The 379115-nt window shown below is 74.3% G+C and carries 355 protein-coding genes, 6 tRNA genes and 1 pseudogene (1 of these 362 only partly in view); 118 read left to right on the top strand and 244 right to left on the bottom strand.

Annotated elements, in window-relative coordinates; genetic code table 11:
• Window positions 1-395: 395 nt before the first annotated feature.
• The 9 genes from dapB to O2W15_RS14760 form a co-directional block, all read right to left on the bottom strand.
• The gene (gene dapB, locus O2W15_RS14800; RefSeq protein WP_269165222.1) at window positions 396-1205 is read right to left on the bottom strand and encodes a 4-hydroxy-tetrahydrodipicolinate reductase; all 810 of its coding nucleotides are present in this window, start codon (window positions 1203-1205) and stop codon (window positions 396-398) included.
• Between the two features lie 58 nt (window positions 1206-1263).
• Window positions 1264-1644 (bottom strand): VanZ family protein, encoded by a 381-nt coding sequence (locus O2W15_RS14795; RefSeq protein WP_269165223.1) that lies wholly within the window; start codon window positions 1642-1644, stop codon window positions 1264-1266.
• Between the two features lie 8 nt (window positions 1645-1652).
• Window positions 1653-3029: a M16 family metallopeptidase gene (locus O2W15_RS14790; protein WP_269165224.1), complete on the bottom strand. Its 1377-nt coding sequence runs from the start codon at window positions 3027-3029 to the stop codon at window positions 1653-1655.
• Complete coding sequence (locus O2W15_RS14785; RefSeq protein WP_269165225.1) at window positions 3026-5290, bottom strand: polyribonucleotide nucleotidyltransferase; 2265 nt, start codon at window positions 5288-5290, stop codon at window positions 3026-3028. Before O2W15_RS14785 ends, O2W15_RS14790 begins: the two co-directional genes overlap by 4 nt.
• Window positions 5291-5551: 261 nt before the next feature.
• A complete protein-coding gene (rpsO, locus tag O2W15_RS14780) occupies window positions 5552-5821 on the bottom strand; it encodes a 30S ribosomal protein S15 (RefSeq protein WP_091942961.1) in 270 nt (89 codons plus the stop codon).
• Window positions 5822-5950: 129 nt separating this feature from the next.
• Window positions 5951-6922, bottom strand: coding sequence for a bifunctional riboflavin kinase/FAD synthetase (locus O2W15_RS14775; RefSeq protein ID WP_269179936.1), 972 nt, complete (start codon window positions 6920-6922; stop codon window positions 5951-5953).
• A gap of 37 nt (window positions 6923-6959) precedes the next feature.
• Entirely contained in the window at window positions 6960-8111 is a 1152-nt protein-coding gene (locus tag O2W15_RS14770) for a branched-chain amino acid aminotransferase (RefSeq protein WP_206330599.1), read from the bottom strand.
• A gap of 194 nt (window positions 8112-8305) precedes the next feature.
• On the bottom strand, window positions 8306-8632 hold the full coding sequence (locus tag O2W15_RS14765; RefSeq protein ID WP_269165227.1) for an antibiotic biosynthesis monooxygenase family protein: 327 nt from the start codon (window positions 8630-8632) through the stop codon (window positions 8306-8308).
• A 92-nt stretch (window positions 8633-8724) separates the two neighbouring features.
• Window positions 8725-9225 (bottom strand): GNAT family N-acetyltransferase, encoded by a 501-nt coding sequence (locus O2W15_RS14760; RefSeq protein ID WP_269179935.1) that lies wholly within the window; start codon window positions 9223-9225, stop codon window positions 8725-8727.
• Window positions 9226-9263: 38 nt separating this feature from the next.
• Here O2W15_RS14760 and larB point away from each other — a divergent pair, with 38 nt between their 5' ends.
• Window positions 9264-9941: a nickel pincer cofactor biosynthesis protein LarB gene (larB, locus tag O2W15_RS14755; protein ID WP_269179934.1), complete on the top strand. Its 678-nt coding sequence runs from the start codon at window positions 9264-9266 to the stop codon at window positions 9939-9941.
• Here larB and larE read toward each other — a convergent pair.
• From larE to rimP, 12 genes and pseudogenes are all read right to left on the bottom strand, one after another.
• Window positions 9932-10765, bottom strand: coding sequence for an ATP-dependent sacrificial sulfur transferase LarE (gene larE / locus O2W15_RS14750; RefSeq protein ID WP_269179933.1), 834 nt, complete (start codon window positions 10763-10765; stop codon window positions 9932-9934). The genes larB and larE overlap by 10 nt on opposite strands.
• Window positions 10766-10787: 22 nt before the next feature.
• The gene (gene truB / locus O2W15_RS14745) at window positions 10788-11708 is read right to left on the bottom strand and encodes a tRNA pseudouridine(55) synthase TruB (RefSeq protein ID WP_269179932.1); all 921 of its coding nucleotides are present in this window, start codon (window positions 11706-11708) and stop codon (window positions 10788-10790) included.
• On the bottom strand, window positions 11705-12985 hold the full coding sequence (locus O2W15_RS14740) for an MATE family efflux transporter (RefSeq protein ID WP_269179931.1): 1281 nt from the start codon (window positions 12983-12985) through the stop codon (window positions 11705-11707). Before O2W15_RS14740 ends, truB begins: the two co-directional genes overlap by 4 nt.
• Window positions 12986-13002: 17 nt before the next feature.
• Complete coding sequence (locus O2W15_RS14735; RefSeq protein WP_269179930.1) at window positions 13003-13992, bottom strand: DHH family phosphoesterase; 990 nt, start codon at window positions 13990-13992, stop codon at window positions 13003-13005.
• A gap of 4 nt (window positions 13993-13996) precedes the next feature.
• Entirely contained in the window at window positions 13997-14239 is a 243-nt protein-coding gene (locus O2W15_RS14730; RefSeq protein ID WP_269179929.1) for a hypothetical protein, read from the bottom strand.
• The gene (gene rbfA / locus O2W15_RS14725; protein WP_269165235.1) at window positions 14236-14787 is read right to left on the bottom strand and encodes a 30S ribosome-binding factor RbfA; all 552 of its coding nucleotides are present in this window, start codon (window positions 14785-14787) and stop codon (window positions 14236-14238) included. The genes O2W15_RS14730 and rbfA overlap by 4 nt, the downstream gene beginning before the upstream one ends.
• A gap of 80 nt (window positions 14788-14867) precedes the next feature.
• Complete coding sequence (locus O2W15_RS14720; RefSeq protein ID WP_269165236.1) at window positions 14868-15170, bottom strand: DUF503 domain-containing protein; 303 nt, start codon at window positions 15168-15170, stop codon at window positions 14868-14870.
• An 85-nt stretch (window positions 15171-15255) separates the two neighbouring features.
• Window positions 15256-17094, bottom strand: coding sequence for a translation initiation factor IF-2 (gene infB / locus O2W15_RS14715; protein ID WP_269165347.1), 1839 nt, complete (start codon window positions 17092-17094; stop codon window positions 15256-15258).
• Between the two features lie 1056 nt (window positions 17095-18150).
• Window positions 18151-18291, bottom strand: a pseudogene (locus tag O2W15_RS14710) (translation initiation factor IF-2 N-terminal domain-containing protein); the annotation flags it as partial.
• Window positions 18292-18506: 215 nt separating this feature from the next.
• Window positions 18507-18773, bottom strand: a complete 267-nt coding sequence (locus O2W15_RS14705; protein ID WP_164701072.1) for a YlxR family protein — start codon at window positions 18771-18773, stop codon at window positions 18507-18509.
• Window positions 18774-18781: 8 nt separating this feature from the next.
• Window positions 18782-19906, bottom strand: a complete 1125-nt coding sequence (nusA, locus tag O2W15_RS14700; RefSeq protein ID WP_269165237.1) for a transcription termination factor NusA — start codon at window positions 19904-19906, stop codon at window positions 18782-18784.
• Complete coding sequence (gene rimP / locus O2W15_RS14695) at window positions 19903-20694, bottom strand: ribosome maturation factor RimP (protein WP_269179928.1); 792 nt, start codon at window positions 20692-20694, stop codon at window positions 19903-19905. The genes nusA and rimP overlap by 4 nt, the downstream gene beginning before the upstream one ends.
• A gap of 210 nt (window positions 20695-20904) precedes the next feature.
• On the opposite strand from rimP, the gene O2W15_RS14690 reads away from it, so the two are divergent.
• Window positions 20905-21408 (top strand): hypothetical protein, encoded by a 504-nt coding sequence (locus tag O2W15_RS14690; protein ID WP_269179927.1) that lies wholly within the window; start codon window positions 20905-20907, stop codon window positions 21406-21408.
• A gap of 39 nt (window positions 21409-21447) precedes the next feature.
• Window positions 21448-21936 (top strand): ferritin-like domain-containing protein, encoded by a 489-nt coding sequence (locus O2W15_RS14685; RefSeq protein WP_269179926.1) that lies wholly within the window; start codon window positions 21448-21450, stop codon window positions 21934-21936.
• Here O2W15_RS14685 and O2W15_RS14680 read toward each other — a convergent pair.
• The 5 genes from O2W15_RS14680 to dxr all read right to left on the bottom strand — a co-directional run bounded on the left by O2W15_RS14680 (window position 21933) and on the right by dxr (window position 28631).
• Window positions 21933-23867, bottom strand: coding sequence for a penicillin-binding transpeptidase domain-containing protein (locus tag O2W15_RS14680; protein WP_269179925.1), 1935 nt, complete (start codon window positions 23865-23867; stop codon window positions 21933-21935). The genes O2W15_RS14685 and O2W15_RS14680 overlap by 4 nt on opposite strands.
• A 75-nt stretch (window positions 23868-23942) precedes the next feature.
• Window positions 23943-24794, bottom strand: coding sequence for a GNAT family N-acetyltransferase (locus tag O2W15_RS14675; RefSeq protein WP_269165242.1), 852 nt, complete (start codon window positions 24792-24794; stop codon window positions 23943-23945).
• 40 nt (window positions 24795-24834) lie between these two features.
• On the bottom strand, window positions 24835-25989 hold the full coding sequence (gene ispG / locus O2W15_RS14670) for a flavodoxin-dependent (E)-4-hydroxy-3-methylbut-2-enyl-diphosphate synthase (RefSeq protein ID WP_036339862.1): 1155 nt from the start codon (window positions 25987-25989) through the stop codon (window positions 24835-24837).
• An 18-nt stretch (window positions 25990-26007) separates the two neighbouring features.
• The gene (locus O2W15_RS14665; protein WP_269179924.1) at window positions 26008-27462 is read right to left on the bottom strand and encodes a M50 family metallopeptidase; all 1455 of its coding nucleotides are present in this window, start codon (window positions 27460-27462) and stop codon (window positions 26008-26010) included.
• Window positions 27399-28631, bottom strand: coding sequence for a 1-deoxy-D-xylulose-5-phosphate reductoisomerase (gene dxr, locus O2W15_RS14660; protein ID WP_269179923.1), 1233 nt, complete (start codon window positions 28629-28631; stop codon window positions 27399-27401). The genes O2W15_RS14665 and dxr overlap by 64 nt, the downstream gene beginning before the upstream one ends.
• Window positions 28632-28911: 280 nt before the next feature.
• Between dxr and O2W15_RS14655 the strand changes: the two genes are divergently transcribed.
• The 4 genes from O2W15_RS14655 (at window position 28912) to O2W15_RS14640 (ending at window position 32419) form a co-directional block, all read left to right on the top strand.
• Window positions 28912-29874, top strand: a complete 963-nt coding sequence (locus O2W15_RS14655) for a hypothetical protein (protein ID WP_269179922.1) — start codon at window positions 28912-28914, stop codon at window positions 29872-29874.
• Between the two features lie 2 nt (window positions 29875-29876).
• Complete coding sequence (locus O2W15_RS14650; RefSeq protein WP_269179921.1) at window positions 29877-30866, top strand: LCP family protein; 990 nt, start codon at window positions 29877-29879, stop codon at window positions 30864-30866.
• Window positions 30867-30937: 71 nt separating this feature from the next.
• On the top strand, window positions 30938-31258 hold the full coding sequence (locus O2W15_RS14645) for a DUF2631 domain-containing protein (protein ID WP_269179920.1): 321 nt from the start codon (window positions 30938-30940) through the stop codon (window positions 31256-31258).
• A gap of 303 nt (window positions 31259-31561) precedes the next feature.
• Window positions 31562-32419, top strand: coding sequence for a hypothetical protein (locus tag O2W15_RS14640; protein ID WP_269165248.1), 858 nt, complete (start codon window positions 31562-31564; stop codon window positions 32417-32419).
• 119 nt (window positions 32420-32538) lie between these two features.
• Here the strand turns inward: O2W15_RS14640 and O2W15_RS14635 are convergent, their stop codons facing one another.
• From O2W15_RS14635 to rpsB, 9 genes are all read right to left on the bottom strand, one after another.
• Window positions 32539-33246, bottom strand: coding sequence for a VIT1/CCC1 transporter family protein (locus tag O2W15_RS14635; protein WP_269165249.1), 708 nt, complete (start codon window positions 33244-33246; stop codon window positions 32539-32541).
• A 2-nt stretch (window positions 33247-33248) separates the two neighbouring features.
• Window positions 33249-34427 (bottom strand): 23S rRNA (adenine(2503)-C(2))-methyltransferase RlmN, encoded by a 1179-nt coding sequence (gene rlmN, locus O2W15_RS14630; protein WP_269165250.1) that lies wholly within the window; start codon window positions 34425-34427, stop codon window positions 33249-33251.
• Between the two features lie 96 nt (window positions 34428-34523).
• Window positions 34524-36137 carry a hypothetical protein gene (locus tag O2W15_RS14625; protein WP_269179919.1) on the bottom strand — a complete coding sequence of 538 codons (1614 nt, stop codon included), beginning with the start codon at window positions 36135-36137 and terminating at the stop codon, window positions 34524-34526.
• A 150-nt stretch (window positions 36138-36287) separates the two neighbouring features.
• Entirely contained in the window at window positions 36288-36932 is a 645-nt protein-coding gene (locus O2W15_RS14620) for a TrmH family RNA methyltransferase (RefSeq protein WP_269179918.1), read from the bottom strand.
• Window positions 36933-37023: 91 nt separating this feature from the next.
• A complete protein-coding gene (locus tag O2W15_RS14615) occupies window positions 37024-38256 on the bottom strand; it encodes a phosphatidate cytidylyltransferase (RefSeq protein WP_269179917.1) in 1233 nt (410 codons plus the stop codon).
• 20 nt (window positions 38257-38276) lie between these two features.
• Entirely contained in the window at window positions 38277-38834 is a 558-nt protein-coding gene (frr, locus tag O2W15_RS14610) for a ribosome recycling factor (RefSeq protein ID WP_269179916.1), read from the bottom strand.
• A 94-nt stretch (window positions 38835-38928) separates the two neighbouring features.
• Window positions 38929-39690, bottom strand: a complete 762-nt coding sequence (pyrH, locus tag O2W15_RS14605) for a UMP kinase (protein WP_269165254.1) — start codon at window positions 39688-39690, stop codon at window positions 38929-38931.
• Between the two features lie 161 nt (window positions 39691-39851).
• Window positions 39852-40667: a translation elongation factor Ts gene (gene tsf, locus O2W15_RS14600; RefSeq protein ID WP_269165255.1), complete on the bottom strand. Its 816-nt coding sequence runs from the start codon at window positions 40665-40667 to the stop codon at window positions 39852-39854.
• Window positions 40668-40792: 125 nt separating this feature from the next.
• Window positions 40793-41809: a 30S ribosomal protein S2 gene (gene rpsB, locus O2W15_RS14595; protein ID WP_269165256.1), complete on the bottom strand. Its 1017-nt coding sequence runs from the start codon at window positions 41807-41809 to the stop codon at window positions 40793-40795.
• A gap of 323 nt (window positions 41810-42132) precedes the next feature.
• On the opposite strand from rpsB, the gene O2W15_RS14590 reads away from it, so the two are divergent.
• Together O2W15_RS14590 and O2W15_RS14585 are read left to right on the top strand one after the other, a co-directional pair.
• Window positions 42133-42669: a murein hydrolase activator EnvC family protein gene (locus O2W15_RS14590; protein ID WP_269179915.1), complete on the top strand. Its 537-nt coding sequence runs from the start codon at window positions 42133-42135 to the stop codon at window positions 42667-42669.
• A gap of 37 nt (window positions 42670-42706) precedes the next feature.
• On the top strand, window positions 42707-43243 hold the full coding sequence (locus tag O2W15_RS14585) for a DUF4262 domain-containing protein (protein WP_269179914.1): 537 nt from the start codon (window positions 42707-42709) through the stop codon (window positions 43241-43243).
• 143 nt (window positions 43244-43386) lie between these two features.
• Here O2W15_RS14585 and whiG read toward each other — a convergent pair whose 3' ends face one another.
• From whiG to rpsP, 15 genes are all read right to left on the bottom strand, one after another.
• Entirely contained in the window at window positions 43387-44184 is a 798-nt protein-coding gene (gene whiG, locus O2W15_RS14580; RefSeq protein ID WP_036339894.1) for an RNA polymerase sigma factor WhiG, read from the bottom strand.
• 48 nt (window positions 44185-44232) lie between these two features.
• On the bottom strand, window positions 44233-45192 hold the full coding sequence (locus tag O2W15_RS14575; protein WP_269179913.1) for a tyrosine recombinase XerC: 960 nt from the start codon (window positions 45190-45192) through the stop codon (window positions 44233-44235).
• An 82-nt stretch (window positions 45193-45274) separates the two neighbouring features.
• Window positions 45275-46480: a DNA-processing protein DprA gene (gene dprA / locus O2W15_RS14570; RefSeq protein ID WP_269179912.1), complete on the bottom strand. Its 1206-nt coding sequence runs from the start codon at window positions 46478-46480 to the stop codon at window positions 45275-45277.
• Window positions 46477-47997, bottom strand: a complete 1521-nt coding sequence (locus tag O2W15_RS14565; protein WP_269179911.1) for a YifB family Mg chelatase-like AAA ATPase — start codon at window positions 47995-47997, stop codon at window positions 46477-46479. Before O2W15_RS14565 ends, dprA begins: the two co-directional genes overlap by 4 nt.
• On the bottom strand, window positions 47997-48377 hold the full coding sequence (locus O2W15_RS14560; RefSeq protein WP_269165262.1) for a YraN family protein: 381 nt from the start codon (window positions 48375-48377) through the stop codon (window positions 47997-47999). The genes O2W15_RS14565 and O2W15_RS14560 overlap by 1 nt, the downstream gene beginning before the upstream one ends.
• Window positions 48378-48505: 128 nt before the next feature.
• The gene (locus O2W15_RS14555) at window positions 48506-48826 is read right to left on the bottom strand and encodes a DUF2469 domain-containing protein (protein WP_036339823.1); all 321 of its coding nucleotides are present in this window, start codon (window positions 48824-48826) and stop codon (window positions 48506-48508) included.
• Window positions 48823-49587, bottom strand: coding sequence for a ribonuclease HII (locus O2W15_RS14550; protein WP_269179910.1), 765 nt, complete (start codon window positions 49585-49587; stop codon window positions 48823-48825). Before O2W15_RS14550 ends, O2W15_RS14555 begins: the two co-directional genes overlap by 4 nt.
• A 235-nt stretch (window positions 49588-49822) precedes the next feature.
• Window positions 49823-50515, bottom strand: coding sequence for a response regulator transcription factor (locus tag O2W15_RS14545; RefSeq protein WP_269165264.1), 693 nt, complete (start codon window positions 50513-50515; stop codon window positions 49823-49825).
• Between the two features lie 196 nt (window positions 50516-50711).
• The gene (lepB, locus tag O2W15_RS14540; RefSeq protein WP_269179909.1) at window positions 50712-51773 is read right to left on the bottom strand and encodes a signal peptidase I; all 1062 of its coding nucleotides are present in this window, start codon (window positions 51771-51773) and stop codon (window positions 50712-50714) included.
• A 136-nt stretch (window positions 51774-51909) separates the two neighbouring features.
• The gene (rplS, locus tag O2W15_RS14535) at window positions 51910-52266 is read right to left on the bottom strand and encodes a 50S ribosomal protein L19 (RefSeq protein ID WP_036339817.1); all 357 of its coding nucleotides are present in this window, start codon (window positions 52264-52266) and stop codon (window positions 51910-51912) included.
• A 160-nt stretch (window positions 52267-52426) separates the two neighbouring features.
• The gene (locus O2W15_RS14530) at window positions 52427-52927 is read right to left on the bottom strand and encodes an NUDIX hydrolase (RefSeq protein WP_269179908.1); all 501 of its coding nucleotides are present in this window, start codon (window positions 52925-52927) and stop codon (window positions 52427-52429) included.
• Entirely contained in the window at window positions 52924-53670 is a 747-nt protein-coding gene (gene trmD, locus O2W15_RS14525; protein ID WP_164701909.1) for a tRNA (guanosine(37)-N1)-methyltransferase TrmD, read from the bottom strand. Before trmD ends, O2W15_RS14530 begins: the two co-directional genes overlap by 4 nt.
• Entirely contained in the window at window positions 53667-54179 is a 513-nt protein-coding gene (gene rimM, locus O2W15_RS14520; RefSeq protein WP_269179907.1) for a ribosome maturation factor RimM, read from the bottom strand. Before rimM ends, trmD begins: the two co-directional genes overlap by 4 nt.
• A 47-nt stretch (window positions 54180-54226) precedes the next feature.
• Entirely contained in the window at window positions 54227-54463 is a 237-nt protein-coding gene (locus tag O2W15_RS14515) for an RNA-binding protein (RefSeq protein ID WP_014742367.1), read from the bottom strand.
• Between the two features lie 3 nt (window positions 54464-54466).
• Window positions 54467-55006 carry a 30S ribosomal protein S16 gene (gene rpsP, locus O2W15_RS14510; protein WP_269179906.1) on the bottom strand — a complete coding sequence of 180 codons (540 nt, stop codon included), beginning with the start codon at window positions 55004-55006 and terminating at the stop codon, window positions 54467-54469.
• A 154-nt stretch (window positions 55007-55160) separates the two neighbouring features.
• Here rpsP and O2W15_RS14505 point away from each other — a divergent pair, with 154 nt between their 5' ends.
• Window positions 55161-55592 carry a VOC family protein gene (locus tag O2W15_RS14505; protein WP_269179905.1) on the top strand — a complete coding sequence of 144 codons (432 nt, stop codon included), beginning with the start codon at window positions 55161-55163 and terminating at the stop codon, window positions 55590-55592.
• Here O2W15_RS14505 and O2W15_RS14500 read toward each other — a convergent pair.
• From O2W15_RS14500 to O2W15_RS14465, 8 genes are all read right to left on the bottom strand, one after another.
• Window positions 55523-55894, bottom strand: coding sequence for a ribonuclease E inhibitor RraB (locus O2W15_RS14500; RefSeq protein ID WP_269179904.1), 372 nt, complete (start codon window positions 55892-55894; stop codon window positions 55523-55525). The genes O2W15_RS14505 and O2W15_RS14500 overlap by 70 nt on opposite strands.
• Window positions 55887-57623: a proline--tRNA ligase gene (locus tag O2W15_RS14495; RefSeq protein ID WP_269179903.1), complete on the bottom strand. Its 1737-nt coding sequence runs from the start codon at window positions 57621-57623 to the stop codon at window positions 55887-55889. The genes O2W15_RS14500 and O2W15_RS14495 overlap by 8 nt, the downstream gene beginning before the upstream one ends.
• Window positions 57624-57682: 59 nt before the next feature.
• Window positions 57683-58777, bottom strand: a complete 1095-nt coding sequence (locus O2W15_RS14490) for an amidohydrolase family protein (protein WP_269179902.1) — start codon at window positions 58775-58777, stop codon at window positions 57683-57685.
• A 4-nt stretch (window positions 58778-58781) separates the two neighbouring features.
• Window positions 58782-60353 carry a signal recognition particle protein gene (ffh, locus tag O2W15_RS14485; RefSeq protein ID WP_036339798.1) on the bottom strand — a complete coding sequence of 524 codons (1572 nt, stop codon included), beginning with the start codon at window positions 60351-60353 and terminating at the stop codon, window positions 58782-58784.
• A gap of 184 nt (window positions 60354-60537) precedes the next feature.
• Window positions 60538-60729, bottom strand: coding sequence for a hypothetical protein (locus O2W15_RS14480; protein WP_269179901.1), 192 nt, complete (start codon window positions 60727-60729; stop codon window positions 60538-60540).
• Window positions 60730-60824: 95 nt separating this feature from the next.
• A complete protein-coding gene (locus O2W15_RS14475; RefSeq protein WP_269179900.1) occupies window positions 60825-63233 on the bottom strand; it encodes a [protein-PII] uridylyltransferase in 2409 nt (802 codons plus the stop codon).
• A gap of 94 nt (window positions 63234-63327) precedes the next feature.
• Window positions 63328-63666, bottom strand: a complete 339-nt coding sequence (locus O2W15_RS14470; protein ID WP_012950005.1) for a P-II family nitrogen regulator — start codon at window positions 63664-63666, stop codon at window positions 63328-63330.
• Entirely contained in the window at window positions 63663-65012 is a 1350-nt protein-coding gene (locus O2W15_RS14465) for an ammonium transporter (protein WP_269179899.1), read from the bottom strand. The genes O2W15_RS14470 and O2W15_RS14465 overlap by 4 nt, the downstream gene beginning before the upstream one ends.
• Window positions 65013-65390: 378 nt before the next feature.
• Here O2W15_RS14465 and O2W15_RS14460 point away from each other — a divergent pair, with 378 nt between their 5' ends.
• Genes O2W15_RS14460 through O2W15_RS14440 form a run of 5 tightly spaced genes read left to right on the top strand, consistent with a single transcriptional unit; the run spans window position 65391 to window position 69770 of the window.
• Window positions 65391-66101 carry an energy-coupling factor ABC transporter permease gene (locus O2W15_RS14460; RefSeq protein ID WP_269165276.1) on the top strand — a complete coding sequence of 237 codons (711 nt, stop codon included), beginning with the start codon at window positions 65391-65393 and terminating at the stop codon, window positions 66099-66101.
• A complete protein-coding gene (locus O2W15_RS14455) occupies window positions 66098-66433 on the top strand; it encodes a PDGLE domain-containing protein (protein ID WP_269179898.1) in 336 nt (111 codons plus the stop codon). The genes O2W15_RS14460 and O2W15_RS14455 overlap by 4 nt, the downstream gene beginning before the upstream one ends.
• A 58-nt stretch (window positions 66434-66491) precedes the next feature.
• Entirely contained in the window at window positions 66492-67217 is a 726-nt protein-coding gene (cbiQ, locus tag O2W15_RS14450) for a cobalt ECF transporter T component CbiQ (RefSeq protein WP_269179897.1), read from the top strand.
• Window positions 67214-67963: an energy-coupling factor ABC transporter ATP-binding protein gene (locus O2W15_RS14445; RefSeq protein ID WP_269165279.1), complete on the top strand. Its 750-nt coding sequence runs from the start codon at window positions 67214-67216 to the stop codon at window positions 67961-67963. Before cbiQ ends, O2W15_RS14445 begins: the two co-directional genes overlap by 4 nt.
• A 13-nt stretch (window positions 67964-67976) precedes the next feature.
• Window positions 67977-69770, top strand: coding sequence for a SpoIIE family protein phosphatase (locus O2W15_RS14440; RefSeq protein WP_269179896.1), 1794 nt, complete (start codon window positions 67977-67979; stop codon window positions 69768-69770).
• Window positions 69771-69800: 30 nt separating this feature from the next.
• Here O2W15_RS14440 and ftsY read toward each other — a convergent pair whose 3' ends face one another.
• Window positions 69801-71003, bottom strand: coding sequence for a signal recognition particle-docking protein FtsY (gene ftsY, locus O2W15_RS14435; RefSeq protein WP_269179895.1), 1203 nt, complete (start codon window positions 71001-71003; stop codon window positions 69801-69803).
• Window positions 71004-71042: 39 nt separating this feature from the next.
• Between ftsY and O2W15_RS14430 the strand changes: the two genes are divergently transcribed.
• Window positions 71043-72704: an alkaline phosphatase D family protein gene (locus O2W15_RS14430; protein WP_269179894.1), complete on the top strand. Its 1662-nt coding sequence runs from the start codon at window positions 71043-71045 to the stop codon at window positions 72702-72704.
• A gap of 47 nt (window positions 72705-72751) precedes the next feature.
• Complete coding sequence (locus tag O2W15_RS14425; protein WP_269179893.1) at window positions 72752-73495, top strand: endonuclease/exonuclease/phosphatase family protein; 744 nt, start codon at window positions 72752-72754, stop codon at window positions 73493-73495.
• Here O2W15_RS14425 and smc read toward each other — a convergent pair whose 3' ends face one another.
• The 12 genes from smc to O2W15_RS14365 all read right to left on the bottom strand — a co-directional run bounded on the left by smc (window position 73496) and on the right by O2W15_RS14365 (window position 86105).
• Window positions 73496-77062 (bottom strand): chromosome segregation protein SMC, encoded by a 3567-nt coding sequence (smc, locus tag O2W15_RS14420; RefSeq protein ID WP_269179892.1) that lies wholly within the window; start codon window positions 77060-77062, stop codon window positions 73496-73498.
• A 123-nt stretch (window positions 77063-77185) separates the two neighbouring features.
• Entirely contained in the window at window positions 77186-77377 is a 192-nt protein-coding gene (locus tag O2W15_RS14415) for a hypothetical protein (RefSeq protein ID WP_269165285.1), read from the bottom strand.
• A gap of 149 nt (window positions 77378-77526) precedes the next feature.
• Window positions 77527-77802, bottom strand: coding sequence for an acylphosphatase (locus O2W15_RS14410; protein ID WP_269165286.1), 276 nt, complete (start codon window positions 77800-77802; stop codon window positions 77527-77529).
• Window positions 77799-78677 carry a bifunctional DNA-formamidopyrimidine glycosylase/DNA-(apurinic or apyrimidinic site) lyase gene (gene mutM, locus O2W15_RS14405; RefSeq protein WP_269165287.1) on the bottom strand — a complete coding sequence of 293 codons (879 nt, stop codon included), beginning with the start codon at window positions 78675-78677 and terminating at the stop codon, window positions 77799-77801. The genes O2W15_RS14410 and mutM overlap by 4 nt, the downstream gene beginning before the upstream one ends.
• A gap of 3 nt (window positions 78678-78680) precedes the next feature.
• Window positions 78681-79499: a ribonuclease III gene (gene rnc / locus O2W15_RS14400; protein WP_269165288.1), complete on the bottom strand. Its 819-nt coding sequence runs from the start codon at window positions 79497-79499 to the stop codon at window positions 78681-78683.
• Between the two features lie 16 nt (window positions 79500-79515).
• A complete protein-coding gene (gene rpmF, locus O2W15_RS14395) occupies window positions 79516-79695 on the bottom strand; it encodes a 50S ribosomal protein L32 (RefSeq protein WP_081975594.1) in 180 nt (59 codons plus the stop codon).
• Between the two features lie 2 nt (window positions 79696-79697).
• Window positions 79698-80423, bottom strand: coding sequence for a YceD family protein (locus O2W15_RS14390; protein WP_269165289.1), 726 nt, complete (start codon window positions 80421-80423; stop codon window positions 79698-79700).
• A 143-nt stretch (window positions 80424-80566) separates the two neighbouring features.
• Window positions 80567-81256 carry a hypothetical protein gene (locus tag O2W15_RS14385; RefSeq protein WP_269179891.1) on the bottom strand — a complete coding sequence of 230 codons (690 nt, stop codon included), beginning with the start codon at window positions 81254-81256 and terminating at the stop codon, window positions 80567-80569.
• Window positions 81253-81738: a pantetheine-phosphate adenylyltransferase gene (gene coaD, locus O2W15_RS14380; protein ID WP_269165291.1), complete on the bottom strand. Its 486-nt coding sequence runs from the start codon at window positions 81736-81738 to the stop codon at window positions 81253-81255. Before coaD ends, O2W15_RS14385 begins: the two co-directional genes overlap by 4 nt.
• Window positions 81735-82289 carry a 16S rRNA (guanine(966)-N(2))-methyltransferase RsmD gene (gene rsmD, locus O2W15_RS14375; protein ID WP_269179890.1) on the bottom strand — a complete coding sequence of 185 codons (555 nt, stop codon included), beginning with the start codon at window positions 82287-82289 and terminating at the stop codon, window positions 81735-81737. Before rsmD ends, coaD begins: the two co-directional genes overlap by 4 nt.
• Before the next feature lie 7 nt (window positions 82290-82296).
• Window positions 82297-84492 carry an ATP-dependent DNA helicase RecG gene (gene recG / locus O2W15_RS14370; protein ID WP_269179889.1) on the bottom strand — a complete coding sequence of 732 codons (2196 nt, stop codon included), beginning with the start codon at window positions 84490-84492 and terminating at the stop codon, window positions 82297-82299.
• 11 nt (window positions 84493-84503) lie between these two features.
• Entirely contained in the window at window positions 84504-86105 is a 1602-nt protein-coding gene (locus O2W15_RS14365) for a DAK2 domain-containing protein (RefSeq protein WP_269179888.1), read from the bottom strand.
• A gap of 230 nt (window positions 86106-86335) precedes the next feature.
• Between O2W15_RS14365 and rpmB the strand changes: the two genes are divergently transcribed.
• Window positions 86336-86518, top strand: a complete 183-nt coding sequence (rpmB, locus tag O2W15_RS14360; protein ID WP_442928852.1) for a 50S ribosomal protein L28 — start codon at window positions 86336-86338, stop codon at window positions 86516-86518.
• A gap of 136 nt (window positions 86519-86654) precedes the next feature.
• On the opposite strand, the gene O2W15_RS14355 is transcribed toward rpmB, so the two are convergent.
• From O2W15_RS14355 to O2W15_RS14345, 3 genes are read right to left on the bottom strand one after another with little or no spacing between them, the layout of a single operon-like run.
• Entirely contained in the window at window positions 86655-87281 is a 627-nt protein-coding gene (locus tag O2W15_RS14355; protein ID WP_269168728.1) for a cytidylate kinase-like family protein, read from the bottom strand.
• Window positions 87269-87772 carry a GNAT family N-acetyltransferase gene (locus tag O2W15_RS14350; RefSeq protein ID WP_269179887.1) on the bottom strand — a complete coding sequence of 168 codons (504 nt, stop codon included), beginning with the start codon at window positions 87770-87772 and terminating at the stop codon, window positions 87269-87271. The genes O2W15_RS14355 and O2W15_RS14350 overlap by 13 nt, the downstream gene beginning before the upstream one ends.
• On the bottom strand, window positions 87756-88796 hold the full coding sequence (locus O2W15_RS14345) for a thiamine-phosphate kinase (protein WP_269179886.1): 1041 nt from the start codon (window positions 88794-88796) through the stop codon (window positions 87756-87758). Before O2W15_RS14345 ends, O2W15_RS14350 begins: the two co-directional genes overlap by 17 nt.
• A gap of 122 nt (window positions 88797-88918) precedes the next feature.
• On the opposite strand from O2W15_RS14345, the gene O2W15_RS14340 reads away from it, so the two are divergent.
• Window positions 88919-89152, top strand: coding sequence for an Lrp/AsnC ligand binding domain-containing protein (locus O2W15_RS14340; RefSeq protein WP_014742398.1), 234 nt, complete (start codon window positions 88919-88921; stop codon window positions 89150-89152).
• 5 nt (window positions 89153-89157) lie between these two features.
• On the top strand, window positions 89158-89775 hold the full coding sequence (locus O2W15_RS14335) for a DUF3515 family protein (RefSeq protein WP_269179885.1): 618 nt from the start codon (window positions 89158-89160) through the stop codon (window positions 89773-89775).
• A 62-nt stretch (window positions 89776-89837) separates the two neighbouring features.
• Here the strand turns inward: O2W15_RS14335 and O2W15_RS14330 are convergent, their stop codons facing one another.
• From O2W15_RS14330 to O2W15_RS14305, 6 genes are all read right to left on the bottom strand, one after another.
• Entirely contained in the window at window positions 89838-90494 is a 657-nt protein-coding gene (locus O2W15_RS14330; RefSeq protein ID WP_269179884.1) for a hypothetical protein, read from the bottom strand.
• Window positions 90491-91669: a D-alanine--D-alanine ligase family protein gene (locus O2W15_RS14325; RefSeq protein WP_269179883.1), complete on the bottom strand. Its 1179-nt coding sequence runs from the start codon at window positions 91667-91669 to the stop codon at window positions 90491-90493. The genes O2W15_RS14330 and O2W15_RS14325 overlap by 4 nt, the downstream gene beginning before the upstream one ends.
• A gap of 11 nt (window positions 91670-91680) precedes the next feature.
• The gene (locus O2W15_RS14320; protein ID WP_269179882.1) at window positions 91681-92841 is read right to left on the bottom strand and encodes a cystathionine gamma-lyase; all 1161 of its coding nucleotides are present in this window, start codon (window positions 92839-92841) and stop codon (window positions 91681-91683) included.
• Between the two features lie 39 nt (window positions 92842-92880).
• Window positions 92881-93876 (bottom strand): NAD(P)H-dependent glycerol-3-phosphate dehydrogenase, encoded by a 996-nt coding sequence (locus O2W15_RS14315; RefSeq protein WP_269168735.1) that lies wholly within the window; start codon window positions 93874-93876, stop codon window positions 92881-92883.
• 177 nt (window positions 93877-94053) lie between these two features.
• Complete coding sequence (locus tag O2W15_RS14310; protein WP_269179881.1) at window positions 94054-95598, bottom strand: amidohydrolase; 1545 nt, start codon at window positions 95596-95598, stop codon at window positions 94054-94056.
• Window positions 95595-97028 (bottom strand): serine hydrolase domain-containing protein, encoded by a 1434-nt coding sequence (locus tag O2W15_RS14305; protein WP_269179880.1) that lies wholly within the window; start codon window positions 97026-97028, stop codon window positions 95595-95597. The genes O2W15_RS14310 and O2W15_RS14305 overlap by 4 nt, the downstream gene beginning before the upstream one ends.
• A 123-nt stretch (window positions 97029-97151) precedes the next feature.
• On the opposite strand from O2W15_RS14305, the gene cofC reads away from it, so the two are divergent.
• Genes cofC through O2W15_RS14290 form a run of 3 tightly spaced genes read left to right on the top strand, consistent with a single transcriptional unit; the run spans window position 97152 to window position 100832 of the window.
• Window positions 97152-97793, top strand: coding sequence for a 2-phospho-L-lactate guanylyltransferase (cofC, locus tag O2W15_RS14300; protein ID WP_269179879.1), 642 nt, complete (start codon window positions 97152-97154; stop codon window positions 97791-97793).
• 14 nt (window positions 97794-97807) lie between these two features.
• On the top strand, window positions 97808-99880 hold the full coding sequence (locus tag O2W15_RS14295; protein ID WP_269179878.1) for an RNA degradosome polyphosphate kinase: 2073 nt from the start codon (window positions 97808-97810) through the stop codon (window positions 99878-99880).
• Window positions 99881-99890: 10 nt separating this feature from the next.
• Window positions 99891-100832, top strand: a complete 942-nt coding sequence (locus tag O2W15_RS14290; RefSeq protein ID WP_269179877.1) for an NUDIX hydrolase — start codon at window positions 99891-99893, stop codon at window positions 100830-100832.
• A gap of 26 nt (window positions 100833-100858) precedes the next feature.
• Here O2W15_RS14290 and leuD read toward each other — a convergent pair whose 3' ends face one another.
• A complete protein-coding gene (gene leuD, locus O2W15_RS14285) occupies window positions 100859-101464 on the bottom strand; it encodes a 3-isopropylmalate dehydratase small subunit (protein WP_269168741.1) in 606 nt (201 codons plus the stop codon).
• 5 nt (window positions 101465-101469) lie between these two features.
• The gene (gene leuC / locus O2W15_RS14280) at window positions 101470-102894 is read right to left on the bottom strand and encodes a 3-isopropylmalate dehydratase large subunit (protein ID WP_269179876.1); all 1425 of its coding nucleotides are present in this window, start codon (window positions 102892-102894) and stop codon (window positions 101470-101472) included.
• Between the two features lie 88 nt (window positions 102895-102982).
• Between leuC and O2W15_RS14275 the strand changes: the two genes are divergently transcribed.
• From O2W15_RS14275 to O2W15_RS14265, 3 genes are read left to right on the top strand one after another with little or no spacing between them, the layout of a single operon-like run.
• A complete protein-coding gene (locus O2W15_RS14275) occupies window positions 102983-103645 on the top strand; it encodes an IclR family transcriptional regulator (RefSeq protein ID WP_241176056.1) in 663 nt (220 codons plus the stop codon).
• Window positions 103646-103686: 41 nt separating this feature from the next.
• The gene (locus O2W15_RS14270) at window positions 103687-104196 is read left to right on the top strand and encodes an ArsR/SmtB family transcription factor (RefSeq protein ID WP_269179875.1); all 510 of its coding nucleotides are present in this window, start codon (window positions 103687-103689) and stop codon (window positions 104194-104196) included.
• On the top strand, window positions 104193-105005 hold the full coding sequence (locus O2W15_RS14265; protein ID WP_269179874.1) for a M23 family metallopeptidase: 813 nt from the start codon (window positions 104193-104195) through the stop codon (window positions 105003-105005). The genes O2W15_RS14270 and O2W15_RS14265 overlap by 4 nt, the downstream gene beginning before the upstream one ends.
• A 59-nt stretch (window positions 105006-105064) precedes the next feature.
• Here O2W15_RS14265 and O2W15_RS14260 read toward each other — a convergent pair whose 3' ends face one another.
• The 8 genes from O2W15_RS14260 to O2W15_RS14225 form a co-directional block, all read right to left on the bottom strand.
• A complete protein-coding gene (locus O2W15_RS14260) occupies window positions 105065-105388 on the bottom strand; it encodes a hypothetical protein (protein WP_269165312.1) in 324 nt (107 codons plus the stop codon).
• A 31-nt stretch (window positions 105389-105419) separates the two neighbouring features.
• Window positions 105420-107138 carry a sodium:solute symporter family protein gene (locus tag O2W15_RS14255; protein WP_269179873.1) on the bottom strand — a complete coding sequence of 573 codons (1719 nt, stop codon included), beginning with the start codon at window positions 107136-107138 and terminating at the stop codon, window positions 105420-105422.
• Between the two features lie 204 nt (window positions 107139-107342).
• Window positions 107343-107415: transfer RNA gene (locus tag O2W15_RS14250), tRNA-Glu, on the bottom strand.
• A 158-nt stretch (window positions 107416-107573) separates the two neighbouring features.
• Window positions 107574-107646 (bottom strand) — tRNA-Glu (locus tag O2W15_RS14245).
• Window positions 107647-107690: 44 nt separating this feature from the next.
• A tRNA-Gln gene (locus O2W15_RS14240) sits at window positions 107691-107762 on the bottom strand.
• Between the two features lie 85 nt (window positions 107763-107847).
• Window positions 107848-108849, bottom strand: a complete 1002-nt coding sequence (locus O2W15_RS14235; protein WP_269179872.1) for a CPBP family intramembrane glutamic endopeptidase — start codon at window positions 108847-108849, stop codon at window positions 107848-107850.
• 263 nt (window positions 108850-109112) lie between these two features.
• On the bottom strand, window positions 109113-110597 hold the full coding sequence (gene gltX / locus O2W15_RS14230; protein WP_269179871.1) for a glutamate--tRNA ligase: 1485 nt from the start codon (window positions 110595-110597) through the stop codon (window positions 109113-109115).
• Complete coding sequence (locus tag O2W15_RS14225) at window positions 110594-111403, bottom strand: fumarylacetoacetate hydrolase family protein (RefSeq protein ID WP_269165316.1); 810 nt, start codon at window positions 111401-111403, stop codon at window positions 110594-110596. The genes gltX and O2W15_RS14225 overlap by 4 nt, the downstream gene beginning before the upstream one ends.
• Before the next feature lie 67 nt (window positions 111404-111470).
• On the opposite strand from O2W15_RS14225, the gene O2W15_RS14220 reads away from it, so the two are divergent.
• Window positions 111471-111869 carry a VOC family protein gene (locus tag O2W15_RS14220; RefSeq protein WP_269179870.1) on the top strand — a complete coding sequence of 133 codons (399 nt, stop codon included), beginning with the start codon at window positions 111471-111473 and terminating at the stop codon, window positions 111867-111869.
• Window positions 111870-111873: 4 nt separating this feature from the next.
• Here the strand turns inward: O2W15_RS14220 and mdlC are convergent, their stop codons facing one another.
• Genes mdlC through O2W15_RS14195 form a run of 5 tightly spaced genes read right to left on the bottom strand, consistent with a single transcriptional unit; the run spans window position 111874 to window position 117012 of the window.
• Window positions 111874-113505 (bottom strand): benzoylformate decarboxylase, encoded by a 1632-nt coding sequence (mdlC, locus tag O2W15_RS14215; protein WP_269179869.1) that lies wholly within the window; start codon window positions 113503-113505, stop codon window positions 111874-111876.
• Between the two features lie 2 nt (window positions 113506-113507).
• Window positions 113508-114476: an ABC transporter substrate-binding protein gene (locus tag O2W15_RS14210; RefSeq protein ID WP_269165319.1), complete on the bottom strand. Its 969-nt coding sequence runs from the start codon at window positions 114474-114476 to the stop codon at window positions 113508-113510.
• A gap of 49 nt (window positions 114477-114525) precedes the next feature.
• On the bottom strand, window positions 114526-115389 hold the full coding sequence (locus tag O2W15_RS14205) for an ABC transporter ATP-binding protein (protein ID WP_269179868.1): 864 nt from the start codon (window positions 115387-115389) through the stop codon (window positions 114526-114528).
• Window positions 115389-116177, bottom strand: a complete 789-nt coding sequence (locus tag O2W15_RS14200; RefSeq protein ID WP_269165321.1) for an ABC transporter permease — start codon at window positions 116175-116177, stop codon at window positions 115389-115391. Before O2W15_RS14200 ends, O2W15_RS14205 begins: the two co-directional genes overlap by 1 nt.
• A 1-nt stretch (window position 116178) precedes the next feature.
• Window positions 116179-117012, bottom strand: a complete 834-nt coding sequence (locus O2W15_RS14195; RefSeq protein ID WP_269165322.1) for an ABC transporter permease — start codon at window positions 117010-117012, stop codon at window positions 116179-116181.
• A gap of 222 nt (window positions 117013-117234) precedes the next feature.
• On the opposite strand from O2W15_RS14195, the gene O2W15_RS14190 reads away from it, so the two are divergent.
• Window positions 117235-118041 (top strand): IclR family transcriptional regulator domain-containing protein, encoded by an 807-nt coding sequence (locus O2W15_RS14190; RefSeq protein ID WP_269179867.1) that lies wholly within the window; start codon window positions 117235-117237, stop codon window positions 118039-118041.
• Between the two features lie 10 nt (window positions 118042-118051).
• Here the strand turns inward: O2W15_RS14190 and cimA are convergent, their stop codons facing one another.
• The 5 genes from cimA to serA all read right to left on the bottom strand — a co-directional run bounded on the left by cimA (window position 118052) and on the right by serA (window position 127378).
• A complete protein-coding gene (gene cimA / locus O2W15_RS14185; RefSeq protein ID WP_269179866.1) occupies window positions 118052-119680 on the bottom strand; it encodes a citramalate synthase in 1629 nt (542 codons plus the stop codon).
• 196 nt (window positions 119681-119876) lie between these two features.
• Window positions 119877-120842: an NAD(P)-dependent alcohol dehydrogenase gene (locus O2W15_RS14180; RefSeq protein ID WP_269179865.1), complete on the bottom strand. Its 966-nt coding sequence runs from the start codon at window positions 120840-120842 to the stop codon at window positions 119877-119879.
• 45 nt (window positions 120843-120887) lie between these two features.
• On the bottom strand, window positions 120888-121907 hold the full coding sequence (locus O2W15_RS14175; protein ID WP_269179864.1) for a 3-isopropylmalate dehydrogenase: 1020 nt from the start codon (window positions 121905-121907) through the stop codon (window positions 120888-120890).
• 105 nt (window positions 121908-122012) lie between these two features.
• Window positions 122013-125333, bottom strand: coding sequence for a S8 family peptidase (locus O2W15_RS14170; RefSeq protein ID WP_269179863.1), 3321 nt, complete (start codon window positions 125331-125333; stop codon window positions 122013-122015).
• Window positions 125334-125776: 443 nt separating this feature from the next.
• A complete protein-coding gene (gene serA / locus O2W15_RS14165) occupies window positions 125777-127378 on the bottom strand; it encodes a phosphoglycerate dehydrogenase (protein WP_269165328.1) in 1602 nt (533 codons plus the stop codon).
• Between the two features lie 159 nt (window positions 127379-127537).
• Between serA and O2W15_RS14160 the strand changes: the two genes are divergently transcribed.
• Window positions 127538-128539 carry a hypothetical protein gene (locus tag O2W15_RS14160; protein ID WP_269179862.1) on the top strand — a complete coding sequence of 334 codons (1002 nt, stop codon included), beginning with the start codon at window positions 127538-127540 and terminating at the stop codon, window positions 128537-128539.
• Window positions 128540-128619: 80 nt separating this feature from the next.
• Here O2W15_RS14160 and ilvC read toward each other — a convergent pair whose 3' ends face one another.
• From ilvC to O2W15_RS14125, 7 genes are all read right to left on the bottom strand, one after another.
• Window positions 128620-129645, bottom strand: a complete 1026-nt coding sequence (ilvC, locus tag O2W15_RS14155; RefSeq protein WP_269165330.1) for a ketol-acid reductoisomerase — start codon at window positions 129643-129645, stop codon at window positions 128620-128622.
• 102 nt (window positions 129646-129747) lie between these two features.
• On the bottom strand, window positions 129748-130272 hold the full coding sequence (gene ilvN / locus O2W15_RS14150; protein ID WP_036340025.1) for an acetolactate synthase small subunit: 525 nt from the start codon (window positions 130270-130272) through the stop codon (window positions 129748-129750).
• Between the two features lie 2 nt (window positions 130273-130274).
• On the bottom strand, window positions 130275-132233 hold the full coding sequence (locus tag O2W15_RS14145; RefSeq protein WP_269179861.1) for an acetolactate synthase large subunit: 1959 nt from the start codon (window positions 132231-132233) through the stop codon (window positions 130275-130277).
• A 249-nt stretch (window positions 132234-132482) separates the two neighbouring features.
• On the bottom strand, window positions 132483-135254 hold the full coding sequence (locus O2W15_RS14140) for a putative bifunctional diguanylate cyclase/phosphodiesterase (RefSeq protein WP_269179860.1): 2772 nt from the start codon (window positions 135252-135254) through the stop codon (window positions 132483-132485).
• Window positions 135251-137890 carry a putative bifunctional diguanylate cyclase/phosphodiesterase gene (locus O2W15_RS14135; RefSeq protein ID WP_269179859.1) on the bottom strand — a complete coding sequence of 880 codons (2640 nt, stop codon included), beginning with the start codon at window positions 137888-137890 and terminating at the stop codon, window positions 135251-135253. Before O2W15_RS14135 ends, O2W15_RS14140 begins: the two co-directional genes overlap by 4 nt.
• A gap of 87 nt (window positions 137891-137977) precedes the next feature.
• On the bottom strand, window positions 137978-139744 hold the full coding sequence (ilvD, locus tag O2W15_RS14130; RefSeq protein WP_269165334.1) for a dihydroxy-acid dehydratase: 1767 nt from the start codon (window positions 139742-139744) through the stop codon (window positions 137978-137980).
• 13 nt (window positions 139745-139757) lie between these two features.
• A complete protein-coding gene (locus O2W15_RS14125) occupies window positions 139758-140735 on the bottom strand; it encodes a bile acid:sodium symporter family protein (protein ID WP_269179858.1) in 978 nt (325 codons plus the stop codon).
• 124 nt (window positions 140736-140859) lie between these two features.
• Here O2W15_RS14125 and O2W15_RS14120 point away from each other — a divergent pair, with 124 nt between their 5' ends.
• Entirely contained in the window at window positions 140860-141687 is an 828-nt protein-coding gene (locus tag O2W15_RS14120; protein ID WP_269165336.1) for a helix-turn-helix transcriptional regulator, read from the top strand.
• Between the two features lie 44 nt (window positions 141688-141731).
• On the top strand, window positions 141732-142094 hold the full coding sequence (locus O2W15_RS14115; RefSeq protein WP_269165337.1) for a PH domain-containing protein: 363 nt from the start codon (window positions 141732-141734) through the stop codon (window positions 142092-142094).
• A 59-nt stretch (window positions 142095-142153) separates the two neighbouring features.
• Here the strand turns inward: O2W15_RS14115 and O2W15_RS14110 are convergent, their stop codons facing one another.
• A complete protein-coding gene (locus tag O2W15_RS14110) occupies window positions 142154-143119 on the bottom strand; it encodes a 2-hydroxyacid dehydrogenase (protein ID WP_269179857.1) in 966 nt (321 codons plus the stop codon).
• Window positions 143120-143184: 65 nt separating this feature from the next.
• Here O2W15_RS14110 and O2W15_RS14105 point away from each other — a divergent pair, with 65 nt between their 5' ends.
• A complete protein-coding gene (locus tag O2W15_RS14105) occupies window positions 143185-144333 on the top strand; it encodes a PQQ-dependent sugar dehydrogenase (RefSeq protein ID WP_269179856.1) in 1149 nt (382 codons plus the stop codon).
• A gap of 12 nt (window positions 144334-144345) precedes the next feature.
• Here O2W15_RS14105 and O2W15_RS14100 read toward each other — a convergent pair whose 3' ends face one another.
• The 5 genes from O2W15_RS14100 to gatC are packed head-to-tail and all read right to left on the bottom strand — an operon-like array spanning window position 144346 to window position 148428.
• Window positions 144346-144888, bottom strand: coding sequence for a GNAT family N-acetyltransferase (locus O2W15_RS14100; protein ID WP_269165340.1), 543 nt, complete (start codon window positions 144886-144888; stop codon window positions 144346-144348).
• Between the two features lie 9 nt (window positions 144889-144897).
• Complete coding sequence (gene gatB / locus O2W15_RS14095) at window positions 144898-146406, bottom strand: Asp-tRNA(Asn)/Glu-tRNA(Gln) amidotransferase subunit GatB (protein ID WP_269179855.1); 1509 nt, start codon at window positions 146404-146406, stop codon at window positions 144898-144900.
• Complete coding sequence (locus tag O2W15_RS14090; RefSeq protein ID WP_269179854.1) at window positions 146403-146603, bottom strand: hypothetical protein; 201 nt, start codon at window positions 146601-146603, stop codon at window positions 146403-146405. The genes gatB and O2W15_RS14090 overlap by 4 nt, the downstream gene beginning before the upstream one ends.
• Window positions 146600-148132: an Asp-tRNA(Asn)/Glu-tRNA(Gln) amidotransferase subunit GatA gene (gatA, locus tag O2W15_RS14085; protein WP_269179853.1), complete on the bottom strand. Its 1533-nt coding sequence runs from the start codon at window positions 148130-148132 to the stop codon at window positions 146600-146602. Before gatA ends, O2W15_RS14090 begins: the two co-directional genes overlap by 4 nt.
• Window positions 148129-148428, bottom strand: a complete 300-nt coding sequence (gene gatC / locus O2W15_RS14080) for an Asp-tRNA(Asn)/Glu-tRNA(Gln) amidotransferase subunit GatC (protein WP_036340508.1) — start codon at window positions 148426-148428, stop codon at window positions 148129-148131. Before gatC ends, gatA begins: the two co-directional genes overlap by 4 nt.
• A gap of 195 nt (window positions 148429-148623) precedes the next feature.
• On the opposite strand from gatC, the gene O2W15_RS14075 reads away from it, so the two are divergent.
• Window positions 148624-149286, top strand: a complete 663-nt coding sequence (locus O2W15_RS14075; RefSeq protein WP_269179852.1) for an ACT domain-containing protein — start codon at window positions 148624-148626, stop codon at window positions 149284-149286.
• 26 nt (window positions 149287-149312) lie between these two features.
• Here O2W15_RS14075 and ligA read toward each other — a convergent pair whose 3' ends face one another.
• The 10 genes from ligA to O2W15_RS14025 form a co-directional block, all read right to left on the bottom strand.
• Window positions 149313-151484, bottom strand: coding sequence for an NAD-dependent DNA ligase LigA (gene ligA, locus O2W15_RS14070; protein ID WP_269179851.1), 2172 nt, complete (start codon window positions 151482-151484; stop codon window positions 149313-149315).
• An 88-nt stretch (window positions 151485-151572) separates the two neighbouring features.
• The gene (locus O2W15_RS14065; protein ID WP_269179850.1) at window positions 151573-152772 is read right to left on the bottom strand and encodes an HNH endonuclease signature motif containing protein; all 1200 of its coding nucleotides are present in this window, start codon (window positions 152770-152772) and stop codon (window positions 151573-151575) included.
• A gap of 311 nt (window positions 152773-153083) precedes the next feature.
• Window positions 153084-154130, bottom strand: coding sequence for a methionine synthase (locus O2W15_RS14060; RefSeq protein WP_269179849.1), 1047 nt, complete (start codon window positions 154128-154130; stop codon window positions 153084-153086).
• 41 nt (window positions 154131-154171) lie between these two features.
• Complete coding sequence (mnmA, locus tag O2W15_RS14055; RefSeq protein ID WP_269179848.1) at window positions 154172-155269, bottom strand: tRNA 2-thiouridine(34) synthase MnmA; 1098 nt, start codon at window positions 155267-155269, stop codon at window positions 154172-154174.
• A 1-nt stretch (window position 155270) separates the two neighbouring features.
• Window positions 155271-156461 carry a cysteine desulfurase family protein gene (locus O2W15_RS14050; protein ID WP_269179847.1) on the bottom strand — a complete coding sequence of 397 codons (1191 nt, stop codon included), beginning with the start codon at window positions 156459-156461 and terminating at the stop codon, window positions 155271-155273.
• A 198-nt stretch (window positions 156462-156659) separates the two neighbouring features.
• Window positions 156660-157622 carry an electron transfer flavoprotein subunit alpha/FixB family protein gene (locus tag O2W15_RS14045; RefSeq protein ID WP_269164731.1) on the bottom strand — a complete coding sequence of 321 codons (963 nt, stop codon included), beginning with the start codon at window positions 157620-157622 and terminating at the stop codon, window positions 156660-156662.
• A 33-nt stretch (window positions 157623-157655) separates the two neighbouring features.
• Window positions 157656-158435, bottom strand: coding sequence for an electron transfer flavoprotein subunit beta/FixA family protein (locus O2W15_RS14040; RefSeq protein ID WP_269158845.1), 780 nt, complete (start codon window positions 158433-158435; stop codon window positions 157656-157658).
• Between the two features lie 68 nt (window positions 158436-158503).
• A complete protein-coding gene (locus O2W15_RS14035) occupies window positions 158504-159661 on the bottom strand; it encodes a PLP-dependent cysteine synthase family protein (RefSeq protein WP_269179846.1) in 1158 nt (385 codons plus the stop codon).
• A gap of 43 nt (window positions 159662-159704) precedes the next feature.
• Window positions 159705-160490, bottom strand: a complete 786-nt coding sequence (locus tag O2W15_RS14030; protein WP_269179845.1) for an enoyl-CoA hydratase/isomerase family protein — start codon at window positions 160488-160490, stop codon at window positions 159705-159707.
• Window positions 160491-160546: 56 nt separating this feature from the next.
• On the bottom strand, window positions 160547-161347 hold the full coding sequence (locus O2W15_RS14025) for an ABC transporter ATP-binding protein (RefSeq protein ID WP_269179844.1): 801 nt from the start codon (window positions 161345-161347) through the stop codon (window positions 160547-160549).
• A 63-nt stretch (window positions 161348-161410) separates the two neighbouring features.
• Between O2W15_RS14025 and glgX the strand changes: the two genes are divergently transcribed.
• Window positions 161411-163558, top strand: a complete 2148-nt coding sequence (gene glgX, locus O2W15_RS14020; protein ID WP_269179843.1) for a glycogen debranching protein GlgX — start codon at window positions 161411-161413, stop codon at window positions 163556-163558.
• 224 nt (window positions 163559-163782) lie between these two features.
• On the opposite strand, the gene O2W15_RS14015 is transcribed toward glgX, so the two are convergent.
• Together O2W15_RS14015 and glgP are read right to left on the bottom strand one after the other, a co-directional pair.
• Window positions 163783-164751, bottom strand: coding sequence for an FHA domain-containing protein (locus O2W15_RS14015; RefSeq protein WP_269179842.1), 969 nt, complete (start codon window positions 164749-164751; stop codon window positions 163783-163785).
• Between the two features lie 156 nt (window positions 164752-164907).
• Window positions 164908-167457 carry an alpha-glucan family phosphorylase gene (glgP, locus tag O2W15_RS14010; protein WP_269179841.1) on the bottom strand — a complete coding sequence of 850 codons (2550 nt, stop codon included), beginning with the start codon at window positions 167455-167457 and terminating at the stop codon, window positions 164908-164910.
• Window positions 167458-167617: 160 nt separating this feature from the next.
• On the opposite strand from glgP, the gene O2W15_RS14005 reads away from it, so the two are divergent.
• The 5 genes from O2W15_RS14005 (at window position 167618) to O2W15_RS13985 (ending at window position 177831) form a co-directional block, all read left to right on the top strand.
• Window positions 167618-169624: an alpha-1,4-glucan--maltose-1-phosphate maltosyltransferase gene (locus O2W15_RS14005; protein ID WP_269179840.1), complete on the top strand. Its 2007-nt coding sequence runs from the start codon at window positions 167618-167620 to the stop codon at window positions 169622-169624.
• 98 nt (window positions 169625-169722) lie between these two features.
• Window positions 169723-171594, top strand: a complete 1872-nt coding sequence (gene treS, locus O2W15_RS14000; RefSeq protein ID WP_269179839.1) for a maltose alpha-D-glucosyltransferase — start codon at window positions 169723-169725, stop codon at window positions 171592-171594.
• Window positions 171591-172958 (top strand): maltokinase N-terminal cap-like domain-containing protein, encoded by a 1368-nt coding sequence (locus O2W15_RS13995; protein WP_269164722.1) that lies wholly within the window; start codon window positions 171591-171593, stop codon window positions 172956-172958. The genes treS and O2W15_RS13995 overlap by 4 nt, the downstream gene beginning before the upstream one ends.
• 107 nt (window positions 172959-173065) lie before the next feature.
• Entirely contained in the window at window positions 173066-176230 is a 3165-nt protein-coding gene (gene glgB, locus O2W15_RS13990) for a 1,4-alpha-glucan branching protein GlgB (protein WP_269179838.1), read from the top strand.
• A gap of 164 nt (window positions 176231-176394) precedes the next feature.
• Window positions 176395-177831 carry a neutral zinc metallopeptidase gene (locus tag O2W15_RS13985; protein ID WP_269179837.1) on the top strand — a complete coding sequence of 479 codons (1437 nt, stop codon included), beginning with the start codon at window positions 176395-176397 and terminating at the stop codon, window positions 177829-177831.
• A 46-nt stretch (window positions 177832-177877) separates the two neighbouring features.
• Here O2W15_RS13985 and O2W15_RS13980 read toward each other — a convergent pair whose 3' ends face one another.
• The 4 genes from O2W15_RS13980 to O2W15_RS13965 are packed head-to-tail and all read right to left on the bottom strand — an operon-like array spanning window position 177878 to window position 181551.
• On the bottom strand, window positions 177878-178852 hold the full coding sequence (locus O2W15_RS13980; protein ID WP_269179836.1) for a tetratricopeptide repeat protein: 975 nt from the start codon (window positions 178850-178852) through the stop codon (window positions 177878-177880).
• Window positions 178853-178899: 47 nt separating this feature from the next.
• Window positions 178900-179274 (bottom strand): VOC family protein, encoded by a 375-nt coding sequence (locus O2W15_RS13975; protein ID WP_269164718.1) that lies wholly within the window; start codon window positions 179272-179274, stop codon window positions 178900-178902.
• A gap of 26 nt (window positions 179275-179300) precedes the next feature.
• Window positions 179301-180992, bottom strand: a complete 1692-nt coding sequence (locus O2W15_RS13970) for an acyl-CoA mutase large subunit family protein (RefSeq protein WP_269179835.1) — start codon at window positions 180990-180992, stop codon at window positions 179301-179303.
• 49 nt (window positions 180993-181041) lie between these two features.
• The gene (locus O2W15_RS13965) at window positions 181042-181551 is read right to left on the bottom strand and encodes a MarR family winged helix-turn-helix transcriptional regulator (protein ID WP_269179834.1); all 510 of its coding nucleotides are present in this window, start codon (window positions 181549-181551) and stop codon (window positions 181042-181044) included.
• Between the two features lie 679 nt (window positions 181552-182230).
• Here O2W15_RS13965 and O2W15_RS13960 point away from each other — a divergent pair.
• On the top strand, window positions 182231-182608 hold the full coding sequence (locus O2W15_RS13960; RefSeq protein WP_269179833.1) for an endonuclease domain-containing protein: 378 nt from the start codon (window positions 182231-182233) through the stop codon (window positions 182606-182608).
• A gap of 76 nt (window positions 182609-182684) precedes the next feature.
• Here O2W15_RS13960 and O2W15_RS13955 read toward each other — a convergent pair whose 3' ends face one another.
• Genes O2W15_RS13955 through O2W15_RS13945 form a run of 3 tightly spaced genes read right to left on the bottom strand, consistent with a single transcriptional unit; the run spans window position 182685 to window position 186417 of the window.
• A complete protein-coding gene (locus O2W15_RS13955; RefSeq protein WP_269179832.1) occupies window positions 182685-184160 on the bottom strand; it encodes a phytoene desaturase family protein in 1476 nt (491 codons plus the stop codon).
• Window positions 184161-184183: 23 nt separating this feature from the next.
• Entirely contained in the window at window positions 184184-185215 is a 1032-nt protein-coding gene (meaB, locus tag O2W15_RS13950; protein WP_269179831.1) for a methylmalonyl Co-A mutase-associated GTPase MeaB, read from the bottom strand.
• Window positions 185212-186417 (bottom strand): acetyl-CoA C-acetyltransferase, encoded by a 1206-nt coding sequence (locus O2W15_RS13945; protein WP_269164712.1) that lies wholly within the window; start codon window positions 186415-186417, stop codon window positions 185212-185214. The genes meaB and O2W15_RS13945 overlap by 4 nt, the downstream gene beginning before the upstream one ends.
• A gap of 216 nt (window positions 186418-186633) precedes the next feature.
• Here O2W15_RS13945 and mce point away from each other — a divergent pair, with 216 nt between their 5' ends.
• The 5 genes from mce (at window position 186634) to O2W15_RS13920 (ending at window position 191487) form a co-directional block, all read left to right on the top strand.
• Entirely contained in the window at window positions 186634-187086 is a 453-nt protein-coding gene (gene mce / locus O2W15_RS13940) for a methylmalonyl-CoA epimerase (RefSeq protein WP_269164711.1), read from the top strand.
• Window positions 187087-187187: 101 nt separating this feature from the next.
• Complete coding sequence (ccrA, locus tag O2W15_RS13935; RefSeq protein ID WP_269179830.1) at window positions 187188-188519, top strand: crotonyl-CoA carboxylase/reductase; 1332 nt, start codon at window positions 187188-187190, stop codon at window positions 188517-188519.
• A 79-nt stretch (window positions 188520-188598) separates the two neighbouring features.
• Window positions 188599-189942 (top strand): hypothetical protein, encoded by a 1344-nt coding sequence (locus O2W15_RS13930; RefSeq protein WP_269179829.1) that lies wholly within the window; start codon window positions 188599-188601, stop codon window positions 189940-189942.
• Window positions 189943-189995: 53 nt separating this feature from the next.
• On the top strand, window positions 189996-190850 hold the full coding sequence (locus tag O2W15_RS13925; protein WP_269179828.1) for a DUF4397 domain-containing protein: 855 nt from the start codon (window positions 189996-189998) through the stop codon (window positions 190848-190850).
• A 10-nt stretch (window positions 190851-190860) separates the two neighbouring features.
• Window positions 190861-191487, top strand: coding sequence for a class F sortase (locus tag O2W15_RS13920; protein ID WP_269179827.1), 627 nt, complete (start codon window positions 190861-190863; stop codon window positions 191485-191487).
• Between the two features lie 12 nt (window positions 191488-191499).
• Here the strand turns inward: O2W15_RS13920 and O2W15_RS13915 are convergent, their stop codons facing one another.
• The 3 genes from O2W15_RS13915 to nucS form a co-directional block, all read right to left on the bottom strand.
• Entirely contained in the window at window positions 191500-191754 is a 255-nt protein-coding gene (locus O2W15_RS13915) for a hypothetical protein (RefSeq protein ID WP_269164706.1), read from the bottom strand.
• Between the two features lie 72 nt (window positions 191755-191826).
• Window positions 191827-193608, bottom strand: coding sequence for a 3-hydroxyacyl-CoA dehydrogenase family protein (locus O2W15_RS13910; protein WP_269179826.1), 1782 nt, complete (start codon window positions 193606-193608; stop codon window positions 191827-191829).
• Window positions 193609-193746: 138 nt separating this feature from the next.
• The gene (gene nucS, locus O2W15_RS13905; RefSeq protein ID WP_269179825.1) at window positions 193747-194433 is read right to left on the bottom strand and encodes an endonuclease NucS; all 687 of its coding nucleotides are present in this window, start codon (window positions 194431-194433) and stop codon (window positions 193747-193749) included.
• A 103-nt stretch (window positions 194434-194536) separates the two neighbouring features.
• Here nucS and O2W15_RS13900 point away from each other — a divergent pair, with 103 nt between their 5' ends.
• Window positions 194537-195436, top strand: a complete 900-nt coding sequence (locus tag O2W15_RS13900) for a hypothetical protein (RefSeq protein WP_269179824.1) — start codon at window positions 194537-194539, stop codon at window positions 195434-195436.
• A gap of 45 nt (window positions 195437-195481) precedes the next feature.
• On the opposite strand, the gene O2W15_RS13895 is transcribed toward O2W15_RS13900, so the two are convergent.
• The gene (locus tag O2W15_RS13895) at window positions 195482-196858 is read right to left on the bottom strand and encodes a dicarboxylate/amino acid:cation symporter (protein WP_269164702.1); all 1377 of its coding nucleotides are present in this window, start codon (window positions 196856-196858) and stop codon (window positions 195482-195484) included.
• Between the two features lie 337 nt (window positions 196859-197195).
• Here O2W15_RS13895 and O2W15_RS13890 point away from each other — a divergent pair, with 337 nt between their 5' ends.
• From O2W15_RS13890 to O2W15_RS13880, 3 genes are all read left to right on the top strand, one after another.
• Entirely contained in the window at window positions 197196-197900 is a 705-nt protein-coding gene (locus tag O2W15_RS13890) for a DedA family protein (RefSeq protein WP_269179823.1), read from the top strand.
• A 4-nt stretch (window positions 197901-197904) separates the two neighbouring features.
• Window positions 197905-198636 (top strand): YqjF family protein, encoded by a 732-nt coding sequence (locus O2W15_RS13885; RefSeq protein ID WP_269179822.1) that lies wholly within the window; start codon window positions 197905-197907, stop codon window positions 198634-198636.
• A gap of 61 nt (window positions 198637-198697) precedes the next feature.
• On the top strand, window positions 198698-199726 hold the full coding sequence (locus tag O2W15_RS13880) for a Gfo/Idh/MocA family protein (protein WP_269179821.1): 1029 nt from the start codon (window positions 198698-198700) through the stop codon (window positions 199724-199726).
• 55 nt (window positions 199727-199781) lie between these two features.
• On the opposite strand, the gene O2W15_RS13875 is transcribed toward O2W15_RS13880, so the two are convergent.
• The 3 genes from O2W15_RS13875 to O2W15_RS13865 all read right to left on the bottom strand — a co-directional run bounded on the left by O2W15_RS13875 (window position 199782) and on the right by O2W15_RS13865 (window position 202596).
• Window positions 199782-200027, bottom strand: coding sequence for a helix-turn-helix domain-containing protein (locus tag O2W15_RS13875; protein ID WP_036340139.1), 246 nt, complete (start codon window positions 200025-200027; stop codon window positions 199782-199784).
• On the bottom strand, window positions 200027-200521 hold the full coding sequence (locus O2W15_RS13870; protein ID WP_164702315.1) for a DUF2975 domain-containing protein: 495 nt from the start codon (window positions 200519-200521) through the stop codon (window positions 200027-200029). The genes O2W15_RS13875 and O2W15_RS13870 overlap by 1 nt, the downstream gene beginning before the upstream one ends.
• A 65-nt stretch (window positions 200522-200586) precedes the next feature.
• Window positions 200587-202596 (bottom strand): methylmalonyl-CoA mutase family protein, encoded by a 2010-nt coding sequence (locus tag O2W15_RS13865; RefSeq protein ID WP_269179820.1) that lies wholly within the window; start codon window positions 202594-202596, stop codon window positions 200587-200589.
• Between the two features lie 113 nt (window positions 202597-202709).
• Here O2W15_RS13865 and O2W15_RS13860 point away from each other — a divergent pair, with 113 nt between their 5' ends.
• Window positions 202710-203030, top strand: coding sequence for a hypothetical protein (locus tag O2W15_RS13860; protein WP_269179819.1), 321 nt, complete (start codon window positions 202710-202712; stop codon window positions 203028-203030).
• Between the two features lie 9 nt (window positions 203031-203039).
• On the opposite strand, the gene murA is transcribed toward O2W15_RS13860, so the two are convergent.
• On the bottom strand, window positions 203040-204335 hold the full coding sequence (gene murA, locus O2W15_RS13855; protein WP_269179818.1) for a UDP-N-acetylglucosamine 1-carboxyvinyltransferase: 1296 nt from the start codon (window positions 204333-204335) through the stop codon (window positions 203040-203042).
• A gap of 88 nt (window positions 204336-204423) precedes the next feature.
• Here murA and O2W15_RS13850 point away from each other — a divergent pair, with 88 nt between their 5' ends.
• The gene (locus O2W15_RS13850) at window positions 204424-205029 is read left to right on the top strand and encodes a cob(I)yrinic acid a,c-diamide adenosyltransferase (protein WP_269164694.1); all 606 of its coding nucleotides are present in this window, start codon (window positions 204424-204426) and stop codon (window positions 205027-205029) included.
• 77 nt (window positions 205030-205106) lie between these two features.
• Here the strand turns inward: O2W15_RS13850 and O2W15_RS13845 are convergent, their stop codons facing one another.
• From O2W15_RS13845 to argS, 22 genes are all read right to left on the bottom strand, one after another.
• Window positions 205107-205511, bottom strand: a complete 405-nt coding sequence (locus O2W15_RS13845) for a DUF2550 domain-containing protein (RefSeq protein WP_269164693.1) — start codon at window positions 205509-205511, stop codon at window positions 205107-205109.
• A 50-nt stretch (window positions 205512-205561) separates the two neighbouring features.
• Window positions 205562-205951 carry a F0F1 ATP synthase subunit epsilon gene (locus tag O2W15_RS13840; protein WP_269164692.1) on the bottom strand — a complete coding sequence of 130 codons (390 nt, stop codon included), beginning with the start codon at window positions 205949-205951 and terminating at the stop codon, window positions 205562-205564.
• Between the two features lie 696 nt (window positions 205952-206647).
• Window positions 206648-208093, bottom strand: coding sequence for a F0F1 ATP synthase subunit beta (atpD, locus tag O2W15_RS13835; RefSeq protein WP_036340163.1), 1446 nt, complete (start codon window positions 208091-208093; stop codon window positions 206648-206650).
• Between the two features lie 90 nt (window positions 208094-208183).
• Entirely contained in the window at window positions 208184-209152 is a 969-nt protein-coding gene (locus tag O2W15_RS13830; protein WP_269164689.1) for a F0F1 ATP synthase subunit gamma, read from the bottom strand.
• A 2-nt stretch (window positions 209153-209154) separates the two neighbouring features.
• Window positions 209155-210792 carry a F0F1 ATP synthase subunit alpha gene (gene atpA / locus O2W15_RS13825; protein WP_269164688.1) on the bottom strand — a complete coding sequence of 546 codons (1638 nt, stop codon included), beginning with the start codon at window positions 210790-210792 and terminating at the stop codon, window positions 209155-209157.
• 65 nt (window positions 210793-210857) lie between these two features.
• Window positions 210858-211688 (bottom strand): F0F1 ATP synthase subunit delta, encoded by an 831-nt coding sequence (locus tag O2W15_RS13820; RefSeq protein ID WP_269164687.1) that lies wholly within the window; start codon window positions 211686-211688, stop codon window positions 210858-210860.
• On the bottom strand, window positions 211688-212296 hold the full coding sequence (locus O2W15_RS13815) for a F0F1 ATP synthase subunit B (RefSeq protein WP_269179817.1): 609 nt from the start codon (window positions 212294-212296) through the stop codon (window positions 211688-211690). The genes O2W15_RS13820 and O2W15_RS13815 overlap by 1 nt, the downstream gene beginning before the upstream one ends.
• A 55-nt stretch (window positions 212297-212351) precedes the next feature.
• Complete coding sequence (gene atpE / locus O2W15_RS13810) at window positions 212352-212582, bottom strand: ATP synthase F0 subunit C (protein ID WP_014377627.1); 231 nt, start codon at window positions 212580-212582, stop codon at window positions 212352-212354.
• Between the two features lie 112 nt (window positions 212583-212694).
• The gene (atpB, locus tag O2W15_RS13805; protein WP_036340177.1) at window positions 212695-213522 is read right to left on the bottom strand and encodes a F0F1 ATP synthase subunit A; all 828 of its coding nucleotides are present in this window, start codon (window positions 213520-213522) and stop codon (window positions 212695-212697) included.
• 334 nt (window positions 213523-213856) lie between these two features.
• A complete protein-coding gene (locus O2W15_RS13800) occupies window positions 213857-214327 on the bottom strand; it encodes a hypothetical protein (RefSeq protein WP_269179816.1) in 471 nt (156 codons plus the stop codon).
• The gene (locus O2W15_RS13795; protein ID WP_269164684.1) at window positions 214324-215574 is read right to left on the bottom strand and encodes a glycosyltransferase family 4 protein; all 1251 of its coding nucleotides are present in this window, start codon (window positions 215572-215574) and stop codon (window positions 214324-214326) included. Before O2W15_RS13795 ends, O2W15_RS13800 begins: the two co-directional genes overlap by 4 nt.
• A gap of 3 nt (window positions 215575-215577) precedes the next feature.
• Window positions 215578-216873, bottom strand: coding sequence for a serine hydroxymethyltransferase (gene glyA / locus O2W15_RS13790; protein WP_269179815.1), 1296 nt, complete (start codon window positions 216871-216873; stop codon window positions 215578-215580).
• Window positions 216874-217114: 241 nt separating this feature from the next.
• Window positions 217115-217756 carry an L-threonylcarbamoyladenylate synthase gene (locus O2W15_RS13785; protein WP_269164681.1) on the bottom strand — a complete coding sequence of 214 codons (642 nt, stop codon included), beginning with the start codon at window positions 217754-217756 and terminating at the stop codon, window positions 217115-217117.
• A gap of 14 nt (window positions 217757-217770) precedes the next feature.
• A complete protein-coding gene (prmC, locus tag O2W15_RS13780) occupies window positions 217771-218622 on the bottom strand; it encodes a peptide chain release factor N(5)-glutamine methyltransferase (protein ID WP_269179941.1) in 852 nt (283 codons plus the stop codon).
• Between the two features lie 26 nt (window positions 218623-218648).
• Window positions 218649-219728, bottom strand: a complete 1080-nt coding sequence (prfA, locus tag O2W15_RS13775; protein ID WP_269164680.1) for a peptide chain release factor 1 — start codon at window positions 219726-219728, stop codon at window positions 218649-218651.
• A gap of 109 nt (window positions 219729-219837) precedes the next feature.
• Window positions 219838-220068, bottom strand: a complete 231-nt coding sequence (rpmE, locus tag O2W15_RS13770) for a 50S ribosomal protein L31 (protein WP_269164679.1) — start codon at window positions 220066-220068, stop codon at window positions 219838-219840.
• A gap of 169 nt (window positions 220069-220237) precedes the next feature.
• A complete protein-coding gene (gene rho, locus O2W15_RS13765; RefSeq protein ID WP_269179814.1) occupies window positions 220238-222559 on the bottom strand; it encodes a transcription termination factor Rho in 2322 nt (773 codons plus the stop codon).
• 234 nt (window positions 222560-222793) lie between these two features.
• Window positions 222794-223774, bottom strand: a complete 981-nt coding sequence (gene thrB, locus O2W15_RS13760) for a homoserine kinase (RefSeq protein ID WP_269179813.1) — start codon at window positions 223772-223774, stop codon at window positions 222794-222796.
• Window positions 223775-224866 (bottom strand): threonine synthase, encoded by a 1092-nt coding sequence (gene thrC / locus O2W15_RS13755; protein ID WP_269164676.1) that lies wholly within the window; start codon window positions 224864-224866, stop codon window positions 223775-223777.
• Window positions 224867-224903: 37 nt separating this feature from the next.
• Entirely contained in the window at window positions 224904-226199 is a 1296-nt protein-coding gene (locus O2W15_RS13750; protein WP_269164675.1) for a homoserine dehydrogenase, read from the bottom strand.
• Window positions 226196-227689 carry a diaminopimelate decarboxylase gene (lysA, locus tag O2W15_RS13745; protein ID WP_269179812.1) on the bottom strand — a complete coding sequence of 498 codons (1494 nt, stop codon included), beginning with the start codon at window positions 227687-227689 and terminating at the stop codon, window positions 226196-226198. Before lysA ends, O2W15_RS13750 begins: the two co-directional genes overlap by 4 nt.
• Window positions 227686-229347 (bottom strand): arginine--tRNA ligase, encoded by a 1662-nt coding sequence (gene argS, locus O2W15_RS13740; RefSeq protein WP_269164673.1) that lies wholly within the window; start codon window positions 229345-229347, stop codon window positions 227686-227688. The genes lysA and argS overlap by 4 nt, the downstream gene beginning before the upstream one ends.
• Window positions 229348-229559: 212 nt before the next feature.
• Here argS and O2W15_RS13735 point away from each other — a divergent pair, with 212 nt between their 5' ends.
• The 3 genes from O2W15_RS13735 (at window position 229560) to O2W15_RS13725 (ending at window position 231295) form a co-directional block, all read left to right on the top strand.
• Window positions 229560-230357 carry a DUF3105 domain-containing protein gene (locus O2W15_RS13735; RefSeq protein WP_269179811.1) on the top strand — a complete coding sequence of 266 codons (798 nt, stop codon included), beginning with the start codon at window positions 229560-229562 and terminating at the stop codon, window positions 230355-230357.
• 47 nt (window positions 230358-230404) lie between these two features.
• A complete protein-coding gene (locus O2W15_RS13730; RefSeq protein ID WP_269179810.1) occupies window positions 230405-231103 on the top strand; it encodes a DUF305 domain-containing protein in 699 nt (232 codons plus the stop codon).
• 120 nt (window positions 231104-231223) lie between these two features.
• Window positions 231224-231295: transfer RNA gene (locus O2W15_RS13725), tRNA-Arg, on the top strand.
• 79 nt (window positions 231296-231374) lie between these two features.
• Here O2W15_RS13725 and O2W15_RS13720 read toward each other — a convergent pair.
• On the bottom strand, window positions 231375-233012 hold the full coding sequence (locus tag O2W15_RS13720) for an ABC-F family ATP-binding cassette domain-containing protein (protein ID WP_269179809.1): 1638 nt from the start codon (window positions 233010-233012) through the stop codon (window positions 231375-231377).
• 60 nt (window positions 233013-233072) lie between these two features.
• Window positions 233073-234128, bottom strand: coding sequence for an adenylate/guanylate cyclase domain-containing protein (locus O2W15_RS13715; protein ID WP_442928853.1), 1056 nt, complete (start codon window positions 234126-234128; stop codon window positions 233073-233075).
• Between the two features lie 370 nt (window positions 234129-234498).
• On the opposite strand from O2W15_RS13715, the gene O2W15_RS13710 reads away from it, so the two are divergent.
• The 6 genes from O2W15_RS13710 (at window position 234499) to O2W15_RS13685 (ending at window position 242187) form a co-directional block, all read left to right on the top strand.
• On the top strand, window positions 234499-235416 hold the full coding sequence (locus tag O2W15_RS13710) for an ABC transporter ATP-binding protein (protein WP_269164668.1): 918 nt from the start codon (window positions 234499-234501) through the stop codon (window positions 235414-235416).
• Entirely contained in the window at window positions 235416-236183 is a 768-nt protein-coding gene (locus O2W15_RS13705; protein WP_269164667.1) for an ABC transporter permease, read from the top strand. The genes O2W15_RS13710 and O2W15_RS13705 overlap by 1 nt, the downstream gene beginning before the upstream one ends.
• Window positions 236184-236218: 35 nt before the next feature.
• Window positions 236219-237076: an ankyrin repeat domain-containing protein gene (locus tag O2W15_RS13700; RefSeq protein ID WP_269179808.1), complete on the top strand. Its 858-nt coding sequence runs from the start codon at window positions 236219-236221 to the stop codon at window positions 237074-237076.
• Between the two features lie 183 nt (window positions 237077-237259).
• Window positions 237260-241216, top strand: coding sequence for a multifunctional oxoglutarate decarboxylase/oxoglutarate dehydrogenase thiamine pyrophosphate-binding subunit/dihydrolipoyllysine-residue succinyltransferase subunit (locus O2W15_RS13695; protein ID WP_269179807.1), 3957 nt, complete (start codon window positions 237260-237262; stop codon window positions 241214-241216).
• Between the two features lie 23 nt (window positions 241217-241239).
• Entirely contained in the window at window positions 241240-241425 is a 186-nt protein-coding gene (locus tag O2W15_RS13690) for a DUF6104 family protein (protein ID WP_036340230.1), read from the top strand.
• 57 nt (window positions 241426-241482) lie between these two features.
• Complete coding sequence (locus tag O2W15_RS13685; RefSeq protein WP_269179806.1) at window positions 241483-242187, top strand: metal-dependent hydrolase; 705 nt, start codon at window positions 241483-241485, stop codon at window positions 242185-242187.
• Window positions 242188-242196: 9 nt separating this feature from the next.
• Here O2W15_RS13685 and O2W15_RS13680 read toward each other — a convergent pair whose 3' ends face one another.
• Entirely contained in the window at window positions 242197-242574 is a 378-nt protein-coding gene (locus tag O2W15_RS13680) for a S24 family peptidase (RefSeq protein WP_269179805.1), read from the bottom strand.
• Between the two features lie 50 nt (window positions 242575-242624).
• Here O2W15_RS13680 and sodN point away from each other — a divergent pair, with 50 nt between their 5' ends.
• From sodN to O2W15_RS13650, 6 genes are all read left to right on the top strand, one after another.
• Window positions 242625-243029, top strand: a complete 405-nt coding sequence (gene sodN / locus O2W15_RS13675; protein WP_269164662.1) for a superoxide dismutase, Ni — start codon at window positions 242625-242627, stop codon at window positions 243027-243029.
• A gap of 153 nt (window positions 243030-243182) precedes the next feature.
• Window positions 243183-244415 (top strand): PP2C family protein-serine/threonine phosphatase, encoded by a 1233-nt coding sequence (locus O2W15_RS13670; RefSeq protein WP_269179804.1) that lies wholly within the window; start codon window positions 243183-243185, stop codon window positions 244413-244415.
• Between the two features lie 76 nt (window positions 244416-244491).
• A complete protein-coding gene (locus tag O2W15_RS13665) occupies window positions 244492-245157 on the top strand; it encodes a phosphatidylserine decarboxylase (protein ID WP_269179803.1) in 666 nt (221 codons plus the stop codon).
• Between the two features lie 11 nt (window positions 245158-245168).
• Complete coding sequence (gene pssA / locus O2W15_RS13660) at window positions 245169-245966, top strand: CDP-diacylglycerol--serine O-phosphatidyltransferase (RefSeq protein ID WP_269179802.1); 798 nt, start codon at window positions 245169-245171, stop codon at window positions 245964-245966.
• A 2-nt stretch (window positions 245967-245968) separates the two neighbouring features.
• Complete coding sequence (locus O2W15_RS13655) at window positions 245969-246454, top strand: GNAT family N-acetyltransferase (protein ID WP_269179801.1); 486 nt, start codon at window positions 245969-245971, stop codon at window positions 246452-246454.
• Between the two features lie 25 nt (window positions 246455-246479).
• Complete coding sequence (locus O2W15_RS13650) at window positions 246480-247262, top strand: HAD-IIA family hydrolase (RefSeq protein WP_269164658.1); 783 nt, start codon at window positions 246480-246482, stop codon at window positions 247260-247262.
• A 33-nt stretch (window positions 247263-247295) separates the two neighbouring features.
• On the opposite strand, the gene O2W15_RS13645 is transcribed toward O2W15_RS13650, so the two are convergent.
• Window positions 247296-247778 carry a hypothetical protein gene (locus O2W15_RS13645; RefSeq protein WP_269179800.1) on the bottom strand — a complete coding sequence of 161 codons (483 nt, stop codon included), beginning with the start codon at window positions 247776-247778 and terminating at the stop codon, window positions 247296-247298.
• An 89-nt stretch (window positions 247779-247867) separates the two neighbouring features.
• On the opposite strand from O2W15_RS13645, the gene O2W15_RS13640 reads away from it, so the two are divergent.
• Complete coding sequence (locus O2W15_RS13640) at window positions 247868-248833, top strand: diacylglycerol/lipid kinase family protein (RefSeq protein ID WP_269164656.1); 966 nt, start codon at window positions 247868-247870, stop codon at window positions 248831-248833.
• 288 nt (window positions 248834-249121) lie between these two features.
• Window positions 249122-249373 (top strand): WhiB family transcriptional regulator, encoded by a 252-nt coding sequence (locus O2W15_RS13635; RefSeq protein ID WP_036340246.1) that lies wholly within the window; start codon window positions 249122-249124, stop codon window positions 249371-249373.
• A gap of 103 nt (window positions 249374-249476) precedes the next feature.
• On the opposite strand, the gene O2W15_RS13630 is transcribed toward O2W15_RS13635, so the two are convergent.
• On the bottom strand, window positions 249477-250958 hold the full coding sequence (locus O2W15_RS13630; RefSeq protein ID WP_269164655.1) for a sensor histidine kinase: 1482 nt from the start codon (window positions 250956-250958) through the stop codon (window positions 249477-249479).
• Between the two features lie 87 nt (window positions 250959-251045).
• Between O2W15_RS13630 and O2W15_RS13625 the strand changes: the two genes are divergently transcribed.
• Window positions 251046-251543: a GNAT family N-acetyltransferase gene (locus tag O2W15_RS13625; protein ID WP_269179799.1), complete on the top strand. Its 498-nt coding sequence runs from the start codon at window positions 251046-251048 to the stop codon at window positions 251541-251543.
• Between the two features lie 29 nt (window positions 251544-251572).
• On the opposite strand, the gene O2W15_RS13620 is transcribed toward O2W15_RS13625, so the two are convergent.
• Together O2W15_RS13620 and O2W15_RS13615 are read right to left on the bottom strand one after the other, a co-directional pair.
• Complete coding sequence (locus tag O2W15_RS13620) at window positions 251573-251797, bottom strand: biotin/lipoyl-binding carrier protein (RefSeq protein WP_081975602.1); 225 nt, start codon at window positions 251795-251797, stop codon at window positions 251573-251575.
• Between the two features lie 100 nt (window positions 251798-251897).
• Window positions 251898-252950, bottom strand: coding sequence for a biotin carboxylase N-terminal domain-containing protein (locus O2W15_RS13615; RefSeq protein WP_269179798.1), 1053 nt, complete (start codon window positions 252948-252950; stop codon window positions 251898-251900).
• Window positions 252951-253185: 235 nt separating this feature from the next.
• Between O2W15_RS13615 and O2W15_RS24065 the strand changes: the two genes are divergently transcribed.
• Window positions 253186-253260, top strand: a complete 75-nt coding sequence (locus O2W15_RS24065; RefSeq protein ID WP_014742531.1) for a 50S ribosomal protein bL37 — start codon at window positions 253186-253188, stop codon at window positions 253258-253260.
• Between the two features lie 24 nt (window positions 253261-253284).
• Here the strand turns inward: O2W15_RS24065 and rsrA are convergent, their stop codons facing one another.
• Together rsrA and O2W15_RS13605 are read right to left on the bottom strand one after the other, a co-directional pair.
• Complete coding sequence (gene rsrA, locus O2W15_RS13610) at window positions 253285-253677, bottom strand: mycothiol system anti-sigma-R factor (RefSeq protein ID WP_269164652.1); 393 nt, start codon at window positions 253675-253677, stop codon at window positions 253285-253287.
• A complete protein-coding gene (locus O2W15_RS13605; RefSeq protein WP_269164651.1) occupies window positions 253674-254366 on the bottom strand; it encodes a sigma-70 family RNA polymerase sigma factor in 693 nt (230 codons plus the stop codon). Before O2W15_RS13605 ends, rsrA begins: the two co-directional genes overlap by 4 nt.
• Window positions 254367-254611: 245 nt before the next feature.
• Between O2W15_RS13605 and ybaK the strand changes: the two genes are divergently transcribed.
• Window positions 254612-255094 (top strand): Cys-tRNA(Pro) deacylase, encoded by a 483-nt coding sequence (ybaK, locus tag O2W15_RS13600; protein WP_269164650.1) that lies wholly within the window; start codon window positions 254612-254614, stop codon window positions 255092-255094.
• 63 nt (window positions 255095-255157) lie between these two features.
• On the opposite strand, the gene O2W15_RS13595 is transcribed toward ybaK, so the two are convergent.
• Together O2W15_RS13595 and O2W15_RS13590 are read right to left on the bottom strand one after the other, a co-directional pair.
• Window positions 255158-256723, bottom strand: a complete 1566-nt coding sequence (locus O2W15_RS13595) for a fused MFS/spermidine synthase (RefSeq protein WP_269179797.1) — start codon at window positions 256721-256723, stop codon at window positions 255158-255160.
• Between the two features lie 19 nt (window positions 256724-256742).
• Window positions 256743-257489, bottom strand: coding sequence for an SOS response-associated peptidase (locus O2W15_RS13590; RefSeq protein ID WP_269164648.1), 747 nt, complete (start codon window positions 257487-257489; stop codon window positions 256743-256745).
• Window positions 257490-257630: 141 nt separating this feature from the next.
• Between O2W15_RS13590 and O2W15_RS13585 the strand changes: the two genes are divergently transcribed.
• The 3 genes from O2W15_RS13585 to rsgA all read left to right on the top strand — a co-directional run bounded on the left by O2W15_RS13585 (window position 257631) and on the right by rsgA (window position 261485).
• Window positions 257631-259100 (top strand): NAD-dependent succinate-semialdehyde dehydrogenase, encoded by a 1470-nt coding sequence (locus tag O2W15_RS13585; RefSeq protein ID WP_269179796.1) that lies wholly within the window; start codon window positions 257631-257633, stop codon window positions 259098-259100.
• Between the two features lie 91 nt (window positions 259101-259191).
• Window positions 259192-260472 (top strand): 3-phosphoshikimate 1-carboxyvinyltransferase, encoded by a 1281-nt coding sequence (gene aroA / locus O2W15_RS13580; RefSeq protein ID WP_269179795.1) that lies wholly within the window; start codon window positions 259192-259194, stop codon window positions 260470-260472.
• Window positions 260469-261485 (top strand): ribosome small subunit-dependent GTPase A, encoded by a 1017-nt coding sequence (gene rsgA / locus O2W15_RS13575; RefSeq protein WP_269179794.1) that lies wholly within the window; start codon window positions 260469-260471, stop codon window positions 261483-261485. The genes aroA and rsgA overlap by 4 nt, the downstream gene beginning before the upstream one ends.
• 92 nt (window positions 261486-261577) lie before the next feature.
• On the opposite strand, the gene O2W15_RS13570 is transcribed toward rsgA, so the two are convergent.
• Complete coding sequence (locus O2W15_RS13570) at window positions 261578-262309, bottom strand: peptidase E (RefSeq protein WP_269179793.1); 732 nt, start codon at window positions 262307-262309, stop codon at window positions 261578-261580.
• Window positions 262310-262311: 2 nt separating this feature from the next.
• On the bottom strand, window positions 262312-262848 hold the full coding sequence (locus O2W15_RS13565) for a DUF2087 domain-containing protein (protein ID WP_269164643.1): 537 nt from the start codon (window positions 262846-262848) through the stop codon (window positions 262312-262314).
• Between the two features lie 52 nt (window positions 262849-262900).
• On the opposite strand from O2W15_RS13565, the gene O2W15_RS13560 reads away from it, so the two are divergent.
• Window positions 262901-263083, top strand: a complete 183-nt coding sequence (locus O2W15_RS13560; protein ID WP_036340272.1) for a DUF2795 domain-containing protein — start codon at window positions 262901-262903, stop codon at window positions 263081-263083.
• A gap of 165 nt (window positions 263084-263248) precedes the next feature.
• The gene (hisN, locus tag O2W15_RS13555) at window positions 263249-264052 is read left to right on the top strand and encodes a histidinol-phosphatase (RefSeq protein ID WP_036340275.1); all 804 of its coding nucleotides are present in this window, start codon (window positions 263249-263251) and stop codon (window positions 264050-264052) included.
• Between the two features lie 25 nt (window positions 264053-264077).
• On the opposite strand, the gene O2W15_RS13550 is transcribed toward hisN, so the two are convergent.
• The 3 genes from O2W15_RS13550 to O2W15_RS13540 all read right to left on the bottom strand — a co-directional run bounded on the left by O2W15_RS13550 (window position 264078) and on the right by O2W15_RS13540 (window position 266638).
• On the bottom strand, window positions 264078-264368 hold the full coding sequence (locus O2W15_RS13550) for a hypothetical protein (RefSeq protein WP_269179792.1): 291 nt from the start codon (window positions 264366-264368) through the stop codon (window positions 264078-264080).
• A gap of 98 nt (window positions 264369-264466) precedes the next feature.
• A complete protein-coding gene (locus tag O2W15_RS13545; RefSeq protein WP_269179791.1) occupies window positions 264467-265855 on the bottom strand; it encodes an FGGY family carbohydrate kinase in 1389 nt (462 codons plus the stop codon).
• A gap of 81 nt (window positions 265856-265936) precedes the next feature.
• Window positions 265937-266638 carry a GAF and ANTAR domain-containing protein gene (locus O2W15_RS13540; RefSeq protein WP_269179790.1) on the bottom strand — a complete coding sequence of 234 codons (702 nt, stop codon included), beginning with the start codon at window positions 266636-266638 and terminating at the stop codon, window positions 265937-265939.
• Window positions 266639-266823: 185 nt separating this feature from the next.
• Between O2W15_RS13540 and O2W15_RS13535 the strand changes: the two genes are divergently transcribed.
• The 3 genes from O2W15_RS13535 to O2W15_RS13525 all read left to right on the top strand — a co-directional run bounded on the left by O2W15_RS13535 (window position 266824) and on the right by O2W15_RS13525 (window position 270666).
• The gene (locus tag O2W15_RS13535; protein ID WP_269179789.1) at window positions 266824-268047 is read left to right on the top strand and encodes a GNAT family N-acetyltransferase; all 1224 of its coding nucleotides are present in this window, start codon (window positions 266824-266826) and stop codon (window positions 268045-268047) included.
• 85 nt (window positions 268048-268132) lie between these two features.
• Window positions 268133-269530, top strand: a complete 1398-nt coding sequence (locus O2W15_RS13530) for a cystathionine beta-synthase (protein WP_269179788.1) — start codon at window positions 268133-268135, stop codon at window positions 269528-269530.
• Window positions 269527-270666 carry a cystathionine gamma-synthase gene (locus tag O2W15_RS13525; protein ID WP_269179787.1) on the top strand — a complete coding sequence of 380 codons (1140 nt, stop codon included), beginning with the start codon at window positions 269527-269529 and terminating at the stop codon, window positions 270664-270666. Before O2W15_RS13530 ends, O2W15_RS13525 begins: the two co-directional genes overlap by 4 nt.
• A 66-nt stretch (window positions 270667-270732) precedes the next feature.
• Here the strand turns inward: O2W15_RS13525 and map are convergent, their stop codons facing one another.
• A complete protein-coding gene (gene map / locus O2W15_RS13520) occupies window positions 270733-271503 on the bottom strand; it encodes a type I methionyl aminopeptidase (RefSeq protein ID WP_269179786.1) in 771 nt (256 codons plus the stop codon).
• Between the two features lie 45 nt (window positions 271504-271548).
• On the opposite strand from map, the gene O2W15_RS13515 reads away from it, so the two are divergent.
• Together O2W15_RS13515 and O2W15_RS13510 are read left to right on the top strand one after the other, a co-directional pair.
• Window positions 271549-271818 carry a helix-turn-helix domain-containing protein gene (locus O2W15_RS13515; RefSeq protein WP_269179785.1) on the top strand — a complete coding sequence of 90 codons (270 nt, stop codon included), beginning with the start codon at window positions 271549-271551 and terminating at the stop codon, window positions 271816-271818.
• An 81-nt stretch (window positions 271819-271899) separates the two neighbouring features.
• Window positions 271900-272772, top strand: a complete 873-nt coding sequence (locus O2W15_RS13510; protein ID WP_269179784.1) for a glycosyltransferase family 2 protein — start codon at window positions 271900-271902, stop codon at window positions 272770-272772.
• A 4-nt stretch (window positions 272773-272776) separates the two neighbouring features.
• On the opposite strand, the gene O2W15_RS13505 is transcribed toward O2W15_RS13510, so the two are convergent.
• From O2W15_RS13505 to O2W15_RS13455, 11 genes are all read right to left on the bottom strand, one after another.
• Window positions 272777-272965, bottom strand: a complete 189-nt coding sequence (locus O2W15_RS13505) for a ferredoxin (RefSeq protein WP_269179783.1) — start codon at window positions 272963-272965, stop codon at window positions 272777-272779.
• Window positions 272962-274236 carry a cytochrome P450 gene (locus O2W15_RS13500; protein ID WP_269179782.1) on the bottom strand — a complete coding sequence of 425 codons (1275 nt, stop codon included), beginning with the start codon at window positions 274234-274236 and terminating at the stop codon, window positions 272962-272964. Before O2W15_RS13500 ends, O2W15_RS13505 begins: the two co-directional genes overlap by 4 nt.
• A 78-nt stretch (window positions 274237-274314) precedes the next feature.
• Entirely contained in the window at window positions 274315-275187 is an 873-nt protein-coding gene (locus O2W15_RS13495; protein WP_269179781.1) for a polysaccharide pyruvyl transferase family protein, read from the bottom strand.
• Between the two features lie 42 nt (window positions 275188-275229).
• Entirely contained in the window at window positions 275230-275517 is a 288-nt protein-coding gene (locus tag O2W15_RS13490) for a GNAT family N-acetyltransferase (protein WP_269164630.1), read from the bottom strand.
• Window positions 275518-275567: 50 nt separating this feature from the next.
• Window positions 275568-276731: a galactokinase gene (gene galK / locus O2W15_RS13485; protein ID WP_269179780.1), complete on the bottom strand. Its 1164-nt coding sequence runs from the start codon at window positions 276729-276731 to the stop codon at window positions 275568-275570.
• Window positions 276728-277873, bottom strand: coding sequence for a galactose-1-phosphate uridylyltransferase (gene galT / locus O2W15_RS13480; RefSeq protein WP_269179779.1), 1146 nt, complete (start codon window positions 277871-277873; stop codon window positions 276728-276730). Before galT ends, galK begins: the two co-directional genes overlap by 4 nt.
• A gap of 116 nt (window positions 277874-277989) precedes the next feature.
• Window positions 277990-278066, bottom strand: a tRNA-Met gene (locus O2W15_RS13475).
• Window positions 278067-278114: 48 nt separating this feature from the next.
• A complete protein-coding gene (locus O2W15_RS13470; RefSeq protein WP_269164627.1) occupies window positions 278115-280280 on the bottom strand; it encodes a DEAD/DEAH box helicase in 2166 nt (721 codons plus the stop codon).
• Between the two features lie 375 nt (window positions 280281-280655).
• Window positions 280656-280729, bottom strand: a tRNA-Met gene (locus O2W15_RS13465).
• Between the two features lie 63 nt (window positions 280730-280792).
• The gene (locus O2W15_RS13460) at window positions 280793-283738 is read right to left on the bottom strand and encodes a UPF0182 family membrane protein (RefSeq protein ID WP_269164737.1); all 2946 of its coding nucleotides are present in this window, start codon (window positions 283736-283738) and stop codon (window positions 280793-280795) included.
• A 233-nt stretch (window positions 283739-283971) separates the two neighbouring features.
• A complete protein-coding gene (locus O2W15_RS13455) occupies window positions 283972-284994 on the bottom strand; it encodes a YlbL family protein (RefSeq protein ID WP_269179778.1) in 1023 nt (340 codons plus the stop codon).
• Between the two features lie 281 nt (window positions 284995-285275).
• On the opposite strand from O2W15_RS13455, the gene O2W15_RS13450 reads away from it, so the two are divergent.
• Entirely contained in the window at window positions 285276-286694 is a 1419-nt protein-coding gene (locus tag O2W15_RS13450) for a zinc-dependent metalloprotease (protein WP_269164625.1), read from the top strand.
• 141 nt (window positions 286695-286835) lie between these two features.
• Here O2W15_RS13450 and O2W15_RS13445 read toward each other — a convergent pair whose 3' ends face one another.
• The gene (locus O2W15_RS13445) at window positions 286836-287453 is read right to left on the bottom strand and encodes a M48 metallopeptidase family protein (protein ID WP_269164624.1); all 618 of its coding nucleotides are present in this window, start codon (window positions 287451-287453) and stop codon (window positions 286836-286838) included.
• Between the two features lie 350 nt (window positions 287454-287803).
• On the opposite strand from O2W15_RS13445, the gene O2W15_RS13440 reads away from it, so the two are divergent.
• Together O2W15_RS13440 and O2W15_RS13435 are read left to right on the top strand one after the other, a co-directional pair.
• Window positions 287804-288874 (top strand): ThiF family adenylyltransferase, encoded by a 1071-nt coding sequence (locus O2W15_RS13440; protein WP_269179777.1) that lies wholly within the window; start codon window positions 287804-287806, stop codon window positions 288872-288874.
• 16 nt (window positions 288875-288890) lie between these two features.
• A complete protein-coding gene (locus tag O2W15_RS13435) occupies window positions 288891-290213 on the top strand; it encodes an ABC1 kinase family protein (RefSeq protein ID WP_269179776.1) in 1323 nt (440 codons plus the stop codon).
• A 173-nt stretch (window positions 290214-290386) separates the two neighbouring features.
• Here O2W15_RS13435 and O2W15_RS13430 read toward each other — a convergent pair whose 3' ends face one another.
• The 4 genes from O2W15_RS13430 to O2W15_RS13415 form a co-directional block, all read right to left on the bottom strand.
• Entirely contained in the window at window positions 290387-290551 is a 165-nt protein-coding gene (locus tag O2W15_RS13430; RefSeq protein ID WP_269179775.1) for a hypothetical protein, read from the bottom strand.
• A gap of 122 nt (window positions 290552-290673) precedes the next feature.
• Window positions 290674-291012, bottom strand: a complete 339-nt coding sequence (locus O2W15_RS13425; RefSeq protein WP_269168893.1) for a WhiB family transcriptional regulator — start codon at window positions 291010-291012, stop codon at window positions 290674-290676.
• Window positions 291013-291174: 162 nt separating this feature from the next.
• Entirely contained in the window at window positions 291175-291522 is a 348-nt protein-coding gene (locus O2W15_RS13420) for a hypothetical protein (protein WP_269164619.1), read from the bottom strand.
• 173 nt (window positions 291523-291695) lie between these two features.
• The gene (locus tag O2W15_RS13415; protein WP_269179940.1) at window positions 291696-293747 is read right to left on the bottom strand and encodes an ATP-dependent DNA helicase UvrD2; all 2052 of its coding nucleotides are present in this window, start codon (window positions 293745-293747) and stop codon (window positions 291696-291698) included.
• A 147-nt stretch (window positions 293748-293894) separates the two neighbouring features.
• Here O2W15_RS13415 and O2W15_RS13410 point away from each other — a divergent pair, with 147 nt between their 5' ends.
• The 3 genes from O2W15_RS13410 to O2W15_RS13400 all read left to right on the top strand — a co-directional run bounded on the left by O2W15_RS13410 (window position 293895) and on the right by O2W15_RS13400 (window position 295526).
• Complete coding sequence (locus O2W15_RS13410) at window positions 293895-294158, top strand: mycoredoxin (RefSeq protein ID WP_036340330.1); 264 nt, start codon at window positions 293895-293897, stop codon at window positions 294156-294158.
• Between the two features lie 103 nt (window positions 294159-294261).
• Entirely contained in the window at window positions 294262-294861 is a 600-nt protein-coding gene (locus O2W15_RS13405) for an ANTAR domain-containing response regulator (protein ID WP_269179774.1), read from the top strand.
• A 50-nt stretch (window positions 294862-294911) separates the two neighbouring features.
• A complete protein-coding gene (locus tag O2W15_RS13400; protein WP_269179773.1) occupies window positions 294912-295526 on the top strand; it encodes a uridine kinase in 615 nt (204 codons plus the stop codon).
• A gap of 46 nt (window positions 295527-295572) precedes the next feature.
• On the opposite strand, the gene nudC is transcribed toward O2W15_RS13400, so the two are convergent.
• From nudC to O2W15_RS13375, 5 genes are all read right to left on the bottom strand, one after another.
• Entirely contained in the window at window positions 295573-296535 is a 963-nt protein-coding gene (nudC, locus tag O2W15_RS13395; RefSeq protein ID WP_269179772.1) for an NAD(+) diphosphatase, read from the bottom strand.
• Window positions 296532-297917, bottom strand: coding sequence for a M16 family metallopeptidase (locus tag O2W15_RS13390; RefSeq protein WP_269179771.1), 1386 nt, complete (start codon window positions 297915-297917; stop codon window positions 296532-296534). The genes nudC and O2W15_RS13390 overlap by 4 nt, the downstream gene beginning before the upstream one ends.
• On the bottom strand, window positions 297914-299227 hold the full coding sequence (locus O2W15_RS13385; protein WP_269179770.1) for a M16 family metallopeptidase: 1314 nt from the start codon (window positions 299225-299227) through the stop codon (window positions 297914-297916). Before O2W15_RS13385 ends, O2W15_RS13390 begins: the two co-directional genes overlap by 4 nt.
• Before the next feature lie 392 nt (window positions 299228-299619).
• On the bottom strand, window positions 299620-300543 hold the full coding sequence (locus O2W15_RS13380; protein WP_269179769.1) for a DUF2510 domain-containing protein: 924 nt from the start codon (window positions 300541-300543) through the stop codon (window positions 299620-299622).
• Window positions 300544-300565: 22 nt separating this feature from the next.
• A complete protein-coding gene (locus O2W15_RS13375; protein ID WP_269179768.1) occupies window positions 300566-301987 on the bottom strand; it encodes a M20/M25/M40 family metallo-hydrolase in 1422 nt (473 codons plus the stop codon).
• Window positions 301988-302048: 61 nt separating this feature from the next.
• Between O2W15_RS13375 and O2W15_RS13370 the strand changes: the two genes are divergently transcribed.
• The 7 genes from O2W15_RS13370 (at window position 302049) to mnhG (ending at window position 308759) form a co-directional block, all read left to right on the top strand.
• Window positions 302049-302939 carry an alpha/beta fold hydrolase gene (locus O2W15_RS13370; RefSeq protein ID WP_269179767.1) on the top strand — a complete coding sequence of 297 codons (891 nt, stop codon included), beginning with the start codon at window positions 302049-302051 and terminating at the stop codon, window positions 302937-302939.
• Between the two features lie 73 nt (window positions 302940-303012).
• Complete coding sequence (gene mbhE, locus O2W15_RS13365) at window positions 303013-305814, top strand: hydrogen gas-evolving membrane-bound hydrogenase subunit E (protein WP_269179766.1); 2802 nt, start codon at window positions 303013-303015, stop codon at window positions 305812-305814.
• Window positions 305811-306185: a sodium:proton antiporter gene (locus O2W15_RS13360; RefSeq protein ID WP_269164609.1), complete on the top strand. Its 375-nt coding sequence runs from the start codon at window positions 305811-305813 to the stop codon at window positions 306183-306185. Before mbhE ends, O2W15_RS13360 begins: the two co-directional genes overlap by 4 nt.
• Window positions 306182-307732, top strand: coding sequence for a monovalent cation/H+ antiporter subunit D family protein (locus O2W15_RS13355; protein ID WP_269179765.1), 1551 nt, complete (start codon window positions 306182-306184; stop codon window positions 307730-307732). The genes O2W15_RS13360 and O2W15_RS13355 overlap by 4 nt, the downstream gene beginning before the upstream one ends.
• Window positions 307729-308151, top strand: coding sequence for a Na+/H+ antiporter subunit E (locus O2W15_RS13350; RefSeq protein ID WP_269164607.1), 423 nt, complete (start codon window positions 307729-307731; stop codon window positions 308149-308151). Before O2W15_RS13355 ends, O2W15_RS13350 begins: the two co-directional genes overlap by 4 nt.
• A gap of 3 nt (window positions 308152-308154) precedes the next feature.
• Window positions 308155-308412 (top strand): monovalent cation/H+ antiporter complex subunit F, encoded by a 258-nt coding sequence (locus O2W15_RS13345; RefSeq protein WP_269164606.1) that lies wholly within the window; start codon window positions 308155-308157, stop codon window positions 308410-308412.
• A complete protein-coding gene (gene mnhG, locus O2W15_RS13340; RefSeq protein ID WP_269179764.1) occupies window positions 308409-308759 on the top strand; it encodes a monovalent cation/H(+) antiporter subunit G in 351 nt (116 codons plus the stop codon). The genes O2W15_RS13345 and mnhG overlap by 4 nt, the downstream gene beginning before the upstream one ends.
• 21 nt (window positions 308760-308780) lie before the next feature.
• On the opposite strand, the gene O2W15_RS13335 is transcribed toward mnhG, so the two are convergent.
• From O2W15_RS13335 to O2W15_RS13290, 10 genes are all read right to left on the bottom strand, one after another.
• Window positions 308781-312086, bottom strand: coding sequence for an ATP-dependent helicase (locus O2W15_RS13335; RefSeq protein WP_269179763.1), 3306 nt, complete (start codon window positions 312084-312086; stop codon window positions 308781-308783).
• 104 nt (window positions 312087-312190) lie between these two features.
• Window positions 312191-315421, bottom strand: a complete 3231-nt coding sequence (locus tag O2W15_RS13330) for an ATP-dependent helicase (protein WP_269179762.1) — start codon at window positions 315419-315421, stop codon at window positions 312191-312193.
• A 76-nt stretch (window positions 315422-315497) separates the two neighbouring features.
• Window positions 315498-315815 carry an MGMT family protein gene (locus O2W15_RS13325; protein WP_269179761.1) on the bottom strand — a complete coding sequence of 106 codons (318 nt, stop codon included), beginning with the start codon at window positions 315813-315815 and terminating at the stop codon, window positions 315498-315500.
• A gap of 10 nt (window positions 315816-315825) precedes the next feature.
• Window positions 315826-316539, bottom strand: a complete 714-nt coding sequence (locus O2W15_RS13320; protein ID WP_269179760.1) for a hypothetical protein — start codon at window positions 316537-316539, stop codon at window positions 315826-315828.
• A gap of 420 nt (window positions 316540-316959) precedes the next feature.
• A complete protein-coding gene (locus O2W15_RS13315) occupies window positions 316960-317547 on the bottom strand; it encodes a TIGR03086 family metal-binding protein (RefSeq protein WP_269179759.1) in 588 nt (195 codons plus the stop codon).
• Window positions 317548-317665: 118 nt separating this feature from the next.
• Entirely contained in the window at window positions 317666-318826 is a 1161-nt protein-coding gene (gene moeZ / locus O2W15_RS13310; RefSeq protein ID WP_164702321.1) for an adenylyltransferase/sulfurtransferase MoeZ, read from the bottom strand.
• Between the two features lie 109 nt (window positions 318827-318935).
• Window positions 318936-320579, bottom strand: coding sequence for a hypothetical protein (locus tag O2W15_RS13305; RefSeq protein WP_269179758.1), 1644 nt, complete (start codon window positions 320577-320579; stop codon window positions 318936-318938).
• On the bottom strand, window positions 320576-321523 hold the full coding sequence (locus O2W15_RS13300) for an ABC transporter ATP-binding protein (protein WP_269179757.1): 948 nt from the start codon (window positions 321521-321523) through the stop codon (window positions 320576-320578). Before O2W15_RS13300 ends, O2W15_RS13305 begins: the two co-directional genes overlap by 4 nt.
• Window positions 321524-321691: 168 nt before the next feature.
• Complete coding sequence (locus O2W15_RS13295; RefSeq protein ID WP_269179756.1) at window positions 321692-322612, bottom strand: DUF3152 domain-containing protein; 921 nt, start codon at window positions 322610-322612, stop codon at window positions 321692-321694.
• Between the two features lie 75 nt (window positions 322613-322687).
• The gene (locus O2W15_RS13290) at window positions 322688-323728 is read right to left on the bottom strand and encodes an alpha/beta fold hydrolase (protein ID WP_269179755.1); all 1041 of its coding nucleotides are present in this window, start codon (window positions 323726-323728) and stop codon (window positions 322688-322690) included.
• A 93-nt stretch (window positions 323729-323821) separates the two neighbouring features.
• On the opposite strand from O2W15_RS13290, the gene O2W15_RS13285 reads away from it, so the two are divergent.
• Both O2W15_RS13285 and O2W15_RS13280 read left to right on the top strand, forming a co-directional pair.
• Window positions 323822-324472, top strand: coding sequence for a TetR/AcrR family transcriptional regulator (locus O2W15_RS13285; protein WP_052091612.1), 651 nt, complete (start codon window positions 323822-323824; stop codon window positions 324470-324472).
• Window positions 324473-324573: 101 nt separating this feature from the next.
• A complete protein-coding gene (locus O2W15_RS13280; RefSeq protein WP_036340369.1) occupies window positions 324574-324804 on the top strand; it encodes a DUF3107 domain-containing protein in 231 nt (76 codons plus the stop codon).
• Between the two features lie 68 nt (window positions 324805-324872).
• Here O2W15_RS13280 and O2W15_RS13275 read toward each other — a convergent pair whose 3' ends face one another.
• On the bottom strand, window positions 324873-325547 hold the full coding sequence (locus tag O2W15_RS13275; RefSeq protein ID WP_269164595.1) for a ferritin-like fold-containing protein: 675 nt from the start codon (window positions 325545-325547) through the stop codon (window positions 324873-324875).
• Between the two features lie 265 nt (window positions 325548-325812).
• On the opposite strand from O2W15_RS13275, the gene O2W15_RS13270 reads away from it, so the two are divergent.
• The 4 genes from O2W15_RS13270 (at window position 325813) to O2W15_RS13255 (ending at window position 330682) form a co-directional block, all read left to right on the top strand.
• On the top strand, window positions 325813-327618 hold the full coding sequence (locus O2W15_RS13270; RefSeq protein ID WP_269179754.1) for a DEAD/DEAH box helicase: 1806 nt from the start codon (window positions 325813-325815) through the stop codon (window positions 327616-327618).
• A gap of 71 nt (window positions 327619-327689) precedes the next feature.
• Window positions 327690-328832: an outer membrane protein assembly factor BamB family protein gene (locus O2W15_RS13265; protein WP_269179753.1), complete on the top strand. Its 1143-nt coding sequence runs from the start codon at window positions 327690-327692 to the stop codon at window positions 328830-328832.
• Between the two features lie 45 nt (window positions 328833-328877).
• Entirely contained in the window at window positions 328878-329813 is a 936-nt protein-coding gene (locus tag O2W15_RS13260) for an alpha/beta fold hydrolase (protein WP_269179752.1), read from the top strand.
• Window positions 329810-330682, top strand: coding sequence for an oxygenase MpaB family protein (locus O2W15_RS13255; protein WP_269179751.1), 873 nt, complete (start codon window positions 329810-329812; stop codon window positions 330680-330682). Before O2W15_RS13260 ends, O2W15_RS13255 begins: the two co-directional genes overlap by 4 nt.
• Here the strand turns inward: O2W15_RS13255 and O2W15_RS13250 are convergent.
• Entirely contained in the window at window positions 330672-331043 is a 372-nt protein-coding gene (locus O2W15_RS13250; protein WP_269179750.1) for a hypothetical protein, read from the bottom strand. The two genes, O2W15_RS13255 and O2W15_RS13250, sit on opposite strands and share 11 nt — an antisense overlap.
• A 23-nt stretch (window positions 331044-331066) precedes the next feature.
• Window positions 331067-331954: a LysR family transcriptional regulator ArgP gene (locus O2W15_RS13245; RefSeq protein WP_269179749.1), complete on the bottom strand. Its 888-nt coding sequence runs from the start codon at window positions 331952-331954 to the stop codon at window positions 331067-331069.
• A gap of 70 nt (window positions 331955-332024) precedes the next feature.
• Here O2W15_RS13245 and O2W15_RS13240 point away from each other — a divergent pair, with 70 nt between their 5' ends.
• The gene (locus tag O2W15_RS13240) at window positions 332025-332651 is read left to right on the top strand and encodes a LysE/ArgO family amino acid transporter (protein WP_269179748.1); all 627 of its coding nucleotides are present in this window, start codon (window positions 332025-332027) and stop codon (window positions 332649-332651) included.
• 251 nt (window positions 332652-332902) lie between these two features.
• Window positions 332903-333313, top strand: coding sequence for a VOC family protein (locus tag O2W15_RS13235; protein WP_269179747.1), 411 nt, complete (start codon window positions 332903-332905; stop codon window positions 333311-333313).
• Window position 333314: 1 nt separating this feature from the next.
• Here O2W15_RS13235 and O2W15_RS13230 read toward each other — a convergent pair whose 3' ends face one another.
• The 5 genes from O2W15_RS13230 to O2W15_RS13210 all read right to left on the bottom strand — a co-directional run bounded on the left by O2W15_RS13230 (window position 333315) and on the right by O2W15_RS13210 (window position 336787).
• The gene (locus O2W15_RS13230; protein ID WP_269179746.1) at window positions 333315-334169 is read right to left on the bottom strand and encodes a RecB family exonuclease; all 855 of its coding nucleotides are present in this window, start codon (window positions 334167-334169) and stop codon (window positions 333315-333317) included.
• 51 nt (window positions 334170-334220) lie between these two features.
• Window positions 334221-335078: a PHP domain-containing protein gene (locus O2W15_RS13225; RefSeq protein WP_269179745.1), complete on the bottom strand. Its 858-nt coding sequence runs from the start codon at window positions 335076-335078 to the stop codon at window positions 334221-334223.
• A 56-nt stretch (window positions 335079-335134) separates the two neighbouring features.
• Window positions 335135-335809 (bottom strand): PH domain-containing protein, encoded by a 675-nt coding sequence (locus tag O2W15_RS13220; RefSeq protein ID WP_269164584.1) that lies wholly within the window; start codon window positions 335807-335809, stop codon window positions 335135-335137.
• 7 nt (window positions 335810-335816) lie between these two features.
• The gene (locus tag O2W15_RS13215; RefSeq protein ID WP_269164583.1) at window positions 335817-335972 is read right to left on the bottom strand and encodes a hypothetical protein; all 156 of its coding nucleotides are present in this window, start codon (window positions 335970-335972) and stop codon (window positions 335817-335819) included.
• A 191-nt stretch (window positions 335973-336163) separates the two neighbouring features.
• Window positions 336164-336787 (bottom strand): DUF6758 family protein, encoded by a 624-nt coding sequence (locus O2W15_RS13210; protein ID WP_269179744.1) that lies wholly within the window; start codon window positions 336785-336787, stop codon window positions 336164-336166.
• 100 nt (window positions 336788-336887) lie between these two features.
• Here O2W15_RS13210 and O2W15_RS13205 point away from each other — a divergent pair, with 100 nt between their 5' ends.
• Window positions 336888-337301, top strand: a complete 414-nt coding sequence (locus tag O2W15_RS13205) for an NUDIX domain-containing protein (RefSeq protein ID WP_269179743.1) — start codon at window positions 336888-336890, stop codon at window positions 337299-337301.
• Window positions 337302-337325: 24 nt separating this feature from the next.
• Here the strand turns inward: O2W15_RS13205 and O2W15_RS13200 are convergent, their stop codons facing one another.
• Together O2W15_RS13200 and O2W15_RS13195 are read right to left on the bottom strand one after the other, a co-directional pair.
• Complete coding sequence (locus O2W15_RS13200; RefSeq protein WP_269164580.1) at window positions 337326-337640, bottom strand: hypothetical protein; 315 nt, start codon at window positions 337638-337640, stop codon at window positions 337326-337328.
• A gap of 67 nt (window positions 337641-337707) precedes the next feature.
• Window positions 337708-338238, bottom strand: coding sequence for a MaoC family dehydratase (locus O2W15_RS13195; RefSeq protein WP_269179742.1), 531 nt, complete (start codon window positions 338236-338238; stop codon window positions 337708-337710).
• A 118-nt stretch (window positions 338239-338356) separates the two neighbouring features.
• On the opposite strand from O2W15_RS13195, the gene O2W15_RS13190 reads away from it, so the two are divergent.
• Together O2W15_RS13190 and O2W15_RS13185 are read left to right on the top strand one after the other, a co-directional pair.
• A complete protein-coding gene (locus tag O2W15_RS13190; protein ID WP_269164564.1) occupies window positions 338357-338845 on the top strand; it encodes a hypothetical protein in 489 nt (162 codons plus the stop codon).
• Window positions 338842-339771: an MFS transporter permease gene (locus O2W15_RS13185; RefSeq protein WP_269164563.1), complete on the top strand. Its 930-nt coding sequence runs from the start codon at window positions 338842-338844 to the stop codon at window positions 339769-339771. The genes O2W15_RS13190 and O2W15_RS13185 overlap by 4 nt, the downstream gene beginning before the upstream one ends.
• Before the next feature lie 37 nt (window positions 339772-339808).
• Here the strand turns inward: O2W15_RS13185 and O2W15_RS13180 are convergent, their stop codons facing one another.
• Window positions 339809-340102, bottom strand: coding sequence for a WXG100 family type VII secretion target (locus O2W15_RS13180; protein ID WP_269164562.1), 294 nt, complete (start codon window positions 340100-340102; stop codon window positions 339809-339811).
• Window positions 340103-340282: 180 nt separating this feature from the next.
• Between O2W15_RS13180 and O2W15_RS13175 the strand changes: the two genes are divergently transcribed.
• A complete protein-coding gene (locus O2W15_RS13175; RefSeq protein WP_269179741.1) occupies window positions 340283-344497 on the top strand; it encodes an FtsK/SpoIIIE domain-containing protein in 4215 nt (1404 codons plus the stop codon).
• A gap of 15 nt (window positions 344498-344512) precedes the next feature.
• On the opposite strand, the gene O2W15_RS13170 is transcribed toward O2W15_RS13175, so the two are convergent.
• The 4 genes from O2W15_RS13170 to O2W15_RS13155 form a co-directional block, all read right to left on the bottom strand.
• Complete coding sequence (locus O2W15_RS13170) at window positions 344513-345016, bottom strand: DUF6912 family protein (RefSeq protein WP_269179740.1); 504 nt, start codon at window positions 345014-345016, stop codon at window positions 344513-344515.
• 123 nt (window positions 345017-345139) lie between these two features.
• Window positions 345140-346534 carry a WS/DGAT/MGAT family O-acyltransferase gene (locus tag O2W15_RS13165; protein WP_269179739.1) on the bottom strand — a complete coding sequence of 465 codons (1395 nt, stop codon included), beginning with the start codon at window positions 346532-346534 and terminating at the stop codon, window positions 345140-345142.
• A gap of 108 nt (window positions 346535-346642) precedes the next feature.
• A complete protein-coding gene (locus tag O2W15_RS13160; RefSeq protein WP_269179738.1) occupies window positions 346643-347923 on the bottom strand; it encodes an AAA family ATPase in 1281 nt (426 codons plus the stop codon).
• Entirely contained in the window at window positions 347923-348666 is a 744-nt protein-coding gene (locus O2W15_RS13155) for an SAF domain-containing protein (protein ID WP_269164557.1), read from the bottom strand. Before O2W15_RS13155 ends, O2W15_RS13160 begins: the two co-directional genes overlap by 1 nt.
• A 214-nt stretch (window positions 348667-348880) precedes the next feature.
• On the opposite strand from O2W15_RS13155, the gene O2W15_RS13150 reads away from it, so the two are divergent.
• Window positions 348881-349126 (top strand): helix-turn-helix domain-containing protein, encoded by a 246-nt coding sequence (locus tag O2W15_RS13150; protein WP_036340421.1) that lies wholly within the window; start codon window positions 348881-348883, stop codon window positions 349124-349126.
• Window positions 349127-349142: 16 nt separating this feature from the next.
• On the opposite strand, the gene O2W15_RS13145 is transcribed toward O2W15_RS13150, so the two are convergent.
• The gene (locus O2W15_RS13145) at window positions 349143-349709 is read right to left on the bottom strand and encodes a hypothetical protein (RefSeq protein ID WP_269179737.1); all 567 of its coding nucleotides are present in this window, start codon (window positions 349707-349709) and stop codon (window positions 349143-349145) included.
• Between the two features lie 90 nt (window positions 349710-349799).
• Between O2W15_RS13145 and O2W15_RS13140 the strand changes: the two genes are divergently transcribed.
• Together O2W15_RS13140 and O2W15_RS13135 are read left to right on the top strand one after the other, a co-directional pair.
• Window positions 349800-350519: a LysM peptidoglycan-binding domain-containing protein gene (locus tag O2W15_RS13140; RefSeq protein WP_269179736.1), complete on the top strand. Its 720-nt coding sequence runs from the start codon at window positions 349800-349802 to the stop codon at window positions 350517-350519.
• A gap of 51 nt (window positions 350520-350570) precedes the next feature.
• On the top strand, window positions 350571-351161 hold the full coding sequence (locus O2W15_RS13135) for an Rv3235 family protein (protein ID WP_269164554.1): 591 nt from the start codon (window positions 350571-350573) through the stop codon (window positions 351159-351161).
• Between the two features lie 95 nt (window positions 351162-351256).
• On the opposite strand, the gene secA is transcribed toward O2W15_RS13135, so the two are convergent.
• A complete protein-coding gene (gene secA, locus O2W15_RS13130; protein ID WP_269179735.1) occupies window positions 351257-354376 on the bottom strand; it encodes a preprotein translocase subunit SecA in 3120 nt (1039 codons plus the stop codon).
• An 87-nt stretch (window positions 354377-354463) separates the two neighbouring features.
• Between secA and O2W15_RS13125 the strand changes: the two genes are divergently transcribed.
• Complete coding sequence (locus O2W15_RS13125) at window positions 354464-354904, top strand: TIGR03618 family F420-dependent PPOX class oxidoreductase (RefSeq protein ID WP_269179734.1); 441 nt, start codon at window positions 354464-354466, stop codon at window positions 354902-354904.
• Window positions 354905-354909: 5 nt separating this feature from the next.
• The gene (locus O2W15_RS13120) at window positions 354910-355464 is read left to right on the top strand and encodes a GNAT family N-acetyltransferase (RefSeq protein WP_269179733.1); all 555 of its coding nucleotides are present in this window, start codon (window positions 354910-354912) and stop codon (window positions 355462-355464) included.
• Window positions 355465-355575: 111 nt separating this feature from the next.
• Here O2W15_RS13120 and hpf read toward each other — a convergent pair whose 3' ends face one another.
• From hpf to O2W15_RS13065, 11 genes are all read right to left on the bottom strand, one after another.
• Window positions 355576-356310 carry a ribosome hibernation-promoting factor, HPF/YfiA family gene (gene hpf, locus O2W15_RS13115; protein WP_269164550.1) on the bottom strand — a complete coding sequence of 245 codons (735 nt, stop codon included), beginning with the start codon at window positions 356308-356310 and terminating at the stop codon, window positions 355576-355578.
• A 27-nt stretch (window positions 356311-356337) separates the two neighbouring features.
• Window positions 356338-357216 carry a ComF family protein gene (locus O2W15_RS13110; RefSeq protein ID WP_269179732.1) on the bottom strand — a complete coding sequence of 293 codons (879 nt, stop codon included), beginning with the start codon at window positions 357214-357216 and terminating at the stop codon, window positions 356338-356340.
• A 95-nt stretch (window positions 357217-357311) separates the two neighbouring features.
• Window positions 357312-359051, bottom strand: coding sequence for an LpqB family beta-propeller domain-containing protein (locus O2W15_RS13105; protein ID WP_269179731.1), 1740 nt, complete (start codon window positions 359049-359051; stop codon window positions 357312-357314).
• The gene (gene mtrB, locus O2W15_RS13100) at window positions 359048-360796 is read right to left on the bottom strand and encodes an MtrAB system histidine kinase MtrB (protein WP_269164547.1); all 1749 of its coding nucleotides are present in this window, start codon (window positions 360794-360796) and stop codon (window positions 359048-359050) included. Before mtrB ends, O2W15_RS13105 begins: the two co-directional genes overlap by 4 nt.
• Before the next feature lie 19 nt (window positions 360797-360815).
• Entirely contained in the window at window positions 360816-361523 is a 708-nt protein-coding gene (mtrA, locus tag O2W15_RS13095; protein WP_269164546.1) for an MtrAB system response regulator MtrA, read from the bottom strand.
• A 178-nt stretch (window positions 361524-361701) separates the two neighbouring features.
• Entirely contained in the window at window positions 361702-363186 is a 1485-nt protein-coding gene (gene ahcY, locus O2W15_RS13090) for an adenosylhomocysteinase (RefSeq protein WP_269179730.1), read from the bottom strand.
• A 184-nt stretch (window positions 363187-363370) separates the two neighbouring features.
• Complete coding sequence (manA, locus tag O2W15_RS13085) at window positions 363371-364546, bottom strand: mannose-6-phosphate isomerase, class I (RefSeq protein ID WP_269179729.1); 1176 nt, start codon at window positions 364544-364546, stop codon at window positions 363371-363373.
• Between the two features lie 147 nt (window positions 364547-364693).
• Complete coding sequence (locus O2W15_RS13080) at window positions 364694-365836, bottom strand: SIS domain-containing protein (protein WP_269164543.1); 1143 nt, start codon at window positions 365834-365836, stop codon at window positions 364694-364696.
• The gene (locus O2W15_RS13075) at window positions 365833-366048 is read right to left on the bottom strand and encodes a Trm112 family protein (RefSeq protein WP_269164542.1); all 216 of its coding nucleotides are present in this window, start codon (window positions 366046-366048) and stop codon (window positions 365833-365835) included. Before O2W15_RS13075 ends, O2W15_RS13080 begins: the two co-directional genes overlap by 4 nt.
• Window positions 366045-367424 carry a phosphomannomutase/phosphoglucomutase gene (locus O2W15_RS13070; RefSeq protein WP_269179728.1) on the bottom strand — a complete coding sequence of 460 codons (1380 nt, stop codon included), beginning with the start codon at window positions 367422-367424 and terminating at the stop codon, window positions 366045-366047. The genes O2W15_RS13075 and O2W15_RS13070 overlap by 4 nt, the downstream gene beginning before the upstream one ends.
• Before the next feature lie 80 nt (window positions 367425-367504).
• A complete protein-coding gene (locus O2W15_RS13065; protein WP_036333830.1) occupies window positions 367505-367855 on the bottom strand; it encodes a DUF3499 domain-containing protein in 351 nt (116 codons plus the stop codon).
• Window positions 367856-367997: 142 nt separating this feature from the next.
• Here O2W15_RS13065 and O2W15_RS13060 point away from each other — a divergent pair, with 142 nt between their 5' ends.
• The 3 genes from O2W15_RS13060 to O2W15_RS13050 are packed head-to-tail and all read left to right on the top strand — an operon-like array spanning window position 367998 to window position 370778.
• Window positions 367998-368762 carry an SDR family NAD(P)-dependent oxidoreductase gene (locus O2W15_RS13060; protein ID WP_269179727.1) on the top strand — a complete coding sequence of 255 codons (765 nt, stop codon included), beginning with the start codon at window positions 367998-368000 and terminating at the stop codon, window positions 368760-368762.
• 44 nt (window positions 368763-368806) lie between these two features.
• Entirely contained in the window at window positions 368807-369265 is a 459-nt protein-coding gene (locus tag O2W15_RS13055; RefSeq protein ID WP_036333828.1) for a metallopeptidase family protein, read from the top strand.
• Between the two features lie 40 nt (window positions 369266-369305).
• Window positions 369306-370778 (top strand): hypothetical protein, encoded by a 1473-nt coding sequence (locus O2W15_RS13050; protein ID WP_269179726.1) that lies wholly within the window; start codon window positions 369306-369308, stop codon window positions 370776-370778.
• On the opposite strand, the gene O2W15_RS13045 is transcribed toward O2W15_RS13050, so the two are convergent.
• Both O2W15_RS13045 and O2W15_RS13040 read right to left on the bottom strand, forming a co-directional pair.
• A complete protein-coding gene (locus O2W15_RS13045; protein ID WP_269179725.1) occupies window positions 370753-371616 on the bottom strand; it encodes a hypothetical protein in 864 nt (287 codons plus the stop codon). The genes O2W15_RS13050 and O2W15_RS13045 overlap by 26 nt on opposite strands.
• Window positions 371617-371773: 157 nt before the next feature.
• Window positions 371774-372037, bottom strand: coding sequence for a WhiB family transcriptional regulator (locus O2W15_RS13040; protein WP_269164735.1), 264 nt, complete (start codon window positions 372035-372037; stop codon window positions 371774-371776).
• Window positions 372038-372421: 384 nt separating this feature from the next.
• Between O2W15_RS13040 and cofD the strand changes: the two genes are divergently transcribed.
• Genes cofD through O2W15_RS13020 form a run of 4 tightly spaced genes read left to right on the top strand, consistent with a single transcriptional unit; the run spans window position 372422 to window position 376923 of the window.
• Window positions 372422-373384, top strand: a complete 963-nt coding sequence (gene cofD, locus O2W15_RS13035) for a 2-phospho-L-lactate transferase (RefSeq protein ID WP_269164537.1) — start codon at window positions 372422-372424, stop codon at window positions 373382-373384.
• The gene (locus O2W15_RS13030; RefSeq protein WP_269179724.1) at window positions 373381-374463 is read left to right on the top strand and encodes a coenzyme F420-0:L-glutamate ligase; all 1083 of its coding nucleotides are present in this window, start codon (window positions 373381-373383) and stop codon (window positions 374461-374463) included. The genes cofD and O2W15_RS13030 overlap by 4 nt, the downstream gene beginning before the upstream one ends.
• A gap of 50 nt (window positions 374464-374513) precedes the next feature.
• The gene (locus tag O2W15_RS13025; RefSeq protein WP_269179723.1) at window positions 374514-375116 is read left to right on the top strand and encodes a dTDP-4-dehydrorhamnose 3,5-epimerase family protein; all 603 of its coding nucleotides are present in this window, start codon (window positions 374514-374516) and stop codon (window positions 375114-375116) included.
• A gap of 25 nt (window positions 375117-375141) precedes the next feature.
• Window positions 375142-376923 (top strand): hypothetical protein, encoded by a 1782-nt coding sequence (locus O2W15_RS13020; RefSeq protein WP_269179722.1) that lies wholly within the window; start codon window positions 375142-375144, stop codon window positions 376921-376923.
• A gap of 9 nt (window positions 376924-376932) precedes the next feature.
• Here O2W15_RS13020 and O2W15_RS13015 read toward each other — a convergent pair whose 3' ends face one another.
• The 4 genes from O2W15_RS13015 to O2W15_RS13000 form a co-directional block, all read right to left on the bottom strand.
• On the bottom strand, window positions 376933-377868 hold the full coding sequence (locus O2W15_RS13015) for a DNA-3-methyladenine glycosylase family protein (protein WP_269179721.1): 936 nt from the start codon (window positions 377866-377868) through the stop codon (window positions 376933-376935).
• Window positions 377869-377894: 26 nt separating this feature from the next.
• Window positions 377895-378665, bottom strand: coding sequence for an SDR family NAD(P)-dependent oxidoreductase (locus O2W15_RS13010; protein ID WP_269179720.1), 771 nt, complete (start codon window positions 378663-378665; stop codon window positions 377895-377897).
• 68 nt (window positions 378666-378733) lie between these two features.
• Window positions 378734-379114 carry a DUF2304 domain-containing protein gene (locus tag O2W15_RS13005; RefSeq protein ID WP_269164531.1) on the bottom strand — a complete coding sequence of 127 codons (381 nt, stop codon included), beginning with the start codon at window positions 379112-379114 and terminating at the stop codon, window positions 378734-378736.
• A protein-coding gene (locus tag O2W15_RS13000; protein WP_269179719.1) for a glycosyltransferase family 2 protein crosses the window boundary here: on the bottom strand, window positions 379111-379115 show its 3' portion. 751 nt of this gene lie beyond the right edge of the window; only the last 5 of its 756 coding nucleotides appear in the window; its start codon lies off the right edge, out of view — the gene reads right to left on this strand; its stop codon occupies window positions 379111-379113. The genes O2W15_RS13005 and O2W15_RS13000 overlap by 4 nt, the downstream gene beginning before the upstream one ends.

Genomic DNA, 379115 nt, shown 5'->3' with positions numbered 1-379115 from the left:
GGACGCCGAATGGGGGTATTGATATATGGCACTGACTTTCGGCACGCTGTTGAGTTCTCAAGGAGCGGACGCGCACGAAACCCGACCAATTGCTTGGCCCTCGTTCGAGGCGGCTTGTCCGACTGTACGCCGTGCACGGCTCGCTGTCACACCCGGGGGTCTGACCTCGCGGCTCCCGGCTCTTTCGACCCGGTCTCGCTCGGCGCAAAGAAGAAGTTACGTGCCGTCCAGGCCCTCGTCAAACCGCCGGAGGGCCTGAGCACCGTCCGAACGCCTCCCGAGGGCCATGGCGGCTGAGAAACCGCAGGTCAGCGCCGACACGGCTGTCCAGGATTGCGAGGCAGGTCACTCTGCGGAGGCCGGCGGGTGGGCCGGCCGGCCTCCGCGCACCGGCCTCAGAGCCCGAGCAGCGACTCGATCCCGACGGTCAGGCCAGGACGGCGGCCGATCTCCCGGACGGCGAGGAGGACACCGGGCATGAACGACGCCCGGTCGTAGGAGTCGTGCCGCAGGGTCAGCGTCTCCCCCGCTGCCCCCATGAGCACCTCCTGGTGGGCGACGAGCCCGGCGAGCCGGACCGCGTGCACGGGCACGCCCTCGATGTCGGCACCGCGCGCACCGGGCAGCGAGTCGGCCTCCCGGGTCGCGTCCGGCGCGGCCGGCACGCCCGCCGCCCGCCGGGCGGCCGCGACCAGCCGGGCCGTGCGGGCCGCGGTGCCCGAGGGGGCATCGACCTTGGCCGGGTGGTGCAGCTCGACGATCTCCACGGACGGGAAGAAGCGCGCCGCCTCCTGGGCGAAGCGCATGAGGAGCACGGCACCGATCCCGAAGTTCGGTGCGATGAGCACCCCGAGGTCCGGCTTGGGCTCCAGCCACTCGGCGATCGTGGCCAGCCGCTGCTCGTCGAAGCCCGTCGTCCCGACGACGCAGTGGATGTTCTGGTCGATGCAGAAGCGGATGTTGTCCATGACGGAGTCGGGCCGGGTGAAGTCGACGACCACCTGGGCGCCCGCGTCCGCCACGTTGAACAGCCAGTCGCGCTCGTCGACCATCGCCACGAGCTCGAGGTCCTCCGCGGCGTCGACCGCCCGGCACACCTCGGTGCCCATCCGGCCCCGGGCGCCGAGCACCCCCACCGAGACCAGCGGGGTCTCCCCGGTGGTGGAGGTCGGAGGCTGGACGTCGGGGGCCGGCGGGGTGCTCATCCCGCGATGCTCACCAACGCGGGCGTCGCACGCAAGGCGGCGCCCACCCACCGGCAGGTCAGGTCGGACGCGCGGCCCGGTGCCGGGCGAGGGCTTCCCAGGCCAGGAGCCCGACGGCCACCCCGGCGACGTCGGCCGCGAGGTCGGCGACCGACGTCGACCGGTTCAGCACGGCCAGGGACTGGAGCAGTTCACTGGCCGCCGCGTAGAGCACCAGGAGGACGGCGAGCACCCACCGGCCGACACCGGCCCACCGGCCGCTGACCGCCAACCCGGCGAACAGCAGCCCGTGCACGACCTTGTCCACGCCCGGCGGGGCCGACGGCACGCCGGACGCCGGGGTGAACAGCACCGCCAGCGACACCAGCACGACGACGGCGAAGGTGCCGCGCGCCAGTGCACCGTGGTCGGCGAACCGCAGGGTCGGGCGGGAGCTCATCCGGCGACTCAGGCGGCGAGCAGCCGGTCGAGGTCGCGTTCCCGGTAGGGGCCGACGACGGCCAGGCAGGTCGGCCGGGTGAACAGGTCGGCGGCCACCGCACGCACCTGGTCCTCCTGCACCGCCTCCAGCCGGGCCAGCACCTCTCGCACCGGCAGGTACTCGCCGTAGGAGAGCTCGCTCTTGCCCAACCGGCTCATCCGCGAGCCGGTGTCCTCCAGCCCCAGCACCAGCCCGCCCTTGAGCTGGCCGCGTGCCCGGACGACCTCCTCGGTGGTCAGGCCGGTGGCCGCGACCTCCGCGAGCCCGGCGCGGATCAGCCGGAGCACCTCGGGCACGCGCTTGGGCGAGCAGCCGGCGTACACCGAGAAGCTCCCGGCACCGGCGTAGTGGGTCAGCGAGGACCCCACGCTGTAGACCAGGCCCCGCTTCTCCCGGATCTCCTGGAACAGCCGCGAGCTCATGCCGCCACCCACTGCGGCGTCCAGCACCGCGCCGGCGTACCGCCGCTCGTCCAGTCGGCCCATCCCCAGGCTGCCCAGCAGCAGGTGCGTCTGCTCGGTGCGCCGGTGGATCAGCCCGGTCGGCCGGGCCGGCTCGCCCAGGACGACGTCGGACCCCAGCCGCAACGGCTCCGGCCGCGCTCCCCCGCTCAACCGTCCACCGAAGGCCGCCGTGACGAGGTCGATGACCTGTTGGTGGTCGACCCGCCCGGCCGCCGAGACGACGATCGAGGGGACGGCGTAGCGGTCGCGGTACCAGCCGTCGACGTCGTCCCGGGTCAGGGACTCGATCGACTCCACGGTGCCGAGCACCGACCGGCCCAGCGGGGTGTCGCCGAACAGGGTCTCGGCGTACAGGTCGTGCACCGCGTCGGCGGGCTCGTCGTCGCGCATCGCGATCTCCTCGAGCACCACCGTGCGCTCGGACTCGAGGTCCGGGGCGGTGTTGAGGGCCTCGGTGACCAGGTCCCCGAGCAGGGTCACCGCGAGCGGGAGGTCGCTGGCGAGCACGTTCGCGTAGTAGCAGGTGTGCTCCTTGGCGGTGAAGGCGTTCATCTCACCACCGACGGCGTCCATCGCCGTGGCGATCTCCAGCGCCGTGCGGCTCCGGGTGCCCTTGAACAGCAGGTGCTCGAGGAAGTGCGAGGAGCCGCCCAGCTCCGGGCTCTCGTCCCGGGACCCGACCCCGACCCAGATGCCGAGGGTCGCCGACAGCACCCCGGGCATCGTCTCGGTGAGCACCCGCAGCCCGCCGGGCAGCTCGGTCCGCTCCACCCGGCCGCCGACCTCGTCGACGTCCAGCACCTGCGTGACACCGACCGGGGCCGGGACGGACGCCGCAGCGCCCGCCCCGGCCCCGGTCAGGTCGGTACTCGTGTTCACGCCTCCGCGGGAGCGGCGGTCTCGTCAGCCGGAGCTGCGTCACCGGCAGCGGCGGCGTCGCCCTCGACGACCGGCACCAGGCTGATCTTGCCGCGGGCGTCGATGTCGGTGATCTCGACCTGCAGCTTGTCGCCGACGTTCGCGACGTCCTCGACCTTGGCGATCCGCTTGCCGTTGCCCAGCTTGCTGATGTGGACCAGGCCGTCGCGGCCGGGAAGCAGCGAGACGAAGGCGCCGAAGGCCGTCGTCTTGACCACGGTGCCGAGGAACCGCTCGCCGACCTTGGGCAGCGTCGGGTTCGCGATGGCGTTGATCCGGTCGACCGCGGCCTGGGCCGAGGGGCCATCGGAGGCGCCGACGTAGATCGTGCCGTCGTCCTCGATGGTGATGTCGGCGCCGGTCTCGTCCTGGATCGCGTTGATCATCTGCCCCTTCGGGCCGATGACCGCGCCGATCTTGTCGACCGGGATGCGCACCGTGGTCACCCGCGGGGCGTAGGCGCTCATCTCGTCGGGGCCGTCGATCGCCTCGAGCATGACGTCGAGGATGTGCAGCCGGGCCGCGCGGGCCTGGGTCAGCGCACCGGCGAGGACGTCGGAGGGGATGCCGTCGAGCTTCGTGTCCAGCTGGAGGGCCGTCACGAAGTCCTTGGTGCCGGCGACCTTGAAGTCCATGTCACCGAAGGCGTCCTCGGCACCGAGGATGTCGGTCAGCGCGACGTACTCGGTCTTGCCGTCGACCTCGTCGGAGACCAGGCCCATGGCGATGCCGGCGACCGCGGCCTTCAGCGGCACACCGGCGTTGAGCATGGCCAGCGTCGAGGCGCAGACAGAGCCCATCGAGGTGGAGCCGTTGGAGCCGAGGGCCTCGGAGACCTGTCGGATCGCATAGGGGAACTCCTCGCGGTTCGGCAGCACCGGCAGCAGTGCCCGCTCGGCCAGCGCTCCGTGGCCGATCTCGCGGCGCTTGGGCGAGCCCACCCGGCCGGTCTCACCGGTGGAGTACGGCGGGAAGTTGTAGTTGTGCATGTAGCGCTTGCGGGTGATCGGGTTCAGCGTGTCCAGCTGCTGCTCCATGCGGAGCATGTTCAGCGTGGTGACGCCCATGATCTGGGTCTCGCCGCGCTCGAACAGCGCCGAGCCGTGCACCCGCGGGAGCACCTCGACCTCGGCCGACAGCGGCCGGATGTCGGTGAGCCCACGGCCGTCGATGCGGATCTTGTCGCGCAGGATGCGCTGCCGGACGACCTTCTTGGTCACGGCGCGGAAGGCTCCGGAGACCTCCTTCTCGCGGCCCTCGAACTGCCCGGCCAGGGCGGCCTTGACCTCGTCCTTGAGCGCGTCGGTGGCCTCCTCGCGCTCCTGCTTGCCGGCGATGGCCTGGGCCACGGCCAGCTTCTCGGCGGCGTGCGCCTCGACGGCGGCGTAGACGTCGTCCTGGTAGTCCAGGAAGCGGGGGAAGTGCGCCTCCGGCTTGGCGGCCTTCTCGGCCAGCGCGGACTGCGCCTGGCACAGCGCCTTGATGAACGGCTTCGCGGCCTCGAGGCCCTGGGCCACGACCTCCTCGGTCGGGGCGGTGGCGCCACCGGCGATGAGCTCGATGGTCTTCTCGGTGGCCTCGGCCTCGACCATCATGATCGCGACGTCGCCGTCGGGCAGGACCCGGCCGGCCACGACCATGTCGAAGACGGCGTCCTCGAGCTCGGCGTGGGTCGGGAAGCCGACCCACTGCCCGTTGATCAGCGCCACCCGGGTGCCACCGATCGGGCCAGAGAACGGCAGGCCGGAGAGCTGGGTGGAGGCCGACGCGGCGTTGATCGCGAGCACGTCGTAGACGTGGTCGGGGTCCAGGGACAGGACGGTGATGACGACCTGGACCTCGTTGCGCAGGCCCTTGGCGAAGGTCGGCCGCAGCGGGCGGTCGATCAGCCGGCAGGTGAGGATCGCGTCCTCGGAGGGGCGGCCCTCGCGGCGGAAGAACGAACCGGGGATCTTCCCGATCGAGTACATCCGCTCCTCGACGTCCACCGTGAGCGGGAAGAAGTCGAACTGCTCCTTGGGCTGGCGGCCGGCCGTGGTGGCCGACAGCAGCGTGGTGTCGCCCATGGTGGCCACGACGGAGCCGGCGGCCTGCTTGGCGAGGCGGCCGGTCTCGAAGGTGACGGTGCGGGAACCGAGGGCCCCGTTGTCGATCACCGCGGTGGCGGTGAACACGCCGTCCTCGGCGTCGAAGTCGGTGGGATCTGTGGTGGGTGCGGACATCGTGTCCTCTTCCTACGTCGCATACGGCGACGTCCTCTTCGCGGCGTCGCGCCGACGGCGTCCGGGGCGACCGGTCTTCGATCGAAGCCCTCGGGGGGCGCACTCGCGGGGTCCTGCACTCAGGCTCGCTGCGTCCCGGGGGCCACTACCGAGGACCGGCCCTCGCGGGGCGGCCGGCGTGGGGCCGGTGGTCCCGTGCGGCGGGTGCCGCACGAGTGAGGGGACCGTCCCGGTGTTGCCGGAGCGGTCCCCTCGGTCGTGCTAGCGGCGCAGGCCGAGCCGCTCGATGAGCGAGCGGTACCGGTTGATGTCGGTCTTGGCCAGGTAGTTCAGCAGCCGCCGGCGACGGCCGACCAGCAGGAGCAGGCCCCGCCGGCTGTGGTGGTCGTGCTTGTGCAGCTTGAGGTGCTCGGTCAGGTCGCTGATCCGTCGGGTCAGCATCGCGACCTGCACCTCGGGGGAACCGGTGTCGTTCTCGACCGTCGCGTACTCGGTCATGATCTGCTTCTTCGTCGCGCTCTCCAGCGCCATGGTGCCTCCAGGGCAGGTCACGTGTGGCCCCCGGTCTGTGTCACGGGGGCAGCATGCACACACGTCGGTCACCCGACGTCAGCACCGAGGTTACACGGCCGCACCAGGGTCAGGCCCGGAGTCGCCCGGTCACACCTCCAGGACGGCGCGGGTCCGCGCCACGTCCTCGCCCATGGCCACCAGCAGCTCCGGCACCCCGGCGAAGCTGAGCATCGGGCGCAGCCGCTCGACGAACTCGACGCCGACGTGCTCGCCGTACAGGTCGCCGTCGAAGTCGAGCAGGTGGGCCTCGACGGTGCGCCGGGCGCCGGCGAAGGTCGGGTTGCTGCCCACCGAGATCGCGGCCGGGTGGGTGCTGCGGCTGACCCCGCGGTGGTCGCGCAGCACCAGCCGCCCGGCGTAGACCCCGTCGGCCGGGATCGCGGTGTGCGCCGGGCTCTCCACGTTGGCGGTCGGGTAGCCGAGCTCCCGCCCGCGACGGTCACCGCGGACGACGATCCCGTCGACCCGGTGCGGGCGGCCGAGCGCGAGGGCGGCCGACGCCATGTCCCCGGCGGCCACGCAGGCCCGGATGTAGGTGGAGGAGATGGTCACCTCGCCGTCGCCGGTCAGGTCGGGGGCCGAGCCGACGCTGGTCAGGTCGACCCCCTCGACGCTGAAGCCGAACCGACGGCCCTCGGCGGCCAGCGTCTCGACGGTCCCGGCCGCCTTGTGTCCATAGGTGAAGTTCCGCCCCACCACCACCTGGGCGGCGTGCAGGTGCTCGACCAGCACGGTGTGCGTGAACTCCCCCGGGGACAGCCGGCTGAACTCGGGCGTGAAGGGCAGCACGCACATGGCGTCCACACCCAGCTCGGCCACCAGTTCGGCCTTGCGGTCGGCCGAGGTCAGGATCGCCGGGTGGGACCCGGGCCGCACCACCTCGGAGGGGTGCGGGTCGAAGGTGAGCAGCAGCGCCGGTCGTCCGACCGCGCGGGCCCGGGTGACCGCCGCACCGATCAGGTGCTGGTGGCCGCGGTGCACGCCGTCGTACATGCCGACGGTGACCACCGTGCGCCCCAGGTCCGGCGGGGTCGCGTCCAGCCCACGCCAGCGCAGCACGTCGTTCCCCTCCCCCGCTGTCGAGTGGTCGACGTGCTCAGGAGGCCACGGGCGCGACGCGGTGCAGCCAGCCGTGGGTGTCGGGGACCCGGCCGTGCTGGACGTCGAGCAGCCGCGCGCGCAGCTCCATGGTCAGCGGGCCGGGCTCGCCGTTGCCGACCGTGAAGTCGCCGGTGCGCCCCTTGACCTCACCGACCGGGGTGATGACCGCGGCCGTACCGCAGGCGAAGGTCTCGGTCACCGTGCCGTCGGCGACGCCGGCCCGCCACTCGTCGACGCTGAACTTCCGCTCGGTGACCGGGTGCCCGAGCTCGCGGGCCACGGTGATCAGCGACTCGCGGGTGATGCCGGGCAGCAGCGTGCCGGTGAGCTCAGGGGTGACGAGCTCGGCGTCGGCGCCGGAACCCAGGACGAAGAACAGGTTCATCCCGCCCATCTCCTCGACCCAGCGCTTCTCCACCGCGTCCAGCCACACCACCTGGTCGCAGCCGGCGGCGATCGCCTGCTCCTGGGCCAGCAGGCTGGCCGCGTAGTTGCCGGCGCACTTGACGTCGCCGGTGCCGCCGGGGGCGGCCCGGATGTAGTCCTCGGAGAGGTAGACCGACACCGGCTGCACGCCGCGCGGGAAGTACGCCCCGGCCGGGCTGGCGATGACGAGGAACAGGTACTCGCTCGCCGGCCGGACCCCGAGGAACGGGTCGACGGCCATCATGTACGGGCGGAGGTAGAGGGTCTGGTCGGGGCCGGTGGGGACCCAGTCGCGGTCGGCGTCGACCAGGGCGTCGACGGCGGTGAGGAAGGCGTCGTGCGGGACGGCCGGCATGGCCAGCCGGGCGGCGCTGCGGGCGAACCGGGCGGCGTTGGACTCCGGCCGGAAGGTCGCGACGCTGCCGTCGGGCTGGGCGTAGGCCTTGAGCCCCTCGAAGATCGACTGGGCGTAGTGCAGGCCGGCGGTGCTGGGGTCCAGCTGGAGCGGCCCGTACCCGGTCAGCCGGGCGTCGACCCAGCCCTCGCCTGCACGGTACCGGGCCACGACCATCGAGTCGGTGAAGTGACGACCGAAGCCGGGGTCCGCCAGGACCGCGGCACGCTCGGCGGCGGACCGGCGCGGCACGTCCTCCACGACCAGCGGCACGCCCTCGGTGAAGACCCGGGGGGAGGTACGGCTGTCGGCGAGCGTGTCGGTCATGGCTCCCACCTGCTGGTGCTCGTGCTGGAGCGTGGTCCGGCGGTTGCCAGGCCCGCACGGTCACCCTAGCCCGGCTCCACGGGCCCACGGCACGTGCGGCGGGACGACCGCCCGTCCGTGGGTGGTGCGATCGGACGAACCGGCGGGCCCGGCCGTCGTCGCCGAGGCGGGCGACGACGGCGCGGGCCGGCGGCTCAGCTGCTCTTCGGGGCCGCGGACTCGACGACCTCGTAGCTCCACACGTGCTGCTGCGAGCGCTCGGCGGCCGGGGCCAGGGTGTCGCCCCCGCCGTCGTGCGCGCGGTCGAAGTCCTGGCTGGTCTGCCAGGCCTCGTAGGCCTCCTGGCTGCTCCACCGCGTGTAGACGAGGTAGGAGTCGGTGCCGGCGACCGGGCGCAGCAGCTCGAACCACTCGAACCCCGGGGTGGTCTCCACCGCACCGGCGCGGCCCTTGAACCGCTCCTCGAAACGGGCGCGCTTGTCCTCGGGCATGGTCACGACGTTGATCTTGACGACGCTCATGCACCGCATCCTGCCCAGCGACGACCGGCTCGACACGGCGGGTGCGACACCCGCAGCTGCTCGTCCCCGTCCACTCGCGCTGGAGGGCGCGGTCATCCCCGCGGCGGTGGGACGTAGACCCGGATCGGCGGGCGCACTCCGGCAGGGGTCGTCCAGTCGGCCGACCGGCGGTCGACCAGCCGCCATCCCAGCCGCTCGTACAGGCGCACGGCGCCGCTGGCCTCGACCACCTCGAGCACCACCTGCAGACCCCGGTCCTCGGCGCACGCCGTCGCCGCGGCCAGCAGACCGGCGCCGAGGCCCTGCCCTCTCCCCCGCGGCGCGACGTACAGCCGGGAGACGGCGCCCAGCCCGCCGGCCGGCACCCCGATCCGTCGGCTCAGCACGTCGTCGACGACGCCGCCCACCAGACAGGCGTGCCCGACGACGACGCCGGCCACCTCGGCCACCCAGCAGGCGACGGTCCCGCTGGGCGTCGACCACGCTGTGGGGTCCGCCGGCCACCGCGCCGGGTACCCGTCGACGTCGTGCACCTCCCGCAGGGCGCGGACGCTGCCCGGGAGGTCGTGGTCCACCCGTCGCCGCACCAGCACCCGGACAGTCTGCCGAGCCGGTGGGCGAGACTGATGCGGTGACCGAGCAGCCGCGCACCGCCGACATCGGCTTCGCCCGGCTGGACCCCGACCGGGCGGCCCGGACCGGCACCCCCGAGGTCGTCTTCGCCGGCGGCAAGACCCCGGCCGAGACGGTGGGCTGCCTGGCCGGCCTGCTCGACGCCGGCGCCCCGCTCGCCTGGGCCACCCGGGTGGACGAACCCACCGCCGCGGCGGTGCTCGCCCGCTGGCCGGAGGCCCACGTCGACCCGGTGGGCCGGGTGGCCTGGGTGGGCACGCCGGAACCGCCGGTCGGCCGGGTGCTCGTGCTCACCGCCGGGACGTCGGACGGCGCGGTCGCCGCCGAGGTCGCCGCCACCCTGGCCGCCAGCGGGGTGGGGTGCCGTCGCGTGGACGACGTCGGGGTGGCCGGCGTGCACCGGGTGCTGGCCGTGGCCCCGGACCTGGCCGCGGCCGACGCCGTCGTCGTGGTCGCCGGGATGGACGGCGCGCTGCCCAGCGTGGTCGCCGGGCTCACCGACCGGCTGGTGGTCGCCGTCCCCACCTCGGTCGGCTACGGCGCCGCCTTCGAGGGCCTGGCCGCGCTGCTCACCATGCTCACCGCCTGCGCGCCCGGCGTGCTGGTCGTCAACATCGACAACGGGTTCGGCGCCGGCGTCGCGGCCGCCCGGATCGTCCGCTCAGCTCACCGGTAGCGCACCGGGTCGGGCAGCAGCTCGTTCATCGCCCCCGACCGGAAGCCCCGCGGGTCCAGCTCCACCCGGGCGAACCCGGGGACCGCGGCCAGCAGCTCCGTGCCGACGACCGGCACCAGTGCGGCATCGACCTCCACCCGGGCCACGTCCTCGCCCATGTCCCGCACCCGCAGGTCCCGCGCCGGGTGCCCGGCCTCGGCCAGCGCCGCCCGCAACGCCGCCTCGGCCGCCTCCACCCGCGCCAGGCCCGCCGCCGACACCGGCACCCCGTAGGCGATCCGGCTGGCCAGGCACGCGGCGGCCGGCTTGTCGGCCAGCGGCAGGCCCCAGAGCCGGGCGGCCGCCCGGACGTCGTCCTTGGTCATGCCGGCCCTGGCCAGCGGCGCCCACGCGCCCCGTTCGGCAGCCGCCCGGATGCCGGGCCGGAAGCCCGCCCGCAGGTCATCGGCGTTCGTACCGGTGACCACGTCGGCGATCCCCAGCTCCGTGGCCAGCGGGGTGAGCACGTCGACCAGCTCGGTCTTGCAGAACGCACAGCGGTCACCGGCGTTGGCGACGTACCCCGGCCGGGACAGCTCGTCGGTGCGCGGCTGCTCGTGCCGCACCCCCAGCGAGCTCGCGAACGCCCGTGCCGCCACCTGCTCCGCCGCCGGCAGGCTCGGGGAGACGGCCGTCGCGGCGACCACCCGTCCGGCGCCCAGGGCGCGCACCGCAGCGGCCAGCACGACACCGGAGTCGACGCCGCCGGAGAAGGCAACCAGCACCCCAGGGACGGCGGCGAGCTCGGCGTCCAGCAGGGCCAGCCGGTGCTCGAGTGCGCTCATCCTCCGCAGGGTGTCATCCGGCTCAGCCCGGCGGGAAGCCGACCGCCACCCGGGCCACCGATCCGGCGTCCTCGACCAGCGCGACCAGCCGACCGTCGGGAGCGACCGCCGCGTGCAGCCCCGGGGTGCCGGTGGCCGGGACCCGCTGGCCGTACCCCAGGGCGACGGCCTCCTCCGCGGTGAGCTCCCGGGCGGGGAAGACCGCCCGGGCGGCGTCGGTCAGGCCCAGCACGCCCGGGCCGCTGCCCGGCCCGGCCAGCGCCTCGGCGGCCTCCTCGACCGGTCGGGCGTCGGCGGTGGCGAACGGCCCCGACGAGGTGCGGCGCAGGGCCGTGAGGTGGCCCCCGACCCCGAGGGCCGCGCCCACGTCCCGGGCGATCGCCCGGATGTAGGTGCCGGTGCTGCAGGAGACGGTGACGTCGACGTCGACCAGGTCGACGGTGGGACGACGGACGTCGTGGACGTCGATCCGGTGCACGGTCACCGACCGGGCCGCCAGCTCGAACTCCTCGCCGGCCCGCACCCGGTCGTAAGAGCGCTTGCCGTCGACCTTCACCGCGCTGACCGACGAGGGCACCTGCTGCAGCGGGCCCACCTGACCGGCCAGCGCGGCGCGGACGGCGTCCTCGGTGACCCCGGCGGCCGATGCGGTGGCGGTCACGTCACCCTCACGGTCGTCGGTGACCGTGGTCTGGCCGAGCCGGATGGTGGCCTCGTACGTCTTGTCCGAGCCGGAGAGGTGGCCGAGCAGCCGGGTGGCCGCGCCCACGCCCAGCACCAGCAGCCCGGTGGCCATCGGGTCCAGGGTCCCGGCGTGCCCGACCTTGCGCACCGACAGCACCCGCCGGGCGCGGGCGACGACGTCGTGGGAGGTCATGCCGCCGGCCTTGTCGACCAGCAGCAGGGACGGCGGGACGTCGGCGTCGGGCTTCTTCGGACTCACGGGGCCACGCTCTCACCCAGCCAGGCGCTGCCCCGCACCCGCCGGCCCACCGCCACCAGCCGCAGCACGATGAACAGGGTCAGGCCGGTCCACACCCCCGGCAGCCCCCAGTCCAGCCAGCCGGACAGCAGCGACAGCGGCACGAAGCCCACCAGCGCTGCGCCGACGGTCACGGTGCGCAGGTAGGCGACGTCCCCCGCGCCCATGAGCACCCCGTCCAGGGCGAAGACCACCCCGGCCAGCGGCTGCATGAGCGCCAGGAACCACCACACGACGCCGGCCTCGGCGAGCACCGCCGGGTCGTCGGTGAACAACGGCGGCAGCACCGGGCGCAGGGCGAGCAGTGCGACGGCGACGAGGACGCCGGTGCCCAGGCCCCAGCCGACCACCCGGCTCGCGGTGGCGCGGGCCTCGGCCGGGCGGGCCGCGCCCAGCGCCGTGCCGACGAGGGTCTGCGCGGCGATGGCGTAGGCGTCGAGCACCAGGGCGAGGAACAGCCACAGCTGCAGGGCGATCTGGTGCGCCCCGAGCTCGGCGGTGCCCGACCGGGCCACCACCCCCGTGGCGGCGGCGAAGGCCAGTTGGAGGACGGCGGCGCGCAGCAGGAGGTCGCGCCCGAGCACCAGCTGGCCCCGCAGCGCGGCCGGCCGGGGCCGCAGGGAGGTCCCGGTCCCGGCCAGCTCACGGGTCAGCGCACGGACGAAGAGCGCGGCGGAGACGGCCTGGCCGACCACGTTGGCCACGGCGGAGCCGACCAGCCCCATCTCGGCGGTGTGCACCAGCAGCGGGCACAGCACCAGGCTGACCAGGCTGCCGGCCAGGACGTAGCCCATCGGCCGGCGCAGCTCCTGGACGCCACGCAGCCAGCCGTTGCCCGCCAGTGCGATCAGCAGCAGCGGGAGCCCCAGGCTGGCCACCCGCAGCCATTCCTCGGCGGCGTCGGCGACCGGCCCGTCCCCGCCGGCGAGCAGGCGGGTCAGCGGCCCGGCCGCGACCTGGAAGACGGCGGCCAGCCCCAGGCCCAGGGCCAGGGCCAGCCAGGTGGCCTGCACGCCCTCGGCGACCGCGCCGTCCCGGTCCCCGGCCCCGGCGCGCCGGGCCGCGCGGGCGGTCGTGCCGTACGCCAGGAAGTTGAGCAGCGCCGCCACGTAGGCCAGCAGACCGCCGCCGACGGCGAGACCGCCGAGGCTGACCGTGCCGAGGTTGCCGACCACCGCGGTGTCGACGAGCAGGTACAGCGGCTCGGCGGCCAGCACGACCAGTGCCGGCGCCGCCAACGACGGGACCGACCTGCTCAGCGGGCCAGCTCCTGCCGGAGCTGCGCGATCGTGCCCTCCCGGTCGGCGGTCGAGGTGTACCCGGCGGCCGCGCGGTGCCCACCGCCCCCGAGGGCCATCGCCACCCGGGCCAGGTCGGTGGCACCGCGGGAGCGGAGGGAGACCGACCAGGCACCGTCGTCCTGGCCCTTGAGGACGCAGGCGACGTCGGCCTCGGCGGTGGCACGGACGACGTCGACGAGGGCCTCGAGCTGGTCGACGGCCAGGCCGTGGGTGCGCGCCTCCGCCGCCGTCGACCAGGTCCAGACCAGTCCTGCGCCGACCTCCCGGTCGAGCACGGCGCGCCCGGTGACGGCCGAGAGCAGCCCCAGCCAGCCGAAGGGCGCCGTGTCGAACAGCCGCTGGCTGATCGCCGCGTGGTCGATGCCGGTGCGCAGCAGCCGGGCAGCCAGCTCGTGGGTGCCCGGCGCGGTGTTGCCGAAGCGGAAGGAGCCGGTGTCGGCCGCCAACCCGGCGTACAGGCAGGTGGCCAGCCGCTCGTCGAGCTCGACGCCCAGGCCGTCCAGCAGGTCCGCGACGAGCACGACGGTCGCGGCGGCGCGTGCCTCGACCACCCGGATCTCGCCGAACCCGGGGTTGCTGGCGTGGTGGTCGACGACGACCGACCGCCGCGCGGTGGTCAGCAGGGCTGCCAGGTCACCCAGCCGACCGGGGGCGGCGGCGTCCAGGCTGACGAACACGTCGACGTCGGCCGGCACGGTCCGTGGTGGGACCAGCTGCTCGGCGCCGGGGAGCCAGCCCAGCGACGTCGGCAGCGTGAACGGCTCGGGGAAGGTGGCGACCACCCGGGCGCCGCAGCGTCGGAGCCCCTCGGCCAGCGCGAGGGTGCTGCCCAGGGCGTCGGCGTCGGGCTGGACGTGGCCGGAGAGCACGACCGTCTGCCCGGCGGCCGCCGCAGCGGCGAGCAGCTCCACGGCCGCGTCCGCGGGCGCGGAGACGGTGGTCATCGGTTCACGTGCCGTCCGGGCCGGCGTGCGGCGGCTGCTGCGGCTCGGGATCGGTGTTGCCGCCGCCCGGCGCGTAGTGCGTGCCGTCGTCCGGCTCGTCCTCGGCGATGCTGTCGGTCGTCCCGATGTCGCCGTGCTTGCCGCCGGCGGTGGGGTCGCCGGTGGCCGGCTCCTGCCGACCGCCGAACCCGGCTCCCTCCCATTCTCCGGCCAGGTCGTCCGGGTCCGGGTCCACGGCGCCGGTCACGATGCGCTCCGCTCGGCGGCCGACGGGCGGCCGTCGGCGTAGCCGTCCGTGCGGCCGGCAGCAGCGTCGGCCGGCTCGTCGGCAGCGCCGTCGAGGTCGTCCCCGTCCTCGGTGTCCTCGTCCTCGTCGACCGCGGGCTTGCGGTACGGGTCCGCCTCGCCCGCGTACTGGGCGTTCTCCCGGGCGCGGGCCAGTTCGGCGTCGGCCTCCCGGACGCGGGCCAGCGCCTCCTCCAGCTCCCGGGCGGTGTCCGGGACGATGTCGGCCACGAAGGCCAGCGTGGGCACGAACTTGATCCCGGTCTGCTTGCCCACGGTGGAGCGGAGCACGCCGGTGGCGCTGGCGAGGGCCCGTGCGGAGTCCTCGATCTGCAGCGCGTCGCCGTAGACGGTGTAGAACACCGTCGCCTCGCGCAGGTCGCTGGTGACCCGCGCGTCGGTGATGGTGACCATCCCGAGGCGGGGGTCCTTGATCTGCATCTCGATCGTGGCGCTGACGATCTGACGGATGCGCACCGCCAGTCGGCGTGCCCGGGCCGGGTCGGCCATGACGGACCTCCATGTCGAGGGTGTGGTGGCCCCCTTGCCGGGCCCCGCCGCGAGCGTGCGAGTGGCGGGGGGCAGGGGGGTCATTGATCGGTGTCGCTGGACAACTGCCGGTGCGTCGACAGCAGCGTCACCTCGGGTCGCTCGGCCAGCAACCGCTCGCAGGCGTCCAGCACGTCGCCCACCTGGGCGGCCTCGCCGGCCACGGTGGCGACCCCGACCTGCACACGGCGGTGCAGGTCGGGGTCGCCGACCTCGGCGGCGGCCACGGAGTAGCGACGCCGCAGTTCGGCCACGATCGGCTTCACCACGGCACGCTTCTCCTTGAGCGAGTGCACGTCGCCCAACAGCAGGTCGGCGGTGAGCGTGCCCGTGAACACGCTCACCGCCTCTCTGCTGCTCAGTGACTCACTGCCCCGTCCCGAGGCTCACGCCGAGCCTGCGAGGCGTGAGGAGGACGGGGTCCTTCCGTTATGCGCGCGGCTTCTCGCGCAGCTCGAAGGTCTGGATGACGTCCTCGGGCTTGATGTCGTTGAACGACCCCAGCCCGACACCGCACTCGTAGCCCTCGCGGACCTCGGTCGCGTCGTCCTTGAAGCGACGCAGCGACTCGACGGTCAGGTTGTCCGCGACCACGGCGCCGTCCCGGATGAGACGGGCCTTGGAGTTGCGGACGATCGTGCCGCTGCGCACCAAGGAGCCGGCGACGTTGCCGATCTTCGGGACCCGGAAGACCTCGCGGACCTCCGCGGTGCCCAGCTGCACCTCTTCGTACTCGGGCTTGAGCATGCCCTTGAGCGCGGACTCGATCTCCTCGATGGCCTGGTAGATGACCGTGTAGTACCGGACGTCCACGCCTTCGCGGGCGGCGAGCTCGGTGGCCTGACCCTCGGCCCGGACGTTGAAGCCCAGGACGATGACGTCGTCGGCCAGCGCCAGGTCGATGTCGCTCTTGGTGATCCCACCGACGCCGCGGTGGATGACCCGCAGCGTGAGGTCGTCGCTCACCTCGATCTTCATCAGCGCCTCCTCGAGCGCCTCGACGGTGCCCGAGTTGTCGCCCTTGATGATCAGGTTGAGCTGACGGGTCTCCTTGAGCGCCGCGTCGAGGTCCTCCAGGCTGATCCGCTTCCGCATGGACGCGTTCTGCGCGTTGCGGATGCGGGCCTGACGGCGATCGGCGATCTGCCGGGCGATCCGGTCCTCCTCTACGACGAGGAAGGTGTCACCGGCGCGCGGCACGGAGGTCAGGCCGACGACCTGGACCGGACGGGCCGGCAGGGCCTCCTTGAGCTTGTTGCCGTGCTCGTCGAGCAGCGACCGGACGCGACCGTAGGCGTCGCCGGCCACGATCGAGTCGCCCTGGCGCAGGGTGCCGCGCTGGACCAGCACCGTGGCGACGGGGCCACGGCCCTTGTCCAGCTTGCCCTCGATGACCACACCCTGGGGGTCCTGACCCACGTTGGCGCGCAGGTCCAGCGAGGCGTCAGCGGTCAGCAGGATCGAGGTCAGCAGGTCGTCGAGGCCCTGACGGGTGGTCGCGGAGACGTCGACGAACATCGTGTCGCCGCCGTACTCCTCGGCCACCAGCCCGTACTCGGTGAGCTGCTGACGGATCTTGGCGGGGTTGGCCCCCTCCTTGTCGATCTTGTTGACCGCGACCACGATCGGCACCTCGGCGGCCTGGGCGTGGTTGAGCGCCTCGACCGTCTGCGGCATGACGCCATCGTCGGCGGCCACGACCAGGACGACGATGTCGGTGACCTTCGCGCCACGGGCACGCATCGCGGTGAACGACTCGTGACCCGGGGTGTCGATGAAGGTGACCGGACGCTCGTTGCCCTCCAGCTCGGTGACGATCTGGTAGGCGCCGATGTGCTGGGTGATCCCACCGGCCTCCTTGCCCGCCACGTTCGCGTGCCGGAGCGCGTCCAGGAGCTTGGTCTTCCCGTGGTCGACGTGACCCATGACGGTGACGACCGGCGGGCGGATGCCCCAGTCGTCCTCGTCGTCGCTCTCCTCGTCACCGAAGGTGAGGTCGAAGGTGTCGAGGAGCTCGCGGTCCTCGTCCTCCGGGCTGACGACCTGGATGACCCAGCCGATCTCGGCACCCAGCAGCTGCAGGGTGTCGTCGTTGACCGACTGCGTCGCGGTGATCATCTCGCCCAGGTGGAACAGGGCGGTGACCAGCGCGGCCGGCTCGGCGTTGATCCGCTCGGCCAGGTCGGTCAGCGAGGCGCCACGCGGCAGCCGGACGGTCTGCCCGTTGCCACGGGGCAGCGAGACGCCACCCATGCTCGGCGCCGCCATGGAGTCGAACTCCTGACGCCGCTGCTTCTTGCTCTTGCGCCCACGGACCGGACCGCGACCACCCGGACGCCCGAAGGCACCCGCAGTGCCGGCACCGGAGCCACCGCGGCCACGACCACGGCCACCGCCGCCGCCACCCGGACGGAAGCCACCGCCGGCCGGCGCGCCACCGGGACCACCGGGACCGCCGCCACCGGGACGGAAGCCACCGCCACCGCCGGGACCACCCGGACGGCCACGACCACCGGCGCCACCAGGGCCGCCAGGGCCACCGGCGCGACCGCCAGCGGCCGGCCGCGGCGGCATCATGCCGGGGCTCGGACGCTGCGGCATCATGCCGGGGTTGGGACGCGGCCCACCCGGACCGGCGGCGGGACGGGGCCCGCCAGGACCGGACGACGGACGGGGTCCGCCGGCGCCGGGAGCCGGACGCGGGCCACCGGGGCCGGGACGCGGCCCACCGGGACCGGCCTGCTGACCGGGAGCTCCGCCGGGTCGCGGACCGGCGGCAGCCGGACGCGGGGCGCTGCTGAAGGGGTTGTTGCCCGGCCGGGGGGCCGGACGGGGGCCGGGCCGCGGCCCGGGAGCGGCCGGGCGCGGGGCGCCCGGAGCGGCTCCACCAGCGGCCGGGCCGCCGTCCGGCGCACCACCCGCGGGTCGCGGACCCGGAGCGGCCGGACGCGCGCCCGGCTGGGCCGGTGCGGCCGGAGGCTGCTGGGTCGGGGCACTGGCGGCCGGCTGCTGCGGGGCCGGGGCCTCGACCACCGGCTGCTGCGGGGCCGGCCGGGGGCCGGGACGCGGGCCGGGAGCCGCCGGACGGGCCGGCGACGGAGCACCAGTCTGGGCAGCCGGTGCCTGGGCAGCCGGTGCCTGGGCAGCCGGTGCCTGGGCAGCCGGGGCCTCGGCAGCGGCCGGAGCCGGAGCAGCGGGAGCCGGGGCGGCAGGAGCCGACGCCACCGGCGCGGGCCGGGGGCCGGGACGCGGAGCGGGGCGGCCACCGGAGGCGCCGTTGCCGCCACCGGAGCTCGAGGCACCGTCGCCGGGGAAGGCCTCACGCAGCCGTCGGGCCACCGGGGCCTCGACGGTGGACGAGGCGGACTTCACGAACTCGCCCTGCTCCTTGAGCTTGGCGAGCACTGTCTTGCTGTCGATACCGAGCTCTTTCGCGAGCTCGTGTACGCGGGCCTTGCCTGGCACGGGTCTCCTCTGGTGAGGCCGGCGGCTGGCCCGCTCGACCTCTGTCTCAGTGGTGCATGGTCATCGTGGCGACTTCACGGGTTGCTCATCCGAGGTCGTCCTGCTCTCGACTGTGGACCGGCCGGGTGCCGGTCCGACTGGATCGCGCTCAGTACATGGTGCTCGGTTGGTGCAGGGTGCTCGGTGCGGTCCGTCCGGGGCACCACCCGGGCGGGTCAGGTGACCTGCCGGAGGACGTGGGCCTCGAGCGGGCCGGTCTCCAGCGGCGTGCTGCTGCGCAGCGCGCGCGGGAAGGCCCGGCGCCGGACTGCTGCCTGCAGGCACTCCGCGGTGGGGTGCAGGGACGCACCCCGGCCGGGGAGCCGTCGCCGCGGATCAGGGGTGAGCCCCCCGCCGCGGACGACGACACGCAACAGCTCGGTGACCGGAGCGCGTCGCCGGCACCCCACACAGGTGCGGACCGGCATCGACGAATCGGCCATCAGGGAGTCTAGCGCGCCGCGGGCCCGGGATGTTCCGCGCGCCGTACGGGGGGGCGGTGACCGCCCTGCGGACCGCGGGCACCGGGCCGGCCCGGCTGCACGCCCGCCCGCAACGGAGCCCGCCCGACACCCGGGGAGACCGGGGCGTCGCCGTCGGTGGGCTCGGCGTCACTGCGGATGTCGATCCGGCACCCGGTGAGCCGGGCGGCCAGGCGGGCGTTCTGCCCCTCCTTGCCGATCGCCAGCGACAACTGGTAGTCCGGCACGACCACCTGGACCGCCCGAGCGGCCGGGTCCACCACCCGTGCGCTGGTGACTCGCGCGGGCGACAGCGCAGAGGCGACGAAGCTGGCCTCGTCCTCGGACCAGTCGACGATGTCGATCTTCTCGCCGTGCAGGTCGCTCATCACGTTGCGGACCCGCTGGCCCATCGGGCCGATGCACGCACCCTTGGCGTTCAGCCCCGGGACGCGGGTGCGGACGGCGATCTTCGACCGGTGCCCGGCCTCGCGCGCCACGGCGACGATCTCCACGCTGCCGTCGGCGACCTCGGGAACCTCGAGCGCGAACAGCTTGCGGACCAGGTTGGGGTGGGTGCGCGACAGCGTCACCTGCGGGCCGCGGAAGGTGCGGGCGACGGAGACGACGTAGGCCTTCAGGCGGCTGCCGTGCCGGTAGTCCTCACCGGGCACCTGCTCGGGGGCCGGCAGCGTGGCCTCCACCTTGCCGATGTCGACCAGCACCACGCCCTGGGTGTTGCGGCGTTCGTGCGCCTGCACGATGCCGCTGACGATGTCGCCCTCCTTGCCGGCGTACTCCCCGAAGGTCTGCTCGTGCTCGGCGTCGCGGAGCCGCTGGATGATCACCTGCTTGGCGGTGCTGGCGGCGATCCGGCCGAAGTCGGAGGGGGTGTCGTCCCACTCGTGCACGACCTCGCCGTCCGGCCCCAGCTCCTGGGCCAGGACGGCGACCTCGCCGCTCTTGCGGTCGACCTGCACGCGCACGTGCTTGGCCGCGCCGTCCGCGTGCCGGTAGGCGGTGACCAGCGCGCTCTCGATCGCCTGCAGCACCGTGTCCGCGGGGATGCCCTTCTCCCGCTCGACCGCCTTGAGAGCCGTCACGTCGATGTTCACTCGTTGCCTCCTCGTCGCGACCGGGGGTCCTGCGGCGCGCGGCGCGGGGCCGGTCGTCCGGTCCTCCCGCTCGCGTCGGTCGCGTCGGCCCCGGCCGGGTCCTGCTCGTGGTCGTGCTCGGTGCCCGCGGGCACCTCGTCGTCGGTCTCGTCGTCGTCCTGGTGCGCCTCGTCGTCCTGGTGCTCGTCGTCGTGCTCGTCGTCGTCGTGCTCGTCGTCGGTGCCGTCGCCGTGGTGGACCAGCGCGGCGTCGCGGTGCCCGGCCGGGCGGGTGAACTCCACCTGCACCCGCGCCTCGCCCAGCTCTGCCCAGGGCACGGTGCGCTCGCCGACGGCCTTGCGCACCTGGCCCTTCTTGGTGCCGCCCTTCTCCACGGCCAGCACGACCCCGTCGTCGTCGACCCGGAGGACCCGGCCGGTGAGCTGCTCCCGGCCGGACTCGGGGCCGACGGCGACGCCGACCAACCGGCCGACGTTGCGCCGCCAGTGCCGCGGCAGGGTCAGTGGGCGGTCGACCCCGGGGCTGGTGACCTCCAGGACGTAGGGCGAGCGACCCAGCGCCTCGTCCTGCGCGTCGAGCACCTCCGACAGCGCACGGCTGAGCTCGGCGACGTCGTCCAGGCTGACCCCGGCGTCCCGGTCGACCACGACCCGCACCACCGACCGCTGGCCGGCGGGGCGGACGACGAGCTCCTCCAGGTCGTACCCGGCGGCGCCGACCACGGGCTCGACCCAACCGGTCAGCTTGGCGGTCACCACGTCCGCGGTGCCTGCACCTCGCGTGGACACCGACTGCCTCCTGTTGTGTGGGAACCGCGACGTGCCCACCGGGTGGGACCCCGATGGGCGGCCGGGCGGGCCCGACGGGCCACCGGCGTGCTGCGCGTGAACCGTCAGGCTACCGCCCGCACCGCCGGCACCACCGGTCCCACGAGTAGCGACCGGCGCTCCGGTGCGTTCGGCCAGGAGAGTCGCCCGGGACTGTCAGGATGGACGGCGATGTCCGGACTCCTCCCCGCTCCCCCGGCCGCCGGCACGTTCTCCCGACGCAGCCTGTTGATCGCCACCCTCGCCGGCACGGCGCTGGTGTCCACCGGCTGCACCGGCAGTCCTGGCGACGTCACCGACGCGGTCACCCCGGCGCAGGTCGACCGGCTCGCCGCCCAGGTCCGGGTGCAGGAGGAGGTGGTGGCCGGCTACGACCAGGCGTTGAGCAGCGCGCCCGACCTGGCCGCGACGCTGACCCCGCTCGCCGCGCAGGCGCGGGCACAGCTGGACCGGCTGCGCGCGGCCGCCCCCGGCGACACCGCGACGACCTCGGCGGCGACCAGCGGCGCCGCGGCACCGACCGATCCGGCGGAGGCACGCGTCTGGCTGCGGGGCGTCGTCGCTGCGGCCGCCACCGCGCACGCCGAGGCCTGCCCGGAGTTCACCGGAGGGCGGGCGGCGCTGCTCGGCAGCATCGCGGCCGGCCTCCGGGGCCAGGACGGACTGTTGGCATGAACACTGCTCCGCGACGGGCAGCCGGGAGACGGGACGACGATGGCTGACGGCACCAGCTCACCCTCGGGCTCGCCCCCCACGGCGGAGGAGACGGCGGCAGAAGACGCCGCACTGCAGGACGCGCTGGCCGCGGTGCACGCGGCGATCTGGGGCTACGGCGTCGTCGGTGCGGCACTCCCCCCGGAGTCCCGGGACGCCGTGGTCGCGTGCGAGCTGGCGTACCTGGACCTCCGCGACCAGCTCGTCGCCCTGCTGAGCGCCCGGCAGGTCGAGCCGGTCGCCGACGAACCGGGGCACACGCTGCCCTTCCCCGTGCTCTCCCCGGTCGACGCCGCAGCACTCGCGGTCGTGCTGGAGGAGGGCGCGTCCGCGACGTGGACGTGGGTGCTGGACCAGGCGAGCGAGCGCAGCACCCGCGTGCTCGCCGTCGCCGCGCTGAGCGCCGCCGAGCTGCGGGCGGTCGACTGGCGCGCCCTGGCCGGCCGCACCCCACCGACCAGCGCCTTCCCCGGCCTGCCGCAGGCCTAGCCGCCCAGCGCGGCGAGGAAGGCGTCGGCGACCTCGACGGCGACGCTGCTGGACTGCCCTCCCTCGACCAGCACGGCGAACGCGACGTCGCCCTGGGGGCCCCCGAGCTGGTAGCCCATGAACCACCCGTGTGCGTCCAGCGGGGTGTTGGTGCCGTACTCCGCGGTGCCGGTCTTGCCGTACACCTCACCCCGGTCGGCCAGCCCGGTGGCCGTCCCGCCGAGGACCACCTGGCGCATCATCGGCCGCAGCGCGTCCAGGACGGCCGGGTCGGGTCCGGCGGGGGCTGCCCCGGCCGGCTCTCCCCCCACGACCTCCACGGGCACGGCCGGGGTGCCGCTGGCGATGCCGGCGGCCACCAGGGCCAGCTGGGCCGGGCTCATCAGCACCTGGCCCTGGCCGATCGCGTCGGCGGCCTCCGTCGTGCCGGTGCTCGCTGCGGGCACCTCTCCGCTGAAGACGTCGACCGGCAGCTGCCAGTCGGTACCCACCCCGTAGGAGGCGGCCGCGGCGGCGAGCGCACCGTCGGGGAGGGTGAGCGCCTGCTGGATGAAGGTGGTGTTGCAGGACTGGGCGAACGCCTCGGTCATCGGCACCGTGCCGAGGTCGAACTGGTCCTCGTTCTCGAACTCCCGGCCCTCCACGACCGTCGTGGCCGGGCAGGGCACCTGCGTCTCCGGGGTGACCGTGCCGGCGGACAGCAGCGCCGTCGCCGTCATCGTCTTCATGCTCGAACCGGGCGGGAACTGCCCGGTCAGGGCGTTAACCGGGTTGGCCGCCTCGTTGGAGCTGACCGCCAGGAGCTCCCCGGTGCCCGGCCGCACCGCCACCAGGTGGGTGGCCAGCGGCTGGGTGGCCACGGCGGCGTCGGCGGCGTTCTGGACCGCCGGCAGCAGCGGGGTCTGGACCGGGGTGCCCGGCACGGGGTCGACGGTGCCGACGACCCGCCCGGTGTCCTCGAGGGCCTCGTCGGTGCTCACCACCCGCACGGTGAACCCGGGCGTGCCGGCCAGCTGCTCCTGGTGGGCCAGCTGCAGGCCGGACAGGCCCAGCCGGTCCCCGGCGGCGTAGCGCTGCTCGCCGTCGGCGTCGACGGTGTCCTCCAGCACCTCGGCGGTGGCGTCCCCGACCCGGCCCAGCAGGGCGAGCCCGAACCGGGACGTGGGGGCGAGCAACCGGGTGCTGGTCGGGAAGACCGCCCCGGGCAGGTCGTACACCTGCGCGCGGATCGCCTCGAAGTCCGGCCGGCGCAGGGTGATCACCGGGACGAACTGCCCGGCCGGTGCCGCCTGTACGTCGGCGGTGATCTCCTCCGCGGAGATCCCGGTGGCAGCGGAGAGCCCGGCGGCCAGCGCCGGCAGGTCGGTGACCTGAGCGGTGTCCACCCCGACGTCCACCACCTCGGTCTCGGCGAACAGCGGTGCGCCGGTGCCGTCAGTGATCGGTGCGCGCTCCGGCAGCGACCGGGCGAGTTCCAGGTGCTGGCCGTCGGCCAGCTCCGGGTGGACGACGGCCGGCTCGGCGACGACCTCCCAGCCGTCCTCGCCCTCCTGCAGCTCCAGCGTTGCGTCGTAGGTCCAGTCCGGGGCCGCCGCGAGGTCCCAGGTGGCCTGCCAGGTGACGGTCGCCGCGCCGTCCTCGACCTGCACCTCGCCCAGCTCGGAGCTCAGGGTCGCATCGGGCAGGTCGGCGGCGGTCTGCTCGATCAGTGCCCCGGCCGCGGCGGGGTCGGTCGTGCGGTCGGCGGCTGCATCCGCCCGGCCCGCGGCCCAGTCGTCGAGGAAGGCCTGGGCGGCGGCGCGGACGTCGTCGGTGGAGTCGCCGGAGCACCCGCTCAGCAGCGGGGCGAGCACCAGCACCGCGGCGCCCCCGGCCGTCGTCACCCGGCGGGTGGCCCCGCTCCTGCTCCTGGACCCGTGTCGGCTGCGCACCCACCCACCCTGGCAGAAGTCCGCTGCCGATCCGGGACTCCTCGCCGCACCAGCCCCAGGACACACACAGGCCGTTCAGAACAAGATCGAGGCGAAGGTGCCGACCTGCTGGAAGCCGACCCGTTCGTAGGCGGCGCGGGCCGCACGGTTGTAGTCGTTGACGTAGAGACTGACCACCGGCGCGATCGCCGTGCGTGCGTACTCGACCACCGCCGCGGTGCCCCGCTGCCCGATGCCCTGCCCGCGGTGCTGCGGGGAGACCCAGACGCCCTGCACCTGGCAGGCGTCGCGGGAGACGGCGCCGACGTCGGCCTTGAAGAGCACCTCACCGCGCTCGATCCACGCCAGCGAGTGACCCGCGTGGACCATCTCCGCCACCCGGGCGCGGTAGCCGGCGCCGCCGTCGACGCGCAGCGGGCTGACCCCGACCTCCTCGGTGAACATGGCGACGGCGGCCGGCAGCAGGGTGTCCAGCTCCTCGGTCCGGACCGGGCGCACCCGCGGCTCGGCCGGCACCGACGCCGGCCCCGAGATGGCCAGCAGTGGCTGCTGGGCGCGCACCTCCCGTGCCGGGCCCCAGTACGGCGCCAGCAGCTCCCACAGCGGCAGCACCGCCGCCGCCGGGCCCACCACGGTCGAGCACCGTCGCCCGGCCCGCCGGGCCCGGTCGGCGAACGCGGTCGCCGCAGCCCGTTCGGCGCCCGGTCGGGCGAAGGGGATCAGGTTCGCGCCGGCCAGGCAGACGGCCTCCAGCCGGCGACCGGCGTACAGGCCCCACAGCGGCGCGCCCAGGGACGTCGTCGCGGTGCCGTGGGTCTCGACCCGCCCGGCGAGCATGCAGGCGCCGACCGGGTCGGTGGCCAGCAGCTCCCGGACGGCGCCCTCGTCCCCGGCGTCCAGGACCCGGGCGGGCGAGGAACGCAGCACGCGGACCACTGTCCTCGGTCGGCCGGTGTGGGCGGGCGGGTCAGGAGACGGAGACGACCGGCGGACCGGACGGGGTGCCCTCGGCGACCTGCGCCTCGGCGATCCGCATGGCCTCCTCGATCAGCGTCTCCACGATCATCGACTCGGGCACGGTCTTGACGACCTCGCCCTTGACGAAGATCTGCCCCTTGCCGTTGCCGGAGGCGACGCCCAGGTCGGCCTCGCGGGCCTCCCCCGGGCCGTTCACCACGCAGCCCATGACGGCCACCCGCAGCGGCACCTCCATGCCCTCGAGGCCGGCGGTGACCTCGTCGGCGAGCTTGTAGACGTCGACCTGGGCCCGGCCGCAGGAGGGGCAGCTCACGATCTCCAGGCCGCGCTGGCGCAGGTTCAGCGACTCGAGAATCTGGTTGCCGACCTTGACCTCCTCCGCCGGCGGGGCGGAGAGGGAGACCCGGATGGTGTCGCCGATGCCCTGGGACAGCAGCGCGCCGAAGGCGACCGCGGACTTGATGGTGCCCTGGAAGGCGGGGCCGGCCTCGGTCACGCCGAGGTGCAGCGGGTAGTCGCACTGGGCGGCCAGCAGCTCGTAGGCGCGGACCATGACCACCGGGTCGTTGTGCTTCACCGAGATCTTGATGTCGCGGAAGTCGTGCTCCTCGAACAGCGAGCACTCCCACAGCGCCGACTCGACCAGCGCCTCCGGCGTCGCCTTGCCGTACTTGGCCAGCAGGCGCTTGTCCAGCGAGCCGGCGTTCACCCCGATCCGGATCGGGGTGCCGGCGTCCTTGGCCGCCCGGGCGATCTCGCCGACCTTGTCGTCGAACTTCTTGATGTTGCCCGGGTTCACCCGCACGGCGGCGCACCCGGCGTCGATCGCGGCGAACACGTAGCGCGGCTGGAAGTGGATGTCGGCGATCACCGGGATCTGCGACTTCCGGGCGATGATCGGCAGCGCCTCGGCGTCGTCGGTGTCGGGCACCGCGACCCGCACGATCTGGCACCCGGAGGCGGTCAGCTCGGCGATCTGCTGCAGCGTCGCGTTGATGTCGGCGGTCTTGGTGGTGCACATCGACTGGACGCTGACCGGGGAGTCGCTGCCGACCCCGACGCCCCCGACGTCCAGCTGACGGGTCTTCCGGCGCGGAGCGAGGACGGGCGGCGGAGAGGCGGGCATGCCCAGCGAGACGGTCACGGTAGGTCAGTCTCCCACTTACTGCAGGGTGATCGGGTTGACGACGTCGGCGATGACGAGCAGGCCGGACAACAGGATGAACAACCCCGCCACGGCATAGGCGACCGGCATGAGCCGGGCGATGTCGAACGGGCCGGGATCGGGCCGCCCGCGCAGCCGGGCCACGGTCGAGCGGGCCTTCTCGTACAGCGCGCCGGCGACGTGTCCGCCGTCCAGCGGGTAGAGCGGCACGAGGTTGAACAGGAAGAGCACCAGGTTGACGCTGGCCAGCAGCGACACGAAGAAGCTGAGCTTGTCCACGTTGCTGAACTGCTCCAGGGCGAACGCCTCGCCGGAGAGCCGGCTGACCCCGACCAGGCCGATCGGCCCCTCGCGGTCGCGCTCCTCGCCCATGAACGTGGCCCGGAACAGCTGCGGGATGCGCTCGGGGATCTGCACCAGCCGCTGGACCGACTCGACGACCACTGTGCCGAAGTAGCCCGGCAGCGAGCTCAGCGGCTGGCCGACGTACTCCGTCGCGGACTGGACGCCGAGGTACCCGACCTCCTCGGTGCCGTCGGGTTCACCGTCGGAGTCCGGGTCGGTGTAGACGGTGTTCTCGATCGGGGTGACCGTGAGGTCGAGCTGCTCGGGAACGCCCTGGGCGTCCTCGCGGGCGACGGTCAGCGTCAGCGGGGTGCTGGCGCTGGCCTGCACCGTCTCGACCAGCGCCTCCCAGCCGTCGCCCGGCTCCTGGGTGACGGGCTCGCCGTCGATCGCCAGGATCGTGTCCCCGGCCTGCAGCCCGGCCTGTGCGGCAGGGCCGGCCGGCGGCAGCGCACAGTCGGCCGCACCCGCCTCGCAGACCTGCCCCTCGGGCGTGATCGGGACGGTGCAGGGGTCCGCGGCGGCGGCACTGGCGGCCCCGGCGGGCAGCACGCAGTCGGGCACCGCCGCGATCGTGGTGGTGGTCGTCGGCAGGCCGATGCCCACCAGCAGGACCAGGAAGAGCAGCACTGCCAGCACCAGGTTGTGGAAGGGGCCGGCGAACATCACGATCACCCGCTGCCACCACGGCTTGGCGTAGAAGACCCGGCCGCGGTCGGTGGGCAGGACGTCGTTGAGGGCCGCCCCGCGCACCTCGGCGATGAAGCTGCGCATCCGGGTGGCGCGCTTGCTCTCGCCCTCCTCGGCCGGCGGGATCATGCCGACGATCCGGATGTAGCCGCCCAGCGGGATCGCCTTGATCCCGAACTCGGTCTCGCCGCGACGGAAGGACCACACCGTCGTCCCGAAACCGACGAAGAACTGCGGCACCCGCATGCCGAACTTCCGGGCCCAGTAGAAGTGCCCGAACTCGTGGAAGCCGATGCTGAACAGCAGCCCGACGGCGAAGGCGACGATCCCGAGGACCGTCAGGAGGAACCCGCTCAGCTCAAGCTCCGTCTCGGGTTGTCCGCGTCGATGGCGCCGCGAGCGTGCTCCCGGGCCCACTTCTCAGCGGCCAGCACGTCCTCGACGCAGGTGGGTGCGCCGAGGTCCGGCGCGGCGTCGAGGGTACGCGCGATGACCTGCACGATCCCTGGGAACGAGAGGTGTCCGGCGGTGAACGCGGCGACCGCCTCCTCGTTGGCCGCGTTGTAGAGCGCCGGGACGACGCCGCCGGCCTCCCCCGCCTGCCGGGCGAGTCGGACCGCCGGGAACACCTCGGAGTCCAGCGGCTGGAACTCCCAGGTGCTCGCGGCCGACCAGTCCAGCGCGGGCTGCACGTCCGGTAGCCGGTCCGGCCAGGCCAGCGCCAGCGCGATCGGCAGCCGCATGTCCGGCGGGCTGGCCTGGGCGATCGTCGCGCCGTCGGTGAACGTCACCATCGAGTGGACGATCGACTGCGGGTGCACCACGACGTCGATGTCGGCGTACGGGACGCCGAAGAGCAGGTGGGCCTCGATCAGCTCCAGCCCCTTGTTCACCAGGGTCGCGGAGTTGATGGTCACCACCGGGCCCATGTCCCAGGTGGGGTGGGCCAGCGCCTGCTCGCGGGTGACTCCCGCCAGCTCCTCCGCCGTCCGGCCCCGGAAGGGACCGCCGCTGGCGGTGAGCACCAGCCGGGCCACCTCGCCCCGCTGACCCCCGCGCAGGCACTGGGCCAGCGCGGAGTGCTCGGAGTCGACCGGCACCAGCTGGCCCGGGGCGGCCGCCGCCGTCACCAGTGCCCCGCCGGCGACGAGCGACTCCTTGTTCGCCAGCGCCACCGTGCGCCCCGCGGCGAGCGCGGAGAGCGTCGGCCGCAGCCCGATCGACCCGGTGATCCCGTTGAGGACGACGTCGGCCGGACGCGTGGCCAGCTCCTCGGCGGCGCGCGGGCCGGCCAGGATCTCCGGGAGCGCGTACTGACCCTGGGCCCAGCCGCGCTGCTGCGCCGCGGCGTAGAAGGCGAGCTGCAGGTCCTGGGCGGCGGTGGCGCGGGCGATGGCCACGGTGCGCACGCCCAGGGAGAGGGCCTGCTCGGCCAGCAGGGCGACGTCACCCCCACCGGCGGCGAGCCCGGTGACCCGCAGCCGGTCCGGGTTCTGCCGGGCGACGGCGATCGCCTGGCGCCCGATCGACCCGGTGGACCCCAGCACGGTGACCGTGCGGGGTTCGGTGCTGCGCGGCTCACTCATGTCGCTGATCCTGCCGTGCCCCGCCCGTCCACCGCGCGCCGCCGGGCGCCGCCGGGCGCGACGTCACGACACCTCGGTCGACTCCTGACAACGATCCGAGCCCAGGGGTCTGATCTGCACAGTGAGATCACGTCAAGATCTGGACGAATCGGCCAGCAGTTGTCACGCCTTGGGCATTTTCCCGGCGTGTCGTCTCACACAGCTACATCTCGAGTCGTTGCGTGCCGATACTTCTCTCGATGGCTCGGACGTCCGGGCCCCGACCCAGACGGAGAACCTCATGTCCCGCGTGTCCCCGCTCCGCGCCACCGTGGTGACCGGCCTCAGCCTCGGCACCGTGGGCCTCGGCCTCGCTCTCGCCCCGGCCGCCCTGGCCGCCACCACCGAGCTCCCCGCCCTGACCGGCCCCGCGTCGGCCGTGCTCGGCGAGACCATCGCGATCAGCGGCGCCGACTGCGATGCCGCCGGCGCCACCCCGGCCATCGTCTACGTCGACGTCGTCGCCGCCGCGGACCTCGAAGACCCCGATGCAACGGCGGCGCTGAGCCTGGTCGGCAAGCCGGAGAACGGGGCCTGGACCGCCGTTCTCGAGTTCGAAGCCCCCACCGCTCTCGGTGACTACGTCGTCTTCGCCGGCTGTGAGCCGTACGGCGGCACCGTCGACTCCGAGAAGTTCCTCCTCTACCCCGAGTTCGGGTTCACGCTGAAGGCAGCGCCCGTCACGCAGACGCCGGTTACCTCGCCCCCGAGCAACCCGACCACCCCCAGCACCCCGGCCACCGTCGTCCCGACCGGCGAGCTGCGCGGCGAGACCGCGAACACCGTCGGCGTGTCCAGCACCAAGACCGCCGCCACGACCGGCGCCAGCGCCGTCCAGGGCACGAAGATCGTCAAGGTCCTCACCGGCTTCAAGCCCGGGGAGAAGGTCACCGTCACGCTGCACTCGGACCCGCAGACGGTGGGCACCTTCACCGCCGACGGGAACGGCACCGTGACGGCCACCTTCACGCTGCCGGCCGGCACCCCGGCCGGTGAGCACGACCTGGTCTTCGAGGGCGACATGGGCACCTACTTCCAGGAGTCCCTGACGGTCACCGCCGCCAGCTCCGCGGACTCCGACGACCTGGCCTACACCGGCGCGAGCGTCGCCCTGCCGCTGTCGCTGGGTGGCGGGCTGCTCGTCGCCGGCGCAGGTGCGCTCTACGCCCTCCGGCGCCGTCCGGCGGGGGCCGAGCAGGCCTGAGCATGACCCTTCCGCACGACGTGGACGCCGGCCAGGAGACTCCTGGCCGGCGTCCGCCGCGTTCCCGCACACGTGCGCGGCGCTGGGCGCTCGTCGTCCTCTCCGTCCTCGCCCTGCTGGTGGTCGCCCTGGGTGCGGACGCAGCCGTGCTCGCCGGCCGGTTGGAGCAGGTCGACGTCGACCTGTCCGACGGCCCCGGGGACGCCGACGGGCGGACCTGGGTCCTCGTCGGACTCGACTCGCGCACGAATCTCCCCACCGACGCCGCCAGCGATGCCTTCGGCACACCTGAGGACGTCCCCGGCAGCCGTGCGGACGTGGTCGTGGTGGTCCACCAGACCGACGCCGGCGCCACCGTGTTCTCGGTGCCGCGCGACGTGGTGGTGCGCACCGACCGACGTCCCGGTCGACTCGCACTCACCTGGTTGCGCGGACCACAGGCCACCGTCGAGGGACTGTGCCAGCTCGGCATCCCCACCGACCACCTCCTGACCGTGGACCTGGGCGGCTTCGCCGCGGTGGTCGACGCCGCCGGCGGCCTGGACGTCGACGTCCCCGAGCCGGTCCGCGACCAGCCCGCCGGGCTCGAGCTCACCCGTTCCGGCCACCAGCACGTGGACGGCGCCACCGCCCTGGCCCTCGTGCGCTCCCGGCACCCCGAGCACCTGGTCGACGGGGAGTGGGTGCCGGCGCCCGCAGCCCCCGACGGCCGCGCCACCGCCGCCGGCAGCGTGCTCGCTGCCCTGATGGACCAGGTCCGCGCCACGACGCCGCGACCATGGCGCCTGCAGTCGGTCGCCTGGGCGGCCTCCGCGGCCATCGCCACCGATCCGGACACCTCCGTCGGGGAGCTCACCTCACTGGCCCGCGCAGACGTGGCCGACGTACGGGTCCTCCCGGTCGGCGACCCGGTCGGCGGCACGATCGCCCGGCTGCCCACGGCGGACACCACGGCCGCGATCGCGTCGGCCGGGCTCTCGTGCAGCCGCTGACCGAGCACGCGCGTCGCGCCACGACCGCGCCGAGCGGGTGGAGCGCACCGGGGCCTGGCAAGATGGGCGCCGTGAGTGAGCACAGTGGCCGGGGCCAGGGGCAGCAGACGAGCGCCAGGGTGGTCGAGCAGTCCGCCCGTGAGGAGGGCATCGTCCGCGCGGGGTCGACACCCGTCCACGACGAGCACCCTGCGGACTGGGGGTGGCACGCCGAGTCGGGCCGGGTCGGCCGGATCACCGGCTGGCTGATGGTGCTGGGCCTGCTGGCCCTGCTGTTCGGCAACCACGACGGCCAGGTCGAGAACCTGTGGATCCTCGGGTTCGTGCTCACGCTCGTGGTCATGCTGCTGTGGGACATCCGCCGGCGGAAGAACGCCTGGCGCTCCCGCTAGCGCCCCGGCCGCCGATCTGCGGCCCGCGATCTCGACAGAGGCCGTCTCCCCTCGGGGGAGGCGGCCTCCGTCGTACCTGCGGTCCTCCCCACCCAGACCTCACTGGACAGAGATGACGGTGGATGACTCCATCTCGGGCAATGTCGACTCCTCCTGCGGTGGACAGTTCGGACAGAGGATGTGCACATCTGACCGACTCGTCCGCGTGTCGCACAGAAAACTGCCAGCCAGGAAGTCGGGTCGGCTAGAAAGTGCGCAACGGACCCGCAAAGCCCGGGCCGACACACACACGGAGGAACCCCGATGAGCCGCCTGTCCCGCACCCGCGTCGCCGTCGTGACCGGTCTGACCCTCGGCACGGCCTCCGCGGGCCTCCTCCTCGCCCCCGCCGCGCTCGCCGCGCCTGCCGCGCCGTCCGTCGCGCCGTCGAGCACGCTCGCCCCCGGTGCCACCTTCACCATCTCCGGCGCCGACTGCACCCAGGCCTCCGACACCGACGCAGAGCCCATGGCCGTCATCACGCCCGACAGCGACGACCCCGGCTGGGGCGACGGCGGCCCGGTCAACGCCGACGGCACCTGGACCCTCGAGCTGGACGCACCCGCCGAGGTGGGCACCTACTCGTACCGGCTGTTCTGCGACCAGTACACGACCGACTTCCAGTACCCGAACGTGACCATCACGGTCACCGCCGACGGCAAGCCCGCCCCCGCCCCCGCCCCGGCCGCCTTCGTGCCGGGAGCGACGCCGAACACGCCGGGCATCTCCGTCACCAAGAACAGCACCACCAGCAACGTGGCGAAGCCGGGCCAGCAGATCACCCACGTGCTCAAGGGCTTCAAGCCCAACGAGAAGGTCACCCTGGTCCTGCACTCCACCCCGGTGACCCTGGGTGTCTTCACCGCCGACGCCAACGGCGTGCTGACCGCGACCTACACGCTCCCCGCCGGGACGACGCTGGCCAACCACACCCTGGCCTTCGACGGCGACGCCGGGAGCCACTACGAGATCGCCCTCACGCTGACCGCGGACGGCAAGGCGCTCGCCTACACCGGCGCCAGCGTCACCCTGCCGCTGGTCGCGGGCACCGTGCTCGTCGGCGCCGGCGCCGGCGCCCTGGTCCTCAGCCGCCGCCGCACCGCGGGAGCCACGCAGGCCTGACACGACCCCCAGCACCACGACGGACGCCGGCCAGGACCTCCCTGGCCGGCGTCCGCTGCGTTCCCGGGTCGACGAGGTGGCGGCGGACGCCGGGACGTCGTGCCAGCGCTGAGCCGGCGTCAGCTGACGGCCACGCCGATCGCGCTGCCGATGAGGTAGGTCGCGCCGGCGGCCAACGCCCCGAACAGCAGCTGGCGCAGGGCTGACCACCACCACGGCCGCGGGGTGAAGCGCGAGGACAGCGCACCGGCGACCGCCAGGCCCACCCCGCCGCACACCAGCGCCACCCACAGCAGGTCCAGCCCGAACAGGTAGGGCAACAACGGCACGGCCGCGCCGACCGAGAACGTCACGAACGAGGAGACCGCAGCCACCTTCGGCGACGGGGTGTCCTCCGGACTCAGCCCCATCTCCGCGACGACGTGCAGCCGCAGCGCCGTCTCCGGGTCCCGGGACAGCTGCACCGACACCCGCTCGGCGAGGTCGTCGTCCACCCCGCCGGCGCGCAGCAGCGCGACCAGCTCGTGCCGCTCCCCCTCGGGGTTGCGTTCCAGTTCCCCGCGCTCCTTGGCGACCTCGAGCTCGAGCTGCTCGTTCTGGGTGGTCACCGACGTGTACTCGCCCAGCGCCATCGAGATGGCCCCGGCGACGAGGCTGGCGACGCCGGAGAGCACGACCGTCTGCGCCGCGGCACCGCCGGCGCCGACCCCGGCCACGAGGGCCGTGTTGGTCACCAGACCGTCCATCGCGCCGAAGACGGCCGCCCGCAGCCAGCCGCCGGAGACGTCGGCGTGACTGTGCTCGTGCGCCTCCGCGTCGGGGGACACGGTCAGCCCTGGTCCGACTCGGCTCCCAGCGGGACGGCGTCCTCGACGGTGGGGACCGGGACGGCGACGCTCGGCACCCCGTCGACCTGGTCGGCGGCGGCCAGCTGACCGCAGGCGCCGTCGATGTCCGAACCGCGGGTGTCGCGGACCGTGGTCGGGACGCCGGCGGCGCGCAGCCGGGCGACGAACTCCCGCTGCGCAGGCAGCGGGCTGGCGTCCCACTTGCTGCCCGGGGTCGGGTTGAGCGGGATGAGGTTCACGTGCGCCAGCCGCTTCGCCAGCAGCTTCCCGAGCAGGTCGGCCCGGAACGGCTGGTCGTTGATGTCCCGGATGAGCGCGTACTCGATCGAGTACCGGCGACCGGTGCGGCGGGCGAAGTCGTCGGCGGCGCCCAGCACCTCGTCGACCTTCCAGCGGGTGTTGATCGGCACCAGTTCGTCGCGCAGCTCGTCGTCGGGCGCGTGCAGGCTGACCGCCAGGGTGACGTTGAGCCCCTCCTCGGTGAGCTTGCGGATCGCCGGGACCACGCCGACCGTCGAGACGGTCACCGAGCGCTGGGCCAGGCCCAGCCCGTGCGGTGCCGGGGTCAGCAGTGCGTCGAGCGTCTTGCGCACCCGGGCGTAGTTGGCCAGTGGCTCCCCCATGCCCATGAAGACGACGTTGGACAGCCGACCGGGCCCGCCGGGGATCTCGCCGTTGGCCATCGCCGCGGCCGCCGCGACCGCCTGCCCGATGATCTCTGCCGCGGAGAGGTTGCGGGTCAGGCCGCTCTGGCCGGTCGCGCAGAACGGGCAGGCCATGCCACAGCCGGCCTGGCTGGAGATGCAGACGGTGGCGCGCTCGGGGTAGCGCATGAGCACGCTCTCCACCAGGGCCCCGTCGTGCAGGCGCCACAGCGTCTTGCGGGTGCGGCCTCCGTCGGCCGACTGGTGCCGGACCGGGGTCAGCAGCCCCGGCAGCAGCGCCTCGGCCAGCTCCGCGCGCGACGCGGCCGGCAGGTCGGTCATCTGCTCCGGATCGGTCACCCCGGCGTAGAAGTGCCGGGCCAGCTGGTCGGCCCGGAACGCCGGCTGACCCAGCTCGACGGCCGCCGCGCGGGCCTCCGCCCGGGTCAGGTCGGCGAGGTGCCGAGGCGGCTTGGTGCGGCGGGGGGCCTCGAAGACCAGGGGCAAGACAGTCATGACGAGGTCCATGCTCCCACCACCGGGCCGCTGGGGGTGGCTCAGCGGGGGTGAGATGGCTCCCGGGGAGGAGTCCGGGGAGGCGCCGCGCCCCCGTCAGCTCCGGCCGCGGGCCTCGGCCGGCGTCGCCGACGGGTCGGGTGCGCCGGACGGCGTGGACGTCGGGGTGGGCGACGGCGAGGGCGTGGGCGTGGGCGTCGGCGTCGGCGTCGGCGTCGGGCTGGGGGCGGGGGTCTCCTCGGGGGCGACGACCGGCGGGACCACCTCGCCATCGCCGGACGGTCCGTCCCCGGAGCCGTCGGGGACCTCTGCGTCGCCGCCGGGGTCGGTGGCGTCGGGATCCGGGCCCTCGGGACCGGGGGCCTGCGGATCGGGGTCCACCGGCGCGCACGCCGGGACCGTGACGGGGGCGTCGGGGTCGGTGCCCTCGTCCGGGGTCTGGCCGTCCTCGGGCACGGTGGCCGGGCAGTCGCCGTCCGGCACCGTCGGGTTCCTGACCGGGTCGATGGGCGTCGGGCCGATCGGGGCAGGGTCGACCGGGGCAGGGTCGACCGGGGCAGGGTCGACCGGGGCAGGGTCGACCGGAGCCGGGTCGATCGGAGGGGGGTCGACCGGAGCGGGGTCGACCGCCGGAGGGCCCGGCACAGGCTGCACGGGGGAGCCCGCGGGCTCGCGCGACTGCACGTCGGCCCGCGGCGCCGCCACCACCCGGAACGTGCGGCCCCGGGCCGACGAGGTGGCCACTGGGATCGATGCGACCCGGAGGTCAGGTGTCGCTGCCGCGCTCGGCGGCCCGGCCGGGGCCGTGGCGGGCGGGGTGTCCACGTCGCCGGCGCCGGCGCCGAGTGCAGGCAGCCCGTTCACGCGGGGCGCGGGCGACCGGTTCGCCGTCGTCGGCGCAGCCCGCTCGTCGGCGTCCCGCTGTACTGCCGCGACCGAGGGGCCCGCGCCGTCCGAACCGCCGGGCAGGGTGAAGCCGGCCACGACACCGGCGACGACGAGCACCGCCGCCGGGAGGAGCACGCGGTACCGCCGCCGACCAGCAGCAGCCGGCGGCGTGCGGACGGCGGGGAGGGTGCCAGCGGGCCCGATGTCGCGTGCGCCGGCATCGGTGGGCGCGGGCAGCGCCTCCGCCGCCTCGATGTCGGCAGCCCAGGCGGCGAGCTGCGCCTGGCGCTCCCGCTCGGCGATGCGCTCGGCCGCCTCCAGTTCGGCCAGGGCAGCGACCAGCTCGGCGGACGCCCCCGGGATCAGGTGCTGCAGGTCGGGCCGCAGCGGAGGCTCGGACGCCGTCGCCGGCTCGGGGAAGGCGTTCGCAGACGGCCGCGCAGGCGCTGCCACGGGTGCGGCATCGACCCACTGCGGCAGCCAGGCCTCGTCCCACGGAGCAGCGTCGGACGGCGACTGATCGGTGAGGTCGTGTTCGGCCGGTGCGCGGTCCGCCGACTCGTCGATCGTCGCTCGGTCCAGCTCCGGCACCTCGGCCTCCGGCACCTCGACCACGGGAGCCTCGGCCGCCGGCCCCTCGACCCCGGGGGCCTCGGCCTCCGACTCCTCGGTCGCCGGCCACTCGGTCGCCGCGTCGCTGGCCGTGGGAGCGCCACGCTCGGGGCCCGCCGCGACCGGCTCGTCCGCGCCGCCCGCCGGCACGGGCGCCGCAGACGCCTGCTCCTGCAACGACTCGTCACCTCGCGGTGGGCCCGACGCCACGGCCGCTCCTCCCCGGCCGGCCGCCGTCTCGGCCACCGTTCGCGGCCGAGCCCGGACACCAGACCCGAACGGCCATGCTGCCGGAGAGGAGCGCGCCCATCCGGTAGGCGCGGCGTGATCGCCCGGTCACACTGCGCTCGGCCTCGCCGATCAGCCGCGCTCGCGCACCACGCTGAGATCGGCGTGCTCCCGGACCCAGGCGTGCATCGCGATCCCTGCCGCGACCCCGGCGTTCAGCGACCGCGTCGAGCCGAACTGGGCGATCGACACCGTGAGTGCGGCGCCGTCCCGGGCGGCTGGGGAGAGCCCGGGACCCTCCTGCCCGAACAGCAGGACGCAGCGGCGCGGCAAGGAGACGGTCTCCAGCGGAACGGCGCCGGGGCCGTTGTCCACCGCCACCACCGTCAGGTCCTCGGCCGCTGCGAACCCCAGCAGCCCGGTCACCTCCGGGTGGTGGCGCAGGTGCTGGTAGCGGTCGGTGACCATGGCGCCCCGCCGGTTCCACCGGCGCCGGCCGACCACGTGCACCTCCGCCGCCAGGAAGGCGTTGGCGGTGCGCACGACCGTGCCGATGTTCAGGTCGTGCTCGAAGTTCTCGATGGCGACGTGGAACGGGTGCCGCCGTCGGTCCAGGTCGGCGACCACCGCCTCCAGCCGCCAGTACCGGTAGCGGTCCACCACGTTGCGCCGATCGCCCTCGGCGAGCAGCTCGCGGTCGTACCGCGGATCGGTCGGCCAGGCACCGACCCACGGGCCGACGCCGACCGACCCACCCCACTCGGTCGGCCCGGGCACCTCGTCGTCCGTGAGCCCGTCGTCCGTGGGCTCGCCGTCTGTCGGCCGGGCGTCCGTCGCCTGGCCCGTCCCGTCCGTCACCGCCGCGGGCTCAGACCGGCGCGACCATCGACAGGATCAGCCACGCGACCGCGGCCGAGGGGAGCAGGGAGTCCATCCGGTCCATCAGACCGCCGTGGCCGGGCAGCAGGTCGCCCATGTCCTTGATCCCCAGGTCCCGCTTGATCAGGGACTCCCCCAGGTCGCCCAGGGTCGCGGTGACCGCGATGGCGACCCCGAAGAGCACGCCACCCCACCACGGACCGTCGAAGACCAGCGTGATCAGCAGCGTGCCGATGAGCACGCAGGCCGCGACCGACCCGGCCAGCCCCTCCCAGGACTTCTTCGGACTGACCGTGCGGGCCAGCGGGTGCTTCCCGAACAGCACGCCCGCAGCGAAGCCGCCCACGTCACTGCAGACCACCGTGCCGATGAACGTCAGCACCCGGGCGGCACCGTCGTCGGGTGCGAGGAGCAGGACGGCGAACCCGGCCAGCAGCGGTACGTAGAGGGCGACGAAGACCGCGGCCGACGCATCGCGCAGGTAACCGACCGGGCCGTCGCCCAGCCGCCAGAGCAGCACGGCGAAGACGGTGAGCAGGAAGGCGATGACCAGCCCCGAGGGGCCACGCGTCCAGGCCAGGGCCGCCATCACGACCGCCCCCACCAGCACAGGCGTGCGCGGTGGCCGGTGACCGCCCTTCTCCAGCGCCCCGCTGAGCTCGACGACGCTGATCAGGACGGCGGCGGTGACGACGGCGAGGAAGGAGGGCCGCCAGAGCAGCAGCGTGGCGAAGACCACCGCTCCGAGCGCCAGCCCGACTCCGACCGCGGCGGCCATGTCCCGCCCGGCCCGCCCGACGGCCCGCGGTGCGCCACTCGGGGTGTCCTGCGGGGGCTCTCCGGTGACCTCGGCACCCAGGGCATCGGGCACCGCGGTGAGCGGGGCGTCGGCGGGCGCCTCCTCGTGGCCGGCTTCCCGATCCCGCGCCTCGACCGCCGGCCCGCCCGGCATCAGCGGCACGGCGTCGGCGCCCTCGTCGTCCCGGCGCAGCTCGTTGGTCTCCGGCCCCGCGACCGGCCCGGGGCGCGCCCCGCGGGGCGCGACCGCGGGTCGCGGCGGCACCGGCGGCTGGTCGATCCGGACCAGCGGTCCGGTGTCGGGGTCCTGGCGTGCTGCCGCCCCCTCCCCCTTGCCGCCCGGGCCGTCGGCGATCCCGGCCCGGCTGCGGGCAGGCTGACGGCCCGAGCCGAGGGGCTCGGGGCGGTGCGGGTCGCGGGTCACGGCAGCGTCCGGAGGTCGACTCAGACGTCCAGGAGCTCGGTCTCCTTGTTCTTCATCGCGTCGTCGATGCTGGCGACGTGTGCCGCGGTGAGGTCGTCGAGCTCCTTCTCCGCGCGACGCACGTCGTCCTCGCCCGCCTCACCGTCCTTGTTGATCCGGTCCAGCTCCTCCTTGGCGCGGCGACGCACGTTGCGGATCGAGACCTTGGCGTCCTCGCCCTTCGACCGGGCCATCTTCACCAGGTCGCGGCGGCGCTCCTCGGTCAGCTGGGGGAAGACCACCCGGATCAGCGACCCGTCGTTGGTGGGGTTCACGCCCAGGTCCGAGTTGCGGATCGACTTCTCGATCGCCTGCAGCTGGGTGGCGTCGTAGGGCTTGATGACCGCCATCCGCGCCTCCGGCACGGTGATCGAGGCCATCTGCGGCACCGGGGTCAGCGCGCCGTAGTAGTCGACGAAGATCTTGTTGAACATGGACGGCGCGGCGCGGCCGGTGCGAACGGAACCGAGGTCCTCGCGAGCGACCGACAGGGCCTTGTCCATCCGCTCCTCGGCGTCGAGCAGGGTGTCGTCGATCACGGGTCTTCTCCTCCTGCGGCAGCTGCCGGGGTCTGTGCGGTCTGCGGGTGGGGCGGTGCCCGGCGTGCGCCGCCCCGATCGACGTCCGGCCCGGTCAGGGCCGGGCGCTGATCAACGTGCCGATCCTCTCACCTGCCACCGCGCGGGCGATGTTGCCGTCGCGCAACAGGTTGAACACGACGATCGGCATCTGGTTGTCCATGCAGAGGCTGATGGCCGTGGCGTCGGCGACCTTGAGCTGCTTGGCCAGCACCGTGCCGTAGTCCAGGTCGGAGTACATCGTGGCCGCGGCGTTGGTGCGCGGGTCGTCGTCGTAGACGCCGTCGACGCCGTTCTTGGCCATCAGCAGCACCTGGCACTCGATCTCCAGAGCCCGCTGCGCGGCGACCGTGTCGGTCGAGAAGTACGGCATCCCGGCGCCGGCTCCGAAGATGACGAGCCGCCCCTTCTCCATGTGCCGCATCGCCTTGCGCGGGATGTAGGGCTCGGCGACCTGCCCCATGGTGATGGCCGTCTGCACCCGGGTCTCGAGCCCGGCCTTCTCGCAGAAGTCCTGCAGGGCCAGGCAGTTCATCACCGTGCCGAGCATGCCCATGTAGTCGGCGTGACCGCGGTCCATGCCGGCCTGGGAGAGCTCCGCGCCACGGAAGAAGTTGCCGCCGCCGACGACGACCGCGACCTGGGTGCCGGAGCCGACCACGGCGGCCAGCTGCTCGGCGATGGTGCGGATGATCACCGGGTCGACCCCGACCTTGCCGCCACCGAAGGCCTCACCGGAGAGCTTCAGCAGGACCCGGCTGTAGCCGGACCCGTCCAGCGGGGCGAAGGCGGTGGGCGCGGACTTCAGAGCGGTCACGGGCGTTCCTCGGTTCGGTGTCGGTTGGATCGATCCTGCCGCATCCGGCGGGCGTGCGCGGGGGCCCCGGCGGGTCCGGACAGGCCACCGGCCCCGTCCTGGTGAGAACGGGGCCGGTGGATCTCCGTGGGCTGAGCGGTCTCAGGCCTCGGAGGTGCAGCTCAGGCCTGGCCGACCTCGAAGCGGGCGAACCGGTCGACGGTCAGGCCGGCGTCGGCGATGACCTGCTTGACGGTGCGCTTCGGCTCGGTGATCGAGGGCTGCTCGAGCAGGACGAAGTCCTTGAAGTAGGCGTTGACCCGCCCCTCGACGATCTTGGTGATCGCCTGCTCGGGCTTGCCCTCCTCCTTCGCGGTCTGCTCGGCGACCCGGCGCTCGGTCTCCACGGCGTCGGCGGGGACCTCCTCGCGGGTCAGGTAGCGGGGACGTGCGGCGGCGATGTGCATCGCCAGCGAACGCGCCGCGTCCGCGTCGCCGCCGGAGTACTGCACGGCGACACCGATGGCCGGGGGCAGGTCGGTGGCCCGCTTGTGCAGGTAGACCGCCGTGGTGCCCTCGAAGACGGCGAATCGGGAGAGCACCAGCTTCTCGCCGATGCGGGCCGACTCCGACTCGATGAGCTGGGCGACCGACTGGCCGTCGACCTGGGTGGCCATCAGCGCGTCGACGTCGGCCGGCTTCTCGGTCACGACGAGGTCGAGCAGGCGCTCGGCGAGCTTGACGAAGTCGGCGTTCTTGGCGACGAAGTCGGTCTCGCAGTCGAGCTCGAGCAGGGCCCCGTCGCGGCTGACGACCACGCCGTTGGTGGTCGAGCGCTCCAGGCGCTTGCCCACGTCCTTGGCGCCCTTGACGCGCAGGAACTCGATGGCCTTGTCGTAGTCGCCATCGGCCTCGGTCAGGGCCTTCTTGGAGTCCATCATGCCGGCGCCGGTGGCGTCACGGAGACGCTTCACGTCGGCTGCGGTGAAAGCAGGCATGTCACTTCCTCTGATCGGTGGTGGTGCGGGGCGCGGACCCCGCGAGGTGAGGTGCCGGCCTGGGGCCGGGCAGACGGCGGCGCCGCCCTTCCTCGCACGCGGCGGGGAGGAGCGGCGCCGACCGGTCAGCCGTTCTGCGCGCCCTGGGTGCCCGTGGTCTGGTCACCGGTGGCGGGGACGCCCTCGACCGGGGCGACCTCGTTGGCCGTGACGGCCGGGGGGTCGGCCGGCGTCTCGGGCAGCTCGGTGGCGGCAGCCGGGGCGGCCTCGGCCTCGGTGGCGGCAGCCGGGGCGGCCTCGGCCTCGGTGGCGACGGCCGGGACGACCTCGGCAGCCGGGGCGGCGGCGTCAGCGGCGCCACCGGTCAGCAGCTCGCGCTCCCAGTCGGCCAGCGGCTCGGCGCCGGCCGGTGCCTCGGCGCCGTCCTCGCCACGACCGGCGTTGGCCTGCGCCGCCGAGCGGGCCATGAGGCCCTCGGCGACCGCGTCGGCGATCACGCGGGTCAGCAGCGCAGTGCTGCGGATGGCGTCGTCGTTGCCCGGGATCTTGTAGTCGACCTCGTCGGGGTCACAGTTGGTGTCGAGGATCGCGACGACCGGGATGTTCAGCTTGCGAGCCTCGCCGACGGCGATGTGCTCCTTCTTGGTGTCCACGATCCAGACGGCGCTGGGCACCTTCTTCATGTCGCGGATGCCGCCGAGGGAGCGCTCGAGCTTGGCCTTCTCACGGGAGAGGACCAGCTGCTCCTTCTTGGAGAGGCTGACCAGTGCGCCGGTCTGCTCGAGGTCCTCGAGCTCCTTGAGGCGCTCCAGCCGCTTGTAGACGGTCTGGAAGTTGGTGAGCATGCCGCCCAGCCAGCGCTGGTTCACGTAGGGCATGCCGACGCGGGTCGCCTGCTCGGCGATGACCTCCTGCGCCTGGCGCTTGGTCCCGATGAACATGATCGAACCGCCGTGGGCGACGGTCTGCTTCACGAACTCGTAGGCCTGGTCGATGTAACCCAGCGTCTGCTGGATGTCGATGATGTAGATGCCGTTGCGCTCGGTGAAGATGAACCGCTTCATCTTCGGGTTCCAACGACGGGTCTGGTGCCCGAAGTGGACCCCGCTGTCGAGCAGGTTCTTCATGCTGACGACTGCCACGTGGCGCCGCCTTCCTTCTCGTGCGCGGGCGGCCGGGGGCCGACGCCGCGCTGCTCGGTTGTCGCAGACGCACCGGGAGGTGCGCCGCCCTGGTGTCCGGCTGCGCCACCGAAACCCGCCAGGAGGCGGGACCGAGGTGACGACTGCCCCGCTGCAGCAGCGGGAAGAGGACACGCGAAGTCGATCCGCCGGAGGCGGACCGCATCGACGAGCATACGCCCTGGGCCAGCGCGGTCCGACTGGGTCGTCCCCAGGGCCCCCGGGCGTCCACGACCTCGCGTCGGCGCCTCCGCTCGGCGACGTCCGGCGGCAACCTCTGCCGGGTGTCCCCACGCCGCGCTCCGCTCGCCGCACTGGTCGTCGCCGTCCTGCTGACCGGCCTGCCGGCGGCATCGGCCGCCCCTACCGCCGCGCCGGACGCGTCCACCCCCGCACCGGCACCAGCCGCCGGGCTCTGGGGCTGGCCCCTGCCGGGCGCACCCACGGTCGGTCGGCCCTTCGACGCCCCGGCGACGCCGTACGCGGCCGGGCACCGCGGGGTGGACCTGACGGGCGCGGTGGACGGACAGGTGCTCTCCGCCGGCGACGGGGTGGTCGCCTTCGCCGGGATGGTCGCCGGCCGGCCGGTGGTCAGCGTCGACCACGCCGACGGACTGCGGACGACGTACGAGCCGGTGACCGCGGGGGTGGCCGCCGGTCAGTCCGTGGCCCGGGGTTCCCCGCTGGGTGTGCTGGCGGCCGGGCACGCCGGCTGCCCGGTGGACGCCTGCCTGCACTGGGGCCTGCGCCGCGGCGAGACGTACCTGGACCCGCTGGCACTGCTGCGTCCGCCGCGGGTGCGACTGCTCCCGTGGCACTGAGCCCACCGGACGGCGGTGACGGCGCTACCGTCCGGGCGTGCGTTGGCGACGGAAGAAGGCCCCCGAAGAGCAGGCCACCGAGCAGCAGGCTCCCGAGCAGCAGGCCCCCGACCAGGACCCCGGTCAGGTGCTGGAGGGCCTGCGGCAGGTGGTCGACCGGTTCGGCTGGGCGGTGCTGCACGGCGGCGGAGGCGGCGCCGGTGACCCGCGGTGGTCGCACACCGTGGGGCTGACCGCGCTCGGGCACCCCGAGGTGATCGTGGTGGGGCTGCCGTTCCCGGCCGGGGAGAAGTACCTCAACCTCGTGGGTGAGGCGGTGCGCGGCGGTGCCCGCTTCGGCCCCGGCGCGGCCACGACGGGGCTGACCGACGCCGACTCCCCGGTGGTCTTCCTCGCGGTCGAGGACACCGCACGGCTCGCGGTCGCCGAGCAGTTCTACGGCTCGATCGAGGTGCTCCAGCTCGTCTGGCCGGACTCGACCGGCCGGCTGCCCTGGCAGGAGGGCCACCGGAACCCGCCGGAGGCCCAACCGCTGCTGGGGCCGCTGCCGGGTGACGAGTCGCCCAGCAGCTGAGCCAGCTGTCCTCCGTCCCGACCGGGATCAGCGGCCCTCGATCAGCAGCTGCCCGATGAGGTCGGGGTCGACATGACGACGACCCCAGGGCTGCCGTCATGCAGGTCCGGGCGGACGTCAGCAGCGACCGACGGCCGTCCGGGTCAGGCGATGTCGGCGAGCTTGGTGCGCAGGTGCAGGACGGCCTTGGTGTGCAGCTGGCAGATCCGGCTCTCGGTCACCCCGAGGACCCGGCCGATGTCGGCCAGGGTCAGGCCCTCGAAGTAGTAGAGGCTGACGACGACCTTCTCCCGCTCGGGGAGCTGCTCGACGGCGCGGGCCAGCAGCTGCCGGGCCTCGCCGTGCTCGGCCATCGCCTGCGGGTCCAGCGCGCTGGTGTCCTTGAGCGTGTCACCCAGGCGGGGAGCGGAGCCGTCGTCGTCCACGAGGAGCTCGTCGAGGGCGACCACGTTGACCAGGGACAGCTGGCCGAGGAACTTGCGGATCTCCTCGACGTCCATGTCCATCTCGTCGGCGACCTCTTCGTCGGTCGGGCTGCGCTGGAGCTTCGACTCCAGGGCCGCGACCGTCCGCTCGTACTGCCGGGCCTTCATCCGGACCGAGCGCGGGATCCAGTCGGTGGACCGGAGCTCGTCGATGATCGCGCCGCGGATGCGGGCCATCGCGTAGCTCTCGAACTTGATCTCCCGTTCGGGCTCGAAGCGGGTGATCGCGTCGATCAGCCCGAACGTCCCGTAGGACACCAGGTCCGCCTGCTCCACGTGCGCCGGCAGGCCGCTGCCCACCCGGCCGGCGACGTACTTGACCAGCGGCGCGTAGTGCAGGATCAGCCGGTCGCGCAGCCCGGTGTCCCGGTTCTCGACGTAGCGCGACCAGAGCTCGATCACGTGGGCGTCGGGGTCCCCACTCGCACCGACCTGCCGGACCGTCGCCTCAGACACCTGCACTCCCCCGCTCGAACTCTGCTGTTGCGTGCACCGACGCCGTCCTCATGCCCGCGGATGAGCGCGGGCGTGGACCGCCCGGAGCCGCTCGACGGTCACGTGCGTGTAGACCTGCGTCGTCGCGAGGCTAGCGTGACCCAGCAGTTCCTGAACGCTGCGCAGGTCGGCGCCGCCCTCCAGCACGTGGGTGGCGGCGGAGTGCCGCAGCCCGTGCGGGCCGACGTCCGGGGTGCCCGGCGCGGCAGCGACCGCCGCGTGCACGACCCGGCGGGCCTCCCGCGGGTCCAGCCGGCCGCCGCGCACGCCGAGGAACAGCGCCGGTCCACTGCTCCCCGTCGCGAGCACCGGACGGCCCTGCCCCAGCCACGCCTCCAGGGCGTCGGCCGCCGGTGCGCCGAACGGCACGCTGCGCTCCTTGCGGCCCTTGCCCAGCACCCGCAGCAGCCGGCGCCCGCGGTCGACGTCGTCGACGTCCAGCCCGACGAGCTCCCCGACCCGCACCCCGCTGGCGTAGAGCAGCTCGACGACCAGCACGTTGCGCAGCCGCAGCGCCGTGTCGGCCGGGGTCTCCTCCTCGGCCGGCGGGCGCGCCGCCTCCTCGAGCACCGCACGGGCCTGGTCGGCGCCGAGCACCCCGGGGAGCGTGCGGTGCGCGCGTGGGCTGGCCAGCCGGAGCCCGACGTCCTCGGCGACCTGACCACTGCGGCGCAGGTGGGCGGTGAACGAGCGTGACGACGCGGCCCGCCGGGCGGTGGTGGACCGGCTGTCCCCGCGGGTCCGTCCCTGGGCCAGCCAGCTGCGCAGGGTGGCGAGGTCCAGGTCGGCGACGGTGTGACCGCTGCGCCGGACCAGGTGGTCCAGCAGCGAGACGACGTCTCCGACGTAGGCCCGGACGGTGTGCTCGGACAGGTCCCGCTGGAGCCGCAGGTGCTCCTCCCAGCCCGCCAGCGACTCGGCGAGCGCAGGCGGGAGCGCGGCGCGCAGCTCTGCGGTCCCGGTGGCCATGGGCGCAGCGTCCGTCGGCGAGGCGGGCCGGTCAACCGGGCGCGCCGCAGACCGGGCACCGCGGCCATCCACCCGGCAGGGGTCACCGAGCCGGCTCGCGCTCCCTGGGCGGCCGACGGACCCGCCAGCCGGTGCCGGTCCACTCGACGAGGTCGGCGAGCTCCAGGGCCGGCAGCACCCGCAGCACGTCGACCACCGAGCACCCGGCGACCGCGGCCAGCCGCTCCGGCGGCACCCCCACCCGGACCGGGCAGGCGTCCAGCACCCGCCGGGCGACATCGGACAGCGAGTCACCAGGCACGGTCGCCCGCTCCACCGGCGGCGCTAGGTCCTCCCCCAGCCTGCCCACCGCCTCCAGCACCTCGGCCGCCGACGTCACCAGCGCCACGGCGTGCCCCTGGTCCCGCAGCAGCTGGTGACACCCCACCGACATGGCGCTGGTGACCGGGCCGGGGACGGCCATCACCGCCTTGCCCAGCTCGCGCGCCCGGTTGGCGGTGGCCTGCGCGCCGGAGCGGGCAGCCGCCTCGACCACCACGGTGCCCCGCGTCAGTGCCGCGATCAGCCGGTTGCGCACCAGGAAGCGGTGCCGCAGCGGCGCACACCCGGGCGGCCACTCGCTGACCAGCAGCCCCTCGTCGAGCACCCGGGCGAACAACGCCGAGTGCGCACCCGGATAGACCCGGTCGACCCCGCACGCCAGGACGGCGACGGTCGGCGCCCCGGCGGCCAGCGCACCCCGGTGCGCCGCGGCGTCGATCCCGAAGGCGCCCCCCGAGACGGTCGTCCAGCCCCGCTCCCCCAGCCCGTGCGCCAGCTCCCCGGCGACGTGCTCGCCGTAGGCCGTCGAGGCCCGCGACCCGACCAGCGCGACGGACCGGTCGACCAACCCGGTCAGCGACGCCGCCCCGCGCACCCACAACGCCAGGGGCGGCACCAGCGTGAGCGTGCGGTTCGGCAGCCGACCGTCCACCAGCCCCCGCCCGTCCTCGGTGGCGAGGGCCAGGGAGTGCAGCGGCAGCGCCGGCCACTCCGGGTCCTCCGGCGTCACCAGCCGGCCTCCACACCGTTCCACCCGCCGCAGGTCCTCGACGCTGGCGTCCTCTCCCGCCCGGGCACCGGCCACCGCCTGCACCTCGGCCGGGGCGGTGCCCGCCCGCAACGCAGCGGCAGCCGCCACCGGACCGGCGTCCTCCACGAACCGCCACACCGCGACCGACCCCGGCTCCAGCGCCCGGGACAACCACGCGCGCGCCCGCCGCACCTCGGGGTCGACACCGCCGCTCATGCCGCGGCCCGCTGCAGGCGCATGCCCAGCGCCTCGTCCACCTGATCGGTGCCGGGCACGACCAGACCCTCGAGGTCGGCCAACGTCCACGCGACGCGCACCACCCGGTCGAAGCCGCGCACCGACAGCGAGCCACGCTCCAGAGCCCGCTCCGCCAGTGCGAGCGCCGCGCGCGGCACCGGCCAGCGCTCCCGCAGCAGCCGCCCCGGCACCTGGCTGTTGAGCGCCAGGCCGCTGCCGGCCAACCGTTCGGCCGCCGCACCCCGCGCCGACCGCACCCGCGCTGCGACCACGGCGGTCGACTCCGGGGTGCCCAGGCCGTCGAGCCAGGCGGCCCGGGTCACCGGCGGCAGGGTGACCCGCAGATCGATCCGGTCCAGCAGCGGCCCGGACAGCCGCGACTGGTAGCGCCGGCGTTCCAGCGCGCTGCAGGTGCAGGCCGTGTCACCGGCCGCACTGGCGCAGGGGCAGGGATTGGCGGCCAGCACGAGCTGCGCCCGGCACGGGAAGGTCGCCGACCCGTTGGCCCGGTGGATCGTCACCGCGCCGCGTTCCAGTGGCTGGCGCAGCGTGTCCAGCACGGCCCGGGGGAACTCCGGCGCCTCGTCCAGGAACAGCACCCCGCGATGGGCACGGCACAACGCTCCGGGACGGATCTGGCCGGAGCCGCCGCCGACCAGGGCGGCCATCGTCGCCGAGTGGTGCGGCGCCTCGAACGTCGGCCGGGTCACCAGTGGTGCACCGGGCGGGAGGGTGCCGGCGATGGAGGCGATGGCGGTCACCTCCAGGGCGGCCTGCTCGTCCAGCGGTGGCAGGAGCCCGGGCAGCCGTTCGGCGAGCATGGTCTTGCCGGCACCCGGCGGCCCACTCAGGAACAGGTGGTGGCCACCGGCGGCGGCCACCTCGACCGCCCGGCGTCCCGCGGCCTGCCCCACCACGTCGGCCAGGTCGGGCCCCGGTGGCGCCGGGGCGGCCGCGGCCCGGACGTGCGGGGAGAGCACGGCCTTCCCGGCGAGGTGGGCCACCACCTGACGGAGGCTCCCGGCCGCCAGCACGGCGATGCCCTCCACGAGCCCGGCCTCCTCGGCGTTCTCCTCCGGCACCACCACCTCGCGGTGGCCGGCCCGCGCAGCAGCCAGCACGGCCGGCAGCACCCCACGGACGGCCCGCAGCGACCCGTCGAGCCCGAGCTCCCCCAGCAGCACCAGCTCCCGGACGGCGGCCGCGGGCACCACCCGGGCGCCGGCGAGCACGGCGACGGCCAGGGCGAGGTCGAACCCACTGCCCTGCTTGGGCATGGCCGCCGGCGACAGCCCGATGGTCACCCGGCGCAGCGGGAACTCGTGCCCGCTGTTGAGCAGCGCGGCCCGCACCCGGTCCACCGACTGGCGCACGACGGCGTCGGGCAGCCCGACCAGCGCCACGGTCGGCACCCCCGGCGCCAGGTCGACCTCCACCTCGACCATCGCCCCCTGGACGCCGGCCAACCCCACCGACCAGGTCTGCGCGAGCGCCATCAGAACGCGTTCCGCAGGTGCGTCACCCGGGCCGGCCCGGACGACGGCACGTGCACCCCGACGACGTCGAAGCGCAGGTCCGGGGCGTGCTGGTCGTGCGCCGCCAGCCAGGCACGGGCCAGCGACCGCAGCCGGCGGCGCTTGCTCGCGGTCACCGCCTCGGCCGGGTGCCCGAACCCGGTGCCGGTGCGCGTCTTCACCTCGCAGAAGACCAACGCCTGGCCGTCCCGAGCAACGACGTCGAGCTCACCGTCTCGGCAGCGCCAGTTGCGGTCGAGGACCTGGAGGCCGGCGTCGGTCAGCGCCCGGACGGCGACCCGTTCGCCGTAGGCACCGAGGGCGGCGCGGTGGCCGGGCGGGGACTTCTGCGGATTCGGCACCCGTCGACCGTCGCCGTCGGGAGGCCGGCGGGGCCAGGGCCCCGGCCGGGTTGTGGACGGACGGCCGCACTGTGGACGGCGGCCGGCGGACCCGCCTCAGCACCGGCCAGGGTGACCGGCGACCGGGATCAGGGCAGGCGCGGGTTGTCCGGCAGCTCCAGGTCGGGCTTGTCCAGCTCTTCCACGTTGACGTCCTTGAACGTCACCACCCGGACGTTCTTCACGAACCGGGCCGGGCGGTACATGTCCCACACCCAGGCGTCGGAGAGGGTCAGCTCGAAGAACACCTCTCCCCCGGCGTCACGGACCTGGAGGTCGACGCTGTTGGCCAGGTAGAAGCGTCGCTCGGTCTCCACGACGTAGGAGAACTGCCGGACGATGTCCTTGTACTCGCGATAGAGCTGCAGCTCCATCTCGGTCTCGTACTTCTCGAGGTCCTCGGTGCTCATCGCGCGTGCTCCATCGGGGCCGGGGACGTCAGTGCCGCAGCCGGGGTTCCGGGCGGCACCGGTCCATCATCGTGCATGGCCGCTGCTCCCGGCAGGGGTGGCGTCCGCGCGGCGTGTGCGGCCCGGGCCCGCGCGACGTTGACGAAGCGCATCCGGTGTTCCGGGCACGGCCCGTGCTCGTCGAGGGCGGCGCTGTGCGCGTCGGTGATGTACCCCTTGTGCTCGGCGAACCCGTACTGCGGGAAGCGTGCGTCCAGCTCCAGCATCGTCCGGTCCCTGGTGACCTTGGCCAGCACCGAGGCGGCCGCGACGCAGGCCGCCACCCGGTCCCCCTTCCACACGGCGAGGGAGGGTTGGGACAGGCCGCTGACCGGGAAGCCGTCGGTGAGCACGTAGTCGGGGCACGGGTCGAGCACCCGGACGGCGCGACGGAGTGCCTCGATGTTGGTCACGTGCATGCCGCGCGCGTCGAGCTCCCCGACCGGGATCGCGATCACCGACCAGCAGATCGCCCGGTCGACGACCTCCGCGTAGACCTCGTCCCGGATGGCGGCGGTGAGCAGCTTGGAGTCGGCCAGCCCGGGAACCCGCCCGCGGCGTCCGGCGGGGAGCACGCACGCAGCGGCCACGAGCGGGCCCGCGCAGGCGCCCCGCCCGGCCTCGTCCGCCCCGGCGATGGCGGCGAACCCCCGGCGGCGGAGCGAGCGCTCCATCGTCCAGAGGTCGTCGGCGGGGTCTGCAGCACCAGGTCGAGCGGCCATCGCCTGCCGACCCTACGTCGCTGCCCCGGACCCGCCAGGGCACCCGGTGGGTCCGCGTCCGATCGCACCCCGGAACGCACCACGAGCCGATCCCTGGGGGAACAGGGACCGGCTCGGGGCGGCTGGTCAGCGGCGCGGACGCCGATCCGACCGGCGTGCCGGAGCGGAGCCCGCTCCGGCGGTCCATCCGGCCCGCGCCACCCTGGGTGCGCGGACCGTGGTCGTGGCTGCCGGGTCAGGCGTCGGCAGACGTGAGGGCGTGTGCCCCGCAGGAGCAGCCCGGGTTGCGCGCGGACAGCACCAGGGAGACCGCGTGTGCCCGGTCGCGGGCGCCGAGCTTGCGCAGGATGGCCTTGACGTGGGACTTCACGGTGTCCTCGGAGATGAACAGGTTCTTGCCGATCGCCCGGTTCGACTGTCCCTGGAGCAGTTCGTCGAGCACGTCGGACTCCCGGCGGGTCAGCGGCACCTCCGGGGTCAGCTCCCGCGACACCGGCTCCGCCGAGCCCTCCCCGCGACGGATCTGCGGGTCGACCACGGTGCGCCCGGCCCGCGCGGCCAGCACGGCCCAGCCCAGCAGGGTCGGTGAGGTGTTCATCAGCAGGTAGCTGCGCACGCCGGCGGCCAGGGCCTCGTTCACCACACCCGGGTCCTCCGACGTCGCCAGCGCCACGACGGCCAGCTGCGGGAACCGGCGACGCAGGTCCCGCACGGCGTTCAGCGTGGCCGCCCGGCCGGTGCCCAGCTCCACCACCACCGCATCCGGCCGAGCGGACTCGGCCAGGGTCAGCGCGCGGCGCGGCTCCCCCGGGGTGCCCACCGCCTGCATGCCGGCGGTCTCGTTGATCATGCCGACCAGCCCACGGCGCAGGACCGGGGCGTCGGCGAGGATCAGGACGCGGGTGACGCCGCGGGGGGTGCTCACCATCGGGGTAGACACAGCTGACTCTCCGTTCAAGGTCCGGTGACTCTCTGCTTGTCCATCGGACGAGTGAACGGAGTGCTTGAACAACTTCTCGGGGAGTCCGCCGGAAACGCGCACAGATCATGCCGAACGCGGCAGGGACAGCCGGGAGGTACAGCCCCGGCGCGGCGGCTCGACGACCGCCTCCGGGAGCCCGAGATCAGTCGGTGTGCGTCTCCCGGCCGGGCCGGGTCTGGACCGGCCGACGGACCCGGCGCCAGCCGGTGCCCGGCGGGCGGCGGGACGGCCCGGTCAGCCGGGCACCCCGGGAACGACGCCGCCGGCGCCAGGCGGTGAGCGGCAGCGCGCCACCGAGCCCGAGCACGTAGGGGGCGGCCAGGGCTGCGGTGTCCTGCACCGGTGCCGGCTCCGGCCCGACGGCGCCCGCAGCGTCCGCCTGGCCGGCCTGGATGTCCGGGCTGTCGAGCAGGGTGAACCGGTCCAGCGGCCAGACGATCAGGGCCGCCTTGCCGATGACGTCGTCGACGGCGATGGTGCCGGCGTACTGGTCGTCCATGTGCTGCTTGGAGTCGGCCGACGCGGAGCGGTGGTCGCCCATCACCCACAGCCGCCCCTCGGGCACGGTGACCGGGGGGAACTCGCGCCCCCCGGAGCCACCGGTGTTCAGCGGGGAGTCCTGGTGGATGTACGGCTCGTCGAGCGGCTCGCCGTCGACCATGACCCGCCCCTGCGGGTCGCAGCACTCGACGGTCTGCCCCTCGGTGGCGATGACCCGCTTGACGTAGTCGTCCTCACTGGGCGGGGCGACGCCGATCGCCCGGCCCAGGGTCAGCGCGGCGCCGGTGAACCAGTTGGTGGGCTCCTCCACCGCGATCTCCGGCGACCAGGTGTCCGGGCCCTGGAACACCACGATGTCGCCGGGCTCGGGCTCACCGAACCAGTAGGGCACCTTGTTGACCAGCACCCGGTCACCCGTGCAGCCGGTGCAGCCGTGCAGCGTCTGCTCCATCGAGCCCGACGGGATGAAGAACGCCTGCACGAGGAAGGTCTTCACCAGCAGGGCGAGCACGAACGCGATGACCAGCAGCACCGGCAGCTCACGCAGCAGGGAGCCCTTCTTGGCCTCCCGCCCGCGGCCTCGGCTGGCGGCCGCCGACCCGGTCGGGGTCGTGGCGGTGGGGTCGGCGGAGTTCTCGTCGGCGGAGGCGGGACGCCCGGCATCGCCGGTGTCGGCAGGCTCAGCAGGCCCGTGCGTGCTCATCGGGGCCCAGCGTACGGTCCGCCGGCCGACACGTCCGGCGACCCACCCGCCGACCGGTGCGGCCGGCGCCGTCCCCCACGAACGCGACCGGGCCGGCTGCGAGTGCAGCCGGCCCGGTCGTTCACATCGCTGGAGGTCAGCGGCTGACGACCTCGCGCTTCTCCTTGATCTTGGCGGCCTTGCCGCGCAGCTCGCGGAGGTAGTACAGCTTCGCGCGGCGCACGTCACCGCGGGTCAGCACCTCGATCTTCTCGACGACCGGGGTGTGCACCGGGAAGGTGCGCTCCACGCCGACGCCGAAGCTGACCTTGCGGACGGTGAAGGTCTCGCGGATGCCGCCACCCTGGCGACGGATGATGACGCCCTGGAACACCTGGACACGCGCACGGGTGCCCTCGATGACCCGCACGTGCACCTTCACGGTGTCCCCGGGCCGGAAGGTGGGGATGTCGTCGCGCAGCGACGCGGCGTCGAGGGCGTCCAGGGTGTTCATCGCAGCAGTCCTCAGTCCTAGCGGGAAAGTCGTCGTGGTACGGGCAGCGGTGTCCCGGTGCATCCGTACCGGGTGGCTGCGCTCCACCGCCCGGTGCGGGTGCGGAGTCACCGTCGGGGTGAGCCGACGGCCTGCAGCAGCTCACTACTGTGCCACATCTTCAGTCGACGATGCGTGGCGGCCCCGTCCACGGGCCGCCGAGCACCTCCGGCAGCGCCGCGGCGAGGTCCCGCGGGGCGAAGGCCTCCACGCTGTCGGTGATCTCCGCCAGGGACCACCACCGGTACGGCTCGTCCAGCTGCCGTTCCAGCTCGGTGCGCCCGCTGACGTCGACGTCGTGCACCACGTCGCGCAGCACGAAGAAGGTCTCCCGGGCGTCCAGCAGGGTGTCACCCCACCGCCCCTGCCAGCGGCGGAGCCACACCGGGCCCTCCAGCGCCGCGGGCTCGACCAGGAGGGCGGTCTCCTCGGCCAGCTCCCGCACCGCCGCCGTCCGCAGGTCCTCGCCGTCCTCGACGCCACCGCCCGGGGTGAACCAGTACTCGACGGCCCCGGCTCCGGTGTTCGGCTGCAGGCCGCGCCCACCGAACAGCAGCACCCGCTGCTCGCGGTCGAGCACCAGCACCCGGGCCGACGGGCGGACCCGGACGCGCGACGTCACGCCTGCGGGTCCGCGTCCAGCGCGGCTCGGTCCGCGGCGGTCAGCGCCCCGTCGGGCAGCCCGGCGAGCAGGTCGGGACGGCGATCGGCGGTGCGGCGCAGCGACTGGGCCCGCCGCCAGCGGGCGATCGCGGCGTGGTCACCGGAGAGCAGCACCGGCGGCACCTCGTGGCCGCGCCAGGTCGCCGGCCGGGTGTAGGACGGCCCCTCGAGCAGCCCGTCGGCGTGCGAGTCGAACTCGACCGACTCGGCGTTGCCCACCACACCGGGGAGGAGCCGGGTGACCGCCTCGACCATCACCAGCACCGCGGACTCCCCGCCGGCGAGCACGTAGTCGCCGATCGAGACCTCCGAGACCGGACCGCCCTCGGCGGCCCAGTCGGCGACCCGCTGGTCGATCCCCTCGTAGCGGCCGCAGGCGAAGACCAGCCCGGGCTCGGTCGCCCACTGGGCAGCGACCGCCTGGGTGAAGGGCCGCCCGGCCGGCGTGGGGACGACGAGCCGGGTGCCGGGAGGACGCACGGCCTCCAGCGCCCTCCCCCAGGGCTCCGGGCGCATGACCATGCCCGGCCCCCCGCCGTAGGGCGAGTCGTCGACCGTGCGGTGGACGTCGTCGGTCCACTGCCGCAGGTCGTGGACGCCGACGGAGACCAGTCCCCTGGCCGCCGCCTTGCCCAGCAGCGACTGGCCCAGCGGGGCGAGGTACTCCGGGAAGATCGTCAGGACGTCGATCCGGAACGTCACAGGTCGAGCAGCCCCTCGGGCGGGTCGACGACCAGCCGGCCGGCCGCGAGGTCGACGGTCGGGACCATCGCGGTGACGAACGGCACCAGCAGCTCCCCGCCCTCGGGACGGCGCAGCACCAGCAGCTCGGTTCCCTCGTGCCGCACGCCGGTCACCTCCCCGACCGGGGAGCCGTCGGGCAGCTCGGCGGCCAGCCCGACCAGCTGGTGGTCGTAGAAGGAGTCGGGGTCGTCCAGCTCCGGCAGGGCCGCGACGGGCACCAGGAGCATGGTGTTGCGCAGCGCGTCGGCCGCCTCGCGGTCGGCGACCACGGTGCCGTCGGGCAGCAGCAGGGTGAGCAGCAGCGTGCCGCTGTGCCAGCGGGCCGCCTCGATGGTCAGCGGCCCCCGTGTGGCGGGCTCGGTGAGCAGCGTGCCCCCCGGGGCGAACCGCAGGTCGGGGTCGTCGGTGCGCACCTCGACGGTCACCTGACCACGGACACCGTGGGGTCGGCCGATGCGGCCGACCACCACGGTGTCGGTGTTCTGCGGGGTGGCGCCGGAGGCGCCGGGAGTGCTCAGCGCCCGTCGGTGTCGACGACGTCGACCCGGAGGCCGCGACCGCCGACACCGGTCATCACCTGACGCAGCGCCTTGGCGGTGCGCCCGCCACGGCCGATGACCTTGCCGAGGTCGTCGGGGTGCACCCGGACCTCGAGGGTCTTCCCGCGCCGGCCGTTGACGAGGTCGACCACGACGTCGTCGGGGTTGTCGACGATGCCCTTGACCAGGTGCTCGAGCGCCTCTTCGAGCACGTCTTACTCGGCGGGCTTCTCGGCCGCGGCGGGCTCAGCCGCAGCCGGCTCGGCGGCCGGTGCCTCGGCGGCGGCAGCCGGCTCGGCGGCGGGCGCCTCGTCAGCGGCAGCAGCCTGGGGAGCGTCAGCGGCAGGAGCGTCAGCGGCAGCGGCCTTGGGAGCGGCCTTCTTCTTCGGCGTGGTGGCGTCGGCGGACGGCTCGCTCATGGCGGCCCGCGCAGCCTCCTCGTAGATGGCCTTCTTGTCGGCCTTGGGCGCCGCGACCTTCATCGGGGCCGGAGCCGGCTCGCCCTTGAACTTCTGCCAGTCGCCGGTCACCCGGAGGATGGCCCGCACGGCCTCGGTCGGCTGGGCGCCGACGCCGAGCCAGTAGGCGGCGCGCTCGCCGTCGACCTCGATGAAGGACGGGTCCTCCTTCGGGTGGTACTTGCCGATCGTCTCGATCGAACGACCATCCCGCTTGGTGCGGGCGTCGGCGACGACGATGCGGTAGTACGGCGCGCGCATCTTGCCCAGGCGCATGAGCTTGATCTTGGTGGCCACGAGTGTGGTGTGCTCCTCGAACGTGTGTGGTTGCTCGCCGGACGGACGCGTGGGGGTACGCCGGGGCGGAGCGCTGGACACGGGCGGGGATGGTGAGAGGGCCGCCCACCGCCGTGTTCGACAGACCATGATGCCAGATCCCAGGAGGACCGCTGTGGCCAGGACCGGCCTGCTCCACCACGTCGAGCTGTGGGTGCCCGATCTCGCCCGGGCCGAGCGCTCCTGGGGGTGGCTGCTCACCCGACTGGGGGCACGGCCCTACCAGTCGTGGGAGCTCGGGCGCTCCTGGTCCAGCGGCGACGTGTACGTCGTCCTGGAACAGTCCCCGGCCCTGGTCGGCGACCGGCACGAGCGACGGGCGCCGGGGCTCAACCACCTGGCGTTCTGGGTGGACGGCGACCTGGACGGGCTGGTCGCCGAGGCCCCCGCCCACGGCTGGTCGCTGTTGTTCGCCGACCGGCACCCGTTCGCGGGGGGCCCCGAGCACCGGGCCGCGTACCTGGCCGACGGCGACGGCTACGAGGTGGAGCTGGTGCCCTCGTCGCCGGACTCCGCGGCCACCAAGAACCCGCCCCAGCCGTCGTAGCTGCCCCCGTGCCGCTCGACGATGCCGACCACCTCACGGGTGAAGCCGGCCGCCGTCTCGTGGTCCACCGCCGTCATGGCACTGAACTCGAGCCACACGGTGAGGAATCGGCGGTACAGCCCGTCGACCCGGTAGCCGGCCGCGGTGAGCTCCTCGCCCGCCGCGACCGCCGTCGACCGGGACCGGAACCCGGCCAGGTGGTCGATCGGCCGGGGCCGGTCGACCTGGTCGCCGTGGCCCAGGTTGGCCTCGACCGTCTCGGCGGTCAGCCGCAGCTGCTCGGCGAGCGACGAATCAGCCACGGACCGCGGCGAGCACGGCTGCGGCTGCGTCGGCCACCGCCACCTCCGACCGCTCCCCCGTCGCCCGGTCGCGGACCTCGATCACGCCCTCGGCCAGACCCCTCCCGACCGTCACGATCGTCGGCATGCCCAGCAGCTCGGCGTCCTTGAACTTCACCCCGGGCGAGACCTTCGGCCGGTCGTCGTACAGCACGGTCAGCCCGGCGGCGACCAGCTCCTCGGCCAGCGACTGTGCGGCCTCGAACACGGCGGAGTCCTTGCCGGTGGCGACCAGGTGCACGTCGGCCGGGGCGATCTCCCGCGGCCACACCAGGCCCAGCTCGTCGTGGGTGGACTCGGCGATCGCAGCCACCGCGCGGGAGACCCCGACGCCGTAGGAGCCCATGGTGACGGTGACGAGCTTGCCGTTCTCGTCGAGCACCTTGAGGTCGAGCGCCTCGGCGTACTTGCGGCCCAGCTGGAAGATGTGGCCCATCTCCACGCCCCGGGCCAGCTCCAGCGGGCCGGAGCCGTCGGGGGCGGGGTCACCGGGCAACACCTCGGCAGCCTCGATCACGCCGTCCCAGCTGAAGTCCCGGCCGGCGACGAGGTCGAACACGTGCTTGCCGGGCTCGTTGGCCCCGGTGATCCACCGGGAGCCGGGGACGACGCGGGGGTCGACGAGGAACCGGATGCCGGACTTCCCCTCAGCACCGAGGACCTGCGGCCCGATGTAGCCCTTGACGAGGTCGGGGTGGGCGGCGAAGTCGGTGAACGGCTCGACCTCGGCCGGGGCGAGCTGCGCCTCCAGCCGCTTGGTGTCGACGTCCCGGTCGCCGGGCAGGCCGATGACCAGCGGCTCCCGGGTGCCGTCGGGGTGCACCAGGGTGACGACGACGTTCTTCAGCGTCGAGGCGCCGGTGTACCCGGCCTCGGGGAACAGCTCGTTCGCCGCCGCGACCAGCGTCTCGATGGTCGGGGTGTCGGGGGTGTCCTCGACGTGCGCCTCGGGCAGTCCGTCGAACGGGATCGACTCCGGGACGACGGTCGAGACGGCCTCGACGTTCGCCGCGTACCCGCCGGGCGAGCGGACGAAGGTGTCCTCGCCGATCGACGTCGGGTGCAGGAACTCCTCGCTCTTGGACCCGCCCATCGCACCGGACATCGCCGAGACGATCACGTAGTCCAGGCCCAGCCGGTCGAAGATCCTGATGTAGGCGGCGCGGTGCGCTGCGTAGGAGGCGTCCAGCCCGGCGTCGTCCACGTCGAAGGAGTAGCTGTCCTTCATGGTGAACTCGCGGCCACGGAACAGCCCGGCCCGGGGTCGCGCCTCGTCCCGGTACTTGGTCTGGATCTGGTACAGCGAGACCGGCAGGTCCTTGTAGGACCCGTAGAGGTCCTTCACCAGGAGGGTGAACATCTCCTCGTGGGTGGGGCCGAGCAGGAAGTCGTTGCCCCGCCGGTCCTTCAGCCGGAAGAGGTTGGGCCCGTACTCGGTCCAGCGGCCGGTCGCCTCGTAGGGCTCCCGCGGCAGCAGCGCCGGGAAGTGCACCTCCTGGGCGCCCATCGCGTCCATCTCCTCGCGGACGACGCGCTCGACGTTCCGGAACACCCGCCAGCCCAGCGGCAGCCAGGTGAACCCACCCGGCGCAGCGCGCCGGATGTAGCCGCCCCGGGCGAGCAGCCGGTGGCTGGGGACCTCGGCGTCGGCGGGGTCGTCGCGCAGGGTGCGCAGGAACAGGGAGGACATCCGAAGGAGCACGGGAGGAGTGTCCCAGGCGTCCGCCGGACGCCGTCCAGCGGTTTGACTCAGGCGACGACGACGCCCCGGAGGACCATCCGCTGCGGTCGCTGTAGCGAGTCGAGGTCGGCCCGGGGGTCGGTCTCGTAGACGACCAGGTCGGCCGGGGCACCCTCGGCGATGCCCGGCAGGCCCAGCCACTCGCGTGCACCCCAGGAGCCGGCGGCCAGTGCGGCCTCGGCGGGCAGCCCGGCGGCGTGCAGCGCCCGGATCTCGTCGGCGATGACCCCGTGGTCGACGCCCCCACCGGCGTCGGTGCCGGCGAACACGGGCACGCCGGCCTCGAACGCGGCGCGCACCACGGCCCCGGAGTTCGCGTACAGCCGCCGCATCGTGGACGCGTAGGAGGGGAACTTGGACTCCCCCGCGGCTGCGAAGCCGGGGAAGTTCTCCACGTTCACCAGCGTCGGGACGACGGCGGTGCCCCGGCGGGCCATCTCCCCCACCAGCTCCTCGGTCAGCCCGGTGCCGTGCTCGATGCAGTCGATCCCCGCCCCGATCAGCCCGGGCAGGGCGTCGGTGCCGAAGGTGTGCGCGGTGACCCGCGCACCCTCCTCGTGCGCGGCGGCGATCGCCGCGGCCAGGACGTCGTCCGGCCACTCCGGCGCCAGGTCGCCGACGCCGCGGTCGATCCAGTCACCCACCAGCTTCACCCAGCCGTCACCGCGCCGGGCCTGCACCCGCACCTCGGCCACCAGGTCGGGCGGCTCCAGCTCGATCGCCAGCCCGGGGATGTAGCGGCGGGGGGCGGCGATGTGCCGCCCGGCGCGGATGACCCGGGGCAGGTCCAGGTGCTCGTCGAGCACCCGGGTGTCGACCGGGGAACCGCAGTCGCGCAACGCCAGCACCCCGGCGGCACGCTCCTCCAGGGCCTGGTCGCGCAGGTCCTCGACGCCGGTGGCGTGCACCCCACCCCGGCCGATGCCGACGTGGCAGTGCGCGTCGACCAGGCCGGGCAGCAGGAAGCCACCGCGGCTGACCGTCTCGGCGCCGGGGACCGGCTGGAAGGTGATCCGCCCCTCGGTGACCCAGAGGTCGCGGTGCTCGCCCTCGGGGAGGACGACGCCGGACAGGTGCAGGGCAGGCGCAACAGCGGTGGTCACCGGTTCAGCGGCCCTGCTGGTCCTTGAACTGGCTGAAGTCCAGCTTGCTCAGGTCGGGCATCGCCTGACCGGGCGGCAGACCGGGCACCCCGCCCGGCATCCCGCCGGGCAGCTGACCGGGCGCCCCGCCCATCCCACCGGGGGCGCCGATCGGCCGGCGGGCCGGGCCACCCTTCTTGCCGCCCTTGCCCTTCTTGCCCTTGCCGCGTGCCTGCACCTGGTTCTGCCGGCCGCGCTGCTTCTTCGACATCGGGCCCATGCCCGGCAGGCCCATGCTGCCGGCCATCTGGCCCATCATCTTCTGGGCCTGGGCGAAGCGCTCCAGCAGGTGGTTGACGTCGGTGACGCTCATCCCCGAACCGTTCGCGATCCGCACCCGGCGCGAGGCGTTGATGATCTTCGGGGTGGCGCGCTCGGCCGGGGTCATCGACCGGATGATCGCCGCGGTGCGGTCCAGGTCCCGCTCGTCGACCTGCGCGAGCTGCTCCTTCATCTGCCCGGCGCCGGGCAGCATGCCGAGCAGGTTCGCGATCGGGCCCATCTTGCGGATGGCCATCATCTGCTCGAGGAAGTCCTCGAGGGTGAAGCCCTCGCGGCTGGCGAGCTTGCCGGCCATCTTCTCGGCCTGGTCGGCGTCGAAGGCCTGCTCGGCCTGCTCGATCAGGGTCAGCACGTCGCCCATGCCGAGGATGCGCGAGGCCATCCGCTCGGGGTGGAAGACGTCGAAGTCGGCCAGCTTCTCGCCGGTGGAGGCGAACATGATCGGCTGCCCGGTCACGTGCCGGACCGACAGCGCGGCACCACCGCGGGCGTCACCGTCGAGCTTGGTGAGGACGACGCCGGAGAAGCCGACGCCCTCCTGGAACGCGGTCGCCGTGGTGACGGCGTCCTGCCCGATCATCGCGTCGACGACGAACAGCGTCTCGTCGGGCTGCACGGCGTCCCGGATGCCGGCGGCCTGGGCCATCAGCTCGGCGTCGATGCCCAGCCGGCCGGCGGTGTCGACGACGACGACGTCGTGCTGGGTGCGGCGGGCGTGGTCGATGGAGTCCCGCGCGACGGCGATCGGGTCGCCCACGCCGTTGCCGGGCTCGGGCGCGTAGACGTCGACGCCGGCCTGCCCGGCCACCACCGACAGCTGCTGCACCGCGTTGGGCCGCTGCAGGTCACACGCGACCAGCAGCGGGGTGTGCCCCTGGGCCTTGAGCCAGCGGCCGAGCTTGCCGGCCAGGGTCGTCTTACCGGCGCCCTGCAGGCCGGCCAGCATGATCACCGTGGGCGACTGCTTGGCGTAGCGGATCCGGCGGGTCTCCCCGCCGAGGATGCCGACCAGCTCCTCGTTGACGATCTTGATGATCTGCTGCGCCGGGTTCAGCGCCGAGGAGACCTCCGAGCCGCGGGCGCGCTCCTTGACCGCAGCGATGAACGACCGGACGACCGGCAGCGCGACGTCGGCCTCGAGCAACGCGATGCGGATCTCCCGCGCGGTCGCGTCGATGTCCTCGTCGGAGAGCCGGCCCTTGCCGCGCAGACCGGTGAAGACCTTGTCCAGGCGGTCGGAGAGGGTCTCGAACACAACACGTCCTCAGGCAGTCTGGCGTGCAGCCACCGGCCGGCCCACCAGGGAGTTCAGCGGGCCGAGCGGCACGGCTCGGGCTCCCGGGGCCACCCCGGGGCCGTCACGCCACCGTTCCCAGCGTAATGGCCCATCGGCCGGTGCCCGCCAGGAACTCGTCGGCGGTGGGCAGTGGGCTCCTGCTTCAGGCGGCGTGGCGCCAGGTCGCGGCCGCCGGACGGTGCACGTCCCCGCTGACCAGGGCGGTGCCGCAGTCGGTGCAGGCCCACTCCGGGCACGCGCCGCCGTCCTCGGTGTGGCCGTCGATGCACTCGGGCTGCTCGAAGTCGGTGTCGTGCTCACAGGTGGGGCAGGGCCACTGCTGCAGGTCGCTCACGAGTGCGTCCCCTCTCGTCTCGGCGCCGGTCGTCGGGAGCGGGCTCCCGTCCGGCACGTCGAACGTCTCACGGGGGTACGACAGAACCGCGGACCTCAGGCCGACGGCGTGTCCCGCTTGACGCCGGGGCCACCCACCGTCGCCGACACGGCAGGGTCCGCCCCGGGTGTCGTGCCGCGTGCCGCGGACACCAGCGCCTCCTCGACCCGACGGCGCCGGTCGGCGTCCATCGTCGCGCCGGCGGGGTCGCAGACGTAGAAGGAGTCGAGCGCATCGGCCCCGAGGGTCTCGATCCGCGCCGAGGTCACGTCCAGCCCCTGGTCGGCCAGCGCGGAGGTCAGCCGGTAGAGCAGGCCGGCCCGGTCACCGGCGCGGACCTCGACGATGCTGGAGGCGGCGCCGTCGACCTCGTTGTCGTGCCAGGAGATCCGGGGCGGTGCCGCCCGGTCCCCGTTCTGCCGGTAGTCGATCTCCCGCTGCCGCAGCCGATCGGCCAGCGGCAGCGTCCCCTCCAGGGCCGCCCGGACGCCGTCGGCCAGGATCTCCGGCACCGGCGCCCGGCCGAACCGGGGCCGCACGGCGAACACCGACGTCGCCTGGCCACCCTCGACCGAGGTGCTGGCCGCCCGGACGTCGAGCTGGTTCAGCGCCAGCACGCCGGCGCACCGGCTGAACAGGCCGGGCCGGTCCGGCGCCAGGAACGTCACCTGCTGGCCGTCGGCGACGTCCCGGACGCCCACCGAGATGCGCCCGCCCTCCCCCGCGGACCCCGGGCCCGAGGAGCTGACCTGCGGGGTGGTCGGCTCCAGCACCGGCCCGGGCGCCGGAGCGGCCACCAGGTGGGCCCGGACCCGGGCCACCAGCGCCGCGACCAGGTGGGCCTTCCACGGCGACCAGGCGGAGCTGCTGGTCGCCGCGCCGTCGGCCTGGGCCAGCGCGTGCAGCAGCTCCAGCAGGGCGACGTCCCGGCCGATCGTCTCGGCGACCCGGTCGATGGTGGCGTGGTCGTCGATGTCCCGCCGGGTGGCGGTGGCCGGCAGCAGCAGGTGGTGGCGCACCATCGCGGCCAGCGTCGCGACGTCCGGCGGGGAGAAGCCCATCCGGGTCGCCACCTCCGCGGCGATCGGCTCCCCGACGACGCTGTGGTCACCGGGCCAGCCCTTGCCGATGTCGTGCAGCAGGGCGCCGACCAGCAGCAGGTCGGGCCGGTCGACGTCGCGGGTCAGCTCCGACGCCGCCGCGGCCGCCTCCACCAGGTGCCGGTCGACGGTGAACCGGTGCCACGGGTGCCGCTGCGGCAGCGACCGCACCCGGTCCCACTCCGGCAGCATCCGGGCCAGCAGCCCCTCCTGGTCCAGCTGCTCTAGCACCGGGACGGCGCTGCGACCACTGGCCAGCAGCCGCAGGAAGGACCAGCGGACCTCCGCCGGCCAGGGCTCCGGCAGCGCGGGCGCGTGCACGGCGAGCACCTTGAGCGTGTACGGCGACAGCAGCAGGTCCGCGCGGGCGGCGGCGGCGGCGCCGCGCAGCACCAGCCCGGGGTCGGCGGCCGGCCGGGCGTCGCGGGCCAGCACCACCTCATCACCCTGCCGGACCAGCCCCTCGGCCAGCGGCTCGCGCCGCACCCGCCGGTACCGCGCCCGCGGCCGCCGCACGAGCGAAGCGTCGACCCGCCGCCAGGTCTCGTCGGCGACGAAGGCGAGCCGGCGCCCGGCCAGGCTCACCCGGCGCAGGAGGACGTCGTCGTCGGCCAGCCCGAGCGCCTGGGCCACCGGAGCCTGCTCCTGGCGGACCAGGGCGTCGCCGGCGCGCCCGGTGCGGCGTCGCAGGGCGTCCCGCACGTCGAGCAGGAAGTCGTAGGCCTCCCCCGCGTCGGCCGGTGGCTCGTCGGCCAGCTGGGCCGCGGCCAGCGCCCGCAGCACCTGGCCCTCACGCAGTCCGCCGTAGGCCTCCTTGAGGTCGGGCTCCAGCAGGAACCCCAGCTCACCGACCAGCCGGGCCCGCTCCCGGCGGAGGTCACGCAGCTGGGGCAGCAGCCGGCCGGCGTGCTGGCGCCAGGAGCCCAGCGTCGCCGTCCGCAGGGCCGCGGTGACCTCCGGATCGCCGGCCACGTGCCGGGCGTCGAGCAGGCCGAGGCCCGCCTTGACGTCCTCGGCAGCCACGGAGACAGCCTCGGAGACCGTCCGCACGGAGTGGTCCAGCCGCACCGCGGCGTCCCAGATCGGGTACCAGAGGGCGTCGGCGAGCGCCGCGATCTCGGCCCGGCCGTCGTGCACCAGCACCAGGTCCAGGTCGCCGTGCGGCGGCAGCTCCCGGCGGCCGAGGCTGCCCACGGCCACCAGCGCGACGCCGGTCCCCGCCGGCTCGGCCGGTGGGCCGCCCCGGCGGCGGGAGGCCCGGGGGGTGCCGGCGAGCGCCTCGGCCAGCAGGCCGGACAGCCAGTCGTCGAACGCCTGCACCCGCTCGGCGCGGGGCAGGTCGGTGAGCGTCGCGAGGTCGAGCACGGGCACCTCTCGGTCGTCCAGCGGGGAAGACGGCGTCGGCCGGGGCAGCGGGTCTCCCCGCCATCCCGGCCGACGTCAGGTCACCGGACCGGCCTCAGAGCGCGTCAGCTCCGCGCTCACCGGTGCGGACCCGGACGATCTCGTCGATCGTGGTCACCCACACCTTGCCGTCACCGATCTGCCCGGTGGACGCCGCCTCGACGATCGCGTCGACCACCCGGGCCGCCTCGATCTCGCCGACGACGACCTCGATCCGCACCTTCGGCACGAAGTCCACCTGGTACTCCGCGCCGCGGTAGACCTCGGTGTGGCCGCGCTGACGGCCGAACCCCTGAACCTCGCTGACGGTCAGACCGGCGATGCCGATCAGCTCCAGGGCGTTCTTGACGTCGTCGAGCTTGAACGGCTTGACGATCGCGGTGACGAGCTTCATGCCCGGCTCCCTTCCGTGTTGCGCGCCTCGGCGCGTGCCTGGCCAGCCAGGGGCGCGGTGCTGCCACCGCCGCCCAGGGAGGCGAAGTCGTACCCGGACTCAGCGTGCACGACCGTGTCGATGCCGGTCACCTCGTCCTCCTCGGTGAGCCGGAAGCCGATCGTCTTCTGGATCAGGAAGCCGATGACCAGGGTGAGGACGAAGGAGTAGGCGAGCACCGCCAGGGCACCGACGACCTGGCGCCAGAGCTGGTCGACCCCTCCACCGTAGAAGAGCCCGTCCACGCCGGCCGGAGCAGCTGCGGTGCCGACGAAGCCGACCAGGATCGTGCCGACCAGGCCACCGACGAGGTGGACGCCGACGACGTCGAGCGAGTCGTCGTAGCCGAGCTTGAACTTCAGGCCGACGGCCAGGGCGCAGAGAGCACCGGCGACGGCACCGATGACGATCGCGCCGATCGGGGAGACCGCCGAGCAGGCCGGGGTGATCGCGACGAGGCCGGCCACGACGCCGGAGGCGCCGCCCAGCGAGGTCGAGTGACCGTCACGCATCTTCTCCACCAGCAGCCAGGCCAGCGTCGCCGCACCGGTGGCGACCAGGGTGTTCACCCAGGCGACGGCGGCGGTGTTGTTGGCGGCGAGGGCGGAGCCGGCGTTGAAGCCGAACCAGCCGAACCACAGCAGGCCGGCGCCGATCATCACCAGCGGCAGGTTGTGCGGCCGCATCGCGTCCCGGCCGAAGCCGCGGCGCTTGCCCAGCACCAGGGCGAGCGCCAGGCCGGCCGCACCGGCGTTGATGTGCACCGCAGTGCCGCCGGCGAAGTCGATCGCGGCCAGCTGGTTGGCGATCCAGCCACCGGTGTGGGTGACCACGCCGTCGTCGTCGGTGAGGGTGAAGTCGAAGACCCAGTGCGCGACCGGGAAGTAGACGACGGTCGCCCAGATGCCGGCGAAGACCATCCAGGAGCCGAACTTGGCCCGGTCGGCGATGGCGCCGGAGATCAGCGCGACGGTGATGATGGCGAAGACGGCCTGGAAGCCGACGAACGCCATGGCCGGCAGGCCGCCCTCCTCGGTCGTGACGTCCTCCATCAGACCGGCCAGGCCGAAGAACTCGGTCGGGTCACCGAGCAGACCGAAGCCGACGTCGTCACCGAAGGCGAAGGAGTAGCCGTAGAGGACCCACAGCACGCTGATCAGGGCCAGTGCGCCGAAGCTCATCATCATCATGTTCAGCACGCTCTTCGCGCGGACCATGCCGCCGTAGAAGAGCGCGAGGCCTGGGGTCATCAGCAGCACGAGGGCGGCGCTGGTGAGGATCCAGGCGGTGTCGCCGGTGTTGACCACGGCAACCTCCTGAGGGTGTCGTCGGCCATCGGCCGCAAGCGGGGGCCCCGAGGGGCCTCGGGCGAGCCACCGCCCCGGGAGGCGGTGCGGAGAAGACGGTGCCGCCACCGTGTTTCCGCCGACGGCGCGGACGTGTTTCGCCACGGTGAACTCCGCAGCGCGTGTCGCCCGGTCGTGTTCCGGACGTGTTGCCGGCGCCCCATCCGCCCCGGCGGTGTGTCGGTCGGCGTGCGCTCGGTCACGTCACCGGCCGTTCACCGGGCCTTCTTGCGAAGCCTGTGCAGCTGCCAACGAGGTGCAATAAGCTCCCCTGGCGTACGACCGCGGGCACCCGTCACCGGCCGCGCAGCTCAGCAACCCGAGGTCCCGGAGGTCCGTGTGCACGTCCCCGATGGCTTTCTCGACGCCACGACCAGCACCGGCACCGCCGTGGTCGCCGCCGCCGGCGTCGCCCTGGCCCTGCGCGGTGCCCGCCGCGAACTGGACGAGCGCACCGCCCCGATGGCCGGGCTCACCGCCGCCTTCGTGTTCGCGGTGCAGATGATGAACTTCCCGGTGGCCTTCGGCACCAGCGGTCACCTGATGGGCGGCGCGCTCACCGCGGTCCTGGTCGGCCCCTGGACGGCGGTGCTGTGCCTGACCGTCGTCCTGATGGTCCAGGCCCTGGTCTTCGCCGACGGCGGCCTCACCGCCCTGGGCACGAACGTCACCCTGATCGGCCTGGTGGCGATCGCCGTCGGGTACGGCGTCTTCCGTGCGTTGCGGGCCGTGCTCCCGGCCACCCGCACCGGCCTGCTCGCCTCGGCCGGGGTCGGCGCCTTCCTCTCGGTGCCCGTGGCAGCGCTCGTCTTCGTCCTGCTGTTCGGCCTCGGCGGCGTCGCCGACGTCGCGCTGGGGTCGGTGGGGATCGCGATGGTCGGCGTGCACCTGCTGATCGGCCTGGGCGAGGCGGTCATCACCGTCGCCGTCCTCGGTGCGGTGCTCCGCGTCCGGCCGGACCTGGTCCGCGGCGCCCGGCACCTGCAGCGGGCCAGGGCACTCGCCCCCCGCCCGGACCTGGCCGGCGCGACCGCGGTGGACGCGCGATGACCCGCACCCGCACCTTCGTGCTGATCGGTGTGGTCGTCGCACTGCTCATCGCCGGCGTGGGCAGCTGGTACGCCAGCTCCGCACCCGACGGGCTGGAAGCGACCGCCGAGGAACAGGGCTTCGGTTCCACCGCCCGGGACAGCGCGGCCGCCGACTCGCCACTGGCCGACTACGCCATGGCCGGCGTCGGCGACGACCGGCTCTCCGGCGGCCTCGCCGGCGTGGTGGGCGTCCTCCTGGTGCTCGCGCTGGCCGGCGGCCTCACCCTGCTGGTGCGCCGGCGCCCGACCGAGGACGCCACCGCTCCCCCGGCCGGCGACCGCCAGCACTGAGGTGGGCGCCGGACACGGCGGGGGGCTGTCCGCGGCGTACGTACCCGGCGACAGCCCGGTGCACCGACTGGAGCCGCACACCAAGCTCGTCGCCGTCCTCGCCTTCGCCCTGGTCGTGGTGGCCACCCCGGTGGGCGTCGGCTGGGCTCCGGTGGCCTACGCCGGGTTCCTGCTCCTGCTGCTGACCGTCGCCGCGGTGGCCCGGGTGCGGCCGGGCCGGCTGCTGCGGGGCCTGGTGGTGGAGGTGCCCTTCGTCTTCTTCGCCGTGCTCCTGCCGTTCGTCTCCCGCGGCCCACGCACCGACGTGCTCGGGCTGTCGCTGTCCGAGAGCGGGCTCGCCGCCGGCGGCAGCATCCTGGCCAAGGCGACCCTGTCGGTGCTGGCCGCGACCCTGCTCGCCGCCACCACCGACGCCCGGGCCCTGCTGCGCGGGCTGGAGCGGCTGCGGCTGCCCACGGTGCTGGTCCAGATCCTCAGCTTCATGATCAGGTACACCGACGTCGTCGGTGGCGAGCTGCGCCGGATGCGGGTGGCCCGGGAGTCCCGCGGGTTCCGGGGCCGCCACCTCGGGGCACTCAAGGTCCTCGGCCCGGCCGCCGGCTCGCTGTTCATCCGCTCCTACGAGCGCGGTGAGCGGGTGCACCTGGCGATGCTGTCCCGGGGCTACACCGGGCGGCTGCCCGGCGGGCCGGTCGCGGTCGTCGGCGGGCGCGCCTGGGCGACCGCGCTCAGCCTCCCCCTGGCTGCGGTCGCCGTGCTGGCGGCGGGTTCACTCTTGGGGTGAGCACCTCCGCCCCCTCGTTGCTGGTCGACGACCTGGCGTTCGCCTACCCCGATGGGCACCAGGCGCTCTACGGCGTGGACCTGCGGCTGGAGCCCGGCGAGCGGGTCGCGCTGCTGGGGCCCAACGGGGCGGGCAAGACGACGCTGGTGCTGCACCTCAACGGCATCCTGCGTGGTGGCCGCGGCCGGGTGGAGGTGGCCGGGCTGCCGGTCGAGGACCGGAACCTGCAGGAGGTCCGGCGCCGGGTGGGGATCGTCTTCCAGGACCCGGACGACCAGCTGTTCATGCCCACGGTCGGCGAGGACGTCGCCTTCGGCCCCCGCAACCTCGGCCTGCCCGAGCCCGAGGTCGCCCGGCGGGTGGCCGACGCCCTGGCCGCGGTCGACATGGCCGACGCCGTCGACCGCGCGCCGCACCACCTCTCCTTCGGCCAGCGCCGGCGCGTCGCCGTCGCGACGGTGCTGTCGATGCAGCCCGAGGTGCTGGTGCTCGACGAGCCCAGCAGCAACCTCGACCCGGCCGGCCGACGCGAGCTCGCCGAGGTGCTGCAGGCGCTGTCGATCACGCTGCTGATGGTCACCCACGACCTGCCGTACGCCCTCCAGCTCTGCCCCCGGTCGGTCGTGCTGGACGGCGGGGTGGTGGTCGCCGACGGCACGACCCGCGAGCTGCTGGCCGACCCGGGGCTGCTGGCCGCACACCGGCTGGAACTGCCCTTCGGCTTCGATCCCCGCGCCGTCGGCTGACGGGCGGTCACCGATGCCCGAGACGTCCCACGATCTGCCGGTACCCGACTTCGCCAAGGTCTTCGACGAGGCCCCCGCGCCGTTCCTGCTGCTCACCCCGGACCTGGTCATCGTGCACGCGAACCGGGCCCGGCTGGAGGCGACCGCGACGACCCTCGAGGACACCGTCGGCCGGCACCTGTTCGACGTGTTCCCGCGCAACCCCGCCGACCCGGCGGCCGACGGCGTGGCGAACCTGGGCGCCTCGCTGGCCGAGGCCCGGGACACCCGCCGGCCGGTCACCATGCGCATCCAGAAGTACGACATCCCGATGCCCGACGGCAGCTGGACGGAGCGCTTCTGGAGCCCGCGGAACGTGCCGATCCTGGACGACGACGGGGAGGTCGTGCTGCTGCTGCACCGCTCGGACGACGTCACCGACTACATCCGCGACCGGGACGAGGCGCGCCGGGCGGCCGAGCGCGGCCAGGTCCGGGTCGAGCAGGTGGAGAGCGACCTCTTCGCCCGCACCCGGGAGCTCGAGCAGTACAACGCCGCGCTCCAGCTCAGCAGCGAGCGGGAGCGGCGCACCGCCCGCTCCCTCGCCGGGCTGGCGACGACCGTCTCCGCCCTGGCCACCGCCGAGACGACGGCCGGGCTGCTGCACCGGCTGTTCGAACAGGGCCGGTCGGCGCTGGGCGCCAGTGCCGCCTCGGTCGTCCTGCCCACGCCCGACGGGCAGGGCCTGACCCTCACCGAGGACCGCGGCAGCCGGTTGCTCTCCGCGGACGTGCCGCCGGACTCACCGTTGCCGATGGCCCGCGCCGCGGTGCACGGCGAGCGGGTGCTCATCGAGGACACCGAGGCCGACCGGCCCGGGCACCCCGACGCCGTCCGCCTCCTCCAGGGCCTGGGCACCCGCTCGTGGGCCGCCCTGCCGCTGCGGTCGGGCGGACGACTGCTCGGCTCCTGGACGATCGGCTGGGCCGGCCCCCGGGAGTTCGACGACGACGACGTCCGGGTGCTGGAGGCCCACGCGGCCCAGTGCGGACAGGCGGTCGAGCGGGTGGCCCGGCTGGAGGCCGAGCGCCGGCGGGCGACGGCGACCCGCAGCCTGGCGGAGGCCCTCCAGCGGTCGCTGCTCACCGCTCCCCCGCAGCCGCCCGGCCTGCGCATCGCGGTGCGCTACCGGCCCGCGGCGCAGGAGGCGCAGGTCGGCGGCGACTGGTACGACGCCTTCCTCACCCCCGGCGGCGCCACCACCCTGGTCGTCGGCGACGTCACCGGCCACGACCGGACCGCGGCGGCCGTGATGGCCCAGTTGCGCAACCTGCTGCGGGGCATCGCCCACTCCCTGGACGCGCCACCCGCCCCGGTGCTGACCGCCCTCGACCGTGCCCAGCAGGGTCTCGGGGTGACCACCCTGGTCACCGCGGTGCTCGCCCGGGTCGAGCAGGGCCCGGCCGACGGGGAGCGCCGGCTCCGCTGGTCCAACGCGGGACACCCACCGCCGCTCATCGTGCGGGCGGACAGGACGCCAGAGCTGCTGGAGCGACCGCACGACCTGCTGCTGGGCGTGGACCCCGACCGGCTCCGCACCGAGCACGTCCTCGAACTGCACCCCGGCGACACCGTCGTGCTGTACACCGACGGCCTCGTGGAGCACCGCCGGTCGACGCTGGACGACGGCCTGGCCCGCCTGGTCGCCGCCGCGCGGGAACTGGCCGGCCGGCCGGTCGAGGAGCTGTGCGACGCGCTGCTGACCCGGATGGCCCCCGAGCACGCCGACGACGTCGCGCTGCTCGCCCTGCGCGTCGATCCCGCCTGAACCGTTCCCTCAGGCGATGCCCCCCCGTCGTCAGGCGTTGCCGACGAGTGCCTCGGCGAACGCCTCCGGCTCGAACGGCGCCAGGTCGTCGGGGCCCTCGCCCAGCCCGATCAGCTTCACCGGGATGCCCAGCTCACGCTGCACGGCCACCACGATGCCGCCCTTGGCGGTGCCGTCGAGCTTGGTGAGGACGACACCGGTGACCTCGACCGCCTCGGTGAACACCCGGGCCTGCACCACCCCGTTCTGACCGGTGGTGGCGTCGAGCACCAGCAGCACCTCGTCGACCGGCCCGTGCTTCTCCACGACCCGCTTGACCTTGCCGAGCTCGTCCATCAGGCCGGACTTGGTGTGCAGCCGCCCGGCGGTGTCGACCAGGACGGCGTCCACCTCGGCCTCGGTGCCGGTGCGGACGGCCTCGAAGGCGACCGACGCCGGGTCACCGCCCTCGCGGCCGCGGACGGTGAGCACCCCGACCCGCTCGCCCCAGGTCTCCAGCTGGTCGGCGGCGGCCGCGCGGAAGGTGTCGGCGGCACCGAGGACCACGCTCTTCCCGTCGCCCACCAGCACGCGGGCGATCTTGCCGACCGTCGTCGTCTTCCCGGCGCCGTTCACCCCGACGACCAGGACCACGGCAGGGCGCCCGTCGTGCCGGGACGTGCGCAGGGTGCGGTCCATGTCCGGGTCCAGGACGGCGGTGAGCTCCCGGACGACCAGGTCGCGCAGCTGCAGACCCGAGGCGGTGGCCAGCACCAGGCTCTGGGTGCGCAGCCGGTTCACGATCTGGGTGGTGGCGGCGACGCCGACGTCGGCGGCCAGGAGCGTCTCCTCGACCTCCTCCCAGTCGTCCTCGGTGAGCTTCTCCCGGGCCAGCACGGTGAGCAGGCCGCGGCCCAGCGAGGACTGCGAGCGGGCCAGCCGCGAACGCAGCCGGATGAGCCGGCCGGCCGAGGGGGGCGGGGTCTCGAAGACCAGACCCGGCTCCGGCTCCGCCGGCGGCAGGTCGACGACGATCTCCGGCTCGGCCCGCGCGGGAGCCGGTGGTCCGGTGTAGAGGTCGGCCGCGGTGGCCCCCGAGGACGGGTCCGGGGCGTTCGGCGGGCGGGTGAGCGTGGTGCCGAGCGCGTCATCGGCGTCCAGGCGGGTGGTGCGCCGGCCGCGGCCGACGAGCAGGCCGACCCCGAGGACCAGGGCGACGACGAGGATCGCTATCGCGATCAGCACGAACTCCATGCCGACAGTCTCCCAGGATCATGCGGCAGGCTGTGCCCCATGCCCGAGACCGTCGACACCCGGCCGCTCCTGCTGCTCGGGCCGCTCCTGCGCCACGTCGACCCGGTGTCGGCCACCATCTGGGTCGAGACCGACCGCCGCTGCGAGGTGGAGGTGCTGGGCCGGCGGGCCCGCACGTTCTGCGTCAACGGCCACCACTACGCCCTCGTCGTCGTCGAGGGTCTGGAGCCGGGCAGCAGCACGCCCTACGAGGTGCACCTGGACGGCCAGCAGGTCTGGCCGACGTCGCAGTCCAGCACCCCGCCGAGCCGGATCCGCACGACCGGGCGCCCGGGCCCCTTCCGGCTGGCCTTCGGCTCCTGCCGCTACGCCACGCCGACCTCGGTCGACCTGCGCGACGGCATCCCGCCGGACGCGCTGGACAGCTATGCCCGCCGGCTGCTGGAGCTGCCCGAGGACCAGTGGCCCGACGCCCTGGTCCTGCTGGGCGACCAGGTGTACGCCGACGAGGTGACCCCGGCGACGAAGGAGTGGATGGCCTCCCGCCGGGACCTGTCCCAGCCGCCCGGTGCCCAGGCCGCGGACTTCGAGGAGTACAGCCGGCTCTACGCCGAGTCCTGGGGCGACCCGGAGGTCCGGTGGCTGCTGTCGACGATCCCGTCCTCGATGGTCTTCGACGACCACGAGATGATCGACGACTGGAACACCTCGGCCGCCTGGCGCGCCGAGGTCACCCCCACCGAGTGGTGGCACAAGCGGATCTGTGGCGGGCTGGTCAGCTACTGGGTGTACCAGCACCTGGGCAACCTCTCGCCGAACGAGCTGGCCGAGAACGAGACCTGGCAGGCGATCCAGCAGCGCGCCGACGGCTCGGACGACGCCGGCCCGATGCTGGACGAGATGGCCCGGGCCGCCGACACGGAGCCGGAGACGGTGCGCTGGAGCTACGTGCGGCACTGGGGGTCGACCCGGCTGATCATGGTCGACACCCGCGCCGGCCGGGCGCTGGACGAGCACGACCGGAAGATCGTCGACGACTTCGAGTTCGACTGGGTCGACGCGGCGGTGCGCCGGTCGGTGGAGGACGGCGTCGAGCACCTGCTCATCGGCACCTCGCTGCCCTGGCTGCTGCCGCACTCGGTGCACGACATCGAGCGGTGGAACGAGACGCTGTCTGTGCGCCACCACGGCAGGCCATTGGGCCGGCTGATGGAGAAGCTGCGGCAGGGGGCGGACCTGGAGCACTGGGCGGCGTTCGGGCAGTCCTTCGAGCGGCTGGGGCGGACCCTGGTCGCCGCCGCACGCGGCGAGCTGGGGCACCCGCCGACCACGGCGCTGGTGCTGTCCGGCGACGTCCACCACGCCTACGCCGCCGAGCTGGTGAACCCCGGGGACCTGGCCACCCGGGTGCACCAGCTGACGGTGTCGCCGCTGCACAACCAGGCGCCGCACGCCATCGAGATCGGCTTCAAGGTCGGCTGGAGCCGCTGGGCGCGGGTGGTGACCGGCGGGCTGCGCGCGCTCGCCCGGGTCGAGAGCAGCCCGCTGCAGTGGCGCAAGCAGGCCGGGCCCTTCTTCGGCAACGAGCTGGGTGAGCTGGTGCTGGAGGGCCGGGACGCCCGGTTCCTGCTCTGGGCGACCAGCCGGGACGACGACGGCACCGAGGCCTTCACCCAGGTCCTGGACACCCGGCTGTCATGACCGCGTGTGCCGCCGATCCGAGCCGGCCTTCGACGAAGGTGCGGCTGGTGAGCTTCAACGTCCACCACGGCGTGGGCGCCGACGGCAGGCACGACCTGCCCCGGCTCGCCCAGGTCCTGGCGGCCGCGGACGCCGACGTCGTCTGCCTGCAGGAGGTCGATCGGCACTTCGGCGACCGCAGCGAGCACGTCGACCAGGCGCTGCTGCTGTCCCGTGCGCTGGACATGGAGCTGGCGTGGGGGCCCTCGATCGACGAGCCGGGCGGCGGCACCGATCGCCGGCAGTACGGCAACGCGCTGCTCTCCCGGCTGCCGCTGCTGGGCTCCGAACTGCACCGGCTGCCCGGGGAGGGTGAGCCACGCAGTGCGCTGCGCGCGCAGGTCCAGCTGGCCGGCGGGGAGCTGTGGGTGACCACGACGCACCTGTCCAGCCGGTCCGCGGAGGACCGGACCGTGCAGGCCGCCGCCGTCGCCGGGCTGCACACCGACCCGCGGGCGGCGGTGCTGGTCGGCGATCTCAACGCCGACGCCGGCGCCCCGGAGCTGTCGGCGCTGCGCGAGCGCCTCAGCGACGCTTGGGAGCTGGCGGCCGAGCGCAGCGACCAGTCCGGGCGGTTCTCGTTGCACGCGCGCCAGGGGCTGACCCACCCGGCCCGCCGTCCGCGGGTGCGGATCGACCAGGTCTGGGTGTCGGCGGGCGTGACGGTGACCGGTGCCCGGGTCCTGGACGCCGCGGGGGCGTCGGACCACCACCCCCTGCTGGTCGAGCTGGACGTGCCGGTGACCGGCTGATCAGGAGGCCTGCAGCTCGCGCAGCCGCTGGCTGATCACCCCGGTGATGCCGTCGCCGCGCATGCTCACGCCGTAGAGCGCGTCGGCGATCTCCATGGTCCGCTTCTGGTGGGTGATCACGATCAGCTGCGAGGTGTCCCGGAGCTGCTCGATCAGGGTGAGCAGCCGGCCGAGGTTGACGTCGTCCAGCGCCGCCTCGACCTCGTCCAGCACGTAGAACGGCGAGGGCCGGGCGCGGAAGATGGCGACGAGCAGCGCCACGGCGGTCAGCGACCGCTCGCCGCCGGACAGCAGGGACAGCCGCTTCACCTTCTTGCCCGGCGGCCGGGCCTCCACCTCCACGCCGGTGGTCAGCAGGTTCTCCGGGTCGGTGAGGAAGATCCGCCCCTCCCCGCCGGGGAACAACGTGGCGAAGACCTGCTCGAACTCCCGCTGGGTGTCGGCGAAGGCCTCGGCGAACACCTGGTGGATGCGGGCGTCGACCTCGCGGACCACGGTGAGCAGGTCACGGCGGGTGGCCTTGAGGTCCTCGAGCTGGGTGGCCAGGAAGGTGTGCCGCTCCTCCAGGGCCGCGAACTCCTCCAGCGCCAGCGGGTTCACCTTGCCCAGCGCGGCGAGGTCCCGCTCGGCCCGCGCCGCCCGGCGCTCCTGCGCGCTGCGGTCGTAGGGCACCGGCTGGGGCTCGGGCTCCCCCGCCGCCTCCGCCGCGGCGAGCTGCGCCTGGGTCGGGGCCACCTGTGCGGCCGGCCCGTACTCGGCGAGCAGGGTCGGCAGGTCGACGCCGTACTCCTCGGCTGCCCGGGACTCCAGCGCCTCGATCCGCAGCCGCTGCTCGGCGCGGGCCACCTCGTCGCGGTGCACCTCGTCGGTGAGCCGGTCGAGCTCCGCGGTGTGCTCGCGCACCCGGGCCCGGACCACCAGAAGCTCGGCCTCCCGCCCGGTGCGCGCCTCGGCCAGGGCATCGCGTTCGGCGGCCGCGCGGGCGAGTGAGGTCGCCAGGTGGGTGAGCGCCTCCTCGGCGCCGGCCCGCACCTCGGCAGCCACCCGGGCACCGCGCTCGCGGGCGACCCGGGCGGCGGCGGCCCGCTCGCGCGCCGCCCGCTCCTGCCGGGCCTGCCGGCGCAGCGACTCGGCCCGGCCGGCCAGCGACCGGGCCCGCTCCTCGGCCGTGCGCACCGCCAGCCGGGCCTCGGTCTCGGCCTGCCGGGCAGCGGTCGCCTCGGCGCGCAGCCGGTCGCGCTCGTCGGTCGCGGGCTCCTCCTCCATCGGCGCGGCCTCGGCTGCGGCCAGCCGCTCCTCCAGCTCCACCAGCCCGGCGACGGCCTGCTCGCGCGCCTGCTCGGCGCGCACCCGGGCGGCGTCCAGCCGCTCGGCCTCGGCCACGGCCGACCGCGCCGCGGCACCGAGCTCAGCGAGCTCGGCGGCGGCGGCGGAGCGGGCCCGGTCGCCGGCCTGCCGGGCGGTGAGCGCGGCGTCGACGTCGGCCGAGCGGGCGGTGGCGGCCTCGCGGGCCCAGGCCAGCTCGTCGGCCAGCTGGACGGCGTGCGCGACCGCCCGGTCCAGCTCGGCGGCGGCCTCGTCGACCCGCGCGCGCACCTCCAGCCCCGAGGGGGCGTTGACCTGGCCGCCCACCGACCAGTCGGCACCCAGCAGGTCCCCGGTGTCGGTGACCGCCCGGACGCGGGGGTGGGTGCGCACGAGGGAGACGGCGGCCGACAGGTCGGGGACGACGGCGACCCGCTCCAGCGCCCGGGCCAGCGCCGGCGCGAGCTCGGCGGGGGCCTCGACCAGGTCGAGGGCCCAGCGGGCGCCGGCGGGCAGCTCGGGCCAGCCGTCCCGGGAGACCGCCGGGAGCCCGCCGGTGACCAGCAGGCCCGCGCGACCCCCGTCGTTGCGCGCCAGGTGGGTGAGCACCGCGGCCGCCTGCTCGACCCCGGCGACCACGACCGCGTCGGCCATCCCACCGAGGGCGGCGGCCAGCGCGACCTCGGCCCCGGGCTGGACGGTCAGCCGGTCGGGCACCGGGCCCAGCACCCCGGGCAGGGCGGCAGCGAGCACCGCGGCGGCGCCGTCGGCCGGTGCCAGACCGAGGGCGAGGGCGTCGCGGCGCGCCTGCCAGCCGGCCCGGTCACGCTCGGCGGCGCGCTCGGCCGCGGCGAGCTCGGTGACCGCCCGGGCGGCCTCGGTGTGCGCGGTACCGGCGGCGGCGTGCGCGGCGGCCAGCCCCTCGTCCCCGCCGGCGTCGGCGCTCAGTTCCTCGCGCCGGGCGGTCAGCCGGTCGCTGGCGACCTCCGCCCGGTCGGCGGCCTCGGTCGCGGCCGCGGCCAGCCGCTCGATCTCGGCCTCCCCGGCCGCGGCGCGGGACCTCCCCGCGGCCACCTGCCCGGAGAGGCGGGCCAACTGCTCCCGCCGGTCGGCCAGTGCCCGAGCGGCGGCGACCAGCGCCCGTTCGGCCTCGGCCAGCGCCGTCTCGACCTCCCCGCGGACGGCCACGGCGGTGTCCAGCCGGGCCCGCTCGGCCTCCAGGGAGGCGGCCAGCTCACGCTCGGTGGCGTCGACCCGGTCCGCCTCGGCGTCCAGCTGGTCGGGGTCCCGGCCCCCGGGGGCGGCGGCAGGGACCGCAGCGAGGTGGCGGTGCCGCTCGGCGGCGAGCTGGGCGACGCTGCGGAACCGCTCGGCGAGCGTGGACAGCCGGAACCAGCTGTCCTGGGCAGCGGCCAGCACCGGGGCGTCGGCGGCGAGCTGCCGTTCCAGCGCCGACTCGTTGCCGGCGGCCCCGCCCAGCGCCGTCTCGACGGTGGCCCGCCGGGCGCGGGCCGCGGTCTCGTCGGCGATGTCGGCGTCCAGTGCGTCGCGCAGGTCGACCAGGTCGTCGGCGAGCAGCCGCAACCGGGCGTCGCGCAGGTCGGCCTGGACCCCGGCGGCGCGGCGGGCGACCTCCGCCTGCCGGCCCAGCGGCTTCAGCTGGCGGCGCAGCTCGGCGGTGAGGTCGCCGAGGCGGTCGAGGTTGGCCTGCATCGCGTCGAGCTTGCGGAGCGCCTTCTCCTTGCGCTTGCGGTGCTTCAGGACGCCGGCGGCCTCCTCGACGAAGGCCCGCCGGTCCTCCGGGCGGCCGGACAGCACGGCGTCCAGCTGCCCCTGGCCGACGATGACGTGCATCTCCCGGCCGATGCCGGAGTCGCTGAGCAGCTCCTGGACGTCGAGCAGCCGCACCTTGTCGCCGTTGATCTCGTACTCGCTCTCCCCGGAGCGGTACATGCGGCGGGTGATCGAGACCTCGGTGTAGTCGATCGGCAGGGCGCCGTCGGCGTTGTCGATCGTGAGCGTCACCTCGGCGCGGCCCAGCGCCGGGCGGCCGGCGGTGCCGGCGAAGATGACGTCCTCCATCTTGCCGCCGCGCAGGCTCTTGGCGCCCTGCTCACCGAGCACCCAGGCGATGGCGTCGACGACGTTGGACTTCCCCGAGCCGTTGGGCCCGACGACGGCGGTGATGCCCCGCTCCAGGCGCAGCGTCGTCGGCGACGCGAAGGACTTGAAGCCCTTGAGCGTCAGGCTGGACAGGTGCACGGTGGAGAGACTCCCGGGGAGGTACGACGGTCCTGCTCAGCGCAGGGCAGCCCCATCCTCACCCACGACACGCCGATCACCCCTCCCGCTGTGCACGGGAGGGGTGGGTGGGACGGAGGTGGTCTACGCGAGGACGGGGTCGGCCGACTCGTGGGCCATGCTGAGCAGCTCGCGGGCGATCGCCGCGTCGCGCTCCTCGCGGAGGTCGGCGAGCTGCGCCTCGAGCCGGCGCACCTTCGCCCGGAGGGCGGCGTTCTCCTCGGCTGCTCGAAGCTCGTGCGGAGCGACGACGGAACCGAACAGGGCCTTGGCCATGGCTCAGCGGCCTTTCACTGCAAGAGGGATGTCCCGTCGCACCGCCGGAGGGCGGTCTGCGCGGGCTGGCGTCCTCAGGGTGACACCAGCCACGACCTGGGTCAACGGCAGTGCGGGGGCGTCACCGTGTCGGGGGGATGTCGCCTTCGTCACCCCACGGTGAAGTCCGGCACCTCGCGCACGTCCTCGTCCCGGTGTTCCACCGCGGTCACCGAACCCGGGGCGCGCGGCCCGGAGAGCTCGGCGAGCACGGCCCGCACGTCGTCGTCCGGCCCCTCGAGGACGACCTCCACCCGGCCGTCGGGCAGGTTCGTCGCGGACCCGGTCAGCCGGCGCGCGCTCGCCGCCTCGCGCACGAACCAGCGGTAGCCGACGCCCTGCACCTGCCCGTCGACCAGCGCGACCACCCGCCGCGGCGTGCTCATCGGGCCGAGCGGGCGCGCGGTCGGGGCTGGCACTGCGGGCAGCTGTAGCTGGACCGGTTCATGAAGGACTCCCGGCGGATCGGGGTGCCACACCGTGGACACGGGCGGTCCACCTGGCCGTACACGGCCAGGTGCCGGGAGAAGTACCCGCTCTGCCCGTTGACGTCGACGTAGAGCGAGTCGAAGGAGGTACCGCCCTGCGCCAGGCTCTCGCCGAGCACGTCGCGCACCCCCTCCAGCAGGTCGCTCACTTGGGCGCGGGTGAGCTTGTCGGTGGACCGGGCGCCGTGCAGCCGGGCCCGCCACAGCGACTCGTCGGCGTAGATGTTGCCCACCCCGCCGATCAGCGTCTGGTCGAGCAGTGCCCGCTTGACCTCGGTGTGCCGGCGGCGGAGGGCGGCGCTGAAGGCGTCGACGTCGAACCCGGGGTCCAGGGGGTCGGTGGCGATGTGCGCCAGCCGCGCCGGGAGCCCGTCACCCGGGGCCTCCTCGACCGCCAGCCCACCGAAGGTCCGCTGGTCGACGAAGCGCAGTTCCCGGCCGCCGTCGGTGAACCGGAACCTGGCCCGCAGGTGCACCTCGTCGGGCTCGGCGGGCTTCTCCACCAGCAGCTGGCCGCTCATGCCCAGGTGGGCGACGAGGGCCCGCCCGGACGGCGCGCCGTCCGGCTCGGCCAGCGGCAGCCAGAGGTACTTGCCGCGACGGTGTGCGGCGGTGAGCGTCCGGCCGGTGAGCGCGGCGACGAAGTGCTCGGCTCCCTCCAGGTGCCGGCGCACCGCGCGGGGATGGTGCACCTCGACCTGACGGACAGTCCGGCCGGCGACCCAGCGTTCCAGGCCCCGGCGGACGACCTCGACCTCAGGCAGCTCCGGCACGGCTCAGTCCCGCGTCGGTCCGCCGTCGGCCGACAGGGCGCGCCAGGCCGTCTCGGCGGCCTCCTGCTCGGCGGCCTTCTTCGTCTTGCCTGCCCCCGATCCGCGCACCTCACCGGCCAGCAGCACGGCGGCGGTGAAGGTCTTGGCGTGGTCGGGACCCTCGTCCTCCACCTCGTAGACCGGTGCGCCCAGCCCCCGGGACGCGCCGAGCTCCTGGAGGCTGGTCTTCCAGTCCAGGCCCGCGCCGCGGGTGGCCGACTCGGCCAGCAACGGGTCGAACAGCCGGTGCACGACCGTCGCCGCGGTGTCCAGCCCCTGACCGAGGTGGACCGCACCGATCAGCGCCTCGAGCGCGTCGGCGAGGATCGAGTCCTTCTCCCGGCCGCCGGTGGCCTGTTCACCCCGGCCCAGCAGCAGGTGCGGCCCGATGCCCCCGTCGCCGAGGGACCGGGAGACGCGGGCCAGCGAGGTCATGTTGACCACCGAGGCACGCAGCTTCGCCAGCTGCCCCTCGGGCAGGTCGGGGTGGCTGCGGTACAGCTCGTCGGTGACCACCAGGCCGAGCACCGAGTCGCCGAGGAACTCCAGGCGTTCGTTGGTCGGCAGCCCACCGTTCTCGTAGGCGTAGGAGCGGTGGGTCAGGGCCAGCGCGAGCAGCTCACCGGAGAGCTCGAGGCCCAGCGCGTCGAGCAGCCAACCGGCCGCCCGCTCGGCGTGTGCGGCACCGCCCGCGGGCGCACGGACACCGGCGTCCTGGGCCCCGGGCTCCCCGGAGAGGGAGTCCGGCACCGAGGACGCCGGTGCGCTGGTCGTCTGCGCCACGCTGGAGCTGCGCGGGTCAGACCGAGAGGACCTGGCGACCGTCGTGCTGGCCGCAGGTGGGGCACGCCTGGTGCGGCGGCTTGAGCTCACGGCAGGCCGCGTTGGGGCAGGGCGCCAGCGTGGGGGCCGTGGCCTTCCACTGCGACCGGCGAGCACGGGTGTTGCTCCGGGACATCTTCCTCTTCGGAACGGCCACGGTCAGTTCTCCTCTGGGTCGGTGCGGTGGGTGGACCCCGGCTGGGGTCCGGCCGCGCTGTCGGTCGGTTCGGCACTGTCGGCCGTCTCGGTGAACCGGGCTGCGAGCCCTGCCCACCGGGGGTCGAGCACCTCGTGGGAGTGGTCGGCAGGGAGGTCGTCGAGCCGCTCCCCGCAGTCGACGCACAGGCCGGCACAGTCGGGCCGGCAGGTGGGCGACAACGGCAGGGTGAGGACGACGGTGTCACGGACCAGCGGAGCGAGGTCGAGCCGGTCGCCGTCGATGCGGCGCACCTCGTCCTCGCCGCTGGTGGCCTCGGTGGTGCTGCCCGCGTAGGCGTACAGCTCCTGGACGTCGAGCGTCAGGGTGTCCTCGACCGGCTCGAGGCAGCGGGCGCACTGGCCGGTGACCGGCAGCTCGACCTGGCCGCTGACCAGGACGCCCTCCATCACCGACTCCAGGCGCAGGCGGAGCTCGACCGGAGCGCCCTGGGGGACCCCGATCATCTCCACGCCCCAGCCGCTCAGGGCCGGGAGGGTCTTCTCCCACTCGCGCATCGAGCCGGCGCGGCGACCGAGCTCCCGGAGGTCGACCTTCCAGGCCTTCTCGGCGGCCTTCTCGGCCGGCGTGGGGAGCGGCTTGTCGACGGGGTCGCCGACCGGACGCCGGACGTCGGTGGACGCAGCGTCGGAGGACGGCCCCGTGGAGCGCGCAGAGGAAGCAGGCATGTCGGTACTCGTCGTCGTCGATGGTGGGGGCGCCGGCGCGGGGCCCGCGCCGGACGGGCACGCGGGACGGCAGCAGCCGGACAGACGTCCAGCCTACCCGATCCCCCGGTCCGCCCTTCCCGGTCAGGGGGTGGGCCGAGCGGTCACGGGCTGCGGAGGTTGTCCCGGGCCTTGTCCACCGAACGTGCCATGTGCGCCAGGGTGTTCCCGAAGTCGGCCAGCCGGCTGTCGACGTAGTCGTCGACCTCGGCCCGCATCCGGGCCACGTCGGCCACGGTCTGGGCACCGAGCTCGTCGGCCCGGTCGACCGCGGTGCGGTACACCTCGGTCTCGGTGAGCAGCCGCTCGTGCTCGGCCTGGCCGGCGGCGATCAGCTCGGCACGCTGCTCCTGGCCGTCCTGCACCAGCTGGTCGCGCAGCCGGCGGGCCTCGGCGAGCAGCTCCTCGGCCTCCTCCTCGGCCTGGCCCAGCAGCTCGTCGGCCTGGGCCTGCGCCTCGGTGAGGATCTCGTCCCGCTGGCGGCGGGCGGTGCCGACCAGCTCCTCCCGCTGCCGGCGGGCGGCCACGACGACCTGCTCGCTCTCGCTGCGGGTGCGTCCGGTGAGCCGCTCGGCCTCGGCCTGCGCCTGCTGCAGGATCTCGGCGCGCTGCTCGACGATCGCCCCGGCCTGCTGGACCTCCTCGGGGAGGTTCTCCCGGAGGTCGTCGAGCAGGTCGAGCAGGTGGTCGCGCGGCACCATGCAGGAGCTGGACATCGGCACGCTGCGGGCGTTCTCGATGACCGTCGTCAGCTCGTCGACGGTCTCGTAGAGCCGGTACACGACCTCCGTCACGACTGCCTTCCCTTCGTCTGGGCCACCAGCCGGTCGTTGACCGCCTTGGGGACCAGGGACGACACGTCGCCGCCGAAGCGGGCGATCTGCTTGACCAGGCTGGAGGACAGGTGCCCGACCTGGGGTGCGGTGGGCACGAACAGCGTCTCGACCGCGGCGAGCTCACGGTTCATCTGGGCCATCTGCAGCTCGTACTCGAAGTCACCGACGGCCCGCAGGCCCTTGACGATGACCGGGATCTCGTTGGCCAGGCAGTAGTCGACGAGCAGCCCCTCGAAGCTGTCGACCGTGACGTTGGGCAGGTCGACGACCGCCTCGCGCAGCAGCGACATCCGCTCGTCGACGTCGAACAGGCCCGCCTTGCCGGGGTTGACCAGCACCGCGACGACCAGCTCGTCGTACAGGCCGGCGGCGCGCGCGATCACGTCGACATGGCCGTTGGTGACCGGGTCGAACGAACCGGGACAGACCGCTCGCCTCACGACAAGCGACCGTACCGGAGCACCGCCTCTCCGTACCGCCGATCACGCAGTCCGTCGAAGGGTGTCGGCCACGCGAAGGGGTGGTCGCGGCTGGACCGCTCCACCACGACGACGGCGTCCGGGGCCAGCCACCCCCCTCCGACCAGCAAACCGAGCACGCCCAGCACCTCCTCGTCGGGCGTGGAGTAGGGCGGGTCGGCGAACACCAGGTCGAAGGCGGCCGGGGGCCGACCCCCGACGACCGCCGGCACGCTGCCGGGCAGCACCACGGCACCGGGCAGCCCGACGGCGGCGATGTTCGCGCGCAGCACCGGCAGCACCCCGCCCCCGGACTCGACGAAGACCGCCTCCGCCGCCCCACGCGACAGCGCCTCCAGCCCGAGCGCACCGGAGCCCGCGTAGAGGTCGAGCACCCGGGCGCCCTCGACGTCCAGCAGCGACCCGAGGGAGTTGAACAGACCCTCCCGGGCGCGGTCGCCGGTGGGCCTGACCCCGGTGCGGGGGACCTTGAGCCGGCGGCCACCCGCGACCCCGGAGATCAGCCTGGTCATGCGCTCTTCATGCCTTCTCCAGGTAGGTGGCGCGCTCGTCCAGGGCGAGGGCGGCGACGGCGGCGGCCAGCTCGGGGTGGTCGGCGAGGCCGCGGCCCTGCTCGACCAGCGCCGTGGCCTCCACCCGGGCCTCGGCGATGAGCGCCTCGTCGTGCAGCAGGGACAGCAGCTTCACGTTCGAGCGGCGGCCGGACTGTGCCGCGCCGAGCACGTCGCCCTCCCGGCGGGTCTCCAGGTCGAGCCGGGCCAGCGAGAAGCCGTCGGTGGTCGCGGCGACCGCGGCCAGCCGCTGCCCGGTCGGTGAGGTGCTGGGCGCCTCCGTGACCAGCAGGCACAGCCCGGCGTGCTTCCCGCGGGCCACCCGGCCGCGCAGCTGGTGCAGCTGGCTGACGCCGAACCGGTCGGCGTCCATCACCACCATCACCGTGGCGTTGGGCACGTCGACGCCCACCTCGACCACGGTGGTGGCGACCAGGACGTCGATCTCCGCGGCGGCGAAGGCGCGCATCCGGGCCTCCTTCTCCTCCGGTGGCATCCGGCCGTGCAGCACCTCCACCCGCAGCGCCGACAGCGGGCCGGCACGCAGCCCCTCGGCGACGTCGAGCACCGCCAGCGGTGGGCGCTTGTCGCTCGCACCGGCCTTCTCCTCCTCCGGCGGCGGGGCGCCGTCAGCGCCGTCCGGGCCGTCGTCGTCCTTGCCGCCGCCGTCCTCGAGGTCGCCGATCCGGGGGCAGACGACGTAGGCCTGCCGGCCGGCGGCGACCTCCTCGCGGACCCGCGCCCAGGCACGGTCCAGCCAGGCCGGCTTCTCCCCCACCGGCACGACCGAGCTGGACACCCCGCCGCGGCCGGCCGGCAGCTGGCGGAGCGTGGAGGTCTCCAGGTCGCCGTAGACGGTCATCGCCACGGTGCGCGGGATCGGGGTGGCGGTCATCACCAGCACGTGCGGCGGCTTCGTGCCCTTGGCGCGCAGCGCGTCCCGCTGCTCCACCCCGAACCGGTGCTGCTCGTCGACGACGACCAGCCCCAGGTCGGCGAACTCGACGCCCTCCTGCAGCAGCGCGTGGGTGCCCACGACGATGCCGGCGCTGCCGTCGGCGACCGCGGCCCGCGCCTCCCGGCGGACGGCGGCCTTCTGCGAGCCGGTGAGCAGCACCACCCGGGTGCCGCTCGGGTCCCCGTCGAGCTCCCCGGCCCGCCCCAGCGGGCCCAGGATCGCGGCCAGGCTGCGGGCGTGCTGGGCGGCGAGCACCTCGGTGGGGGCGAGCAGCGCGGCCTGCCCACCGGCGTCGACGACCTGCGCCATCGCCCGCAGCGCGACCACCGTCTTGCCCGACCCGACCTCGCCCTGCAGCAGCCGGTTCATCGGCTGCTCGCGGGCCAGCTCGGCGGCCAGCTCCTCGCCGACCTCGCGCTGGCCGTCGGTCAGCGAGAACGGCAGGGCGGCGTCGACGGCGTCCAGCAGCCCGCCGCTGCGCGACGGCCGGGCGATCCCCGGCTCGAGTGCGGCGGCCCGGCGGCGGGCGGCCAGCGTCGCCTGCAGGACGAGCGCCTCGTCCCACTTGAGCCGCTCGTCGGCCTCGTCGACCTGCTCCTGGCTCTCCGGCCGGTGCTTCTGCCGCAGCGCCGTGGCCAGGTCGACCAGGCCGTGCCGCTCGCGGACGGATGCCGGGATCGGGTCGTCGAGCAGTTGCTCCAGCGAGTGGGCGTCGTCCATCAGCAGCTTGACCGACTTCTGCACCACCCAGCTCGAGACGTCCTTGCTCGCCGGGTAGAGGGGCACCATCGCCCGCGCCCAGTCGTCGTCGTCCCCGGTGATGATGTGGCAGTCGGGGTGGGTGAACTGCTTGTCGCCCCGCCACAGCCCCACGGTGCCGGCGAACAGCCCCCACTCGCCGACGTCGAGGTGCGCGTGCCGGTTGTTGAAGAAGACCAGCCGCATGCTGCCCGCGCCGTCGCCGACGGTCACCTCGGTGAGCGTCCCGCGGCGCTGCTGCATCCGCCGGGTGCTCACGCTCTTCACCTGGGCCAGCACGGTCACCCGGTCGCCGACCTCCAGGCCGTCGAGCCGGGTCATCTCCCCGCGCCGGGCGTAGCGGCGGGGGTAGTGCCGCAGCAGGTCGCGCACCGTGTGCAGGGCCAGCTGCTCGGCCATGACCTTCGCCGTCTTCGGGCCGAGCACCCGGGTCAGCGGGGTGTCCATGGAGATCGCCACTACTCGACGCCGATCAGCAGGGGCACCGCCCCGGCACCGCCGGGGTACCGGACCACCTCGACCGTCGGGTGCACCGCCGAGAGGTGGGCGCACACCGCGTCGCCGAGCGCGAGCTCCTCCCCCACGACGACGGTGGCCATCTCCCCGCCCGCCGACAGCAGCCGGTCCAGCAGGTCCCGGGCGACGGTCACCGGGTCGGCACCGATCACGACGACGTCCCCCTCCGCGCTGCCCAGCACGTCCCCGGGGGCGCAGCGGCCGGCCGAGGTGAGCGCGTCCTGCTCGGCGACGGTCACCTCCGCCCACCGGGTCGCGGCCGCGGCCTCGGCCATGGCGATGACGTCGTCACCGAACCGACGGGCCGGGTCGGCGACGGCGAGCGCCGCGAGACCCTGCACGGCCGACCGGGTGGGGACGACCACGACGTCCCGGCCCTCCTCGCGCGCCCGGTCGGCGGCGCGGGCGGTGACCGCGGTGACCTCCCAGTGGTTCGGCAGCACGACGACCTGCTCCGCCCCGGTGTCCAGCACCGCCTGCAGGACGGCGTCCTCGTCGACCGCGTCGACCGGTGCGGTCAGCACGGTGACCCCCTCGGTGCCGAAGAGCTCGGCGAGCCCGGCGGAACAGGCCAGGGCGAGGACGGCGCGCGCCCCTGCGGCCGCGGCCGGCGCGCGCACCGGCGCCAGCGGGGTCACCGAGATCCGGTGCGGCCGACCTGCCTCGATCCCCGCCTCCACCGCCGCGCCGACGTCGCTCACGTGGACGTGCACGTTCCACTCCCGGCCGCCCGGGGTGTCGACCCCGACGACGACCAGGCAGTCGCCCAGCTCTGCCAGCCGGGCCTGCAGCCGGGCGACGGCCGCGTCGTCGGAGTCGGCGAGCAGGAACTGCACCTCACTGCCCGGCCCGGGCGCGGGGGCAGCCGGCACCGACCACGGTGACCGGCGGGGACGGGCGGGCCGCCCGTCCAGCGGCGCGCGGGCAGGTGTCGTACCGGTGACCGTGCCGACCAGCGCGTCGAGCACCAGACACCAGCCGGCACCCCCGGCGTCGACCACCCCGGCGTCGCGCAGCGCGGCCAGCTGGCCGGTGGTCGCGCGCAGCGCGGTGAGCGCGCCCTCGGCTGCTGCCCGGACGACGTCGGCCAGTCCGGCCTGCCCCTCGGCGACGGCGGCCGTGGCCGCGTCGGCGCCGGCCCGGGCCACGGTGAGGAAGGTGCCCTCCTCCGGATCGGCGACCGCGGCGTAGGCGGCGCCGGCGGCCGCGGCCAGCGCATCGGCGAACACCGGCCCGTCGACGCGCCGGACACCCGCCAGCTCGTCGGCGAGGCCGCGCAGCAGCTGCGCCAGGATCGCCCCGGAGTTGCCCCGGGCGCCCAGCACGGCGCCGCGCGCCAGCACGCTCCACGCGGACTCGGTGCCGTCGGCGCTGGTCAGCGCCGCGTTCCCGGCCTGGGCGGTCATCAGCAGGTTGGTGCCGGTGTCGCCATCGGGGACGGGGAAGACGTTCAGCTCGTCGAGCCGGCCACGCGCCTGCGTCAGCGTGTCGACGACGGCGGAGCTCCACCGGCCGACCGCGGCCTCGTCCAGCGCCTCCAGCACGTGCCGGAGGGTACCGGGGCCCACCGACACGACCCGGCGCCCACGACCTCCCGCTGCCGCCCCGGCCCCCGCGGACGGGGCGGTCCGACACGACCCGGGAGCACCGGCTACAGTGGTCTCCAGTTGTGCGTGGCTGGACCATGCCCTGGGCTCCCGCCCGGGTCTCCGCCGAGCACCGCGACCTGACTTCAGCTGGACCAATTCTCTGGGAGTGATCGACCGTGGCTGCCGTGTGCGATGTGTGTGGCAAGGGCCCCGGTTTCGGCATGTCGGTGTCGCACTCGCACCGCCGCACGCCGCGCCGTTGGAACCCGAACATCCAGTCCGTCCGCGCCGCGCTGACCGGCGGCGGCCGCCAGCGCATGAACGTCTGCACCTCGTGCATCCGCGCGGGCAAGGTCGCTCGGGCCTGAGGAAGGACCCCGTCCTCCTCACCCCTCGCAGGCTCGGGGCGAGCCTCGGGACGGGGCCGGAGGGTCTGGCAAGACTGAGCTGACAAGACCCCGGAGGTCCTCGGACCTCCGGGGTCTTCTCGCGTTCCCGGGCGGCTCAGCGGCCGATCCCGCGGGCCTGGGCCGCGGTCACCACCAGGTCGACCACGGTGGCGTGCGGCAGCGCCGTGCTGTCCACCACCAGGTGGTAGTGCCGGGCCTCCGCCGGATCGCAGCGGTAGAAGTGCCGCACGTAGGCCGTCCGGGCGGCGTCGGCTGCCTCCTGCTCCCGGCGCACCTCCTCGACGGGCAGGTCCAGGTGCTCGACCGCGGCGGCCAGCCGGCGCTCCGGCGGGCCGTCCAACCGCACGTGCAGGACGTCGGGCCGGTCGTGCAGCACCATCGCCCCTGCCCGGCCCAGGACGACGCCCCCCGGGCCGGCGGCGATCTCGGTCAGCACCCACTCGGTCTGCTGCCGGTAGGCCCGCTCGTCGGGCAGCGCCCCGGTGGGCAGCACCCCGCCCACCGGGTCGGGCATCGTGCCCAGCGAGCTGACCAGCCGCCACAGCCCGCGGGTGATGGTCTCGTCGTTGGCCTCGGCCTCGGCCACCGGGACCCCGAGCCGACCCGCCACCTGCGCCGGGATGACCCGGTCGTGGAAGGGCAGGCCGAGCCGCTCGGCGACGGCCGGGGCGATCTCCGCGCCGCCGGCGCCGAAGGACGCCGAGAAGGTCACGACGCCCATGCGTCCTCCTCCGGCTCGGGCCGGTCCGCGGCCAGCTCCTTGCCGAGGAAGACCGCCTCGGGCGAGTCCGCGTAGATGCCGTAGCCGACCACGGGGTGGTACCCCGCCCGGTCGTAGAGCGCCAGGGCCTCGGGCTGCCGGTCACCGGAGTTCAGCAGCAGCCGCTCGTGCCCGGCTGCGGCCGCGGTGCGCTCCAACTCGGCCAGCAGCAGCGCGGCCAGCCCCCGGCGCCGGAAGCCGGGCTCGACGTACATCCGCTTGAGCTCGGCGACCCCGTGCCCGTGCGCCCGCCAGCCGCCGCAGCCGGCCGGCACCCCGGCGACCTCGGCGACCAGGAACAGCCCCAGCGGCGGGGAGAACTCCGCCGGGTCCACCACCGCGGCGTCCCGGCCGCCGTACCGGACGACGTACTCCTGCTGCACCCGCTCGATCAGGTGCTGGGCCACCGGGTCGGCGTACCCGACGGCGCGCAGCTCAGCCGAAGTGGACATGCCCCGCCCCCTCCCCCAGTTCCTCGGCCACCCGGCTCGCGGGCACCCCGTCCACCCGCACCCCGGGCCCGTCGTCGCCCGGCTCGTGCGCCGCGCCGACGACCGTCCAGCCCTCCGGCAGGTCCACCCCGGCCGGGAAGGTGGCCACCAGCGCGTGGTCCTCACCGCCGGTCAGCACCCAGGCCATCGGGTCACCGCCCAGCGCTGCCGCGACCTGCGGGAGCGGTCCGGCCGGGTCGACGAACGCCTGCTGGAGGGCGACCCGGTCCAGCTCGATCAGCACCCCGCTGTCGGCGGCCAGGTGACCGGCGTCAGCGAGCAGTCCGTCACTGGTGTCGCACATCGCGGTCGCCCCGGCGTCCGCGGCGGCCGGGCCGGCGGCGTAGGGCGGGGTCGGCCGGCGGTGCGCCCGGACCGCGGCGATGGGCGAGGAGAAGCCCCGGCGCAACACGGCCAGTCCGCAGGCCGACCAGCCCAGCCGCCCGGCGACCGCGACGACGTCACCGGGGCGGGCACCGCTCCGCAGCACCGGCGCCCGGCCACCCAGGTCGCCCAGCGCCGTCACCGACAGCACGACGGCCTGCGAGTCCGGCGCGCTCGCCGAGGTGTCCCCACCCACCACGGCCGCGCCGAAGGGGGCGCACTCGGCGGCCATCCCGTCCGCGACGCCCTCCAGCCAGGCGGCCGGGGTGTCCGCCGGGCAGGCGAGCGCGACCAGCAGGGCGGTCGGCACCGCCCCCATGGCGGCGACGTCGGCCAGGTTCGCCGCCGCGGCCTTGTGCCCGACGTCCTCGGCCGAGGACCAGTCGCGGCGGAAGTGCCGCCCCTCCACCAGCACGTCGGTGCAGGCCACCACCCGGCCGTCGGGGGTGCGCAGCACCGCGGCGTCGTCACCGGGGCCCACGTCAGCCACCGCAGCGGTACCGGAGCGGGCCACGACCCGGTCGATGAGGGCGAACTCCCCGACCGCGCCGACGCTGTCGTCCGGGTCGGGCCGGAGGCCCAGGGGGCGGGGCCGAGTCATCGGTCACTCCCCCCGACTGGGGTACGTTGCCGATCGGCCCGCTGCTCGGCAGGCCGGTCGCACCCCCAGCCGTTGCCGACGCGCCAGCCGGCGTCGAGGCACTGCCCGAGGAAGGTCAACCCGTGGTCCACGCCTACATCCTGATCCAGACCGAAGTCGGCAAGGCAGCCGCGGTCGCCGCGAGCATCAGCGAGATCGCCGGCGTGACCAAGGCCGAGGACGTCACCGGCCCCTACGACGTCATCGTGCGGGCCGAGGCCAACACCGTCGACGAGCTCGGCCGGCTCGTGGTGGCCCGGGTGCAGTCCGTCGACGGGATCACCCGCACCCTGACCTGCCCCGTCGTCAACCTCTGAGCCGCTTGAGCACCCCCGCCCCCGACCAGCCCGCCGCGCCGCCTCCCGACCCGTTGCGGCGGGCGGCGCTGATCGCCACCGCCGTCCTGGTCCCGCTGGTGGTCGTCCTGCTGGTGCTGGTCAACGTGGTCGGCCGCGGCAGCGACGCCGAGGACGAGCCCGGCACGGTCGCGGAGATCTCCGGCACGACCTCGGCGCCGCGCGCCGACCTGCCGCCGCTGCCCGTCGACACCCCGCCGATCACCCCGGAGGCCGACCTGGCCTGCCCGGCGCTGATGGGCCAGCTGCCGCTGGAGCTGGCCGAGGAGACGTCGCGCCCGGTCGACTCCGACAGCCCGTTCGCCTACGCCTGGGGCGAGCCGGCGACCGTGCTGGTCTGCGGCGCCGGACCACCGGCCGGCTACGTGGTGGGCGGCCCGCAGACGCTGGTGGTCTCCGGGGTGGAGTGGTTCGTCGACACCACCGACCCCGACGTCTACGTGTGGACGACGGTCGACCGCAACGTCCCGGTCCAGGTGCGCGTGCCGGCCAGCTCCGACAGCGCCGCCCCCACCGCGCTGAGCCCGCTCATCGCCGGCTCGATCCCCTACACCGAGCCGACCCCGGCGCCACTGCCCGACTGAACGGCCCCCGTGCAGGGTCCCGCCGCGAGCTTGCGAGTGGCGGGGGGCACGGGGGTCCTTCCTCAGCCGGCCGGGAGCCGGTCGAGCTGCGCGGTGGTGACCGCCTCCAGCTCGCGGCGCGCCTCCTCCTCGGTGTCGGCAACGGCAGCGACCGCGACGGTGAAGACCCCGGCGGCGCACCAGGCGAAGACCGCCGGGCCGGACATCCGGTGCTCCGGCGCCGGGTCGTCCTGGGCGAGCAGCACGCAGTCGTCCGGCAGCCCCGCCGGGGAGCGGTCCAGCACACCGCCGTAGTGCTCGGCGTCGTTGCGGGCCAGGTCGTCGGCGTAGGTGACCGCGCCGGACGGGTCGGCGAACTGGTCGAGGAAGACGCTGGTCAGCTCCTCCTCCGACCGCCAGAAGCGCTCCCAGCCGCGGGTGTACCCGTAGTCGGCGAGCACCTCCTGCTCGCGCTCCGCGTCCTGCCCGTAGCGGGCGACGTCGTCGATCGTCTTCTCCCCCGCCGGCGGGACCAGCTCGTCGTCGGGCACCCGCGGCAGCCCGGACGGCACGTCGTCGACCAGCAGCGCCTCCAGCTCGGCCGGGCTGGCCGGGGTCGCCGCCGTCGTCGCGGCCTGCGGTGCCGATACGGCCTCCGAGGACGAGCAGCCGGCGCACACCGGGGCGACCAGCAGCAGCACTGCGGCCGTGGCGCCCGGCAGCAGCCGCCGGGAGGTCATCCGGCGCCCAGCACGGCGCCGTCCGGCGAGGCGGTCGCGTCCGGGGTGGTGACCGGTTCCCGGCGGGCCAGGGCGCTGGCCACCAGCCGGTCGACCAGCTCCGGGTAGCTCACCCCGGAGGCGGCCCACATCCGCGGGAACATCGAGATCGGGGTGAAGCCGGGCATCGTGTTGACCTCGTTGACGACCCACCGGTCGGCACCGGTCGCCGGGTCGGTCGTCAGGAAGAAGTCGACCCGGGCCAGGCCGGCGCAGTCCAGCGCCAGGTACGCGCGGCGGGACATCTCCTGCACCGCCCGGACCTGCTCGGCGGTGAGGTCCGCGGGCACGTCGAACTCGACGGCGTCCTCGAGGTACTTGGCGTCGAAGTCGTACCAGTCGGTGCCCGGCCGCAGCCGGATCTCCGCCGGCAGGCTGACGTCGGGCAGCCCCGCACCGGACGCGGCGAGCACCCCGCACTCGATCTCCCGCCCGGGCACCGCAGCCTCGACCACGACCTTCGGGTCGACCGCGGCCGCCGTCGCGACGGCGGCCGGGAACTGCGCCCAGTCGGTGACCTTGGTGATGCCGATGCTGGAGCCGGCACGGGAGGGCTTGACGAAGACCGGCAGCCCGAGCCGCGCCCGCGCCGCCTCGTCCAGCAGCGCTGGGTCGGCGCAGAGCGCACCCGAGGCGTCGCGCAGCACCACGTGGTCACCCTGCGGGATGCCGGCCGCGGTGAGCAGCTTCTTGGTGAACTCCTTGTCCATCGACGCCGCGCTGGCGAAGACCCCGGAGCCGACGTAGGGCAGCCCGGACATCTCCAGCAGACCCTGGATGGTGCCGTCCTCGCCGTAGGCGCCGTGCAGCACCGGGAAGACGACGTCGACCTCGGTGAGCCGGCCGATCGCCTGCCCGGCGTCCAGCACCGCCAGCCCCCGGCCCGCCGGGTCGCCCACGAGCGACACCGCGGTGCCGTCGGCGACCTCGGGCAGCTGCCCGTCGTCGATGGCCAGGGCCTTGCCGTCGTGCAACAGCCAGCGGCCGTCCCGGGTGATGCCGACGGGCACCACCTCGTACCGCGCCGGGTCCAGCGCGGCGAGCACGCTCCCGGCCGACACGCAGGAGATCGCGTGCTCCGCGCTCCGCCCGCCGAAGACGACAGCGACCCTGGTCCTACGCGCCTTCCCGGTCATCGCCGCCGACCCTAGCCGAGGGTCCCGAGCGCGGATGTCAGGTCGGCCACCAGGTCGGCGGTGTCCTCGATGCCGCAGGAGAACCGCACGAACCCGGCGGGGACGGCGTCCCCGCCCCACTGGGCCCGCCGGTCGACCGTGGTGTGGATGCCGCCGAAGCTGGTCGCGGCCGCGATCAGCCGGCTGCCGCGCACCAGGCGGGCCACGGCGTCGGAGTCGGCGAGCTCGGCGGAGACCACGCCGTTGGGGCGCAGCATCTGCCGGGTCGCCAGCGCGTACGACGGGTCCTGCGGCCGCCAGGGCCACCGGACGCCGCTGACCGCCGGGTGCCCGGCCAGCAGCTCCGACAGCGCGGCGGCGTTGGCGGCCTGCCGCGCCAGCCGCAGGTCCAGGGTGCCCATCGACCGGTGCGCCAGCCACGCCTCGAACACCCCGGGGGTGTTGCCGGTGGTCTTGCGCCAGGCGGCGATCCGGGTGTTCAGCTCCCGTCCGCGCTCGGTGCGGGCCGTGCTGACGTGCCCGAGCAGCACGTCGCTGTGCCCGGTCAGGGCCTTGGTGTCCGAGCCCACGGTGACGTCGGCACCCAGGGCCAGCGGGCGCTGCCCGATCGGTGAGGCCGTGGTGTTGTCCACCACCAGCAGCGCACCCGAGGCCTGGGTGGCCCGGGCGACGGCGGCGATGTCACAGACGTCCAGCTGCGGGTTGCTGGGGGTCTCCAGCAGCACCAGCCGCGCCCCGTCCAGGTCCCCGCGGGCGGCGACGTCCTCGATCTCCAGGGTGGGCACCAGCTGCACCTGGACACCGAAGCGGGCCAGCTCGTCGCGGGCGAGCACCCGGGTGGCGTAGTAGCCGTCCGACGGCAGCACGACCCGGTCGCCGGGGCCGACCAGTGCCAGGACGGCGGAGCTGATCGCCGCCATGCCCGTGGCGAAGGACAGGCAGTCGCCGCCGTCCAGCTCGCCGACCGCACGTTCGAACACCCGTAGCGTCGGGTTGTCCGGGCGGGCGTAGCCGTCGGCGCCCTGCCAGCCGGGGGCCTCGTCCCCGAGGTGGTACGGCGCGGCGAAGACCGGCGACGGACGCAGCGGGGTGCCCGGCACCGCCGGGTCGTCCCCGGCGTGGACCAGCCGGGTGCCGTCGCCGAGGTCGGCGGGCAGGTCAGGAGTGGTCACGGACGGTCCTCCACGGGTGTGCGACGGCGCCCCGGGGAGCTACTCCGGCTTGGCCTCTCGGGACATCATCTCCCGCACCATCTGCGCGGCGGACTCCCCCTCGTGGCAGACCCGGACGACCGCCTCGGTGATCGGCACGTCGACCCCGTGCGCGCGGGCCAGGTCCAGCACCGAGCGGCAGCTCTTCACGCCCTCGGCGGTCTGCCGGGTGATCTGCTCCACCTCGGCGACCGACATGCCCTGGCCGAGGTGCTCACCGAAGGTGCGGTTGCGCGACAACGGCGAGGAGCAGGTGGCGACCAGGTCGCCCAGCCCGGCCAGCCCGGCGAAGGTGGTCACGTCGGCGCCGAGGGCGATGCCCAGCCGGGCGGTCTCGGCGAGACCGCGGGTGATCAGCGAGGCGCGGGTGTTGTCCCCGAAGCCGAGGCCGGCGGCGACCCCGCAGGCCAGCGCGATGACGTTCTTGACCGCGCCGCCCAGCTCGCAGCCGACCAGGTCCGGGTTGGTGTACGGCCGGAAGTAGCGGGTGTGGCAGGCCGCCTGCAACGCCGCGGCCCGGTCGTCGTCGGAGCAGGCGATCACCGTGGCCGAGGGCTGCTCCTCGGCGATCTCCCGGGCGAGGTTGGGCCCGGACAGCGCCGCCACCCGGTCGGCACCGGCGCCGGTGACCTCGCGGATCACCTCGCTCATCCGCTTGGTCGTGCCGAGCTCGACGCCCTTCATCAGCGACAGCAGCGAGGAGTCGGCGGGCAGCAGCGGCGCCCAGCCGGTGAGGTTGGCCCGCAGCGTCTGGCTGGGCACGGCCAGCACGACGACCTCGGCACCGTCGAGCGCCTCGGCCGCGTCCCCGGTGGCGCGCACCGCGTCGGGCAGCCGCACCCCCGGCAGGTAGTCGGCGTTCTCCCGGCTCGCGGTGATCGACGCGACCAGCTCGGGACGGCGGGCGTGCAGTGTCACCGAGCACCCGGCGTCGGCGAGCACCTTGGCGAAGGTGGTGCCCCAGGAGCCGGCGCCCAGCACCGCGGCGCGGGTCATGCGGCCGCCCCGGCGCGCGGGGTGGGCACGGTGGCCGTGCGCGGCGACGACTGCTCGGACACCGGACTCCTTCCGTCTCGTGGCCCGCCGGCGCTGCACCGACGACCCGGCCCATGATCGTGCCCCCCGGCCCGGAGCGGCCGGCACGCGCCCCCGGGGTGTCGGGCGGCGCCCTCCTCAGCCGAGGCCGGGTGCCCGGTGGGTGAACCGCCCGCCGACCAGGGTGGCCAGCACCTCCATCGCGCGCAGGCCGTCGGCGCCGCCGCGGGCGAGGACCGCCGCGGGTGGCTCGGCCACCACGACCAGGTCCGCCACGTCCCCGACCCGGACCCCGCGCCGTCCACCGCTGGCCGCGGCCAGCGCGGTGTCCAGGTCCAGGTGCTGCTCGGGGTGCCAGGCCGGGCGGTCGTCCAGCGACCGGTGGACGGCGCTGGCGATGCCGTCCCAGGGGTCCAGCGGTGCCACCGGCGCGTCGGAGCCCAGCACGATCTCCGCGCCGGCGTCGACCAGCGCCCGGTAGGGGAACGCCCGCTCCGTCGCGGCGGCCCAGTGCTGGTCGGCGGCGTCCCGGTCGTCCAGGGCGTGCCGCGGCTGCACGCTGGCGACCACCCCCAGCTCGGCGAAGCGCGGCAGGTCGGCGTCGTGCACCTGCTGGGCGTGCTCGATCCGGCCGGTGCAGCCGGCGGCGGCGAAGCCGTCCAGCGCGACCGTCGCGGCCCGGTCGCCGATGGCGTGCACGGCGAGGTCCAGCCCGGCCGCGCTCCCGCGCCGGAGCAGCCGCTCCAGCTCCTCCGGCGGGGTGCGCAGCACCCCGTGGGCGTCGGTTCCCGCGGCCCCCGGGTACGGGTCGTGGCAGAAGGCGGTGCGGGTGCCGAGGGAGCCGTCGACGAAGACCTTCAGCGGGCCCATCCGCACCCGGTCGGCGGCGACCGGGTCGACCACCCCGGGCAGCGGGTCGCCGCTGCGCAGCCCGGCGGCGATCGCCTCCTCCAGCCGGTCGATCCAGACCCCGGCCCGCACCCGCAGCGCGGGACCGCCCTCCCGCAGCCCGGCCCGCCGGGCCCAGGAGCCGATCAGGTCCCCGTACTCGAGGTCGACGACGGAGGTGAGGCCACGCGCCGCCGCCGCGACCATGGCGTCCAGCACCCAGCCGTCCAGGACGGCCGGGTCGACGCGGGCGGCCCGGGCCACGACGTCCATCGCCTCCTGCTCCAGCACGACCCCGGTCGGGTTGCTCAGGCCGAAGCGCCGGGTGGCGGCGGTGTTCGCCCAGGTGGTGTGCAGGTCGCCGCTGACCAGGACGACGCTGGTGTCCGGCGGCGCCACCCCGGCCAGGGCGTCGTCCAGGACGGCGGCGGTGGCCGGCTCGGCCCACAGCGCGTCCCGGAAGCCGTGGCCCAGCACCACCGCTGCCGGTGCGGGCGGCGCGGCCTGCAGCGCGGCGGCCATCAGGGCGGCGGCCTCCTTCGCCGACTGCGCCGCGGAGACGTCGACCCGCCGCTGGGTCGCGGCCCACTGCTCCAGGTGGGTGTGCGCGTCCTGCAGACCGGGCAGCAGCACGGCGCCGGCCAGGTCCACCACCTCCAGCGGGACGGGGAGCCGGTCGAGCCCCGGGGCACCGGAGGACAGGTCGTCGGCGATCGCCACCACCCGCCCGTCGGCGAGCAGGACGTCGCGGGTCCGGCCACCCAGCCGGGCCGACCGCAGCAGCACCGCGGTCATCGGCCGGCCCCGCCGGCGTGCCCGGCGCGGACCTGGGCGGCCCGCTGCGCCCGGAACACCTCGGCCGGCCAGGCCGAGATGCCACCGAGCCGCACCGCGGCGGCGGTGCCGTCGTCGGCCCAGGTGTACTCGACCGTCTCGCCGGCCGCCCCGAACCCGGCGACCGCCTCCTGGCGCAGGGTGTCCGGGCCCTCCACCGTGAGCTCGAGGTGCTCCTCGGCCGGCTCCGGGGCGCTGGGGTGCAGCAGCACCAGCCGGCCGCCCAGCAGCGCGACGTCCGTGGCGCCCCACAGGTTGACGAAGCGGCCGGCGTAGCGCGCCAGCTCGGTCGCCGGCGGCTGCGGCACGTCGGCGGGCGCGGCCAGGGCGAGGTCGAGGAGGCCGAACAGGCCCCGGGCCAGCACGTCGGCCGGCCCGTCCACGGCGTTGGTCAGCACGCTCACGACGACGTGGGCCTCCGGGTCGATCCAGGTGCGGGTGATGTGCCCCGGGAAGCCGCCGCTGTGCCCGACCAGCCGTCGCTCCCCCTGCGTCCGGAGGTCCAGCCCGAGCCCGTAGTGCCGCGGCGGGGCCCCGTGCGCGCGGATCTCGGACTCCGGCCGGCGCATCAGCCGCTTGGTGTCCTCCCGCAGCAGCCGGGCGTCGCCGGAGGTGAGGGCTGCCCCGAACGCGGTCAGGTCACGGGCGGTCGACCAGAACCCGGTCGCCGCGGCCATCGCCCGGGTGTCCACCGCCGGGATGGTCAGCCGGGTGTCCTCGCCGTCCAGCAGGCCGGTGTGCCCGGCGGCGTGCTCGCCGGCCCGAGCCGGCGACCACTCCGGTCCGGTGTCGACCAAGCCCAGGGGGTCGACCACCGCGCGCTGCACGTGCTCGGCGTAGGAGGTGCCGGTGACCGCCTCGATCGCCAGCCCGAGCAGCGAGTAGCCGATGTTGGAGTACTTGAAGTGCTCGTTGCGCTCGAGGACCGCTCCCTCCTCGACCGCGATGCGCAGCAGCAGCTCCGCGTCCGGGAAGGGCTGCCCCAGCTGCCAGTGGTCGTTGTCCCGGCCGTCCCGGATGACGCCGCCCTGGTGCCCGAGCAGCTCACGGACGGTGACCGCGGCCACCGCCGACCCCTCCAGCGCCGCCACCCACTGCCCGATCGGGTCGTCCAGCCGCAGCCGCCCGGCCTCGACCAGCTGCAGCACCGCGGTGGCGGTGAAGGTCTTGGAGTGCGAGGCGATCCGGAACAGGTGGCCGGGGGTCAGCGGCGCCCCGCTGTCCACGTCGGCCACGCCCAGCGCGGTGTCCAGCACCAGCTCGCCACCGACCCGGACGGCCGCCTGCACGCCCGGCACCCGCAGCCGGCGGCGCTGGTGGTCCAGCCACGACTCGAGGTGGCCCGCCGCAGCGGTGGCGACCTCGGCGGTGCGCTCAGGGGTGGTGCTCATCGCGGCGGGCTCCTCGGGGCCGGCGGACTGTGCCGCGGGGAGCAGATCACCCTCCCCGGCGTCGCGCGCAGCGGGCCCTGTGCCGACCTGCCCCACGCCGCCCCGGTGTGTTGAGCTTGCCCGGTGCAGCGGTGGTCGGTCGTCGTCCCGGCGAAGCGGCTCGACGCGGCCAAGACCCGGCTGGCGCCGCTGACGGCGACGCTGTCCGGTGGCACCCCGGCCGCACACGAGGAACTGGTGCTGGCCCTGCTGGGCGACACCGTCGCCGCCGCGCTGGCCAGCCCCGCCGTCGGCCTGGTGCTGGTGGTCACCGACGACCCGCGGGCTGCCGCCGTCGTCACCGGCCTGGGCGCCCGGACGGTCGACGACCGGCCCGGCCGGGGCCTCAACGCCGCCCTGGAGCACGGCGCCCGGGTCGCCCGGACCGGCGGCGCCGGCCCGCTGGCCGCGCTGAACTCCGACCTGCCGGCCCTGCGGGCCGCCGAGCTGTCCGATGCACTGGCCGAGGCGGCCGGCCGGCCGCGCAGCTTCGTCGCCGACACCGCCGGCACCGGGACGACGCTGCTGGCCGTCCCCGCCGGAGAGCTCGACCCCCGCTTCGGCCCCGGTTCCGCCGCCGCCCACACCGCGGCCGGGGCGGTCTCCCTGACCGGGCGGTGGCCCGGGCTCCGCCAGGACGTCGACACCCCCGCCGACCTGGCGGCCGCCCGACAGCTCGGCGTCGGCCCCCGGACGACGGGGTTCCTGTCGTCGAACGCCAGGTGAGGCAGGATCGACCCGTGCCTGCTGCCTCTCCCCCGCTCCCCGCCGACCGCTTCCTCAACCGTGAGCTGTCCTGGCTGGACTTCAACTCGCGGGTCCTCGAGCTGGCCGAGGACGACGGCCTGCCGCTGCTGGAGCGGGTGAAGTTCCTGTCGATCTTCGCCAGCAACCTCGACGAGTTCTTCATGGTCCGCATCGCCGGGATGAAGCGGCGGCAGAGCACCGGGCTGACCGTGCGCTCCCCCGACGGCCTGACCATCCGGGAGCAGCTGGCCCGGGTCACCGAGCGCACCCAGGCCCTGGTCCACCGGCACGCCAGCGTCTTCGACAAGGACGTGGCGCCGCGGCTGGCCGAGCAGGGCATCCGGATCATCCACTGGTCAGACCTGGCCGAGGCCGACGCGATGCGGCTGCGGGAGTACTTCCGGGACCAGGTCTTCCCCGTGCTCACGCCGCTGGCGGTCGACCCCGCGCACCCCTTCCCCTACATCAGCGGGCTCTCGCTGAACCTCGCCGTCTCGGTGCGCGACCCGGACACCGGCGCCCCCCGCTTCGCCCGGATCAAGGTGCCCAACAACGTGCCGCGGTTCATCCCGATCGGGACGAACACCCGCAGCACGGACGCCGAGGCGGTGTTCCTCCCGCTGGAGGACCTGATCGCGGCGCACCTCACCGCGCTGTTCCCCGGCCTGGACGTGATCGACCACCACCTGTTCCGGGTCACCCGCAACGCCGACCTGGAGGTCGAGGAGGACCGCGACGAGGACCTGCTGCAGGCGCTGGAGCGGGAGCTGGCCCGGCGCCGGTTCGGCCCGGCCGTGCGCCTGGAGGTCACCGAGACGATGGACCCGCAGATCCTCGACGTCCTGGTGCACGAGCTGGAGATCAGCCCGGCCGACGTCGTCTCGGTGCCCGGGCTGCTCGACCTCGGCTCGCTGATGGCGCTCTACGACCTGGACCGCCCGGAGCTCAAGGACGAGCCGTTCGTGCCGGCCACGCACCCCCGGCTCAGCGAGGGCGAGACCCCCAAGAGCGTGTTCGCCACGCTGCGCGAGGGCGACGTGCTGGTGCACCACCCCTACGACTCCTTCGCCACCAGCGTGCAGCGGTTCATCGAGCAGGCCGCGGCCGACCCGGACGTGCTGGCGATCAAGCAGACGCTGTACCGCACGTCCGGTGACTCCCCGATCGTCTCGGCGCTGATCGAGGCGGCCCAGGCGGGCAAGCAGGTGGTCGTCCTGGTCGAGATCAAGGCCCGGTTCGACGAGGAGGCCAACATCAGCTGGGCCCGCTCGCTGGAGCGCGCCGGCTGCCACGTCGTCTACGGGCTGGTCGGCCTGAAGACCCACTGCAAGACCGCGCTCGTCGTCCGGATGGAGCACGGGGTGATCCGCCGGTACTGCCACATCGGCACCGGCAACTACAACCCGAAGACCGCCCGGATCTACGAGGACCTCGGCATCCTCACCGCCGACCCCCGGGTGGGCGCGGACCTCACCGACCTGTTCAACACCCTCACCGGCTACTCCCGGCAGACCACCTACCGCTCGCTGATGGTCGCCCCGCACGGGATCCGCACCGGCCTGGTCGAGAAGATCCGCCGCGAGGCCCGGCACGCCGCGGAGGGCAAGCCCGCAGGCATCCGGATCAAGGTGAACTCGCTGGTCGACGAGCAGATCATCGACGCGCTGTACGAGGCGTCGCTGGCCGGCGTGCCGGTCGAGCTGGTCATCCGGGGCATCTGCGCCCTGCGACCGGGCGTACCGGGGCTGAGCGAGAACATCCGGGTCCGCTCGATCGTCGGCCGGTTCCTGGAGCACTCCCGGGTCGTCAACTTCGCCAACGACGGTTCCCCGGAGTGGTGGCTGGGCAGCTCCGACCTGATGCACCGCAACCTGGACCGGCGGGTCGAGGTGCTGCTGCGGGTCAACGACCCGGTGGCCGCCCGCCAGCTGAACCGCATGTTCGACGAGGCGATGGCCCCGGACGTGCGCAGCTGGCAGCTGGCCGGCGACTCGACCTGGACCCGCACCGGTGAGCGCGACAACCAGAAGGAGCTGCTGGCGCTGCGGGGTGAGAACGCTGGCTGAGGACGACCGGTTGATCCCCGCCGCCGGCGGCGTGGTCTGGCGCACCGCGGACGACGGCACGGTCGAGACCGCGGTGGTGCACCGGCCCAAGTACGACGACTGGTCGCTGCCCAAGGGCAAGCTGGACGCCGGAGAACACCCGCTGGTCGCCGCGGTCCGGGAGGTCGGCGAGGAGACCGGCCTGCAGGTCGCGGTCGGCCGGCGCAGCGTGCAGACCCGGTACGCCCACCGCCAGGGCCCCAAGCGGGTCGACTACTGGGTGATGCAGGCCGTCGGCGGTGCCTTCGCGCCCAACGACGAGGTCGACGAGCTGCGCTGGCTGCCGGTGCCCGAGGCCGTCGACCTGGTCAGCCACAGCCACGACCGGGCCGTGCTCGAGGACCTCACCCGCACCGACTCCCCCCGGGCACCCCGGGTGCTGCTGGTGCGGCACGCCTCGGCCGGCGACCGGTCGGACTGGGACGGCCCGGACGAGACCCGCCCGCTGGACCGCCGGGGCCGCGCGCAGGCCGCGACGCTGGCCGCCGTCCTGCCGGTCTTCACGCCGTCCCGACTGCTGGCTGCCCCGCCGGTGCGCTGCGGACAGACCCTCGACCCACTGGCCCGCGAGCTCGGTCTCCCCGTCGGGCCGGTGCCCGAGCTGGGTGAGGAGGGGTTCGACGCCGACCCGCAGGCCGGGGTCGAGCTGGTGACCCGGCTGCTGGCGGACACCGACGCCGCCGGCCCGGTGGTCATCTGCAGCCAGGGCGGCGCCATCCCCGCGCTGCTGCTCGCGCTGGGGGTGCGGTGGCACGACACCGCCGGGGCGCTGTGGCCGCCGTCGGCGAAGGGCAGCGTGTGGGCGCTCGGCGGCCGACCCGGCGCCCTGGTCGCCGACTACTACCGCGACTTCACCGCCGACCCCGCGGCCCCGGCCGGCACGCTGACGCCCAGCAGCGCCGGCCGGAGCTGAGGTCGGCCCCCTCTCGGGGGCCGACCTCAGGCGGGAAGCGCCGGCAGGGAGCGGGGCAGCCAGGCCGGGCGCGCGGCCTCGAACGCGGTGATGTCGTCGAGGTGCCGCTCGGTGAGGCCGACGTCGTCCAGCCCCTCGAGCAGCCGCCAGCGGGTGTAGGGGTCGACCTCGAACGGCACGGTGACCGAGCCGTAGGTGACCTGCTCGGCCCGCAGGTCCACGGTGACCGGGGTGGCCGGGTCGGCCTCGATCGTGGCCCACAGCGCCTCGACGTCCGGCTCGGACATCAGCACGGTGAGCAGCCCGGACTTGGTCGAGTTGTTCTTGAAGATGTCGGCGAACCGGGAGCTGATGACCACCCGGAAGCCGCCGTCCAGCAGCGCCCAGACCGCGTGCTCGCGGGAGGAGCCGGTGCCGAAGTCGGGCCCGGCGACCAGGATCGAGGCGTCGGCGTACTGCGGCTGGTTGAGCACGAAGTCCGGCTCGTTGGTGCGCCAGGCGACGAACAGCCCGTCCTCGAACCCGGTGCGGGTGATCCGCTTGAGGTACTCGGCCGGGATGATCTGGTCGGTGTCGACGTTGCTCCGCCGCAGCGGGGCGGCGGTGCCGGTGTGCGTGGTGAAGGCGTCCATGTCGGTCAGACTCCAGCGGGGATCGGGGCGTCGGGCAGGTCGGCGGGGGCGGTGAGCCGGCCGGTGAGCGCCGTCGCCGCGGCGACGGCCGGGGAGACCAGGTGGGTGCGCCCGCCCTTGCCCTGCCGGCCCTGGAAGTTGCGGTTGCTGGTGGAGGCCGCGCGCTCACCCGGCTTCAGCTGGTCGGGGTTCATGCCCAGGCACATCGAGCAGCCCGCGCCCCGCCACTCCGCGCCGGCGTCGAGGAAGACCCGGTCCAGCCCCTCGGCCTCGGCCTGCAGCTTCACCTGCACCGAGCCGGGGACGACGAGCATCCGGGTGCTGGCGTCGACGTGCTTGCCCTTCAGCAGGGCGGCGGCGACCCGGAGGTCCTCGATCCGGCCGTTGGTGCACGACCCCAGGAAGACGGTGTCGACGTCGATCTCGCGCAGCGGGGTGCCGGCGGTCAGGCCCATGTAGGCCAGCGCGGACTCGGCGGCCCGGCGCTCGTTCTCGTCGGCGATCGTGGCCGGGTCGGGCACCGCGGCGTCGATCGGCAGCCCCTGGCCGGGGTTGGTGCCCCAGGTGACGTAGGGGGTCAGCGAGGCCGCGTCGATGTGCACCTCGTGGTCGAAGACGGCGTCGTCGTCGGTGGTGAGGGTCGACCAGTGCGCGACGGCGGCGTCCCAGTCGGCGCCCTGCGGAGCGTGCGGACGGCCCTGCAGGAAGTCGAACGTCGTCTGATCGGGGGCGATGAGCCCGGCGCGGGCGCCGGCCTCGATCGACATGTTGCAGATCGTCATCCGGGCCTCCATGGACAGCGCCTGGATCGCGCTGCCCCGGTATTCGATGACGTGGCCCTGGCCGCCGCCGGTGCCGATCTGGGCGATGACGGCGAGGATGACGTCCTTGGCCGAGACGCCCGGGGGCAGCTCGCCGTCGACGGTGACCGCCATCTGCTTGGCCGGCAGCTGCGGCAGCGTCTGGGTGGCGAGCACGTGCTCGACCTCGCTGGTGCCGATGCCGAAGGCAAGTGCACCGAAGGCGCCGTGGGTGGAGGTGTGGCTGTCGCCGCACACGATGGTCATGCCCGGCTGGGTGAGCCCCAGCTGCGGGCCGATCACGTGCACGATCCCCTGGTCCCGGTCGCCCATCGGGGCCAGCCGGATGCCGAACTCGGCGGCGTTGCGCCGCAGGGCGTCGACCTGGGCCCGGCTGATCGGGTCGGCGATCGGGGACAGGATGTCCAGGGTCGGGACGTTGTGGTCCTCGGTGGCCATGGTCAGGTCCGGACGGCGCACGGTGCGCCCGGCGGCCCGGAGCCCGTCGAAGGCCTGCGGGCTGGTCACCTCGTGCACGAGGTGCAGGTCGATGTAGAGGAGGTCGGGCTCTCCCGCCGTCCGCCGGACGACGTGCTGCTCGTACACCTTCTGCGCCAGGGTCCTGCCCACGGGGTCCTCCTCGTTGCCATCTCACATGTTGGGATGCGAGTATTACGACGTGGGACAGCCTAACCCCGTCGCGGTCCTGGACAAAGCCGTGGCCATCCTCCGCGCCGTGTCGGCCGAGCCGGCCAGCCTCGCCGAGCTGGTGGCGCGTACCGAGCTGCCGCGGGCGACCGCACACCGGCTCGCCACGGCCCTGGAGGCCCACCGCCTGCTGCGGCGCACCGACACCGGCGCCTGGGCCCCCGGCCCGGCACTGGCCGAACTCGGGCGGGGTGGCGTCGACCTGGGCGACCTGGCCGGCCGACACCTGGCCGTGCTGCGCGACAGCACCGGCGAGAGCGCCCAGTTCTACGTGCGGGACGGCAGCAGCCGGGTGTGCATCGCCGTCGCCGAACGCGCCAGCGGGCTGCGCGACACCGTACCCCTGGGCGCCCGACTCCCCCTGACCGCCGGATCGGCGGCGCACGTGCTCCTGGCCTTCTCCCCCGCCGAGGAGGTCACCGCCCTCCTGCCGGCGGCGAGCTTCACCGCCCGCACCCTGCTCGACGTCCGCCGCCGCGGCTGGGCGCACAGCGTCGCCGAGCGTGAGGCCGGGGTCGCCTCGCTGTCCGCCCCGGTGCGCGACGGTGCCGGCGGCGTGCTGGGCGCCGTCTCGATCTCCGGCCCGGTCGAGCGACTGGGCCGCCGCCCCAGCCCGGAGGTGGTCTCCGCCGTCCTGGACGCCGCCGTCGCCGTCTCCCGGGCCGCGCGCTGACACGCTTGTTCGTTCCTACGTAGTTCCGTACTGTCCGACGCGTGGACGACGCCCGCCTGACCCGGATCGAGGAGCGGCTCGCCGCGCTGGAACAGCAGCGGTCGCAGCCACCCGGTCCCGTGCCACCGGACCGCGAACGGTTCTGGCTGCTGCACGGGCTGGCCGCCGAGGCGGCCGAGCTGCCGGGTGGTGCGGTCGCCTACGGCGGGCAGGTGCGCCTGCCCGGCGGCGAGGAGTACGCCTGGCAGCGCACCCACGACGCCGAGGGGCTGCGCGCGGCCGGGCCGGACGACGACGAGACCCGCACCACCGCGCTGTCGGCCCTCGCCCACCCGGTCCGGCTGCGGCTGCTCCGGGAGGTGCTGGGCGGGCACACCACGACCGCGGCGCTGGCCGCACTGCCGGGCCTGGGCACCACCGGGCAGCTGCACCACCACCTGCGCCAGCTCACCGCTGCCGGCTGGCTGCGCACGGCCGGCCGGGGCACGTACGCGGTCCCGGCCGAGCGGGTCGTGCCGCTGTACGTCGTGCTCGCGGCGGTGGCCCCGTGACCGGCGCGACCCTCCGGCGACTCGTGGCCCGTTCCCGTCCGCCGCTGCCCGCGCTCGGCGTGCTGCTGATCCTGGCGGACACGGTGGACCTGCTGACCTGGGGTGCGCTGGCCGGCATCGTCGTCCTGGTCGGGTTCGGCCTGCTCGACCGGGTGCGGCCCCCCGCCGCCCCGGTGCGCGTGGTCGACTCCCCGGTGCGCGGCCCGTGGCGGGCACTGAACTCCCCGGCCACGAAGGTCCCGTCGCACGGGGTCAACAGCCTCGGCCAGACCCACGCCATCGACCTGGTCCTGGACCCGCCCGACGGCAGCCGCCCGGAGTTCGGCTCCGGCGGGCACTGGCGCCGGCCCGAGGAGTACCCGGCGTTCGGGCAGCCGGTGCTCAGCCCGGTGGACGGCGTCGTGGTGCGCGTGCACCAGCGGCGGCGCGACCACCGGGCCCGCAGTGGCTGGCTGTCGATCCTCCACCTGCTGGTGGTCGAGGGGTTCGTCCGGCAGGTGGGCGGCGCCCGCTGGCTCGCCGGCAACCACGTCGTCGTCCGGGCCGACGACGGGGCGTTCGCCGCCCTCGTCCACCTGCGCCGCGGCTCGGTCCTGGTGGAGCGGGGCCAGCGGGTGATCGCCGGGCAGCAGCTGGCCGAGTGCGGCAACTCCGGGAACAGCAGCGAACCGCACCTGCACGTCCAGCTGTGCGACTCCCCGGGGCTGGGTGGTGCCGCCGGCGTCCCGATGGCCTTCCGCGCCGGTGCCGCCGACGGCGCCGACGGGCTGCCGGCCGACGGCGAGCTGCTCGGCGTGGCCGTCCGGTGACGCACGACGGCCCGCGGTGGGGATCCCCACCGCGGGCCGTCGTCGTGTCCTGCCGAGGGCTACCGGCCGGCGGTGTCCGCTCCGCCGGTGGGGTCCTCGACGGCCTCGCCGCCCTCGACGACCACCGGCCGCAGCCGGGTCCAGGCGACGAAGACCAGGGCGAAGACCAGCATGCCGATGCCGGCCCACAGGTTGGCGTTCACGCCACCGGTCTTGGCGGCCTCCTCCGCGCCGTAGTCGACGATGCCCAGGACGATCAGGACGACGCCGTAGAGCCCGATCAGGGCCGCGATGACGACCCGGACGTCGTAGGCGCCCGCGGTGTGCCGGCCGCCGGTCGCCGGCGTCCCACCCGCGTCCTGCCCGTTGCTCGGAGTGCTCATGGGGTGCTCCTCTCGGGAACGCTGGTGACGGTCAGCGGAAGATCAGGTTCAGTGCGATGACGAGCACCAACGAGATGCCGGCGAGCTTCGTCGGCGACTGGTACCAGGGCAGCTTGTGCGCCTCGGGGTCGGTGCGCACCTCCTTGGGCGTCTCGGAGTAGACCAGCCCGGCCAGCTCGGAGACCGGCTTCGGCGCGGTCACCATGCTCACCGCGACGCTCACCACGATGTCCACCACGAACGCCGCACCGGCGGCCACGAAGCTGGCGCCCTGCCCCTCCAGCCCGATCACGCCGACCTCGCTCAGCGACCACACCAGCACCGCGGCGAGCGTGCCGGAGACCAGTCCGGCCCAGCCTGCGGTCGGGGTCATCCGCTTCCAGAACATGCCCAGGATGAAGGTGGCGAACAGCGGGGCGTTGAAGAAGCCGAAGAGCGTCTGCAGGTAGTCCATCAGGTTGTCGAAGCCCGCGGCGATGAGCGCGGTGAAGATGGCCGTCACCGTGGCCCCGACGGTCGCCAGCCGGCCGACCTTCAGGTAGTACTCGTCGGGGCGGTCCTTCTTCACGTACTGCTGCCACAGGTCGTAGCTGAAGACGGTGTTGAAGGCCGAGATGTTGGCCGCCATGCCCGCCATGAACGACGCCAGCAGGCCGGCGATCGCCACGCCCAGCAGGCCGTTGGGGAGCACGTCGCGGATCAGCAGCAGGATCGAGTCGTTGTAGGTGACCCCGGGGTCACCGCCGGCCTTCAGCTCCTGCACCTCGTTGACCAGGACCGCGGCGATCATGCCGGGGACGATCACGATGAACGGGATGAACATCTTCGGGAACGAGCCGATGATCGGGGTGCTCCGTGCGGCCGACATCGACTTGGTGGCCATCGCCCGCTGGACCTCGACGAAGTTCGTCGTCCAGTAGCCGAAGGAGAGCACGAAGCCCAGGCCGAAGACGATCCCGATGACCGACAGCACCGGGTTCTCGATGCTCGTCAGGTCGCTGGCCGGCCAGGAGCTGAGGTCGTTCTCGTTGCCGCCGTCGCGGATCGAGTCGATCAGCCCGCCGACGCCACCCACCCGGTTCAGACCGATCAGCGTCAGCGGCAGCAGCGCGGCCACGATGACGAAGAACTGCAGCACCTCGTTGTAGATGGCCGCCGACAGGCCGCCGAGGGTGATGTAGCTCAGCACGACCGCCGCGGCGACGATCAGCGAGATCCACTGCGGCCAGCCCAGCAGGGCGTTCACGACGGTGGCCAGCAGGTAGAGGTTGATTCCGGCGATGAGCACTTGGGCGAGCGCGAAGCTCAGCGCGTTCACCAGGTGGGCGCCGGTGCCGAAGCGGCGGCGCATGAACTCCGGGACGCTGCGCACCTTCGACCCGTAGTAGAAGGGCATCATCACCACGCCCAGGAAGAGCATGGCCGGCACGGCGCCGATCCAGAAGTAGTGGAACGTGGCCATGCCGAACTGGGCGCCGTTGGCCGACATGCCGATGATCTCGACGGCGCCGAGGTTGGCCGAGATGAACGCCAGACCGGTCACCCAGGCGGGCAGCGACCGGCCGGACAGGAAGAAGTCGAGGCTGTCGGACACCCGGCTGCGGGCGGCGAAGCCGATGAGCAGGACGACGGCGAAGTAGGCGGCGACGAGCGCGTAGTCGACGAGGTTCGCGTCGAGTCGCAGGCTCTCCTCCGCGGCGAGGACCACCGGGGTTCCCTCCAGGTTCGGTGAGATCGGGTCTCCGGCCACGGATGGCCGGGGACCTCTGCCTGCCTCACAGAGCGGGCACGGTGGTGCGGCGCGATGATCAGCCCGGCGAAGCTAACACCGGATCACCACTCCGGCACTTCGTTGGTCACCGCAACGGGTGACGGCTGTGACCGCCGCCATGCGGGCGCTCCACAGAGACGACGAGAGCCCCCGACCCGGGTGGGTCGGGGGCTCTGTCCGGTGTAGCCCCGAAGGGATTCGAACCCTCGCTACCGCCGTGAGAGGGCGGCGTCCTGGGCCGCTAGACGACGGGGCCAGGTGGTGCGGCGCTGATTCTGCCAGACGGCCGGGACCCGCTCGCGGGACCCCTCTCCCGTGGCGCCGCCTCCGGGGCGCCCGGCGGAACGGAGGTGCCCGGAGGCGCACAGCGACGACAGAGCCCCCGACCCGGTGGGTCGGGGGCTCTGTCAGATGTAGCCCCGAAGGGATTCGAACCCTCGCTACCGCCGTGAGAGGGCGGCGTCCTGGGCCGCTAGACGACGGGGCCAGGTGGTGCAGTGGTGCGGTCGTGCTGAGGAGCTGTGCTCCTCGCTGGGGTACCAGGACTCGAACCTAGACTAACGGAACCAGAAACCGTCGGGCTGCCAATTACCCCATACCCCATTGGCCGTGCAGCACCTTGCGGCGCCGGGAAAGAACACTACCCGATCCCCCAGGAGCCAGCACGAGCACCCCCCTCGTGGGCGCGTCAGCCCCCCGGTGGCCGGCCCCAGCCGCTGGCGGACGGCGGCGCGGCCCAGGCACCCGGCGCCGCCGGAGGACCCCACGGCGGCTGGGCAGGTGGCGTGCCCCACGCCGGACGACCGGGGGCCGCCGTGGGGGCAGGCGCCGGCAGCTGCAGCGCGGGGCTGAGCAGCTCCGGCCGCAGCCGTCGGCTGGCGACGGCCACCCAGACGAGGAAGGCGACCATCCCGGACATCCCGAGCAGGGTGGTCACCCAGCTCAGGGCGCCGCCGGGGTCGGCGGTGGCCAGCTCCTCGCCCAGGGCACCGGCCAGCACGAAGATCACCACGTTGTTGACCGCGTGCAGCGCGATGGCGGCCTCCAGCCCCCCGGTCAGCCAGACCACCCCCGACAGCACGAGGCCGATGACGAACCGGTAGAGGAACGACTCGGCGTCCGGCGGCAGGTGGGCGGCGGAGAACAGGGCGGCCGTCAGCACCGCCGCGACCACCGCGCCGGCCTGTGGTCGGCCCACCCAGCCGGCGATCGCCTGGCTCAGGTAGCCGCGGAAGACGTACTCCTCGGCCGCGCACTGCAACGGCGTCGTCAGCAGCACGACCAGCAGCAGCCAGCCGAAGGAGGAGGTCGGCCCGGTGATCGACAGGTCGGTGGCCGCGACGGTCAGCAGCAGGCCGGCGGCGACCGCCAGCCCGAGGGTCGCCAGTGCCCGCCAGGTCCAGGGCAGCAGCATCCGCCAGCGCAGTCGGCCCAGCACCGAGGACGACCAGCCGATCCGCAGCCCGTGCGGTACCAGCCAGCACACCCACACGATCGGGATCGCCACGATCAGCGAGGCGTTGGTGAACAGCAGGACCCAGACGTCGGTGAGGTCCGTCATGGCGAGGTCGGGCACCACGCCGGTCAGGTAGACGACCAGCACCAGTACCACCGCTGCCACCCCGTAGAGGACGGTGAACAGCAGCAGGCCCAGCAGCGGCCGCCACCAGGCCCAGTCCCGTGTCCGCATCAGCAGCTCGTACCGCTGCGGGGTGTCGTGCGGCGGCGCCCCGGGCGGAGTGACCGGCCGGGGCGGTCGCGGAGGGCGCTGCGGGGGGCTGGCAGCCGGGTACGGGCCACCGGGAGGCGCCCACCCCGGCCCGGCCGGCCAGCCGGCGGGACCGCCCGGCGGCGGGCCGAGCGGGACCCGGGGCGGGGCGCCGTACCGGCCGGTCGGCGGCGGGCCGGCGTACGGCGGCTCACCCTGCCCCCAGGCGCTCCAGCCCCCGCCGGTCATCCGGTCGCGATCCCGCGGGCAGCGGCGAGCCGGGCCAGGGTGAGCTCGCGACCCAGCAGCTCCATCGACTCGTACAGCGGTGGGGAGACCGTCCGGCCGCTGACCGCCACCCGGACCGGCCCGAAGGCCTGCCGCGGCTTGCGGCCCAGCCCCTCGACCAGGGCCTCCTTGAGCGCCGTCTCGATCGCCGGGGTCGTCCACTCCGGCAGCGCCTCCAGCGCCGCCGACGCGGCGTCCAGCACCTCACCGGCACCGGCGCCCAGCTGCTTGTCCGCGGCCGCCGGGTCGATCTCGACGTCCTCGGTGAACAGGAAGCCGAGCAGCCCGACCGCGTCGGACAGCACGATCATCCGCTCCTGGGCCAGCGGCGCGATGGCCTGGAGCGTGGCGGCCTGCTCGGCGGTGGGCGGGTCGGCGACCAGCCCGGCGCCGGCCAGGTACGGGGCGACCCGGGAGATGAACTCGTCCACCGGCAGCGCCCGCAGGTGCGTGGCGTTGATCGCCTCGGCCTTCTTCAGGTCGAAGCGGGCCGCGTTGGCGTTGACGCTGTCGACGTCGAAGGCAGCAGCCATCTCCTCGGGCGAGAAGACGTCCCGGTCCTCGGCGATCGACCAGCCCAGCAGCGCCAGGTAGTTGACCAGGCCCTCGGGCAGGAAGCCACGATCGCGGTAGACGTCGAAGTTCGACTGCGGGTCCCGCTTGGACAGCTTCTTGTTCCCCTCCCCCATCACCAGGGGCAGGTGTCCGAAGCGAGGCGTCCCGCTGGCGACGCCGATGTCGGTGAGGGCCGCGTAGAGGGCGAGCTGGCGGGGGGTGGAGGACAGCAGGTCCTCCCCACGCAGCACATCGGTGATCCCCATCAGGGCGTCGTCGACCGGGTTCACCAGCGTGTACAGCGGGGTGCCGTTGCCCCGGACGAGCACGAAGTCGGGAACCGCAGCGGCGGCGAACCGGACCTCGCCGCGGACGTGGTCGTGCCAGGTCAGGTCGGCGTCGGGCATCCGCAGCCGGACGACGGCCTCCCGGCCCTCCGCGAGGAAGGCGGCCCGCTGCGCACCGGTCGTCGTCCGGTCGGCGTTGTCGTACCCGAGCTTGGGGTCCTGGCCGGCCGCGGCCCGCCGGGCGTTGACCTCCTCCGGCGTGGAGAACGACTCGTAGGCGTGCCCGGACTCGAGCAGCCGGGCGACGACGTCGCGGTACACCTCGCTGCGCTCGGACTGCCGGTAGGGGCCGTGCGGACCGCCGATCTCGGGACCCTCGTCCCAGTTCAGCCCCAGCCACCGCAGGCAGTCCAGCAGGTGCCGCTCGGACTCCAGGGTGTTGCGGGCGGGGTCGGTGTCCTCGATCCGGACCACGAACTGACCACCGGTGTGCCGGGCGTAGGCCCAGTTGTAGAGCGCCGCCCGCATCACGCCGACGTGCACGGTGCCGGTCGGCGACGGGCAGAAGCGGGTGCGCACCGGGCCGGCCGGGGCGGTCATCGGACGCCGGCCGTGGAGGTCGGGTCGGCGCCGGCGACGGAGCTGGTCAGCGTGCCCAGCCCCTCGATCGTGCACTCCACCCGCTGCCCCGGCGCGATCGGGCCGACACCGGCCGGGGTGCCGGTCAGCACCACGTCACCGGGCAGCAGGGTCATCACCTGGGAGATGTGCGAGATCAGGGTCGGCACACCGAACAGCAGCTGGCTGGTCCGCCCGGACTGGCGCAGCTCGCCGTCCACACTGCAGGTGATCTCCAGGTCCGCAGGGTCCTTGCCGAGGCCGGCCAGGTCGGTCTCGATCCACGGGCCCAGCGGGCAGAAGGAGTCGAAGCCCTTCGCCCGGGTCCACTGCCCGTCGTTGCGCTGCATGTCCCGCTCGGTCACGTCGTTGCCGATCGTGTAGCCGAAGACGCTGGACAGCGCCTGCTCCGGGCTCACCTGACGGGCGCCGCGCGCCCCGATGACGACGGCGAGCTCGACCTCGTGGTGCACGTTGGTACTGCCGGCCGGGATGCGGATCGCGTCGCCCGGGCCGATCACCGTGGTGGAGGGCTTGAGGAAGACCAGCGGCTCCTTCGGGGCGTCCCCGGTCGCCATCTCCTGCACGTGGTCGGCGTAGTTCTTGCCGATGCCGACCACCTTGCTCGGGAGGATCGGCGAGAGCAGCCGGACGTCGGCCGCGGCGTACCGCTGACCGCTGAAGGAGATCTGACCGAACGGGTGGCCTTCGATCTGGGCGACCTGGCCGTCCCCGTCGAGGACCCCGAAGGACATGCCGGCTGGGTGGGCGAAGCGGACGATGCGCACGTCCTCAGGCTAGTCGGGGCCCGATGTCCGGCCACCGTGCGGCGCCCCCAGGTCGCTACCGTGAGCCATGGCCGCCCGGATCACCGCAGTCGCCGTCGACTCCACCGACCCTGCCGCGCTCGCCCAGTGGTGGGCAGAGGTGCTCGGCTACGAGGTGCAGGACACCGACGATGACGGCGTGGTGACGATCGGCCCACCGGGGCAGGAGCCCAAGGGCCCACAGCCGGTGCTGGACTTCGTCCCGGTGCCCGACCCGACACCGGGCAAGCGCCGGCTGCACCTGGACCTCAACGCCACCGACCGGTCGCAGGCCGAGGAACTGGACCGGCTGCTCGCCCTCGGCGCCACCCCGGTGGACGTCGGCCAGGGCCCGCTCACCGAGGAGATGACCTGGCACGTGCTGGCCGACCCGGAGGGCAACGAGTTCTGCCTGCTGGCCAGCACGGTGGCGCCGCTCAGGGGTTGACCGCTCAGGGGTTGAACTCGGCCTCCGGGGCCACCTCGACGTCCAGCAGCAGCGGGGCGTCGAGGTCCCGCAGCCGGGGCAGCACGTCGTCCAGCACCTCCAGCAGCTCCTCGTGGCTGCTGATCCGCCGGGCCGGGCAGCCCAGCGCGGTGGCCAGGGCGGAGAGCCGGACCTCCGGGAAGCTCGGCCACGGCGCCTTGCCGGCCCCCTGCCGCTCGACCAGCTTGTCCATGATCGCGTAGCCGCCGTTGGCGAAGACGACGAACAGGACGCCCACGCCGTAGCGGGCCGCCGTCCACAGCGACTGGACGGCGTACATCGACGAGCCGTCGCCGAGCACCGCGACCACCGGCCGGTCGGGGCGGGCCATCCGGACGCCGATGGCGGCCGGCATCCCGAAGCCGAGGCCGCCCATGGCCACGCCCAGGTACCCCAGTGGCTGCCGCGAGGGGACCATCTCCTCCAGCACCTGGCGGGTGGACGGCGACTCCTCCACCACCACGGTGTCCGGGTCCAGGCGCCGGGCGAGCTGGGCGTAGACGTGCGGCGCCCGCAGCGGCTCCCCCGGTCCCGGCGGCGGCACGGTGACCGGCGTCCGCGGTGGGCCGGGTGGCAGCCCGCGGTCGGTCACCCGCTCGGCGAGTGCGGTGCAGAAGACGCCCGGGTCGGTGAGCACGGCCAGGTCGGCGGGGCTCCGGTGCACCTCGGCCGGGTCCTGGCTGACCTGCACGATGCGGGCGCCGGGGTCGACGAAGGGCCCGGGCTGGTAGGGGTACTGCCGGAAGGCCGGGCCACCGACCACCAGCACGAGGTCGTGGCCGGCCAGCACCCCGCGCAGCCGCTCCCGGCCGGCGGGCAGCAGCCCCTGGTACTGCGGGTGGTCCTGGGGGAAGCCGGCCCGGGCGCCGAAGGCCTCCTGGCGCACCGGGGCGGCCAGCCGTTCGGCCAGCTGCACCAGCGCGGCCCGGGTGACGGCGGTGTCCGCCCCGGCCCCGACCACCAGCGCCGGGGACCGCGCGCCGTCGAGCAGCTCGGCGACCTCGGCGACCGTCGCCTCGTCGACCCCGACCGGCCGCCGCACCACGGTCGCAGCGGCCAGTGGTCCGGCGTCGGACATCGGCTGCGCCCAGTCGTCCATCGGGACGACCACGATCGCCGGGCCGCGGCCGGTGACCGCCTCGTGGTGGGCCCGGGCGATCGCCCCCGGGACGTCCTGGGCCCGGACGGGCTGGTCGACCCAGACCGGGTAGTCCCCGGCCAGGCCGGCGAGCCGGCCGGCCAGGAAGGGCTCCAGGGCGAGGTGCCGCCGGTCCTGCTGGCCGACCACGACCACCAGCGGCGCCCGGTTGACCCGGGCGGTGGCCAGCGCGCCGACGGCGTTGCCCAGGCCCGCGGTGGTGTGCAGGTTGACCAGTGCGGGCCGGTCGTGGGCGATGGCCCAGCCGGTGGCGATGCCCACCACCGACCCCTCGTGCAGCGCCAGCACGAACTCGATGTCGTCGGGCAGCCCGGCGAGGAAGGGCACCTCGGTCGAGCCCGGGTTGGCGAACATCGTCGTCAGGCCCAGCCGGCGCAGCACGTCGAACGTGACGTCCCGGACCGTCGGCGTCACCGGAGGGGTGGTGGGGTCGGGCACGGTCAGTCGGTCGCGAGGAGCGCGTCGACGTCGGCGGTCTCCTCGGTGATCCCGTACTCGGCCATCAGCTCGGCGACCGTCTCCATCGACTCCACGTTGATCTCCTCCGGGAAGGACGGGAGGGCGATCTGCCCGGCGACCTCCGGGGAGATGCTGGTGTAGGTGGTGATGATCCGGCGCAGCTCGTCCGGGTTGTCCTGGGCGTACTGCAGCGACTCGTTCATCGCGGCCTGGAAGTCGTCGACCAGGTCGGGGTTCTCGGCGAGCATCTGCTCGGTGGTGAAGTAGGTCGCCACGGTGAGGTCCTCCACCGGCTCGGCGAAGTTGCGCACCACGGCCCGGGCGCCCTGGCCGGTGGCGACGGTGACGAACGGCTCGACCACCCAGGCGGCGTCCACGTTGCCGTTGGCGACCGCGGCCGGCATGTCCGGGAAGGGCAGCTCGACGAAGTTGACCGTCGAGGAGTCGCCGCCGGCGTCCTCGACCGCCTTGCGGATCGTGACCTCGCCGATGTTCTTGAAGTTGTTCACCGCCACGGTCTTGCCGGCCAGGTCGGCGGCGGTCTGCACCGGGCTGTCCGCGGGCACGACGACGGCGGAGAAGTCGGTCTCGGGGTCACCGGTGGAGGCGGTCCCGTTGGAGACGACCTGCAGCGGCAGCCCCTGCGTCTGGGCCAGCAGCAGCGAGGTCACGTTGCCGAAGGCGAAGTCGAAGTCCCCGGCGACCACACCGGGCACGGCGGCGGCGCCGCCGGACCCGGGCACCAGTTCCAGCTCGATGCCCCGCTCCTCGAAGAAGCCCTGCTCCTGTCCGAGGTAGATGGGGGCGACGTCGATGATCGGGATGATCCCGACGGCGACCTGGGCCAGACCGCCCTCGGTGTCGGTGGCCGGCTCGTCGGACGAGCCGCCGCAGGCGGTGGCGGTGGTCAGCAGCGCGAGAGCGGTGATCGGGGCGAGCAGGCGACGCATGGTGGCTCCTTTGCCGGGCGTGCGAGGTGGAGAGGGGGTGGAGCCTGGACTAGTGACCGGGGTCCGCGGCCACGGTGGGCTGCCCGGCCCGGTGGCTGCCGGTGGCGACCTCGTCGCGCTGGTGCTGGTCGCCCTTGCGGTGCTTGGCCAGCTGGATCTGCTCGTAGACGTGCCCGCGCAGCTCGGCGAACCGCGGGGAGGAACGGGTCTCCAGCTGGTTGCGCTCGTCGGGCAGGTCGATGGCGAGGTCCTCCATGATCACCGTCGGGGAGGAGGACAGGACCAGCACCCGCTGCCCCAGGTAGACCGACTCGTCGATGTCGTGGGTGACGAAGAGGATGGTCACCCCGAGCTTGTGCCACAGCGACCGGATCAGGTCCTCCAGGTCGGCGCGGGTCTGGGCGTCGACGGCGGCGAACGGCTCGTCCATCAGCAGGACCTTGGGCTCGTACGCCACCGCCCGGGCGATCGCCACCCGCTGCTGCATGCCGCCGGACAGCTGCCACGGGTAGGCGCTGTGCACGTCGGCCAGGCCCACGGCCTCCAGCGCGTCGCGCACCAGCTCCCGCCGGCGGGCCTTGTCCAGCTTCTTCTGCTTCAGCGGCAGCTCGACGTTGCCCTCCACCGTCAGCCACGGGTACAGGCTGCGGCCGTACTCCTGGAAGACCACCGCCATCGCCTCCGGCGGCCCGTCGACCCGCGAGCCGGCGAGGGTGACCGTGCCGGCGGTGGGCTCCAGCAGCCCGGCGATGCACTTGAGCAGCGTCGTCTTCCCCGCACCCGAGGGGCCCACGATGCAGACCAGCTCACCGTCTCCGACGGAGAAGGTCAGGTCACGGACGGCCTCGACGGTGCGGCCGGAGCCGGTGTAGGTCTTCTGCACGCCGGAGACGTCGAGCAGCGGCTGGGTCATCAGTTCTCTCCTCGCTGAGATCGGCGCAGGCCGTGGTACCAGCGCAGGGTGCGCCGTTCGAAGAGCTGGAAGAGCAGGGACAGGACGAACCCGAGCAGGCCGAGCAGCAGGATGCCGCTCCACATCTCCGGGATGGCGAAGCTGCGCTGGAACTGGATGACGCTGAAGCCCAGCCCGTTGGTGGAGGCGAACATCTCGCTGATGACCATGAGGATGATCGAGATCGACAGCGCCTGGCGCATGCCGGCGACGATCTGCGGGCTGGCGGCCGGCAGCACCAGGTGGCGGAGCCGGGCCAGGCCGGTGACGCCGTAGGACCGGGAGGTGTCGGAGAGGACCTCGTCGACCGCGCGCACGCCCTCGACGGTGTTCAGCAACACCGGCCAGACCGCGCCGGAGATGATCACGATGACCTTCGCGGTGTCCCCGATCCCGGCGAACAGGAACAGGATCGGGATCAGCGCCGGTGGCGGGATGGCGCGGAAGAACTCCAGCACTGGCTCGGTCACCCGGCGCAGCGTGCGGTTGGCGCCCAGCAGCACGCCCAGCCCGACCCCGAGGACGACCGCACCGGTGTAGCCGATCAGCAGCCGGGTGACGCTGGGCAGGACGTCGGCGCGCAGCCGCTCGGAGAACCAGACGTCACCGAAGGTCGTCAGGATCGTCTGCAGCGGCGGTGCGTAGTAGTTCGTGCTGTCCGCCGACCACACCCACCACAGCGTGACCAGGACGACGGGCAGGGTGAGCGCGTAGCCCACCGTCCTGCCCCAGCGCAGCACCGGGTTCATGTCAGCCCCCCACGTCCGCGCGCACCGACGAGTGCCACGCCAGCGTCCGGCGCTCCAGCACCCGTGCCGCCAGGTTGACCACCACGCCGAGCAACCCGGTGAAGATCACCAGGCCGTACACCAGCGGGACGGCGTTCGACGACTGCGCCAGCGCGATCTCCGCGCCCAGCCCGGTGCCGATGCCGACCAGGCCGGCCGTCACGGCCAGGATCAGCGCGACGGCCGCACCCAGCCGCACGCCGGTCATCACGTAGGGCAGCGCCGTCGGCCAGATCAGGTACCGGACCCGGGCCCAGCGGCCCAGGTGGTAGGACCGCGCCGTCTCCCGGGCCACCGGGTCGACGTCCTGCACCCCGTAGATGACCTGGATCAGGATCTGCCAGAACGAGGCGTAGACCACCAGCAGCAGCGTCGACTGCAGCCCCAGGCCCAGCAGCAGCACCGCCAGCGGGATCAGCGCCACCGACGGCACCGGCCGCAGGAACTCGATCGTCGAGGCGGTGAACCGGCGCAGCACCTCGACGCTGCCGATCAGCAGGCCCAGGCCGATGCCGGCCACCAGTGCGATCCCGAGCCCGATCCCCCACGCCTGGACCGTCTCCGCGGTCGCGGCCCAGAAGCGGTCGGTGCCGGCTGCCTCCACCAGCGCCCGGACCATCTCGCTGAACGGCGGGAAGTAGTCGGCCGACACGATGCCGGTGCGGGGCAGCAGCTCGAGCAGCGCGGCGAAGGCGACCAGCCCGAGCAGGCCGAGGACGGACGACGGGAGCTCGGGACGGCGCCGTCGGGCGGGCTCGGCGCCCGCGCGAGCGGGGCGCACCTCCGTCGTGCTCATGGCGCCGCCCGGGTGAGCAGGTGCATCAGGTGCCTGTCCTCCACGGTGAGGGCGGTGGTCGAACCTGTCAGCCGATGGGGTGGACGACCACGTCGGTTCCACTACGGTGTGCGGCATACGAACAAGCGTTCAGGTAGAGAACGTAGGTCGTGAGGCCAGTCACGTCAACGCCCGTGATGGAGCCGTGATCGGGCGCCGAGGCAGCCGCCCGGGAGGAGTTCGATGGACGCGACGGCACCCCCCGACGACGAGGGCGGCAGCGAGCGACCGGCCGCCTTCGTCCAGTCACTGGAGCGTGGTCTCGCCGTCATCCGGGCCTTCGACGCCGAGCACACCCAGCTGACCCTCAGCGAGGTCGCCCGGCAGACCGGCCTCACCCGCGCAGCGGCCCGCCGGTTCCTGCTCACCCTGGTCGAGCTCGGGTACGTCCGCTTCGACGGCCGGCTGTTCGCGCTGCGCCCGCGGGTGCTGGAGCTGGGCTACGCCTACCTCTCCGGGCTGTCCCTGCCCGAGGTCGCCCGCCCGCACATGGAGCAGCTGGCCGCCGACGTGCACGAGTCGTGCTCGCTGTCGGTGCTGGACGGCGAGGAGATCGTCTACGTCGCCCGGGTGCCGACCAAGCGGATCATGACCGTCGCCATCAACCTCGGCACCCGGTTCCCGGCGCACGCGACCTCCATGGGCCGGGTGCTGCTGGCGTCCCGGCCGGAGACCGAGCGCGAGCGCTACCTGCAGACCGCGCAGCTGTCGGCGCTGACCCCGTTCACCGTCACCGACCCCGACCGGCTCCGCCGGGCCCTCGACGAGACCCTCGCCCAGGGCTGGGCACTGGTCGACCAGGAGCTCGAGGAGGGGCTGCGGTCGATCGCCGTGCCCGTGCGGGACGGCGACGGCGCCGTGCTCGCCGCCATGAACATCTCCGCCTCCGCCCGGCACAGCACCCCCCAGGCGGTCCGCGACGAGCTGCTGCCCCCGCTCCGGGCGGCGGCCCGGGAGATCGAGCTGGACCTGCGCCGCAGCCCCGGCTGACCGGGCGGGGTCAGCGGCGCCGCACCGCGTAGGTGAAGGCGTCGACCAGGGCGTGCCAGGAGGCCTCGACGATGTTGTCGTGCACCCCGACGGTGGTCCACTCCCCCACCCCGTCGCTGCTGTCGACGAGCACCCGGGTGGTGGCGCTGGTGCCGCCGTTCCACCCCAGGATGCGCACCTTGTAGTCGGCCAGCGAGACGTCGGCCAGGTGCGGGTACCGGCTGACCAGAGCCTGGCGCAGCGCGTTGTCCAGGGCGTTGACCGGGCCGTTGCCCTCGCCGGTGCTGATCACCCGCTCCGTCGTCCCGTCGTCGTTCGGCACGTGCACCTTGACCGTGGCCTCGCTGACCACCACCCCGTTCCCCCAGTGCTCCACCGAGGTGCGGTAGCTCTCCAGCTCGAACAGCGGCGCGGGGGCACCGGGCAGCTGCGCGCGCAGCAACAGCTCGAACGAGGCGTCCGCGGCCTCGAAGGACCAGCCGTCGGCCTCCAGCACCTTGACCTGGTCGACCACCCGGCCGATGGCGCCGGCCTGCCCGGCCAGGTCGACCCCCAGCTCCCGCCCCTTCAGCTCGATGGACGCCCGGCCGGCCATCTCGGTGACCAGGATGCGCATGTCGTTGCCGACGACGGCGGGGTCCAGGTGGTTGTAGAGCTCCGGGCTCACCTTGATCGCGCTGGCGTGCAGGCCGGCCTTGTGCGCGAACGCCGAGGCACCGACGAACGGCTGGTGGTCGTCGGGGGCGATGTTGGCCAGCTCCGCGATGGCGTGGCTGACCCGCTTGAGCTCGGGCAGGCACCCGTCCGGCACCACGGGCAGCCCCATCTTGGTCACCAGGTTGCCGATCAGCGCGAACGTGTCGGCGTTGCCGGCCCGCTCGCCGTAGCCGTTGGCGGTGCCCTGCACGTGGGTCACCCCGGCCTCGACGGCGGCCAGGGTGTTGGCGACCGCGCAGCCGGTGTCGTCCTGGCAGTGGATGCCGAGCTTCCCGGTGGTGCGCGCGCGGACGTCGGCCACCACCCGGCCCACGCCCATCGGCAGCATCCCGCCGTTGGTGTCGCAGAGCACGCCCACCTCGGCGCCGGCGGCGAAGGCGGCCTCCAGCACCGCGACGCCGTGGTCGGGGTCGGCGGCGTACCCGTCGAAGAAGTGCTCGCAGTCGAGGAAGACCCGCCGTCCGTGGGAGACCAGGAAGGCGACGGTGTCGGCGACCATCGCGAGGTTCTCCTCGGGCGTGGTGCGCAGTGCCTCCCGCACGTGCCGCACGTCGGACTTGGCCACCAGGCACACCACCGGGGTCTGCGCGTCCAGCAGCGCGCGCACCTGCGGGTCGTCCTCGACCCGGACGCCGACCTTGCGGGTGGCGCCGAAGGCCACCAGCTGCGCGTGCCGGAGGTCCAGCTCGGTGCGCGCCCGGGCGAAGAACTCGGTGTCCTTGGGCATCGCCCCCGGCCAGCCGCCCTCGATGAAGCCGACCCCGATCTCGTCGAGCAGCCGGGCGACGGCGAGCTTGTCGGCGACGGAGTAGCTCACGCCCTCGCGCTGGGCGCCGTCGCGCAGCGTCGTGTCGAAGACGTGGAACGAGTCGGTGTCGACGACGTGGAACGAGGTGGTGTCAGTGGCAGGGGGCTTGGCCACGGTGTCTCCCGGGTCGGCTCGGTACTGGGCCCAGACACGAAAAAACCTCCCGGGGTACGGGAGGTTGCGCGCAGTCCGGGGAGGTGACTGCGCGCTAGCTGATGATCGTGCGGGTGGCGTCCATCACGGCCAGTACAGCACGCCGAGTCCCTGGAGTGGAACCGGCGTTCCACCCCCTGGGACGGCGGACACCGGGTCACCCGACGTCGATCACCACGCTGCCGGTCTTCTCTCCGCGCTCGACGTACCGGTGGGCCTCGACGATCTGCGCGAGGGGCCAGCGCCGGTCGTCGAGGACGGGCCGGAAGGCGCCCGAGGCCAGGAGGTCCCGCAGGTCGGCGGGCATGGCCGGGTCCTGTACCGGGACGGGGAAGACGACCCGGCGCCGGCGCAGCAACGGCGTGACCGCGGCCAGCACCGGGTTCTGCGCCAGCCGCCCCAGGTCGGTGGACACGTAGCGGCCGCGGGGGCGCAGGAGCCGACGGCACTGGCGGAACGAGCTCTTCCCGACCGCGTCCACGACGACGTCGTAGCGGTGCGGGTCGGCCCGGAAGTCCTCGGTCGTGCGGTCGATGACCCGTTCGGCGCCCAGGCTGCGCACCAGGTCGGCCCGGGCCCCGTCGCAGACGGCGGTGACGTGCGCACCGAGGTCGCGCAGCAGCTGGACCACCGCCGAGCCGATCGCCCCGGTGGCGCCGTGGACGAGGACGTCCTCACCCGCCCTGATCCGCGCCCGCCGCAGGACCGCCACCGCGTAGTGGGCGCCCTCGGTGGCGGCCGCCGCGACGTCGTCGGGGACGTCGTCGGGCACCCGCGCCAGGAAGCCGTCGGCGGGGACGGTGAGGAACTGCGCGTGCGCACCGAACCGGCCCTCGACGTAGCCGAACACCCGGTCACCGACCGCGAGGTCACCCACCCCGGCACCGACCTCCGCCACCACGCCGGCGAACTCGGTGCCCAGGACGGTCGCGCGGGGCCGGCGCACCCCGGTGAGCAGCCGGGTGAGCAGGGGCGTGCCCGCCCGGTACGCGCAGTCGGTGCGGTTGACCGTGGTGCAGCGCACCCGGACCAGCAGCTCGCCCGGGCCGGCGACCGGCATCGGCACCTCGGTGACCCGGACGACGTCCGGCGGACCGTAGCGTTCCCGCACCGCAGCCAGCACGGCGGTGACGCTAGCGCCGGGACGACCCGGCCGGTAGCTCCCCGCTCAGCCGGCGAGGGCGGCCAGCCGGTCGCCGACCTCGGTGGTGCGGATCGTCCCCTTCGGGTCGCGGGTGGAGAGGTCGAAGGAGACGGCGGCGTTGACCTTCTTGGCCAGCTCGGGCCGGCCCAGGTGCTCCAGCAGCAGCCCGACCGAGAGCACGGTGGCCGTCGGGTCGGCGATGCCCTGCCCGGCGATGTCCGGCGCGGAGCCGTGCACCGGCTCGAACATGCTCGGGTTGGTGCCCGACACGTCGAGGTTGCCGCTGGCGGCCAGCCCGATCCCGCCGGTGACCGCGGCGGCGACGTCGGTGACGATGTCGCCGAAGAGGTTGTCGGTGACGATCACGTCGTAGCGGCCCGGGTCGGTGATGAAGAACATCGCCGCGGCGTCGACGTGCTGGTAGGCCACGCTGACCTCGGGGAACTCGGCGGAGAGCTCCTCGACGGTGCGCGACCACAGCGAGCCGGCGTGGGTGAGCACGTTGGTCTTGTGGATCAGCGTGAGGTGCTTCCGCGGCCGGGCGACCGCCCGCTCGAAGGCGTACCGGACGACGCGCTCCACGCCGAAGGCGGTGTTCAGGCTGACCTCGGTGGCCACCTCGTGCGGCGTGTCCCGCCGCAGCACCCCGCCGTTGCCGACGTAGGGACCCTCGGTGCCCTCGCGCACGCAGAGCATGTCGATCTCACCGGGCTCGGCCAGCGGGCTGCGCACGCCGTCGAACAACCGCGCCGGGCGGAGGTTGACGTGGTGGTCGAGCTCGAAGCGCAGCTTGAGCAGCAGCCCACGCTCCAGGATGCCGCTGGGCACCCCGGGGTCACCGACCGCACCGAGCAGGATCGCGTCGTGCTGCCGGAGCTCCTCCAGCACCGAGTCCGGGAGCAGCTCACCGCTGCGGTGCCAGCGGGCCGCCCCCAGGTCGTAGAAGGTGCTCTCGATGTCCGGGGCGACCGCGCCCAGGACCTTGAGGCCCTCGGCCACCACCTCGGGACCGATGCCGTCTCCAGGGACCACTGCCAGGCGCATGAGGCCAGAGGTTAGTGGGCGCCCGGCTCGGGCCTGGCACCCGCACACGCCGGACGCCCTCCGCAGGTGGTGCTCGCGGAGGGCGTCCGGGTGGTGCGGTGCTGGTCAGGGCGCCGTGGGCGCCCCCGGCCGCACCGCGATCGGGACCGTCAGGGCCCGGCCGGTGCCGGTGTCGTTGTGCGACACCACCACCATCGCGCCCTTGAAGCCGCCGACCGACGTGTCGGCCGCGTACGACGCGCTCTGGGTGACCGCGATCGTCGTGCCGTTCATCGCCGGGACGAGCACCGCCGGTGCGCCGTCCACGGTGAACGACAGCCCCGGGTCGAGCGGGTCGAAGCTCATCCGCTCCGAGGCCAGCTCGGCCTCACCCGTCAGGCTCAGCACCGTGCCCACGCCGTCGACCGTGCCGTACGCGCTGGCGGACTGGACCCCGAAGGAGATCCGGCCCTGCACCAGCGGCAGAACCGACGTCGGCACGCCCATGACCTGGACGTCGGAGTCGTAGACGTTGGTGTCGACCGTGCCGTCGGCCACGTTGAGGAATCCGATGTAGGGGTCCTCGGCCGGCAGCAGCTGGTACTGACGGTCGGTGACGACCACCAGCGGCACGTCGTAGTCGGGGATCCGGGTGGTGGTCACCTGGTAGTCCCACGCGCCGTCACCGGTCGCGTCGACGTAGACGCCGTAGTTCACGGCCGTCTCCGGCGAGGTGGACCGGCCGTGCGCGGTGACCCCGAAGTACAGCCACGGGTCCGCCGGGCTGGCTGCCACGTCGGAGGCCACCCCCACCATCGCCAGGTCGACCGACCGTTCCAGCTCGGACTTGTAGCAGTCCGGCAGGGCGGCGTCGGCGCACCGGGGCATCTCCGGGCTGCGGCCCAGGCCCTCGAAGGCGGTGGCCAGCGAGGTGTAGGACGTCGGCTCGAACGCCGGGCCGTTGCTGACGCCCCGACCGACCAGGGTGATCGAGGTGCCGCCCTGACGGTCCTGTGCGATCAGGTTCGACGCCGGCTCCGGGTTCGCGTGCACCGGTACCCGGAGCGTCGGTGCGTCGCCCTTCTGCGGGGTGAGCACCACCCGGCCACTGGCCTCGCCCAGGAACTGCCGGCCGTCGTCGGTGACCATCGTCGGGTCGGCCACCTTGCGCAGCTGGTCCCGCTTGACGGTCAGGACGACGTTGACCACCGTCTTCGTGTTCGGCGCGACGTGCACCACCGAGGGCTCCACCCGGTAGCTGGCACCGGGCTGGTCGACCAGCGCCTCGTATCGGATCTTGTAGCCGACGGTCCGGTCGCTCTTGTTGGAGACGGTGATCTGCTTGTTCTGCACCAGCTTCGGGTCGACCGCCTCGATCACCCCGAACGAGGCGGACACGACGCCGGAGCCGGCGTCGGCGTAGGCCAGCACCTGGTTGTCCAGGGCCGCCCGGGCGTCGATGCGGCCGGCGCCCTGCCGGTTCGGGCCGTAGACGACGCCCTCGGCGGTGTGCACGTCGTGGACGGCGGTGTTCATCAGGTCGGCCTTGACCTCCTCCGTCGTCCAGTCCGGGTGCGCGGCGCGGATCAGCGCGGTGACCCCGGAGGTGACCGGGGCGGCCATCGACGTGCCGGACTGGCTGACGCCCTCGTCGCCCGTGCCGACCGCTGCGGAGTACACCGTCACGCCGGGCGCGGAGACGTCCGGCTTGAGGCCACCGGCCTGGCGGGTGCCGCGCGAGGAGAACGACGCGAGCAGGTCGACCTGCGCCGGGTCGTCGACGGTGGCGGCGTCCTTGAGGCTCGGGCCGAAGGTGACCGTCACCGGGCCGGCCTGGACGGCGGCGGTGAGCGCCGCACCGTCGGTCGCGGTGATGAGGATGCCCGGGATCTCCGGGACCCCGGTGATCCCGGTCTCGAGCAGGTCGTCGTCACCGATGATCATGAACCCGACGGCGCCATGGTCCCGGGCGTTGGAGCCCTTGGCCACCGAACCGCAGGCGAACCCGTCGGCCTCGATGAGGACGATCTCGCCGGTGTAGTCCCCACTCCACGGGGCGCAGCCGGTCGGGTCGTCCCCGGCCTCGGGCAGGACGACCGGGCCGGTCACGTCCGGCTTGAGCTCCCCCGCCTCGTCGCGGTCGCTGTAGGCGATCGAGCGCAGGCCCGGCCGGATGCCGCTGGGGCCCCCGCCGGAGACGACCTGCCAGCCGTCGAAGATGCCGTAGCCGTCGTTGGACGCGGCGACGCCGATCCCGCGCGGGGCGTTGCCCGGCGAGCCGCCGATGTCGTAGCTGTCACCGGCGTTGCCGGCGGACATGACGACGAGCATGCCGTGCTCCATCGCCTCGTTCGCGACCATCGCGTCGGCGTCGTCGGCCAGGCCGTAGTCCGAGCCGAGGGAGAGGTTGACGACGTCGAGGTGGTCGTCGATCGACCCGTCGCCGTCGGGGTCCATCGCCCACTCCAGGGCCTGGATGGTGACGTCGGTCGAGCCGTCGCAGCCGAACACCTTGAGCGCGTACAGCGAGGCGTCCGGCGCCATGCCGGGACCGATCCGCAGCGCGCCCGGGTCGAAGGACTCGTCGTAGGCGCCGGTGTAGGTCTGCCCGTCCGCGGTCACGCCGTAGCCCGCTGCGGTGCCGGCCACGTGGGTGCCGTGCCCGTTGCAGTCCAGCGGGTTGTCGTCGGGCATGGCCACCGGCTGGTGGTCCGGGGAACTCGGGTCGGCGTTGTAGCTGTCGCCGACGAAGTCGCGCCCGCCGACCACCTTGGCGTTCGGGTAGACCCCGGCCGGGGCGGGAGCTGCCTCGGCGGCCTGGAGCGCCGCGTACTGCGCGACGTCGCCGCTGCCGCCGAAGTCGGCGTGGGTGTAGTCGATGCCCGTGTCGATGATGCCGATGGAGACGCCCTCGCCGGTGTTGCCCAGCGCCTGCCAGGCCTCGACGGCCCGGACGACCTCGGCGGCGCCGGTGTTGCTGATCTCCTTCGGGGTGATCGCGTGCACCGCGGTGACCCCGGGCAGCGCGGTCAACGCCTCGTAGTCGCTGGCGTCCGCGGACACCGCGACGCCGGGCACGACCGTGGAGGCGGTGTAGAGCACCTCGGCGTCGGCCACCGAGTCCGGCAGGTCGGCGACGACCTGGTCGGCGGCGGCCTCGACCTCCGGCTTGGCGGCCCGGGCCGCGTCGGCGGCCTCCGCCTGCCCCTCCCCCTCGTCGAGTGCGTCGGAGTAGACCTGCGAGGTGCCGGTCTCGTCGATCTCCAGGAAGAAGGACGTCGGACCGCGCTGCGGCAGGCCCGCCGGCCGCGCCTGGGCGGCCAGCTGGGACCTGAGCTGGTCCAGCTGACCGGCGCTCAGGTCGGCCTGCCCCCGGTCGGCCACCGGTACGGCGGGCGCGGCCAGCGCACCGCCGACGCCCCCCGTCGTGACCAGGGCGGCCGTCATGGCGACGACCCCCGTCCGGACGGCGACGCGTCGGCGTCCCGCCCGGTTCGTGTGCGTGCTGCTCGGACCCACGGGCACCCCTGTCAGTGATTCGTGCGGGAGGACCGCCCGACCGACCACCAGGAGCGGTGACCAGCTGAGACGGACCAGTCACACGGTGCTCGCCGTGGTCACCGGGGGCCAATAGGCCGTTCGGCGCAGCGCAGCCCGTCGCACAGCGCATCTGCGCAGCGTCCTCGGGCATCGACCCGGTCTCGGGGCCGCCGACATCTGGACACCGGCGTGCCGCGCGCCGTTCGGCGGAACGAGATCGGGCAGATGACACGTTGGATCAGCCCTCAACCACCGTTCGGCCCAGTCGGCCGGATCGACCCCGGACACGACGAGGCCGCGTCGCCCCCGGAGGGACGACGCGGCCCGTGGTCGCGCAGGAGACGAGCGGGTCAGCTCGGGTTGAGGTCGGCGGTCCGGGCCTGCCCGGCGCCGATCCGCTGACCGATGTCGGCCAGCAGCTCCCCGCTGACCGGGCTGTCGACGGTCACGGCCATCAGCGCCTCGCCGCCCTGGGTGGTACGGCTGACCTGTGCGCCGGCGATGTTGACCCCTGCCTCGCCGAGCGCGGCCCCCACCGTGCCGACGACGCCGGGCCGGTCGGCGTAGACGAAGAACATCAGGTAGCCGTCGGCGGCCAGGTCGATCTCGAAACCACTGACCTCGGTCAGCTTCGGCACCTGGTTCTTGCCGTAGAGCGTGCCCGAGACGGTCACCTCCGTGCCGTCGGCCATCGCCCCCCGCACGGTGATCAGGTTGCGGTAGTGCGGGCTCTCGGTGCTGCTGGACAGGGTGACGTCCAGGCCCCGCTGGTCGGCCAGCAGCGGCGCGTTGACGTAGGTGACCGGCTCCTCGACGACGTCGGAGAAGACGCCCCGCAGCACCGCCAGCTGGACGACGGAGACGTCGAACTCGGCGATCTTGCCCTGTACCTCCACGTGCACCGACTGGGCCAGCCCACCGGCGACCGCGGTGAACACCCGGCCCAGCTTCTCGGCCAGCGGCAGCCCGGGGCGGACGTCCTCGGCGACGATGCCGCCGGCCTGGACGTTCACCGCGTCAGGCACGAAGTCGCCCTGCAGCGCCAGCCGGACGCTGCGTGCCACGGCGGTGCCGGCCTTGTCCTGCGCCTCGGTGGTGGAGGCGCCCAGGTGCGGGGTGACCACCACGTTCGGCAGCCCGAACAGCGGGCTGTCGGTGCAGGGCTCCTTGGCGTACACGTCGATGCCAGCGGCACCGACCTGGCCGGACCGCAGCGCCTCGGCCAGGGCGGCCTCGTCGACCAGCCCGCCCCGGGCGGCGTTGACGATGATGACGCCGCGCTTGGTGGCGGCGAGCTGCTCGGCGCCGATCAGCCCGAGGGTCTCCGGCGTCTTGGGCAGGTGGACGGTGATGAAGTCCGACTCCCGCAGCAGCTCGTCCAGGGACACCAGCCGGACTCCGAGCTGGGCGGCCCGGCCGGGCTGGATGTAGGGGTCGTAGGCGATCAGGGTGACGCCGAAGGCGGCCAGCCGCTGGGCGACCAGCACCCCGATCCGGCCCAGCCCGACGACGCCGACGGTCTTCTCGGTGACCTCGACGCCGGTGAACTTCGACCGCGCCCACTTCCCGTCCCGCAGCGAGGCGTCGGCAGCCGGGATGTGCCGGGCGGCGGCGAGCAGCAGCGCGACGGCGTGCTCGGCGGCGCTGACGATGTTGGAGGTCGGGGCGTTGACGACCAGGACACCGCGCTCGGTGGCCGCGGGGACGTCGACGTTGTCCAGGCCGATGCCGGCCCGCGCGACGACCTTGAGCTGCGGCGCCGCCGCGAGCGCCTCGGCGTCGATCTGGGTGGCCGAGCGGATGAGCACGGCTGATGCGTCGGCCAGCGCGGGCAGCAGGGCGCCCCGGTCGGCGCCGTCGACGTGGCGGATCTCGACGTCGCCTCCCAGCACCTCCAACACGCTGGGCGCGAGCTCTTCGGCGATCAGGACTACGGGCGTGGTCGTGGTCACGGCTCCACAGCGTAGGGACGCCGCCCACCCCGCGGCGCGCCGGTGTCCGCTGGTCCCACTGGGTGGACACACGGACGGACCCCCGTGCTTGCCCGGCCCTGCCGGCACCGCCAAGCTGGCGGCGAAGCGCCGGTACCACCGGCCTCGTCGGAGGAGAACATGAGCAGCGACCGGGACGACGCCCAGGGCCGTCACGAGACGACCCCGTTCGGCCAGCAGCCGGAGGAGGGAGAGCCACCGCCGGCCCCGGGGAACACCGGCTCCACCGCGTTCGGGCAGGACTCCCAGCCCGGGGAGCAGTACGGCCAACAGCAGTACGGCCAGCAGCAGTACGGCCAGCCCTCGTACGGGCCCCCGACCGGCCAGAACCCGTACGAGCAGCCGGACCCGCAGTACGGCCAGGGCGGGACGGGCCAGGGCCAGGGCCAGTACGGCCAACCGCAGTACGGGCAACCCCAGTACGGCCAGCCCCAGTACGGGCAGGGCCAGTACGGCGAGGGCCAGTACGGCCAACCCCAGTACGGCCAGTACGGCCAACCGCAGTACGGCCAGTACGGGCAGGGCCAGTACGGGCAGGGCCAGTACGGGCAGGGCCAGTACGGGCAGTACGGCCAGCCCGACCCCTACGGCCAGCAGCAGTACGGCCAGCAGGGCCAGTCCTACGGGCAGTACGGGTACGGGGAGCCCCCGTCGACCGCCCGCCCCGGCGCGGTGATCACCGCCGCCGTCCTGGGCTTCGTGCTGGCGGCGTTCGGCGTCCTGGTCGGCTTCTTCCTGATCGTCTTCGGCGCCGCGGCCCTCGCCGGCGCCGAGGGCTTCGACGAGGAGCTCTTCGACGTCGCCGGCGGCGGGCTCGGTGCGGTCGGCGGGATCTCGCTGGCCTTCGGGCTGATCACCGTGCTGTGGACGGTGCTGATGATCTGGGGCTCGGTCTGGGCGCTGACCGGCCGCAACCGGGTGCTGCTCATCGTCGGCGGGTCGATCGCCATCGCGTTCACCGGCCTGACCCTCATCGGCGCCCTCGGCGACGGGGACGGCGGGGCCATCCTGTTCTCCCTGCTGCTGGTCGCCGCCGCGGTCGCGACCGTCGTGCTGGTGTGCCTCAAGCCGGCCGGCCGCTACTTCGCCGCCCGCCGGGCGCAGCGGGCAGCCACCCGCTGACCCCTCCCCCGGACGCGACACGGCCCCCGCAGCAGACGCTGCGGGGGCCGTGTCGTGTCGCCCCCGTGAGGGGGCCCTGCTCAGCGGGCGGCGGTGCCGGTGTAGTCGTCGCTGGCGCTGACCCAGCTCATCAGGCCACGGAGCTTGCGGCCGGTCTCCTCGATCGGGTGCGCCTCCGCAGCGGCCCGCTTGGCCGTGAAGTCCGGCGCCCCGGCGTCCTGGTCGGCGATGAAGGCGGCGGCCCAGGAGCCGTCCTTGATCGCGGCGAGGACCTCCTTCATCGACTCCTTGACGCGGGCGTCGACGACCTTCGGGCCGGAGGTGTAGTCGCCGTACTCGGCCGTGTCGCTGACCGACCAGCGCTGCTTGGCGATGCCGCCCTCGTACATGAGGTCGACGATCAGCTTGAGCTCGTGCAGGCACTCGAAGTAGGCGATCTCGGGCTGGTAGCCGGCCTCGGTGAGGGTCTCGAACCCGGCGGCCACCAGCGCCGACATGCCGCCGCAGAGCACGGCCTGCTCACCGAACAGGTCGGTCTCGGTCTCCTCGGCGAACGTCGTCTTGATGACGCCGGCGCGGGTGCCGCCGATGCCCTTGGCGTAGGAGAGCGCGAGGGCCTGGGCGCTGCCGCTGGCGTCCTGCTCGACGGCGATGAGGCAGGGCACGCCCTTGCCGTCGCTGAACTCGCGGCGGACCAGGTGCCCGGGGCCCTTGGGGGCGACCATGGCGACGTCGACGCCGGCCGGGGGCTTGATGTAGCCGAAGCGGATGTTGAAGCCGTGGCCGAAGAACAGCGCGTCGCCGTCCTGCAGGTTGGGCTCGACCGACTCGGCGTACAGCGTCCGCTGCACGTGGTCCGGGGCGAGGATCATGATCAGGTCGGCCTCGGCGGACGCCTCGGCGGGGGTGACCACGCGCAGGCCCTCGGCCTCGGCCTTGGCCCGGCTCTTCGAGCCCTCGGGCAGGCCGACCCGGACGTCGACGCCGGAGTCACGCAGCGACAGCGCGTGGGCGTGGCCCTGGCTGCCGTAGCCCAGGACGGCGACGGTGCGCCCCTGGATGATCGAGAGGTCGGCGTCGTCGTCGTAGAAGATCTCGGCGGCCATGCGGTTCGTGCTCCTTCGGTTCGGTTCGTTCGTGGATGAGTTCAGCGGCCCCCTCCAGAGGCTCGTCCCGAGCGTGCGAGGGATGAGGAGGAGGGGGTCCTTTCAGGCGGAGCGCTCGACCGGGCGCAAGGTACCGGCGCCGCTCATCGACCGCGGTCCGCGGCCCAGGGCGACGGTGCCGGACTGGGCCATCTCCTTGATGCCGAGCGGTGCGAGGACGGCCAGCAGCGCCTGCAGCTTGTCCGGCGTGCCGGTGGCCTCGAGCGTGACGGTGTCGGTGTTGACGTCGATCACCCGGGCGCGGAAGAGCTCGGCGGTCTGCAGCACCTGGGCGCGGTCGGCCAGCGGCGCGCGCACCTTGACCAGCAGCAGCTCACGCTGCACCGCGGCGGTGTCCAGCTCGACGATCTTGATCACCTCGATCAGCTTGTTCAGCTGCTTGGTGATCTGCTCCAGCGGCTGCGCCTCGGCGTCGGCCACGATCGTCATCCGGGACAGGTCCGGGTTCTCCGTCGGCCCCACGGCGAGGGACTCGATGTTGAACCCGCGCCGGCTGAACAGCGCCGAGACCCGGGCCAGGACGCCGGACTTGTTCTCCACCAGGACCGAGAGCGTGTGCCTCGTCATCCCTACACCTGTCCCTCTCCGAAGACCGGGCGCACGTCGCGCGCGGCCAGGATCTCGTCGTTGCTCTTGCCGGCGGCGACCATCGGCCACACCTGGGCGTCAGAGCCGACGATGAAGTCGATGACGACGGGCGCGTCGTTGATCGCCATGGCCTTCTCGATCACCGCGTCGACGTCGTCCTTGGACTCGCAGCGCAGCCCGACGCAGCCCAGCGCCTCGGCGAGGGTGACGAAGTCGGGGATGCGGACCTGCCGGGCCGCCCCCTCCTTGCCACCGTGGGTGTTCAGGTGGGTGTTGGAGTAGCGGCCCTCGTAGAACAGGGTCTGCCACTGCCGGACCATGCCGAGGTTGCCGTTGTTGATGACGGCGACCTTGATCGGGATGCCCTCGATGGCGCAGGTGGCCAGCTCCTGGTTGGTCATCTGGAAGCAGCCGTCGCCGTCGATCGCCCACACGGTGGTGCCGGGCATGCCGTACTTGGCGCCCATCGCGGCCGGGACGGCGTAGCCCATGGTGCCCAGGCCACCGCTGTTGAGCCAGGTGCCGGGCTTCTCGTACTTGACGAACTGGGCGGCCCACATCTGGTGCTGCCCGACCCCGGAGGCGTAGATGGCGTCCGGGCCGGCGATGGCACCCAGCCGCTCGATCACGTACTGCGGGGAGAGCATCCCGTCCTCGGGCCAGTCGTAGCCCAGCGGGTACCGGGTGCGCCAGTCCTCCAACTGCGTCCACCAGGCGTCCAGGTCCGGGGTGCGCCCAGCCTCGTGCTCGGCGCGCAGCGCGGACACCAGCTCGATGATCGTGGCCTTGGCGTCGCCGACGATCGGGACGTCGGCCTTGCGGTTCTTGCCGATCTCGGCCGGGTCGATGTCGGCGTGGACGACGGCGGCGTGCGGGGCGAAGCTGGACAGCTCGCCGGTCACCCGGTCGTCGAAGCGGGCGCCCAGGGCGACCAGCAGGTCGGCCTTCTGCAGCGCGGTGACCGCGGTGACGTTGCCGTGCATGCCCGGCATGCCCAGGTTCTGCCGGTGGCTGTCCGGGAAGGCCCCGCGGGCCATCAGCGTGGTGACCACCGGGGCGCCGGTCAGCTCGGCCAGCTCGGCCAGCTCCTCGGCGGCACCGGCCTTGAGGACGCCGCCGCCGACGTAGAGGACCGGCTGACGGGCGGCCGCGATGAGCGCCGCGGCCTCGCGCACCTGCTTGCCGTGCGGGCGGGTGGTCGGCTTGTAGCCGGGCAGGTCGATCTTCGGCGGCCAGCTGAAGTCGGTGGTGGCCTGCAGGACGTCCTTGGGGATGTCGACCAGCACCGGCCCGGGGCGCCCGGTGCTCGCCAGGTGGAAGGCCTCGGCGATCTTCTGCGGGATCTCCGCCGCGTCGGTGACCAGGAAGTTGTGCTTGGTCACCGGCATGGTGATGCCGCGGATGTCGGCCTCCTGGAAGGCGTCGGTGCCGATGGCGGCGGTCGGCACCTGCCCGGTGATCGCGACCATGGGCACCGAGTCCATGTAGGCGTCGGCCAGCGGGGTGACCAGGTTCGTCGCGCCGGGACCGGAGGTGGCCATGCAGACGCCGACCCGGCCGGTGGCCTGGGCGTACCCGGTGGCGGCGTGCCCGGCGCCCTGCTCGTGCCGGACCAGCACGTGCCGCAGCGCGGAGTCGAACAGCGGGTCGTAGGCCGGCAGGATCGCCCCGCCCGGGATGCCGAAGACCACCTCGACACCGACCGCCTCCAGCGACCGGACCAGGCTCTGCGCACCGGTGATGCCGGAAGCCGGCTCCGCGGCGGCCTCGGCCATCGACCGGGCGGTCGTCTCCACCCCGAGGGTGGCCTGGGCGGCGGCCTCGCTGGGGACGACGGCCGTGGCCGGCGCGGGACCGGCACCAGGAGCCGGGCCGACCGAGGGGCCGGCTGCGGACGAGGGGTGGGCCGCGGCGGTGCGGCCGGTGCTGGTGGTGCTCATCTCGACGATCTCCCTGGGCGCGGGGTGGGGTGCTGCGGCGGACGCCTGTCGGTGGGCGGGGAGTCGGCCAGGCGGTGCCCGGCCAACAAAAAACCCCTCGTGCCGGCTGGCACGGAGGGGTGGCGCGTCGGTCGGGAGGGACCGGCGCGCTAGTGGATCGCTACGAGCAGACGAGTGCGTGGCACGAGGACACTGTGCGCCCCGCAGCACGACCACGTCAACCGCGACGTCCCACGTCGTGGGATGGGCCTAGACGGTTCCTGGGACGGCGGTCGCCGCCGACACCGGTCCGGACACGACGTCGAGCAGGTCCGGGTCGAACGCGTCGATGACCGCCGGCAGTTCCGCGGGGCTGGTCGGGCGGCCCAGCAGGAAGCCCTGCAGGTACCGGCAGCCGAGGTCGCGCAGCGCCGCCAGCTGCTCGGGGGTCTCCACGCCCTCGGCGACGACGTCGATGGACAACCGCTGCCCGAGCTCGATGACGCTGTGCACGAGTGCGGCGCTGCGCGCGTCCTCGGCGATGCCGGCGAGGAACTCCCGGTCCATCTTGAGCACGTCGACCGGCAGCCGGGCCAGGTAGGCGAAGGTCGAGTACCCCCGCCCGAAGTCGTCGAGGGAGATGACGCACCCCATGTCGTGCAGCGTCTGCAGGTCGCCGTCGGCCCGGTCCGGCTGACCGATGAACAGCGACTCGGTCACCTCCAGCATGAGCCGCTGCGGCGGCAGCCCGGCCCGCGCGAGAGCGGCGGCGACGTCGGGCACCAGGCTGCCCGACTGCAGGTGCCGCACGCTGATGTTCACCCCCAGTCGCAGGTCGCGGCCCGCGCGGACCAGGCCGGCCAGCTCGGCGGTCGCCTGGTCCAGCACCCACCGCTGCAGCGGCACGATCAGCCCGTCGTCCTCGGCCAGCGGCACGAACTCCTCCGGCGACACCTCACCGAGCACCGGGTGGTCCCAGCGGACCAGCGCCTCGACGCCCAGCACCCGGCGCTCCGCGACGCCGACGACCGGCTGGTAGACCAGCCGGAGCTGCCCCCGGGACAGCGCGTCGGGCAGGTCGCGGGCCAGCCTGGTGCGCCGGACGGTGGCGCTGTCGGCGGTCTCGCCGTGCCGACGTACCCGCCCCTTGCCGGCGGCCTTGGCCGCACGCAGGGCCAGGTCCGCGTGCCGGATGGTCGCCGGCACCTCGTCGGCCGGGGCCAGCTCGGTGACCCCGATGCTGCAGGAGACGTCGAAGACCAGGTCCGGGTCCGCGCCCGGGGTGGGCACCGAGCGGTGGACACCGGCCAGCTCGGCGATGATCCGCTCCCCCAGCGCCGTCGCCTCGTCCAGGTCGGCCCGCACGACGACGGCGAACTCGTCACCGCCGAGCCGTCCGACCAGGTCCCGGTCCCGGACGGAGGCGCGCAGCCGGTCGGCGACCTCGGTCAGCAGCAGGTCACCGGCCTCGTGCCCGGCGATGTCGTTGACCGCCTTGAAGCCGTCGAGGTCCAGCAGCAGCAGGCACGAGGCCTCCCCCTCCGCGGCCCGGCTGCGGGCGCCGGCCAGCGCGGCCATCAGCCGGGCCCGGTTGGGCAGCCCGGTGAGGTAGTCGGTGTAGGCCATCCGCTCCAGCTCGAGCTCGCTGTGCCGGCGCTCGTCGACGTGCCGCAGGTACAGCACCAGCCCGCCGCCACCCAGCTCGGGGGCGGTGACGTCGGGGCGCCGCAGGTCACCGGAGGCGAGCACCCGCACCGTCTCGTAGGACCGCCAGCTCCCGTCCTTGCCGCGCAGCCGGAAGACCCGCCCGCGGCTCTGCCCCGGGTCGGCGCCCGTGGTCAGCACTGCCGCCAGCTCGGCCCGGTCCTCGCCGTGCACGAACTCCACCAGCTGCCGGCCCTCGAGGTCGCGCGCCGACCAGCCGTGCGGGTGCCGGCCCGCGGTGGAGTCCCAGGTGATCCGACCGCGGTGGTCCAGGACGATGGTGACGTCGGCGGCGCTGTGCACCAGCGTCCGGAAGTAGGCCTCGGTGCGCAGCACCTGCCGGGTCAGCCGGGCGCCGTCCGCCGCCCACACCAGGGTGCGGGCGAAGGTGAGCAGCAGCAGCAGGGCCGCGGCCATCGCCTCGACCGGCAGGATCGACCTCCCGCCGATCCGGCCGACCAGCAGCACGAGCACCACGCCGAAGGCGGCGCAGTAGCTGACCACCACGCCCAGCAGGGGCACCTCGGGGGGCTCGTCCGGGTCGGTGGACCGTCCCGGGTCGGCGGCGATGGCGAGGGTGCCGAAGCCCAGCATGGCCAGCCAGGCGGTGCCGCTCACCACGTCGGTGACGACGGAGGGGCGGACCACGGCGATGGCCCCGCTGACGGTCACCACGGCCACCGCGGCGAAGCAGCCCAGCAGCCAGCCGGCAGCGGCCCGCCGGGCCTGCCCCACCCCCGCGAAGGTGACCAGCCCGACGGTGCACAGCACCACCCCGGCGGCGGGGTAGCCGTGTGCCATGAGGTCGTCGACGGAGTCGGCCGTCCGGTCCAGCGCGGCACCGATCACCATCTCGGCCAGCGCGGACAGCGCGACCAGGGCGACGGCCGCATCCAGCGCCACCCGGGCACCGATCCCGATGGTGGCCGACCGGATCAGCCGGGCGCAGCCCAGCAGCGCGAACGGGACCGCGGCCACCAGCGGGACGTCCTGCGGCCCGGCGGTCACCGCGTTGACCCCGACCCCGCGCACGGCGGCGATCGCCTCGCCCAGCGTCAGCAGACCGGCGAGGACGGCGAACGCCCGCCAGGGCGCCGCGGACTCCCGGTCCAGCCGCATCGCGTGCCGCACCACGAGCACCCCGATGGCCAGCGACGCCGCGCTGAGCACCGCCGGTGCCGTGTGCGCCGCGGCCGCGGGCCAGGCCGTCTCCACGAGGGCGAGGCCGACGGCGACCGCGCCGAGCAGGGACAGCACCGCCGCCCGGGGCCAGCGCGCCACCGCGGGCACGAGGGGCAGCGCCGGCACGCCGGCCGACGACGCAGGCAGTGCGGTCACGAGGCGCCGACCCGACCGGTCAGCCCGGGCCACAGCCGCCCGGTGTCGGACTCCAGCAGCTGCACCAGTCCGGTCAGCCCGACCGGGCGGGAGAGCAGGAACCCCTGGGCGTACCCGCACCCGAGGCCGCGCAGGACCGTCAGCTGGCTGGTGGTCTCCACGCCCTCGGCCACGACGTCGATGCCCAGGGTCGCGGCCAGCGTGACCACGGCCTGGCAGACCGCCCGGCTGTAGGGGTCCCGGTCCACCCGGGACAGCAGGCTCCGGTCCAGCTTGATGATGTCGACCGGCAGCCGGCCGAGCGCGGGCAGCGAGGAGCGCCCGCTGCCGAAGTCGTCCAGGGCCAGGCGCACGCCCATCAGCCGCAACGCCGCCACGTCGTCGGCGAGCGCATCGACCTCGAGGATCGACTCGGCGATCTCCAGCACCAGTCTCTCCGGCGGCAGGCCACTGTCCCGCAGGGCAGCCGTCACGTCACCGACCAGCGTCCCGGCCGCGAGGTGGGCGGCCGAGACGTCGACCGCCAGCTTCAGCTCACCACGGTCCCGCGGCAGGGTCAGCGCAGCGGCGGTCGCCTCGCGCAGCACCCAGCGCTGCAGGTCCACCGCCAGCCCGGCCCGCTCGGCGACCGGCAGGAACTCCTCCGGCGGCACCTCCCCGTGCAGCGGGTGCTGCCAGCGCAGCAGCGCCTCGACCCCGGTGACCCGCTGGTCGTCCAGGGCGACGATCGGCTGCCAGACCAGGGCGAGCTCGCCGCGCTCCCGGGCGCCGACCAGGTCCTCGCGCAGCTGCTCCCGGCGGTCGCGAGCCGCGGACAGCTCAGCGCGGTACCGGCGCACCGAGCCGCTGCCGGCCGACCGGGCGTCCACGACGGCGAGCTCGGCCCGGTCGACCGCCTGCTCCTCGGTCAGCCCGCGCTCCAGCGACACCAGCCCGACCGCCCCGGACAGGTCCACGATCCCGGCGTCGGTCACGATCGGCGCCTCGATCGCCGCGAGGCACCGGTCGGCGAGCCGGTCGTGCTCGTCCCCGGTCCCGTGCGCCAGCACGCTGAAGAGCTCGGTGCCGACCCGGGCCACCTGGTCCTCGCCGCGCACGGTCGCGCGCAGCCGGCGGGCGACCTCGCCCAGCGTCGTCTCGACGACCTCGCTGCCGGCGTTGTCGAGGGCCTCGCGCAGGCCGTGCAGCTCGACCAGCAGCAGCGCGGCGTCGGTCGGCGCGTCGTCCGGACCGGCCAGCAGCCCGGCCAGGGCCAGCCGTTGGGCCGCCCGGTTCGGCAGCCCGGTGAGGGGGTCGACGAAGGCCAGCGAGCGCAGCTCGTGCTCACGGTCGAGCCGGGCGGTGACGTCGCGGCAGTGCAGCACGAGCGCCGCGACGTCGGCGTCCCCGCGCAGGTCGCTGACCCCGGCCTCGAAGACCCGCCAGGCGCCGGTGCGGTCGGCCAGCCGGAAGCAGCGCAGCCCGCTGACGTCCCCGTCCGACCCCTCGCCGGTGAGCCAGGCGGTCACCTCGGCGGCGTCCTCCGGGTGCACGACGTGCGGCAGCAGCCGGCCCCGCAGGCCCGGTTCGTCGGCCGGCTCCACCGCGGGAGCCGCCCAGCCGATCCGCAGGTCGCCGTCGAGGATGAGCACCGCGTCGCTGCTGGAGCGGACCAGCGAGCGGAAGTAGGCCTCGCTCCGGCGCAGCCGCGCGGCGACCCGGTGCTCGACCCGGGCGGCGGTGGCGCGGTGGACGGCGGTCAGGGACAGACAGCTCAGCAGGGCGACCGTGGCGGCCGGGGAGGGATCGGCACCCAACAGCGGCGCACCGAGGTAGACGACCCCGGCGGCCACGGTCACCAGGTGCGGGAGCAGCTGACCGACCACGTTGAGCCGGGCACTGGCCCGGGTCGGCGGCGCCTCGGCGTGGGCGCCCGGATCACGCACCGCCGCCACGCAGACCAGCAGCAGGGCGACGAGCTCACCGGCGGGTGCGGCGCCGTCCAGGGCGGCGAGGTGCAGCTCCTCGCCGGCGATCGCCAGGCCGTGCGTGGTCGCCCAGGTCGCTGCGGCGAGCAGCAGCAGGGCGCCGGCGCACCGCCGCGGCCCGGCGGACGCCGCGATCACCAGGAGGACGGCGGACAGCACCGAGGCGGTCACCAGGCAGGCGACCTCCAGGACGACGCGGTCCGCGCCGTCCAGGGGCTGGGTCCGCATCGCCGGTCCGACCACCAGCACCTGGGCCAGGACCAGGGAGGCGCAGAAGAAGAGGGCGGTCTCGGTGGCCAGCCGGGCACCGCCACGGCGCAGCCTGCCCCGGGACAGCAGGGTGAGGACGGCGACCAGCGCGAGCAGCGCCGCCGGCAGCTGGACCAGTCGCCCGGCGGCGTCGAACACGCCCTCCGGCGGAGGGTCGGGCAGCAGCCCGGCGAACAGGCTGGTGCCCAGCCCGAGGAGCACGGCGACGGAGAGCAGCCGCCAGCCGCGCAGGCCGCCGGAGAGGCGGCCCCCGGCGCGCCACAGCAGCCCGGCGGTGACCAGCGCGGCAGCGCACAGCAGCAGGTCGGCGGCCAGCGGGGCGGCACCGCCCGCGGCCCCGGTGAGCACCGGGACGGCGACCAGCCACCCAAGTGCCCGCCACCGGCGTGTCCGCTCCACCCCAGGACTGTCGGCGCGGGAGCGCGCCGGCAACAGCGCGAACGGCCCGGCCTCACCCCATCGGGCGGGGCCGGGCCGGTGCGGACGTCAGCCGCAGACCGCGCCCTGGGCCGCCGAGCCGACCAGCTTGGCGTACTTGGCGAGCACGCCGCGGGTGTAGCGCGGGGCCGGCGGCGCCCAGCCCTCCCGGCGGCGGGCCAGCTCCTCGTCGTCGACCAGGAGCTCCAGCGTGCGGGCGGCCAGGTCGAGCCGGATCCGGTCACCGTCGCGGACGAAGGCGATCGGGCCGCCGTCGACGGCCTCGGGCGCGATGTGGCCGACGCACAAGCCGGTGGTGCCGCCGGAGAACCGGCCGTCGGTGAGCAGCAGCACGTCCTTGCCCAGCCCGGCGCCCTTGATCGCGCCGGTGACGGCGAGCATCTCGCGCATGCCGGGGCCGCCGCGCGGGCCCTCGTAGCGGATCACCACGACGTCGTCCTTCTGGAGCGTGCCCTCGGTGACGGCGTCCATGGCGCCCTGCTCGCCGTCGAAGACCCGGGCGGTGCCCTCGAAGACGTCGGCGTCGAAGCCGGCGGACTTCACCACCGCGCCCTCCGGCGCGAGCGAGCCGCGCAGGATCGTCAGGCCGCCGGTCTTGTGGATCGGGTCGTTCATCGCGTGCACGATCGTGCCGTCGAGGTCCGGCGGGCTGATCTCGGCGAGGTTCTCGGCCATCGTCTTCCCGGTGACGGTGAGCACGTCGCCGTGCAGCAGCCCCGCGTCCAGGAGTGCGCGCAGCACGACCGGCACGCCGCCGACGCGGTCGACGTCGGTCATCACGAACCGGCCGAACGGCTTCACGTCGGCCAGGTGCGGGGTGCGGTCACCGATCCGGTTGAAGTCGTCGAGGGTGAGGTCGACGTCGGCCTCGTGCGCGATCGCCATCAGGTGCAGGACGGCGTTGGTCGAGCCGCCCAGCGCCATGACGACGGTGATCGCGTTCTCGAACGCCTTCTTGGTCATGATCTGCCGCGCGGTGATGCCCTTGCGGAGCAGCTCGACGACGGCCTCACCGGAGGCGATCGCGATGGCGTCCCGGCGGGCGTCCGGCGCCGGCGGGGCGGCGCTGCCGGGCAGGGCCATGCCCAGCGCCTCGGACACGCTGGCCATCGTGTTGGCGGTGTACATGCCACCGCAGGAGCCCATCCCGGGGCAGGCGGCCTTCTCGATGGCGGTCAGCTCGTCGCGGGTGATCTTCCCGGCGGCGCAGGCGCCGACGCCCTCGAAGACGTCGATCAGGGTGAGGTCCTTGTCGCCGAGCTTCCCCGGCAGGGTCGAGCCGGAGTAGACGAACACGCTGGCCAGGTCCAGGCGGGCGGCGGCCATCAGCATGCCGGGCAGCGACTTGTCGCAGCCGGCCAGCAGCACCGAACCGTCCAGCCGCTCGGCGAACATGACCGTCTCGACCGAGTCGGCGATGACCTCGCGGGAGACCAGCGAGGCGCGCATCCCCTCGTGGCCCATGGAGATGCCGTCGGAGACCGAGATGGTGCCGAACTCCAGCGGGTAGCCGCCGGCGGCGAACACGCCCTCCTTGGCCCGCTTCGCCAACCGGTCCAGCGACAGGTTGCACGGGGTGATCTCGTTCCAGGAAGAGGCGACGCCGATCTGCGGCTTGGCGAAGTCGTCGTCGCCCATGCCCACCGCGCGGAGCATGGCCCGGGCCGGGGCCTTGGCGTCCCCGTCGGTGACCTCGCGGCTGCGGGGCTTGATGTCGGCAGTGCCGGAGCTGGTGGGGCGGTCCTCGACGGTCGTCACGACCGGCGATGGTAGGCCGGTCGCGGCCGGTGCACCGGTCGGCTGGGTGGTCGTCATGGCGTGCTCCTGATCAGGGACGGGGGCCGGGAGAACCGGCCGGGAGGGTGGGCTCGGACTCCGCTGCGGCGCTCCGGCGCGCCCAGTGGCCGGCCAGCAGCGAGCCCGAGACGTTGTGCCAGACCGAGAAGAGCGCCGCGGGCAGCGCGGCCGCGGGAGAGAAGTGCGCCGTGGCCAGCGCCGCCGCCAGCCCGGAGTTCTGCATGCCGACCTCGATGCTGACCGCCCGCCGGCCCTGCTCGTCGAAGCCGCAGACGCGGGCCACCGCGTAGCCCAGGCCCAGGCCCAGCAGGTTGTGCGCGACGACCGCCACGACCACGAGCAGCCCCACCGACAGCAGGGTGTCCGCGCTCGCCGCGACGACGATCGCCACCACCACGGCGATCCCGGCGACCGAGACCAGCGGGAGGAGGTCCAGCAGCCGCTCGATCAGCCGCGGGACGAGCCGGCGCAGCAGCAGCCCCAGCAGGACCGGCACCAGCACGATCTGCAGGATCGAGGTGAACAGCCCGGCGCCGTCGACCGGGAGGTACTGGCCGGCCAGCCACAGCACCAGCAGCGGGGTGAGGAACGGGGCCAGCAGGGTGGAGACCGACGTCATCGCCACCGACAGCGCGGTGTCGCCGCGGGCCAGGTAGACGATCACGTTCGACGCGGTACCGCCGGGGGCGGAGCCGACCAGCACCATCCCGGCCGACAGCGCCGGGGAGAGGTCGAGCGCCTCGGCGATCCCGAACGCCAGCCCGGGCATGACGACGAACTGGGTGGCCACCCCGGCGAGCAGCGCCCAGGGGCGGCGCGCCACGACCGCGAAGTCGACCGGCCGCAGGGTCATGCCCATCCCGAGCATGATCACCGCGAGCAGCCAGGGGACCGCCGCCGTCCCCCCGGCGAACGCCCCGGGGGCCGCCAGCGCCAGCGCACCGGCCAGCACGACGATGACGGCGAACCAGCGCCCGACGAACGAGCTCACGGCCCTGATCTGGTGCACCCCGGACTCCTCTCGCGCGCAGCACTGCGGCCGGCCAAGCGTGCGGGCCGGTGGACGGGGGCACAAGGAGACCCTTGATGCTGGTACTGGCACCACCACCCGACGTCGTCCCGAGGAGGTCCGCGTGACCGGTTCCCCACGCACCGAGCTGGCGGCCTTCCTGCGCTCCCGGCGCCGGCAGGTGGAGCCCGCCTCGGTGGGGCTGCCCGGGCACGGCGCCCGGCGCGCGCCCGGGCTGCGGCGGGAGGAGGTCGCGCTGCTGTCCGGGGTCAGCCACACCTGGTACACGTGGCTGGAGCAGGGCCGGGACATCTCGCCGTCCCGGCAGGTGGTGGACGCCGTCGCCCGCACGCTGCAGCTCTCACCGGCCGAGCACGAGTACGTGCTGCGGCTGACCGGGCACGCCGCGACGGCACCGGCCGAGCCCGGTCCGGCGGAGCTGCCGGCGCACGCCGTGCGGCTGCTGGACGCCCTGGGCCCCTCCCCCGCGTTCGTCCTCACGCACAGCTGGTCCATCCTCGGCTGGAACGCCGCGTACGAGCGGCTCTACCCCGGGGTGGCCACCGCGCCGGAGGGCGAGCGGAACCTGCTGTGGGTGGTGTTCACCGACCCCGCCGTGCGCAGCCTGCTCGGCGACTGGGCCACCGACAGCCGGCGCTTCCTCACCCAGTTCCGGGCCGAGGTCGGCAGTCGGGTGCACGACCCGGCCGTCGTCGACCTGGTCACCCGGCTGCAGGCGGCCAGCGAGCACTTCCGGGCCGGCTGGGCCAGCCACGACGTCGACTCGTTCAGCTCCAGCGAGCGCCGCTTCGAGCACTCCCGGGTGGGCAGCCTGCTGCTGGAGCACCACCAGCTCACCCTGGCCGACTCCCCCGACCTGCACCTGGTCGTCTACACGGCCGCCGCGGGCACCGACAGCGCCGCGCGGCTGGCCCGGCTGAGCAGCGATTGACCGACCCCCACCGGCCACCCCGCCGCATCTGGGACCATCGAGGGGTGGCTGTCGCTCGCATGCGGATGAGCCGGATCGCGCTCGTCCCCGTCCTCTTCCTGACGATCTGCGTGCTCCCGGTGACCGTCGGCACGCCCTGGGCGTGGCTGCTGATGGCGGTGCCACTGGCGCTGGCCGCCTGGGTGTTCCGGGTCGGCGTCGACCTCGGGGACGACGGGGTCACCGTGCGGTCGCTGGTCGCCCGCCGCACGATCGCCTGGGACGAGGTGGCCGGCATCCGGGTCGGTGAGCGCGCCGACCTGTGGCTGGTCACGACCGCCGGCACCCAGCTGCAGCTGCCGGTGCTGCGCGCCCGCGACCTGCCCCGGCTGGCCGCCCTCTCCGGCGGCCGCATCCCCGCCCCCTGACGGCCCCCGCGCAGGGGCCCGGCCCGAGCTTGCGAGGGTCGGGGGGCGCGGGGGTCCTTTCAGTAGTCGGTGACCACGTTGGACAGGGGCTCCCCGGCCAGCACCCGGGCCAGCTGGTCGGTGACGGCGGCGGTGGCGCGGTCGTTGGTGGCGGGCACCGCGCCGGCCACGTGCGGGGTGAGCAGCAGGTTCGGCGCGGACCACAGCGGGTGGCCGGCGGGCAGCGGCTCGGGGTCGGTCACGTCCAGGGCGGCGCGCAGCCGGCGCGAGGTCAGCTCGGCCAGCAGGGCGTCGGTGTCCACGACCACGCCGCGGGCGGCGTTGACCAGCAGGGCGTCGTCCTTCATCGCGGCGAGGAAGGACGCGTCGACGAGGCCGGTGGTCTGCGGGGTCACCGGCACGATGAGCACCACGACGTCGGCCTCGGGCAGCAGCTGCGGCAGCTCGTCGATGCTCCGCACCCCGTCCCGGGCGGTGCGGGCGACGTAGGTGATGTCGACGTCGAAGCCGGCCATCATCCGGCCGATCGTGCGGCCGATGTCACCGGCGCCCACCATCAGCACCTTGGCCCCGATCAGCGAGTGCTCGGTACGGAAGTCCCAGCGGCCGGCGTCCTGCTCGCGGGTGAAGTGCGGGATGCCCCGCTGCGCGGCCAGCGTGGCGGCGACCGCCCACTCCGCGGTCGAGGGGGTGTGCGCGCCCCGGGCGTTGCACAGCGTGACCCGCTCGGGGAGCCGGCCGACGAACTTCTCCGCCCCGGCGCTCATCAGCTGGACCAGCCGCAGTTGCGGCAGCGCGTCCAGCACCTCGGCGGCGATCTCCCCGCCGCCGCGCGGCACCAGCACCTGGGCCTGCGCCGCCTCCCCGGTGGGCGCCCCCTCGTCGGGGAACCGGTGGGCGCGGACGCGGGGCGAGAGGGCCTCGGCGGCCTCGGCGAGGGCCCGGGAGGGGACGAGCACGTGCAGCGTCTCCTCCGGGCCCAGGGGCAGCGTGGTGGCGGTGTCGGGACCGGTGACGTCGGGCACGGGTCCCGACCCTAGGCGGGCCCGCTCGGCGCAGCGCGCCGGGCAGCCGCCGTACTGTTGCCGAGGTGGGACGGCGGACGACAGCACCCGGTGCCCGGCGGCTGACGGCACTGCTCCTGGGCGGGCTGCTGCTGGCCGGTTGCGGCGGCGGCTACGAGCCGGCCGGCCCCTTCCGCGACGTGCCGCAGGGGCAGCCCCCGCAGGTCGCCCCGCCGCAGGAGAGCACCCCGATCCCGGCGCCCGGCCGGCCGTCCACCCCGGGCGCCGAGGACGAGCAGGCCGGTGACCCGAACGTGGTCGCCACCGACCTGGTCGTGCCCACCGGCCTGGCACTGCTGCCGGACGGGACGGCGGTGGTCGGTGAGCGGGACACCGGGCGGCTGCTGCAGGTCTTCCCCGACCGCGCCGAGCCCCGGGAGCTGATGACCGTGCCGGGCATCGACACCGGCGGGGACGGCGGGCTGCTCGGGCTGGCCCTCTCGCCGACGTTCGCCGAGGACGGGCTGCTCTACGCCTACGTCTCCACCGCGACCGACAACCGGGTGGTGCGCTTCCCGATCGGCGGCACCCCCAACCCGGTGCTGACCGGCATCCCCCGCGGGGAGGTGCACAACGGCGGCGGTCTGCTGTTCGGGCCGGACGGCGTGCTGTACGTGGGCACCGGCGACGTCGGGGACCCGGCACTGGCGGCCGACCCGGCGTCGTTGGCCGGCAAGGTGCTGGCCGTCGACGTCTTCGGTCAGCCGGTCGGCGCCGGCCCGGTCCTGACCCGCGGGCACCGGGACGTCACCGCGCTCTGCCAGAGCGGCGACCAGCTCTACGGGACCGACGACGCGCTGCAGGGGCCCGACGAGTTCAACGCGCTCGCCGCCGGCGGCGACTACGGGCCCGGCGGCGTCGCACCGGTGCTCGAGGTGCCCGGGGAGGAGGGTGGGCTGGGCGGCTGCGCGGTCACCGGCCCCTACGTCTTCCTCGGGGCGCTCGACGGGCAGCAGGTGCACGTCGTCGAGCTCGACGGGGCGCGGGTCCCGGTCGAGGAGCCGACGGCGTTCCTGGACGAGGACTACGGCCGGCTGCGCGCGGTGGCCCTGGACGCCGAGGGCGCGCTGTGGATCACCACCTCCAACCGCGACGGGGTGGGCACGCCGGACGCGGACGACGACAAGGTGCTGCGGGTGCTCCCGCCGACCTCCTCGGCGGGCTCCCCGCTGTAGCCGGGCCGGGAACTACCGGGTGAAGCGGTGGACCACGTGGTCGGGCGGGTCGACCGGGTTGTCCGGCACCAGCTCACCCGCGGCGTACCAGCGCGCCCCGGCGCGGCGCAGCGCCCGCCACGAGGCCTCGTTGCCCAGCGCCACGGGGACCAGGAGGTCGTGCGCCTCGGGGTGGTCGGCGAGGCCGCGGGCGACGGCGGCGGCGATCATCGCCGCCCCCAGCCCCCGGCCGCGGGCCCCCGGCTCACCGACCAGGTAGTCGATGCTCAGCGCGCCCGCGGGCACCGGGCAGATCGCCGACAGCTCGGCGAGCGACTCGGGTTCGTCGGCGAACGCGTACACCTGGACGAACCCGAACGGCTCGCCCTCGTACACGCCGAGGTACACCGCCGTCGGGTCGGCGCCGTCGACGCTCGGCCCGTACTGCCGTTCGACCGCAGCGGGACTCGGGTCGTCGTCCCACCAGCGGGCGACCAGCGGCTCGGCCAGCCAGCGGCTGAGCAGCGGGAAGTCCGCCCGCCGCAGCGGGCGCAGCTCGACGGCGGGCAGCCCCACCGCCCCAGGCTAGGAGCCCAGCACCCGCTCCTCCAGCATCCGCTTCACCGTGGGGGCATCTGCCTTGCCGCGGGTGGTCTTCATGACCGCCCCGACGAGCGCACCCAGCGCCTGGACCTTGCCGGCCTTGACCTTGGCGATGACGTCGGGGGCGCCGGCGATCGCGGCCTCGACGGCGGCGACCAGCTCGTCGGACTCCCCCATCACCGCCAGCCCCTGCGCCTCGACGACCTGCGCCGGGTCGCCCTGGCCGGCCAGCACGCCGTCGAGCACCTGGCGGGCGAGCCCGTCGTTGATGGTGCCCTCGTTGACCAGCCGGACCAGCTCGGCCACCTGTGCCGGGGTGATCGCCAGCTCGGCGAGTTCGGTGCCGGCCTCGTTGGCCCGGCGGGCGAGGTCGCCCAGCCACCACTTGCGGGCGTCACCCGGGGTGGCGCCGGCGGCGACGGTCTGCTCGACCAGGCCCAGCGCTCCGGCGTTGGCCAGCCAGGTCATCTCGGTGCCGGAGATGCCCCACTCCTGCTGGAGCCGGGTGCGCCGGGCGGCGGGCAGCTCGGGCAGCCCGGCGCGCAGCTTCTCGATCCACTCGGCGTCGGGGGCCAGCGGCACCAGGTCGGGCTCGGGGAAGTACCGGTAGTCGGTCGCCTCCTCCTTGCTGCGCCCGGAGGAGGTGCTGCCGGTGTCCTCGTGGAAGTGCCGGGTCTCCTGCACGATGCGGCCACCTCCGTCGAGGACGGCGGCCTGCCGGCGCATCTCGAAGCGGACGGCGCGCTCGACCGACCGCAGCGAGTTCACGTTCTTGGTCTCGGTGCGGGTGCCCCACTCCAGGTCGCCGACCGGGTTGAGCGAGATGTTGACGTCGCAGCGCAGGCTGCCCTGCTCCATCCGCACGTCGGAGACGCCGAGGGCCTGGACGATCTCGCGCAGCTCGGTGACGTAGGCGCGGGCGACCTCGGGGGCCAGCCGGCCGGCGCCGGGCACCGGGCGGGTGACGATCTCGACCAGCGGGATGCCGGCCCGGTTGAAGTCGATCAGCGAGTGGTCGGCGCCGTGGATGCGCCCGGTGGCCCCACCGACGTGCAGGTTCTTGCCGGTGTCCTCCTCCAGGTGCACCCGCTCGATCTCCACGCGGTGCGTCGTCCCGTCGACCTCGACGTCCAGGTGGCCGGCGACGCACAGCGGCTCGTCGTACTGGCTGGTCTGGAAGCCCTTGGGGATGTCGGGGTAGAAGTAGTTCTTCCGGGCGAACCGCGACCAGTTCGCGATCCGGCAGCCCAGCGCCAGGCCGATCTTGATGGTCGCCTCGACGGCGGCGGCGTTGGCCACCGGCAGCGAGCCGGGCATGCCCAGGCACACCGGGCAGGTGTGCGTGTTGGGCTCGGCACCGAAGGTGGTGGCGCAGCCGCAGAACATCTTGGAGGCGGTGCCCAGCTCGACGTGGGTCTCCAGCCCGATGACCGGCTCGTAGCGGGTCAGGACGTCGTCGAACTCGACCAGCCGGTCGGCGGTGCTGGTCATGGCTTCTCCTCCGGGTGGGACGTCGTGGTCGAGCCGGTGGCGGCGCTGCGGGTGGTGAACCAGGCACCGATCGCGGTCAGCACGCCCAGCACGATGAAGACGGCGAAGATCGCCTGGCCGGTCACGGCCCAGAGCACGGCGCCGGCGACGATCACGAAGACGGTCAGCCCCCAGGCTGCCTTCATGGGCCCGTTCACGCGGCACCCGCCGGGGTGCCCAGCTCGTCGAGCAGCCGGTGGCCTCGGGCGGCGTCCTGCGCGGCCTCCAGCGCGGCGGCGACCCGGTAGCAGCGGTCGTCGGCCAGCGCCGGGGCCATCACCTGCAGCCCGACCGGCAGCCCCTCGGACAGCCCGCTGGGCACCGAGATCGCCGGGAGGCCGGCCAGGCTGGCCGGCAGGGTGCACAGGTCGGCGGCGTACATCGAGATCGGGTCGTCGACCCGGGTGCCGATCGGGAACGCGACGGTCGGGGTGGTGGGGCTGACCAGCACGTCGACGTCGGCGAAGGCGGCGCTGAAGTCGCGGGTGATCAGCGTGCGCACCTTCTGCGCCTGGCCGTAGTAGGCCTCGTAGTACCCGCTGGACAGCGCGTAGGTGCCCAGGATGATGCGCCGCTTGACCTCCGGGCCGAAGCCCTGCTCCCGGGTGATCGCCATGACCTCGTCCAGGTCGCGGCTGCCGTCGTCGCCGGCCCGCAGGCCGAACCGGACGCCCTCGTAGCGGGCCAGGTTGCTGGAGGCCTCGCTCGGCGCGATCAGGTAGTAGGCGGGCAGCGCCAGGTCGAAGGAGGGGCAGGAGACCTCGGTGACCTCCGCGCCCAGCCCGGCCAGCACCTCGATCGCCTCGCGGGTGCGGGCCAGGACGCCGGGCTCGTAGCCGTCGGCGTGACCTTCCCCGCCGAGCTCGCGGACGACCCCGACCCGCACGCCGCGCAGGTCGCCGGCCGCGCCTTCCCGGGCGGCGTCGGCCAGCCGGGCGAGCGGGGTGTCGATGCTGGTGGAGTCGCGCGGGTCGTGGCCGCCGATGACCTCGTGCATCACCGCGGCGTCCAGCACCGTGCGGGCCATCGGCCCCGCCTGGTCCAGGCTGGAGGAGAAGGCGATCAGGCCGTAGCGGGAGACCGAGCCGTAGGTCGGCTTGTGCCCGACCAGCCCGGTGAGCGCGGCCGGCTGCCGGATGGAGCCGCCGGTGTCGGTGCCGATGGACCAGGGCGCGAGGTGCCCGGCGACCGCGGCGCTGGAGCCGCCGGAGGATCCGCCGGGGATGCGGTCGGCGTCCCAGGGGTTGCGGGTCACCTGGTAGGCGGAGTTCTCGGTGGAGGAGCCCATCGCGAACTCGTCCATGTTGGTCTTGCCCAGCAGCACGGTGCCGGCCTCGGCGAGCCGGGTGGCGACCGTGGCGCTGTACGGCGGGCGCCAGCCCTCGAGGATCTTCGAGCCGCTCGTGGTGGGCACGCCCTCGGTGACCACCAGGTCCTTGAGGGCCAGCGGCACGCCGGCCAGCGGGCCGAGCTCGGCGCCGGTGGCGCGGGCCTGGTCGACCGCGGCGGCCGCGGCGAGCGCGGCGTCGTCCTCGACGTGCAGGTAGGCGCCGAGCCGGCCGTCGTCGGCGGCGATCCGGTCCAGGTGCGTGCGGGTCACCTCGACGGCGCTCACCTCGCCGGAGCCCAGCAGCCGGGACAGCTCGGCGACGTCGGCGCGGGTCAGGTCACTGCTGGTGCCGGTCACTCGGCGTCCCCCAGGATGCGCGGCACGCGGATGCGACCGTCCTCGGCGGCGGGCGCACCGGCCAGCACGACGTCGCGGGACAGGCTGGGGGTCACCTCGTCGGGGCGGAGCACGTTGGTCAGCGGGACGGCGTGGGTCATCGGCGGCACGTCGGCCACCGCGGCCTCACCGACCCGGGCGACGGCGGCGAGCACCTGGTCGAGCTGGCCGGCGAACCGGTCGAGCTCCTCGTCGGTGACGGCCAGGCGCGACAGACGCGCCAGGTGTGCGACGTCGGAACGGGAGATGCTGCTCATGCTGCGCTGGGACCCCACTTCGGCGGCCGGACGGGCCCGGCCTCGACTCGCTCCAGGACTCAGCCACTCTACGTGGCGCGACCGGGCCGCCCGACCGCGAGCCGGGTTGGTCCCGGGGCCCTCGATGCGGCAGGCTCCCCCTGTCCGCGATCGACGGTGATCGGCCCCGCCTCAGCACGACGTCCGGGGGGATCCGTGTCCTACCTCTTGCGGCTGGTCGTCCCCGACCGGCCCGGCACGCTCGGTGCCGTCGCCACGGCGCTCGGCCAGGCCGGCATCGACATCGTCTCCGTCGACGTCCTGGAGCGCGGCAACGGTGTCGCCGTCGACGACATCGTGGTCGAGCTCCCCGCCGACCGGGTCGCCGACAGCCTGATCACCGCGGCGACCGCCGTGCCGGGCGTGCAGGTCGAGTCGCTGCGCCCCTTCGCCGGTCCGCTGGACACCCACCGGGAGCTGGAGCTGCTCGAGGCGCTGGCCCCGGCCGGGGCGGGCACCGCCAAGGTGCTCGCCGCCGAGCTCCCCCGGGTGTTCCGCAGCGGCTGGGCGGTGGTGCTCGCCGGTCCCGCCGACCAGCTCACCGTGCTGGCCGCGTCCGACGCCGCACCCTCACTGGAGGGCATGCGCACCCCGTGGCTGCCGCTGACCACGCCCCTGCTGCTGCCCAGCGACGGTGACTGGGTGCCCCTGCGCTGGCAGGAGATGGCGGTGGAGATGATGGCCGCGCCGCTGGGCGCCGATGGCACTGCGGTGCTGCTCGGCCGGTCCGGCGGGCCGGCGTTCCGTCGCTCGGAGCTGCTGCGACTGGCCCACCTGACCGGGCTCGCCGCGACGGTCACCCGGCTCCCACCGGTGTAGCTCTCCGGCCCGCCGGGGGCGACGGTTCAGCTGTCCGCCGGCTCCGCACCGTCGCCGATGGTGGCGACCTCGCGGGCGGCGTCCGGCCCCTGCTCGAGCAGCACCGTGAAGCCGTCGTCGTCCAGGACGGGCGCCTTCACCGCGACCGCCTTGTCGTACTTGCTGCCGGGGTCGGCGCCGACGACGACGAAGCCGGTCTTCTTCGACACCGAGCCGGTGACCTTGCCCCCGCGCTCCTGGATGGCGGCGATCGCCTGGTCCCGGCTGTGGTCGCGCAGCGAGCCGGTGACGACGACGGTGATGCCGGTCAGCGGCCCGGGCCCGGAGTCGGACTCGGGGTCGGCCAGCCGGACCCCCGCGGCCCGCCACTTCTCCACCACGTCGCGGTGCCAGTCGACGGTGAACCAGTCGCGCACCGCCGTGGCGATGGTCGGCCCGACGCCCTCGGCGGCGGCCAGCTCCTCCTCGCTCGCCGCCATCAACCGGTCGACCGAGCGGAACTCCCGGGCGAGCGCCTGGGCCGCCGTGGGGCCGACGTGCCGGATCGACAGCGCCACGAGCACCCGCCACAGCGGGACGTCCTTGCGGGTCTGCAGGTTGGTCAGCAGCCGCTTCCCGTTGGCCGAGAGGGTGCCGTCCTTCTTGGTGAAGAAGTCGGTGCGGCACAGCGCGTCCTCGTCGAGGGTGAAGACATCGCCCTCGTCGGCGAGCAGCCGGCTCTCCAGCAGGGCGCTCGCCGCCTCGTAGCCGAGCACCTCGATGTCGAAGGCGCCGCGGCCGGCGACGTGGAAGACCCGCTCCCGGAGCTGGGCGGGGCAGGAGCGGGCGTTCGGGCAGCGGATGTCGGCGTCGCCCTCCTTCTCCGGCCGCAGCTCGGTGCCGCACTCGGGGCAGTGCGTGGGGAAGACGAACTCCCGCTCGGAGCCGTCGCGGGCCGCCACCACCGGGCCGAGCACCTCGGGGATGACGTCGCCGGCCTTGCGGATGACGACCGTGTCGCCGATCAGCACGCCCTTGCGCTGGACCTCGCTGGCGTTGTGCAGCGTGGCCAGCTGCACGGTGGACCCGGCGACCTTCACCGGCTCCATGTAGGCGAACGGGGTGACCCGCCCGGTGCGGCCGACGTTGACCCGGATGTCGTGCAGCTTCGTCGTCGCCTCCTCCGGGGGGTACTTGAAGGCGATGGCCCACCGCGGCGCGCGGCTGGTGGACCCGAGCCGGCGCTGCAGGGCGACCTGGTCGACCTTGACGACGACTCCGTCGATCTCGTGCTCGACGGCGTGCCGCTGCTCGCGGTACCGCTCGATGTAGGCCCAGACCCCGGTGAGGTCGTCGACCACCTCGTACCGTTCGCTGACCGGCAGCCCCCAGGCGCGCAGCTGCTCGTAGGCGTCGGACTGGCGGGCGGGCTCGAAGCCGCGGCGCGCGCCGATGCCGTGCACGACCATGCTGAGCGGACGCTTCGCCGTCTCGCGGGCGTCCTTCTGCCGCAGCGAGCCGGCCGCGGCGTTGCGCGGGTTGGCGAACGGCGCCTTGCCCGCCTCGACCAGGCCGGCGTTGACCTCGGCGAACGCGGCGACCGGGAAGTAGACCTCGCCGCGGACCTCGAGGAACTCCGGCACGTCGTCGCCGGTGAGCTGCTGGGGGACGACGGCCAGGGTGCGGACGTTGGCGGTGACGTCCTCCCCCGTCGTCCCGTCGCCGCGGGTGGCCGCGCCGACCAGCCGGCCGCGCTCGTAGACCAGGTCGATGGCCAGCCCGTCGACCTTCAGCTCGCAGAGGTAGCCGGCGCCGGCGGCACCGTCCCGCTCCGCGCGGGCGGCCCAGGCGGAGAGCTCGTCGGAGGAGAAGGCGTTGTCCAGGCTCTGCATCCGCTCCGGGTGCGTGACCGGGGCGAAGGTGGCGCCGAACCCGCCGTTGACCTTCTGGCTGGGTGACTCCGGGGTCAGCAGTGCGGGGTGGGCCGCCTCCAACGCCTTGAGCTCGCCCATCAGCTCGTCGTACTGGCCGTCGCTGACCAGCGGGGCGTCCTGCACGTAGTAGGCGAAGGCGTACCGGTCGAGCTCCTCGGACAGGTCGCGGTGCCGGGTGCGGGCCTCGTCGGGCACCTCGGTGACGTCCTGCCGGTCGACGGCCGCCTCGACCGTGGGCTGGTCCGCCCGCTCCACCGTGTCCTGCTCCCCTGCCTCGCTGCTCACGGACGAGACGTTATCCGGCGGCTCCGACGGGAAACGGCAGCACAGTCGGCAGCGCGCCACCTCGGGCAGCGAGCAGCCTCCTACGCCACTACAGCGGTGACCCGATGAGGATCTCGGTGTCGTCGGGGCGGTAGGTGCGCCATCGCCCGCCGGGATCTCGCTGCACCCGGAAGCCGTGATGCACCTTGGTGTGGTGCCGTTCGCACAACAGGGCTGAGTTCTGCAGGTTGGTCTCGCCGCCGTGCAGCCAGTGGACGAGGTGGTGGACGTCGCACCAGTGGGTCGGGGCGCCGCAGCCGGCGAACACGCAGGACCCGTCCCGCCGCTCGACGGCCTTGCGCAGCCCGGGGGTGACCACCCGGTGGTCCCGCCCCAGGTCCAGCGGGACCCCGTCGGGGCCCATCACGATGCGGGAGATGCTGCCGTCACAGGCCAGGTAGCGGGCCCGGGCGGCGGAGATCGTCGCCCCGAAGCCCAGCTCCGCCGCACCGGCGCCGGTGGCGGGGTCGACCAGGTCGTCGAGGTCGATGCCCACGACCACGTGCGGCTTCACCGTGCGCAGGATGGGCAGGTTCCCCGAGGCGAGCTGGTTGTCGCAGAGCTGGACGAGGGCGTCGGCGTTCTGCTGCGCGCGGGTCCGCTCATCGCCCTTCGGGCGGTCGGCCTGCACGATCGACTCGATCGCCGCCTGCACCTTCTCCCCACCCACCGCATCCAGGTCGAACCGGCCGGTGACGCTGCCATCGGCGTGCTTGGCGATCGTCAACCGGCGACCCTCCGTCGGGTCCGGCTCCGGGCCGTCCGGGTCGAGGGCGTCTTCGAAGGCCTGCACCGCGGCCACCAGCGACTGGTGCGGAGCCACCGCGGCCACCTGCGCCCACACCCGATCGAACGCAGCAAGGTCGATGCCCTGCTCGGCAGCCTGCGCCCGCTCACGGTCCCCCACCGCAGCGGCGACCACGTCCATCTGCGCCGCCGTCACCGCACCTTCAGCGAACCCGGCGGCCAACGCCGGGAAGTGCTCCAACGCCCGACCCGACCGCAGGATCCGCGACGCCTCGGCCGGCGCCAGCCGGGTGTGCCCGGTCAGCCACGACCGCATGCTCTTCAGCCCGTCGTGCTCGGCGGCCTGGGTGCTGTCCGCGCGGCGCACGGTGCGGGTCAACTCCGCCGACGCACGGTTGACCAGCTGCACCAGCATCGCCGTCCGATCCAGCACCTGACCGTCCGTGAACGAGTGCAGATCGTCGGCCGCGAGGGCGTCCATAGCCGACATCAACTCGCTCACGACACCTCCCGCAGCATTCGAACGTGTGTACGAATGCTACCGCCGTCGAGGACCTCCAGCAACACGAATATGCAGGTCAGACGCCTGTCCACAGATTGCCGCCGCCCCTTGACAGGGTCGGTCCAGCACACCCGCCACCGACCCGGACGACACCATCGCCTGGCGCACCCGACGTCGAGCGCGCCCTCCAGCCGGTCCTCGACGACCGCCTCGCCACGTCGGCGCAGGCCCGGGATGCCGCCGCCTGGCGGGTGTGCTAACGGGACGACGTCCCGGTCAAGGAGGTCGGCAGCCAGGACTCGACCGGGGCGTCACTCCGGCAGCAGGTACTTCGCGGCCTCGCGGACGTGCGCCATCGCCGTCCGGGCGTAGGCCTGGCTCGCCCCGGCCAGGCCGCAGGACGGCGTGAGCGTCACCGCGCCGGCCAGCTCCTCGGCCGGGAAGCCCAGCTCCCGCCACCAGGCCTGCACGCGGCTGGCGGTCGCCTTCGGCCGGCCCAGGTCGGTGTCGGTGCCGGGGACGACGCCCACGAGCAGGTGGGTGCCGGCTTCGATGGCGGTGCCGACGGCGTCGAGGTCCTGGACCAGGCCCAGGTCGAAGGAGAGCCCCTGCGCCCCGGCGGCCCGGAAGAGGTCGAGCGGGGCGCGCTGGGCGCAGCAGTGCACCACGACCGGCGCCGACGCCTGGCGGATGAGCCCGGTGAGCTGCTCCTCCACGACGTTCGACTCGATCGCCGACAGCTTGCCGAACCCGCTGACGGTGGGCAGGCCGCCCTGCAGCACGGCGGGCACCGACGGCTCGTCCAGCTGCACGACGACCGAGGCCTCCGGCACCCGGGCGGAGACGGCGGCGACGTGGGCAGCGATCCCCTCGGCGAGGGACTGCGCCAGGTCGCGGCGCGCCCCGGCGTCCACCACGGCCCGGTCGCCGCGGCTGCGCTCCAGCCCGGCGGCCAGGGTCCACGGACCGGCCACCTGGATCTTCAACGGCCCCACGTAGCGCTCGGCCACCTCGTAGAGCGCGTCCAGGTCGCGGGCCAGGGCCTCCCTGGCCCGGCGCAGGTCGGCGCCCGGACGGGCGACCAGCCGCCAGCCGGCTGGGGTGAGGTCGACGTAGAGGTCGACCAGCAGGGCGGCCGCGCGACCGATCAGGTCCGACCCGGCGCCGCGGCCGGGCAGCTCGGGCAGGTGCGGCAGGTCCGGCAGCTCGCCGACGACCAGCCGCATCGCCTCGACCGGGTCGGTGCCGGGCAGGGACCCGACGCCGGTGGCCGGTCCCCACACCGGGAGCGCCGACCGCACCTCGCCGTCGGCGCCCGGCTCACTGCTGTCGTCCGGGAGGTGCGTCGCCGAGGTCACGTGCCGACCGTAGCCCGCCGTCCCGCCGGCACCGGTGACGGTCAGCTCAGTGGGGTCTCCGGCCGTTCACCGGCGCGCAGCACGGTGCCCTGACCGAGCACCAGGTCACCCCGCTCGGCGTCCGGGGCGTACAGCACGGCCGACTGCCCCGGGGCCACTCCGCGCTGGCGCTCGCCGAGCACGAGGCACAGCCCGCCGTCCTCGGCGAGGGAGACCTCGCAGGCGACCGGCGTGGCGTGGGCGCGCAGCTGCACCTGGGCCCGGAACGGGAGGTCGGGCACCGGCCCGGTCCAGGTGGGCGTCCCGGTGCGCACCTCGTCGACCTCCGCCTGGTCCGCCGTGCCGATCGTCACGGTGCGGCTGACCGGCTCGATCCCGAGCACGTACCGCGGGCGCTGGTCACCGGCGGTCACACCCAGCCCACGACGCTGGCCGATGGTGAAGCCGTGCGCGCCGGCGTGCGTCCCGACGGTCTGGCCGGTCGCGGCGTCGACGACCGGGCCGGGCTGCTCACCGAGCCGGCGGGCGAGGAAGCCGCGGGTGTCGCCGTCGGAGATGAAGCAGATGTCGTGCGAGTCCGGCTTGGTGGCGACCGCGTAGCCGCGCTCGGCCGCCAGCTCCCGCACCCGCTCCTTCGTCATCGAGCCGAGCGGGAAGACGGCGCCGGCCAGCTGCTCGGCGGTGAGCACACCGAGCACGTAGGACTGGTCCTTCGCGGCGTCGACCGAGCGGCGCAGCTCGCCGTCGGCCAGCCGGGCGTGGTGCCCGGTGACGACGGCGTCGAAGCCCAGCGCCCGGGCCCGGTCGAGCACGGCGGAGAACTTGATCTTCTCGTTGCAGCGCAGGCAGGGGTTCGGGGTCCGTCCGGCGGCGTACTCGGCGACGAAGTCGTCGATGACGTCCTCACGGAACCGGTCGGCCAGGTCCCAGACATAGAACGGGATGCCCAGCTCGTCGGCGACCCGCCGGGCGTCGTGGGAGTCCTCGACGCTGCAGCACCCTCGGGCACCGCTGCGCAGCGTCTGCCGGTCGGGCGAGAGCGCCAGGTGCACACCGGTGACCTCGTGTCCCGCCTCGACGGCCAGCGCGGCGGCGACCGCGGAGTCCACTCCCCCGCTCATGGCGGCGATCAGTCGCATCTCAGTGCTGCCCGGTCCCGGCCCGGCGGGCCCGCTCGACGACCGGGCCGATCACCTCGAGCAGCGCGTCGACGTCGGCGTCGGTCGAGGTGTGGCCCAGGCTGAACCGCAACGAGCTGCGGGCCCGGGCGGGGTCGGCGCCGGCGGCCAGCAGCACGTGGCTGGGCCGGGCGACGCCTGCGCTGCAGGCCGACCCGGTCGAGCACTCGATGCCCCGGGCGTCCAGCAGCATGAGCAGAGCGTCGCCCTCCGCACCGGGGAAGGACAGGTGCGCGTTGCCCGGCAGCCGCCCCGGACCACCGGCCACCACGTCGTCCAGTGGCGGGCCGTTGAGCTGGGCGTCGGGCACCTCGGCGACCACCCCGGCGACCAGCCGGTCACGCAGCGCGGCCACCCGCGCAGTGCGCTCGGCCCGGTCCGCGACCGTGGCGTGCGTCGCCGCGGCCAGCCCGACGATCGCGGCGACGTCCAGGGTGCCGGACCGGACGTCGCGCTCCTGCCCACCACCGTGCAGCAGCGGGGTGCACTCGGCGTCCCGGCGCAGCAGCAGCGCCCCGGCGCCCATCGGGCCGCCCACCTTGTGCCCGGTCATGGTCAGGGCGTCGACGCCGATGGCGGCGAAGTCCAGCGGCGACTGTCCGATCGCCTGCACCGCGTCGGTGTGCAGCGGCACCCCGACCTCGTGGGCGACGGCGGCCAGCGCGGTCACGTCGCTGACGGCGCCGATCTCGTTGTTGGCCCACATGACGGTGGCCAGGGCGACGTCCCGCCCGTCACCGAGGGCGTCGGCCAGCGCGTCGGTGGTGACCCGGCCGGTCGGCTCGACCCGCAGCCAGGTGACCTCGGCGCCCTCGTGCTTCTCCAGCCACTCGACGCTGTCGAGGACGGCGTGGTGCTCGGCCGGGCTGGCGACGATCCGGCGACGCCCCTGATCGGCGGTGCGGCGGGCCCAGTACAGCCCCTTGACCGCGAGGTTGTCGCCCTCGGTGCCACCACCGGTGAACAGCACCTCCGACGGCCGCGCCCCCAGGGCGGCAGCCAGGCGCTCTCGCGACTGCTCGGCCACCCGCCGGGCCTCGCGGCCGCTGGCGTGCAGGGAGGAGGCGTTGCCCACCCGGGCCAGCTGCTCGGTCATGGCCGCGAGCGCGGCCGGCAGCATCGGGGTCGTGGCCGCGTGGTCGAGGTAGGTCATGGCACAGCCAGCGTAGGCGCAGCGCGCCAGGGGCAACCCGGTCGTGTCCGACTGGTGGGAGTGCGCACGGCTCCTCCGCCTCCTCGTGCCTGTGGCCGCGACGTACGTCGAGCGCCGACCCGGAGGCCGGCGCCCGACGCGACGTGCTCGATCACCCCTCCTGCAGCCCACCGAGGGAGCGCAGGAGGGCCCTCGGTGCTACTTGCGGGCGCTGATCTGCTCGGTGGCCGCCGGGACGACGGTGAACAGGTCGCCCACCACGCCGAAGTCGGCCAGCTCGAAGATCGGCGCCTCGGGGTCCTTGTTGACCGCGACGATGGTCTTCGAGGTCTGCATGCCGGCCCGGTGCTGGATCGCCCCGGAGATGCCCACCGCGATGTACAGCTGCGGCGACACCGTCTTGCCGGTCTGCCCGACCTGGAAGGAGTGCGGGTAGAAGCCGGAGTCGACGGCGGCGCGGGAGGCGCCGACGGCGCCCCCGAGGGAGTCGGCCAGCCCCTCGATCACCGAGAAGTTCTCCGCGCTCGCCACCCCGCGACCGCCGGAGACGACGATCGCGGCCTCGGTCAGCTCCGGCCGGTTGGACTTCTGCTCCACGACCCGGTCGAGCACCCGGGTCTGCTTGGCGGCCTCGGAGACGGCGACCTGCACCGTCTCCTCGGTGCCTGCGGCCGGGGCCGGCTCGGGGGTGACGGAGTTGCCGCGCAGGGTGTAGATCGGGGTGCCGACGGTGACCTGCGAGTGCACGATCGTCGCCCCGGCGAACGCCACCTGGGTGGCGGTGCCGTCGGCGGCGATCTCGGTGACGTCGGTCAGGAAGCCGCTGCCGGTCTTGATGGCCAGCCGGCCGGCGATCTCCTTGCCCTCCGGGGTGGACGGGATGACGACCGCGGCCGGGGACTTCTCCGCGACCAGCTGTGCCAGCACCTCGGCCTTGGGGGCCACCAGGTAGGCGTCGACGTCGTCGGACTCGGCGACGTAGACCTTCGCCGCGCCGTACTCGGCCAGCACGTCCTTGATGCCGGCAGCGGTGCCGGGGGCACCGATGACGACGGCGGCGGGCTCACCGAGCGCACGAGCGGCGGTCAGCGCCTCCAGCGTCGACTTGCGGGGCCCACCGGCGGCGGGGTTGAGCTCGGCAAGGACCAGGACCTCTGCCATGTCTGTTCTCTCCTCAGCTCTGAGTCGCGCCGGTCAGACGATCTTCTGGGCGGCCAGGTAGCCGACCAGCTTGTCGGCACCGTCGCCCTCGTCGGCGACCTTCACGCCCTCGCCCTTGGGCGGGCGGCCGGCGAAGTCGACGACCTTGCTGGTGGCGGTGGCCAGGCCCACGGTCGACGCGTCGATGCCCAGGTCGGCGAGGGTCTTGGTCTCCACCGGCTTCTTCTTGGCGGCCATGATCCCCTTGAAGGAGGGGTAGCGCGGCTCGTTGATCGTGTCCCAGGTGGAGACGATCGCCGGCAGCGGCGCCTCGACCTCCCAGTAACCGCCGTCGGTCTGCCGCTCGATCTTGGCCATCGAGCCCTCGATCGTGAGCTTGCGGGCGCCGGACAGCTGTGGGATGCCCAGCCGCTCCGACAGCAGCGCCGGCATCACCGACACCTGACCGTCGGTGGACTCGGCGCCGCACAGCACCAGGTCGTACTCCAGCTGCGACAGCGCGGCGGCGATGACGGCGCTGGTCTGCACGGCGCAGGAGCCGTGGATCGCCGGGTCGCTGACGTGCACGGCCTTGTCCGCGCCCATCGACAGGGCCTTGCGGATGGCGTCCGTGGCGGTGTCGGGGCCGACGGTCAGCACCGTGACCTCACCGCCCTGCGCCTCCTTGACGGTGAGCGCCTCCTCGATGGCGTACTCGTCCATCTCGTTGATCACGTTGTCGGCGGTGGCCCGCGCGACGGTGTTGTCCGACGGGTCCAGCTTCCGCTCGCTGCCGGAGTCGGGGACCTGCTTGACCAGAACGACGATGTTCATCGTCAGACCAACCTCCGCGGTGGTTCGGGTGGGCGCGGGCGAAGCCCGCCTCGTGCCGATCATCGAGGCTACTTGCGGGTAACACCCGACGGGGAGGGCGGGGTTGAGTGACCCGGCTCACCGGCGGCTCTCCACTCCCCTGTGCGGGCGAAGTGCTGGAGGACGGCGGTGTGCGGTGCGAGGTCCAGGCCTTGCGCCGTCACCCAGGCGTCGTCGTAGTAGGTGCAGGCGTAGCGCTCCCCGCCGTCGCACAACAGCGTGACCACGCTGCCCGTGCGGCCGGCGGCGAGCATCTCGGCGATGAGCCCGAACGCGCCCCACAGGTTGGTGCCGGTCGATCCGCCGGCCCGGCGCCCGGTCACGTGCTGCAGGTGGCGCATGGCGGCCAGCGAGGCGGCGTCGGGCACGCACACCATCCGGTCGACGATGGTCGGGACGAACGAGGGCTCCACCCGGGGCCGACCGATGCCCTCGATCCGCGAGCCACGCCCGGTGGTGGCCGGGTCGGCGTCCCGCCAGCCGGGGAAGAACGCCGAGCCCTCCGGGTCGACGACGGCCAGCCGGGTGGGCAGCCGGCGGTACCGGACGTACCGGCCGATCGTGGCGCTGGTGCCGCCGGTGCCGGCGCCGACGACGACCCACTCCGGCACCGGGTGCCGCTCCCGGCTCAGCTGCTCGAAGACCGACTCGGCGATGTTGTTGTTCCCGCGCCAGTCGGTGGCCCGCTCGGCGTTCGTGAACTGGTCGAGGTAGTGCCCGCCGGTCTCCGCGGCGATCCGCCGGGCCTCGTCGTAGACCGTGCCGGCGTCGGCCACCAGGTGGCAGCGGCCCCCGTGGAACTCGATGAGCGCGATCTTCTCCGCGCTGGTCGTCGCCGGCATCACCGCGACGAACGGCAGGCCGAGCATCCGGGCGAAGTAGGCCTCGCTGACCGCCGTCGACCCGCTGGAGGACTCCACCACGGTGCTGCCCTCGTGCAGCTGCCCCGAGCACAGCGCGTAGAGGAACAGCGAGCGCGCCAGCCGGTGCTTGAGGCTGCCGGTGGGGTGCGTCGACTCGTCCTTCAGGTACAGGTCGATGCCCCACTCGGGCGGCAGCGGGTAGACCAGCAGGTGGGTGTCGGCGGACCGGTGCGCGTCGGCTTCGACCAGCGCGACGGCCCGCTCGGCCCATGCCCGCCCGCTGGGGTCGGAACGGTCGACGTCGGTGGGGCGCACGGCGGTCACCCGGGCATGGTCCCGCATGCCCGTCCCCGGCGGCGCCGGGTGCTCAGCGGCCGGTGAACGTCGCCTTGCCCGGGCCGCTCTCCAGGAACGAGCGCATCCCGGTCGCCTGGTCCTCGGTGTCGAACAGCTCGGCGAACAGCCGGCTCTCCAGCTCCAGCCCGGCCGCCAGGGTGCCGTCCAGCCCCTCGTCGATGGCCCGCTTCGCCGCGGCCAGTGCCAGCGGCGGACCGGCGGCGAACTTCCGGGCCATCGCCACGGCGGTCGCGTAGACCTCGTCGTCGGGCACGACGGCGTCGGCCAGCCCCATCTCCAGCGCCTCCTCGGCGCCCACGTGCCGGCCGGTGAACACCAGGTCCTTGGCCTTGGCCGGGCCGACCAACCGGGCCAGCCGCTGGGTGCCGCCGGCGCCCGGGACCACCCCGAGCTGGATCTCCGGCTGCCCCACCTTCGCGTCGCGGCCCATGATCCGGAAGTCGGCGCACAGCGCCAGCTCGTAGCCGCCACCGAGGGCGTAGCCGGTGATCGCGGCGATCACCGGCTTCGGGATGTGGGCGACCGTGGTGAACGAGGCGGTCAGCTCCCGGCCCCAGGCGACCATGCTCGCCCCGGTCAGCTGGGACATCGCCTTGATGTCGGCCCCGGCGGCGAACACCCGCTCCCCGCCGTAGAGGACGACGGCCCGCACCTCGGGGTCCTTGCCGGCCTCCAGCGCCGCAGCCCGCACCTCCCAGTGCAGCTGCTCGTCGATCGCGTTCATCTTCGGCCGGTCGAGCCGGATGGTGCCGACGCCGTCCTCGACCTGGAGGGTGACGAACTCGGGCGCTGCCATGCGGGCCTCCGTGTGCTGCGGGACGTCGGTGTCCGGGATCGGTGGTGGGTCAGACCCTAGGTGGCGCGGCGCGCGCTGAACCGCCCGTTCTCGCGCTGCACCTCGAGCGGCAGCCCGAAGGCGTCCGACAGCAGCGGCGCCGTCAGCACGTCGTCCACCGGGCCGGAGCCGACCACCTCACCGCCGCGCAGCAGCAGCGCGTGGGTGTACCCCGGCGGGATCTCCTCGACGTGGTGGGTGACCAGCACCTGGGCGGGCGCGTTGGGGTCGCGGGCCAGGTCCGACAGCCGGGTGACCAGGTCCTCCCGGCCGCCCAGGTCCAGCCCGGCGCCGGGCTCGTCGAGCAGCAGCAGCTCGGGGTCGGTCATCAGTGCGCGGGCGATCTGGGTGCGCTTGCGCTCCCCCTCCGACAGCGTGCCGAAGGGGCGGTGCGCCATCCGGGCCACGCCCCACTGCTGCATCAGCAGCGCCGCGCGGGTCAGGTCGTGCACGTCGTAGCGCTCCCGCCAGCGGCCGACGACGGCGTACCCGGCGCTCACCACGACGTCGCCGACCCGCTCGCCCGGGTCGATCCGCTGCGCCAGCGCCGCGCTGGTCAGCCCGATCCGCGGGCGCAGCTCGAAGACGTCGACCGCGCCGAGGGTCTCGCCGAGGATCCCCACCTCCCCGCGGGTGGGGTGCAGCTGCGCGCCGACCAGCTGCAGCAGCGTCGTCTTCCCCGCCCCGTTGGGGCCCAGCAGCACCCAGCGCTCGTCGGGCCGGACGGTCCAGTCGACCGAGCGCAGCAGGTGCGCCTGGCCCCGGACGACGTCCACTCCGCGGATCTCGACGACCGGCTCAGTCCACACACCTGCCATCCAACCAACCCGCCGCGCGTCGCGGTCACCGGGTGCGGGCCCGTCGTCGGGCACGATGCCGGGGTGACCGCATGGACGAGTGACCGACCGGTCGAGGTGTGGCCCGGTTCGGCGGCGCCGCTGGGCGCCCACTGGGACGGCACGAGCACCAACTTCGCCCTGTGGTCGGCCGGCGCGTCCGCGGTCGACCTGTGCCTGTTCGACCCCGACGGCACCGAGCACCGGCAGCGGCTGCAGGAGACCACTCACCAGGTGTGGCACGGCCGACTGCCCGGCGTGGGCCCCGGCCAGCGCTACGGCTACCGGGTGCACGGCCCGCACGACCCCGCCTCCGGCGCCCGGTACAACCCGGCGAAGCTGCTGCTGGACCCCTACGCCCGGGCCGTGGACGGCGAGCTCGTCCTGGACGACGCCCTCTTCGGCTGGTCCCCGGCCGACCCGTTCGCCGCCGACCCCACCGACTCGGCGCCGTTCGTGCCCCGCGGGGTGGTCATCCACGACTCGTTCCCCTGGGACGGCGACCACGTGCTGCGGACCGCGTGGAGCGACACGGTCATCTACGAGGTGCACGTCAAGGGCGCCACGATGAGCCACCCCGACGTCCCCCCGGCGCTGCGCGGCACCTACGCGGGCCTCGCCCACCCGGCGTTCATCGAGCACCTGCTGTCCCTCGGGGTGACCGCGGTCGAACTGCTGCCGGTGCACCACTTCGTCAGCGAGCCGCACCTGCTCCGCCGCGGGCTGACCAACCACTGGGGCTACAACACGCTCGGCTACTTCGCCCCGCACGCGGCCTACAGCTCGGCCGGCACCGGCGGTGAGCAGGTCACCGAGTTCAAGGCGATGGTCAAGGCGATGCACGCCGCGGGCATCGAGGTGATCCTGGACGTGGTCTACAACCACACCGCCGAGGGCGACCACACCGGGCCGACCCTGTCCTTCCGCGGCATCGACAACGGCGGCTACTACCGGCTGGGCGGCCCCGACAGCGACGACCCGTCGCGCTACACCGACTACACCGGCTGCGGGAACACCCTCGACGTCCGCCGTCCCCCGGTGCTGGCGCTGCTGATGGACTCGCTGCGCTACTGGGTCACCGAGATGCACGTCGACGGCTTCCGGTTCGACCTCGCCTCCGCCCTGGCCCGGTCGATGCACGACGTCGACCGGCTGTCGGCCTTCTTCGACGTCGTGCACCAGGACCCGGTGGTCAGCACGGTGAAGCTGATCGCCGAGCCGTGGGACGTCGGCGAGGGCGGCTACCAGGTCGGCAACTTCCCGCCGCCCTGGACGGAGTGGAACGGCAAGTACCGGGACACCGTGCGCGACGTCTGGTCCGGCGCACGAGTGGGGGTGCGCGACCTGGCCTACCGGCTCACCGGTTCCTCCGACCTGTACCGCTCCGACGGCCGGCGCCCCTTCGCCTCGGTCAACTTCGTGACCGCCCACGACGGGTTCACCCTGGCCGACCTCGTCACCTACGAGCAGAAGCGGAACGAGGCCAACGGCGAGGAGAACCGGGACGGCGAGGGCCACAACCGCAACTGGAACTGCGGCGTCGAGGGCCCGACCGACGACCCCGCGGTGCGCGAGCTGCGGTCCCGGCAGGTGCGCAACCACCTGGCCACGCTGCTGCTGTCGACCGGGGTGCCGATGCTGACCGCCGGTGACGAGCTGGGGCGCACCCAGGGCGGCAACAACAACGCCTACTGCCAGGACAACGAGGTCTCCTGGCTCGACTGGGGCGCCATCGACCCCGACCTGTGGAGCTTCGTGTCCACCCTGGTCGGGCTGCGGCGCCGCTCCCCCGTGCTGCGGCAGGAGGCCTTCTTCGAGGGCACCGAGATCGCCGGCACCGGCGGCACCCGGGACCTGGCCTGGTTCGCCCCCGGCGGGCACCAGCTCACCAGCAGCGACTGGTTCGACACCGGCCTGCAGACCCTCGGGATGTACCTCGACGGCCGGGGCATGCGGCACCGCGACGAGCGGGGGCGGCCGGTGCTCGACGACTCGTGGCTGGTCTGGCTGCACGCCGGCGCCGACCCGATCGACGTCGTCCTCCCGGGAGCGCCCTGGGGTGACGGCTACGAGCTGGTGCTGGCCACCGAGTACCCGACCGGCACTCCGCCGCAGCCGACCGCGCTGCCGCCGGGCCCCGCCCAGCTGCCCGGCCATTCCGTCTGGGCGATGCGGGTGGTCCGCCATGCCTGACGCGATGACCTGGCGACCCTGACGGGCCGCACCGCAGCCAGGGGACGTCCCCCGCTGGGCGGAGCCGCTTCGTCGCTCGGTCGCGGGACCCTCCGGGCCCCACTCCTCACGATCCCCAGGCGTAGCCGGCTACGGGCTCGACAGCCGACCTCGTCCCCGGCCGCTCGAGAACGCGACACGGCCCCGTCCCTCATGGGAACGGGGCCGTGTCGTCGCAGTCGGAGCTACTCCGCGGCCTGCTCGAAGGTGATGACGGTCCAGCCGAGCAGCAGCCGGTCGCCGTCGGCCAGCGGGTGCGGCACGCCGGGCTCCAGCTGGGTCCACTCGGTGGCCTCCGGGCCGGCGACGTGGGTGCCGTTGAGCGAGCCCAGGTCGGTCAGGGAGACCTCCCGACCGGCGCGCTGGATGGCCGCGTGGGCCGAGGAGAGCACGTTCTGGGTGTCGGCGATCGGCACCGGCCGGGCGTTGCCGGTGGTCACCAGGTCGTGGCCGTCGGGACGACGACCGAGGACCAGGTCCTCGTCGACGTTGACGACGAGGCCGTCGTCGAAGCGCAGCACCGGCGCGGCCGGGGGCTCGGGCCGCCAGAAGGCGGTCTGCTCCCCGCCCTGACCGACCGGCTGACTGGCGATCCGACCCGAGTTGCCGAAGCCGGCGTCGGAGCCGGCGGTGAAGGACTCACCGGTGGGCAGCGAGGTGGCCGGCGGGACGGCGACGGACGGCGATGCGGGCGCCGCGAGCTGCAGCAGGGCACCGGAACCGGGCACGGTTCCCTCGACGAGGTCGAGCGCGACACCCGGGGGCATGGCCGCGGCGGGCTGGCCCGGGCCGACGTAGAGGGTCTGCCCGAGCGCGAACCCGGAGGCCAGCGTGCAGCCGTCGACCGCCGAGCCGGAGACCGGGACGCCGTCCACGGCCGGCTGGCCCTTGCCCGACCAGAGCGCGACGCCGGCCCCGGTGCCGCCGGAGGTGTCGGCGAGCACGAGGGCGAAGGACGCCGGCCCGTCGGCGAGCCGGGACACCTGACCGGCGACGGCGCCGAGCACGCGCTCGGCCCCGGGGCCGGAGACCCCCAGGCAGGCGTGCAGGGCTGCCACCAGCGCCGGTGACCCGGGGGCATCGACCCACAGCAGACCACCGCCATGGCGGGCGACGACAGAGTCTCCGGGGAGGACCTCACAGCGGTCGGGCATGACGGCCAGCCTAATGACCGCACGAGGATCCCGTGCCGCTCGGGCGCGTGGCTCGCCGGGACGTCGGTCCATTGCGCACGACCTGCACCAGCCGCCACACCCGTCGCACCCGTGTGGACACCGACCGGGGTCAGATGACCACCGGGTGCCCTCTCCTCAGGCGTTGACGACGACGCCGAGCTCTGCGGGGACCACCAGGTGTGCCGAGTGCGGGAGCACGCGGACGGTGTAGCCGAACGCGCCGGTGCGGGTCAGCGGCACGGTGCCGGTGAACCAGTGCCGAGAGCCCTCCGCCCCGTCGTGCCGCAGCTCCAACGTGGTGATCTGGTGCAGGCCGTCGGCGTCGTCGACCCGGCCGTAGGCCGCCTCGACCAGCACGTCGGACGGGACGAGCCCGGGCAGCTCCACCTCGGCCCGCAGGTCGATGCCGCCACCGATCTCCGGGGTCTCCCCCACCCCGGTCGCCTCCACGTGGGCCACCCGGACACCGTGCCAGTGCTCCAGCAGCTTCGCCCGCCAGGCCGCCTCGGCGCGGGCCGGCTCGTAGCCGCCGGCGGCCATCGAGCGGGCGGCCCCCGCAGCCGGCACGTAGAGCCGCTGCACGTAGTCCCGCACCATCCGGGTGGCCAACACCTTCGGGCCGGTCTCCCGCAGCGTGTCGCGGACCATCTCCACCCAGCGGGTGGGGAGGCCCTCGGCGTCGACCTCGTAGAAGCGCGGGACCACCTGCCGGTCGAGGAGCTCGTAGATCGCCTGCGCCTCGACGTCGTCCCGTCGCTCCGGGTCCTCGACGCCGTCGGCGGTCGGGATCGCCCAGCCGTTCTGGCCGTCGAACCACTCGTCCCACCACCCGTCGCGGATGGAGAGGTTGAGCCCGCCGTTGAGCGCGGACTTCATCCCCGACGTGCCACAGGCCTCCAGCGGCCGCAGCGGGTTGTTCAGCCAGACGTCGCAGCCCCAGTACAGGTAGCGGGCCATGCCGATGTCGTAGTTGGGCAGGAAGGCGATCCGGTGCCGGATCTCCGGGTCGTCGGCGAACTTCACCATCTGCTGGATCAGCTGCTTGCCGCCGTCGTCGGCCGGGTGGCTCTTGCCGGCGATGACCAGCTGGACCGGCCGCTCGTCGTCCAGCAGCAGCGCCTTGAGCCGGGCGGGGTCGCGCAGCATCAGCGTGAGCCGCTTGTAGGAGGGCACCCGGCGGGCGAAGCCGATGGTCAGCACGTCGGGGTCGAACGCGGTCTCGGTCCAGCCGAGCTCGGCCTCCGCCGCCCCGCGGGACAACGCCGTGGCGCGCACCCGGCGGCGCACCTCCTCGACCAGCCGGCCGCGCAGCAGCCGGCGGGTGCGCCACAGCTCCGCGGCGGGGATCCGGTCCACGCCGTCGAAGTGCACGTCGCCGTCCACCTCGAGCGGGTCGCCCTGGCTGGTGGTCTGGGTGCCCAGCTCCACCAGCTCGCGGGCGGTCCAGGTCGGGGCGTGCACCCCGTTGGTGATCGACCCGATCGGGACCTCGTCGGGGTCGAAGCCCGGCCACAGCGGGCCGAACATGTCCCGGCTGACGTGGCCGTGCAGCTGGCTCACCCCGTTGGCCCGCTGCCCCAGCCGCAGGCCCATGTGGGCCATGTTGAACTTGCTCTGGTCCTCCTCGGCGCCCAGCGGGAGCAGCTGGTCGAGCGGGACGCCGAAGCCGGCGAAGTAGCGCTCGATCAGCGCCTTCGGGAAGCGGTCGATGCCCGCCGGCACCGGGGTGTGGGTGGTGAACACCGTGCCGCCCCGCACCGCCTGCAGCGCCTCGGGGAAGGACAGGCCGTGGGACTCGGTGAGCTCCCGGATCCGCTCGACGCCCTGGAAGCCGGCGTGGCCCTCGTTGGCGTGGAAGACCTCCGGCGGCGGGGTGCCGGTCAGCGAGCAGAAGGCGCGCAGCGCCCGGACCCCGCCGATGCCCAGCAGCATCTCCTGGCGGAGCCGGTGGTCCTCGCCGCCGCCGTAGAGCCGGTCGGTGACCCCGCGCTCGGCCGGGCTGTTCTCCTCGATGTCGCTGTCCAGCAGCAGCAGCGACACCCGACCGACCTGCGCCCGGTACACGTGGGCGTACAGCGTGCGCCCCTCCGGCAGCGGCACGGCGATCACCACGGCGTTGCGGTCGGCGTCCCGGACCAGCTTCAGCGGCAGGCCGTGCGGGTCGAGCGCCGGGTAGTGCTCCAGCTGCCAGCCGTCGGCGGACAGGCCCTGGGAGAAGTAGCCCGACCGGTAGAGCAGGCCCACCCCGATCAGCGGGACGCCGAGGTCCGAGGCGGCCTTGAGGTGGTCACCGGCCAGGATCCCCAGCCCGCCGGAGTACTGCGGCAGCACCTCGGTGATGCCGAACTCGGCGGAGAAGTAGGCGATGGTGGCCGGCGCCTCGTCGCCCAGGGACTGGTACCAGTGCGGAGCGTCGAGGTACTCGCGGAGGTCGTCCGCGACCGCCGTCAGCCGCTGCAGGAAGGCCGGGTCGTCGGCCAGCGCGGCCAGCCGCTCGGCGCTGACCTCGCCGAGGACCCTGACCGGGTCACCACCGCAGCTCGCCCACAGCTCCGGGTCCAGCGCCTCGAAGAGGTCGCGGGTCTCGGGGTGCCAGGACCAGCGCAGGTTGGTGACCAGCTGCGACAGCGGCATCAGTGCCTCGGGGAGGGAGGCGCGGACGGTGAGTCTGCGGAGGGCTCGCACGTCCGGGACCCTAGCGTGACGGCGCTCACGTCCGAGGTGGGGCGACCATCGATCCGCACCCCTCCGGGACCACTCCTGCCCCTCCCGCCTCTCCCCCTCCCGGTTGAGCCGGTCCCCCGCCGACGTGTGCGGGACAGGGCTTCTGGATAGCGTTGCCCCGATGACTGGCCGCGCTGACCTCCGCCTCGGCATCTCCGATGTCGCCCCCGTCGTGTCCTGCGGGTCGTTCTCGACCCGCGCCGTGGTCGGTGAACACCTGCCGATCACCGCAACCGTCTTCCGCGAGGGCCACGACGCCGTGGCCGCCAACGTGGTCTTCACGCCTCCGGGCGAGGAACCCTCGGCGGCCCCGCTGCTCCGGATGACGAAGTTCGGGCCCGAGCCCGACCGCTGGACCGCCACGGTCGTGCCCGACCGCGAGGGTCTCTGGACCTACCAGGTCGAGGCCTGGGACGACCCGCTGAGCACCTGGCACCACGACGTCGAGGTGAAGGTCGAGGCCGGCCAGGGTCCCGAGGAGCTGGCCAACGACCTGGAGTCCGGCGCCCGGCTGTTCGAGGAGGTGGCCGCCGCGGCCCCCGAGGAGCACCGCGAGGCGCTCACCGGTGCGGCCACCGCGCTGCGGGACGGGTCGCTGGAGCTGACCGCGCGGATCGCCCCCGCCCTCTCCCCCGCCCTGCAGCAGGTGCTGCACGACCACCCGGTGCGCCGGCTGGTCACCGGGTCGCAGCGGCACGAGCTGTGGGTCGACCGGTCGCGTGCGCTGTACGGCTCCTGGTACGAGTTCTTCCCCCGCTCGGAGGGCCCCGTCGTCGGTGGCACCCCGACGCACGGGACGTTCGCCCAGGCCGCCGAGCGCCTGCCGGCGATCGCCGAGATGGGCTTCGACGTGGTGTACCTGCCGCCGATCCACCCGGTCGGCAAGGTCAACCGCAAGGGGAAGAACAACACCCTGGTGGCGCAGGCCGACGACGTCGGCTCACCGTGGGCGATCGGCAGCGACGAGGGCGGACACGACGCCGTCCACCCCCAGCTCGGCACCCTCGACGACTTCAAGGCCTTCGTCGGCCGCACGCGCGGGTTGGGCATGGAGGTCGCGCTCGACCTCGCCCTGCAGGCGGCGCCGGACCACCCCTGGGTGACCTCGCACCCGGAGTGGTTCACCACCAAGCCCGACGGCACGATCGCCTACGCGGAGAACCCGCCGAAGAAGTACCAGGACATCTACCCGATCAACTTCGACAACGACCCCGAGGGCATCTACGCCGAGGTGCTGCGGGTCGTGCGGCACTGGGTGGACGCCGGGGTCCGGGTGTTCCGGGTGGACAACCCGCACACCAAGCCGCTGAACTTCTGGCACTGGCTGATCTGGGAGGTCAAGAAGACCGATCCCGACGTCCTCTTCCTCGCCGAGGCGTTCACCCGGCCGGCGATGATGCACCAGCTGGCGCGGATCGGCTTCACCCAGAGCTACACCTACTTCACCTGGCGCACCGAGCGCTGGGAGCTGGAGGAGTACGGTCGTGAGCTGGCCGAGAACGCGCACTACATGCGGCCGAACTTCTTCGTGAACACCCCGGACATCCTGCACGAGACGCTGCAGGTGGGCGGCCCGCCGATGTTCAAGATCCGCGCGGTGCTGGCCTCGATGATGAGCCCGACCTGGGGCGTCTACTCCGGGTACGAGCTGTTCGAGCACGTCGGCCTGCGTCCGGGCAGCGAGGAGTACCTGGACACCGAGAAGTTCCAGTTGCGCCCCCGGGACTGGGCTGCCGCCGATGCCTCCGGTCGCTCCCTGGCGCCCTACCTGCGCCGGCTGAACGAGATCCGGCGCGCGCACCCGGCCCTGCAGCAGTTGCGCACGCTGCGCTTCCACCCGATCGACAACCCGAACCTGCTCTGCTTCTCCAAGACCGACCCGGGTTCCGACGACTGCGTGCTCGTGGTGGTGTCGCTCAACAGCACCTACACCCAGATCGGGATGACCGCCCTGGACATGCCCGCGCTGGGCCTGGACTGGTCGGACGGCTTCTCGGTCACCGACGACATCACCGGGGCCCACTACGACTGGGGCCAGGCCAACTACGTCGAGCTGGACCCCTACCGGGAGCCGGCGCACGTGTTCACCGTCCACCGCAGCCTGTCCGCCTCGCGCCCGCCGCACTGACCCCGTCCTCGACAGCTGCGGGTGTGCCGGCCGAGCCCCCGGCCGGCGCACCAGCCGCACCGATCCACCGCCCCCCGCAACGAACGAGGACCGAGTTCATGACCCTCCCCGTCCCCGCACAGACGACCCCCGGCGCGGGCGAGCAGTCGGGCCTGCCCGCCCCTGGCACCGACCCCGAGTGGTTCAAGCGCGCCGTCTTCTACGAGGTGCTCGTCCGCGGCTTCGCCGACAGCAACGCCGACGGCATCGGCGACCTGCGCGGCATGCTGGGCAAGCTCGACTACCTGCAGTGGCTCGGTGTCGACTGCCTCTGGCTGCCGCCCTTCTTCGCCTCCCCGCTGCGCGACGGCGGCTACGACGTCAGCGACTACACCGCGGTGCTGCCGGAGTTCGGCGACATCGAGGACTTCAAGGAGCTCATCGGCGAGGCCCACTCCCGTGGGATGCGGATGATCATCGACTTCGTCATGAACCACACCTCGGACCAGCACCCCTGGTTCCAGGCCAGCCGCAGCGACCCCGACGGCCCCTACGGCGACTTCTACGTCTGGGCCGACGACGACACCGGCTACGCCGACGCCCGGATCATCTTCGTCGACACCGAGAGCTCGAACTGGACCTTCGACCCGGTGCGCAAGCAGTACTTCTGGCACCGGTTCTTCAGCCACCAGCCCGACCTGAACTTCGAGAACCCGAAGGTGCAGGAGGCGATCATCGACGCCCTGCGCTTCTGGCTGGACCTGGGCATCGACGGCTTCCGGCTCGACGCCGTCCCCTACCTCTTCGAGGAGGAGGGGACCAACTGCGAGAACCTCCCCCGCACCCACGAGTTCCTCAAGAAGGTGCGCAAGGTCGTCGACGCCGAGTACCCCGACCGGGTGCTGCTGTGCGAGGCGAACCAGTGGCCGGCCGACGTCGTCGAGTACTTCGGCGAGGACGGCGACGAGTGCCAGATGGCCTTCCACTTCCCGGTGATGCCGCGCCTGTTCATGGCCGTGCGCCGGGAGCAGCGGTTCCCGATCTCGGAGATCATGGCGCAGACGCCGGACATCCCCGACAACTGCCAGTGGGGTGTCTTCCTGCGCAACCACGACGAGCTGACCCTGGAGATGGTCACCGACGAGGAGCGCGACTACATGTGGGGGGAGTACGCCAAGGACCCCCGGATGAAGGCCAACATCGGCATCCGCCGGCGGCTGGCACCCCTGCTCGACAACGACATCGACACCCTCGAGCTCTTCACCGCCCTGCTGCTGTCGCTGCCGGGCTCGCCGGTCATGTACTACGGCGACGAGATCGGCATGGGCGACAACATCTGGCTCGGTGACCGGGACGGCGTCCGCACCCCGATGCAGTGGACCCCGGACCGCAACGGCGGGTTCTCCACCGCCGACCCGCAGCGGATGCACCTGCCGCTGGTGGCTGACCCGGAGTACGGCTTCCAGGTCACCAACGTCGAGGCCCAGCTGCGGAACTCGAACTCGATGCTGAACTGGATCCGCACGATGATCGCGGTGCGCAAGCAGCACCCGACCTTCGGTGTCGGCAGCTACGCCGAGATCGGCTCGCGGAACCCGACGGTGCTCTCCTTCGTGCGCGAGTTCGGGGACGACGTCGTGCTCTGCGTCAACAACCTGTCCCGGTTCCCGCAGCCGGTGGAGCTCGACCTCCGCCGCTTCGAGGGCTACACCCCGGTCGAGCTGACCGGGCGGGTGCAGTTCCCGCAGATCGGCGTCCTGCCGTACATGCTCACGCTCGGCGGCCACGGCTTCTACTGGTTCGAGCTCTCCAAGCCCACCGCCGCGGCGGGCGAGGAGGACGAGGACTGGGAGACCACCGCGAGCGGCAGCGTGGCGCAGTCGCTGCTCGAGGCCGGGGTGGTCGGCCCCGCCGACGCCACCGCCGGCACCGGCGACCTCGGTGCCGAGGCCCCGACGACCACGACCCCGACCGACGGAGAGTCCCGATGAGCGCTCTGACCGACATGCTGGCCGACTGGATGCCCGGTCAGCGCTGGTTCGGCGGCAAGGGCCGCGAGTGGGCAGGGGTGACCGAGGAGGGCTTCTTCCTCGACCAGTCCGACCCGGCCTTGTCGGTGCACCGCGTGCGGGTCGAGTACACCGACGGGGCCAGTGACACGTACCTGGTGCCCCTGTCCTGGCGCAGCGCACCGGCCGAGGAGCTCTCCACGGCCTTCGTCGGCGCGGTCTCCGGGTCCCACGGCGAGAACTACGCCTACGACGCCATGCGGGACCGGGACGCGACCGTGCCGTGGCTGACCCACCTCGTGGCGGCCTCCACCGTCGGGCCGATGCGGTTCCACCCGGCCGGCGTGGCCTACATCCCCGAGGGCCTGCCCGGGGACGTGATCTCCACCGAGCAGAGCAACACCTCACTGGTCTACGGCGAGACCGCGATCCTCAAGCTGTTCCGTCGGCTCGAGCCCGGGCTGAACCCCGACGTGGAGATCCACGACGCCCTGCGGCAGGCGGAGAACCAGCACATCGCGGGGCTGCTCGGGTACATCGAGGTCGACGACCCGAACGGGCTCGAGCCGGCCACCGTGGCCATGCTCCAGACCTTCGTCCCCAACGCCAGCGACGGGTGGCGGCTGGCCACCTCCAGCGTCCGGGACCTGTACGCCGAGGCCGACCTGCACGCCGACGAGGTCGGGGGCGACTTCGCCGGGGAGAGCGAGCGGCTGGGCGAGGCGGCCGCCTCGGTCCACGCCGACCTCGCCCGGGTGCTCCCCTCCGAGCCGGCCGACCGTGAGTGGTACGTCACCGTCGCCGGGCAGATGACCGCTCGGCTGGAGGCGGCCCTGGCGGTCGTCCCCGACCTCGCCGAGCACGCCGACGCGCTGCGCAACCTGTACGCCGCGGTCGCCGACACGACCGAGCCGGTCGTCCGTCAGCGGGTGCACGGCGACCTCCACCTGGGCCAGGTGCTGCGGACGACGACCGGCTGGATCGTCCTGGACTTCGAGGGCGAGCCGGCCCGTCCGCTGGCCGAACGGCGCGAGCTGGACACCCCGCTGCGGGACGTGGCGGGGATGCTCCGCTCCTTCGACTACGCCGCCCGGCACATGCTGGTCGAGCAGCCCGACGACCCGCAGCGGGCCTACCGGGCGCAGGAGTGGGCCGAGCGCAACCGGCGCGCCTTCTGCGAGGGCTACTCAGCCGCCGGCGGCGTCACCCTGTCCAGCGACTCCGCGCTGCTGCGGGCCTTCGAGGCCGACAAGGCGGTGTACGAGTGTGTGTACGAGGCGCGCAACCGACCGCACTGGCTGATGATCCCGCTCAGTTCGCTGTCCCGGCTGGCCGCCGGCAACTGAAGGAGGGCCCCGCTGCCCCCACCGCTCGCACGCTCGCGGCGGGACCCTGCAGAAGGGCCTGACCGGACGACCAGCACGACGACGAGACAGACCTGGAAGGACCACCGATGAGCACCGACGACGCCAGCACCCCGCCGGGCACGGACACCAGCAGCGAGCCCGCCGACAGGGCAGAGCTCATGCGCCGGGTCGAGGAGAAGACCGAGGAGGTCCGCCAGGCGAGCGAGACCGACAGCCCGCCCGCGCCGGCCAAGAAGGCCACCCGCAAGGCCGCCGCCAAGAAGGCGCCGGCGAAGAAGGCGGCGGCCGAGGCCCCCGCCACGAAGCCCACCGCCCGCAAGGCACCGGCGAAGGGCACCGCTGCCGCCGACGCGTCCGACGGTGACCAGGTGAGCGCCGCCGCCGACGGGGCTGCCCCGGCGGCCAAGCGCGCGGCGAAGAAGGCCGCGCCCGGCGAGGCCCCGGCCAAGCGGGCACCGCGGAAGGCGACCAAGAAGGTCACCGCCGCGCCCGTGATCGCGCCGGCGCCGATCGCCGAGCCGGGCGACCCGACGGCCCCGTCGGCTCCCCAGCCGGAGCCGCCGAGCCCCGACCCGGCCGAGCCGAACACGCCGCAGGCCCCCGAGGACGGCGAGCAGGGCGGCACCGGCGGCCACTCCCCGGCGGAGACGGCCTCCGAGCCCGCTCCGGACACGGTGTCCCCCGCGTCCACCGACACCGCGTCCACCGAGACCGCATCCATCGAGACCGCATCCACCGAGACCACCTCGGCCGACGGCCCCGCCACCGGCGCCCCGGCCGCTGACGACCAGGCCGGCGCGGCCGTCACCACCGCCGACCTGGCCACCGACCAGGTCACCGACCTGCCTCCCGCGCCGGACGAGGCGCCCGAGCCGGCTGCCGCCGGGCTCCTCGACGCCCTCCCCGAGGGGGAGCCGCCGGTCAGCACCTCGGTGCCCGCCCAGGCGAGCCCGTCCGCGCACGAGGTGAGCCAGGAACAGCTGGCCGCGATCGTCGACGGCTGGTCCTTCGACCCGCACGGCGTGCTCGGCGCCCACCGCGTGTCCGAGGGCTGGGCCGTGCGCACGCTGCGGCCGGACGCCGAGGCCGTCGCCGTCGTCGACCAGGACGGCAGCCGGTACGAGGCCCGCCAGATCTTCCGCGGCGGCGTGTACGAGGCCCGACTCCCGCAGCAGCCGGGCGACTACCGGATCGAGGTCGTCTACCCCGACGGGCAGGGCGGCACCGACACCTTCACCGTCGACGACCCGTACCGCTGGCTGCCCACCCTGGGCCAGCTCGACCAGCACCTCTTCCGCGAGGGTCGGCACGAGAAGTTGTGGACCGTCCTCGGTGCGCACGTGATCGGCTACGACACCCCCGGCGGCCGGGTGGACGGTGTCTCCTTCGCCGTCTGGGCGCCCAACGCCCGCGGCGTGAAGGTCACCGGCGACTTCGACTACTGGCAGGCCCGCGCCTACCCCATGCGGTCGCTGGGCTCCTCCGGCGTCTGGGAGATCTTCGTGCCCGGCGCCCAGGTCGGCACCCGGTACCGGTTCCACGTCCTCGGCGCCGACGGGCAGTGGCAGGTCAAGAGCGACCCGATGGCCTTCGCCACCGAGGTGCCCCCGGCCAACGCCTCGGTCGTGACCGCCTCCACCCACGAGTGGGGCGACGCCGAGTGGCTGGCCGAGCGCGCCAAGGCGAAGTGGCACGAGCAGCCGATGAGCGTCTACGAGGTGCACGCGGCCTCCTGGCGGCAGGGTCTCTCCTACCGCGAGATGGCCGACGAGCTGGTCGCCTATGTGAAGGACGCCGGGTTCACCCACCTGGAGTTCATGCCGCTGGCCGAGCACCCCTTCGGCGGCTCGTGGGGCTACCAGGTGACCTCGTACTACGCGCCCACGTCGCGCTTCGGCTCCCCCGACGACCTGCGGTACCTCATCGACGCCGCGCACCAGGCCGGCATCGGCGTCATCGTCGACTGGGTGCCCGCGCACTTCCCGAAGGACGAGTGGGCACTGGCCCGGTTCGACGGCACGCCGCTGTACGAGCACGCGGACCCGAAGCGCGGTGAGCAGCCCGACTGGGGCACGTACGTCTTCGACTTCGGCCGGCCCGAGGTGCGCAACTTCCTGGTCGCCAACGCGCTGTTCTGGGCCCAGGAGTTCCACGTCGACGGCATCCGGGTCGACGCCGTCGCCTCGATGCTCTACCTGGACTACTCGCGCAACGACGGCGAGTGGACGCCCAACCAGTACGGCGGCCGGGAGAACCTCGACGCCGTGGCCTTCCTGCAGGAGATGAACGCCACCCTCTACCGCGAGGTGCCCGGCGTCATCTCGATCGCCGAGGAGTCGACCGCGTGGCCGGGCGTCACCCGGCCCACGTACCTGGGCGGCCTGGGCTTCGGCTTCAAGTGGAACATGGGCTGGATGCACGACTCGCTCGGCTACATGGCCAACGAGCCGGTCTACCGCAGCTACCACCACGGCCAGCTGACGTTCTCCATGGTCTACGCCTACTCGGAGAACTACACGCTGCCGATCAGCCACGACGAGGTCGTGTACGGCAAGGGCTCCCTGCTGCGGAAGATGCCGGGCGACCGCTGGCAGCAGCTGGCCAACCTCCGCGCCTACCTGGGCTACATGTGGGCCCACCCCGGCAAGCAGCTGCTGTTCATGGGCTCGGAGTTCGGGCAGCTGTCGGAGTGGGCGGAGAGCCGGTCGCTGGACTGGTGGCACCTCGACGACCCGGCACACCGCGGCGTGCTGGAGCTGGTGACCGACCTCAACACGGTCTACCGGGACAGTGAGGCGCTCTGGAGCCAGGACGTCGACCCGGCCGGCTTCCAGTGGATCGACGCCAACGACGCCGGTGGCAACACGCTCACCTTCCTGCGCCTGGGCAAGGGCGGGCAGCTGCTGGCCTGCGTGGTCAACTTCTCCGGCCAGCCGCACGAGGAGTACCGGATCGGGCTGCCCCGCGGCGGACGCTGGCGCGAGGTGATCAACACCGACTTCGAGGGCTACGGCGGCTCCGGGGTGGGCAACCTCGGCGGCATCGAGGCGGTCCCGCAGTCGTGGCACGGGCAGCCGTGGTCGGCGACGCTGACCGCTCCCCCGCTGGCCACCGTGTGGTTCGTGCACGAGGGCCCGGAGCCGGAGCTCCCCGACGCGGGTGCACCGGCCGACCAGGCGCAGATCGCCGCGGCCGAGGCGTCCGGCGCGGCCGAGGGGCCGGGCAGCGGGCTGGAGCCCACCGAGCGCTGAGCGGATCGAGTCGATCGGGAACGGGGCGGGGACCTGCGAGGGTCCCCGCCCCGTCGCCGTCCGGCGGCCCGACCGGTCCTCCCCTCGCTGCCGAGGCCGGCACGGTCCGGCAGGATGGACGGCGGTGCTGCCGCCGCAGGCGGCCTGAACGGATTCGAGAACCCATGTCCTCCTCGCCCCGCCGGCTGCTCGCCGGCGCCGTCGCGGGTGTGCTGTTCGGGTCGGCCGTGCTGTCCGGCTGCGCGGTGACCCTGATCGAGGGGCGCGCGAGCCCCGCAGCCGGGCCCCAGGGCGACGTCACGCCCGCGGAGTTCCCGATCATCGGTGCGGCCGACGACGAGGTCGACCGGATCTCCCGCAACGCGCTCGCCGACCTCAACACCTACTGGACCGCGCAGTTCACCCCGACCTTCGGGCAGGCCTTCACCCCGCTGGCCGGTGGCTACTACTCCGTCGACCCGGGCGACCTGGACCCAGCGCAGTACCCGAACGGGGAGATCGGCTGCGGGGAACCACCGGAGGCCGTCGTCGACAACGCCTTCTACTGCGGCCCGGGCACCCAGTACCCCAACGGTGACGCGATCCAGTACGACCGGGCGTTCCTCGGTGCGCTGGCCTTCGGCGCCGTCGGCAGCGAGGGGTACGGCCGGTTCATCCCGGCCCTGGTGATGGCGCACGAGTTCGGGCACGCCGTGCAGGGCCGGGTCGGCTACCCGGTGGAGCGATCGATCAACATCGAGACCCAGGCCGACTGCTTCGCCGGCGCCTGGACGGCGTGGGTCGCCGACGGCAACGCCCGGTACAACTCGATCCGCCCGGGCGAGCTGGACGACGTGCTGCGCGGCTACCTGCTGCTGCGCGACCCGGTCGGGACGGGCGCCTACGAGGGCGAGGCGCACGGCTCGTACTTCGACCGGGTGTCGGCGTTCCAGCAGGGGTTCGACGACGGCCCCTCGGCCTGCCGCGACGACTTCGACGCCACCCGGCTGTACACGCAGAGCGGCTTCCAGAGCGACCTCGACTTCGCCACCGGCGGCGACGCGCCCTACGAACAGACGGTCGAGGACTTCGTCCCCGACGGGCTCGGGGAGTTCTGGCAGCTGGCCTTCGACCAGCTGGGCGAGGAGTTCACCCCGCCCGACGTCGAACCGTTCTCCGGCGAGGCCCCGGACTGCGCCGGCGAGGACACCGACGTCGACCTCCTCTACTGCCCCGCCGACGCGACCGTGCGCTACGACGAGGCCGACCTCACCCTGCCGCTGTACGCCGCCGAGGAGGGCGGGGACTACGCCGTGCTGACCGCGGTGGCGATCCCCTACGCGCTCGCCGCCCGCGACCAGCTGGGGCTGTCGGTCGACGACCGGGCCGCGCTGCGGTCCGCCGTCTGCCTGTCCGGCGCCTTCACCTCCGCGGTGCTCGGCAACGAGACCACCGTGCTGAGCATCTCCCCCGGCGACGCCGACGAGAGCGTCTCGTTCCTGCTCGAGCACGCCACCGACCCCGCAGTGCTGCCCGACGTGCAGCTGACCGGGTTCCAACTGGTCGACGTCTTCCGCAGCGGGGTCGTCGACGGCCTGGCCGCCTGCGACATCGGCGCCTGAGGCGCTCCGGCCGGGCCCTCGACGAGGAGCCCGGCCGGAGTAGGGCTCAGAAGAGGGCGGTCATGAGGGCGCGGCGGGCCGGGCCGACCCGCGGGTCCTCGTCGCCCACGATGCCGAACAGCTCCACCAGGTGCTGCCGGGCGGCGTCGCGCTCCTCGCCCGCGGTGCGGCGGACGACGTCGAGCAGCCAGCCGAACGCGGCGTCGACGTCGCCGGTGCCGAGCAGGAAGTCCGCGGCGCGGGTCTGCGCGGCGATGTCGTCGGGCGCGGCCTCGGCGGCGGCCAGCGCATCCGGCCCGGCCTCCTCGGCCCGGCGGAAGAGCTGGACCTGACGCAGCGCCAGCCCGGCCACCGGGTGCTCCGGCTCGGTCTCCAGGATCGCCTGGTAGGCCGCCTCGGCGGCAGCAAGGTCACCCCGGTCCAGGGCGGCCTCGGCGGCGTCCAGGCGCGGGTCCTCCGGCTCCTCGGCCTCGCCGTCGTCCTCCGCGGCACCGGGCACCGCACCCCCGGAGGTCGCCGCGACGAGCTCGGTCACGAACTGCCGGGCCTGCTCCTCGGGGATGGCGCCGGTGAACTCGGCGACCAACTGGCCCTGCCAGACGGCCTTGACCGCCGGGATGCCCTGGACCCGCAGGCCCTGGGCGAGCGCCGGGTTCGCGTCGACGTCGACCTTGGCCAGCACCCAGGAACCGGCACCCTCGGTGGCCAGCCGCTCGAGCACCGGGGAGAGCTGCTTGCACGGCCCGCACCACTCGGCCCACAGGTCCAGGACGACGGGGACCTGGAAGGAACGGTCGAGGACCTCGCTCTGGAAGGTCTCCTCGGTGACGTCGATGACGGCGCTGCCGGGCGCACCGGCCGGGGCGGTGGCGCTCGGCGGCGGGGCGGCTGCGGCGCGGGCTGCCGCCTCGTTGCGCGCCTGGACGGCGGCGAGGTCGACCGCACCGGCCAGTGACGCCGCCATCTGGGCCTGCTGGGCAGCGGCCCGGGGATCGGTTCGAGCGGGACGGTTGGGCTGCATGACCTCGATCATCCCACTCGCCGGCGACGGGCCGCCCCGGGTCCGGGTCAGGCCGGTGACCAGACCCCCAACTCGTTGCCGCTCGGGTCGGCGAAGTGGAACCGCCGGCCGCCCGGGAAGTCGTAGGGCCCCTGGACGACGCGGCCCCCGGCGGCCTCCACCGCAGCGAGGGTGCGGTCGAGGTCGGCCGACCAGAGCAGCACCAGCGGGCCGCCCGGGCGGACCTCGGTGCCGACGGCCAGACCACCCACCTCCGCTGCCGGGTCGCCGGAGGGACCGCGGATGCCGGCGTAGGTGTCGCCGTAGGCGGTGAACTCCCAGCCGAAGGCGTCGGCGTAGAACCGCTGCGCCTCCGCGAGGTCGAGGACGGTGAGCTCGACGTAGTCGATGGCGTGGTGACGGTGCCCGGTGTGGTCTGCCATGCCGGGCATGCTGCCCGGCGGGTACGTCAGAACCGGGCGGCCTCGGTGTAGGTGCCCCACTCGGCGCGCAGCGCGTCGCAGATCTCGCCCAGCGTCGCCTCCGCCCGGGCGGCCGCCAGCATCGCCGGCACCATGTTCTCCTCGGTCCGGGCCACCTCGACCATCCGGGCGACGGCGGCGCGCGCCGCGGCGTCGTCCCGGCTCTGCCGTCGGCCGGCCAGCTCGGCCCGCTGGTCGGTCTCCACCTGGTGACTGACCCGGAGGATCTCCAGGTCGTCGGCGGCGGCGCCGGTGCCGGTCAGCGTGTTCACGCCGACGACCTTCTTCTCGCCCTTCTCCAGCGCCCGCTGGTACACGAACGCCGCCTCGGCGATCTCGCCGGTGAACCAGCCGTCCTCGATGCCGCGCAGGATGCCGGCGGTCATCGTGCCGTCGCTGCCCATCTCCCGGATGCGGGTGAACACCTCCTCCGCCTGCCGTTCCAGCTCGTCGGTCAGCGCCTCGACGTACCAGGAGCCACCGAGCGGGTCTGCCACGTTGAGCACCCCGGTCTCCTCGGCGATCACCTGCTGGGTGCGCAGCGCGATCTGGGCGGCCCGCGCACTGGGGAGGGCGAGCACCTCGTCCAGGGCGTTGGTGTGCAGCGAGTTCGTGCCGCCGAGCACCGCGGCCAGCGCCTCGACCGCCGTCCGCACGATGTTGTTGTCCGGCTGCTGGGCGGTGAGCGAGACCCCGGCGGTCTGGGTGTGGAACCGCAGCTGCTGGGCCTTGTCGGTGCGGGCGCCGTAGACGTCGCGCAGCCAGCGGGCCCAGATCCGCCGGGCGGCGCGGAACTTGGCGATCTCCTCGAAGAAGTCGACGTGCGCGTCGAAGAAGAACGACAGGCCCGGGGCGAAGACGTCGACGTCCAGCCCGCGGGACAGCCCCAGCTCGACGTAGGCGAAGCCGTCGGCCAGCGTGTACGCCAGCTCCTGCGCAGCGGTCGAACCGGCCTCCCGGATGTGGTAGCCGGACACCGAGATCGGCTTGTAGGCCGGGATCTCCGCGGCGCAGTACTCCATCAGGTCGCCGATCAGCCGCAGGTGCGGCTCGGGGGCGAACAGCCACTCCTTCTGCGCGATGTACTCCTTGAAGATGTCGGTCTGCAGCGTGCCGTCGAGCTCCGCGAGGTCCGCCCCCTGACGCTCGGCCGCGACCAGGTACATGCAGAACACCGGGACGGCGGGGCCGCTGATCGTCATCGACGTCGTCGTCTTCTCCAGCGGGATGCCCTCGAAGAGCACGTCCATGTCCGCCGCGGAGTCGATCGCCACCCCGCAGTGCCCGACCTCGCCCAGCGCCAGCGGGTCGTCGGAGTCCCGGCCCATGAGGGTCGGCATGTCGAAGGCGACCGACAGCCCTCCCCCACCCTCGGCCAGCAGCGACCGGAACCGCTCGTTGGTCTGCCGGGCGTTGCCGAAGCCGGCGAACTGGCGGATCGTCCAGGCCCGCCCGCGGTAGCCGGTGGCGTGCAGTCCGCGGGTGAACGGGAACTCGCCGGGCCAGCCGATCCGGTCGAACCCGGGGACGGCGGACTCGTCGGCCGGTCCGTAGGCGGGCTCCACCTCCAGCCCGGAGAGCGTGGTGAAGTCCGCGTCCCGCACCCGCCCGGCGGCCAGGGCCGCGTCGTAGCGCTGCTGCCACCGGCTGCGGGCCTCGTTGCCCGGCTGCTCCGTCATGCCCAGATGCTAGGACGTCCAACTACTTTGTGGCCACCCTCCGGGCGGGTCAGTCGTCGGCGACGTCCCCCGCGCCGAGCCGGACCTTCTTCAGCACGTCGAACAGCACGTCCAGCTCGGCGTCGGGCAGGTCGGCCAGCCCGAAGTCCTGGCCGGTCAGCGCCTCGGTCGCCCGCGGGACGACGTCCCGTCCGGCGTCGGTGATCGCGGCGAGCACCCCGCGGCCGTCGGCGGGGTTGGGCCGCCGCTCGACGTACCCGGCCGCCACCAGCCGCTCGATCGCGTTGGTGACGCTGGTCGGGTGCACCATCAACCGGCTGCCGATCACCTTCAGCGGCAGCTGCCCGGTGCGGGAGAAGGTCAGCAGCACCAGCACCTCGTAGCGGGCGAAGGTCAGCCCGTGCGGCTTGAGCGCCTCGTCGAAGCGGGCCAGCAGGATCTGCTGCACCCGGAACACGCTCGTCGCCGCCCGCATCGAGGCGGCCGGGCCGAAGTGCTGCTCCCAGCTCTGCGCCGCGCGCTCGATCGGGTCGAAGGGCAGGCCCAGCGGTCGCACCATGCCCGGGAGGCTAGTTCTCCGCCGACGCACCCCCGGTGGCCGCCGGGGGCGCCGCCGAGTGTCGAGTTGTCGACCTCTGTCGATGCAGGGACACGTCGACGAGTCGACACTCGGCGCACGACCGCGGCAGGCCTGTGGACGGCGGGCACGGTCACCGCCCCGTGTCGGCCAGGCTCGCCCGGTGGTCGTACCCGCGCACCGTCCAGCGGCGCTGCGTGACGCGTCTTCCGCGGCACCGCCGCGGTCGCGGCGGGACTGCTCACCCGGCGGCAACTGGACAGCAGCGCCTGGCACCGGCTCTTCCGCGACGTCTACGCGTGTGCCGACCTGACCGTCACGCACGAGCTGCGGGCCGCGGCCGCCGCATCGGTGCTGCTCCCCGGCTCGGTCGTCACCGGGGCCAGTGCCGCCGTCCTGTGGGGCGTGGCCGCAGCCGGCCCGGAGGACGACGTGGAGCTGACCGTGCCGCCCGCGACGCAGACCAGCGTGGTCAGCGGCGTACGGGTCCGCCGCGCAGAGCTCCTGCCTGAGGACGTCACCCGCCGGCGCGGTGCCCCGGTCACCACGCCCGAACGGACCGCCGTGTCGCTGGGCGCCGACCGGCCGCTCGACGAGGCCGTGGTGCTCATCGACCCAGTTCGCCGCCGCCGGCCTGCTCGACCTCGGCGTCGTCCGGGCCATGGCCGCGGCGACCACCGGCCGAGGGTGCCGCCGGGCCCGGGCCGCCGCCGGGCTGGCCGACGGGCTGGCCGGCTCGCCCCAGGAGACCCGGCTGCGATTGCTGCTGCACCGCGCCGAGCTGCCGACGCCGGTCGCCCAGCACTCCGTGCACGACGGGCGGGTGTTCGTGGCCCGGGTCGACTTCGCCTGGCCCGAGCAGCGGCTGGCGCTGGAGTACGACGGGCTCTGGCACGCCGATCCCGGCCAGTTCGCTGCTGATCGCCGCCGGTTCAACCGACTGCTCGCCGCCGGCTGGCGGGTCCTCTTCGTGACCGCGGCCGACCTGCACCGGCCCGATCAGCTGATCACCCGGATCGCGGCCGAACTGGCTCGCTGAGTGTCGACTCGTCGACCCCTCACGCGGGGGCGACAGGTCGACAACTCGACACTCGGCGAGGGCAGCCGAGCAGGGGTCAGGTGGGCGGGGCGGGGCGGAGCGGCGGGGCGTCCCGGATGCCGAAGACCTCGCGCAGGGCGACCCGGGCGGCGTTGTCGCCGCAGTGGCCGTGCACCGCGGGCCCAGGCGGGGTCGCCGAGGACGCCAGGTAGGTGCCGCGGACCGGGGTCTTGTAGGTGTTCCACCGCGGGACCGGCCGGGCCAGCATCTGCCGCAGCGACGCCTCGCCGTTGGAGATGTCCCCGCCGACGTCGTTGGGGTTCCAGCGCTCCATCTCCCCGGCGTGCATGGTGTGCCGGGCCAGGATCGTGTCCCGGAACCCGGGGGCGAACCGCTCCACCTGTGCCTCGATCGCCTCCGTCATGTCGACGGTCGAGCCGTGCGGCACGTGCACGTAGGCCCAGAAGACGTGCCCGCCCTCCGGGGCGCGTGAGGGGTCGACGACCGTGGGCTGGACGGCGAGCACGTACGGCTGGTCGGTGATCCGCCCGGCTGCCGGTGCTGCCTCCCCGGCGATCGTCTCCTCCATCGTCCCGGCGACGTGCACCGTGCCGGCCCGGCGGACGTCGGCGTTGGCCCACGGCACCGGCTCCGACAGCGCCCAGTCGACCTTGAAGACCCCGGGCCCGTGCTTGTACCGCTTCACCCAGCGCCGGTAGCCCGGGGACACCTGGTTGCCGGCCATCGCGACGAACGCGCTGGGCGAGGTGTCCAGCAGCACGGCCGGGACGCCGTCGAACTCGCGCAGGTCGGTGACCTCGTGGCCGGTGACGACCTCGCCGCCCTGCTGCTCCAGCGCGGTGACCATCGCGTCGGCCAGCTGCTGGGAGCCACCCTCGATCAGCGGCCAGCCGTTGTGGTGGCTCATCATCCCCAGGAACATGCCCAGGGCCGCGGTCAGCGGGCGGCTCAGGTCGAGCATCCCGTGCGCGGCGGCACCGGCGATCAGCGCCCGGGCCGCGTCGTCGTCGAAGTGCCGGCGGGCCAGCCAGCCCACGCTGGGCAGCCCCTGCAGCCCGAAGCCGGCGATCCCGGCGAACCCCTTCACCGGCGGCAGCCGCCGGAACGCCGAGGTCAGGAAGAAGTCGGTGATCTCGTCGGCCTGGCGCAGCAGTGGCCCGAAGAGCCTGCGGTACCCACGCTCATCCCGACCGAGCCCCGCGGCGGTCTGCTCCAGCGAGTGGTGCGAGACCGCAGCGCGGCCGCCGTCCAGCGGGTGGGCGAAGTTGATCTCCGGCTGCAGCAGCCGGACCCCGCGGGAGGCCAGGTCGAACTCCTGGAAGAACGGCGCGGTCGCGGCCATCGGGTGCACCGAGGCGCAGATGTCGTGCTGGTAGCCCGGCAGCGTCACCTCCTCGGTGCGCAGCCCACCGCCGGCCCGCTCGCCGCGTTCCACCACCCGCACCGACAGCCCGGCCGCGGCCAGCCGCAGCGCGCCCGCCAGCCCGTTCGGTCCGGCTCCGACGACGACGGCATCCGGGGTCCCGTTCACGCCGCCATCCTGCCCGCCGACCCCTAGAGCTGCGCGATGAGCTGGTCGGCTGCGCGGTAGGGGTCGGTCTCCCCCGCCACCACCTGCTCGGCCAGCGCACCGAGCGCCGCGGAGCCGGAGACGTCGCCCATCCGCTCCCGCAGCCCGGCGACCGCGATCGCCTCGACCTCGCGGGCGGCGCGCTCGACCCGCCGCCGGCGCCCCTCCCCGGAGGAGTCCAGCCACTCGCCGTGCTCGGCGAGCCGGGCCAGGACGTCGTCGACCCCGTTGTCGGTGTCGCGGGAGGCGACCGTCTTCACGATCGGCGGACGCCAGGCCCCGGCCTCGGTGTGCCGGCCGCCGAGGGAGAGCATCGCCCGCAGGTCGCGCACGGTGGTGTCCGCGCCGTCCCGGTCGGCCTTGTTGACGACGAAGACGTCGGCGACCTCGAGGATGCCGGCCTTGGCCGCCTGGATCCCGTCGCCCATCCCCGGCGCCAGCAGCACCAGCGTGGTGTCGGCGAGCGAGGCGACCTCCAGCTCGGACTGCCCCACCCCGACCGTCTCCACCAGGACGACGTCGCAGCCGGCGGCGTCGAGCACCCGCATCGCCTGCGGGGTGGCCCAGGCCAGCCCGCCGAGGTGGCCGCGGGAGGCCATCGAGCGGATGTAGACGCCACTGTCGCCGGCGTGGTCCTGCATCCGCACCCGGTCGCCCAGCAGCGCGCCGCCGGAGAAGGGGGACGACGGGTCGACCGCCAGCACCCCGACCCGCTGGCCGGCCTGGCGAAAGGCGCGCACGAGGGCGGTCGTGGTCGTCGACTTGCCCACCCCGGGCGGGCCGGTGAGGCCCAGGACCCGGGCCCGGCCGGTGTGCGGCGCCAGCGCGGCCGCGACCTCGCGCAGCAGCGGGCTGGCGTCCTCGACGAGGGAGATCAGCCGGGCCACCGAGCGGGCGTCTCCCTCGCGGGCGCGGGAGACCAGGGTGCCGACGTCGGCCACCCGCCGGCCCCGCCGCCCCGACGGGACGACGGAGGCCGGCGCCTGGACGGCAGTGCCCTCCGGCTGCGAGGTCACGCCCGGGCGGGCACGTGCAGGACCAGCGCGTCGCCCTGGCCACCGCCGCCGCACAGCGCCGCGGCACCCACCCCGCCACCGCGGCGGCCGAGCTCCAGCACCAGGTGCAGCACGATCCGCGCGCCGCTCATCCCGATCGGGTGGCCCAGCGCGATGGCGCCCCCGTTGGGGTTGACCTTCTCCGGGTCGACCGCCAGCTCGCGGGTGGAGACGATGCCGACGGCGGCGAAGGCCTCGTTGAGCTCGACCAGGTCCAGGTCGGCGGGGTCGATGCCCTCCCGCGCACAGGCCTTGGCGATCGCCCGCGACGGCTGGCTCTGCAGCGTCGCGTCCGGCCCGGCGACGACGCCGTGCGCACCGATCTCGGCGAGCACGGTCAGCCCCAGCTCCTCGGCCTTGGCCGCGGACATGACCACGACCGCGCAGGCGCCGTCGGAGATCTGCGAGGCGGTGGCGGCGGTGATCGTGCCGTCCTTCGAGAACGCCGGCTTCAGCCGGCCCAGGCTCTCCGCGGTGGTGTCCGGGCGGATGCCCTCGTCCTCGCGGAACTCGATCGGGTCACCCTTGCGCTGCGGGATGAGGACCGGGGTGATCTCGTCGTCGAACAGGCCGTTCTTCTGCGCTGCGGCGGCCTTCTGGTGGCTGGCGGCGGCGAAGGCGTCCTGCTCCTCCCGGGTCAGCCCGTACCGGCTGTTGGCCTGCTCGGTCAGCGCGCCCATGGCGACCTGGTCGAAGGTGTCGGTGAGCCCGTCATGGGCCATCGCGTCGACGAGCGTGGCGTCGCCGTACTTGACGCCGGTGCGCGAGGTGGGCAGCAGGTGCGGCGCCTGGGTCATCGACTCCATGCCGCCGGCGACCACGACGTCGAACTCGCCGGCCCGGATCAGCTGGTCGGCCAGGGCGATCGCGTCCATGCCGGACAGACACACCTTGTTCAGCGTGAACGAGGGCACCGACATCGGGATGCCGCCGGCGACGGCCGCGGGGCGGGCCGGGTTCTGGCCGGCGCCGGCCTGGATGACGTGGCCCATGATCACGTAGTCGACCTGGTCGCCGGTGATGCCGGCGCGCTCGAGCGCCGCCTTGATCGCGATGCCACCGAGGTCGGCGGCGGAGAAGTCCTTCAGCGAGCCGAGCAGGCGGCCCATCGGGGTACGTGCACCCCCGACGATGACGGAACGGGTGGATGCGGGCTGGCTCATCGAGGCTCCAGTGGCTTCCGGTCACCGCCGTTGGCGACCGTCTCGGCAGGACACCGCGCAGTTCCTCGGGCAGTCCCTCGGGGCACCACGGGCTGCCGCCAGGATAGGGCTCGCGCCGTCCGGCGGACCCAGGCCGGTGACCGCGGCCACCGAACGAGCGTGAACCCCGTCACAACCGGCTGCCGGTGGCCGAGCGACGGCGGCAGGATGCGCGGCATGACCTCCGCCGTGCCCGACGACGCGCACACCGGCCTGTTCACCACGATCGACCACGTCGGCATCGCCGTCCCCGACCTGGACGAGGCGATCGCCTTCTACGCGACGACCTTCGGCATCCACTCGGTCCACGAGGAGACCAACGAGGAGCAGGGCGTCCGCGAGGCGATGCTCGCGCTCGGCGACGGCGAGACCCGGGTCCAGCTGCTCGCGCCCCTGACCCCGGAGTCCACCATCGCGAAGTTCATCGGCCGTTCGGGCCCGGGCCTGCAGCAGCTGGCCTTCCGGGTCACCGACGTCGAGGCGGCGAGTGCTGCGCTGCGCGAGCGCGGCCTCCGGCTGCTCTACGACGAGCCCCGCCGCGGCACCTCCGACAGCCGGGTCAACTTCGTGCACCCCAAGGACGCCGGCGGGGTGCTGATCGAGCTGGTCGAACCCGCCACCCACGGATGAGTTGCCTGGGTCACATCACCTGGTCAACCGGAGCTACTGGTCAGTAACCTCCGCGCCACCACCTGCACCCTCCGAGCCAACGACGACCCGGGAGCGCACGCATGGACCAGATCAGGGACGCCATCCTCGCCGACGACCTCGACGCGATCGGAGGGCTCCCGACACCGGGGTCCTACCGCGCCGTGCTGGTCCGCAAGGACGAGCAGGACATGTTCGAGGGCCTGGCCACCAAGGAGAAGGACCCCCGCAAGGCCCTGCACGTCGAGGAGGTGCCCACCCCGGAGATCGGGCCGGGCGAGGCGCTGATCGCGGTGATGGCCTCCTCGGTGAACTACAACACCGTCTGGACGTCGATCTTCGAGCCGGTCTCGACCTTCGGGTTCCTCGCCCGCTACGGCCGGCTCAACGACCTGACCAAGAAGCACGACCTGCCCTACCACGTGGTCGGCTCGGACCTCTCCGGCGTCGTGGTCGCGGTCGGCCCCGGGGTCAACAAGTGGAAGCCCGGCGACGAGGTCGTCGCCCACTGCCTGTCCGTCGAGCTCGAGGACCCGGCCGGCCACGACGACACGATGATGGACCCGCAGCAGCGGATCTGGGGCTTCGAGACCAACTTCGGCGGCCTGGCCGAGCTGTCCCTGGTCAAGAGCAACCAGCTGATGCCCAAGCCGGCGCACCTCACCTGGGAGGAGGCGGCCTGCCCGGGGCTGGTCAACTCCACCGCCTACCGGCAGCTGGTCAGCCACAACGGCGCGAACATGAAGCAGGGCGACGTCGTCCTGATCTGGGGCGCCTCCGGCGGGCTCGGCTCCTACGCCACCCAGATGGCGCTCAACGGCGGGGCCATCCCGGTGTGTGTCGTGAGCAGCCCGGAGAAGGCCGACATCGTCCGGTCGATGGGCGCCGAGCTGGTCATCGACCGCTCCGCGGAGCAGTACCGGTTCTGGAAGGACGAGGAGAACCAGGACCCCAGGGAGTGGCAGCGGCTGGGCGCGAAGATCCGCGAGCTGACCGGCGGGGACGACGCCGACATCGTCTTCGAGCACCCCGGCCGGGAGACCTTCGGCGCCAGCGTCTACGTCGCCAAGAAGGGCGGCACGATCGTCACCTGCGCCTCGACCAGCGGCTTCCTGCACTCCTACGACAACCGCTACCTCTGGATGAACCTCAAGCGGATCGTCGGCTCGCACTTCGCCAACTACCGCGAGGCCTGGGAGGCCAACCGGCTGATCGACCGCGGCCTGATCCACCCGACGCTGTCGAAGACCTACGCCATGGACGACGTCGGCCAGGCCACCTACGACGTCCACCGCAACCGGCACCAGGGCAAGGTCGGCGTGCTGACCCTCGCCCCGGAGGAGGGTCTGGGCGTGAAGGACCACGCCAAGCGGGAGCGGCACCTCACGGCGATCAACCGCTTCCGCGACGTGTGATGACGGGGCACCTGGGAGTTCCCTGGGTGCGGCCCTCGACACGCTGACTGCGGCCCTGGATCAATGCGAGGATGAGGGCATGAGCGACCCCCGCGACGACGAGTTCGGCTTCCGCGACGGCGGCCCCACCTTCGACGTGGTGCGCAAGGGGTACGACCGCGACCAGGTCGCCGAGACCCTGGCCAGCCTGGACGCCGACCTGCGGGTGGCGCTGGCCGACCGGGACGCCGCCGTGTCCCGGTCGGCCGACCTCGCCCGCCAGCTGCAGGCGCTGCACGGCGAGGTCGAGTCGCTGCGGCGCCGGGCCGCCAGTGCCAGCGCGCCCACGTTCGAGAACATGGGCGAGCGCATCTCCAACATGCTGCAGCTCGCGCAGGACGAGGCGTCGGAGATCCGCCGCCAGGCCGAGGAGCAGGCCGCCCAGCTGCAGGCCGCCGTCGCCGCCGAGGCGGAGGCGATCCGGGAGCGGATCGCCGGTGAGGAGCGCGCCCTCGGGGAGCGCTCGGCCGCCAGCCGGGCCGAGGCAGAGCGCCTGGTCGCGGAGGCGCGCCAGCACGCCGAGCAGATCGCCGCGGTCGCCCAGTCCCGCGCCGACGACCTGGTCACCAAGGCGCGGGAGCGGGTGGCGCAGTTGGACGCCGACTCCGTGGGCCGCCGGACCAAGGCCGAGCAGGACTTCGAGATCGCCCAGCGGGCCCGCCGCACCGAGGCCGCCCGGCTGGAGGAGGAGCGCGAGCAGTCCTCGATCGGCGCCGCCCAGCAGCGGATCGCCGAGGCCGACGAGCGGGCGCACCACACGCTCACCGAGGCCGAGGCGTCGGCGGCGGCGATCCGGAAGGTCCGGGACGACCTGACCCGCCGGCTGGCCGACGTGCGCACCCTGCTCGGCCGGCTGCCGGACCTCTCCGACCAGGCGCCGCAGGACGAGGAGCCACGACCGGCGGCTCCGGCCGCGTCGGCCCAGCAGGCCGAGTCCGCCCCGTCGCAGCCCACCGCGGCCGAGTCCGAGCAGGACGGGCCGTCCCGGCCCACCGAGGAGCAGCCCAGCGCGGAGCAGCCCAGCGCGGAGGACCGCCCGGCCGCACCGGAGCCGGAGACCGCCCAGCCCCAGCCCACCGAGACCCAGGCCGTGCCGGTCCAGTCCGTCCAGACGCAGTCGGTCCCGGCCCAGTCGGTGCCCACGGCCGGTGCCCAGCAGCCGGTCCGGACGCCGGCACCGGCCCACCCGAGCCAGCAGCAGGCGCCCGCGACAGAGCGGACGACGGCGGAGCAGCCGGCGGCCGAGCGGGCACCGCAGCAGCGGCCCCAGCCCGGCGTGCGGCAGACGCCGCCGGTACCGGCCCGCGGTCCGGCGACGCGGGTCCAGCCGACCCCGGCCGTGCCGGCCGGTCAGGGCGGGCCGCCCCCGGCGAACCGGAGCTGACCGCGGCCGCTGCTCCGCGACGGCCCCGGTCGTCGCGGACCACGCTCGTCGCCGTGCTCAGCGCGGGCCTGTGCGCTCTCGGGCTGCCCCTCGCCTCCGGGGCGGCGGCCGCACCCCCAGCGGACAGCGGCCCGACGGACAGCGGCCTGGTGCGGATGGTCCACCTGTCCCCGGACACCCCCTCGGTCGACGCCACCATCGACGCGGTGTCCGAGCCGGACGTGGAGGTCGCGCTGCCCGCGGTCGGCTACGGCGACGTCTCGCCCTACCAGCGCGTACCGGCGGGCACCTACACCGTCAGCGCCCGCGCGGCCGGGGCCGACCCGGGCAGCCCGCCGGTGCTGGCCACCACGGTCACCGTGGCCCCCGGGAGCGCGACCACGGTCGCCGGTGTGGGGCTCTTCGCCGACCTGGGCCTCGCCGTGCTCACCGACGACCTCACGCTGCCGCCGGCCGGTTCCGCGCGCGCCCGGGTCCTCAACGCCGCGTCGACCGGCTCCCCGCTGGACGTCACCCTGGGCGCGGGCACCGTGCTCGCCACCGACCTGGCGTTCGCCGACTCGACCGACCCCGTCGACGTGCCCGGTGGCGCCGGCACGCTCGTCGTCACCGGCGCCGACGGGACCTCTGCCGAGCTGCCCGTCGACCTCGCCGCCGGGGCCGTCCACACCGTGCTCGTCCTGGACCGCGAGGGGGGCGGGCGCGCCGTGACGACCACGCTGGACGCCGCCGGCCCGGGCGTCGTGCCGGTCGGCGGGGTGGAGGCCGGCGGTGGCGGCACCGCGACGGACGACGGGCCGCACGTCGGCCGCACCGCTCTCGCCGCCCTCTCGCTCACCGCCCTGCTGCTGGCCGCCGGGGTGCGCCGGCCCCGCCGTGAGCACGCACCGCCGTCCCCGACGTCCTGACCGACCGACGATGACGACATCGACCGGCCGGCGCGGGCGGGCGGCACTGCGGGCGGGACTGCTCGTGGTGGCCCTCGTCGCCGGCGGTGCGGCACTCGCCGACCACCCGGACGACGCCGTGCCCGCCACCGCGGTCGCCTCCCCGCCCGGGCCGGTGGTCCTCGGCTCCGCCACGGCGGTGCCGGCGAAGCGAACCGTCGCGGCCCCGGTCGGGCTGCGCATCGCCGCGATCGGTGTGGACACCGACCTCGTCCCGATCGGGGTCGACGACGCCGGCGCCCTGCTGCCCCCGGAGGACGTCCAGCAGGCGGGCTGGTTCGCCGCCGGCCCAGCGCCCGGCGAGGTGGGCCCGGCGGTGCTGGCCGGCCACGTCGACGACCACGCCGGCCCCGGGGTGTTCGCCCGGCTGGATGAGCTCAGCGCGGGAGACCAGGTGGTCGTCACCGGCAGCGACGGCCGGCCGGTGACGTTCACCGTGACCCGGGTGGCCGCTCATCCCAAGGACGACTTCGCCACCGACGAGGTCTACGGGCCGACGACCGGCGCCGAGCTCCGGCTGATCACCTGCGGCGGCAGCTTCGACCACGGCCGCCGCAGCTACACCGACAACGTCGTCGTCCACGCCAGGGCGACCTGAGGAAGGACCCCTCTAGCGGCGGCGGCCGCGGGCCCGCCAGCAGACGGTGTGCCAGTGCCGTCGCCAGTCGGCGGCGGAGTCGGTGTCCCACGGGTCCAGGTCGGAGTCCCGGGCGTAGGCCGGCCAGGTGACCAGGTGCGGGGTCCGTGGCGGGATCAGCTGGTCACACCCCGGGCAGCGGTAGCTCTTGTCGCTGCCCGACCCGCTGAGCGGCCGCACCACCCAGTCGCCGTCGGAGGCCTCCTCGACCGGCTGCCGGGCCGCCATCGGCGCACGCCCCGGCTGCGCGGTCCGGGCGCGCCCCGGACCACGCCGCGAGCCACCTCGGCGGGGCACCGGCTACCGGTTCGCGTGGTCGCGGAAGCCGCGGCCGGCCTTGCGGCCCAGGTAGCCGGCGGTCACCAGGTGCTCGAGCAGCGGCGCGGGGGCGAACCCGGGCTCCCGGAACTCGGTGTAGAGCTCGCGCTCGATCGCCAGGGCGACGTCCAGCCCGACGACGTCCAGCAGCTCGAAGGGGCCCATCGGGTAGCCGCAGCCGACCTTCATCGCCGCGTCGATGTCGTCGGCGGTCGCGTAGTGCGCCTCCAGCATCTTCACCGCGTCGTTGAGGTAGGGGAACAGCAGCGCGTTGACGACGAACCCGGCGCGGTCGGTGCAGGAGACCGCGTGCTTGCCCACCTGCGCGCAGAGCGCGTGCGCGGTGGCGGCCACGTCGGGCTCGGTGGCGATCGTGGAGACGACCTCGACCAGCTTCATCACCGGCGCGGGGTTGAAGAAGTGGAGCCCCACGACGTCCCCGGGGCGCTCACTGGCCTTCGCGCACTCGATGACCGGCAGGCTGGACGTCGTGGTGGCCAGCACCGCTCCGGGCTTGGCGATCTCCCCCAGCGCGGCGAACAGCGCCTGCTTGACGCCCAGGTGCTCGACCACGGCCTCGATGACCAGGTCGGCGCCGGCGAGGTCGTCGAGCTGGGCGGACCCGGTGACCCGGGCGAGGGCGGCGTCCCGCTCCGCCTCGTCCAGCCGGCCGCGGGCGACCTGCTTGTCCAGCGACCGGGTCAGCGCGTGCTGCACGGCCTCGACCTTGTCCAGGGTGCGGGCCACGAAGGTGACGTCGTAGCCGCCCTTGGCGACCACCTCGACGATCCCGACGGCCATCGTCCCGGAGCCCACGACGCCGACGCTGCGGATCGGGCGGGCCCCCTCGGCGGCGCCGCCGGTGGCCGGCGTCGCGGCGTCCGGGACGACCTCGGCGGAGTCGCGGCCGGCGTAGGTGTAGAAGCCGCGGCCGCTCTTCCGGCCCAGCAGCCCGGCGGTCATCATCTGCTTGATGATCGGCGCGGGAGCGTGCAGCCGGTTGCGCGACTGCTGGTACATCGTCACGAGGATCTCGTAGGCGGTGTCGATCCCGATCAGGTCCATCAGCGCCAGCGGGCCCATCGGCAGGCCGCAGCCCAGCCGCATCGCCGCGTCGATGTCCTCCCGGCTGGCGTAGCGGTTCTCGAACATCGAGACGGCGTGGTTGAGGTAGCCGAACAGCAGGGCGTTGGCGATGAACCCCGCCTTGTCACCGATCGTCACGTCGATCTTGCCCAGCCGCCTGGCCAGCGCCTCGACGTCCTCGACCACCGAGGGCTCGGTGACCACGGTGCGCACGATCTCGACCAGCTTCATCACCGGCGCCGGGTTGAAGAAGTGCATCCCGATGACCTTGCCGGGGCGGCCGGTGGTGACCGACAGCTCGGTGACCGACAGGCTGGAGGTGTTGGTCGCCAGGATGGTGTCCGGCGGGCAGATCGCGTCCAGCTTGGAGAACAGCTGGGCCTTGAGCTCCATCCGCTCCGGGATGGCCTCGACGACCAGCTCGGCGACGGCGAGGTCCTCCATCGCGGTGGTGAACCGGATCCGGGACAGGATGGCGTCGCGTTCGCCGGGCTCGAGCTTCCCGCGGGCGACGGCCTTGCCGGTGGACTGCTCGACGTGCGCCCGCCCGCGGTCCAGCGCGTCGTCGGTCACCTCGACCGCCGTCACCGACAACCCGGCCCGGGCGAGCACCTCGGCGATGCCGGCACCCATCGTGCCCAGCCCCACCACGCCGACCTCGGTCAGTTCTCTGGCCACGCTGCCATCCCTCCGCCGTCCGGTGATCACGAGCAGTTTCGCACCAGCGGCCGACCCCGGCGCTACCGGCCGGTAGTTCGGCCCCGTCGCAGGGACCCGCCGCGCGCGGAGCGGGTGGTGGGGGGCGACGGGGTCCTTCTAGAAGAGGCGCTGCGAGGGGTCGTCGGTGCCCTTGAGGACGGCGTAGTCGACGGTCAGGCAGTCGATGCCGCGGTCGGCGGCCAGCACCCGGGCCTGCGGCTTGATCTCCTGGGCGGCGAACACGCCCTTGACCGGGGCCAGCCGCGGGTCGCGGTTGAGCAGCTCCAGGTAGCGGGTCAGCTGCTCGACCCCGTCGATCTCGCCGCGGCGCTTGATCTCCACGGCCACCGTCGCGCCGCCGGCGTCCCGGCAGAGCAGGTCGACCGGGCCGATCGCGGTCGGGTACTCGCGGCGCACCAGCGACCAGCCCTCGCCGAAGGTCTCCACGTGCAGCGCGAGCAGCCGCTGCAGGTCGGCCTCCACGCCGTCCTTCTGCAGGCCGGGGTCGACGCCGAGGTCGTGCCGGGAGTCGTGCTCGACCGACTCGATGGTGATGATCAGCTGCTCGCCGGCCTTGTTGGTGACCGTCCAGGTGCCCGCTGTGCCGCCGTCCGGAGAGTCCGTCAGCTCCTCCTTGACCGAGCACGGCGGACTCATCCAGTTCAGCGGCTTGTAGGCCCGGTCGTCGGCGTGGATCGACACCGAGCCGTCGGCCTTGACCAGCAGCAGCCGGGTGGCCGGCGGGAGGTGGGCGGTGAGCCGCCCGATGTAGTCCACGGAGCAGCGGGCAATGACCAGGCGCACGGACGACGACGCTACCGGCTGTCGGTGCCGCCCTCCGCACCGGCGGGGACCGGGCCCGGACCTGCCCGTGGAACCCCGCGGGCAGCCGAGCCGTGTACTCCCTGTGCGGAACCCACCTGCCCTCCGTCCCGCCGTCGGCCTGGTGCTGGCGGTCCTGCTGCTGACCGCCTGCGCCGAGCAGGGCGGGACCGGGGCCGCGCCGCCCGGACCGTCCGGCGAGACGCCGACGGAGTCGGAGACGGTCTCGTTGCCGGAGGGCGAGGACGCGCTGGTGCTCCAGGTCGCCGACGTCGGCGGCTTCACGACGCCGGAGATGCTGGCCGCTCGGCTGCCGGTCGTGAGCGTCTACGCCGACGGCCGGGTGATCACCCAGGGGCCGGTGCCGGCCATCTACCCGGGGCCGGCCTGGCCCAACGTGCAGGTCCAGCAGGTCGACCAGGCCACCGTGCAGCAGCTCGCCGCCCGGGCCATGGACGCGGGCATCGCGGAGACCGCCGACCTCGGCTCCCCGCCGCTGGCCGACGCGACCTCCACCCGCTTCACCCTGGTCACCGACGAGGGCCCGGTCACCCGGGAGGTCTACGCGCTGCGGGAGTCCGTGGGCGCCGGCGGGCTCACCGAGGAGCAGGAGGAGGCGCGGACGGAGCTCCAGGACCTGATCGACGACCTGACCGACCTCACCCAGGCCGCCGGCGCCGAGAGCGAGGCGCCGGAGCCCTACACCCCGGACGCGGTCGCAGCGCTCGTCCGGCCGTGGACCGAGCCGGCCGACGAGCTGGCCCACCCGGAGCTGCCCTGGCCGGGGCCGGCACTGCCGGGTGAGCCGATCGCACCGGGGGTGACCTGTGTGACGGCGACCGGCGAGGAGGCGCAGGCCCTCGTCGACGCCGCCCGGGACGCCACCACCCTGACCCCCTGGGTGGGTGCGGACGGTGCGCGCTGGTCGATCACCTTCCGCCCGCTGCTGCCGCACGAGTCCGGCTGCGCCGACCTGACCGACTGAGGGCGGGGGTGCTCCCCGGGCGCGTGACCCGGGGAGCACCCGGGCTCAGGCCGGCTGCGGCGAGCGCAGGTCGCCGTCCACCCCGTCGTGCTGCTCGATCGGGGCCAGCGGGTCGGCGGTCCGGGTCGAGTTGAACCGCACCAGGTCCAGCAGCCCCTCGCGCTTGGCCACGATCGTGGGCACCAGCGCCTGGCCGGTCACGTTGGTGGCGGTGCGGCCCATGTCCAGGATCGGGTCGACCGCCAGCAGCAGGCCGACGCCGGCCAGCGGCAGGCCCAGCGTGGACAGCGTGAGGGTCAGCATCACCACCGCCCCGGTCACGCCTGCGGTCGCCGCCGAGCCGACCACCGACACCAGTGCGATGAGCAGGTAGTCGGTGATCGAGAGGTCGACGTCGAAGAACTCCGCCACGAAGATCGCGGCCAGCGCCGGGTAGATCGCCGCGCAGCCGTCCATCTTCGTCGTCGCGCCCAGCGGCACCGCGAAGGAGGCGTAGCTGCGGGGCACCCCGAGGTCGGCCTCGGTCACCCGCTGGGTCACCGGCAGCGTGCCGATGGAGCTGCGGGACACGAAGGCCAGCTGGATCGCCGGCCAGGCACCGGCGTAGAAGCGCACCGGCGACAGCCCGTGGAGCTTGAGCAGCACCGGGTAGACGACCAGCAGCACGATCGCCAGGCCGGCGTACACCGCGCCGACGAATACCCCGAGCGAACCGAGGGACTCCCAGCCGTAGCTGGCCACGGCCTTGCCGATCAGCCCGACGGTGCCCAGCGGCGCGAGCAGGATGACCCACCAGAGGACCTTCTGCACGATCGCCAGCACCGAGCGGGTGACCGACAGGAACGGGTCCGCGGCGTCGCCGACCTTCAGCGCGGCCACGCCGATGGCGACCGAGACGACGATCAGCTGCAGGATGTTGAAGCTGACCCCGCCGTCGCCGTTCCCCTCCAGGCCGAGGAAGTTCGCCGGGACCAGCCCGGTCAGGAAGTCCCACCAGGAGCCGGTGGTCTGCGGGGCCTCGGCGAGGTCGGCATCGACGGAGCTGCGGTTGCCGGGCTGGGTGAGCAGTCCGAGGCCGATGCCGATGGAGACGGCGATGAGCGAGGTGATCGCGAACCACAGCAGGGTCTGACCGGCCAGCCGGGCGGCGTTGGAGACCTGCTTGAGGTTGGCGATGCTGACGATGATGGCGGTGACGATCAGCGGGACGACGATCGCGCGCAGCAGCCCGACGAAGGTGTTGCCGATGGTGGTGAGGGTGCTGGTCAGCCAGTTGGCGTCGGTGCCGGGAACCAGGATGCCGTCGACGAAGGAGCCGGAGACCGGGCCCATCGCGCGGGCCACCAGGCCGAGGGCGATGCCGACGACGAGGCCGAGCAGGACCTGGACCGCGAACGGGACGCGGCGGAGACGTGCGAGCACGGGAGGGTGCCTCTCTGGGCAGGGCGAGGAGGGGACGACGGGAGGAACGGCGCACCTAGCGCGAGGTGGTCATCCGCCCGTGGTCGATGACGCGCCGCCGCGTCAGCCCCCAGCGATCGGTCACGTGCAGGCGAAGGTCCGCGCTGCCCGCCGCCATTCCGCGGCGTGAGCGGGATCATGATCGAGCAACCGGCCCCGGGAGCCGGGGCGGGCCTGCATCCGTCCATGGGCGGAGTCCTGGTCCCCCTCTCGGGGGAGGTCGTCGGGGACCTGAGGGGGATGTGCGCGGCTCACCCGCCGAGCAGGCTCGGGGCATGCCGTCCCCGGGGAGCCGACCGTGACCGACGCCGTGCTCAGCTGGGTGCAGGAGCTGATGGCCTCGCCGTGGGTGTACCTGGTCCTGTTCTCGCTGGCCGCCCTTGACGGCTTCCTGCCCGTGGTGCCGGGCGAGAGCGTGGTGATCACCGCCGGGGTCTTCGCCGCCACCGGGCAGCCCGACCTGGCGCTGGTGGTCGCGGTGGCCACGCTGGGCGCCTTCGTCGGTGACCACACCTCCTACCTGATCGGGCACCTGGCCGGCCCCCGGCTGTACGCGTGGGCCCGGCCCGGGAGCCGGCGCCGGGCAGCACTGGACCGGGCGTCGCGGTTGCTGGCCGCGCGCGGCGGCGTCCTGCTGGTCACCGCCCGGTACGTGCCGGGCCTGCGGACGGCGGTGACGCTGACCTCCGGGGCGGTGGGCTGGCCGCTGCGCCGGTTCACCCCCTTCGCCGCGCTGGCCGCCCTCACCTGGGCCGGCTGGTCGGCCGGCATCGGGTACGTCGGCGGGCTGGCCTTCGAACGCGACCCGCTCCATGGCCTGCTGCTGGGCATCGGTCTGGCCCTGGCCCTGGCTGCGCTGGGCGAGGGGCTCCGGTTCCTGCTGCACCGGCGACGGGGCTCCGACGACACCGCGCCCTCCGGTGACACAGCGCCCTCCGGTGACACCGCGGCCTCCGGCGACACCGGGGCCGAGCGCGCCCCGGCCGAGGTGGGGGCAGGCTGACCGGGTGAGCACCGCCGAGAGCATCACCCCCACCACCCCGCGGCCGGTGAGCCGCACCGTCTTCACCCAGGGCTGGCGGGACGTCACGTTCCTGCACTGGGCCGTCGACCCGGCCCTGGTCGCCCCGCTGCTGCCGGCCGGCACCCGGCCCGACGAGCTGGACGGCGCGACCTACGTCGGACTCATCCCCTTCCGGATGCGCCGGATCGGCCTGCTCGGGGCGCCGGGGCTGCCCTACCTCGGCTCGTTCGCCGAGACGAACGTGCGGCTGTACTCGGTCGACGCGCAGGGACGGCGGGGCGTGGTCTTCCGGTCGCTGGAGGCCGACCGGCTGCTGCCGGTGCTCGCCGCCCGCTGGGTCGCCCACCTGCCCTACCTGTGGTCCCGGATGCGGATCGCCCGCGACGGCGACCAGATCAGCTACCGGGCGGCCCGTCGGTGGCCCGGGCCTCGGGGGGCCGGGGGCAGCATCGCCGTCCGGGTGGGCGCCCCGCTGCCCGACCCCGGTCCGCTGCCACGGTTCCTCACCAGCCGTTGGGGGCTGCACCAGCAGAGCCTGGGCCGGCTGGCCTACTGGCCGAACGAGCACCCGGAGTGGCCACTGCACGCGGCCGAGCTGCTGGACCTCGAGGACGACCTGGTCGCCGCGGCCGGCCTGCCCACGGTGGGCGGCGCCCCGGACAGCGTGCTCTTCTCCCCCGGCGTCGACGTCCGGTTCGGCCCGCGGCTGCCCTGACCGGCACGATGACCCGGCACGCCCCCGACGCGGCACACACGACCCGAGGAGCACGACACTGATGGATCCCGTTCGGTTCGGCCTGGTGGGGTACGGCTTCGGTGGCCGGTACTTCCACGCCCCGCTGCTCGCCGCCGCCGTGGAGTGCGACCTCGTCGCCGTGGCGACCTCCTCGACCGAGCGCCGCGAGCTGCTCAGCCGGGAGCACCCGGGTGTGACCGCCGTCGGGTCCCTGGCGGAGCTGGCCGCGGCCGGCGTCGAGGCGGTGGCCATCTCCACACCCGCCGACACCCACACCGCGCTCACCGACGAGGCGCTCGACCTCGGCCTGGCCGTCGTCTGCGACAAGCCCTTCGCGCTGGACGCCCCCTCCGCCCGGTCCAGTGCCGAGCGGGCCCACCGGCTCGGCCTGCCGCTGGCGCCGTACCAGAACCGCCGCTGGGACTCCGACTTCCGCACCGTCCAGGCCCTCGCCGAGGCCGGGACGCTGGGCCGGATCACCCGGTTCGAGTCCCGGTTCGAGCGGTTCACGCCCGACCCCGGCCCGGCACCGTCCGGAGGCGGCACGCTGCTGGACTTCGGCAGCCACCTGGTCGACCAGGCGATGGTGCTGCTCGGCCCGGTGACGTCGGTCTACGCCGAGTGGCGGGTGCGCCCGAACGGGCTGGACGACGACGTCTTCATCGCCCTCACCCACGCCGACGGGGCCCGCTCGCACCTGGCCGGCAGCTGGAGCGAGGGCGCGCCGGGCGACCGGTTCCGGGTCACCGGCACGGCCGGCAGCTACGTCGTCGGCGGGCCGATGGACGGCCAGGAGGACGCACTGATCGCCGGGGAGACCCCGGCCACGCTCGGGCCGGACTGGGGCGCCGAGCCGGAGGAGCGCTGGGGCCGGGTCCGGCGGGGCGACCACGAGGACCGGGTGCCCACCCTGCCCGGCGCCTGGGACACGTTCTACCCGGCGTTCGCCGCCGCGGTCCGCGGCCTGGGCCTGGTGCCGGTCGAGCCGCGGGACGCCGTCGCCTCGCTCACCGTGCTCGACGCCGCCCGCCGCAGCGCGACCGAGGGCGTCGTCGTCCGGCTCGACTGACGGCCGGGGCGACCCGTCGGTGCCTCTCCGGGTCCGCGTCGACCGCGGACCTCGATCACCGGCGGGCCGCCTGTACGGCCAACGGCTCGGCGTGGTCGTCCTCGACCCATTCGAGGAGGTCGCCGGGCTGGCAGTCCAGCACCCGGCACATCGCCTCCAGGGTGCTGAAGCGGACGGCCTTGGCCCGGCCGTTCTTCAGCACCGCGACGTTGGCGGGGGTGAGGCCGACCCGCTCGGCGAACTCCCCGACGCTCATCTTCCGCTTGGCCAGCTCGACGTCGATGCGCACGACGATCGCCATCAGATGACCGCTTCCATGTCGGTCCGCAGCGTGGTGGCCTGCTGCAGCAGCGCGCGCATGACCACCATCAGCAGCCCCACCACGGCCCCGACCAGCAGCAGCACCAGCAGGAGCACCGGCGGGCCCGGGTCGTCGCTGACCTCGTCGATGATGAAGTAGTACGAGCTCACGAAGGCGCCCAGGAGCATGAGCCAGCCGACGGCCATCGCCGCCACGATCGCGTTGACCCACGGCAGCGACCTCGCGCTGAAGATGCAGTCCGTCCGGACCATGGTCAGCAGCTGCCAGGTGCAGACGACGACGACCTGGACGCACGCCAGCCCCAGGACCGAGACCGCGAGCATCGTCCACCGCACGAGGGACTGCTCCAGCGACGGGTCGGCCAGGTCCGGCAGCATCCCGGGCACGGCCCAGATCTGGGCGGCGACGAGCGCGGCGAACACCAGGGCGAGCAGGAACCGGATCGGGAACAGCAGCGGATGCGCGGGCGACATGGATCGAGATTCGCCAGCTGTCGATCGATTGTCAATAGACGCGCCGCGTCGGCGCCGTTCGTCCCTCAGACGGGCAGGAGCGCCGGGAGGCCGTTCGCCTCGCGGACGACGGCGACCACCTCGGCCATGATGTCGGTGATCCCGAAGTCCTTCGGCGTGAACACCCGGGCCACCCCGAGGTCTCGCAGCCGCCGGGCGTCGCCGTCCGGGACGATCCCGCCGACCACGACCGGGACGTCGTCCAGGCCGGCCGCCCGCAGACCGTCCAGCACCGCAGGGACCACCTGCAGGTGCGATCCCGACAGCACCGACAGTCCGACCACGTGCACGTCCTCCTCGACGGCCGCGGAGACGATCTGCGCCGGGGTGAGCCGGATGCCCTGGTAGACCACCTCGAAGCCGGCGTCCCGGGCCCGCACGGCGATCTGCTCGGCACCGTTGGAGTGCCCGTCCAGCCCCGGCTTGCCGACCAGGAAGCGCAACCGGCCACCCAGCTCCACACCGGTGCGGCGGACCAGCTCGCGCACCTCGGTCAGGGTGGCGTCGGCCGCGCCGGCGCCCGCAGCGCCCACGCCGGTGGGCGCCCGGTACTCGCCGAACACCGCACGCAGCGCGCCGGCCCACTCCCCCGTCGTCACGCCCGCCCGGGCGCAGCGCAGCGTGGCGGCCATCAGGTTCACGTCCGTGCCCGCGGCCGCGCGCAGCTCCGCGAGCGCCTCGGCCACCGGCCCGGGCGCCCGTTCGGCGCGCCACCGCTGCACCGCGGCCTGCGCCGCTGCCTCGACCGCCGGGTCGACGGTCTGGATCGCGGTCTCGAGGTCGGCCAGCAGCGGGTTGGGCTCGCTGGTCGTGTACCGGTTGACGCCGACGACGACGTCCTCGCCGCTCTCCATCCGGCGTCGGCGCTGGGCCAGCGAGGCCACCAGCTCGCCCTTCATGTAGCCGGACTCGACCGCGGCCACCGCGCCGCCCAGCTCCTGCACCCGGGCGATCTCCCCCCGGGCGCCCTCGACCAGCTCCGCGACCTTGCGCTCGACCACCACCGAGCCGGTGAACAGGTCCTCGTACTCCAGCAGGTCGGTCTCGAACGCGAGCACCTGCTGCAGCCGCAGCGACCACTGCTGGTCCCAGGGCCGCGGCAGGCCGAGCGCCTCGTTCCAGGCCGGCAGCTGCACCGCCCGGGCCCGGGCGTCGCGGGACAGCGTGACCGCGAGCATCTCCAGCACGATCCGCTGGACGTTGTTCTCCGGCTGCGCCTCGGTCAACCCGAGGGAGTTGACCTGCACCCCGTACCGGAAGCGCCGTTGCTTCGGGTCGGTCACGCCGTAGCGCTCGGCCGTCAGCTCGTCCCAGAGCTGGCCGAAGGCGCGCATCTTGCACATCTCCTCGACGAACCGCACCCCGGCGTTGACGAAGAAGGAGATCCGGGCGACGACGTCGCCGAAGCGCTCGGCCGGCACCTGGCCGGAGTCGCGCACCGAGTCCAGGACGGCGATCGCGGTGCTCATCGCATAGGCGATCTCCTGCACCGGCGTGGCCCCGGCCTCCTGCAGGTGGTAGCTGCAGATGTTGATCGGGTTCCACCGCGGCATCGCCGTCACCGTGTAGGCGACCATGTCGGTGATCAGCCGCATGCTCTGCGCCGGCGGGAAGACGTAGGTCCCGCGGGAGAGGTACTCCTTGATGATGTCGTTCTGCGTCGTCCCGGCCAGCTGCGCGACGTCGTGGCCGTGCTCCTCCGCGACCGCCTGGTAGAGCGCCAGCTGCCACATCGCCGTGGCGTTGATCGTCATCGACGTGTTCATCTCGTCCAGCGGGATGCCGTCGAACAGCGCCCGCATGTCGCCGATGTGCGTGACCGGCACGCCCACCTTGCCGACCTCCCCGACGGCCAGCTCGTCGTCGGGGTCGTAGCCGGTCTGGGTGGGGAGGTCGAAGGCGACGGACAACCCGGTCTGTCCCTTGGCGAGGTTCCGCCGGTAGAGGGCGTTGGACTCCGCGGGCGAGGAGTGGCCGGCGTAGGTGCGCATGACCCAGGGACGGTCGCGGTCCTTCGGCGCTGAAGGGAACGGCATGCCAGCGGAGTGTAGGGCGGTTACTGGCCAGTAGCCACGGGTGTCCTCCGGCGGTGGCACACTCGGCTCCGGGCTCGCGGCCGGCCGGCCGCCCCCGCCGCAGGGAGGTCAGCGTGCCGATCGACGCCGGGAGCCTGCACTACGCCGTGGGCCCGGCCCTCGCTCTGGTCATGATCGTGCTGATCGCGCTCTTCCTGCGCTGGGCCTTCGCCTCGGGCTCCTCGTCGGGCAAGCCGGGGCGGCCTGAGGAGCTGCTCACCCCGGTGGCCACGCTCACCCGCCGGGAGTCGGCGCTGGCCCTGCGGGCCGTGCTGAGCGACGCCGGCATCCGGTCCACGATCCGCGAGCCGGCCGCACACCGGGCCGACGTCCTCGTCTTCCCCGAGGACCTCGAGCGCGCCCGCGCACTCGCGCTCTCCTTCGGCGGGCGCTGAGCGAGGACGTCAGTCGGGGCGCTGGGTCCGCTCGATCTGCACGCCCACGCCACGCAGCTGCTCGGTGAAGTCCGGGTAGCCGCGGTCGACGTGGTGCACGTCCTGCACCTCGGTGACGCCGTCGGTGAGGAGCCCGGCGAACACCAGCCCGGCACCCGCACGGATGTCGGTGGCCAGCACCGGGGCACTGGAGAGCCGCTCCCGCCCACGCACCACCGCGTGATGGCCGTCGATGCGCACGTCGGCCCCGAGCCGGACCAGCTCGTTGACGAACATGAACCGGCCCTCGAAGACGTTCTCGGTGATCAGCGCGGTGCCGCTGGAGACCGCGGCGAGCGCCACGGCCATCGGCTGCAGGTCGGTCGGGAAGCCCGGGAAGGGCAACGTGACGATGTCCATGCCCCGCGGCCGGTCCGCCATCGCCACCCGGATGCCGTCGTCCAGGGACTCCACGGTCGCCCCGGCGTTGACGAGCTTCTCCAGCGGCACGCTCAGGTGCTCGGCCACCGCCCGCTCGATCACCAGGTCGCCCCGGGTCATGACCGCACCGATCGCCCAGGTGCCCGCGACGATGCGGTCCGGGACGGTCGAGTAGGCCACCGGCCGCAGCTCCCGGACGCCCTCCACGGTGATGGTGGAGGTGCCGGCGCCCTCGATCTCGGCGCCCATCGCGACCAGCATCCGGCACAGGTCGACGATCTCCGGCTCGCGGGCGGCGTTGTCCACGATCGTCGTCCCCTGGGCGAGGGCGGCGGCCATCACCAGGTTCTCGGTGGCGCCCACGGAGGGGAAGTCGAGCCAGATCGAGGTGCCGACCAGCTTGGGTGCGGTGGCGATCAGGAAGCCGTGTTCGTTGACCACGGTGGCGCCGAGCCGCTCCAGGCCGGCGATGTGCATGTCCAGCCCGCGGGAGCCGATGGCGTCGCCACCGGGCAGCGCGACCTTGGCGGTGCCCAGCCGGGCCACCAGCGGGCCGAGCACGCTGATCGACGCACGCATCCGGCGCACCAGGTCGTAGTCGGTCTCGGTGGAGGGCCGCTCGGGGACGTCGATCAGCACCTGCCCGCCGCCGCTCGGGCTGCCGCCGGGCTCCAGCGGGTAGCGCTCGAAGGTCACGCCGCAGCCCAGGCGCCGCAGCACCTCGCTCATGATCGTGACGTCGAGGATGTCGGGCACCTCGTCCAGCGTCGTCCGGCCCGGGGCGAGCAGCGCCGCCGCCATCAGCTTGAGCGCGCTGTTCTTGGCACCGGTCACCCGGACGCGGCCACGCAGGGACGCCCCGCCGGTCACCTCGAAGCACTCCACGCTGCCCAGCCTAGATGCGGCGGCAGATGTCGCCCGACGGGGCGCGGGGCTGGCACCTCGCCCCCCGGTCCGGCCTAGGCTCGGCACCATGACCGTCCGGCTGACCCGCATCTACACGCGCACCGGTGACGCCGGGCAGACCCACCTCGGGGACATGTCCCGGGTGGCCAAGACCGATCCGCGGCTGGTGGCCTATGCCGACGTCGACGAGACGAACAGCGCGCTCGGGGTCGCCGTCGCGCTGGGCGGGCCGTCCGCCGAGGTCACCGAGCTGCTCCGCAGCGTGCAGAACGACCTCTTCGACGTCGGCGCCGACCTCTCCACCCCGATCCAGGAGGCGCCGGAACACCCGCCGCTGCGGATCACCGCCGCCTACACCGAGCGGCTGGAGGCGGCCTGCGACGCCGCCAACGCCGAGCTGCCCGCGCTCACCTCGTTCGTCCTCCCGGGGGGCACCCCGCTCGCCGCACTGCTGCACACGGCGCGGACGGTGTCCCGGCGAGCCGAGCGCAGCGTGTGGGCGTTGCTGACGGTCGACGCGGAGCGGACCAACGCCGAGACCGCCCGGTACCTCAACCGGCTCTCGGACCTGCTGTTCATCCTCGCCCGCGCCGCGAACCCGGACGGCGACGTGCTCTGGGAGCCCGGCGCCCACAGCGGCGTCCACGCCCAGCGCGCGGCTCGCGAGAGCTAGGACCGGGGAAGGCCCGTCAGGCCCCGTCCCGAGGCTCGCCCCGAGCTCGCGAGGGGTGAGGAGGACGGGGTCCTTCTTCAGCGGTCGACCGGCGGGGCGGACTCGATCCAGGACAGGAACCCGGTCACCGTCGAGGAGTCCATCGCCAGCTCCTGCGGTCCCGCTCCGGTGCGGACGGTGAGGATCACGCTGTCGGCGGGCAGGGACAGGTCCTCGGCGGTCGGGCGACGGCGGGCGTCGACCTGGAACTGGGCGCGGCACAGGCGCCGGTTCGGCCGGACCGACAGCGACAACGCGCGGTACCAGAGCAGCATGTCGCCGGAGTACCAGGCCACGCCCACGGACCACCGGGAGGTGCCAGGGGCGCGCAGCCACATGGTGACCGCGCCCAGCCCGGAGAGCAGGAACCGCCGGCGCAGCAGGAAGGCGGCGACCAGCGCGACCAGCAACAGCCCGACCAGGACCAGGACGACGGTGGTCACCGGGCGGGGCTCGTCGGCCGAGGGCGGGTCGGGACGGACTCAGGCGGCGGTCAGGCGTCCTGGCCGGCGGCGCGGAGCCGGGACTGGGCTCGCCTCGCGGCGGCGACGGCCTCTGGGTCGTCGCGGTCCTGCTCTGCGCGGCGGAGCGCCTCGCGGGCCCGCTCCACGTCGATGTCGGTCGAGATCTCGGCGGTCTCGGCCAGGATGGAGACGCCTCGCTCGGTCACCGAGAGGAAGCCACCGTGCGCGGCGACGACGAGGTCCTCCCCGGACTCCGTGCGGATCGTCACGACGCCACCGGGAGCCAGCTCGCCCAGCAGGGGCGAGTGACCGGGCATGACACCGAGCTCACCCTCGGTCGTGCGGGCGATGACCATGCTGGCCTCACCGGACCAGAGCATCTTCTCCACGGCCACGAGCTCGACCTGCAGGGTCGCCACGTCAGTCCTCCAGGGTCATCGACCGCCCGTGCCAGGCCGGTGATGCGGGCCGCCGGTCCGGACGGACGCGGCAGCGGGTCCCTGACACTGTACCGGCGGCCGGGCCCCGGTCCCGCCACAGGCTGCCGGTCCTCCCCGACCACCGCCCCGATCGAGGGAACTGGGCCCCTGCCGACCACGTCGCGGGCCGGCGGGTGGTGAGTTCCGTCAGCAGACGGTGCGGCGGTAGACGACCGTCCAGCGCCCCAGCCGCAGCTGAGGGTGCCACACCACCGACGGCGGTGCCCACTCCGCCGTGTCGAATGGCTCGCTGTCCACGGGCAGCGGTGCGTACGGCGGCCAGCTCCACTCCAGGACGTCGTCAGGGAGCGGCCGGTCGTCGGCCTCCCTGGAAGGCCCCGGTGACAGCCGGCGTGTGCCGGGGACCAGAGAGGTCATTCTGGTGTGCACGAGTCGTACTCCTGTGCGTGACGCCCGCCGCTCGGACGTACCGGAGCACATGTTCGTCACCTGGCCACCCGAACTTGAGGCCCTGCGCTCCCGGCCACTCGAACGGATGGCGTGCCGCCAGCACAGCGGCGCCGTGCGCACGCAGACCGTCACGGCCGGGAAGCGCGACAGCCGGGCACCCCCGAAGGGATGCCCGGCCGTGGCGAGGTGCTGGAACGGCCCCCTCGCAGGGCGAGGGGGTCCTCCTCAGCTCTTCTTGAGCTTGTCGTAGTTCCGCTCGAGGTCCTCGAGGCCACCGCACATGAAGAAGGCCTGCTCCGGGACGTGGTCGTAGTCGCCCACCGTCAGGGCCTTGAAGGCCTCCAGCGTCTCGGTGAGCGGGACGTAGGACCCGGGCTGCCCGGTGAACGCCTCGGCGACGAACATGTTCTGCGAGAGGAACCGCTCGATGCGACGGGCGCGGTTGACGGTGAGCTTGTCCTCTTCGCCGAGCTCGTCGATGCCGAGGATCGCGATGATGTCCTGCAGCTCCTGGTAACGCTGCAGGATCCGCTGGACCTCACGGGCGGTGTCGTAGTGCTCCTGCCCGATGTACTGCGCGTCAAGGATCCGGCTGGTGGAGTCCAGCGGGTCGACGGCCGGGTAGATGCCCTTCTCCGAGATCGGCCGGGAGAGCACGGTCGTCGCGTCGAGGTGGGCGAACGTGGTGTGCGGCGCCGGGTCGGTGATGTCGTCGGCGGGCACGTAGATCGCCTGCAGCGAGGTGATGGACCGACCCCGCGTGGAGGTGATCCGCTCCTGGAGAGTGCCCATCTCGTCGGCCAGGGTCGGCTGGTAGCCCACCGCGGAGGGCATGCGCCCCAGCAGCGTGGAGACCTCGGAGCCGGCCTGGGTGAACCGGAAGATGTTGTCGATGAAGAGCAGCACGTCCTGGTCCTGCTCGTCGCGGAAGTACTCCGCCATCGTCAGGGCCGACAGGGCCACGCGGAGCCGGGTGCCCGGCGGCTCGTCCATCTGGCCGAAGACCAGTGCAGTCGAGTTGATGACACCGGACTCGGTCATCTCGGTGATGAGGTCGTTGCCCTCACGGGTGCGCTCCCCGACGCCGGCGAACACCGACACACCACCGAACTCCTGGGCGACGCGACGGATCATCTCCTGGATGAGCACCGTCTTGCCGACACCGGCACCGCCGAAGAGGCCGATCTTCCCACCGCGGACGTAGGGGGTCAGCAGGTCGATGACCTTGATCCCCGTCTCCAGCAGCTCGGTACGGCCTTCCAGTTGGTCGAACTTGGGCGCGTTGCGGTGGATCGACCAGTGCAGGGCGTCCTCGGCGTAGCCCGGGGTGTCCAGGCACTCCCCCAGGGCGTTGAACACGTGGCCGGTCACCACGTCGCCGACGGGCACCATGATCGGGGACCCGGTGTCGCTCACCGGGGCGCCGCGGACCAGACCGTCGGTCGGGGCCATCGAGATGGTGCGGACCACGTTGTCGCCCAGGTGCTGGGCGACCTCGAGGGTCAGCGTCTTGCCCAGGTCGGCGAGGGTGACCTCGACCTTGAGGGCGTTGAAGAGCTCGGGCATCGCGTCGCGGGGGAACTCGACGTCGACGACCGGGCCCGTGACCCGGACGACGCGGCCTGCGCCGACGGTCTCCTGGCTGGACGGACGTTCCTCGGTGACGGTCATCTGTGCTGCTCTCCTGCCCTCGGGCTCGGTGGTCTCGCGTCTTGATGGTCCCCGTCCGCGGCGGTCGGTGCCGCGGACGGGGCGGGTGGCTCAGTCGTCGGCGTTGGCCGACACGAGTGCGTCAGCACCGCCGACGATCTCGCTGATCTCCTGGGTGATCTCCGCCTGACGGGCCGCGTTGGCCTGCCGGGAGAGGTTCTTGGCCAGCTCCTCGGCGTTGTCCGACGCCGACTTCATCGCCCGGCGGCGCGACGCCGACTCCGAGGCGGCTGCCTCGAGCAGCGCCGCGTAGATCCGGGTGGTCACGTACTTCGGCAGCAACGCGTCCAGCAACTGCTCGGGCGACGGCTCGAACTCGTACGACGGCGTGATGTCGGAGCTGCGCGACTCCTCGACCTGTGCGTCGCGGTCGTCCCGCAGCTCGTCGACCTCCTCCACGACCAGTGGCGCCATGCGGTTGGCCACCGGCACCTGGGAGAGCAGGGAGCGGAACTCGGTGTAGACGATGTGCAGTTCGTCCACGCCGAGCACGTCGTCGGCACCGCCGCCGGTCTCGTCGTCGTCCTCACCTGCGGTGAAGGCGGCGATGAGGGTGCGGCCGATGTCCTGCGCGTTCTCGTACCCGGGCTGCTCGGAGAACCCGCTCCAGGTCTCCTCCACGTCCCGGTCGCGGAACCGGTAGTACGTCTCGCCCTTGCGTCCGACGACGTAGAGCAGCGGCTCCTTGCCCTCGTCGCGGAGCAGGGCGAGGAGCTCCTCGGTCCGGCGCAGCACGTTGACGTTGTACGAGCCGGCGAACCCACGGTCGGAGGTGACCACCAGGACGGCGACCCGCCGGGGGTTCTCCCGGTCGGTCAGCAGCGGGTGGTCCAGGCTCGCCGAGCCCGCCAGCGCCGACAGCACGCGGGTGATCTCCCGGGCGTAGGGCTTGGAGGCCTCCACCCGGGCCTGGGCACGGACGATGCGCGCGGCAGCGATCAGCTCCTGAGCCGAGAAGATCTTCTTCGTCGACTGGGTGGAGCGGATCCGGCGGCGCAGCGCGCGGAGGGAACCAGCCATCGTCAGCCGGCCCGCTTGACCTGGACGGTCTCCTGGCCCCGCTCACGAGCGTCCATGGCCTCGGCCTCGGGCTCGTTGACCTGCAGCGACTCACCGTCGGAGGTCGTGAACCGACCGTAGAAGGTCTCGACCGCGGACTCGAGGCTGGCGATGGTGTCGTCCTCGAGCTTCTTCGAGGTCCGGATCGAGTCGAAGACGACGTTGTCGCCCCGGTCGACGAACTCCAGGAACTCCGACTCGAAGCGGCGGACGTCGGCCACCGGCACCTTGTCCAGCTTCCCGGTGGTGCCCAGCCACAGCGAGACGACCTCGCGCTCGACCGGGTACGGGGAGTACTGGCCCTGCTTGAGCAGCTCGACCAGACGCTGCCCCCGCTCCAGGGTCGCCCGGCTGGAGGCATCCAGGTCGGAGGAGAAGGAGGCGAAGGCCTCCAGCTCTCGGAACTGGGCCAGGTCCAGGCGCAGTCGACCGGCGACCGACTTCATCGCCTTGATCTGCGCCGAACCGCCGACCCGGGACACCGACACGCCCACGTTGATCGCCGGGCGGACACCGGAGTTGAAGAGGCCGGTCTCCAGGAAGATCTGGCCGTCGGTGATCGAGATGACGTTGGTCGGGATGTACGCCGAGACGTCGTTGCCCTTGGTCTCGATGAGCGGCAGACCGGTCATCGAGCCCGCACCCAGCTCGTCGTTCAGCTTGGCGCAACGCTCCAGCAGGCGGGAGTGCAAGTAGAAGACGTCGCCGGGGTAGGCCTCACGGCCCGGCGGGCGGCGCAGCAGCAGCGACACGGCGCGGTAGGCCTCGGCCTGCTTGGACAGGTCGTCGAACACGATGAGGACGTGCTTGCCCTCGTACATCCAGTGCTGGCCGATGGCCGAGCCGGTGTAGGGGGCGATGTACTTGAAGCCGGCGGCCTCGGAGGCGGGGGCGGCGACGATGGTCGTGTACTCCAACGCGCCGGCGTCCTCGAGCGCGGCCTTGGTCGCCGCGATCGTCGACCCCTTCTGGCCGACCGCCACGTAGATGCAGCGCACCTGCTGGGCCGGGTCACCGGTCGCCCAGGCCTGCTTCTGGTTGATGATCGTGTCCAGCGCGATCGCCGACTTGCCGGTCTGCCGGTCGCCGATGATCAGCTGCCGCTGACCGCGGCCGATCGGCGTCATGGCGTCGATGGCCTTGATGCCGGTCTGCATCGGCTCGTGCACCGACTGCCGCTGCACCACGGTCGGCGCCTGCAGCTCCAGGGCGCGCCGGGTGGTGGTCTCGATCGGGCTGCCGCCGTCGATGGCGTTGCCCAGCGGGTCGACGACCCGGCCGAGGAAGCCGTCGCCGACGGGGACCGAGAGGACCTCGCCGGTCCGGCGGACCGTCTGGCCCTCCTCGATGCCGGAGAAGTCACCCAGGATGACGACGCCGACCTCGCGCACGTCGAGGTTCAGGGCCAGGCCACGCACGCCGCCCTCGAACTCGAGCAGCTCGTTGGTCATGACCGAGGGCAGGCCCTCGACCCGGGCGATCCCGTCGCCGGACTCGGTGACGACCCCGACCTCTTCCCGGGAGACGTCCGGGGTGTAGTCGGTGACGTAGTTCTGGATGGCACTGCGGATCTCGTCCGCGGAGATCGTCAGCTCGGCCATGGCTCTGCGTCCTCTTCCTGCTGGTGTCTGTGGTGGTGCGGTGCGGCGGTGCCGGTCGAGCTGGTTCAGCCGGCGAGCCGCCGGCCGCTGGCCTCGAGTCGCGCAGCGATGCTGCCGTTGATGACCTCGTCGTCCACCCGGACGACCAGGCCACCGAGCACGTCGGGGTCGACCTGGACCTGCAGGCCCATCGTCCGCCCGTAGAGCCGGCCGAGCACGTCGATGAGCCGCTGCTCCTGCGCGGCCGTCAACGGGACGGCGGAGGTCACGTGGGCGACCGAACGTCCCCGGCGGCGCGCGGCCATCGTGGACAGCCGCTCGACCTCGTTCTCCGGGTTGTGCACGTGCGAGCTGGTCAGTGCGTTCCGCACCAGCCGCTCGGTCACCGGGCTGACCCGGCCGGAGAGCAGCCGGTCGAGGAGGGCGGTCTTGCCCTCCCGCGGCGCGGACCGGTCACCCAGGATGCGGGCGAGGTCGGCGTCACCGGCCACGATGCGGCCGAAGCGGAACAGCTCGTCCTCCACCCCCTCCAGCTCGCCACGCGCGTCGGCGGCATCCAGGGCCGCCTCGGTGCCGAGGGTCTCGGTGGCCTCCACGAGGTCCCGCGGGCGGGACCAGCGCTGCCGGGCGACCGTCTCGACGACCGACAGGGTGTCGGCACCGAGCTGGCCGGAGAGCAGCCGCTGAGCCAGGCCGGCGCGGTCGTCGGGCCGCACGGAGGCGTCCGACAGCGCGCGCCGCAGCGACGGCTGGCTGTCCAGCAGGTTCGCCACCGCGAAGAGCTCGTCGGCCAGGGTGAGCAGGACGTCACCGTGGTTGCGGCTGCGAGCCCCCTGCGACTTCTCCTGGAGGCTCGCCCGCGACTCCTCCATCGCGGCCCGGCTGGAGGCGTGCATCAGCGCTTGCCCTCGGGGACGTACACCGAGCTGCCGGTGTTGGCGCCCTCCGCCGGCTGCACCGCGCCGTTCCCGGCGGGGTTGCTCGCGGCCATCTGGTCCAGCTCGTCGAGGAACCGGTCGACGGTCCCGCTGCGGCGGGCGTCGTCGGCCAGGGACTCGCCGACCACCCGGCCGGCCAGCTCGACGGCGAGGCTGCCGATCTGGCCACGCAGCTCGGCCACGACCTGCTGACGGGAGGCAGTGAGCTGCTCCTCGCCGCGGGCCACGATCCGGGCCGACTCCTCCTGGGCCTGGGTGCGCAGCTGCTCGATGATCTGCTGCCCCTCGGCCCGGGCGGAGTCCCGGATCTGGGCGGCCTCGTTGCGGGCCTCGGCGAGCTGGGCCCGGTACTGCTCCAGCGCTGCCTTGGCCTCGGCCTGCATGGCCTCGGCCCGCTCGATCCCGCCCTCGATCGCAGCGCGCCGGGCCTGGAAGACCTGCTCGAACCGTGGCGCGACGAACTTGACCACCACGAACAGCAGGACCGCGAAGGCGATCAAGCCGACGATGATCTCGCCGAAGGGCGGGAGGAGCGGGTTCGCGCTCTCCGCAGCCAGGATGCTCATGCTCTCAACGTCCTCGTCTGGGTGTCAGTGACCGAACTCGTCCGACGAGTGCGGATCAGGTGCCGTAGACGAGGGGGGCGACGAAGCCGATCAGTGCCAGCGCCTCGGCCAGGGCGAAGCCCAGGAAGGCGTAGGTACGGGTCAGGCCGGCCGACTCGGGCTGACGTGCGGTGGCCTGGATGTAGGCGGCCCAGACGAGGCCCACACCGATGCCGGGGCCGATCGTGGCGATGCCGTAGCCGACCGAACCGATGCTGCCCTCGAGCTCTGCGAGTACCTCGATCATTGCGGGGTGTTCCTCCTGTGTCGTCGCCCGGTGGTCACCGGGCGGCTGGCGGGGTCCTGCGGGTGGTGCAGTTCATGGGAGCGGCCCGGCGCGCGGGCCACCGTGGTGCGGGTCAGTGGGCCGCTTCGACGGAGCCGTTGAGGTAGGTGCCCATCAGCATCGTGAAGACGTAGGCCTGCAGGAAGATGACCAGCAGCTCGAAGAACGTCATCACGATCGCCATCAGCGCGGAGATCGGCCCGAACACGGCCGAGAAGTTGCCGACCGACAGCAGGTAGGTGGCTCCGAGGGCGAACGTCACCAGCAGCATGTGGCCGGCGAACATGTTCGCGAAGAGTCGGATCGCCAGCGTGAACGGCCGCACGATGAAGTTCTGCAGCAGTTCCAGCGGCGTGATCAGCAGGTACATCGGCTTCGGCACGCCGGGCAGGAACATGATGTCCCGGAAGTAGGGCCACAGCCCCTGGTTCTTGATCCCGACCACGATGTAGACGACCCAGCAGATGAGCGCCAGCACCAGCGGGAACGCGAACTTCGACATCGGCGAGATCTGGGCGAAGGGGATGATCGCCATCAGGTTGTTCGCCAGGATGAAGAAGAACAGCGAGGCGAGGAACGGGGCGAACGGCAGGCCCTTGGGGCCGACGACGTCCCGGGCGATCCCGTCGCGGATGAACGAGTAGCCGGTCTCCCCGATGAACTGCATCTTGCCGGGGACGATCTCCGGCTTGCGGACCGTGGCCACCAGGAAGGCGATCATGGCCAGCGTGGCCACCCAGGCGATGATCGTGATCCGGGTGATCTCGAAGCCGACACCCAGCACGGAGAAGCTGGTCAGAACCTCGGGGTAGAACTCACCGATGCCCGGGGGCGTGAAGCCGCCGCCGGGGTCGCTCTCCACAGCGAGCACGTCGCCGAGCGCGTGGGCGCTGGAGGTCACCGTTGTCCCTTCTGCGTCCTGGGCCGGCTCCGTCGTCCGCCCGGGGGGTGTCCGGCGTCCCGCCCGGAGGCCGGATCGGGTTCGCCGTATGTCTTGACCACCACGTAGATGGCCACTGCCACGCCGAGGATGATCCCGACCGGGAAGAACACTCGCGTGTCCAGCCACTGGTCGATCAGCCACCCGACCCCGCCCCACACCGCCATCCCGGACAGGAGCGTCCCGGTGACCGCCCAGCCCATGTCGGCCCCGCTGGGCTGACGAGCTGGACGCGCAGGTCGTGGTCGTGCGCCCCCAGGTTCGGAGGTGTCCTCGGCCATCGCTTCGGACACTATCAGCCGCGCGGCGCCGGGTTTTCCGGGGAATGCCGCCGCTCCCCCGGTGGGGTCGGCGGTGGGACGTAGAACAACTGCCGGGTCCAGACCCAGCGCAGCTGCACACCGCTCCACAACAGCGCGCCGGCGACCACCGTCCAGGCCAGCACCTGGCGGTCCGGCCACCCGTCGGCCGGGAGGCCGGTCAGCAGCGGGAAGAGCACCAGCGCCTTGAGCCCGAACGTGCCCAGCGCCGCCGGCATCGTCCAGGTGTCGTCCACCTTGCCGGCCCACGCGACGACCAGCCCGGAGACGCAGAAGAACGCCGTCACGACGGTCGCACCGATGACCACGGTCAGCGCATCCGCCCAGGTCAGGGCCACGCCGACGGCGACGGCCGCCACCGCGGTCGCCACCGCGGTGACCAGCAGCCCGATCCGGAGGAAGGACAGGTCCCAGGGTGCGTCACCGGTCGCCCGGGTGCCGCTCATCGGCGCACCCCGGCCGGGGTGGACGGTGCGACCGGGGTCGGGGGGCGCGTCGTCCCGGCGCCGTCCCGGACGGCACGGCTGGCGGGGTGCGCGGCGCGGCTGCGCTCCTTCATCGCCGCGAGCTCGGCCTCACGGGCCGCGATCGCCGCCCGGCGGGCGCGTGGACTCAGCACGACGACGACGCCCACCACGAGCAGCGCGCCCACGATGACCAGGACCTCGACGGTGCCACCGGTGATGGACAGGGCGACGGCGCCGAAGCTCAGCAGCGCGGCCCAGAAGTACATGATCAGGACGGCCCGGCGGTGCGAGTGGCCGATCGACAGCAGCCGGTGGTGCAGGTGCATCTTGTCCGGACTGAACGGCGACTGTCCCCGCCGGGTGCGGCGCACCACGGCCATCAGCAGGTCGATGAACGGGATGAACAGCACGGCGATCGGCACGAGCAGCGGCAGCGTCAGCGGCAGCAGGCTGGCCGCCGAGCCGAGGGTCTGCGAGTCGGTCTGCCCGGTGGCCGAGACCGCGGCGGCCGACAGCATCAGCCCGACCAGCATCGAGCCGGAGTCGCCCATGAAGATCCGGGCCGGGCTGAAGTTGTGCGGCAGGAAGCCCAGACAGGCCCCCGCCAGCACGGCGGTGATCAGCGCCGGTGCGCTGGCCACGTCGTCGAAGCCGACCAGCCCCAGGTGGTAGCTGTAGGCGAAGAAGGCCAGCGCCGCGATCGCCGAGACCCCGGCCGCCAGCCCGTCCAGCCCGTCGATGAAGTTCAGCGCGTTGACCGTCAGGACGGTCAGCAGGATCGTCGCCGGCACCCCGACGTCCGGGCCCAGGGAGAGGGTGCCGATGTCGGCGACCGGCAGGAACACGTAGGCCAGCTGCACGCCGAGCAGCACCATCACCCCGGCCGCGGCGATCTGGCCGGTCAGCTTGGTGAGCGCGTCCAGGCCGAACCGGTCGTCGAGCACCCCCAGCGCGCAGATCAGCCCGCCGGCCACCAGGACGGCGATCGTCTGGGTGCTGAACTCGAAGCTGCGCTGCAGCGAGGGCAGCTGCGAGGCGACCAGGACGCCGGCCGCGACGCCGAGGTACATCGCCACTCCCCCGCCCCGCGGGGTGGGGATGACGTGCACGTCGCGGTCACGGACCGCCGCCATCACCCGGAACCGGACCGCCGCCACCCGCACCACAGGCGTGGCCAGGAAGGTGACCAGCGCGGCGGCGAGGAGGACGACGGCGTACTCGCGCACGGCTCAGCCGACGCGCGTGGGCTCGGGGTAGGCAGGGTGGGCGCCGACCAGCTCGCGCACCCCGGCCGCGACCTGGGTCGTCCGGGAGCCGTCGGCGTCCCGGATCGCGGTGCCGATGAGCGAGGCGATCGACTTCATGTCGTCCTCCACCATGCCCTGGGTGGTGACCGAGGGGCTGCCGACCCGGACGCCGGAGGCGACCGAGGCCGGCTGCGGGTCGAAGGGGATGGCGTTCTTGTTCAGCACGATGCCGGCCGCGTCGCAGCGGGCCTCGGCGACCTTGCCGGTGACCAGCTCGCCGGCGGTGTCGGTGACCTCGCGCAGGTCCAGCAGCGCCAGGTGGGTGTCGGTGCCGCCGGCGACCGGCCGCAGGCCCTCGGCGGCCAGGCCCTCGGTGAGCGCCTGGGCGTTGGTGATCACCTGTCGGGCGTAGGCCTGGTACTCCGGCTGCAGACACTCCTTGAGGTTCACCGCCTTGGCCGCGATGGCGTGCATGAGCGGGCCGCCCTGCATCATCGGGAAGGCCGACTTGTCGATGGCCTTGGCGTGCTCGGCCTTGCAGACGATCGCCCCGCCACGGGGGCCGCGCAGCACCTTGTGCGTGGTGAAGGTGACGACGTCGGCGTAGGGCACTGGCGAGGGGATCGCCTTGCCGGCCACCAGGCCGATGAAGTGCGCCGCGTCGACCATGAAGATCGCGCCCACCTCGTCGGCGATCTCCCGGAAGGCGGCGAAGTCGATCAGCCGCGGGATCGCCGAGCCACCGGCGACGATCAGCTTGGGCCGGTGCTCGCGGGCGAGGTCGCGCACCTGGTCGTAGTCGATGTGCTCGGTCTTCTCGTCGACCCCGTACTGGACGGCGTTGAACCACTTGCCGGAGAAGGAGACCTTGGTGCCGTGGGTGAGGTGCCCGCCGTGCGGCAGCGCCATGCCCAGCAGGGTGTCGCCGGGCTGCAGGAAGGCACCGTAGGCCGCCAGGTTGGCGCTGGCACCGGAGTGCGGCTGAAGGTTGACGTGCTCGGCGCCGAACAGCTCCTTGCCCCGGGCGATGCCGATCTCCTCGGCCCGGTCGACGACCTCGCAGCCGCCGTAGTACCGGCGCCCCGGGTAGCCCTCGGCGTACTTGTTCGACAGCGTGCTCCCCAGCGCGGCCAGGACGGCGGGGCTGGTGAAGTTCTCGCTGGCGATCAGCTGCAGGCCGCCCCGCAGCCGGTCGAGCTCGTCGAGGACGACGCCGGAGATCTCCGGGTCGAAGTCGGCCAGGGCGTCGAAGTCCGGGCCCCAGTAGGGGGTGCTCATCGCGGGTGCACTCCTGCTGCTCGGTGCGGGTGCCCGCGTGCACTCGTCGATGAGGGCCGCGCGGCTGTCGCACCACGGTATCGCTGTGGCGCGGCGACGGTCCGCATCGCACCGCGGCCGGCTGTCGTTCGCCCGTGAGGTGAGTCGCTCGGGACGGCCGCCGGACGCCGTGCGGCCCGGTGAGGCCCCGTCCAGAGGCTCGCCCCGAGCTCGCGAGGGGTGAGGAGGACGGGGTCCTTCCTCAGTCCGTGATGTCGGGGACGACCTCGCGCAGCTGCTCCAGCTCGATGGCGCCCAGGCGGAGCACCCGAGGGGTCGGGGCCGTGCAGTCGACGATCGTGCTGGGCGCCGAGCCGGTCCGCGGCCCCCCGTCCAGGACCACCGCGGCGTGCTCGCCCAGCTGGTAGGCCGCCTCCGCCGCGGTCGTGCCGGCCGGGCGGCCGGAGCGGTTGGCGCTGGAGACCGCGAGCGGGCCGGTGCGCCGCAGCAGGTCCCGGGTCACGTCGTCGTCCGGCAGCCGGACGGCGACCGTCCCCTCGGCGTCCCCGAGGTCCCACGCCAGCGACGGTGCGTGCTCCACCACCAGGGTCAGGCCGCCGGGCCAGAAGGCCGCGGCCAGCTCGTGGGCCACCTGGGGCACGGTGACGACCAGCCCGGCCAGCGTGGAGGCCTCCCCCACCAGCACCGGGACCGGCATGTTGCGGCCCCGGTTCTTGGCCGCCAGCAGCCGGGTGACCGCGCCCGGGGTGAACGCGTCGGCGGCCACCCCGTAGACGGTGTCGGTCGGGAGCAGCACGAGCTCACCGCGGGACAGCGCCATGGCGGCAGCGGTCAGCCCCGCCTCGCGCTGGTCAGGGTCACTGCAGTCGAAGACGTCGGCCACGGCTGGGGAGTCTGTCACTGTCCCCGCGGGGACGACCGGGCGGTCGTGTAGCGCGGCCGGTCGGCGAGGTCACGGTGGTCGGCGACGTCGGCCCACCGGCCGTGGGCCCGGACCAGCGCCGGCAGCGCACTCCCCTGCTGGTCGGCGTGCTCGATGCCCAGCCAGCCGCCGGGGCGCAGCAGGCGGGCGGCCGTGCCCAGCATCCCGCGGACGACGTCGAGCCCGTCCGGCCCGCCCCACAGCGCCAGCGGCGGATCGTGCTCGGTGACCTCCCGGGGCAGCCGGGCGCCGTCGGGCACGTAGGGCGGGTTGGAGACGACGACGTCCACGGCGCCGTCCAGCTCGGACAGCAGCGCCGGGTCGGTCATGTCGCCGGCCAGCACCTCGACGGGGGTGTCACCGGCCGCGGCGCGGGCCGCGGCGTTGTGCCGGGTCCACTCGATCGCCGCGGCGTCCCGCTCGACGGCCACGACCCGGGCGCCGGGGTGCTCGTTGGCCACCGCGAGCGCGATCGCACCGGAGCCCGCACCCAGGTCGACGACGGTGGGCGCGGCCAGCCCGGCGATCCTGGTCAGCACCCAGCCGGCCAGCAGCTCGGTCTCCGGGCGGGGCACGAAGACCCCGGGACCGACCGACAGCTCGAGCTGCCGGAAGGGTGCGGTCCCGGTGAGGTGCTGCAGCGGGACCCGGGCGGCGCGCTCCTCGACCAGTGCGGCGTACCGGGCTGCCTGCTCGCCGGGCACCTCGCCGAGGGTCAGCAGCGCCGTGCGCGTCACCCCGAGGACGGCGGCCAGCAGCAGCTCGGCGTCCACCCGGGGCGACTCCACGCCGGCCGCGGCGAGCCGCCGGACGGCGTCGCCGAGCAGCGCCCGGCCGGTCGACGGGGTGGTGCTCAGGAGCCGACCGCCAGCAGCTCGGCGGTCGCGGCCGCGGTCAGCGCGTCCAGGACCGGGTCGAGGTCGCCGTCCAGCACCTGGTCGAGGTTGTGCGCCTTGAAGCCGACCCGGTGGTCGGCGATGCGGTTCTCCGCGAAGTTGTAGGTGCGCACCCGCTCGCTGCGGTCGACCGTCCGCACCTGGCTGCGCCGCTGGTCCGACGCGGTGGCGGCGGCCTCCTCCCGCGCGGCGGCGAGCAGCCGGGAGCGCAGCACCCGCAGGGCCGACTCGCGGTTCTGCAGCTGGCTCTTCTCGTTCTGCGAGCTCACCACGATCCCGGAGGGCAGGTGGGTGATCCGCACCGCGGAGTCGGTGGTGTTGACGCTCTGCCCACCCGGCCCGGAGGAGCGGAAGACGTCGATGCGCAGGTCGTTCGGGTCGACGCTGACGTCGACCTCCTCGGCCTCGGGGAGCACGAGCACCCCGGCCGCCGACGTGTGGATCCGGCCCTGGGACTCGGTGACCGGGACCCGCTGCACGCGGTGCACGCCGGCCTCGAACTTCAGCCGGGCGAAGATGCCCTCGTCGGTGCGCGACTTGATCGCCACGGCGACGTCCTTGTACCCGCCCAGCTCGGCCGGGACGGCGTCGAGGACCTCGGTCGCCCAGCCGCGCCGCTCGGCGTAGCGCAGGTACATCCGCAACAGGTCGCCGGCGAACAGCGCCGACTCAGCCCCGCCCTCCCCGGCCTTGATCTCGAGGATGACGTCCTTGTCGTCGTCGGGGTCCTTGGGCAGCAGCAGCTCGGTGAGCCGGCCGGTCAGCTCCCCGACGCGCCCCGTCAGCTCGTCGGCCTCGGCGGCGAAGGAGGCGTCCTCCCCGGCGAGCTCGCGGGCCGCGGTGAGGTCGTCCGTCGCGGCGTCGAGCTGGCGCGCGGTCTCCACGACCGGGGCGAGCTGGGCGTACCGCCGGCCCAGCCGACGGGCCCGGGCGGCATCGCCGTGCACCGCCGGGTCGGCGAGCTCGGCCTCCAGCTCGCGGTGCTCGGCGAGCAGGCCGGCGAGCCGGTCGCTGCCGGCTCCGGTGCTGCTGCTCACGGGCACTCCTCTGGTCTTCGGTCCCGACAGGCCGCGGGCGGGTGAGGCGGACATGACGACGGCGCCCGCGCCGCCCTGGTGCAGGGCGGCGCGGGCGCCGTCGGGGGTGCTACTTGTCGGCCGGGGTGCCGGCGGCGCGCTTGCCGAACCGCTTCTCGAAGCGGGCGACGCGGCCACCGGTGTCCAGGATCTTCTGCTTGCCGGTGTAGAAGGGGTGGCACGCCGAGCAGACCTCGACGGTCAGCTGACCGGACGGCGAGGTGCTGCGGGTGGTGAACGTGTTACCGCAACCACAGGTCACCGCGGTGACGTTGTACTGCGGGTGGATGTCGGCCTTCATGCCGGTACACCCTCTCTCTGGTCTCGTGGTCTGCTGGTCAGTCTGCTGGTCATGGCACCGTCGGGGAACTGGGCGACCCCTGACGGCAGAGGCTCGATCGCCCAGTGTACGGCCCCCATGCCGGGGCCCCGCCGCGAGCTGGCTCGCGACGGGGCGCAGGGGGCCTTCGTCAGTCCTTCTCGTTCACGCCCAGCGTCGTCTTCTGCACCTGCATCAGGAACTCGATGTTGTTGCGCGTCTTGCGCATCCGGTCGAGCAGCAGCTCCAGGGCCTGCTGGGGCTCCAGGGCGGACAGCACCCGGCGCAGCTTGATGATGATCGCCAGCTCGTCGGGCGAGAGGAGGATCTCCTCCTTGCGGGTGCCCGAGGCGTTCACGTCGACCGCGGGGAAGACCCGCTTGTCGGCCAGCCGCCGGTCCAGCTTGATCTCGGCGTTCCCGGTGCCCTTGAACTCCTCGAAGATGACCGTGTCCATCGTGGAACCGGTCTCGACCAGCGCCGAGGCGATGATCGTCAGCGAGCCGCCGTTCTCGATGTTGCGAGCCGCACCGAGGAAGCGCTTGGGCGGGTAGAGCGCCGTGGAGTCGACGCCACCGGAGAGGATGCGCCCGCTGGCGGGGGCCGCCAGGTTGTAGGCGCGGCCCAGCCGGGTGATCGAGTCCAGCAGGACGACGACGTCGTGGCCCATCTCGACCAGGCGCTTGGCCCGCTCGATCGACAGCTCGGCGACCGTGGTGTGGTCGGCCGGCGGCCGGTCGAAGGTCGAGGCGATGACCTCGCCCTTCACCGAGCGCTGCATGTCGGTGACCTCTTCGGGCCGCTCGTCGACCAGCACCACCATGAGGTGGACCTCGGGGTTGTTGGTCGTGATCGCGTTGGCGATCGACTGCAGCACCATCGTCTTGCCGGCCTTCGGCGGGCTGACGATCAGCGCCCGCTGGCCCTTGCCGATCGGCATGACCAGATCGATGAGCCGGGTGGTCATCAGGTGCGACTCGGTCTCCAGCCGCAGGCGGTCCTGCGGGTAGAGCGGGGTCAGCTTGGTGAACTCGGGGCGGTTGCGCGCCTGCTCCGGGTCCAGCCCGTTGACCGAGTCCAGCCGGACCAGCGCGTTGTACTTGTCCTTCTTCTCGCCCTCACGGGGCTGACGGACGGCGCCGGTGATGGCGTCGCCGCGGCGCAGGCCGTAGCGACGCACCTGGGACAGCGAGACGTAGACGTCGTTCGGGCCGGTCAGGTACCCCGACGTGCGGACGAACGCGTAGCTGTCCAGCACGTCCAGGATGCCCGCCACCGGGAGGAGGACGTCGTCCTCGCTGACGGTGGGCTCGCCCTGGTCGAAGCGCTCGCGCCCACCGGCACTGCCGCCGCGCCGGTTGCGGTCGCGGTACCGACGACCACGGCGACCGCGGCCGCCCTCGAAGTCGTCGTCGTCCTCGTCGTTCCGGGTGTCGTTCCGGGTGTCGTTCCGGTTGGCGCCCGCGTCGCCGCGGTTGCCGGGCCCGTCGTTCCGGTTGCCAGGCCCGTCGTTCCGGTTGCCGGGGCCGTCGTTGCGGTTGCCGTCCCGGTTGTTGCGGCCGGGCCGACCGGACTCGCCGTCGTTGCGGTTGCGTCCGCCGCGCTGCTCCCCGTCACGGTCGGCACCCTCGCGACTGCCCCGCTCGTCCCGGCCGGCGGAGTCCCGGTTGCGGTCCTCGCGGCTGTTGCGCTCGTCGCGGGTCCCGGAGTCGCGGTTGCGGTCCTCACGCTCGCCGGAGTCGCGGTTCCCCCGCTCCTCGCGGGTGTCGGAGTCGCGGTTGCCGGAGTCCCGGTTGCCCCGCTCCTCGCGCTCGCCGCCTTCCCGGGGCGCGCGCTCGGCGCGGTCCCGGTTGCGGCTGCGCTGCGGTCGGTCACCGTCGGGGCGGGTGTCGGACTCGGCCGGCTCGGCCGCCTCGACCGTGGCCGGCTCCGCGGTGTCGTCTGCGCCGACTGGAGCGGCGGGAGCCGTGGCCGGGGAGTCGACAGTGGGCGCCCCGGCCGGACGGCTGGCTCCGCGGCGGCGACGGCCCGTGGGGGCCGAGTCGGCGGGAGCGGCGTCGGCGGGAGCGGCGTCGGCGGGAGCCGCGTCGGTGCTGGGGACGGCCGCCGGACCGCCGTTCGCACCGCCGCTGACCGGGGCCTCCAGGGGCGCGGCCGGAGCGGTGCTCTCGTCGGCACGGGGAGCGGGCACGCTCGGGGTGCTGGCCGGCGCACCGGCGGACGAGGTCGGTTCGGAGGCGGAGCCGGCGCCCACCTGCCGCTCGGAGATCGCGGCGACGAGGTCGCTCTTGCGCATCTTGCCGGTGCCGGGGATGCCCAGCTCGCCGGCCAGGCGCTGCAGTTCGGGCAGCAGCATGCCGGACAGTCCGCTGCCACGGCGGCGCGAACGGGGAGCCGTCCCGCTGCCGGCAGCTGCCTCGTCGGACGGGGCGGCGTCGCGCTCGCCGTCGATGAGGTCGGTGCTCTCGCTCACGTACAGGTCCTTCCCTGCGGTGACCTGCGCCTACCAGCGCAGGAGGTGACCCGGCCCCGGAACGCGAGAGCCAGTGTTGGACTCGTCGGATCGACCGGGATGACGCGGATCTGTGGATTGCGAGGGGTTCAACGGCGACGGATCGACCGTCTGCAACGCCCCGCGTGAGGCTCGCCCGGAGGCGGCTACGTCGTCAGCCTAGACACAGGCCGACACACCTTTCAACACAGTCCGTCACGGGTGTGTTCCAGGCGCCTCGGACGATACCGCATCGTGATCACCGGACAGCGGGGTGATGACGGCGCCGGTGGGGTCGACGGGCAGCGGCCGGCACTCCCAGCCCGCCGGCGTCGCCTCCTGCAGGGCTCTCACCTGCACCGCAGCGGCCGGCGCGCCGGCGTCCTCGTCGGGACCGAGCACCGCCAGCGCCAGCACGCACGGACCGGCGCCGGAGACGACGGCGGCGTGCCCGTCGGCCCGCAGCCGGGCCAGCAGGGTGGCGCTCTCGGGCATGGCCGGCGCCCGCTGCGCCTGGTGCAGCCGGTCCTCGGTCCCCTCCAGGAGCAGGGCCGGATCGCGGGTGAGCGCGTGCACCAGGAGTGCGGAGCGACCGGCGGCGTGTGCGGCGTCGGCGTGCGGCACCGTCTCGGGCAGCAGCCCCCGGGCCAGGTGCGTGGCCAGCGTGGTGGCCGGGACGAAGAGCACCGGGGCGATCCGCGGGTCGACGGCCAGCCGCGCGGCGCGCGCGCCGGAGGCCGTCGTCCAGGACAGCGTCGCCCCACCGAGCAGGCACGGGGCGACGTTGTCCGGGTGGCCCTCGAGCTCGGAGCACAGCCGCAGCACGGCCTCGGCGTCGACCTCGGCGACGTCGGGGCACAGCGCCCACGCCGCCAGGACCCCGGCGGTCACCGCCGCGGCGGAGGAGCCCATCCCCCGGCCCTGCGGGATGGTGTTGCGCGCGGACAACCGCAGGCCGGCCGGTGTCCACCCCAGCTCTGCGGAGGCGGCCCGGAACGCGCGCACCACCAGGTGCGACTCGTCGGTCGGCAGCTCACCGGCGCCGGCACCCGCCACCTCGACGGTCAGCCCACCGTCGGTGACGGCGACGTCGAGGGAGTCCCAGCAGGACAGCGCCAACCCGGCACAGTCGTAGGCCGGACCGAGGTTCGCACTCGTCGCCGGGACGCGGATCCGGACCGCGGCGGTCTGCTCCACTCAGAGACCCAGCTGTGCCGCGGCGGCGGCCGCGTCGACCGGGATGGTGACCGGTGCCGGCGCACCGGAGATCGCCCACTCCGGGTCCTTGAGGCCGTTGCCGGTGACCGTGCAGACCACCCGCTGTCCCGGCTCGAGGCCGCCGGCCTCGGCCACCTGCAGCAGACCGGCCACCGACGCGGCCGACGCCGGCTCGACGAAGACCGCCTCGCTGCGGGCCAGCAGCCGGTAGGCGGCGAGGATCGCCCGGTCGGTGACCGCGTCGATCCGGCCACCGGAGGTGTCCCGGGCGTCCAGCGCCTTCGTCCAGGACGCCGGGTTGCCGATCCGGATGGCGGTGGCGATGGTCTCGGGCCGGTCGACCACCCGGCCGGTGACGATGGGCGCGGCGCCGGCGGCCTGGAAGCCCCACATCTTCGGGGTGTGGGTGGCCGGGCCGTCAGCCGCGTACTCGCGGTAGCCCTGCCAGTAGGCGGTGATGTTGCCGGCGTTGCCGACGGGCAGGCAGTGCACGTCGGGGGCGTCGCCGAGCACGTCGACGATCTCGAAGGACGCCGTCTTCTGGCCCTCGATGCGGTACTGGTTGACGCTGTTGACCAGGCTGACCGGGTAGTCGATCGCCAGCTTGCTGGCCAGGGTCAGGCAGTCGTCGAAGTTGCCCTCGACCTGCAGCAGCTTCGCCCCGTGCACCAGCGCCTGGGCCAGCTTGCCGGTGGCGATCTTGCCGGTCGGGACCAGGACGGCGCAGGTCAGACCGGCCCGGGCGGCGTAGGCCGCCGCGCTGGCGCTGGTGTTGCCGGTGGAGGCGCAGATCACCGCCTGCGCGCCCTCCTCCACGGCCTTGGAGATGGCCATGGTCATGCCGCGGTCCTTGAACGACCCGGTGGGGTTGGCCCCCTCGACCTTGAGCCAGACCTCGCACCCGGTGCGGCGGGACAGCTCCGGCGCCGGCAGCAGCGGGGTGGCGCCCTCCTGCAGTGTCACCACCGGGGTCGCGGCGCTCACCGGCAACCGGTCCCGGTAGGCCTCGATCAGGCCCGGCCAGTACGGCGAGACCGGGGCGCGCAGCCCCGTCGGGAGTCCAGCGCTCATGACCACATCACCCGTTCGCCTCCGCGGATCACTCCACTCACAGCCCCTCCACCCGCAGCACGCTGGTCACGCCCCGGACGGCCGACATCTCCCGCAGCCGGGCGACGGTCGTGGCCAGGGCCGCGTCCGGGGCTCGGTGGGTCACGATCACCAGCGTGGCGGCGTCGCCGTGCCCGTCCTGGCGGACCGTGGCGATGCTGACGCCCTGCGCGGCGAACTCGTGCGCGACGGTCGCCAGCACGCCGGGCTTGTCCGCGACGTCGAGGCTGACGTGGTACCGGGTGGGGGTGTCGGCCATCGGCCGCACGGTCAGGCCGGCGTAGCCCGTCGTCCCCGGTCCGGCGACGCCGGCCACCCGGTTGCGGGCCACCGCGACCAGGTCGCCGAGCACCGCGCTGGCGGTCGGCTGCCCGCCGGCGCCCTGGCCGTAGAACATCAGCTCACCGGCCGCCTCGGCCTCGACGAAGACGGCGTTGAACGCGCCGCCCACCGCCGCCAGCGGGTGGGTGGTCGGGATCATGGCCGGGTGCACCCGGACGGCGACGGAGTCGTCGGCGCCGTCACTGCCCGCGACCCGCTCGCAGATCGCGAGCAGCTTCACCGTGCAGCCGATCTCGGCGGCCCGGGCGACGTCGGTCGCGGACACCGCGGAGATGCCCTCGCGGTACACGTCGGCGGCGGTGACCGGGGAGTGGAAGGCCAGCGAGGCCAGGATCGCGGCCTTGGCGGCGGCGTCGAACCCGTCGACGTCGGCGGTCGGGTCGGCCTCGGCGTACCCGGCCTCGGTCGCCTCGGCCAGCGCCTCGCCGAAGCCGGCCCCGGTCTCGACCATCCGGGACAGGATGTAGTTCGTCGTCCCGTTCACGATGCCGACCACCCGCCGGAGCTGGTCACCGGCCAGCGACTCGCGCAGCGGGCGCAGCAGCGGGATCGCCCCGGCGACCGCGGCCTCGTAGTAGAGGTCGACGCCGGCCTCGGCGGCCGCGGCGTGCAGCGCGACGCCGTCGTCGGCCAGCAGTGCCTTGTTGGCGCTGACCACCGACTTCCCGGCGCCGATGGCGGCCAGCAGCAGCGTGCGGGCGGGCTCGATGCCGCCGATCACCTCGACCACCAGGTCGACGTCGGGCCGGGTGACCAGCTCCTCGGCGTCGGTGGTCAGCAGCTCGGCGGGCACCTCGGGGTGCCGGTCGGGACGGCGGACGGCGACCCCGGCGACCTCCACCCGGCGCCCGATCCGGGCGGTCAGGTCATCGGCCTGCTCGGACAGCAGGCGCAGGACGGCGCCGCCCACCGTGCCGCAGCCCAGCAGGGCCACCTTCAGGGAATCGCTCACGACTGGGCTCCTGCGGCGTGCTCGGGCGCCGGCTGGTCGATCGCCGGGCTGGGGGCGGGCACGTCGGCGAGGACGGCATCGAGGGCGAACACGTCGGACAGTGTCTGACGTCGCACGATCTCGGTCGCCACCCCGTCCCGCACGGCGACCACCGGCGGCTTCAGCAGGTAGTTGTAGTTGCTCGCCATCGACCAGCAGTAGGCGCCCGTGGCGGCCACCGCCAGCAGGTCGCCGGGCTGGACGTCCGAGGGCAGCCACAGGTCGCGGACCAGCACGTCACCGCTCTCGCAGTGCTTGCCGACCACCCGGCAGAGCGCGGGTGGGGCGTCGGAGGCGCGGTTGGCCAGCACACAGGTGTAGCTGGCGTCGTAGAGGGCGGTGCGGATGTTGTCGCTCATCCCGCCGTCGACGGACACGTAGTTGCGCACCAGCGGGGTGCCCGGCGCGCCACTGGCCCCGAGCCGCACCGGCTTGATCGTGCCGATCTCGTACAGCGTCACGGTGCCCGGCCCGGCGATCGCGCGGCCCGGCTCGACGGCCAGCCGCGGCACCGGCAGCCCGAGGGCCGCGCACTCGGCGGCGATGACCGACCGCAGCTTCACCGCAACGTCCTCGGGGCTGACCGGGTCGTCCTCGGCGAGGTAGGCGATGCCGAACCCGCCGCCGAGGTTGAGCTCGCCGAGCACCTCACCGGTCGCCTGGTGCACCTGGCCCAGCAGGCCGACGACCCGGTGCGCGGCGGCCTCGAAGCCGGCCGTGTCGAAGATCTGCGAGCCGATGTGGCTGTGCAGTCCGGCCAGGTGCAGCCCCGGCTCCCGGATCACCCGGACGGCCGCGGTGAGCGCGTCGCCGGTGGCCAGCGAGAAGCCGAACTTCTGGTCCTCGTGGGCGGTGGCGATGAACTCGTGGGTGTGCGCCTCGATGCCCACCGTCGACCGGATCAGCACCGACACCGGCGCGCCACCGCCGGCCACCCGGGCCTCCCCGAGCGGCACCAGCCGGTCGATCTCGTCGAAGGAGTCGAGCACCACGTGGCCGATCCCGGCGTGGACCGCGAGCTGCAGCTCGACCAGCGACTTGTTGTTGCCGTGCAGCGCGATCCGCTCGGCCGGGAAGCCTGCGGCCAGCGCGACCGCGAGCTCGTTGCCGCTGCAGGCGTCCAGGTGCAGCCCGTCGTCGGCGATCCAGCGGGCCACCTGGCCGCAGAGGAACGCCTTGGAGGCGTAGTGCACGTCGGCGTCGCTGAAGGCGTCGGCGAAGTCGGCAGCCCGGCTGCGGAAGTCGTCCTCGTCCAGCACGAACAGCGGCGTGCCGTGCGCGCGGGCCAGGTCGGTCACCCGGCGGCCACCCAGCTCCAGCTCGCCGTCGACCCGCCGGGCCGACCGCGGCCAGACCTGCGGGTCCAGCACGCCGAGGTCGGTCGGTGCCGGGCCGGCCGCCGGGGGCGGGGCGATGTTGCCGTGCAGCGGACCGGCCGGGTGCGCTCTCACATCCGCTCCGGGGCGGAGACGCCGAGCACGGCCAGACCGTTGCGCAGCACCGTCGCGGTCGCCGCGCAGAGCCACAACCGGGCGGTGGTCACCGGGGTGGCCTCCTCGTCACCGCGCGGCAGCACCCGGCACGAGTCGTAGAACCGGTGGTAGGTGCCGGCCAGCTCCTCCAGGTAGCGGGCCACCCGGTGCGGGGCCCGCAACTCCGCGGCCGAGGCGATCACCCGCGGGAACTCCCCCAGCGCCCGCAGCAGGTCACCCTCCCGCTGGTGGGCGAGCGCCGCGGTGTCCACGTCACCGGCCTCGCCCAGCGGCAGGCCGAGGTCGGCGGCGCCGCGCAACAGCGAGGAGATCCGGGCGTGGGCGTACTGGACGTAGAAGACCGGGTTGTCGTTGGTCTGCCGGCTCCACAGGTCCAGGTCCAGGTCGATCTGCTGGTCGACCGAGGCCCGGGCCAGCGCGTACCGGGCCGCATCTGCCCCGACCGCGGCCACCAGGTCCTCCAGCAGCACCACCGTGCCGGCCCGCTTGCTCATCCGCAGCGGCTCCCCGTCCCGGACCAGGTTCACCAGTTGCCCGATCAGGATCTCGAGGTTGACGTCCGGGTCGTCGCCGAGTGCGGCGACCAGCGCCTTGTACCGGCCGATGTAGCCGTGGTGGTCGGCGCCCAGCATGATCACGACCTTGTCGAAGCCGCGCTCGCGCTTGTCCAGGTAGTAGGCGCAGTCGGCGGCGAAGTAGGTCGTCTCGCCGTCGCTCTTGACCAGCACCCGGTCCTTGTCGTCCCCGAAGGTCGTCGTCCGCAGCCAGACGGCGCCGTCGGCCTCGAAGACGTGACCCTGCTCGCGCAGCCGGGCCACCGCCTTCTCCAGCGCACCGGTCTCGTGCAGCGTGCGCTCGCTGAAGTACACGTCGAAGACGACGCCGAAGTCGGCCAGCGTCCGCTTGATCTCGGCGAACATCAGGTCGACGCCGAGCACCCGGAACCGCTCCTGCTGGTCGGCCTCGGGCAGCTCGAGCACGCCGGGCTCGGCGGCCACCACCTGGGCGGCGATCTCACCGATGTAGTCACCGGCGTAGCCGTCCTCCGGCACCGGCCGCCCGTGCGCCGCCGCCAGCAGGCTCAGCGCGAACCGGTCGATCTGCGCGCCGGCGTCGTTGAAGTAGTACTCCCGGGTCACCTGCGCGCCACTGGCCGTCAGCAGCCGGCCGAGGGCGTCGCCGACGGCGGCCCACCGGGTGCCGCCGATGTGCACCGGGCCGGTCGGGTTGGCCGAGACGAACTCAAGATTGAGCCGCTGCCCGGCCAGCACCTCGGTGCGCCCGTAGGCCTCGCCCGCGGCGACCACCCGGACGGCGATCTGGCCCAGCGCGTCCTTGGCCAGCGTGACGTTGAGGAAGCCGGGCCCGGCGACGTCGACCGCCGAGACGCCCTCGACACCGCGCAGTTCAGCGGCCAGCACCTCGGCGACCTCACGCGGCGGGCGCCCGGCGGCCTTGGCCAGCCGGAGCGCCACGTTGGTGGCGTAGTCACCGTGCTCGGGGTTCTTCGGCCGCTCGATCACGACCTCGTCGGGGACGGCGACGGAGAGCACGCCGCGCTCCACGGCCGCCGCGACTGCGGACCGGACGACGTCGCTGAGCTGCTCGGGTGTCACCGTTCGATCGTACGGAGCCGGGCATCCCCGTTCCGACCTGCCCGCCGGGCTGTGGGCCGCGACACCCCCGCCGGGCCGCCGACGGCCAGGGACTCCACAGGTCTGCGACCTAGACTCGCACCCGCCGAACGGGAGCAGCCCGGGACGGACGAGGGCACGCGCTGGCTCGCGAGACAGCGCGACCCACGACGCACAGCGAGCGAGGAGCGGCAGTGGCCAAGGACCCCAAGCCCGAGAACGGCCGCGCGACCAGCGGCGCTTCCCGTGGGGGGTCACGGGTGCCCGGCAAGGGCTCCGGCGGCCGGGGGCGCACCCGCCCGCCGACCACCGTGGTCACCCAGCAGAAGCCGTGGGGCCTGATCGCCGCCGCCGTCGCGGTGGTCGTCTTCGCCGCGGCGATCATCAGCTACGCCGTCGTCCAGGTGAACGAGTCCAATGCCAACCGGGTCACCGAGGCCAGCCAGATCAGCGGCCTGGAGACCTTCGAGTACGCCGCTGGCCAGGAGCACGTCACCACGCCGGTGAGCTACACCGAGACCCCCCCGGTCGGCGGGCCGCACGACGGCGAGTGGGCCGACTGCACCGGCACCGTCTACGACGTGGACATCCGGCACGAGAACGCCGTCCACTCCATGGAGCACGGCGCCACCTGGATCGCCTACGACCCCGACCTCATCGCCGACGGCGACCTCGCCACGCTCGAGGAGCTGGTCGAGGGCACGTCGGGCCTCATGCTCTCCCCCTACGCCGGGCTGGGCACGCCGATCAGCCTGCAGTCGTGGAACCACCAGCTGGCCGTCGACTCCGCCGACGACGTGCGGGTGCAGCAGTACGCCGACTTCATGACCTACAACGCCGACTTCTACCCGGAGGTCGGGGCGAGCTGCGAGAACCCGCTGTTCATCGCCGACCCGCTGGTGGAGGACGACAACAGCCGGGGCTCCGACGCCATGGCCACCGACGCGCCGACGACGTCGACCCCGGCGGCCGAGACCACCTCGGCCCCCTGACCCACCCCGCGCCCGTCGCAGCACCTGCCGCACCACCGGAGGACCCGATGACCGATCCCGCGAGCGAGGACGGCCGTGGCGCGACGAGCGCTGGCCGGCCCCGGGGCTGGCTGACCGGCGTCCTGGTGGCGGTGATCGCCGTCGGGCTCCTGGTGGCCGGCGGGGGGCTGGCCGTGGCACTGGGCGTGGGGCGCGACGAGCAGCCCACCACCGACTCGGTCGCCGCCGGGTTCTCCCGGGACATGTCCCGGCACCACCTGCAGGCGGTGGAGATGGCGAACCTGGCGCTCACAGAGACCGAGGACCCGGAGATCCGCCAGCTGGCCTTCGACATCTCCGCCACCCAGACCAACCAGCTGGGCCGGATGCAGGGCTGGCTGTCGCTGTGGGACCTGCCGTTCAACGGCGGGGAGACCATGGCCTGGATGTCGGACGGGGAGATGGCCGGACACGACATGGCCAGCCACGAGACGGCCGGCGCGGCGCTGATGCCGGGGATGGCGACCGAGGCGGAGCTCGCCGAGCTGCGCTCGCTGTCCGGGACGGCGTTCGACCGGATGTTCCTGCAGCTGATGATCCGGCACCACCAGGGCGGGCTGGCCATGGCCGAGTACGGCCGGGAGCACTCCGACGTCGACGTCGTCGAGCGGCTGGCCCGCTCGATCGCGGAGACCCAGGACGCCGAGACGGCCACCATGGCGGCGATGCTCCGGGCGCGTGGCGGGGAGCCCCTGCCGGCACCCTGACCCGGTCGCCGCGGAGGCGGGGCCCCTGCCGGTGACGCATCCGCGGGCTGGTAACGTGCCACGGGCGCCGAGCGGGAGCAGAGCGCAGCACGATCGCAGGACAGCACGACACGCGGACGAGCCCCCGTAGCTCAGGGGATAGAGCACTGCCCTCCGGAGGCAGGGGCGCAGGTTCGAATCCTGCCGGGGGCACACCAGCCCAGCTCGTACCGCGACTCCCCGCCCGCCCAGGACACCTCGTCCCGGGCGGGCGGCGTCGTCCCCGGCCTGGTCAGCCCTGCTGGACCCGGCCGTCGGCCACCGCGAACCGCCGGGTGGTGCGCACCGCCTCGAGCATCCGGCGGTCGTGGGTGACCAGCAGCAACGTGCCGGTGTAGTCGGCGAGCGCCTGCTCCAGCTGCTCGATCGCCGGCAGGTCCAGGTGGTTGGTCGGCTCGTCGAGCACCAGCACGTTGACCCCGCGGGCCTGCAGCAGCGCCAGCGCCGCGCGGGTCCGCTCCCCCGGCGACAGGGTGCCGGCCGGCCGCACCACGTGGTCGGCGCGCAACCCGAACTTGGCCAGCAGCGTGCGCACCTCGGCATCGGGCAGGTCGGGCACCTCGGCCCCGAACGCCGCAGCCAGCGGCTCGTCCCCCAGGAAGCTGCCCCGGACCTGGTCCACCTCGCCCAGTCGCACGCCCGAGCCGAGCGCCGCCGTCCCCTCGTCCAGCGGCAACCGGCCCAGCAGTGCGGCGAGCAGGGTGCTCTTCCCCGACCCGTTGGCCCCGGTGATCGCCACCCGGTCACCCCAGTCGACCTGCAGGTCCACCGGCCCGAGGGTGAACCCACCACGTCGGACGACGGCGCCACGGAGCGTGGCGACCACGGCGCCGGCCCGCGGAGCCGCAGCGATCTCCATCCGCAGCTCCCACTCCTTGCGCGGCTCGTCGACCACCTCGAGTCGCTCGATCCGCCGCTCGGTCTGCTTGGCCTTGGCGGCCTGCTTCTCCGACGAGGACCGGTTGGCCGCCTTGATGTGCTTGTCGCCGTCCTTGGACTTCTTGATCGAGTCGCGGACGCCCTTGGCCATCCAGTTGCGCTGCATCCGCGCCCGGGACTCCAGCGAGGCCTTGGTGTCGGCGAACTCCTCGAACTCCTCGCGGGCGTGCCGACGGGCCACCTCCCGCTCGACCAGGTAGGCCTCGTAGCCGCCGTCGTGCACCCGCACCAGCTGCTGCGCCAGGTCCAGCTCCACCACCCGGGTGACGGTGCGGGCGAGGAACTCGCGGTCGTGGCTGACCAGCACCACCCCGGTGCGCAGGCCGGCGACGAAGCGCTCCAGCTGCTCCAGCCCGGCCAGGTCGAGGTCGTTGGTGGGCTCGTCGAGCAGCAGGACGTCGTACCGGCTGAGCAGCAGCGACGCCAGCCCGACCCGGGCGGCCTGCCCGCCGGAGAGCCCGGCCGTCGCCGCGTCCAGTGCCACACCGGGAGCCACCGAGGCGACCACCGCCTCGGCGCGCTCGGCCAGGTCGGCGCCGCCGAGGGCCAGCCAGCGCTCCAGGGCGTCGCCGTACCGGTCGTCGGCGCCCGGGGCACCCGCGGTGAGCGCCTCGGTGGCCTCCTCCATGACCTGCTCGGCGGCGGCGACTCCGGTCCGGCGGGCCAGCAGGTCGAGCACGGTCTCCCCCGGCCGCCGGTCGGTCTCCTGCGGGAGGTAGCCGACCGTCGCCGACGGCGGGCTGAGCGCGATCTCCCCGGACTCGGCCGGCAGCACCCCGGCCAGGGTCTGCAACAGGGTGGACTTGCCGGCGCCGTTCACCCCGACCAGGCCGACGACGTCGCCGGGGGCGACGACCAGGTCGAGGTCGGCGAACAGGACCCGGGCGCCGTGACCGGCGGCCAGTCCACGGGCGAGCAGCGTGGCGGACACCCGCACATGGTGCCGCCCGACGGCCGGACGACCGGTGAGCGGCCCCGGCGCGGACCGGGGTCAGTCGGCGAAGGGGCCGGCCCCGCCGGGCGGTTCCTCGTCCTCGGGGAGCGCGAGGACGTCGTCGGCGATCTCGTCGAGCAGCTCCTCGAACGCGGCCACCCCGGGTGCCTCGTCCCCCGTGCCGCTCCGGCGGACCAGCCAGGGGCGCAGGTTGTCATAGCCGCGCACCGACACCCGACGCAGCGGCCGGACCCGGTACTGCCGGACACCGCGCAGCTCGCGCGCCAGCTGCTCGTCGACCAGCACGGTCGAGGGCCGGGCGAGCGAGGTGAGCCGGCTGGCCAGGTTGACCACCGGTGAGTACACGTCCCCGAGCCGGGTGAGCACCGCCCCGTGGGCAGCACCCACCCGCAGCGGTGGCCGGTCCGCGGCGGTCCACTCGTCCGGGAGCAGCAGCGCGATCTCCACGGCGTCCACCGGGTCGGCGCAGGTGAACAGCACGCCGTCCCCGACCGTCTTCACCACCCGGCCGCGGAACCGGGCGATGACGTCGGCGGCCAGCCCCTCGAAGTCCTCGACCATCGCGCCCAGCTCCTGACCGCCCATGCCGCGGCTGCGCGAGGTGTAGCCGACCAGGTCGGCGAAGCCGACCGCCAGCTCCCGCCGGTCCCCGGCCCCCGGGGCGGCGAGGAACAGCCGCCCGGCGTTGGCGGCCAGGTGCCGCCGCCAGACGTAGTCCTGCAGCTCGCGCATCAGCGGTAGCAGCCGCTCGGTGGACCGGACGGCGTCGGCCTCCACCGCCGCGCGGTCCTCCGGGCCGCCGGGGGCGGTGAGCAGGGTGGCCAGCATGTCGGTCTGCCAGTCGGCCAGCCGGGACAGCGACTGCCCCATGGCGCGGGCGATGGACGCCTCGGCGCCGGGCTCGACGAAGCCCGAGTCGATCAGCGCCGACAGCCGGGCCAGGGCAGTGACGTCGGCGTCGGTGAACGCCGGGTCGCCCTCGGGGACGTCGGCGAAGCCCAGCGCACGCCACAGCCGCTGGGTGCGCTCGGGTGGCATGCCGGCCAGCTCGGCCACCTGCCGGCGGGTGTACCGGCGTGGCCCCTCGAGCAGCAGCCGCTCCAGGGACTCGCGCGGGTCGGGACCGTCGGCGGGACCCGGTTCGGACGTCGGCAGCGCTCAGCCCGCGCGGTGTGCAGCGGCCGGCCGGCCGCTGGTGCTGCGAGAGACGGTCACCGGGCCTCCTCGGCGGGCGTTCGTCGGCCGCGTGCACGGCACTGCTGGGACATCCGTCGGTGTGCGAGCTCGCCCACCGCGCGGAACCTACCGAACCCACGACCGATCAGGTGGCACCGCCGCCGTGGTCCTCGCGTTGGAGGGTGCCGGTGCGCTTGGATGGCCCCGGCGCCGGACCCGCCGGCGGAGCGAGGAGGGCGAGATCAGCAGCGGCAGATCGGCCGCCGTCGACCCCGTCAGGGTCGAGGTGAACGGCCTCACGAAGACGTTCGGCAAGGTGCGCGCGGTCGACGACCTGAGCTTCACCGTCGAACCCGGGCAGGTGACCGGTTTCCTGGGGCCCAACGGCGCGGGGAAGACCACCACGCTGCGGATGGCCCTGGGCCTGATCACGCCCGACACCGGCACGACCACGTTCAACGGCGTCGGCTACCCGGGGCTGCCCGAGCCGATGCGCCAGGTCGGCGCGGTGCTGGAGACGGCGTTCCACCCGGCGCGCAGCGGCCGCGACCACCTGCGGGTGTACTGCCGCGCGACCGGCCTGCCGGTCGGCCGCGCCGACGAGGTGCTCGGCCTGGTCGGGCTCGGCACCGCCGGCCGGCGCCGGGCCGGGGGCTACTCCCTGGGCATGCGCCAGCGCCTCGGGCTGGCCACGGCGCTGCTGGGCGACCCGGCCGTGCTGGTGCTCGACGAGCCGGCCAACGGCCTGGACCCGGAGGGCATCCAGTGGCTGCGCGGGTTCCTCCGCCACCTGGCTCACGACCAGGGCCGCACGGTGCTGGTCTCCAGCCACCTGCTGTCCGAGGTCGAGCAGACCGCCGACCGGGTGGTGATCGTCGGCGCCGGCAAGCTCGTCCGCCAGGGGACCCTGGCCGAGCTGCGCTCCGGCAGCGCCGGCAGCGTGCTGGTGCGCAGTCCGCAGAGCACCGCGCTGGCCGACCTGCTGCGCACCGACGGGACGACGGTGGCCCTGACCGACGCGACCCCCGACGGGCTGACGGTCACCGGGCTGAGCACCGACGAGATCGGCCGGCGGGCGTTCGCCGGCGGGATCGAGCTGCACGAACTGCGGTCGCGCACCAGTGGGCTGGAAGAGGTGTACTTCCGGCTCACCGCCGGCTCGGAGCAGTACGCCGCCGTCCACGCCGAGCAGGGAGCTGCCTGATGGGCACCGTCGTGGCGCGACTGGTCCGCGCGGAGTGGACGAAGCTCTTCAGCACCCGGGTGTGGATCGGGCTGCTGGTCGGCGCCTGCGTGCTGTCCGGTGCGTTCGCGGCGCTGTTCACCGCCTTTGCCGGCAACCCGGACAGCGGGTTGCCGCCGCTGGACTCGCCCGCGTACGGCCAGCTGGCCTTCTCCCTGGCCACGAACGCGACGGTGATCTCGGTGGTCCTCGGGATCATCGGGATCACCCAGGAGTACCGGCACCGCACCGCGACGCCGACCTTCCTCGCCACCCCGCAGCGTGGCCGGGTGGTGATCGCCAAGCTGCTGGCCTACGCCCTGGTGGCGATCCCCTACGCGGTCGTCGTCTGCGCCGTGACCGCGGCGGTGGTGCTGGTCTACGGCAACGCCCGCGGTGGCGCTCCGGAGCTGAGCGGCGACAACCTCGAGGTGCTCGCCTTCGCCGGTCTCGCGCTGGTCATCTACACGGTGATCGGGGTCGGTCTGGGCGCGCTGCTGAAGAACCAGGTCGGTGCCATCGTCGCCGCACTGATCTACCTCTTCGTCGTGGAACCGCTGCTGCGCAGCATCCCGGCGACCTCGGGGGCCTACAAGTGGCTGCCCGGTGGCGCGCTGGAGGCGATGACGGCGACCTTCGAGGGCCCGGACCTGCTCGAGCAGTGGCAGGGCGCCCTCCTGCTGCTGGGCTACGGCCTGGTCGCCGCCCTGCTCGGCACGCTGCTGGCCGTCCGCCGGGACGTGGTCTGAGTGCGCACCCGCCAGGCGACACCGAAGGAGGCTGCGTGACCAGTCGGATGACCGTCCAGCGGCTCGGGCGACTGGTCACCGACGGCGAGCTCGACGCCGTCCGGGCGGCCGTGCAGGAGCAGCCGCGCCTGTTGTCGGCCGCCGTCGAGCGGGACGGCGTGGACGGCTGGACCGCGCTGCACCTGGCCGTGTTCGCCGGGCAGGCCCCGATGGTCGCCGCACTGGTCGAGGCCGGGGCCGACCCGACCGCCCGGACCGAGGACGGCCGCACCCCCCTGAACCTGGCCCTGCTGCACGCGCCGGCCCTGGTGGAGGTGCTCCGCGAGGCGGGTGCGCCCGTCGACGCCGCCTCCGCAGCGTTCCTGGGCGAGGTCGAGACGCTGTCCCGGGCGCTGGACGACGGCGTCCCGCTCACCGACCCGGCCACCGACACCGACCTGCTGAGCTGGGCGGCGGCCGGCGGCCGACCCGGCACGGTCCAGGTGCTGCTGGACCGCGGTGCGGCGCCCGGCCGGGCCCTGCACGCCGCGGCCGCCGGAGGTGCGCCGGCGGTCGTCCAGGCGCTGCTGGCGGCGGGCGCGGACGCCGACGTCCGTGACCCGGCCACCGGCCGCACCCCCCTGCACGCCGCCGTCGCCGGCGCCGCCTCGGGTGACGGTGCCCCGGCGGCCTCCGGTGGCGATGCCGACGCGGCCTCCGGCGGCGATGCCCAGGCGGTGGTGCGGCTGCTGCTCGACGCCGGGGCCGACGTGGACGCCACCACCCACGACGGCGCCTCCGCCCTGGACATCGCCCGGGTGGCGGCCGCACGGCAGCGCGCCGAGGCCGCCGGGGACGCGCCGGTGGCCGACTCGCTCGCCGAGATGCTGGTCACCGCCGGCGCGAGCGGATGACGTCGCGCCCGGCGGCGGATCGGACCGCACGGTGCCGGTTCTGCCCGGTCCACAGGCCCCAGTGACCCGGGACACGTGCGGCATCTCACGCGGGAGCGCTGCACCCCCGGACCGGGGGCGTAAAGTCGGCACCCGGTCCAACGACGTCCACCGACGAAGAAGGCACTCGACCCCGTGTCAAGCGTGAGCTCATCCCAGCCGTCCCCCGCCCACTCCGCCAACCCGGTGGCGGGCTTCGGCACCAACGAGTGGCTGGTCGAGGAGATGTACCAGCAGTACCTCGCCGATCCAGGGAGTGTGGACCAGGCCTGGCACGACTTCTTCGCCGACTACCGACCCGGCAGCCCCGTCGCCGACGGCCAGGACCGCACCTCCGAGCCGGCCGAGCCCGCTGCGCCGGCCGAGCCCGAGACATCCGAGGCGGCGTCCGCGCCGCCGGCCACCACCTACGCCTCCCCCGCGCCCAGCCGAGAGGTCGCACCGCAGATGACCCAGTCGGGTCCCGCCGCGCCGAAGCCGGCGCCCGCCAGCACGAGCTCCGCCGAGAAGAGCCCCTCCGACGAGAGCGCCTCCGACAAGAGCGCCTCGGACAAGGGTTCCTCCGACAAGGGTCCCTCCGACAAGGGCGCCGCCCCGGGCCTCAGCGCCGCCGCGAGCGACGCCCGGTCCGAGGGCACCGTGGTGGCCCGGGCTGCCGAGCGCGCCTCGCAGCAGAAGCCGGCGGCACCGGCCAAGCCGGTCGTCAAGCCGGGGGCCGGCCGCGCCACCGCCGACGAGGACGGCGGAGGCCCGAAGCGCACCCCGTTGCGCGGGGCCGCCGCGAGCGTCGTGAAGAACATGAACGCCTCGCTGACCGTGCCGACGGCCACCAGCGTGCGGGCGGTGCCGGCCAAGCTCATGGTCGACAACCGGATCGTCATCAACAACCACCTGGCCCGCGCCCGGGGCGGGAAGATCTCCTTCACCCACCTGATCGGCTACGCGCTGGTCCGGGCGCTGGACGACTTCCCGAACATGAACAGTGCGTTCGCTGAGGTCGACGGCAAGCCGACCCACGTCCAGCCCGAGCACGTCAACTTCGGCCTGGCCATCGACCTGCCCAAGCCCGACGGCACCCGCTCGCTGGTGGTGGCGTCCATCAAGGGCGCCGAGGCGATGGACTTCGCCGCCTTCTGGGGCGCCTACGAGGACATCATCCGGCGCGCCCGGGCCGGCAAGCTGACCATGGAGGACTTCTCCGGCACGACGATCAGCCTCACCAACCCGGGCACCATCGGCACCAACCACTCGGTGCCGCGGCTGACCACCAACCAGGGCACGATCGTCGGTGTCGGCGCGATGGACTACCCGGCCGAGTTCCAGGGGATGAGCCCCGAGGCGCTCGCCGAGATGGCCGTCTCGAAGATCATCACGCTGACCTCGACGTACGACCACCGGGTCATCCAGGGCGCGGAGTCCGGCGACTTCCTGCGCCGGATGCACCACCTGCTGCTGGGCCAGGACGGCTTCTACGACGACGTCTTCCGCTCGCTGCGCATCCCCTACGAGCCGGTCCGCTGGGTGCCCGACATGCGGGTCACCCACGAGGGCCAGATCGCCAAGGAAGCCCGGGTCATCGAGGTCATCGAGGCCTACCGGCGCAACGGCCACCTCATGGCCGACACCGACCCGCTCGAGTTCAAGGTCCGCACCCACCCCGACCTGGACATCGTCCAGCACGGGCTGACCCTGTGGGACCTCGACCGGCCCTTCCCGGTCGGTGGCTTCGCCGGCGAGCGCACGATGCTGCTGCGCGACATCCTCGGGGTGCTGCGCAACTCCTACTGCCGCACCGTCGGCGTGGAGTACATGCACATCACCGACCCCGAGGAGCGCCGCTGGCTCCAGGAGCGCATCGAGGTCAAGCACGACCAGCCCAGCCGGGACAAGCAGAAGCGCGTGCTCGGCAGGCTCAACGCCGCCGAGGCGTTCGAGACCTTCCTGCAGACGAAGTACGTCGGCCAGAAGCGGTTCAGCCTCGAGGGCGGCGAGTCGGTCATCCCGCTGCTGGACGAGGTGCTGGTCAGCTCCTCCGAGCACGGCATCGAGGAGGTCGCGATCGGCATGGCCCACCGCGGCCGGCTGAACGTGCTGGCCAACGTCCTCGGCAAGAGCTACGCCAAGATCTTCGGCGAGTTCGAGGGCAACATCGACCCGGGCACCGTGCAGGGCTCCGGCGACGTGAAGTACCACCTCGGGGCCGAGGGCACCTTCGAGCACGAGGGCCGTTCGGTCGCGGTGTCACTGGCCAGCAACCCCAGCCACCTGGAGACCGTCAACCCCGTGCTCGAGGGCATCGTGCGGGCCAAGCAGGACATGATCGACAAGGGCGAGGGCGGCTTCACCGTGCTGCCCCTGCTGCTGCACGGCGACGCGGCGTTCGCCGGCCAGGGCGTCGTCCAGGAGACCCTGAACCTCTCCCAGCTGCGCGGCTACCGCACCGGCGGCACCGTGCACGTGGTCATCAACAACCAGGTCGGTTTCACCACCAGCCCGGCCCAGTCCCGTTCGACGCTCTACTCCACCGACGTGGCGCGGATGATCGGCGCTCCGGTCTTCCACGTGAACGGGGACGACCCCGAGGCCTGCGTCCGGGTGGCGAAGCTGGCGGTCGACTACCGGCAGGAGTTCAAGAAGGACGTCGTCGTCGACCTCGTCTGCTACCGCCGGCGCGGGCACAACGAGGGCGACGATCCGTCGATGACCCAGCCGCTGATGTACGACATCATCGACCGCAAGCGCTCGGTCCGAAAGCTGTACACCGAGGCGCTCGTCGGCCGCGGTGACATCACGCTGGCCGACGCCGAGGAGGCCCTGAAGGACTACCGCGGGCAGCTCGAGCGGGCCTTCGCCGAGACCCACGACGCCCGTGACTCCTCCACGCCCGAGCCGGTCATGGACCCGCGCTCGCCGCAGGAGGCCACGGTCGACACGGCGATCACCCCCGAGGTGCTCAAGGCGATCGGTGACGCGCACGTCGCACTGCCGACCGACTTCACCGTGCACCCCAAGCTGCAGCGCATGCTGGAGCGCCGGGCGGCGATGGCCAGCGAGGGCGGCGTCGACTGGGCGATGGGCGAGCTGCTGGCCTTCGGGTCGCTGCTCATGGAGGGCGTGCCGGTCCGGCTGGCCGGGCAGGACTCCCGCCGCGGCACGTTCGTCCAGCGGCACTCGGTGCTCATCGACCGGGAGACCGCCGAGGAGCACACGCCGCTGCTGAACCTCACCGAGGACCAGGCGAAGTTCTTCGTCTACGACTCGCTGCTGTCGGAGTACGCCGCGCTCGGCTTCGAGTACGGCTACTCGGTGGCCAACCCCAGGGCCCTCGTGCTCTGGGAGGCCCAGTTCGGCGACTTCGTCGACGGCGCGCAGATGGTCATCGACGAGTTCATCAGCTCCGGTGAGGCCAAGTGGGGCCAGCGTTCCGGCGTCGTCATGCTGCTGCCGCACGGGCTGGAGGGCCAGGGGCCCGACCACTCCAGCGGCCGGATCGAGCGCTTCCTGCAGCTGTCGGCCGAGAACAACATGACGGTCGCCAACTGCTCGACGCCGGCGAACTACTTCCACCTGCTGCGCCGTCAGGCGCTGTCGGAGGTGCACCGCCCGCTGGTGGTGTTCACCCCCAAGTCGCTGCTGCGTGCCAAGGCCGCGGTCAGCTCGGTGAGCGACTTCACCGAGCAGCACTTCCGTCCGGTGCTCCCGGACCCGGGTGTGGGCGGGCAGCCCCTGGACGGCTCCGCGGTGCACCGCGTCCTGCTGTGCAGCGGGAAGATCAGCTACGAGCTGCTCGCCCAGCGGGAGAACGAGGGGACCGCCGATACCGCGATCCTGCGGGTCGAGCAGCTCTACCCGCTGCCGGCCGAGGAGATCGCCGAGGCGCTGGAGGCCTACCCGAACGCGACCGACGTCGTGTGGGTGCAGGAGGAGCCGGCGAACATGGGCGCCGCCCAGTTCATGGCCGTGAACCTGCCCGAGCACCTGCCGGCCGGGCGCACGCTGCGCGGGGTGTCCCGGAAGGCCTCGGCGAGCCCGGCCGTGGGCTCGGCCAAGGTGCACGAGGTCGAGCAGCGCCAGCTGGTCGCCCGGGCCTTCGCCGACTGAGCACGGCGCGGCAGGACACGACGATGTACTTCACCGATCGCGGCATCGAGGAGCTGGCCGGCCGGCGGGGCGAGGAAGAGGTCTCGCTCTCCTGGCTGGCCGACCAGCTCCAGGCCTTCGTCGACCAGCACCCCGACTTCGAGGTGCCGGTCGAGCGGCTGGCCACCTGGCTGGCCCGGGGCGGCACGGACGACGTCGACGAGGACTGAGGGGCCACCTCCGCGCGCCTCCGCGGGATGACGGCGGCGCGGGGAGACGCTGCGTAGGTGCTCGGTCACTCACACGCTCTCTCCGGTCTGGCGGCCGGTGCCGCGACGCTCCCCTGGGTGCCGGTGCACGGCACGGTCGCCCAGGTCGCCTGGGTGTCCGCCGTCGGCGGGTTCGCCATGCTCCCGGACCTGGACCAGCGCGGTTCGACGATCTCCGGGATGTGGGGCCCGCTCACCGACGTCCCCTCCGGGCTCGTCAACACGATCGCGCGGGGACACCGCTGGGGCACCCACGACGCCGTCCTCGGCTCGCTGGCCTTCGGGCTGCTGGCCACCGCGGCGACCTGGCACCGCTGGTCCAGCCTGCTCCTGCTGGCCCTGGCGATGGGGCTGGCCCTGCGGGCCCTGCACTTCGTCATCCCCGGCCGCGCGGAGAACACCGTCATCGGCAACCTCGTCCTCTCCTGGGGCGGCGCGTGGCTGCTGCTCGCGCACAGCCCGGCCCCCGGGTGGCTCCCCCTGGCCGTCGTCCTCGGCACGCTGACCCACATCGCCGGCGACTGGCTGACCAAGGAGGGGGTGCCGGTCCCGGTCTTCTGGCTGGTCCGGCGCAGCCGACTGGCGCCGGTGCACCTGCGCACCGGCGCGATCGTGGAGAAGGCGGTGCTCGTCCCGCTGTTCCTGGTGGCGACCGTCGTCCTGCTCTACCTCAACACCCCAGCCCACGAGCTCGTCGACCCACTGCTGCAGCGGCTCGGCTGAGCCGGGCGGTCAGCCGGGCGGCGCCACGGGCAGCCGCCCCGGCCGGGGCCACAGCCGGGCCACCACCCGCCCGACGACGACCGCCGTCCCGAAGGCCCGGGAGTCGTCGGTGACCAGGGAGTTGTCCCCCTCCACCCAGTGCCCGCCGGGCACCCGCCGGCGCACCCGCTTGACCACCAGCAGCTCCGGCCGGGCCGGGAAGCGGGCGAGGACGACGGTGCCGGGCCGCACGGGCGCTCCGGGAGGCAGCCGGCGGACCAGCAGCCGGTCCCCGTGCCGCACGGTCGGGGCCATCGACGGCCCGGCGACCCGGGCCAGCACCCAACGGGTCGGCAGCCCGGGGAGGCTCCCCGGACCGCTGCTGCTCGACGTGTTCTCGCTGATCACCGCGGGTAGGGTCGCAGAAGACCCATCCCCGCGAACCCGGAGGCACACCCATGCGTCTGTTCCGCATGTTCTCCGCCGTGGAGGCCACCGCGCACTGCGACCTCCCCTGCGGCGTCTACGACCCGGCCCAGGCCCGTATCGAGGCCGAGAGCGTCAAGGGCATCCAGGAGAAGTACCAGGGCAACGAGGACCCGGTCTTCCGTACCCGGGCCATCCTCATCAAGGAGCAGCGGGCCGAGCTGGTCAAGCACCACCTGTGGGTGCTGTGGACCGACTACTTCAAGCCCCCGCACTTCGAGAAGTACCCGCAGCTGCACGAGCTGTTCAACAAGGCGACCAAGCAGGCCGGTGCCGCCGGCGGCAAGGGCAGCATGGACCCGGCCGAGGGCCAGAAGCTGCTCGACTACATCGCCGAGATCGACAAGATCTTCTGGGAGACCAAGGCCGCTGCCTGATCAAGGACCCCGTCCTCCTCACCCCTCGCGAGCTGGGGGCGAGGCTCTGGACGGGGCCGGACTGCCGGGTCACCCTCCGGGGTGGCCCGGCAGTGTCGTACCTGTCGCCGGTCCGGGTTGGCAGCTCCCCCGAACCAGGAGGCCAACACACTCGTGAGCCCCCGTTTCGACCTGCGCTCGCTGCTCGAGCGGGTGGAGGCAGCCCCGCCGATCGACGCGGTCACCGCCGTCACCGCAGAGCTCGCCGCCCTGTCCGGCGCCACCGAGGTGTCCTTCCTGATCGCCGACTTCAGCGGGCACGCCCTGGTCCGGCTCGGGACGGCGACCCACGCGCCGGAGGGCTCCCGCGTCCGGGGCCTCGAGCACGCCGAGACCCTCCGGCTGGCGGGCACGGTGCACGACCAGGTCCTGCGCACCCAGCAGGCGGTCGTGCAGACCGGCGACCACGGCGCCTCCGTGATCGTCCCGGTCACCGACCGCGGCGACGCCATCGGCGTGCTGGAACTGGTGCTGCCCGAGCCCCCCGAGGAGCAGGAGCTCGCCGACATCTCCGCGGCCGGCCACGCCCTCGCGTACGTGATCATCGCCAACCGGCGGCACACCGACCTCTTCGAGTGGGGGCAGCGCACGACGCCCTTCTCCCTCGCCGCGGAGATCCAGCGCCGGCTGCTGCCCAACGCGTTCACCTGCGAGGCCGGGCAGTTCACCCTGGCCGGGTGGCTGGAGCCGGCCGCCACCGTGGGCGGGGACACCTTCGACTACACGCTGGACCGGGACTCCCTCCACGTCTCAGTGAGCGACGCGGTCGGACACGAGGTCGGCGCCGCCCTGCTGGCCACGCTGCTGGTCGGCAGCCTGCGCAACGAGCGGCGCCGCGGGCTCAGCCTCGGCGACCAGACCGGCAACGCCAACGACGCCGTGACCGCGCACTCGGCGCCCGGCGAGTTCGTCACCGGTCAGGTCATGCGGGTCGACCTGCACACCCAGGAGGCCCAGATCGTGAACGCCGGGCACCCCTTCCCGCTCCGGCTCCGCGACGGCCGCGTCGAGGAGGTCGAGCTGGCCATCGACCTGCCCTTCGGCGTCCAGGCCGGCACCGAGTACCGCCTGCAGCGCTTCCCCCTGGAGCCCGGCGACCGGGTCGTCTTCGTGACCGACGGGATGCAGGAGCGCAACGCGGCCTCCCTCGACGTGGCGGCCGCACTGGCCGCCACGGCGGCACTGCACCCGCGCGAGGTCGTGCACGAGCTCGGCCAGGCGGTCCTGCGCGCCACCGGTGGCGTGCTCCGGGACGACGCCTCCGTCGTCTGCCTCGACTGGTACGGAGGCCCGCCGAGGGAACGAGACAGCCGGTCCGGGGCCAGCGACCTGCTCGCCTCCGGGTGAACCGCCTGGCGTCGTGCCCGCCGCGACGCGGCCGACGGCAGGCGTTCGGGCCCGGTCCCGGTAGCCTCGGTCTGCGATGCGCATCGACCGGGCCGGCTGGCCCTTCCTCGCCGTTCCCCTGGCCTCTGCGGCGGTCTCCACCGTCCTGGGTCGGGGCAGCGGTCTCCGCTGGGCCCGCGTCCTGGCGTGGCCCCTCCTCGCCCTGTCGGCGTACATGGCCGTCTTCTTCCGCGACCCCGACCGGCGGAGCGACTCGGTCCCACCGTCGCCCGAGGACGTGCTCTCCCCGGCCGACGGCGTCGTCATGGTCGCCGGTGACCCACAGCCGGGCGTGGCCCCCGAGGGCGACTGGCAGCAGGTCAGCGTCTTCCTGTCCGTCGTCGACGTGCACGTGAACCGCGCCCCCTACGGCGGCCGGATCACCACGTCCACGTACACGCCGGGCAGCTTCCTGGCCGCCTATCGTGCGGAGAGCGCGCACCGCAACGAGCGCAGCGAGCTGTGGGTGCGCGACGGCGACCGCACGGTCGTCTTCCGGCAGATCGTCGGCGTGCTCGCCCGGCGGATCGTCACCCGTGTGGTGCCCGGGCAGGAAGTGGCCACCGGCGATCGGATCGGGTTGATGAAGTTCGGGTCCCGGATGGACGTCTTCGTGCCACCCGAGTGCACCGTCACCGTCACGAAGGGGCAGCGGGTGCGGGGCGGGGAGACCGTCATCGCCCGCTGGTCCCAGCCCAGCTGAGGAGCCGGCGGATGCCAGGGAGGCGCACCACCACCGTCGAGTTCGTCCGTGGTTCGGTGCGCGGCGGGCGCCGGCGGGCTCGCTCGTGGCTGCCCAGCCTGTTCACCCTCGCCAACATGATGTGCGGCTTCGGCGCCATCCTGGTCGCGTTCCGCGGCGAGTACCGGCTGGCCTGTCTGCTGATCGCGCTCTCGGTCGTGTTCGACATCGCCGACGGCGCGGTCGCCCGGCTGGTCGGCGCCGTCTCACCGTTCGGCCTGCAGTTCGACTCACTGGCCGACCTGGTCTCCTTCGGCCTCGCCCCGGCCCTGCTCGCCTTCGCCCTCTTCTCCGACGGCCGGGACGAACTCGACGCCCTGGGCTGGGTGGTCTGCTTCCTCTGGGTGGCCTGCGCGGCCATCCGGCTCGCCCGCTTCAACACCACGATCGACCCGACGGCGGACAAGCGCTTCTTCACCGGCCTGCCCAGCCCCGGCGCGGCCGGGGTGGTGCTGGCCAGCGTGTTCGCCTTCGCCGACGCGATGCAGGGCCGCGACCGGCTGTGGGTGCTGCTGGTGGTCGTCGTCCCCGGGCTGCTGATGATCAGCAACGTCCGCTACCGCTCGTTCCGGTCCCTGGTCAGCCCGAAGAGCGGCAAGCCCTACGGGCTGGTCATCGCCGTCGTCCTGGTCGTCGTCGGCCTGATCACCGTGCCGACCGTGACCTGCCTCGTGGTCGCCTACAGCTACCTCCTCTCCCCGCTCGTGATGCCGGTGCTGTCCCCGCTGGGCCGGCTCGTCCCGGCACGGGTGAAGGAGGTGCTGTCCTGAGCGTGCGCCGGGTCCGGCCGGACGACGTCCCGACCGTGCTGCGGCTGGTCCGTGAGCTCGCCGCCTACGAGGAGTCCGAGCACGAGGCCCGGATGACCGCCGACCAGCTGCACGCCGCGCTGTTCGGGGAGTCACCGGCGCTGTTCGGGCACGTGGCCCTGACCGGTGCGGGCGACGACGCCGAGATCGCCGGCTTCGCCTTGTGGTTCCTCAACTTCTCCACCTGGCGTGGCACCCACGGGCTGTACCTCGAGGACCTCTACGTCTCCCCCGCGCACCGCGGTACGGGGCTCGGCCGTGAACTGCTCCGGACGCTGGCCGACGAGTGCGTGGCGCGCGGCTTCGCCCGGCTGGAGTGGTCCGTCCTGGACTGGAACACCCCGTCCATCGACTTCTACAGAGCCGCCGGTGCGATGCCGATGGACGGGTGGACGGTCTTCCGGCTCACCGATGACGCCCTGACCCGGTTCGCGGCCGACCGTCGCTGACCCACCCGACCGACAGGAGAACGGCGTGACCACCGAACGCGGCGAGTCCGAGTGCTGGCTGACCGACATGGACGGCGTGCTGGTGCACGAGGGGAAGGCGCTGCCCGGCGCGGCCGACTTCCTGGCCCGGCTGGTCGAGCGCAACCGCCGGTTTCTGGTGCTGACCAACAACTCGATCTTCACCCCGCGCGACCTCTCCGCCCGGCTCTCCCGCAGCGGCCTGGAGGTGCCGGAGGAGGCGATCTGGACCTCGGCCCTGGCCACGGCGGACTTCCTGGCCTCCCAGCTGCCCGGCGGCTCGGCCTACGTCATCGGTGAGGCCGGCCTGACCACCGCGCTGCACGAGGCGGGGTACACGATGACCGACACCGACCCGGACTACGTCGTCCTCGGGGAGACCCGCACCTACTCCTTCGAGGCGATCACCCAAGCGGTCCGGCTGGTCGGCGCCGGAGCCCGGTTCATCGCCACCAACCCCGACGTCACCGGCCCCTCCCCCGAGGGCCCGTTGCCCGCGACCGGCTCGGTGGCGGCGATGATCACCAAGGCCACCGGGGCGGAGCCCTACTTCGTCGGCAAGCCCAACCCGATGATGTTCCGCAGCGCGATGAACCGCATCGAGGCGCACTCGGAGTCCACCACGATGATCGGTGACCGGATGGACACCGACGTCGTCGCCGGCATCGAGGCGGGGCTGGACACGATCCTGGTGCTCACCGGCTCGACCCGCGCCGAGGACGTCAGCCGTTTCCCCTTCCGGCCCAGCCGGGTGCTGCCCTCGATCGCCGAGGTCATCGAGCTCATCTAGTCCGAACCCACCCCCAGGCCGGCGGGGCCTCCGTCAGCGTTCGAAGAAGGCCAGCCGCGCCTCGGGGGTGGCCAGCAGCCAGAGCTCGGTCGCCACCAGGGCCAGCACCGGCAGGCCCAGCAGCGGCTGCTGCGCCTCGAAGGCCGCGTTGTAGCCGAGCAGGCCCAGCAGGATCTGCAGCACGATGACCGGGCCGCGGGCCCAGCCGGACACCCGCCACAGCCCGACCGCGGCGGCAGCGAGCAGCCCCGCCCCCAGCCCGACGTAGACCACCTCGGCCAGCGCGCGGCCCACGCTGTCCGGCGAGCCGGTCAGCGTCAGCACCAGCAGCACGAGCGCGAGGACCGTCAGCGCGAGCGCCTCCACGGCGACCACCAGGGCGGCCCGCCGGACGGCGGTCGGCGCCGCCTGGCGCTCCCGCTGCGGGCGCGGTGCGGTCGGCTGCGCCGACCTCCCGAGCAGGCCCTGCGCCCTCGGCCGACGGCGGCCCGGGGTCTGTCCGTCCTGACCTGACACGCCGTCGAGGTTACCCGCGGGCACCGCGCGAGCCGCCGCACCGGACGTGCCGCACGGCCGGCCCGCAGCCGCTGGATATGTTGGGCGGCATGCGTGCGCTGCTGGTGGCGAACCCGGCGGCCACGACCACCACCCGCAAGGTCCGCGACGTGCTGGTCCGGGCGCTGTCCAGCCAGCTGGACGTCGAGCTGGCCGAGACCGCCCACCGCGGTCATGCCCGGGAGCTCGCCGCCCGGGCCGCCGCGGACGGGGTCGACCTCGTCGTGACCCTGGGGGGCGACGGCACGGTCAACGAGGCAGCCAACGGTCTGCTCGCCGCCGGGCCGGCGCCCGACGGGCCGATGCTGGCCGTCGTGCCGGGCGGCTCGACCAACGTCTTCGCCCGCGCGCTCGGCCGCTCCCGCGACCCGGTGGAGGCGACCGGGGAGATCCTCGACTCGCTGCGCGCCGGCCGCACCCGCCTGGTGTCCCTCGGCACCGCGGAGGCCCGCACCGGCGGGGAGGGGACGACGGAGGGCTGGACCACCCCCCGCTGGTTCGTCTTCGCCGCGGGCATGGGCTTCGACGCCGACGTCATCTCCCGGGTCGAGGCCCAGCGCGCCCGGGGACGGCGGTCCACCGGCAGCCTCTACATCGGGGCCGGGGTCAACGCCTTCGTGCTGGGCCGCGACCGCCGTCGTCCGCCGATGACCCTCCAGCTGCCCGGCGCGCCCCCCGTCGACGGGCTGTTCCTCGCCCTGGTCTCCAACGTCAGCCCGTGGACCTACCTGGGGGCCCGGCCCATCGACCCGAGCCCCGAGGCGTCCTTCGACACCGGTCTGGACCTCTTCGCGATGGGCCGCGTCGGCGTGGTGCGGATGCTGCACCACGTGCGCCAGACCATGGCCGCCCGGCCGGACGCCCGGGGCCGCGGGGTGCACCGCTGGCACGACCTCGGGGAACTGACCCTGACGTCGGCCCGACCGCAGGGGTGGCAGCTCGACGGTGACCACCTGGGCACCACCACCGGGCTCCGCGTGCGGTCGGTCCCGGACGCGCTGCGCGTCGTCGTGTGACCGAGCGCTCGGTCATGAGCCCCCGCTGCGTGATGCAGGGACGCGCCGGGTGAGGTAGGACGAAGTGGCGAGGCCCCGCCGGGCGTGGTGAGGTTGCTCACGAGCCCCGCCGACGCCCGGCGAACTGCTTGACAGTGCGTCTACTCGTGAAAGCATCACAAGCAAGCAACCTGCTGGTAACACAGCAGGCGGTCGTCGTTCTTCGTGCTGACATCAGCGCACGGACCTGCGGGGGCGGTCTCCGGACCGACGACCGGACACCCTGACGAGATCGAGGAGTACACCGCCATGGACTGGCGCCACCGCGCGCTCTGCCGGGACGAAGACCCGGAGCTCTTCTTCCCGATCGGGACGACGGGCCCGGCAGTCGTCCAGATCGAGCAGGCCAAGGCTGTGTGCGGCCGTTGCCCGGTCGTCGAGTCCTGTCTGGACTGGGCGCTGAGCTCGGGCCAGGACTCCGGGGTCTGGGGCGGGTTGTCCGAGGACGAGCGCCGTGCCCTGAAGCGCCGTACCGCGCGCACCCGGGTCCGCACCGCCTGAGGAAGGACCCCGTCCCCCTCACCCTTCGCACGCTCAGGGTGAGCCTCCGGACGGGGCCGAACAGCAGGGACCGCTCCGTGACCGGAGCGGTCCCTGCTGTCGTTCAGCGGCGGGGGCGCCCGGCGCCCGGGAGGCTGAGCACCGCCTCAGTACCCGAGCCGCCGTCCGCCGGCGGTCCCATCTCCAGCGTCCCGTGCAGCTCGCTGGTCACCAGCGTCCGCACGATCTGCAGCCCGAGCCCGGTGCTGGCCGCCGGGTCGAAGCCCGGCGGCAGCCCGCGCCCGTCGTCGCGGACCCGGACCACCAGGTCGTCGCCGGTCCGCTCGGCAGCGAGCACGATCGTCCCCGGCTCGCCCTCGTCGAACGCGTGCTCGGCCGCGTTGTGCAGCAGCTCGGTCACCGCCATCACCAACGGCGTCGCACACGCCGCGGGCAGCTCCCCGATCGCGCCCTCCCGGGTGATCCGGGCGGCCGGCCCCACCGACGTCACGTCACCGAGCATCGGCAGCACCTGGTCGAGGACGTCGTCGACCTCGACGACGTCGTCCCGACTGCCGGCCAGCGTCTCGTGGACCACCGCGATCGAGGCCACCCGGCGCACCGACTCCTCCAGCGCCGCCCGGGCCGCCGGCTCGGTCATCCGCCGGGCCTGCAGCCGCAGCAGCGCGGCCACGGTCTGCAGGTTGTTCTTCACCCGGTGGTGGATCTCCCGGATGGTGGCGTCCTTGGTCATCAGCGCGCGGTCCCGGCGGCGCACGTCCGTGACGTCGCGGACCAGCACGAGCGCGCCCTCCTCACCGCCGGGGGCCTGCAGCGGCAGGGCACGCACCAGCATGGTGGCCGCGTCGTTCTCCACGTCCATCGGCTCGGGGAACCGGCCGGCCACCGCTGCGGCGATGCTCGCCGCCACGGCCTCACCGGCCACCCGGTCCCCCGACACCTGCCGGGTCACCTCGCCCAGGTCGGACCCGACGACGTCGCCGGTCACCCCCATCCGCCGGTAGGCTGACAGGGCGTTCGGGCTGGCGTAGACCGCGTGACCGGTGCCGTCCAGCCGGACCAGCCCGTCACCCACTCGCGGGCTCATCTCCGCGTCGTCCAGCATCCGCGGCGGGAAGGTGCCGGCCGCCACCATCAACGAGAGGTCCGCGGCGATGTCGAGGTAGGTGAGCTCCAGGGTCGACGGCGACCGGGTCGCCGCCAGGTTGGTGTCCTTGGCCAGCACCGCGACCACCGCACCGTCGTGCCGGACGGGGATGACCTCCCGGCGGCGGGGGCTCGCCCCCGACCAGTCGGGCTCGCCCTCGGTGATCGGCCGCCCCTCCCGCTGCGCACGCACCAGCGGCTCGGCGTCCGCCCCGGTGGCCTCACTGCCCACCAGGTCCTCCGGCTGGCTCGTGGGCGCCGTCAGCGGGCGCACCTGGGCCACGCACCACCAGGCCCCGGTCTGCAGCGGCACCCACAGCGTGAGGTCGGCGAAGGAGAGGTCGGCCAGCAGCTGCCAGTCGGCCACCAGCCGGCGCGCGTGGTCGACCTGGGACGGGCTGGCCGAGCCACGGGTGAGACGTTCGGACAGGCTGCTCATCGTGAGCGGAGCCTACGGCCCTGTCCGGAGGCTCATCCGAGCTTGCGAGGGAGGAGCGGGACAGGGTCCTCTGTCTACCCTGCTCCGGTGACCGTCCCCGCACCCGTCGTCGGCCCGGCCGGGCCCGCGGACCACGCCCGCATCGCCGAGCTCACCGTGGCCGCCTACGCAGCCGAGGACCTCGCACCGGCCCAGTACCTGCCCCAGCTGGCCGACGTGGCGGGGCGGGCGGACCGCGCGGAGCTGCTCGTGGCCCGCGACCACGACGGGCGCATCGTCGGCAGCGTGGCGCTGGTGCTGTCCGGGGACTTCGGCGAGGTCGTCGAGTCCCCGGACGAGGCGGCGTTCCGGATGCTGGCGGTCGACCCCGGAGCGCGCGGCCAGGGCATCGGGGCGGCGCTCGTGCGCGCCTGCCTGGACCGGGCCCGGGCCGCCGGCAAACGACGGATGGTGCTGTCCACGGGCGAGCGGATGGCCACAGCGCACCGGCTCTACGCCCAGTTCGGTTTCACCCGGCTGCCGGAGCGGGACTGGGCGCCGGTGCCCGGCGTCGACCTCCGGGTCTACTCCCTCGACCTGACCTGACGCGCCCCGTCGTCGTCCGGGAGAGGGCGCTACGCCGGGACGACGGTGGCGATCAGGTCGCCCTCCTGGAGCACCTCGCCCTCGACCACGTGCAGCTCGCCGATCGTGCCGGCGCGCTCACTGAGCACCGGGATCTCCATCTTCATCGACTCGAGGATGACCAGCGTGTCACCGGCGGCGACCTCCGCACCGGGGGCCACGAGCACCTTCCACACGCTGGAGACCATCTCGGCGTGGATCTCCTCGACCGCCACCGGCGCCCCCTCTTCCCTGACCTGCAACGACCCGCCTGAGCCGACGGTGTGCTCATGAAAGCACGGGTGCGGGCCGGAACCGCACCGCGCCGAGCACCGGTCAGGTGCCGTCGGGGACCAGCGCACCGGCGATGCGCTGCAGCACACCGCAGACGGCCGCACCGTCGTGCGGGACGCCGGTCTCCGGGAGACCGGCGAGGAGCTCCGTCGCCGCCCGCGCGGCGCTCGCCGCATCGGGGCCAGCGGCACTCACCGTGGCCAGCAGTGCGTCGTACCAGCCGTCGAGCCGGTCACCCGCGTCGTAGCCGCTCACCGCGACCAGCTCGGCGTCCCCGCCCGCCCGCCGGTCAGCGACCACGACGTCGGGCAGCCGGCCGGTGACCCGACCCGCCGTGCCCGGAGGCAGCGTCGACCGCAGCTGGACGGCGAGCCCGGCGTACGGCGGCCCCTCGGCGGCGTCCGATGCCCCGCCCGCGGGCGCGCCGGACACCCTGCCCAGCGCGAGGGCGACGGCGTCCAGCCCGTGTGCCCGCTCGAGCACGGCGATGTCCAGGGAGAAGCCCGCCGCCACCTCGGCCAGCTCCCCGCCGGGGTCGATGCCCACCGTGACCAGTCCGCGCCAGCCGAGCTCGGGGAGCCGCCGGGCGGCCGCGGGCAGTGATCCCAGCCCGTCGGGCGGCGTCCAGGAGACCCGCGGGGTGCCGCCGGCGCGGTCACGCAGCACCGGGGTGACGTGGTGCAGCCCGTCGGCGCTCACCCAGGCCAGGAAGCCGCGCTCACTGGCCGGCTCGACGCCGTCACCGCCGAGCCGCTCGAGCACCCCGGCCTCCGGCCCGATCCAGCCCAGCCCGGCGTCGGCCACCGCGGCGGCCAGCCGCGCGTTCCCGGCGAGGGCCGGGGGGACGGGCAGCACCGCGTCGACCCGCGTGCGGCGAGCGGCCTCCACCAGCCGGCGCACGTCCAGGTAGGACTCCGCTGCCGGTGCCGGCCCCAGCAGCACGGACTCGTCGGCCATCCGGACGTGCCGGGCGTCGCGTTCCGTCTCCGAGTACACGGCCACGGCCTTCACGCCCAGCCGGCCGCACGCTCGGATCACCGCACAGGCCATCGGCCCCCGGCCGGCCACGAGCACGCTGTCGACTGCCTGGACCACGTCGTCTCCTCTTCCCGGCTGCGCCGGCGTCCTGCGCTCACCGGCTGCGCCGGCCTCCTGCCGATGGCCCGTGCCACCGCTGGTCCCGACCGCGCACCAGCGCACGGTGCCGGGCCCACCCGTGAGAGCCTTGCAGGGTCAGCTTGGCCGGTACCGGGGTGCTCTGCATCCCGCGCCGGGACCGATCAGCAGCCGGGCGTCCCGCCCGGGTGGAGCACAGAGAGGAGGGGCAGCGATGTCCAAGCGTGGACGCAAGCGGCGCGCCCGCAAGAAGAGCGGCGCCAACCACGGCAAGCGCCCCAACGCCTGACGGCGGGGGGAGCGCCGCGCCGCCCTAGGCGGTGGGGCGCTCCCCCGGCAGCTGGCCGGTCTGGACGCTCGTCGTCTCGAAGGTCGTCGTCTCGATGCTGGCCTTCTCGACGCGCACCTGGGTGCCGTCCTCCTCGAACGAGACGGTCGTCAGCTGCACCTTGATCCGGTCGCGCAGGCCCATCGGCGTGGGGTCACCGCCGCAGCGGCGACGTACCAGCGCCTTGAACTCCTGCTCGATGCCGAACTGGCGCAGACAGGGCGAACAGTCCTCGAGGTGCTCGGCGATCACCGCCCGCCGGGCGTCGTCGGTCTCGTGGTCGAGGAACTCGAAGACGTGGGAGAGGACGTCGTCACAGGAGGTGACGTCGTCACCGTGGAGGTCGTGCCGGGCGCCGTCGTGAGCGTCGGTGCTCATGAGCGGGTCGCCTCCTCAGCAGCTCCGGCCGCGACGAAGCCGCGTTCCCGGGCGTAGTCGGCCAACAGCTTCTGCAGACCGCGTCGACCGCGGTGCAGGCGGGACATCACCGTGCCGATGGGCGTGCCCATGATCTCGGCGATCTCCTTGTACGCGAACCCCTCGACGTCGGCGAGGTAGACCGCGAGCCGGAAGTCCTCCGGCAGCTGCTGCAGCGCTTCCTTGATGTCGGTGTCGGGCAGGTGGTCCAACGCCTCCATCTCGGCGGAGCGCAGGCCGCTGGAGGTGTGCTCCTCCGCGGCGTAGAGCTGCCAGTCCTGCACCTGCTCGGTGGGGTACTGCTGCGGCTGGCGCTGCTTCTTGCGGTAGCTGTTGATGTAGGTGTTCGTCAGGATCCGGTACAGCCACGCCTTGAGGTTGGTGCCCTCGGCGAACTGGTGGAAGGCGGAGTACGCCTTGACGAACGTCTCCTGCACCAGGTCCTCGGCGTCGGCGGGGTTGCGGGTCATCCGCAGCGCCGCCGGGTAGAGCTGGTCCAGGTAGGGCAGGGCGTCGCGCTCGAAGCGGGCGTCGCGCTGGGCCCGGGTCTCGGCGAGCTCGGCACGACTGCCGTCGGCGCGCGCCTCCGGCGTCTCATCGGGCTTCGCCGTCTCGATGACGGGGCTGTCGCTCGCGGGCTCCTCGGGCACCGACCGTCCTCTCTGCGGCGCCCGGGAGCGGGCGACCACGTCGCTCGATCCTAGCCGGGTGCGGCCGGGGCGGCCGGGGGGACGGCGGGCGGGCGCGGATCCGCGCGCGATGCGCGCCGGGGCGCCCGGGACTGTGCTGCTCACGGTCGGTGCAACGGCACGCACCCGGGCTCGATTCCCCACCGGGGACGGTCATCGGGGAAACCGCTCCCAGCATCGGTGGGTGGGTTCTAGGCTGCTGCGCCGTGGCGGCGACACCGGCGGTGCGGACCCTGGACCAGGCGCGGGCCGACTACTCCCTGCACGAGTACGACCCGTCCGACGGTGCCGACGGACACGGTTACGGCGAGGTGGCGGTGGCCGCCCTGGGCGCCGATCCGGCCCAGGTGTTCAAGACCCTGGTCGCCCGGGTCGACGGGGCGCTCACCGTCGCCGTCGTACCGGTCAGCGGCCAGCTGGACCTCAAGGCACTGGCCGCCGCCGCGGGCGGACGGAAGGCCACCATGGCCGACCCGGCCGACGCCGAGCGGAGCAGCGGCTACGTGCGGGGTGGGATCAGCCCGCTGGGTCAGCGGAAGGCGCTGCCGACCGTGGTGGACGACAGCGCGCTGACCTTCCCGACGGTGCTGGTCAGCGCCGGACGCCGCGGGCTCCAGGTGGAGCTGTCCCCGGCGGACCTGGTGCGGCTGACCCGGGCCCGGACCGCCGCCATCGCCCGTCTCGGCTGACGGACCTCCGCGCCCCCGCGGCTCGCACGCGCGCCGCGGGCCCCTGCACGAGGCCGGGGAGGGTCAGCCGTAGGGGGTGAGCAGCTGGTCGACCGGCGCGAAGTCGTCGGTGAGGACGTCGGCGTCCCCGATGAACCGGTCGAGCTCGGGCCCCTCGGCCACCTGCCAGGCGAGCCCCCGCTCGGCCAGTGCGGCTTCGATCTCCGCCGACGGCAGCGGACGCTGCGAGGCGACCGCGACCACGTTCCCGCCGTCCTCCCCGGCCAGCACCGGCGCCCGGGCCAGCAGCAGCACGTGGTCGAACACCTGCTGCACGGTCGCCAGCTCCGCCCGCAGGAAGGACAGCGGCGGGTTGTCGATCAGGTTGACCGCGTAGACGCCGTCCTCGGCCAGCGCCTCGTCGACCAGGCGCAGCGCCTCCACGGTGGTCAGCTGCCACGGCACCGACAACCCACCGAAGGCGTCACCGACGACGAGGTCCCGTTCCCCGGCTTCCTCCGCCTCCAGCCCGACCCGGCCGTCACCGACCCGCACCTCGAGCAGGTCGGAGGTCTCCAGCCCCAGCTCCTGCTCGTCGATCGCGACGACGCCGGGGTCGACCTCGAGCACCCGGCTCAGCGTGCCCGGCCGCACCTCGGCCAGGTAGCGCGGCAGGGTCAGCCCCCCGCCACCGACGTGCAGCGCCGACAGCGGTTCGCCCGCCGGGGCCAGCGCGTCGGTGACCGAGGCGATGGCCTGGACGTACTCGAACTCCAGGTACGTCGGGTCCTCGAGGTCGACGTAGGAGTGCCGCAGGGTGTCCAGCAGCAGCACCCGCCCGGTGTCGCGCTCGGGGTCGGCCACCACCCGGGCGCAGTGGTAGGCGGTCTCCCGTTCGCAGGGCGTCGGCGCCACCGCGGCCAGCACCGGGGCGGCCACGGCCAGGGCCAGCAGCCCGACGGGCAACCGGCCGGTCACCCCCGGGGTGCGGCGGCGCAGCAGCACCGCGAGGGCCACCCCGACCAGGACGACGAGCAGCCCGGTGCCGACCAGGATCACGCTGCTGGGCAGCACCGCGATCAGCAGGAAGCCGGTGGAGAACGTCGCCACGATGCCGCCGATGGTGCCGATGCCCGACAGCCGGCCGACGACCGAGCCGGTCTGCGCCAGGCTGCCCAGCTGCAGCGCGACGATCATCGGCGGGACGGCGGACAGCAGCGCGGCCGGGACGACGACGGCCAGCGCGGCCAGCAGCAGCACGTTCCCGGCCGCGGCACCGGTGAACAGCGCACCGGCGAACCGGACCAGGGGCAGCACCGCCACGATCAGGGCACCGCCGGCCACCATCAGCGGGGCGATCAGCCGCCGCGGGTCGGTGCGGTCGGCGGCGGCGCCCCCGGCCCAGGCGCCGACGGCGATCGCGGCCAGCGCGAACCCGATGACCGCGGTGCTGGTCTGCACGGTGATCCCGACGTACGGCGCAATCAGCCGCAGGCCGACGACCTCGAGCACGAGCACCGCCCCGGAGGACAGGAAGGTGACGCCGGCGGCGATCCAGTCGGGCAGCGCCCGCGAACCAGGGGTCGTCGTCTCCGTGGTGGTCGACGGGGTCGTCGACGGGGTGGAGGGGGCGGGGTCCAGCGGGCTCACCTCGGGGATCGGGGGACGGTCAGAACAGGGCGGGCTGGTCGGCGGGCTCGCTGACCGACTCCGCCCGTGCGGTCAGCTGCGGCCCGTTGTTGGCCACGTTGCCCACGGCCGCGCCGACCGGGCGGATCTCCAGGCGCTCGACGTACTCCGGCGGCGTCGGGCCGGCCAGCTCGGTGACGTCCTCGCGGGCCGGGTCCAGCCACTCCGCCCAGCGGTCCGGCGGCAGCACCAGCGGCATCCGGTGGTGCACCTCGGTGAGCGCGCCGACCGCGGGGGCGGTGACCACGGTGCAGGTGTACAGCCGGTCCTCACCTCGACCCCACACCTCCCAGAGCCCGGCGAAGGCGAGCCCGGAGCCGTCCTCCGGGGTGACGTAGAACGGCTGCTTGCCGGGGCGGTCGTGGCGGGGCGCCCACTCGTACCAGCCGTCGGCCGGGACCAGGCAGCGCCGGCTCGCCGCGGCGGTGCGGAACGCGGGCTTCTCGGCCAGCGACTCGACCCGGGCGTTGAGCATCCGGTTGCCGACGGAGACGTCCTTGGCCCAGGAGGGCACCAGGCCCCAGCGCACGGCCCGGAGCTCGCGGTGCCCGCCGCCGGTGAGCGCGCCCTCGGCGTCGCGCTCCTTCTTGTGCCGCACCACGTACACGTCCTTGGTGGGGGCGACGTTGTGGTCGGCCGGCAGCGGCGCCTGGCCCTCGACCGGGACGGCCTCGAACTCCAGTGCCAGGTCCTCCGGACGGCGACTGGCGGCGTAGCGACCACACATGCGGGGCTCCTCCCGGACGACGACCTCACCGAGCCTAGGTGCGCCCACCGACGGCCCGCCGTGCGTCACCTGGCAGAAGAGGGGTAGGACGGGGACACAGACCCGACGCACCGCGACGAAGCACGACGGAGGGCACAACACGTGACGACCACCCAGGCTCCCTCGACAGAGCAGCCGAAGACCGCCAGCGACGCAGGCGCACGCCCGTACGCGACGGTGAACCCCTACACCGGGAAGACGGAGAAGGAGTTCCCCTTCCTGGAGACCGACGCCATCGACGGCGTCGTCGAGCAGGCCCACACCGCCTTCGGCGACTGGCGCCGCCGGTCGGTGGAGGAGCGCGCCGCCGTCGTCGGACGGGCCGCCGAGCTGATGCGCGAGCGGCAGGACGAGTTCGCCGCCCTGATCACCCGGGAGATGGGCAAGCGGATCCAGGAGGCCGCCGGTGAGGTCCAGCTGGCCGCCAGCATCCTGGACTACTACGCCACCAACGGCCCGCGGTTCCTGGCGCCGAAGCCGATCGACGTGATGGGCGGCGGCGAGGCCGAGGTGCTCAACGAGCCGATCGGCGTCCTGCTGGCGATCGAGCCGTGGAACTACCCGCTGTACCAGGTGGTGCGGGTGGTCGGCCCGAACCTGACCCTGGGCAACACCGTCCTGCTCAAGCACGCGGAGAACAACCCGCAGTGCGCGCTGGCCCTGGAGCAGCTGTTCCGGGACGCCGGGGCCCCGGAGGGCGTCTACACCAACCTGTTCCTGCGGATCGCCGACGTCGAGCAGGTCATCGCCGACCGGCGGGTGCAGGGCGTGACGCTGACCGGCAGCGAGCGGGCCGGGGCGAGCGTGGCCCAGCTCGCCGGCAAGCACCTCAAGAAGTCGGTGCTGGAGCTCGGCGGCAGCGACCCGTTCATCGTGCTCGACGCCCCTGACCTGGGCCGCACGGTGAAGGCCGCGACCATGGCCCGGATGGCCAACACCGGCCAGGCCTGCATCGCGGCGAAGCGGATCATCGTGCTCGACGAGGTCTACGACGACGTCGTCGCCGGCCTGCAGCAGGCCTTCGGCAGCTTCGCCCCCGGCGACCCGGCCGACCCGGCCACGACGCTGGGCCCGCTGTCCACCGAGCGGGCCGCGCAGGACCTCGCCGCGCAGATCCAGGACGCCGTGGACAAGGGGGCCACCGTGCTGGCCGGCGGCAACCGCCCCGAGCACGACGGCGCCTTCGTCGAGGCCACGCTGCTGGCCGACGTCACCCCGGAGATGCGGGCCTACCACGAGGAGCTCTTCGGCCCCGCGGCCGTCGTCTACCGGGTGAAGGACGCCGACGAGGCGGTCGCGCTGGCCAACGACAGCGACTTCGGCCTGTCGGCAGCCGTCTACAGCGGCGACACCGAGCGCGCCCGGGCGGTCGCCGACCGGCTGGAGTCCGGGATGGTCTGGATCAACCAGCCCTCGGGCTCCTCCGCGGAGCTGCCCTTCGGCGGGGTGAAGCGGTCGGGCTACGGCCGTGAGCTCTCCGAGCTGGGCATGTTCGAGTTCGCCAACCGGCGGCTGGTCCGCACCATGCCGCCGAAGAAGCAGGCAGCGCCGGCGCAGCACGTCGGAGGCTGACGCACGGGCGCCCCGGCCCCGGGCAGCTGCCCGGGGCCGGGGGGCGCCGTCACGGCGCCGGCCGAGGACGTCGGCAGGGCAGGATGAGCGCATGACCGAGGTCTGGACGACGCCTGCCCGCCGCACTCCGGTGGACGCCGTGGTGACCCTCCCCGGGTCCAAGTCGATCACCGCCCGCGCCCTCGTGCTGGCTGCGATCGCCGACGGGCCGAGCCGGCTGGTGCGCCCGCTCCGCGCCCGGGACACCGACCTGATGGCCGCCGGGCTGCGGGCGCTCGGGGTCGGCATCGCCGCCGACGGCGCGGACTGGCTGGTCACCCCGGGCTCGCTGCACGGGCCGGCCGAGGTGGACGCCGGGCTGGCCGGCACGGTGCTCCGGTTCCTGCCGCCGGTGGCCGCGCTGGCCACCGGGCCGGTGCGGCTCGACGGCGACGCCCGGCTGCGCGACCGGCCCAACGCCGGGCTGATCGCCGGCCTGCGCGACCTCGGCGTCCGGGTCGACGACGACGGCCGCGGCCGGGCCCCGTTCACCGTGCACGGCACCGGTGCGGTGCGCGGCGGTGCGGTCACCGTCGATGCCAGTGAGTCCAGCCAGGTGGTGTCCGGTCTGCTGCTGGCCGCGGCCCGCTTCGACACCGGCATCGAGCTGACCCTCGCCGGGAGCCTCCCGTCCCTGCCGCACGTGGAGATGACCGTGCGGACGCTCGCCGAGCACGGGGTGCAGGTGCGCCGGACCGACGGTGGCTGGCACGTCGCCCCGGGCCCGATCGCCGCCCTCGACCGCGTCGTCGAGCCCGACCTGTCCAACGCCGCCCCGTTCCTGGCCGCGGCCCTGGTCACCGGCGGCCGGGTGACCGTGCGCGACTGGCCGACCCACACCACCCAGCCCGGCGCGCAGCTCGACCAGCTGCTCACCGCGATGGGCGCCGCGGTGGCCCGCACGCCCGACGGGCTGCAGGTGACCGGGGGCGCCCGGATCGCCCCCCTGGAGGCCGACCTGGGCGAGGTGGGTGAGCTGACCCCGGTGCTCGCCGCGCTGTGCGCCCTGGCCGACGGGCCCTCCCGGCTCACCGGCATCGCCCACCTGCGCGGCCACGAGACCGACCGGCTGCAGGCCCTGGACGAGGTGCTCAGCGCCGTCGGCGCCCGGGTCGAGCAACTGCCCGACGGGCTGGTCATCACCCCGGGGCCGCGCCGGGCCGCGCGACTGGACTCCTACGCCGACCACCGGATGGTGCACGCGGCGGCGGTGCTCGGCCTGGCGGTCGACGGCATCGAGGTCACCGACCCGGCCGCGGTGACCAAGACGCTGCCGGACTACCGGGAACGCTGGGCCGGCCTGCTCGGCGAGGGTGCCGGGGTGCCCGCGTGAGCCGGAAGATGGACAGCCGGTCCGACGAGGACGACGTCCGCGTCCGGGCCTCGCGGCACGGCTCCCGTCCCCGCACCCGCACCCGCCCCACGCACGAGGAGGCCGTGCCCGGGCTGGTCATCGCGGTGGACCGCGGCCGGATGACGGTGCGGGTCGAGGGCCCTGAGGGCTCCCCGGTCGACGTGACCGCCATGCGCGCCCGCGAGCTGGGCAAGCACGGCGTCGTCGTCGGTGACCGGGTGCGGCTGGTGGGCGACACGACGGGGCGCACCGACAGCCTGGCCCGGATCGTGACCATCGCCGACCGGGTCACCTCGCTGCGCCGCACCGCCGACGACACCGACCCCACCGAGCGGATCGTGGTGGCCAACGCCGACCAGCTCGTCGTCGTCACCTCGATCGCCGACCCCGAGCCGGCTCTCGGCTTCCTGGACCGATGCCTGGTCGCCGCCTACGCCGGCGGGCTGTCGCCACTGCTGGTGCTGACCAAGTCCGACCTGGCCAGCCCGCAGCCACTGCTGGACCGGTACGCCGGACTGGAGGTCGACGCCGTCCCGATGTCCCGCGAGGCGCCGCTCGATGAGCTGGTGACCCGGCTGCGGGACCAGATGAGCGTGCTGGTCGGCCAGTCCGGGGTCGGCAAGTCGACGCTGTTCAACCGGCTGATCCCGGGCGCCTTCCGGGCCATCGGCGACGTGAGCAAGATCGGCAAGGGCAGGCACACGTCCTCCTCGGCGGTGCTGCTGGACCTGCCCGGGGGCGGAACCCTGATCGACACCCCGGGCATCCGCTCCTTCGGGCTGGCGCACGTGACCCCGCAGGACGTGCTGGCCGCCTTCGACGACCTCGCCGAGGCCGCGGTCGACTGCCCGCCCGCCTGCGGGCACACCGCCGCGGACCCGGAGTGCGCCCTGGACCCCTGGGCCGCCCAGGGCCCACCCGCAGCGCGGGAGCGGCTGGGCAGCTTCCGCCGACTGCTCACCGCCGTCGACCAGCTCACCCCCGGCCACTGAGGAAGGACCCCGTCCTCCTCATCCCTCGCGAGCTCGGGACGAGCCTCGGGACGGGGCCGAAGGGCCCGCGCCGAGCTTGCAAGGAGGGCCTCTCAGATCTCGCGAGGGGTGATCGCGCGCTCGGTCCAGCCGCCGCGGTCGTCGGGGTCGACGCGGTACGCGCGGGCGCCGGGCCGCACCGTGACCGCCTCCGCCAGGTCGGTGCCCCGGTAGTGCAGGCCCACGCCGTCCTCGGTCGCGTAGCCGGCGGGGAGGGCCCCGGCGGCCACCAGCCGGCGATAGGTCTCCCGGCGCGGCTGGGCGGTCAGGTCGTCGTGCACCCCGTTGCTGAACGGCACCAGCGCCAGGCCCTCGGTGAACGGGTCGAGCCGGTCGGACCACGAGTCGGTGGGCCCACCCACGTGCCAGCACAGGCTGCCCGCGCTCGGGCCGGCGAGCACCACCCCGGCCTCCCAGCACGCGCGCAGCACCGCCGGCAGGCCGTGTGCCCGCCAGACGGCCATCAGGTTCACCACGCTGCCGCCCTCGACGAGCACGACGTCCTGGGTGAGCAGGTGACCGCGCACGTCGGGGACGCTCGGCTGCGGGAACAACCGCAGCACGCTCAGGACGACGTCGTCCCGGCCACCGAACACCCGCTGGTACGCCGAGACCGCCGCCGGGTCATCGCCCACCGCCGTCGGGACGTAGCACAGCCGCACCGGCCCACCGCTCGTCCGGCGGGCGGCCCCCAGCGCCAGTACGTGCTCCAGGAGCGGGCGGTTGCCCCGCTCCCCCGGCTGCGGCTCGATGACCCCCGAAAACGCGAACACCTGCCGTTGCACCGTCACACCTCCACGTAACCGCCGCTGCGCCAGTAGACGCCCGACTCCCGGGTCAACAGCGCCTCGTCCACCAGGTATCGGCGGAGCGCGGCCACATCCGGGTGCCAGGCGGCCAGGAGTGCGTTGACCTCCCGCTCCGGGTAGCGGACGCCCGGCTCGAACACGTGCACGAGGTGCTCGAGCACGACCCGGCGCTTGCTGTGCTGCGCGGGGACGGAGACCAGCCTGCCGTCCCGGACGAACGCGCGCAGCACGGCGTCCGCACCCGGGTCGTCGGACAGCCGCGGCACGGGCGGGGCGGTGGCGGCCGCTGCCCGGGCCGCCTCCCCGAACCGCTCGGTGTGCAGCGCGAGCAGGTGACCGTCGCGGTGCACCAGGCCGGCCCGGGACAGCCGCCGTGCGGCCAGCGCGACGTCCTTCAGGGGCAGCCCCGACGCCTCGGCGACGTCGGTGAGGGTCCCCGCGCCGAGCGCCAGGGCGGCCACGACCTTCAGCCGCGCCGGATCGGCCAACAACCCGACGATGGTCCCGGCCTCCACTCCCCGACGGTATCCGTGCATCGCCGGCACGGCTGCGGGTACCCGGGGGCCCATGGTGAGCCCGATCGACATCCAGAAGGCCCTGTCCGGCATCGACTACCCGGCCAAGAAGGACGACGTGGTGAAGCACGCGGAGTCCCAAGGGGGCAGCGCGGAGGTCATCGACGCCCTCAAGGGGATCGACGACCAGGAGTACGACACCCCGGCAGCGGTCAGCAAGGCCGTCTTCGACTAGAAGGACCCCTTCTCCCCCCACCCCTCGCGAGCTCGGGGCGGGCCCCTGAGAAGGGGCCGTTCCAGTTCATCACCACGCTCGGCGCGGGCCCCTGAGAAGGGGCCGCTCCAGCACGTCGCCAGGCTCCGGGCGGGCCCGGACGGGCCCGCCCGCTAGGTTCGGGCCATGACGGCTGGTCAGCGGGGATACAACGAGGACATGCGCCTGGCGCACGTACTGGCCGATCAGGCGGACGCGATCAGCCTGGACCGGTTCCGGGCGCAGGACCTGCGGGTGGACACCAAGCCCGACCTCACCCCGGTCACCGACGCCGACCGCGCGGTCGAGGAGCAGCTGCGCAGCACGCTGGCCCGCGCGCGCACCCGGGACGCCGTGCTCGGCGAGGAGTTCGGCAGCACCGGCCGCGGCGACCGGCGCTGGGTCATCGACCCGATCGACGGCACCAAGAACTTCGTCCGCGGCGTCCCGGTGTGGGCGACCCTCGTCGCCCTGCTCGACGGCGACCTGCCGGTGGTCGGCCTGGTCTCCGCACCCGCGCTCAACCGCCGCTGGTGGGCAGCGGCGGGCACCGGCGCCTGGACCGGACGCCGGCTGGAGAACGCCACGCGCTGCACGGTCTCCCAGGTGGGCGCGCTCGCCGACGCGAGCCTGTCCTACTCCAGCCTCTCCGGCTGGGAGGAGCAGGACCGGCTGGAGCCGTTCCTGGACCTGACCCGCTCGGTCTGGCGCACCAGGGCCTACGGCGACTTCTGGAGCTACATGATGGTCGCCGAGGGCGCCGTCGACGTCGCCTGCGAGCCGGAGGTCTCGCTGTGGGACCTGGCCGCCCTCGACGTGATCGTGCGCGAGGCCGGCGGCGCGTTCAGCGACCTGGCCGGCAACGCCGGGCCGGCCGGCGGCAGCGCCGTGGCCAGCAACGGCGTCCTGCACCCCGACGTGCTGACGGCGCTCGCCCCCCGGGGGGAGTGAGCGCCGTCGGCACGGGTCGAACGGGTCAGGACGAGGTGCCCGGCCCCGTGCCGGAGCCGCCGCGGCCGCCCTGCACCCGGCGCCGGACGTCCTGGAGCTTCGCCAGGGTCTTCGGGTCGCTGGCCAGCTGCTGAGCCTTGTCCGTCGCCTGACGGATCACCTGCCTGCCCTTCGGGCTGTTCGCGACCTTGTCGAACTTCGCCCGGGTCTTCGGGTCGTTGGCCAGCTGCTGGGCCTTGTCCGCCGCCTGGCGGAGGACCTGCTTGCCCTTCGGGCTGTTCGCGAGCTGCATGACCTTGTTCATCAGCGACGCCATGGTGCGCCCACCCCCTTGCTCTCCTGCGGTTCCCGGTCGGGCCGCTCGTCGACGTCAACGGTGCCAGCAGCACCGACGTTCCGCGCGACGGGCCGGCATCAGCCCCGGGCGGCTGCCCAGCGTGCGCGGACGGCGCCGGACTCCGCCGCCCGCCCCGGCTCGACGACCGGCCCGGCCGCCCGTGCGGGCACCAGGTCCAGTCCCACCCCGCGGGCGGCCAGCACCGCGGCGCCGGCCGCCGATGCGCTCCGGACCTGCACGTGCTGGACCGGTCGGGCGAGCACGTCGGCGAGCAGCTGCTGCACCCCGGCGTCCCGCGCTCCCCCACCGGTGAGCACGACCGGCCCATCGGCGCCCGGCCCGAGCAGGTCCAGCGCCGCCGCCACGGCGCACGCCACGCCCTCCAGCGCCGCGCGGGCGAGGTCTGCCCGGGTGGTGTCGGCCGACAGCCCCGTCCAGCCACCACGGTCGGTCGGCCCGGCCACCCCACCGCGCTCGCCGGTCAGGAACGGGGAGAACACCGCTCCCCCGGCCCCCGGCCGGGTGGTGGCGAGGGTCGCGGCGAACGTCGGCCAGTCCAGGCCCAGCACCTCGCGGACCCAGGCCCAGGCCGTGCCCGCGTTCTGCAGCGCGGCCATCGCGTACCAGCCGTCCCCGGCGTCGCCGTAGCAGTGGACGGCGGGCTCCGCGGCCGGCCGGGGCGCCACACCCGGCCGGATCACCTGGGCCCCGGACCCGAGATTGACCTGGACGCCGGTGCGGGTGCCGGCGGCCAGCAGGGCGAGCGGCGTGTCGGCACCGCCGACCACCACCGGCACTCCCCGGCCGAGCACCCGCGCCGTACCGACGACGGTCGACCCCGGCCGGACGGCGGGGAGCAGGGCCGGGTCGACGCCGGCCGCGGCGGTGGCCGCGGTCGACCAGCGGTCACCGGGCACGTCCCACAGCAGGGTCGCCGACGCGTCGCTGCGATCGGTGACGGCGGGGTCGGCGCCGGGCACGAGGGCGGCCCGGACGGCGTCCTTGGGCAGCAGCACCGTCGCCGCCCGGGCCACCAGCTCCGGGTGGTGCACGCCGAGCCAGGCCAGCAGCGGACCGGTCATCCCGGCGGCCAGCGGGTTGGCCAGCGCGGCGCGGTCGCGCTCGGGGAGCTCCCGCCAGCGGTACAGCTCCGCGGTCGCCCGCTGGTCGGGCCAGAGCAACGCCGGGGCGAGCGCGGCGCCGGACCGGTCCACGAGCACGGCACCGTGCATCTGGCCGGAGAACCCGAGGGCCGCGACAGGCCGGGCGCCCAGCGTCGCGGCCACCGCGGTGAGGGCGTCGTCCAGCGCGCGCCGCCAGACGGCGACCTCCGTCTGCGCCCAGCCCGGCTGCGGACGCGCGACCGGGTAGCCGACCTCGCTCTCCGCGACCACCGCCCCGTCGAGGTCCAGTGCGGCGAGCTTGAGCCCGCTCGTGCCCAGGTCCGCGCCGAGCACGACGGTCATCGGGCGCTCAGCCCCGCTGCAGGTCTGCGCTGGGTCACGCCCTGATCCTGGCCCCGTCCGCGAGCGTGCCGCCAGCCGCGGTCAGCTGCCGCGCAGCAGCCCGGTGGCGGTGAGCTCCTCGGCGATGTCGCGCAGCTTGACGTTGGTGCGCTGCGAGGCGTGCGTGAGCAGCGTGAACGCCTGCTCGGAGGTGACCTTGTAGCGCTCCATCAGGATGCCCTTGGCCTGCTCGATGACCGCGCGGGAGGCCATCGCCTGGCGCATGTTGGCCACGTCGTCGGTCGCCCGGGCGGCCGCCTCCGCGTTGCCGACGGCGATCGCGACGAAGGCCGCCACCTCCTCCCCGGCGGTGACGTCGACGTCGCCGAAGGCACCGGGGTGTCGGGCGTAGTTGTTCAGCGCGCCGATGTTCGCGCCCTGGAAGGGCAGCGGGATCGACAGCGAGCTCCGCACCCCCAGCTCCGCGACGTGCCGCGCGTAGTCGGGCCAACGGTCCTCGTGCCGCATGTCCTCGACGAGGAAGACCTCCCCGGACCGCCCTGCGTCGAGGCACGGGCCGTACCCGCGCTCGTACTGCAGCTCGTCGGCGTCCATCGCGATCTGCCCGTCGAAGGCAGCGGTGAAGGCGCGGTCGTCACGGATCAGCGTGATCGAGGTGGCCTCGGCACCGGGGATCGCGCGGTGGGAGATCTGGACGATCTCGGTCAGCACCTCGGGCAGCTCCCGCCCCGCGAGCACGACTCCGGCCAGCTCCTGGTGCAGCGCGCCAAGGCTCTCGGTCATCGTCTCGGGGGTTCCCTCTCCAGTCCGGCGGGTGGGCCGTCGGTTCGACGTCCGCCTCCGGCGGGTGGCATGCCCGACCGGCCGACCGAGCGTATACGCCGTAAACGCGTCTGCCGCACAGCCGGGCACCGAATCCGGCCCGGAACTCGGTTGCCCCGCCCCGACGTCCGCGCCAGGGTCCGGGGATGACCGCGACGGCAGCAGCGGAGCAGCTCCTCCCCGGCGGTCTCCTCCTGCGGAGCTGCCGCCCCGGCGACCTGGCGCAGGTGGGCGCACTGTTGAGCGACCGTGGCGAGCCGGCGGACGCGCTGGACCAGCGGCTGGTCGTCGAGGACCCGGACACCGGCTGGGACGCCACCGCCGTCGTCGTCGACGGGGACCGGGTGGTCTCCACCGCCACCCTGCTGGCCGAGTCCGTTCGGCTGGAGGACGTCGTCCTGCCCGCGGGTCAGGTCGAGCTGGTGGCCACCGACCCCGCCTACGAGGGCCGGGGCCTGGTGCGTGCGCTGATGGCCTGGGCGCACGACCGCTCCGCCGCCCGGGGCGACCTGCTGCAGGTGATGATCGGGATCCCGTACTTCTACCGGTTGTTCGGCTACGAGTACGCGATCGACGTCCCCCCGGCCCGGCCGGTGCGCTCGCTCCCGGATCCGGACCCCGGGCTGCGGCCCGCCACCCCGGCGGACCTGCCGACGCTGGCCCGGCTGCAGGGCGCCGCCCAGGCCGGCGCGGACGTCGCGATGCCGCACCCGGCTGCCCGGCTGCGCTGGCTGGTGGCACACGAGGCGAGCACCACCTGGGTGCTGGAGCGGGACGGCGCGGTCGTCGCCTCCGCCCGGGTCCCCGAACCCGACGACGACGTGCTGGTCGCCGAGCCGACCGCGGTGGACGACGCCGCGGCCACCGGGTTGCTGGCCGGGGTCGCCGCCCTCGCCGCCGGCCGGCCGGTGCGGGTCACCGACCGCCCGGGCAGCCTCCCCGGCCGCGCGTGGGCCGACCGGCTGGGCGACGGGAGCGACCTGGCCGAGCAGTACTACGTGCGGGTCCCCGAGCCGGGTGCGCTGCTGGAGGCGCTGCGGCCGGTGCTCGGCCGCCGGGTCGCCGCCGCCGGAGCCGATCGCGGTGGACACGACATCGTGGTCTCCACCTACCGGGCCAGCTGGCGGCTGCCGGTCACCGACGACGGGCTGGGTCCGGTGGTCCCCGGCGGGCGGCTGCAGGCCCCCGGCACGGTCCGCGGCGCGGGCGTCGCCCCGGACCAGCTGGGCGCCCTGCTCTTCGGACCGCACGGCATGCACGGGCTCTCCCGTCGCCGACCGGACGTGTACCCGGGCCGGGACGCCGACTTCTACGCGGCGCTCTTCCCACCGCTGCGTGCGGACCTGCTCACCTACTACCTGCCGTACTGACGCATCCCCGCGGCGTCTGGTGGGATGGTCGGGTACGCCGGTGCGCGCGATCCGCCGCCGGCCCACCCGCAGAGCAGGAGCCCCCGTGCAGTACGCCGAGTCCGTCGTCGAGCTCATCGGCAACACCCCGCTGGTCCGGCTCAACACCGTGACCGCCCACCTCGGCCCGGACGCGCCGCTGGTGCTGGCCAAGGTCGAGTACGTCAACCCGGGCGGCTCGGTGAAGGACCGGATCGCGCTGCGGATGGTCGAGGCCGCCGAGGCGTCCGGGGCCCTGCGGCCGGGCGGGACGATCATCGAGCCGACCAGCGGCAACACCGGCATCGGCCTGGCCATCGTCGCCCAGACGCGCGGCTACAAGTGCATCTTCGTGTGCCCGGACAAGGTGGGCCAGGAGAAGATCAACGTGCTCAAGGCCTACGGCGCCGAGGTGCACGTCTGCCCCACCGCCGTCGACCCGGCCGACCCGCGCTCCTACTACTCGGTCTCCGACCGGCTGGCCCGGGAGACCCCCGGCGGCTGGAAGGCCGACCAGTACGCCAACCCGAACAACCCGCGCTCGCACTACGAGACCACCGGGCCGGAGATCTGGACGCAGACCGACGGACGGATCACCCACTTCGTCACCGGTGCGGGCACCGGCGGCACCATCTCCGGCGTCGGCCGCTACCTCAAGGAGGCGAGCGAGGGCCGGGTGCAGGTGATCGGTGCCGATCCGGAGGGCTCGGTCTACTCCGGCGGCACCGGCCGGCCGTACCTGGTGGAGGGCGTCGGCGAGGACTTCTGGCCCGAGGCCTACGACAAGTCGATCGCCGACGAGATCGTCGCGGTCTCCGACGGCGACTCCTTCGCGATGACCCGGCGGCTGGCCCGCGAGGAGGGCCTGCTGGTCGGCGGTTCCTGCGGGATGGCCGTCGTGGCGGCCCTGCGGGTGGCCGAGCGGCTGACGAAGGACGACGTCCTGGTCGTGCTGCTGCCCGACGGTGGCCGCGGCTACCTGAACAAGATCTTCAACGACGAGTGGATGGCCGACTACGGCTTCCTGGACGCCGGCGGCGGCGAGACCGTCGGCGAGCTGCTGGACGCCAAGTCCCGCAGCACCCCGACGCTGGTGCACACGCACCCGAACGAGACGGTGCGCGACGCGATCGACATCCTCCGCGAGTACGGGGTGAGCCAGCTGCCGGTCGTGAAGGCCGAGCCGCCGGTCACCGCCGGCGAGGTGGTCGGCTCGGTCGCGGAGAAGGCCCTGCTGGATGCGCTGTTCACCGGCCGGGCCTCGCTGGCCGACCCGGTGGAGCGGCACATGTCCGCCCCGCTGCCGATCATCGGGTCCGGTGAGCCGGTCTCGGCCGCGGTCGGGGCGCTCGGCGACGCCGATGCCCTGCTCGTGCACGTCGACGGCAAGCCCGCCGGCGTCGTCACCCGGCAGGACGTGCTGGGCCACCTCGTCGGCATCCCGGCGCCTACGGTGCAGTCGTGACCGGTTTCAACACGCGCGCCATCCACGCCGGGCAGGAGCCCGACCCCGCCACCGGCGCGGTCATCCCGCCGCTGCACCTGACCACCACCTACAAGCAGGACGGCGTCGGCGGGCTGCGCGGCGGTTACGAGTACAGCCGCAGCGCGAACCCCACCCGGGACACCCTGCAGACGGCGCTGGCCTCCCTCGAGCAGGGCACCCGCGGGCTCGCCTTCGCCTCCGGGCTCGCCGCGGAGGACACCCTGCTGCGCACCGTGTGCCGGCCCGGTGACCGGATCGTGCTGGGCGGCGACGCCTACGGCGGCACGTACCGGCTGATCTCCCGGGTGCTCGAGCCGTGGGGCGTCACCCACCAGCCGGTCGACCTCAACGACCTGGACGCCGTCCGCGCCGCGGTCGCGCCGGAGACGACCCGGGTGATCTGGTGCGAGACGCCGAGCAACCCGCTGCTCAACGTCTCCGACATCGCCGCGCTGGCCGAGATCGCGCACGCCTCGGGCACGCTGCTGGTCGTCGACAACACCTTCGCCAGCCCCTACCTGCAGCAGCCGCTGACCCTGGGCGCCGACGTCGTCGTCCACTCCACGACCAAGTACCTGGGCGGGCACTCCGACGTCGTCGGGGGTGCCCTCGTGGTCGCCGACACCGAGTTGGGTGAGCGGCTGGCCTACCACCAGAACGCGATGGGTGCGGTCGCCGGCCCGTTCGACTCCTGGCTGGTGCTGCGCAGCCTGAAGACGCTCGGGGTCCGGGTGGACCGGCACAGCGCGAACGCCGGCCGGATCGCCGAGTGGCTCCTGGAGCACCCGGCCGTCGGCGACGTGCTGTACCCGGGGCTGCCGCAGCACCGCAACCACGACATCGCGGCCAAGCAGATGTCCGGCTTCGGCGGGATGATCTCGTTCCGGCTGAAGGCGGGCGAGGAGGCAGCGCTGCGGGTGTGCGAGCGCGCGCAGCTGTTCACCCTGGCCGAGTCGCTCGGTGGCGTGGAGTCGCTGATCGAGCACCCGCACCGGATGACCCACGCCAGCGCCGCCGGTTCCCCCCTGGAGGTGCCGGCCGACCTGGTCCGCCTGTCCGTCGGCATCGAGGACGTAGAGGACCTGCTAGCCGACCTGGACCAGTCCCTCGCCTGATCGCCGTTGTGCGCTCGCTGTCGGTTCCTCGGCTGAGAAGCGACAGTGAGCGCACAACGGCGGGGGTCACCGGGGGGCGGTGAGGATGCGGGGGCCGTCCTCCGTCACAGCCACCGTGTGCTCGACGTGCGCGGCGCGGCTGCCGTCGGCGCTGCGCAGCGTCCAGCCGTCGGCGTCGACCCGGTAGTCGTCGCTGCCGCCGGCCAGGAACCACGGCTCGATGGCGATCACCAGGCCGGCGCGCAGCTTCAGCCCGCGACCGGCCCGGCCCTCGTTCGGCACGCTGGGCGCCTCGTGCATGGACCGGCCGACGCCGTGGCCGCCCTGGTCGGTGTTGATGCCGCAGCCGCCGGCCCGGCCGACCGCACCGATGGCGGCGGAGATGTCGCCGATCTTGTTGCCGACCACCGCCGCGGCGATCCCGGCGGCCAGCGCCCGCTCGGTGGTCTCCACCAGCTGGACGTCCTCCGGCCGGGGCGTGCCGATCGGGTAGGTGCGGGCCGCGTCGCCCACCCAGCCGTCGAGGGTGGCCCCGGCGTCGACGCTGAGCAGGTCGCCGTCCTCCAGCTCCTCGGACGTCGGGATGCCGTGCAGGGCCACGTCGTTGACCGACAGGCAGAGCACGCCGGGGAACGGCGGCGTGCTGTGCAGCGGCGCGTAGCCGAGGAACGGTGAGGTGGCGCCGGCGTCGGCGAGGACCTGGCGGGCGACGGCGTCCAGCTCGGTCAGCCGCACCCCTGGTGCGGCCAGCGCGTGCACGGCGGCGTGCATGTCGGCGACCACCGCCCCGGCGGCGCGCATGGCGTCGATCTCCCCGGGTGTGCGCAGCTCGATCATCTGTGGTCCTTCCGGGATTGGTATCCCGGTATTACTATCACGCCCATGGTCCGACCACCGCTGAGCCCCGAGGAACGTGAGCGCGGCCGCCGACTGGGTGCCCTGCTTCGCGCGGCCCGCGGCGACCGGTCGCCCGCCGAGGTCGCCGCCGCCTCCGGGGTGAGCCTCGAGGCGCTGCGGAAGATCGAGTCCGGCCGGGTGCCGACCCCCGCGTTCTTCACCGTGGCCGCACTGGCCGGCGCCCTCGACCTGCCACTGGACTCCCTGGCCACCGCGCTGCACACCCCGACCGAAGGCACCGCCCTCATCGCCTGAGCCCCCAGGGGGCAGGCCCGGTGGCCGGTCCCACACCGCGACCACCCGTGCCGTGCCGGGCAGCCGGGTAGGGGGCTCGTCGTGAGCGAGCCCCGAGTCAGCGTCGTCATCGCCACCATGGACCGACGTGAGTCGCTGCTGCGGTCGCTCGACCGGCTGGACTCCCCCGGCTGGCCACCGGTGATCGTGGTGGACAACGGCTCCACCGACGGGACTGCGGACGCCGTCCGGGCCGGCCACCCGCGGGTGCAGGTGGTCGAGCTGCCGACCAACGCCGGGGCGGTCGCCCGCACCCACGGGGTGCAGCGGGCCACCACCCGCTACGTCGCCTTCGCCGACGACGACTCGTGGTGGGAGCCGGGTGCGCTCGCGGCCGCGGCCGACCTGCTGGACGCCCACCCGGGGGTGGCGGTGGTGGTCGGCCGGGTGCGGCTGGCCGGTGACGGCAGCGAGGACGCCGTGACCCGCAAGCACCGCGCCGCGGTGCTCGGCCGCTCCCCCGCCGGGCCCGACGTGTTGAGCTTCCCGGCGTTCGCCGCCGTCGTCCGCCGCGACGCCCACCTGGCCGTGGGCGGGTTCTCGCCGCTGCTGTTCTTCGGCGGCGAGGAGCACCTGCTGGCCCTCGACCTCGGCGCTGCGGGCTGGCAGCAGGTGTTCGCCGAGGACGTCGTCGCCTGGCACGACCCCGCCGGACCCGACCGGCCGAGCCCGGCCCGCTGGGCGCTGCAGACCCGCAACGACGTGCTCGTCGACTGGCTGCGCCGACCGCTCCCGGTGGCGCTCGCCGCGACCGGGCAGCTGGCGCGCCGCGCCGCGCGGGATGCCGCCGCCCGCCAGGCGCTGGCCGGGGTGCTGCGCCGACTGCCTGCCGCACTGCGCCGGCGCCGGCCCGTGCCGGCCGAGCTGGAACGGCGGTTCGCCACCGCCCTGCGCCCGCTGGACCAGGCGGGTTGAGCGGTCAGTCCTCGTCGACCAGGGTGAGCGCACCGGTGGGGCAGGCGCGCACCGCGGTCTCCACCGCCGTGAGGTCGGTCGGCTCACCGACCTGGAGCACGCCGTCGGCGTCGAGCTCGAACACCTCCGGTGCCTCCATCTCGCACACCCCCGCGCTCATGCAGACCTCCCGGTCGACCACCACGCGGGTCATCTGGCGCCGGCCAGCCGCGCCGGCAGCCGCTTGAGGCCGTTGACGAACGAGGACTCCAGCCGGGCCGGCGGCCCGACCACCTCGAGGTCGGGCAGTTGGTCGGCGAAGGCCCGGAAGGCCACGCCGATCTCCCGCCGGGCCAGGTGCGCGCCCAGGCAGAAGTGCGGACCGCGGGAGCCGAACCCGACGTGCGGGTTCGGGTCGCGGGACAGGTCGAACCGGTGCGGGTCGGCGAAGACGGCGGGATCGCGGTTGGCCGCGCCGTAGAACAGCAGGAACTTCGACCCGGCCGGGAAGGACTGCCCGGACAGCTCGACGTCCTGGGTGGCCGTCCGCCGCATCCAGGTGATCGGGCTGGTCCAGCGCACGACCTCCTCCACCGCGGTGCGGGTGAGCCCGGGGTCGGCGGCCCACCGGTCACGCTCGGCCGGGTGCTCGGACAGCGCGAGCACGCCCTGGGAGATCGCGTTGCGGGTCGTCTCGTTGCCGGCGACCAGCAGCAGGATGAAGAACGAGGCGATCTCCTGCCGGGTCAGCCGTTCGCCATCGACCTCGGTGCTGACCAGCGCGGTGGTCAGGTCGTCGGCCGGGTGGGCGTGCCGTTCGGCGGCCAGCCGGGCCATCAGGCCGGCGAGCTCCTCCCCCGCCTTCAGGAAGGCGGTGACCATCTGCTCCTCGTCCTGGACGAGCTCCGGGTCGCCGCCGGAGAGGATGACGTTCGACTGCCGCAGCACCATCGCCCGGTCGCCGTCCGGGATGCCCATCACGTCGCAGATGACCCGCAGCGGGATCGGTGCGGCCAGGTCGGCGACCACGTCGATGGTGCCGTCGCCGTCCTCGGCGGTCCGCCGGGCGCGGGCGACCACGTCGTCGGCCACCGCCTGCACGTTGCCCACGAGCTCCGCCAGCACCCGGGGCGTGCACGCCTTGGCGACGATGCGCCGGATCTTGCCGTGCCGGGGGTCGTCCATGCTGATCAGCGAGCCGTAGAACTCGTTGAGGTCCGGCGGCATGTCGGCGATGGACACCGCGCCGGACCCGGAGGAGAACAGCGCCGGCTGGCAGCTGATCGCCTCGACGTCGGCGTACCGGGTCACCGCGTGGTAGCCGGGGCCGGGCTCGATGTAGGGGATCACCGGCTCGGCGAAGAAGGCGAACGGGCGCTCGCGGCGCAGCTGGTCGTACACCGCGTGCCGCTGCTCCGGCGGCGCGCCCCAGAACGTCCGGTCGGACAGGTCGACGGTGTCCAGGTCCAGCGTCGGTGGGCTCACGGTCGGCCTCCAGGGCGGACGACGGGGACGCAGCACCCCGACGCTAACCCAGCCATGACCGGCGTCACAGACCCCGGCTCACCCGCCCGCGAGCTCCCGGAGGAACCACTCGCGGGCCGCCGCGTTGCCGGCCGCCCCGCGGCGGCGGGCCTCGGCCAGCTCCTGGGTCAGCGTGCCCGACAGCGCGTGCTCCAGCGCTGCGTCGAGGGCGTTGGCGTCGACCTGCTCCGCGGGCAGCACGACCGGCCAGCCGAGCGCCGCGGCCTGGGCGCTCACCTTGGCCCCGCCGACGATCGCGTCGCACGCGATCACCGGGACGCCGTGCGCCAGACCGAGGACCAGCGCGTGCAGCCGCATGCTGACCACGACGTCCGCCCGGCGGACCAGCGCCTCGACCTGCAGCGGGAACCGCTCGTGCGGCTTCTCGTACAGGTCCATGGTGAGCTCGAACCACGGGATGGCCCGGGCACCCAGCCAGCTCTCGATCGCGGCCCGCACCTGGGCGGCCCGGCTGCGGTCGCCGTACTCCTCCTGCGGCGGGGCGAAGGCCACGGCGACCACGGGGACGTCCGGCGTGGTCGTGCCGATCGCCAGGTCCGGCCGGGCGATGCCCGGGGCGTCCCGCTCCCAGACCCGGTGGAAGAGGCCACGCCCGGCGTCGGAGACCACCGAGACGTTCACCGCCCACCGCTGGGCGTCGGCGAAGGCCGCGGTCAGCTCCCGCAGCAGCGGGGTGTCCGACAGCGGACCGCTGACGAAGACCAGGTGGGTGTAGTCGGCCGGGTCGAGGTCGCGCCAGTTCGCACCCCGCTGGAGGTAGGGCGCCCAGGCGACGTCGTGGTCGATGCCGGCCTCGGTCAGCCAGCCGACCACCGCATCGGCACCCAGCTCGTCGCCGATGGTGGCGATCACCTCGTCGAAGCTGAACCAACCGGTGACCAGGACACGCATGTCCCCAGCTTCTCAGGCGCGCCGCACGCGCCCGCAGCGGCCTCAGGCCTCGTCGGCGACCAGGTCGCGGTACTCGGGGTGCCGCTCGATCCAGCCCTGCACGAACGAGCACATCGGGACGACGGTGCCGCCCTTGCTCCGGACGTCGTCCAGGGCGGCGCGCACCAGCGTGCTGCCCAGCCCGGAGTGCCCGGCGTCGCTGTCGACCTCGGTGTGGGTGAACACCACCTGGTCACCGCGGCGCTGGTAGACGGCCTGCCCGAGCAGCTGGTCGCCGTCCCGGATCTCGTAGCGGCTGTCCTCGGGGGCGTCTCTGACGGTCGGCTCCATGCTCTGCCGAACCCCCGTCGCGGTCAGGGTGTTCCCCCTGCCGCGACGGGTCAGGACAGCCGGCGAGCCGCCGGACCGGAGGTGACGGTGAGGACGCCGGGGGTGGTCAGGTCCTGCTCGCGGCAGGCGGCCACGACCGCCTCCTCGACGGCCGCGGCGTCCGCGGACCGGATCAGCGCGATCGCCGACCCCCCGAAGCCGCCGCCGACCATCCGGGCGCCGAGTGCACCCGCCGCCCGGGCCGCCGCCACGACGACGTCGAGCTCCACGGCCGACACCTCGTAGTCGTCGCGCAGCGAGGTGTGCGAACCGTCCAGCAGCGGCCCGATCTCGGCCACCCGCCCGGCCCGGACGAGCTCGACGACCGCGTCGACCCGCTGGTTCTCGGTGACCACGTGCCGGGTGCGCGCCTGCAGTCGCGGGTCGCTGAGCCGCTCCACGTCGGCCGGCGTGGCGTCGCTGAGCCACTCCAGGCCGAGCTGGCGGGCCGCCTCGTCGCAGTCGGCGCGCCGTTGGGCGTACTGGCCATCGGCCAGCGTGTGCTTGACCCGGGTGTCGATGACCATCAGCTCCAGGCCGGCCTCGGCCAGCCCGAGCTGCACCGGCTCGGTGCGGGAGTCCCGGGTGTGGATGAGCAGGGCCGAGCCCTCCTCTGCCAGCAGGGCGACGGTCTGGTCCATCCCGCCGGTGCCGGCGCCGACGACCTCGTTCTCCGCCCGGATCGCGGCCTGGATCAGCAGGTGCCGCAGCTGCTCGTCGTCGGTCCGGCCGGCCAGCTCGGCCGCCGACAGCGCCACCGCCGCCTCCAGCGATGCCGAGCTGGACAGGCCGGCGCCCAGCGGGACGTCGCTGCTGACCGCCAGGTCCAGCCCGGGCACCTCGACCCCGGCCTGCTGCAGCGACCAGAGCGTCCCGGCGGCGTAGGCGGCCCAGCCGGAGACCGCGCCGGGGCCCAGGTCGGCCAGCGTCCCCTCGAACGGCGCGGCGTCCGGGTCGGTGCTGCTGATCCGCACCCGGTCGTCGTCCCGCCGGCGCACGGCCGCGGCCGTCACCCGCGTCAAGGCGAAGGGCAGGCAGCGACCGCCGGAGTAGTCGACGTGCTCACCGATCAGGTTGACCCGGCCGGGCGCGGTCCAGACGCCGTCCGGCCGGCTCCCCCAGGCCTCGCGCAGCTCGGCCACCGCGAGGTCGGCCTGCGACCGCCCGTCGCTCACGACGCCACCTCGCGCAGCCGCTCGGCGATCCGCTCCGGCGTGGTGTCGTTGATCCAGGCGCCCATGCCGGACTCCGAGCCGGCCAGGTACTTCAGCTTCCCGGGCGCCCGCAGCAGCGAGAACAGCTGCAGGTGCAGCCGGCCCAGGTCGCGCTCCTCACCGGTCGGCGCCTGGTGCCAGCCGGAGATGTAGGGCACCCGCTCGACGCCGGGGTGGAAGCGGTTCACCCGGCGCAGCAGCTCCTGGTAGACCACCGCGAGCTCGGCGCGCTCCGCGTCGTCCAGCGCGGCCAGGTCGGGCACGTCGCGGTGCGGCGCGAGGTGCACCTCCACCGGCCAGCGGGCGGCCCGCGGCACGTAGGCGGTGAAGTGCTCACCGGCCAGCACCACCCGGGTGCCCTCGGCCTGCTCGGCGGCGAGCACGTCGGCCAGCAGGCTGCCGCCGGTCGCCTGCCGGTGCCGGCGGGCCTGCTCGAGCAGCTGGCCGGTGCGCGGCGCGACGACGGGGTAGGCGTAGACCTGCCCGTGCGGATGGGTCAGCGTCACCCCGATCTCCTGGCCGCTGTTCTCGAACACGAAGACCTCGGCGACCCCGGGATCGGCCGAGTGCGCCGCCGTCCGCTGCGCCCAGGCCTCCACGATCGTGCGCATCCGGGCTGCCGGCAGGTCGACGACGGCGGCGTCGTGGTCGCTGGAGAACACCACCACGTCGCAGTGGCCGTACGCCGGGGCGTCCGGCGGGCCGAACGGGACGGCGGGCGCCCCCTCGGCCGGGCCGGCGGTCAGCGGCGCGAAGCTGGGGAACCGGTTGGCGAAGACGGCGACGTCGTACGCGCTGTCGGGCACCTCGGTCGGGCGGGCCGGGTCGCGGGTCGGGTCGAGCGGGCAGTCGGCCGCGCTGGGCAGGAACGTGCGGTTCATCCGGTGCCCGGCGATCGTCACCCACTCACCGGTGAGGACGTCGTAGCGGACCTCCCCGGCCCGCGGCGCCTCGAGCAGCGGACGGTCGTCGGCCGTCTCGTGCACCGGACCGGCGGTCGCCTCGTCGTCGAAGTAGAGGATCGGCCGCCCGTCGGCCAGCGTGCGCTCGGTGACCTGCCCCGGCCATCGCTGTGCCGGGTCGGCGATCGGTCCCGCGTCCATCTGGAGGTCCTCCTCATCGCCCGGCGCCCACCGCGCAGCAGCACGAGTCTGCCCAACCGGCTCGGCACACACAGACGGAGGGCCCGGTCACCGTGACGGTGACCGGGCCCTCCGGTTGGTAGCGGGGACAGGATTTGAACCTGTGACCTCTGGGTTATGAGCCCAGCGAGCTACCGAGCTGCTCCACCCCGCGTCGCAGGGAGAACACTACCGCACCCCTCAGACCACCTGCACCGGGGGGTCAGAGGGCGATCTCGGCGGCCGGCACCGGGGGCGCCGCCGCCTCCAGGGCGTCGGTCAGCAGGGCGACGAGCGCCTCGAGCTGGACGTCGGTCGACGACCCGACCTCCTCGTCGGACCCGTCCAGCGCGCGGGCGGCGAGACCGGCCTTGCTGTCGATCAGCTCGGCGATCCGGGCGTCGATCGTCTGGGCGGCGATGATCCGCCAGGCGGTGACCGGCTCGGTCTGGCCGATCCGGTGGGCGCGGTCGATGGCCTGGGTCTGCTCGGCGTCGGTCCAGGAGAGCTCGGCGAGCACCAGGTTGGAGGCGACCTGCAGGTTGAGCCCGACGCCGGCCGAGGTCAGCGAGCAGACCGCGACGGCGACGTCCGGGTCGTTGACGAACGCGTCGATGTTCCGCTGCCGCGCCCCCGGCGTCTGGTCGCCGCGGATCGAGGAGAAGCGGACCCCCTGCTTGGTGAAGACCTCCTCGGCGGTGTCCATGACGTCGATGTGCTTGGCGAAGAAGACGACCTTGCCCGCGCTGCGGGCGAGCTGGGCCGCGTAGTCGGCCGCGAGGCCCGCCTTCGCCTCACCGATCCGCCGCATCATGCTGAAGACGTTCTCCCCGGCCTTGGCCGTGGTGGCGTCCTTCAGCTCCCAACGGGCCACCTGGCGCACGAGGCCGGCGTCGATGCCCTCGACGACGGTGGCGGACTCCCGGGCCGCGATCGCCGACTCGTACCGCTTCACCAGCCGGCGGGAGAGGTCACGCTCGGCGGCGCGGATCGACCGCCCGGCCGGCCCGTCCAGCTCGACCGGCAGGTCGGCGACCCGGCGCGCGGGGATGTCGGCGGCCACGTCCACCTTGCGGCGCCGGACGATGCCCAGGTCGATGACGCAGCGGCGGGCGGCGCTGTAGAACCCGGCGTCGGCGGGCGTCAGCGCGGTCTCCTCCAGCGCGTCCATCAGCTCGGCGAGCGGCTTGGCGTCGTCGATCCAGCCGAGGAACTGCCAGATGGCCCGGAAGTCCTCGATGTCGTTGATCAGCGGCGTGCCGGTGAGGGCCATCAGCAGGGGCCGGGGGTTGCGGGTCCGGATCCGCTCGGAGAGCTCCAGCACGTGCTGGGAGCGCTGGGAGGTCTTGTTCTTGATGAAGTGCGCCTCGTCGACGACCATGCCGCCGAAGCCGAAGTCGCCGAGCCAGCCCACGTGGCGGTCCAGGACCTCGTAGTTGACGACGACGATGTCGGCGAAGCCGTCGATCGTGTCCCCGTTGCCGTGGATCACGGTGGCCGAGCGGTGCGGCACCCAGAGCCCGGCCTCACGTGCCCAGTTGGTCTTCACCACGTTCGGGACGACGACGAGCAGCGGGTAGGCGTCCGCCGCCTCTGCGGCGAGCAGCGCCTGCGCCGTCTTGCCCAGGCCGGGTTCGTCGGCGAGCAGGAACGTCCGGTGACCGGCGGCGGCCGCGGCGACCAGCTGGCCCTGGTGCGGCATCAGGTCCAGGCCGGCCGGGGTGAACCGGCTGGTCGGGAAGGGCAGGTCCAGGCACGCCGGGGCTCCCCCGGAGGCGCGCTCGAACGAGTTCAGCAACGGGCCGAGCAGCTCCCACCCGGCCAGGCGGCGCGGACGGGGGGCGGCCGGCCGGACGGCCGAGAAGTCCGGAGCCAGGAACGGGTTGGCCATCTGCCGCGAGACGACCGACTGGGGCACCACCTGACGTTCCGGGGCGACGGGGGCGGCAGCGGGCTCCGGCGGCGGGGCCTCGTCGGCGGTCGGCTCGACCCCGACGGACTCCAGCACCTGCCGCTTGAGCGACCTGGCTGCCTCCGACACGACCGCGTCCTCGGCGAGGAGCGCGAGCAGGCCGGAGTCCCGCACGGCGGTCTTCGCCAGGATCGTCCCGATCCCGTCCAGCCGCTTGAGCTGCTCGGTCCGGCGACTGTCGCTGCCGGCCTCCTCCGCCCGGACCCGGGCGTGCTCCTCGCGGACCAGCAGTGCCACGACCTGGAACTTCGCGCGCACGGCCGGGGTCACCCGGCCGCGCTGGGCGGCCGCCTCGACCTCCCGGACGGTGCGGGCGAGCACGGCGATCAGGTCGCCGTCCTCGCGGTCGCGGGCGCGTCGCTGGGTGCGCGGGGCGCCCCGGCGGGTGCCCGCCTGGGCCTGGCCTCGTCGAGCCAAGGATCCTCCTCTGGAACGCCCGGCACGGTGCCGCGGCGGGTGCCGCACACAGGTCCGCGGTCGCCGGTGACGGCGGTCGCGAGGAGCGCCCAGGACGGGCACTCCGGTCCACGACCCGGCCCCACGGATCTGCAGGAGATCGACGCATCGGGGCCGGACAGCCCACCTGCGGTGGGGACCTGCAGCCACCACTCGGTGACCGGGACACCCACCACACGGGAGAAGTCGTCGCCGGACGTGCGACAGGTCCCTGCGGCAGGTGCTGCACCCATGCTAACGGCCATTCCCCCGACCGGGGAGGTCGGCGGGGCAGGCCACGCTCCTGCACGAACGGGAACGGCCCTCACAGTGACTGTGAGGGCCGTTCCGTCGTCGTAGCGGGGGCAGGATTTGAACCTGCGACCTCTGGGTTATGAGCCCAGCGAGCTACCGAGCTGCTCCACCCCGCGTCGGTAGACAGGACAGTACCAGCTCTGCGGGGAGGGGCCGGAGGGCCCCCTCCCCGCCTGAGCTCAGCCGCCCGGGGACGCCTCGGCCGCCGCCTGCGCCGCCTGGTACGTCTCCACCGCGACCTGCAGGTCCTCCAGGGCAGCACCCTGGCCGGCGAAGTCACCGCCCTGCTGGGCAGTGCGGAGCGCCTCCAGCGCGGCGTTGATGTCCGAGACCGCGTCGGCCATCTCCGGGGTGCCGTTCGCGTCGCCCCCACCCACCGGCACCTCAGGATCCGGTACCGGCTCCGGCACGACGTCCGGGGTGGCGTCCTCGTCGACGGTGTCGGCGATGTCGTCGCTGTCGGTGGCCGACTCCCCCGCTCCGGCGCCGAAGACCTGGTCCAGGGCCTCGGAGAGGGTGTTGGCGTAACCGATCCGGTCCCCGAAGTTGACCAGCACCTTCTGCAGCAGCGGGAACCCGCCCTCACCCGACGACCGGACGTACAGCGGTTCGACGTAGAGCAGCCCCTCGTCCCCGATGGGCAGGGTGAGCAGGTTTCCGAACACCGCCGTCGAACTGTCGCTGTTGAACAGGGTCAGGTCGGGCCGGATCAGGTTGTTGGTCTCGAAGGCGTTCTGCACCTGGCCCGGTCCACGGAACGGCGTGTTCCCGGGCAGCTGCAGGACCTGGATCTCCCCGTAGGTCTCCGGCGCGCTCGAGGCGGAGATGAACGCCGACAGGTTCTGCCGTTCGAAGGCGTTCATCGGGCTGGTCAGCTGGAAGCTGGCCTCCGCGTCACCCGGCCGCTGGGCCAGGATGTAGTACGGCGGCTGGTCCTGCGTGGTGTCCTGGGTCGGGTCGTCCGGGATCTGCCAGCGGTCGTTCTGGTTGTAGAAGTCGACCGGGTCGTCGACGTGGTAGCGGGTGAGGATCTCCCGTTGGACCTTGAACAGGTCCTCCGGGTACCGCATGTGGCTCTCCAGCTCGGCACTCATCGAGTCCCGCGGCTCGACGACGCCCGGGAACGCCTGCATGTAGGTCTGCAGGACCGGGTCGGACTCCCACTCGTACAGCGTCACCGAGCCGTCGTAGGCGTCGACCGTGGCCTTCACGGAGTTGCGGATGTAGTTGAACGTCTCGTTGGGCAGCGCGGTCGTGCCGGTGCCCGTGAGCGCGTCGGTCGCGGCCTCGCCCAGCTCCATCTGCTCGGCGTAGGGGTAGGAGTCCGAGGTGGTGTAACCGTCGAGGATCCAGACGATCCGCCCGTCGATCACCGCCGGGTAGGGGTCGCCGTCGACCTCGAGGAACGGTGCGGCCTTCTGCACCCGGTCCCGCGGGTTGCGGATGTGCAGGACCTTGGACTCCTCGTTGACCGCCTCGGAGAGCAGGAAGTTCCGCTCGCGGTAGAAGATGGCGAAGGTCAGCTGCCGGAAGAAGCTGCCGGCCGCGATCCCGCCGGTGCCGTCGTAGGTGTTGTTGATCTGCCCCTCGTCCGAGCCGCCCTCCGGCTGGTCGAACTCCCGCGGCTCGGCTGCCTCGGGTGCACCGACCACCGAGTAGTCGTTCATCAGCTCGCCGTAGTAGACGCGGCTCTGGTCCACCGGGATGTTGCCGGTCGTGGGCAGGTTGCCGGTGGTGAAGTTGGGCTCGCCGCCCTCCCGGCCCGCGGTCACCTGGTTGGCCGGCGCGGCCACGAAGCCGTTGCCGTGGGTGTAGACGGTGTGCCGGTTGATCCAGCTGTCCTGGTTCTCGCTCAGGCCGTCGCTGTCCAGCTCGCGGACGGCGACCACGTAGTCCTGGGTCTGGCCGTCGATGGTGTACCGGTCGATGTCGAGCTTCTCCGGGAACCCGTACACGTTGCGGATCTGCTGGCGCGCGGTGAACGTGTCGCTGAGCACGTTGGGGTCCAGCAGGCGGGCGTTGGGGATGGTCTGGTCGTCGTTGCGCAGCTCGGACAGGACGGCACCGACGTTGGGATCGCCGGCAGTGTCCTGCGCGTAGTCGACGTACTCGACGTCGTCGAGGCCGTAGGCGTCGCGCGTGGCCTCGATGGCCCGCTCGATGTAGGGCGCCTCGCGCTGGTTGGCGCTCGGGTTGACGACGAACTGCTGCACGATCGCCGGGTAGGCCACGCCGATCACCAGGCTGGAGGCCAGCAGCAGCACCAGCGCCGCGGCCGGCAGCAGCGTGTTGCGCACCAGGATGTTGGCGAAGAACGCGATGGCGCAGATCGCGGCCACGACGACCAGGATGTTCTTCGCCGGCAGCAGGGCGTTCAGGTCGGTGTAGGAGGCACCGGTGTAGACGTCACCGCGGTTGGAGTAGACCAGCTCGTAGCGGTCCAGCCAGTAGGCGATCGCCTTGAGCGCCACGAACGCCCCGACCAGGACCGACAGCTGCACGCGCGCCGCGCCGGTGAGCTTCTGGCCCGGGGTCTGCAGCCGCAGACCGCCGAACACGTAGTGGGTCAGCACCGACCCGATCAGCGACAGCAGGACGATGGCGAAGCCGAAGCCCAGCAGCAGCCGGTAGAACGGGTAGTCGAAGACGAAGAACGAGATGTCCAGCCCGAACTGCGGGTCGACCGTCCCGAAGTCGGTGGAGTTGCGGTAGGTCAGCCAGGTCTGCCAGCTGCCCTGGGCGGTGATGCCGGCGAACAGGCCCAGGACGACGCCGATGCCGGCGAGCACCAGCTTGCGCCGCGGCTCCACCGACTGGCGGTAACGCTCGAGGTTCTGCTGCTCCAGCGACATCGGCCGGAAGGTCGGGCGGAACCGGTAGGCCAGGTACACCGCGAGGGCGACCAGCCCCCCGGTGGCCACCGCGGCCACGGCGAACAACAGAGCACGGGTCTGGAGCTCGGTCCAGAACACCTCGGTGAAGCCGGTCTCGTCGAACCAGAGGTAGTCGACGTAGACGTTGGTGAGCGTGCCGATCACGGTGAAGAGCACCAGCAGGACGGCGACGACGCCGATGACCAGCTTGGCGCGCCGGGACAGCGTCGGCACCGGCACGGGGGGCCGCATGGCCACGGTCGGTCTCCTGTCTTCTTGCTGCTTCGAGATGGCGCGGGCTCAAGGGCCCGGCCGGGGAACACGATCACAGGGGACCCGGGAACCGCCAGTGGCGGGAGGCGGGACCGCTGGGGTCCGCTCCCTCAACTGTTGTCGACGGCGCCGGGTTCCCAGCGGGTCACGGGCAGGTCACGGCGGGCTGACAGTCGGTGCCACACGGGGCGGTGAGCACTGCAGGGGCACCGTCAGCACGGCGTGGGGGTCCGCCCGGCACGCAGGTCCGCCAGGGCGGTGAGCGCGTCGTCCAGCGTCGCCACCCGGGCCGTCGGCAGCCCCTCCTGGGCGTTCTGCACCGCCTCGGCACAGTTCTCGGCGGGCACCAGGAAGAGCTCGGCCCCGATCTCCCGGGCCGCGACGAGCTTGAGCGGGATGCCACCGATCGGCCCCACCACGCCCTCGGTGTCGATCGTCCCGGTACCGGCGATCACCGCCCCCTCGGTGAGGTCGGTGTCGCCCACGAGGTCGATGATCCCCAGGGCGAGCATCAGGCCGGCGGACGGGCCACCGACGTCGGCGACCTCGATCCCGACGTCGAACGGCGCGTACGGGGTCTGCAGCACCAGCACGCCGAGCGCCGACCCCTCGCCCTCGGCCGCGGCGGACGTGGTCACCGTCGTCGACCCGGGCTCACCCCGCCGCCGGTAGTCGACGACCACCTCGGAGCCGGGCGGGGTGGCCGCCAGCACGGCCGACAGGGCGTCCAGGTCGGAGGTGGGCGTGCCGTCCACCGCGTCGATCGCGTCCCCGGCCTCCAGCCGCCCCTCCGACGCCGACTCCTCGGCCAGCTCCTGCACGACGACCGCCTCGGAGTACCCCAGCTCGCCCAGCGCAGCGCCCCGGGCGGCCTGCTCGGAGGTGAGGAAGGCCTGCCGGTTCTCCGCCTGGGTCTCCTGCACCGATCGGCCCGAGGGGTAGACCTGCTCCCTCGGCACGACCACGACCTCGCTGTCGAACCACCCCTGCACCGCGCCCACCAGCGTCAGCTCGTCCTGCGGGATGCCGACGGTGGTCAGGTTCAGGTTGCCCGAGACGTCGTTGGGCTCGCGGCCCTCCACGCTGATGATCGGCGTGCCGTCGATGTCGCCCAGGGTGTTGTAGGTCGGGCCCGGCACCTGGGCCACGAAGGGCACCGGGAGCAACGTCCCGAGCATGCCGAACACCAGCAGCAGCAGCGTCCCGGCGACCAGGACGGTGGTCCGCCGGGTCACCGGTGCACCGCACCCGCGGCGGACGGCTCCGTCCGCGACGTCGCCGTGTCCACGCCCGTGCCCTCGACCACGACTCCTCCTCGCTGGCGGTCGACCGCCCTCGGCGGGCCCTGCCACCGTCGTCGGGCCCGCGGCCCGGCGGGCGGGCCCGTCGAACGGCGAGCGTAGGTGACCAGCGCAGGTCGCCGGTCCGACGCAGGTCAGCGGCCGGCCGGGGCGGAACGACCGGTGCCGGGTCCGGACGGCGGTCGACCGGCGTCCAGCGCGGTTACGGTGGGGACATGAGCGATCTCCCCTTCGGCTTCGGGCCCCCTGACCGTGACCCCGAGCGCCGGGGCGAGCCCGGCGGGCAGGGCGGCGACGGGCCGGCCGGCAACGACCCCTTCGGCCTCGGTGCACTCTTCGGCGCTGCCGGGGCAGGCGGCGGCAACCCCGCGGAACTGCTCGGCAAGATGCCGCTGTTCGCCGAGCTGCAGAAGCTGATGAACTGGTCGGGCGGCCCGGTGAACTGGGACCTCGCCCGGCAGGGCGCGATCAGCCAGCTGGCCCCCGGCCACCAGCCCACCTCCGCCGGTGAGCAGGCGGCCGTCACCGAGTCGCTGCGACTGGCCGACCTCTGGCTGGACCAGGTCACCGACCTGCCCTCCGGCGTCGACCGGGGCCTGGCGTGGTCCCGGGTGGAGTGGGTCGAGCAGACGCTGCCGGCCTGGACCGCGCTGATCGACCCGCTGGCCGAGCGCGTGGTGGCGGCCATGACCAGCGCGCTCCCGGCCGAGGCCGCGTCCATCGCCGGCCCGCTCGCCGGGATCATGGGCCAGATGGGCGGCGTCATGTTCGGCGCCCAGGTCGGCCAGGCGCTGGCCCGGCTCGCCGACGAGGTCACCACCAGCACCGACGTCGGCCTGCCGCTGGGGCCGCAGGGCGCCGGCGTCCTGGTGCCGCAGAACGTCGCTGCCTTCGGTGAGGGTCTGGACCGTCCCGAGGACGAGATCCGGCTCTTCCTGGCGCTGCGCGAGGCCGCCCACCAGCGGCTGTACGCCCACGTGCCGTGGCTGCGCCAGCAGCTGACCGACGCCGTACACGCCTACGCCCGTGGCATCCACGTCGACCGGGAGGCCATCGAGCGCGGCCTCAACGACGCGATGAGCGGCATGGAGGGCGGGCTGGACCCCAGCGACCCGGAGAGCATCCAGAAGCTGCTGGGCAGCGGGCTGCTCGAGCCGGAGGAGACCCCGGAGCAGCAGATGGCGCTGCGCCGGCTGGAGACGCTGCTGGCCCTGGTCGAGGGCTGGGTGGACAGCATCGTCTCCGCGGCCGCCGCCGAGCGGCTGCCCGGCCACTCGGCGCTGGCCGAGACGATGCGCCGGCGCCGGGCCTCGGGCGGGCCGGCCGAGCAGACCTTCGCCACCCTCGTCGGGCTCGAGCTGCGCCCGCGGCGACTGCGGGACGCCAGCACGGTCTGGGGTGCGATGGCACAGCAGCACGGCCCGGCCGAGCGCGACCGGCTGTGGTCGCACCCGGACCTGCTGCCCACCTCCGACGACCTCGACGAGCCGTTGGACTTCGTCTCCCGCCAGGGAGCGGGCGACCCGTTCGCCGAGCTGACCGGCGGCATGGACGAGCAGCCGGACGGCACGCCGCCCGAGCAGGGTGAGACCACCCCGGACGACGAGGACGGCGGAGCAGAGCCCCGCGCCTGACCTCCCCCTGGCGGCGGGGCTCGTGCCGTACTGGCACGGCCCCGCTGCCAGGTCCCCCCGCGAGCGTGGTGACGCGCTGGAACGGCCCCGTCCCGAGGCTCGCCCCGAGCCTGCGAGGGGTGAGGAGGACGGGGTCCTTCCTCAGTCGACGGCGCCGGGCTCCAGCTCGTCGCCGTCGGTGGCCTGGTCGCCCGTGGAGCCGTGTTCGAAGCCCTCGAGGAAGCCCAGCGCCCGCTCGGCCTGCGGGTAGGCGTGCACCAGCGCCCAGAAGCGCTGGTCGTGGTTCGCTTCGAGCAGGTGCGCCAGCTCGTGCACCAGGACGTAGTCGACGACGAACTCCGGCATGCCCCGCAGCCGGCTCGACAGCCGGATGGTCCGGTCGGCCGGGGTGCACGACCCCCAGCGGCGGTTCTGGTTGTCCACCCAACGGACGCTGGCCGGCACCGCCCGCCCGCCCAGGTGCGCCCGGGACAGCTCCAGCGCCCGGTCCATCAGCTCGTCGTCGGAGGCGAGGGTGCGGCGACGCCGCTCCTCGCGGGTCTGCAGCTTGGCGACCATCTGGTCCACCCAGCGCCGCTCCTCGGCAGCGCTGAAGGCCGCCGGGATGAGCACCACGGTGCGCCCGTTCTCCCGGTAGGCCGTGACGGTCCGGCGGCGTCGGGCGCTGCGGCGGACCTCCACCTCCGGCACCGGACGGGCAGCCGTGCGGACAGCGGGGACGGCCGTCGACGGCGCGCGGCGGTCGGGTCGCTTCTCCACGCACGCACCGTATCGGGCCGGGCGGCGGACGCTGAGGGTGAGGACACCCGGTCGTGGACAGGTGCACACGGACAGTGGACACCGGTCGGGCAGCTGTCCCCCGATCGATGGACGGCGGGTGGTCACTCCACAAGTCCGCCTGGGCGTTCCTGCAGGTGAGTGGAGCGGACGGCGTCCTCTGCCCGGCGTCGTCCCCGCCCACTCCCCCGGTCGTGCACAGCGACACGCCAGCCGGTCAACACCGTGTCCACACCGCCGTCCACAGGTTGTGGGGGAAGGCCGGCGGCCCCGCTCCCAGGCCTGTGGACGACGGCTGCGGGCCGGGCCGCCGCGCTGGCACCCTCCCTCCGATGACCGAGAGCCCACACCCGCTGCTGCCCGCCGCCACGCCGCTGCTCCGGCTGGACCCGCAGCTGCTGCAGATCGGCGGGGTCGACGGGCGCGACGGGCTGCGGGTCCACCCGGCCGGCAAGGAGGTCGCCGCCCTGCTGCGCCGGCTGGACGGCCGCCGCAGCGAGCGCACGGTGCGCGCCGAGTCGGTGGCCGCCGGCGTGCCCGGTGACGTGGTGGACGACCTGCTGGCCGGGCTGCGCGGCACCGGCCTGCTGCACGACCTGGCCGCCGCCGACCTGCTGGCCACCGACCCGGGCCCGGCCGCGGTCGCCCGGGCCGGGCTGGAGCTGCCCGCTGCGGTCCCGCGGGCCGGCACGGGCGGGCGGTGGCGCGTCCGCCGGCAGAGCGCGGTCGTCGTCGACGGCGCGACCCGGGTGGGCGCGCCGCTCGCCGCGATGCTGGCCGCGAGCGGGGTGGGGTGGGTGCACGTCCGGGACCGGGGCGCGACCCGCGCCGAGGACGCCGTCGTCGGTGGGGTGACGGCGGCCGACGAGGGGCGCCCCCGGGCGCTGGCTGCGGCCGACGCCGTCCGGCGGGCCAGTCCGCTGACCGACCTCCGGCCGCTCCCACCGGACCGGGCACCGGACCTGGTGGTGCTGTGCCGCCCCTGGGCAGCCGCCGATCCGCTGTCCGCGGCCCTGCACCAGGCGGGCACCCCGCACCTGGTCGCCACGGTGCGCGAGGAGACCGGCGTCGTCGGTCCGCTCGTGCTGCCGGGCAGCCCTGGAGGCGGTTGCCTGCGCTGCGCCGACGCCTGGCGGCGGGACGACGACCCGGCGTGGCCCCGGCTGGCCGCCCAGCTCGCCGCGGTCGAGCCGGCCCCCAGCGGCGCCACCGTCACCTGCCTGCTCACCGCGGTCACCGCGGCCGTCCAGGTGCTGGCCCACCTCGACGGCGACGACGACCCGGTGACCGTGGGCGCGGCTCTCGAGCTGCACCCGCCCGACCTCCTCCCCCGCCTGCGCCGCTGGCCGCCACACCCGGGATGCGCCTGTCGAGGGGCCGGTCGGGGCGCGCCACCGCCGTAGAGGGGACACTGGTGTGGTGAGTGACACCGGACGGGACATCCCGCGGGGGGCGGTGTCACGAACGGCACGGCTCGCCTCCCTGCCGCTCGGCGCCGCCGGGCGCGCCACCCTGGGCATCGGCAAGCGACTCTCCGGGGTCTCGTCCGAGGAGGTCAGCGCGGAGCTGCAGCAGCAGACGGCCGAGCAGTTGTTCGCCGTGCTGGGCCAGCTCAAGGGCGGCGCCATGAAGCTGGGCCAGCAGCTGTCGATCTTCGAGGCCGCGGTGCCCGAGGAGATGGCGGGGCCCTACCGCGAGGCGCTGGTCAAGTTGCAGGAGGCGGCTCCGCCGATGCCGGTGCGCACCGTGCACGCGGTGCTCGCCCAGCAGCTGGGCGGGAGCTGGCGCGAGCGGTTCCGCGAGTTCGACGACACCCCGGCCGCGGCGGCCAGCATCGGTCAGGTGCACCGGGCCACGTGGCGGGACGGCCGGGACGTCGCGGTGAAGATCCAGTACCCCGGTGCCGGCACCGCGCTGATGGCCGACCTCAACCAGCTCGCCCGCTTCGCCCGGATGTTCGCGGTGCTCTTCCCCGGCATGGAGGTCAAGCCGCTCATCGCCGAGCTCAAGCTGCGCGCGGAGGAGGAGCTGGACTACGGGCTGGAGGCCGACGCCCAGCGGGCGTTCGCCGCCGCCTACGCCGGCGACGACCAGATCGTCGTCCCCCGGGTGGTGGCCAGCGCACCGAAGGTCATCGTCTCCGAGTGGCTCGAGGGCATCCCGCTGTCCCGGGTCATCGCCGATGGCACCCGGGAGCAGCGCAACCGGGCCGGGCTGCTGATGTCGGTGCTGCACTTCTCCGGGCCGCAGCGAGCCGGGCTGCTGCACGCCGACCCGCACCCGGGCAACTACCGCCTGGTGCCCGACGGGCGGCTCGGGGTCATCGACTTCGGTGCCACGGCCCGGCTGCCCGGAGGCCACCCCGAGCCCATCGGCCGGCTGGTCCGCTGGGCGCTGGAGGGCCGCGCCGAGGACGTGCTGGCCGACCTCCGCGCCGAGGGCTTCGTCCGCGAGTCCATCGAGGTCGACGCCCAGGGGGTGCTGGACTTCCTGCTGCCCTTCCTGGCTCCGGTGTCGGCCCCGTCGTTCCAGTTCAACCGGGCGTGGATGCAGGAGCAGGCGAACCGGATCGGCGACCCGCGCAGTGACGCCAGCCGGCTGGGCCGCCAGCTCAACCTGCCGCCGGCCTACCTGTTGATCCACCGGGTGACGATGGGGTCGATCGGCGTGCTGTGCCAGCTCGACGCAGAGGCGCCCTACCGCGGCGTCTGCGAGGAGTGGCTGCCCGGCTTCGCCGGCTGACCTGTCGTCCTCACGGACGACACCGCGGCCAGCTACCGTCCCGGCTCAGGCGGAGCCGCTGGGTCCGTCCCGACCGGGAGCCTGCGGCCCCGCGGTCGGGACGGACAGCGGCTGCCGCCGCACGGTGGTGCTGTCCTGTGACGCCGTCCTGTGCTCGCGTCGCCCCGCCGTCGTCACCAGACGGCGGAGTTGGCGCGGGCGGCCCGCTGGGAGGCCCGCTCCGCCCGGCGCGCCCAGCGCCGGGCGGTGATCAGCCGCCGGGCCCGGGCGGACGACTCCGCCTCGGACATCCGCCGGGTCATGTGGGATCTGGTCAGGTCCTGGTCGAACGAGTGCATCGTGGTCCCTCAGGGTGTGCCGGTACCGCTGCGCGGTCGCCGGGTGGCGGTACATCGGGTGGCCGGTCGCCCCGGGTGGGGACGCCGGACGGGCGGGAGCCCGCTGCTCCGGTGCCGCGGCCTCATGCCGCGGCCTCGGTCCGGACCTTGGGCGGGCGGCCCCGGGGCCGCTTCCGGGCGATGACGACCCCGTGGTCGAAGATCTCCCCGCCCCAGACGCCCCAGGGCTCGGCCCGGTCGAGCGCCCCGGCCAGGCAGGCCGACCGCACCGGGCACGTCGCGCAGTGCGCCTTGGCCTGCTCGAGCTGAGCCGGGCTCTCGGCGAACCACAGGTCGGCGTCCTGCACCCGGCAGGGCAGCCCCCGACGGGCCACCTCCCGGGCCGGCGCCTGGGTGGACACGTGCGTGCGGTCGAGCCCGGGTCGGCGATGGGACGTCGCGGGGTCGATCGTGGTCTGCACGGCCGCTCCTCCTCTTCCTTCGTCTGTGCGGCCGGTCGGCGGGGCCCCGCCGACCGGTGTGGTCGGGGTTCCGCGGCGGCTCGTCGAGACGCTGGAGCAAGACGAAGGCCGCGGTACCCGGTGTCCGGGTTCCGCGGCCTCGAGGAGGACCTGCTGGGCGTGCTAGCCCAGTGGGTCTTCCGGGGGCAGGTCACCCGGGGTGTTGCTGGTGTGCCGAGCAGGGGCGCCGATGACGGCGTTGCCCTTCAGGGCGGTGGTCTGGACGGACGGGAGAGCATCGGTGCCGAGGCGCGCACCGGTGGTGGACAGGCCGGTCGTGCCGGCGGCGGCGGTCAGGCCGCGGAGGCGGACAGCAGGCACCGAGCCGGCGAAGGACAGACCGGTGCCGTACTGCGGAGCGGCGGCGGGCGCCATCGCGACGACCCACTCGGCCGGGACGGAGCAGCGCAGGCCGACGGCCGGCGAGGTCACGGTGCGCACGCCGGCGTTGGTGATGTCGGTGGTGATCACGGGGCCCCTCCTTCCGAGGGTCGGAGTCCGGCCTCTCGGCCGGTCTCGCTGCGGTCTGCTGCGGGGTGGTGCGCTGCTGCTGGTGCGGTGGTGCGTCCTGGATCACTCCCAGGTGGTGGAACGAAGGCTAGGGGAGCTGCCGGAGACGGGTCAATCGAATTAACCGAGATTCCTCAGGACGTGTGTTCGCCCTGGTCGGGGCCGTGTCGGCCCTCGACGGTGGCGATCACCTCGGCGCCGTAGAGATCGAGCTTGCGGGCTCCCACACCCGGCAGCGCGGACAGCTCGCGCGCCGTGGTGGGACGCGTCTCGGCGATCGCCTGGAGCGTGGCGTCGGTGAAGACGACGTACGCCGGCACGGATGCGGCCTCGGCGGCGGTGCTGCGCCAGGCCCGCAGCCTCTCGAACAACTCCCCCGCCTCGCCCTCGAGGACGACCTTCGGCCGCTTGGCCGGACGGCGCGGCGTGGCAGCCGCGTCCGGCGTCAGGCCGTCGAGGAACCGGCTGCGCGGCCGGGATCGGCGGCCACCGGGGTTGCGGGCCAGCGACCAGGACAACGTGAGCTGCTCGCGGGCCCGGGTGACCGCGACGTAGAGCAGCCGGCGCTCCTCCTCCACCGCCTCGGGGCGGGACTGCGACTGGGCGATCGGGAGCACGCCGTCGACCAGCCCGACGACGAACACGGCGTCCCACTCCAGGCCCTTGGCCGCGTGCATCGAGGCCAGCGTCACCCCCTGCACGGTGGGGGCGTGCTGTGCGTTGGCCCGCTCGGCGAGGTGCGCCACGAAGCCGGCCAGGTCCAGCGTGGGCTGCTCGGCCACCAGGTCGACGGCGAGGTCGACCAGCGCGGCCAGGGACTGCCAGCGGTCCCGCGCGGTGCCACCGGGAGGTGGCCGGTGCTCCACCCAGCCGGTGGAGGCCAGCACGTCCCGGACGGCGGGCACCAGGGCGCCGGGGTCGTTCCCACCGGCCGCGGCCCCGCGCAGCAGCAGCACCGCCTCACGGATCTCCGGCCGCTCGAAGAACCGCTCGCCGCCCTTGAGCACGTAGGGCACCCCGAGGTCGGCCAGTGCGGACTCGTACACCTGCGACTGGGCGTTGATCCGGAAGAGCACCGCGATCTCGCTGGCCGGCAGCCCACCGTCGACCAGCTCGCGGCAGGCGCGCGCGACCGCGGCGGCCTCGGCCGGCTCGTCGGGGTGCTCGACGAACCGGGGAGCCGGCCCCTCGGCCCGCTGGCCCAGCAGCCGCAGCCCGGGCAGCCCCTTGCGGGGCGGCGCCTGGCCGATCAGCTTGTTGGCCAGCCCGACGACCTGCGGCGTGGACCGGTAGTCGCGCTCGAGCTTGACCACCTCGGCGTCGCCGTAGCGGTCGGCGAACCCCAGCAGGTACTCCGGGTCGGCGCCGGTGAAGGAGTAGATCGTCTGGTTGGGGTCGCCCACCACGCAGACCTCGGCGCGACCGCCGAGCCAGGCGTCCAGCAGCCGCTGCTGCAGCGGGTTGACGTCCTGGTACTCGTCGACGACGAAGTGCCGGTACTGGGCGCGCACCTCGCGGGCGACGTCGCGGTGCTCCTCGATCGCGTAGGCGGTGACCAGCAGCAGGTCCTCGAAGTCGAGGGCGCCGTCGCGCTGCTTGGCCGCCTCGTACCCGCGGTACACCTCGGCGACGGCGGCGGCGTCGAACGGCAGGTCGCGGGCGGCGGCCGCGGCCCGGACCGGGTAGTCCTCCGGGGTGGCCAGCGTCGTCTTCGCCCACTCGATCTCACTGGCCAGGTCACGCAGGCTGGTGCGGTCGGTGGTCAACCGCGCCCTGGTCGCCGCACCGGCGACGACGCGCAGCTTGTTCTCGATCAGCTCGGGCATGGGCCCGCCGAGCACGCGCGGCGCGAAGTACCGCAGCTGGCGCATCGCCGCGGCGTGGAAGGTGCGGGCCTGGACACCGCCCACGCCCAGGGCCGACAGCCGGCCGCGCAGCTCGCCGGCCGCCCGGGCGGTGAAGGTGACCGCCAGCACCTGTTCCGGGACGTACTCACCCAGGTGGACGCCATAGGCGATCCGGTGGGTGATGGTGCGGGTCTTGCCCGTCCCGGCGCCGGCGAGGATGCACACCGGCCCGCGCACCGCCTCGGCCGCTGCCCGCTGCTGCTCGTCCAGGCCCGCGAGCACGGCCTCCGGCCCGGTCGGCCCCTCGGCGGTGCTCCGCTCGTCCTCGATCCGCTGCATCGCCACGACCCGATCCTCCCAGCCGCCTCCGACGGCCGGGGGGAAGGATCCCCAGGCCCGGTGCGTTCCGCCAGCGGCAGGCCCCGGGGCACGGGGCCACCCTCCCCGGGTGGCCTCCCGGGGGACACACGAGGGAGGATCCACCCGATGAGCACTCCGACGGCCGCGGTCACGATGTACACCACCAACTGGTGTGGCTACTGCATGCGCCTGAAGAAGCTGATGGACCGCGACGGGATCGACTACGCCGAGGTCAACATCGAGGTCGAGGAGGGCGCTGCCGACATCGTCATGCAGGCCAACGGGGGCAACCGCACCGTCCCGACCCTGGTCTTCGCCGACGGCTCGGCGCTCACCAACCCCAGCATCGACCAGGTGAAGGCCCAGCTCGCGCAGCTGCCCGGCGCGTGATCGCTGGTCCGTGGCCCCCGGGAGCGATGATCGTCCGCCCGGGAGCTGCGGCTCGTCTCCCGCCGACCGGGCCCCGGCACCGAGAGAGGCCGAGATGGAGCCGATGACCGGGCCGTCGCTGCCCGGGAGCCGGCCGGTGGCGGTCGCGCTGCCGACCGACGTCCTGCTGAGCCCGTCCGGAGGGCCTGCCGCCGTCGTGGTCCGCACGAGGCGCGGCTGGTCGGTGCTCAGCCCCCTGCACCCCCTCGGGGGCGCGCCGGAGGGGCCGGTCGGCGACTCCGGCGGCGGCTGGGGCGAGATGGTCGACGGGCTGGCGCTGGTCGAGGCGATGACCCTGGCCGATCTCGTGGCCGGCGAACTGGGCACCACGCCGGAGCCGGACCGCCAGGCGCGGCGGGCGGCCCGGACGGCCGGTCCACCGGCCCCTGCCGCGAGCGGTGCGGGCGCGTGCGGCGACCCGCGGGACGAGGAGATGGCCGCGCTGCGCCGCACCGTCTCCCAGCTGGAGCACGCGTTGGCCGCCCGGGTCTCGATCGAGCGGGCGATCGGCGTCCTGGCCGAGCGGCACGGCACCAGCCCCCGGGAGGCGTTCGAGCAGCTGCGTGGGCAGGCCAGGTCCCAGGGCCGGCCGGCCGCGGAACTCGCCGCGGAGGTGCTCGAGGCCCTCCCCGCGCGCGACGCCGTCTCCGGGGCCCCCAGCTGACCGCTCCGCTCCCGCTCTCCCCCGACGCGCTGGCCGACCGGCTGGCCGAGTTGCTGTCGGGGCTGCCGCCCGAGTCCGGCGCCACCTCGCTCCGGGTCGCCGTCGACGGACCGGAGCTGCCCGGCGCGCCGGGGACGACCGGTCCGCAGGTGCTGGCCGATGCCGTGGCCGAGCGGCTGCCCACGTTGAGCCGGCCGGCGGTCGTGGTCCCGGCCGAGGGCTTCTACCGACCCGCCTCGCTGCGACTGGAGCACGGTCGCACCGACCCCGACGCCCGGTACAGCGACTGGCTGGACGCCGCCGCCCTGGCCCGTGAGGTGCTGGACCGGTGCGGCCCGCGGGGCACCGGGGAGCACCTGCCCGCGCTGTGGGACCTCGAACGGGACCGGGCCGCGCGGGCGGAGTACCGCCCCGCCCCCGCCGGTGGGGTGCTGCTCGTGCCGGGCTCGCTGTTGCAGGGGCTGGGGCTGGCGTTCGACGTCGTCGTCCACCTGCGGGTCAGCCCGGCCGCCCGACGGCGGCGGGCGCCCGCCGACCGGGCCTGGGAGCTGCCGGCCTTCGACCGCTACGACGACGAGGTGGACCCGATGGCGCTGGCCGACGCAGTGGTCCTGGCCGACCACGCCGACCGGCCGGCCCTGGTCCTGCAGGGGCGCTGGAGCTGACGACCCCGCTGCCCGGCGCCCGCCGCGAGCTCGCGAGGGGCGCCTCCTAGAGCTCGCCGGCCACCCAGCGGTCGATGATGTGCCGGGCGATGGAGACCGTCGGGGGCAGCGCCTGCGGGCCGGTGCCCGAGCGCAGCTCCTCCCGGCTGAACCACCGGGCCTCTTCGATCTCGTCGTGGTCGATGCGCAGCTCCTCACTCGTCGCGCGGGCGACGAAACCGAGCATCAGCGACTGCGGGAACGGCCACGGCTGGCTGGAGACGTAGCGGACGTCGGTGACCGCGATGCCGACCTCCTCGGCGACCTCACGGGCGACGGCGGCCTCGGCGGACTCGCCCGGCTCGACGAAACCGGCCAGGATCGAGAACCGGCCCGCCGGCCAGACCGCCTGCCGGCCCAGCACGCACCGGTCGCCCCCGTCGTGCACCAGCATGATCACCGCGGGGTCGGTGCGCGGGAACACCTCGCGGCCGCTGTCGGGGTCGCGCTGCACCCAGCCCGCGCGCTCGATCGTGGTCGCCGCTCCCGTGATCGGGGAGAACCGGTTGCGCTCGTGCCACTCGATGATGCCCACCGCCTGGACCAGCAGGCCCGCGTCCAGGTCACCGAGTGCGCCACCGACCTCGCGCAGGCCGGCCCAGGAGTCGACCGGCCGGCCGGCCACGGTCAGTGAGCGCGGGGTCCGGAGCGCGCCGTACACGACCCCGTCGGCCTCACCGAGGTAGATGGCACCCTCCGGCCAGGCGGGCTGCTCCTCGTAGACGAGCTCCGGGCCGGCCGGCCCCTCGTGCACCGGCGCCGTGCGCCGCTCGTCGACGCGCAGCACGCGGACGGGGCGGCCCTGCGCCGGGTCGGGCAGCGACCGGGCCAGGTGGCCCCGGTCGTGGGCGGCGCGGGACAGCAGCGGGAGCTCGGTGACGGCGCCGGCGTGCCGGTCCTCCGGCCAGTCACCGCGGGCCGGCGGCGGCGGGTTGTCGGCCGGGGTGCTGCCGCCGGGTGGGACGCTCACGCGAGCGACTCGGGCACCGGCTCAACGGACGGGGCGGTGACCTCGATCGGGCCGAGCACGCGCAGCTGGTCGGCGACCTCCTCGGCGTCCCCGACGACGACCGCGGTCAGCCCGGCCGGCGACAGCCACCGCCGGGAGGCCTCGGTGACCTCCTCGACGGTCACCGCGGCCAGCGCCTGCTGGTGGTCGGCGAGCCAGTCGGCGGACAGGCCGGCACCGAAGAGCGCCGAGAGCGTGCTGGCGAGCCCGGCGTGCGTCGCCGTCCCGAGGGCCAGCGTGCCCAGCAGGTAGCGGCGGGCGGAGTCGAGCTCGGCCTCGGTGACCGGCGTCAGCGCCATCCGGCCCAGCTCGTACACGGTCTCGAGCAGGGCGGGGCCGGTGACACCGGTGGCGACGTCGGCCTCCACGGTGAACGAGGAGCCGGCCATCAGGTGCTCGACCGAGCTGCGCGGGCTGTAGGTGTAGCCCCGGCGCTCGCGGATGTTCTCCACCAGCCGGGAGGAGAAGTAGCCACCGAAGACCATGCTGGCCAGCCGGAGCGCGGGCAGCTGCGGGTCGGTGCGGCCCGGCGCCGGCCCGCCCAGCCGGACGTTGGACTGCACCGCGCCGGCCCGGTGCACCAGCTCCAGGGGGCCGGGGGCGAGCGTGGGCACCGGCGCGGCCGCGACCGCCTTGCCCTCGGCGACCCAGTTGGCCAGGGCGGTGCCGACGACGTCGACCGCCGCTGCGGGATCGACGTCGCCGACCAGCACGAGCGTGCTGCCGGCGGGCAGGACCCGCTCCCGGTGCAGCTTGCGCAGCGCCGCCGGGGTGACCGCCGCGACCAGCTCGGCCGCGGGCAGCTGCTGGGCGTACGGGTGGGCACCGAACCGGCGGGCGGCCAGCGCCGACCGGGCGATGACACCGGGCTGGGACCGGGCGATGAGGATGCGCTCCCCCACCCGGGCCCGCTCGGCGTCGACCGGGCCCGCCGGGTAGGTCGGCGCGGTGAGCAGCTCGGCGAGGACGTCCAGGACGGCGCCGAGCCCGTCGGGGAGCATCGTGGTGGAGAACAGCAGCCGGTCGGCGTCCGCCGAGACCGACAGCTCGCCACCGTGCGTCTGCAGCAGCTGGGCGATCTCCAGCTGGTCGTGCCGGGCGGTGCCCAGCAGCACGGCGCTGGCCAGCAGCGCGGTGCGGGCCGCGTGCGTGGCCGCCGCCCGGGGCGCGGAGGCGGCGAAGGGGACGCGCAGGCGCAGCTCGACCAGCGGCACACCCGGCCGCGGGACGACGACCAGCCGCAGCCCGTTGGGCAGCGTGGTCTGGTGCACCTCCGGCGCCACGGCGGGCCGCGGTTCGCGCAGCGGCGGGATCAACGAGAAGTCCAGCACGGGTGCACTCATCGGGCTGCTCCTCCGGTCGCGCGCAGTTCGAGGACGGCGGCGGTGTCCGGCGAGAGCCCGCGGGCCGCCGCCTGCACCTGGTCGGGCGTGACCGCGGCCAGCCGGGCGGCGAGCTCGCCGGCCAGCTCGGCCCGGCCGTGGATGAGCTCGGCGGAGGCGAACCCGAGGGTGCGGCCGAGCACGGAGTCGGCCTGTTGGAGCAGCTGCGCCTCGGTGCGCGCGGTCACCCGGGCCAGCTCGTCGGCGGGGACGCCGTCGGTGGCGACCTTGTCGACCTCCTCGTGCACCGCGGTGAGCACCCGGTCGACCGGGACGTCGGCCGGGTGGTGGACCTGGCTGACCAGCAGCGTGGCGTCACGGACGTCGAAGGGGTCACCGAAGAGGCCGAGGTAGGTGCTCTGCGCCACCGCGAGCCGGTCGGTGTGCAGCAGCCGGCGCTCGAGCCGGGAGGCATCGCCCTCGCTGAGCAGCTCGGCCAGCAGCACGGTGCCCAGATAGGTGTCCAGGTCACCGACCGGGTCGGGCACCCGCCAGCCGATCGCCACGGCCGGCGCAGGCGCCAGGCGGTCCTCGACCACACCGCGGCGGACCGTGGTGGGCGAGGGCTCGCCGACGACCGGGGCCGGCGGGGCCGGGCGGGCGGGGACCGGGTCGAACCAGCGGCGGACCAGCACCTCGGTCTCGGCCGGGTCCAGGTCGCCGCCGATGCAGAGCACCGCGTTGGACGGGGCGTAGTAGCGGGAGAAGAAGTCCGTGGCGTCGTCGACGGTGGAGGACTCGAGGTCGACGAAGGAGCCGTAGCCGTCGTGCGTGTTGGCGAAGCTCTCGAACGCGATCTCCGGCAGCTGCAGCCAGGGGAACGCGCCGTAGGGCCGGTTCAGCACGTTGACCCGGATCTCCTCCTTGACCACGTCGATCTGGTTGCTGAGGTTCTCCTCGGTGATCGCCGGGGCCGCCATCCGGTCGGCCTCCAGGAAGATCGCCCGCTCCAGCGCCTCGGCGGGCAGGGCCTGGAAGTAGTTCGTGTAGTCCTGGTGGGTCGACCCGTTGAACGTGCCGCCGGCGGCCTGGACGAGGCGGGCGTGCTCCATCTTCGGCACGTTCGCCGAGCCCTGGAACATCATGTGCTCGAAGAGGTGCGCGAAGCCGGTGCGGCCCGGCGGCTCGGATCGCATGCCGACGTCGTAGAAGACGCTCACGGCGACGACGGGGACACTCCGGTCCGGCGCGAGGACGACCCGCAGCCCGTTGTCGAGCGTGAACCGCTCCACCGGGTGCCGCAGGGTCAGGTCGGGCCCAGCTGCTGTCACGCCACCGACCCTAACCGCGCCGGACGACACGCCGCAGACGGGGACGGCCGAGCCACCCCGGCCGGGCTACCGCCCCACCTGGTGGGGCCGCCGACCTCGAGCCGGCGTAGCGGCCCGTGGCCGTGCGCCGCGGCAGCCCACGGTCCGGGGCGGGTCGACCTGCGGAGACTTGTGCTCTGGTGCATCAGTGCAGCCAGAGCACGAGCGCGCCAGGCACCACACACGGCCAGCGCCACACGGCCAGCGCCCCACGGCCAGCGCCCCACGGCCAGCGCCATGCGCATGGCATCGCAGGTCAGCACCACAGGGTCAGCCGCGCCGGAGACCCGGGGACGGCTCAGCGCGACCGGAGCAGGGCCGCCGGCCGCGGTGCGACCCGGAGGACCGCGAGGTCACAGCACGTCGACGTCGGCGAGCACCCGGTCGATGACCCCGTACAGCTCGGCGTGCGTGTTCGGTACGGACAGGTAGAGCAGGGCAGGCGCGGGCCGGCCGACGTCGATCAGCAGCAGGGCGGCCCGCTCGCCGCTGGCGTCGTAGCCCTCGGCGTCCCAGGTGAGGTCGAACTCGACGACCCAGGCCGCCGCCCCGTCGACGGTCACCGCCTCGTCGCGGCGGATCTCGCGCTCGTTGGGCTCCGGGTAGTAGCGGGCGCGCACCGAGTCGGCCACGGCGGTGGCCGTGGACTGCAGGGTGTCGGGGCCGGCCCACCCGTAGAAGGGGGCGAGCGGCCCCGAGGTGCACTGGGCGATGAAGACCCCGCTCTCGCCGGGCAGGTCGTCCTGGGTGACGAAGTACTGGCCGGCGACCGCGGCCATCTCCAGCTGCACGCCCCGGTCCCACTCGAACCAGCCGGCACCGAGGAAGGGGTAGGAGATGCCGGCGGCCTCGTCGATGATCCGCACCGTCCCGGGAGGGAACTCCCGGCCGGGCGCAGGGGCAGCTGCGGCCATCGGTGCCTCGTCGTCCGGCTCCGGATCGGTCCCGGAGCTCCCGATCAGCAGCCCGGCCAGCACCAGCACGAGCACGAGCAGGAACCCACCCAGCCCGAGCAGCAGCGGGTTGCGGCGCGGCCGGGCCGGCTCGGGGCTCCCCCAGGAGTCCCAGGACGACGGCGGGACCTGCGCCGGCGGGGCCTCGAACGGCCGTCCGACGGTGACCCCCGGGCCGGCCGGGGTGGTGACGTCGGACCAGGTCAGTCCGTTCCACCAGCGGACCAGCCCCGGGGCGCCGTCCGGGTCGGGGTACCAGCCGGCCGGGGGCGCGCTGCCCTGACCGGTCGGCTGCCCGGCCACCTCGGGGCCCGGCCCGCTCATCGTCGGCGCTCCCCCCTCGTGCTCAGCGCGCCGGGAACGGGACGGTGGCGAGCTCGCGCCACAGGTGGGCGGCGGCCTCGGCGCCGCGGTACAGCATCGGCAGCAGCACCCGCTCGTTCGGCGAGTGGATCCGGTCGGTGGGCAGGCCGGCGCCGAGGAACAGCAGCGGGGCGCCGAGGATGCCGGCCAGGTCGGCCTCCGGGCCGCTGCCGCCCTCGCGGGTGAACAGCACCTGGTCGGCGTCGGTGTCGAACGCCTGCCCGATGGAGCGCAGCAGCGCGTCCATGGCCGGGTGGTCGATGTCGCTGCGGCACGGGGCGACGCCGCCCGGCGGGACGTGCACGTCGGCCTCGATGCCCGCCGGGGTGTTCGCCTGCACCCAGGTGCGGACCTGCTCGCCCAGGTCGGCGGGCACCTGGTCGGCGACGAGCCGGAAGGTCACCTTGGCGTGCGCCTCGGCCGGGACGATGGTCTTGTGGCCGGGGCCGGTGTAGCCACCCCACATGCCGTTGACCTCGGCGGTCGGGCGGGCGCCGATCCGCTCCAGGGTGCTGAAGCCCGCCTCGCCGGTGGCCACGCGGGAGGCGGCCGGGCCGGCCAGCCACGCCTGCTCGTCGAACGGCACCCGGGCCATCAGCTCGCGCTCGCGGTCGGTGAGCGGCCGCACCTTGTCGTAGAAGCCGGGCAGGGTGACCCGCCCCGACTCGTCGTGCAGCGCGGCCAGCAGCTCGGCCATGGCGTGCAGCGGGTTGGGCACGGCGCCACCGAAGGAGCCGGAGTGCAGGTCGACGGCGGGTCCGCGGAGGGTGATCTCGGCGTCGGCCAGCCCGCGCATGGCGGTGACGGCGCTGGGGACGTCGGGGGCGGCCATGCCGGTGTCACTGACCACGACGACGTCGCAGGCCAGCCGGTCGGTGTGGGCGCGCAACAGGTCGGCGAAGTACGGCGACCCGGACTCCTCCTCGCCCTCGATGAGCAGCTTCACCGTGACGGCGGGGGTGTCCCGGCCGGTGGCGGCCAGGTGGGCGCGCATGCCGAGCAGGTGGAAGGCGACGTTGCCCTTGTCGTCGATGGCGCCGCGGGCGTGCAGCTCGGGGCCGTCGGGGCCCTCGACCCGGGTGGGCTCGAACGGCGGCCGCTCCCAGAGCTCCAGCGGGTCGACCGGCTGGACGTCGTGGTGCCCGTAGACCAGCGCGACCGGCGCACCGGCGTCCGCCGAGGGCCACTCGGCGAAGACGGCCGGAGCGCCCTCGGTCGGCCAGATCTCCACGGTCGGGAACCCGGTGCGGCGCAGCGCCTCCGCCAGCCACTCGGCACTGGCGGCCACGTCGCCGGCGTGTGCCGGGTCGGCCGAGATCGACGGGATCCGCAACCAGGCGTCGAGGTCGGCGTGCAGGTCGTCGAGGTGGGCGGTGACGAAGTCGCGTTCGGCGGAGCTGCTCACGCCGTGGACGGTATCCCGCCGTGCCGACGCAACCGGCCAGGTGCCGGGCTAGGTTGCCTGCATGGCCGTGGGGATGCTGCAGGTGGACGTGGGCGACCTGACCTTCGACGTCCGGACGGACGGGCCGGAGGACGGTCCGCCGGTGCTGTTGCTGCACGGCTTCCCGGAGACGTCGCTGAGCTGGTCGGCGGTGACCCCGCTGCTGGCCCAGGCAGGGCTGCGCACCTACGCACCCGACCAGCTGGGCTACTCCCCCGGCGCCCGTCCCGGGGAGGTGGACGCCTACGCGCTGACCAACCTGGTGCAGGTGACCGCGGACCTGATGACCGCCCTGGACGTGCCGGTCGCCGACGTCGTCGGGCACGACTGGGGCGCGAACGTGGCCTGGGGCCTGGCCGGCTGGCACCCCGACCGGGTCCGCACCCTGACCGCCGTCTCGGTGCCGCACCCGACGGCCTACACGCTGGCCTTCCGTGCCGATCCGGAACAGAAGGAGCGGTCGGCCTACATCAAGCTCTTCTGGCAGGCCGGCAAGGCCGAGGAGGTGCTGCTCGACGACGACGCCCGACGACTGCGGCGGATGCTCGACGCCCCGGGCGTGCCTCCCGAGGCGGTCGACGTCTACGTGCGGCAGCTGTCCGCGCCGGGCGCGCTGACCGCGGCGCTGAACTGGTACCGGGCGATGAGCTCGGCCACCCGGGTCGACCCGGTGGAGGTGCCGACGACGTACGTGTGGAGCGACGGCGACGTGGCGGTGGGCCGGATCGCCGCGGAGGCGTGCGCGGACCAGGTCACCGGCGACTACCGCTTCGTGGAGCTGCCCGGGGTCACCCACTGGGTCCCGGAGCAGGCACCCGAGGACCTCGCCCGGGCGGTGCTGGACCGGATCGCCCGAGGGACGGCGGCCGGCCGGGCGACAGACAGCGGGTTGGCACGGAGCGAGCAGGGGTAGACGCGACGCCGTGACCGTGCCGCCGCGCTGCCCCGACCGGGCGGCGGCCACCTGCCCGGGTGACGACTGACCGGTGCTCCTCGCCCTCGCCCTGCTGGGCATGCTCGCGCTCGCCGTGGCCGCGCCGCTGCTGGCCCGGCGCCTCGGCCGGCGGACCGGGTACCCGCTGGCGGCCGGCTACCTGGCGGTCGCGGCGCTGCTCGCCTCGGCCGCCCCGCGGGTGTGGGCCGGTGAGACCGAGACCGCGTCGTGGGAGTGGCTGCCGTCGCTGGGCGTCTCGCTCTCGCTGCGGCTGGACGGGGTCGCCGGCGTCTTCTGCCTCATCGTGCTGGGCGTCGGCGCCCTGGTCATGGCGTACTGCCCCGGCTACCTCGGCGACGAGGAGCCGCACGGGACCGTCTACCTGCTGCTGACCCTCTTCGCGACCAGCATGCTCGGTCTCGTCCTGGCCGCCGACGTGGTGCTGCTGTACGTCTTCTGGGAGCTGACCACGGTCTGCTCCTTCTTCCTGATCTCCACCGCGGGGGCCGCCGCTGCCCGCCCGGCCCGGCAGGCCCTGCTGGTCACCGCGGCCGGCGGGTTGGCGCTGCTCGCCGCGGTGGTGCTGCTCACGGTCGCCGCCGGGACGACGGACCTGGCGACGATCCTCGCCGAGCCCGACCGGGTGCTGGAGTCCGGGCTGGCCTGGCCGATCGGGGGGCTCCTCGTCCTGGCGGCGGGCACGAAGTCCGCGCAGCTGCCCTTCCACTTCTGGCTGCCCGGCGCGATGGTGGCCATGACGCCGGTGAGCGCCTACCTGCACTCGGCGACGATGGTCAAGGCCGGCATCTACCTGCTGCTGCGCTTCTCGCCGCTGTTCGCCGACGAAGCCGCGTGGTCCACGGCGCTGATCGGCGTCGGCCTGCTGACGGCGGTGACCGGGGCGTTCCTGGCCCTGCGCGAGAACGACCTGAAGGGGATCCTCGCCTACTCGACGGTGAGCCAGCTCGGCCTGCTGGTCGCGGTCATCGGCGTCGGGACTCCGGAGGCACTGGCGGCCGCCGTCCTGCACACCTTCGCCCACGCGCTGTTCAAGGCGACCCTGTTCATGCTCGCCGGGATCGTCGACGAGGAGACCGGGACCCGCGACATCCGGGAGCTCTCCGGCATGTGGCGGGCCATGCCGGTCACCGCGGCGACGACGGTGCTGGCCGCCCTCTCGCTGGCCGGGGTGATCCCGATGCTCGGCTTCGTGAGCAAGGAGTACCTGTTCATGGGGCTGCTCGAGGCCGAGGGCGCCCCGTGGGCCGGCCCGGTGGCCCTGGGCCTCGGCGTCACGGCCTCGGTGCTGACGTTCGCCTACGCCGCCCGGATCGTGCACGGCGGCTTCGGTGGCTCCGAACAGCACGCCGACGTCTCCGAGCCCCCGGCCGCCTTCCTGCTGCCCGGGGCTGTCGCCGCGGGGCTCGGCCTGGTGCTCGGTCCCGCGGTCAGCGTACTGAGCCCGATGATCGTCTCGGCCGCCCGCGACGTCGCCCCGGCCGGGGACCCCCCGGAGGTGTACTTCTGGCACGGGCTCAGCCCGGAGCTGGCCATGTCCGCGCTGACGATCGTGCTCGGCCTGGTCCTGTTCGCCTTCCGCGCCCCGGTCGACCGGTCCCTGCAGCGCCTCCGCCTCCCCGACGCCGGGCGGCTGTTCGACCGGGCGCACGACGGGGTGATCGCGCTCGGGCACGTGGTGGGCGGTCCGGAACGCACCTCCTCCCCTGCCGCCCACCTCAGCCGCCCGTTGGTGGCGTTGGTCGCGCTGGGGGTCGTGGGGACCGTGCTCGTGGGCGGACTGCCCGGCCGCGCCGACACCGACCGCCCCCTCGACTGGGTGGTCGCTGCGCTGCTGACCGTGGTGGTGCTCGCCGCGGTGCTGACCGGCTCGACCATGGCGGCGGTGGGCCTGGTCGGCGTCACCGGCCTGCTCGTGGCGACGTGGTTCCTGCTCGCCGGTGCGCCCGACGTCGCGCTCACCCTGATGCTCGTGGAGGTGATGACGGCAGTGGTGGCGGTCCTGGTGCTGCGGGACGTGCCGGGCCGGCTCGTGCGCACCCCGCGGCGCGAGGCCGTCCCGGCCGCGGCGCTCGCGCTGGGCGCCGGCGTGGCCGCGGCGCTGGCCACCCTGGCGTTCACCGGTCGCCGGGAGCTCTCCGCGGTCGGGGAGCACTTCCTGACCTCCACGGAGGAACAGACCGGCGGCACCAACGTCGTCAACACGATCCTGGTCGACTACCGGGGCCTGGACACCCTCGGCGAGGCCGTGGTGCTGGGCACGACCGCGCTGGGCACGGCCCTGGTCCTCGGCCGCTCCGAGCGGAGCCGCACCCCCGCGCCGGGGACCCCGGCCGGCCACCGGCGGGACGCCGTGCTCGAGGTCAGCAGCCGGGTGCTGGTGCCGGGCATGTTCGCGCTCTCGGCCTTCCTGCTCTGGCGGGGGCACGACGAGCCCGGCGGTGGCTTCATCGCCGCCCTGGTCGCCGGGGCCGCGATCGCACTGAGCCAGCTGACCTCCGGGCCGGACACGCTGCTGGGCCGGCTGATCCGGCCGGACCGGCTCGCCGGCGCCGGCCTGGTGCTCACCGTGGCCATCGGGGCACTGCCCACCGTGCAGGGCGAGGCGTTCCTGACCCCGGTCGAGCTCCCGCTGCTGCACGCCCTCGGGATCGGCTCCACGTTCCTGTTCGACCTCGGCGTCTACCTGCTGGTGCTGGGCCTCCTCGCGGCCGCCGTCACGCGGCTCGAGCACCCGGACCTCACCGATGACGACGACGGGCCGGGCCCGCCGGGCACCAGCTCCTCGGCCGCCCGTCCCCTGGTCACCGACCGGGTCCCGGAGCGGGCGCCGTGACCGCCGCGCTCGTGGTGGGCCTCCTGGTGGCCTCCGGGGTCTTCCTGCTGCTGCGCCGGGGGCTGCTCCGCGTCGTCCTGGGCTTCGTGCTGCTCGGGCACGCGGTGAACGTCCTGCTGGTCTCCGCCGGTGGCATGCAGCGACGCGGCGTCCCGCTGCTCGGAGAGGCCGAGGCCGACGGAGCCGCCGACCCGCTGCCCCAGGCCTTCGTGCTGACCGCGGTGGTCATCACCTTCGGGATCACCGTGTACATGCTCGCCCTGGCCCGGGCGGGCGACCCGGGTGCGACGACCGGGGAGCCGTTCCCCGGGGAGGACGCGGACCGGGACGGCGAGGCCTCCGACCAGCGCACCGAGGGTGGGCCGTCGTGACCGGCGGGCTCCTCGTCCTGCCCGTGGCCGGGCCGCTGCTCTTGGCCGGACTGCTGGCGCTCGTGCACCACCGGTGGCCGCACACCACCCGGCTCGACCGGGTGGTCGGGCCGGCGGCCGCCGGCGGGGTGCTGGTCTTCGCGGGGTTCCTGCTGGCCGCGACGTCGGACGGTGCGGTGCCCGTGCTCCAGCTGGGCGGCTGGCAGCCGGGCATCGCGATCGTCCTCGCCGCGGACACCTTCAGCGCGGTGATGCTGGCGGTCACCTCACTGCTGGTGCTGGTCTCGCTGCCCTTCGCCGCGGCCCTCGGTGAGGACGAGGACCCGGCCTTCGTCCCGCTCGTGCTGGTCCTGCTGGCCGGGGTCTCCGGCGCCGTGCTCACCGCGGACCTGTTCAACCTGTTCGTCTTCATCGAGGTCATGCTCGTGCCGAGCTACCTGCTGTTCGCGGCGGGCGGCGGGGCCGAGCGGCTGGCCGCCGCCCGGCTCTACGTGAGCATCAGCCTGATGGCCTCCACCGTCCTGCTCGCCGGGGTCGGTCTCGTCTACGGCGTCGCGGGCACGGTGAACCTGGGTGAGCTGGCCGGGGCCGCCGAGTCGTCGCCGGCCGTCGGGTTCGCCGCGGCGGTCGTGCTGCTCGCGCTGGGCGTGAAGTCGGCGGTCGTCCCGCTGCACGGCTGGCTGCCGCAGACCTACTCACGGACCGGCCCCGCGGTCGCCGCGCTCTTCTCGGGGTTGCTCACCAAGGTCGGCGTCTACGCGGTCATCCGGCTGTACTCGGTCGTCTACGGGGGCGCACCGCGGTATCTCTGGGTGATCATGGCCGTCGCCCTGCTGACCATGGTGGTCGGCGTGCTGGGCGCGGTCGGCGAGCACGCGATGCGGCCGGTCCTCACCTTCCACATGGTGAGCCAGATCGGCTACGTCTTCGTCGGGCTGGCCCTGTCCACGGCCGCCGGGCTGAGCGCCACGGTGTTCTTCCTGGTCCAGTACGTGCTGGTCAAGACGGCCCTGCTGATGTGCGCCGGGGTGGTGGAGCACCGCTACGGCACCGGCGACCTCGACCGGCTCGGCGGCCTGGCCCGGCGGGAACCGCTGCTGGCCGGCGTCTTCGCGGTCTCCGCGCTCACGCTGGCGGGCATCCCACCGCTGTCCGGGTTCGTCGCCAAGCTCGGGTTGGCCTCGGCGGCCGCCACGGCGGGGCAGCACCTGGCCGTGGCCCTCGTCGTCGGGGTGAGCCTGCTGACCCTGCTGTCGATGGTGAAGCTGTGGAACGGCGTCTTCTGGGAACCGCCCGCCGAGCAGCCCGGCGCGGACGGGGACGCCGAGCCCGGCGAGGCCTCGGCCGCCGCGGACGGCGGTGCCTCGCCCGTGGCCAGCGCCCTCGGGAACCGGGTGCGGCCGCTGGTGCTCGCCCCGCCGCTGTTCCTGGCTGCGGCCGCCGTCGTGCTCGGGCTCTGGGCCGAGCCGCTGCTCTCGCTCAGCACCGTGGCCGGTGCCGAGCTGGCCGACCCCGCTGCCTACGTGGCGGCGGTGACCGGGCGATGAGCGCCGACCCCGGGGCCGGTCCGGCCTCGCTGCTGCAGCGCGGTGCCCTGCGTGCCTGGCGGGTCACCGCCTTCGCCGGGCAGTTCCTCCTCCGGTTCCTGCGCGCGAACCTCGCGGTCGCCCGGGAGGTCCTGACCCCCGGGCTCCAGGTGGCGCCGGCCGTGGTGGTCATCCCGGTGCGCAGCCGGACACCGTTCGAGGTGGCGTCGTTCATGAGCCTGATCGCGCTGACCCCCGGCACGCTGCCGATCGAACTGGACCGGGAACGGCGGCTGCTGACCGTGCACGGGATGCACGCCGGGGACCCGGACGCGTTCCGCGCCGAACTGAGCGACCTGGAGGACCAGATGCTGACTGCCTGGCGGCCGGTGACCGAGCAGCCCGAGGACCGGGCCCCCGACGACGACCGCCGGAGCTGAGCGGTGTTCGTGCTGGACGGAGCGCTCGTCGTGCTGGCCCTGTGCCTGCTGGTCGCCACCTGGCGGCTGTGGACCGGACCCACCGACGCCGACCGGGCCCTGGCCGTCGACTACGGCTTCGTGGTCGTCGTCGCCGGCATCGCCGTGCTGGCCGTGCGGCTGCGCACACCGGCGCTGCTGGACCTGGTCCTCGTCGCGACGCTGGTCGGCTTCCTCTCCACGGTGGCCTTCGCGCGGCTGGTCGCGGAGCGGTCCCGATGACCCTGCAGAGCGTGCTGGGCCAGGGCCTGGCGATCGTCGGCGTCCTGCTGATCGGTGCGGCGGGGGTCGGCCTGGTGCGGCTGCCGGACGTCTACAACCGGGCCAACGCAGCCACCAAGGCAGCGAGCCTCGGGCTGGTGTGCGTGCTGTTCGGCGTGGTCGTGCTCGCGCCGGGGGTGTCGGCGGTGGTGACCCTGCTGGTCGCCATCGCGCTGCAGCTGTTCACCGTGCCCATCGCGGGCTACAAGATCGCCCAGGCCGCGCACCTGTCCGGCGCACCGCTGGCACCGTCGACCGTCCGCGACGAGCGGGATCCCGGCCCGGAGGGCGAGGCCGACCGCAGGTGAGGCACCGAGCCGCACGGCCCCTCAGCCGGCCGGGCGCCCGGTGACCAGAGCGAGCAGGCCGTCCTCGTCGAGCAGGTCGACCGGGCGCAGCGTGACCCCGGCGGCGACGTGGTGGAACCCGGCGCTGACCCGCTCCACCGGCACGCCGGTCAGCCGGGACCAGCCGAGCCGGTAGGCGGCCAGCTGGACGCCGGCGGCAGCGAGCTCGGCGGCCCCCGGCACGGGGCCGGTCTTCCAGTCGATGACCTCGAAGCCCCCGTCGGGGGTGGCGTAGACGGCGTCGATCCGGCCGCGCAGGGTGAGTGGCCCCAGCGGTGTCTCGAACGGCGCCTCGACGTCCACCGGCTGGCGGTCGGCCCACTCCCCGGCCAGGAAGGCCTCCTGCAGCGCGGTGAGCGCGGCATCGGGGGCCGCGCCGGCGTCACCGCTGCCGGGCAGCTCGTCCAGGTCGATCAGCCGGGCAGCACCGAAGCGCTCCTCCAGCCAGGCGTGGAAGGCGGTGCCCCGCCGGGCCAGCGGTGCCGGCGCGGCCGGCATCGGCCGGCGCAGCCGGCGGGCCAGCTCACCGGGGTCGCGGCGCAGCGCGACCAGCGCGGAGACCGACAGGTGGGCGGGCAGCGGGACGTCGACGGTGCCGCGGAAGTGCTCGGCCCGCTCGCGCAGCAGCAGGTCGGCGTCCCGCAGCCACTCGGCGACCAGCGGGTCGTCGGTCGCGCCGAGCGCCTCGGTGGTCAGCGGGTGCGGCTCGGTGCCGGCGACCAGGTCGGCAGCGGCGGTGAGCGAGCGGCGGCGGCCGGTCGACAACGGGTCGGTCGGCCACACGCCCACCGGCCACTCGGCCAGGGCGGGGTTCTCCGCGTCGTCCGCCGGGGGCTCGGCCCACGCGTCGACGACACCGGAGCCGTCCTCGCAGGCGCCCTTGACCGCCAGCAGCAGGGACGACGGCCCGCAGACGGTCTTGCCGTCGCGCCACCAGCTGCCCGAGCACAGCAGCAGGTGCTTGGCCCGGGTCACCGCCACGTAGCCGAGCCGGATCTCCTCGGCCAGCCCGAAGTCCTTCCACTCCTCGACGTAGTCGGCCAGGGCGTCGCGGACCACGGCCTGGTCACCGGAACCGGGGACCGGCAGGTGCAGCCGCGGCAGCTCGGCGCGGTCGGTGGCCCGCAGGTCGACCGGGACCGCGCCGGGATCGCGGATCCAGGAGTCCGAGGCGTCGCCCTTGGCGGGGAACTGCCCCACGGTCATCCCGGGCACCGCGACGACGTCCCACTCCAGGCCCTTCGCCGAGTGCCCGGTGAGCAGCTGGACCGCCTCCGGGTTGACGGCCACCTCGCCGGGCTCCAGGCCCCGCTCCCGCACCTCGGCGTCGGCGAGGTAGCCGAGGAAGGCCGGCAGCGAGGGCAGCTCGGCGAGTTCGGAGAACTCGGCGGCGACCTCGTGCAGTGCGTCCAGGTGCGTGCGGGCGCCGCCGGGGGTCACGTCCGGGTGGCTGGCCAGCTCGGTCTCCAGGCCGAGGCTGCGGACCACCTCGTCGACCAGGTCGGGCAGCGACTCACCCAGCCGGGAGCGCAGCCCGGACAGCTCGTTGGCCAGCCGCCGGAGCCGCCGGTGCCCCTCGGGCGAGTACGCGTCGGGGCGGCCGAGGTCGTCGAGCGCCTCGACGATGCTCCCGCGCTCCCGCGGCAGGACCGGGCTCGCCGGGGCGCCGGCCGCCGGCGGGGTGCCGTCCTCGACCGGCTCGGGAGACGGCGTGCGGCGCTCCCGCACCAGCGCCCGGGACCGCGCCTCCAGCGCCGCCAGGTCGCGCGGCCCGATCCGCCAGCGGGCGCCGGTGAGCAGCCGGCCCAGCGCGTCGCCGGCGCTCGGGTCGACCAGCACCCGCAGGGTGGCCACCACGTCGGAGACCTCGGGCACGTCCAGCAGCCCGCCCAGCCCGACCACCTCGACCGGCAGGCCGCGGGCCCGCAGCGCGGCGGCGATGCCGGGCAGCTGGGCGCGGCGCCGGGCGAGCACGGCGATCGTCGGCCGCGCAGCGGGAGCCCCCGGTGCGGCGTCCTCGGAGCCCTTCCAGCACCGCTCGAGCCGGTCGGCGAGCGCCTCGGTCTCCTCGGCGACCGTGTCGTACAGCCCGCAGTGCACCGCACCCGGACCGGCGACCGGGGAGGGCTGGAGGTCCGGCAGCGGCTGCTCGGGCTCGGGCAGTGCGGCGGCCACCGTGTTGGCCACGGCCAGCACCGCCTGGTCGTTGCGCCAACTGGTGGACAGGGTGAGTCGCTCGGCCGGGCGCTCGGGGGTGCCGGGGAAGGTGCGGGCGAACCGCTCGATCGTCCCGGCCGAGGCGCCGCGCCAGCCGTAGATGGACTGCCGCGGGTCACCGACGGCCAGCACCGGGTGCCCGCCCGGGCCGCCGAAGAGCGACTCGAGCATCCGCAGCTGGCCGACGCTGGTGTCCTGGTACTCGTCGAGCAGCACGACCCGCCACCGGGCACGCTCCCGCCGGCCCACCTCGGCGGAGCTGACGGCGACCCGGGCGGCCAGGGACACCTGGTCGGCGTAGTCGATCGCCCCGGCCGCCCGCTTGCGCGCCTGGAACGCCTCGACCATCGGCAGCAGGGCGACCCGGGCCCGCTGCCGGGCCACCAGCTTGAGCACCTCGGCGTACGGGCCCTTCTTCCGCCCGGCGTCCGCGTAGCCGCGCAGCTGGGACTCGAACCGCGCCGTCCAGGCCCGCAGGGCGTCGGGGGTGATGTCGTGCTCCCCCAGCTCGGCGGCGAGCTGCAGCACGTCCTCGGTGGTGGTGACCAGGCCCAGGGCGACGTCGCTCATGTCGCCGGTGTGCGCGGCCACGGCGGTCGCGGCCTGGCCCCAGCACATGGCCGGCCCGAGCACACCGGACCCGGGCTCGACGCCGATCCGAAGCCCGTGCTCGGCGACGATGCTGGCCGCGTAGCCGTGGTAGGTCGCCACCGTCGGTGCCGCCACGGCGAGCCGTTCCCGGAGCGCCGGGTCGGTGTCCGGGTGCTGGGCGAGCGCGGCCAGCCGCTTGCGCACCCGGGCGTTGAGCTCGCTGGCCGCCTTGCGGGTGAACGTCAGGCCGAGCACCGCCTCCGGCGCGACGAGCTGGTTGGCGACCAGCCAGGCGACCCGGGCGGCCATCGTCTCGGTCTTCCCCGACCCGGCGCCGGCGACCACCACCAGCGGCCGGTCGACGGGAGCGGCGACCACGCCGGCCTGCTCCGCCGACGGCGAGTGGCCGACCCCGCTGCGAGCGGCGGTCTCGGCCGGGGTCAGCAGCCGCGGCGGCTCCGGCGCGACGACCGGCACCATGCCGGGGAGGTCGAAGCTGAGCTGTTGAAGGACCCCGTCCTCCCCTCCGCTCGCGAGCTCGCGAGGGAACCCGGGACGGGGCCGGGAAGAACCGGCAGAAGGCGTCATCGGGTCACCTGCCGGCCGGACTCCTGCATCGGGCAGCTGCGGCGGAAGGCACACCGCTCGCAGTCGGTGTCGGTGCGTGCCACGAACTCCCCCGCTCCCATGCCCGCGCCGACCTCGGCGATCAGCTCGCCCGCCCAGCTCTGCCGCGGGTCGACGTCGACGGGCAGCGGCGGCTGCACGTGCTCCTTGGCCGCCTTCTGCGCGCCGCCCACCTGCAGCAGCGCCGCGCCGCCGGTGGCGGTGCCGTGCTCGGCGAAGGCGCCCTCGGTGACGGCGAGCTGGTAGGCCGCCAGCTGCCCGTGCTCCGCCACGTCCCGGGGCGCGGTCTTGCCGGTCTTCAGGTCCACGACGACCAGCCGGCCCTCGGCGTCGCGTTCCAGCCGGTCGACCTGCCCGCGCAGCCGGGCCCGGCCGACCGTGACGTCGAAGTCCTCCTCCGCGGCGATCAGCTCCCGGTCGGCGCGGGTGTGCCAGGCCAGGAACTTGGTCAGCATCTCCTGGGCCCGGTCGCGCTGGCGCTGGTCGAACCAGCCCGGCCCCAGGTCCAGGCCGTCGAGCTCGGTGTCCAGCACGGCGGGGGCGTCGGCGGGCGGCAGTCCCTCGGCCACCTGCTGGGCCACGTCGTGCACCGCGGACCCGACCGTGCGGGTGGCCTCCGGGGCCGCCTCCGCGCCGACCGCGCCGAGCACCCAGCGCAGCGGGCACCGCTGGAAGGTGTCGATCGCCGAGGGCCGCACCGGCACCACCTCGGCCGGGTCGACCAGCGGCGCGTCGTCCGACAGCGGGGCCAGCCCCCACCAGCCGGCCGGGTCGGCCCCGGGCACCCGCTCCTCGGCCAGCCGGCGCAGCACGGCGGCGGCGCTGCTCCGGCGGGCCGGCGGCGTGTGCGGGTCGGTGAGGTGCCGGCGCAGCTCGGCGACGAGTGCGGGCAGGGTCAGCTGCCGGGGCAGCGGGGTGTGCGGGCGCGCGCCGTCCCCCTCGGCCGGGGCCGGCACCACCAGGTCCAGGAAGCGCGAGGCGGTCGCCCCGGCGTCACCGCCGTCCAGCGCACCGTCGACGGCGGTCACCATCAGCCGGCGCCGCGCTCGGGTGCAGGCCACGTAGAACAGCCGCCGCTCCTCGGCCATCGCCTGGGTGCGCCGGTCCAGGGTGGCCGGGTCGGTGCCACCGGCGGCGTCGACCAGGTCCTCGGCGCCGAGCAGGCTGACCCGGCTGCGCAGGTCGGGCCAGATCCCCTCCTGCACCCCGGCGACGCAGACCAGGTCCCACTCCAGGCCCTTGGCCGCATGGGCGGTGAGCAGCCGCACCGTCTCCCCCATCGGTGCCCGCGCGGCGCCGCTGTCCCCGGGCAACTGCTGCGCACCCAGGTGCTGCACGAACGCGGCCACGGGAGCGTGCGGGAGCCGGTCGACGAAGCCGGCGGCGGCGTCGAACAGCGAGACGACGGCGTCCAGGTCACGGTCGGCCACCGCACCCGAGGGGCCCCCGGCCGCGCTGGCCCGCGCCCACCGGTTGGCCAGCCCGCTGGCCTGCCACATCGCCCACAGGACGTCCTCGGCGCTCCCGTCGGCCGCCAGGGAGAGCCGGCCGGCCGACAGCACCCGGGCCACCCGCAGCGCCGGCCGGGCCAGGTGCTCGGGCAGGGCGTCGAGCAGGGTGGCGTCGGCCAGCACCGCCGCCAACGGCGCCCCCCGGACCGTCGGGTCCTCACCCCGGGTGGCCAGCTCGCGGCGGACGGCCCGGCGCAACCGCCGCAGGTCCAGCACCGTCGCCCCACCCAGCGGGGAGGCGAGCAGGGCCTCGGCGCCGGGCTCGTCCAGCCCGGTCTCCGCCGGCGGCTCGGCATCCGCAGCCGTGTCGGCAGCGGCCGGCAGCAGTGCGGTGAGCGCGGCCAGCAGCGGCTGGACGGCGGGCTGACCGGCGAGCGCGACGTCGTCGGCCGAGACGGCGACCGGCACCCCGGCCTGGCTCAGCGCCCGGCGGACCGAGCCGAGGCCGGCGGCGGCCGACCGGACCACCACCGCCATCTGCGACCACGGCACGCCGTCCAACAGGTGTGCGCGGCGCATGGTGTCGGCGAGGAAGGCGGCCTCGGTGGACGGGGAGTCGAAGACGTGCACCTCGGCCGCGCCGGGGGCGGTGTGCTCCCCCGCCTGCAGCCGGCGGTGCTCCCACGGCCCGGGCAGCCCCTCGGCGACCCGCCGGCTGACGGCGAGCAGCTCGGTGCCCGAACGGCGGCAGACGCCCAGGGAGAGCCGGTCGGCCGGCCGGCCGTCGCGGTGCCGGAAGCGGCTCGGGAAGTCGATGATCCCGCGCGGCTCGGCGCCCCGGAACGCGTAGATCGCCTGGTCGGGGTCGCCGACGACGACCAGGTCACCCCCGCCCCCGGCGAGCAGCTCGACCAGCTCGACCTGCGCCGGGTCGGTGTCCTGGTACTCGTCGACGAACAGCCAGCCCGCCCGCTCCCGCTCGGTGCGCAGCAGCTCCGGGTCGTCGTGCAGCTCGTCGATGGCGGTGCGGACCAGCTCGGCCGGGTCGTAGCCGGACGCCCCGCCGCGGGCGACCGTGGCGAACCAGGAGACGTCCTGGTACTGCCGGAGGAAGTCCGCGGCCGCCTCCCAGTGCGGCAGCCCGCGCTCCCGACCCCAGGCGGACAGCCGCCGGCTGTCGATCCCGCGTTCGGTGGCCCGCAGCAGCAGCTCGCGCAGCTCGTCGCGGAAGCCGTCGGTGCCCAGCGCGGCGGCCAGGTCGGCGGGCCAGCGGACGGCGCCCTCCTCGTCGGCGTCCCCGCGCAGCAGCTCGGCCAGCACGGCGTCCTGCTCGGCGGAGGTCAGCAACCGCGGCGGGGGCTCACCGCGCAGCACCGCGGCCCGGCGCAGCACCCCGAAGGCGTAGGAGTGGAAGGTGCGGGCCACCGGCTCCCGGATGGTGCGCCCGACCCGGGCGGTGATCCGGGTGCGCAGCTCGGCGGCGGCCTTGCGGCTGAAGGTGAGGACCAGCAGCCGCTCGGGGTCGGCGCCGGCGTCGATCCGCGCGGCGACGGCCTCGACGATCGTGGTCGTCTTCCCGGTGCCGGGGCCGGCCAGGACCAGCAGCGGACCGCCCCGGTGGTCGACCACCGCCTGCTGGGTCGGGTCGAGCTTCGGGCGGACCACCGGCTCCGGCTCCGACTGCACCAGCCGGTACACCGGTCCGGAGACGCCCGCCGACGACTCGGCCGTGACCACCGCTGGACTGCCCGCCTCCCCCCGCACACCCCGATGAGACCACGGGGGTACGACAGTCCGGCTCAGGCAGTCCGGCTCAGCCGTCGTCCGGCCAGCCCACGGCGGCCAGGTCGACCCGGGCACCGCGCAGCGGCACGCCCTCCCCGGCCAGCAGCTCCAGCTGCCGCACCCGGACCGGTTCGGCCGCCGTCCCGTCGGCGCGCACCACCCGGTGCCAGGGCACGGCCGCGCCACCGGCGGACAGCGCCCGGGCGACCCGGCGCGGTCCCACCCCGACCAGGCGCCCGATCGCGCCGTAGGTGCTCACCCGCCCCGGCGGAATCGCCTCGACCACGTCGTAGACGGCCTCGTCGACGTCCTCCGCCGAGCGCGGCTCGGGTCCGGGAGCTCGCACGGTGCCGGCCTCAGCCGGTGAAGTCGCTGTTGACCGTCCACCACTCGTACAGGTCGGCGACCTCGTCCTGCGTCGTCCCGGGGGCGTGGACCGCTCCCTCGACCAGGTACTCGTCGTCGGTCCAGACGATCACCGCGTCGCCGTCGGGCAGCAGGGCGCAGGCCACCAGGCCACCGGTGACGCCGTCGGGGTAGGTCCACTCGCCGTAGCCGGTGGTGGTCGAGCAGTCGTCGTCCCCGGACCACTCGCTGAGCCCGAGCTCGACGGCGTCGGCGGCGAAGACCGAGTCCAGCGTGGGCACGTCCGGGTACTGGTGGTAGACCGCACCGGCCGGGCCCGGCTGGGTGAGCGCGGGCCCGCACTCCGCCGCCGCGAGGTCCCCGTCGCCGCGGAGTCCGCGCTCCTGGCAGTCGGTGAAGTCGCTGGGCAGTTGCGCCAGCAGGCCCTCCGGCGCCGGCGCCGGAGGGGCGGACGGCGACGCGGACGACGCGGACGACGGCGCGGACGAGGAGGCCGACGACGACGAGGTGGTCCCGGCGGCCGTCGGCTCGGGGCCCTCGTCGTCCCCGATCAGGGTGAGCGTGAGGACGACCGCGACGACCACGAGCAGCAGCAGCGCCGCGATGATCACGAGGACGGTGGTCCGCTTCTTGCGGTCGTCGTCACCACCGGAGGCACTCGACCCGCCCGGGGCGCCCCACCCGGGGCCGCCGAACCCGCCCACCTGGGTGGGCTGGTCACCGTAGCCGGGCGGGCGGGGCGCACCCCATCCCCCGGGACCGGGAGGTGGGCCGTACCCGCCGGGCGGCTGCCCCGGCCCGGGCTGGCCCCAGCTGCCGGGCGGCCCCGGCTGCTGACCCCAGCCACCACCGGGCGGCCCCGGCTGCTGACCCCAGCCACCACCGGGCTGTCCTGGCGCCGGCTGCCCCCAGCCGCCTGGCTGCCCCGGCTGCTGACCCCAGCCAGCGCCCTGCGGCGGCCGGCCACCCGACGGCGACGACCCGTCCGAGCCGTACGGGGGCGGGCCCTGGGGTGGCTGGCTCATCGTGGGACCTCCGGCTCGGCTGTGTCGGGACGGCAGCCTAGGCCGCGGGTGTCCCGTCCGGCCCGGGTGTCCGCACCGACGGCGAGTCCGGCAGGGCGGTCAGGCCCGGCGGCCGAACCGGGCCAGCAGGCGCGTCTGCAGGTCCGCGCCCGGCGGCACCTCGACCGGGGCGTCGAACACCCCGGGCACCCCGTCCTCGCCGAGGTGCTCCTCGGCGTAGCGGAACGCCTCGGCCACGAGTTCGGGGTCCAGTTCGGTGTCCCCGTCGACCGCCCGGGCGAGGTCCCAGGCGTGCACGGTGAGGTCGACGGTCATCTCGATCAGGTAGTCGCTCGCCGGGGCCGGACCGGAGGACAGCCGCACGGTGCGGGACAGCGCGTCGTCGGCGGCCCAGGCGGTCAGCGCGGCGTCGGCCGCGGACTCCCAGGCCGACAGCGGGTCCTCGCCCAGCAGCTCGGCCGGGTCGGTCGGGACCCGGGGACCGACGACGTCCGGCGACTCCCCGGCCAGCAGCAGCGGGGCCCACAGCTGCTCGCCGGTCAGGTGGGCCACCAGGTCCACGACGCTCCACTCCGGCAGCGCGGGGGCGTCCCACTCGCCGGGCTCGACGGCGTCCACCCGGTCGGTGAACTGCGCCTGGGCGCGCTGGTACCGCATCAAGAGGTCGGCACGGCGGGGATCGGGCATGCCCTCAGTAGAACGCAGCCGGGCCCCGGCACGCGCAGTGGCGTACCGGGGCCCGGCTCGGCCTCGTCTCAGGGTCCCGTGGCGCGCGGAGCGCGTCGCGGGGGGAGACGAGGTCCTTTCAGTAGGTGGGGAGCGCCTTGTCGATGCGCGTGGCCCACGCGGTCACGCCGCCCTGGACGTGCACGGCGTCCTTGAAGCCGGCGTTCTTGACCGCGGCGAGCGCCTCGGCCGAACGGACACCGGTCTTGCAGTGCAGCACGATCGGCTTGTCCTGCGGCAGCTGCGCCAGCGCCCGGCCGGACAGGATCTCGTCCTTGGGGATCAGCTTCGCGCCCGGGATGGAGACGATCTCGTACTCGTTGGGCTCCCGGACGTCGATCAGCTCGAAGTCCTTGCCGGCGTCCATCATGTCCTTGAGCTCGTCGACGGTGATCGTCGAACCCGCGGCGGCCTCCTGGGCCTCCTCGGACACGACGCCGCAGAACGCCTCGTAGTCGATGAGGCCGGTGATCGGCTCGCCCTCCGGGTCCTTGCGGACCTTGATCTCCCGGAAGGTCATCTCCAGGGCGTCGTAGACCATCAGCCGGCCGAGCAGCGTCTCGCCGATGCCGGTGATGAGCTTGACCGCCTCGGTGGCCTGGATGGCGCCGACGGTCGCGCAGAGCACGCCCAGGACACCGCCCTCGGCGCAGGAGGGGACCATCCCCGGCGGCGGCGGCACCGGGTAGAGGTCGCGGTAGTTGGGCCCGTGCTCGTTCCAGAAGACCGAGACCTGGCCGTCGAACCGGTAGATCGAGCCCCAGACGTACGGCTTGTCCAGCAGCACGCAGGCGTCGTTCACCAGGTAGCGGGTGGCGAAGTTGTCGGTGCCGTCGACGATCAGGTCGTACTGGCTGAAGATCTCCTCGACGTTGGAGGAGTCCAGCCGGGTCTCGTGCAGCCGCACGTCGACCAGCGGGTTGATCTCCTTGATCGAGTCGCGGGCGCTCTCGGCCTTGGACCGGCCGACGTCGGACTGACCGTGGATGATCTGGCGCTGCAGGTTCGACTCGTCGACGGTGTCGAACTCGACGATGCCGAGCGTGCCGACACCGGCCGCGGCCAGGTACATGAGCACCGGCGAGCCGAGGCCACCGGCACCGACGGCCAGCACCTTGGCGTTCTTGAGCCGCTTCTGCCCGTCCATCCCGACGTCGGGGATGATCAGGTGGCGGCTGTAGCGGCGGACCTCGTCGATCGACAGGTCGGCGGCGGGCTCCACCAGGGGTGGCAACTGCACGGAGCGCTCCTCACGGCTGTGGTCACAGGGCTGACCGGCTCCAGAGGCCGGTGTCCTGCACTGCCCAACAGCGTGGCACGCCGCCCTCTTCCCGCATCCGCCCCCGGGGTCATCCCCGCAGGTCGCGGCGCCGGTAGCCGGCCAGCCCCCCGGCGGTCAGCGCCGCGGCGACGGCCAGCAGCCCGACCAGCCCCGGCACGTCCACCGGTTCGGCGGGCACGGCCGCCAGGTGGGCGAACGGCGACACTCCGCGGACCCAGCCCGGCCAGCTCAGGGTGTCGGCGAGCACCAGCAGCAGGTAGCCGCCGGCGGCCGGCAGCACCCCCAGCGGCAGGACGGCGCCCGGCGCCCACGCCAGCGCCGCGACCGCCGCACCCAGGCACACCGCCACCACCGGCAGCACGGTGGACACCCCCGCCAGTGCGGCACCCGCGGACAGGTCGGCGCCCACCCAGGTGGCGCCCAGCCAGGTCGCCAGCCCGGCCGCACCGGTGAGCGCCACGGCACCGACGGCCACCCCGGTCAGCTCGGTGGCCAGCCAGCGGATCCGGCGCACCGGCAGCGAGTAGAGCAGCGTCAACCGGCCGGCGACCTCGTCGGCCGCGGTGGCGGCGACCCGGCTGGCGACGAACGCGCCGACCGGCACGGCCAGCAGGGAGAACAGCGAGGCCACGTAGCCGCGGACGCTGCCCAGCTCGGCGAAGCCGGCCTGGGCGGCCAGCTCGGCGAAGCGCGGGTTCTCGGTCAGGAAGTCGGTCATCGTCGTGGCCAGCAGCCCGATGAGCAGGAAGTAGGCCACCACCGCCGCACCCCAGCCCAGCACCGGCCGACCGGTGTGCCGGGCCGCCAGCCCGGGGAGGGACCGCAGCGGCCGGGCGCCGGGCCGGACGGCGCCGGGCCGGCGCCACGGTCCGCTGCCGACGTCCCGCCGTGCGGAGACCGTCGCTGCCGCCGCGACGAGGACGGCGACCGCAGCGGCCAGCACGAGCAGCGGCAGCACCCGGTCGGCGGCGAACGGGGCGCTGCGGCCCAGCAGCCCGAACGGGCTCAGCCAGTGCAGCCAGCCCAGCGCGGGCACCCCGTCGGCGACCATCCGCGCCAGCAGACCGGCCAGCAGCACCCCCACCGCCAGACCGGCCGCAGCCCGGCGCTCGGCCAGCAGCTGGGCGGCGAGCGCGCCCAGCGCCGCGCCCACCATCCCGGTGCCACCGATGAGCGCGCCGAACAGCACGGCGCCGGTCGTGGCGGTGCCGGCCAGCACCAGGCCGGCGGCCGCCGAGACGCCGACGAGCGCGCTCGCGCCCAGCAGCACGGCGAGGTGCCGCAGCAGCACCGCCGGCAGCCGCGACGGGCCGGCGAGGAGGAGGTCCCAGCGGCCGGTCTCCTCCTCGCCCCGGGTCACCCGGGTCGCCGCGAGCGCCGCCCAGACGCCGACGAGCACCGCGATCGCCGTGCCGGTGCGCCACACCGTGAAGCCGCCCGGGTCGTCGAGGGCGACCGGCGGGCCGAACAGGGTGCGGATGGCCGGGTTCTCCGCCAGCGCCGCCAGCGACGCCCCGGCCAGCTCCTGGTCCAGCTGCCGGTGCTGCACCGCGACCAGCGCGGGCATCCCGGCGGCGACCGCGGTGACCAGGACGGCGCCGCGACGGACCGACCGCACGGCCAGTGCGGTCACCGCCCGGCCGGCCGGACCGGGCTCCGGCGTCCACCCGGCCGCGGCCGCCGTCGGGGCGGGCGCGGTGCCGGTGGTCATGCCCGCACCTCCTCGCCGGCGGACCGGCGGTCGCCGGCGGTGTCCCCGTAGAAGTCGAGGAAGAGCTCCTCCAGGGAGGGCTCCCGCACGTCGAGGGCGACGACGTCCAGGTCGGCCAGCGCACGCAGCACCGGGGCGGGCGGGCCGGCCAGCGTCATCGTCAGCTCGAGCGGTGAGCTCCACCGCAGGTCGGCGACGCCGTCGACCCCGGCCAGGCCGGCTCCCGCGGCAGCCGGACGAGCCAGGGTGACGCTGATCTCCTTGCGGCGCAGCCGCCGCAGCTCCGGCAACCCGGCGACCTCCACCAGCCGGCCCTGGCGCAGGATGCCCACCCGCGCGCAGACCGCCTCGACCTCGGCGAGCTGGTGCGAGCTGAGGAAGACCGTCTGGCCGCGCCCGGCCGCCTCGGTCACGCAGCGGCGGAACTCCCGCTCCATCAGCGGGTCCAGCCCGCTGGTCGGCTCGTCCAGGACCAGCAGCGGGGCGCGGGTGGCGAAGGCGGCGATCAGCGCGACCTTCTGCCGGTTGCCGGTGGAGTAGGTGCGGGCCCGCCGGTCCGGGTCGAGCGCGAACCGCTCCAGGAGCTCGGCCCGGTAGTCCAGGTCGGTGCCCGGACCGACGCCGGCGAGCAGGTCCAGGCACTCCCGCCCGGTCAGCGCCGGCCAGAGCGCGACGTCCGCGGGGACGTAGGCCAGGTGCCGGTGGGCTCGGCCGACGTCGTGTGCCGGGACGCCGAACACCTCGACGTGGCCACCGGAGGGGCGCAGCAGCCCCAGCGCCATCCGGATCGTCGTGGACTTGCCGGCCCCGTTCGGGCCCAGGAAGCCGAAGACCTCCCCGGGTGGCACCGACAGCGACAGGTCGTCGACGGCGACGGTCCGGGAGAAGCGCTTGCTCAGGTGCTCGGCGCGCAGCGCGGGCACGGCAGTGGGAGAGGTGGGCATCGGGGCCCTCCGATCGCAGTCGGGAACACGACTGCCGACCAGGCTTCCCGGCGCACCGGCAGTGACCCTAGACCCGCGGGAGCCTCTCCGGAACGGCCCTGGGCGCGGGGTGATCCGCACGGCTGCGCACGGCTCGGCGCTGCCGACGGACGGCCCCTGGCCGCAGGGTCACGAGGGGAACGGCCAGGCGTTCTTCACGCAGCTCTGCAGGCCGAGGGTCTGCTGCTGCATCACCGGGGCCAGTTGCCCGGCGCCGGGGCACTGCTCGTGGCCGTTGCCGAGGGCGTGCCCGACCTCGTGGTTGACCACGTACTGCCGATAGGTGGGGACGTCCCCGCCGTAGTCGGGGACGGCGGTCTCCCAGCGGGCCAGGTTGATCACCGCCCGCTCGCCGTAGCGGCAGGACGTGTAGCCGCCGGTGCCGACGCCCGGGCAGTAGATCTCCATGCTGCCCGGGCTGACCAGGCTGACCCGGAACTCGTACGCGCCGGCCGCGGCCTCGGCAGCACCCACCCGCTGGAAGGACAGCCGGCCGCCGGCGCCCCAGGACCGGGGGTCGCCGAGGATGTCCTCGACCGCGGTGGCGAACGCGGCGCCGTCGACGCCGATGCCGTCCTCGACCTCCACGACGAAGCGCTCCAGCGGCCCGGTGCCGTACACCGTGGACGTGCCGTCGACCACGCTCACGCTCCCGGTGCCCTGCTCGACGTAGGTCGGCGCCGCGGGCACGGTCTCCGAAGGCGCCGTCGGGGTGCTGGACACCTCGGCCGGCACCCCCTCGCCCTGGGCCTCGGTGACCTGCGGGGCGATCGGCGTGGCCGGCGCGGACGCGTCGACGGCGGCCTCGGCCGTTGACGTCGGGGTGGGGCTCTCGCCACCACCCGGCCGGACGACGTCGATCAGGGCGATCACGGTCGCGATGGCCAGCAGCGGCACGGCATAGGCCCGCCAGCCGTACCGGCGGACGAACATGCGGAACCGGCCGCGCGGCAGCACGGCGGGACGTGCGGACGGGGCGGGGTCGCGGCGGGCGACCAGCGGCTCGCCTCCCGGGCGCCGTCCGGACGGGCGGGGTCCCGAGCTCGTCACGGCGGCCAGGCTCTCATGACGCCCCGACCTCCGGGAGGACGTCGGCCGGGCGCGGCGCCGTTCCCGGACCGCCGGTCACACCTGTCCGGCCGGGAGGTCGTCCCCGCCGACGGGGTCGGTCGCGAGGTCACCGGCGGCGTCCTCGGCCAGACCGAGCACCGCGCGGGCCGTGGGCTCCGGTGCCTCGAGCATCGCCAGGTGCCCGATGCCCGCCTGCACCTGCAACCGGGCGTCGGGGAGCACCTCGGCCAGCCGCGGTGCGAGCTCGGGGTCGACCAGCCTGTCCCGGTCACCCCACACCACCAGGGACGGCGCCCGCACCGACCGGGCCATCCGCCAGGCGTTCGCCCGTCCCACCCGCAGGTAGGAGCTCATCAGACCGCGCAGGCTGCGGGTGAGCGCCTGACCCGCCCAGGGCTGCTCGTCCCGCCGCCGGGTCTCCTCCACCGCCTCCGCGACCCGCTCCGGCGGCACCCGGCTCGGGTCGCCGAAGCACATCTGCAGCAGCCCGCGGACGCGCTGCTCGGGGCTCGCCCCGGCCAGCCGCCGTTCGGCGAGCGCGGGGACGCCGGGCAGCAGCACCAGCGCGATCGCCCGGTCGAACGCCGCCGGCACCCGGTAGACCGGCATGGCCGCGGAGATCAGGGTGAGGGTGGCGACCAGGTCCGGCCGGCGGGCGGCGACCCACACGCTGACCAGGCCGCCGAGCGAGTTGCCCACCAGGTGCACGGGACGACCCTGCCCGGGGCCGGGCCGGGCGATGATCCACTCCAGGACGTCGACGACGGCCTGGACGTGCCGGTGGATGGAGTAGCGGGGCGGCGGCGCCGACTGGCCGAACCCGGGCAGGTCCAGCGCCCAGCCGTCGAACCGGACGGCCAGCAAGGCCGCCAGGTCGGTCCAGTTGGTCGAGGCGCCACCCAGGCCGTGGACGTAGAGCGCCCGCTCGTGCGGCGCCTCCCCCTCGACCGGGTCGCTGCCGGGCAGCGGGCCGCACCAGGGCGTGTGCCGGACGAAGACCTCGCCGCCGGTGACCGGCACCATCGCACCGGGCCAGGGTGGGAGGAGGGCACCGGGCCGCGGCAGCGGCACCGAGGACAGCCGGGCGTCGGTCACCTACCCGACGGTAGAACACCGCGCCGACCCCTCTGCCGCGACCGGCCGGGGTGGGACGTCCTCCGCCCGGCGCGCCGGTAACATCGTCGGGCCATGCGACCCAGCCGACCCGTACCCGTGCCCGCGCCGCCGGCCGCCCGTCGCACCGCCCGCCTTCCGCGGGGTGCCCGGCGGCTGCAGCTGCTGCGGGCCGCGCAGGACGTCTTCGTCGCCCAGGGCTTCCACGCCGCGGCGATGGACGACATCGCCGATCGGGCCGGGGTCAGCAAGCCGGTGCTCTACCAGCACTTCCCGGGCAAGCGGGAGCTCTACCTGGCGCTGCTGGAGCAGCAGGTCGACGAGCTCACCGACCGGGTCCGCGAGGCCATGGCGGGCACGGAGGACAACCGCGAGCGGGTGAACGGCGCCGTCGGTGCCTACTTCGACTTCGTGGACGCCGACGGCGAGGCGTTCCGGCTGGTGTTCGAGTCCGACCTGCGCAACGACCCCGACGTCCGGCGGATCGCCGACCGCGGCGCCCGGCAGTGCATCGAGGCCATCGCCGAGGTCATCGCGATGGAGACCGGCGCGGACCCCGAGCGGGCGCTGCTGCTGTCCGCGGGGATGACCGGGCTGGCCGAGACGAGCGCGCGGTGGTGGCTGGCCCGCAAGGGCACCTTGTCCCGGGACGAGGCCGTGGCCCTCGCGTCGTCCCTGGGCTGGCGCGGCATGTCGGGCTTCCCGCTGCGCGAGGACACCGACTGACCGCCGACGTTCGCTGACGGCGGACCCGCTGGACCGGCCGCCTCCCACCGGGCTGGACTAGCGTGGGTGGCCAGTAGCCGGACCTGAGGAGGCATCCCCGCGTGGAAGTAAAGATCGGTGTCCAACACTCCCCCCGTGAGCTGGTCATCGACAGCCCCAAGAGCCCGGACGAGATCGCGGCCGAGGTGTCCAAGGCCATGACCGGGTCCAAGGACGGCCTGCTCACGCTGGTGGACGAACGCGGTCGGCGCATCGTCGTCCCGACCGACCGGATCGCCTACGTCGAGATCGCCGAGGCCGACCAGCGCCGGGTGGGCTTCATCAGCAGCTGATCGACCGCACGGACGCCGACAGGGCGTCGCCGCACCGCGGCGGCGCCCTGTCGCACGTCCCGGGCCCCTCAGGGGTTGAGGCCGAGGGCCTGCATCCGGACCGAGTGCGCGGCGGTGAGCCGCTGGAGCAGCCGGGCGACCCCGGTCAGGTCCCCGGTGCCGGCGATGAGCAGGTCGGCCAGCTGGTCGTGCTCGGCGATGACCGCCTGGGACTGGGTCAGCGCCTCACCGACCAACCGTCGCGCCCACAGCGCCAGCCGGCCACCGAGCGTGGGGTCGGCCGCGATGGCGGCCCGGACCTCCCGGAGCGCGAAGTCGGCGTGCCCGGTGTCGTCGAGCACCTCCTCGACCAGCGCGCGATCCGGCTGCGGCAGGAAGGCCGCGACCTCGCGGTAGAAGTCGGTGGCCAACCCGTCACCGACGTAGGCCTTGACCAGCCCCTCCAGCCAGGTGCTGGCCCGGGTGCCGTCGTGGAAGGCGTCCAGCGCGGCGACGAACGGGGTCATCGCCTGGGCCACGTCCACGCCGAGCTCGCGCAGCCGCTGGGTGAGCCGTTCGTGGTGCCCGATCTGGGCCGCCGCCATCCGGGCGAGGGCGGCCCGGCCCTCGAGGGTCGGCGCCAGCCGGGCGTCCTCGGCGAGCCGGTCGAACGCGGTCAGCTCGGCGTAGGCCAGCACGCCCAGCAGGTCGATCACCGCCGGCTGACCGGCCGGTCGGCCGGAGCCCTCCTCGACGCTGATCACGGTTCCCCCTCCTCATGCCCAGCGGCGCTCCGAGCGCGCCGCCGGCGGCCGCTCGACGCCCTCGGCGCCCGTGTCGCACGGCAGCGCAGCGAGGTTAACGGGCAGGTCACGCTAGGATGGAATCGGCGAGCCGCCAGGCTCGTTGTTCCTGCGCAACCTCCGTGTGCGCTGATGACCGCCGGATCACCTCCTCGAGGCCGGCCCCCCGAGGGCCGTCTCCCGGGCAGTCTGCACTCGACGCCCGGTCTGCTGGCCGCGTCGGCGCTTGGATCGAACATCCCGGAACCGACCCCGGGACCGGCGAGCGAGTCGGGCAACGCCGGAGCTCGAGACCGAGCTCAGGCACCGACGACGCACCGCGGTCCCCCACCAGACCGAGGCGAGAGAACTGACCTCCACCGAGAACACCCCCACCGCCAGCAGCACCCCCGCCGCTCCGGAGCTGGAGCACGCCGAGACCGGCGCGCCCGCCCCCGAGGAGCTCGAGCAGCAGGTCGAGGAGCTGGGTGGCGCGCCCGTCGCCCCCGACAGCCCGCTGTTCAGCGACTTCGACGTGCACCCCGACATCGTGGCCGCGCTGGCCGAGGTCGGGATCCACCGCACCTTCGCCATCCAGGAGCTGACGCTCCCGCTCGCCCTGGCCGGCAACGACCTCATCGGGCAGGCCCGTACCGGCACCGGCAAGACGCTGGGCTTCGGCGTCCCGCTGCTGCAGCGCGTCGTCCCCGCGGCTGAGGGCGGTGACGGCGTCCCGCAGGCGCTGGTCGTCGTCCCGACCCGTGAGCTGTGCGTGCAGGTCTCCCGGGACCTGGCCGCCGCCGGCGCCAAGCGCGGCATCCGGGTGCAGGCCATCTACGGCGGGCGTGCCTTCGAGCCGCAGGTGGCCGCGCTGCAGGCCGGCGTCGAGGTCGTCGTCGGCACCCCCGGCCGGCTGCTCGACCTCGCCCAGCAGGGTCACCTGATCCTGGGCAAGGTCCGCGGCCTGGTGCTGGACGAGGCCGACGAGATGCTCGACCTGGGCTTCCTGCCCGACATCGAGCGCATCCTGGCGATGGTCCCGGACAAGCGGCAGACGATGCTGTTCTCCGCGACGATGCCCGGCCCGATCGTCACGCTCTCCCGGTCGTTCATGAGCCAGCCCACGCACATCCGGGCGCACGGCAACGACGAGGGCTCGACGGTCCCGCAGACCACGCAGTTCATCTACCGGGCGCACAACCTGGACAAGCCCGAGCTGCTGTCCCGGGTGCTGCAGTCCCGCGACCGCGGCCTGGTGATGGTCTTCTGCCGCACCAAGCGCACCGCGCAGAAGGTCGCCGACGAGCTCGTCGACCGCGGGTTCGCTGCGGCAGCCGTGCACGGTGACCTCGGCCAGGGCGCCCGCGAGCAGGCGCTGCGCGCCTTCCGGGCCGGGAAGGTCGACGTGCTGGTCGCCACCGACGTCGCCGCCCGCGGCATCGACGTCACCGGCGTCAGCCACGTCGTCAACTACCAGTGCCCCGAGGACGAGAAGACCTACGTGCACCGGATCGGCCGCACCGGCCGGGCCGGCAGCACCGGCGTCGCCGTCACCCTGGTCGACTGGGACGACATCCCCCGCTGGCAGCTGATCAACAAGGCGCTGGACCTCGACTTCGCCGAGCCGCCGGAGACCTACTCCACCTCGCCGTGGGTGTACACCGACCTCGACGTCCCGACGACGGCGACCGGGCGGCTCCCCCGCGCGCAGCGGACCCGCGAGGGCCTGGGCGCGGAGACCCTCGAGGACCTCGGCGAGACCGGCAAGCGCCAGCGCACCGGCGGCACCTCCGCCGGCCCCGGCCGCACCAGCCCCACCGCCGAGGACGACAAGCCCACGGTCGGACCGCCCAAGAGCCGCCCGCGGCAGCGCACCCGGGGCAACGGCGCCGCCGCCGCGGGTGCCGCGGCGGCGATGGACGGTTCGGCGACCGACGGGGACGCCCCCGCCGTGACCGGGTCCACGGACGGCGGCGAGGGCGGCGGCCGGCCGCGGCGACGTCGTCGGCGCGGTGGCCGCGGCGGCAGCGGCGGCTCCGAGTCCGCAGCCTGAGAGAGGCCCCGCCTCCTCCCCCCTGGAGGCGGGCCGGACGAGCAGGTCACCGCGTCAGGAGCAGGTCTTCCGTGAGGTCTCTCGGCCCGCCCCTGCGGGTGTGGGTGTGGGCGGCGGTCACCCTCGTGGTGGCCGCCGTCGCCGTCCTGCTGTGGCGCACCTCCGACGTCTCGGCGACCTCCCGCACGACGGCGGAGCCGGCCGCCGTCCCCGATGAGGCACCGGCTGCCCAGCTCGCCCAGGCGTGGGCGGCGCCCACCGGCCCGGCACCGCGGCAGGCGGTGCAGGGCGGCCGGGTGCTGGTCACCGACGAGCGCGGGGTGGCCGTGCTGGACGCCGCGACCGGTGAGGAGGCGTGGCACTACCGGCGGGCCAACGCCACCCTCTGCGACGCGACCGCGGTCGATGGCATCGTGGTGGTGGCCTTCCGCACCACCGGGCGCTGCAACGAGCTGACCGGTCTGGACGCCTCGACCGGCGCCCGGGAGTGGTACCGCAACGTCCGGTTCCGCACCGACGTCGACCTGGCCGCCACGAATCAGATCCTGCTCGCCAGCAGCCCCACGGGGATCGTCACGATCGACCCGGTCGGCGACAACACCCGCTGGCGGTACGCGCCGCCGGAGGGCTGCCGGATCGTCGGGTCCGACGTCGGCAGCTCCGGCGTCGTCGTGCTGCAGCGGTGCAGCGGCCTCGCTGCGGTGCAGGTCCGTCTGCTCGACGGGTTCGCCGGCGACGTCGTCTGGACCCGCGACCTCGAGGTCGGCAGCGACACCGCCCGACTGGCCGGGGTCGACCGGCTGGTCGACGTCGTCGTCGGCGACCGGGTGCACGTGCTCTCCCCCGCCGACGGCGCGCTGCTGACCGAGGTGGAGCTGCCGGCCCTGCCGGCCGGCCAGGACGCCGGCACCGAGCCGCTGCAGCAGGTCGGCGTCGCCGACGTGGCCCTGCTCTGGGCACGTGGCCAGGTGCTGGCCCTGGACCAGACGACCGGGCTGCCACGGTGGCAGGTGCCCGCCCTGGGGCTGCCCGCCACCGGTGAGGAGGCCGTCACCGTGCCCGAGGCGGGGGCGTTCGTGCAGCGCAGCCTCGCCGACGGGACGGAGCTGCAGCGCTGGTCCACCGCCGACGAGGTCCCGGCCGGGGGGCGCACGTCGCTGGTCGGCCCGATCGTCGTCTACGCCACCGACACCGCGGTGCTCGCACACACGTAGTCACGCACTGCGGCGCGGGGCCGCACGGCGAGGCACACTCGGGGCATGGTCCTGCCTGGAGGCTCCGAACACACCGCCCCCGACGACCTCCGCCAGCTGGCGGTGCACGAGGCAGCCCGGGTGACCTTCCCCGGTCGTTCCGGCCCGCTGGCCGCCCTGGACACCGGCGCCTGCGACGGGCCGACGGTGCTGCTGGTGGCCGGCTACACCGGCAGCAAGGAGGACTTCGCGCCGTTGCTGTCCCCGTTGGGCGAGGCCGGCGTGCGGGCCGTGGCGATGGACCAGCGCGGGCAGTACGAGTCGCCCGGCCCGGACGACCCGGCGCAGTACTCGGTGGCCGACCTCGCGGCCGACGTGGTCGCGGTCGCCCGGCAGCTGCACACCGAGACGGGCAGCCCGGTGCACCTGCTCGGGCACAGCTTCGGCGGCATCGTCGCCCGGGCGGCGGTGCTCGCCGAGCCGACGCTGTTCGCCACGCTCACCCTGCTGGGCAGCGGCCCTGCCGCGCTGACCGGCCCCCGGGCCGAGATGCTGGACCACCTGTCCCCGCTGCTGGAGGCCGGCGGCGTCCAGCTGGTCAGCGACACCCTGGACCAGTTGGCGATGACCGATCCGCGGGCGCAGGCGGTGCCCGCGCCGACCCGGGAGTTCCTCACCCGCCGCTTCCTGGCCAACACCGCCGCCGGGCTGCTGGGCATGGCCGACGCGATGCTCGCCGAGCCCGACCGGGTGGCCGAGCTGGCCGCGACCGGCGTGCCGGTGCTGGTCACCCACGGCGTCGCCGACGACGCGTGGAGCCCCGCGGTCCAGGCGGAGATGGCGGCCCGGCTGCGCGCCCGGCACGAGGTGATCCCGCAGGCGGTGCACTCCCCCGCCATCGAGAACCCCTCCCGCACCCTGCAGGTGCTGGTCACCTTCTGGAGCGACCCGGACGGCTCGTCGGCCGCCGCCGACGACGACACCGCCGGGGCCGTGCGATGAGGCCGACCCCGTCGATCAACGACTTCACCGAGCGGGAGGACCTGCTCGGCTTCTTCGGGCCGGACAGCGTCACCTGGCGGGTGCACAGCGACCCGGCGTTCTCCGTGGGCGGCATCCGGGCGCTGCTGCTGCAGGCCCTGCACCCGGTGGCGATGGGCGGCGTCCACCAGTTCTCCACGGCCTTCGCCACCGACCCCTGGGCGCGCCTGACCCGGACGGCGGAGTACGTGGCGACGCTGTCCTTCGGCACCCGACGGGACGCCCTCCGGCAGGTGCGCCGGGTACGCGGGCTGCACCGGGGGAAGTCCGGGGTCGAGGAGACCACCGGACGGCACTTCAACGTCGACGACGCCGACCTGCTGCTGTGGGTGCACAACTGCGAAGTCGAGTCACTGCTGTCCACCGCCCGCCGGGCCGGGGTGCCGCTGACCGACGCCGACGCCGACCGGTACGTCGAGGAGCAGGTGGTCGCCGCGGTGCTGGTGGGCTGCGAGGAGGCCGACGTGCCGCGCACGGTCGCCGAGCTGGACGCCTACTTCGACCGGGTCCGCGCCCAGCTGGCCGTCACACCCGCGGCGCGCACCGCCTCCCGCTTCATCCTCCTGCCACCGATGCCCGGCTGGGTGCAGGTGCTGACCCCGGCCCGGCCGGCGTGGAGCACGCTGGCCTCGCTCGGCGCGGCGACGCTGCCCGGCTGGGCCCGCCGGCTCTACGGGCTGCCCGGGTTCGGGCTCACCGACGCCGCGGCGACGGCCGGCCTCCGGGCGTTCCGGCAGACCGCGCTGGCCGTGCCGGCCCGGGTGCGCGAGTCGCCGATCGTGCGGGCGGCCCGGGAGCGGGTGGCCGCGGTGGAGCCGCTCAGCGCCTGAGCGGGCGGCTCCCTGCCGGGTCCTGCCGGGCCGGGTCGTCCCGGGCAGCGGCGGCCGCCAGCACGAACGCCACCGGCAGGAAGAACAGGCCGATCCCCAGGCCCAGCACCAGTGACCAGCCGAGCACGACCGCCGCGGCAGCCCAGGTGACCCACCGGGCGTACCGGCTGCGCGACGTCAGCACCGCGACCAGGCAGACGACGACCGGCAGCCCGAGCAGCAGGAACGCGAACGCACCCGCGTCCCGCCAGACCTCGGCGGCCAGCCACGCGGCGATGAGCGCCGCCAGGCCGAGCGCGGACCAGCGCAGCACCGCCGACCTCCTCGTCTCGCCCTCCCGCAGGTCACCGAGTCTGGTCACCGTCCGGGACCCGGGCAAGCCGGTCAGCGGCGCCCGGGCACCAGCACCCGGCGCGCGGCAGCCAGGACGGCGTCGGCCACCCGGTCCAGCGACGGCGACCGCAGCCGCCACTGCTGCCAGTGCAGGACGACGTCCACCGCGCCGTCCGGGTCGAGCACCGTCAGGTCGCCGTCGGTGTCCTGCAGGTCGGGGACCATGCCCCAGCCCATGCCGAGCCGCACCGCGGTGAGGAAGTCGGCCGAGGAGGGCACGAAGTGCATCGGCGGGCGAGCCGGGTCGACCCCCCGGGCCCGCAGGTGCGCGTGCTGCAGGTCGTCACTGCGGTCGAAGACGACGACCGGCGCCCGGGCCAGGGACTCCGCCGTCCCGCCGTCGGCGAACCAGCGCCGGGCGAAGGCAGGAGCGGCCATCGGCCGGTACCGCATGCTGCCCAGCCGGGTCGAACTGCAGCCCGCGACCGGGTCGGCGTCGCCGGTGACCGCGGCCATCACCGTGCCGGTCCGCAGCAGCGCGCTGGTGTGCGCCTGGTCGGCGCGGTGCAGGTCGAGGACGAGGTCACCGGCCAGCGGCGCCAGCGCGGGCAGCACCCAGGTGGCCAGTGAGTCGGCGTTGACCGCGATCGGCAGGGCGACCGGACCGTGCCCCGAGCTGTCCAGCTCCCGGGTGGCGTCGGCGGCGAGCAGGTCGATCTGCCGGGCCAGCCGGAGCAGCGCCTGCCCGGACTCGGTGGGCTGCACCGGCCGGCTGCGCACCAGCAGCACCCGGCCGGTCGCGGTCTCCAGGGCCTTGATCCGCTGGCTGATCGCCGAGGGCGTCACGTGCAGGGCGCGGGCAGCGGCGTCCAGCGTGCCGGTGGTGACGGTCGCCTCCAGCGCCCTCAGCTGCGCCAGGTCGAGGTCCACAGCGACCATCAGACACGCTTCAGGTGCATCAGGGAAGTGAGCTGGTCTTCCGATACGGGCCCGACCTAGCGTGGTCGTCGTGTCCCCCGCCCTGCTCGCCGCCGCCGCCGGACTGGGGCTCGGGCTGTCGCTGATCGTCGCGATCGGGGCGCAGAACGCCCTCGTCCTGCGGCAGGGGCTGCGCAGCGAGCACGTCGCCGCGGTGGTCGCGGTCTGCCTGCTCTCCGACGTCGTGCTGATCACCGCCGGGGTCGCCGGTGCCGGCGCACTGGTCACCCGGGCGCCGGGGGTGGTGACCGTCGTCTGCTTCGCCGGGGCGGCCTTCCTGCTGGTCTACGGGCTGCTGGCCGCACGCCGGGCGCTGCGGCCGGCCGCCCTGCTCCCCGACGCCTCCGGCGCCCGCACCGGGCTCGCGGTCACCGTGTCCACCGCCGTGGCGCTGACCTGGCTCAACCCGCACGTCTACCTGGACACCGTCGTGCTGCTGGGCTCGCTGGCCAGCACCTACGACGACCGCCGCTGGTGGTTCGGCGCCGGTGCCGCCCTGGGCAGTGCGGTCTGGTTCCTGGGCCTCGGGTACGGCGCGCGGCTGCTGCGCCCGGTGTTCGCCCGCCCGCGCGCCTGGCAGGTCTTCGACGCCGGCATCGCCGTCGTCATGGTCGTCCTGGCGATCTCCCTGGCGGTCCGGGGTGCGGCCGGCAGCTGAGCGTTGTGCGCGGCCGGCTCGCGGCGCTACGGTCGCCGCCATGACTGCCGGGTCGGCCTCGAGCCGTGAGCGAGTCGGGTACCCGGCCCGCACGTGACCCCCGGGCGGCCCCGCGGGCCGCCTCCGGCGCAGCACCCCGCGCACCGTGTCGATCCCGGTGGCACCACGACCTGAACCCGGCCCCCGAGCCGGCCGCCACTGTGCAGTCCCCGGCCCCTCGTGCGGCCGGTCCCTCACCCCTCGGAGCACCCGTGCCCACTGCTGCCCTGCACCACATGATCGTCCCGGTCACCGACCGGGACGCCGGCGTCGACTGGTTCGTCGACCTGCTGGAACTCCGCGAGCCCTACACGGACGGCTTCTTCCGGTCCGTGCAGCTCGACGACACGATCGTGCTGAACTTCGCTGCCGCCCCGGCCGCGGAGCCGCTGCACCTGGCCTTCCTGATCGGCGAGGAGCACTTCGACCGCGTCCGCGCCCGGTTCGACGCCGACGGGACGCCGTACACCGCCGACCCGCCCGGGCGCCGTCCTGGCGAGGTCGGCGAGGTCAACCCCGACGGCAGCGGACGGCGGCTGTACTTCCGCGGCCCGGACGGCCACCTGCTGGAGGTGCTGACGGCCCGCTACACCGACGTGCCGGCCGGCTCCGCAGCAGGCTGACTCACTCGGCCGCCGCCACCGGCTCGGTGGGCAGGAAGCTCCACGTCTCCCGGGCCGGGGCGGCCGCCTGACCGGTCGGGCAGCTGGAGCGGAAGTCGCACCAGCTGCACTGTTGGCCGGGCATCGGCGGGAATGCCTCGTCGACGTCCGCGCCCGCGGCCAGCGCCTCGGTCGCGGTGCCGATGTCGGCGGCGATGTCCTCGGCCCGGCGGACGTGGTTGGCCAGCGACCGGTCGGTGTGCTCGAAGGCGGCGACGGTGCCCGACGGGAGGTGGTGCAGCTCGACCCGGTTGCACGGACGGCGCAGCGTGCGCCGGACGCCCAGCACGTACAGCGCCAGTGCCGGTGACCCGCGTGCCTCGTCCTCGGTGCTGGGGACGCGGCCGGTCTTGTAGTCGACGACGACCAGCTCGTCGCCGCGGCGGTCGATCCGGTCGACCCGGCCGGAGAGGGCGAGGGCCTCGGTGGTGGCGCCGACCGTGCGCTCGGTGCCGGCCGGCTCGTCGGTGGGGTCGAGCTCGGCCACGTAGTCGGTGATCCAGGCCGCGGCCCTGGCCCGCCACTGCGCGGCCTGCTCGTCGTCCCGGAAGCCGGCCCGCGACCAGCCGCTGTAGAGCAGCTGCCGGGCCGCGGCCGGGGTGCGCTTCTCCACCGGCAGCTCCCACCACGAGCGCAGCGCCGCGTGCACCGCCGAGCCGACGGTGTTGTGCGCCCACGGTGGGCCCTTCGGCGGGCTCGGCCGGGTGAGGTAGGCGAACCGGTACCGGCGTGGGCAGTCGGCGAAGGTGGCGAGCTTGCTCGGCGTGCAGGAGAACAGCCGCTTGGGCATGCCGGGCATCTCGAGCTGGTCGCTCACCGGTCTCCCTCCGTCGCCACGCCGCCACGGTAACCGGGGCCACCGACAGGGTCAGTCGGAGAGCACGGCGCTGCCGGTGCCGGCGGCCAGCAGCGCCTCGTACTGCTCGGGGTCGGTGGTGCAGGCGCCGATCGCGGTGCGCTTGTTGGTGCCGTGGTAGTCGCTGGAGCCGGTCTGGATCAGGCCCAGCCCGGTGGCCAGGGCACGCAGGTACGCCCGCTGGTCGGGCGTGTGGTCGGGGTGCTCGACCTCCAGGCCGAGCAGCCCGGCGGCGACCATCTCGGCGATCGCGTCGTCGCCGACCACCCGGCCCCGCTTCGTCGCCAGGCCGTGGGCGAACACCGGCACCCCGCCCGCGGCGCGGACCAACCGGATGCCGTCGAGCACGTCGGTGTCGGCCTTGGCCGCGTAGTAGGGGCTTCCGTGGTGCAGCAGCGTGCCGAAGGCGTGGTCGACCGAGTCGACCACGCCCGCCTCGACCAGCGCCCGGGCCACGTGCGGCCGCCCGACCACCCCGCCCTCGCTGCGGGCGACGATCTCCGCCCAGACGACCGGGTAGCCGTCGGCGGCGAGCGCGGTGACGATCCGCTCCCCCCGGCTCAGCCGCTCCTCGCGCAGCCGTACCCGCTCGGCGGCGAAGGCCGGGTGCAGCGGGTCGAACAGGTACGCCAGCAGGTGCACGCTGATCGGCGACCCCCCGGCGGGGAAGTACCGGCAGGACATCTCCATCCCCGGCACGAGCGTCAGCCCCGGCGGGCGCGCCTCCTCGGCCCGGGCCCAGCCTGCCGTCGTGTCGTGGTCGGTGAGGGCGACGACGTCGAGCCCGGCCGCGGCCGCGGTGGCGATCAGGGCGGCGGGGCTGTCGGTGCCGTCGGAGACCGAGGAGTGGGTGTGCAGGTCGATGCGCACGCCCCCAGCCTGCCGCACCGGCGCGGGGCCCGCCGCAGGGTGGTCGGGTGGACCGGTCAGGACGGCGGGCGGGTGCGTGGGATCGGGGCGGTGTCGTGCCCGCGCCCCGACGTCAGCGGTGGTGGCATGTGCTGTTCGGGGGCCTCGCCGTCCCCCCGGTCGTCGGCGCTCATCGACCCCTCGGCGTCCTCGTCGGAGCTCACCGGGTTGGTGGAGAAGTCAGAGCCGAACATCAGCTCCGACAGCCGCTTGTACAGCGCCTTCGCGTGCGGCAGGTAGGTGATCTCGTCCAGGCCCTGCGCCTGCCCGGCGGACTCGAAGCGGAAGGTGCCGTAGCCCAGCACCTGACCCCAGAAGGTCTCCTTCCAGGTCAGGTCGGTGATCCGGCGCAGGGGCATGACCGCGACGGTCCGGATGATCACCCCCGACGTCATCAGCACCCGCCGGCGGGTGATCAGGAAGTGCCGCACCCACCACTCACCGATGTGCAGCCCGAGGTAGCCCAGCGCGCCGAGCACGACGAGCAGGCCGACGACGGCCCCGGCCCCCGCGTTGTCCAGGTCGAGCTGCAGCACCCACACCCCGACCACGAGGGCCGGGACGCCCCGGGCCAGGGGGCGCGCCAGCACCGCCGGGTGACGGCGGGTGGCGATCACCGGTGGCTCGTCGGGGAGCAGGTACTTCTCGGCGTCCTTGCCCCAGCGGGGCCGCCGGGTACGGGCGCCGGACACGGCCGGGCTAGACCAGGGATTCCACGAAGGCCGACAGCGAGCCGGCCGCGTCACTGAGGGCGCCGCCGGCGCTGCGCACGATGCCGGCCGCATCCTCGGGTCGCTGGATCACGTAGAAGACCACGAACGCGATGGCCAGCCAGGTGAGCACCTTCTTCAGCAAGGTCGCACCGTTTCCCTTCCTCAGGTGGCCAGGCGGACTCGACGGCGACCGGGCGAGCGGGCCGACGGCAGTGCACCACGACGGCCGTCTGGACCGCGTCCCATGAGTAACAGCAGCCCCGCCCGGAACACCACTCGCCACGCCGACCACGTGTCGAACGGATCCACACCGGCCGGTTCGTCACCGCCCGCTCACCGGCCGGGCAGCAGCCGATCGGTCATCGGGCCGAGCGGGAGGTCGGGGTAGACCCGGTCGCGGAGGTCGAGCAGGGAGAGGTCCTCGGCCAGCAACCAGGCAGCCGACGCCGGCCAGGTGACCAGCCACAGCCAGACCCCGTGGGCCTCCCCGACGTAGGCGGCGCGGTCGTCGCCGACCGGGACCAGCCACAGCGGCACCCGCTGCCCGGCGGCCTCGACCGCGACGGTGGAGGGGCCGCCGACGAGCTCGCCCGGGTCGACGCCGGGCAGCCCCGCGTAGCCGCAGCCCAGGCCGGTGCCGGGCTCCTCGGCCACGAGCACCAGTTCGGCCGAGCCGCCGAGCGGGGCCGGGCCGGCGCAGGCGACGACGATCGCCCGGGCCCCGGGCTCACCGCCCCAGGCCAGCCCGGTGACCGCCCACCCGCCGGGCATCGGGTCGGGCACCCAGGCCGGCACCCGGGCATCGGCGCACACCGCACTGATCGCGTCGTGGGCGACCACGGCGGTGTGGTGCAGCGGGGTGACGGCTGCGTGCACGTGGCACCAGCCCTCGTCGGCCGAGCCGGGGCGGACGACCAGCGCCTCGCCGCAGCGCGGGCACACCGGGGAGACACTCATCGCCGCTCACCGTCCTGTTCTGCCGTGGGTTCGTCAAGCATCGCCTCAGCGTCCCGCCGTCCCGGGCACCGGGTCACCGGCCGCCCGTAGGCTCGCCGAGGTGGGCGACCTGCGGCCGGAGGTGGCGTGTGTCGGCGCCGTGGTGCACGACGCGCGAGGCCGGTTGCTGCTGATCCGCCGGGGTCACGCCCCCAGTGCGGGCCTGTGGTCGGTGCCGGGCGGGCGGGTGGAACCCGGCGAGTCCGAGGCCGACGCCGTCGTGCGGGAGACCGCCGAGGAGACCGGGCTGGAGGTGCGCCCGGTGCGGGTGCTGGGCCACGTCCGGATCGACGGGGACGGCGTCGTCTTCACCGTCACCGACTGGCTGTGCACCGTGGTCGAGCCCGAGCCACAGCCGGTGGCCGGGGACGACGCCGACGACGCCGCCTTCGTGGACGCCGCCGGGCTGACCGCGCTGGAGATGGCGCCCGGCGTGCTCACCGCGCTCTCCGGCTGGGGCGTGCTCCCCCACTGAGCTCGCGCGCACCCCGAGCCGGACTCACCTCGAGTCCGACGGCGGCAGCAGGGGCGGTGAGAACACCTGGTCGATGGGGAGCGGCCCGACGTACCGCTGGCAGGTGCACGGGACCTGCTTGAACGCGGTGGGCTCCTTGTCGGAGTCGTACTTGAGCGGGTCGCCGTTCATCATCCCGTGGCACCGCCCGGTCTCCGCGTTGTGCATCGACATGCCGTGACCGCACCCGCAGATCGCCTGGATCGGCTTGGGGGCCCGGTGGCGGCGCCCCTGCACGTAGCCGATGGCCTGCCCCAGCAGCACCGCCCCCACCCCGACGAGGACCGAGATCGGGTCCATCACCCACCGCCCTCTCCGCCGTCGCGGTGGCCGGCGGCGTCCGCCGGCACGGGGTGCCCGGGGCCGGTCACCGACGGACGGGCTCGGGACGCCCGGGCTGCTCCCCGCCGCGGGCCTCGCCGTAGGACCGCTTGGGCACCATGACCTTCCGGCGGAAGACGCAGACCACGGTGCCGTCCTGCTTGTAGCCGATCGTCTCGACGTGGACGACGCCGCGGTCGTCCTTGGAGCGGGACTCGGTCTTGTCCAGCACGGTGGTCTCGCCGTAGATCGTGTCGCCGTGGAAGGTCGGCGCGACGTGCTTGAGCGACTCGACCTCGAGGTTGGCGATCGCCTTGCCGGAGACGTCGGGGACGCTCATGCCGAGCAGCAGCGAGTAGACGTAGTTGCCGACGACGACGTTCTTGCCGAAGTCGGTGGTCTCCGCGGCGTAGTGGGCGTCCAGGTGCAGCGGGTGGTGGTTCATGGTGAGCAGGCAGAACAGGTGGTCGTCGTACTCGGTGACGGTCTTGCCGGGCCAGTGCTTGTAGGTGGCGCCGACCTCGAACTCCTCGTAGTACCGGCCGAACTGCATCTGGCTGCTCCCGCTGGTCGACATCGGGTGACGGACGACGCAGGTGGGACTGCCGGGGCGGCCGGGTGCACGCGTGCGCCCGGCTGCCCGCCACGGAGCGACGATGACCCGTCTGGACGGGCGCCGATCCTACGATGACCCGGTGCCCCTGCAGTCCGCCCCTGAGCTGCCCGCCGAGGCCGAGGTCGAGCGCCTGACCCCGGGTGGGCGGCGCGCCCGACTGGCCGCGGCCGCGATCGTGCTGGCCCTGCTGCTGGCCGGCACGGTGTGGGGGGACGACGACACCTTCCCCTTCGGTCCGTTCCGGATGTACTCCACCCGCGCGAACCCCGACACCCCGGTCGTCTCGACCCGGGTGGTCGGGCTGACCGCCGCGGGCGAGGAGGTCCGCCTCTCCGGGGGTGAGGTGGGGCTGCGCCGGGCCGAGTTCGAGGGTCAGCTGCCCCGGATCCACGAGGACCCCTCGTTGCTCGGGCTCCTCGCCGACTCCTACGCCGAGCGCAACCCCGCCGCCGAGGAGCTGGTGGAGGTGCAGGTCGTGCAGCGCCGCATCGACCTCGAGGGCGGCCAGCGGACCGGCGACGTCACCGACCAGGTGCTGATCGAGTACCAGCTGGAGGACGGCGAGTGAGCACCGCAGCGACCACCCCAGGCACTGCCGCGCCGGTGCGCCCGGAGGTGGCGCCGGCCGTCCCCGGCACGCCCCGCTGGTGGTTCCGCCCGGTGCCGCTGGCCCGGATCGCGGTCTTCCGGGCCATCGCCTACCTGTTCATCCCGGTCGACGTCTTCCTGACCACGGCGTGGGTGCGCGCCCACGCCGACGTGCCCACCGACTGGTACGCGCCGCTGCTCATCGGCCGGCTGCTGAACCTGCCCACCCCGACGCACACCCTCGTGCTGGTCGTCCAGTGGGCGCTGGTGATCGCCGCGGTGGCCGCCGCCACCGGCCGGGCGCCACGGCTGCTCGGCCTCGCCGTCTTCCTCCTCTACTCGGAGTGGATGGTCATCGCGATGAGCTACGGGAAGGTCGACCACGACCGGATCGCCTTCCTGGTCGCCCTGGCGGTGTTGCCGACGATCGGGCGGGCGCGGCTGCGGGACCGGCGCTCCTCGGAGGCCGCCGGGTTCGCGATGGCGGCCGTGCTGGTCACCGTGATGCTCACCTACTTCCTCGCCGCCTGGGCGAAGATCCGGTTCGGCGGCTGGGACTGGGCGACCGGTGCCACGCTGACCCGCGCGCTGGTCCGCCGGGGCACCGACCTGTCGATGTGGACTCTGGACGTGGCCTGGCTGCTGCCGACGGTGCAGTGGGTGATGATCGGGCTCGAGCTGGCGGCACCGCTGATCCTGCTGGTGCGCACCGACCGGGCCCGGATCGGGCTGGTGCTCTTCCTGCTCGGCTTCCACGCGATGGTCTACGCCGGGGTCACGATCATCTTCCTGCCGCACTGCGTCGCGATCCTGTCGATCCTGCCGTGGGAGCGACTGACGGTGCTCCAGCGCCGCGACAGCCCGGCCGGACTGCCGGCGGTGCCCGGGACCCCCGCCCCAGGCTGACCCGCCCGACCGGCGGCTGCGCTGTGCCGCGCCGGCGTCAGAGCATGGCACCGATCCGGGCGGCCATCTCGGCCTCGTGCTGCTGGTAGGCCGAGGAGACGCTGGTGAGCAGCTGCCCCATGCCGGTGAGCGCCTCGCTCACCCCCTGACTGGACAGCCGCCACTTCTCGTAGAGCTCGCTGAACTGCACCGCGGCCTGACTGTCGGTCCAGCCCTCCAGCACCGAGCTGTTGATCCCGGCGGACAGCGTCGCGTGCCGGGCCGAGGTGTCGGCGGCCTCCGCCCGGCACCGCCCTGCCATCGTGTCCAGCGTCGCGATGTCGACCTTCATGACTTCTCCTCAGCTGCCGGGGACGTCCCGGCGGGTCCGAACGTAGGGCCGCCGCGGCGCGCGCGACCGCGGCTGTCCACAGCCCACCCGGTCGTCCACAGATGTCGATCGAGACCCCCGCGACCGCGTCGGCCACCGGCACCATCACCGGGTGGTCAGGTCCCCGGTGCGGTGTCCCGCATGACGTCGACGCCCGGCGAGCACACCGCCCGCTGCTGGACGCTGCAGGCGCCCGACGGCGTCCTCGACGTCGAGGTACGGGCACCCGAGGAGGCCGTGCTCGGCGACGTCCAGGCGTGCCTGTCCGACCGGCTCCGCCTCCCCCCGGCCCAGCTGTGGTCCGGGTCGAGCGCCCTGCCGGCCAGCACCCCGCTGACGTCGGAGGCCCTGCGCCACGGCGCGCTGCTCGGGTGGGGCCGCCCCGGCCCCCGCGACCCGGCCGACGGCGGCGCACTCGAGCTACACGTCGTGGCGGGAGCCGACGCCGGCCGTACCGTCGCGCTCGGCAAGGGGGTGCTGGTCGTCGGCCGCGGCGCGGCCTGCGGGCTGACGCTCGAGGACCTGGACGTCTCGCGACGTCACGTCGTCGTGTCCGTGGCCGAGGGCCGGGTCACGGTCGCCGACCTGGGCTCCTCCAACGGCACCACGATGACCGACCGCTCCGGTGCGACCACCCCCGTGGGTGCCGATGCGCAGGAGTGGCCGGTCGACTCGACGCTCCGGGTGGGTGCCAGCGCTCTGCGGCTGACCGGCCCCCGTGGCGCCGGTCTGGAGTGCGCCGCCGCGCCGGCGGGGCGGGTGCACGTCCGTCCTCTCCCGATGACCCCGCCTGCTCCGGGGAGCACGACGGTGCTCCGGCCGACGCCCCCGTCCGAGCCGTCACGGCGACGGCTGGGCTGGGTCGCCGTCGCGCTCCCGGCGTTCGGCGGGGTGCTGATGGCCTGGCTCCTGGCCACACCGCACTTCCTCTTCTTCGCCCTGCTGAGCCCGGTCGTCGCCGTGGCCAACTGGTCGTCGGACCGACTGTCCGGCCGCCGCGGCCACCGCCGGGAGGTCGCCGAGCACGCCGTGGCGCTCGCCCGGGCCGATGCCGAGCTCAGCCGTGCGGTCGCGGCGCACCGCGCGGCACAGGAGGCCGAGCACCCCGACCTCGCCCTGCTGGCTGCCGCGGCGCGTCGGCGCAGCAGCCCGTTGTGGTCCCGGAGCAGCGCCGCCGCCCCGCTCAGCGTGCGGCTGGGCACGGGTCCGGGCGCCACCACCGTCACCACCGCCGAGCCCGGCGGGAACCGTTCCGCCGTCCTGGCCGAGCACCTGCCGGTGGCGCTGCCGCTGCCCACCGGGACGGGTCTGGGGGTCGTGGGGCCGCGGCCGGCAGTCCTCGGCGTGGCGCGCGCACTGGTCTGCCAGCTGGCCGTGCTGACCCCTCCGGCGGGCCTGCGGATCGTGCTCGTGAGCGGCCAGCCCGAGCTCGCGGACTGGCGGTGGTGCCGCTGGCTGCCGCACCTGCAGGGGGTGGTCGTCCCGGGCGAGCCCGTCCCCGACCGGCTGCTGGCCGTGCTGTCCGGCGCCCCGACCGCGGGAGCCGACGCCGAGCCCCGGACGCTGGTCGTGCTGGACGGGCCGGTCGACCAGGCGACCGCAGCCCTGGTCGCGCGGGCGGGCGAACGGGCCGTGTGGCTGGAGGTGGCCGGGTCCGAGGCCGCCCTCCCGCTGCCGGCGCTGGCCCGTCTCCAGGTCGCCGGGGAGACCGGCACCGGAGGCCGGTTGCGACTGCCCGGCGCCGACCAGGAGCGGCTCGTCGACCTGGACGCGGTCGGCCCGGCGACGGCCGACCGGATCGCGCGGGACCTGGCCCGGCTCGCCGTCCCGGCGTCCGCCGGTGAGCTGCCCGACGCGGCCCGACTGCTCGACCTCCCGGCCTCCGGGCTCCGGCTGGACCCGGGCCACGAGCAGGTGTCCGGCGCCTGGGACCGGGTGCGCAGCCGCCTCCTGGCCACGGTGGGCGTCGCCGGCGACGGGCCGGTGGGGATCGACCTGGTCGCCGACGGCCCGCACGCACTCATCGCCGGCACCACCGGCGCGGGCAAGTCGGAGCTGCTGCAGACCCTGGTGGCCAGCCTGGCCCAGCACCATCCGCCGGACCGGTGCAGCTTCCTGCTGATCGACTACAAGGGCGGAGCGGCCTTCGGGGAGGCGGCGGCGCTCCCGCACACGGTGGGGTTGCTGACCGACCTGGACCCCCAGTCCACGGCGCGGGCGCTGCGGTCCCTGTCGGCGGAGCTGACCCGCCGGGAACGCCTGCTGGCCGAGCACGGCGTGCGGGACCTCGCCTCGCTGCCGGTGCCGGTCGCCGCCAGCCGCCTGGTGATCGTGGTCGACGAGTTCGCCACCCTGGCCGAGGAGCTCCCGGCCTTCGTCAGCGGCCTGGTGGGCATCGCCCAGCGCGGCCGGTCGCTCGGCGTGCACCTGGTGCTGGCCACGCAGCGCCCGGCCGGTGTGGTGAGCCCGGAGATCCGGGCGAACTGCTCGCTGCGGATCTGCCTGCGGACCACGGACGAGGGCGACGCCCGGGACGTGCTCGGCAGCACTCTGCCCGCGCACCTGCCCCCCGACCGTCCGGGCCGGGCCTACCTGCGGACCGGCAACGGGCCGGCCGTGCTCCTGCAGGTGGCGCAGGTCTCCGGCCGGTCGGCGCCGACCGTGGCACCGCTGACCGTCGCCCGGCGTCCGTGGCCGCCACGGCCAGGTCCATCGCAGCCCGGGGAACCGGGCGGCGGCGAAGGCCCCAGTGACCTGCAGCGGCTGGTCCGGGCACTCGCGGAGCGGGCGCGGGCGGACGGGATCAGCCCGCCGCACCGCCCCTGGCTCCCCCCGCTGCCCGACGAGCTCCCCGCCGCCGCTCTCGACCGCTGGTCGTCGGGGGCACCGGCGTCCCGGCTCCGGCTCGGCCTGCGCGACTCCCCCGACACGCAGCTGCAGACCCCGCTGGAGCTGGACCTGGCCACCGGTGGCGGCTGGTTGGTGGTGGGTGGCCCCCGGAGTGGGCGGACCACCGCGCTGCGCACCGTGCTGGGCGAGGCGGTCCACCACCTGCCGCCCGGGCGCCTGCAGGTGCACGTGCTCGACCACGGCGGCGGGAGCCTCGCGGGGCTGGCCCGCGGCCTGCTGCACACGGGCACGGCCGTCGGCCGGGACGACGCGCACCGCACGGTGCGGCTGCTGGCGCGCCTGACCGAGGAGGTGGACCGGCGCCGTGGCGGTGGCGGTGGCGGCGATGAGGGGCACCACGGACCGCACCTCCTCCTGCTGGTCGACGGCTACGAGAGCGTGGCCGCACAACTGGAGGCCGCCGACCCCGCCATCGGTGCGGCGGCGCTGCTGCGGCTCGCGCGGGACGGCGCCGCCGTCGGCCTGACCGTCGCACTCACCGCCGAGCGCGCCGTCCCCGGTGGCCGGCTGGCCGGCGCTGTCCGCGAACGCCTGGTGCTGCCGCTGCCCGACCGGGCCGACTACGCGGTGGCCGGCGTGGCCGGGCGGGCGGTGCCCGGCCACCGCCCGCCCGGGCGCGCCCTGGTCGGCGAGGAGGCCGCCGAGTGCCAGCTGGCGCTGCCCCGCACTCCACTGGTGCCCGCCGTCGACCCGCCGGGCGCACCGTGCCCACCGCCCGTACGGGTGGTCGAGCTGCCCGACGACCCGCGCCTCCCGCTTGCCGGCCCGACCTCCACCATCGCCGGACAGGCCGGTGACGGACACCGGACGTGGTGGTTGCCCATCGGCCCCGGCGGCGACGCCGGTGCGGCGGTCGGCGTGGACCTCGCGCGCACCGGCGGCCTGCTGGTGGTCGGGCCTCCGGGCAGCGGCCGCTCCAGCGCCCTGCGGGCCTTCGGCGCGCACGGCCGGTCGGCCGGGGCCGCCGTCCTGACGCTGGTCTCCGAGCCGACCCCCGCGCCGCTCACCGCGGAGAGCCCAGCGGCCGACGGTCGGCCGCAGCCCGCCTGCGCTCAGCTGTCGAGCACGGACGCCGCAGGGGTGCGCAGCTGGCTGGCCCGGCACGAGGAACGCCGGGTCCTCGTGCTCGCCGACGACCTGAGCTCGCTCTCCGACGAGGTCGGCGACGTGCTCACCGCGCTCGGCTCCGCGCCCGGCCGGACGGCGGTCGTCGGCGCCGGGACCGCGGCGGAGGTCGCCGGGGCGTTCCGCGGTCCGGCTGCCGCGCTGCGCCGCGGCCGCACGGCTGTGCTGCTGCGGCCGGCACCCGGGGACGCCGAGCTGCTCGGGCTCCGGCTGCCCCGCACGCCGCTGCCCGCGCGGCCGGGTTCGGGCTGGCTGGTGACGCCGCAGGAGGTCACCCGGGTGCAGGTCGCCCGGCACCGCCACGAGCCGGTCGACGCGTGAGGGAGGACCGACCGGTCAGAGCAGCTCGAGCGCCGGGCCGATCTCCTGGGTCGCGTACCAGGCCAGCTCGTGCCCCTCCGCCTGGTCGACGACGAACTGCGCCTCCTCGCTCCCCAGGTCGGCCTCCAGCACGACGGCGGTCGCCGCGCGGACGTCCGCCTCCGCCTCGGCCCCGTCGATGAGCGCACTGGCGATGTCGGAGGTGGCCAGGTCGGCCGTGGTGCGGGCGGCACCGGCGTCGGCCCCCTCGTCCTGGATGGGGGTCACCGAGGTCTCCGGGACGTCCGCAGCGAGCACCACCCGGCGGCGGGCGGCCAGCGGGTCGACGTCCAACAACCGGAGACTCGCCCGCGCCGCCGCGAGCAGGGCCGCGTACTCCAGCTCCTCGGCGTCGTCGCTCAGTTCGTAGAAGTCCCGCAGCTGCGGGGTGACCGTGAAGACCGTGTGCGGTCCCTCCAGTCGGCCCTCGTCGAGCAACCGCTGCAGCACGGTCGTCGTGGCCGGCAGGTACACGCGCACCGGTTCGCCTCCTCCAGGTCGAGAGTTCCAGCGACATCAACGCCGCTGACCCGACGATCTTCCCAGTCCCGCGTCAGCTGAGCGCCGCGCGCCCGCGAGCGGTGGGAGCAGCAGAGCCCTCCGTCAGCTCGACGCCTCCACCAGGTAGGCGATCTCCTGCTCGATGAGGTCGGCGAGGACGTCGACGTCGCTGACGCTGTCCCGGTCCGCGTTCAACCCGAAGTAGACGGTGCCGTCGTAGCTGGTCAGCCCGATCGCCAGCCCCTGACCACGGACCAGCGGCACCACCGGGTAGACCTCGACCATCCGCGCGGGGCCCGCGTAGAGCGGCACCTGCGGGCCGGGCACGTTGGTGACCACCAGGTTGAACAGCCGCCGGGAGAGCCCGCTGGCGGCGCGGGCACCCAGGGCGTGCAGCGTCGGCGGGGCGAAACCCGACAGCGCGCTGAGCGTGTCCGCACCGACCGACTGCCCGCTGGGCGCCAGGCCGCGCATGGCGAAGCTGATCCGGGCCAACCGCACCCGCGGGTTCGGCTCCCCCACCGGCAGGTCGACCAGGAACGACCGGACCTCGTTGGCCGCACCGTCCTCCTCGGCCCGCACCGACACCGGGACCAGGGCCCGGATCGAGGTGCTGCCCACCACCGGCTCCCCCCGGGAGAGCAGCCACTCCCGCAGTGCGCCGGTCACCGAGGTCAGCAGGACGTCGTTGACCGTGCCGCCGTGCGCCTTGCGCACCGTCCGCAGGTCGTCCAGGGAAGCGCGGGCGACGGCCACCCGGCGCTGCCGCCCGATGGGTGCGTTCAGCGGGCTCACCGGCGCCGGGGACACCGCGGTGCGGGCGACCGCAGCCACCAGCCCGCCGGCCACCCCGGCCCAGCGGGTCGCGGTGGCCCGCAGGTCACCCGCTGCCGTCCGGGCGGTCTCGAGCACCGCCGAGGGGCGCTGCAGGTAGTCCTCCACTGCCTCCCAGACCAGGGCGGCGGACCCCGGCGGACGGCGCGGGCGCCACTCGTCCGCTGCCGTCGGAGCGGGATCAGCGTCCGGGTCCGGGTCGAGGATGACCTGCCCGATGTCGATGGCCCCGAGCCCGTCGACGAGCGCGGGGTGGGTCTTGGTCACCACCGCCGTGCGGTCGCCGGCCAGCCCCTCGACGAGGTACATCTCCCACAGCGGCCGGCTGAGGTCCAGCGGCCGGGCGGTGAGCCGGGCGACCAGGTCCAGCAGTTGCTCCTCGGTGCCGGGACGGGGCAGCGCGGACCGCCGGACGTGGTAGCTCACGTCGAAGTCGGGGTCGTCGACCCAGGCCGGGTTGGCCAGGTGGCCGGGCACCTCGAGCACCTTCTGCCGGTACCGAGGCACCAGGGGCAGCCGGGCGCGCACCAGTTCGATCAGCGCGTCGTGGTCCAGCGTCCCGGACGGGCACTCCAGGACCAGCACCGCACCGACGTGCATCGGGGTGCCCGGTTCCTCGAGGTACAGGAAGGACGCGTCCAACGCGGTGAGCCGTTCGACCAACGTGACCTCCCTCACTGGTGCTGCGTCCACGCTACGGGCCGGGCCCACGTCCGCTGACCCCACCCCCTGCCCGGCCCCGCGGGAGCACCGCCGCCCGGCCGGCGCCGCTCAGCGGGAGCGCCGCCGCCGACGACCGCCCGGCTCGGTGGCCCCGCTGAGCTGCGCGGCCAGCGTGCGCAGTCCGGTGCGCAGTGCGGAGGCGGGTGCGACCTCGGCCAGCGTCCGCCCGGCCGCCAGGGCGGCGTCGGTGGCCCGCCGGTCGGCCGGGAGGAAGGCGCGGACCTCGCGGCCGGCGAAGCGGCTCAGCGCACCGGCGATCTCCTGCCGCGCGTCACCGGGCACCGGACCCCGGCGGAGCTGGTTGACCACCACGACCGGCTCCACGTCCGGCAGCACCTCGCGCAGCTCGGCCAGTGCCCGGACGGTGCGCTGTAGGGCGACCGGGTCGGCGCCGCTGACGCAGAGCACCTCATCGGCCTCCTCCAGCACGGTGAGGGTGGCCCCGTTCCGGCGCGGAGCTGCGGTGTCGAAGGAGAGCTCCTCGTCCTCCTCCAGACAGAACCCGCAGTCGACGACGGTCAGCGCTGCCAGGCGCCGCGCCTCCTCGAGCACCACGGCGACGGCCTGCGGCCGCAGCTCGGGCCACCGGTCGGCCCGGGCCAGGCCGGTCAGCACCCGCAGGTGCGGGTCCACCGCCCACGCCAGACGCGCCAGCGCGGCGACGTCCAGGGTCCCCGCCGCCGCCTGCCGGGCGGCGGCTGCGACGCCGGGTGACTCGTCCAGCAGGCCCAGCACCTGGGCGACCACCCCGCCGTAGACGTCGGCGTCCACCAGCAGCGTGGACACCTCCAGCCGCGCCGACTCGTCCGCGAGCCCGACGGCCACGGTGGTGCGGCCGGGCGCCCCGGTCGGCCCCCAGACCGCGACGACCCGTCCCCGACCGGCCGGGCGGGTCGACTCCTCGGGCGGGAGCCCCAGCACCGGCAGCGCCGACCGTGGGTCACCGACGTCGTGGCCACCCACCGGCCCGCCGCTCACCGCGTCCCGCAGCGCGCGGGCGATCTCCTCGGCCGGGGCGTCGGCGGGCAGCACCCGGACGACGCCGAGCTGGCGGAGCCGGTCGGCCGCCCGGGTGTCGCCGGGTTCGACCAGCCCGACGACCGCGATGCCGGCGGCGGTCAACCGGGCCACCGCCGCGCCGTCCAGCCGGCGCAGCTCGGCCGACAGGAGCGCCGCCTGGCCGGTGCCGGTCGTCGCGGCGGCCAGCAGGTCGGCGACGTCGACGCAACGCCGGACGACGGTGACCCCGTGGTCCTCACGGTCCAGCGCCCCGACGAGCTCGGACTCCCAGGACGCGCCGGTGACCGCGGTGATGACCTGCAGGGCCATCAGTCGGTCGGCCCGGCCGGGACGGCCCCGGCCGCGGCGCCGCCGGGGCCGGCCGTGGCCTCGACGGAGTTCCGGACGACGACCACCAGGCCCCGCCCTCCGATGGAGGCGAGCACGTCGGCAGCGTCCTCGGCGGCCACGGCGACCACCACCTGCACGGTCGAGGTGGCGGTGGAGAGCACGCCGTCCCCACGCCCGGTGACCGCCTGCACCGGTGCACCGGACACCACGACGTCCACCCCGCCACCGGTCGGCGCGGAACCGCCCACCACCGGGTCGGCCACGGCGTAGACGTCCACCACCTGCCCGCGGTCGAGCCCGGGCGGGACGTAGCCGGCCTGCACCGGCAGCGCGAGCTGCACCAGGTCACCGGCCTCCTCGAGCACCGATCGCGGCAGCAGCTCCCCGGCCCGGACCGCGCGGGCCAGCACCCGGCCGGCGGGTCGGGTGCTGGTGGCCAGGTAGGCCTCCGCGACGTCGTCCAGCCGGACGGCGACCGGCACGAGGTCGGCGTCGGACAGCACGGTGCCGGCCGCCAGGTCACCGGCCGCCGACCAGACGGGCACGGTCGCGTCCGCGGCCGTCACCACCCGGGCGCCGACCAGCACCGAGCCGAGGACCAGCAGGACCCCGAGCACCAGCCGCAGGTCCAGCCAGCGGGGCGGGCGGACCCGGCGGGCCGCCGGGCCGGGTGGAGCCGTGTCGGTGCGCGCGCCGGACGGCGCCGCGGTGGGCGCGCTCATCGGTCGGTCATCCCTCGCCCGGTCATCCCTCGCCTGCCTGTCCGTCTCCGGCCGGTCACCCGGCTGACCTCGCCGTACGGGGTCGCGGGGGGAGATCATGACCGAGGGGCGAGCCGGTGCGCAGCCGTTGTCCACACCTTCGGGTGGACCGTCCGGGCCACTGTCACCCGACTGCCACACTGGCGGGCACCTTCGACGGGAGAACACCGACCCCATGGCCACCCAGCGCTTCCTGACCCTCGACGACGTCGCGGAGATCCTCAACGTCTCCTGGTCACAGGCCTACGCACTGGTGCGCCGCAAGGAGCTGATCGCCATCCAGATCGGCGGGCGGGGCCAGTGGCGGGTCGAGAAGGACGAGCTGGAGCGGTTCATCCAGCAGAAGTACGCCGAGGCGCGCTCCTCGGCCGTCACGGAGGAGCCGGTCCCGGACGACGCCGAGGTCGACTCCACCCGCTGAGCCGATCGCCGGGTGCTCAGCCGAACGCCGGCCCGGCCGTCCGGAGCGCGACGAGCGCGCCCAGTGACACCGCCCGCACCCCGGTGACCACCCCACGACGGCGGGGCTCGTCGACGGGGTGCTCGGCCAGCTCCAGGAAGTCCGCGCCGACCCGGTCGACCGTGCCGGCCAGCACGGCGCCGTCCGCCAGCAGGCAGTGCAGGGCGGCCCGGTCCCGGGCCAGCGCCCGCGCCGCCCGCCGGAGGTCCAGCGACCGGTCGACGACGCCCTCCGCGGCAGCCGCGGCGGTCACGGCGGTGAGCCCGGACACCGCGCGCACCGCACCCAGCGCGACCAGCACCTCGCGGTGCTGCTGATCGACCAGCAGCACCCAGTCGACGCCCACGTCGACCAGCCGCCCGGCCAGCTCACCGGCGCCGCAGCTGAGGGAGACCTCCTGCCCGGTCGCGCCCCGCAGCCGGTCGGCGAGCCGGATCCGGCCGTGCTCGGCGCGCGCCCGGGAGGCCTCGTCGGCCTGGTCGACGGCGGCCTCCTGCTCCGCCATCTGGGCCTCGAGGTCGGAGAAGAGCTGCTCCCAGCGCATGGACGGAGGCTAGTCCGTCCACAGATCCTTGCGTTTGGTTGCATTTGCTTTCGTTGATGGTGTTTGGTCATCGCTGTGACCGGAGTGGGCATGTCCGCGGTGCGCTGGACGGCGACGACGACGACGTTCGTCCTCGTCGCCGGCGGCCTGCGCTGGCTCGGACCCGGGCCGGGAGCGGTCCGCACTGCGCTGGCCGACCCGCAGCGGCTGGTCGACACCGCCGGTCCGGACGCCCTGGTGCTGGTGGCGGTGACCGCGCTGGCCTGGGCGTGCTGGGCCTGGGGCGCGCTCGGCCTGCTGCTGACCGCAGCGAGCGCCGCCCCGGGCCTGGCCGGTCGGACGGCCGGGGTGCTGCTGCGCGGCGTGCTGCCCGCCGGCGCCCGGCGGGTCGCGGCCATCGCGATCGGCGTGGGCCTCAGCACCGCGGCGCCCATCGCACTGCCCGCCGGAGCGAGCCCACTGGTCACCGCCTCGGCCGAGACGAGCGCTCCCGGGACGGACTGGTCGTCGGGCTCCCCCGCGCCCGTGGTGCAGGCCGACTGGCCGGGCGGACCGGGGACCGACCTGCCCGGTTCCCCGCCCGCGGTCCCCGACTGGCCCGGACCAACGGCCGGGGAGCACGTCGTCCTCCGCGGCGACTGCCTGTGGGACATCGCCCGCGACTGGCTCACCGGTCGCCGGCCCGGGCACCCGGTCGCCGACGCCGAGATCGCCTCCGCCGTGCAGGCGTGGTGGCAGGCCAACGCCGCCGTCATCGGCCCCGATCCGGACCTGCTGCTGCCCGGTCAGGTGCTGCGGCCCCCGACCTGACCCCGCCGCCCGCCCCGATCCGCCGTTCCCCGTCGTCCCGAGGAGACACCGATGACCGCCTCGCCGAGCCTCGCCCCTGCACCACCTGCGCCCCCGTCGCTGACCGCCGCTCCGGCGCCGGCGCCCCGGCGGCTGCACCTGGTCGCCGTCCCCACGCCCGGACCTCCGCTGGAGGACCCGCGCGTGCCGGTGCGGCTGCTGGTCCCGGGCCGGCGTACACCACGGCCGACACCTCCGCCCGGTCCGCGGCCGCGCCTGGACCAGCCGGTCCGGCCGGCCGGTGATGCGGCGGACTTCGGTCCGGCCTGGACGCGCCGGGCCGAGCTGCCCGACCCGCAGGCAGCCGGACGGCGCCTGGTCACCCTCACCCTCGAGGCGTTCGCCGGCCGCCGGCCGATCGGCCAGTTGCAGTCACTGGTGAGCCCGGCGCTCTTCCAGGCCCTCAGCGGTCGCCGCCGGCCGCGCTGGTGCACCGAGGGGACCGCACCGCTGCTGCTGGGCTCGGTGCGGGTCTGCGAGCCGGTGGACGGGGTGGCCGAGGTCAGCGCCGTGGCCCGACGGGGAGGGCGGGCACACGCGGTCGCGGCACGCCTGGAGGGGATCGACGGGCGCTGGCGTTGCACGGCGCTGCAGATCGGCTGACGGAGGTCCGGTCCCGCGCCCGCCGAGCGAGGCCGTGCCCACACGCCGACGCCCCGCCGACCAGTGGTCGGCGGGGCGTCGGTGGGTTCAGTGCGTCAGCCTGCGACGCCGTGGCACTGCTTGTACTTCTTGCCCGAACCGCACGGGCACGGGGCGTTGCGCGGGGTCTCCTTGGTGCCGGTGACGGTCGCGGTCTTCGCGGCCTTCGCCCGGCCGCTGTCCTTGGCCGAGGTGTCGAGGCTGGGCGCGCTGTAGGTCAGCTCCCCCTGCTCCGGCGCCTCCAGACCCTTGATCTCCAGCTCCGGTGCGGCATCCGCCGGCTCTGCTGCAGCCGTCCCGGCAGGCTCCGGCGCGGCGGCCTCCGGTGCGGCGGCCTCCGGTGCGGCGGCCTCCGGTGCGGCGGCCTCCGGTGCGGCAGCGGCGACGGGGGCCGGCTTGCGGGTGCGCCGAGCCGAGCTCGTCGTCCCGCTGCCGTTGCCGTCGGACGTCGGCGCGGCCGCCGGCGCCGGGGCAGCCGGGGCAGCACCGTTGCCGTCGGCGGCAGCTGGGGCGGCAGGAGCGGTCGGCTCGGCAGCGGGAGCGGGAGCGACCGGCGCTGCGGCCGCCGCCTGGGCTGCGGCCTGCCGGGCCAGCACCCGCTCGGTGCCGGCCTGCGCCCGGGCGAGCGCCTCCGCCTCGGCGGCGGCCTGCTTCTGCGCGGCCTCCGTGGCCTGCTGCTCCTTGGTCTTGACCTCGAGGTTGAAGAGGAAGCCGAGGGACTCCTCCTTGATGCCGTCGAGCATCGCGTTGAACATGTCGTAGCCCTCGCGCTGGTACTCCACGACCGGGTCGCGGTTGGCCATCGCGCGCAGGTGGATGCCGGCCCGCAGGTAGTCCATCTCGTAGAGGTGCTCGCGCCACTTGCGGTCCAGCACCGTGAGCAGCACCCGCCGTTCGAGCTCACGCATGACCTCGGAGCCGAGCGACTCCTCGCGGATCGCGTAGGCGGCGTGCACGTCGGCGAGCAGCTCCTCCTTCAGCACGTCCGCGGTCAGCGCGGCCTGGTCACCGTCGGCGACCCGGTGCAGCAGCTCCTGCCGGTCCAGGCCCACCGGGTACAGCGCCTTGAGGCCGCTCCACAGCTGCTCGAGGTCCCAGTCCTCGGCGTAACCGGTCTCGGTGGCACCGCTGACGTAGGCGATGACGACGTCGTCGACCATCGTCTGCACCTGCACGTGCAGGTCCTCGCCGTCGAGCACCTTGCGCCGCTCGTCGTAGATGACCGTGCGCTGCCGGTTGAGCACCTCGTCGTACTTGAGGACGTCCTTGCGGACCTCGTGGTTCTGCTGCTCGACCTGGGTCTGCGCCGACAGGATCGCCCGGCTGACCATCTTCGACTCGATCGGCTGGTCGTCGGGGACCCGCAGCGTGGTCATCATCGACTCGAGCATCGGGCCGTTGAACCGGCGCATCAGGTCATCGCCCAGCGACAGGTAGAACCGCGACTCCCCCGGGTCGCCCTGGCGCCCGGACCGCCCACGCAGCTGGTTGTCGATCCGCCGGCTCTCGTGCCGCTCGGTGCCCAGCACGTACAGGCCGCCGGCCTCGGTCACCTGGTCGTGCTCGGCCTTGACCTGCGACTTGGCCGATGCCAGCGCCTCGTCCCAGGCGGCCTCGTACTCCTCCGGGGTCTCCGCCGGGGACAGGCCCTTGGCGCGCAGCTGCTCGTCGGCGATGAACTCGGCGTTGCCGCCCAGCTGGATGTCGGTGCCGCGGCCGGCCATGTTGGTGGCGACGGTGACCGCACCGAGCCGCCCGGCCATCGCGATGATCGACGCCTCCCGGGCGTGGTTCTTCGCGTTGAGCACCTCGTGCGGGATGCCCCGCTTGAGCAGGTACTTGGCCAGCAGCTCGGACTTCTCCACGCTCGCGGTGCCGACCAGCACCGGCTGGCCCGCCTCGTGCCGCTCGGCGATGTCCTCGACCACGGAGTCGAACTTGGCCTTCTCCGTCTTGTAGATGACGTCGGCGCGGTCGGCGCGCACCATCGGCCGGTTCGTCGGGATGGGCACGACGCCGAGCGAGTAGGTCTGGGAGAGCTCGGCGGCCTCGGTCTGGGCCGTGCCGGTCATCCCGGAGAGCTTCTCGTAGAGCCGGAAGTAGTTCTGCAGGGTGATCGTGGCGAGGGTCTGGTTCTCGTCCTTGATCTTCACCCGCTCCTTGGCCTCGATGGCCTGGTGCATGCCCTCGTTGTAGCGCCGGCCGGAGAGCACACGGCCGGTGAACTCGTCGACGATGAGGACCTCGCCGTCGGTGACGATGTACTGCTGGTCCTTCTTGTAGAGCTCCTTGGCCTTCAGCGCGTTGTTCAGGTAGCTGATCAGCGGGGTGTTGGCGGCCTCGTAGAGGTTCTCGATGCCGAGCTGGTCCTCGACGAACTCCACACCCTCCTCGCTGATGGAGATGGTCCGCTTCGCCTCCTCGACCTCGTAGTGCCGGTCGCGCTTCATCAGCGGGGCGATGCGGGCGAACTCGCCGTACCACTTGGCGCTGGTCTCGGCGGGGCCGCTGATGATCAGCGGGGTGCGGGCCTCGTCGATGAGGATCGAGTCGACCTCGTCGACGATGGCGAAGGCGTGCCCGCGCTGGACCAGGTCGTTGCGGCTCTGCGCCATGTTGTCGCGCAGGTAGTCGAAGCCGAACTCGTTGTTCGTGCCGTGGGTGATGTCCGCGGCGTACTGCTCGCGGCGCACGTCGGGGCGCTGGCCGGAGACGATCGTGCCGACCGACAGGCCGAGGAAGCGCTGCACCCGGCCCATCCACTCGGCGTCGCGCTGGGCGAGGTAGTCGTTGGTGGTGACCACGTGCACGCCGTCACCGCTGAGCGCGTTGAGGTAGGCCGGCAGCAGACCGGTCTGCGTCTTGCCCTCACCGGTCTTCATCTCGGCGATGTTCCCGAGGTGCAGTGCCGCACCACCCATCAGCTGCACCCGGTAGTGCCGCTGGCCCAGCGTCCGACTGGTCGCCTCGCGGACCACGGAGAAGGCCTCGGGGAGCAGGTGGTCGAGGGTCTCCCCGTCGCCGTAGCGCGCCTTGAACTCATCGGTCTTCGCGCGCAGCTCGGCGTCGGTCAGATCGGTGACGTCGGGCTCCAGGGCCTCGACCGCGTCGGCGATCTTCGTCAGCCGTCGGACGATCTTGCCCTCACCGGCACGCAGGATCTTGTTGAACACCACGACCCCAGCGTAGGCGGCGCGGCTGTGAAGCGGTCCCGGCGCGGCCGAGCGTCCTGCCCGGAGCCCCGGACTCGTACCCTCCGCGACGTGTCTTCCGCCTCAGACTCCTCGCCTCCCCCGCTGCTCGGACCCGGGGTGGTGGCCTTCTTCACCGAGCGGCACCTGGCCACGCTGACCACCCTGCGCGCCGACGGCAGCCCGCACGTCGTGCCGGTCGGCGTGACCGTGGACGCCGACACCGGCATCGCCCGGGTGATCACCTCGGGGACCTCGGCGAAGGTCCGGCACGTGCGGGGCGGGCAGACCCGGGTCGCGGTCTGCCAGGTCGACGGCAAGGTGTGGACGACGCTGGAGGGGACGGCGACGGTGCGCGAGGACGCCGGGTCCGTCGCCGACGCCGAGGCCCGGTACGCCGTCCGCTACCAGCAGCCGCGGGTCAACCCGGCCCGGGTCGTGCTGGAGATCTCGGTCGACCGGGTGCTGGGCAACGCCGAACGCTGGCGGGGTCTCGGGCAGGAGGAGGAGTGACCGGGATGGACCTGAGTGGCATCGACCTGACCACCGAGGTGGTCCGCACCGACCGGCTGGTGCTGCGCCCCTTCCGCGAGGACGACGTCGACCCGGTGCTGGCCGCCTGTCAGAGCCCGGACATCGCGCGCTGGATCGCGGCGGTGTCGGTGCCCTACACCCGTGCCGACGCCGCCGGGTGGGTCACCGGCGAGGCGCCGGCCATGCGGCGCGAGGGCACCGGCCTGACCGTGGCGATCGAGGCCGACGGGCGGCTCGTCGGGTCCGGCGGCGTGCACCGGATCGGTCAGCACCCGATGGGCCCGGAAGTGGGCTACTGGATCGCCCCCGAGGCCCGCGGCCACGGGTACGCCGCAGAGGCGGCGCATGCGCTCGCCGAGTGGGCGATCGGGCTGGGTGCGCACCGGGTGTACCTGGTCGCCGACGTGCTCAACATCGGGTCCCAGACCGTCGCCCGCCGGGCCGGGTTCACCCAGGAGGGCGTGCTGCGGTCCTACCTGGCCTACCGCGACGGCAGCCGGGGCGACGCCGCGGTCTTCTCCCGGCTCCCCGGCGACTGAAGGAGGACCTCCCCCCACCACTCCCGAGCTCGTGGCGGGCCCCTGCCGGGAGGCCGACGCGGACGAGCCGCCCTCCGCCGGTGCGGAGGGCGGCTCGCCGGGGCGACCGGGTCAGGCGTGCGCGGGCTCGAGGTCTCCCGCAGCCGCGGACGCCGCGATGGCTGCCGCGTCGTCGTCCTCGGCGGCCGCCGGGGCGCCGAGCCGGATCAACCCGTAGTCGAACGCGTGCCGGCGGTAGACCACCGAGGGGACCCCGGTGTCGGCACAGAGGAACAGGAAGAAGTCGTGGCCGACCATCTCCATCTCGTAGAGGGCCTGGTCGACGTGCATCGGCGTGGCCGGGTGGACCTTCTCCCGGACGATCTGGCCGGGCAGGTGCTCGTCCAGGTCGGTCGTCAGGGGCCCGTCGGCCAGCGCGGCCTCGACGTCGGCGGACGTCCCGTCCAGAGCCGGCTCAGGGGTGGTGACCACCGCGGGGAGCGCCGCCTCCTCGACAGCGGGGACGCTGTCGATCCGCACGCTGGGCGGCGTGCGGCGGCCGTGGTGCACGCGGCGACGGTCGTTCGCCCGTCGCATGTGGTTCTCCAACTTGCCGGCCGCGAGTTCCAGCGCGGCGTAGAAGTCGGGGGCAGAGGCTTCGGCGCGGGCCACCGGCCCCTTGCCCCGCAGCGTGATCTCCACGCGCTGGGCGTTGGCTGACTGTCGAGGGTTCTTCTCGTGCAGCAGCTCCACGTCGATGCGGATGACCTTGCCGTCGAACCGTTCCAGCTGGCCGACCTTGTCCTCCACCTTCTGGCGGAAGTGCTCCGGCACCTCGACGTTACGACCACGGACCACGATCTCCATGGGACCTCCCGGTTGAGCGGGGTGTGATCAACCCGACGCTAGACGCCTTGTCCCGGTCCCGACAGTGGAAGCCGGGCACAGCTCACCCCCAGCTCCACCACGCACCGTGAACGCCCCAGGTGGCGGCGGGGTGAACGGTCGCTGCACGCGCCGTGGAGTGGCCGCGACGACCGCAGCGACCACCGGCGTGTCCCGGCCCGGCGTGCCCTCGACCCCGACCAGCGCCCGGGCCCCCTCGGTCAGCGTCGCGCCGCTGGTGACGACGTCGTCCACCAGGACCAGCCGACTGCCGGCGGACACCCCGGCCCACGCCCCGTGCCCGGCCGGCAGCACCCGGAACCGACCGGCCAGGTTGGCCCGCCGGGCGGCGGCGTCCAGGCCGGCGGAGTCCCGGGTCCGCCCGGCCCGCCCACGGAGCCTCCCCAGCACCGGCGCGGTCCGGGCGGGCACCCCGGCTGCCCGCAGCTCGACCACGGCGCGGTCAGCCAGTTCCCGCACGTGGTCCCGACCCCGCTGGCGCACCGCCGCCGCGGAGCTCGGTACCGGCACGAGGACGACCGGTGCGGCCGCCGGCCCCGCAGCACCGGCCAGCACGACGCCGACCGCCAGGGCCAGCGCCGTGCCCAGCGGCCCGGCCAGCTCGGCGCGGCCGTGCTCCTTGAACGCCAGCACCGCCGGGCGGACCGGACCGGCGTAGGCACCCGCCGCCACGGTCGGCGGGAAGCCGGGCGGGTGTCGCCGCGGCTCGGCCAGCCGGGGCCGGGTGAGCCGGCGACGGCAGGCCGGGCACAGGACGTCACCGGGCCGTGCGCAGCCGGCGCAGCTGCGCGGCAGCACCAGGTCGGCCAGCACCCGACTCCCGGCCCGCAGCACCTCGACGACACCGCCGTCCGCGTCCCGTCCCATGCCGGGAGCCTGCCCGTCCCGTGCCGCACCCCGGTCGCCCGGCGAGGAGCTGGGGACCCGGGGTGCGGGTGGGGACGACGGCCGGCGCCGTCCGGTCACATCGGGTAGAAGGGCGCCCGTCCCGCCAGCGGCTCGGCACCCCGTACCGCGGTCACCCAGTTGCCCCCGGGCAGTTGCCACAGCGTGCCGCCGGCGCTGACCAACGGCTGACGCCCCGGCGCTGCCGCCACGGCGGTCGGCTGTGCGGGCAACCCCGCGGTGGTCAGCTCGGTGAGCCCCCAGCCGTCGACGCTCACCTCGTAGGGGACGGTGCGCCCGGTGCTCGGGTCACCGGCCAGCAGCAGCAGCGACCCGGCGTTCCGCCAGGCGACGTCCACCACCTGCCGGATCGACGGGGTCACCGAGCGCAGGTCCCGGACGCTGACCGCGTCCTCGGCCCGTACGACCGTCCCGACGTAGAGCTGGCCGCCCTCGGGGCCGTCGATCACCACGGCGGCCCGCAGTCCGTCCGGGGAGAGCTGGAACGTGGTCGCCCGGCCCAGACCGGGCAGCGTGGGGGCACTGACGGTCTGCGGCGCACCGCCGTCGGGCAGCCGGATCACCTCGGCACCGTCCCGGACGGTCCACACCTCCGCCCGGGTGCCGGCCGTCGTCGGCTCGGTGAAGCTCGCGCCGGTCAGCGCGGGCACCAACTCCCCGCCGTACTGGCCGGCGTACAGCGTGGCCGGCGCCCCCGACGGCGAGACCGAGGTGGACACCCCCACGGTCAGCCCGAGCGCGCTGGTCCGGCCGTCGACCGAGACCGCCGCCGAGTCGAGGCGGTACACGCCCTCGCCGGCGGGACCCGGCGCGGCGCTGCCGTCGGACGCGCGACGCAGCGCACCGTCGGCGATGTGGTGCCCGACGGCATCGGCCGGGACGACGTCCGGGTCGTACTGCTGCCAGTCGTCGACGCGCTGCTGTCCGGGCACGTCCGGCAGGCCGAGGTCCTGGCCGTCGCGCAGCACCTCGACCGAGGTGAGGTCCAGCTGGTCCAGGGACCAGACCAACTGCGCGGAGGCCGCCTGCAGGGTCGCGTCGTCGACGTCGGCGGGGAAGCTGAGGTCGACCGTCGCCGTCCGGCCGGAGGTGCTCACCGTGCTGCGCAGCTCCGCGCCGCTCAGCGGGTTGAGCACGCCGGCGGCGATCTGCGGGGACGGGCCGTCGAGCAGGCGCTCCACGAGCGTGTTCGGCTGGGCACCGCCCTCGACCAGGTAGCGGGGATCGGGCACCACCCGGGTGCCGGACTGGTCGAGGAAGTAGGCGTCGACGGGTTCGTAGGTGCGGGCGAAGTCCGGCTCGAGCATCAGCAGCCCGTCGGGTGGGTCGCTGATCCGCCACTCCCCCGACTCGTCGGTGAGCGTGAAGTCCCGGTTGTAGACCTCGCCGGTGCCGACCGTGAAGCTGCCGCGTTCATCGACTCTCCCCACCTCGGCTGCGGTGACCTCGACGACGCCGGGTTCGGTGCGCACCGGTGCGTAGTCGCCGCTGATGACGGTCAGCCCGTCGCTGTCCCGCCAGGTCTCGGCGGCCTCCTCGGTCAGGTACTGACGGGCCACCGGGTGGTTGCGGACGGTGCTGGCGTTGGCGTCGACGAACCCGCGGACGACCTCCTCCGGCGTCGCCCCCGGTACCGGCGCCGGCGGCTCGATGCCGACAGCGCCGGCCGGCGGGGCGGCCGCCTGGGTGATCCGCACCGTGGGGGAATCGCTGGGCACCGTGCTGCAGCCGGCCAGCAAGAGCGCGGCGAGCACCGTGACCAGCGGCGCGCGCCGGGCGGTGCTGCGCCCGGTCACGGTGCACCCCCGACGACGCGCGCCGGCGCCGGGCGCAGCGGGAGCGGTGAACTGGCCAGCCCGGCGCCGGCGGTCAGCGGCAGGGTGAGCCGGAACTGGGCGCCCTGCCCGGGCTGGCCCCACACCTGCAACCAGCCACCGTGCAGCCGGGCGTCCTCCAGGCTGATGGACAGACCGAGGCCGCTGCCGCCGACGGTGCGCATCCGCGAGGGGTCGGCGCGCCAGAACCGGTCGAACACGTGCTGGGCGGCGACCGGGTCCAGGCCGACACCGTGGTCGCGGACCGTGATCGCGGTCGCCGACCGGTTGGCCGCCAGGACGATCTCGACGGGCTGCCCCTGCCCGTGCTCGATCGCGTTGCCGATCAGGTTGCGCAGCACCCGCTCCACCCGTCGACCGTCCACCTCCGCGATCACCGGCGACGTCGGGACGGAGATCTGCAGCGCACAGCCGTGCCGCTCGGCGAGCGCGGACATGCCGCCGGCCACCCGCTCGACCAGCGGGCCGAGATCCTGCGCCTCCGCCTCGAGCGTCGCCGCACCGGCGTCGTAGCGGCTGATCTCCAGCAGGTCGGTCAGCAGGCCCTCGAACCGGTCGAGCTCGGCCCGCAGCAGCTCGGCGGAGCGGGCGACGGCCGGGTCGAAGTCCGCGCGCGCCTCGTGCAGCACGTCCGCCGCCATCTGCACCGTGGTCAGCGGCGTCCGCAGCTCGTGCGAGACGTCGGAGGTGAACCGCTGCTGCAGCTGCGAGAGCCCCTCCAGCTGGGTGATCTGCTTCTGCAGGCTCTCGGCCATGGCGTTGAAGCTGGTGGCCAGCCGCGCGAGGTCGTCCTCGCCGCGCACGGCCAGGCGCTCTTCCAGGTGCCCGGCCGCCAGCCGCTGGGCCCCTCCGGCGGCGCTGCGCACCGGGCCGACGACCAGCCGCGTCACCAGGACGCCGATGCCCACGACGAAGAGCACGAGCGCGGTCCCGCTGATCACCACGGTGCTGCGGATCAGCCCCAGGCTCTCCTGCTCCTGGTCCAGCGGGAAGGCGAAGTAGACCTCCACCCGGTCGCCGCTGCGGGCATCGGTGGGCACGGGCGCCCCGACCACGAGGGTGGGCACGGGCTCCCCCTGCCCACCGGGCACCGGGGCGTACTTGTAGGCCGGGGACCCGTCGGCCACCTCGGCGCGCAGGTCGGGAGGGAGGGCCGGGTAGATGTCCAGCCGGCTCCACGCCGGGCGTTCCTGGTCGCCCGACCCGTAGACCATCACGACCTCGAAGTCACCGGCCGCACCACCGCGGGAGGTCAGCCCCTCGACCGTGCGGGCCAGCGTGGACCGGACGCTCGCCGAGTCACCGGTGGCGATGCCGCTGACCTCGGTCTGGGCGTACGCCACCCCGTTCAGCACCTGGTCGATGGCGGCGTCGCGCTTGACCCGGAGCAGCTGGTCGCTGATCTGGCTGAACAGCACCAGGCTCACGATCACCACGACGGTGCTGGCGACCAGCATGGTGATCGCGCCGATCCGCAGCTGCAGCGAGGACCGCCAGGCGTGCACCGCGCGGCGCAGGGCGCGCGCCCCGACCACCAGGGCGCGCCGCCGTGCCCGGCGCGCCCGGCGGCGTACCCGTGCCGCCGGCGGACGACGGTCGGGCCGGGGCCCGGGCGCGCGGACGGCGGCGGTGCCCGGTGCAGCCACGCCGGCCCGGTCGACGGCCGGCTCCCCGGTGTCGGTGCCCACGACCGGCGACGTGCTCACGACCGGCGGGGTGCCCTGATCACGGCGGGCCGGCCTTGTAGCCCACGCCACGGACGGTGAGGACCACCTCGGGCTTCTCCGGGTCGCGCTCCACCTTCGCGCGCAGCCGCTGGACGTGCACGTTCACCAGCCGCGTGTCGGCGGCGTGCCGGTAGCCCCAGACCTGCTCGAGCAGCAGCTCGCGGGTGAAGACCTGACGGGGCTTGCGGGCGAGGGCCACCAGCAGGTCGAACTCCAGCGGGGTCAGCGCGATCGGCTCGTCGTCCCGGATGACCTGGTGGGCCGGGACGTCGATCTGGACGTCGCCGATGGCCAGGGTCTCCGCCTGCCCGCTCTCCCCGCGGCGGAGCTGGGCACGCACCCGGGCGACCAGCTCGACCGGCTTGAACGGCTTGGTCACGTAGTCGTCGGCCCCGGCCTCCAGCCCCTGGACGACGTCGATGGTGTCGCCCTTGGCGGTCAGCATCACGATCGGCACGGCGGACTGGGTGCGGATGTCGGCGCAGATCTGCAGACCGTTGCGGCCGGGCAGCATCAGGTCCAGCAGCACCAGGTCCGGGCGGACCTGCTGGAAGGTGGCCACGGCTCGGGCACCGTCGGAGACGAACGCCGGGTCGTAGCCCTCCCGGCGCAGCACGATGCCCAGCATCTCGGCGAGGGCGGCGTCGTCGTCGACGACGAGGACGCGGCCGCGGCTGGTCCCGGAAGTGGGAGCTGAAGGTGGCACGGCCCCATTCTGCGTGACGAAGTCCAGGAAGCGGTCCGCCCCGCCCGGGAGATCTCCCCGGACGGGGCGGAACGTGCAGATCAGAGCCGCAGGTGACCGTCCGAGGTCACCAGCCGCCGGCCCCCTTCCAGGGGCCCACCACGAGCTTGCGAGTGGTGGGGAGGGAGGGGGTCCTTTCTCAGTAGCGGTAGTGGTCGCTCTTGTACGGACCCTCGACCGGGACGCCGAGGTAGTCGGCCTGCACCTTGCTCAGCGTCGTGAGCTTCACCCCGAGGGCGTCCAGGTGCAGCCGGGCGACGTGCTCGTCCAGCTTCTTCGGCAGCACGGTGACGCCGGGGGTCTGGCCCTCGTAGGCGGCCCGGTTGCCCCACAGCTCGATCTGGGCCAGCGTCTGGTTGGAGAACGACGCGCTCATCACGAAGCTGGGGTGGCCGGTGGCGTTGCCCAGGTTCAGCAGCCGGCCCTCGGAGAGCACGATGATCGTGTGGCCGTCGGCGAACCGCCACTCGTCGACCTGCGGCTTGATGGTCGTCCGCACCACGCCGGGCGTGCGGGCCAGGCCGGCCATGTCGATCTCGTTGTCGAAGTGGCCGATGTTGCCGATGATCGCCTGGTGCTTGGTCGAGGCCAGCTGCTCGGCGGAGATGATGTCCTTGTTGCCGGTGGTGGTGATGACGATGTCGGCCTTGCCGATGACCTCGTCCAGCGTGGTGACCTCGTAGCCGTGCATCGCCGCCTGCAGGGCGTTGATCGGGTCGATCTCGGTGACGATGACCCGGGCGCCCTGGCCGCGCAGCGACTCCGCGCAGCCCTTGCCGACGTCGCCGTAGCCGCAGACGACGGCGACCTTGCCGCCGATCATCACGTCGGTGGCGCGGTTGAGGCCGTCGATCAGCGAGTGCCGGCAGCCGTAGAGGTTGTCGAACTTGCTCTTGGTGACCGAGTCGTTGACGTTGATCGCCGGGAAGAGCAGCCGGCCCTCGCGGGCGAGCTCGTACAGGCGGAGCACGCCGGTGGTGGTCTCCTCGGTGACGCCCTTGATGGCCGCACCGATGCGGGTCCAGCGCTGGTCGTCCTCGGTCAGGCTGGTGCGCAGCGCGTCCAGGATGACGCCGTACTCCTCGGAGTCGGCCTCGGTGGTGTCCGGGACGACGCCGTCGGCCTCGAAGCGGGTGCCCAGGTGGACCAGCAGGGTCGCGTCGCCGCCGTCGTCGAGCAGCATGTTCGGCCCGATGATCGTGCCGTCGGCGTCGGCGAACTCGAAGAGCCGCTGGGTGCACCACCAGTACTCCGGCAGCGTCTCGCCCTTCCAGGCGAAGACCGGCACGCCGGTCGGCTCCTCGGGGGTGCCGTCGCCGACGACGATCGCGGCGGCCGCGTGGTCCTGGGTGGAGAAGATGTTGCAGCTGACCCAGCGGACGTCGGCACCGAGGGCGACCAGCGTCTCGATCAGCACGGCGGTCTGGATGGTCATGTGCAGCGAGCCGGCGACGCGGGCCCCGGCCAGCGGCTGGGCGTCCCCGTACTCGGCGCGCAGCGCCATCAGGCCGGGCATCTCGTGCTCGGCGAGGCTGATCTCCTTGCGGCCGAAGCCGTGCAGGGAGAGGTCGGCGACCTTGAAGTCGCCGTCGGTCAGGGTGCGGGTGCCAGTGCTGGCGGTCATGTCGCTCCAGTGTCCGGCCCTGCCCGGGGCGGGCGGGCTCTGTCGGTCGCTGTGGTCCCCGCTCGTGCGGGGCGAGCGAGCATGCCGAGGCTTCGGCGGGGCTCGTGCCGTCGTCCAGGGTACCGCCGCGAGCGCGGGATCGTGCTGGACCGACCCCACTGCAAGGGGGTAGGAGGGTCCTTCGTCAGCGCAACGCGGTGGTGGCGCGGTAGAGCACCGCGGGCCCGCGGGCGGTGACCGCCTGCCCGGCCGGCACGAACACCGACTCCCCCTGCCGCACCGTCAGGTCGCCGTCCGTGCCGGTGAGCACCGCGTCGCCCTCCGCGCACAGGACCACCTGCGGCCCGGCTGTGGTGAGCACCCCCGGGTCGATGTCGACCTGCACCCGGGTCAGGTCGAAGTCGTCGACCGGCGTCGGGTAGCGCAGCCCGCCGGGGCCCAGCACCGGGTGGATCACCGGCACCCTGCCGTCGGTGAAGTCCAGCACCTCGATCAGCGCTGCGAGGTCGACGTGCTTGCTCGTGAGCCCGCCGCGCAGCACGTTGTCCGAGCTCGCCATGACCTCGATCCCGGCCCCGCACAGGTAGGCGTGCAGGTTGCCGGCCGGCAGGAAGACCGCCTCCCCCGGAGCGATCCGGAGGTGGTTGCACATCAGCGAGATCACCACGCCGGGGTCACCGGGGTAGGTGCCGGCGAGCGTCGCGGCCCAGCGATAGGTGTTGATGAACTCGGGGTCGTGCGCGGCGACGAAGGACGCCGCCCGGGCCGCGACGGCGCGGACCAGCGACTCGCGCCGGCGCTTCGACAGGGCCAGCAACTGGGGGATGGCGGCCCGCAGTCCACCGCGGGCCAGGGCCGCGATGGTCGGCATCAGCTCCGGCAGCTGGAGCTTCGCCAGACAGTGCAGCGACTCCTCCACCGGGCGGAACCCGCACAGCGCCTCGACCGGGGTGATCGCGAGCAGGATCTCCGGCTTGTGGAAGGGGTCCTTGAAGGTGCGCGTGGGGTCGTCGTGCGGGATGCCCGCGGCCTCCTCGGCGGCGAACCCCGTCTCGGCCTGCTGGGTGGTCGGGTGCGCCTGCAGCGACAGCGGCTTGTCCGCCGCGAGCACCTTCATCAGGAACGGCAGCCGGTCACCGAACCGCTCGCGGACCGTCGGGCCGAGCAGTCCTGCGGGGTCGGCAGCGATCGCCTCGGTCAGGGTCCGGCCGTCGGAGAGCACGCTGGGCGCGTCGGGGTGCGCCCCCATCCACAGCTCGGCGTACGGCTGGTCAGCCGGCGAGGGGAGCCCGAGCAGCTGCGGGATGACCGTGCGACTGCCCCACGGGTAGTGCCGCACCGGACTGCTGAGCTGCCACATCGGGGCTGAGGTTACCGGCGGGGACGTCACGGGACAGACGTCGGATCGGCCCGGCCCGTGCTGGAGCCCACGGGGACGGCGCTCACCCGCGCGGGGCAGTCGGGTCGCCGGCCGCTCCACGGCCGATCGACCGACGGTCCCGGCCGGTCACGGGTGCAGTGCCCGCTCGTGGTCCAGGGCCAGCGCCAGGTAGACGGCGCTGAAGTCGGCGACGGCCAGCTGCCGGGCGAGCCGCGCCAGCCGGGGGTGCCGTTCCGGCTCGGCGTGCTCGGCCAGCGCGCTGACCGGGACGTTGTGCGCTGCGGCGGTGCGGAGCACCTCGGCCATGGCCTCGCCGGCCGAGCGCGGGTCCCGCTCGCCGCCGTCGTGCTCGCCGGCGTCCGCGTCGCGGATGGTGATCAGCCGGAGCCGGCGGCCGGCGTCGTCGGCCCGGTCCCGGAAGAAGTCGTCCTGGCCCTCCGCGGGGGCCAGCGGCCCGCCGAGGACCGTGCGGGCAGCGACCCGCTGGTCGGGCAGCCGGAAACCGGTCACCGGGAGCCCGGCCAGCGTGGCCAGCTGGTCGGCGACGCGGCCGGCGGCGGCCCCGGCCAGCGGCCCCTCGGCAACGATCACCGGCAGCGCGTCCAGCAGCTCCAGCGCCAGCGTCTTCGCCGGGTTCACGAACGACTCACGCGCCGGGCCGCACTCCGCCGCCGCCTCGTCCAGCGCGGCGGCGACCAGTTCGGTGTCGGCGGCGTCCTGCGCGACCAGCCCGAGCTCGGCGGCGAGCAGCAGCATGGGGGTGAGCAGGGACCAGAGTGCGGTGTGCTGCACCCGGGACGCCGGCAGCGGCACGTACGGCGCCCGGGCGCTGGCGCACGCCGCGTGCAGCGGCGCGTCCTCCGCGCCGATGCCGACCAGCACGACACCGCGCCGCGCGGCCTCGTAGGCCGGGGTGACCGCGTACCGACCGGCGCCGGTGCGGGTCGCCACCACCGCGATGTCCGAGGGGCCCATCCAGACCGGCAGGTCCGGGCCGGGGACGACGTCCACGGTCACCGGGCTGGCCGGGCCGAGCAGCGCCCGCAGCACCGACGCCGCGACCGCTCCCTCGCGCCGGCCGACGATCACCAGCCCCCGCGGGCGGCCCCCCGAGGTCGCCCGCTGGAGCCCGGCCTCCCGGGTCAGCTGAGTGGTCTCCCGCACCTGGGCGCCGGCACCGGCCACCGCCGGCAGCAGTCCCCGCGGGTCGCGGGCACGCAGCAGGTCGAGGTCGTCGAGGACCTCCTCGGCGAGCTCGGGCGAGGTCATGCGCGGCGCTGCCGGGCCTCGTCGAGCAGCAGCACCGGGATGCCGTCACGCACCGGGAAGGCCCGGGAGCAGGTCGGGCAGACCAGCTCGCTCGCCTCGACGTCGACGGTCAGCGCCGTGTGGTGGGTGTCCGGGCAGGCCAGGATCTCCAGGAGGGCCGGTTCGATGCCCAGCGTCTGGTCGGTGGCGCCTGCCGGCGTGTCGTCGCTCATGCCCGCACCATCTCCAGTACCTCGTCGCGCAGTTCGGCCATCCGCGCCGCATCGGCTGCCTCGACGTTGAGGCGCAGCAGCGGTTCGGTGTTGCTGGCCCGCAGGTTGAACCACGACCCGTCGGGCAGGGAGACGGTGAGGCCGTCGAGGTCGTCGATGGTGACGCCGTCCCGCTCACCGTAGGTCTCCCGGACCGCCGCCACCCGCCCGGCCTGGTCCTCGACGGTGGAGTTGACCTCACCGGAGGCCGCGTAGCGCTCGTAGGCGGCGGTGAGCTCCGACAGCGGGCGGGACTGCTCGCCGAGCGCGGCCAGCACGTGCATCGCGGCCAGCATGCCGGTGTCGGCCCGCCAGAAGTCGCGGAAGTAGTAGTGCGCCGAGTGCTCGCCCCCGAAGACGGCGTCGGTGCGGGCCATCTCCTCCTTGATGAAGGAGTGCCCGACCCGGGTGCGCACCGGCTCCCCGCCGTGCTCGCGCACGATCTCCGGCACCGCCCGGGAGGTGATCAGGTTGTGGATGATGACCGTCCCGGTGCCCTTGGCGAGCTCGCGGACGGCGACCAGGCCGGTGATCGCCGACGGGCTCACCGGCTCGCCGCGCTCGTCGACGATGAAGCAGCGGTCGGCGTCCCCGTCGAAGGCCAGCCCGATGTCGGCGCCGTGCTCCCGGACCCCCGCCTGCAGGTCGACCAGGTTGGCCGGGTCCAGCGGGTTGGCCTCGTGGTTGGGGAACGAGCCGTCGAGCTCGAAGTACATCGGCACGATGTCCAGCGGCAGGCCGGAGAGCACGACCGGCACGGTGTGCCCGCCCATCCCGTTGCCGGCGTCGACCACGACCTTCAGCGGCCGGATGCCGGAGAGGTCGACCAGGTCCCGCAGGTAGGCGGCGTACTCCACGGCGACGTCACGGGTGGTGACCGTGCCCACCCGGCCGGGGTCACGGTCGAACACCGCTGACCCCTCCAGGAGCTGCTCGGCCCACTCCCGGACCTGCACCAGCCCGGAGTCCTGGCCGATCGGCGCGGCCCCCGCCCGGCACATCTTGATCCCGTTGTACTGCGCCGGGTTGTGGCTGGCGGTGAACATCGCACCCGGCATCTCCAGCGAACCGGCGGCGAAGTACAGCATGTCGGTGGAGCCCAGACCTGCCTCGACGACGTCGACCCCACGGGACAGCACGCCCTCGGCGAAGGCCCGGGAGAGCGGGACCGAGGAGTCGCGCATGTCGTGGGCGGTGACGACCGAGGTGGCCCCCGTCTCGGCGTGCACGAACTCGGCGAAGGCGGTCCCGATGGCGCGGGCGACGGTCTCGTCCCACTGATCCGGGACGACTCCGCGCACGTCGTAGGCCTTGATGATCGACGTCAGGTCTGCCACGGCGCTGACCCTATAAGGGCCCCACTGCCCCCCACCGCTCGCAGGCTCGCGACGGGACCCTGCAGTGGGGCCGCCTGCGGCTAAGGGAGGTTGGGGAGGACGCGCAGGTGGCCGCGGCGGGTACCGCTGCCGTCGTCGGCCGGGTCGCGCGGAGGCTCCGGGCGCGCGGCCTCGCGGACCGCGTCGGCGAGCGCGAGCAGGTCGTCGCCGGTCGGGCCGGCGTCATCGGCGTCGATCTCGTGGCGGACGACCTCCCAGCCCCGCGGCACGGTGAGCCGCTCGGCGTGGAACTCGCACAGGTCGTAGCTGTGCGGCTCCGAGTAGGTCGCCAACGGGCCGACGACGGCCGTGGACTCCGCGTACACGTAGGTCAAGGTGGCTGCCGCCGGTTGCGCGCAGCCGCTGCGCGAACAGCGACGTGACTGCCTCACCACCGGTTCCTCACGCCGGGCACACTATCCGCAGCCGGCGTCGTCTGGGGAGGAGGCGCACCGGATCGCGCACGTCCACCCCCTCCCCTCCGTCCAGGCACACCCGACCCAGCCGCCCCTGCCGCACGACCTGGGAGAGAGCATGACGACCGGCCCCGACACGGTCCTGCTGCTCGGCGGGCGCAGCGAGATCGGCTTGGAGCTGGCCGAACGGCTGGTGCGCGACGGCGCCCGGCGGGTGCAGCTGGCCGCCCGACGCAGCGACGAGCTCGACGCCGAGGAGGGGCGGCTGCGGGCGGCCGGCGCGACGTCGGTGCAGCGGCTGGAGTTCGACGCCGACGACCTGGCCGGCCACGAGCAGCTGCTGGCCACCGCCCTGAGCCCGGCAGAAGGCGCTGACCCCGCGGCCACGGTCGCCGTCCTGGCCTTCGGTGTGCTCGGCGACCAGGCCCGCGCCGAGATCGACGCGGCCCACGCCCTGGCCGTCGTCTCCACCGACTACCTGGCCCAGGTCTCCGTGCTCACCCACCTGGCCCGGCTGATGCGTGCCGCAGGTGGAGGGCACATCGTCGTCTTCTCCTCGGTCGCCGGGGTCCGGGTGCGCCGGGCCAACTACGTCTACGGCTCGGCAAAGGCAGGCCTCGACGGCTTCGCCAGCGGCCTGACCGACGCCCTGCACGGTTCCGGGGTCCGGCTGCTGCTCGTCCGGCCGGGGTTCGTGGTCGGGCGCATGACCACCGGCATGTCCCCGGCCCCGCTGTCCAGCACGCCCGCCCAGGTCGCCGCAGCCGTGGCCGACGCACTGCGCCGGGACCGGTCCGTGGTCTGGGTACCGGGCACCCTGCGGGTGCTCGCGGCGGTCCTGCGACTCCTGCCTCGCCCCCTCTGGCGCCGCATGCCCCGGTGATCCGGCGCGGCCGGGGAACCGGCAGGCCGTAGGCTCCTGCCGCGATGGACCGCCTCCCTGCCCGTGCCCGGCGCGACCGTCATGGCCGCGGCCTGCGCGGTCGTCTCGTGCCGCCGACGGTGCCGCTCTCCCGGAGCCGCGCCGAGCAGTTCGACGACCTGGTCCTCGACGCGGTCGAGGACCTGGAGCGCCGCTGGGAGCGCGAGCTCGCCGGCGTCGAGTTCGCCGTCGAGGACGTCCCCTGGGTCGACCACACCAGCCCGGACGACGTGGTGCTGGACGCCGACGTGCTGGAGGACGGCAGCGTCCCGCTGGCCCGGGTGCTGCCCGCGCACCGGGAGGGCGGGCAGGAGCACCCGGCCCGGATCGTGGTCTACCGCCGTCCGCTGGAGATCCGCGCCGCCGACCGCGACGACCTCGCCGACCTGGTGCGGGACGTCGTCGTGGACCAGGTGGCGGTGCTGCTGGGCCGGGACCCCGAGGAGATCGACCCCGCCGGTTGACCGGGTCGCGCCCGACCCCTTTGCCATGCTGGGGGCCGAGATGAGCGCAGCGAACCAGCAGTCCGGCCCGCGCGGTGTCCGGCGGGCAGCCGTCACCGGGGTCCTCGCCGTCCTGGTCGTCCTCGCCGCCGGCCTGGTGCTGCTCGCCCTCCAGCCCCGGACGACGACGGCCACCGCGACCCTGACCGTGACCCCCCGCACCGAGGCCGGCGCGGACGCCGCCCTGCTGCTGGCCGACCGGTACACCGCGCTCGCCGGGTCGGCCGACGTCCTGGACGCGGCGCAGGCGGACGAGCCGGCGCTGGCCGACGTGTCGCCCACCGAGCTCCAGGAGGGCATCGAGGCCGGGCGGCCGCCCGGCACCGCCACCGTCGTGGTGCAGGTGACGCTGCCCGACCGGGACGCGGCCGTGACCGCCGCCAACGCGGTGGTCGGCCGGCTCGTCGAGGCGGGCGCCGACGAGCAGCTCGTGGACGTCGACCCGGGGCGGGAGGCCTCGCCGGCCCGCACCACCGGCTCGTCGGCCACGGCCCGGTGGGTGGTCGTCTCGGTGCTGCTGGCCCTCGCCGCCGGGCTGTGCGCCGCGCTGGCCTCGATTCTGCTGACGAGGGGGCGGGCTGCCGGGCGGGCGACCGGGAGCGCGGACGCCGAGGCCCGCGTCGAGGCGCTCGACGACCTGCCCGGCTTCCTGGCGGACCCGCCGGGCTCCCCCGCACCCGTGCCGCCGCGGACCAGCCGGACGGGAGCGACGGCCGTCCCGGTCGGGTCACCCGGCGGCGCCGCCTCCCGCACGACCGCGTCCGTCGCCACCCTGACGGCCGCAGCGCTGCTGGTCCTCGCGGCGGTGGCGGTCGGGGCCCCCACCGGCCGGGCCGGGGACGACACCGTGGCCGCCCCGCCGATCGGTACCGCATCCACCCCCACCGCGACCGCCCCCACCGCACCCACCCCGACTGCGTCGGAGCCGGCCGTCACAGCGCCGATCACGCCGGCCGCCGGGACGGGCGCCGGCGCCCTCGCGTTCCGATCGGTGCCGCTGGGCGCGGACGGGCTCGCGGCCACGGCGAGCTTCGGCGGCGTGCTGCTGGAGGAACGGGCCGTGGGGCTGACCGTCACCTACCCCGACGTCAGCCTCACCACCGACGGCCGACGCGCCCTGGCGCACGTCCGGCTGCCCACCTACAACTGCCTGACCACCGAGCCGCCCGCCGACCCGGTGGCCGCCGGCTGCGTCCGGTCGATCACCGAGTACGCCGACCTGGCCAGCCCGGAGCTGCAGGTCACCCGGGACGGCGACCGCATCGAGCTGGCCGGCCTCTTCCCCACCTACACGCGCCCGAACGGCAGCGCGCCCAGCTACACCGGGCGGGCGTACCAGCTGGCGGCCTCGATCGCCCCCGACGGCCCGCGCCGGGACGGCACCACCCCGGCGACCGGGGTCGTGCGGATCGGGCTGGACAGCGCGACCACCGCACCCGAGCGTGGGGTCAGCCGGCTGCAGCACCCCGGCTGAGCGCGCCCCGGCGGCCCAGCTGGGTGAGGCCGGCGGCAGCGGTCAACGTGCCCGAGGGTGCACCGAGCTCGCGGCGGAGGCCGCCGATCTCGCTGGTCCCCCACCACGGCCAGCGCTCCTCGCCGGCGGCCCCGCGATCGAGCAGGGTGAGCAGCAAGGCCCGCGGCCCGTCGTCCGCCGGGACGACGGCGACCTCCAGCTCACCGATCGCGGCGTGCAGCCGGGCCGCGGCGCGCACGAACGTCCGCTGGGCGGGAGGCAGCTGCGCGAGCACGGCCGGCAGCCAGCGCTCGACCTCGCCCGGGTCCCGGCTGCGGGAGACGTCGGCGACGCTGTCCAGCTCGTCGATCAGCCGGCGGCTGCGCGTGGTGGCCAGCTGGGCGTCCGGCAGCCCGGCGGCGAGGTGCCGCACCGTCGGGTCGCCGAGCGGCAGCCCGGCCAGCCGGAGGGTCCACGGGCCACGGACCTGGTCCAGCAGCCCGATCACCCCCGCGGCGAGGCGTTCGGCGACGTCGTCGTCCTGCGCGGGGAACCGGGACTGTGGCCGCCCGGGCGGCAGCGGACCGGGCTCGGCGCCGAGCAGGCCGACCACGGTGCCGACGCCGCGGCGCCGGAACGACAACAGGGCCGCCCCGGCGGGACGGCTGTGGGCGTCCCGCTCCACCACCACCGCGTGCGGACGGACCCGACAGAAGGGCCGGCCGGCCTGCGCGTTCAGCGCGGCGGTGAGCCACGGCCCGCGAGCCGGGAGGGGTACGGCGCGTTCGGCCAGGAGGGGCGCAGCGGCGCGGACCTCGCGGACCACGGCGGCGCGGCCGTCGACGACCCAGGTGTGCACGGGTTCCAGTCGACCACACGGGGCCCGACGTGGAGAGCTGGGGAGTGGCCGGGCGATCAGCTCGAGGGAGGGCCTCGCCGGGCTGCTCGTCGGCGCGTCGTTGCGCCGACCGTGCGGGAGGAGAGCCGGTGGTGCAGTGGTGCGGGTGGGTCCTTCGTCAGCCGGCCTGGCGGCGGAGGCGGCGACGCTCGCGCTCGGAGAGCCCGCCCCAGATGCCGAAGCGCTCGTCCATGGTCAGGGCGTACTCCAGGCACTCGGCGCGCACCTCGCAGCCGGTGCAGATCCGCTTCGCCTCCCGGGTCGAGCCGCCCTTCTCCGGGAAGAACGCCTCCGGGTCGGTCTCGGCGCACAGGGCGCGCTCCTGCCAGCTCTGGTCCTCGACGTCCGCGCCCGGGAGGCCGGCGTCGAAGACGTCGGCCATGCCCAGCACGTCCCGCCCGTAGGAGGCCGGTGCGGCCCCTGCTGTGGAGCTCTCGTGCTCGGTCAACCACGACACCTCGGCCATCACGTTGCGTCCCCTCTCGCTCCGTCACGACGCCTGCTCCTGGGCGGTTCCCAGTCGCCAGCGCCTGATGACGACATCGGAATTACACGCGTGTCGTTGAGTCGAGGTCAAGTCGGGCCGGTGTATCGCGACGCCACACGGACCACACCGATCACAACTCGTCCGTGGGTCGTCACAGACCACCCCGACACGCCGCGCCCAGGAACACCATCTGCCATCGAGACCGAGCGGTTTCGTAGAGATCGTCCGGGGCCGACCCGGGTCCGCCGTGGAGTTCTGCCGATCAGGCACCATGGTCGGGTGCACATCGTCGTACTCGCCGGCGGGGTCGGCGGCGCCCGCTTCCTGCGCGGCGTCCTCGCCGCGGCCCCCGGCGCCGAGGTGACCGCCGTGGTCAACACCGGCGACGACGTGACCCTGCACGGGTTGCGGATCTGCCCCGACCTGGACACCGTCATGTACACGCTCGGTGACGGGATCGACGACGAACGTGGCTGGGGCCGTCGCAGCGAGAGCTGGACGGTCAAGGACGAACTGGCCGCCTACGGTGCCGAACCGACCTGGTTCGGCCTCGGCGACCGCGACCTCGCGACCCATCTGGTGCGCACCCGGATGCTCGACGCGGGCTACCCCCTCTCCGACGTCACCGCCGCGCTCGCCCAGCGCTGGCAGCCCGGGGTGCGGCTGCTGCCGATGAGCGACCAGCGGGTCGAGACGCACGTCGTGGTGACCGACCCCGACACCGGCCGCCCCCGGGCCATCCACTTCCAGGAGTGGTGGATCCGGCACCGGGCGGCCCTGGACGCCAGCAGCTTCGTCCAGGTGGGGGTGGACGACGCCCGGCCCGGCCCCGGCGTCGTCGAGGCCCTGACCACCGCCGACGCGGTGCTGTTCGCGCCGTCCAACCCGGTCGTCTCGATCGGCACCGTGCTGGGGGTGCCCGGCATCCGCGATGCCGTCCGGGGGGCTACCGGACGGGTGGTCGGCATCTCCCCCATCGTCGACGGCGCCGCGCTGCGCGGCATGGCCGACCGCTGCCTGCCCGTGGTCGGCGTCGAGGTCAGTGCGGAGGGCGTCGGCCGGCACTACGGCGCCCGGTCCGCCGACGGCCTGCTGGACGCCTGGCTGGTGCACACCGGCGACCAGGCCACCGTGCCCGGCGTCGACGTGCGCGCCGTCCCACTGCTGATGAGCTCACCCGAGGCGACCCGGGCGCTGGCCCGGGCCGCGCTGGACGCCGCAGGCGTCCCGACCACCCCGTGACCGGGCCCGGCCTCCCCCCGGGGATCTCCGTGCACCCGGTGCCCGGCCTCCCCGAGTTCGCGCCGGGGGACGACCTGGCCGCCGCGATCGCCGGGGCGGCGCCGTGGCTGGCCGACGACGACGTCGTGGTGGTGACCTCCAAGGTCGTCTCCAAGGTGGAGGGCAACCTGGTCCGGGTCGAGCCCGGCACCGACCGGGAGACCGCCCGGCAGCAGGCCGTCGACGCCGAGACCGTCCGGGTCGTCGCCCGCCGCGGGCCGCTGCGGATCGTCGAGACCCGGCACGGCTGGGTGGTCGCCGCAGCGGGGATCGACGCCTCGAACGTCGCCGCCGACGCGCTGGTCCTGCTGCCCGAGGACGCCGACGCCTCCGCCCGGCGGTTGCGGGACGGGCTGCACGGGCTGCTCGGGGTGACCGTGGCCGTCGTGGTCAGCGACACCTTCGGCCGCCCGTGGCGGGACGGCGTCACCGACGTGGCGATCGGTGCGGCCGGCCTGCCCGCGCTGGTCGACCACCGGGGCGCGGTCGACCCGCACGGCAACCGGCTCGAGACCACCCAGGTCGCGGTGGTCGACGAGTTGGCCGCGGCGGGGGACCTGGTGAAGGGCAAGCTCGGCGGCATCCCGGTGGCCGTCGTCCGGGGTCTGCGGTTCCGCCCACCGGAGCCCGACACCGGCACCCGTCCGCTGGTCCGGCTGGGTGCCGGCGACCTGTTCCCCACCGGCACCCGGGACCTGGTCGGCAGCCGTCGCACCGCCACCACGCTCACCCGCCGGGACGGCGCCCTGGCCGCGGTCACCGAGGCCTTCCGGACCGCCGTGGCGGCGCTGCCGGAGTTCCCGGTGGTCTTCCGCTACGGCAGCGAGGAGGGCGACGAGGAGGGCGGCGGCGGGGACGTCGTCGACGTCCACCTGGCCGACCCGATCACCCCGGTCACCTCGCTGTCCCTCGGCGCGGTCGTCGGTGCCGCACTGGTCCAGCTGCAGGCCGACGGCTGGGCGACCCGCTGGGAGCCGGCCGGCACCTTCGGCGGTGCGTCGCTGGCCGGCCGGCTGTGGCTGGGCGCCGACGCCGGCTGACGCCCGGGGCAGGTCGGGCCGGGCGTGCGCCACTCGGCTAGCGTCGAGCCGTGCAGATCCGCGAGCTCGCCGTCCCTGACAGCTACGTGCTGGACCTCGTCCCGCACGGTGACAGCCGCGGCCGGTTCACCGAGTGGTACCGCGCCGACGTGCTCGCCGCCGAGACCGGGTTCGGGCTCACCCTGGCGCAGGCCAACCACAGCGTCTCCGCCCGCGGGGTGCTCCGGGGCGTCCACTTCGCACTGGTCCCCCCGGGTCAGGCCAAGTACGTCTACTGCCCGGCCGGCAAGGTGCTCGACGTGATCGTCGACATCCGGGTCGACTCGCCCACCTTCGGCGTGCACGACTCCGTGCTGCTGGACAGCGAGCAGCCGCGCGCGGTGTACCTGGCCGAGGGCTTGGGCCACGCGTTCGTGTCGCTGGCCGACCACAGCTCGGTGACCTACCTGGTCTCCAGCGGCTACTCCCCCGGTCGCGAGTTCGGGATCAACCCGATGGACCCCGCACTCGACCTGCCCTGGCCCACCGACGTCGAGTTCGAGCTGTCGGGCAAGGACACGGCCGCCCCGACGCTGGCCGAGGCCCGCGAGCAGGGCCTGCTGCCGACCATGGCCCAGTGCACGGCGCGGTACGCCGGGCTGCGCGCCCGCTGACCCGCCCCGACCACCGGCTCCCCCGTTGACCACGCAGACCACCCCGACCAGCGCCGACGCCACCACCCCCGTGCACGACCCGCGAGCGCGGTTCCGCAACCGGGTCGAGCTGGCCCTCCTCGGTCTCGTGGTGCTCGCCCTGGCCCTCCTGAGCTGGCGGCGACGCTGGACCTCCGACGACGCGTTCATCAACTTCCGCGTCGTGGAGAACCTCCTCGCCGGCAACGGCCCGGTGTACAACGCCGGGGAACGGGTGGAGGTGGCCACGAGCTCGCTGTGGCTGGCGGTGCTCACCGTCGCCGAGGCCCTGGTACCAGGGAACGCCGTCGCCTGGATCTCCGTCGTGCTCGGGATCGTCGCCACCCTGGTCGGCGTGGTGCTGGCGTCGCTCGGGAGCCGCCGGCTGTACGGCGGCGTCGCGCGGTGGCTGGCCGTCCCCTGCGGGGCCGTGGTCGTGGCCGCACTCCCCCCCTTCTGGGACTTCGCCAGCTCCGGTCTGGAGACCGGCTTGTCCTTCTGCTGGCTCGGAGCCTCCTTCGCCGCCCTGGTCCACGTGGCCCGTCGGGAGCCCGTGGACCAGCGTCGGACGCTGGTCGTGGCCGTCCTGCTGGGGTTGGGCCCCCTCGTCCGCCCGGACCTCGCGCTGATCAGCGCGCTGCTCATCCTCTGGCTGCTCAGCGTCCCGGGCAGTTGGCCGGCGCGCGCAGCACGGGTCGCGGCAGCCGGCGCCCTCCCGGTGGCCGTGGAGGTGTTCCGAGCGGGGTACTACGGGCTCCTGGTGCCGAACACGGCCGTGGCGAAGGAGTCCAGCCGGGCGGTGTGGGGCCGCGGTGCCGACTACCTGGCCGACCTGGTCGGACCGCACCTGCTGTGGCTCCCCCTCGCGCTCGTCCTCGCAGTGCTCGCCCTCCTGGCCCCGCGCGCCGGCTGGCGGCCCCGCGAGTGGTCCCTGGTCGCCGTCGTCCTGGTCGCCGCTCTGCTCCACGCTGCCTACGTGGTGCGCGTGGGCGGGGACTTCATGCACGGTCGACTGCTCCTGCCGAGCCTGTTCCTGGTGCTCTGCCCGGTCATGGTCGTCCCGGTGCCCGCGCTGCGCCTCCGGGGGATCGCGGTGAGCGCGGTCCTCACGGTGCTGGCCGTGTGGGCTGCCGCGTCCGTGGTGGTGCTCCGTGCGGAGTACCCGGAGGGCATGAGCTCGGCAGGCATCACCGACGAACGCCGCTACTGGGCCGAGCTGGCCGGCCGGGAGAACCCGGTGACCCTGGAGGACCACGGCGTGCAGAGCGTCATCCCCTACAGCGATCAGGTGGCTGCGCTGCACGAGCAGGGTGCCGACCTGGTCGTCGCACAGCCGCCCGTGGTGACCCCGGACTCCGGAGTGGCACGCATCGCGCCGTCCGCTGGCGGAGTGGTGTTCGGCGTGGGCAACGCGGGCTTCTACGGAGTGGCGCCCGGGCTCGAGGTCCGGGTCGTGGACGGGCTGGGGCTCACCGACCCCATCGGCTCGCACATGGAGGCACCTCCGCCCGGCCGCGCCGGGCACGAGAAGTCGTTCCCCGCGGAGTGGTTCATGGCGCGGTACGGCGCTCCTGAGCTCGCCGAGGAGGCCACGACGGGTCTGCCTGCTCCCGCCGACGTGGCAGCTGCCCGGGCCACCCTCGACTGTGGCCCGGTGCGTGAGCTGCTCGAGGCCACCAACGCGCCGCTGACCTGGGGACGTTTCTGGGACAACCTCACCGGGGCTCCGTCCCGCACCTCGCTGCGGATCCCGGCCGACCCGGCCGAGGCGCAGGCCCAGTTCTGCTGAGGCCCCTGCTCAGATCGACCGGTACTGGGTGGGCGCCATCCGGGGACCCCGCTTGGGCGGCATGCTGCCGCCGACCTCCAGCAGCCGGACGACGCGCTGCCGGTGCCCGCGCCAGGGCTCCAGCAGCGCGAGCATCCCGTCGTCGTCGGTCTTCCGGCCGGCCAGCGACCAGCCCACCAGGTTCTTCAGGTGGTAGTCACCGACGCTGACCGAGTCCGGGCAGCCGACGGCCCGCTGGGCCACCTCGGCGGCGGTCCACACCCCGATGCCGGGCACCGACTGCAGCCGGCGGCGCAGGTCGGCGCAGTCGTCGTGCACGCCGGCCTCGAGCCGGGAGGCGACCGAGGCGACCGCCCGCAGCGCCCGGCGACGGGCGCCGTCCAGGCCGCAGCCGTGCCACTGCCAGTCGGTGACCGCCAGCACCCGCTCGGCCGAGGGGACGACCCGCATCCCCGCCGGCGCCGGTCCGGGGGCCGGCTCACCGGCCAGCCGCAGGAGTTCCCGGAAGGTGCGGTGCGCCTCGATGCCGGTCACCTTCTGCTCCAGCACGGCGGGCAGCAGCGCGTCCCACACCCGGCCGGTGCTGCCCAGCCGCAGCCACGGCGCCCCGCGGTGCAGCCGGGCGACCAGCGGGTGCGGGGTGGGGTCGAAGTCGTCCGGCCGGTCCTCCGCGCCCAGCCAGCGCGGCGCCGCCTCCCCTGCCCAGCCGGCCCCCGGGCCCCAGGCCTGCACCCGGATCGCGGCGGGACCCCCGGTCAGCCGCACGGTGGCGGGGCCGTCGGGCGTGGTCGTGGTCCGCCAGACGCCGTCCTCGGCGTAGCGCAGCGTCGGGTCACCGGTGCCGCGGCGGTCCCGGGACAGCGTCCGGCGCACGTCCAGCGGCCAGTCCGGCGTCCAGACCCGGTCGTGGACCGGCGCGTCGACGACCAGCAACTGCTCCCCCATGACGTTCCCCCCAGCCCGCGCTGCCGTCAGCGGGGCGCCATCCGCAGCGCGCCGTCCATCCGGATGACCTCGCCGTTCAGGTAACCGTGCCGCACGACGTCCAGCGCGAGCTCGGCGAAGTCCTCGGGGCGGCCCAGCCGCTTGGGGAACGGGATGCCCGCGGCGAGTGCCGTCCGGGCCTCCTCGGGCAGGGCAGCGAGCAGGGGCGTGTCCACCAGGCCGGGGGCGATGGTGCAGACCCGCACCCCCACGGAGGAGAGGTCCCGCGCCGCCGGGAGGGTCAGCCCGACGATGCCGCCCTTGGAGGCGGCGTAGGCGATCTGCCCGATCTGGCCGTCGTAGGCGGCGATGGAGGCCGTGTTGACGACCACGCCCCGCTCGCCGTCCTCGTCGGGCTCGGTACGGGCCATCGCAGCGGCCGCCAGGCGCAGCACGTTGAAGGTGCCGATCAGGTTGACGGTCACGGTGCGGCTGAACGGGGCCAGGTCGTGCGGGGAGCCGTCGCGGCCGAGCACCCGCTGCGCCCAGCCGATCCCGGCGCAGTTGACCGCGATCCGCAGCGGGCGGTCCTTGCCCGTCGCGTCCTCGATCGCCACCTGCACCGACGCCTCGTCGGTGACGTCGGTGCGCACGAAGGTCGTGTGGCCACCCAGCTCGGCGGCCAGTGCCTGCCCGCGATCCTCCTGCAGGTCCAGGACGGTGACCGCGACACCGGCCGCGGTCAGCGCACGGGTGGTGGCCTCACCGAGGCCCGAGGCCCCGCCGGTGACGACCGCGGCGACGTCGAGGTTCTTCATGCGCCCGAGGTTAACCAGAGCCGTCTGCCCGCGACTGCGGGAGCCACGCCCACACGCCGTTCAGGCGGTCAGGCGACCGAGCCCCGGGCCCGTGGCCCCGACCGCGCTTCCCGGTCGGGGAGTCGCCTCTCCGCCTCGGTCAGGGCGACCGCACGGGCCAGCGTGACCATCCGCGCCTCCTGCTCCCGGAACCGGACGCCGGTGCTGCCGACCAGGTAGATGAAGGCCAGCGCCAGTCCGTAGAGCATCAGGTCGGCACCGCGGGTGACACCCACGGCATCGGCCGCGGCCTGGAGGAGGTCGGGGAACAACACCGCGATCGCGCCGGCGACGACGGTCAGCCCGGCCATGATCTTCCGCCGGGCCTGACCCCGCAGGGACGACCGAGCCCGCAACGACAGGACGACGGCCGCCACCAGCGCCGGGACGAGCAGGAACTTGATGATCACT

The organism is Modestobacter sp. VKM Ac-2979, from assembly GCF_026967995.1.
Lineage (GTDB): Bacteria > Actinomycetota > Actinomycetes > Mycobacteriales > Geodermatophilaceae > Modestobacter.
The sequence above is the reverse complement of the archived record's forward strand: the minus strand, read 5'-3'. Positions and strand labels throughout refer to the sequence as shown.

Coding starts and splice junctions, on each gene's coding strand:
- O2W15_RS14785 (WP_269165225.1), bottom strand. CDS start 5,290: ATGTCCGCACCCACCACAGATCCCACCGACTTCGACGCCGAGGACGGC.
- O2W15_RS14685 (WP_269179926.1), top strand. CDS start 21,448: ATGGCTGACGGCACCAGCTCACCCTCGGGCTCGCCCCCCACGGCGGAG.
- O2W15_RS14325 (WP_269179883.1), bottom strand. CDS start 91,669: ATGACCGGGAAGGCGCGTAGGACCAGGGTCGCTGTCGTCTTCGGCGGG.
- O2W15_RS13260 (WP_269179752.1), top strand. CDS start 328,878: ATGGTCCTGCCTGGAGGCTCCGAACACACCGCCCCCGACGACCTCCGC.
- O2W15_RS13015 (WP_269179721.1), bottom strand. CDS start 377,868: ATGGGGGAGCAGTTGCTGGTCGTCGACGCGCCGGTCCACGACCGGGTC.
- O2W15_RS14550 (WP_269179910.1), bottom strand. CDS start 49,587: ATGGCCGCTCGACCTGGTGCTGCAGACCCCGCCGACGACCTCTGGACG.
- O2W15_RS14330 (WP_269179884.1), bottom strand. CDS start 90,494: ATGACCTCCCGGCGGCTGCTGCCGGGCGCCACGGCCGCAGTGCTGCTG.
- O2W15_RS14575 (WP_269179913.1), bottom strand. CDS start 45,192: ATGGCCACCGGGACCGCAGAGCTGCGCGCCGCGCTCCCGCCTGCGCTC.
- O2W15_RS13995 (WP_269164722.1), top strand. CDS start 171,591: ATGAGCGCTCTGACCGACATGCTGGCCGACTGGATGCCCGGTCAGCGC.
- dapB (WP_269165222.1), bottom strand. CDS start 1,205: ATGAGCACCCCGCCGGCCCCCGACGTCCAGCCTCCGACCTCCACCACC.
- O2W15_RS14795 (WP_269165223.1), bottom strand. CDS start 1,644: ATGAGCTCCCGCCCGACCCTGCGGTTCGCCGACCACGGTGCACTGGCG.
- O2W15_RS13930 (WP_269179829.1), top strand. CDS start 188,599: ATGAGCGACCCCCGCGACGACGAGTTCGGCTTCCGCGACGGCGGCCCC.
- O2W15_RS13150 (WP_036340421.1), top strand. CDS start 348,881: ATGGCCACCCAGCGCTTCCTGACCCTCGACGACGTCGCGGAGATCCTC.
- O2W15_RS13430 (WP_269179775.1), bottom strand. CDS start 290,551: ATGCACTCGTTCGACCAGGACCTGACCAGATCCCACATGACCCGGCGG.
- O2W15_RS13865 (WP_269179820.1), bottom strand. CDS start 202,596: ATGCCGTTCCCTTCAGCGCCGAAGGACCGCGACCGTCCCTGGGTCATG.
- tsf (WP_269165255.1), bottom strand. CDS start 40,667: ATGCCTGCTTTCACCGCAGCCGACGTGAAGCGTCTCCGTGACGCCACC.
- O2W15_RS14200 (WP_269165321.1), bottom strand. CDS start 116,177: ATGAACCCGGTGCTGCGCTGGGGCAGGACGGTGGGCTACGCGCTCACC.
- O2W15_RS13390 (WP_269179771.1), bottom strand. CDS start 297,917: ATGAGTGCACCCGTGCTGGACTTCTCGTTGATCCCGCCGCTGCGCGAA.
- O2W15_RS13440 (WP_269179777.1), top strand. CDS start 287,804: ATGACCGAGAGCCCACACCCGCTGCTGCCCGCCGCCACGCCGCTGCTC.
- mnhG (WP_269179764.1), top strand. CDS start 308,409: ATGACCCTGCAGAGCGTGCTGGGCCAGGGCCTGGCGATCGTCGGCGTC.
- O2W15_RS14345 (WP_269179886.1), bottom strand. CDS start 88,796: ATGACTCGGCCCCGCCCCCTGGGCCTCCGGCCCGACCCGGACGACAGC.
- O2W15_RS14655 (WP_269179922.1), top strand. CDS start 28,912: ATGTCCCGCGTGTCCCCGCTCCGCGCCACCGTGGTGACCGGCCTCAGC.
- O2W15_RS13175 (WP_269179741.1), top strand. CDS start 340,283: ATGACGTCGACGCCCGGCGAGCACACCGCCCGCTGCTGGACGCTGCAG.
- O2W15_RS13135 (WP_269164554.1), top strand. CDS start 350,571: ATGACCGCCTCGCCGAGCCTCGCCCCTGCACCACCTGCGCCCCCGTCG.
- O2W15_RS14050 (WP_269179847.1), bottom strand. CDS start 156,461: ATGACCTACCTCGACCACGCGGCCACGACCCCGATGCTGCCGGCCGCG.
- O2W15_RS13210 (WP_269179744.1), bottom strand. CDS start 336,787: ATGAGTGTCTCCCCGGTGTGCCCGCGCTGCGGCGAGGCGCTGGTCGTC.
- O2W15_RS13730 (WP_269179810.1), top strand. CDS start 230,405: ATGACCGATCCCGCGAGCGAGGACGGCCGTGGCGCGACGAGCGCTGGC.
- O2W15_RS13980 (WP_269179836.1), bottom strand. CDS start 178,852: ATGCAGCCCAACCGTCCCGCTCGAACCGATCCCCGGGCCGCTGCCCAG.
- hisN (WP_036340275.1), top strand. CDS start 263,249: ATGACGGCTGGTCAGCGGGGATACAACGAGGACATGCGCCTGGCGCAC.
- O2W15_RS13050 (WP_269179726.1), top strand. CDS start 369,306: ATGAGCGCAGCGAACCAGCAGTCCGGCCCGCGCGGTGTCCGGCGGGCA.
- mnmA (WP_269179848.1), bottom strand. CDS start 155,269: ATGCGACTGATCGCCGCCATGAGCGGGGGAGTGGACTCCGCGGTCGCC.
- O2W15_RS13630 (WP_269164655.1), bottom strand. CDS start 250,958: ATGAGCAGCCTGTCCGAACGTCTCACCCGTGGCTCGGCCAGCCCGTCC.
- aroA (WP_269179795.1), top strand. CDS start 259,192: ATGACCGAGGTCTGGACGACGCCTGCCCGCCGCACTCCGGTGGACGCC.
- O2W15_RS14145 (WP_269179861.1), bottom strand. CDS start 132,233: ATGAGCACCACCAGCACCGGCCGCACCGCCGCGGCCCACCCCTCGTCC.
- O2W15_RS14205 (WP_269179868.1), bottom strand. CDS start 115,389: ATGACCCAGCCGCTGCTCGACGTCTCCGGCGTGCAGAAGACCTACACC.
- O2W15_RS13830 (WP_269164689.1), bottom strand. CDS start 209,152: ATGGCTGGTTCCCTCCGCGCGCTGCGCCGCCGGATCCGCTCCACCCAG.
- O2W15_RS13970 (WP_269179835.1), bottom strand. CDS start 180,992: ATGACGGAGCAGCCGGGCAACGAGGCCCGCAGCCGGTGGCAGCAGCGC.
- O2W15_RS13490 (WP_269164630.1), bottom strand. CDS start 275,517: ATGGAGCCGACCGTCAGAGACGCCCCCGAGGACAGCCGCTACGAGATC.
- O2W15_RS14310 (WP_269179881.1), bottom strand. CDS start 95,598: ATGACCGCGGTGCTGCTGCGGTCGGCCCGGCTGGGTGGCCGGACCCGC.
- O2W15_RS13690 (WP_036340230.1), top strand. CDS start 241,240: ATGTACTTCACCGATCGCGGCATCGAGGAGCTGGCCGGCCGGCGGGGC.
- thrC (WP_269164676.1), bottom strand. CDS start 224,866: ATGAGCGCTGGACTCCCGACGGGGCTGCGCGCCCCGGTCTCGCCGTAC.
- O2W15_RS14045 (WP_269164731.1), bottom strand. CDS start 157,622: ATGGCAGAGGTCCTGGTCCTTGCCGAGCTCAACCCCGCCGCCGGTGGG.
- sodN (WP_269164662.1), top strand. CDS start 242,625: ATGCGTCTGTTCCGCATGTTCTCCGCCGTGGAGGCCACCGCGCACTGC.
- lepB (WP_269179909.1), bottom strand. CDS start 51,773: ATGAGCACGCACGGGCCTGCTGAGCCTGCCGACACCGGCGATGCCGGG.
- O2W15_RS13945 (WP_269164712.1), bottom strand. CDS start 186,417: ATGAGCCAGCCCGCATCCACCCGTTCCGTCATCGTCGGGGGTGCACGT.
- O2W15_RS14410 (WP_269165286.1), bottom strand. CDS start 77,802: ATGAGCACGCCGCGGCGGGTGGTCGCGCTGGTCGACGGGCAGGTGCAG.
- O2W15_RS13055 (WP_036333828.1), top strand. CDS start 368,807: ATGGACCGCCTCCCTGCCCGTGCCCGGCGCGACCGTCATGGCCGCGGC.
- O2W15_RS14015 (WP_269179842.1), bottom strand. CDS start 164,751: ATGCCCGACCGCTGTGAGGTCCTCCCCGGAGACTCTGTCGTCGCCCGC.
- O2W15_RS13010 (WP_269179720.1), bottom strand. CDS start 378,665: ATGAAGAACCTCGACGTCGCCGCGGTCGTCACCGGCGGGGCCTCGGGC.
- O2W15_RS13665 (WP_269179803.1), top strand. CDS start 244,492: ATGCGCATCGACCGGGCCGGCTGGCCCTTCCTCGCCGTTCCCCTGGCC.
- O2W15_RS14260 (WP_269165312.1), bottom strand. CDS start 105,388: ATGAGCACTCCGAGCAACGGGCAGGACGCGGGTGGGACGCCGGCGACC.
- O2W15_RS14440 (WP_269179896.1), top strand. CDS start 67,977: ATGCCCGAGACGTCCCACGATCTGCCGGTACCCGACTTCGCCAAGGTC.
- O2W15_RS14005 (WP_269179840.1), top strand. CDS start 167,618: ATGACTGGCCGCGCTGACCTCCGCCTCGGCATCTCCGATGTCGCCCCC.
- O2W15_RS13080 (WP_269164543.1), bottom strand. CDS start 365,836: ATGACCTCGCCCGAGCTCGCCGAGGAGGTCCTCGACGACCTCGACCTG.
- O2W15_RS13560 (WP_036340272.1), top strand. CDS start 262,901: ATGGTGAGCCCGATCGACATCCAGAAGGCCCTGTCCGGCATCGACTAC.
- recG (WP_269179889.1), bottom strand. CDS start 84,492: ATGGACACCCCGCTGACCCGGGTGCTCGGCCCGAAGACGGCGAAGGTC.
- ilvD (WP_269165334.1), bottom strand. CDS start 139,744: ATGACGACCACCCAGCCGACCGGTGCACCGGCCGCGACCGGCCTACCA.
- hpf (WP_269164550.1), bottom strand. CDS start 356,310: ATGGAGATCGTGGTCCGTGGTCGTAACGTCGAGGTGCCGGAGCACTTC.
- O2W15_RS13040 (WP_269164735.1), bottom strand. CDS start 372,037: ATGGCCGACGTCTTCGACGCCGGCCTCCCGGGCGCGGACGTCGAGGAC.
- larE (WP_269179933.1), bottom strand. CDS start 10,765: ATGAGCGCACTCGAGCACCGGCTGGCCCTGCTGGACGCCGAGCTCGCC.
- O2W15_RS13505 (WP_269179783.1), bottom strand. CDS start 272,965: ATGACCCGCGTGGTGGTCGACCGGGAGGTCTGCATGAGCGCGGGGGTG.
- O2W15_RS14470 (WP_012950005.1), bottom strand. CDS start 63,666: ATGAAGCTCGTCACCGCGATCGTCAAGCCGTTCAAGCTCGACGACGTC.
- O2W15_RS14235 (WP_269179872.1), bottom strand. CDS start 108,849: ATGCGGACACGGGACTGGGCCTGGTGGCGGCCGCTGCTGGGCCTGCTG.
- O2W15_RS13075 (WP_269164542.1), bottom strand. CDS start 366,048: ATGAGCGACGACACGCCGGCAGGCGCCACCGACCAGACGCTGGGCATC.
- O2W15_RS13535 (WP_269179789.1), top strand. CDS start 266,824: ATGACCGCGACGGCAGCAGCGGAGCAGCTCCTCCCCGGCGGTCTCCTC.
- O2W15_RS13140 (WP_269179736.1), top strand. CDS start 349,800: ATGTCCGCGGTGCGCTGGACGGCGACGACGACGACGTTCGTCCTCGTC.
- O2W15_RS14220 (WP_269179870.1), top strand. CDS start 111,471: ATGGCCGCCCGGATCACCGCAGTCGCCGTCGACTCCACCGACCCTGCC.
- O2W15_RS13850 (WP_269164694.1), top strand. CDS start 204,424: ATGACCGTCCGGCTGACCCGCATCTACACGCGCACCGGTGACGCCGGG.
- O2W15_RS13540 (WP_269179790.1), bottom strand. CDS start 266,638: ATGACCGAGAGCCTTGGCGCGCTGCACCAGGAGCTGGCCGGAGTCGTG.
- O2W15_RS13305 (WP_269179758.1), bottom strand. CDS start 320,579: ATGACCACCGGCACCGCGCCCGCCCCGACGGCGGCCGCGGCCGGGTGG.
- O2W15_RS14770 (WP_206330599.1), bottom strand. CDS start 8,111: ATGACCGACACGCTCGCCGACAGCCGTACCTCCCCCCGGGTCTTCACC.
- O2W15_RS13245 (WP_269179749.1), bottom strand. CDS start 331,954: ATGGTCGCTGTGGACCTCGACCTGGCGCAGCTGAGGGCGCTGGAGGCG.
- O2W15_RS13640 (WP_269164656.1), top strand. CDS start 247,868: ATGCGTGCGCTGCTGGTGGCGAACCCGGCGGCCACGACCACCACCCGC.
- O2W15_RS13880 (WP_269179821.1), top strand. CDS start 198,698: ATGGATCCCGTTCGGTTCGGCCTGGTGGGGTACGGCTTCGGTGGCCGG.
- O2W15_RS13820 (WP_269164687.1), bottom strand. CDS start 211,688: ATGCACGCCTCCAGCCGGGCCGCGATGGAGGAGTCGCGGGCGAGCCTC.
- O2W15_RS13300 (WP_269179757.1), bottom strand. CDS start 321,523: ATGCCCACCTCTCCCACTGCCGTGCCCGCGCTGCGCGCCGAGCACCTG.
- rpsO (WP_091942961.1), bottom strand. CDS start 5,821: ATGGCGCTGGAGAGCGCGACGAAGAAGCAGATCATGACCGAGTACGCG.
- O2W15_RS13550 (WP_269179792.1), bottom strand. CDS start 264,368: ATGGCGTCGCTGATGAACAAGGTCATGCAGCTCGCGAACAGCCCGAAG.
- atpE (WP_014377627.1), bottom strand. CDS start 212,582: ATGATCGAGGTACTCGCAGAGCTCGAGGGCAGCATCGGTTCGGTCGGC.
- O2W15_RS14315 (WP_269168735.1), bottom strand. CDS start 93,876: ATGACCCGCGCCGCGGTGCTGGGCGCCGGCTCCTGGGGCACCACCTTC.
- O2W15_RS13195 (WP_269179742.1), bottom strand. CDS start 338,238: ATGTCGACCAGCGGGAGCAGCCAGATGCAGTTCGGCCGGTACTACGAG.
- infB (WP_269165347.1), bottom strand. CDS start 17,094: ATGGCGGCGCCGAGCATGGGTGGCGTCTCGCTGCCCCGTGGCAACGGG.
- O2W15_RS13285 (WP_052091612.1), top strand. CDS start 323,822: ATGCGACCCAGCCGACCCGTACCCGTGCCCGCGCCGCCGGCCGCCCGT.
- O2W15_RS13985 (WP_269179837.1), top strand. CDS start 176,395: ATGTCCTCCTCGCCCCGCCGGCTGCTCGCCGGCGCCGTCGCGGGTGTG.
- O2W15_RS13145 (WP_269179737.1), bottom strand. CDS start 349,709: ATGCGCTGGGAGCAGCTCTTCTCCGACCTCGAGGCCCAGATGGCGGAG.
- O2W15_RS14735 (WP_269179930.1), bottom strand. CDS start 13,992: ATGACCACCGTCTCCGCGCCCGCGGACGCGGCCGTGGAGCTGCTCGCC.
- O2W15_RS14210 (WP_269165319.1), bottom strand. CDS start 114,476: ATGCGTCGCCTGCTCGCCCCGATCACCGCTCTCGCGCTGCTGACCACC.
- O2W15_RS14430 (WP_269179894.1), top strand. CDS start 71,043: ATGCCCGAGACCGTCGACACCCGGCCGCTCCTGCTGCTCGGGCCGCTC.
- atpA (WP_269164688.1), bottom strand. CDS start 210,792: ATGGCCGAGCTGACGATCTCCGCGGACGAGATCCGCAGTGCCATCCAG.
- O2W15_RS14765 (WP_269165227.1), bottom strand. CDS start 8,632: ATGAGCGTCGTCAAGATCAACGTCGTGACCATGCCCGAGGACAAGCGC.
- O2W15_RS13155 (WP_269164557.1), bottom strand. CDS start 348,666: ATGAGCGCGCCCACCGCGGCGCCGTCCGGCGCGCGCACCGACACGGCT.
- O2W15_RS13415 (WP_269179940.1), bottom strand. CDS start 293,747: ATGCAGCGGATCGAGGACGAGCGGAGCACCGCCGAGGGGCCGACCGGG.
- O2W15_RS14175 (WP_269179864.1), bottom strand. CDS start 121,907: ATGCGCCTGGCAGTGGTCCCTGGAGACGGCATCGGTCCCGAGGTGGTG.
- O2W15_RS14355 (WP_269168728.1), bottom strand. CDS start 87,281: ATGGGCGTCGTGACCTTCTCGGCGTCCTTCGGCGCCGGCGGCGCGGAG.
- O2W15_RS13200 (WP_269164580.1), bottom strand. CDS start 337,640: ATGGACCCGATCTCGGTCCTCGTCGGGGTGGGGGCGGTGCTGCTGGGG.
- rplS (WP_036339817.1), bottom strand. CDS start 52,266: ATGAACACCCTGGACGCCCTCGACGCCGCGTCGCTGCGCGACGACATC.
- O2W15_RS13815 (WP_269179817.1), bottom strand. CDS start 212,296: ATGAGCATCCTGGCTGCGGAGAGCGCGAACCCGCTCCTCCCGCCCTTC.
- O2W15_RS14390 (WP_269165289.1), bottom strand. CDS start 80,423: ATGCCTGCTTCCTCTGCGCGCTCCACGGGGCCGTCCTCCGACGCTGCG.
- O2W15_RS13460 (WP_269164737.1), bottom strand. CDS start 283,738: ATGCGGCCCCCCGTGCCGGTGCCGACGCTGTCCCGGCGCGCCAAGCTG.
- O2W15_RS13120 (WP_269179733.1), top strand. CDS start 354,910: ATGGACCTGAGTGGCATCGACCTGACCACCGAGGTGGTCCGCACCGAC.
- O2W15_RS14195 (WP_269165322.1), bottom strand. CDS start 117,012: ATGAGCACGACGGAGGTGCGCCCCGCTCGCGCGGGCGCCGAGCCCGCC.
- O2W15_RS14690 (WP_269179927.1), top strand. CDS start 20,905: ATGTCCGGACTCCTCCCCGCTCCCCCGGCCGCCGGCACGTTCTCCCGA.
- O2W15_RS14040 (WP_269158845.1), bottom strand. CDS start 158,435: ATGAACATCGTCGTTCTGGTCAAGCAGGTCCCCGACTCCGGCAGCGAG.
- atpD (WP_036340163.1), bottom strand. CDS start 208,093: ATGACCGTCACCGAGGAACGTCCGTCCAGCCAGGAGACCGTCGGCGCA.
- O2W15_RS13920 (WP_269179827.1), top strand. CDS start 190,861: ATGACGACATCGACCGGCCGGCGCGGGCGGGCGGCACTGCGGGCGGGA.
- O2W15_RS14650 (WP_269179921.1), top strand. CDS start 29,877: ATGACCCTTCCGCACGACGTGGACGCCGGCCAGGAGACTCCTGGCCGG.
- O2W15_RS13180 (WP_269164562.1), bottom strand. CDS start 340,102: ATGAAGGTCGACATCGCGACGCTGGACACGATGGCAGGGCGGTGCCGG.
- O2W15_RS14705 (WP_164701072.1), bottom strand. CDS start 18,773: ATGGCCGATTCGTCGATGCCGGTCCGCACCTGTGTGGGGTGCCGGCGA.
- gatB (WP_269179855.1), bottom strand. CDS start 146,406: ATGACCAGCACCGCCGACCGGCTGGTCGAGTTCGACGACGTCCTGACC.
- O2W15_RS13870 (WP_164702315.1), bottom strand. CDS start 200,521: ATGTCGCCCGCGCATCCGCTGCTGTTCCCGATCCGGTTCCTGCTCGCC.
- treS (WP_269179839.1), top strand. CDS start 169,723: ATGACCCTCCCCGTCCCCGCACAGACGACCCCCGGCGCGGGCGAGCAG.
- O2W15_RS13350 (WP_269164607.1), top strand. CDS start 307,729: ATGAGCGCCGACCCCGGGGCCGGTCCGGCCTCGCTGCTGCAGCGCGGT.
- O2W15_RS13315 (WP_269179759.1), bottom strand. CDS start 317,547: ATGCCCGATCCCCGCCGTGCCGACCTCTTGATGCGGTACCAGCGCGCC.
- O2W15_RS14030 (WP_269179845.1), bottom strand. CDS start 160,490: ATGGCAGCGCCCGAGTTCGTCACCCTCCAGGTCGAGGACGGCGTCGGC.
- dxr (WP_269179923.1), bottom strand. CDS start 28,631: ATGAGTGAGCCGCGCAGCACCGAACCCCGCACGGTCACCGTGCTGGGG.
- O2W15_RS13975 (WP_269164718.1), bottom strand. CDS start 179,274: ATGGCAGACCACACCGGGCACCGTCACCACGCCATCGACTACGTCGAG.
- O2W15_RS13380 (WP_269179769.1), bottom strand. CDS start 300,543: ATGAGCGGGCCGGGCCCCGAGGTGGCCGGGCAGCCGACCGGTCAGGGC.
- O2W15_RS13515 (WP_269179785.1), top strand. CDS start 271,549: ATGGTCCGACCACCGCTGAGCCCCGAGGAACGTGAGCGCGGCCGCCGA.
- O2W15_RS13410 (WP_036340330.1), top strand. CDS start 293,895: ATGAGCACTCCGACGGCCGCGGTCACGATGTACACCACCAACTGGTGT.
- O2W15_RS14305 (WP_269179880.1), bottom strand. CDS start 97,028: ATGAGCACCACCCCTGAGCGCACCGCCGAGGTCGCCACCGCTGCGGCG.
- ilvC (WP_269165330.1), bottom strand. CDS start 129,645: ATGGCCGCCGAGATCTTCTACGACGACGACGCCGACCTCTCGATCATC.
- O2W15_RS13255 (WP_269179751.1), top strand. CDS start 329,810: ATGAGGCCGACCCCGTCGATCAACGACTTCACCGAGCGGGAGGACCTG.
- gltX (WP_269179871.1), bottom strand. CDS start 110,597: ATGACCGCCCCGGCCGGCCCGGTGCGCACCCGCTTCTGCCCGTCGCCG.
- O2W15_RS13590 (WP_269164648.1), bottom strand. CDS start 257,489: ATGTGTGGTCGCTACGCCGCCAGTCGCCGTCCGGAGGACCTGGCACTG.
- O2W15_RS14190 (WP_269179867.1), top strand. CDS start 117,235: ATGGACGCGACGGCACCCCCCGACGACGAGGGCGGCAGCGAGCGACCG.
- O2W15_RS14025 (WP_269179844.1), bottom strand. CDS start 161,347: ATGGCAGGTGTGTGGACTGAGCCGGTCGTCGAGATCCGCGGAGTGGAC.
- ilvN (WP_036340025.1), bottom strand. CDS start 130,272: ATGACGAGGCACACGCTCTCGGTCCTGGTGGAGAACAAGTCCGGCGTC.
- ftsY (WP_269179895.1), bottom strand. CDS start 71,003: ATGGAGTTCGTGCTGATCGCGATAGCGATCCTCGTCGTCGCCCTGGTC.
- ccrA (WP_269179830.1), top strand. CDS start 187,188: ATGGACCAGATCAGGGACGCCATCCTCGCCGACGACCTCGACGCGATC.
- O2W15_RS13800 (WP_269179816.1), bottom strand. CDS start 214,327: ATGAGCGGCACCCGGGCGACCGGTGACGCACCCTGGGACCTGTCCTTC.
- O2W15_RS14170 (WP_269179863.1), bottom strand. CDS start 125,333: ATGACGGCCGCCCTGGTCACGACGGGGGGCGTCGGCGGTGCGCTGGCC.
- rlmN (WP_269165250.1), bottom strand. CDS start 34,427: ATGACTGTCTTGCCCCTGGTCTTCGAGGCCCCCCGCCGCACCAAGCCG.
- O2W15_RS14495 (WP_269179903.1), bottom strand. CDS start 57,623: ATGTCCTCCCTGTTCCTGCGCACCCTGCGCGACGACCCCGCCGACGCC.
- O2W15_RS13450 (WP_269164625.1), top strand. CDS start 285,276: ATGAGCGATCTCCCCTTCGGCTTCGGGCCCCCTGACCGTGACCCCGAG.
- map (WP_269179786.1), bottom strand. CDS start 271,503: ATGATCGAGCTGCGCACACCCGGGGAGATCGACGCCATGCGCGCCGCC.
- dprA (WP_269179912.1), bottom strand. CDS start 46,480: ATGAGCGGCGGTGTCGACCCCGAGGTGCGGCGGGCGCGCGCGTGGTTG.
- O2W15_RS14350 (WP_269179887.1), bottom strand. CDS start 87,772: ATGTCCACTTCGGCTGAGCTGCGCGCCGTCGGGTACGCCGACCCGGTG.
- rsmD (WP_269179890.1), bottom strand. CDS start 82,289: ATGACCAGGCTGATCTCCGGGGTCGCGGGTGGCCGCCGGCTCAAGGTC.
- ahcY (WP_269179730.1), bottom strand. CDS start 363,186: ATGACCGCCAGCACTGGCACCCGCACCCTGACCGACGGCGACTTCAAG.
- O2W15_RS13915 (WP_269164706.1), bottom strand. CDS start 191,754: ATGGCGGCCCGGCAGCCGGTCGAGGAGGCCTCCGACGGCGACTGGGTG.
- O2W15_RS13960 (WP_269179833.1), top strand. CDS start 182,231: ATGGCCGCGGCGACCACCGGCCGAGGGTGCCGCCGGGCCCGGGCCGCC.
- gatC (WP_036340508.1), bottom strand. CDS start 148,428: ATGAGCAGCATCTCCCGTTCCGACGTCGCACACCTGGCGCGTCTGTCG.
- O2W15_RS13705 (WP_269164667.1), top strand. CDS start 235,416: ATGGGCACCGTCGTGGCGCGACTGGTCCGCGCGGAGTGGACGAAGCTC.
- O2W15_RS14545 (WP_269165264.1), bottom strand. CDS start 50,515: ATGGTGAGCACCCCCCGCGGCGTCACCCGCGTCCTGATCCTCGCCGAC.
- glgB (WP_269179838.1), top strand. CDS start 173,066: ATGAGCACCGACGACGCCAGCACCCCGCCGGGCACGGACACCAGCAGC.
- O2W15_RS13160 (WP_269179738.1), bottom strand. CDS start 347,923: ATGGCCCTGCAGGTCATCACCGCGGTCACCGGCGCGTCCTGGGAGTCC.
- galT (WP_269179779.1), bottom strand. CDS start 277,873: ATGGACGCGGGACCGATCGCCGACCCGGCACAGCGATGGCCGGGGCAG.
- O2W15_RS13495 (WP_269179781.1), bottom strand. CDS start 275,187: ATGCGTGTCCTGGTCACCGGTTGGTTCAGCTTCGACGAGGTGATCGCC.
- O2W15_RS13370 (WP_269179767.1), top strand. CDS start 302,049: ATGGCCGTGGGGATGCTGCAGGTGGACGTGGGCGACCTGACCTTCGAC.
- O2W15_RS14160 (WP_269179862.1), top strand. CDS start 127,538: ATGAGCAGCGACCGGGACGACGCCCAGGGCCGTCACGAGACGACCCCG.
- O2W15_RS14640 (WP_269165248.1), top strand. CDS start 31,562: ATGAGCCGCCTGTCCCGCACCCGCGTCGCCGTCGTGACCGGTCTGACC.
- O2W15_RS13335 (WP_269179763.1), bottom strand. CDS start 312,086: ATGGTGCCGGTCGTCGCGCCGGAGCCGCCGCGGCTGCTGACCCCGGCC.
- rsrA (WP_269164652.1), bottom strand. CDS start 253,677: ATGAGCACCGACGCTCACGACGGCGCCCGGCACGACCTCCACGGTGAC.
- pssA (WP_269179802.1), top strand. CDS start 245,169: ATGCCAGGGAGGCGCACCACCACCGTCGAGTTCGTCCGTGGTTCGGTG.
- O2W15_RS13875 (WP_036340139.1), bottom strand. CDS start 200,027: ATGGCGATCGTCGTGCGCATCGACGTCGAGCTGGCCAAGCGGAAGATG.
- O2W15_RS13060 (WP_269179727.1), top strand. CDS start 367,998: ATGACGACCGGCCCCGACACGGTCCTGCTGCTCGGCGGGCGCAGCGAG.
- O2W15_RS14565 (WP_269179911.1), bottom strand. CDS start 47,997: ATGGCGCTCGCGCAGACCTGGTCGGTGGGGTTGGCCGGCGTCCAGGGG.
- O2W15_RS14415 (WP_269165285.1), bottom strand. CDS start 77,377: ATGGCCAAGGCCCTGTTCGGTTCCGTCGTCGCTCCGCACGAGCTTCGA.
- O2W15_RS13110 (WP_269179732.1), bottom strand. CDS start 357,216: ATGGGACGGGACGCGGACGGCGGTGTCGTCGAGGTGCTGCGGGCCGGG.
- O2W15_RS13965 (WP_269179834.1), bottom strand. CDS start 181,551: ATGGTGCGACCGCTGGGCCTGCCCTTCGACCCGATCGAGCGCGCGGCG.
- O2W15_RS14555 (WP_036339823.1), bottom strand. CDS start 48,826: ATGAGCACCGAGGACCTCGAGAAGTACGAGACCGAGATGGAGCTGCAG.
- rbfA (WP_269165235.1), bottom strand. CDS start 14,787: ATGGCCGACCCGGCCCGGGCACGCCGACTGGCGGTGCGCATCCGTCAG.
- O2W15_RS13405 (WP_269179774.1), top strand. CDS start 294,262: ATGACCGGGCCGTCGCTGCCCGGGAGCCGGCCGGTGGCGGTCGCGCTG.
- mce (WP_269164711.1), top strand. CDS start 186,634: ATGACCTCCGCCGTGCCCGACGACGCGCACACCGGCCTGTTCACCACG.
- O2W15_RS13635 (WP_036340246.1), top strand. CDS start 249,122: ATGGACTGGCGCCACCGCGCGCTCTGCCGGGACGAAGACCCGGAGCTC.
- leuD (WP_269168741.1), bottom strand. CDS start 101,464: ATGGACGCCTTCACCACGCACACCGGCACCGCCGCCCCGCTGCGGCGG.
- glyA (WP_269179815.1), bottom strand. CDS start 216,873: ATGAGCACCCCCTACTGGGGCCCGGACTTCGACGCCCTGGCCGACTTC.
- O2W15_RS13545 (WP_269179791.1), bottom strand. CDS start 265,855: ATGACCGTCGTGCTCGGCGCGGACCTGGGCACGAGCGGGCTCAAGCTC.
- O2W15_RS14455 (WP_269179898.1), top strand. CDS start 66,098: ATGACCCGCACCCGCACCTTCGTGCTGATCGGTGTGGTCGTCGCACTG.
- rpmE (WP_269164679.1), bottom strand. CDS start 220,068: ATGAAGGCCGACATCCACCCGCAGTACAACGTCACCGCGGTGACCTGT.
- manA (WP_269179729.1), bottom strand. CDS start 364,546: ATGTGGCAGCTCAGCAGTCCGGTGCGGCACTACCCGTGGGGCAGTCGC.